Source organism: Providencia sp. LY12, from assembly GCF_057621555.1.
This window is the reverse complement of record NZ_CM172594.1, coordinates 2,929,719-3,391,091: the sequence shown is the minus strand read 5'-3', so window position 1 is coordinate 3,391,091 and position 461,373 is coordinate 2,929,719. Positions and strand designations below refer to the sequence as shown.

At 41.5% G+C, this 461,373-nt stretch carries 429 protein-coding genes, 2 tRNA genes, 1 other RNA gene, 4 pseudogenes and 1 riboswitch (1 of these 437 cut by a window edge); of the genes and pseudogenes, 273 read left to right on the top strand and 163 right to left on the bottom strand.

From position 1 onward, the window contains the following. Positions 1-297 precede the first annotated feature (297 nt). Positions 298-1,263 (top strand): 23S rRNA (adenine(1618)-N(6))-methyltransferase RlmF, encoded by a 966-nt coding sequence (gene rlmF / locus ACY3ZI_RS16170; RefSeq protein ID WP_487375507.1) that lies wholly within the window; start codon positions 298-300, stop codon positions 1,261-1,263. A 172-nt stretch (positions 1,264-1,435) separates the two neighbouring features. On the opposite strand, the gene ACY3ZI_RS16165 is transcribed toward rlmF, so the two are convergent. After that, positions 1,436-2,332, bottom strand: a complete 897-nt coding sequence (locus ACY3ZI_RS16165) for a LysR family transcriptional regulator (RefSeq protein ID WP_211887717.1) — start codon at positions 2,330-2,332, stop codon at positions 1,436-1,438. A 124-nt stretch (positions 2,333-2,456) separates the two neighbouring features. Between ACY3ZI_RS16165 and ACY3ZI_RS16160 the strand changes: the two genes are divergently transcribed. The 3 genes from ACY3ZI_RS16160 to ACY3ZI_RS16150 all read left to right on the top strand — a co-directional run bounded on the left by ACY3ZI_RS16160 (position 2,457) and on the right by ACY3ZI_RS16150 (position 5,380). Continuing rightward, entirely contained in the window at positions 2,457-4,118 is a 1,662-nt protein-coding gene (locus tag ACY3ZI_RS16160; protein WP_211887719.1) for an alpha-keto acid decarboxylase family protein, read from the top strand. Between the two features lie 244 nt (positions 4,119-4,362). Then, the gene (locus ACY3ZI_RS16155) at positions 4,363-4,632 is read left to right on the top strand and encodes a YdgH/BhsA/McbA family protein (protein ID WP_108478370.1); all 270 of its coding nucleotides are present in this window, start codon (positions 4,363-4,365) and stop codon (positions 4,630-4,632) included. Positions 4,633-4,834: 202 nt separating this feature from the next. Further along, on the top strand, positions 4,835-5,380 hold the full coding sequence (locus tag ACY3ZI_RS16150; protein ID WP_211887721.1) for a DedA family protein: 546 nt from the start codon (positions 4,835-4,837) through the stop codon (positions 5,378-5,380). A gap of 54 nt (positions 5,381-5,434) precedes the next feature. Here ACY3ZI_RS16150 and ACY3ZI_RS16145 read toward each other — a convergent pair whose 3' ends face one another. The 5 genes from ACY3ZI_RS16145 to gltS form a co-directional block, all read right to left on the bottom strand. Next, a complete protein-coding gene (locus ACY3ZI_RS16145) occupies positions 5,435-7,090 on the bottom strand; it encodes an alpha-keto acid decarboxylase family protein (RefSeq protein WP_487375506.1) in 1,656 nt (551 codons plus the stop codon). Positions 7,091-7,340: 250 nt separating this feature from the next. Further along, positions 7,341-7,694 (bottom strand): RidA family protein, encoded by a 354-nt coding sequence (locus ACY3ZI_RS16140; RefSeq protein ID WP_211887722.1) that lies wholly within the window; start codon positions 7,692-7,694, stop codon positions 7,341-7,343. Positions 7,695-7,697: 3 nt separating this feature from the next. After that, positions 7,698-8,939, bottom strand: coding sequence for a D-amino acid dehydrogenase (locus ACY3ZI_RS16135; RefSeq protein ID WP_211887724.1), 1,242 nt, complete (start codon positions 8,937-8,939; stop codon positions 7,698-7,700). Between the two features lie 56 nt (positions 8,940-8,995). Beyond that, entirely contained in the window at positions 8,996-9,904 is a 909-nt protein-coding gene (locus ACY3ZI_RS16130; protein ID WP_211887725.1) for a LysR family transcriptional regulator, read from the bottom strand. 155 nt (positions 9,905-10,059) lie between these two features. Next, entirely contained in the window at positions 10,060-11,265 is a 1,206-nt protein-coding gene (gltS, locus tag ACY3ZI_RS16125; RefSeq protein ID WP_132496777.1) for a sodium/glutamate symporter, read from the bottom strand. A gap of 707 nt (positions 11,266-11,972) precedes the next feature. Between gltS and mdlC the strand changes: the two genes are divergently transcribed. From mdlC to nadS, 3 genes are all read left to right on the top strand, one after another. Further along, positions 11,973-13,604, top strand: coding sequence for a benzoylformate decarboxylase (gene mdlC, locus ACY3ZI_RS16120; RefSeq protein WP_211887727.1), 1,632 nt, complete (start codon positions 11,973-11,975; stop codon positions 13,602-13,604). Positions 13,605-13,767: 163 nt separating this feature from the next. After that, complete coding sequence (locus ACY3ZI_RS16115) at positions 13,768-14,100, top strand: type II toxin-antitoxin system RelE/ParE family toxin (RefSeq protein WP_487375505.1); 333 nt, start codon at positions 13,768-13,770, stop codon at positions 14,098-14,100. Between the two features lies 1 nt (position 14,101). Further along, entirely contained in the window at positions 14,102-14,386 is a 285-nt protein-coding gene (gene nadS / locus ACY3ZI_RS16110; RefSeq protein WP_132496774.1) for a NadS family protein, read from the top strand. A gap of 58 nt (positions 14,387-14,444) precedes the next feature. Here the strand turns inward: nadS and ACY3ZI_RS16105 are convergent, their stop codons facing one another. After that, on the bottom strand, positions 14,445-15,788 hold the full coding sequence (locus ACY3ZI_RS16105) for an NCS2 family permease (protein WP_036955694.1): 1,344 nt from the start codon (positions 15,786-15,788) through the stop codon (positions 14,445-14,447). Further along, positions 15,788-17,614: an adenine deaminase gene (locus ACY3ZI_RS16100; RefSeq protein ID WP_487375504.1), complete on the bottom strand. Its 1,827-nt coding sequence runs from the start codon at positions 17,612-17,614 to the stop codon at positions 15,788-15,790. Before ACY3ZI_RS16100 ends, ACY3ZI_RS16105 begins: the two co-directional genes overlap by 1 nt. Positions 17,615-17,758: 144 nt before the next feature. On the opposite strand from ACY3ZI_RS16100, the gene ACY3ZI_RS16095 reads away from it, so the two are divergent. The 3 genes from ACY3ZI_RS16095 to ACY3ZI_RS16085 all read left to right on the top strand — a co-directional run bounded on the left by ACY3ZI_RS16095 (position 17,759) and on the right by ACY3ZI_RS16085 (position 20,637). Further along, a complete protein-coding gene (locus ACY3ZI_RS16095; protein WP_211887731.1) occupies positions 17,759-18,694 on the top strand; it encodes a LysR family transcriptional regulator in 936 nt (311 codons plus the stop codon). A gap of 179 nt (positions 18,695-18,873) precedes the next feature. Beyond that, positions 18,874-19,758, top strand: a complete 885-nt coding sequence (locus ACY3ZI_RS16090) for a hypothetical protein (RefSeq protein ID WP_487375503.1) — start codon at positions 18,874-18,876, stop codon at positions 19,756-19,758. A 144-nt stretch (positions 19,759-19,902) separates the two neighbouring features. Then, complete coding sequence (locus ACY3ZI_RS16085) at positions 19,903-20,637, top strand: vWA domain-containing protein (RefSeq protein WP_036955681.1); 735 nt, start codon at positions 19,903-19,905, stop codon at positions 20,635-20,637. Between the two features lie 74 nt (positions 20,638-20,711). Here ACY3ZI_RS16085 and efeB read toward each other — a convergent pair whose 3' ends face one another. The 5 genes from efeB to ACY3ZI_RS16060 form a co-directional block, all read right to left on the bottom strand. Next, positions 20,712-22,001 (bottom strand): iron uptake transporter deferrochelatase/peroxidase subunit, encoded by a 1,290-nt coding sequence (efeB, locus tag ACY3ZI_RS16080; protein ID WP_211887734.1) that lies wholly within the window; start codon positions 21,999-22,001, stop codon positions 20,712-20,714. Between the two features lie 11 nt (positions 22,002-22,012). Next, on the bottom strand, positions 22,013-22,900 hold the full coding sequence (locus ACY3ZI_RS16075; RefSeq protein ID WP_487375502.1) for an EfeM/EfeO family lipoprotein: 888 nt from the start codon (positions 22,898-22,900) through the stop codon (positions 22,013-22,015). Beyond that, positions 22,893-23,750, bottom strand: a complete 858-nt coding sequence (locus ACY3ZI_RS16070) for an FTR1 family iron permease (protein WP_211887735.1) — start codon at positions 23,748-23,750, stop codon at positions 22,893-22,895. The genes ACY3ZI_RS16075 and ACY3ZI_RS16070 overlap by 8 nt, the downstream gene beginning before the upstream one ends. Positions 23,751-23,758: 8 nt before the next feature. Next, a complete protein-coding gene (locus tag ACY3ZI_RS16065) occupies positions 23,759-24,097 on the bottom strand; it encodes a cupredoxin domain-containing protein (protein WP_036955670.1) in 339 nt (112 codons plus the stop codon). A 101-nt stretch (positions 24,098-24,198) separates the two neighbouring features. Further along, positions 24,199-24,756 carry an iron transporter gene (locus ACY3ZI_RS16060; protein ID WP_036955660.1) on the bottom strand — a complete coding sequence of 186 codons (558 nt, stop codon included), beginning with the start codon at positions 24,754-24,756 and terminating at the stop codon, positions 24,199-24,201. Between the two features lie 266 nt (positions 24,757-25,022). Here ACY3ZI_RS16060 and ACY3ZI_RS16055 point away from each other — a divergent pair, with 266 nt between their 5' ends. From ACY3ZI_RS16055 to ACY3ZI_RS16045, 3 genes are all read left to right on the top strand, one after another. Then, positions 25,023-25,952, top strand: a complete 930-nt coding sequence (locus ACY3ZI_RS16055) for a DUF7916 family protein (RefSeq protein ID WP_487375501.1) — start codon at positions 25,023-25,025, stop codon at positions 25,950-25,952. Between the two features lie 165 nt (positions 25,953-26,117). Continuing rightward, positions 26,118-27,452, top strand: a complete 1,335-nt coding sequence (rimO, locus tag ACY3ZI_RS16050; protein ID WP_036955655.1) for a 30S ribosomal protein S12 methylthiotransferase RimO — start codon at positions 26,118-26,120, stop codon at positions 27,450-27,452. A gap of 217 nt (positions 27,453-27,669) precedes the next feature. Then, complete coding sequence (locus ACY3ZI_RS16045; protein WP_036955652.1) at positions 27,670-28,302, top strand: helix-turn-helix domain-containing protein; 633 nt, start codon at positions 27,670-27,672, stop codon at positions 28,300-28,302. 741 nt (positions 28,303-29,043) lie between these two features. Here the strand turns inward: ACY3ZI_RS16045 and ACY3ZI_RS16040 are convergent. After that, the gene (locus ACY3ZI_RS16040) at positions 29,044-29,673 is read right to left on the bottom strand and encodes a response regulator transcription factor (RefSeq protein WP_036955649.1); all 630 of its coding nucleotides are present in this window, start codon (positions 29,671-29,673) and stop codon (positions 29,044-29,046) included. A 641-nt stretch (positions 29,674-30,314) separates the two neighbouring features. Between ACY3ZI_RS16040 and rarD the strand changes: the two genes are divergently transcribed. Next, the gene (rarD, locus tag ACY3ZI_RS16035; protein WP_036955645.1) at positions 30,315-31,241 is read left to right on the top strand and encodes an EamA family transporter RarD; all 927 of its coding nucleotides are present in this window, start codon (positions 30,315-30,317) and stop codon (positions 31,239-31,241) included. Between the two features lie 161 nt (positions 31,242-31,402). Next, entirely contained in the window at positions 31,403-32,581 is a 1,179-nt protein-coding gene (gene purT, locus ACY3ZI_RS16030; RefSeq protein WP_487375500.1) for a formate-dependent phosphoribosylglycinamide formyltransferase, read from the top strand. A 48-nt stretch (positions 32,582-32,629) separates the two neighbouring features. Here the strand turns inward: purT and ACY3ZI_RS16025 are convergent, their stop codons facing one another. Next, on the bottom strand, positions 32,630-34,237 hold the full coding sequence (locus tag ACY3ZI_RS16025; protein ID WP_487375499.1) for a GMC family oxidoreductase: 1,608 nt from the start codon (positions 34,235-34,237) through the stop codon (positions 32,630-32,632). A 359-nt stretch (positions 34,238-34,596) separates the two neighbouring features. On the opposite strand from ACY3ZI_RS16025, the gene ACY3ZI_RS16020 reads away from it, so the two are divergent. The 4 genes from ACY3ZI_RS16020 (at position 34,597) to yjiA (ending at position 38,958) form a co-directional block, all read left to right on the top strand. After that, positions 34,597-35,100 carry a WG repeat-containing protein gene (locus ACY3ZI_RS16020; protein WP_249216025.1) on the top strand — a complete coding sequence of 168 codons (504 nt, stop codon included), beginning with the start codon at positions 34,597-34,599 and terminating at the stop codon, positions 35,098-35,100. Between the two features lie 394 nt (positions 35,101-35,494). Beyond that, the gene (locus ACY3ZI_RS16015; protein ID WP_036955633.1) at positions 35,495-37,648 is read left to right on the top strand and encodes a carbon starvation CstA family protein; all 2,154 of its coding nucleotides are present in this window, start codon (positions 35,495-35,497) and stop codon (positions 37,646-37,648) included. A gap of 101 nt (positions 37,649-37,749) precedes the next feature. Then, positions 37,750-37,953 (top strand): YbdD/YjiX family protein, encoded by a 204-nt coding sequence (locus tag ACY3ZI_RS16010; protein ID WP_036955629.1) that lies wholly within the window; start codon positions 37,750-37,752, stop codon positions 37,951-37,953. Between the two features lie 39 nt (positions 37,954-37,992). Further along, entirely contained in the window at positions 37,993-38,958 is a 966-nt protein-coding gene (yjiA, locus tag ACY3ZI_RS16005; RefSeq protein ID WP_487375498.1) for a GTPase, read from the top strand. Between the two features lie 192 nt (positions 38,959-39,150). On the opposite strand, the gene ACY3ZI_RS16000 is transcribed toward yjiA, so the two are convergent. Then, positions 39,151-40,476, bottom strand: a complete 1,326-nt coding sequence (locus ACY3ZI_RS16000) for an L-cysteine desulfidase family protein (protein ID WP_487375497.1) — start codon at positions 40,474-40,476, stop codon at positions 39,151-39,153. 196 nt (positions 40,477-40,672) lie between these two features. After that, positions 40,673-42,019 (bottom strand): MATE family efflux transporter, encoded by a 1,347-nt coding sequence (locus tag ACY3ZI_RS15995; protein WP_211887752.1) that lies wholly within the window; start codon positions 42,017-42,019, stop codon positions 40,673-40,675. Between the two features lie 192 nt (positions 42,020-42,211). On the opposite strand from ACY3ZI_RS15995, the gene ACY3ZI_RS15990 reads away from it, so the two are divergent. Both ACY3ZI_RS15990 and ACY3ZI_RS15985 read left to right on the top strand, forming a co-directional pair. Continuing rightward, positions 42,212-43,108 carry a diaminopimelate dehydrogenase gene (locus tag ACY3ZI_RS15990; protein ID WP_487375496.1) on the top strand — a complete coding sequence of 299 codons (897 nt, stop codon included), beginning with the start codon at positions 42,212-42,214 and terminating at the stop codon, positions 43,106-43,108. Between the two features lie 167 nt (positions 43,109-43,275). After that, the gene (locus ACY3ZI_RS15985; protein ID WP_487375495.1) at positions 43,276-44,037 is read left to right on the top strand and encodes a hypothetical protein; all 762 of its coding nucleotides are present in this window, start codon (positions 43,276-43,278) and stop codon (positions 44,035-44,037) included. Positions 44,038-44,144: 107 nt separating this feature from the next. On the opposite strand, the gene ACY3ZI_RS15980 is transcribed toward ACY3ZI_RS15985, so the two are convergent. Together ACY3ZI_RS15980 and ACY3ZI_RS15975 are read right to left on the bottom strand one after the other, a co-directional pair. Beyond that, the gene (locus ACY3ZI_RS15980) at positions 44,145-44,972 is read right to left on the bottom strand and encodes a phosphoenolpyruvate hydrolase family protein (RefSeq protein ID WP_036955608.1); all 828 of its coding nucleotides are present in this window, start codon (positions 44,970-44,972) and stop codon (positions 44,145-44,147) included. A gap of 10 nt (positions 44,973-44,982) precedes the next feature. Further along, entirely contained in the window at positions 44,983-46,203 is a 1,221-nt protein-coding gene (locus tag ACY3ZI_RS15975; protein WP_187129588.1) for a Tm-1-like ATP-binding domain-containing protein, read from the bottom strand. Between the two features lie 403 nt (positions 46,204-46,606). Between ACY3ZI_RS15975 and ACY3ZI_RS15970 the strand changes: the two genes are divergently transcribed. Next, on the top strand, positions 46,607-47,245 hold the full coding sequence (locus ACY3ZI_RS15970; RefSeq protein WP_487375494.1) for a TetR/AcrR family transcriptional regulator: 639 nt from the start codon (positions 46,607-46,609) through the stop codon (positions 47,243-47,245). A gap of 173 nt (positions 47,246-47,418) precedes the next feature. Further along, complete coding sequence (locus tag ACY3ZI_RS15965) at positions 47,419-48,459, top strand: AbrB family transcriptional regulator (protein ID WP_211887761.1); 1,041 nt, start codon at positions 47,419-47,421, stop codon at positions 48,457-48,459. A 64-nt stretch (positions 48,460-48,523) separates the two neighbouring features. Here ACY3ZI_RS15965 and ACY3ZI_RS15960 read toward each other — a convergent pair whose 3' ends face one another. Next, complete coding sequence (locus tag ACY3ZI_RS15960; protein WP_036955602.1) at positions 48,524-48,871, bottom strand: YacC family pilotin-like protein; 348 nt, start codon at positions 48,869-48,871, stop codon at positions 48,524-48,526. Positions 48,872-49,201: 330 nt separating this feature from the next. Here ACY3ZI_RS15960 and cueO point away from each other — a divergent pair, with 330 nt between their 5' ends. Then, complete coding sequence (cueO, locus tag ACY3ZI_RS15955; protein ID WP_487375493.1) at positions 49,202-50,866, top strand: multicopper oxidase CueO; 1,665 nt, start codon at positions 49,202-49,204, stop codon at positions 50,864-50,866. A 115-nt stretch (positions 50,867-50,981) separates the two neighbouring features. Continuing rightward, positions 50,982-51,518 carry a hypoxanthine phosphoribosyltransferase gene (gene hpt / locus ACY3ZI_RS15950; RefSeq protein ID WP_108478397.1) on the top strand — a complete coding sequence of 179 codons (537 nt, stop codon included), beginning with the start codon at positions 50,982-50,984 and terminating at the stop codon, positions 51,516-51,518. Positions 51,519-51,591: 73 nt separating this feature from the next. Here the strand turns inward: hpt and can are convergent, their stop codons facing one another. Further along, positions 51,592-52,245, bottom strand: coding sequence for a carbonate dehydratase (gene can, locus ACY3ZI_RS15945; RefSeq protein ID WP_036955599.1), 654 nt, complete (start codon positions 52,243-52,245; stop codon positions 51,592-51,594). Positions 52,246-52,499: 254 nt separating this feature from the next. On the opposite strand from can, the gene ACY3ZI_RS15940 reads away from it, so the two are divergent. After that, entirely contained in the window at positions 52,500-53,441 is a 942-nt protein-coding gene (locus ACY3ZI_RS15940; RefSeq protein WP_036955596.1) for an ABC transporter ATP-binding protein, read from the top strand. Then, a complete protein-coding gene (locus ACY3ZI_RS15935; RefSeq protein ID WP_108478347.1) occupies positions 53,438-54,208 on the top strand; it encodes an ABC transporter permease in 771 nt (256 codons plus the stop codon). Before ACY3ZI_RS15940 ends, ACY3ZI_RS15935 begins: the two co-directional genes overlap by 4 nt. A gap of 64 nt (positions 54,209-54,272) precedes the next feature. Here ACY3ZI_RS15935 and panD read toward each other — a convergent pair whose 3' ends face one another. The 7 genes from panD to sfsA form a co-directional block, all read right to left on the bottom strand. Then, on the bottom strand, positions 54,273-54,653 hold the full coding sequence (gene panD, locus ACY3ZI_RS15930) for an aspartate 1-decarboxylase (RefSeq protein ID WP_006659325.1): 381 nt from the start codon (positions 54,651-54,653) through the stop codon (positions 54,273-54,275). Between the two features lie 218 nt (positions 54,654-54,871). After that, positions 54,872-55,735 carry a pantoate--beta-alanine ligase gene (gene panC, locus ACY3ZI_RS15925; RefSeq protein ID WP_487375492.1) on the bottom strand — a complete coding sequence of 288 codons (864 nt, stop codon included), beginning with the start codon at positions 55,733-55,735 and terminating at the stop codon, positions 54,872-54,874. A 34-nt stretch (positions 55,736-55,769) separates the two neighbouring features. Beyond that, positions 55,770-56,561, bottom strand: a complete 792-nt coding sequence (panB, locus tag ACY3ZI_RS15920) for a 3-methyl-2-oxobutanoate hydroxymethyltransferase (protein ID WP_036952616.1) — start codon at positions 56,559-56,561, stop codon at positions 55,770-55,772. A 66-nt stretch (positions 56,562-56,627) separates the two neighbouring features. Further along, positions 56,628-57,110, bottom strand: coding sequence for a 2-amino-4-hydroxy-6-hydroxymethyldihydropteridine diphosphokinase (gene folK, locus ACY3ZI_RS15915; protein ID WP_108478344.1), 483 nt, complete (start codon positions 57,108-57,110; stop codon positions 56,628-56,630). Positions 57,111-57,181: 71 nt separating this feature from the next. Continuing rightward, on the bottom strand, positions 57,182-58,708 hold the full coding sequence (gene pcnB, locus ACY3ZI_RS15910; RefSeq protein ID WP_211887768.1) for a polynucleotide adenylyltransferase PcnB: 1,527 nt from the start codon (positions 58,706-58,708) through the stop codon (positions 57,182-57,184). Positions 58,709-59,086: 378 nt separating this feature from the next. After that, positions 59,087-59,542 carry an RNA polymerase-binding protein DksA gene (gene dksA, locus ACY3ZI_RS15905; RefSeq protein WP_006659320.1) on the bottom strand — a complete coding sequence of 152 codons (456 nt, stop codon included), beginning with the start codon at positions 59,540-59,542 and terminating at the stop codon, positions 59,087-59,089. 190 nt (positions 59,543-59,732) lie between these two features. After that, positions 59,733-60,449 carry a DNA/RNA nuclease SfsA gene (gene sfsA, locus ACY3ZI_RS15900; protein WP_211887770.1) on the bottom strand — a complete coding sequence of 239 codons (717 nt, stop codon included), beginning with the start codon at positions 60,447-60,449 and terminating at the stop codon, positions 59,733-59,735. Positions 60,450-60,610: 161 nt separating this feature from the next. Here sfsA and hrpB point away from each other — a divergent pair, with 161 nt between their 5' ends. Beyond that, positions 60,611-63,070, top strand: coding sequence for an ATP-dependent helicase HrpB (gene hrpB, locus ACY3ZI_RS15895; protein WP_487375491.1), 2,460 nt, complete (start codon positions 60,611-60,613; stop codon positions 63,068-63,070). Between the two features lie 210 nt (positions 63,071-63,280). Then, complete coding sequence (gene mrcB, locus ACY3ZI_RS15890; RefSeq protein WP_487375490.1) at positions 63,281-65,827, top strand: bifunctional glycosyl transferase/transpeptidase; 2,547 nt, start codon at positions 63,281-63,283, stop codon at positions 65,825-65,827. A 244-nt stretch (positions 65,828-66,071) separates the two neighbouring features. Here the strand turns inward: mrcB and hemL are convergent, their stop codons facing one another. After that, positions 66,072-67,361, bottom strand: a complete 1,290-nt coding sequence (gene hemL / locus ACY3ZI_RS15885; protein WP_154602416.1) for a glutamate-1-semialdehyde 2,1-aminomutase — start codon at positions 67,359-67,361, stop codon at positions 66,072-66,074. 237 nt (positions 67,362-67,598) lie between these two features. Between hemL and erpA the strand changes: the two genes are divergently transcribed. After that, a complete protein-coding gene (erpA, locus tag ACY3ZI_RS15880) occupies positions 67,599-67,943 on the top strand; it encodes an iron-sulfur cluster insertion protein ErpA (protein ID WP_132496746.1) in 345 nt (114 codons plus the stop codon). A 234-nt stretch (positions 67,944-68,177) separates the two neighbouring features. On the opposite strand, the gene btuF is transcribed toward erpA, so the two are convergent. Continuing rightward, a complete protein-coding gene (btuF, locus tag ACY3ZI_RS15875) occupies positions 68,178-68,987 on the bottom strand; it encodes a vitamin B12 ABC transporter substrate-binding protein BtuF (protein ID WP_487377550.1) in 810 nt (269 codons plus the stop codon). A gap of 95 nt (positions 68,988-69,082) precedes the next feature. Next, positions 69,083-69,775 (bottom strand): 5'-methylthioadenosine/S-adenosylhomocysteine nucleosidase, encoded by a 693-nt coding sequence (gene mtnN, locus ACY3ZI_RS15870; RefSeq protein WP_211887772.1) that lies wholly within the window; start codon positions 69,773-69,775, stop codon positions 69,083-69,085. A 131-nt stretch (positions 69,776-69,906) separates the two neighbouring features. On the opposite strand from mtnN, the gene dgt reads away from it, so the two are divergent. The 9 genes from dgt (at position 69,907) to ACY3ZI_RS15825 (ending at position 88,437) form a co-directional block, all read left to right on the top strand. Continuing rightward, positions 69,907-71,439, top strand: coding sequence for a dGTPase (dgt, locus tag ACY3ZI_RS15865; protein ID WP_211887773.1), 1,533 nt, complete (start codon positions 69,907-69,909; stop codon positions 71,437-71,439). 205 nt (positions 71,440-71,644) lie between these two features. After that, entirely contained in the window at positions 71,645-72,976 is a 1,332-nt protein-coding gene (gene rlmD / locus ACY3ZI_RS15860) for a 23S rRNA (uracil(1939)-C(5))-methyltransferase RlmD (protein ID WP_487375489.1), read from the top strand. Between the two features lie 16 nt (positions 72,977-72,992). Then, positions 72,993-75,224, top strand: a complete 2,232-nt coding sequence (gene relA / locus ACY3ZI_RS15855) for a GTP diphosphokinase (RefSeq protein ID WP_154602421.1) — start codon at positions 72,993-72,995, stop codon at positions 75,222-75,224. Positions 75,225-75,500: 276 nt separating this feature from the next. After that, complete coding sequence (gene mazG / locus ACY3ZI_RS15850; protein ID WP_487375488.1) at positions 75,501-76,295, top strand: nucleoside triphosphate pyrophosphohydrolase; 795 nt, start codon at positions 75,501-75,503, stop codon at positions 76,293-76,295. A gap of 364 nt (positions 76,296-76,659) precedes the next feature. Then, positions 76,660-78,297 carry a glutamine hydrolyzing CTP synthase gene (pyrG, locus tag ACY3ZI_RS15845; RefSeq protein WP_154602423.1) on the top strand — a complete coding sequence of 546 codons (1,638 nt, stop codon included), beginning with the start codon at positions 76,660-76,662 and terminating at the stop codon, positions 78,295-78,297. A 64-nt stretch (positions 78,298-78,361) separates the two neighbouring features. Continuing rightward, the gene (gene eno, locus ACY3ZI_RS15840) at positions 78,362-79,663 is read left to right on the top strand and encodes a phosphopyruvate hydratase (protein ID WP_006659306.1); all 1,302 of its coding nucleotides are present in this window, start codon (positions 78,362-78,364) and stop codon (positions 79,661-79,663) included. Positions 79,664-79,871: 208 nt separating this feature from the next. Further along, positions 79,872-85,199: a TcdA/TcdB pore-forming domain-containing protein gene (locus ACY3ZI_RS15835; protein WP_487375487.1), complete on the top strand. Its 5,328-nt coding sequence runs from the start codon at positions 79,872-79,874 to the stop codon at positions 85,197-85,199. Further along, complete coding sequence (locus ACY3ZI_RS15830; RefSeq protein WP_487375486.1) at positions 85,184-86,677, top strand: hypothetical protein; 1,494 nt, start codon at positions 85,184-85,186, stop codon at positions 86,675-86,677. Before ACY3ZI_RS15835 ends, ACY3ZI_RS15830 begins: the two co-directional genes overlap by 16 nt. A gap of 374 nt (positions 86,678-87,051) precedes the next feature. Beyond that, positions 87,052-88,437, top strand: a complete 1,386-nt coding sequence (locus tag ACY3ZI_RS15825; RefSeq protein ID WP_487375485.1) for an SLC13 family permease — start codon at positions 87,052-87,054, stop codon at positions 88,435-88,437. A 130-nt stretch (positions 88,438-88,567) separates the two neighbouring features. On the opposite strand, the gene ACY3ZI_RS15820 is transcribed toward ACY3ZI_RS15825, so the two are convergent. Beyond that, complete coding sequence (locus tag ACY3ZI_RS15820) at positions 88,568-89,194, bottom strand: hypothetical protein (protein WP_487375484.1); 627 nt, start codon at positions 89,192-89,194, stop codon at positions 88,568-88,570. Positions 89,195-89,476: 282 nt separating this feature from the next. Between ACY3ZI_RS15820 and ACY3ZI_RS15815 the strand changes: the two genes are divergently transcribed. Continuing rightward, on the top strand, positions 89,477-95,779 hold the full coding sequence (locus ACY3ZI_RS15815; RefSeq protein ID WP_487375483.1) for a TcdA/TcdB pore-forming domain-containing protein: 6,303 nt from the start codon (positions 89,477-89,479) through the stop codon (positions 95,777-95,779). Positions 95,780-95,847: 68 nt separating this feature from the next. Here the strand turns inward: ACY3ZI_RS15815 and ACY3ZI_RS15810 are convergent, their stop codons facing one another. Together ACY3ZI_RS15810 and ACY3ZI_RS15805 are read right to left on the bottom strand one after the other, a co-directional pair. Beyond that, positions 95,848-99,006: an efflux RND transporter permease subunit gene (locus ACY3ZI_RS15810; RefSeq protein WP_036952571.1), complete on the bottom strand. Its 3,159-nt coding sequence runs from the start codon at positions 99,004-99,006 to the stop codon at positions 95,848-95,850. A gap of 15 nt (positions 99,007-99,021) precedes the next feature. Continuing rightward, the gene (locus tag ACY3ZI_RS15805) at positions 99,022-100,212 is read right to left on the bottom strand and encodes an efflux RND transporter periplasmic adaptor subunit (RefSeq protein ID WP_036952569.1); all 1,191 of its coding nucleotides are present in this window, start codon (positions 100,210-100,212) and stop codon (positions 99,022-99,024) included. Between the two features lie 134 nt (positions 100,213-100,346). Between ACY3ZI_RS15805 and acrR the strand changes: the two genes are divergently transcribed. The 3 genes from acrR to mscK all read left to right on the top strand — a co-directional run bounded on the left by acrR (position 100,347) and on the right by mscK (position 104,910). Beyond that, entirely contained in the window at positions 100,347-100,997 is a 651-nt protein-coding gene (gene acrR, locus ACY3ZI_RS15800) for a multidrug efflux transporter transcriptional repressor AcrR (RefSeq protein WP_036952567.1), read from the top strand. 12 nt (positions 100,998-101,009) lie between these two features. Next, complete coding sequence (locus ACY3ZI_RS15795) at positions 101,010-101,363, top strand: DsrE/DsrF/TusD sulfur relay family protein (protein WP_036952565.1); 354 nt, start codon at positions 101,010-101,012, stop codon at positions 101,361-101,363. Positions 101,364-101,520: 157 nt separating this feature from the next. Next, positions 101,521-104,910 (top strand): mechanosensitive channel MscK, encoded by a 3,390-nt coding sequence (mscK, locus tag ACY3ZI_RS15790; protein WP_487375482.1) that lies wholly within the window; start codon positions 101,521-101,523, stop codon positions 104,908-104,910. 12 nt (positions 104,911-104,922) lie between these two features. Here mscK and ACY3ZI_RS15785 read toward each other — a convergent pair whose 3' ends face one another. Together ACY3ZI_RS15785 and priC are read right to left on the bottom strand one after the other, a co-directional pair. After that, on the bottom strand, positions 104,923-105,093 hold the full coding sequence (locus ACY3ZI_RS15785; RefSeq protein ID WP_036952561.1) for a DUF2496 domain-containing protein: 171 nt from the start codon (positions 105,091-105,093) through the stop codon (positions 104,923-104,925). Between the two features lie 10 nt (positions 105,094-105,103). After that, on the bottom strand, positions 105,104-105,652 hold the full coding sequence (priC, locus tag ACY3ZI_RS15780) for a primosomal replication protein PriC (protein ID WP_211887784.1): 549 nt from the start codon (positions 105,650-105,652) through the stop codon (positions 105,104-105,106). A 143-nt stretch (positions 105,653-105,795) separates the two neighbouring features. On the opposite strand from priC, the gene apt reads away from it, so the two are divergent. The 9 genes from apt (at position 105,796) to ACY3ZI_RS15735 (ending at position 116,278) form a co-directional block, all read left to right on the top strand. Beyond that, a complete protein-coding gene (gene apt, locus ACY3ZI_RS15775) occupies positions 105,796-106,347 on the top strand; it encodes an adenine phosphoribosyltransferase (protein ID WP_036952557.1) in 552 nt (183 codons plus the stop codon). Positions 106,348-106,465: 118 nt separating this feature from the next. After that, positions 106,466-108,412 (top strand): DNA polymerase III subunit gamma/tau, encoded by a 1,947-nt coding sequence (gene dnaX, locus ACY3ZI_RS15770; RefSeq protein ID WP_487375481.1) that lies wholly within the window; start codon positions 106,466-106,468, stop codon positions 108,410-108,412. Between the two features lie 43 nt (positions 108,413-108,455). After that, positions 108,456-108,785, top strand: coding sequence for a YbaB/EbfC family nucleoid-associated protein (locus ACY3ZI_RS15765; protein WP_006659291.1), 330 nt, complete (start codon positions 108,456-108,458; stop codon positions 108,783-108,785). Next, entirely contained in the window at positions 108,785-109,384 is a 600-nt protein-coding gene (gene recR / locus ACY3ZI_RS15760; protein WP_211887788.1) for a recombination mediator RecR, read from the top strand. The genes ACY3ZI_RS15765 and recR overlap by 1 nt, the downstream gene beginning before the upstream one ends. 422 nt (positions 109,385-109,806) lie before the next feature. Then, complete coding sequence (htpG, locus tag ACY3ZI_RS15755) at positions 109,807-111,681, top strand: molecular chaperone HtpG (protein WP_487375480.1); 1,875 nt, start codon at positions 109,807-109,809, stop codon at positions 111,679-111,681. A gap of 192 nt (positions 111,682-111,873) precedes the next feature. After that, on the top strand, positions 111,874-112,518 hold the full coding sequence (gene adk / locus ACY3ZI_RS15750; protein WP_036952549.1) for an adenylate kinase: 645 nt from the start codon (positions 111,874-111,876) through the stop codon (positions 112,516-112,518). A gap of 124 nt (positions 112,519-112,642) precedes the next feature. After that, positions 112,643-113,620 carry a ferrochelatase gene (gene hemH, locus ACY3ZI_RS15745; RefSeq protein WP_211887791.1) on the top strand — a complete coding sequence of 326 codons (978 nt, stop codon included), beginning with the start codon at positions 112,643-112,645 and terminating at the stop codon, positions 113,618-113,620. A gap of 108 nt (positions 113,621-113,728) precedes the next feature. After that, positions 113,729-114,856 carry an LPS O-antigen length regulator Wzz(fepE) gene (gene wzz(fepE) / locus ACY3ZI_RS15740; protein ID WP_211887792.1) on the top strand — a complete coding sequence of 376 codons (1,128 nt, stop codon included), beginning with the start codon at positions 113,729-113,731 and terminating at the stop codon, positions 114,854-114,856. Positions 114,857-114,964: 108 nt separating this feature from the next. After that, positions 114,965-116,278: an inosine/guanosine kinase gene (locus ACY3ZI_RS15735; protein WP_036952541.1), complete on the top strand. Its 1,314-nt coding sequence runs from the start codon at positions 114,965-114,967 to the stop codon at positions 116,276-116,278. A 73-nt stretch (positions 116,279-116,351) separates the two neighbouring features. Here ACY3ZI_RS15735 and eutH read toward each other — a convergent pair whose 3' ends face one another. Together eutH and ACY3ZI_RS15725 are read right to left on the bottom strand one after the other, a co-directional pair. Continuing rightward, positions 116,352-117,602 carry an ethanolamine utilization protein EutH gene (eutH, locus tag ACY3ZI_RS15730; protein ID WP_036952538.1) on the bottom strand — a complete coding sequence of 417 codons (1,251 nt, stop codon included), beginning with the start codon at positions 117,600-117,602 and terminating at the stop codon, positions 116,352-116,354. 35 nt (positions 117,603-117,637) lie between these two features. Then, positions 117,638-119,077, bottom strand: a complete 1,440-nt coding sequence (locus ACY3ZI_RS15725) for an FGGY family carbohydrate kinase (RefSeq protein WP_036952535.1) — start codon at positions 119,075-119,077, stop codon at positions 117,638-117,640. A gap of 242 nt (positions 119,078-119,319) precedes the next feature. Between ACY3ZI_RS15725 and ACY3ZI_RS15720 the strand changes: the two genes are divergently transcribed. The 4 genes from ACY3ZI_RS15720 (at position 119,320) to ACY3ZI_RS15705 (ending at position 123,226) form a co-directional block, all read left to right on the top strand. Further along, positions 119,320-120,720: an NAD(P)/FAD-dependent oxidoreductase gene (locus ACY3ZI_RS15720; protein WP_211887793.1), complete on the top strand. Its 1,401-nt coding sequence runs from the start codon at positions 119,320-119,322 to the stop codon at positions 120,718-120,720. Further along, positions 120,717-121,946, top strand: coding sequence for an NAD(P)/FAD-dependent oxidoreductase (locus ACY3ZI_RS15715; RefSeq protein ID WP_211887794.1), 1,230 nt, complete (start codon positions 120,717-120,719; stop codon positions 121,944-121,946). The genes ACY3ZI_RS15720 and ACY3ZI_RS15715 overlap by 4 nt, the downstream gene beginning before the upstream one ends. A 35-nt stretch (positions 121,947-121,981) precedes the next feature. Further along, the gene (locus ACY3ZI_RS15710; protein ID WP_051422679.1) at positions 121,982-122,758 is read left to right on the top strand and encodes a DeoR/GlpR family DNA-binding transcription regulator; all 777 of its coding nucleotides are present in this window, start codon (positions 121,982-121,984) and stop codon (positions 122,756-122,758) included. A 114-nt stretch (positions 122,759-122,872) separates the two neighbouring features. Continuing rightward, complete coding sequence (locus ACY3ZI_RS15705) at positions 122,873-123,226, top strand: DUF1937 family protein (RefSeq protein WP_036952526.1); 354 nt, start codon at positions 122,873-122,875, stop codon at positions 123,224-123,226. A 74-nt stretch (positions 123,227-123,300) separates the two neighbouring features. On the opposite strand, the gene ybaL is transcribed toward ACY3ZI_RS15705, so the two are convergent. After that, positions 123,301-125,049 (bottom strand): YbaL family putative K(+) efflux transporter, encoded by a 1,749-nt coding sequence (gene ybaL / locus ACY3ZI_RS15700; RefSeq protein ID WP_036952523.1) that lies wholly within the window; start codon positions 125,047-125,049, stop codon positions 123,301-123,303. A gap of 296 nt (positions 125,050-125,345) precedes the next feature. Beyond that, positions 125,346-126,560, bottom strand: a complete 1,215-nt coding sequence (locus ACY3ZI_RS15695) for an MFS transporter (protein WP_249215531.1) — start codon at positions 126,558-126,560, stop codon at positions 125,346-125,348. A 283-nt stretch (positions 126,561-126,843) separates the two neighbouring features. On the opposite strand from ACY3ZI_RS15695, the gene ushA reads away from it, so the two are divergent. Continuing rightward, the gene (ushA, locus tag ACY3ZI_RS15690; protein ID WP_036952517.1) at positions 126,844-128,514 is read left to right on the top strand and encodes a bifunctional UDP-sugar hydrolase/5'-nucleotidase UshA; all 1,671 of its coding nucleotides are present in this window, start codon (positions 126,844-126,846) and stop codon (positions 128,512-128,514) included. A gap of 46 nt (positions 128,515-128,560) precedes the next feature. Here ushA and ybaK read toward each other — a convergent pair whose 3' ends face one another. From ybaK to copA, 4 genes are all read right to left on the bottom strand, one after another. After that, entirely contained in the window at positions 128,561-129,040 is a 480-nt protein-coding gene (gene ybaK / locus ACY3ZI_RS15685; RefSeq protein ID WP_036952167.1) for a Cys-tRNA(Pro)/Cys-tRNA(Cys) deacylase YbaK, read from the bottom strand. Between the two features lie 35 nt (positions 129,041-129,075). Then, positions 129,076-129,882, bottom strand: coding sequence for a TraB/GumN family protein (locus ACY3ZI_RS15680; protein WP_487375479.1), 807 nt, complete (start codon positions 129,880-129,882; stop codon positions 129,076-129,078). Between the two features lie 188 nt (positions 129,883-130,070). Continuing rightward, complete coding sequence (locus ACY3ZI_RS15675) at positions 130,071-130,643, bottom strand: HdeD family acid-resistance protein (RefSeq protein WP_036952163.1); 573 nt, start codon at positions 130,641-130,643, stop codon at positions 130,071-130,073. A gap of 144 nt (positions 130,644-130,787) precedes the next feature. Then, positions 130,788-133,526, bottom strand: a complete 2,739-nt coding sequence (gene copA / locus ACY3ZI_RS15670; protein WP_487375478.1) for a copper-exporting P-type ATPase CopA — start codon at positions 133,524-133,526, stop codon at positions 130,788-130,790. A 117-nt stretch (positions 133,527-133,643) separates the two neighbouring features. On the opposite strand from copA, the gene cueR reads away from it, so the two are divergent. Next, on the top strand, positions 133,644-134,054 hold the full coding sequence (gene cueR, locus ACY3ZI_RS15665) for a Cu(I)-responsive transcriptional regulator (RefSeq protein ID WP_036952159.1): 411 nt from the start codon (positions 133,644-133,646) through the stop codon (positions 134,052-134,054). Here the strand turns inward: cueR and ACY3ZI_RS15660 are convergent. The 5 genes from ACY3ZI_RS15660 to tesA all read right to left on the bottom strand — a co-directional run bounded on the left by ACY3ZI_RS15660 (position 134,008) and on the right by tesA (position 137,911). Then, positions 134,008-134,487 carry an NfeD family protein gene (locus tag ACY3ZI_RS15660; RefSeq protein WP_132496721.1) on the bottom strand — a complete coding sequence of 160 codons (480 nt, stop codon included), beginning with the start codon at positions 134,485-134,487 and terminating at the stop codon, positions 134,008-134,010. The two genes, cueR and ACY3ZI_RS15660, sit on opposite strands and share 47 nt — an antisense overlap. Next, a complete protein-coding gene (locus ACY3ZI_RS15655; RefSeq protein ID WP_036952154.1) occupies positions 134,484-135,434 on the bottom strand; it encodes an SPFH domain-containing protein in 951 nt (316 codons plus the stop codon). Before ACY3ZI_RS15655 ends, ACY3ZI_RS15660 begins: the two co-directional genes overlap by 4 nt. A 13-nt stretch (positions 135,435-135,447) precedes the next feature. Further along, positions 135,448-136,305, bottom strand: a complete 858-nt coding sequence (locus ACY3ZI_RS15650; RefSeq protein ID WP_036952152.1) for a co-chaperone YbbN — start codon at positions 136,303-136,305, stop codon at positions 135,448-135,450. Positions 136,306-136,368: 63 nt separating this feature from the next. After that, positions 136,369-137,154, bottom strand: coding sequence for an SDR family oxidoreductase (locus ACY3ZI_RS15645; protein ID WP_487375477.1), 786 nt, complete (start codon positions 137,152-137,154; stop codon positions 136,369-136,371). A gap of 121 nt (positions 137,155-137,275) precedes the next feature. Continuing rightward, complete coding sequence (gene tesA, locus ACY3ZI_RS15640; protein WP_487375476.1) at positions 137,276-137,911, bottom strand: multifunctional acyl-CoA thioesterase I/protease I/lysophospholipase L1; 636 nt, start codon at positions 137,909-137,911, stop codon at positions 137,276-137,278. On the opposite strand from tesA, the gene ybbA reads away from it, so the two are divergent. The 3 genes from ybbA to ACY3ZI_RS15625 all read left to right on the top strand — a co-directional run bounded on the left by ybbA (position 137,879) and on the right by ACY3ZI_RS15625 (position 142,621). After that, positions 137,879-138,565, top strand: a complete 687-nt coding sequence (gene ybbA, locus ACY3ZI_RS15635) for a putative ABC transporter ATP-binding protein YbbA (RefSeq protein WP_036952147.1) — start codon at positions 137,879-137,881, stop codon at positions 138,563-138,565. The two genes, tesA and ybbA, sit on opposite strands and share 33 nt — an antisense overlap. After that, entirely contained in the window at positions 138,562-141,009 is a 2,448-nt protein-coding gene (ybbP, locus tag ACY3ZI_RS15630; RefSeq protein WP_487375475.1) for a putative ABC transporter permease subunit YbbP, read from the top strand. The genes ybbA and ybbP overlap by 4 nt, the downstream gene beginning before the upstream one ends. A 232-nt stretch (positions 141,010-141,241) precedes the next feature. Then, the gene (locus tag ACY3ZI_RS15625; protein ID WP_487375474.1) at positions 141,242-142,621 is read left to right on the top strand and encodes an esterase-like activity of phytase family protein; all 1,380 of its coding nucleotides are present in this window, start codon (positions 141,242-141,244) and stop codon (positions 142,619-142,621) included. A gap of 107 nt (positions 142,622-142,728) precedes the next feature. Here the strand turns inward: ACY3ZI_RS15625 and ACY3ZI_RS15620 are convergent, their stop codons facing one another. The 5 genes from ACY3ZI_RS15620 to ppiB all read right to left on the bottom strand — a co-directional run bounded on the left by ACY3ZI_RS15620 (position 142,729) and on the right by ppiB (position 147,101). Further along, entirely contained in the window at positions 142,729-143,982 is a 1,254-nt protein-coding gene (locus ACY3ZI_RS15620; RefSeq protein ID WP_487375473.1) for an MFS transporter, read from the bottom strand. Positions 143,983-144,102: 120 nt separating this feature from the next. Continuing rightward, on the bottom strand, positions 144,103-145,188 hold the full coding sequence (gene purK, locus ACY3ZI_RS15615) for a 5-(carboxyamino)imidazole ribonucleotide synthase (RefSeq protein ID WP_211887801.1): 1,086 nt from the start codon (positions 145,186-145,188) through the stop codon (positions 144,103-144,105). Next, positions 145,188-145,703, bottom strand: coding sequence for a 5-(carboxyamino)imidazole ribonucleotide mutase (gene purE, locus ACY3ZI_RS15610; RefSeq protein ID WP_211887802.1), 516 nt, complete (start codon positions 145,701-145,703; stop codon positions 145,188-145,190). The genes purK and purE overlap by 1 nt, the downstream gene beginning before the upstream one ends. 169 nt (positions 145,704-145,872) lie before the next feature. After that, on the bottom strand, positions 145,873-146,595 hold the full coding sequence (gene lpxH, locus ACY3ZI_RS15605; protein ID WP_487375472.1) for a UDP-2,3-diacylglucosamine diphosphatase: 723 nt from the start codon (positions 146,593-146,595) through the stop codon (positions 145,873-145,875). Positions 146,596-146,606: 11 nt separating this feature from the next. After that, complete coding sequence (gene ppiB / locus ACY3ZI_RS15600) at positions 146,607-147,101, bottom strand: peptidylprolyl isomerase B (protein ID WP_006659258.1); 495 nt, start codon at positions 147,099-147,101, stop codon at positions 146,607-146,609. A 300-nt stretch (positions 147,102-147,401) separates the two neighbouring features. Here ppiB and cysS point away from each other — a divergent pair, with 300 nt between their 5' ends. Both cysS and ACY3ZI_RS15590 read left to right on the top strand, forming a co-directional pair. After that, positions 147,402-148,790, top strand: a complete 1,389-nt coding sequence (gene cysS / locus ACY3ZI_RS15595) for a cysteine--tRNA ligase (protein WP_487375471.1) — start codon at positions 147,402-147,404, stop codon at positions 148,788-148,790. 390 nt (positions 148,791-149,180) lie between these two features. Then, entirely contained in the window at positions 149,181-150,266 is a 1,086-nt protein-coding gene (locus tag ACY3ZI_RS15590; RefSeq protein ID WP_211887804.1) for a protein-tyrosine phosphatase family protein, read from the top strand. A 62-nt stretch (positions 150,267-150,328) separates the two neighbouring features. Here the strand turns inward: ACY3ZI_RS15590 and ybcJ are convergent, their stop codons facing one another. Further along, positions 150,329-150,541 carry a ribosome-associated protein YbcJ gene (gene ybcJ / locus ACY3ZI_RS15585; RefSeq protein ID WP_211887805.1) on the bottom strand — a complete coding sequence of 71 codons (213 nt, stop codon included), beginning with the start codon at positions 150,539-150,541 and terminating at the stop codon, positions 150,329-150,331. A gap of 17 nt (positions 150,542-150,558) precedes the next feature. After that, positions 150,559-151,416 carry a bifunctional methylenetetrahydrofolate dehydrogenase/methenyltetrahydrofolate cyclohydrolase FolD gene (gene folD, locus ACY3ZI_RS15580; protein WP_036952132.1) on the bottom strand — a complete coding sequence of 286 codons (858 nt, stop codon included), beginning with the start codon at positions 151,414-151,416 and terminating at the stop codon, positions 150,559-150,561. A 188-nt stretch (positions 151,417-151,604) separates the two neighbouring features. Between folD and ACY3ZI_RS15575 the strand changes: the two genes are divergently transcribed. From ACY3ZI_RS15575 to ACY3ZI_RS15530, 10 genes are all read left to right on the top strand, one after another. Then, positions 151,605-151,681 (top strand) — tRNA-Arg (locus ACY3ZI_RS15575). A 587-nt stretch (positions 151,682-152,268) separates the two neighbouring features. Continuing rightward, on the top strand, positions 152,269-154,557 hold the full coding sequence (locus ACY3ZI_RS15570) for an FdhF/YdeP family oxidoreductase (protein ID WP_036952130.1): 2,289 nt from the start codon (positions 152,269-152,271) through the stop codon (positions 154,555-154,557). A 1,075-nt stretch (positions 154,558-155,632) separates the two neighbouring features. After that, positions 155,633-155,908 (top strand): helix-turn-helix domain-containing protein, encoded by a 276-nt coding sequence (locus ACY3ZI_RS15565; RefSeq protein WP_036952128.1) that lies wholly within the window; start codon positions 155,633-155,635, stop codon positions 155,906-155,908. A gap of 149 nt (positions 155,909-156,057) precedes the next feature. Then, positions 156,058-156,606 (top strand): type 1 fimbrial major subunit FimA, encoded by a 549-nt coding sequence (gene fimA / locus ACY3ZI_RS15560; protein WP_036952127.1) that lies wholly within the window; start codon positions 156,058-156,060, stop codon positions 156,604-156,606. Positions 156,607-156,683: 77 nt separating this feature from the next. After that, positions 156,684-157,220, top strand: a complete 537-nt coding sequence (locus ACY3ZI_RS15555) for a fimbrial protein (protein WP_154609646.1) — start codon at positions 156,684-156,686, stop codon at positions 157,218-157,220. A 64-nt stretch (positions 157,221-157,284) separates the two neighbouring features. Further along, positions 157,285-157,983: a fimbria/pilus periplasmic chaperone gene (locus ACY3ZI_RS15550; RefSeq protein ID WP_036952256.1), complete on the top strand. Its 699-nt coding sequence runs from the start codon at positions 157,285-157,287 to the stop codon at positions 157,981-157,983. Between the two features lie 86 nt (positions 157,984-158,069). Then, complete coding sequence (locus tag ACY3ZI_RS15545; RefSeq protein WP_154639686.1) at positions 158,070-160,706, top strand: fimbrial biogenesis usher protein; 2,637 nt, start codon at positions 158,070-158,072, stop codon at positions 160,704-160,706. A gap of 43 nt (positions 160,707-160,749) precedes the next feature. Then, positions 160,750-161,253 carry a type 1 fimbrial adaptor subunit FimF gene (gene fimF, locus ACY3ZI_RS15540; RefSeq protein ID WP_230086558.1) on the top strand — a complete coding sequence of 168 codons (504 nt, stop codon included), beginning with the start codon at positions 160,750-160,752 and terminating at the stop codon, positions 161,251-161,253. A 34-nt stretch (positions 161,254-161,287) separates the two neighbouring features. Further along, positions 161,288-161,779: a type 1 fimbrial minor subunit FimG gene (gene fimG, locus ACY3ZI_RS15535; protein ID WP_036952250.1), complete on the top strand. Its 492-nt coding sequence runs from the start codon at positions 161,288-161,290 to the stop codon at positions 161,777-161,779. 8 nt (positions 161,780-161,787) lie between these two features. Continuing rightward, complete coding sequence (locus tag ACY3ZI_RS15530; RefSeq protein ID WP_211887809.1) at positions 161,788-162,729, top strand: fimbrial protein; 942 nt, start codon at positions 161,788-161,790, stop codon at positions 162,727-162,729. Positions 162,730-162,791: 62 nt separating this feature from the next. Here ACY3ZI_RS15530 and rdrB read toward each other — a convergent pair whose 3' ends face one another. Together rdrB and rdrA are read right to left on the bottom strand one after the other, a co-directional pair. Continuing rightward, entirely contained in the window at positions 162,792-165,359 is a 2,568-nt protein-coding gene (rdrB, locus tag ACY3ZI_RS15525) for an antiviral RADAR system adenosine deaminase RdrB (RefSeq protein WP_487375470.1), read from the bottom strand. Between the two features lie 11 nt (positions 165,360-165,370). Beyond that, positions 165,371-168,061: an antiviral RADAR system adenosine triphosphatase RdrA gene (gene rdrA / locus ACY3ZI_RS15520; RefSeq protein WP_487375469.1), complete on the bottom strand. Its 2,691-nt coding sequence runs from the start codon at positions 168,059-168,061 to the stop codon at positions 165,371-165,373. Between the two features lie 519 nt (positions 168,062-168,580). Between rdrA and ACY3ZI_RS15515 the strand changes: the two genes are divergently transcribed. From ACY3ZI_RS15515 to ACY3ZI_RS15505, 3 genes are read left to right on the top strand one after another with little or no spacing between them, the layout of a single operon-like run. Beyond that, positions 168,581-169,627: a Fe(3+) ABC transporter substrate-binding protein gene (locus ACY3ZI_RS15515; RefSeq protein ID WP_249215521.1), complete on the top strand. Its 1,047-nt coding sequence runs from the start codon at positions 168,581-168,583 to the stop codon at positions 169,625-169,627. Then, complete coding sequence (locus tag ACY3ZI_RS15510; protein ID WP_487375468.1) at positions 169,611-171,317, top strand: ABC transporter permease; 1,707 nt, start codon at positions 169,611-169,613, stop codon at positions 171,315-171,317. The genes ACY3ZI_RS15515 and ACY3ZI_RS15510 overlap by 17 nt, the downstream gene beginning before the upstream one ends. A gap of 27 nt (positions 171,318-171,344) precedes the next feature. Further along, complete coding sequence (locus ACY3ZI_RS15505; RefSeq protein ID WP_036952118.1) at positions 171,345-172,016, top strand: ABC transporter ATP-binding protein; 672 nt, start codon at positions 171,345-171,347, stop codon at positions 172,014-172,016. A gap of 49 nt (positions 172,017-172,065) precedes the next feature. On the opposite strand, the gene yegD is transcribed toward ACY3ZI_RS15505, so the two are convergent. Continuing rightward, positions 172,066-173,418 (bottom strand): molecular chaperone, encoded by a 1,353-nt coding sequence (yegD, locus tag ACY3ZI_RS15500; protein ID WP_036952117.1) that lies wholly within the window; start codon positions 173,416-173,418, stop codon positions 172,066-172,068. Between the two features lie 184 nt (positions 173,419-173,602). Here yegD and ACY3ZI_RS15495 point away from each other — a divergent pair, with 184 nt between their 5' ends. Continuing rightward, positions 173,603-173,839: a GDCCVxC domain-containing (seleno)protein gene (locus ACY3ZI_RS15495; RefSeq protein WP_211887811.1), complete on the top strand. Its 237-nt coding sequence runs from the start codon at positions 173,603-173,605 to the stop codon at positions 173,837-173,839. A 57-nt stretch (positions 173,840-173,896) separates the two neighbouring features. On the opposite strand, the gene ACY3ZI_RS15490 is transcribed toward ACY3ZI_RS15495, so the two are convergent. From ACY3ZI_RS15490 to nrfA, 7 genes are all read right to left on the bottom strand, one after another. Continuing rightward, entirely contained in the window at positions 173,897-174,298 is a 402-nt protein-coding gene (locus ACY3ZI_RS15490) for a hypothetical protein (protein ID WP_036952113.1), read from the bottom strand. A gap of 106 nt (positions 174,299-174,404) precedes the next feature. Then, positions 174,405-175,499, bottom strand: coding sequence for a heme lyase NrfEFG subunit NrfF (gene nrfF, locus ACY3ZI_RS15485; protein ID WP_487375467.1), 1,095 nt, complete (start codon positions 175,497-175,499; stop codon positions 174,405-174,407). Further along, a complete protein-coding gene (locus ACY3ZI_RS15480; protein ID WP_487375466.1) occupies positions 175,492-177,276 on the bottom strand; it encodes a heme lyase CcmF/NrfE family subunit in 1,785 nt (594 codons plus the stop codon). Before ACY3ZI_RS15480 ends, nrfF begins: the two co-directional genes overlap by 8 nt. A gap of 23 nt (positions 177,277-177,299) precedes the next feature. Beyond that, positions 177,300-178,256: a cytochrome c nitrite reductase subunit NrfD gene (gene nrfD / locus ACY3ZI_RS15475; RefSeq protein ID WP_487375465.1), complete on the bottom strand. Its 957-nt coding sequence runs from the start codon at positions 178,254-178,256 to the stop codon at positions 177,300-177,302. Next, complete coding sequence (gene nrfC, locus ACY3ZI_RS15470) at positions 178,253-178,924, bottom strand: cytochrome c nitrite reductase Fe-S protein (protein ID WP_211887815.1); 672 nt, start codon at positions 178,922-178,924, stop codon at positions 178,253-178,255. Before nrfC ends, nrfD begins: the two co-directional genes overlap by 4 nt. Then, entirely contained in the window at positions 178,921-179,493 is a 573-nt protein-coding gene (gene nrfB / locus ACY3ZI_RS15465; RefSeq protein WP_036952108.1) for a cytochrome c nitrite reductase pentaheme subunit, read from the bottom strand. The genes nrfC and nrfB overlap by 4 nt, the downstream gene beginning before the upstream one ends. Before the next feature lie 45 nt (positions 179,494-179,538). After that, positions 179,539-180,972, bottom strand: coding sequence for an ammonia-forming nitrite reductase cytochrome c552 subunit (gene nrfA, locus ACY3ZI_RS15460; RefSeq protein WP_036952243.1), 1,434 nt, complete (start codon positions 180,970-180,972; stop codon positions 179,539-179,541). A gap of 758 nt (positions 180,973-181,730) precedes the next feature. Here nrfA and napF point away from each other — a divergent pair. The 19 genes from napF (at position 181,731) to ACY3ZI_RS15365 (ending at position 198,714) form a co-directional block, all read left to right on the top strand. Continuing rightward, positions 181,731-182,222 (top strand): ferredoxin-type protein NapF, encoded by a 492-nt coding sequence (gene napF, locus ACY3ZI_RS15455; protein ID WP_154638098.1) that lies wholly within the window; start codon positions 181,731-181,733, stop codon positions 182,220-182,222. Continuing rightward, a complete protein-coding gene (gene napD / locus ACY3ZI_RS15450) occupies positions 182,206-182,475 on the top strand; it encodes a chaperone NapD (RefSeq protein WP_006660695.1) in 270 nt (89 codons plus the stop codon). Before napF ends, napD begins: the two co-directional genes overlap by 17 nt. After that, the gene (gene napA / locus ACY3ZI_RS15445) at positions 182,472-184,958 is read left to right on the top strand and encodes a nitrate reductase catalytic subunit NapA (RefSeq protein ID WP_211887816.1); all 2,487 of its coding nucleotides are present in this window, start codon (positions 182,472-182,474) and stop codon (positions 184,956-184,958) included. The genes napD and napA overlap by 4 nt, the downstream gene beginning before the upstream one ends. A gap of 6 nt (positions 184,959-184,964) precedes the next feature. Continuing rightward, complete coding sequence (gene napG, locus ACY3ZI_RS15440) at positions 184,965-185,660, top strand: ferredoxin-type protein NapG (RefSeq protein ID WP_036952102.1); 696 nt, start codon at positions 184,965-184,967, stop codon at positions 185,658-185,660. Beyond that, positions 185,647-186,510, top strand: a complete 864-nt coding sequence (gene napH, locus ACY3ZI_RS15435; RefSeq protein ID WP_211887817.1) for a quinol dehydrogenase ferredoxin subunit NapH — start codon at positions 185,647-185,649, stop codon at positions 186,508-186,510. The genes napG and napH overlap by 14 nt, the downstream gene beginning before the upstream one ends. Next, positions 186,507-186,956 (top strand): nitrate reductase cytochrome c-type subunit, encoded by a 450-nt coding sequence (napB, locus tag ACY3ZI_RS15430; RefSeq protein ID WP_036952098.1) that lies wholly within the window; start codon positions 186,507-186,509, stop codon positions 186,954-186,956. Before napH ends, napB begins: the two co-directional genes overlap by 4 nt. A 9-nt stretch (positions 186,957-186,965) precedes the next feature. After that, positions 186,966-187,568 (top strand): cytochrome c-type protein NapC, encoded by a 603-nt coding sequence (gene napC / locus ACY3ZI_RS15425; RefSeq protein WP_036952097.1) that lies wholly within the window; start codon positions 186,966-186,968, stop codon positions 187,566-187,568. A 136-nt stretch (positions 187,569-187,704) separates the two neighbouring features. Next, positions 187,705-188,457, top strand: a complete 753-nt coding sequence (locus ACY3ZI_RS15420; protein WP_132496675.1) for a heme ABC transporter permease — start codon at positions 187,705-187,707, stop codon at positions 188,455-188,457. Next, positions 188,457-188,669 carry a heme exporter protein CcmD gene (ccmD, locus tag ACY3ZI_RS15415; RefSeq protein ID WP_211887818.1) on the top strand — a complete coding sequence of 71 codons (213 nt, stop codon included), beginning with the start codon at positions 188,457-188,459 and terminating at the stop codon, positions 188,667-188,669. Before ACY3ZI_RS15420 ends, ccmD begins: the two co-directional genes overlap by 1 nt. After that, the gene (gene ccmE / locus ACY3ZI_RS15410; RefSeq protein ID WP_036952093.1) at positions 188,666-189,145 is read left to right on the top strand and encodes a cytochrome c maturation protein CcmE; all 480 of its coding nucleotides are present in this window, start codon (positions 188,666-188,668) and stop codon (positions 189,143-189,145) included. The genes ccmD and ccmE overlap by 4 nt, the downstream gene beginning before the upstream one ends. After that, the gene (locus tag ACY3ZI_RS15405) at positions 189,142-191,073 is read left to right on the top strand and encodes a heme lyase CcmF/NrfE family subunit (protein WP_108478304.1); all 1,932 of its coding nucleotides are present in this window, start codon (positions 189,142-189,144) and stop codon (positions 191,071-191,073) included. The genes ccmE and ACY3ZI_RS15405 overlap by 4 nt, the downstream gene beginning before the upstream one ends. Then, a complete protein-coding gene (dsbE, locus tag ACY3ZI_RS15400; protein WP_036952089.1) occupies positions 191,070-191,627 on the top strand; it encodes a thiol:disulfide interchange protein DsbE in 558 nt (185 codons plus the stop codon). The genes ACY3ZI_RS15405 and dsbE overlap by 4 nt, the downstream gene beginning before the upstream one ends. Further along, positions 191,624-192,697, top strand: a complete 1,074-nt coding sequence (locus ACY3ZI_RS15395; RefSeq protein ID WP_487375464.1) for a cytochrome c-type biogenesis protein CcmH — start codon at positions 191,624-191,626, stop codon at positions 192,695-192,697. The genes dsbE and ACY3ZI_RS15395 overlap by 4 nt, the downstream gene beginning before the upstream one ends. A gap of 378 nt (positions 192,698-193,075) precedes the next feature. Then, complete coding sequence (locus tag ACY3ZI_RS15390) at positions 193,076-193,165, top strand: pantocin A family RiPP (RefSeq protein WP_249215520.1); 90 nt, start codon at positions 193,076-193,078, stop codon at positions 193,163-193,165. A 52-nt stretch (positions 193,166-193,217) separates the two neighbouring features. After that, entirely contained in the window at positions 193,218-194,333 is a 1,116-nt protein-coding gene (locus tag ACY3ZI_RS15385) for a HesA/MoeB/ThiF family protein (protein ID WP_487375463.1), read from the top strand. Next, positions 194,330-195,013 (top strand): 2OG-Fe(II) oxygenase, encoded by a 684-nt coding sequence (locus tag ACY3ZI_RS15380; RefSeq protein ID WP_211887821.1) that lies wholly within the window; start codon positions 194,330-194,332, stop codon positions 195,011-195,013. Before ACY3ZI_RS15385 ends, ACY3ZI_RS15380 begins: the two co-directional genes overlap by 4 nt. Further along, positions 195,003-195,881: a DMT family transporter gene (locus tag ACY3ZI_RS15375; RefSeq protein ID WP_211887829.1), complete on the top strand. Its 879-nt coding sequence runs from the start codon at positions 195,003-195,005 to the stop codon at positions 195,879-195,881. The genes ACY3ZI_RS15380 and ACY3ZI_RS15375 overlap by 11 nt, the downstream gene beginning before the upstream one ends. A gap of 180 nt (positions 195,882-196,061) precedes the next feature. Continuing rightward, complete coding sequence (locus tag ACY3ZI_RS15370) at positions 196,062-196,490, top strand: DUF2946 domain-containing protein (protein ID WP_211887822.1); 429 nt, start codon at positions 196,062-196,064, stop codon at positions 196,488-196,490. A gap of 181 nt (positions 196,491-196,671) precedes the next feature. Further along, positions 196,672-198,714, top strand: coding sequence for a TonB-dependent copper receptor (locus ACY3ZI_RS15365; RefSeq protein WP_108478300.1), 2,043 nt, complete (start codon positions 196,672-196,674; stop codon positions 198,712-198,714). A 54-nt stretch (positions 198,715-198,768) separates the two neighbouring features. On the opposite strand, the gene ACY3ZI_RS15360 is transcribed toward ACY3ZI_RS15365, so the two are convergent. Further along, on the bottom strand, positions 198,769-199,653 hold the full coding sequence (locus tag ACY3ZI_RS15360) for a helix-turn-helix domain-containing protein (protein ID WP_211887823.1): 885 nt from the start codon (positions 199,651-199,653) through the stop codon (positions 198,769-198,771). Positions 199,654-200,619: 966 nt separating this feature from the next. Here ACY3ZI_RS15360 and ACY3ZI_RS15355 point away from each other — a divergent pair. Beyond that, positions 200,620-200,874, top strand: a complete 255-nt coding sequence (locus ACY3ZI_RS15355) for a helix-turn-helix domain-containing protein (RefSeq protein WP_036952076.1) — start codon at positions 200,620-200,622, stop codon at positions 200,872-200,874. Between the two features lie 496 nt (positions 200,875-201,370). Here ACY3ZI_RS15355 and ACY3ZI_RS15350 read toward each other — a convergent pair whose 3' ends face one another. Together ACY3ZI_RS15350 and ACY3ZI_RS15345 are read right to left on the bottom strand one after the other, a co-directional pair. Further along, entirely contained in the window at positions 201,371-202,012 is a 642-nt protein-coding gene (locus tag ACY3ZI_RS15350) for an NAD(P)-dependent oxidoreductase (RefSeq protein ID WP_487375462.1), read from the bottom strand. Between the two features lie 87 nt (positions 202,013-202,099). After that, entirely contained in the window at positions 202,100-202,735 is a 636-nt protein-coding gene (locus ACY3ZI_RS15345; protein ID WP_211886337.1) for a TetR/AcrR family transcriptional regulator, read from the bottom strand. 104 nt (positions 202,736-202,839) lie between these two features. Between ACY3ZI_RS15345 and ACY3ZI_RS15340 the strand changes: the two genes are divergently transcribed. After that, positions 202,840-203,532: a DAPG hydrolase family protein gene (locus ACY3ZI_RS15340; protein ID WP_487375461.1), complete on the top strand. Its 693-nt coding sequence runs from the start codon at positions 202,840-202,842 to the stop codon at positions 203,530-203,532. Positions 203,533-203,615: 83 nt separating this feature from the next. On the opposite strand, the gene ACY3ZI_RS15335 is transcribed toward ACY3ZI_RS15340, so the two are convergent. Further along, complete coding sequence (locus tag ACY3ZI_RS15335) at positions 203,616-204,593, bottom strand: FUSC family protein (RefSeq protein ID WP_036952064.1); 978 nt, start codon at positions 204,591-204,593, stop codon at positions 203,616-203,618. A gap of 223 nt (positions 204,594-204,816) precedes the next feature. Between ACY3ZI_RS15335 and ACY3ZI_RS15330 the strand changes: the two genes are divergently transcribed. Next, a complete protein-coding gene (locus ACY3ZI_RS15330) occupies positions 204,817-205,437 on the top strand; it encodes a malonate decarboxylase holo-ACP synthase (RefSeq protein WP_036952061.1) in 621 nt (206 codons plus the stop codon). A gap of 87 nt (positions 205,438-205,524) precedes the next feature. On the opposite strand, the gene ACY3ZI_RS15325 is transcribed toward ACY3ZI_RS15330, so the two are convergent. Then, positions 205,525-206,154 (bottom strand): glutathione S-transferase family protein, encoded by a 630-nt coding sequence (locus ACY3ZI_RS15325; RefSeq protein WP_211886335.1) that lies wholly within the window; start codon positions 206,152-206,154, stop codon positions 205,525-205,527. A 431-nt stretch (positions 206,155-206,585) separates the two neighbouring features. Here ACY3ZI_RS15325 and ACY3ZI_RS15320 point away from each other — a divergent pair, with 431 nt between their 5' ends. From ACY3ZI_RS15320 to tehB, 5 genes are all read left to right on the top strand, one after another. Then, complete coding sequence (locus ACY3ZI_RS15320; RefSeq protein ID WP_036952053.1) at positions 206,586-207,143, top strand: cytochrome b; 558 nt, start codon at positions 206,586-206,588, stop codon at positions 207,141-207,143. A 13-nt stretch (positions 207,144-207,156) separates the two neighbouring features. Beyond that, positions 207,157-207,735: a YceI family protein gene (locus ACY3ZI_RS15315; RefSeq protein ID WP_036952050.1), complete on the top strand. Its 579-nt coding sequence runs from the start codon at positions 207,157-207,159 to the stop codon at positions 207,733-207,735. A gap of 261 nt (positions 207,736-207,996) precedes the next feature. Beyond that, positions 207,997-208,770: a topoisomerase IV gene (locus ACY3ZI_RS15310; RefSeq protein ID WP_249215519.1), complete on the top strand. Its 774-nt coding sequence runs from the start codon at positions 207,997-207,999 to the stop codon at positions 208,768-208,770. A gap of 210 nt (positions 208,771-208,980) precedes the next feature. Beyond that, the gene (locus ACY3ZI_RS15305) at positions 208,981-210,060 is read left to right on the top strand and encodes a linear amide C-N hydrolase (protein WP_154602500.1); all 1,080 of its coding nucleotides are present in this window, start codon (positions 208,981-208,983) and stop codon (positions 210,058-210,060) included. Between the two features lie 140 nt (positions 210,061-210,200). Next, the gene (gene tehB / locus ACY3ZI_RS15300; protein ID WP_487375460.1) at positions 210,201-211,088 is read left to right on the top strand and encodes an SAM-dependent methyltransferase TehB; all 888 of its coding nucleotides are present in this window, start codon (positions 210,201-210,203) and stop codon (positions 211,086-211,088) included. A gap of 72 nt (positions 211,089-211,160) precedes the next feature. Here tehB and clcA read toward each other — a convergent pair whose 3' ends face one another. Then, positions 211,161-212,549 carry a H(+)/Cl(-) exchange transporter ClcA gene (gene clcA / locus ACY3ZI_RS15295; protein WP_487375459.1) on the bottom strand — a complete coding sequence of 463 codons (1,389 nt, stop codon included), beginning with the start codon at positions 212,547-212,549 and terminating at the stop codon, positions 211,161-211,163. A gap of 272 nt (positions 212,550-212,821) precedes the next feature. Between clcA and hcp the strand changes: the two genes are divergently transcribed. The 3 genes from hcp (at position 212,822) to ACY3ZI_RS15280 (ending at position 217,173) form a co-directional block, all read left to right on the top strand. Next, on the top strand, positions 212,822-214,474 hold the full coding sequence (gene hcp / locus ACY3ZI_RS15290) for a hydroxylamine reductase (protein ID WP_487377548.1): 1,653 nt from the start codon (positions 212,822-212,824) through the stop codon (positions 214,472-214,474). A gap of 51 nt (positions 214,475-214,525) precedes the next feature. Beyond that, positions 214,526-215,530: an NADH oxidoreductase gene (hcr, locus tag ACY3ZI_RS15285; RefSeq protein WP_487375458.1), complete on the top strand. Its 1,005-nt coding sequence runs from the start codon at positions 214,526-214,528 to the stop codon at positions 215,528-215,530. Between the two features lie 326 nt (positions 215,531-215,856). Beyond that, positions 215,857-216,029, top strand: a riboswitch (M-box (ykoK) riboswitch). 73 nt (positions 216,030-216,102) lie between these two features. Then, positions 216,103-217,173 carry a magnesium transporter gene (locus ACY3ZI_RS15280; RefSeq protein ID WP_036951226.1) on the top strand — a complete coding sequence of 357 codons (1,071 nt, stop codon included), beginning with the start codon at positions 216,103-216,105 and terminating at the stop codon, positions 217,171-217,173. A 31-nt stretch (positions 217,174-217,204) separates the two neighbouring features. On the opposite strand, the gene ACY3ZI_RS15275 is transcribed toward ACY3ZI_RS15280, so the two are convergent. Beyond that, positions 217,205-217,732 carry a SprT family zinc-dependent metalloprotease gene (locus tag ACY3ZI_RS15275; protein ID WP_148444781.1) on the bottom strand — a complete coding sequence of 176 codons (528 nt, stop codon included), beginning with the start codon at positions 217,730-217,732 and terminating at the stop codon, positions 217,205-217,207. Positions 217,733-217,848: 116 nt separating this feature from the next. On the opposite strand from ACY3ZI_RS15275, the gene ACY3ZI_RS15270 reads away from it, so the two are divergent. From ACY3ZI_RS15270 to ACY3ZI_RS15260, 3 genes are read left to right on the top strand one after another with little or no spacing between them, the layout of a single operon-like run. Continuing rightward, entirely contained in the window at positions 217,849-218,184 is a 336-nt protein-coding gene (locus tag ACY3ZI_RS15270; RefSeq protein ID WP_132496803.1) for an ArsR/SmtB family transcription factor, read from the top strand. Between the two features lies 1 nt (position 218,185). Beyond that, on the top strand, positions 218,186-218,623 hold the full coding sequence (locus ACY3ZI_RS15265) for a YeeE/YedE family protein (RefSeq protein ID WP_036951224.1): 438 nt from the start codon (positions 218,186-218,188) through the stop codon (positions 218,621-218,623). Between the two features lie 4 nt (positions 218,624-218,627). Next, positions 218,628-219,044, top strand: coding sequence for a DUF6691 family protein (locus tag ACY3ZI_RS15260; protein ID WP_211886330.1), 417 nt, complete (start codon positions 218,628-218,630; stop codon positions 219,042-219,044). 192 nt (positions 219,045-219,236) lie between these two features. Here ACY3ZI_RS15260 and metK read toward each other — a convergent pair whose 3' ends face one another. Next, positions 219,237-220,388 (bottom strand): methionine adenosyltransferase, encoded by a 1,152-nt coding sequence (gene metK / locus ACY3ZI_RS15255; RefSeq protein ID WP_006661136.1) that lies wholly within the window; start codon positions 220,386-220,388, stop codon positions 219,237-219,239. A gap of 687 nt (positions 220,389-221,075) precedes the next feature. Here metK and speA point away from each other — a divergent pair. Beyond that, positions 221,076-222,980 (top strand): biosynthetic arginine decarboxylase, encoded by a 1,905-nt coding sequence (speA, locus tag ACY3ZI_RS15250; protein ID WP_211886329.1) that lies wholly within the window; start codon positions 221,076-221,078, stop codon positions 222,978-222,980. A gap of 13 nt (positions 222,981-222,993) precedes the next feature. Beyond that, positions 222,994-223,914, top strand: a complete 921-nt coding sequence (gene speB, locus ACY3ZI_RS15245; protein WP_006815030.1) for an agmatinase — start codon at positions 222,994-222,996, stop codon at positions 223,912-223,914. 75 nt (positions 223,915-223,989) lie between these two features. Here the strand turns inward: speB and ACY3ZI_RS15240 are convergent, their stop codons facing one another. Continuing rightward, the gene (locus tag ACY3ZI_RS15240; protein ID WP_487375457.1) at positions 223,990-224,865 is read right to left on the bottom strand and encodes an alpha/beta fold hydrolase; all 876 of its coding nucleotides are present in this window, start codon (positions 224,863-224,865) and stop codon (positions 223,990-223,992) included. Between the two features lie 215 nt (positions 224,866-225,080). On the opposite strand from ACY3ZI_RS15240, the gene ACY3ZI_RS15235 reads away from it, so the two are divergent. Then, entirely contained in the window at positions 225,081-225,320 is a 240-nt protein-coding gene (locus ACY3ZI_RS15235; RefSeq protein WP_154602513.1) for a helix-hairpin-helix domain-containing protein, read from the top strand. A 26-nt stretch (positions 225,321-225,346) separates the two neighbouring features. On the opposite strand, the gene ACY3ZI_RS15230 is transcribed toward ACY3ZI_RS15235, so the two are convergent. The 7 genes and pseudogenes from ACY3ZI_RS15230 to leuA form a co-directional block, all read right to left on the bottom strand. Further along, on the bottom strand, positions 225,347-226,075 hold the full coding sequence (locus ACY3ZI_RS15230; protein ID WP_036951219.1) for a TerC family protein: 729 nt from the start codon (positions 226,073-226,075) through the stop codon (positions 225,347-225,349). A gap of 61 nt (positions 226,076-226,136) precedes the next feature. Then, a complete protein-coding gene (mutH, locus tag ACY3ZI_RS15225) occupies positions 226,137-226,820 on the bottom strand; it encodes a DNA mismatch repair endonuclease MutH (protein WP_211886326.1) in 684 nt (227 codons plus the stop codon). A gap of 569 nt (positions 226,821-227,389) precedes the next feature. Then, positions 227,390-229,066 carry an HTH-type transcriptional regulator SgrR gene (sgrR, locus tag ACY3ZI_RS15220; protein WP_487375456.1) on the bottom strand — a complete coding sequence of 559 codons (1,677 nt, stop codon included), beginning with the start codon at positions 229,064-229,066 and terminating at the stop codon, positions 227,390-227,392. A gap of 506 nt (positions 229,067-229,572) precedes the next feature. After that, a complete protein-coding gene (gene leuD / locus ACY3ZI_RS15215) occupies positions 229,573-230,175 on the bottom strand; it encodes a 3-isopropylmalate dehydratase small subunit (protein ID WP_181477421.1) in 603 nt (200 codons plus the stop codon). 11 nt (positions 230,176-230,186) lie between these two features. Next, positions 230,187-231,590, bottom strand: a complete 1,404-nt coding sequence (leuC, locus tag ACY3ZI_RS15210; RefSeq protein ID WP_211886323.1) for a 3-isopropylmalate dehydratase large subunit — start codon at positions 231,588-231,590, stop codon at positions 230,187-230,189. A 1-nt stretch (position 231,591) separates the two neighbouring features. Continuing rightward, positions 231,592-232,683, bottom strand: a complete 1,092-nt coding sequence (leuB, locus tag ACY3ZI_RS15205) for a 3-isopropylmalate dehydrogenase (protein ID WP_211886321.1) — start codon at positions 232,681-232,683, stop codon at positions 231,592-231,594. A 2-nt stretch (positions 232,684-232,685) separates the two neighbouring features. Then, positions 232,686-234,270 (bottom strand): annotated as a pseudogene (gene leuA / locus ACY3ZI_RS15200) (2-isopropylmalate synthase). 906 nt (positions 234,271-235,176) lie between these two features. Here leuA and leuO point away from each other — a divergent pair. The 21 genes from leuO (at position 235,177) to lpxC (ending at position 260,368) form a co-directional block, all read left to right on the top strand. Next, positions 235,177-236,124, top strand: a complete 948-nt coding sequence (leuO, locus tag ACY3ZI_RS15195) for a transcriptional regulator LeuO (RefSeq protein WP_211886317.1) — start codon at positions 235,177-235,179, stop codon at positions 236,122-236,124. 321 nt (positions 236,125-236,445) lie between these two features. Beyond that, the gene (locus tag ACY3ZI_RS15190) at positions 236,446-238,203 is read left to right on the top strand and encodes an AMP-dependent synthetase/ligase (protein ID WP_211886315.1); all 1,758 of its coding nucleotides are present in this window, start codon (positions 236,446-236,448) and stop codon (positions 238,201-238,203) included. 329 nt (positions 238,204-238,532) lie between these two features. Beyond that, the gene (gene ilvI / locus ACY3ZI_RS15185; protein WP_487375455.1) at positions 238,533-240,260 is read left to right on the top strand and encodes an acetolactate synthase 3 large subunit; all 1,728 of its coding nucleotides are present in this window, start codon (positions 238,533-238,535) and stop codon (positions 240,258-240,260) included. Between the two features lie 2 nt (positions 240,261-240,262). Beyond that, entirely contained in the window at positions 240,263-240,754 is a 492-nt protein-coding gene (gene ilvN / locus ACY3ZI_RS15180; RefSeq protein WP_036951209.1) for an acetolactate synthase small subunit, read from the top strand. 84 nt (positions 240,755-240,838) lie between these two features. Beyond that, positions 240,839-241,849, top strand: coding sequence for a catabolite repressor/activator (gene cra / locus ACY3ZI_RS15175; protein WP_211886311.1), 1,011 nt, complete (start codon positions 240,839-240,841; stop codon positions 241,847-241,849). Positions 241,850-242,570: 721 nt separating this feature from the next. Then, positions 242,571-243,029, top strand: a complete 459-nt coding sequence (gene mraZ, locus ACY3ZI_RS15170) for a division/cell wall cluster transcriptional repressor MraZ (RefSeq protein WP_036951207.1) — start codon at positions 242,571-242,573, stop codon at positions 243,027-243,029. 2 nt (positions 243,030-243,031) lie between these two features. Beyond that, positions 243,032-243,985 (top strand): 16S rRNA (cytosine(1402)-N(4))-methyltransferase RsmH, encoded by a 954-nt coding sequence (rsmH, locus tag ACY3ZI_RS15165; RefSeq protein WP_108478287.1) that lies wholly within the window; start codon positions 243,032-243,034, stop codon positions 243,983-243,985. Then, on the top strand, positions 243,985-244,305 hold the full coding sequence (ftsL, locus tag ACY3ZI_RS15160; RefSeq protein ID WP_036951205.1) for a cell division protein FtsL: 321 nt from the start codon (positions 243,985-243,987) through the stop codon (positions 244,303-244,305). The genes rsmH and ftsL overlap by 1 nt, the downstream gene beginning before the upstream one ends. A gap of 12 nt (positions 244,306-244,317) precedes the next feature. Next, entirely contained in the window at positions 244,318-246,084 is a 1,767-nt protein-coding gene (gene ftsI, locus ACY3ZI_RS15155) for a peptidoglycan glycosyltransferase FtsI (protein ID WP_487375454.1), read from the top strand. Continuing rightward, positions 246,071-247,558 (top strand): UDP-N-acetylmuramoyl-L-alanyl-D-glutamate--2,6-diaminopimelate ligase, encoded by a 1,488-nt coding sequence (gene murE / locus ACY3ZI_RS15150; protein WP_211886309.1) that lies wholly within the window; start codon positions 246,071-246,073, stop codon positions 247,556-247,558. The genes ftsI and murE overlap by 14 nt, the downstream gene beginning before the upstream one ends. Further along, the gene (gene murF / locus ACY3ZI_RS15145) at positions 247,555-248,913 is read left to right on the top strand and encodes a UDP-N-acetylmuramoyl-tripeptide--D-alanyl-D-alanine ligase (protein WP_487375453.1); all 1,359 of its coding nucleotides are present in this window, start codon (positions 247,555-247,557) and stop codon (positions 248,911-248,913) included. The genes murE and murF overlap by 4 nt, the downstream gene beginning before the upstream one ends. Further along, the gene (mraY, locus tag ACY3ZI_RS15140; protein WP_036951201.1) at positions 248,907-249,989 is read left to right on the top strand and encodes a phospho-N-acetylmuramoyl-pentapeptide-transferase; all 1,083 of its coding nucleotides are present in this window, start codon (positions 248,907-248,909) and stop codon (positions 249,987-249,989) included. Before murF ends, mraY begins: the two co-directional genes overlap by 7 nt. 1 nt (position 249,990) lies before the next feature. Further along, positions 249,991-251,316 (top strand): UDP-N-acetylmuramoyl-L-alanine--D-glutamate ligase, encoded by a 1,326-nt coding sequence (murD, locus tag ACY3ZI_RS15135; protein ID WP_211886300.1) that lies wholly within the window; start codon positions 249,991-249,993, stop codon positions 251,314-251,316. Further along, the gene (gene ftsW / locus ACY3ZI_RS15130) at positions 251,316-252,509 is read left to right on the top strand and encodes a cell division protein FtsW (protein ID WP_036951199.1); all 1,194 of its coding nucleotides are present in this window, start codon (positions 251,316-251,318) and stop codon (positions 252,507-252,509) included. Before murD ends, ftsW begins: the two co-directional genes overlap by 1 nt. After that, complete coding sequence (gene murG / locus ACY3ZI_RS15125) at positions 252,506-253,579, top strand: undecaprenyldiphospho-muramoylpentapeptide beta-N-acetylglucosaminyltransferase (protein ID WP_487375452.1); 1,074 nt, start codon at positions 252,506-252,508, stop codon at positions 253,577-253,579. The genes ftsW and murG overlap by 4 nt, the downstream gene beginning before the upstream one ends. A gap of 97 nt (positions 253,580-253,676) precedes the next feature. Next, positions 253,677-255,095 (top strand): UDP-N-acetylmuramate--L-alanine ligase, encoded by a 1,419-nt coding sequence (gene murC / locus ACY3ZI_RS15120; RefSeq protein WP_154600130.1) that lies wholly within the window; start codon positions 253,677-253,679, stop codon positions 255,093-255,095. A gap of 2 nt (positions 255,096-255,097) precedes the next feature. After that, positions 255,098-256,018, top strand: a complete 921-nt coding sequence (locus ACY3ZI_RS15115) for a D-alanine--D-alanine ligase (RefSeq protein ID WP_211886297.1) — start codon at positions 255,098-255,100, stop codon at positions 256,016-256,018. A 1-nt stretch (position 256,019) separates the two neighbouring features. Further along, a complete protein-coding gene (gene ftsQ / locus ACY3ZI_RS15110; protein WP_211886295.1) occupies positions 256,020-256,835 on the top strand; it encodes a cell division protein FtsQ in 816 nt (271 codons plus the stop codon). Between the two features lie 44 nt (positions 256,836-256,879). Next, positions 256,880-258,136, top strand: a complete 1,257-nt coding sequence (ftsA, locus tag ACY3ZI_RS15105; protein ID WP_036951194.1) for a cell division protein FtsA — start codon at positions 256,880-256,882, stop codon at positions 258,134-258,136. 57 nt (positions 258,137-258,193) lie between these two features. Continuing rightward, positions 258,194-259,351: a cell division protein FtsZ gene (gene ftsZ / locus ACY3ZI_RS15100; protein WP_036951193.1), complete on the top strand. Its 1,158-nt coding sequence runs from the start codon at positions 258,194-258,196 to the stop codon at positions 259,349-259,351. A gap of 99 nt (positions 259,352-259,450) precedes the next feature. After that, complete coding sequence (lpxC, locus tag ACY3ZI_RS15095) at positions 259,451-260,368, top strand: UDP-3-O-acyl-N-acetylglucosamine deacetylase (protein ID WP_006660764.1); 918 nt, start codon at positions 259,451-259,453, stop codon at positions 260,366-260,368. A 36-nt stretch (positions 260,369-260,404) separates the two neighbouring features. On the opposite strand, the gene ACY3ZI_RS15090 is transcribed toward lpxC, so the two are convergent. Continuing rightward, the gene (locus tag ACY3ZI_RS15090; RefSeq protein WP_211886293.1) at positions 260,405-260,926 is read right to left on the bottom strand and encodes a DUF721 domain-containing protein; all 522 of its coding nucleotides are present in this window, start codon (positions 260,924-260,926) and stop codon (positions 260,405-260,407) included. Between the two features lie 86 nt (positions 260,927-261,012). On the opposite strand from ACY3ZI_RS15090, the gene secM reads away from it, so the two are divergent. From secM to mutT, 3 genes are all read left to right on the top strand, one after another. Continuing rightward, positions 261,013-261,540 (top strand): secA translation cis-regulator SecM, encoded by a 528-nt coding sequence (gene secM / locus ACY3ZI_RS15085; protein ID WP_154600046.1) that lies wholly within the window; start codon positions 261,013-261,015, stop codon positions 261,538-261,540. Between the two features lie 95 nt (positions 261,541-261,635). Beyond that, positions 261,636-264,347 (top strand): preprotein translocase subunit SecA, encoded by a 2,712-nt coding sequence (gene secA / locus ACY3ZI_RS15080; RefSeq protein ID WP_036951189.1) that lies wholly within the window; start codon positions 261,636-261,638, stop codon positions 264,345-264,347. Positions 264,348-264,407: 60 nt separating this feature from the next. Next, positions 264,408-264,806 (top strand): 8-oxo-dGTP diphosphatase MutT, encoded by a 399-nt coding sequence (mutT, locus tag ACY3ZI_RS15075; RefSeq protein WP_211886292.1) that lies wholly within the window; start codon positions 264,408-264,410, stop codon positions 264,804-264,806. Positions 264,807-264,888: 82 nt separating this feature from the next. Here the strand turns inward: mutT and yacG are convergent, their stop codons facing one another. The 7 genes from yacG to ampD all read right to left on the bottom strand — a co-directional run bounded on the left by yacG (position 264,889) and on the right by ampD (position 270,482). Then, positions 264,889-265,086, bottom strand: coding sequence for a DNA gyrase inhibitor YacG (gene yacG, locus ACY3ZI_RS15070; RefSeq protein ID WP_132495795.1), 198 nt, complete (start codon positions 265,084-265,086; stop codon positions 264,889-264,891). A 15-nt stretch (positions 265,087-265,101) separates the two neighbouring features. After that, positions 265,102-265,860, bottom strand: a complete 759-nt coding sequence (zapD, locus tag ACY3ZI_RS15065; protein WP_211886291.1) for a cell division protein ZapD — start codon at positions 265,858-265,860, stop codon at positions 265,102-265,104. An 8-nt stretch (positions 265,861-265,868) separates the two neighbouring features. Then, entirely contained in the window at positions 265,869-266,474 is a 606-nt protein-coding gene (gene coaE / locus ACY3ZI_RS15060; protein ID WP_211886289.1) for a dephospho-CoA kinase, read from the bottom strand. 154 nt (positions 266,475-266,628) lie between these two features. Continuing rightward, entirely contained in the window at positions 266,629-267,813 is a 1,185-nt protein-coding gene (locus ACY3ZI_RS15055) for a type II secretion system F family protein (protein WP_211886287.1), read from the bottom strand. Between the two features lie 4 nt (positions 267,814-267,817). Next, positions 267,818-269,212, bottom strand: a complete 1,395-nt coding sequence (locus ACY3ZI_RS15050) for an ATPase, T2SS/T4P/T4SS family (protein WP_487375451.1) — start codon at positions 269,210-269,212, stop codon at positions 267,818-267,820. Between the two features lie 13 nt (positions 269,213-269,225). Beyond that, positions 269,226-269,651, bottom strand: a complete 426-nt coding sequence (ppdD, locus tag ACY3ZI_RS15045; RefSeq protein ID WP_487375450.1) for a prepilin peptidase-dependent pilin — start codon at positions 269,649-269,651, stop codon at positions 269,226-269,228. Between the two features lie 294 nt (positions 269,652-269,945). Continuing rightward, complete coding sequence (gene ampD, locus ACY3ZI_RS15040) at positions 269,946-270,482, bottom strand: 1,6-anhydro-N-acetylmuramyl-L-alanine amidase AmpD (RefSeq protein ID WP_249215517.1); 537 nt, start codon at positions 270,480-270,482, stop codon at positions 269,946-269,948. Positions 270,483-270,583: 101 nt separating this feature from the next. Here ampD and nadC point away from each other — a divergent pair, with 101 nt between their 5' ends. The 8 genes from nadC (at position 270,584) to acnB (ending at position 284,086) form a co-directional block, all read left to right on the top strand. Continuing rightward, on the top strand, positions 270,584-271,501 hold the full coding sequence (nadC, locus tag ACY3ZI_RS15035; RefSeq protein ID WP_211886280.1) for a carboxylating nicotinate-nucleotide diphosphorylase: 918 nt from the start codon (positions 270,584-270,586) through the stop codon (positions 271,499-271,501). A gap of 590 nt (positions 271,502-272,091) precedes the next feature. Then, on the top strand, positions 272,092-272,868 hold the full coding sequence (pdhR, locus tag ACY3ZI_RS15030) for a pyruvate dehydrogenase complex transcriptional repressor PdhR (protein ID WP_154602546.1): 777 nt from the start codon (positions 272,092-272,094) through the stop codon (positions 272,866-272,868). Positions 272,869-273,046: 178 nt separating this feature from the next. Continuing rightward, positions 273,047-275,713, top strand: a complete 2,667-nt coding sequence (aceE, locus tag ACY3ZI_RS15025; protein WP_211886278.1) for a pyruvate dehydrogenase (acetyl-transferring), homodimeric type — start codon at positions 273,047-273,049, stop codon at positions 275,711-275,713. A gap of 13 nt (positions 275,714-275,726) precedes the next feature. After that, the gene (aceF, locus tag ACY3ZI_RS15020; protein ID WP_108478274.1) at positions 275,727-277,592 is read left to right on the top strand and encodes a pyruvate dehydrogenase complex dihydrolipoyllysine-residue acetyltransferase; all 1,866 of its coding nucleotides are present in this window, start codon (positions 275,727-275,729) and stop codon (positions 277,590-277,592) included. Positions 277,593-277,797: 205 nt separating this feature from the next. After that, positions 277,798-279,225, top strand: a complete 1,428-nt coding sequence (gene lpdA, locus ACY3ZI_RS15015; RefSeq protein WP_036951171.1) for a dihydrolipoyl dehydrogenase — start codon at positions 277,798-277,800, stop codon at positions 279,223-279,225. Between the two features lie 210 nt (positions 279,226-279,435). Continuing rightward, complete coding sequence (locus ACY3ZI_RS15010; protein WP_487375449.1) at positions 279,436-280,662, top strand: adhesin; 1,227 nt, start codon at positions 279,436-279,438, stop codon at positions 280,660-280,662. A gap of 3 nt (positions 280,663-280,665) precedes the next feature. Then, entirely contained in the window at positions 280,666-280,950 is a 285-nt protein-coding gene (locus ACY3ZI_RS15005) for a hypothetical protein (protein ID WP_487375448.1), read from the top strand. A gap of 538 nt (positions 280,951-281,488) precedes the next feature. Then, entirely contained in the window at positions 281,489-284,086 is a 2,598-nt protein-coding gene (gene acnB / locus ACY3ZI_RS15000; protein WP_211886274.1) for a bifunctional aconitate hydratase 2/2-methylisocitrate dehydratase, read from the top strand. Positions 284,087-284,196: 110 nt separating this feature from the next. Here acnB and ACY3ZI_RS14995 read toward each other — a convergent pair whose 3' ends face one another. Next, entirely contained in the window at positions 284,197-284,574 is a 378-nt protein-coding gene (locus ACY3ZI_RS14995) for a VOC family protein (RefSeq protein ID WP_211886272.1), read from the bottom strand. A 176-nt stretch (positions 284,575-284,750) separates the two neighbouring features. On the opposite strand from ACY3ZI_RS14995, the gene ACY3ZI_RS14990 reads away from it, so the two are divergent. The 4 genes from ACY3ZI_RS14990 to ACY3ZI_RS14975 all read left to right on the top strand — a co-directional run bounded on the left by ACY3ZI_RS14990 (position 284,751) and on the right by ACY3ZI_RS14975 (position 287,819). Next, the gene (locus tag ACY3ZI_RS14990; protein ID WP_036951163.1) at positions 284,751-285,116 is read left to right on the top strand and encodes a YacL family protein; all 366 of its coding nucleotides are present in this window, start codon (positions 284,751-284,753) and stop codon (positions 285,114-285,116) included. Between the two features lie 152 nt (positions 285,117-285,268). Next, positions 285,269-286,141 carry a small-conductance mechanosensitive channel MscS gene (gene mscS / locus ACY3ZI_RS14985; RefSeq protein WP_036951161.1) on the top strand — a complete coding sequence of 291 codons (873 nt, stop codon included), beginning with the start codon at positions 285,269-285,271 and terminating at the stop codon, positions 286,139-286,141. Between the two features lie 216 nt (positions 286,142-286,357). Next, positions 286,358-286,975 carry an arginine exporter ArgO gene (gene argO / locus ACY3ZI_RS14980; protein ID WP_487375447.1) on the top strand — a complete coding sequence of 206 codons (618 nt, stop codon included), beginning with the start codon at positions 286,358-286,360 and terminating at the stop codon, positions 286,973-286,975. A gap of 115 nt (positions 286,976-287,090) precedes the next feature. Further along, entirely contained in the window at positions 287,091-287,819 is a 729-nt protein-coding gene (locus tag ACY3ZI_RS14975; RefSeq protein WP_211886266.1) for an oxidative stress defense protein, read from the top strand. Here ACY3ZI_RS14975 and ACY3ZI_RS14970 read toward each other — a convergent pair. Continuing rightward, positions 287,809-288,729, bottom strand: a complete 921-nt coding sequence (locus tag ACY3ZI_RS14970) for a LysR family transcriptional regulator ArgP (protein WP_487375446.1) — start codon at positions 288,727-288,729, stop codon at positions 287,809-287,811. The two genes, ACY3ZI_RS14975 and ACY3ZI_RS14970, sit on opposite strands and share 11 nt — an antisense overlap. 197 nt (positions 288,730-288,926) lie before the next feature. On the opposite strand from ACY3ZI_RS14970, the gene rpiA reads away from it, so the two are divergent. Beyond that, on the top strand, positions 288,927-289,586 hold the full coding sequence (gene rpiA, locus ACY3ZI_RS14965; RefSeq protein WP_108478272.1) for a ribose-5-phosphate isomerase RpiA: 660 nt from the start codon (positions 288,927-288,929) through the stop codon (positions 289,584-289,586). Between the two features lie 93 nt (positions 289,587-289,679). Here the strand turns inward: rpiA and ACY3ZI_RS14960 are convergent, their stop codons facing one another. Beyond that, on the bottom strand, positions 289,680-289,838 hold the full coding sequence (locus tag ACY3ZI_RS14960) for a hypothetical protein (RefSeq protein WP_487375445.1): 159 nt from the start codon (positions 289,836-289,838) through the stop codon (positions 289,680-289,682). Positions 289,839-290,031: 193 nt separating this feature from the next. On the opposite strand from ACY3ZI_RS14960, the gene serA reads away from it, so the two are divergent. Further along, positions 290,032-291,282, top strand: a complete 1,251-nt coding sequence (gene serA / locus ACY3ZI_RS14955; RefSeq protein ID WP_036951154.1) for a phosphoglycerate dehydrogenase — start codon at positions 290,032-290,034, stop codon at positions 291,280-291,282. 50 nt (positions 291,283-291,332) lie between these two features. On the opposite strand, the gene ACY3ZI_RS14950 is transcribed toward serA, so the two are convergent. The 3 genes from ACY3ZI_RS14950 to zapA form a co-directional block, all read right to left on the bottom strand. Further along, complete coding sequence (locus ACY3ZI_RS14950) at positions 291,333-291,935, bottom strand: 5-formyltetrahydrofolate cyclo-ligase (protein ID WP_249215515.1); 603 nt, start codon at positions 291,933-291,935, stop codon at positions 291,333-291,335. Between the two features lie 137 nt (positions 291,936-292,072). Further along, positions 292,073-292,255: non-coding RNA, 6S RNA (gene ssrS, locus ACY3ZI_RS14945), on the bottom strand. Positions 292,256-292,365: 110 nt separating this feature from the next. After that, on the bottom strand, positions 292,366-292,695 hold the full coding sequence (gene zapA / locus ACY3ZI_RS14940) for a cell division protein ZapA (protein WP_036951152.1): 330 nt from the start codon (positions 292,693-292,695) through the stop codon (positions 292,366-292,368). 221 nt (positions 292,696-292,916) lie between these two features. On the opposite strand from zapA, the gene ACY3ZI_RS14935 reads away from it, so the two are divergent. The 7 genes from ACY3ZI_RS14935 (at position 292,917) to gcvP (ending at position 302,573) form a co-directional block, all read left to right on the top strand. Next, positions 292,917-293,495: a YecA/YgfB family protein gene (locus ACY3ZI_RS14935; protein WP_487375444.1), complete on the top strand. Its 579-nt coding sequence runs from the start codon at positions 292,917-292,919 to the stop codon at positions 293,493-293,495. A 164-nt stretch (positions 293,496-293,659) separates the two neighbouring features. Next, the gene (pepP, locus tag ACY3ZI_RS14930) at positions 293,660-294,982 is read left to right on the top strand and encodes a Xaa-Pro aminopeptidase (RefSeq protein ID WP_211886259.1); all 1,323 of its coding nucleotides are present in this window, start codon (positions 293,660-293,662) and stop codon (positions 294,980-294,982) included. A 37-nt stretch (positions 294,983-295,019) separates the two neighbouring features. Further along, complete coding sequence (gene ubiH, locus ACY3ZI_RS14925; RefSeq protein WP_211886257.1) at positions 295,020-296,198, top strand: 2-octaprenyl-6-methoxyphenyl hydroxylase; 1,179 nt, start codon at positions 295,020-295,022, stop codon at positions 296,196-296,198. Between the two features lie 25 nt (positions 296,199-296,223). Beyond that, positions 296,224-297,450: an FAD-dependent 2-octaprenylphenol hydroxylase gene (gene ubiI / locus ACY3ZI_RS14920; RefSeq protein ID WP_132495778.1), complete on the top strand. Its 1,227-nt coding sequence runs from the start codon at positions 296,224-296,226 to the stop codon at positions 297,448-297,450. A 475-nt stretch (positions 297,451-297,925) separates the two neighbouring features. Then, a complete protein-coding gene (gcvT, locus tag ACY3ZI_RS14915; RefSeq protein WP_132495776.1) occupies positions 297,926-299,020 on the top strand; it encodes a glycine cleavage system aminomethyltransferase GcvT in 1,095 nt (364 codons plus the stop codon). A 92-nt stretch (positions 299,021-299,112) separates the two neighbouring features. Further along, positions 299,113-299,505, top strand: coding sequence for a glycine cleavage system protein GcvH (gene gcvH, locus ACY3ZI_RS14910; RefSeq protein WP_036951141.1), 393 nt, complete (start codon positions 299,113-299,115; stop codon positions 299,503-299,505). Positions 299,506-299,696: 191 nt separating this feature from the next. After that, on the top strand, positions 299,697-302,573 hold the full coding sequence (gcvP, locus tag ACY3ZI_RS14905; protein WP_211886255.1) for an aminomethyl-transferring glycine dehydrogenase: 2,877 nt from the start codon (positions 299,697-299,699) through the stop codon (positions 302,571-302,573). Positions 302,574-302,642: 69 nt separating this feature from the next. Here gcvP and ACY3ZI_RS14900 read toward each other — a convergent pair whose 3' ends face one another. Continuing rightward, positions 302,643-303,263 carry an HD domain-containing protein gene (locus tag ACY3ZI_RS14900; RefSeq protein WP_487375443.1) on the bottom strand — a complete coding sequence of 207 codons (621 nt, stop codon included), beginning with the start codon at positions 303,261-303,263 and terminating at the stop codon, positions 302,643-302,645. 11 nt (positions 303,264-303,274) lie between these two features. Further along, positions 303,275-304,261: a tRNA-modifying protein YgfZ gene (gene ygfZ / locus ACY3ZI_RS14895; RefSeq protein ID WP_211886251.1), complete on the bottom strand. Its 987-nt coding sequence runs from the start codon at positions 304,259-304,261 to the stop codon at positions 303,275-303,277. 291 nt (positions 304,262-304,552) lie between these two features. Here ygfZ and sdhE point away from each other — a divergent pair, with 291 nt between their 5' ends. After that, a complete protein-coding gene (gene sdhE / locus ACY3ZI_RS14890) occupies positions 304,553-304,819 on the top strand; it encodes an FAD assembly factor SdhE (RefSeq protein ID WP_036951240.1) in 267 nt (88 codons plus the stop codon). After that, entirely contained in the window at positions 304,800-305,210 is a 411-nt protein-coding gene (locus ACY3ZI_RS14885) for a protein YgfX (protein ID WP_132495768.1), read from the top strand. The genes sdhE and ACY3ZI_RS14885 overlap by 20 nt, the downstream gene beginning before the upstream one ends. A gap of 25 nt (positions 305,211-305,235) precedes the next feature. Here the strand turns inward: ACY3ZI_RS14885 and fldB are convergent, their stop codons facing one another. Beyond that, positions 305,236-305,754: a flavodoxin FldB gene (gene fldB / locus ACY3ZI_RS14880; RefSeq protein WP_187129490.1), complete on the bottom strand. Its 519-nt coding sequence runs from the start codon at positions 305,752-305,754 to the stop codon at positions 305,236-305,238. Positions 305,755-305,871: 117 nt separating this feature from the next. Between fldB and xerD the strand changes: the two genes are divergently transcribed. From xerD to ACY3ZI_RS14845, 7 genes are all read left to right on the top strand, one after another. After that, positions 305,872-306,774: a site-specific tyrosine recombinase XerD gene (gene xerD, locus ACY3ZI_RS14875; protein WP_036951132.1), complete on the top strand. Its 903-nt coding sequence runs from the start codon at positions 305,872-305,874 to the stop codon at positions 306,772-306,774. Positions 306,775-306,791: 17 nt separating this feature from the next. After that, positions 306,792-307,493, top strand: a complete 702-nt coding sequence (gene dsbC, locus ACY3ZI_RS14870) for a bifunctional protein-disulfide isomerase/oxidoreductase DsbC (protein WP_036951131.1) — start codon at positions 306,792-306,794, stop codon at positions 307,491-307,493. An 8-nt stretch (positions 307,494-307,501) separates the two neighbouring features. Further along, on the top strand, positions 307,502-309,235 hold the full coding sequence (gene recJ / locus ACY3ZI_RS14865) for a single-stranded-DNA-specific exonuclease RecJ (RefSeq protein WP_211886247.1): 1,734 nt from the start codon (positions 307,502-307,504) through the stop codon (positions 309,233-309,235). 127 nt (positions 309,236-309,362) lie between these two features. Next, a protein-coding gene (prfB, locus tag ACY3ZI_RS14860; protein ID WP_132495760.1) for a peptide chain release factor 2 occupies positions 309,363-310,464 on the top strand; the annotation gives its coding sequence in 2 pieces (ribosomal slippage) (positions 309,363-309,440 and positions 309,442-310,464; 1,101 coding nt in all). A gap of 7 nt (positions 310,465-310,471) precedes the next feature. After that, positions 310,472-311,989, top strand: coding sequence for a lysine--tRNA ligase (gene lysS, locus ACY3ZI_RS14855; RefSeq protein WP_036951129.1), 1,518 nt, complete (start codon positions 310,472-310,474; stop codon positions 311,987-311,989). A gap of 687 nt (positions 311,990-312,676) precedes the next feature. Further along, on the top strand, positions 312,677-313,177 hold the full coding sequence (locus ACY3ZI_RS14850; RefSeq protein WP_487375442.1) for a hypothetical protein: 501 nt from the start codon (positions 312,677-312,679) through the stop codon (positions 313,175-313,177). After that, entirely contained in the window at positions 313,174-316,659 is a 3,486-nt protein-coding gene (locus ACY3ZI_RS14845) for an FKBP-type peptidyl-prolyl cis-trans isomerase (protein WP_487375441.1), read from the top strand. The genes ACY3ZI_RS14850 and ACY3ZI_RS14845 overlap by 4 nt, the downstream gene beginning before the upstream one ends. Before the next feature lie 153 nt (positions 316,660-316,812). Here ACY3ZI_RS14845 and ACY3ZI_RS14840 read toward each other — a convergent pair whose 3' ends face one another. The 3 genes from ACY3ZI_RS14840 to ACY3ZI_RS14830 form a co-directional block, all read right to left on the bottom strand. Further along, positions 316,813-317,628, bottom strand: a complete 816-nt coding sequence (locus ACY3ZI_RS14840) for a helix-turn-helix transcriptional regulator (protein ID WP_249215513.1) — start codon at positions 317,626-317,628, stop codon at positions 316,813-316,815. Between the two features lie 892 nt (positions 317,629-318,520). Next, positions 318,521-318,877 carry a nitrous oxide-stimulated promoter family protein gene (locus ACY3ZI_RS14835; RefSeq protein ID WP_487377545.1) on the bottom strand — a complete coding sequence of 119 codons (357 nt, stop codon included), beginning with the start codon at positions 318,875-318,877 and terminating at the stop codon, positions 318,521-318,523. Between the two features lie 247 nt (positions 318,878-319,124). Further along, positions 319,125-319,337, bottom strand: a complete 213-nt coding sequence (locus ACY3ZI_RS14830; protein ID WP_036951125.1) for a DUF465 domain-containing protein — start codon at positions 319,335-319,337, stop codon at positions 319,125-319,127. Positions 319,338-319,602: 265 nt separating this feature from the next. Here ACY3ZI_RS14830 and eco point away from each other — a divergent pair, with 265 nt between their 5' ends. Next, complete coding sequence (gene eco, locus ACY3ZI_RS14825) at positions 319,603-320,079, top strand: serine protease inhibitor ecotin (RefSeq protein WP_036951124.1); 477 nt, start codon at positions 319,603-319,605, stop codon at positions 320,077-320,079. Between the two features lie 60 nt (positions 320,080-320,139). Here the strand turns inward: eco and ACY3ZI_RS14820 are convergent, their stop codons facing one another. Continuing rightward, on the bottom strand, positions 320,140-320,577 hold the full coding sequence (locus tag ACY3ZI_RS14820) for a universal stress protein (protein ID WP_132495754.1): 438 nt from the start codon (positions 320,575-320,577) through the stop codon (positions 320,140-320,142). A 377-nt stretch (positions 320,578-320,954) separates the two neighbouring features. Between ACY3ZI_RS14820 and ACY3ZI_RS14815 the strand changes: the two genes are divergently transcribed. The 5 genes from ACY3ZI_RS14815 (at position 320,955) to ACY3ZI_RS14795 (ending at position 325,334) form a co-directional block, all read left to right on the top strand. Continuing rightward, on the top strand, positions 320,955-321,884 hold the full coding sequence (locus tag ACY3ZI_RS14815) for a cation diffusion facilitator family transporter (protein WP_036951121.1): 930 nt from the start codon (positions 320,955-320,957) through the stop codon (positions 321,882-321,884). 147 nt (positions 321,885-322,031) lie between these two features. Next, positions 322,032-323,072: a galactose-1-epimerase gene (locus tag ACY3ZI_RS14810; protein ID WP_036951119.1), complete on the top strand. Its 1,041-nt coding sequence runs from the start codon at positions 322,032-322,034 to the stop codon at positions 323,070-323,072. Between the two features lie 63 nt (positions 323,073-323,135). Continuing rightward, positions 323,136-324,509: an ATP-dependent RNA helicase DbpA gene (gene dbpA / locus ACY3ZI_RS14805; RefSeq protein ID WP_036951234.1), complete on the top strand. Its 1,374-nt coding sequence runs from the start codon at positions 323,136-323,138 to the stop codon at positions 324,507-324,509. 316 nt (positions 324,510-324,825) lie between these two features. After that, a complete protein-coding gene (locus ACY3ZI_RS14800) occupies positions 324,826-325,194 on the top strand; it encodes a type II toxin-antitoxin system RelE/ParE family toxin (protein ID WP_410431437.1) in 369 nt (122 codons plus the stop codon). After that, entirely contained in the window at positions 325,182-325,334 is a 153-nt protein-coding gene (locus ACY3ZI_RS14795; protein ID WP_211886243.1) for a hypothetical protein, read from the top strand. The genes ACY3ZI_RS14800 and ACY3ZI_RS14795 overlap by 13 nt, the downstream gene beginning before the upstream one ends. 86 nt (positions 325,335-325,420) lie before the next feature. On the opposite strand, the gene ACY3ZI_RS14790 is transcribed toward ACY3ZI_RS14795, so the two are convergent. From ACY3ZI_RS14790 to prpB, 3 genes are all read right to left on the bottom strand, one after another. Next, positions 325,421-326,875 (bottom strand): bifunctional 2-methylcitrate dehydratase/aconitate hydratase, encoded by a 1,455-nt coding sequence (locus ACY3ZI_RS14790; RefSeq protein WP_487375440.1) that lies wholly within the window; start codon positions 326,873-326,875, stop codon positions 325,421-325,423. 14 nt (positions 326,876-326,889) lie between these two features. Further along, complete coding sequence (prpC, locus tag ACY3ZI_RS14785) at positions 326,890-328,044, bottom strand: bifunctional 2-methylcitrate synthase/citrate synthase (protein WP_211886239.1); 1,155 nt, start codon at positions 328,042-328,044, stop codon at positions 326,890-326,892. A gap of 74 nt (positions 328,045-328,118) precedes the next feature. Then, on the bottom strand, positions 328,119-329,009 hold the full coding sequence (gene prpB / locus ACY3ZI_RS14780; RefSeq protein WP_487375439.1) for a methylisocitrate lyase: 891 nt from the start codon (positions 329,007-329,009) through the stop codon (positions 328,119-328,121). A 274-nt stretch (positions 329,010-329,283) separates the two neighbouring features. Between prpB and prpR the strand changes: the two genes are divergently transcribed. After that, positions 329,284-330,861: a propionate catabolism operon regulatory protein PrpR gene (prpR, locus tag ACY3ZI_RS14775; protein ID WP_487375438.1), complete on the top strand. Its 1,578-nt coding sequence runs from the start codon at positions 329,284-329,286 to the stop codon at positions 330,859-330,861. A 688-nt stretch (positions 330,862-331,549) separates the two neighbouring features. After that, complete coding sequence (locus ACY3ZI_RS14770; RefSeq protein ID WP_211886454.1) at positions 331,550-332,692, top strand: MFS transporter; 1,143 nt, start codon at positions 331,550-331,552, stop codon at positions 332,690-332,692. Positions 332,693-332,773: 81 nt separating this feature from the next. Here ACY3ZI_RS14770 and ACY3ZI_RS14765 read toward each other — a convergent pair whose 3' ends face one another. After that, entirely contained in the window at positions 332,774-333,715 is a 942-nt protein-coding gene (locus ACY3ZI_RS14765; RefSeq protein WP_211886236.1) for an ATP-grasp fold amidoligase family protein, read from the bottom strand. 504 nt (positions 333,716-334,219) lie between these two features. On the opposite strand from ACY3ZI_RS14765, the gene ACY3ZI_RS14760 reads away from it, so the two are divergent. Next, positions 334,220-335,137, top strand: a complete 918-nt coding sequence (locus ACY3ZI_RS14760) for a bestrophin family protein (RefSeq protein ID WP_211886234.1) — start codon at positions 334,220-334,222, stop codon at positions 335,135-335,137. Positions 335,138-335,193: 56 nt separating this feature from the next. Here ACY3ZI_RS14760 and ACY3ZI_RS14755 read toward each other — a convergent pair whose 3' ends face one another. The 7 genes from ACY3ZI_RS14755 to ACY3ZI_RS14725 all read right to left on the bottom strand — a co-directional run bounded on the left by ACY3ZI_RS14755 (position 335,194) and on the right by ACY3ZI_RS14725 (position 342,599). Next, positions 335,194-335,973, bottom strand: a complete 780-nt coding sequence (locus tag ACY3ZI_RS14755; RefSeq protein ID WP_211886232.1) for a heme ABC transporter ATP-binding protein — start codon at positions 335,971-335,973, stop codon at positions 335,194-335,196. 3 nt (positions 335,974-335,976) lie between these two features. Continuing rightward, positions 335,977-336,978, bottom strand: a complete 1,002-nt coding sequence (locus tag ACY3ZI_RS14750) for a FecCD family ABC transporter permease (protein ID WP_211886230.1) — start codon at positions 336,976-336,978, stop codon at positions 335,977-335,979. Continuing rightward, positions 336,975-337,796: a heme/hemin ABC transporter substrate-binding protein gene (locus ACY3ZI_RS14745; RefSeq protein WP_323084944.1), complete on the bottom strand. Its 822-nt coding sequence runs from the start codon at positions 337,794-337,796 to the stop codon at positions 336,975-336,977. The genes ACY3ZI_RS14750 and ACY3ZI_RS14745 overlap by 4 nt, the downstream gene beginning before the upstream one ends. Positions 337,797-337,811: 15 nt before the next feature. After that, the gene (locus ACY3ZI_RS14740; protein ID WP_211886226.1) at positions 337,812-338,861 is read right to left on the bottom strand and encodes a hemin-degrading factor; all 1,050 of its coding nucleotides are present in this window, start codon (positions 338,859-338,861) and stop codon (positions 337,812-337,814) included. A 43-nt stretch (positions 338,862-338,904) separates the two neighbouring features. After that, a complete protein-coding gene (locus ACY3ZI_RS14735; protein ID WP_487375437.1) occupies positions 338,905-340,926 on the bottom strand; it encodes a TonB-dependent hemoglobin/transferrin/lactoferrin family receptor in 2,022 nt (673 codons plus the stop codon). 376 nt (positions 340,927-341,302) lie between these two features. Beyond that, positions 341,303-341,494, bottom strand: a complete 192-nt coding sequence (gene hemP, locus ACY3ZI_RS14730; protein WP_154602583.1) for a hemin uptake protein HemP — start codon at positions 341,492-341,494, stop codon at positions 341,303-341,305. A 220-nt stretch (positions 341,495-341,714) separates the two neighbouring features. After that, positions 341,715-342,599, bottom strand: a complete 885-nt coding sequence (locus ACY3ZI_RS14725) for a LysR family transcriptional regulator (RefSeq protein ID WP_487375436.1) — start codon at positions 342,597-342,599, stop codon at positions 341,715-341,717. A gap of 97 nt (positions 342,600-342,696) precedes the next feature. Between ACY3ZI_RS14725 and ACY3ZI_RS14720 the strand changes: the two genes are divergently transcribed. Continuing rightward, positions 342,697-343,137, top strand: coding sequence for a PACE efflux transporter (locus tag ACY3ZI_RS14720; RefSeq protein ID WP_487375435.1), 441 nt, complete (start codon positions 342,697-342,699; stop codon positions 343,135-343,137). Positions 343,138-343,180: 43 nt separating this feature from the next. Here the strand turns inward: ACY3ZI_RS14720 and ACY3ZI_RS14715 are convergent, their stop codons facing one another. Both ACY3ZI_RS14715 and ACY3ZI_RS14710 read right to left on the bottom strand, forming a co-directional pair. Beyond that, positions 343,181-344,365, bottom strand: a complete 1,185-nt coding sequence (locus ACY3ZI_RS14715) for a cyanate transporter (protein WP_187129478.1) — start codon at positions 344,363-344,365, stop codon at positions 343,181-343,183. Between the two features lie 2 nt (positions 344,366-344,367). Then, the gene (locus ACY3ZI_RS14710) at positions 344,368-344,835 is read right to left on the bottom strand and encodes a nucleoside deaminase (protein ID WP_211886214.1); all 468 of its coding nucleotides are present in this window, start codon (positions 344,833-344,835) and stop codon (positions 344,368-344,370) included. Between the two features lie 157 nt (positions 344,836-344,992). Between ACY3ZI_RS14710 and ACY3ZI_RS14705 the strand changes: the two genes are divergently transcribed. Continuing rightward, positions 344,993-345,847, top strand: coding sequence for a LysR substrate-binding domain-containing protein (locus ACY3ZI_RS14705; protein WP_211886213.1), 855 nt, complete (start codon positions 344,993-344,995; stop codon positions 345,845-345,847). Here the strand turns inward: ACY3ZI_RS14705 and ACY3ZI_RS14700 are convergent. Beyond that, positions 345,844-346,779, bottom strand: a complete 936-nt coding sequence (locus ACY3ZI_RS14700; protein WP_154600026.1) for a LysR substrate-binding domain-containing protein — start codon at positions 346,777-346,779, stop codon at positions 345,844-345,846. The genes ACY3ZI_RS14705 and ACY3ZI_RS14700 overlap by 4 nt on opposite strands. Positions 346,780-347,379: 600 nt before the next feature. Between ACY3ZI_RS14700 and ACY3ZI_RS14695 the strand changes: the two genes are divergently transcribed. From ACY3ZI_RS14695 to ACY3ZI_RS14665, 7 genes are all read left to right on the top strand, one after another. Then, entirely contained in the window at positions 347,380-347,985 is a 606-nt protein-coding gene (locus ACY3ZI_RS14695; RefSeq protein ID WP_132495718.1) for an ankyrin repeat domain-containing protein, read from the top strand. A gap of 18 nt (positions 347,986-348,003) precedes the next feature. Continuing rightward, positions 348,004-348,927, top strand: a complete 924-nt coding sequence (locus ACY3ZI_RS14690) for an oxamate carbamoyltransferase subunit AllH family protein (RefSeq protein ID WP_211886212.1) — start codon at positions 348,004-348,006, stop codon at positions 348,925-348,927. Further along, on the top strand, positions 348,917-350,467 hold the full coding sequence (fdrA, locus tag ACY3ZI_RS14685) for an acyl-CoA synthetase FdrA (RefSeq protein WP_487375434.1): 1,551 nt from the start codon (positions 348,917-348,919) through the stop codon (positions 350,465-350,467). Before ACY3ZI_RS14690 ends, fdrA begins: the two co-directional genes overlap by 11 nt. Continuing rightward, positions 350,467-351,882: a YlbE family protein gene (locus ACY3ZI_RS14680; protein ID WP_036951080.1), complete on the top strand. Its 1,416-nt coding sequence runs from the start codon at positions 350,467-350,469 to the stop codon at positions 351,880-351,882. Before fdrA ends, ACY3ZI_RS14680 begins: the two co-directional genes overlap by 1 nt. A gap of 155 nt (positions 351,883-352,037) precedes the next feature. Next, positions 352,038-353,600 (top strand): xanthine permease, encoded by a 1,563-nt coding sequence (locus ACY3ZI_RS14675; RefSeq protein ID WP_132495712.1) that lies wholly within the window; start codon positions 352,038-352,040, stop codon positions 353,598-353,600. A 74-nt stretch (positions 353,601-353,674) separates the two neighbouring features. Continuing rightward, complete coding sequence (locus ACY3ZI_RS14670; RefSeq protein ID WP_036951077.1) at positions 353,675-354,625, top strand: carbamate kinase family protein; 951 nt, start codon at positions 353,675-353,677, stop codon at positions 354,623-354,625. Between the two features lie 57 nt (positions 354,626-354,682). Further along, entirely contained in the window at positions 354,683-356,065 is a 1,383-nt protein-coding gene (locus tag ACY3ZI_RS14665) for an amidohydrolase family protein (protein WP_487375433.1), read from the top strand. Between the two features lie 118 nt (positions 356,066-356,183). On the opposite strand, the gene ACY3ZI_RS14660 is transcribed toward ACY3ZI_RS14665, so the two are convergent. The 3 genes from ACY3ZI_RS14660 to ACY3ZI_RS14650 all read right to left on the bottom strand — a co-directional run bounded on the left by ACY3ZI_RS14660 (position 356,184) and on the right by ACY3ZI_RS14650 (position 359,507). Next, on the bottom strand, positions 356,184-357,212 hold the full coding sequence (locus tag ACY3ZI_RS14660; RefSeq protein ID WP_487375432.1) for an isoaspartyl peptidase/L-asparaginase family protein: 1,029 nt from the start codon (positions 357,210-357,212) through the stop codon (positions 356,184-356,186). A 222-nt stretch (positions 357,213-357,434) separates the two neighbouring features. Next, positions 357,435-358,466: a methionine synthase gene (locus tag ACY3ZI_RS14655; RefSeq protein WP_487375431.1), complete on the bottom strand. Its 1,032-nt coding sequence runs from the start codon at positions 358,464-358,466 to the stop codon at positions 357,435-357,437. 63 nt (positions 358,467-358,529) lie between these two features. Next, positions 358,530-359,507, bottom strand: a complete 978-nt coding sequence (locus tag ACY3ZI_RS14650; RefSeq protein WP_487375430.1) for a DUF1852 domain-containing protein — start codon at positions 359,505-359,507, stop codon at positions 358,530-358,532. Positions 359,508-360,552: 1,045 nt separating this feature from the next. On the opposite strand from ACY3ZI_RS14650, the gene ACY3ZI_RS14645 reads away from it, so the two are divergent. Together ACY3ZI_RS14645 and ACY3ZI_RS14640 are read left to right on the top strand one after the other, a co-directional pair. Beyond that, positions 360,553-360,888 carry a helix-turn-helix domain-containing protein gene (locus tag ACY3ZI_RS14645; protein ID WP_036951070.1) on the top strand — a complete coding sequence of 112 codons (336 nt, stop codon included), beginning with the start codon at positions 360,553-360,555 and terminating at the stop codon, positions 360,886-360,888. Between the two features lie 91 nt (positions 360,889-360,979). Continuing rightward, a complete protein-coding gene (locus ACY3ZI_RS14640) occupies positions 360,980-364,192 on the top strand; it encodes an ATP-binding protein (RefSeq protein WP_036951068.1) in 3,213 nt (1,070 codons plus the stop codon). On the opposite strand, the gene ACY3ZI_RS14635 is transcribed toward ACY3ZI_RS14640, so the two are convergent. The 6 genes from ACY3ZI_RS14635 to ACY3ZI_RS14610 all read right to left on the bottom strand — a co-directional run bounded on the left by ACY3ZI_RS14635 (position 364,170) and on the right by ACY3ZI_RS14610 (position 370,344). Continuing rightward, complete coding sequence (locus ACY3ZI_RS14635) at positions 364,170-364,823, bottom strand: response regulator (protein WP_036951066.1); 654 nt, start codon at positions 364,821-364,823, stop codon at positions 364,170-364,172. The two genes, ACY3ZI_RS14640 and ACY3ZI_RS14635, sit on opposite strands and share 23 nt — an antisense overlap. Positions 364,824-364,963: 140 nt before the next feature. After that, positions 364,964-365,950, bottom strand: a complete 987-nt coding sequence (locus ACY3ZI_RS14630) for a fimbrial protein (RefSeq protein ID WP_036951064.1) — start codon at positions 365,948-365,950, stop codon at positions 364,964-364,966. A gap of 9 nt (positions 365,951-365,959) precedes the next feature. After that, the gene (locus ACY3ZI_RS14625) at positions 365,960-366,679 is read right to left on the bottom strand and encodes a fimbrial biogenesis chaperone (protein WP_036951062.1); all 720 of its coding nucleotides are present in this window, start codon (positions 366,677-366,679) and stop codon (positions 365,960-365,962) included. A gap of 6 nt (positions 366,680-366,685) precedes the next feature. Continuing rightward, entirely contained in the window at positions 366,686-369,160 is a 2,475-nt protein-coding gene (locus ACY3ZI_RS14620; protein ID WP_487375429.1) for a fimbria/pilus outer membrane usher protein, read from the bottom strand. A gap of 149 nt (positions 369,161-369,309) precedes the next feature. Further along, positions 369,310-369,843: a fimbrial protein gene (locus ACY3ZI_RS14615; protein ID WP_036951059.1), complete on the bottom strand. Its 534-nt coding sequence runs from the start codon at positions 369,841-369,843 to the stop codon at positions 369,310-369,312. Positions 369,844-370,077: 234 nt separating this feature from the next. After that, positions 370,078-370,344, bottom strand: coding sequence for a helix-turn-helix domain-containing protein (locus ACY3ZI_RS14610; RefSeq protein WP_036951058.1), 267 nt, complete (start codon positions 370,342-370,344; stop codon positions 370,078-370,080). 711 nt (positions 370,345-371,055) lie between these two features. Here ACY3ZI_RS14610 and ACY3ZI_RS14605 point away from each other — a divergent pair. The 3 genes from ACY3ZI_RS14605 to ACY3ZI_RS14595 all read left to right on the top strand — a co-directional run bounded on the left by ACY3ZI_RS14605 (position 371,056) and on the right by ACY3ZI_RS14595 (position 373,570). Then, positions 371,056-371,319, top strand: coding sequence for a type B 50S ribosomal protein L31 (locus tag ACY3ZI_RS14605; protein ID WP_036951056.1), 264 nt, complete (start codon positions 371,056-371,058; stop codon positions 371,317-371,319). After that, positions 371,319-371,960: a metal-binding protein ZinT gene (gene zinT / locus ACY3ZI_RS14600; protein WP_410431442.1), complete on the top strand. Its 642-nt coding sequence runs from the start codon at positions 371,319-371,321 to the stop codon at positions 371,958-371,960. Before ACY3ZI_RS14605 ends, zinT begins: the two co-directional genes overlap by 1 nt. Before the next feature lie 254 nt (positions 371,961-372,214). Continuing rightward, on the top strand, positions 372,215-373,570 hold the full coding sequence (locus ACY3ZI_RS14595; protein WP_487375428.1) for a hypothetical protein: 1,356 nt from the start codon (positions 372,215-372,217) through the stop codon (positions 373,568-373,570). Positions 373,571-373,661: 91 nt separating this feature from the next. Here ACY3ZI_RS14595 and ACY3ZI_RS14590 read toward each other — a convergent pair whose 3' ends face one another. The 5 genes from ACY3ZI_RS14590 to ACY3ZI_RS14570 form a co-directional block, all read right to left on the bottom strand. Continuing rightward, positions 373,662-374,576, bottom strand: coding sequence for a hypothetical protein (locus ACY3ZI_RS14590; protein ID WP_487375427.1), 915 nt, complete (start codon positions 374,574-374,576; stop codon positions 373,662-373,664). A gap of 228 nt (positions 374,577-374,804) precedes the next feature. Then, entirely contained in the window at positions 374,805-375,014 is a 210-nt protein-coding gene (locus tag ACY3ZI_RS14585; RefSeq protein WP_487375426.1) for a hypothetical protein, read from the bottom strand. 190 nt (positions 375,015-375,204) lie between these two features. Continuing rightward, positions 375,205-375,615 carry a hypothetical protein gene (locus ACY3ZI_RS14580; RefSeq protein ID WP_487375425.1) on the bottom strand — a complete coding sequence of 137 codons (411 nt, stop codon included), beginning with the start codon at positions 375,613-375,615 and terminating at the stop codon, positions 375,205-375,207. A gap of 85 nt (positions 375,616-375,700) precedes the next feature. Further along, the gene (locus ACY3ZI_RS14575; protein ID WP_487375424.1) at positions 375,701-376,498 is read right to left on the bottom strand and encodes a DNA translocase FtsK; all 798 of its coding nucleotides are present in this window, start codon (positions 376,496-376,498) and stop codon (positions 375,701-375,703) included. A gap of 60 nt (positions 376,499-376,558) precedes the next feature. Further along, positions 376,559-376,975, bottom strand: a complete 417-nt coding sequence (locus ACY3ZI_RS14570) for a hypothetical protein (protein WP_487375423.1) — start codon at positions 376,973-376,975, stop codon at positions 376,559-376,561. 137 nt (positions 376,976-377,112) lie between these two features. On the opposite strand from ACY3ZI_RS14570, the gene ACY3ZI_RS14565 reads away from it, so the two are divergent. The 11 genes and pseudogenes from ACY3ZI_RS14565 to ACY3ZI_RS14515 all read left to right on the top strand — a co-directional run bounded on the left by ACY3ZI_RS14565 (position 377,113) and on the right by ACY3ZI_RS14515 (position 385,146). Further along, positions 377,113-377,397 (top strand): helix-turn-helix domain-containing protein, encoded by a 285-nt coding sequence (locus ACY3ZI_RS14565; RefSeq protein ID WP_087802311.1) that lies wholly within the window; start codon positions 377,113-377,115, stop codon positions 377,395-377,397. Between the two features lie 98 nt (positions 377,398-377,495). Then, entirely contained in the window at positions 377,496-377,837 is a 342-nt protein-coding gene (locus ACY3ZI_RS14560) for a hypothetical protein (RefSeq protein WP_196738815.1), read from the top strand. Positions 377,838-377,846: 9 nt separating this feature from the next. After that, positions 377,847-378,164 (top strand): hypothetical protein, encoded by a 318-nt coding sequence (locus tag ACY3ZI_RS14555; RefSeq protein WP_487375422.1) that lies wholly within the window; start codon positions 377,847-377,849, stop codon positions 378,162-378,164. A 280-nt stretch (positions 378,165-378,444) separates the two neighbouring features. Beyond that, positions 378,445-378,878 (top strand): annotated as a pseudogene (locus ACY3ZI_RS14550) (DUF2787 family protein). 70 nt (positions 378,879-378,948) lie between these two features. Next, a complete protein-coding gene (locus tag ACY3ZI_RS14545; protein WP_487375421.1) occupies positions 378,949-379,464 on the top strand; it encodes a hypothetical protein in 516 nt (171 codons plus the stop codon). 227 nt (positions 379,465-379,691) lie between these two features. Then, positions 379,692-380,321, top strand: a complete 630-nt coding sequence (locus ACY3ZI_RS14540) for a hypothetical protein (RefSeq protein WP_487375420.1) — start codon at positions 379,692-379,694, stop codon at positions 380,319-380,321. A gap of 99 nt (positions 380,322-380,420) precedes the next feature. Continuing rightward, positions 380,421-380,609, top strand: a complete 189-nt coding sequence (locus ACY3ZI_RS14535; protein ID WP_140172276.1) for a helix-turn-helix transcriptional regulator — start codon at positions 380,421-380,423, stop codon at positions 380,607-380,609. Positions 380,610-380,683: 74 nt separating this feature from the next. Continuing rightward, positions 380,684-381,445 carry a hypothetical protein gene (locus tag ACY3ZI_RS14530; protein ID WP_487375419.1) on the top strand — a complete coding sequence of 254 codons (762 nt, stop codon included), beginning with the start codon at positions 380,684-380,686 and terminating at the stop codon, positions 381,443-381,445. 176 nt (positions 381,446-381,621) lie between these two features. Beyond that, the gene (locus tag ACY3ZI_RS14525) at positions 381,622-382,173 is read left to right on the top strand and encodes a hypothetical protein (RefSeq protein WP_487375418.1); all 552 of its coding nucleotides are present in this window, start codon (positions 381,622-381,624) and stop codon (positions 382,171-382,173) included. Beyond that, on the top strand, positions 382,088-383,242 hold the full coding sequence (locus tag ACY3ZI_RS14520; RefSeq protein ID WP_487375417.1) for a DUF927 domain-containing protein: 1,155 nt from the start codon (positions 382,088-382,090) through the stop codon (positions 383,240-383,242). Before ACY3ZI_RS14525 ends, ACY3ZI_RS14520 begins: the two co-directional genes overlap by 86 nt. 221 nt (positions 383,243-383,463) lie before the next feature. Next, positions 383,464-385,146 carry an SH3 domain-containing protein gene (locus ACY3ZI_RS14515; protein WP_487375416.1) on the top strand — a complete coding sequence of 561 codons (1,683 nt, stop codon included), beginning with the start codon at positions 383,464-383,466 and terminating at the stop codon, positions 385,144-385,146. A gap of 171 nt (positions 385,147-385,317) precedes the next feature. Here ACY3ZI_RS14515 and ACY3ZI_RS14510 read toward each other — a convergent pair whose 3' ends face one another. Further along, positions 385,318-386,520: an integrase domain-containing protein gene (locus ACY3ZI_RS14510; protein WP_487375415.1), complete on the bottom strand. Its 1,203-nt coding sequence runs from the start codon at positions 386,518-386,520 to the stop codon at positions 385,318-385,320. A gap of 543 nt (positions 386,521-387,063) precedes the next feature. On the opposite strand from ACY3ZI_RS14510, the gene ACY3ZI_RS14505 reads away from it, so the two are divergent. The 3 genes from ACY3ZI_RS14505 to ACY3ZI_RS14495 are packed head-to-tail and all read left to right on the top strand — an operon-like array spanning position 387,064 to position 389,539. Then, the gene (locus ACY3ZI_RS14505) at positions 387,064-388,170 is read left to right on the top strand and encodes a hypothetical protein (protein WP_487375414.1); all 1,107 of its coding nucleotides are present in this window, start codon (positions 387,064-387,066) and stop codon (positions 388,168-388,170) included. Positions 388,171-388,195: 25 nt separating this feature from the next. After that, the gene (locus ACY3ZI_RS14500; RefSeq protein ID WP_487375413.1) at positions 388,196-388,639 is read left to right on the top strand and encodes a hypothetical protein; all 444 of its coding nucleotides are present in this window, start codon (positions 388,196-388,198) and stop codon (positions 388,637-388,639) included. After that, positions 388,640-389,539 carry an HNH endonuclease gene (locus tag ACY3ZI_RS14495; protein WP_487375412.1) on the top strand — a complete coding sequence of 300 codons (900 nt, stop codon included), beginning with the start codon at positions 388,640-388,642 and terminating at the stop codon, positions 389,537-389,539. It abuts the gene before it with no gap. Positions 389,540-389,740: 201 nt separating this feature from the next. On the opposite strand, the gene ACY3ZI_RS14490 is transcribed toward ACY3ZI_RS14495, so the two are convergent. The 12 genes from ACY3ZI_RS14490 to ACY3ZI_RS14435 all read right to left on the bottom strand — a co-directional run bounded on the left by ACY3ZI_RS14490 (position 389,741) and on the right by ACY3ZI_RS14435 (position 395,359). Continuing rightward, the gene (locus ACY3ZI_RS14490) at positions 389,741-390,922 is read right to left on the bottom strand and encodes an Arm DNA-binding domain-containing protein (RefSeq protein ID WP_487375411.1); all 1,182 of its coding nucleotides are present in this window, start codon (positions 390,920-390,922) and stop codon (positions 389,741-389,743) included. Then, complete coding sequence (gene xisR, locus ACY3ZI_RS14485) at positions 390,877-391,098, bottom strand: excisionase family protein (protein ID WP_349487929.1); 222 nt, start codon at positions 391,096-391,098, stop codon at positions 390,877-390,879. Before xisR ends, ACY3ZI_RS14490 begins: the two co-directional genes overlap by 46 nt. 143 nt (positions 391,099-391,241) lie before the next feature. Next, positions 391,242-391,502 carry a hypothetical protein gene (locus tag ACY3ZI_RS14480; protein WP_487375410.1) on the bottom strand — a complete coding sequence of 87 codons (261 nt, stop codon included), beginning with the start codon at positions 391,500-391,502 and terminating at the stop codon, positions 391,242-391,244. Further along, entirely contained in the window at positions 391,492-391,761 is a 270-nt protein-coding gene (locus ACY3ZI_RS14475; protein ID WP_196712418.1) for a phiTE_015 family protein, read from the bottom strand. Before ACY3ZI_RS14475 ends, ACY3ZI_RS14480 begins: the two co-directional genes overlap by 11 nt. Next, positions 391,754-391,957, bottom strand: coding sequence for a DUF7279 family protein (locus ACY3ZI_RS14470; protein ID WP_487375409.1), 204 nt, complete (start codon positions 391,955-391,957; stop codon positions 391,754-391,756). Before ACY3ZI_RS14470 ends, ACY3ZI_RS14475 begins: the two co-directional genes overlap by 8 nt. A 662-nt stretch (positions 391,958-392,619) precedes the next feature. Further along, positions 392,620-393,084, bottom strand: a complete 465-nt coding sequence (gene ssb / locus ACY3ZI_RS14465; RefSeq protein WP_272533259.1) for a single-stranded DNA-binding protein — start codon at positions 393,082-393,084, stop codon at positions 392,620-392,622. After that, positions 393,084-393,584, bottom strand: coding sequence for an HNH endonuclease signature motif containing protein (locus ACY3ZI_RS14460; protein WP_207910762.1), 501 nt, complete (start codon positions 393,582-393,584; stop codon positions 393,084-393,086). Before ACY3ZI_RS14460 ends, ssb begins: the two co-directional genes overlap by 1 nt. Positions 393,585-393,630: 46 nt before the next feature. Continuing rightward, positions 393,631-394,248 carry an ERF family protein gene (locus ACY3ZI_RS14455; RefSeq protein ID WP_487375408.1) on the bottom strand — a complete coding sequence of 206 codons (618 nt, stop codon included), beginning with the start codon at positions 394,246-394,248 and terminating at the stop codon, positions 393,631-393,633. Positions 394,249-394,263: 15 nt separating this feature from the next. Further along, positions 394,264-394,572 (bottom strand): hypothetical protein, encoded by a 309-nt coding sequence (locus ACY3ZI_RS14450; protein ID WP_487375407.1) that lies wholly within the window; start codon positions 394,570-394,572, stop codon positions 394,264-394,266. Then, entirely contained in the window at positions 394,565-394,717 is a 153-nt protein-coding gene (locus ACY3ZI_RS14445; RefSeq protein ID WP_487375406.1) for a hypothetical protein, read from the bottom strand. Before ACY3ZI_RS14445 ends, ACY3ZI_RS14450 begins: the two co-directional genes overlap by 8 nt. Before the next feature lie 127 nt (positions 394,718-394,844). Then, positions 394,845-395,027: a host cell division inhibitory peptide Kil gene (kil, locus tag ACY3ZI_RS14440; protein ID WP_487375405.1), complete on the bottom strand. Its 183-nt coding sequence runs from the start codon at positions 395,025-395,027 to the stop codon at positions 394,845-394,847. Positions 395,028-395,134: 107 nt separating this feature from the next. Continuing rightward, complete coding sequence (locus ACY3ZI_RS14435; protein WP_487375404.1) at positions 395,135-395,359, bottom strand: hypothetical protein; 225 nt, start codon at positions 395,357-395,359, stop codon at positions 395,135-395,137. A 144-nt stretch (positions 395,360-395,503) separates the two neighbouring features. On the opposite strand from ACY3ZI_RS14435, the gene ACY3ZI_RS14430 reads away from it, so the two are divergent. Next, the gene (locus ACY3ZI_RS14430) at positions 395,504-395,716 is read left to right on the top strand and encodes a hypothetical protein (protein ID WP_487375403.1); all 213 of its coding nucleotides are present in this window, start codon (positions 395,504-395,506) and stop codon (positions 395,714-395,716) included. On the opposite strand, the gene ACY3ZI_RS14425 is transcribed toward ACY3ZI_RS14430, so the two are convergent. Beyond that, positions 395,713-395,931, bottom strand: coding sequence for a hypothetical protein (locus ACY3ZI_RS14425; protein ID WP_265498899.1), 219 nt, complete (start codon positions 395,929-395,931; stop codon positions 395,713-395,715). The genes ACY3ZI_RS14430 and ACY3ZI_RS14425 overlap by 4 nt on opposite strands. A 423-nt stretch (positions 395,932-396,354) precedes the next feature. On the opposite strand from ACY3ZI_RS14425, the gene ACY3ZI_RS14420 reads away from it, so the two are divergent. Further along, on the top strand, positions 396,355-396,567 hold the full coding sequence (locus ACY3ZI_RS14420) for a YccJ family protein (RefSeq protein WP_036951028.1): 213 nt from the start codon (positions 396,355-396,357) through the stop codon (positions 396,565-396,567). 71 nt (positions 396,568-396,638) lie between these two features. On the opposite strand, the gene ACY3ZI_RS14415 is transcribed toward ACY3ZI_RS14420, so the two are convergent. From ACY3ZI_RS14415 to ACY3ZI_RS14390, 6 genes are all read right to left on the bottom strand, one after another. Next, entirely contained in the window at positions 396,639-397,031 is a 393-nt protein-coding gene (locus ACY3ZI_RS14415; RefSeq protein WP_487375402.1) for a transcriptional antitermination N peptide, read from the bottom strand. Between the two features lie 329 nt (positions 397,032-397,360). Continuing rightward, complete coding sequence (locus tag ACY3ZI_RS14410; RefSeq protein ID WP_154600011.1) at positions 397,361-397,594, bottom strand: putative hemolysin; 234 nt, start codon at positions 397,592-397,594, stop codon at positions 397,361-397,363. A 67-nt stretch (positions 397,595-397,661) separates the two neighbouring features. Beyond that, the gene (locus tag ACY3ZI_RS14405) at positions 397,662-398,168 is read right to left on the bottom strand and encodes a hypothetical protein (RefSeq protein WP_154632085.1); all 507 of its coding nucleotides are present in this window, start codon (positions 398,166-398,168) and stop codon (positions 397,662-397,664) included. A gap of 16 nt (positions 398,169-398,184) precedes the next feature. Further along, a complete protein-coding gene (locus ACY3ZI_RS14400) occupies positions 398,185-399,246 on the bottom strand; it encodes a hypothetical protein (RefSeq protein WP_154632086.1) in 1,062 nt (353 codons plus the stop codon). Between the two features lie 69 nt (positions 399,247-399,315). Then, positions 399,316-399,657 (bottom strand): DUF3024 domain-containing protein, encoded by a 342-nt coding sequence (locus ACY3ZI_RS14395; protein ID WP_006658129.1) that lies wholly within the window; start codon positions 399,655-399,657, stop codon positions 399,316-399,318. A 9-nt stretch (positions 399,658-399,666) separates the two neighbouring features. Continuing rightward, positions 399,667-400,311: a LexA family protein gene (locus ACY3ZI_RS14390; protein ID WP_487375401.1), complete on the bottom strand. Its 645-nt coding sequence runs from the start codon at positions 400,309-400,311 to the stop codon at positions 399,667-399,669. 107 nt (positions 400,312-400,418) lie between these two features. Here ACY3ZI_RS14390 and ACY3ZI_RS14385 point away from each other — a divergent pair, with 107 nt between their 5' ends. From ACY3ZI_RS14385 to ACY3ZI_RS14365, 5 genes are all read left to right on the top strand, one after another. Then, positions 400,419-400,628, top strand: coding sequence for a helix-turn-helix transcriptional regulator (locus tag ACY3ZI_RS14385; RefSeq protein ID WP_006658131.1), 210 nt, complete (start codon positions 400,419-400,421; stop codon positions 400,626-400,628). Positions 400,629-400,760: 132 nt separating this feature from the next. Continuing rightward, positions 400,761-401,081, top strand: coding sequence for a hypothetical protein (locus ACY3ZI_RS14380; RefSeq protein WP_154600010.1), 321 nt, complete (start codon positions 400,761-400,763; stop codon positions 401,079-401,081). Continuing rightward, a complete protein-coding gene (locus ACY3ZI_RS14375; protein WP_487375400.1) occupies positions 401,071-401,331 on the top strand; it encodes a hypothetical protein in 261 nt (86 codons plus the stop codon). Before ACY3ZI_RS14380 ends, ACY3ZI_RS14375 begins: the two co-directional genes overlap by 11 nt. A gap of 110 nt (positions 401,332-401,441) precedes the next feature. Beyond that, entirely contained in the window at positions 401,442-402,341 is a 900-nt protein-coding gene (locus ACY3ZI_RS14370; protein ID WP_487375399.1) for a replication protein, read from the top strand. Further along, positions 402,338-403,012, top strand: a complete 675-nt coding sequence (locus ACY3ZI_RS14365) for a replication protein P (RefSeq protein WP_487375398.1) — start codon at positions 402,338-402,340, stop codon at positions 403,010-403,012. The genes ACY3ZI_RS14370 and ACY3ZI_RS14365 overlap by 4 nt, the downstream gene beginning before the upstream one ends. 18 nt (positions 403,013-403,030) lie before the next feature. Here the strand turns inward: ACY3ZI_RS14365 and ACY3ZI_RS14360 are convergent. Then, positions 403,031-403,105: transfer RNA gene (locus tag ACY3ZI_RS14360), tRNA-Gly, on the bottom strand. An 85-nt stretch (positions 403,106-403,190) separates the two neighbouring features. Here ACY3ZI_RS14360 and ACY3ZI_RS14355 point away from each other — a divergent pair. The 11 genes and pseudogenes from ACY3ZI_RS14355 to ACY3ZI_RS14305 all read left to right on the top strand — a co-directional run bounded on the left by ACY3ZI_RS14355 (position 403,191) and on the right by ACY3ZI_RS14305 (position 409,522). Continuing rightward, entirely contained in the window at positions 403,191-403,640 is a 450-nt protein-coding gene (locus ACY3ZI_RS14355) for a NinB/YbcN family protein (RefSeq protein ID WP_487375397.1), read from the top strand. Further along, positions 403,637-403,852, top strand: a complete 216-nt coding sequence (locus tag ACY3ZI_RS14350) for a DUF7740 domain-containing protein (protein WP_154638887.1) — start codon at positions 403,637-403,639, stop codon at positions 403,850-403,852. The genes ACY3ZI_RS14355 and ACY3ZI_RS14350 overlap by 4 nt, the downstream gene beginning before the upstream one ends. After that, positions 403,853-404,311: a hypothetical protein gene (locus ACY3ZI_RS14345; RefSeq protein WP_487375396.1), complete on the top strand. Its 459-nt coding sequence runs from the start codon at positions 403,853-403,855 to the stop codon at positions 404,309-404,311. Then, on the top strand, positions 404,308-404,592 hold the full coding sequence (locus tag ACY3ZI_RS14340; protein WP_036950159.1) for a bacteriophage protein: 285 nt from the start codon (positions 404,308-404,310) through the stop codon (positions 404,590-404,592). The genes ACY3ZI_RS14345 and ACY3ZI_RS14340 overlap by 4 nt, the downstream gene beginning before the upstream one ends. A 3-nt stretch (positions 404,593-404,595) precedes the next feature. After that, a complete protein-coding gene (locus ACY3ZI_RS14335; RefSeq protein ID WP_036950157.1) occupies positions 404,596-404,976 on the top strand; it encodes an antiterminator Q family protein in 381 nt (126 codons plus the stop codon). A 222-nt stretch (positions 404,977-405,198) separates the two neighbouring features. Beyond that, positions 405,199-406,194, top strand: a complete 996-nt coding sequence (locus ACY3ZI_RS14330) for a YbgA family protein (protein WP_132495154.1) — start codon at positions 405,199-405,201, stop codon at positions 406,192-406,194. Positions 406,195-406,711: 517 nt separating this feature from the next. Next, the gene (gene cspE / locus ACY3ZI_RS14325) at positions 406,712-406,924 is read left to right on the top strand and encodes a transcription antiterminator/RNA stability regulator CspE (RefSeq protein WP_036952486.1); all 213 of its coding nucleotides are present in this window, start codon (positions 406,712-406,714) and stop codon (positions 406,922-406,924) included. 12 nt (positions 406,925-406,936) lie between these two features. Beyond that, positions 406,937-407,041, top strand: a pseudogene (gene ymcF, locus ACY3ZI_RS14320) (cold shock small protein YmcF); the annotation flags it as partial. Positions 407,042-408,236: 1,195 nt separating this feature from the next. Further along, the gene (locus tag ACY3ZI_RS14315) at positions 408,237-408,437 is read left to right on the top strand and encodes a phage holin family protein (RefSeq protein WP_036952477.1); all 201 of its coding nucleotides are present in this window, start codon (positions 408,237-408,239) and stop codon (positions 408,435-408,437) included. Then, positions 408,418-408,990, top strand: a complete 573-nt coding sequence (locus ACY3ZI_RS14310; protein WP_196712413.1) for a lysozyme — start codon at positions 408,418-408,420, stop codon at positions 408,988-408,990. Before ACY3ZI_RS14315 ends, ACY3ZI_RS14310 begins: the two co-directional genes overlap by 20 nt. Positions 408,991-409,126: 136 nt before the next feature. Then, positions 409,127-409,522: a lysis protein gene (locus ACY3ZI_RS14305; RefSeq protein ID WP_487375395.1), complete on the top strand. Its 396-nt coding sequence runs from the start codon at positions 409,127-409,129 to the stop codon at positions 409,520-409,522. Between the two features lie 899 nt (positions 409,523-410,421). Here ACY3ZI_RS14305 and ACY3ZI_RS14300 read toward each other — a convergent pair. Further along, positions 410,422-410,655, bottom strand: coding sequence for a DUF1161 domain-containing protein (locus ACY3ZI_RS14300; protein ID WP_132494933.1), 234 nt, complete (start codon positions 410,653-410,655; stop codon positions 410,422-410,424). A gap of 185 nt (positions 410,656-410,840) precedes the next feature. Continuing rightward, a complete protein-coding gene (locus ACY3ZI_RS14295) occupies positions 410,841-410,972 on the bottom strand; it encodes an entericidin A/B family lipoprotein (RefSeq protein ID WP_036952467.1) in 132 nt (43 codons plus the stop codon). 478 nt (positions 410,973-411,450) lie between these two features. On the opposite strand from ACY3ZI_RS14295, the gene ACY3ZI_RS14290 reads away from it, so the two are divergent. After that, on the top strand, positions 411,451-411,966 hold the full coding sequence (locus ACY3ZI_RS14290; protein ID WP_036952464.1) for a lipocalin family protein: 516 nt from the start codon (positions 411,451-411,453) through the stop codon (positions 411,964-411,966). A gap of 113 nt (positions 411,967-412,079) precedes the next feature. On the opposite strand, the gene ACY3ZI_RS14285 is transcribed toward ACY3ZI_RS14290, so the two are convergent. After that, positions 412,080-412,448: a VOC family protein gene (locus ACY3ZI_RS14285; RefSeq protein ID WP_272533302.1), complete on the bottom strand. Its 369-nt coding sequence runs from the start codon at positions 412,446-412,448 to the stop codon at positions 412,080-412,082. A 406-nt stretch (positions 412,449-412,854) separates the two neighbouring features. Between ACY3ZI_RS14285 and ACY3ZI_RS14280 the strand changes: the two genes are divergently transcribed. From ACY3ZI_RS14280 to ACY3ZI_RS14190, 19 genes and pseudogenes are all read left to right on the top strand, one after another. Further along, positions 412,855-413,457: a hypothetical protein gene (locus ACY3ZI_RS14280; protein WP_323085297.1), complete on the top strand. Its 603-nt coding sequence runs from the start codon at positions 412,855-412,857 to the stop codon at positions 413,455-413,457. 2 nt (positions 413,458-413,459) lie between these two features. Next, positions 413,460-414,947, top strand: coding sequence for a terminase large subunit (locus ACY3ZI_RS14275; protein WP_272533307.1), 1,488 nt, complete (start codon positions 413,460-413,462; stop codon positions 414,945-414,947). After that, on the top strand, positions 414,947-416,317 hold the full coding sequence (locus tag ACY3ZI_RS14270) for a DUF4055 domain-containing protein (RefSeq protein WP_323085299.1): 1,371 nt from the start codon (positions 414,947-414,949) through the stop codon (positions 416,315-416,317). Before ACY3ZI_RS14275 ends, ACY3ZI_RS14270 begins: the two co-directional genes overlap by 1 nt. After that, complete coding sequence (locus ACY3ZI_RS14265) at positions 416,314-417,435, top strand: structural protein (RefSeq protein ID WP_487375394.1); 1,122 nt, start codon at positions 416,314-416,316, stop codon at positions 417,433-417,435. Before ACY3ZI_RS14270 ends, ACY3ZI_RS14265 begins: the two co-directional genes overlap by 4 nt. Before the next feature lie 112 nt (positions 417,436-417,547). Further along, a complete protein-coding gene (locus ACY3ZI_RS14260) occupies positions 417,548-418,324 on the top strand; it encodes a hypothetical protein (protein WP_154638257.1) in 777 nt (258 codons plus the stop codon). 13 nt (positions 418,325-418,337) lie between these two features. After that, positions 418,338-419,303, top strand: a complete 966-nt coding sequence (locus tag ACY3ZI_RS14255; RefSeq protein ID WP_272533312.1) for a major capsid protein — start codon at positions 418,338-418,340, stop codon at positions 419,301-419,303. A gap of 83 nt (positions 419,304-419,386) precedes the next feature. Then, positions 419,387-419,869 carry a DnaT-like ssDNA-binding protein gene (locus tag ACY3ZI_RS14250; RefSeq protein ID WP_036952447.1) on the top strand — a complete coding sequence of 161 codons (483 nt, stop codon included), beginning with the start codon at positions 419,387-419,389 and terminating at the stop codon, positions 419,867-419,869. 2 nt (positions 419,870-419,871) lie between these two features. Beyond that, positions 419,872-420,222 (top strand): hypothetical protein, encoded by a 351-nt coding sequence (locus ACY3ZI_RS14245; protein WP_272533314.1) that lies wholly within the window; start codon positions 419,872-419,874, stop codon positions 420,220-420,222. A gap of 1 nt (position 420,223) precedes the next feature. Continuing rightward, positions 420,224-420,802 (top strand): hypothetical protein, encoded by a 579-nt coding sequence (locus tag ACY3ZI_RS14240; RefSeq protein ID WP_036952441.1) that lies wholly within the window; start codon positions 420,224-420,226, stop codon positions 420,800-420,802. After that, positions 420,803-421,204: a phage tail terminator-like protein gene (locus tag ACY3ZI_RS14235; protein WP_036952438.1), complete on the top strand. Its 402-nt coding sequence runs from the start codon at positions 420,803-420,805 to the stop codon at positions 421,202-421,204. A 48-nt stretch (positions 421,205-421,252) separates the two neighbouring features. Next, complete coding sequence (locus ACY3ZI_RS14230; protein WP_036952436.1) at positions 421,253-421,906, top strand: phage tail tube protein; 654 nt, start codon at positions 421,253-421,255, stop codon at positions 421,904-421,906. Between the two features lie 34 nt (positions 421,907-421,940). Further along, on the top strand, positions 421,941-422,243 hold the full coding sequence (locus ACY3ZI_RS14225; protein ID WP_036952433.1) for a phage tail assembly chaperone: 303 nt from the start codon (positions 421,941-421,943) through the stop codon (positions 422,241-422,243). Between the two features lie 17 nt (positions 422,244-422,260). Then, positions 422,261-422,542: a DUF1799 domain-containing protein gene (locus ACY3ZI_RS14220; RefSeq protein ID WP_117162450.1), complete on the top strand. Its 282-nt coding sequence runs from the start codon at positions 422,261-422,263 to the stop codon at positions 422,540-422,542. Between the two features lie 447 nt (positions 422,543-422,989). Continuing rightward, entirely contained in the window at positions 422,990-423,403 is a 414-nt protein-coding gene (gene umuD, locus ACY3ZI_RS14215) for a translesion error-prone DNA polymerase V autoproteolytic subunit (RefSeq protein WP_349487918.1), read from the top strand. After that, positions 423,403-424,665: a translesion error-prone DNA polymerase V subunit UmuC gene (umuC, locus tag ACY3ZI_RS14210; RefSeq protein WP_323086574.1), complete on the top strand. Its 1,263-nt coding sequence runs from the start codon at positions 423,403-423,405 to the stop codon at positions 424,663-424,665. Before umuD ends, umuC begins: the two co-directional genes overlap by 1 nt. Positions 424,666-424,982: 317 nt before the next feature. After that, the gene (locus tag ACY3ZI_RS14205) at positions 424,983-425,507 is read left to right on the top strand and encodes a Dps family protein (RefSeq protein ID WP_006659243.1); all 525 of its coding nucleotides are present in this window, start codon (positions 424,983-424,985) and stop codon (positions 425,505-425,507) included. Positions 425,508-425,586: 79 nt separating this feature from the next. Further along, a pseudogene (locus ACY3ZI_RS14200) lies at positions 425,587-425,769 on the top strand (hypothetical protein); the annotation flags it as partial. Between the two features lie 124 nt (positions 425,770-425,893). Then, on the top strand, positions 425,894-426,358 hold the full coding sequence (locus ACY3ZI_RS14195; RefSeq protein ID WP_487375393.1) for a hypothetical protein: 465 nt from the start codon (positions 425,894-425,896) through the stop codon (positions 426,356-426,358). 269 nt (positions 426,359-426,627) lie between these two features. Further along, complete coding sequence (locus ACY3ZI_RS14190; RefSeq protein WP_487375392.1) at positions 426,628-427,023, top strand: hypothetical protein; 396 nt, start codon at positions 426,628-426,630, stop codon at positions 427,021-427,023. Between the two features lie 96 nt (positions 427,024-427,119). On the opposite strand, the gene ivy is transcribed toward ACY3ZI_RS14190, so the two are convergent. Then, positions 427,120-427,566 (bottom strand): Ivy family C-type lysozyme inhibitor, encoded by a 447-nt coding sequence (ivy, locus tag ACY3ZI_RS14185; RefSeq protein ID WP_036952423.1) that lies wholly within the window; start codon positions 427,564-427,566, stop codon positions 427,120-427,122. Positions 427,567-427,720: 154 nt separating this feature from the next. Here ivy and ACY3ZI_RS14180 point away from each other — a divergent pair, with 154 nt between their 5' ends. The 8 genes from ACY3ZI_RS14180 (at position 427,721) to ACY3ZI_RS14145 (ending at position 440,053) form a co-directional block, all read left to right on the top strand. Further along, positions 427,721-430,657 carry a phage tail tape measure protein gene (locus tag ACY3ZI_RS14180; RefSeq protein WP_487375391.1) on the top strand — a complete coding sequence of 979 codons (2,937 nt, stop codon included), beginning with the start codon at positions 427,721-427,723 and terminating at the stop codon, positions 430,655-430,657. Between the two features lie 32 nt (positions 430,658-430,689). Then, positions 430,690-430,902: a hypothetical protein gene (locus ACY3ZI_RS14175; RefSeq protein WP_036952419.1), complete on the top strand. Its 213-nt coding sequence runs from the start codon at positions 430,690-430,692 to the stop codon at positions 430,900-430,902. Positions 430,903-430,964: 62 nt separating this feature from the next. Next, the gene (locus ACY3ZI_RS14170) at positions 430,965-431,309 is read left to right on the top strand and encodes a phage tail protein (RefSeq protein ID WP_036952417.1); all 345 of its coding nucleotides are present in this window, start codon (positions 430,965-430,967) and stop codon (positions 431,307-431,309) included. Further along, positions 431,306-432,049: a phage minor tail protein L gene (locus ACY3ZI_RS14165; protein WP_154609905.1), complete on the top strand. Its 744-nt coding sequence runs from the start codon at positions 431,306-431,308 to the stop codon at positions 432,047-432,049. The genes ACY3ZI_RS14170 and ACY3ZI_RS14165 overlap by 4 nt, the downstream gene beginning before the upstream one ends. Beyond that, on the top strand, positions 432,046-432,762 hold the full coding sequence (locus tag ACY3ZI_RS14160) for a C40 family peptidase (RefSeq protein WP_487375390.1): 717 nt from the start codon (positions 432,046-432,048) through the stop codon (positions 432,760-432,762). The genes ACY3ZI_RS14165 and ACY3ZI_RS14160 overlap by 4 nt, the downstream gene beginning before the upstream one ends. Next, positions 432,753-433,358 carry a tail assembly protein gene (locus ACY3ZI_RS14155; RefSeq protein ID WP_487375389.1) on the top strand — a complete coding sequence of 202 codons (606 nt, stop codon included), beginning with the start codon at positions 432,753-432,755 and terminating at the stop codon, positions 433,356-433,358. Before ACY3ZI_RS14160 ends, ACY3ZI_RS14155 begins: the two co-directional genes overlap by 10 nt. A gap of 55 nt (positions 433,359-433,413) precedes the next feature. Further along, positions 433,414-437,136: a TipJ family phage tail tip protein gene (locus ACY3ZI_RS14150; protein ID WP_487375388.1), complete on the top strand. Its 3,723-nt coding sequence runs from the start codon at positions 433,414-433,416 to the stop codon at positions 437,134-437,136. Between the two features lie 676 nt (positions 437,137-437,812). Beyond that, positions 437,813-440,053, top strand: a complete 2,241-nt coding sequence (locus tag ACY3ZI_RS14145; protein ID WP_487375387.1) for a KAP family P-loop NTPase fold protein — start codon at positions 437,813-437,815, stop codon at positions 440,051-440,053. Positions 440,054-441,055: 1,002 nt separating this feature from the next. Here ACY3ZI_RS14145 and ACY3ZI_RS14140 read toward each other — a convergent pair. Beyond that, positions 441,056-441,355, bottom strand: a complete 300-nt coding sequence (locus ACY3ZI_RS14140) for an HdeA/HdeB family chaperone (protein ID WP_006658701.1) — start codon at positions 441,353-441,355, stop codon at positions 441,056-441,058. Positions 441,356-441,588: 233 nt separating this feature from the next. Here ACY3ZI_RS14140 and ACY3ZI_RS14135 point away from each other — a divergent pair, with 233 nt between their 5' ends. Continuing rightward, the gene (locus tag ACY3ZI_RS14135; RefSeq protein ID WP_036952407.1) at positions 441,589-441,828 is read left to right on the top strand and encodes a helix-turn-helix domain-containing protein; all 240 of its coding nucleotides are present in this window, start codon (positions 441,589-441,591) and stop codon (positions 441,826-441,828) included. 66 nt (positions 441,829-441,894) lie between these two features. Here ACY3ZI_RS14135 and ACY3ZI_RS14130 read toward each other — a convergent pair whose 3' ends face one another. The 3 genes from ACY3ZI_RS14130 to ACY3ZI_RS14120 form a co-directional block, all read right to left on the bottom strand. Then, positions 441,895-442,164, bottom strand: a complete 270-nt coding sequence (locus ACY3ZI_RS14130; RefSeq protein ID WP_006661272.1) for a hypothetical protein — start codon at positions 442,162-442,164, stop codon at positions 441,895-441,897. Positions 442,165-442,937: 773 nt separating this feature from the next. Continuing rightward, positions 442,938-443,954, bottom strand: coding sequence for a site-specific integrase (locus tag ACY3ZI_RS14125; protein WP_487375386.1), 1,017 nt, complete (start codon positions 443,952-443,954; stop codon positions 442,938-442,940). A gap of 5 nt (positions 443,955-443,959) precedes the next feature. Continuing rightward, complete coding sequence (locus tag ACY3ZI_RS14120) at positions 443,960-444,550, bottom strand: phage repressor protein CI (RefSeq protein WP_154602601.1); 591 nt, start codon at positions 444,548-444,550, stop codon at positions 443,960-443,962. 134 nt (positions 444,551-444,684) lie between these two features. On the opposite strand from ACY3ZI_RS14120, the gene ACY3ZI_RS14115 reads away from it, so the two are divergent. The 8 genes from ACY3ZI_RS14115 (at position 444,685) to ACY3ZI_RS14080 (ending at position 449,869) form a co-directional block, all read left to right on the top strand. Next, complete coding sequence (locus ACY3ZI_RS14115; RefSeq protein WP_048608900.1) at positions 444,685-444,876, top strand: hypothetical protein; 192 nt, start codon at positions 444,685-444,687, stop codon at positions 444,874-444,876. A gap of 60 nt (positions 444,877-444,936) precedes the next feature. Beyond that, a complete protein-coding gene (locus ACY3ZI_RS14110) occupies positions 444,937-445,446 on the top strand; it encodes a phage regulatory CII family protein (RefSeq protein ID WP_487375385.1) in 510 nt (169 codons plus the stop codon). Positions 445,447-445,592: 146 nt separating this feature from the next. Beyond that, entirely contained in the window at positions 445,593-445,943 is a 351-nt protein-coding gene (locus ACY3ZI_RS14105) for a DUF5347 family protein (RefSeq protein ID WP_487375384.1), read from the top strand. A gap of 71 nt (positions 445,944-446,014) precedes the next feature. Continuing rightward, positions 446,015-446,257: a DUF2732 family protein gene (locus tag ACY3ZI_RS14100; RefSeq protein WP_487375383.1), complete on the top strand. Its 243-nt coding sequence runs from the start codon at positions 446,015-446,017 to the stop codon at positions 446,255-446,257. 2 nt (positions 446,258-446,259) lie between these two features. Beyond that, complete coding sequence (locus ACY3ZI_RS14095) at positions 446,260-447,015, top strand: hypothetical protein (RefSeq protein ID WP_487375382.1); 756 nt, start codon at positions 446,260-446,262, stop codon at positions 447,013-447,015. A gap of 9 nt (positions 447,016-447,024) precedes the next feature. Beyond that, complete coding sequence (locus ACY3ZI_RS14090; protein WP_487375381.1) at positions 447,025-449,184, top strand: replication endonuclease; 2,160 nt, start codon at positions 447,025-447,027, stop codon at positions 449,182-449,184. Continuing rightward, entirely contained in the window at positions 449,159-449,530 is a 372-nt protein-coding gene (locus tag ACY3ZI_RS14085) for a hypothetical protein (protein ID WP_487375380.1), read from the top strand. Before ACY3ZI_RS14090 ends, ACY3ZI_RS14085 begins: the two co-directional genes overlap by 26 nt. Positions 449,531-449,650: 120 nt before the next feature. Then, the gene (locus tag ACY3ZI_RS14080) at positions 449,651-449,869 is read left to right on the top strand and encodes a hypothetical protein (protein WP_487375379.1); all 219 of its coding nucleotides are present in this window, start codon (positions 449,651-449,653) and stop codon (positions 449,867-449,869) included. Here ACY3ZI_RS14080 and ACY3ZI_RS14075 read toward each other — a convergent pair. From ACY3ZI_RS14075 to ACY3ZI_RS14065, 3 genes are read right to left on the bottom strand one after another with little or no spacing between them, the layout of a single operon-like run. Further along, positions 449,859-450,176 carry an Ogr/Delta-like zinc finger protein gene (locus ACY3ZI_RS14075; protein ID WP_433587067.1) on the bottom strand — a complete coding sequence of 106 codons (318 nt, stop codon included), beginning with the start codon at positions 450,174-450,176 and terminating at the stop codon, positions 449,859-449,861. The two genes, ACY3ZI_RS14080 and ACY3ZI_RS14075, sit on opposite strands and share 11 nt — an antisense overlap. After that, complete coding sequence (locus ACY3ZI_RS14070) at positions 450,176-451,207, bottom strand: phage portal protein (protein ID WP_487375378.1); 1,032 nt, start codon at positions 451,205-451,207, stop codon at positions 450,176-450,178. Before ACY3ZI_RS14070 ends, ACY3ZI_RS14075 begins: the two co-directional genes overlap by 1 nt. Next, positions 451,207-452,994, bottom strand: a complete 1,788-nt coding sequence (locus ACY3ZI_RS14065) for a terminase large subunit domain-containing protein (protein WP_487375377.1) — start codon at positions 452,992-452,994, stop codon at positions 451,207-451,209. The genes ACY3ZI_RS14070 and ACY3ZI_RS14065 overlap by 1 nt, the downstream gene beginning before the upstream one ends. A gap of 163 nt (positions 452,995-453,157) precedes the next feature. Here ACY3ZI_RS14065 and ACY3ZI_RS14060 point away from each other — a divergent pair, with 163 nt between their 5' ends. The 14 genes from ACY3ZI_RS14060 to ACY3ZI_RS13995 form a co-directional block, all read left to right on the top strand. Beyond that, a complete protein-coding gene (locus tag ACY3ZI_RS14060; protein ID WP_487375376.1) occupies positions 453,158-453,940 on the top strand; it encodes a GPO family capsid scaffolding protein in 783 nt (260 codons plus the stop codon). Positions 453,941-453,961: 21 nt separating this feature from the next. After that, on the top strand, positions 453,962-454,990 hold the full coding sequence (locus ACY3ZI_RS14055) for a phage major capsid protein, P2 family (RefSeq protein WP_487375375.1): 1,029 nt from the start codon (positions 453,962-453,964) through the stop codon (positions 454,988-454,990). Positions 454,991-454,993: 3 nt separating this feature from the next. After that, positions 454,994-455,701: a phage terminase small subunit gene (gpM, locus tag ACY3ZI_RS14050; protein ID WP_487375374.1), complete on the top strand. Its 708-nt coding sequence runs from the start codon at positions 454,994-454,996 to the stop codon at positions 455,699-455,701. Positions 455,702-456,018: 317 nt separating this feature from the next. Beyond that, the gene (locus ACY3ZI_RS14045) at positions 456,019-456,471 is read left to right on the top strand and encodes a head completion/stabilization protein (RefSeq protein ID WP_164560911.1); all 453 of its coding nucleotides are present in this window, start codon (positions 456,019-456,021) and stop codon (positions 456,469-456,471) included. Beyond that, positions 456,468-456,947 (top strand): phage tail protein, encoded by a 480-nt coding sequence (locus tag ACY3ZI_RS14040; RefSeq protein ID WP_487375373.1) that lies wholly within the window; start codon positions 456,468-456,470, stop codon positions 456,945-456,947. The genes ACY3ZI_RS14045 and ACY3ZI_RS14040 overlap by 4 nt, the downstream gene beginning before the upstream one ends. Next, positions 456,937-457,641 carry a hypothetical protein gene (locus tag ACY3ZI_RS14035; RefSeq protein WP_487375372.1) on the top strand — a complete coding sequence of 235 codons (705 nt, stop codon included), beginning with the start codon at positions 456,937-456,939 and terminating at the stop codon, positions 457,639-457,641. The genes ACY3ZI_RS14040 and ACY3ZI_RS14035 overlap by 11 nt, the downstream gene beginning before the upstream one ends. A gap of 12 nt (positions 457,642-457,653) precedes the next feature. Beyond that, positions 457,654-458,775 (top strand): DUF2586 domain-containing protein, encoded by a 1,122-nt coding sequence (locus tag ACY3ZI_RS14030; protein WP_487375371.1) that lies wholly within the window; start codon positions 457,654-457,656, stop codon positions 458,773-458,775. After that, positions 458,772-459,227, top strand: a complete 456-nt coding sequence (locus ACY3ZI_RS14025; RefSeq protein WP_487375370.1) for a DUF2597 family protein — start codon at positions 458,772-458,774, stop codon at positions 459,225-459,227. The genes ACY3ZI_RS14030 and ACY3ZI_RS14025 overlap by 4 nt, the downstream gene beginning before the upstream one ends. 13 nt (positions 459,228-459,240) lie before the next feature. Beyond that, the gene (locus ACY3ZI_RS14020) at positions 459,241-459,534 is read left to right on the top strand and encodes a phage holin family protein (RefSeq protein WP_487375369.1); all 294 of its coding nucleotides are present in this window, start codon (positions 459,241-459,243) and stop codon (positions 459,532-459,534) included. Then, a complete protein-coding gene (locus ACY3ZI_RS14015; RefSeq protein ID WP_487375368.1) occupies positions 459,531-459,863 on the top strand; it encodes a M15 family metallopeptidase in 333 nt (110 codons plus the stop codon). The genes ACY3ZI_RS14020 and ACY3ZI_RS14015 overlap by 4 nt, the downstream gene beginning before the upstream one ends. Continuing rightward, positions 459,863-460,240: a hypothetical protein gene (locus ACY3ZI_RS14010; protein ID WP_487375367.1), complete on the top strand. Its 378-nt coding sequence runs from the start codon at positions 459,863-459,865 to the stop codon at positions 460,238-460,240. Before ACY3ZI_RS14015 ends, ACY3ZI_RS14010 begins: the two co-directional genes overlap by 1 nt. Before the next feature lie 101 nt (positions 460,241-460,341). After that, on the top strand, positions 460,342-460,605 hold the full coding sequence (locus ACY3ZI_RS14005; protein WP_154602623.1) for a putative phage tail assembly chaperone: 264 nt from the start codon (positions 460,342-460,344) through the stop codon (positions 460,603-460,605). Between the two features lie 44 nt (positions 460,606-460,649). Continuing rightward, complete coding sequence (locus tag ACY3ZI_RS14000) at positions 460,650-460,796, top strand: DUF6890 family protein (protein WP_423810771.1); 147 nt, start codon at positions 460,650-460,652, stop codon at positions 460,794-460,796. Further along, positions 460,793-461,373, top strand: the 5' end (the start) of a protein-coding gene (locus ACY3ZI_RS13995; RefSeq protein WP_487375366.1) for a phage tail tape measure protein. It continues 1,519 nt past the right edge of the window; 581 of the gene's 2,100 nt are visible here — the first part of the coding sequence; the start codon lies at positions 460,793-460,795; its stop codon lies beyond the right edge, outside the window. The genes ACY3ZI_RS14000 and ACY3ZI_RS13995 overlap by 4 nt, the downstream gene beginning before the upstream one ends.

Sequence of the window (461,373 nt, the reverse complement as noted above, 5' to 3'; positions counted from 1 at the left end):
CGACCCTCATAGTAGCCCAGTTAAGGGAAAACTTGTACTGCTAATAACGGGGAATTTACCTCAAAATGTTATTGCGTGGTAAGTTGAGTTACATGAGTTACATGAGTTACATGAGTTGAAACAGTTACGCCAATTAGGTCGATGCCTGGTCACTGAGCTATACGCTCAGCTCGCCGAGTCACATAGTTTATCTATATGCTTCCCGCCTATCTTCGCTTGTCGCCTACCTGCAACTTGAAAGCTCTAGGGTATATGGTATCGTACGCGTCAGAAATACCTTTAAGAGAGCCCGTCACGGTGGAAAAAAAGAAAACCTTCCCGCAGCAGAAAAGCGGCTTGCACCCGCGTAATCGTCATCGCTCGCGCTATGATTTCCCGGCGCTGATCGCCAGTTGCCCTGCTCTGAAGCCATTCGTCAAACCGAACGCCTGGGGCGACATCTCGGTAGATTTTGCCGATCCTACGGCAGTTAAAATGCTTAACCGTGCGTTGCTGCAACATTTTTATTGCATCGAACACTGGGACATTCCCGCCGGTTATTTGTGCCCGCCGATCCCTGGGCGTGCCGACTATTTACACCATCTGGCTGACCTGCTGGCGACCAGTAACGGCGGCGAGATCACTCGTGGTAAAGGCGTGGCTATCCTTGATGTGGGCGTTGGCGCCAATTGTATTTATCCTATCATTGGCCTGCGTGAGTACGGCTGGCGTTTTACTGGTTCGGAGGTTGAACCTGTATCGCTCAATGCGGCTAAAATGATCGTGGAGATGAATCCGACGCTGAGAAACAGCGTGCGTCTGCGTTTGCAAAAACAACCTGAATCTATTTTGAACGGCATCATCGGTGTGGCGGAGAAATTTGATGCCACAATGTGTAATCCTCCGTTCCATAGCACTGAACAGGAAGCGCAAGCCAGTACCCGCCGCAAACTGCAAAAGCTGGGTAAAGGCGAGGTGGCCGACACGCCAGTACAGAACTTTGGTGGAAAAAATAAAGAGCTATGGTGTGAAGGCGGTGAAGAAGCCTTTGTACGTAAAATGGTAGAGGAGAGCGTTAGCCTGGCGCAAAACTGCCTGTGGTTCACCTCATTGATTTCTAAAAGCGCGACCTTGCCTTCGATTTATCACGCGTTGAAGCAAGTGGGTGCGGCCGAAGTTCGCACCATTGAAATGGCTCAAGGGCAAAAAATCAGTCGCTTCGTGGCCTGGACATTCCACGATGCGCAACAGCAGGCAGAATGGGCGGCAGAACGCTGGTGTTAATTTCTCTGGTGTCGGTTATTTAACCGGCACCGATAAAATCTCGCATTTTTCTTTCAATTTCTACATGTCGCGTTATTCTCAATATGTCTTCCTAAAACAAGCTTGTCTAACTTAAAGGTGTCTATAAAGTCGGCAAATCGGTGGCTATTCAGTGGTAACCCATTATAAGGGTTCATAATGATGAGCGTGTATTCAACATTTCCAACGCTAATTCGATCCATGCCGTAGCTCGGCGACTTGGATGGGATCCTTTCAAAGTTGCCAGAGCCAGCTCATAGGCCAGAACAGGCTCCGTGACAGGGATAATAGAAAGTCCCTCGATATGGTTCTTTTTCCACATACTTTCAGGAAGTATGGTTACACCAACTCCTGCGCGAGCCATCGCCATCACAAGATCTATATGCCCACTGCGTCCTGCGATAATCGGTTCTTTACCATGAATCCCGCAAGCATTAACAATTAATTCATTAACTCGGAAACTATCTTGAAAGAATATAAATGGCTCATTCAGAAGTTCTGCAAACTTAACACTATTATGGGTGGCTAATGGATGTTTATCATTCACTAATAGCATCAATCGGTCGGTAGTAAATCGGTATAAATCAAATCGCTGTTCATCAAATGGGGACATTACCGCTGCCGTTTCTACATCCCCTTTGAGCATGGCATTCATCATATGATTTGAACTTAATTCAATGATCTGCAGCTCGACCTGTGGATATTTCTGGCTAAATGCCATGATGATATCGGCAAAATAGGTCGAAGCGATGACAGGGGGTAAACCGACCTTCAAGACCCCTGTGAGTGGGCCTGATCTGTCTTTTAATGCGTTATTAAGACTGTCGAATTGTACCAAAATTTGCTGAGCATGGCGGAATAAAATCTCACCATCATCGGTCAGTTTCACGCCGTCGGTTTCTCGGATCAGTAAGGTCGCTTCAAGCTCTTGTTCTAATTTTTGAATGCTACGGCTGATTGCTGGCTGGGTGACGTATAATTTATCCGCCGCTCGGCTAAAGTTATTTTGTTGTACCACTTCGACAAAGTAGCGTAATCCTCGAATATCCATCGTGACCTCTATTACACTTTGTTATAGCTATTATGATTATAAATGATTTCCGTTAATGTGACACTAGAGTTAATAATAATAACGGGCTGAATAATCAGTCGAAATTATTATTTGGAGCTACATTATGAAAACGGTTATCGAATATGTTCTTGAACGTCTGCAAACGCTGGGTATCAACGAAGTTTTTGGGGTTGCAGGTGACTATGCTTTTCCTATTGAAGATGCAGTCTGTGAAAGTAAAACACTGCGTTGGATTGGTAATTGTAATGAATTAAATGCTGCTTATGCTGCGGATGGTTATGCAAGAATCAATGGTGTTGCCGCACTTTCGACAACATTTGGTGTGGGTGAACTCAGCGCGTTAAATGGTCTTGCGGGGTCTTATGCTGAGCATTTACCTATCTTCCATTTAGTGGGCATGCCAGCGAGTGGTGTTCAGAAAAACCATCGTCTTGTTCACCATACTTTAGGTAACGGTGATTTTAATGTGTTTTATCAAATGAGCCAGCATTTGAGCTGTGCTCATGCGATATTAACCCCAGAAAATTGCATTGATGAAACTGAGCGATTAATTGCTGCAGCCCTAAAAGAGCGTCGTCCTGTCTATATGGGGTTCCCATCTGATTACGCAGAGATGCCCATCATTGCTAATGGGAAACATAAAAAAGTTGCACAACAGAAAAGCGATCCGAAGTCACTCAATGCAGCCGTGAATGCTATTTTAGATAAACTTAATACCAGCCAAAAAGCCTGCATTATTCCGGGGATCCTGACAGCACGGTTAGGCTATTCGGATGATGTGCAGAAAATTATTGATAAGACAGGCCTGCCGTATGCCACGATGTTTATGGATAAAAGCATAGTGAGTGAATCCAATCCGACGTATATGGGAATTTATAATGGCAAATTAATGAATGCCCAAGTAGAAAAGTTTGTTGAAAGTTGCGACTGTATTTTAGGTATTGGCGCGGTATTAACCGATTTTAACTCAGGCAGTTTTACGGCATCTATCTCTCCTGAGCAAGGCATTAATATTTTAGCAGATCAGGTGAAAGTAGGTTCAGCGGTTTACCCAAATGTGATGATGAAAGAGGTATTGGATAAACTGCAAGTATTAGCTCCTTCGTTAAAACATCAAGGCATTGTAGCTCAAAGTATTGCAGCTCAAGGATTGGGTGAGCCTCGAAAAGGGGATAATGGCCAAATTACCGCACAATATCTGTATCCGCGTTTAGAGAAAATGTTCAAGGAACAGGATATTGTGATGGCGGAAACAGGAACTGCATCAATGGGGTTAGTTTTTGCTTTACTACCTAAAGAGGTTTCTTTTCAAACTCAATCTCTATGGGGTTCGATTGGTTGGGCGACACCAGCGGCATTTGGCGCAGCAATAGCTGCACCCAATAAGCGCGTGATTTTAGTGACCGGTGAAGGTTCCCATCAACTAACAGCACAAGAAATCAGTCAATTTTCACGTTTTGGGCTAAAGCCGATTATTTTTGTGCTCAATAACGATGGTTATTTAATTGAGCGATTATTATGTAAAGATCCTGAAGCTTATTATAATGATTTACCGCAGTGGAATTATGCACAATTACCCGCAGCATTAGGTTGTACGGATTGGTATTGTCAAAAAGTCACCACTTGCGATGAGTTAGATACAGCCATTAAACAAGCGGAAGCAGCGGATTCGGCAGCCTATATTGAGATAGTCATGGATAAGTATGCAGCTTCAGATTTGGCCCAAAAAGTAGGTAAATCAGTGGCATCGTTATATTCGTTTTAGCATCAGACTGGGACATATTTTTAGTACTGATTTAAAACGTCAGAAATCGCATAAATAAAAGCAATTTATGCTAAGTTTCACACGATATTAAATTTGATATTCATCGCTACATTCTTTATTTTAATAGGTAAATATAGTCTTATATTATCAGGAAATTAATATTCTTTTAACGATACTCATAATTTCATTCTCTAAAAAAGAATGTAATTAAATGAAGGCGTTATTTTAATAAAAGGTGATGTTGATGAATAAATTAAAAATTGCATTGGTTTCTTTGATGTTTTTAAGTCCATTTGCGATGAGTGCAACTGAGATTAATTATGTTCAGTCCATGGAAATGAAATTAGTTGGCAATATTAATATCGTAATGAATGCAGCGACAACAACGGATTATGTGAATGCAGTCTCACAAAAAGCGGATGAAGCGGGCGCAAAGTATTTTATTATCACCTCAGTGAACTCTGAAGGTGAAGGTAACGATATTTCAATCAATGCTAGCTTATACAATAAATAGTCTATATTTATATTTTATGCGTCGTGATCCCCTGCACTTAAGTTGTCGTTAAGTGCAGTTTTTTTATGTGCCATTCGTTTTAGCTGTAAGGCTCCCACCTTATTGAATGACCAAGAATACAAACAAAAATTTAATTTTATCTGTGTTAAGATTTTAGCTAAAGATATCCATTATCAGTTGTTCAGGAAGGGATCTCGGTCTTATGTCTGAAGTATTAACTCAGTGGTTAATGGAATATGGCTATTGGGCTGTATTTCTTGGTGCGATGCTTGAAGGGGAGACAGCCGCTTTTCTATCGGGAGTGGCCGCACATAATCAATTACTCTCTTATCCTTTGACGATGTTATTTGCCGCGCTTGGTGGAGTCGTCAGTGATAATGTGCTTTTTTTTGTCGGACGTTATGCTGGTGCTCGGGTATTACCTAAATTTCAAAAACATCAGAGTAAGATTGTACGGGTTCAGCAGTTAATACAACGCCATGAAAATTGGATTATTATTGGGATCCGCTTTGCGTATGGAATGAGAACGGTTGGACCGATTATTATTGGTGCCAGCAAGGTAAATCCAATCAGATTTTTTGCATTAAATATCCTTGGCGGCGCCATTTGGGGATGTTTGATTGTCTCGGCGGGCTACTTTGTCAGCTCCCTTGTCTTTGCGCTCCCATTTCACCCGCATTTCTCTTGGCTAGCTATTATTGTATTGGTGATTGTTGGAGTTTGGTGGATCCGCAGGAGGCGACGCTGAGGCGCTTGCCATTTATGGTTGTGAGCCACCGTAGTCTAGAGTGGCTAAGTGCCATTATTTAAGATGTTTTAGCGTTTCTGACCTAATTATTTTTCCCATTGCTTGCAGTAAATCTGAGGCTTCATATCTATCCGTGATTATTTCAATATAGGCAGCAGTGTCTATTCTTTCGAGTGTATTGAGAACTCGGTTAAGTTCGTCGCAAGTGGTGACTTTCTGACAATACCAATTTTTGCATCCAAGAGTTGCGGGAAGCTGAGCATAGTTCCATGGATGGACATCGTTGTAATAGGCCTCGGGCTCATGGCAGAAAAGACGCTCAATTAAATAGCCATCATTATTGAGAACAAAAATAAGTGGCTTCAGCCCCCAGCGGGCAAATAAACTAATTTCTTGCGCTGTTAATTGATGGGAGCCTTCGCCGGTAGCTAGGATCACTCGGCGATGAGGTGCGGCAAGCGCGGCTCCCAATGCAGCAGGGGTTGCCCAGCCAATTGAGCCCCATAGGGATTGAGTTTGAAAAGAAACTTCTTTAGGAAGAAGTGCAAAGCCTAGCCCCATGGAAAATGTCCCGGTGTCCGCTATCACGATATCATTTTGCTTAATGAATTTTTCAAATCGCGGGTATAAGTAATGACTGGTTATTTTTCCATTATCATTGTTGATTGGTTCGCCTAAGCCGTGAACTTTTATTGAGCTACTCGGAATAAATGTCAGGATATCTTTTAACTCAGAAAGTAGATCGTAGATATAGACATCAGAGTAGACCGTTGAATCGATAACCACATAATTGTCCATTATATGGATTATATTATTAGCGTGAAGAGCTGCGGTGAAACACCCTGTATTCACATCACTCATCACCGCACCAATATTTAAAATACAATCGCAGCTTCCAATAAATTCAGCAATGTCAGGGTTCATTAAATGCCCGCTGTACATGCCTATATATTGTGAGTGGGTTTCATTTAAAACACCTTTATCCATAAACATAGTGGCATAAGGCAAGTGAGTGACTTTAATCAGTGCTTCCACTTCTTTGACTAAATCAAACCGTGATATGAGTGAACCCAGTAAGGCACACGGATATTCACTTTGGCTGAGTTTATTAGCTATCAAACTGATGACTTTTTTTAAGTTATCAGGACGACTACTAGGAAGTGTAAGCGGTTTGATGTTCTGTACAACGATGCGTTTTACGGCGAGATCAGCAGGAATACCAATATAAACGGGGCGTCTTTGCGCAAAAGCTTGAGTCATTAAACGAGTCATTTCACTGACACAGTTTTCTGGTGTCAAAATCGCGTGAGCACACGAAAAGGATTGAGCGACTTTGTAAAATACCTCGAAATCACCATCACCTAAAGTGTGGTGCATAATAGCCTGATTTTCTTGGATATGACTGGCAGGCATGCCGACTAAATGAAAAATAGGCAATCTTTCTGCATACGCCCCAGCAATGCCATTTAATGCACTGAGTTCTCCAACTGCGAAGGTACTGGTAAGCGCTGCGGCGCCTTTCAAACGGGCATAACCATCTGCGGCATAGGCGGCATTTAATTCATTACAGTTACCTATCCAACGTAAATTTGGATTAGCGCAGACAGCATCATTAATAGGAAAGGCATAATCACCTGCAACACCAAAAATATCATTAATACCGAGAGACTGTAATCTGGATAAAACATGCTCAATAACGGTTTGGATCATGTAATTTCTCCATGTTGGTATAAAACTAACCGATAAACATTGGTTTTATTTTTAGTTTTCAATCAATTATTTCAAAGTGCATATAGATAATAGTAGATGGAATAACCAAGAGGAGAGTATTTTTTTTATTAGAAGTGATAATAAAAAGAGTTATTAAGAGGGGAATTGGACAAAAATGATGATAAAAGGACTAAAAAAGGCATTCAAGAGAATAAATTTAACCTTTTGAATGCCATAGAATAAATTAAAACTAGCGTTGTGCTGCGGTCACCATGACTTCAACGAGTACCTGATCCCGAGCCATATTCGCTTCAACAGCGGCGCGAGCAGGGCTAAATTCAGCTGGCATCCAATTTTCCCAAACGGTATTAAAGTCAGCAAAATCACGCTTCATGTCTTTTATCCACACTTGTGCAGATAAAATACGGGTTTTATCGCTATTGCTAGCGGCTAATAATGCGTCAATTTTGTTTAATACATCTTGGGTTTGAGCAGTAATGTCTCCGGTTAAATCTGTAGGCACTTGTCCAGATAAGTAAACTAATCCAGCATATTCAACGCTGTCTGCTAAGCGTGGTTTTGGGTTATTACGTTTAATGGACATTAATTACCTCGTTAATCCTTCTAATGAAATAGGGGAGCGTTGCTGGGTAATGAGCTGAGTTAATATCTCTGCGCTACCCGCTGCTAATGTAAAACCTAAACTACCGTGACCCACATTGAGCCATAAGTTGCTGTGCGTAGTTTTGCCTAACATTGGTGGTCCCTTTGGTGTTGACGGACGTAAACCGCACCATGTTTCAGCTTTATCAATTTTAGGTAAATCTGGGAATGTTTTTTTAATAATATTTTTTAATGCAGAAATTCTGTTTTCTCGTAATCCAAATTTGTCATAACCAATATCGACCATAGCAGCGATGCGTAATTGATCATTTAGTTTGGCGTAGACAATTTTATTGCCGTAGTCGGTCACGCTAAGTTTAGGAACGATATGTGCCATTTGTGGATATTCCACACTGAGACTGTAACCTTTTAAACCGAGAATCGGTACATCAATGCCAAGGGGTTTTAATAACTCACGGCTACCATTACCTGCGCAAATCACCACATCGTCTGCTTGAATTGTGCCTTGATTTGTTTCTACACCCGTAATGGTATTGCCAAGTTTAATAAAGGATTTGACCGAGTGCTCAAGGCATAATGTAAATTGAGGCTGTGTTGATAAATAAGCCAGAATATTTTTGCAGAATAAATAACAATCAGCGGTTTCATCATCGGGGGCGTATATCGCACCCACTAATTGTGATTGAATATTCTTTAATGCGGGCTCTAATTCAACGATTTCATCGGCATTCAGAACTTTTTGAAATTCCTTATCCACAGTTTCACTGGCTTTTTTAAAGCTAGATTGTTCGCGATGGATAATTAATTTTCCTGATTTTTCCCAAGCGAAATCGGCAATATCACCATTGGTACGCCACGTATTCATGACATTTTGACTGAGTAGCGATAATCGTAATAAATGAGCGCCATTAATTTTATTGGTTGTGCGGTTACAGGCTAAGGTGAATTGGGTCATCCAAGAAAGCTGCTGTAATGTAAAATCGATTCTTAAATTTAATGGGGAATCGTTTTTACCCATCCAGCGTAAGCCTTGTAATGGAACACCCGCATCCGCAAGTGGCGAAACATAGCGATAACTTAATTGTCCGCCATTGGCAAAGCTGGTTTCCATGCCAACGTCAGAATCAGATTCAATTAATGTGACTGTTTGACCCGCTTTAATTAAAGCATATGCGGTACTTAATCCAATCACTCCAGCACCGATCACTACCACATGTTTAGTCATAATATTCCGCAACCAATAATAACTTAGGAGTTATTATTTAACGGCGAATAGTCAGACTAAACAATTGAGTTTTCATCACCGGAGTATAACTTTTGGTTAACTACTGCGTTGCGTTTTTTTAGTATTAGCGACAAGGTGTTTACATAATTTTGTGCGGCTTTCGTGAGTGGCCTATCTGCTCGATGGAAAACGGATACGGCTAAATGCAAATTTTCTTTAAGCGGGTAGATCATCGATTCTGGCAGGGTATGTTCCGCAGAAAAAATGTCGGTAATACTGCAACCTAGACCAGCCCGAACGAACTCCGCTGCCATATGGTAAGTGTGCACACTGATGTTGGATTCTTGGAACTCATGCCTTTGCTGTAGCAGTTGAGATAGGGAGTCGGAGCCTGGGTGGATCCAGCGGTCTTGGTCGATATCCACCAGTGAAACGGGAGATTTTACGGGAGCCTGACTATCCACATAGACGAGAGGAATATCAGCAACAGGCAATACGGTGATCCCACCTTCAATGGCTAAATTAAATGCGATACCAATATCGAGATCTTGTTGAGTTAATAATTGCAAAATATCTGTGGTGTGATGGGTACCAATAGTGAGTTTGATATTTGGATGCTTTTTAATAAACAGTGCGGTGACTTCAGGCACTAAGTTAAGCCCTAGGCTAGGTAAACACCCAATAGCCAACTTACCTTGTGGGTTTCTAGATAAATTCTGTGCCAAAATTCTGAGTCTATCTAAATTCTGATAAACCTCTTTTGCTTCTTCAAATAATAAATTGGCTTCATCTGTTGGCAGTAATTTTCCTCGAATCCGTTGGAATAAAACGAGTCCCAATTGTTGTTCAGCATGTTTGAGTGCTTTACTCGCCGCTGGCTGGGAAATATGCAGAACTTCTGCTGCTCGAGTGAGTGAACCGCAGGTCATCACAGCATAAAAGATATCAAGGTGTCTTAACTTCATTATTGGTCGTCCATGGTTAGAACTAGGTAATACTTTGCATTTTTTCTTATTCTACAGAAAAAGATGTCATGGATCCGATATCGGGGTCACTTACCAGAAATGAAAAATGCCGGCTCATATACTTTTGGTTATGAGCCGGCATATGCTATTGAGGATTATGCGATGGCTGCGCCTAATTCAATATATAGCTTGATGATGATACTGTTGGTGATATCCACCAAGAAAGCACCGACCATTGGTACTACTAAGAAGGCTTTGTGTGATGGGCTGAATGCACGAGTAATGGTTTGCATGTTGGCGATTGCCGTTGGCGTTGCCCCCATTCCGAATCCACAGTGACCCGCACTGATAACGACAGCATCATAGTCACTGCCCATCATTTTGAATGTGACAAAGCAGGCGAATAACACCATCACAACGGTTTGTACTGCAATAATGATTAATACTGGACCCGCCATGCTAGCTAATTGACCAAACTTCAATGACATTAGCGCAATAGCAAGGAATAACGAGAGCGCCACGCTACCTAAAACATCAACAGTTGGTTCGAAAACTTCATGTTTAAACACGTGAGTTAAGACGTTACGGATGATGATACCGACAAACAGACACCAAACGAAAGTTGGTAAGTGCATTGGCGTATCTTTTACTAACTCACTGATATAGCTACCCGCAACGATACAGATAATCAGCATTGAAATGGTTTCAATGATGTTATTAGCGTTGATTTTTCTTTTTACCGCTGGTTGCTCAAATGCTTCAAGGATGGTCTCTTTTTCTTGCTCAGTTGCTTTTGGGATGGTCACTTTTTTCAGTAAGTGGCGCGCGACTGGTCCACCGACAAGTCCACCAAGAACCAGACCCATCGTTGCACATGCCATCGCCAGCTCAACAGCACCTGTTACGCCATATTTATCGGCAAGGATAGGACCCCAAGCACCGGCGTTACCGTGACCGCCTGTTAATGTGATTGAACCTGCAATCAGACCGATAAATGGACTTTCGTTTAGCATGACAGCCATACCCATGCCCACAGCGTTTTGGATCACAATTAAAATGGTAACCGCGAGTGTTAAAATAACGAGAGGCTTCCCGCCTTTTATTAATCGCGAAAAATCTGAACTTAAACCAATTGATGAGAAGAAAGCGATCATCAATGTGCTTTGTAATGAGGTATCAAACGAGAAAGTATAGCCTGCTGCTTTATCAACAATTAATAAAACGATAGCAACAATAAATCCACCGACAACAGCATCAGGAATATGGTTTTTCTGTAGAAAAGGGCTGATTTTCACCACAATCATCCCAATAAGCAGCGCTAAGCATGCAAACAATAGCGTATAGCTGGCATCTAGTGTCATTATTTTTACCTCACATTTGTTTACCAGAGCATTCACTTTTGTGATTTAACATTAGTGTTAAATGAAGTTACTTTGCTTAACTTTTGTTTAACAATGAGTTTTGTTGAGGCTGATATAACTTTTAGTTAAGTAAATCGTATGAAAAAAGTACTTATATTGATTGGTTTAAGTCATTACTAGAGGGAGATTTAATCAAAGAAATAAATAATAACTTCCTAGTTGATTGATTTTATGAATCATTTTGTTTTCTCTCATCTGACGGGAAAATGACGTGATTTTATCGTCTCTTTTGGAGTGTTAGCGCTAGCACTAAGTCGTGGTAATTGTTGGAAATGTGATGGGTGACATAAAAGTCGCTATATTGTTAATGAATGTTAAAAAATTGCAACGTAACTCACGTTTTAGTCAGTTTTGTTGGCGATTCATCTGCTTTTTCCGCGTCAAATTGAAGCTGAAATTAGTATAAAGACCAATATTCTTAAGCGTCTTTCATGCTTTATATGGATTAAATCTTAGAATGCAGTATTTATTCCCATTGGATTGTTATCATCGAAACAAGATGTTTATTTAACTGATTGTATTTAAATAAAATAAAAAACAATCTTCAGGTTTTAAATAAGATCTATTCTTTGAGGGGAAAATGTTTTTCATTGGGGGGATTGGTTATGATGGGGATTAATTCAGGTATCTTAATTAGGGTATTTTAAATGAAGAAAACCATTCGCCAAGTGACTTTTGATTTACTACGCCAATTGAATATTACGACCATTTTCGGTAACCCTGGTTCAACTGAAGAGACATTCTTAAAAGATTTTCCGAGTGATTTTCGTTATATCCAAACATTACATGAAGCTTCTGCTGTAGCAGCAGCTGACGGTTACGCTCAGGGAATGCGCAAAGTGGCTATGGTCAATTTGCATACTTCCGCGGGGCTAAGTAATGGGATGAGTAATATTCTGACCGCCTATATGAACCGTACGCCACTGATTATCACGGCGGGTAACCAAACCCGTGAAATGTTGCTGATGGAGCCTTGGCTAACCAATATTGAGCCAGAAACTCTGCCAAAGCCGTGGGTTAAGTGGAGCTATCAGCCTGAGCGTGCGGAAGATGTGCCAGCGGCATTTATGCGAGCGTATGCGATGGCACTTCAGCCACCAGCGGGACCCGTTTTCTTATCAATCCCCCTTGATGATTGGGACAAACCTGCCGTTGCCCAAGAGGCGGTTGTGCGTGAAGTTTCCCTGCGCATAGGTTATGACCCTGTGCGTTTACAGGCATTTGCGAGTGCCCTGAATTCTGCCAAAAATCCAGTGCTGATTTATGGTTCAGCCATTGCGCGAGGTGAAGGGTGGGATGCTGGCATTACGCTAGCGGAAAAATTGAATATTCCGGTTTGGGCTGCGCCTGCCTCTGAACGCCCACCGTTCCCTGAAACGCATCCATTATATGCGGGTGGATTGCCTTTCGCGATGGGCCCGTTGTCAGACAAGCTAAAAGGACATGATTTGGCGTTGATTATTGGGGCGCCTGTTTTCCGTTATTATCCTTATGTAGCAGGGAGTTATTTGCCAGATGGAATGCGTTTACTGCACATTACCGATGACCCTATTGAGGTAGGAAGGGCGCCGGTTGGTGATAGCTTACTCAGTGATGCGGTACTCGCGATTGAAGGGCTAACTCCGTTAGTGAAAGCCAGAGCAGCAGCGAAAAATAAGGTTGAGAAACAGTCCCATGGTATGGCTCCACACCCTGCTGCGCCAGAGGTGAAGGGAAGCTCAACAGTATTAAGTGCAGCGAAGCTGTTTAAAGCATTGAGAGAAGTCTCCCCGAAAGAGACTATCTTGGTGGAAGAATCGCCGTCAAACCTCGGCGAATTACATCGTGAATGGCCAATTGATGCACCGGATTCGTTCTATACCTTTGCCAGTGGATCATTGGGTTGGAACTTGCCAGCAAGCGTGGGAATTGCTTTAGCGGAAAAAGACAGTGGTCGACACCGCCCTGTGATGTCGATTATTGGTGATGGCTCGATGCAATATTCGATTCAAGGGCTATGGAGTGCGGCACAACATAATTTACCGATTGTGTTTGTGATCCCACGAAATAGCGAGTACGCCATTTTGAAATCCTTCGCGGTGTTAGAAGAAACGCCAGGAGTTCCGGGGCTGGATATTCCAAACTTGGATATTGTGGCGCTGGGTAAAGGTTATGGTTGCACGGCGTTAAAAGCCACGACGGTAGATGAGGTCAAAGCGGCTTGCCGTGAGGCATTTAAGCGCCAAGGCCCAACGGTGATTGAAGTGCCAATTCAGCCTCAAATTCCCCCACTGATTTAGAATTAAATGTAAATAGAAAAATAGTATTAATGTTCTGAACTGCCCCAGTAGCTGGATAATCAATTACTAGGGGCATTTTTTGTACAAGACACTATCTGATGTTGATTTCCTTTTGTGTACTATGTACACTTGATGTGTATGGATTAAGCACAGAGGGAATATTGTGAGCCATGGAATAAAGTTTGTTGAAACATCTATGTTTACTAAGCAAATTAAGTTAATTGCGACAGATGAAGAATTAAGAATTCTACAAAATGAACTCATAGGTAGACCAGAAAAAGGTGATCTTATTCAAGGTACAGGAGGACTAAGGAAGGTCAGAATAGCAACAGGCCATCAAAGTAAAAGTGGTAGTTCTCGGGTTATCTATTTTTTAGCTACAAAGGAAATTATTTATTTTGTAATGGTTTATTCTAAGAATGAAAAAGATAACCTAACGGATGAAGAAAAAAATACATTGAAGAAATTAACAAAATTATTAAAGAATGAGGTGTGATATGAGTTTCTTTAATGAACTAAAAGAATCTTTAGAAGAAGCAATTGAAATTAAGAATGGTACTAAGAAAGCATCAAAAGTGACTCAATATGAAGTTGCTGATGTTAAAGCTATCAGAGAGCAACTAAAAGTTTCACAAAGTGAATTGGCCAATGCGCTAGGCACAAGTGTTGATACTATCAAAAGTTGGGAGATGAAAAGAAGAAACCCAACAGGACTTGCCGCGAAAGTGTTAGTTGCAATAAAAAATAATCCATCATTATTTAAAGTATTAGCTGCTAGTTAATACTTGAGTATAAAAAGAAGCCCTCTAATATAATTGTATTAGGGGGCTATTATTTGTTTTAGTGCTTCACTAACGTTGAGAAGTAATACACTAATGGCACCGCGAGGATCCACAGACTGATTGGAATTTCACGCCACTTGCCTGCCACTGCTTTAATTAAGATATAAAACAGTAACCCGCCTGCAATCCCTGTACCGAAGCTGTTCGCGATTAACGTGATCATCACCATCATTAATACAGGCAGACCATCGGTAAAGTTCGCTAAATCCACCTTACGTAATCCGCTAAACATATTTAAGCCAATTAAAATCAACGCAGGTGCGGTGGCTTGTGCTGGGATCATTAACGCGATTGGGGTAAACAGTAACATCAGCAGGAACATAAACGCCGCCGCTAATGCTGTCATACCGGTTTTTCCACCCGCTTCAGCCGCTGCTGACGATTCAATTAATGCGGTCGCCGCTGGAATACCCACCATTGGACCTAACGCCGCGGCGATGGAGTCCACAATAAACGGGCGGTTGATATTCGGCATGTTACCTTCTTTATCCAGCAATCCGGCTTCGCCGCCGACGGCTAATGTGGTTCCCATGGTGGAGAAAAACTCCGCGGCAAAGAACACAAATAGGAAAGGTAAGAAGGCGATGTTTAAGGCGCCGATTAAATCCACCTGACCTAAGACTGGCGCAATAGAATGCGGCATACCGATAAAGCTTTCGGGCAACTTTGTGACGCCAAACGGAATGCCTAACACGGTGGCGAACAAAATTGCCCATAAGATCCCACCGGGAATGCGGCGAGCTTGCAATGCGATAGCCACAAAGAAACCTGCGAGAGCGACTAAAGCACCCGGAGAGAGAAAATCCCCCAGCATTAATGCGTTGGTTTTTGGGTTTGCTAAGACTAAGCCCGCATTACGAAAGCCCAACACTGCCACAAACAGACCGATAGATGCTGTTAAGCCTAACTTGATGGATTGTGGTACGGAACGAGTCACAACCTCACGTAAACCGAATTTGGTGAGCAGGAAAAATAAAATTCCAGACCAGCAGGCGATGCCTAAACCAATTTGCCAATCAATCCCTTCACTGCCAGCAAGGGTGATCCCCACTAATACCGAGCCACCAATACCGGGACCCACAATAAAAGGCAAGTTAGCGTAGAACGCCATTAATAGGCTAGCAAGTACAAACACGATGATAGTGCCGGTGGTCGCCGCGCCTTTATCCATCCCGCCTGCGGCTAACAGCCCGGGAATAACTACCAGCAAATAGGCTGCTGCAAGGAACCCAGTAGCTCCGGCAAGGCATTCTGTTCTGATTGAACTGCCACGTTCACGCAGCGCAAAACGCCTTTCTAACCAACTCCCTGATGTTGGCTGATGAAGAGAATCGTTAGCCATTAATTGGCGCTCCTATCATTATTTTTTATTGGATGAGTATTTTTAATATCGCCATTACTTTCAGTACGTTCTAAGACGGCATCAACGATCTGGCGAGTGGTTCCGCAAGTCAGTCCTAAATCGGTTAAATGAGGGCCAGCATTGCAGGCAAGACACGTGCCTTCGATGGCTTTGAATACACGATATGGTGGTTCCCAGTCAGCAATTTGGCTGCTCAATTCTCTGAGTTGGCGAAATTGTTCTGCCAGCTCAGGTGCAGGTAATTCCGAGAGCATACCTGCAATGGGCATCGCCACATGAGCAAGGATTTTACCATCTTGAACTAACGCCATACCGCCACCGCTTTCAATCAGCAGGTTGGCTGCCATTGCCATATCGTTGGCATCACGTCCGAGCACTACAAGGTTATGGGAATCATGGGAGTAGCTGGTGGCAATGGCGCCGCGTAATTCTCCCCATCCTTTTAGTAAGGCAATTTGTGGTTTGGCGTTATGGCGTCCATGGCGATGTTGTACGCGAATCAAACTAAATTCATCAGGCAGTTGCACGATGCCATTTTCGACTTGAACATCGACCTCTCCCCACTGAGTAAAGCGAGCACCGCTAATATGACGTAAACGCGCAGTACCATTTTGCAAGTCAGCTAATTGAAGCTGGCAATCTTGAGCCGAGATTGGCGCTAGGTGCATGGTATCGCGTGGCGGTAAAATCGTATTTTCAGTGGCAATCGGCGAAATAAGTTGCCCATTCTCTGCTACTTTTTTGCCATCGACATAAACTTGCTGAGCTTTTAAGGTATCGAGAGAATTAAGAACCACTAAGTTGGCGCGGCGACCTGCGGCTATCAAACCTAAGTCATTGCGCTGTAGGCGAATTGCGCCATTGAGTGTCGCAAAGCGCAACACATCAGTGGCTTTCATGCCGTGCTCAATTAATAAATTCAGCAGTGCGATTACACCGCCTTTTTCAATCAATATATCCGGTGGAACATCATCTGTGCATACCGTGATTTGTGAGGATAAATGCGGCAGTGTTTGCAATGCTGCCACAATTTCAGGGAGCAGGTAAGGATGAGAACCACGAATTTCCAGTGTTAGCCCCGCACGTAATTTTTCGAGAGCATCTTCTGCGGAAGTGAGTTCATGATCTGAAGTGACTCCAGCAGCAAGATAGGCTTGTAAATCCGCACCTTTTAATCCGCGGGCATGACCTTCAATGATTTTTCCTGAGCTTAACCCAGCGTCGAGGATCTCTTCCATGCGTTCGCTGCCATTTAGCACGCCGAACATGTCCATTACTTCTGCCACGCCACGTACTTCCGGCCAGCTCAACATCGTGGACATTTCTTGTCCTGCGAAGTCTGCACCTGACATTTCCAATCCTGGTGTTGAAGGCACAGAAGAAGGGGCTGCAACCATCACATCAAGGGGCAAATTACGGCTAGCATCAATGGCATAGCGAACACCATCTAATCCCAATACGTTGGCAAGTTCGTGAGGATCCCAAAATACGGCGGTGGTGCCTTGTGTGAGGACAATTTCAGCATAACGAACAGGGGGAAGGTGGGAGCTTTCTAAATGAACGTGGGTGTCAATAAACCCCGGGGAAATAAATTTTCCTGATAAATTATGGATTTCATGGCTATCAGTACGACTTCCTGTTGGATGTACGCTGGCAATTAGCCCTTCAATGATACCGATATCCGCAGGTCGAGTTTCCCCCGTCACCATATCGATAATATTGGCGTTGGTGAGTAAAAGATCAAAAGGTACTTCACCTTTTGCGGCTTGTACGGCACGGCGTCGAGTTTGATTTGTTAGCTTCATAAAACACCATCTCAAAGATTTATGTCGCTACTTTATGAGCAAGGCAAACGTTTGCCAAGATGATAAAATTTATCGAATCATAAAGAGAGGTTATAATGCGGCGCATTATGATAAGAATGACGATCCAATTTGCGAGGAAATACAATGACTGAGCCATGGCAGCGCCTTCCGGCATTAACTCTAAAGCAGTTGCAATATTTTGTGACTCTTGCGCATCTGCGTCATTTTACTGAAACCGCAAATCGTTTAGCGGTGAGTCAGCCAGCATTAAGCAGCGCGATACGGCAGATTGAAACCGTGATTGGCGGTAAGTTGATTAACCGCACGGCAGCGTCAGTGACATTGACGGAGCTAGGCGCCGCAATTTTACCGCATGCGGAGCGTATTTTAAGTGTCTCCCACCGAGGCTTCAGCGATATTCAAAAAATTATCGAAGAGGGTGGCGATGGTACATTGCGTATTGGATTGGTTCCTTCTGTCAGTTCGTTATTATTCCCGATTATTCCTGAGCAATTACAGCAACATTTTCCTAAGCTGAATGTGGAATTTTATGACCAAACCAATGACGCATTAGTAAATAAATTGGTGAATAACGAAATTGATTTTGGAATAGGCGTATTGGATAGCTCGGTTCCTGAAGAGTTAACTTTATATCCTTTGCAAGATGACCCATTTGTTGCGGTGATCCACCGTGATGAATTTATTTCAGATAATGCATTCCATCTACCGTGGAAATTCTTAAATAACCGTGACATTGCCATGTTTTCGAAAGGAAATATTAATCGATTAGTGAGCGCTACAATTGAAAGTAATCGTTTTAATATTAATCCGCGTTATCAAGTCGATTATATTGAAACCTTATATGGATTAGTGAGATCGAAATTAGCGATTGGTATTTTACCTCAGTTATATACGGTGCATTTGCGGGATCCTGAGCTAAAAGTTTTACAGTTACAACAACCCGCATTAACGCGTTCGATATCCTTAATGCGTAATAACCAAACGCTAACGCCGACAATGGAATCTGTTTTCCAGCTATTATTTAAAGCATTACGTCGTACGCCCACTCATCAATCTTAGTTTCACAGCGCTTTTCTATACCTGATTTTTTATAGTTCATCATTATTGTTTGATTTTCAACAAGTAAGAAGTGTTAAGCACTAATCGTAAAACTATTTTTATTAAGATGAATAACATTACTATCCTTGGCTGTTTATTTTTTGGTCTGTTTTTTGATGTGTAATATGTTGAGGATATACATGAAAGCTATATTGAAAGTCAGCCTGCTCACAACAGTAATGTTATTGATTACTGCCTGTGGTGATCTCGATATTATGGGAAATAAAGGAAAGTTCTATTATAGCAATCCAACAGAAAACACGATTTCCTTTAAAGTGGATGGTAAAGATTATCTGGTCGAGCCTGGTCAGTATGGATCAATATCATTAGCCAGTGGTGAACATACACTTGAAGATAATACAGGTCATGTCACCAAATTTATGGTGTTTGAACATAACTCAGGCGGGATCCTAAACCCTAATCATGGGGTGTATTACACATTTTCTGAAGTGTATACCGAGCAAGATAAAAAGGGGTATCAACCCGCGCCGCGAAATGTCACTATTTATGGGCATGAATTAAGCTTACCTATCAAAAGCAGTGATGCCGTGGTGATTGATGGCAATTTATTCCGTTGTACTTACCCAATTGGCAAAGCGTTGCCGGGGGCAGAGAATAAGCAGTACAAGCAAGAAGATATTAAATCAAAATGTTTTGATCAATCTGAGTTAATTGAATATTTTGCGAACGAACACGATCAAAATTTAGTACCTAATTCACCGCAAAATGAAGAAAATAATTCAATTAGCCAGCACTTAAGTTATCAAGTTCCTCAAGCGGCCTTCCGTGATCCACAGGTTCAATCGGTGGCGAATGAGATTATAGCGTTAACAGAAACGCTGAAAAATGCGAACAAAGTCGATATTCATCAAGACTTAAATAAACAATATCATCAATTAACTGTTCAGTTAGTGGAAACGTATACTGAAAGTCCTTCCAGCAATGTGGCTGAGGAATATATAAAACTTAATGGGTTTATTAAAGAAATTAACAAACTCAGAAATTATGGTGTGTGGGTAAGATAAGTATATTCCATTAAGTTTATCTGAGCGTCTTTATAATTAAGAATTTGCTTATAAATTAAGCAGAGTAATCTTATGTGATATCCCGCTGAAACACGGAAACTAAAGGGTAGTTTCGTCAGGATAATATTATAAAGAGGCTCAGTAATGAATTTATTTAAGACTTCATTTTTTACTGCAATATCTGCTGTATTCCTACTCTTTTTTTCTAGCGTTTCTGGCGCTAAATCCATTGTTGAACCCGCTAAAGATTCTGAAGTATTAGATTTGGTGTTTATCTTGGATAAAAGCGGTTCAATGTCAGGATTTGAATCTGACACTGTTGGTGGATATAACAGCGTGCTGACAGAAAATAGAAATAAAGCGGGTAAAACCTTTATTACCACGGTGTTGTTTAATAATAAAACCAGTTTATTACACAACAGAGAACCTATTGATAAAGTGAAAAACCTCACGCTAGATGACTATTCTGTCGGTGGAAACACCGCATTATTAGATGCCATTGGCGATACCATGGTGAAAATGCGTGAGAATAGAAAAATCACCAAGAACAATAATGTTTTGTTTGTGATTATTACTGACGGTGAAGAGAACAGTAGCACCAAATATAGTCAGGCTAAGATTAAATCTATGATTAAATCAGCTGAAGTTGAAGATAAGTGGGACTTTATTTTCTTAGGTGCCAATATTGATGCGATTACGGCTGCGGATAATATCGGTATTAAGAGTTCGAATGCTACAGGTTATGTTCAAGATGGCACGGGCTACGATAAGGCATATAAAGCAGTCAATAAAGCCGTAGAAGCCAAACAGAATGCTGCACCAATATCAGAGGAATGGAAACAGGAAGTTGAGCAAGACGCGAAGGATCGCAAAAAATAAGAAGATAATAAATCAGTCTGTAAATGAACGAGCTAGAAGCCCCGAAATAATATTCGGGGTCTTTTTTTATGGCATTATTTAGTGGCTTTCAGTGCGGCAAATAACCCTTTAGCGAGCTGGTCTTGCTCTGATTGAATACCAGGTAAAACGAAATAGTAACCCCCGCCAAACGGTTTAATATAGCGCTCAAGAGGTTCGCCATTTAACCTTTTTTGGGTATCGATAAAACCGGTTTTTAAGTTCTTTTGATATGAAACGAAAATCAGTCCCATATCCAATGCGCCGCTATCGGTTAATCCGAGAGAATAGCTGTAGCTACGGCGACGCAATTTTGCTGTATGGCGGCTTGGGTTTCTCGGTTCTGCGCGGCGCATATGGGAGTCAAATAATACGCGGTCACCGTGAGGATCTTTGTCGAATGCAGGATCATCCATTTCGTGCTTCATGCCCATTGGTGCACCTGTTGCTTTATGGCGCCCAAAGTCATTTTCTTGGTCTTCCAGCGGTGTTCTATCCCAAAATTCGAGATTAAAACGAATTAGGCGAACCGCTTGGTAGGTACCGCCGACACACCAGGCTGGCTCTTTGCTATCTTCAGTCACCCAAATCAGCTCATCCATTAATTTGCTATCGTCGGCTGGCGCATTACCGGTACCATCTTTAAAGCCAAATAAATTAATTGGAGTAGAGCGTTTATCAATATCCCTTGAGGGTAAGAACCCATCGATTTTCCAAAGTGGGAACCAATAAGGTGAAGTATGGCGCAGAATATCGCGCAGCGCATAAATCACGCTTTCTTGGCTATTGGCACAAATTTGCAGCACCACATCGCCGCCACACCATTTATCTTCTAAACGGTCGTTCGGGAAGCTGGTCATTTCCACTAATTGACTCGGTTTAAGCTTTTCTAATCCAAAGCGTGAATCAAATAAGCTATCTCCCAAGGAAACCGTGACGCTCAGGGCGTCAGGCTGAATGAGCGTGCCTAAAATCCCAGACTCTGCGGGAGGCATTTTATCATTCTGATTTGGCGTCGATTTTTGTACTTGAGTCAGAAAAGCGATGCGTTGAGTTAATACCGTGAACAGCGCTTGAAGCTCATCAAGAGTCGTTGATGTGATTCGAAAAGCGATAAACGAGGCGTTTTTCTGTTCTGGGGTTAGCACGCCCGCTTGGTGTGAACCTAAATAATTGATACTTTTGTCATACGTCAGCTCGCAATCCGCAATGGATGCTTTTGCGCTGAGGGCGGGGGCAGCGAGGATTGCGCCTCCCATGACTAAGGTTTTTAGCGCATGGCGGCGAGATACTTTAGATTGAGAAAACCCCAAAGGTTGTGACTCGCTTTTTAGTTTAGCTTGCATAAATTTATGCCTTAATATTTATAGTAAACATCAACATCCATCTGAGCGCGCAATGTCGCGAGCAGTTCGGCTTGTTGCGTTAACAGGGAATAGAGCGCCATTTTGTCTTGTTGTTTTAGTTGGCTGTAAGGCTTGTATTGACCTTTAGCTAATTGATATGACTGCACTATTTTATTAATTTTCTGATCATTTTCTTTTATCTGATCAAGGGTCTTGGATTCAATAAATGGACTGATCACCTCGATGATGGCTTGAGAACCTTTGGCATTTGCCGCTATATCCGACAGGTCTGAGAGACTATAAATATTCTCTTGTCCCGACAGTTTTGTTTCGAGGATCATCTCCATAAAATCAGCGGAAGCTTGCACCAATTTCGGAATTTCAATGGTTTCGGTCAAGACACGTTTTTGTAAATCTTTTCCTTTTAATAACAGCTCATCAGACGCTGGCAGCGCCGCTTTGAGATCTTGCTTGGAAAATAAAAGGTATTCAACCAAGTGAAATCCCACGAAGCGGTAGTCTTTTTCTTTATCCAGAAAATAATCCGCACGAGGGTTGATGGTTCGGTCGGTATTACCAAACAAAACAATGATCGGACGCACGGTTTCATAGTGCTGGTGGGCTTGAATATAGGCCGCTTTCGCCTGCGCTAATTGACCTTTTTGCACACTTTGATTGAGTTTTTCTAATTGCTCCACCATTTCACTTAACTCCTTGTTGACGAAGGATAAGTATTCTTGAATGGCAGGCTGATATTTTTCAGGGGTGGGAATATCCCCCTTAGCAATAATGATGTTGTCCCCTGTTTGCACAGGGGAGCGTAGGGCTTTTCCATAGGCGGTAGATGCCACGAGTGAAGCAACGATTACGCTAATGGCTAAGTGGGTGATTTTACGCATTTTGTAAGTTCCGTTTAGCGGCATGTTTTTTGCTCCAAACAAACAGTGCGAGGATCACAATCCAATAGACAACAAAGGTGATAACACTGAGCCAAATTGGCTGTGAACGATATGCAAAGAATGATGAAATAAAGTTGCCAGCTACACCAGAATCATCCAGTAATGCGCTGGTATCCCATGCTGGGTAGATTAAAAATTCAGGAATTGGATAGTCAAACTCAATCATTAAGTTTGAAATTTCTTCAACGCCACGAAGCAGCAAGGAGAGGGCAAGGAACAGTAAAATCACGCCAGTGACTTTAAAGAAAATTTTCCATGAAATAATTCGGTTAGTTAATAAGAAGGCATATAGAGTCATACCCGCAATAGCGACACCCGCTGCAACTTCAAAGATAAATTCGTTGGCATTTTCAGCGGTCAACGACATGATAAAACTGGAAAGGAAAACGACAATTTCGCTACCTTCACGGGCAATCGCGATAGCGATAATCAAGGTTGCGCCCCACCAACTATGGTGTTCTGCATTACGATTGATACCTGATTCCAGCTCTTTTTTCATCGAGCCGCCGCTTTTGTTCATCCAATAGACCATTTGAACAATCAAGATACAGGCGAGGATCTCCATGACTATCATGAAAATAGATTGCCCAGTGTCATCAAGGACATTGAATACGCCGTAAATCAGCAGTGCGAGTAAGATGGACATGGCGATACCCAGCCCAACACCGCCCCACAGGTATTTCATCCCATTGCGAGCGTCAGGGTGGCGTTTGATCCACGCATAAATGATGCCGATAACTAATAGCGCTTCAAAACTTTCGCGCCAAACTACAAAGAGAACTTGTCCCATGTTGAATCCTACTCTTTAGCGATGATCTCGCCTTTTGGATGTGACAGATGGAAATCGTCGAAAAATGTGTAACTACCTGGTTTTAAAGGTGCAATAACCACCACGGAACTGGCGCCGGGGGCTAATACTTTTTCTTTGCGCAGTTGCAGACTTTCAAACTCTGCGGGTTCAGTGCCAGTATTGGTAATTTTGATACGAATAATGGTTTTCGCTGGCACTTCCAGAACACGTGGGATTAAATCCCCATTTTTCATTTCTAATTCAACGGTATATTTTTCGGCGCTTAAGGCAGATTGCGGAAGTAATGCGCAAATAAAAACCAGTAAAAAGCTGAGTAGTGTTTTCATTGTTGGCTCAAACTTATTGAAAATTGAGAGTTCCTTACTAGCGAAAAAGGGCTCGCGCGGAATATTACCCCCGCGAAAGCCCTCAGCGCATCATTGAAAAATTAGTAACTGCCTTTGCGACCTATGCCGGCATAGTCAAAGTCCCAAGAGACTTCAAACGGTTCAAACCAAGGGGCAACACCTGTTTCTTTATCAATGTGGCGACCGAAAGCGGCTTGTTGGTTGTGTGAAGGCGGGTAAATTTTATAGGTAACGCGATATTTACCATTGCCGTCCAGTTTAATATTTTCACCATAGTGAGGACCATCGCTTGCCACCATCGGCATAAAGGTGCCTGATTGAGTCTGTGGCTTATCGCCCAGTTTGGTGACGGTATATTCGACGGTTAAGTAAGGCATCCAATCGCCTTCTGCAAAGCCGTTCGGGTTATCTTCTACTGCGTGGATGTCGGCTTCTAAGTGAACGTCGGCTTTATCCGCTGGCAGGTGAGCCATTTTGTGGTGACCTTCTTCGGTGTCCATGGTGATAGGCTGTAAATAAACACCTTGGATTTCCATGCCGTTTTTAATGACTGGGTGACCGAGAGGATACTCTTGAGCAAAGGCGGATAGAGAGAATAAGGCTAAGCCCGAAACGGCTGCCTGATAAGCGAATTTCATTGTGACATCCTTACCTGAATGAAGTTAGAAGCATAATGATAATCATTACTATTAATCAAAAACAAGCAGAATGTTTTAGGCTTATATCCAATCCTTACTATGAATATATTTAAATTTAATATTAATCAAAGTGTTAATGCTTTCTTTTTTAATGATAAAAAATAAGTATTAGAAAGGTGATTTGCTTCAGACACTGTAGTCGGTTTCACATGCTATAGTCGAAACGTTGATCGGTATTTATTAGGTATAAAGTCGAGGTGCTGGAGATGCAAAAACGTTATTTGGATTGTTCCGCTTCTGAAATTGCAAAAATGAACAAGAAAAACTTACTGGAAGCGATTAAAGCCAGCGAAGGGCGATTACTGGTGAGTGAAACTATAGGGACTATTCAGCCCGTCTTGATGAACGTCACTAATGCGGAACTCGCAGCAAGCCAAGGCGCAGATATTTTGCTATTGAATGTTTTTGATGTAAATAACCCAGTGATGCAAGGTTTGCCAGAAGGCATTGCACCCGATGAGATTATTCGTACCTTAAAGCACTTAACAGGACGTGCAATTGGCGTGAATTTGGAACCTGTTCCCGCAGGGTTTAATAATCCCCATCAAGATAAACAGTGGAAAATGTCTGAAGGGCGCTTGGCTACTGTCAAAAATGCCCTGAAATTAAAGCAGATGGGCGCGGATATTATTGTCCTGACTGGGAATCCGGGTAATGGCGTCACTAACCAAGAAATCAACCAAAGCCTCAAAGAACTCAAAGCGGTGGTGGGGGAAGATATCGTTCTGATTACGGGAAAAATGCATGCAGCGGGAGTTCTCAATGCGTCTGCTGAGCAGTTAATTACCGAAGAGGATATTCATTCCTTTATTAAGAGCGGTGCGGATATTATTTTACTGCCTGCACCGGGAACGGTTCCGGGAATATCTTCGGAATTTGTGCAGAAAATGGTGAGTTATTGCCATTCTCAGCGAGTTATGACCATGACCGCGATTGGCACATCTCAAGAAGGGGCTGACCTACAAACCATTCGCCAGATTGCGTTAATGTGCAAAATGGCAGGAACAGATTTACATCATATAGGTGACTCGGGTTATAACGGCATCGCCTTACCGGAGAATATATTGAATTACAGTATTGTGATCCGCGGTGTTAGACACACCTATTCCCGTATCGCCCGCTCAATTAACCGATAATCTTTGCTGTTTTTCTGAGTGAAATCCCTGTGCTAGAAATGGCGCGGGAATTTCGCTCGAAATATCATTTTCATCGCTAAAAAAATATACAATTCCCGCTATACTTCAGGTAAAATCCAGCCCATTTTTTAAAACAATATCTATAACATAATAAAGAAGTGAGCTATGTCGCAAAATACGAATTCAGTGCCAAAGATTGGCTTTGTTTCACTTGGCTGCCCAAAAAACCTCGTTGACTCAGAGCGTATTTTAACGGAGCTGCGTACTGATGGTTACCAAGTCGTTCCTAGCTATGACGATGCCGATTTGGTTATCGTGAATACTTGTGGCTTTATTGATAGTGCCGTTCAAGAGTCGTTAGAAGCTATCGGCGAAGCGTTGAACGAAAATGGTAAAGTGATTGTGACAGGATGCCTGGGCGCAAAAGAGAACCAAATCCGTGAAGTTCACCCGAAGGTATTAGAAATTACGGGCCCACATAGTTATGAACAAGTGTTAAATCACGTTCACCACTATGTGCCAAAACCAGAGCATGATCCGTTCTTTAGTTTAGTCCCAGAGCAAGGCGTAAAATTAACGCCAAAACATTACGCTTACTTAAAAATATCGGAAGGTTGTAACCACCGTTGCACTTTTTGCATCATCCCTTCTATGCGTGGTGACTTAGATAGCCGCGCTATTGGCGATGTGTTGAATGAAGCGAAGCGTTTAGTTGAATCAGGCGTTAAAGAGTTACTGGTGATTTCTCAAGATACTTCTGCTTATGGTGTGGATGTTAAACACCGTACGGGGTTCTGGGATGGTCAGCCGGTGAAAACTAGCATGGTTGGATTATGTGAGCAGCTAGCTTCTATGGGGGTTTGGGTTCGTCTGCATTACGTTTACCCATACCCACATGTTGATGATGTGATCCCATTAATGGCAGAAGGTAAAGTGTTACCTTACTTGGATATTCCATTACAGCACGCCAGTCCGAAAATTTTAAAACTGATGAAACGCCCAGGAGCGGTAGAAAGAACATTAGAGCGTATTAAGCGCTGGCGTGAAATTTGCCCTGAGCTGACATTACGTTCAACGTTTATTGTTGGTTTCCCTGGTGAAACAGAAGAAGATTTCCAAATGCTGTTGGATTTCTTACAAGAAGCGCGATTAGATAGAGTTGGTTGCTTTAAATACAGCCCAGTTGAAGGCGCAAAAGCGAATGAACTGGCTGACCAAGTACCTGAAGAGATAAAAGAAGAGCGTTATCATCGTTTTATGCAGCTTCAGCAAGAGATCTCCACTCAGCGCTTACAAGAGAAAGTGGGTCGCGAGCTTTTAGTTATTATCGATGAAGTCGATGACGAAGGTGCAGTGGGTCGTAGTATGGCCGATGCGCCAGAAATTGATGGTATGGTGTACCTCAATGGCGAGTTTGATGTGAAAGCAGGGGATATCGTTAAAGTGCTGATTGAGCATGCTGATGAATATGACCTGTGGGGCTCCGTTGTTAGCGAATAAAAAATAGGCTATCATCTAGCTCGAAATTTAGCCTGCGAATCATGTTTGCAGGCTTTTTTCGATATAACCCATTATTTTGGGTTTTTTCTATATTTCAAATACTTGATCTATATCATCCCGCCAAAATCTATCAAATCATAACTTGATCTAGGATATAAAACTTAACTGATAACTTGACATAATCAGGGAGAATACTTATCGAAGAATAAGGCTGATTATGACTATTGATTTTACAATTCCCAAACTCGCACAGCTTACAGAAAAATCATCATGCTCCATTGATCCGGAGTTATTGATACAACTGGCAAGTGAAGCCATCACAAATGGTTTATCACCTATCCATGATTTCGACATTGAAGGAATGTTGTTGGATAAATACGGTCAAACTTTATGGTCTAACCGTAAATCAGACAGCAGCGCCATGTTGCCATCTTGGATATTCTCTCAAATACAGGTCACTTCTCTAGATGACCAGCCAATTAACTCACAAGGACATACTTACTATTTCGCCCCTATTTATGATGAAACGCGCTTGTTAGCCACGTTGGTGTTACGTGGGGAGTCAACCAGCAGTAATATACTGTTAGCTCTCACTCTTACCCTAGGGCGAGAAATTAGTGAAAAGCTAAAGTGTCACTTTTACTGGCAAAAACTTTCAGAGAAAACACACGGACATAATCTATTCCACGACTTGAACATTCATGAAGTGGAAAAAGCGCTAATCATCGAAGCCGCGTTGGCATACGGTGGAAAAATTCAGGAGATGCATCAAGCATTAAATATGGGGCGTACTACACTGTGGCGCAAGCTGAAGCAATATCAGATTGATATTCGCGAATACAAGCTATAGTCCAGTTAATAAAAATAGTCCGTCAATAAAAACAGCCCTGCCAATAAAAAAAGCTTCTACTGATTTTCTGCAGCAATGCTGAAAACGTTCGAAGCATTCAAATCACACAGCCTTACGGTAATCACTAAGCCCAACATATCAATGCATATTGATTGCGGGCTCAGTCACGCCTTTCAGCGAAACGAAAGAGAAGAAATGAAAAAGAGCTAAGATTATCAACCTATCTTGTTGTTAAGTATGTTGATCTCAGTACGCTTTTTTTTAGGAATTGGTTTTAATTTGATGTTATAGATTTTTATTTCAGTGAACTCACATACTCACAGTTGGAGTAAATGGTTGCGGGGATATATATAGGTTTATATTTTATTTTAAACTAAATATATTAATTTTATATTTAGCTATAAATGCGATTTTTATCATTAATAACTAGAGTAACAGTTTTCCTGTATAAAAATGATAGTGCAATTTATTTGATTTTCCACTATTGCTTAAAAAATAGTTATTTTAGGATGATAGATTAATAAAGAGGAATAGAAAGCATAATCATTATGCTAAGTTTGATAGTGAAAAATAGTTAACCGAATAGTTAAGTGAATAGTTAAGTTAAATGATTAAATTAAATAGTTATCTAAATAAAAATCTAAATTTAATTATATTTTTCTGGGTAATTTTGCGAACGGAAAATGCCTAATGGTTTTTTGATAAACCATTAGGCAGAGGGGGGCTGGTGAATAAAGAGAATTAAGCGTTTGCAGAATAAGTATTAATATATTCATACTCTTGGATTAATTGAGGTAGTGATTTTATTCCTAGTTTTGTATAAATATTTGAACGGTGCACTTCTACGGTTCTTGGTGATAATGACAGTTTTTCGGCCGTTTCTCGGCTGGTGTTTCCGTCTAAAATCATGTCCATAATTTCACGCTCTCTAGCTGAGAGACGGTCGAATTTATTGGTTAAATAGATATATTTTTTATGATTTTCATTTTGTTTATCGAAGTGTTCATTAGCTCCCTGAATAGCGCTTAGAAACACTCTGTCATCAAATGGAAATGCGTAGAAATCAAAGGCTCCAGCCTTGAAGTAGTCTCTGCATAGTGCAGCAGAAGGTTCTTCTGCGATGACGATAACAGGAACAACGGCTAAAGATTGAGTAAGGTTTTTTAATTTATTAATATGACTGGAGTTATTGCCTACGAATAATAAAACACAATCCTTTGCATTATCTTCTTTAGGGTAAGTATAAGTACTAATAAATACCTCTTCGTCATTATAGAATTTAAATATAAAATCAAAAGATTCCATCTTTGATTTCAGTTTATTCTTAAAGACATTATCGTTTTCAACGATTACATGAATGGCGCTATTCATCACCAAACTCCTGTTAAACGGATTTGACATTCAAATTAACGTAGTTTAATAGAATGAGAATAATTCACCGATGGAAATGGTAATATATTTTCAACTATTCTTTTTTATAGATTATTGCTGAACGTAAATGATATTAAAAAAAGTACTTGCCTAATTTTAATATAAAAAAGAAACAAAGGTTAAAGTATGTGTCAAAACGTAACATCTGTTTAATGTTTTGTAACAAGATAGAGTTTTAAGCTTGTCTTACGATTATTATGTTTTCTAGATAACATGAAAATAATGTTATTTAGCTAAGTAATAATATCGCAAAATGGTAGTCATAAAAAGCACTATTAGCAATTTTATGAAATTTAATTAATCATCCTCCTTGATAATTTTTTTCTGTTTTTAAGTTTTGTGGTTAAGTCATTAAAATTATCTCAGTAAAATTGCAAAGTACTCTAAAAAAGTGAGTGAATACACGTAATGATTTCCTTAAAAGATATTGCACTATAGGTTTTCGTATGATTAATAAAAGTGTTTAGTGTGAATAAATTGATCGATAACCTTAGTGATAGTTTGCACTTCAACCTATTATCTTTCCGTTATTGGCGTATTATAGAGAAGAAAAATCAACCACACTTTCATACGGATAAATTATGTTGCTGCGTTCCGGGGTAGCATTAGCTATCTTTTCTTATATTCTTTGGGGGATAACCCCGCTGTTTTATCGGTTACTTCCTGATGCACAAGCCATGGAATTACTGGCGCAACGATTGATTTGGTCTCTTCCGTTCTTATTTTTCATTCGGTTGCTTATCAAGAATAAATCCCTGTGGAAGCAAGTGTGGGCGGATAAACGTTCAATTGTGTTATGTTTTTTTAGTTCCTCGATTATGGCGGTATCGTGGACAACCTTCACCTATGCGTTAACTCATGGGCAAGTACTGGCTGCGAGCTTGGGTTATTTTATTAACCCGCTGTTTTCAATCTTGCTAGGTGTGATTTTCTTGCGAGAGCGTTTAGTCTTTGCTGAAAAACTGGCGGTTGTGTTTATTTTTTCAGGTGTTGCCTACCAAATCATACAATATGGGGAATTGCCCGTTTTAGCGTTAGTGATGGGGAGCGCTTTTGCAGTTTATGGTTTGATCCGTAAGTTTATTCGTTTTGATGTTATCACCTCGCTGTTTTTAGAGGCGCTTTGGTTATTACCCTTGGCGATAGGTATTACATGGTGGTTATCCGCACATGGAATGAGCGCGGTAGAAAATGGTGATTGGCAAACCAAAATGCTGTACATGTTGGCGGCGCCTGTGACTATCATTCCATTACTCTTTTTCACGGCAGCCATTAAACGTACCACATTAACGGTGATTGGTTTAGCGCAATATATCGAGCCAACAATTCAATTCTTGTTAGCAGTTTTCCTGTTTAATGAAATTTTCGATTGGGTCAAAGGTGTCAGTTTTACCTTGATTTGGATTGGCTTACTGTTTTGTGTATTAGCGCTACTCCATAAACGCTATGGCAAAGGTGCCCGCCATCAACCGTATGTGACTGGGCGGGATGAATCTCCCAAAATTTAACTTTTAATTTTAATGGGTTAGCCCGTTTTACAGATAATACTGTTAACGGGTTATGCTTCTATCATAGTCAAAGCAAACGATTGCGTATATAATCCTGCCATCTTTTTAGACATTATCTTTTATGTAGCTGCATTTATCTCTGGGGATATAAGGTCATTATCATGAGCCAATTAGGTACTGCACTTTGTTCTAGCGCGACAAAAGTTATGCTTCTCGGTTCGGGGGAGTTAGGTAAAGAAGTGGCGATTGAGTGCCAGCGTTTGGGTATTGAAGTGATTGCGGTGGATCGCTATGACAATGCACCTGCGATGCATGTTGCTCATCGCAGCTACACCATCAATATGTTGGATGGTGAGGCACTACGCCAACTTGTTGAAAGTGAGAAACCAGATTTTATCGTTCCTGAGATTGAAGCGATTGCCACCAAAACGTTGGTGGAACTCGAAAAGCAAGGTCAAAAAGTCGTGCCATCTGCCAATGCGGTTTACCTAACCATGAATCGTGAAGGGATCCGTCGTTTAGCTGCCGAAGAGCTACAACTGCCGACGTCGGAATACCGCTTCGTGGAAACGAAAGCGGATTTTGAAGTCGCAGCCCATGAAATTGGCTTTCCCTGCATTGTAAAACCAGTCATGAGCTCATCGGGGAAAGGGCAGAGCATCATTCGCTCAGCGGAGCAGCTTGATAGTGCGTGGAATTATTCCCAAGAAGGCGGGCGTACAGGTCAAGGGCGCGTGATTGTTGAAAAAATGGTGAATTTCGATTTTGAAATTACATTACTAACCATTAGCGCGGTAGACGGTGTGCATTTCTGTGCGCCAGTGGGTCATCGCCAAGAAAAAGGTGATTATCGCGAATCTTGGCAGCCGCAAGCGATGAGTGATGCTGCTTTGCAAAAAGCACAGGACGTAGCGAAGAAAATTGTCACCGCTTTAGGGGGATACGGCTTATTCGGTGTGGAGCTGTTTGTCTGTGGTGATGAGATCATTTTCAACGAAGTTTCTCCTCGCCCTCATGATACCGGCATGGTGACGTTGATTTCTCAAAACCTGTCTGAATTCGCATTACATGTTCGTGCTTTCTTAGGCTTACCGATTGGCACTATTCGCCAGTATGGTGCCAGCGCATCGGCCGTGATTTTACCTGAGCTGCATAGTCGGAATGTGGTTTTTTCGGGCATTCACGAGGCTCTCGGTTCTGATATTCAATTGCGTTTATTTGGTAAACCGGAAATTGCGGGAACTCGTCGTTTAGGTGTGACGCTCGCAGTCGGAGATTCGATTGAGCAAGCCCTAGAGATGGCAAAAACAGCGGCGGCTCAAGTAAAAGTAACAGGATAGTGATTATCCCCCGCCTGTTAGGTTCTGGCGGGGGGCTTTTTAGGGGGATTATTGTCTATCTTCAATAATCATCGCGGCTGCACGCTCCGCAATCATGATGGTCGGCGCATTGGTATTGCCACTTGGAATTTCTGGCATCACGGAGCAATCCACCACACGTAGCTTATTGATCCCATGGACGCGAAGACGTAAATCAGTGACGGAATTTGCGGTATCTGTACCCATACGGCAGGTGCCAACGGGGTGATAAACCGTTTTACAGAAATTACGCACAAACTCTTCTAATTGCCCCTCATCATGCTGAACTTGGGCTGGCGGCATCAATGTATTTTTACTGACAGCTTGCAATGATGGCTGGCTTAATACCTCTAAACCGAATTTCACCGCACGTTTACAACCTTCCATATCTTCTGGTTCAGCCAAGTAATTGGCGTGAATTTTTAACGGGTCTTGCGGGTTTTGGCTACGCAGTAAAATTTCCCCGCGAGACTTAGGCTGTAAGTAACCGACTTTCAGTGAAAAACCGTGAGTGGCAGGTAGCGGCTCCCCCGGTACATCATCCCAGCTATCTAAAATAGGTAAAAAGTGAATTTGCACATCAGGGCGACCTTGGTTGCAACTGTCTTTAAAGGCGGCGCCTTCTAAAACGTTAGAAGCGAGTAGCCCACTGCGAAATGCCATCCACTCAAAACCATGTTTGATAGCGGCAAAGCCTTGGTCGGCACCAAATAAGCTAATTGGCTCTTTGGTGGTGACGTTGATGGACATATGCAAATGATCGTGAAAATTTTTGCCCACCGGTAAATTCGCCACGGTTTTGATCCCTAAAGAGGAAAGGTGTTCTTCAGGTCCGATACCAGAGAGCATCAATAACTTCGCTGATCCCATTGCGCCGGAGCAAACCAACACTTCTTCACGCGCCAAGGCCTCGACTTCGTGACCATTTTTACCTTGGTAAGCCACGCCAACCGCTTGTCCATCGCGAATAATAATGCGGTTAACTTGGGTATTAAGTTTGAGCGTTAAACGGTCGCTATTTGCTACTGATTTCAAATAGGTTTTGGATGTACTGGCTCTTTCCCCATTATGTGTGGTGGTTTGATAGAAACTGGTTCCTTGCTGGCTCTCTCCATTAAGGTCATTAACGTATGGTAAACCATGTTCTTGAGCCGCTTGAATGAATGCCATAGAAAGTGGGTGGCGATAACGGTTTTCACTGACGGGAAGAGGTCCGTCAGTGCCGTGGTATTCTCCGGTCAAGCTTTCATTGCGTTCGGCTTTTTTAAACCACGGTAGGACATCTTGATAACCCCAGCCTTCGCATCCGTACTTTTGTTCCCAGTTATCATAATCCTGTTTTTGCCCGCGAATGTAGATCATGCCATTGACTGAACTACTGCCCCCCAGCACGCGACCTTGAGCAATTTGCATTTTGCGGTTGTTGGCATGAGGTTCAGGTTCGGTTTCATATGGCCAACTTTTTTGGGCAATAATTTTAGCGACGCCAGCAGGCATACGGATAAACATATGGTTATCGCTACCGCCCGCTTCAATAAGCAGCACGCGAGCTTGGGTTTCTTGGATCAGACGTGCGGCGAGAACACAACCTGCGGAGCCTGCACCGACAATAATATAGTCATATTTTTGTGTGCTCATTTTATTTCCCTGTTGAAATTAACATTCAATCATCATTTATTTAACAATAACGCCTTTAGGTTATTAATGTATAAATAATGTTCTGTTAGTGTGATTCACTTCAAAAATAATTTCCTATGTAACTATTTTTTAATTTTCTCTAATTATTGTTATTTAAAAGGAAAATATTAATCTCATAACTTTTTAGTCTTATTTTTAATTTCATTAATAAGTTAATGCTTTATTAATTGGTTTATTCTTAGTGAAAAATAGTGCGAACGAAAAAGATGCATAGAAAAAAATTGCGTGATTATCTGATACTCATTGGGAATGCTTTAAGGGATGCTGAACGCCTAATAAAATAAGAGGTGCCTTTACGAATGAAAGCAATATTAATGAAAACCATACCAATAAAAAGCCTGCTGATGGGATTGTCTATTTCTGTGTTTATGACGGCGATGGCGTCAGCCATGCCGCTTGAAGAACAGTTTCAGTTAATGGCGGAAGATGAAAGCGAAAAAATCCGCTGCTTTGAACCTTCTTCACCTTTCTTGTATTGCCTTAAAGGAAGCGTATACAAAAAAGGTGGTATCAGGCTCTTAGATAAGCAGGGTAATGAAGTGTATCAATTTTACTATTTTGATAATGGTCTCGACCCTGCGAGTGACGGGCTATACCGAATTCGTCAGGGGGAAAAAATAGGTTATGCCAACGCCCAAACCGGAGAAATTGTGATTGAGCCGATTTATGATTGTGCATATCCATTTGAAAACAGTAAAGCCAAGGTAGGCAAGAAGTGTGAGCGACAAACCGACGGAGAACATAGCTGGTGGGTTGGGGGCGAATGGCAAGAAATTGTTAATCCACTGAGTAGGGAAAATTAGCGTTTTATTCATGTATTAACCTCAGGAATTTAACAAAAATCACAATCTAAATATGATTTTAAAAGTTACTTAACTTGTTGAAATGAAAAATATTTGTTACTCAGATCACATTTTTTGAGGGTTTAGCGACTCTTGAAAACCATTCACCGCAAAAAACTAACCGCTTAATTCTGTATGCCACCACTCAAGGTAACTTTTCGCTTTTCCTGATAGTAATTTTTTACCATACCCACTATGGCAGAACTCAATTTTTTACATTCAAAATCATTCAACCACTGCCTATTAAAAAATCATTTGTTATTCATCGAAAACGATTAAAAACAACGTTTTCGCAGTTTAATAAACGGTAATTACGTATTAATGGCATGTTCGTTCTACCTCAGAAGGGTGTTCTATGAACAAAAATGGTATTTTAAAACACATTCCATGGATGATCCTCGGGATCATCGGTGCAATCTGTTTAGGGGTTGTCGCGCTAAGACGCGGCGAGCACATTAGTGCATTGTGGATCGTCGTCGCATCTGTGGCGGTGTACTTGATTGCTTATCGTTACTACAGCTTATATATCGCTAAAAAAGTGATGAAGTTGGACGAAACGCGTGCTACACCGGCGGTCATTAATAATGACGGCTTAAACTATGTTCCAACCAATAAAAACGTTCTGTTTGGTCACCACTTTGCGGCTATCGCAGGGGCGGGTCCATTAGTTGGGCCAGTATTAGCGGCTCAGGTGGGTTACTTACCGGGAACATTGTGGCTATTGGCTGGGGTTGTTCTTGCGGGGGCGGTACAGGACTTTATGGTGCTGTTTATCTCCTCACGTCGTAACGGTGCATCTCTTGGTGAGATAGTTAAAGAAGAATTGGGTCCAATCCCAGGTACGCTAGCACTGTTTGGCTGCTTCTTAATTATGATCATCATCCTCGCAGTATTGGCGCTGATCGTGGTTAAGGCACTGGCAGAAAGCCCATGGGGTGTGTTCACAGTTTGCTCCACTGTGCCGATTGCGCTCTTTATGGGGATATATATGCGCTATATCCGACCAGGGCGTGTGGGTGAAATTGCCGTTATCGGTATTGCACTGTTAGTCGCTTCTATTTGGTTTGGTGGTGTGATTGCTCATGACCCTTACTGGGGTCCAGCACTGACCTTTAAAGATACGACGATTACTTATGCATTAGTCGGTTATGCGTTTGTTTCCGCGTTACTGCCAGTATGGTTGATTTTGGCGCCTCGCGACTACTTAGCGACATTCCTGAAAATTGGGGTTATCGTTGGTTTGGCTGTAGGTATTGTTATCCTGAACCCTGAGCTGAAAATGCCAGCGGTGACACAGTTTGTTGATGGTTCTGGTCCAGTTTGGAAAGGTACACTGTTCCCATTCTTGTTCATCACCATTGCGTGTGGTGCGGTATCCGGTTTCCATGCCTTGATCTCTTCCGGTACGACGCCAAAACTGTTAGCGAACGAAAAAGACGCTCGTTACATCGGCTACGGTGCGATGTTAATGGAATCTTTCGTCGCTATCATGGCGTTAGTCGCAGCTTCTATCATCGAGCCAGGTCTGTATTTTGCAATGAACACCCCACCATCAGCATTAGGTATCACTATGCCTAACCTGCATGAGCTGGGTGGTCCAGATGGCGCTGCAATTATGGCGCAACTGAAAGATGTGTCTGTTCATGCGGCAGCAACGGTCAGTTCATGGGGCTTTGTCATTTCCCCAGAACAAATCATGCAAACAGCAAAAGACATTGGTGAGCCTTCGATTCTAAACCGTGCAGGTGGGGCGCCAACCTTAGCTGTCGGTATTGCGTTTGTATTCCACGAAATTATGCCAGCTGCCAACATGGGCTTCTGGTATCACTTCGGTATTCTGTTTGAAGCACTGTTTATCTTAACGGCTCTGGATGCGGGTACCCGTTCTGGTCGCTTTATGCTGCAAGATTTACTGGGTAACTTCGTGCCATTCCTGAAGAAAACCGATTCTCTGTTTGCAGGGATCATTGGTACAGCAGGATGTGTAGGTTTGTGGGGTTACTTACTGTATCAAGGCGTTGTTGACCCACTGGGCGGCGTTAAGAGCTTGTGGCCACTGTTCGGTATCTCCAACCAGATGCTGGCAGCGGTAGCGTTAGTCCTGAGTACGGTTGTATTAATTAAGATGAAACGCAGTAAATACATCTTAGTGACTGTGTTGCCAGCGGTATGGTTATTAATCTGTACTACATGGGCACTGGGACTGAAATTATTCAGTGATAATCCTCAATTGGAAGGTTTCTTATACTTAGCGAAATCTTACAAAGAGAAAATCGCCGCGGGTGGTGCTGAGTTAACGGCACAAGAAATTACTAATATGAATCACATTATTATTAATAACTACACTAACGCGGGTCTGAGTATTCTGTTCTTAGTGGTGGTTTACGGTATTATCTTCTACGGTATCCGTGTGGGAATGAAAGCCCATAAAAACCCAAATCGTACAGATAAAGAAACCCCTTATGTTCCTGTTCCTAAAGAGGGTGTGAAAGTGTCATCTTCACACTAAGAGCAGAATAATGCGTCGAGTTAAGTTTCACTCGAAACAGTAAGGGAAGCCCGACATTGTACGAAAAAACAATGTCGGGCATTTTGCCTTTGGAGATGGTTATGTTTGGAAACTTGGGTAAAACCGGTAAATATTTAGGGCAGGCGGCGCGTATGCTGGTGGGGATCCCTGATTACGATACCTATGTGCAGCATATGAAAGATAATCACCCCGATAAACCTGTGATGACCTATAAAGAGTTTTTTCGTGAACGACAAGATGCTCGCTACGGCGGTAGTGGTAAAGGTGGATTTCGCTGCTGTTAACGAATTTTCTTATAAATGAACGGCATAATGAGGGCAATAATGAAACCAATCAATGTAACGATTTTAACGGGCTTTTTGGGTGCAGGAAAAACCACGCTATTGAGCCACATTCTCAACGCGGATCATGGTCATAAAATTGCCGTGATCGAAAATGAGTTCGGCGAAGTTCCTATCGATAATGCGTTGATTGGTGACCGTGCCACGCAAATCACCACCTTAAGTAATGGCTGTATTTGTTGCAGTCGCTCTAATGAGTTAGAAAATGCGTTGTTGGATTTATTGGACGGTTTAGACAGCGGCAAACTCGATTTTGAGCGTTTAGTGATTGAGTGCACGGGAATGGCAGATCCAGGTCCGATTACGCAAACATTTTTCTCCCATGAAGTGCTGTGCGAGCGTTATTTATTGGATGGCATTATTACTTTGGTGGATGCGGTTCACGCCGATAAGCAACTTAATGATTTCGCTATTGCGCAAGCGCAGATTGGCTATGCTGATAGAATTCTTCTCACCAAAACCGATATTGAGCCAAACACTGATGCGCTGATTGAGCGTTTGCAGCGTATTAATGCCCGAGCACCGATTTATCCAGTGGTTCATGGGGATATTAATTTAGATTTATTGTTAGATATTGAAGGTTTTTTGCTGGATTCAAAACTCAATGTTAAGCAACCGACGTTCCGTTTTGCTCCTAAGCAGCAAAATGAGGTGGGGTCGATTGTGCTGGAGTTTGATTACCCTGTAGAGCTGATGGCCGTCTCCCAAGTGATGGAAGATTTATTACTTGGTTTTGCAGATAATTTATTACGCTATAAGGGAATTTTGTCCATCGTCGACGAACCAAAGCGCCTATTATTCCAAGGTGTCCAGCGCCTGTATAGCGCAGATTGGGACAGAGATTGGGGCGAAAATGAAACACGCAGCAGCGTCCTCGTTTTCATCGGCATCGATCTTCCAGAAACCGAAATTCGCGAAAAATTCGCCGCACTAGAAACCAGAAATTAAAAATCAGCACTCAGAATAAAATCAGAAAGTAAAATTAAATTCAAAGTCATCAGAAGCCAGAATAAAATTCAGAAATCAAAATTAAACTCAAAGTTATTAGCGCTGAAGGAAGGCGACAAACGCCAGCTATCCCTAGGAGCATACAATAGTATGTGACTAGGGTAGCTAAGAGAAGTCAACGCACCAGCAGCGTTAAGAACGAAGAGTTTTGGAGGACATTATTTCTATGATTTGGATGTCTGTATGCCGCATCGACCCTGCTGCCAACGAACACAAATTCGCAATCGACTGATCCACATCATCCGACACAATTCCGTCCGAGCCTCTTACGCAGCTATTATCTAGCGCCATCAATACAGCTTTGTATGCTGCACTTGCACTGGTGGAGACTTTCATTGCACAGCTGTTTGATGCGCCATCACAGATCATGCCACTGACGTCGCCGATCATGCTTGAGATTGCCATTGCGACCACGTCATAGCGAGCTTCTAATAACCATGCAATCCCAGCGGCAGCACCCATTGCAGCGGTGGTTGCCGCACATAATGCAGAAAGTGCAGGCAGTTGGTTATGAATATAAATGGCCATTAAATGGGAGAGCATCAGTGCTCGAGCTAACTGTTCTTCGGTAGATTGCAGGTAATCTGCGGTGACAACAACTGGCATGGTGGCTGCAATACCTTGGTTACCGGAACCGGAATTACTCATGGCGGGCAATACCGCACCGCCCATACGTGCATCGGAGGCTGCCGTTGTGCGGATCATAATTTCGGATAATAAATCTTTGGACAATAAACCGCGGTCACGTTGAGCCTGCAACGTTTTACCAATATGCAGACCATAGCTATTACGCAAACCTTCTTGAGATAACGCATCATTTAAGTGTGCGGCTTCAAGAATGAAACGAATATCGTCTAATGGTGCTTGAGTTGCGAACTTATACACCGCCTTAGCGGTGACTTTCGGTAAGCTGACATCGGTACCACAATCAACGGGATCCCGAGTTTCTGTTTTATTCTCAGTAATATCGAATAGAACCTGATCACCGTGGATAATTTTGACAATATGAGTGTGAGAGCCAGCGATGATCACCGTGGCAGAATCATTTTCGCTGTAGGCTGTTGCTTCTGAATAGATAACATCATCACAAGGGGATTTAATATCAACGGTGATGGAACCGTCTGCGAGCATCGCTTTACTGCGAGCAATCGCTTCAGGCGACGCGGATTTTAATACTTCTAACCCAGCATCAGCATCACCACCCACAGCACCTAGCGCCGCAGCAATCGGTAATCCCACCATTCCTGTTCCCGGAACGGTAACACCCATACCATTTTTCATGAGATTTGGGGAAACAAATGCGGCAACGCGGATCACTGGCGATGACAGATAAGACGCTGCTTTCGCCGCTGCGTAAGCAAGAGAAATGGGTTCAGTACAGCCCAGTGCAGGTTTCACGTCTTGTTTAACGGCATTGATAAAATATTGCCAGAGAAGTTCTTCAGTTTGCGTTGCCATGGTGATATCCCTAAAAGTCATGTGGTGATGGAATTATTTTAATGAAGAGGACGGAGAAAAACTTCACAATGTTTATGGATAAATGGGGGTAAGAGAGAAAATTTATCTCTAATATGATTTGTTTGGGGTAAATATTTTTAAATATGATGCCGATCACAAAAATCCTACCTATTTTCATAGGTAGGATACCGTGAGCTTAGCTTTCTAAATCGAGGCGTTTGCTTTGCCATTTACGTGAGCGCCAGCGCCACGCATTGGTGAGTCCACGAACCCACTCATCGACAAAGAATCCAATCCAGATACCGATTAACCCCATTTCCATTTTGATGCCAAGGAAGTAGCCTAGTGGGATAGCGATCCCCCACATAAAGAGCACGGCGGTCAATAATGGGAACTTCGCATCACCAGAGGCACGAAGGGCGTTTACCATGACGATGTTGATAGTACGCCCCGGCTCTAAGAACACGGATAATAAGAAAATTGGCAGTAATAGCTGAATGATGCCTTGATCGTCCGTTAAGCTATCGAGGATGGGCGCGCGGAATAACCAGAACACAAACACCACGCCGATAGTGACGTAAAAGCCCCATTTCAAACTCTTAAACGCACGACGATAGGCATCTTCAAAGCGCTTAGCGCCCACCAAATGCCCAACCATAATCTCATTACCAATACTGATGGAAATTCCAAACAGCATAATAAATAGGGAAAGCTGGAAGTAGAGAGTTTGCGCCGCAAGGGCAGTTTCACCCATTAAGCCGATAAAGGCGGATGCGGTCATAAAGTGCAGGATCCACACCAAGTTTTCACCAGCGGCTGGTAAACCAATATGCAGGATTTTACTGAGCATTTTGCTGGACCAGCGGATCAGCATCATCGGGGTAAACCTGATCCTTAAACCATAGAACAGCAGGCAGAACAGTAAAATGACCGCCACAACACGCCCAACCACTGTTGACCATGCAACGCCTTCCAGACCATATTGCGGTAAGCCAAAGAAGCCATACAGTACAATCATGTTACCAATTACGGTAATAATGTTGGCAATCAGCGTGACCCACATCGCTGGCTGAGCTTTACCATAAACGCGTAAACAAGCCGCGAGAATGATGGAGATCGCTTCAGGAATTAAACAGATACCCAAAATGTGTAAATACGCGTACCCATCATCCATTAAATGGGATGGAGTATTCATAATGGTCAGAATTTTGTAGCCAAAAAAGAGCGCAATTAAGGCGCTGGAGAAACCTAATATAAAGTTAAAGGCGATGGAAATATGAATCGCTTGGCTGGCTTTATCACGGCGACCTGCACCCAAATATTGAGCGATAACGACGCTACATCCCACGCTAATAAAGTTAAAGATAGTAATAAATAGGTCAAAGACCTGATTCCCGACCCCCATTGCGGCGAGGTAGGCAGTCGATACATGGCTCACCATGTAGGTATTAATTAATAAGGTGGCCAAATGAAGGAAAATATCAATAAAGATTGGCCAACTGAGGGAATAGAGTGACCTCTCAGTGACATCGGGCTGATGCATTAAGAACCTTTGTATTCGTTTAAATGGAGGAAAGAGCGAAATTTGCTCGGATTCTACCTCTAATTGATAAAGTAACCTAGTAATAAAAGTCGGAACTTTTTAGATAATTAAGCTTTGTTTAATCTATATAAATTTGTTATTGATATGTATCTTGTATTTGAAATATGACATCAGAATGACCGAGGAGTCACAATGACAAAAATTAAAACAGCAATAGTGGGTTACGGCAATATTGGTCGTTATGCACTAGAAGCTGTTCAAGCCGCTGATGATTTCGAATTAGTCGGAATTGTACGCCGTAATACCCAAGATATTCCAGCGGAATTAGCCGGATATAAAGTGGTTGATGACATCGAAAAATTAGATGGTGTGGATGTTGCGTTACTTTGTTCCCCTACACGCGCTATCGGAACTTTAGCAGAGAAAATCTTAAGCCTAGGGATTAATACCGTAGATAGCTTCGATGTACATTCGGATATCGTGGCATTAAAACACCAGCTTGATAGCGTCGCGAAGAAACATAACAGTGTGTCAATCGTATCGGCAGGCTGGGATCCAGGTTCTGACTCCATCATGCGTACCTTGATGCTGGCAATGGCACCAAAAGGGGTGACTTACACGAACTTTGGGCCCGGTATGAGCATGGGACACAGTGTGGCAGCGAAAGCGGTTGATGGCGTGAAAGATGCGCTTTCAGTCACCATCCCTCTAGGCACTGGCGTTCATCGCCGTATGGTGTATGTTGAGCTGGAAGTGGGTGCTAACTTCGATGATGTGGTACGCGGCATCAAGCAAGATAGTTATTTCTCTTCCGATGAAACCCATATTCGCCAAGTGGATAGCATTGATGCATTAAAAGATGTAGGGCACGGAGTCCAAATGACCCATAAAGGGGTTTCTGGTGCGACGCACAATCAGTTATTCGAATATTCAATGCGCATCAATAACCCGGCATTAACATCGCAGTTTATGGTATCTGCCGCACGTGCAACCATGAAACAGCCAGCGGGAGCTTATACCGTCATTGAAATCCCACCAGTGAATTTCCTGCAAGGTGATTTAGATAGCTTAATCGCTAAGCTGGTTTAATTTTTAAATCGCTTTAATCACTGATTAATGGTGCGCAGCATAATAAATAGCATTGCTACCGCGTACCATTTTCTCTCCTCGCTTTTTATTTTATTCCCCTTCAGAATAACGCCATTATTTAGGATTGGTACGACATAAGCATATAAGAGTCTCAGCGGAGAAATGGAATGGAAACACCAAAGGAAAAGAAACCGGTTACGAATAAAAATAAAGGGCGCCAATCCTCAGCGGCAAGCTTTTTCCCTAAAAATAAAGGGGTAAAAAGCGTCAAAGAGACCCAAAATTCATTTAGTGTCATTCGTGCTTTTTCAAAAATGATAAATTATGGATTTTCAATATTCTATGTGGGTTTTATTATTTCGGTTTGGTTTTTCCCTGAAAATTACAGTATCGAGATTATTTATAACCTCACGTTGATCCTTATATTCGAGTTTATTCTGGTGCACTCCGGCGTTTTTATGTCGGTATTTAAGAATTTTTTTGTGATATTAGGATTTGCCTTGGTTTATGGTCTTTTTGCTTTGGCCATTAATATGTCAGTGCTGGGAGATTCTCCCATCATTTTATATCTCTACAGTGCAACGGTGGTCAACCGGATGCTGTTTGGGTTAACCAGCCGAACTGACCAAGAACGCCAAGAGAATATGGGGTATTCCGCTTTAATGGCAATGAACTTTATGTTCAGTATCTTTACTGCGTTGTTGTTATCGTGGATGGTGCCGTATGGCGGGTTAACGCCAGCGTATCTGGAGTCCATTCATTATTTAGATTCTATTGGTACGGGCGGCGAGTTCCCTGAAAAGCCGCATGTGGCGTTTGCGTTTGGTGTACTCTATTTTTCGTTGCCTGTTGTCTTGCCTGCATTATTTGGGTTATTGAGTTTACGCAAAAAGAGAAAAACTCAAATGGCCGATGTGGATGGTCAATAGGCTGGATAGCGAATAAGTTGAATAGTAGATAGAAAGAAAAACGCCTACCGAAGTAGGCGTCCTGGTGTTGGCAAAAATAAAGTAAAACAAAAAATACAGAATGAAAATTAGCGAGTTATTGATTTAAATTGCTGTGTGGTCTCTTTCAATGCCACTTCTGTCGGTAAGCGTTCCATAGAACTTGCACCGTAGAAGCCATGGCAATCAGGGCAGTGCGCTAAAATATATTCTGCATCTTCCGGCGTGGCGATAGGGCCGCCGTGGCACAGAATAATCACATCATCACGCACAGATTTGGCTGCTTTCGCCCAATCATTGATAAGTTCAACGCAGTCCGCCAGTGTAACGGCAGTTTCTGCGCCGATGTTACCCCCGGTGGTCAGTCCCATGTGTGGCACAATAATGTCCGCACCTGCCTGCGCCATTGCAATGGCATCTTCACGGCTAAACACGTATGGCGTGGTTAATAACCCTTTTTCATGCGCCATGCGGATCATATCGACTTCTAAACCGTAACCCATGCCTGTTTCTTCTAAATTGGCACGGAAGTTACCGTCAATCAGCCCGACGGTTGGGAAGTTTTGTACCCCAGCAAAGCCAGTCGCCTTGATATCATCAAGGAATTTATCGAACTGACAGAATGGGTCGGTACCGTTAACCCCAGCAAGCACAGGGGTGTGCTTCACGACTGGGAGAACTTCTTTCGCCATATCCATCACGATTTCGTTGGCATTACCATAAGCCAGCAGGCCGGCGAGAGAGCCGCGTCCTGCCATACGGTAACGACCTGAATTATAAATAACGATTAAGTCGATGCCACCGGCTTCTTCACATTTAGCGGACAGACCAGTACCTGCGCCACCGCCAATGATGGGTTCTCCACGAGCAATCATCTCTCTGAAATTTTTCAGTAAGTCTTCGCGGTTATGTTTCATTGATGAACCTCTACTTGTTTACTATTTTCTGGTGTAATTCAATTACCTGCTCACAGAATTCAGGTGAATTAATGTGATGCGGGCTTAATATTAATTGTCGTTTTTCTGTCGTGACTAAGTGCTGTGTTAATGCGTCGATAAAGGCTTGATCTGCCTGCGGATCCCAAAATGGCGCTCCGTCGATATCTAATGCGGAAAAACCGGCTGTTGGAATAATAAAGCGAATTTCGCCTTCACAAGCATTCAGCTTTTCTGCAATCCAATGTCCCATCTGACGGTTCTCTTCTACGGTGGTTCTCATCAGTGTGACTTGGGCATTATGGTGATAAAACTGTCTATCTTTATACTGTTCTGGCACGGTGGAAGGGCGACCAAAGTTCACCATATCCAACGCACCGCAAGATAATACGCAAGGTGTTTGGGTTCGCGCGATGGCGCCAAAGCGGTCTTCATCGCAAGCCAATACGCCACCAAACAGGTAGTCGCACACTTCCGTGGTGGTGATATCCAAAACGGAATCTAATAAGCGGCTATCAATCAATTTTTCCATGGCTTTGCCGCCACTTCCCGTTGCATGGAATACTAGGCAGTCATGGTCATGTTCTAATTTTGCCGTTAATTGCTGGACGCAAGGGGTGGTGACACCAAACATGGTTAAGGCAATTGCGGGTTTATTTTCAGCGGTATCGGCTTCACCGTTATCAAACCAGACTGCGCCGGCAATTTGGTTAGCCGCATTTTTTAGGACTTTACGTGAAATAACATTGAGTCCAGAAACATCCGTGACGGAGTACATCATGGAGATATCACTTGCGCCGATATACCCGGAAATATCTCCTGAGGCCATGGTGGAGACCATGAGTTTTGGCACACCGACAGGTAAAATTTGCATTGCTGGTGTAATCAGTGCCGTCCCCCCTGAGCCGCCTAGCCCAAGTATTGCGGCGACATCAGTTTGTGCAGCAAGATAGAGGCTGAAGGCTTGTGCCATCGCTTCTATCGCTTTTCCGCGATCCCCGCAGAAAATGGCACCAGCGCCTTGAGGGTGGAAACTGGCAACCATTTCGGCGGTGACATCCGCATTTTTTTCTAATAATGATGGCTGAGTACTCAAGTCAACGGTACGTACAGCAAGCCCTGCATTTTTAATTAAGTCACTGACATAAAAAAGTTCAGCGCTTTTGGTGTCTAGGGTACTTGCAACATAAATAAAACCCTGATGCTTTGGCATAGAAAAATCCTTTGTTTTTTTATGTAACGTTGTTTGGTTACTTAATATGTGTAGGGTGTGTTGAATTTTTCATCTCAATGAGACTATAGTATCATTTACGATAAGTCAATAATGAGACTGCAGTCTCATTATTGGCGTTATCTGCTTGGTTCTTTAGACGATGACTTGTATCTTGTTGATAAAACATTATAAATAGAGTGGTTATCATAAAATAGTTAAATCAGAGTAATGGTTTTTGTCCCTGAATATTTAAATATAATGATTTACCGTGCTGTATTTATAGCGTAATTTCGAAAGCGAGCACACGACATACTCGTCAGATGATTAAGAATGCTTATCGGCGAATATGTACTGTGAAAGATATTGTCTACACTCATAGAAAGGCGATTTTAAGGATAAAGACATGCCACTGAGCCATCTCATGCCAGACTATAAAGGAACGCGCAAACGTACCTATAACTTACTCGTGTCAACGGCAGTTGAGCTATTTGAAAAAGGGGCAATGCCGTCAGTATCTGAGTTAGCAATGGAGGCGGGCGTTTCGCGTGCGACTGCGTATCGTTATTTTCCAACGCAAAGTGACCTGATTGCCGCGACGGTGAATGTTAGCCTCGGTCCTATTTTGACGTGGAAGCCGCAAAGCGAAAAAACAGAAGAGCGAATTGATGAACTGTTACGCTACGCATTCCCGCGTATGTTTGCTCACGAAGGGGTTTTGCGTGCGGCGTTACAAACATCACTTCAACAGTGGGCGCTTGGGCGTTCATCACCTTCACCAGAACCTGAAGAGAAACGATTAGAGCGTGGTAATCGTAAAGATATTTTGGCGATGGTGACATCACCGATGAAATCTGAGTTCCCGAATGAAGTGATTGATAAAGTCATCAAAGCATTTTCCGTGATCTACGGTTCGGAAATTTTCTTGGTATTAAAAGATATCTGGAAACTGGATAATGATCAGGTGACGGAAATCGCACAATGGATGGCAAAAGCCATTATTAATCAAGCTATTGCAGACAAGCAGAATATTGAAAAACTGTAGCTGCCCAATTCCCCCTTATTTCGCCTAATATCCTCCTGCCTATAGGGGGATTTTAAGCGCGAAATGGCAAAAAGAGTCTCGCGAAGATAATTTCAGCATTCCAAGCCTTATGACCCTGAATGATTATGATATAACTTAGTACCATAACTAATTATTCCATGGGTTACTGTCCGATGATAAAGCTGATAAAAATGAGTGTTGGGATCATTCTTTGTGCCATTGTTGGCGGCTCACTCACTTATATCGGCATTCCCTTAGCGTTGATGTTCGGTCCGATTATCGCCATTATTATTTTCCATCGTTTTGGTTTCTCATTCCCCACTCCTAAACACACTATTACTTTTGTTCAAGTGACGCTCGGAACCTCTGTAGGTCTGATGTTTAATCAAGTGTCGCTGAAGGATGCAGATAACTTATTGCTACTGTTATTGATGTTGGTGGTCTGTTTAGCCGTGCAGTTTTCATTTAGTTTTTTTTGGTTTCACCGCAAGGTCGGGTGGACAAAACAAGAAGCGATGTTGGGCTCAGTGCCTGGAGCGATGGCGGCCATCCTTGCCTTAACGGATCACACCCATACGCCGCCGCAAAAAATTGTTATCTCCCATACTATCCGTTTAATCATCCTTATTTTATTGGCAGGTTTAGTGGTAGGAAGTGAGGGCGATCCTCAGCCACTAATTGAATGGCCAACGTTAACGCTTGAATCCACGTTCTGGTTATTGGTGATTGTGGCGGTGGGTGTGGTCGTCGGGATGTTTTTGCAACGCCTGCGAGTACCGGCGCCTTTTATGTTAACGTCCCTCGGTGCGGCAACGTTAATTCAAGGTTGGATTGATGTTCAGCTCCATTTCCCATTGATGCTGACTGAACTGAGTATGGTTTTAATTGGGATGAATATTGGTAATCATTTCATTGTATTCCCGCTATCCGCGCTGATAAAAAATATCTACTCTTCAGCCCAAGTGGTGATCATCAATATTATTTTGACCTTTTTGATCACGGTGTTTGCTGCGTGGATCACGGGATATGATATTGCGGTGTTATTGTTGGCTTGGGCTCCGGGAAGTATGGAAGCCATGACTTTCGCGGCAATAACGATGAATTTGGATGCTGGCTTTGTCATGTCCAACCATATTATTCGGATGGTGATTATCCAAACGATTCCATCGGTAGTACTGTTTTGGCAGGAGCGAAAAGGGAAGAAAGAGGGATAAGGAGGAAACATGTATCGATGTGGATTATAAAGGGGATCGACATGTTTCCGCTGGGATTTTAGGCTTATTTTACGTAAGCAAATAGCCCTAAAGAGTCTCTTGCCAAAGATTGGCATTTAAACTCTTGAGTCAATGGAATACCTTTTAAATCATCGTAGCTTTCTTTATTCAGCTTACTCATTTTATCGGAGTTGTAATTTCCCAAATCCCATTTATTACTTTTCGCAAAGTAAACAATGGCGCGTTCAATTTCTCTGTCAGGAATTTGGGAATAGCCGCAATCATATTTTAAATAAATAAATACAGCGGTCAGATCAGCGAGGTCTTCAGCTTCATTGGTAGAGAGTGCTTTGGCGGTATTGGTTAGCCCCAAAAGCATCATTAAGCATGACATCAATATAAATTTTTGCATTCGATATTCATCTGGTTTTTATGTCAAGTAACATTAGCATAAGAACATACTCGCATTACATCAAGTTGCCTGATTTCTTTATGACTACGATGTACTCTATAGATACTAAGCACTTTAGATTATTTTGTGTATAGATTCGTTAGTCAATTCTAACTTTCTTAAATCTATGTAATAAGCCCATATTAGATGCATGGGTTTATTGACCTTCCTGTAAGGGGAAGCTTTATCATCCCAATCATTAAACCACGTTTTGCTTGGCAAGGGCAATTTCAGACTTGTCATACCGTGCTCACTGATTGTTGATTTTGATAAATAAAAGGAAGGTTATCTATGTTACGTCGTGATTTTCTGAAGCTGAGTGCTATCGCTTATGCTGCGAGCGCACTGCCAGTTTGGAGCCGCATGGCTGTTGCTGCTGGGAATTATCCCACATTGGCTATTCCACCACTTGTAGAACCGGATGCACAAGGGAATATTCAAATCGCTATCAAGCAAGGTATTTCACAGTTTGTACCGGGCAAGAAAACTACAACGTGGGGATATAACGGCGATTTATTGGGTCCAGCACTTAGCCTGAAAAATGGGCAGTCAGTAAACATTAATATCACCAACCAATTACCTGAAGAGACAACCGTACACTGGCATGGATTGGAAATTTCCGGCGAGCAAGATGGTGGACCTCAAGCGATTATCGCTCCCGGTGCTAGCCGTAAAGTCAATTTCACTCTCAACCAACCTGAAGCCACTTGCTGGTTCCATCCTCATACTCACGGAAAAACTGGTTACCAAGTGGCGATGGGACTAGCGGGATTAGTGCTTGTTAAAGATGAAGACAGCCAAAAACATAGCTTACCGAGCGAGTGGGGCGTCGATGATATTCCCGTTATTCTGCAAGATAAGCGCTTAAAAGATGACGGACAAATTGATTATCAATTAGACGTCATGAGTGCTGCCGTGGGCTGGTTTGGGGATATGATGCTAACCAACGGAGCGGTTTATCCTAAACATGTTGCGCCGAAAGGTTGGATCCGCCTGCGTTTACTCAACGGTTGTAACGCACGTAGCTTGAATGTATCGACCAGTGATGGGCGTAAAATGTATGTGGTGGGCAGTGATGGAGGATTACTGGCTGAACCTATCGCATTAACTGAATTACCGATTTTAATGGGCGAACGCTTTGAAGTATTGATTGATGCCTCTGACGGTCGTTCCTTCGACCTTGTCACTTTACCTGTTGGGCAAATGGGAATGACCATCGCGCCATTTGATCAGCCACTGCCTGTTTTACGCATTGAAACTACCTTGAGTGCGGGAGCTGGAAAATTACCTGAACAATTAGCAACGATTGCTGCCATTCCTTCACTGACGGGGCTAAATCGCCGTAAATTCCATTTGATGATGGATATGCGCTTGGATATGCAAGGCATGATGATGCTGCGCGAAAAATATGGTCCGCAGGCGATGGGGAACATGGGGGGTCATGGCGGTATGATGGGGAATATGGATCATTCCAATATGAATGGTGGCAATATGGGAAGTGGAAACATGAACCATGGCAATATGAATAACAGCAATATGGGTCATGGCAATATGGCAGGCGGTACGCAAAGTAATGGCGGTCATTGCGGTATGGGCACAGGTGATCTGGATATTCATAATGCGAATACCATCAATGGACAAGTTTTCTCAATGACACACCCTGCGTTTAATGCGCCGCTAAATCAGCAAGAGGTTTGGGTGATTTCAGGGCGTGGCGATATGATGCTGCACCCATTCCATGTTCACGGAACGCGTTTTAGGATCCTTAAAGAAAATGGTCGCCCGGTTGAACCGCATCGCCAAGGCTGGAAAGACATTGTGAAAGTGGAAGGGCAAGTGAGCGAAGTCTTAGTGGAATTTAAACATACTGCGACGCCACAGCACCCTTATATGGCACATTGTCACTTACTGGAGCATGAAGATACTGGCATGATGATGGGCTTTACCGTAGGTTAAGGTCATCGAAACTGGCAGTGGCGATGTGGTCACTGCCATTTGTTTTGTCGTCGCGTCTTTGTGTGGCTTATGTTAAAATTACGCGCTTTCCTTTCCCATACATGCGTAATAGATGATGAAACATACTCTGGATGTAATGATCTCTGAAGAAGAGATTGCTCAAAGAATCAGTGAATTAGCAGACAGCATTAGTGCTCATTACCAAGACAAACAAGGTGATTTAGTGCTGGTTGGTCTGTTAAAAGGCTCCTTCATTTTTATGGCAGATCTATGCCGTAAAATCACCGTACCTCATGAAGTTGATTTCATGACCGTATCAAGCTACGGCAATGCAATGACATCAAGCCGTGATGTGAAAATCGTGAAAGACTTAGATGAAGATATTCGCGGTAAGCATGTGCTGATCGTTGAAGATATCATTGACTCAGGCAACACGTTAAATAAAGTCCGTGAAATTTTTGGCCTGCGTGAGCCTGCATCTGTGGCAATCTGTACTCTGTTGGATAAGCCTTCTCGCCGTGAAGTGGATGTACCGGTTGAGTGGATTGGTTATTCAATCGAAGATAAATTCGTTGTCGGTTATGGTATCGACTACGCGCAGCAGTATCGCCACCTGCCGTACATTGGGCATGTCACTCTGCTGGAAGAGTAAGTTTTTTAAACTGTATTCTTAGCAATAAAAAGAGCAGCCTAGGCTGCTCTTTTGCTATTTTATTTTCGAAAGATTATTTTTTCTGTGTGAGCTTAGAGATAGCCTCACGATAACCTAACTCTAACTTCTCGCGGCTATCTGAGGTAATGTGTAAGTCGTGTAAGCGACCATTATTGATACCGTAAACCCAGCCGTGGATCATGATTTTCTGACCACGTTTCCATGCGGATTGCATGATAGTGGAGTGACCTAAGTTATACACTTGCTCAACCACGTTTAATTCGCAAAGACGATCTAAGCGCTCGCACGGTTTCAGTTCACCTAACATAGAGCTATGGCGATACCAGATATCTCGAATGTGTAATAACCAGTTATTGATCAGGCCCAATTCGGTGTTATCCACCGCTGCTTCAATACCACCACATCCATAGTGACCACAGATAATAATGTGTTCGACTTCCAGAACATCAACCGCATACTGAATAACTGATAAACAGTTTAAGTCCGTATGGATAACTAAGTTCGCCACATTACGGTGAACGAAGAGATCCCCAGGGGCCGCGTTGATCAGTTTTTCGGCAGGCACTCGACTGTCTGAACAGCCGATCCATAGAAATCTTGGTTTTTGAGCTTTTGATAATTCTTTAAAGAATTCAGGATCTTTTTCTTTTACAGACGCTGACCATGCTTCGTTATTAGCAAACAGCTCTTCAATTTTTCTCATCATGACTTATAGCCTAGTTGTGTGACTTTGCGATAAAATCTTATACAGCATTTATTGATTAAATAATAATTAGTTATACTAATTTCACATCTATGATGAACCACTCATTTATACATGACAACCCTCATTAAGGGGGATGTTGAATAATATATTGTTAAATTATTATCACTTTTCTGCATAACATCCGACAGGAAAAAGTGGCATCATTAATCTATATTGCCTCCAAACAGCCCCAAGAATAAAGGTATTTTTAATATATGACTTACGCACTCGAACTATCGCAGCTGACCAAAACCTATGCAGGTGGCGTGAAAGCGTTGCGTGGCATTGATTTAAGCGTGGAAGATGGTGATTTCTATGCCTTACTTGGACCGAATGGTGCAGGAAAATCAACAACAATTGGCATTATTAGTTCACTGGTCAACAAAACCAGTGGCTCAGTGAAAGTGTTTGGCTATGACTTAGATAAGCAAGTTGTCCTAGCTAAACAGCAACTTGGGTTAGTGCCTCAAGAGTTCAACTTTAACCCGTTTGAAACGGTCTTACAGATTGTTTTAAACCAAGCGGGTTATTATGGTGTTCCTCGTAATGTGGCAAACCAGCGCGCAGAGCAATATCTTACTCAGTTAGATTTGTGGGAAAAACGTAATGAACGTGCGCGTAATTTATCTGGGGGGATGAAACGTCGCCTGATGATAGCTCGTGCCTTGATGCATCAACCAAAACTGTTGATCCTCGATGAGCCGACTGCCGGTGTTGATATTGAACTGCGTCGTTCTATGTGGACGTTCCTGAAAAAGCTGAATGCACAGGGTACCACCATTATTTTGACCACTCACTATCTGGAAGAAGCGGAAATGCTGTGCCGTAATATCGGGATTATTCAGCATGGTGAGCTGGTGGAAAATACTAGCATGAAGCAGCTTTTAAGCCAGCTAGAGTCAGAAACGTTTATTTTCGATTTGATGCCAAAAAGCCCAATTCCAAGTTTAACGGGGTACGAATCCCGCTTGGTGGATACGTCAACTCTCGAAGTGGATGTGAAACGTGAGCAAGGGCTCAATGGTGTCTTCAGCCAGTTAAGTGACCAAGGAATTCAAATTTTGAGTATGCGCAATAAGGCTAACCGCCTTGAAGAGCTGTTTGTCAGTTTAGTGAAGAAAGATAACCAAGTTTCAGAGCAGGAAGGTGCGCAATGATCTCGCTATATTGGGTTGCCTTAAAAACGATTTGGATCAAAGAGGTCACTCGCTTTGGTCGTATCTGGGTGCAAACGTTGCTGCCACCTGTAATCACCATGTCGCTCTATTTTGTGATTTTCGGAAATTTAATTGGTTCACGAATTGGCGATATGGGCGGTGTAGACTACATGCAGTTTATTGTCCCTGGTCTTATTATGATGGCGGTGATCACTAACTCATACTCCAACGTCTGTTCGTCATTTTTTGGTTCTAAATTCCAGAAAAATATTGAAGAGTTGCTCGTTGCTCCCGTACCGACTCACGTGATTATCGCCGGTTTTGTTGGCGGTGGGGTTGCGCGTGGGATTTTAGTCGGATTCTTGGTGACTATCGTATCTTTGTTCTTTATCCCATTGCAGGTTCATTCATGGTCAATGGTGGTGATCACGCTGTTATTAACAGCGATTGTGTTCTCCCTTGCGGGTCTGTTAAATGCAATTTTTGCTAAAACCTTCGATGATATCAGCATTGTTCCAACATTCGTTTTAACGCCACTGACCTATCTGGGTGGGGTTTTCTATTCGTTATCTTTACTGCCGCCATTCTGGCAGGCTGTCTCTAAACTCAACCCGATTGTGTATATGATAAGCGGCTTTAGATATGGCTTTTTAGGCATTGCGGATGTTTCTATCGTCGTGACTTTGAGCGTATTAATGGTGTTTTTAATTATCTTCTATGCTTTGACATGGTATTTAATTGAACAAGGTCGCGGATTAAGAAGTTAACCTAGCAAATAGGCTGAGCTGAGGTTGGAATAAATGCCCCTAATAGGGGCATTTCTATATTAAATTAAGCCACTTGTACTGGTACGGCTTTAGCAATACGGCTCATGGTGTTGTTCGCATCAAAGTAAGCCACTTTAGGTTGATGCTGGCGGGCTTCTTCATCAGGTAACATACCGTAAGTGCAAATAATCAGCTTATCGCCAACCGCCGCACGGCGTGCAGCAGCACCATTGACAGAGATAATTTTAGAACCGCGTTCCCCTGCAATCGCATAGGTTGAAAAACGTTCGCCATTATCCACATTATAAATATCGATAGCTTCGTATTCTAAAATACCGACGGCATCTAAGAAATCCTGATCGATAGCGCAAGAGCCTTCATAGTGGAGGTCAGCTTGAGTGACTGTAGCGCGGTGGAGCTTACCTAGTAGCATTTTTCTTTGCATTTATTCTTCCTCATTCAAGCCACAGCGTTGTTAGCTGTGTGCTCTTACCTAGTCACATTTCTTCTTCCTCATTGTATGCCACAGCGTTGTTGGCTGCGCTCTCTTGCCCTAGTCACATACTTATGTATGCTCCTAGGGTCGCGTTTACTTGCCGCCTAGCTGTGACAGCAATGAGTTTGAATAAATACTAGGTTATTTGAATCTAAAGTATTTCATTTCTAAGCGATATCGAGCGGTAACTCGACTTGCAGATTGTCGATTAAACGGGTTTGACCTAACCATGCAGCCATTAAAATCACGGCGCGGCGGCTGGAAACCGTCAGTTCACCGAGGTTATCGGCATCGCGAATAAAGAGTTCGTCAGGGGTAAATCCTGCTTGGCGCAAAGATTCTTCCATTTCACCAATTAAACCGGGTGCTGCCGCGGGAGAGTCCGCGAGCTTCTCACCTGCTTTTTGCATAATTGCAAACAGCTGAGGGGCGATTTTTAGCTCATCGGCAGACAGATTATTATTGCGTGAACTCAGGGCTAAGCCATTCTTAGCACGAACGATAGGGACACCGACAACTTGAATATCGAAAGAAAGGTCAGTCACCAATTTACGCACTAACTGAAGTTGCTGATAATCTTTTTCACCAAATAATGCGATATCAGGTTGAACCAAGTTAAACAGCTTGGTCAGCACTGTTGCAACGCCACGGAAATGCCCTGGACGGCTAGCGCCTTCTAACATGGTAGAAATTTCAGGTACTTCAACGTAACTTTGGTTGTCCATACCTTCAGGGTAAAACTCGGTGGCAGACGGTGCGAAAACTAAATCGACATTTTTACGTTTCAGTTTTTCGCAATCTTCCTGCAAGGTACGAGGATAATTGGCTAAATCAGATTGACGGTCAAACTGCATTGGATTGACAAAAATGCTGGCAATGACAATGTCAGCTTGCTGTTTAGCTTGGTCAATCAGTGTCAGGTGTCCATCATGTAAATTGCCCATCGTTGGGACAAACGCAATACGTTTGCCTTCTTGTTTCCAGCGACGAATTTCACGGCGCAAGATTGGCGATGTTTCAACGATCCGCATACTTCCCATCCTTATCGTTATATTTCATACAGAATTACGAAAATGAGTGAGCGTCACTCGGGTAAATTTCTTGCTCAACTTCTTGAATATATAGGCGAATAGCATCGTGAATATTGCCCGCTTCAGCCAAGAAGTTTTTCGCAAATTTTGGCGGTTTGGCGGTGATCCCTAATGCATCATGCATCACTAGAATTTGACCGTCAGTACCATTACCAGCACCAATTCCAATGACAGGCAACAGTAATTCTTCAGTGACTTGATTCGCAAGGGATGTCGGTACACATTCAAGAACCAGCAGTTGAATGCCTGCATTCTCGAGAGCAATCGCATCTTTGATAAGCTGATTGGCAGTGACTTCATCACGACCTTGGACTTTATAGCCCCCAAGTACGTTTACCGCTTGCGGGGTTAAGCCTAAGTGACCGCAGACTGGTACGGAACGTTCACACAGCATTTTGACGGTTTCACATAGCCAGCTGCCACCTTCGATTTTCACCATATTCGCACCAGCTTGCATCAAAATAGCGGCATTGGCACAGGCTTGCTCAGGCGTGGCATAACTCATAAAAGGCATGTCGGCGATGATAAATGCGTTAGGGGCGCCTTTACGTACGCAACGAGTGTGGTAAGCAATCTGCTCGACAGTGACAGGAAGGGTACTGGTTTCGCCTTGGATAGTCATACCTAAGGAATCACCAACCAGCATCACTTGGATACCTTGCTCAGCAAACAGTTGAGCAAAACTGGCATCGTAGGCTGTAATGGTAGCGAATTTGTGTTTCTCTTTTTTATATTGACACAAATCAGCGAGAGAAATGGGTTTCATTAAAATAACCTCCGGAAATGATTTCTCTTATGACCATACCTGAACGAGGTTAAATACATTAGGAATTTATTCCCAAAGCATTAGGCCATTTTGAGGGACGTGTGTAAGTCTTTCTGACAGTTTTTCACCATCAGGAAAAATCAGGGAAGGGGTAATGTCACTGAGCGGGTACAGCATAAATTCACGCTCTTTTAGCCCATAATGTGGAACAGTTAAGCGCTCGGTGTGGATCACTCGATTGCCAAACAGCATGATATCGAGATCTAATGTTCTCGGTCCCCAGCGCTCATCTTTGCGAACGCGCCCTAAATCCAGTTCAATTTTTTGGGTATGATTGAGTAAGTCTTCAGGTTCAAGTTCGGTTTCCAGCAAAACAGCCAGATTGAGAAAATCAGGTTGATCCTGTGGGCCGAGGGGTTTAGTTCGATAAATAGAGGAAGTGCTCACAACGCGAGTGCTTGGAATCGCATCTAATGCGGCAATCGCTTGTTGTGCTTGCTTCAGTGGCTCGCCTAAGTTGCTGCCAATGGCAATGTACACTTGCTCCATCTCTTTATCTCTCTATCTTAATCTCTCTATGGTGATCGCAACGACCACTTAAGCCGCTGCGATTGATACCATTATGATTTATTCGGTTTTCTATTACCGGATTGTGATGAACGATGCGGACGCTGGCGGCGACGAGTTGGCGCACTACCGAGCTCCGAGATCATTTCACGCTGTTTCTGGGCATTGGCTTGTTGGAAGTCATTCCACCATAAAGCGAGTTCTTGTAACTCATTACGGTGTTCCACATTGGCTCTAAGCTCTAGTAAATCAAAGGCAGCACGGAATTTCGGGTGCTCCATTAATTTATTCGCACGACGCCCTTGGCGACGAGGTAAGCGTAATTGCAACATCCAGATATCACGCATGGTGGTGGTGATACGTTTTGGTATTGCGATAGAGCGGCACTGTTCGTCCAGGACATCGTTCATTGCCAGCGCAAAGGCATCATAGTAAGCAAGACCGCCTTCCTGTGATAGTTTCTCTGCGTGCTCAGTGACGGGATACCATAACATGGCTGCAAATAAAAATGCAGGGTTGACGCGCTTATCATTTTTTAGTCTGAAATCGGTGTTTTTTAACACTTGTTCAATGACTTTTTCCATCGGTGAATCGCCATTCTCAGTGAAGCGGCTCGCAATCACAGGGAACAGTTGTTCAAACAGATGGTACTGATTCAGCATTTTATAGGTGGCGTAGCCATAGCCGGCTTGAAGTAATTTTAATGACTCTTCAAACAGTCGCGCAGAAGGGATTTCACGCAGCAATGGGGCTAAGCGATGAATCGGCTCTGCGGTATTTGGCTCGATACGCATATTCAACTTACAGGCGAAACGCACGGCGCGGATCATCCGAACGGGATCTTCACGGTAGCGTGTTTCTGGGTCGCCAATCAGACGAATGACGCCTTCTTTTAAGTCTTGTAATCCATTGACGTAATCGCGTACGGAGAAATCATCAATGTTGTAATACAGGCTGTTGACGGTGAAGTCACGGCGGATAGCATCTTCTTCAATGGAACCGAAAATATTGTCGCGAAGCAGCATGCCATTTTGCGCTTGAGATGACAGATTTTTATCATCGACTTCTTGGTCGTGGTGACCGCGGAAGGTAGCGACTTCAATAATTTCTGGACCAAACATAATGTGCGCAAGGCGGAATCGACGACCAACCAGTCGGCAATTACGAAATAGCTTGCGAATTTGTTCTGGGGTTGCATTGGTGGTGATATCGAAATCTTTTGGCTTTTGGCCTAATAATAAATCACGTACACCACCGCCAACTAAATAGGCTTCATAGCCATTCTTATTGAGGCGGTACAATACTTTCAGTGCATTTTCACTAATGTCATCACGCGAAATTATGTGTTGAGCGCGTGGAATAACGGTAATCGATTCTTGTTTCGTCACGGATGTTCGCTTTTGTGTTTGAGCATCGGAACGTTTAGAGGGACGAACCGCTTTCTTTGTTTGTCTCGTATTCTGGTCATGTCTAGTATTCTGCTCATGCCGAGTTTTCCTCTCAGATTTTTTCTCTGATGCAGAAGGAGTGACTGGCCTTTCACCGGCTGCCTGTGTGTCTCGCGCACCACGCTTTGGCATCGAGTCCTGTTCTGTGGACGATGCTGGTTCATTGCGAGATAAAATATTGCGGCAGAAATTTGCTACTCGGTTAAAAATAGTACACCTCGATGTCATTACATAGATTCATTAAACAAAATAAGCGGCTAATCATAGCTCACTGAAGTTTCTTTGAGAATGGTTAAACGAATAAAAGTCATGGCTAATTATTTTTTATATCAATTAAACCAGTGAATATTATACAAATTGTAGCTTTTTGCGCGAGACGCAAACGATAACAAATGTAGAGAAAATGAGAGAAATAAAGACGAGGAAAAGGGGAGTTTAAATTTTTTTGAGGGTGCGAATCCTTATAACGGCGCAGGGTTAATGCGCCGTTGAGGACTCCCAAAACAACAATTAGCCAGCCATCTGCTTTTCGCGGATTTCTGCTAATGTTTTACAGTCGATGCACAAATCTGCTGTTGGACGCGCTTCCAAACGACGGATGCCAATTTCCACACCACAAGATTCGCAGTAGCCAAAATCTTCATCTTCAACTTTCTTCAGCGTCTTTTCGATCTTCTTGATCAATTTACGTTCGCGGTCGCGGTTACGTAATTCGAGGCTGAATTCCTCTTCCTGAGCGGCTCTATCAACGGGGTCTGGAAAGTTAGCTGCCTCATCTTGCATATGAGTAACAGTCCGGTCCACTTCATCTCTGAGTTGATTGCGCCATGCTTCGAGAATGAGCTTAAAATGCGCCAATTGGGCTTCGTTCATGTACTCTTCGCCAGCCTTCTCATGATAGGGCTCAACCCCGGCAATGGCGAGAATGCTTAAGGACGATGTCTTACGTTTTTGCCCTTCTTGCATAATGCTTCTCCTACACACGCAAATTTTACAAAAACCCCAAGGGGGAAAATTTAAGGTCGCTATAAATATCAGAAGACAGCCGTCTTGGCAATCGTTCATGTGATGAGTTTTGTAATGCTGTGAAGACAAGCGTGTTTCTTCCCTTCTCAAGCACTCATAACTCGATGACCTTGTTTAAATATCGACTAAACTAAAATGACTTAGTCGGGGTGAAGCGAATTGATGTCCCTATTTGCATTTTTTGTTTAGATATATCCACTTGATAACACAGAACTTCGACGCCATTGGCTATAGCCTGTTCTAACAACGCTGCATATTGAGAGTCAATATGTGCAGCCGCGGATACTACGTGGATACCGCTATGTAAAATGACAAACATAAGTATGGCGCGTTTTCCTTCTTTAGCAATCAAAGTCAGCTCTCTAAGGTGCTTTTGTCCTCGGGTTGTCTGAGTATCAGGGAAATAGCCATGGTTATTTTCCAACAAAGTCACTGATTTTACTTCAATAAAACAATCAGCTAAGCCCTCTTGAGTGAGTAAAAAATCAATCCGGCTGTTTTCACTTCCATACTTCACTTCAGGGGTCACTATACTGTAGTCAGATAATTCTGGAATATGCTTTTTTGCCAACGCTTCTGCCACTAATTGATTCGCCCGCAGCGTGTTAATACAAATCAGATGGTTATTTTTGGTTTGTGTTAGCTCCCAACTGTACGGATATTTTCGTTTTGGGTTATCCGAAGTGGAGTACCACACGGTATCCCCTGGAGTGGCACAGCCTGTCATCGCCCCCGTGTTTGCGCAGTGTATCGTCATTTCCTCTCCCTCGGGTGTGACGACATCCGCTAAAAAACGTTTATAGCGTTTAATTAATGTGGCTGATTTTAAAGGGGGGATAAATTCCATGTTTTCTCCGTTTACCGCGTTGTTCGTGACATAACATTACACCATCCTATATATGGTGTTAGCTCATAGACAGTATTAATGCGTCATATTCGTTAATGCGACAATTTGTTAATGCTACAATGCTTCACATAGAAAGTTAAACCTCATGGAGTTACCCCTTAGTGTTCCCTATCTTAGAAGTAAGTGATGACTTACTCGCTGCTCTAGCGAAATCCTCTCAAGTTCTGTTGCATGCGCCGACGGGAGCAGGGAAATCAACGGTATTGCCGTTAGAAATCCTCAAAAGTAGACAGATAGACGGGCGGATTATTATGTTAGAGCCGCGGCGTATTGCAGCACGCTCAGTCGCCGCTCGCTTAGCGCAGCAGTTAGGGGAATCGGTAGGGGAAACCATTGGTTTGCGTATGCGCTCAGAAAGCAGAGTGAGCGCAAAAACGCGTTTGGAAGTAGTGACGGAAGGGGTTCTCACTCGCCAATTACAAAATGACCCGATGCTTGAAGGTGTTGGATTGGTTATTTTGGATGAATTTCATGAGCGTAATTTGCAGGCTGATTTAGGGTTAGCGCTGTTGTTGGATTCTCAGCAAGCACTGCGGGACGATTTAAAAATTCTGCTAATGTCGGCTACGCTGGATGATCAAGGGCTTAGCCAGCTATTTCCTGATGCGCCGGTGATCAGTTCACAAGGACGGACATTCCCTGTTCAACGGGAATATAAGCCCATCAATCCGAATAAACCGTTTCATCAAGAAGTCGCGAGCGCGGTTTGGCAACTGATGCAGCAACAAGTTGGCTCTTTGTTACTCTTTTTACCGGGAGTGGGCGAAATTGAGCGGACGAAAAGCGAGTTAGAAGGGTTAGTGACTAACGATGTGATGTTATGCCCAATGTATGGCGCGCTATCAATTCAAGCTCAGCAACAAGCGATTCTACCTGCCCCTGAAGGAAAACGTAAGGTCGTGCTGGCGACCAACATTGCGGAAACCAGTCTCACCATAGAAGGGATCCGCTTAGTGGTGGACAGCGGTTTTGAGCGCGTAGGGCAATTTAACCCGCGAAGTGGGCTGACAAAGCTAATTAAAAAACGCATTAGCCAAGCTTCAATGACCCAACGTGCGGGGCGAGCAGGGCGTTTAGAAGCGGGTGTATGCTGGCATTTAATGAGTGCCGAACAAGCCGAACGTGCAGCACAATTTAGTGAGGCAGAAATCAATAATAGTGATTTAAGCGGGTTATGGTTAGCGCTCCTTCAATGGGGCTGTCACGATAGTTCTCAACTCCAATGGTTAGATGTTCCCCCTGAGGCGGCATTATCAGCAGCAAAAAACCTGTTATTCAAATTGGGTGTCACCGATGCCCAAGGGAAACTCACGTCGATGGGGAGTAAAATGGCGGGAACGGGAACGTCAGTTCGTACTGCCGCCATGCTGTATCACGCGCAGCAAACTCAAAATAAATCTGTTATTCAATTGGCTGCATTATTAACGGCAATTATTGAAGAGCCTTCCCGTGGCGGTGTGATTGACATACATACCCATTTAGAACGCCCGACGGAGAATTGGTGCAAACGCGCCTCTATCTTAAGTGGTGACAAGGTTACCCATTCTTTAGGAAAAGCCACTGGATTGATTAGTGAGTGGTTACCAACATTACTTGCCGCAGGGTTTCCTGACTACATAGCGAAATCCCGTGACCATCAAACTCGTTATCAATTAGCCAGCGGGTTAGGGGCAATACTGAACGACAATGATCCGTTAATGGGGAGTGAATGGCTGATGGTGGCGGCATTATGGCAGTCAGAAATCTCGGCGGATGCGCGTATCTCACTGGCGTATCCTATTGAAATTGAAAAGCTTCAACAGGATTGCCCGCATCTTTTTAGCACTCAAGAGACAGTTGAATGGGATGAGCGGCGGGGGAGCTTACTGGCATGGCGGCGCTTACAATGCGGGCAGTTAGTCGTCAAATCTCAACGGCTGACTAATCCAGAGCCGGAAGAGATTAAAAATGCACTGGTGTACTGGCTTCAGCAAAATGGTTTGCAACAGTTAAATTGGCAAGAAAATACCCTACAGTTGCGCATTCGTTGTGAGTTAGCGGCGCGTTATTTTCCTGATACGCCATTACCTGCAATGGATGATGAGACTTTACTCGAGACGCTTGATGAATGGTTAGCCCCTTATCTTAATGGTGTGACAAGTAAGAAAAAGCTGCAAGAAATTGATTTAATGAATTTATTATTGAATCGGTTGGACTGGCAGCAGCGTCAATGGCTCGACAGCACTTTCCCTATGACCTATATCGCCCCTTCTGGGAGTGAGGTAAGTATTCACTACGCGCTAGACAAGCCGCCAGTGGTTGAAATTCGCTTGCAAGAAGTGTTTGGTGAAAAAGCCAACCCAACCGTGGCAAATGGTAAAGTGACGCTAACATTATCGCTACTTTCGCCGGCAAGGCGCCCTATCCAGATAACTCAAGATCTCGGTGCATTTTGGCAAGGGAGCTATAAAGAGGTACAAAAAGAGATGAAAGGGCGTTATCCAAAACATCCTTGGCCAGATGACCCTGCGAATGCCGAACCAACGCGACAAACAAAAAAAGCGATGATGAGTGCGAAATAACCTAATTTTGTGCTCTAATAACGGGCTGTAAATTAGGCTGTTGGTCTCGATAGGCAGCGTAAGGAAGTGTAATTAGGAGCTTTCTTCCGTGAAATTCCTTGAATCATGAGCCAAAATTAGCCTTATGTTACATCTACGTATCTGTAGTTGTACTTGTGCATATTAGTTAGATTTTAATGCCTATTTAGGTATAGGAGATATGGAGCGACCATGTCCGGTAAAGATTTTGAACCCATTGGTAGACGTAAAAGACGCGCTGCCGAGAAACAATCCTCTTCTTCACGCCGCCGTAGACGCCGCGATGATTATGATGAAGATCTGTATGATGACGAAGATATTGATGACGAATATCTTGATGATGAAGACGATGAAGAAGAGCAAATGACCAAAAAAGGCTCAAAAAAGAACAAACCTCGCAAGAGTAAATGGCGCTGGTTCTGGCTGCTAGTTAAATTAATGCTGGTACTTGCAGTCATACTGGCGGCTTACGGTTTTTATCTAAACCAACAAATTAAAGAACGCCTTGATGGTAAGGTGTGGGACTTGCCTGCGGCGGTATATGGACGCATGGTAAACCTTGAGCCGGGTATGGATTACAGCCAAGCTGAAATGACCAACCTGCTCGAAGGGATGCAGTACCGTAAAGTCAGCAAAATCACCACATCCGGTGAGTTTGTGGTGAAAGGCAATACCATTGAAATTTTGCGTCGTCCATTTAATTTCCCTGACCAAAAAGAGGGGCAAGTCCTCGCGCGTCTGGTGTTTGAAAATGGGATGTTGAGCAAGATTGAAAATATTGAAAATGGGCGCTCGTTCGGTTTCTTCCGTTTAGATCCGAAACTGATCACCATGATGCAATCTGCGAATAATGAACAGCGTTTAGTGCTGCCAATGGCGGACTTCCCTGAATCCCTGGTAAAAATCCTCCTCGAAACGGAAGATAGAAATTTTTATGAGCATGATGGTGTTAGCTTATATTCTATCGGTCGTGCGGTGGTAGCGAACGTCACTGCAGGTCGTTCCGTGCAAGGGGGAAGTACCTTAACGCAGCAGTTGGTGAAAAACCTATTTTTAACCAACGAAAGAACCCTGAAACGTAAAGCGAACGAAGCTTTTATGGCATTGATTTTAGACTACAACTACAGCAAAGAACGCATTCTTGAGCTGTATTTGAATGAGGTCTATTTAGGGCAAAATGGTAATGATGAAATTCGCGGCTTCCCGTTGGCGAGTCTGTATTACTTTGGTCGACCAATCAATGAGTTAAGCTTTGACCAACAAGCATTGTTGGTGGGAATGGTGCAAGGTGCATCAACCTTTAACCCGTGGACTAAGCCACAAAATGCGATTAAACGCCGTAACATTGTGCTTAAAATCCTCGAAACCCGTGGTGTTATCGACAATGAGATGTACCAAGTTCTGAGTGCTCGACCGCTTGGCGTGAAAAACAAAGAGGGGTTAGTCGCATCTCAACCGGCATTTATGCAGATGGTGAGACAAGAACTGAGCGAGAAGCTTGGGGATAAAGTTAAAGATCTCTCTGGAGCGAAAATCTTTACCACCTTAGATCCGGTGGCGCAAACGGCGGCGGAAAATGCAGTCGAGTTCGGCGTGGCTGATTTACGTAAAGCACGTAAATTGGATGATATCGAAGGTGCCATGGTGGTTGTCGACCGTATTAACGGCGAAGTGCGTGCAATGGTCGGCGGCTCTGATCCACAATTCTCAGGCTTCAACCGAGCGTTGAATGCCCGTCGTAGCATTGGTTCTTTAGCAAAACCACCGGTGTATTTAACGGCATTAAGTGAGCCAGACCGTTTCCGCTTAAATACGTGGCTATCCGATGAACCGCTGACTATCAAGGTCGGTAATCAAAGTTGGAGTCCACGAAACTATAGCCGTAACTTCAATGGCCGTATGATGCTGGTGGATGCATTAGCGAAATCACAAAATATTCCAACCGTAAACTTAGGGATGGAAATTGGTCTCGACCAAGTGATGAATACGTTCATTCGTTTGGGGGCGCCAGAAAGTGCGATGGAAAAAGTGCCAGCGATGTTGTTAGGTGCAGTGAACTTAACGCCAGCTGAAGTGGCGCAAGTGTACCAAACCATTGGTGGCGAAGGTAATCGAGCGAAATTATCTGCATTACGCTCCGTGATTGATGGTGATGGTAAAGAGCTGTATCAAAGTTACCCATCCGCAGAGCGTGCCGTGCCATCTCAAGCCGCTTATTTGACCCTGTTCGGTATGCAGCAAGTGGTACAGCAAGGTACTGGACGTGTATTACTGAATAAATATGGTAAATACAATCTGGCGGGTAAAACGGGTACCACCAACGACCTACGTGATAGCTGGTACGCGGGTATTGACGGTAAGGAAGTGGCTATTGTCTGGGTCGGTCGCGATAACAACGGACCAACACAGTTAACAGGCTCAACAGGGGCACTGCGAGTTTATCAACGCTATTTAGATAACCAAGCGCCACTGACACTGATCAACCGAGCGCCAGAAGGGATAACCGACATGCGCGTCATGATGGATGGTCAATTTAGCTGCTCTGATTTAGGTGGCGGCAGAATGTTGCCAGTCTGGACAGAAGACCCGCAAAGCCTATGCCAAGGATCCGCATCGCAAGATCCAGCGTGGAATTTGAATGGGAATGGTGAAGCTCCTCAAGAGGATACTGCCCCGGACTGGGTCAAAGATATGTTCGGCGATTCTCCGTCCAATTCTCCGTCATCCCGCACGCCGTAGCGTTGTTGGCTGCACTCGCTAACCCTAGTCACATACTTGTGTATGCTCCTAGGGCTTAGCTCACTTGCCGCCTAGCTACAACGCACGGGATTTTGGAGAATGTTGAGTTTGATTGGAAAAGAAAACAGATCAAAAAAATAGCTCCAAAAAACAGTTCAAAAATAGATCCGGAAACATAGATAAAAAATAGGCGCCGTCTTTTGCAGATGGCGCCTATTTTTATGGGTGCGGTTTATTGCGGGGATTATTCGGCTTTGATTTTTGCCAGTGCAATTTCCGCGGCATCGATGGTGCGCTGGATATCTTCATCGCTGTGGGCGACAGACATAAAGCCTGCTTCGAATGCGGATGGTGCTAAGTAAACGCCTTCTTCTAACATGTAGTGGAAGAATTTCTTAAAGCGAGTCACATCGCACTTCATTACGTCTTGGTAGCACGTTACTGATTCGGCGTCAGTGAAGAACAGACCAAACATCCCGCCTACATGGTTGATAACCATAGGCACGCCTTGCTCTTTAGAAACACGGGCTAAGCCACGAGCCAGCTTATCGGTCAGTTCTGTTAAACGTGCATGAACACCCGGCTGAGAGACTTCATTTAAGCAGGCTAAACCCGCCGCCATGGCAACTGGGTTACCCGAAAGTGTACCCGCTTGGTAAACAGGACCGATAGGCGCTAATTTTTCCATCACTTCATAGCGACCGCCAAATGCACCCACAGGCATACCGCCACCGATGATTTTACCTAAACAGGTTAAATCCGGTTGTACGTTGTAGTGATCTTGAGCACCACCGAGTGCAACACGGAAGCCTGTCATCACTTCATCGATGATCAGCAGTGCGTTGAATTCATCACATAATGCACGCAGACCCGGCAGGAATTCTGCGGTTGGTGGTACGCAGTTCATGTTGCCCGCGACAGGTTCAACAATCACACACGCCACTTCTTCAGGGTAGTTTTCGAAAGCTTGGCGAACAGAGGCTAAATCGTTGTATGTGCAAGTTAATGTGTGCTTAACGAAATCTTCAGGTACGCCCGGAGAGTTAGGCTCACCCATGGTCAGTGCACCGGAACCGGCTTTCACTAATAGGCAGTCAGCGTGACCGTGGTAGCAACCTTCGAATTTAATGATTTTATCGCGGCCTGTATAACCACGAGCAAGGCGAATTGCGCTCATGGTGGCTTCAGTACCGGAGTTGACCATACGGATCATATCGATAGATGGGACTAACTCGCACACCAATTTTGCCATTTCTACTTCAGCAGCGGTTGGTGCACCAAAGCTTAAGCCTTTATTGACGGCTTTAATTACCGCATCACGGATAGCGGGGTGGTTGTGACCCAATACCATTGGACCCCAAGAGCCCACATAATCAATGTAAGCTTTGCCATCGACATCATAAATGTAAGCGCCATCAGCGCGCTCGATAAATAACGGGGTACCACCCACACCATTAAAGGCGCGAACAGGGGAGTTAACACCGCCAGGGATCAGCTGTTGGGCTTCATTATATAATTCTTCGGAATGGTGCATTGCAGGGCTCCTGAAAAGAGACTAAATAAAAAGTTGCCGCTATTCTAAAGCACAAGGGAGATTAAACCAATGCTATCAATCACAATGATGGATCAATCATAAAGATGAATAGTAACTCTGTGCTCAATTGTGTAACAACACTTGAACCAATGAGTCAGGTGACGGATAATTGAGAAATTGATCTAAGTAGGCTTTGCCTTACCTATGAATTTACCGGTCACCGGTCTGGAGTAATAAATGAGTGATGATGTAGCTCTGCCTCTGCAATTTACCGATGCAGCTGCAACCAAAGTAAAAGACTTAGTTGCCGATGAAAATAACCCAAACCTGCGTCTACGCGTCTACATTACGGGCGGTGGTTGCAGTGGTTTCCAATATGGCTTTACCTTCGATGATCAAATCAACGAAGGGGATATGACCATCGAAAAACAAGGTGTCGCACTGGTTGTAGACCCAATGAGCCTGCAATATTTAGTGGGTGGAAGTGTGGATTACACTGAAGGGTTAGAAGGATCGCGCTTTATTGTGACGAATCCGAATGCGAAATCCACGTGTGGTTGTGGTTCTTCCTTCAGCATCTGATCTTTCGTTATATTTTGCGCTGTGGCGGTGTTGGCTTCGTTCAGCTACTCGGGTCACATACTTATGTATGCTCCCCGAGATATCCTCACTTGCCGCCTAGCCACAGCACAAACTATTTAGAAAGATTATTTCGTGAGATTTTAAACGAAAAAAATTAGTTTTATTATCTTTGTCCTGCTGCATTAATTCTGTTCAAAAAATCCTGCTGTGATCTTAGATTCTTAACTTCTTTTCTTAGTTTGGTAGCGCGTTTAGCTGGCTGCATAGCTGCTCGGTGGCCTTGATGATACGAGGGCCAGCGCGGTGGAACCAATCCTCATTTAAGCGAATGATGGGGACATTGAGTTGGGTGCTCCAGAAAGCTTTGACGGCATTTTCTTGCTCGGAGGAGCCGGTCATAATGATGGCATCGGGTTTGCGAGCGAGGACTTGCTCACGGCTGACTTGAGGCCATTGGACAGCGCTGTTTTCGAAAATATTCTGAGCGCCGCAAGTCTTAACGACATCATTTTGAAGAGTATTATCGCCAGCGCTAAATAATGGCTGAGTGCCTAATTGAATAAATAATTGCTTAGGTTTTTTATTATTATCTAATTTATCTTTTTGCATCTTTAACGTGCTACGCATTTGGGCGATATTTTTCTCGGCCACTTCTGGGTGAGGGCTATATTGTGCAAGCTCTTCCAGTGAAGCGATAACTCCATCAATGCTTTGCGAATCAAAATAGACAATTGGAATCCCTAACGATGCAAGCTGATCCAGAGGTCGCTGCGGGTTACCGCCTCGCCACGCCAAGATCAAATCCGGCTTTAAGGCAATAATCCGCTCCACATTTAACCCTTGCCAATCCGCTACTTGCTCAAGCTTTTTGGCAGATTCTGGATAATCGGAATAGGCGCTTACGGCAATTAAGCTATCTTCCAATCCTACGGCATAAGCCAGCTCCGTATTGGCAGGTGATAAACTAATGACTCGGGATTTGGGAGTGGCGAATGCACTATTGATTAGGGTTAAGAAAAATAGAAAACCAATCAGTGAGCGCATGAGTTTGGTCGTTAGATTCATAGCATTACTTCACAAAGAGGTATTAGAAAAGGCATAAATGAAGGTCAGTTATGCCTTAGAAAGTGAGAAATAAATTACGCTAATGCTGTGACAATCGCAGCAACCATCAAGGATGATTGGCGTGCAGCGATAGGTAAAAACTCGTCAAAGCTAGTGTGGGACTCTTTATCTGCCACATCTGAAATTGCACGAACCACCACAAAAGGTACCTTAAACTGGTAGCAGACATGACCGATAGCCGCGGCTTCCATTTCAACGGCAGCAACGGTTGGGAATGTCGCTTTGATACGCGCTAAAGGCTCAGCTCCGTTGATGAAAGCATCACCACTGCAAATCAAACCGCGAACGGCGTTCATATCTAACGCTTTCACGCACTGTTCGGTAGTTTCAATGAGTTTTGCATCGGCAATAAATGCCGGTGGGCACTGTGCCATTTGACCCGGCTCATAACCAAATGCGGTGACATCCGCATCGTGGTAGCGCACTTCGGTAGATACGACGATATCACCTACATTTAAACGTGGATCTAAACCGCCCGCAGAACCTGTATTGATGATAACATCAGGCTTGCAGTGTTCTAACAATAATGTGGTACCGATTGCCGCTGCGACTTTACCGATGCCCGATTTTAATAAAGCGACGTCAACGCCGTTTATTTTCCCTGTATAAATTTCACAGCCAGCAAGGCTCAATGTTTGGCAACCTTCAATTTTTTCGCGCAGGGTCGCAACTTCTTGCTCCATCGCACCTATGATACCGATTTTCATTATGTCATACTCACTGTTGATTAATTAGACACTTATGTCGTAGATGGCTAAAGTGTAACATCGAAAGGTGGGTTTTCCTCTGCCTTTTCTTTGGAGATTCAGGAATAAAACGGTAAGGCATAGAGGCTAGCATGGCGGGAAAAGAGATTAATTTTGTTAAAAAACTGAGTTTCCAGCGTAACTATATGAGCAGTGGGAAAAATCAAAAAGTCTCACCCGATGATGAAGATGCCGTAAACCGTCTCTTTGAAAGCGACCGTGGGCGGATTATTAACTCGGCAGCCATTCGACGTTTACAGCAGAAAACCCAAGTTTTTCCCCTTGAACAAAACTCCGCCGTACGCAGCCGTTTAACCCATTCTCTTGAAGTCCAACAAGTTGGGCGCTACATCAGCAAAACGGTGTTGGGTGAGCTGAAAAAGAAAAAATTGCTTGATGAATATGGTTTAACTGACCGTTGTGATGCCTTTGAAAGCCTGGTGGAAATGGCGTGTTTGATGCACGATATTGGCAACCCACCGTTTGGGCATTTCGGTGAAGCCGCTATTCAACGCTGGTTCAGTAAATTGTTATCGCCAGATTATCTCTTCACGCCAGAAACGACAGACCCTTGCAAAATTAAAGCGTTACAACTGACTGGTAATGAAAAACAGGATCTATTTCGTCGTCAGCTTAAGCGTGATTTATGCTCGTTTGAAGGGAACGCTCAAGGGCTGCGCATGGCGCATCGCCTGCTCAAGCTGAATTTAACCTACGCCCAAATTGGCTCTATTTTGAAATACACTCGCGGCGCTTATGACCTTGAGCCTATCCCGCCAGAATTTGATTATTTAATGAAAAAACCGGGCTATTATTGGTCTGAAGCGGATTTTGTCAGCGAGTTAAGTAAAAAATTGGAAATGGGAAAATATTGCCGTTTTCCGCTCTCTTATATCATGGAAGCTGCCGATGATATTTCTTACTGTATTGCGGATTTAGACGATGCAGCAGAAAAGGGCATTTATACCGTTGAGCAGCTAATTGAATACCTAAAAGCGGAGTGGGGCGAGGTAAAATCTGGGGATCTCTTCGACCAAACTATTTTGCGGGCATTCAATAATATCAGCGATAACCACACAAGGCGCATTCAGCAAGATCAGTTTTTTATGTATTTGCGTGTCAATATTACAGGAAAACTCGCCCATTACAGTGCTCAGCGCTTTATTCAAAACCTGCCTGAAATTTATCACGGCAGCTTTAACAGCGCGTTACTTGAGGATAAAAGCCAAGAGCATCGCCTCTTAAAAGCTTTAAAAACAGTGGCGTTTAAGCATGTGTTTAATCACCATGAAGTGGAAGAGTTAGAGCTACAAGGCTACCGAATTATTAGCGGGTTGTTAGATGTTTACAGCCCACTATTGATGATGGATAGAGAGGATTTTGCGGCATTAGTGGCACAAAATTACCATAAACACTTTTTTATCGAAACTCGCCTATTTCATAAGCTATCCAATAAACATCGACTCTCCTATAACGAAGCCTTGGAAAAAATTTCAGTCACCAGCGATGCGGATAAATCGATGCTAGAGTTTTATTATCGAGCCAGACTGCTCCAAGACTACATTAGCGGAATGACTGACCATTATGCTTATGAAGAGTATCGAAAATTTATGGTGACGAATTAACGCTGATAAAAAAAGTCAGTATATAGCGTGACAAAAAAACTAAGTGGTCACTAATTTTGGTAAAAAAAATGCTATGATAGCCCGCTAATTTGTCTACCCAATTATCAGGCAGTCGCAGTGATAAAGTAAGCCGTTATAAAGTAAATATGGGCTTACCACCTGTGGCTTGAAATAGAATTTATTTAACTCCGTTTAGTGACTACTTATGGCCCAATTTTACTCGCCAAATCGCCGCACCACCCAACGCCGTCAAATCACGGTTCATGTCGATAGTTTAGATGCCGCTGGGCAAGGCGTAGCTCGTCATGATGGCAAAGCCATATTTATCACTGGTTTATTACCAGGGGAAGAGGCGCAAGTCGAACTGACGGAAGATAAACGTCATTTTGCCAAAGCCAAAGTCATTAAACGCCTTAGCACTAGCCCGCAACGAGTGAAACCCCGCTGCCGTTATTTTAATCAATGTGGTGGCTGCCAACAGCAGCATGTAGAGATTGGGCTTCAACGCGAAAGCAAGGCGCAGGCTTTACAACATTTAATGGGGCGGGAGACTGGCTCTGTACTGCCACCTATTTCGGTGATTGGCGGTGAAGAATATGGTTATCGCCGCCGCGCGCGTTTGGGGCTGCAATATCAAAATAAATCTAATCACTTAATGATGGGATTTCGCCAAACGCAAACCAACACGCTGGTGGACATTAAAAGTTGCTCAGTATTGCACGCAGAACTTGATGCACTGTTAGCGCCATTGTCCACCTGTTTAAATCAGCTATCGATTGCCAGCAAATTAGGGCATGTAGAGCTGATTCACGGGGATAACGGCAATCTTATCCTGCTACGTCATTTAGCCCCTGTTGACGCATCTGATAGAAAACACTTGCTAGACTTTGCCAAGTCTCATGGGCTTAGTATTTGGTTAGCAGGGAATGAAGGTCAGTTAGTCCCGCTTGAGGCTGGCTCCATTTTACCTGAATATCAGGTGGCGGGTGAAACCTTACAATTTAGTCCTGCCAATTTTATTCAAGTGAATGGCGAAATTAACCAGCACATGGTGGCGCAAGCCTTAGCATGGTTAGATCTAAGCCTAGAAGATAGGGTATTGGATCTTTTCTGTGGGATGGGTAACTTTACGCTGCCAATTTCCCGCTTAGTGAAAATGGCGGTAGGCGTTGAAGGTGTTGAAAATTTAGTCACTCAAGCCAGAAATAACGCCCAGCGCAACTCAATTGAGAATGCGGCGTTCTATAATGAGAACTTGGAAGAACAGATTCACACTCAGCCGTGGGCGCAAGAAGGTTTCAATAAAGTCTTGTTAGATCCTGCTCGAGCAGGTGCCGCTGGTGTAATGGAACATTTAATTAAACTGATGCCAGAAAAAATTGTCTATGTTTCTTGTAATCCAACAACGTTAGCAAGAGACAGTAAAGTTTTGCTTGAAGGCGGGTATCAGTTATCTCAATTGCGGATGTTGGATATGTTTCCGCAAACTAGTCATCTGGAATCCATGGCGCTATTTGTTCGTAGCCCAGAGGTGTAACAGGTAGGGAGAATATATGGTTGCAGTAAGAAGTGCGCATTTAACCCCAGCAGGTGAATTTGCCCCCGAAAAATGGGTTAATGATTTGGGTTTGAATAATAAACAATCAGAAGAAAAACTCATCCATACCTGGCAGTATTGTCACGATAAATTATCGGGGCAGGATATTGCGCCTCTGCTACTGTGGCGCGGCATTGAAATGACCGAAATTCTATCCACGCTCAGCATGGATATTGGTAGCTTACAAGCTGCGTTGCTGTTCCCTTTAGTTGAAGAGGGAAAACTCGACGAACAATCCGTTATTGATGATTTCGGTCAATCCATTCATGCGCTGGTAAAAGGCGTGATTGAGATGGATGCCATCCGCGAACTTAAAGCCACTCAATCTAACGAAACCAGTTCCGTACAGGTGGATAACATCCGCCGTATGCTGTTGTCGATGGTAGAAGACTTCCGCTGCGTGGTCATTAAACTCGCCGAGCGTATCGCTCATTTACGTGAAGTCAAAGATGCCAGCGAAGATGAACGTGTCTTAGCGGCGAAAGAGTGTTCCAACATTTATGCACCGTTGGCAAACCGCTTAGGGATCGGGCAATTAAAATGGGAATTAGAAGATTTCTGTTTCCGTTATCTACACCCTGACGAATACAAAAAAATTGCGAAATTGCTGCACGAGCGCCGTATTGACCGTGAAGAATACATCGACAATTTTGTTAGCACACTGCGCAAATATATGCTCAAAGAGCAAATTCAAGCTGAAGTGTATGGCCGACCAAAACACATTTACAGTATTTGGCGCAAAATGCAGAAGAAATCCTTAGCATTTGGCGAGTTATATGATGTGCGTGCGGTACGTATCGTGGTTGAACGCCTACAAGATTGCTATGCGGCACTGGGGATTGTGCATACTCATTTCCGTCATTTACCCGATGAGTTCGACGACTATGTAGCGAACCCAAAGCCAAATGGCTATCAGTCGATCCATACAGTGGTTTTAGGTCCAAATGGTAAAACACTAGAGATCCAAATCCGTACCCGCCAAATGCATGAAGATGCAGAGCTGGGCGTTGCTGCGCACTGGAAATATAAAGAAGGTGCAAGTGGCGTAGGTAAGGGCAGCAGCTACGAAAACCGCATTGCATGGCTGCGTAAACTCATCTCGTGGCAAGAAGAGATGGCAGATTCTGGTGAAATGCTGGATGAAGTACGTAGCCAAGTGTTTGATGACCGAGTGTATGTGTTTACGCCAAAAGGCGATGTGGTGGATTTACCAACAGGTTCAACGCCGCTCGATTTTGCTTACCATATTCACAGTGATGTCGGACACCGCTGTATTGGAGCGAAAATTGGTGGGCGCATCGTGCCATTTAGCTACCAATTGCAAATGGGCGATCAGATTGAAATTATCACCCAGAAGCACCCAAACCCGAGTCGCGACTGGCTCAATCCTAACCTCGGTTATGTGACAACCAGCCGTGGACGGGCGAAAATTCAAAACTGGTTCCGTAAACAAGACCGCGATAAAAATATTCTGGCGGGACGTCAAATTCTTGACAGCGAATTATCTCATCTAGATATCAGTTTACGAGATGCAGAAAAACAGTTGATTGCCCGTTATAACGTACACTCATTGGATGAAGTGTTAGCGGGAATTGGCGGCGGTGATATTCGAATCAATCAATTGGTTAACTTCCTACAAGCTAAGTTTAATAAAGCGACGGCAGAGGAAGAAGATCGCGCTGCGATGAAGTCACTGGAAAATAAATCTGGCGTACCAAGAGCACCATCCCACGGCAGTGGGCGCGTAGTGGTCGAAGGGGTCGGCAACCTGATGCACCATATTGCGCGTTGCTGCCAGCCAATTCCGGGTGATGAAATCGTCGGCTTTATTACCAAAGGTCGCGGAATTTCGATTCACAGTGCAGATTGTGAACAGCTTGCCGAGCTGCAAAGCCACGCGCCAGAGCGTGTGATTGATGCAGTTTGGGGTGAAAACTACTCTAGCGGTTACTCGTTGGTGGTAAGAGTGATAGCCAATGACCGCAGTGGATTATTGCGCGATATTACGACAATCCTCGCGAACGAAAAAGTCAACGTGCTAGGGGTAAGCAGCCGCAGCGATGTGAAGCAGCAGCTCGCCACCATCGATATGACTATCGAGCTGTATAATATCGAGGTGCTGGGGCGAGTTCTCACGAAGTTAAATCAGTTACCGGATGTTATCGAGGCGAAACGCCACTCTTCCTAATTTTCTTCATATTTTGGCGCGCAGCGTTGTTGGCTGCGCGCGCTCGCCCTAGTCACATACTTATGTATGCTCCTAGGGTCTTGCTTACTTGCCGCCTAGCTGCACATCCAAACTATTTTGAAAATCTACTTTCGGTATATTTGGGTATGATCTTGAAAAGAGTTTTTTCGTTGTTTAGTTAATAAAAATCTGAAAATTTAGCGTATTCAATTCAATTTGGTTAAGGTATAACCCTCATTAAAACACCATGTAATTATTTTTTGATAAGGGTTAAATATGCAGCAGGGCAATAAACAAATTGAACGGTTACTCACTATTATGGCGCGTTTGCGTGACCCGCAAAATGGCTGTCCGTGGGATACGCAACAGACGTTTAAGACTATTGCCCCTTATACCCTTGAAGAAACCTATGAAGTTCTAGACGCCATTGAACGAGAAGATTTTATCGACTTAAAAGGCGAGTTGGGGGATCTTCTCTTTCAAGTGGTGTTCTACGCGCAAATGGCTCAAGAGCAAAATCTATTTGATTTTGATGATATTTGCCAAGCTGTCAGCGACAAACTTGAACGTCGCCATCCTCATATTTTCGACGAAAATAACCAACTCAGCAGCCAAGAAGCCATTGCAGGTTGGGAACAGCGTAAAGCCAAAGAGCGTGCGCAGAAAGACCAATACTCAGTGTTGGATGATATCCCAAATGCACTTCCTGCCTTAATGAAAGCCTATAAAATTCAAAAACGTTGTGCCTCAGTCGGCTTTGATTGGGATACGCTGGGCCCTGTGGCTGGCAAAGTCACCGAAGAGCTAGCAGAAGTGATGGAAGAAGCCACTCAAGCAGTCGTGGATGAACAGCATCTTGAAGAGGAAATTGGCGATTTATTATTTGCGACTGTTAATTTATCCCGCCATTTAGGACATAAACCTGAGCTTGCCTTACAAAAAGCGTGCAATAAATTTGAGCGCCGTTTTCGTGAAATCGAAAGACGATTAGCAAAAACTGGCAAATCAACAGAAACTGCTACACTTGATGAGATGGAAGCATTGTGGGTATCTATCAAATTAGATGAATGACCCAATCCAGACAGCTAAATTTTACAAAGAATGCTTGTCGATAATGATAGTCACGGATTGAAATAGTTATTCAAAATCAAACAATCGGCAAAATGATGTTTTTTCAGTGATAGATTAAGCTGAAAGGATTTAGCATTTACACAAAAATGTGTTAATCTTGCAAAACAGTTGAATAGCACCCTAAAAAGTGACTATTTATCAAACGATAAATATTTTTATTTTTAACTTGCTGATTTATTTAAGGTATTAATGAAAACTAGCCTTATTGCGCTTAGAACATTTGTAGGAGATTTAAGGTTCGGGTATACTGTTTTCCCGTCCTGTTATATCCATCATCTTTTAAACCTAAACGTTCAGGTTCAGCATGAAAACTAATTATATTTTTGTGACCGGCGGGGTCGTATCCTCTCTGGGTAAAGGCATTGCCGCAGCCTCCTTGGCGGCTATACTCGAAGCCCGTGGACTCAATGTGACCATTATGAAACTGGATCCCTACATTAACGTAGATCCAGGCACAATGAGCCCAACCCAACACGGGGAAGTTTTCGTTACAGAAGACGGCGCTGAAACTGACTTGGATTTAGGTCATTATGAGCGTTTTATTCGTACCAAAATGACACGTCGCAACAACTTTACGACTGGACGTGTTTATTCTGAAGTCCTGCGCAAAGAGCGTCGTGGCGACTACTTAGGCGCGACCATCCAAGTTATTCCTCATATCACTAATGAAATCAAAGATCGCATCATCCGTGGTGGTGAAGGTCATGACGTTGTATTAGTCGAAATCGGCGGTACAGTCGGTGATATCGAGTCTCTGCCATTCCTAGAAGCTATTCGTCAAATGGCTGCGGAAGTGGGCCGTGAGCGCACACTGTATATGCACTTAACCTTAGTGCCATACTTAGCGGCTGCGGGCGAAGTGAAAACAAAACCAACACAGCACTCTGTGAAAGAGTTACTGTCAATTGGTATTCAGCCAGATGTGCTGATCTGTCGTTCAGATCGCGTCATTCCTGCGAATGAGCGCGCGAAGATTGCCCTATTCTGTAATGTTCCAGAAAAAGCGGTTATCTCTCTGAAAGACGCTGATTCAATCTATAAAATCCCTGGCATGCTGAAAGCGCAAGGTTTGGATGAATACATCTGTAACCGTTTCCGCCTTGAATGCAAAGAAGCTGATTTATCTGAGTGGGAACAAGTTATTTACGAAGAAGCCAATCCAGCAGGTGAAGTTACTATTGGTATGGTGGGTAAATATGTTGAATTACCAGATGCATACAAATCAGTTATCGAAGCACTGAAACATGCGGGTCTGAAAAATCGCTTAACCGTGAATATTAAGCTGATTGATTCTCAAGATATCGAAACCCGTGGTGTTGAGTTACTCAAAGGTCTGGATGCGATTTTAGTCCCAGGCGGTTTCGGTTCTCGTGGTATTGAAGGCAAAATTCTGACGGCACAATATGCCCGTGAGAATAAAATTCCTTATTTAGGTATTTGTCTGGGAATGCAAGTCGCTCTCATTGAATTTGCACGTAATGTTGCGAATATGAAAGACGCGAACTCCACTGAGTTTGATGCAGATTGCAAATTCCCAGTTGTTGCGCTGATTACTGAATGGCGTGACGAAGATGGCAACGTTGAAGTGCGTTCTGAAGAGAGCGACCTTGGCGGTACAATGCGTGTTGGTGGTCAACAATGTCATTTAACCGATGGCAGTTTAGTGCGCGGTATGTACGGCGCAGAAACGATTGTTGAACGTCACCGTCACCGTTACGAAGTGAATAATCTGCTGTTGAAACGTATCGAAGATGCGGGTCTGAACATTGCAGGTCGTTCTGTGGATAATAAACTGGTTGAAATCATTGAAAATCCAAACCACCCATGGTTTGTGGCTTGCCAGTTCCACCCAGAATTCACTTCGACCCCAAGAGATGGTCATCCGTTGTTTGCAGGTTTTGTTAAAGCCGCTGGTAAGTACCAGAAAGGTGAGTTGAAATAAGATACGGGGAAGTCGGCAATTTTCGCCAACTTCCCGAAATTTAACTTGTACTGAGGAAAACCTAATGTCCAAAATTGTTAAAGTGATCGGTCGTGAAATCATTGATTCTCGTGGTAACCCAACTGTTGAAGCTGAAGTACATTTAGAAGGTGGTTTTGTTGGTTTAGCTGCGGCTCCATCAGGCGCATCTACAGGTTCTCGTGAAGCACTGGAACTGCGTGATGGTGATAAATCACGTTTTCTGGGTAAAGGTGTTCTGAAAGCTGTTGCCGCTGTTAACGGTCCAATCGCTCAAGCAGTTATCGGTAAAGATGCTAAAGATCAAGCAAATATCGATAAAATCATGATTGACTTAGATGGTACTGAAAACAAATCTAAATTCGGTGCAAACGCAATTCTGGCAGTTTCTTTAGCAAACGCAAAAGCAGCTGCTGCGGCAAAAGGTATGCCTCTGTATGAGCATATTTCTGATCTGAATGGTACTCACGGTCAATACTCTATGCCTCTGCCAATGATGAACATCATCAATGGTGGTGAGCACGCAGATAACAACGTTGATATCCAAGAATTCATGATCCAACCTGTTGGCGCACCGACTCTGAAAGAAGCGGTACGTATGGGTTCTGAAATTTTCCATCACTTAGCAAAAGTACTGAAATCTAAAGGTATGAATACGGCTGTTGGTGATGAAGGTGGTTATGCACCTAACTTAGAATCTAACGCTGCTGCACTGGCTGCTATTAAAGAAGCGGTTGAGCAAGCAGGTTATGTTCTGGGTAAAGATGTGACTCTGGCGATGGACTGCGCAGCTTCTGAGTTCTACAACAAAGAAACTGGCAACTATGAACTGAAAGGCGAAGGTAAAACCTTCACTTCACAAGAGTTCACTCATTACTTAGAAGAACTGACTAAACAATACCCAATCGTTTCTATCGAAGATGGTTTAAACGAATCTGACTGGGATGGTTTCGCATACCAAACTAAAGTTCTTGGTGACAAAATTCAATTAGTTGGTGACGATTTATTCGTAACTAACACGAAGATCTTAAAAGAAGGTATCGAGAAAGGCATCGCTAACTCAATCCTGATCAAATTCAATCAAATTGGTTCTCTGACTGAAACATTAGCTGCGATTAAAATGGCGAAAGATGCTGGCTATACTGCCGTTATCTCTCACCGTTCAGGTGAAACTGAAGATGCAACTATCGCTGATTTAGCGGTTGGTACTGCGGCGGGCCAAATCAAAACTGGTTCTATGAGCCGTTCTGACCGTGTTGCTAAATACAACCAACTGATCCGTATTGAAGAAGCTCTGGGTAACAGCGCACCATTCAACGGTCTGAAAGAAGTTAAAGGTCAAGCGTAATTTATATTCGCTTAGATTAAATTGAGAAAAGGGACGAGAAATCGTCCCTTTTTTTTATTTAAAATAAATGTTTTTGAAATTATTTAAAATCTATAAATAATGCAGATTAACTCTATTTAGTCATTTTTAAAGTTTGTGTTAGTAATAGGATAACAATCTAATTGGATTGTTTTATTAACTAATGTGAATGCTAAATAGGGATATAATCATGCCTACAAATAGTCGTAATTCATTATTAACTGAAACAAAATATCTTTATCAATATGCCAATAGTAATGCTGCTATTAAGAAAATAGTAATGGAGATAAAGACAGAATATAAAAACAATGGATCTTGGAGTTCATCTTCAGTTAAAAAACTAAAAATAATAGAATCAAATCTTTCAAATTTTATATATGCAAAATACAGTTCAAATAAGCCTATAGATGCAAGCGGCTTAACTATTGAAGAGCAAAAAGAATATTTGGATAAGTTTAAATTATTAGCTGAAAATAATTCAAATATTGAAATTAGAATTCAAGGAAAAAATGAAGACTATTTTAGTCACTTATCGGATAGTGATCTCTTAGATGGTGATGCTTATCGTCTTTTACCCAAGGACTTCAATGGGCGATATAAAAATAATTCGATGTTAATGTCGCGATTAACAATTAATGTGAAAAAAGAGCATTACTTTTCATTAGCTGAAGCACTAGTTTATTTGTATGAACGAGATCCTCATAATAAAATTATGCAGTCAAAGATTATGGGGCCTAAAAAATTAGGTAACTTAACAGATCAAGCTGTTATTTATTTTCCCAATGCAAATTTACAAGATGCAATTGAGATTGCGAATGAATTAAAGGAACTATTACCTGAAGATGCATTTGTTGAACATGTACCTATAGGGATGCACCGTATTGATAAGGGAATCTCTTATTCTGAAACCTTGAAAAATCAATCGAGCAGCCATGGAGAAGTAAGAGCAGAGATAATGACTAAAGCTGTTTCCGAGTCATTATTAACAGGGACGCCTGTAGAGGAGTGTCTTGACCATCAGCTAAGTATCTATGGTTATTCAGTTGAAAATCCAGCATTGATCTCTCAATCCGTTCGCGAGGCTAGTCATGATATTAGTTTAGCTGGCAGCAATCATGGGGTAGAAGTGTTACCGAGTAAAGACATTGATATTTTTAAACAGGACCCTATAAATTTTTCTCAGCAATATATATTGAATGCGAAAGAATTGAATAAAGTTTTACAGTTACCATCGGAAGGTAAAGTTATTTTTAATAAAAAGATTGGTCACGGTTATTTTATTGAGTATGTAGATGATAGTTATAGAAATGATGACTTTAATTCTATTGATTGCTATTTTTTAGAATCAAAAATGAGAAGTAAAGATAGTAAACAAGTTGAATATATAGATATCCCTAAAAAAAAATCGGAAATACAATTTTTATTTACAGGGCAATTGCGTGGTGGTTCTATTATTGTTACAGAATTGAATAGTGAAACATATCGAGTATATAGGGATAATCGAAGTGATGCATCTTTATTATATGATAATGTCGTGATGGCTATTGATGAGCGAGATTACAATATTAAAGAACATAATATTACTAAAGCTAGCGTATTTATGCATTATAATGATGAAGAGTGGAGTCTTATTTTTCAGCCGCAAAGAAATGATAGTTCATTAAATCCAGAAAGTAATATGGTTATAAGGCAAAAGCCTGGAGATTACTCAAGAAAGCAAAGAATGCATGATTTTTATATTTATAGAAATAAAATACATCAAGAACTGAAAGATTTGGCTAGTAATCTAAATATTACATTTAGTGATATACCTGAAAGTGAAGATATGTTGCAAGAGCCATTAGAGCAAAGTGCATCAGTAAACACTTGGTTGGATATAGGTGAGTGTATAAAATTAAAATTAGATATCCAAAATAATAAGCTAAATGAAAAATGTAAATTCTTAGAATTTGAACTTTCCAATACAACCGATAGCAATAAAAGACAGTATCTAGAAAGCATTATTAAAACGAATAAAACGATTGTTTCATTGAATAAAAGAAAATACGGGAATTTACTTTATGCTTTACGAGAGGTGGAACGGAGTTGGATATGGATCAGTACTAAAGAAAAACATGGGACAGATGCTGTTATTCAAACAATTGATTATGATGAAAATATAGAAGTAAATGCCAGCTCCGAATACCACCTTACTATTAATGAACGCTATGAGAATTTAATTTATTTACATAAGTTAACTCGAAACCTACGATTTAAAAATGAATTTAATCTAGGTATTGAAAATTATAAAGAGATTAATATTCCTGGTTTTGATGTATCAATGAATTCAAATAAATTAAAGAAATTGTATGTTACTGGAGAATATACAGCAAAAGAAAGAGGTGCACTATATCGCCAAATTCAAGATGTAAGTTATTCTGAATATATTTCAAAGGTTTTAAATCAAACAGGGAAGATTAGTGAGTTATTTTCTTCTTTAGGCAGCAAAACAAATCGGTTAATACCACAAGATTTTTATTTGTCATTAATAAGAAGTGATTCAGGTGGTCGCTGTTACCCTTTAGTGAGAACGATGTCTGTAGCATTAGCTCTTAATGGACATACAGGTGCTGATAGATTTATTGATAAGCTATATATGGCAGCGGCAGCGCCTGAAAGTAAGGATGCGCTATTATTACAATCGTCACTCAAAAATCTTCATTCCAATGTTAGTGCGGTTGAATCCTCCTTTTCTCATGGCGTGATGGAATTGAAGAAAATACAGACATTACTAGATATCAATGAAGAAACAAAAATGTTTGCAATGAACAGTAAAAGCCATTCGATGCTAGTTGGGAAGGTTGTAGATAATGGGAAAAGTATATATTATTTTTACGATCCTAATTTTGGTTTATTTTCCTTCAAAAATAGTAAACGATTATTTTCAGCTTTAAAGGTTTTTTTCGTTGATAAGAAAATGGCAAGTTATTATAGCGCTTTTGAGCGAAATAATAATCCTGCATTTGAGTTAGTCTTTATTGATGTCGGTCGTATGAAAGATGTTCCTATCGGTAATCATTTGACTGTAAATGACTTAGTTTCATCTGAAGAATTATCAATAAAGTCATTAAGAGAAAAGGAAATCGAGGATTTATTCCATCAACAAAATGAAATTATCCATGACACTCAATTGAAAACATCCTTAGTGATTTTAGATGCGGAGCAATGGGCTGAAAATATCGATCAATCGCTAACAATATTAACAACAGAAAATAAATTGGATGAAAACTGGATACCATTATTTTCGTCAGTAGAGTCATTGGGTAATGAAAATTACAAAATTCAGTTCGTTAACATTAAGGACTCAAAGTTAACTTGTTGGGTTGAAACTAAAGATAGTATTTTTATGCGATTTCAGCGCCATTCCTTAGAGCAAATGGGAATCTTCAGACAATATTACACATTTGAAGAAAACCATCTACGTGAAAAGTTTGGTGAAGCAAGTTCTTCATCATTTGATGGATTAAATGCAGGTATTGCTATCCAATCAATAATTCAATGGGCAGAAGAAAAGAATCATAATAATGTATCAAAAGGAAAAGTATCATCAAATTTATATTTAGCACTAAAGATTCATAGCTATGTTAATTACTCAATGATGGCACATGGTGCGATGAACGATATAGTAAAAATCAATGACATTGTTAAATTAGAGCTAGCCCAAGAAAATGAAATAGCAGGGAAAGGAATGAATTTTTTCTTTTCATCAATGACAAAAACAGCGAATGAAGGAATGACAGTTATTTTTAGTGGGGCCTTAGTTGGTTTCGATGCTTATGAATTATCAAATGCGGAAAATGATCCTGAACGTATTATATTTGGCACTCAACTTGCTTTTGACTCTGCTAGTTTTGCAACAGGCTCAGGAGGAATAGGATTAGGTATTGCTGGATGTGCAGGGGCTGCAAGTGTTTTAGGGAGCGCTAGTGTTCTTGTGGCAGGGTTAGGTATCGGGTTTGTTGGATTAGCACGTAATTTTGCCATCATTGGTGAGGATGCAAAGGCAGTTGGACGCTATTTTTACACACTAGATGAAGCTTATAAAGGTAATGGTTTTGATTATATTTCAGATAAAAATATGCTCATTCCAAAATTTGGTGCGGTATTTAGTACTATCTCTCTTAGAGATAATAAAATTGAATTTGATAGTCAGTATATATATCGTACAAAACCGAATTCAGCAGGAGGTGGACGGAAAAATTATATCTTTTGGGCTGGTAATTTTCCCACGATGCTATTGGATAAATCTAAAGCCATAAATATTCGTCAAGGAATTGGTTATGAAAATAAAGAGCGTGATATTGATTTTCAACATGTGGACACAATAATCCTTCCTGTTATACCTAAGTCTTATATAAAATACAGTTATAACTTATGGCCCGGTTGTACATCGCGTAATGATAGTGGCTTTAATGTTATTAGGCGTTTAGAGAAAAAAGATAACTTTGATTATGATTTTTACATATTCCCAAGTGAAAATACGATTACCCAAATTTTTCATGAATATGTAGATACATCTATAAATATTGTTCTTGATAAAAAGGACCGTAATTTAGTTATTCCTCAACTAGCATCTGAGTGGCATGGAAAGATTGAGTATCATATACAAGGCTATGGCGGTACATATAAATTAACGTTGAATAAAGGTGTCAAAATTAAGCTAACTGATGATTCGTCTAATAATCAACATTCTAAGTGGATTATTGATATTAGTCAGTTAGATAGCAATCAGGTTGAGTTAAAAAATGGTCAATTGATAGTAGATGGAATCATTATTGATTTGGATTCCAGCAGTATTCAAGGAACGATATTGTTTGTTGACAAAAATGATGAAATACAAAAAGTTTCTTTTTCATCACAACAAATGAGTATCATTAACGAAGATGAAAATAAATGGAGAGCGGGTAATCAAGATTTAAATCAACATTTGCAACATTACGCTGAACAGAATAAAAATCATGGGCAATATGTTGTGATAGAAAATCATCAATATAATAATGAAAATGTTGGTCGGGCATTTTATGAAGTTAGTTCTCAACGCTATATTTTTATTAGTAGTATAAATGAAAATAAACGAAATGCAGTTTTTAGTACAACTGTTGGTCAAAAAGCTTATTTTTACTTACCGGAACAGAAAAAAATATGGGAAGTTGATATTGCTACAGGTGTGATTAATGCTGAATACCAATTAGAAAATAAAAATAATCGGAATTTTGAAATACTACAATTATGGAAAGGTGATGGACATATTTATTTTTCGTGCCGTTATTCTGATACTTATGAAGTTGCCAATTTTCAGCTTAAGGAAAATCAAGTCGAATTATTGGGTTTAAATGCAGATTCAAGATTAATAATGCGTCTTGCAGAAACGCCGACTCAATCTTCATCGCAATCCCTCACTCATTTCTACAGAGTTATATGCTTAGCAGTACCTATAAATTACATGGTCAACAAGTACAACATATGGATGCGATTTTAGGTCAAACAGTTACTATCTCAGGCATCGATGGTAATCAAGCATTGCACCGCTATTGGTTGAGAAAAACGGATGGTTTACTTATCAAACCTAATTTATCCCCTTCTTTAGGCTATGGAGAAACACCGACAAATATTCGATTACACCAAAGTCATTGGCCTATTCCATCCGATCTCACATTAGTTGGTAGTTTGTTCGATAAACAAGGTACTGAGATTTTCTATTTTTATAGCAAGAAGAATAAGGAAGTTTATCGCCAAGAAGGGCCAGGACAAGATGTACTTAATGTGATTAAACCGACCGCATGGTTCTTAAATACCCCTTTTAATTTACAAAATGTGGTGTTTTTACAAGGGAAAATTTTTATGTCTGATGGGGATGGGATTGTCAGCCAAATTGATGCAGAAGGGAAATTTCATGTGGTTGCAATCAATGAAATTTGGCTTAATCAACGAGCGGAATGGTGGAAAGCATTAGGTGATTACTATTGCTGCCAGCCCATTATGTTAATTGGATTACATGATTCGACAGGTCAAGCTTCCTTTCCTGGTTGGTTTGTTAATGGTGAAATTGTGATAGCACACGAATTATCACTGAAAAATGAGATTAAATTTTGGGGGTTTGATGAACAGAAATCGAGTGCCTTACTTTTCGATTTTACGACAAAAAAATTGTATAGGCAGCCTGTGGTGAGTGAAAGCCAATTATGGTTGGCGTTTGCGCAAGGCTCAACACTTTTAAAGCATGAGGATCTACCTTCTGCTGAGGATATTTATCCCAATTTGCAATTTTCAAATATCAAACAGGTTGGTCACGGGCTATTACTTTCAGCGGTGAGCGGTGAGATTATCTATATCGATATACTAGGAAACAATGGAATGCGTATGGGCTCTTCGCTAGTCATTCGAAGCGGAAAAGAGAATGATGTATTGTCTCCATCAGCCATTAAAAATGTTAAAAATATCGTATTAAGCGCAGGTGAGGGTGAGGACACTTACTGGATTTCACAAGAAGTTTGGCAGTACTATCATGGAATTATCATTGATAATAATTCACATGACTTAAAGTTGGATACATTGATATTACCCATTGAAAATATAGATGAGCTACTCGTGACCCAACATGGGGATGATTTATTGATTACGGATGTTAGCCAAAATACCGTACTGGTTTTACGTCAGGTTTTTGGAGAACAGAAAGCGTCTCATCAGCATTTGCAATTACGTTTTATTAACCAGCCAAATAGTATTCCCCTTGAGGAATTTATGAGTCAGCATCTGCTCATAATGACTGACGACTTGGTGGAAACAAACATTAGCATACCAAACTACAATGATATAGAGAGTGATGTGGATATATCACTATTGTCAGGGTATACATCCAATCTTGAGCAAAAAGAATTTTTAGGGATATCAGGAATGCAGACTGAGCTGCTGCCTCAAAAGAGACTATATTATAGCCTGCTAAATTCCCCTTCCTAAGATAACAAAGAAAAATGTAAGCCAGTCTAAGTTACATGATTAGCTGGCTTACAGTTCACAAAATGAATATAGGCCGATTTATCTGAACTATCAAATTGTTATATATTTTAAAAGGAAATAATTTATAGAAGGGAAAGTAGTGAGTTATGCTCGCCTATACCTTGTTTTAGGTAATTAAATTGCCATTTTTGTGAATCGCTAGTGAGATTTTTAAGATTTTAGCTATAAAGCAAGTAAATTGCGCGGCTCAGATCGCAGTTTTAGGTTATCTACATTTCCATCCCATTAAATTAACTCTATATTTTACCTCCTGTAAAAAATGATTAACAAAAATTACTTGAAAACTTAAATTGCTTCCGAGCTATGGAGTAAACATGGATGCTTCTGAATCTTTGACACCAGCAGTTCCTCCAACCCCTTCTAATAAGCGTGGTTGGATAATTTTAGCTATTGATGTTGTATTACTGATTTTACTGTTGAAATATTTGCCTTTTGATGACAAAGCAAACGCTGGGCTGGCCTTAATGGTTTTTGTCGGTGTGCTTTGGCTGACAGAGGCTATTCACGTGACCATTACCGCACTTTGTATCCCATTGTTGGCGGTAGGTCTTGGATTAATGGGAACAGGAGATGCTTTAAAAGCATTCGCAAACCCAATTATCTTCTTATTCTTTGGTGGATTTGCATTAGCAACTGCATTGCATATTCAAGGTCTTGACCGCCTGATTGCTAATCGCCTGCTGATGGCAGCTCGTGGACGCTTATCTGTTGCAGTGATTTTGCTGTTCGGGGTGACCGCAGGGTTATCGATGTGGATCAGTAACACGGCAACTGCCGCAATGATGTTACCGCTGGTTTTAGGTATTCTTTCTAACCTTGATGTTCGCCATGAGCGCAATACGTTTGTATTTGTATTATTGGGTGTGGCTTATAGTGCCAGTATTGGTGGCTTAGGAACCATCGTAGGTAGCCCACCGAACGCAATTGCAGCTTCTGCTCTTGGCTTAGATTTCCTGTCATGGATGAAATACGGTATTCCAATCATGGTAGTTTTACTGCCAATGATGTTTGTTTTGATGTATATGATGCTGCGCCCAAACTTAAAACATCGTTTTGAAATTGAATTAGAAAAAGTTGAATGGAATGGCAAACGTATTACCGCAATGAGTATCTTCTTATTAGCGGTTGTTTGCTGGATCACGAGTACATTTATTAGTGATGCTCTTGGTGGTGTGAAAGATTTAGATACCATCATTGCATTGAGCGCGGCAGTATTAATCGGTATTACGGGTGTGGCGAGTTGGTCACAAATCCAGAAAAATACCGAGTGGGGCGTATTGATGCTGTTTGGTGGTGGCTTGACACTGAGCGCGATTTTAAGCTCATCTGGTGCAAGTAAAATTATGGCAGATTGGATGCAAATGACATTTGGTGAAAGTCATTGGTTTGTAATCATTCTTGCGGTGACGACTTTTATTATCATCCTGACGGAATTTACCAGTAATACAGCCAGTGCGGCACTGTTGGTTCCAATCTTTGCAACGGTTGCGGAAGCATTAGGTATGCCTGTTATGGCGTTAACCATGATTATCGGTATCGGTGCATCTTGTGCCTTTATGTTACCTGTCGCGACACCACCGAATGCGATTGTATTTGGTTCGGGTTATATTCGACAAATTGAAATGGTACGTGTAGGTGCTGTATTGAACGTGGCATGTATCATTGTCATCTCTTTATTTGCTTGGTTCTTCTGGCTGTAATAGCCCTCGGAAAATTCAACAAAATAGACGTTGTTAATAAAGCGCAATACAGTAAATAGCAACGTAATAATAGTACGGCCTCAGAAAATGAGGCCGTTTTTATTTCTGATGCTGTTGATATGGCAAGCATCTATTGGTTCTTCCCTAGCTGAAATGCTCCTGTTCTGAATATTGAAATCTCACTATTTCCACGTAGTGAGGAATTTCTAGTTTGAGTGAATCCTTTAATATCAATTATATTTTGCGGGCAAAGAAGACATGCTTTGCATAATGTTTGATGGCTTTCAAGAGGGCAGATATTACCGAAAATCGTGACATCCTTGTCTGTCACAAGATGGTGTGCTTGTTGATGAAAAGTCTCGATTTTCATATAACGAGCTGCACTCAAAATACCGTCATGAAGGGGAGTGAATAGAGTGTTTGATGGATTGAAGTTGTGTTGTTTCGAAGAAGTGATAAAAGGGGTGTTTTGATGATTGGAGCGATTAGCAAACAAGACAGGTTTTGCTAATTGAAAAGATGAGGATAATGAGGATTGGCTAGATGAATTTGAATTAACTAGCTTTATGACTCGTTGTTTTGGAAAGCGGTTCTCCATTTTGGGTATTTTCGCCCACATCATCTTGGCGATTTGAATGGCCAAACTCCGCTGACCATGATTCTCATTACTCAAGAAAAAATTATGCTCAATGACTATTGTTGAAAGAATATTCCAACTGAGCAGAAAGGGTTTCGTTAGCATTATTGTGTGAATCATCTGTTATAAGTTCCTTGCTATTAAATGTCCTTAACGCAGATGACTATAATGCTAATTTTCTATTCTGACGTTATCAAAAAATAAGAGGGAGCTATTAAAAACACCAAAGCTATTTAACACCTCTATTTTTAATGAAAATTAACTAGTGTGGTTTTATATTTAATCTTAAATTTAATTTTACAGATGGATTTTGTTATTTATTTAAAATTATTGTGTAATAATTAAAATTAGAATAATGTTTTAATTATTGAATTTTTTTATTAAATAAATGGAGTTATAGAAATGAAAATTGATTTTCATTGTTCATCTGCTTTTTATTCTAAAAAAAATAACATTAACCCTAGAATCATATCTCAGGCATTACGTGATTTGGCGTTAAGATCACCTTTTTGGTGGAATAGACCAGCTCAAGAAACTTCTGCAAGTCAAGATATTAAGCTATTCAAGGAAAATGCGATATCGTTCTCTAATGTTAATACGATTAGTGCTGATGACATGATAAAAAAGGGGTTACTACCCTCACAAGGTTTCGTAAAATTTACTCAGAAATCACCAAATACTTACACCATTGAGCCTATCTCCAGTGCTTCAAACCTTAACCCAGAGCTAACAGCTAATGCTTACTTTTTAGGGTATAACGGTGCTAATCAATCAAGTACAAAACCAGCTTATGTTGACATTCCTATACAGGCAGCGGAAGAGAGCTTTCTCTTTACTGGCTCTTTAACGGGATGCTCAGTTATCGTTACAAAATATAATGATACTACGTATCGTGTGTACCATGATGGAAGAGTTAATAGCTCGATATTATATGACAATGTGGTCATGGCATTTGATTTTATTGATTACCAAGTTGCCGGGACAGATGAAGGTTTGGCAATGGTTTATATGAGGTTTCATGAAGGTCAATGGGAGTTAATTTTACAGCGTCAGCAATATGAGGTTATTAATGGCATTCCCACACCACAACGACGAACACAAGGTCAAACAATAAGTCAGTTATATCCAGATGAAGAATTATCTCAATCAAATCTAGAGAAATTTAATCGATACCGTAGTGATACTCACCAAGAATTAGTGAATCTTGCTCGGGATTTTAATATTGATACGGGGCATATTGAAGATGGTGTTTATGAGGGCGGTGACTTTTCATCACAACATCCCGCAATTCTTCCTTGGGTAAATCTTCAAAATGAAATAAAAAAAAATCTCAATATTGAGAGAGAAAAAATAGATATAAAAATAGAGGCTGCAAAAAAGGAACTTCGTAGCTTACAAAATAAAAGAACCGAGTTAAGTCAAACAGAAATCACTCATGAAGATAAAGTTAGAATAGATGAATTAAATAAAATTATTGAATTGAATCAGGGGTTGAAAGAATATTATAAGCAAAAGTATAACTCTATTCTATCTAAAAGTTTATCTGTAGAACGTAGTTGGCTATGGTTACAAATAAAAAACAACCATGGTGAAGACGCTGTGATTAACGTAAACCAAGCGAGTATAAAATCAGGTATTCAATCTGAATTTACCAAAAATAGAGAAAGATATAAGACTATATTAGAAACGGATATATGGAATAGTCACGTTGATTTTAAGCAAGGTATTAAAAATTATAGTGAAGTCACAATCCGTGGTTTTGATGATCAAATGTCTTCATCAGAAATGCGAGAGCTTTATATTAAGGGAGGATTAAGTGCTAATGAGTGTGGTGCTTTATCTCAATATATTAAAATAAAGGAAGAGTCTGAATACATAGAAAATATTTTAAATTTCACATTAAAAACAAACACCCTATTTCAGAATGGGGGAAGCATTTATCAGCGCCTTGCGCCTCAAAATTTCTATTTACCATTAATGGGCGATGATGAAGGAGGGCGCTGCTATCCTCTCGTTAGATCTATGTCTGTTGCATTAGCGCTACATGATGGTACTTATGGTTCTGATGAGCTTTTTAATAAGCTATTTATTGCAGCGGCATCACCGGAAGAGAGAAACTCAGTTTTATTGAGATCATCACTGCAAAACTTACATTTTAATACGCAAGCTGTAGGAGCTTCTTCTTCAATTGGTCTACTTAATTTAAGGGAGATAAAAAAACTACTCATTGAATCTAATGGGACTCAGATGTATGCCTTAAATACCCAAAGCCATTCAATGCTAATAGGGAGAAAAAATTATAATGGTAAAGCTCATTACTATTTTTATGATCCAAATTTTTGGATTTATGTCCTTGATAATCCTAAGAAATTATTTAATTCATTAAATAATTTTTTGATCGAAGAAAAAATGGCATATCAATACGATGTGTTAATGGAAGAGTCTGTACCTGTTTTTGATCTCGTTTCGATTGACGTAGAGCAAATGGCAAACGTAGATGTTGGCTCAGGGTTAAAAGTCGAAGATTTAGTGTCTTCCTCTGAGTTGTCTGAGGTTATTCCGAGGCGTCAAGAAACAATAAACTTTATCGAAAATCAAAGTTTATTGGCAAAAGATAGGCAAATAAAATCGTCTTTGAGTATTTTAAAAGCGGAACAATGGGGAGGTCGCTTAGAATCATCACTCGATAAAATCACGCAAGAGAATCAATTAGATGAGCACTGGCTACCTGTTTTTGCGAGCACAGATAAACTAGAGGATGGGCGGTATCAAATTCAGTTTGTTCATAAAAACAACGAAGAATCTTCCCGTTGGATTGAAACCTACGACAAAACGTTTTTTGAATTTAAACAATATTCTTATGAGTCAATGCGTTCTTTTAGTGAGCATTACACATTTAACGATTTAGAGTTACAACATGAAGGGTGTCTTTCTGATACTGAGCATGTGGATGGACTTAATTCAGCCATTGGTATTAAGACATTGATTGAATGGTCAGCAAATCGTAATCGCCAGTCAGTGGCTTCAGGTAATCCTTCTAACTTAGAGAGTGCATTGAAAATCCATGCATATGTGAGTTATACAATGATGGCTCATGGGGCGTTGAATGATGTATCACGGATTGGTCGTTTAGCGGGAACGCTTTGGAAGGAGGGGGCTGAGGTTGTAAAAACAGAAATAAATAGTTTTTCATCATCAATTTTACGAACAGCAAATGAAGGAGTTGGTGCGATTTTTCAAGGGGCAATGGTCGGGTTTGATATTTATGAACTTGCAAATGCAGAAAATGAACCGCAGAAAACTATCATTGGGACTCAGTTGGCGTTTGATTCAGCTGCTCTAACGACAAGCGTCGTGGGATATGGGGCTTCGCTATTGGGAGCTGAAACTGTTGCTGGTGTTGCTATGCCATTAGCTGTGCCTTTAACGGGTCTTGGAATTGGTATCACTGAATTAGTCAAAATTAATGAGCGTCATGCACAAGAAACGTTAGAAGTTGGGGTTATTTTTGCTCAGTATAAAGAGAATTATCAGAATGCAGCTATCAGTTATGATGAGGAAAAAAAATTATTAATTCCAACAGAAGGCGTTGTTATTAAGGAAATTAACTTTCTTGATGGGAGCTTTACGCTGGGTAGTCACTATATTTATCGTGGTGAAAAAAGAACATGGATTTTTGGACATAGTGTTTTACACGATTTTCAATCACGTCCACGAGCTGATATCAATAAAGATGAAGCGATTAATATTAGAGAATCAGTTGGTATTTCGCAAAATGAAGTGAAATTTGATCCCTTCCAATCGAATGTGATGGTTCTGCCTGTAATACCTGAATGTTATTTAAGTTACAAATATTCTTCTTTTTTTGGTGTTACAAGTCGTAACGACTATGGTTTTTCGGTTCTTAGAAAAATAGAGGAGGATTATCAGTTTTATTTTGACTATTTTTATTGTGCTCTAGAATATGCTATATCAGAATTAAAGCCTGAGTATGTTTTCACGCCTATTTCAGTTGTTTTAGATTCTAAAAATAAACATTTAATTGTTCCTATGCTTCCAGAATCTTGGCATGGCTATATAGAGCATACAATTACAGGAAGTGGAGGGGAATATCAGATTACAATAAATCAAGGCGCTTCTTTAATACTGAAGCAATCTCCTCTTACGACTAGCCAATCTACATGGATTATTGATGCCAGTTATATCGATGATAATAAAGAGCAGAGAATTAAAGTTAATGATGACAATATAAAAATTGGTAATGTAGCTATTTATATTGATGGTACGGCTAAGTCCAATAAATTTCAGATTATAAATAGTCAGCATGAGATCAGAGAAATTGATTTTAATAACAAAACCATAGATATTGTTCGTCTGAATGGTAAACTGTGGGATTCGGAAAAAAGCACCATTAAATCTCATCTTTATGATTTAGCTAATAAAAATCAGTTACATAAACAATATGTTATTATCGATAATTATCAAGTTAATGGAATGAATGTTGGCAGGGCATTTTATGATGTCACTAACCAGCGCATGCTATATACCAATTCATTAAATAAAGAAAATCAATCTTCAACTTTAATTGCTACTATTGAAAATATCGCATATTTTTATTCTGAAAATGAAGGTGTTATATGGTTAACTAATATAAGTAATAGTGAGTTATATGATAGGTTTGATTTCTTTGATATTTTAGGTGATAACTCAAATATTGAAAATATATCAATAAAAAACAATGTGATTATTGTTGAGTTAAAAAATAGAAGTAGACGAAGTGAAGTGAATGTGGTTTATCATTTAGTGGGTAATCAATTGGAATTAGTGAGTATTTCTAATGACTTTATTTTAATGGAAAAACTAACAAAAATAAATCCAGTTCTGTCACCACAGCAGAAAAAATATTTTGTAAATCATGATTACTTAGTCAATGATAACTATATTAGAGCGAGTAAGGATGATAAAAATGCATCAAAAATAACATCGTTAATAACAGCTCCTGCACCAAACCTCGCTCCAACGGTGATGATAAAAGATACAAACTATTTAGGTTTCCAGTCTGTTTATTGGCTACGTACTTGTGACGGTGTATTAATAAAACCTAATTTAGCCAGGCCAAATGATTATGACCAAAAGGAAATCGCCAACATATATCAAGTAATGCAATGGTTTTCTACTAACCCTGACGAATTAGCTTATATGAATAGTAGGCTCGCAAATGGTGAACCTTTCAAGGATGTATTAGGTCCTGCTTATGCTGGTTTTACAAACAAATGGAGGCTGGCAGAAATTGAGAGTCAATTTAGGACGGCAAATACAGAGCCTACATTATTAAAAATAGCAGGCGCATATTTTTATAAGTTTGATCCAGTTACGGATACTTGGAACTGGAAACCACCAACCGATCTTACATTGGTAGGTAGTCTATTTGATGATAATGGAGACGAGGTCTTTTTCTTTTATAGCAAAGAGTCAGATACAATTTTTCGTCAAGAAGGGCTAGGGCAAAAGGATATTGATCTTAAGAATCCAACCGCTAAGCGATTAAGCTTTGATGAAATAGAAACAGTTTTTGATTGGCATGGTAATTTATTAGTCATCCAAAAAAGCGGAGTGGTGAAACAACTTAATGTTAATGGTAGTGCAGATACAGTTGCAATAAATAAAAACTGGTTTGAAAATGAATCCTTTAATTGGGCTAATTTAAGCGGTTTTATTAATGAACCTCATCCAATCACACTGTTTGGTTTAAAAGGAAAAGATGGAAAACAATCTTTATCAGCGTGGTATTTCAAAGGAAAAGTGATTGTTAGTGAGTCTTTACCATCTGAAAATACATTACAGTTTTTGGGTTTTGACTTTCATAATGACAGTGGAATTATTTTTGATACACAAGCCAAAACATTATATCAACAAAAGGCAATCTCTAGTGTGCTGCTAGCGACTATGTTTGATGATGATAAATCTTTAAAACCTTCGGAACATTTACCAGAATATATTGAATTATATCCAGATGTCTCTCTTGAAAATGTTCAGAAAATAAATGGAGGGTTAATGTTATCTTCTCGAGAAGGCCAAATTATTTTTCATCCATTATCAAAAAGTGAACCATTAGGCTCATCCTTTATTATTAAAGGAACAAATCATGATGATATTCTTGCGCCAAGACAGTTAAATACAGTTAAGACATTAATATTGAGTGGTGGGGAAGGTAAAGATACTTATCACTTGAAAATAGAAGATTGGCAAAGCCATCAAACGATTGTTATTGATAATCAATCACAAGATAAGCAAATGGATTATCTTGTCGTACCAATAAACGCGAAGAGTAATGCAATTTTTGTTAATCGACTGAATAATGATTTAATTTTTACGGACTCTATTAATCAGACTTCATTAATTTTGCATAATATTTATGGTGATAATTCATCAAATAGCCGACATTTAATGGTTCATTTTGATGATGGCATTTTAAATGTCAGTGAACTTGCAGAAGTGGTTACCGATCATCGTGGCGCTATGTATTTATCAAGCTATTTTGAAGAGAAACCACGATGTAATGAAGAGCTGGCTTTTTTAGCTGAAAGTTGTAGTCAAATAACATTAAACAAAGATTTTAGTTATTTACAATATGATAATGTACAGATGAATACGTTAGGCTCAGAGATCTCTCCTATAGATATGATTCAATATAAAACACACTAAATGCTATTGATGGCAGTCATATAAATGAAAAGCCCCCAATTAAGGGGGCTTTTTTAACGCACTAGCGATTAATGAGCTGCTGGTGGCTGATTGTTATCAACGTGTTCTGGTGCCTTTGCAAAGCGGCGACGGATCACCACAAAGAATACCGGAACGAAGAAGATAGCCAATGATGTTGCTGCGAACATACCACCGAGTACACCTGTACCAACGGAGTTTTGTGCCGCAGAACCTGCACCATTACTGAATACTAGAGGGATAACACCCAGCATAAATGCCAGTGATGTCATCAGGATTGGTCTTAGACGCATTTTAACTGCATCTAATGTTGCTTCAATCAATCCTTTACCTTCTTTCTCCATCAAGTCTTTGGCGAATTCAACAATCAAGATTGCGTTCTTCGCCGATAACCCAATGGTGGTTAACAGACCTACTTTGAAGTAAACGTCGTTATCTAAGCCTCGGACTGAGGTGAAGAGTAACGCACCGATAACCCCAAGTGGAACCACTAACATAACCGAGAACGGTACAGACCAGCTTTCATACAGTGCAGCCAGACACAGGAATACAACAATCAGGGAAATCGCATACAGGGCAGGTGCCTGGTTACCAGACAAACGCTCTTGATACGACATACCTGTCCACTCATAACCGATACCCGCAGGTAGGTTTTCGGTGGTCAGTTTTTCCATCATCAACATTGCAGCACCGGTACTTTGACCTTCTGTTGCTTGACCTTGAATGTTCATCGCTGGAACACCGTTATAACGTTCTAAACGTGGTGAACCGTATTTCCAAGGATCTTTAGATGTATCTAAGAATGCCGAGAATGGCACCATTTTTCCTTGGTTATTACGAACATACAGGTTGCTGATATCTGACGGCAACATACGACTTTCCGCGTCACCTTGTACGTAAACTTTCTTCACACGACCACGGTCGATAAAGTCATTGACGTACGATCCACCAAACACGGAGCTGAGAGTTGCGTTGATATCGCTGATCGCAACGCCTTGCGCCTGTGCTTTTTGCTGGTCAATGTAGATTCGATACTGTGAGGTATCATCTTGACCATTCGGGCGTACACCTTGCAAAATTTCAGGGTGCTGAGCGGCTAGTCCAAGTAACTGATTACGTGCTTCCATCAGTTTTTCATGACCTAAACCTGCTTTATCTACCAACTCAAAGTCAAAACCGTTTGATGTTCCTAATTCGACGATTGCTGGTAAGTTAAAGGCATAAATGAAGGCGCCTTGTTTTTTGGATAGTGCTGCGTTTGCACGTGCAACAATCGCATCCACATGGTTTTCGTCACCTTTACGCTCATCCCAGTTTTTCAGAACGACGAACGCAAGACCCATGTTTTGCCCTGCACCTGCAAAGCTAAAGCCACCAACAGTAAATACAGACTCAACGTTTTTACCTTCATCTACTCTGAAGTAATTACTCACTTCATCCAAGATGACCTCGGTTTGCTCTTGAGTTGATCCTGGTGGTAACTGCACCATGGATAAGAACACCCCTTGGTCTTCTGCTGGTAAGAATGATGATGGCAGACGAACGAACATAAATGCCATACCCACTACCAGTAAAACGTAGATCACAAGGTAACGACCTGTACCATTCAACATACGGCTTACGCTGTCTGTGTAATGGTGAGCTTGCTTTTCAAATACGCGGTTAAACCATCCAAAGAACCCTTTTGTGGAACCATGGCTGCCTTTTTCAATTGGCTTCAACATAGTTGCACACAGTGCAGGGGTCAGGATCATCGCAACTAATACTGATAGCAGCATCGATGAAACGATGGTGATAGAGAACTGACGGTAAATTGCCCCTGTAGACCCGCCGAAGAAGGCCATTGGGATAAATACCGCAGACAGCACCATTGCAATACCGACCAGAGCACCTTGAATTTGCCCCATGGATTTTTTGGTCGCCTCTTTTGGTGGCAGACCTTCTTCTTGCATTACACGCTCAACGTTTTCAACCACAACGATAGCGTCATCCACGAGAAGACCGATGGCAAGTACCATCGCGAACATGGTTAAGGTGTTTATCGAGTAGCCAAAGGCTGACAAGATAGCAAAGGTACCTAACAGCACCACTGGTACCGCGATTGTTGGGATCAATGTTGCACGGATGTTCTGCAAGAACAGATACATAACCACAACAACCAACATAATTGCTTCGACCAGCGTTTTAACTACTTCGTTAATTGAAATCTTAACGAATGGCGTTGTATCGTACGGGTAAACAACTTCTAGTCCTTCAGGGAAGAACGGTTCCATATCAGCTAATGCTGCACGGACGTTATTTGCCGTATCCAGTGCGTTTGCGCCCGTTGCGAGTTTAATACCAATACCCGCAGCTGGCATGCCGTTAAAACGAGCAATTGTACTGTAGTTTTCCGCACCTAATTGAACAGTAGCGACATCTTTCAAACGAACTTGAGAACCATCTTGGTTCACGCGTAATAAGATGTTAGAAAACTCTTCAACGTTGCTTAAGCGAGTTTGAGCAATAATTGATACGTTCAAACGCTGGCCGCCAACAGGAGGAGTTCCCCCTAATTGACCGGCTGCAACTTGGTTGTTCTGTACACGAATCGCATTAATGACATCCGAAGTTGCCATGTTGTACTTGACAAGTTGCTCTGGTTTTAACCAAATACGCATTGCATATTGGGTACCAAACAGCTGGGTTTCACCAACACCATTAACACGACTAAGAGGGTCTTTAATATTCGAACCTACGTAGTCGGCAATGTCGTATTGACCCATTGAACCGTCTTTAGAAATAAAGCCTGCAACCATTAAGAATGAGCTGGTTGACTTATCCACACTAATACCTTGTTGCTGTACTTCTTGAGGTAAAAGTGGCATAGCCAATTGCAGCTTATTCTGTACCTGTACTTGGGCGATATCGCCATCAGTACCCGCTTCAAAAGTCAGCGTAATACTTGCTGAACCTGATGAATCACTGGTTGATGACATATACACCAAGTTATCGATACCGTTCATATTCTGTTCGATAACTTGGGTCACCGTATTTTGTACCGTTGACGCATCCGCCCCTGGGTAGTTAGCTGAAATGGAAACAGCCGGCGGTGCAATCGTCGGATACTGAGCGACAGGTAACTTGATAATTGCCAGCAGACCCGCAAGCATGGTGATAATCGCAATTACCCACGCAAAAATTGGTCTATCTATAAAAAACTTAGGCATTAATCAATCGCTCCCTTATTTAGACGCGGTTTCAGGTTTTGCCTGAGTGTCTACAATGGATTGGGTTTCTAAGTTTGCTTGCTTCGGCACAACAACCATACCTGGTTTGATTTTCTGTAAGCCAATCACAATGACACGGTCGCCATCTTTCATGCCTTCAGTTACTAACCAGTTGTTGCCAATCGCTTGTGCGACTTGTACTTTGCGTACTTCAACTTTGTTTTCAGCGCCAACAACCATCACTTGCGCATCACCTTGCGGAGTACGTGCAACACCTTGTTGTGGGACTAAAATCGCGTTTTCTTTCACACCATCTTCTAAAATAGCGCGAACAAACATACCCGGCATCAGCTCTTTGTTCGGGTTAGGGAATACTGCACGCATCGTGATGGAACCTGTGGTTTCATCGACAGTAACGTCAGAAAACTCTAATTGCCCTTTCTGCGCGTATTCTTGCCCGCCATTAATGACTAAGCTAACAGGCGCTTTACCCGGTTCTTTTTGCAGAGCACCATTTTCGATTTCAGCTTTTAAACGTAAGAAATCTTCGCTCGACTGAGTGACATCCACGTAGATAGGATCTAACTGTTGAACGCGCATCAGTTCAGTTGCTTGACCAGCTGAAACTAAAGCACCTTCAGTCACGTTGGATTTACCAGTACGTCCACTGATAGGGGCAGTGACTTTGGTGTAATTCAAATTAATACGTGCTGTTTCAACTGCCGCTTCAGCCGCTTTTACTGCAGCCAGTGATTGAGCATACGTTGAGTTCGCTTGATCGTATTCTTGTCGGCTAATGTAATTCGTGCCAAGCAGTGGCTTATAACGTTTAACAGTTAATGCGGCGAGATTAGCATTTGCTTGCGCTTTGGCTAATTCTGCTTTAGCACTATTGTAGGTTGCTTGGAAAGGTGCCGGGTCGATTTGATATAACGATACGCCAGCCTCAACATCGCTACCTTCTTTGTAGTTACGTTTTAGGATGATGCCACTTACTTGTGGGCGAACCTCTGCAATACGAAATGCAGATGTACGGCCTGGGAGTTCGGTCTTAATGGTCAGAGGTTCAGCTTTCAGCGTAACAATTCCTACATCAGGCGCCGGGCGTTCACCGCCACCTTTCTGTTCTTCGTTACAACCAGATAACGCTAAGCCGCCTGAAAGGACCAACAGAGCCAGAGGTAACACCCCTCTGTTTTTTCGCATAAGTTAACCTCAATTAATCGATATGAGTTCAAAACAAAATTAAGAAAAAAAGCAAATTATATGATTTATCACTATGCTATAGTACAAACATACACTAATGTATGTAAATCAGCTTTCGATAAAAACGAGCGTCAATGGCACGAAAAACTAAACAACAGGCTGAAGAAACCCGTCAGGAAATATTAGATGCAGCCATCAAAACATTTTCTGAACGAGGAGTAACAGCCACATCATTAGCCGATATAGCCAAAGCTGCGGGCGTTACCCGTGGAGCTATATATTGGCATTTTAAAAATAAGGTGGATCTGTTCCATCAAGCCTGCGAATTTAGCGATAATCAAATTACTCAAGCTGAGGATTATTATCGTTCGAAATATACCAATGATCCACTTTTAATACTAAGAGAATTGCTAATATATATTCTTACGGATTTTATTAGTACTCCTAAAAACCGCGCGTTAATGGAAATCTTTTTCTTAAAATGTGAGCTCGTCGGAGAAATGGCTTCTGTCGTTGATTTTAAACGTGAAAATTATCTGGCAAGCGAACAGCGGATTATTAAGAATTTACGTGACTGTGTGGATGCAGGGCAACTTCCTGCCGATTTAGATTTAGCGTGTAGTGCGGTTATGATCCGCGCACTGATGTCGGGCTTACTTGAAAACTGGTTATTACAGCCAGAGCGTTTTATTATAGACGCACATACAACGACGTTAGTTGATACTCTATTAGAAACGCTCAAAAATAGCGTTTCGCTGCGAGTCAAACCGACGCCAAACGAATAATCGGAGAAAACCATGTCATCCATTTTGATCATTGCGAATGGCGCGCCTTACGGAAGTGAAATGTTGTTTAACTCTCTGCGCTTAGCCATCACGATAAAAGAGCAACACCCTCAAACCGACCTGAAAATTTTCCTAATGTCCGATGCTGTCACTGCCGGGATCACCGCACAAAAACCGAAAGAAGGGTATAACCTTCAGCAAATGTTAGAGATTTTAACCGCGCAAAATGTCCCTGTTAAATTATGCAAAACTTGCACTGATGCCCGTGGTATCAGTGAGCTGCCATTAATTGATGGTGTCGAAATCGGTACATTAGTTGATTTGGCTGCGTGGACATTAGACGCTGAAAAAGTTCTCACCTTTTAATTTTATCGCCATTGATTAAAAAGATTTTTGAGAATTGAGCTGCGGCTTGTCAAAATTGCAGCTCAAAGCGCAAGTTAGAACCGAGTTTATTAGAAGCAAGCATATTAGCGTTAAACAATTTAAGTGCTAAATAATAGTAGGATCACAACGAGATATCATGGGCTCACTGATGCAACATAGAAAAGTGTGGTTATATTCAATCAGAATATTTTTGGCATTTGCCATCACTTTTTTCTCTTTTCAAATTTCCGCTGCAACAATTAATAACCTTCCCAGCAAAAACGAGATAAAAACAGAGCTCAATTCGCTAAATAAAAAAAATAATGCGGGGCAAGAAGATAAACTCGCTATTGCCGATTTGGAAAAGTCATTAAATTATTATGATGAACTGGAAAAACTTGATCAGCGCTCAGACGAACTGCAAAAAAAATTAAGTCACTCCGGTGAAGAGTCAAAAAAAGCGGTTCAGGGTTTATTACAAATAAAAAATCAGAATGAAAATCCTGATATTAACTTTCAGCACCAAATTGAAAATAGCAGCCTGCAACAATTAGAGTCCATGTTGGCAACCCATTTGGATAACCTGCAAGCGGAGCAAAATGATCTCGCCACATACAACAGTCAACTGATCGGTTTACAAACTCAACCTGAGCGCGCCCAAGCTATCATGTTGGACAATGCCAGACGATTGCAAGAGATCCGCAATGAACTTAACAGCACATTGACTGACTCCAACAAGCTGCGCACCACGCAATTGAATATGCTGCAACTCGAGCAATACCTTCTACAGCAGCAAAACGAATTTCAAAAGCGCGTTCTTCAAGCCAATACGCAACTCCAAGATGTTTTACAGAAACAGCGTGATTACACGGCGGCGTACATTGAGCAACTCGATGCTCGAATTCAGGTGATCCAAGAAGCGATTAGCAAAGAGCGTCTTAGTGATTCCCAATCGACAGTCCGTGAAGCACAAAACACCTCTACGGATGATGCCGTACAGCAAAATCCGATTATTCAAAAAGAGGTGGAGATCAATAACAAGCTGAGCAACCGCTTGATTGAAGTGACTCAAGACGGCAACAAAATGGTGCAAAATGGTATCCGAGTAAAAACTTGGTTAGAACGCGCCACACAGTCTGAACGAAACTTAAAAGAGCAAATCAACGTATTACGCGGAAGTTTGCTGCTATCGCGAATTCTTTTTCAGCAACAAATTGATTTACCCGCGGATATCCTAACCAAAAACTTACCTGTCACCATCGCTGACCTGCGTTTGGAGCAATTTGATATTAACCAGCAGCGTGATGCGTTATATCAACCTACGGATTACATTAATAATCTTGAGCATGAGCAAGCAGTTAAGGTCGGAGAGCAAGAAAATGCTCACTTGTTTACCCCTGAAGATAAAGCGGCACTGGTAAAAATCCTGGATGTTCGCCGTGAATTATTGGATGAATTGAATTTACAGCTAGGCGGGCAAATTTCCCAAGCCATTAATTTGCAACTGGATCAAAACCAATTATTGAGTGTAGTCAGTTCGCTTGAACATACCTTGGCTCAGCAGATTTTCTGGGTAAACAGTAATAAGCCGATGGATATTGAGTGGTTAAAAGCGTTCCCAGAAGCGGCCACAAATCAATTAACTCACCTCGATTTTGATTTTTCATTCTCTAGCCTGAAAAAAGGGCTGATTAGCTCGCTGTGGGTAACGATCCCTTTATTATTGGCAGCACTGATTTTTATCTGGTTGAATCGAAAAATTACTCAGCGTCTGCATGACATTGACCAGCGTTTATACAGCCTGCGTAACGACAGCGTATTGAATACACCGCTGGCTCTGTTTCTCACGTTGCTGCAAACCATCCCAATCTCATTAGTGGTTATCGCCATTGGTTACTGGTTCTTAAAAACTGGTAACCTGCAAGGGGAGTTTATTTGGTCTTATTTCTTGCAACTCGCTATTTTCTGGGCGCTATTTGAACTAACGTTCAGGGTGTTAAAACCGCAAGGTATAGCCGAAAAACACTTTAACATTGAGCATGAAAATGCCCAGCGTATGCGTCGTCGAATGGTGCGTTTATCGGTACCGCTGATCCCGCTTATCTTCTTTTCCACCTACGGTATGATTAACCCACTGAAGGTATCTGAGGATGTGATTGGGCAGCTCGTGGTTTCTATCTGTTTATTATTATTGTGTATTTTTACCATTCCGTTCTGTAAACAGGTTTGGACGGAAACGGGTAGCCACTTAACGCGCTCGATTTTGATCACGCTACTGACATTCTCACCGCTAATTTTAATCGGTTTGATGATTGCGGGTTACTATTACACCACCCTCCGTTTAGCCAACCGTTGGTTAGATAGCTTGTACCTGCTGGTGCTTTGGTACATCACGTATAATGTCTGCTTGCGAGGCTTAAGTTTAGGGGCGAGAAAACTGGCGTATAAGCGTGCGCTTGAGCGTCGAGCGCAGTCAAAACAGCAAGAAGAGACTGAAAACGAGCCTATCAAAGAGCCGCCAATGACCATTGAGTTGATTAGCCAGCAGTCGCTGCGCTTAACCACAATGGTGCTGTTTATTATCTTTGCATTTGCGTTTTACGCCATTTGGTCTGATTTTATTACGATTTTCTCCTTCCTCGATAGCGTCCAACTCTGGAGCTATACCGCAACATCAGCGGAAGGGGCGAATATCATGCAGCATGTGACTTTGGCCAACCTGATTTTAGCCGTAGTCATCGTGGTGGTAGCGTGGATCATGACGCGCAACTTACCTGGGTTATTGGAAGTATTGGTGTTATCGCGCCTCAAACTGCGCCAAGGTTCCACCTATGCCATCACCACCATGTTGACCTATGTGATTGTCAGCATCGGGGCAATAGCATCCCTTGGGATGATAGGGGTCACGTGGAATCAGTTGCAATGGTTAGCTGCAGCCTTAACCGTTGGTCTCGGTTTTGGTTTACAGGAAATTTTTGCGAACTTTGTTTCGGGGATTATTTTGCTGTTCGAAAGACCGATTCGTATTGGAGATACCGTCACCATCGGGACTTACTCAGGAACGATCAGTAAGATCCGTATTCGTGCCACCACGATTGTGGATTTCGATCGCAAAGAGGTGATCATCCCGAACAAAGCATTCGTTACGGAGCGCTTAATCAACTGGTCGCTCTCAGACACGGTCACGCGAATTACGGTCTCTTTAGGTGTTGCATATGGTTCCGATCTGGAAAAAGTGAAGCGCGTATTGCTGCAAGCGGCAGCTTCTAACAGTAAAGTGATGACGGATCCTGCGCCAGCGGCATACTTCTTAAGTTTTGGTGCCAGTACATTGGATCACGAATTACGTTTTTATGTGCGCCAAATCGGTGAGCGTACTATCACCAGTGATGAAGTGAACCGTGAAATTGATAGGTTATGTCGTGAAAACGATATCAATATCGCCTTCAATCAATTGGAAGTGCATTTGCATAACAATCAAGGGGATGAAGTACAGGAGGTGACCAAGATTATCAAAGATAAAGATAATGATAAAAATGGCGATTAAAAATAACCTGCGTTAATTATCATTCTGACAGGCTGCTTCGGCGGCCTGTTTGTTGAGATAATCCTGCTTAACCATCTCTAATGCTTTTAGGACTGTGTTGGTATCAACTTCAGCCGATTCTAACAAGTAAATTAAATCTACTGCGAGCTGGGTTTCGAGTGGTGCAGTGTCCAGTGTTTCCATTCACGATCCTCTAATCAAAAAATTGGTTTTCTTGGTGCTCGATGGCTTTTTCAATTCGCATTAATGCTTGTCTACAACGGTATAAACGACCGGCTAATGCGGCGAGTTCTTTTTGGCATTGGTGCTGTAAATGTGAGTCAGTTAAGCCACTTAAATAGAGTTCTTTTTCGCTCACCATCGCCTGTAAACGGCGTTCATAATCTTGATGTTGTGATAAACGTTCATATAAATCAACCTGTTCCTTTTTCGTCCGAAAAGAATCTTCTTTTTCCCGTAGCCCTTGTGTAGACAGTTCTCGGGAGATAGCTTGCATTTGATGCACGATTTTTTCGGTTAAAAAATTCACTTGCTGGGCATGGTTCAGGGCAACGCTATTACACAATTGCTGATACAAGGTATTGAGCTCTTTTTGGCAATCACCCAGCTTGGTGGATTTATGGCTAAATAGCTGCATATCAAATCGGGAGTGTGAAAACTCATGGTCTTTGATGGGAGCGACACGCACCGCTAATTCATCAATCTGCTTTCTCAATGCCTCTAACAGAGCCTGTGTTTTCATTTTTTATTCTCAATAAATGTGAAAAGTGGCGGAATATTGATATCCAACAATAAAACTTACAGCAAATAGACGGCTCCTTATTGCATTTTGATGGTAGTTTGCATAGATTCTACCCTTTCGTATTTACTATATTGGTTTTTATTATGACCGCTAAAGAGCAACAACTGCAATTGATTAAAGAAAGTATCGCGACTATCCCTAACTATCCAAAAGAGGGTGTGCTGTTTCGCGATATTACCACACTGTTAAATGACCCGGCGGCTTATCAAGCGACAATCGATATGCTGGTTGAGCATTATCAAAACAAAGGTGTGACCAAAATTGTTGGTACTGAAGCCCGTGGTTTCCTGTTCGGCGCTCCTGTTGCATTACGCTTAGGCGTAGGTTTTGTGCCTGTGCGTAAAAAAGGCAAATTACCGCGTGAAGTTTTAAGTATGACGTATGATCTGGAGTACGGCACCGACACACTGGAAATCCACAAAGACAGCATTACCGCACAAGACAACGTGCTGGTGGTGGATGACCTGCTAGCAACCGGCGGTACTGTCGAAGCGACCGTGAAAATGATCAAACAGCTAGGCGCAAAAGTGGTGGATGCTGCTTTCGTTATCGGACTGCCAGATTTAGGTGGTGTAGAGCGTTTAGCCAAAGAAGGCGTTACTTCCTATAGTCTTGTTGAGTTCCCTGGCCACTAATCTGCTCCGCACTCTTCTTACTATTTTTACTGCAGTCTCGCCCAATGGGTTGAGGCTGTGGTAGCATGGTACTATTATTATATTTATCAATGTCCCATGTTGAATAACAGTGGAATCCATGAGCTATCAGGTACTTGCCCGTAAGTGGCGCCCCCAAAAATTTTCAGACGTTGTTGGTCAGCAGCATGTGTTGACTGCACTTGCTAATGGGCTTGAGCACCAACGGCTTCATCACGCTTATCTTTTCTCGGGTACCCGCGGTGTCGGGAAAACCACGATCGCCCGTTTGTTTGCCAAAGGGTTAAACTGCGAAACGGGGATCACGGCGACACCTTGCGGAAAATGCGCCAACTGTTTGGAAATTGAACAGGGGCGATTTGTTGACCTGATTGAGATTGATGCGGCATCACGCACTAAAGTCGAAGATACGCGAGAGTTACTGGATAACGTCCAGTACGCGCCAGCGCGTGGTCGCTTTAAAGTTTACCTCATTGACGAAGTTCACATGTTGTCGCGCCACAGTTTTAATGCACTGCTTAAAACACTGGAAGAGCCGCCGGAACACGTCAAATTTTTACTTGCCACGACTGATCCGCAAAAACTGCCTGTCACGATTTTATCCCGCTGCTTACAGTTTCACCTGAAAGCGCTGGATGTCCCACAAATCAGTGAACAGCTTGAGTTGATCCTAAATGCAGAAAATATTGAGCACGATACTCGTGCTCGTCAGTTGATTGCCCGCGCGGCAGACGGTAGTTTGCGTGATGCGTTGAGCTTGACTGACCAAGCGATTGCTATGGGGCAAGGTAAGGTCACTGCGGATATCGTGAGCCAAATGTTGGGTACGCTTGACGATGAACAGCCTCTTGCCATTATTGAAGCCCTCGTTCGTGCAGATGGTCTTGGCGTGATGGCTCAAGTGGAGCAAGCTGCTTCCCGTGGCGCTGATTGGGAAAACTTACTGATTGAAATTCTCTCTCAGCTTCATCGTATCGCGATGATCCAATTGCTGCCAGCGGAGCAAGAAACGGACCCTTCCTCTACGGAAGGGCGCCTAAGACAAGTAGCACGATTAATTTCCCCAGCGGATCTTCAACTTTTCTACCAAACCTTGCTGGTGGGGCGTAAAGAACTGACATTCGCACCAGAAAGACGCATGGGCGTGGAAATGGCGCTATTAAGAGCGTTAGCCTTCCACCCAAAGAGTATTATTGAAGAAGTGGAGTTGCCGCCGAAATTAGTTTCAAGAGCGCCAGCACCTGCTTTTCAGCCGGAGCCAGCACCATCAACGGTAAGGCACCCAGCCCCGCAACCGGCGAGCGCAGAGAACTTGCCGGAAAATAGCCCAACATTGCAGCTATTGAAAGCCAGACAGGCACTACAAACGCCACAAAGTGAGGATCCGAGTCCAAAAAAGACTCATCCGGTGACGTCCGAAAGGGCTAAGCCGGCGGTTTCAGCACTTGAACGGCTGGCCGCGGTAACCAGCAAACATCAGCAAAATGTGATGGAAAAAGCGTCACAGAAAACAAAGCCTGCGAAGCCGAAACCTTACCAGTGGAAGCCTCAAAATGGTGAGGTTCTCGACGCAAAAGACACAGTGACAACGCCAACTGAGATCAAAGAGGCGTTGGAATATGAAAAAACCCCTGAATTAGCAATCAAAATCACCGAAGAAGGGCGCGAGCGTGATAGTTGGTCGAGGGAAATCGCGCAATTAAATATTCCGAAGCTAGTTGAACAATTGGCTTTGAATTCATATAAAGAAGAATTGAACGAGTCGCAAATTGTATTGCACTTGCGCTCCGCTCAACGCCATCTTGATAAACCTAACGCCCTAAAAGCGTTGCAAGATGCGTTGAGTGAACATTATGGTCGCCCTGTTGAACTGAAAATCGTTCACGATGATAATACGGCGGTGAAAACGCCGCTGGAATGGCGTCAGGCGATTTATGAAGAGAAACTGGCGCAAGCCCGTCAGTCTATTATTGCGGATAAAACAATTCAAAAATTGCGCGCCATGTTTGATGCGCAGTTGGATGAAGAGAGTATTCGCCCCGTTTAACGCTACAGTTGCGAATCTGTAGCCTCAGTTGTGAGAGAAAACTATGTTTGGTAAAGGTGGATTGGGTAACCTGATGAAACAGGCCCAGCAAATGCAAGATAAAATGCAGAAAGTTCAGGAAGAAATCGCTCAACTCGAAGCTACTGGCGAATCTGGTGCTGGCTTAGTCAAAGTGACCATTAACGGTTCACATAACTGCCGTCGTGTTGAAATCGATCCTAGCCTGTTAGAAGACGATAAAGATATGCTGGAAGACTTGATTGCTGCGGCATTCAACGATGCTGCGCGTCGTATCGAAGAAACACAAAAAGAAAAAATGGCTAGCGTATCCAGCGGTATGCAACTGCCACCAGGCTTTAAGATGCCATTCTAATGCAAACGAGTCCGCTTCTTGAATCATTGATGGAAGCGCTGCGCTGTCTCCCCGGTGTGGGACCCAAGTCAGCGCAGCGAATGGCTTTCCAACTTCTGCAACGTGACCGTAGTGGCGGAATGCGTTTGGCTCAGTCGCTGACTCGTGCAATGTCCGAAATCGGGCATTGCCGCGACTGCCGCACATTTACTGAGCAAGACACCTGCAATATCTGCGATAACCCGCGCCGTCAGCAGAATGGGCTGATTTGCGTTGTGGAAAGTCCCGCAGATATCTACGCTATCGAGCAAACTGGTCAATTCTCGGGTCGTTATTTCGTACTCATGGGGCATTTGTCGCCATTAGACGGTATTGGACCTATGGATATCGGGCTGGATAGGCTCGAAGAGCGACTGGCATCGGAAAACATCTCTGAAGTGATTTTGGCGACCAACCCGACAGTAGAGGGGGAGGCGACGGCAAACTATATTGGGCAGATGTGTGCGCAGTATGGGGTGGCGGCGAGCCGGATTGCGCATGGGGTGCCTGTTGGCGGAGAGTTGGAAATGGTTGACGGAACCACTCTTTCTCACTCGTTGGCGGGGCGCCAACGGCTCTAAAGTCCTCGTCATACTTTGCGCCGTAGCGTTGTTGTCTTCATGCATCAACCCTAGTCACATACTTGTGTATGCTCCTAGGGATTGTTCTTATCCTCGTCATATTTCAAATTGTAGGGGTGTTGGCTGCACAACCTTACCCTAGTCACATACTTCAGTATGCTCCTAGGGATAAGCTTGCTTGCCGCCTACCTACAACTTTGAACTATTTAGAGGATGGTATGGGGTGAGGCTTTAAAAGCAAATTCAAAAGCAAAGCAAAACCCTCCAAGCAAAAGCATCGTAGTTTTTGGTTATTTCCTTTCGTTTAGATTAATTTGGCTGCTAATTTGTGGTTAGTGGTTGAATTCTATTTTTTTGTCCCCAAATTAGTTTCCATCGATAAGTCAAAACTAACTATTAGATTGATGATATAGAGGCGATTAATGAGTATGAAAGGACAAGAAACTCGTGGGTTTCAATCAGAAGTCAAACAACTGCTCCAGTTGATGATCCACTCTCTTTACTCAAACAAAGAAATTTTTCTGCGTGAGCTAATTTCCAACGCATCCGATGCGGCGGATAAACTGCGTTTTCGTGCATTATCTAAGCCTGAACTGTATGAAAATGACGGTGAACTGCGTGTGCGTATTAGCGCAGACAAAGACAAAGGTACTCTCACTATCAGTGATAACGGCATCGGTATGAGCCGTGAAGAAGTGATTGAAAACTTAGGGACCATCGCTAAATCAGGCACTAAATCATTTTTAGAATCATTAGGCAGCGACCAAGTCAAAGATAGCCAAATGATCGGCCAATTCGGTGTGGGTTTCTACTCCGCATTCATCGTTGCCGATAAAGTCACCGTACGCAGCCGTGCAGCGGGTGCTGATGCGAGCGAAGGGGTATTCTGGGAATCGGCTGGCGAAGGTGAATACACTATCGCAGATATCGAAAAAGCTGATCGTGGAACCGAAATTACCTTACATCTACGTGATGACGAAAAAGAGTTTTTAGATAACTGGCGCTTACGTTCTGTTATCAGCAAGTATTCTGACCATATTGCACTGCCCGTTGAAATTGAAGAGAAAAACGAAGAAGACGGCACGGTTACTTGGGAAAAAATCAACCAAGCGAAAGCACTGTGGACGCGCAGCAAATCTGAAATTTCGGATGAAGAATATGTGGAATTCTACAAGCATATCTCCCACGACTACGCAGACCCACTAACTTGGGCGCATAACCGTGTGGAAGGGAAGCAAGAATATACCAGCCTGCTGTATATTCCATCTCAAGCGCCATTTGATATGTGGAACCGCGACCAGCGCCACGGTTTAAAACTGTATGTTCAACGCGTCTTTATTATGGATGATGCTGAGCAATTTATGCCTAATTACCTGCGTTTCGTTCGTGGGGTATTGGATTCCAACGATTTACCGTTGAACGTTTCCCGTGAAATTCTGCAAGACAGCGCTCTGACGCGTAACTTGCGCAGTGCACTGACAAAACGTGTTCTGCAAACACTGGAAAAACTGGCGAAAAACGATGCAGAGAAATACCAAACTTTCTGGCAGCAATTCGGTCTGGTCATGAAAGAAGGTCCTGCGGAAGATATGGGGAACGGTGAAGCGATTGCAAAACTGCTGCGCTTTGCGACCACCCATAACGATAGTAGCGTACAAAATGTTTCGCTGGAAGACTACGTAAGCCGCATGGTGGAAGGTCAGGATAAGATTTACTTTATCACTGCCGATAGTTACGCCGCTGCGAAAAGCAGCCCGCATTTAGAGCTGTTCCGTAAGAAAGGCATCGAGGTTCTGCTGTTATCTGATCGCATTGACGAATGGATGATGAACTATCTCTCTGAGTTTGATGGTAAACAGTTCCAATCTGTGAGCAAAGCCGACGAGTCATTAGATAAGTTAGCGGATGAAAACAAAGTGGAACAAGAAGAAGCAGAGAAGCAGTTAGAGCCATTTGTTGAGCGCGTGAAAACCTTCTTGGGCGACCGTGTGAAAGAGGTTAAATTGACTCACCGTTTAACCGATACACCAGCCATTGTGACCACCGATGCGGATGAAATGAGCACTCAAATGGCGAAATTATTCGCTGCTGCGGGTCAAGCGGCGCCAGAAGTGAAATATAACTTCGAGCTAAACCCGAACCATGCATTGGTGAAAAAAGCCTCTGAAGTGGAAGATGAAAGCGTGTTTGCAGATTGGGTGGATGTACTACTCGATCAAGCTTTACTGGCAGAGCGCGGTACGCTGGAAGATCCAAACTTATTTATCAAAAAAATCAACGAATTACTTTTAAAGTAGTCCATTAAGGTATTTTCGTTTTCGAACATAAACCACGTAAAAAAGCGATTTTTTGCGTGGTTTTTTTCTTTTGCGAAAAAAGATAAATGGGAAAACGTTTACGTGTCTTCTTGAGTCAGATGCCATGCTAATGGTATGGTAGAGCGTTTTCTTTTCAAATTATAAAAAACTAAATAGCAAGGGGTTTACGCAATGCGTATCATTCTGCTTGGCGCTCCAGGCGCTGGTAAGGGCACTCAAGCTCAATTTATTATGGAGAAGTTTGGGATCCCTCAGATTTCAACCGGCGACATGCTACGTGCCGCGGTAAAATCAGGGAGCGAATTAGGTTTACAAGCTAAAGAGCTGATGGATAACGGCAAATTAGTGACTGATGAACTGGTTATCGCATTAGTGAAAGAGCGCATCAAACAAGATGACTGTCGCAATGGCTTCTTGTTGGATGGGTTCCCGCGTACCATTCCTCAAGCGGATGCAATGAAAGAAGCAGGCATCAACGTTGATTACGTTTTAGAATTTGATGTTCCTGACGAAATCATTGTTGAACGTATCATTGGTCGCCGTGTTCACGCACCTTCAGGTCGTGTTTATCACGTCACTTTCAACCCACCTAAAGTTGAAAACAAAGATGACGTAACTGGCGATGAATTAACTATCCGTAAAGACGACCAAGAAGACACGGTTCGTAAACGTTTAGTTGAATATCATGCACTGACTGCGCCATTAATCGCTTACTATCAAAATGAAGCGAAAGCGAGCAGCACTCAGTACTTCAAGTTAGACGGTACTCGTAAAGTGACTGAAGTGAGCGCAGAGTTAGCAAAAATTTTAGGCTAATTTTTAACGCATCATATAAAAAGGCAGCGTTAATCGCTGCCTTTCTTTTTGTGCCACAAGTTGGCAAAATTAGTTATTAAAATCTGTTATTGTTGGGAATAATTATCAATTAGGAGCTGTTCTAATGTTAGAAAAAAAATATGGAATTCTATTGGTAAATTTGGGAACGCCCGATGCCCCAACAACAACAGCCGTTAAACGCTATTTAGCTGAATTCTTAACTGACCCGCGTGTTATTGATGTTTCCCCATTGATTTGGAAGCCTATTTTATATGGTGCTATTTTGCCAATCCGCGCTTCCAAAGTGGCAAAACTTTATGGCTCAATTTGGATGGATGAAGGCTCGCCATTATTAGTTTATTCACAGCGTCAAAAAGAAAAATTATCTGCATTTTTTCCTAATACACCGATTGAGCTGGGAATGACTTACGGCTCGCCGTCAATAAAGAGTGCTATCGACAGCTTGATTGAGCAAGATGTGACGGAATTAGTGGTTTTACCGCTGTATCCACAATATTCCTGCACCACGACGGCTGCCGTCTATGAGGCTATCACTCGCGCTTTTAAACCTATGCGGACTATCCCGTCGGTGCAATTTATCCGTAGTTACGCCACTCATCCCGCGTATATTCAAGCCTTAGCGGAATCCATCGAAGCCAGTTTTGCTAAACACGGTGAACCAGATAGGTTGATCCTCTCTTTCCACGGTATCCCGCAGCGTTACTGCGACTCAGGGGATATTTATGATAAAGAGTGTGAGCAAACCACCGAATTATTAAAGCAAGCCCTGAAATTCCCAAGTGACCGAGTGTTAATGACTTACCAATCTCGATTTGGGCGTGAACCGTGGTTAAGCCCATACACTGACCAGACGATGAAAAAGTTACCGTCAGAGGGTGTTAAGTCAGTGCAAGTGGTTTGCCCAGGGTTTTCGGTGGATTGTTTAGAAACATTAGAAGAAATTAGCGAGCAAAATAAAGAATTTTTCTTACATAATGGTGGTGAGCAATATCGTTATATTCCTGCACTGAATGACAGCGATATCAGCATTAATATGATTCAGTTAATTCTGAAAAATCACTTAGAAAGAGTGATTTCATAGGTAATTTCATAAAGAAGGTTAATGGTTATATCCAAAACTTAAATTTTGACTATAATTATGACCTCAATATTCAATGGTACAATTTAGAGTGCGTTGTTTGGAATTAACATGACTGAAAAAACCAATTTATCTCCAGAATTAAAAAAACAGCTAGAGCAAGATCCGCAATATAAATTGCAGCACAATGATGAAATAGATCTCATGGCGTTGATAGCGGTTCTGTTTAAGAATAAATTATTGATTATTATTGCAACAGTCATTGTTACCGCACTGAGTATTGGGGTTGTCAAAATGTTACCTCAGAAGTGGACGAGTGAAGCGGTTATTATCCCGCCAACGTCTGAAGAGGTAAAAGAAGCTAATGAATTTTCAGCACGCTTAAATGCATTAGGCATGGAAGTTGACTTAGGTTCTCAGCGTATTTACAACGAATTTATTGTTCAATACCGCTCTAAAGTTAACCAAGAAGCTTTCGTTAAAAGCACCGACTATTTTAAAACACTACTTGATAAACTTGAGAATAAAAATGATCCGCTCGAGGTTCAACGTTTAGTGAATCGTATCATTGCGGATTCGATTAAACTGAAATACAACGGTAAAGAAAAAGACAGTGATGATAGCGACATCGTACTGTCATTTACCGCGCCAACAGCGGTTGAAGCGCAAGATTTAATGGATGGGTATATTCGTTATACGGCGAGTATTGTCCGTAAAAGAATGAAAACTGAAGTGGATAATGCGATTGCACGCCAACTGATTTATAGCGTTGAAGCATTAAAACAAGATACCACCAAAATCCAGATTTCTTATGACGTTAAAATTGAGCGTTTAAAACGTGCTATTACCATCGCGAAAGCCGCTGGAATTACACGTCCAATCGCAAGAGATTCAGTGGCAATTAATGATGACCCTGATTATCCAATTGCATTAGGTTCAGAAGCGTTAGAAGAAAAATTGGGGATTGAGTTAAAGAACCGCGACTTAGCGCTGATCAGTGAAAAACTGCAAAATGCAAAAGTCTATATTGAAAACTTAAACTCACTCACAACTAAAGAATTAGAGTTTGAGCCAGTGAGATTTATTCTGACTCCGGATTTACCGATTACTAAAGACTCACCTAAATCGATGCTTATCGTGGCATTAGGCGCTATTCTTGGCTTTATTATGAGCTGTGCGTTTGTGCTAGGTCGTGACCTATACCGTAACTATAATCAGCAAAATACTCGCCGTAAGTAATCACTCTAAAGCGTTATAAATACCTAACCGGCACCTTTTTATCGAAGGGTGCCGGTTTTGTTTTATCGTGTTAGAATACGGAAATGTTCCTTTTTTAATGTTCCCAATATGAAATTCCCCGGTCAACGCAAATCTAAACATTACTTTCCCGTCTCTCTCAGAGATCCTCTTTTACAACCGATGAAAGAGATGCTCTCTGACGATGAAAACTGCAAATCGTATATTGTGGGTATCGACCAAACGCTCGTCGATATTGAAGCCAAAATTGATGATGAATTTATTGAACGTTATCAATTAAGTAAAGGTCACTCTTTAGTTATCGAAGACGATGCGGCTGAAGCGCTCTACAAAGAGCTCACCGATAAGAAACTGATCACCCATGAGTTTGCAGGCGGCACAATAGGGAATACACTTCACAATTACTCTGTCTTAGCCGATGACCGCTCCGTCTTATTGGGCACGATGTGCAACAATATTCAGATTGGTAGTTATGCTTATCGCTACCTATGCCATACTTCAAGCCGTATGGATCTAAACTACCTACAAGGGGTAGATGGCCCTATCGGGCGTTGTTTTACGCTCGTGACTGATAACGGTGAACGTACGTTTGCTATTAGCCCGGGGCATATGAACCGCTTACACCCCGATAGCATTCCTGAAGAGATTATTGCAGGCGCATCAGCGCTGGTATTAACGGCTTATTTAGTGCGTTGTAAGCCGGGGGAAACCATGCCGGATGCGACGATGCAAGCTATCCATTATGCGAAAAAACATAATGTTCCCGTGGTACTGACATTGGGAACCAAGTTTGTTATCGCTCAAGACCCGCAATTCTGGCGTGATTTCCTTAAAGATCATGTCTCAGTAGTCGCCATGAACGAAGATGAAGCCTTGGAATTAACCGGTTTTAGTGATCCCCTATTGGCATCTAATATGGCGCTGGATTGGGTTGACCTTGTTCTGTGTACAGCAGGACCTTCAGGGCTGTATATGGCAGGCTTTACGGAAGAAGAATATAAACGTAAAACTCAGCACCCATTACTGCCGGGAGCAATTGCTGAATTTAACCTGTATGAATTTAGCCGCGCGATGCGCATGCAAGATTGCAAACAACCGCGTCGCATTTTCTCTCATATTGAACCTTATATGGGCGGTCCCGAAAAAATCATGAACACCAATGGTGCGGGTGATGGAGCTTTATCTGCGTTACTGCATGATATTACGGCGAACTCTTATCACCGTTCAAATGTGCCTAATTCCAGTAAGCACGAGCGTCAATATCTCACTTATTCCTCACTGGCACAGGTGTGTAAGTATGCGAACCGTGTAAGTTATCAAGTGCTTTCTCAGCATTCACCGCGCTTAACTCGCGGGCTACCAGAAAAAGAAGATAGCTTAGAAGAGTCCTATTGGGATCGCTAACTTGGAATAAGTAATGCTGAAATAAAAAAACACCTCGAATGAGGTGTTTTTGTTTTTATCATGATGCTAACTATTACGCTTCTTTGGCGATCCCCGCAGGGTGCTCAGCTTTAACCGCCTCAACCGCTTTCTCATCTTCTTGTTCATAGCGCATCGCTTGTGGAACAGAGATTTTAATCGCAATAAATACCGCTAAGAAACCGCCCACTAATTTACCTAACAGAATTGGTAGCACCAATGTGGGTTGGAAGTTTGCGGTAAAGGCTAAGTGGTCGCCAATCGTCGCTTGAGCACAGACCCCAAAGGCTACGCACAACACTTTATCCCTTGCACGCATTTCTTTGAATAAGTGGTAAGTTGCAATGATATTTGCCATCACCATGATGAAACCCAGAGAACCTGTATCGCTCAGTTTTAATCGGCGGCTGAGTGCGCTGACTAGTGGCTTGCAGTAACGTTGGAACAGGTAACAGATAGGGAATGTACCTGCGAGCATGATCCCGATATAACCTGCAATCTCGATCGCACGGAATAACTCATTTTGATCGGCAAATAGTGGATCGAATCCCCAAGCCCCAAAGACTTTACTAAATACGCCGGTAAAATGTTCCACAATGGAGAAGGCTAATACTAATTTCACGAATGCATCCATGATCTTACCGAAGATCAGAAAGCCCGTAACCATTAGCATTGGACGATATTTTAATCCCGCAGCCAGCAAGAAACAGAAAACGAATAGCGGCATTAAATATTGCAGCATCGTCAAGAAATCAAGGGTGAGTTGATGAGTGGCTGGGGAGTTAGTCGAAATAATATCGCGAACAGGGATATTATTCAGTGTGATCAACAGCAATGAAGCCAATACCCCGAATGGGATTGAGATCAATCCTGCCATTGCCCCTAAGGCTAAATATTTGTGATCTTTACGATTTAACATCGTTAAACCAACGGGGATCAGATAAACAATGGTTGCCCCAGAGGTATAACCGATCAACATCGCAGTGATCCACATATCGCGATTCGTCGTTAAGGCGTCTGCTAACTGATATCCGCCCATATCTACCGCGATAATGGATAGTGCTGCGATAGAAACATCAGAGCCAACAGAGCTAAATACTGGTCCTAAGATGTAAGATATCAATTGTGAAAGTAGCGGAACGGCAGCCATGATCCCTGCTTGAGCGAGAAACACGGGACCAATAGAAAAAATACCGTTTACAAACTCTTTTCCGAGGTCGCTGGCAGGTCTGACAATCGATGCAACAGCGCCAATCACGGCGCCGCACATGATTAAGTAGATAATATAGTTTCCGAATTCGGCCATAGTAGGGTTTCCTTTCTTTTTTATTGTTGGAAGAATTAATTTCTTAGCTGGCGAGAACGGGCAATAATGTCGCGATACTGTTCCATTACGCCTTGCATGTTGGTGCCGTCTGGGCGCGTGACACTGGTGTTGCGTCGTATCGCCATTTCATGGCTTATTCCCAAACCTTTACGAGCAAGCAAGGCAGCCCCGAGTGCTGTGACTTCACGATTTGCTGGTGCTTCAATATTTTTTTGTAATAAATTGGCTAAAAACTGCTTAAAGTACTGATTTGACGATAACCCTCCATCGACTGAAATGGACTGACCTAATGGAGAGATTTTCTCCATTGCGAAAATAACTTCGGCGGAGCGGGCGGCTATTCCTTCTAAGACCGACTGCATCATATCTTTCTTATCGGTATCTAATGAGAGTCCCGCCCATAAGCCGGCAGCGCTGCGATCCCAATAAGGACAGCCTAAGCCTGAAAGTGCAGGTACAAACGCTAAACCACGTTTAATCGCGGGTTCATCACGAAAATCTGAAAGTTCATCAAAATCCTCAAATAGGCCGATTTTACGTGCCCAGTTGATTGCTGAGGCGGCGTTATACACACCACCATCTAAACCGAAAACAGGGGCTTCACCTGGGAATTTCCAGCAAAGTGTGGGTAACAATCCGCTTTGATGAGTTTGTGGGATATCGCTCCCCGTCAAGGCTTGCAAGAAGGCGCCAGTACCAAAGGTAATCTTGGCATCTCCTTTTTGGCGGCAACCATGACCAAATGTTCCAGCAAATTGGTCGACAATAATGGCGGTCACTGGCGTGAGATGCCCGTCGAGATTGACAGCACCAAAGTCACCGATATTGTCACGCAGCGGTGGCAAACAGTGGATTGGCACCCCAAAAATTTCACACAGCTGTGGATCCCACTCGAGGGTATGAATGTTGAGTAAAGAGGTACGTGATGCGGAGTTATAATCCGTCACAAAAACATCGCATAAACGGTCAAGGAAAAATGCATCCATAGTGCCTATGCGTAGGCGGTTTTTATCCGCAAGGGATTTAGCCCCTACCACATTCTCCAGAATCCATCCCATTTTACTGGCTGAAAAATAAGGGTCTAAGGGTAGTCCCGATTTTGATTGGACAAGCGGCTCAAGCCCCGCATCTTTAAGCTGCTGGATGGTTTTTTCAGTACGCAGATCTTGCCAAACAATCGCGTTATAAAGGGGGCGCTTGGTCTGAGCATCCCACGCAACAATACTTTCGCCTTGATGACAAATACCAATAGCATCAACAACTTCACAACTATTTAGACACTTGATGATGTTCGTTAGGATCTCTTCAGGATCGTGCTCAACCCAACCACTGTTTAAGGTGATTTGCTTGTGTGGAATACTCATCGGGGAATGGTAATGGCCGCCTTCTTCAAAGACGACGACCCGGGTTCCCGTTGTTCCCTGATCGATAGCGGCATAACGTTGATTGAGCATCGCTGAATTTCCCAGTGTTATAAATGTTGTAAATAGGTTTGTTTTTTTGCTTACTATCGTTTAATCGGAAATAAAATCCACAAAAAACTCACAATAACTTCTGTGAATGTGAGAACTGTCACAATAAGATAACAATGTGAGAAGTTTTTGGAGTGTTATTGTGATTTGTGTTGTTTTATGTATTGAGGTTGTGGGAATTATGTGGTTTTATGTGTCCAAGTTTTATATTAAGGATTTCAGCCATGAATGCTAATAATAAAAAAATGTGGGATGTCATTGTCATCGGCGGGGGTGTCATTGGCTGTGCAGTGACCCGAAAATTCACATTGATGGGCGCTAAAACTCTGCTGTTAGAGCGTGGTGGCGATATTTTATCAGGAGCAAGTAAAGCAAATAGCGCGTTGTTACATACCGGTTTTGATGCCACACCAGGGACATTAGAATTGGAATGCATGCAAGATGGGTATCAGGAATTCATTGATATTAGAGAAAAAATGAATTTACCGTTACTCAAAACAGGCGCGTTAGTCGTGGCTTGGAACGAAGAGCAGCTCAATAAGCTGCCGGGTATTGTAGAGCAAGCACACACTAACAACGTCATGGATGTGGGAATAATAGATAAAGAAGAGCTTTATCGTCGAGAACCTCATTTAGCGGAGGGTGCGCTGGCAGCGGTTGAAGTTCCGGGTGAATCGGTAATTGATCCATGGAGCACGCCACTGGCGTATTTAACTCAAGCCGTAAAACACGGTGCAGAGTACCAATTTCATTGTGAAGTGACTGCGGGTGAGCTAAATGCGGGAATTTGGACATTATCCACATCAAAAGGTGAGTTTTCTGCCCGATTAGTGATTAACTGTGCCGGTATTAATGGGGATATCGTGGAATCTATCTGCCACCCATCACCATTTGAGATTAAACCGCGTAAAGGTCAATTTTTGGTATACGACAAAGCAGCAGCGGCAGATATCAATGCGATCATTTTGCCAGTACCCACCGCGATTACTAAAGGTGTTCTGTTATCGAAGACCATTTTCGGTAACTTATTGTTAGGCCCAACAGCGGAAGAACAGCAAGACCGCTGGAAAGCGGAAGTGAAGCAAGAGGTCTTGCAAGCTTTAATCGACCAAGGCTCACGCATGTTGCCATCACTGCATAATTACAGCGTGACGGCCACCTATGCCGGATTACGCCCCGCCACGGAAGAAAAATATTATCGAATTAATGATTATCCCGAAAAGCAGTGGATATGTGCTGGGGGAATTCGCTCAACGGGCTTAACGGCAGCGTTGGGGGTCGCCAATCACTTAGGGAAACTTTACCAAGAGAATTTTGACGCATTATTTGAGCTATCACCGCCAACTGAATTAATTTGGCCTAAGATGCCGATGCTCTCTGAATATGATGAACGTGATTACCAATGTAAAAATAATGGCGGCATTGTGTGCCATTGTGAATTAGTGACTCAACGAGAAATTGAAGCCGCGTTTGATTCTGACATTCCACCAGAATGTTTAGGCGCACTTCGTCGTCGAACTCGCGTCATGATGGGGCGTTGTAACGGTTTTTATTGTAGCAGTCAGGTCGCTGAAATTATTAACGGTCGCTTTGACAATACCTTAGCGGTGGAGGCAGTGAAATGAGCTTAAATTACGATGTGATCATTATTGGCTCAGGGCCGGCGGGTATCGCGGCAGCACAAACATTACGTCGCCGTGGTATTCATAATATTGCGATTTTAGAGCGTGAAGCCCATGCAGGTGGTGTTCCTCGTCATTGCCAACATCCCACTTTCGGTTTGTTAGTGTTTAAACGCCCAATGAAAGGCAACCTGTTTGCGGAAAAAATTGTTAATAATTTAGGGGATACACCAATACTAACGCGTTGTACTGTGACGCAATTACAACCTAATGGCACTTTAACAGTCACAACTCCTGATGGCGTGGTTGAGATGCGCGGTAAACGCATTTTGATTGCAACAGGCGTTCGCGAAACACCACGTCACCCACGCTTAGTTTCTGGCTTGCGCCCTCAAGGTATTTTAACTGCGGGTGCGCTACAACAATTTGTCTATTTAAAAGGGCAAAAACCGTGTTTGAACCCAGTGATCGTTGGCAGTGAGTTAGTCAGTTTCTCTGCATTATGGACATTAAAAAATGCGGGCGTAAAAGCGAAAGCCATGATTGAAAGTGGCGAACGAATTCTGGCATTCAAGCCGGCTTCATTGTTTGCTAAAGCCATGGGAACCCCAGTATATGTGAATAGCAAAATCACCGAAATTGGCGGTTTAGAAAGAGTCGAATATGTGATGGTGGAAACTGCAGGGCAAATACGCAAAATTGAGTGCGACTCTGTGATTTTTACCGGGGGCTTTGTGGGCGAAAATACGTTAATTCGTAAAAGCCACCTGAATTTTGAGGCTAGTACAGGCAAACCTGTTACTGACCAGCATAGCCGCTGTTCTGATGGTAGTTATTACGCGGCGGGTAACATGCTGCACCCTGCGGATATGGGGGATCAGTGCTACCAAGAAGGTGAGATCACCGGCGGGTATATTGCAGATGATTTATTAGCCAATCACCATCAAACGGATGTACAGCAAGGAAATAGATTGCCGATTCGATTTGCTGAGCCAATTCGTTTTACGGTACCTGCATGCATCAACATGTCCGAAAATACGGCGAAAAATGTGGATTTCAATATTCAAGTCAACATGGCGATAACGGGAACAATCCGTGTGATGGCAGGTAATACCGTGCTGTATGAAAAGCATCGTCGCTGCTTACCGACTCGTCGTATTTTGCTGAAAAATATCGATTTAACAAAAATCCAAGCGAGTGCTACTGAAATTACTGTCACTGTTGTATAGTGCTGGAAATGTTAAATGGTCAGAAGGATTAAACTATGTGTGAGGGACGCTCCTCAAAAGTACGACACCAAACCATCATTGAGATGTTATCGACTCAAGGTCAGGTGTATGTACAGGAGCTTGCAACGCATTTTAATGTGGCGCAAGAAACTATCCGCCGTGATCTGAGTAAGCTTGAAACTCAAAAATTATTAAAGAAAGTTCACGGTGGGGCTGTCAATATTCAGTCTAAATTTGAGCGTAATTTTACAGAACGAGCGCAAGCTGCGGTTGATGAAAAGAAAGCGATAGCAGCAAAAGCGGCGGAATTAATTAAGCCCGGAGACACACTGTTTATTGATTTTGGTACGACGACCTTTGAGTTTAGCCAACGCATTAAGTCGATTGATAATATAACGGTGATAACAAACTCACCGTTGTTAGCGAGTACATTGCAGGAAAACCCTACCATCGAAACGATTTTGATTGGTGGGCAATTTAATGCGGCACAAAATGCCTGCTTAGGCGCAATCGCATTAAAGAATATTACGGAATTTTTCGCAGATTATGCGGTTATCGGCGCTGGCGCTTTTCATCCTCAGCATGGTGTGATGGATCAACACGTTGATGAGGCTGCCATTGCACAAAAAATGCAGGAAAACAGTGATAAGCTGATGGTGTTAGCTGATGGAACAAAAGCCCATAAGCATGCGATTAACTTTGTGGCTGGGTGGGATAATATTGATTATCTCATTACTACCACTAAAGACTTTAAATTAGCTGAAAATAAAAAACGCCCGAAAACCAAAATTATTATTGCAGATATTCTGTAAGCCATAAAAATCAAAGCATTACCCATTTAATTTATACCCTATGGAAAATAATTCATTTATTTTTCATAGGATTACTTTGCTCAAAATTCGTTAAATACGACACTAGGAATTAAAATGAAACTTTATTTTATTGCGTGCCCATATTCTGATCCTGATAGCAATGTTGTGGAAATGCGTTTTCAAGCTTGTACCCAATATGCAGCGGAATTAGCGCTTAAAGGAATTGCAACCTATAGCCAAATTACCATGACTCACCCGATCAATCAGTACTTAGCTTCGCAAGGGCAAAAAGTGGCATGGTCAGCGATTGATATGGAATTTTTAAAGCGTTGCGATGGTTTGATTGTTCTGACGCTGGCGGGATGGGAAAAAAGTGGTGGTGTTGCCGCAGAAATTCAATTCTTCAAAGATAAAGGTTTACCTGTGTGGACTGACAGTGAATTTGCTGAACAAATGCTGAATTCATAATAAAAAAAGCCGTAACGTTAATCAGTTACGGCTTTTTTGTTTTCAATTAAAAATGAACTTAATTGACACTGAACTTAGTGGCTCGGTTTTAGATACTCATCCAAATTTTTGCCATCTGGGTTGTGATTATCTTTATCCTTATCATCTGGGATAGCACAACCAAATTCAGCCACATCATTGCACATTAACGTGGTGATAGATTTTGCAATCTCATGTTCACCAATAATAATGTGGTCTGCACCGCGTTCTCTAATAAAGCTGACTTCATCATCATAGTGGGCGCGTACGACCACGGTGATATTCGGATTCAGCTCTTTGGCGGTAGCCACAATTTCACCTGCTTCATAACCGTTTGGAATGGTTAGTAACAGGGATTTTGCACATTCAATACGGGCAAGGCTTAGGATATCTTTACTAGCACCATTACCTAAGATGGCACTGAAACCATTTTCAGCCAGCTCTTCAAAGCGTGCACGGGTATCTTCAACCACAACCAGTGGGATTTCACGACGACGCAGTTTATCAGCCAGCATGCCACCAACGCGACCGTAACCAACTATCACTGCATGACCACAAATATCCACTGGGATCTGAGTCTCTTCTTCCAGTGTTTCTTCCAGAAGCTGCTCTTCGATGGTCTCGGTTTTTTCCAGATATTTATCCAACAGGCTGAATAACACTGGGTTTAGCATGATAGAGACAATCGCACCGGCTAATACCAAGTTTTGAGCGTCTTTATCCATTACCCCGAGTGCCAGACCCATTCCCGCCAAAATAAAGGCAAACTCACCAATTTGAGCCAAGCTGACAGAAATGGTTAATGCGGTACGGCGTGAGTGCCCAAACATGCGTACGAGCACCAGCGCGGCGGCAGATTTACCAATAATAATGATACCGAGAACAGCGATGATCCCTAACGGTTGCTCAATGAGAACCACTGGGTCGAATAACATCCCGACAGACACGAAGAACAGTACTGCAAACGCATCGCGTAGCGGTAAAGTGTCCTGAGCCGCACGATGGCTCAGCTCTGATTCATTCAGCACCATGCCTGCGAAGAATGCGCCTAATGCGAAGGAAGCGTCAAAAATCGCGACAGCAGCATAGGCGATACCTAATGCAAGCGCTAAAACCGCAAGCGTAAACAGTTCACGAGAACCTGTTGATGCTGTGCGAGATAAAATCCATGGGATAACTTTTCGCCCGATGACAATCATAATGACGATAAAGGCAACGACTTTACCTATTGTCCATCCAAGGCTCATGGCTAATTCGCCAAAACTGGCTTCATTACTATCCATGATCCCTGCGGCAGCAGGTAACAGTACTAAGGCGAGAACCATGGCTAAATCTTCAACGATTAACCAGCCAATAGCGATTTGCCCGCGTTGACTTTCAATGAGTTGCCGCTCTTCAAGTGCACGTAGTAATACAACGGTACTTGCTGTTGACAGACAGAGACCAAAGACAATTCCCGTAAATACGCCCCAACCGAATAACATCGATAAGCCAAGACCTAATAAAGTCGCGACGGCTATTTGAGCGATGGCGCCGGGGATGGCAATTGCTTTTACGGCTAATAAATCTTTCAATGAGAAATGTAGACCAACACCAAACATCAAAAGAATAACCCCGATTTCAGCGAGTTCAGGGGCTAGGGTGGTGTCTGCAACAAAACCGGGGGTAAAAGGACCCGCTAACACACCCGCGGCAAGATAACCGACAAGTGGTGAAATTTTTAAGCGCTGCGCGAGCATGCCTAATATATATGCAAGGGCGAGACCACCAACAATGGTTGTAATTAAGGGCGTTGAATGCTCCATTAAGTCTCCTCTGGTTTGTTTATGAATAAAAAGGTGGGTACATGCCTTTGGCTTTCAAAATGTTGATGACGTTAATCACCATTTTGAAATACAAATTGCGTGTTTATCTATTTTAGCGGTTTTGAAAACAAATTTCTTTAAAAAATTGCCTAGTTTCTAAAAAAAAATCGAGCTGATAGGGCTAAATCGTTACAAGCTTTTTATTTTAGTCGTTTTTATGGAAGTCTTTTGTGAAATAAAGGAAGGGTTATCCATACTTATAAAAACATAAGTATGGATAAAATAAGGTAATAAGCCTATTTATTGTTTATATTTGGTAACAATACAGTAAAAATACCCAATAATGGTAGAAAGGCACAATATTGATAAACTTGCTCAATGCTGGTTTGGTCAGCAATATGACCCAAGACAGCGGCACCAACGCCCCCCATACCAAAGGCTAAACCAAAGAATAGCCCTGAAACCATCCCTGTTTTACCTGGGATCAATTCTTGTGCGTATACCAAAATAGCCGAGAATGCTGAGGCTAAAATCATCCCGATAATCACCGTCAGGACGCCCGTCCAGAAGAGTGACGCGTGAGGTAAAATCAACGTAAATGGGGCAACGCCAAGGATAGAAAACCAGATAACATACTTACGCCCAATTTTATCGCCAACAGGACCACCAATCATGGTACCCGCCGCAACGGCGAATAAAAATACAAACAAGTGAATTTGAGCGTTTTGTACTGAAACACCAAACTTATCGATTAAATAGAAAGTGTAGTAGCTGCTAATGCTCGCTAAATAGAAATACTTTGAGAAAATTAAAACTAATAAAACGCTGAGCGAGCCAACCACGACTTTGCGAGGCAGTACTTTAACTTCTCCGTGAATAACAGGCTTTTTCTTTGCAGCGCGATGCTGCTGTTTATACCAACTGCTAACTTGCAAAAGAATAATAATGGCGAGTAGTGCCGCGAACGAGAACCAACCGATGTTGCCTTTACCATAAGGTTCAATGATCAGTGCGGCAAGTAGAGGACCTAATGATGCTCCGAGGTTGCCGCCCACTTGGAAAAAGGATTGGGCTAAACCATGGCGTCCACCAGATGCCATCCGTGCGACTCTTGATGATTCAGGATGGAAGACAGAAGAGCCAGTACCCACTAACGCAGCGGCTATCAAGATGGTTGGGAAGGTTTCTGCCATCGCTAATAGCAGTAAGCCCGACAAGGTAAAGCTCATGCCTATCGGTAAGGAATAGGGTTGAGGGTGTTTATCCGTGTAATAACCAATAATCGGCTGTAAAAGTGATGCCGTGACTTGGTAAGTGAGGGTGATCATCCCAATTTGAGCGAAGCTAAGGGAAAAATCAGATTGTAATAAGGGATAAATCGCTAATATTAGCGACTGGATCATGTCATTTAGTAAATGAGAGACACTGATTGCCGTCAGGATACTGAAAACGGTTTTTCCCGTTTTATTGGCGGGTTTGGCGCCGCCATTCGCTGCTGTTTGCTCACTCATGATCATCACTTTAGTTTGTTGCGTAATTGTAACCAATATAACTAATATAGAAATTATTTAAATGGCAATATGAGTGGCATGGGTAAATTGATGGAAAATATTAGTCGATCCAGATCTCATTTCTTTGTAACAGCGTTCTGTTTGTGCATAGCCGCTCAGATCTTGCCGTCATTTTTATGCTATAAGACTGAGTCTATTAACACATGGCTTATTAACTCATAAGCTTATTACGCATAAAAAACTACGTAATCGGTAGAGATTTCTATACCAGCAGGGAGAATGTATGAAACTGACATTTAAGGCATCCGCATGCGCATTAACTGTCTCGTTAGCGCTGTTACCCGCAGCGATGGCAAATGCGTGGGAAAAAGATAAAACCTACAACATCACTATTTTGCATACTAACGATCATCATGGTCATTTTTGGCACAATGAAAAAGGTGAGTATGGATTAGCGGCACAAAAAACCGTGGTTGATGAAATTCGTGACGAAGTGGCGAAGCAAGGCGGCAGTGTTTTATTACTCTCTGGTGGGGATATTAATACCGGTGTACCAGAGTCTGATTTGCAAGATGCTGAGCCTGATTTTAAAGGGATGAATTTGGTAGGCTACGATGCGATGGCACTTGGTAACCACGAATTTGATAACCCGCTAGAAGTCCTCAAGCAGCAAGAAAAATGGGCAACGTTCCCATTCTTATCTGCCAACATTTATCAAACCAGCACAGGTAAACGTCTGTTTAAACCTTATCAAGTCTTTGATAAGCAAGGTGTAAAAATTGCTGTTTTAGGCTTAACAACTGACGATACCGCGAAAATCGGTAACCCTGCGAACTTCCCTGATGTTGAATTCCGAGTCCCTGCCGCTGAAGCCAAAAAAGTGGTGGAAGAGCTACGCGCGACTGAGAAACCAGACATTATTATCGCGGCAACCCATATGGGGCACTACGATGATGGTAACCACGGTTCTAACGCACCGGGGGATGTGGAAATGGCGCGCAGCTTACCCGCGGGCTATTTAGATATGATAGTGGGTGGTCACTCACAAGACCCTGTTTGTATGTCTCAAGAGAACAAAAACTACAAGCAAGAAGACTATGTGCCAGGAACGCCATGTGCGCCAGACAACCAAAATGGCACCTGGATTGTTCAAGCCCATGAGTGGGGTAAATATGTAGGTCGTGCCGACTTTGAATTCAAAAACGGTAAATTCACCTTAAAACACTATCAGCTGATCCCAATTAACCTGAAGAAAAAAGTGAAGAAAGACGACGGTTCATCGGATTACGTCTACTACACACAGGAAATTGCGCATAACCCTGAAATGACAAAATTGCTAACCCCTTATCAAGATAAAGGCGACCAGCAATTAGGCGTGAAAGTCGGTTCAGTGGAAGGCAAGCTGGTGGGTGACCGTAATAAAGTGCGCTTTGAGCAAACCAATATGGGGCATTTACTACTGGCGGCTCAAAAAGAGCGTGCAGGGGCTGATTTTGCCATCATGAGCGGCGGCGGCGTGCGTGATTCCATCGAAAGCGGCGATATTACCTATAAAGATGTCCTGAAAGTTCAGCCATTTGCTAACGAATTAGTGTATGTGGACTTTAAAGGCGAAGAGGTTCTGCCGTATCTGCAAGCGGTCGCTAACATGAAACCTGACTCAGGTGCTTACGGTCAGTTCTATAATGTGAGCCTGACTCTGAATGCCGATGGCACAATCAGCGACGTGAAGATTGATGGCAAACCCGTCGATAAGAACAAAACTTACCGTATGGCGACATTAAACTTCAACGCGATTGGCGGTGACGGTTATCCAGCTATCGATAATCATCCAAACTACGTCAACACCGGTTTTGTGGATGCGGAAGTGCTCAAAGGCTATATTGAGAAACATTCTCCATTAAAAGCTGCTGATTACGAGCCAAAAGGCGAGATTGTTTATAAAAATAAATAATCGGTGATAAGTATGAAAAAGCCCCTTTATTGGGGCTTTTTGTTTTTTACGATTCTTTCTTAATATCCGCAAAGCTGGCATTTAACACACTTGCCAGATCGCTTGGGGCGAGTTCTAAATCCAAACCGCGCTTGCCACCGGAAATAAACATAGTCGTAAATTCTTGAGCTTGGCTATCAATCACGGTCGGAAGGCGTTTTTTCTGACCTAATGGGCTGATCCCACCCAGCAAATATCCCGTGGTTTTTTGGGCAATTTGCGGATCGGCCATTTCCACTTTTTTGACTTTAAATACCTTAGCAACAGATTTAAGATCGAGCTGCCCAGAAACTGGAGTGACAGCCACCGCTAAGGTTTTTTGATCGCCATTAAGCGCGACTAATAAGGTTTTGAAGACTTGCTTGGCATCTAAGCCTAATTTTTGGACGGCTTCATCACCAAAATTACTCTCATTAGGATCGTGATCATAAGGGTGTAGCGTGAATTTAATTTTTTGTTTTTCCAGTAATTTTACTGCCGGAGTCATAATTATTCCTTTTCTTTTTCAATGACTGGATTTGATCAATTATCGTTTCGTAAATAATCAATTAAGCTCTGTTCACCAAACAAGTGCAGTGCGCCTACGGCGACCACATAATTACCCGCAGGCAAGGTTTTCAGCTTTCTCGCCCATTCCTGATTGCGTTGAGTCATCAGCACATTATAAACCCCTTTGCTGAAGGTATTCGGTAATGTAACGCAATTTTCCGGTTGAAAATCCAACCACCAGCTAATCATGGTTTGCAAGGAGCGGGCATTGGCGCGCCAATGAATTAGGGTATCTTGCAATAATGGCAAACCATCATCGGGTAAATCGAGCAGTAATTGCACTTGGGAGTCTACACCTTCTAGCTCAATGATGGGCTTATTTTGGGCTAGTGTGTTATGGATCAGTTGGTAGTCAATTCCATAGTGACCTCGTAAACCCAATAACTGCGCTTGTGTGGCTTGCATCGTCAGGGCGACTTGCCAAGAGGGAAGATGGTCAAACTGAGTTGGGGATTGACGTATCTCTTGGCAGTATTGCGAAAACAGGGCAAATTCGGTGTCCGTTAATCGCTGGGAAATCGGCGCTATCAAGGCTGTAGACGTTGGGAAAGGTGAGTTTGCTTGCGTGATATCCGCCTCAACAATCAGCCCATCTGCGTGGTTGATTTTATCGAGCAAAGTGGCGGATAAGGGAAACATATTTTCGGTTCCCATATGAATACTGCCGACAATGTGCAGCTTTATATTATTAGGTAAGCGAACATCAACAGCAGGATAAGGATAATTCGGAGCCACTCCCCGGTGCAGCCAACTTTTTAAGTTTTCGAGTAGTTTTCCCATCTGATATTTATCCTGATTTAACGACTGAGATAAACAGAGTAAACAATCTTGTAGGAATTTGCGAATCACACCGCACGATACGGTCTATTACTAAAATATTGCCTATTACTAAACAGAAGAATTGCAGATAAAAAATAGCGCCTCATCATCAGGCGCTATTCATTATATTGCGTGAGTCATTATGCAAATTAGTCTTTGCGCTTTAATAGGCTTAATAGAGAGAATAAACCAAATGCACTGAAAATTAATTCGATACCGATTAATGCGGTTAACAGCGCAATCGAGGTAATAGGACCATTGCCAATTAATAAGTAAGCAATAAAGAAGTCCAGAACCCCGATAATAATCTGCATCCAACCACCCGCAGATTTAATTTGTTGGATACCGGCATATAGGCGCATTACCCCGCCAATAATAAACAGCGCCGCAATCACCATTGCCATGGCGATTAAGCCCTGTAAAGGCTCTTTGATAAATGCATAACCGACGATGCAGTAAATAATCCCGATGACAAACCCAAAGAGGCGAGACCAGCCCGTATAGATAGTGGTGCTCAGGATGCTCACAATGGCACCGACACCACTTAAGATTAATAGCACGCCCACAATAGCACTGACGGCAATACCAGAGGCAACTGGATTAGCTAAACAGGCGATACCACCTAGCAGTAATAACACGGCGAGAACCGCCAAAATATTACGTTGCTTTTTCACGTCACCATTGGCTAAGTTGGTGAGCTTTTCGCGATTAATATTTAACATGGAACCCTCAAACAGTGAAAATAATTAGAATCACTTAATTATAGAACAGGAATGATGAAGGCACTGAGGTATTCGGGCGATTTATTGCGTTGAGTCAAAATGTTGGAAAAGCCACCTTTAAGGTGTAAAGGTGGCTTGATAAGGCTATTTTTCAGGTTTGAAACGTAATAAACGGTTGGCGTTGCTGACCACGGTAATGGAAGAGAGCGCCATGGCGGCTCCTGCCACAACAGGGTTCAATAACGTGCCAGTAATTGGGTATAAAATACCGGCAGCAATCGGAATACCTAACGAGTTATACACGAAGGCACCAAACAAGTTCTGTTTCATATTACGCAGCGTTCCTTTGGAGATAGACACTGCGTCGGCAACGCCGTGTAGGCTTTGGCGCATTAAGGTAATTGACGCAGTTTCAATCGCAATATCACTGCCGCCACCCATGGCAATCCCGACATCCGCACGAGCAAGAGCGGGAGCATCGTTGATACCATCACCCACCATTGCCACTTTATGACCTTTGGCTTGCAAAGCTTCAATCGCCGCAGATTTTCCGTCTGGCATCACACCCGCAATCACTTCGTCAATTCCCGCCTCTTTGGCGATTGCTTTGGCTGTGACTGGGTTATCCCCGGTTAGCATCACTAAGCGGAAGCCTTGTTTATGCAGACGGGCGAGGGCGCTGACACTATCTTCACGTAATGGGTCGCGAATAGACAGTAGTGCTGCAATCTGACCATCAACCGCCAATAGCACCGGCGTGACCCCAAGAGACGCTTGCTGATGGAGCGTTTCATCGATTTCACGGGTATCAATCTGGTTTTCAGCCAGCAGTTTTTGATTGCCCAGTAAAACGGTTTTACCGTCAACAACCGCGGTGACACCTAATCCTGCCAAAGTTCTAAATTGCTGATTGGCAACAATATCCAGCCCTTTTGCACGGCTAACAATTGCACGAGCCAGCGGGTGGTTAGAACCACTTTCTAGGGACGCCGCAAATTGCAGAGCTTGTGACTCATTAAAACCGTTGAACAGGTGGATATCAGTAACTTGTGGCATGCCCTCAGTTAAGGTACCCGTTTTGTCAAAGACGATGGTATCGAGCTCGCTCGCTTGCTGTAAGGCATCGGCATCACGCACCAATACCCCAAACTCTGCGGCGCGACCGACACCGGATATAATCGACATCGGCGTTGCAAGACCTAAAGCACACGGACAGGCAATAATCAGTACCGTGGTCGTGATAACCAGCGCGTAGGTAATTTGTGGTGCGGGACCCACGAAATACCAAATTGCCCCTGAAATCACTGCAATAGCCACTACCACCGGGACAAACACCGCCGAAATTCGGTCAGCCAATTGTCCGATTTGCGGTTTACTGCTTTGCGCTTGGCGTACTAAGTAAATAATACGCGCTAACGTGGTTTGGCTACCCACTGCGGCGGCGCGGAATAACACGGTACCGTCTTGCACAACGGTTCCTGCGTGTACTGCATCGCCACGGCTTTTTTGCTGCGGGATAGGCTCACCCGTTAGCATCGCTTCATCCAGCCACACTTCGCCTTCAATGATTTCACCATCGACAGGGACACGATCCCCTGTGGTTAAGCGTAAAACCATGCCTTGTTTCACTTGAGCAAGGGGCATATCAACTTCCCCTTGCTCGGTGACAACGCGGGCCGTTGGCGGCGTTAAATCCAATAATCGCTCTAAGGCTTTGGAGGAACGCTGGCGTGCGCGCTGCTCAAGGGCATGACCTAAGTTGATGAGACCGATGATCATGGCGCTGGCTTCGTAATAAAGATGGCGAGCTTGTTCTGGGAACATCTCAGGCCAAATATTGACGACAATCGAATAGAGCCAAGCTGCCCCAGTACCTAAGGCAACCAAGGTATCCATGGTGGCACTGCCATTTTTTAAGCTTTGCCATGCACTGCGATAAAAATGCCCACCGGCAAAAATCATCACCAGCAGCGTTAATACCCCGATAGTGAGCCAAATGTTGTGGTTATCAGCGCTTAACATCATGTTGTCGCCGATCATCCCCCAAATCATCACGGGCACACCTAAAGCAAGGGCTAGCGCAGATTGCCAACGGAAGCGGCGCATATTCGCTTGAGCCACTTCTTGCTGGCGTTCACGACGCTTAGCTTCATCTTGGATGATTTCAGCGCCATAACCTGCTTTTACGACCGCTTCAACGAGGTCATCGGGCTTAGCGGTTCCAGTGACTAACGCACTGCGTTCCGCTAAGTTCACTCGTGCGTTTTCCACGCCAGGTACGCTATTAAGTGCCTTTTGCACTTTACTGACGCAGCTGGCGCAGGTCATGCCATCGAGTAATAATTGAATGCTGTCATCGGTCACGGCAATGTCAGGCTGTTCGCCAAGGTCAGACTCTTGTGCCGGAATATCACAAACTGCCGCTGAACCCGTTTCCGGCTGTTCAATTGATGTTTTCAGCGGCTCAGTTTTTGGGGAGCTAGCACCTTCTTGGGCAAGTTCTGCGTGGAATCCTGCGCCTTCTACCGCGGCGATTAAATCAGCTGCAGAGGCAGTGCCATAAACTTTCGCCAGTTGAGTATCTACAACCGCGGCAGCAACGCCTTCAACAGCTTCTAATGCTTGCTGGGTTTTTCCTGCACATTTCATGCAGTTTAAGCCAGAGAGTTGCAATTCAACATTTGGCGCAGTTGCTTCAGTGGCTTCATAGCCTGCATCGACAATGGTTTGAATGAGGGATTCGACGCTAGCGCTGCTTTCAATCACCGCGTAATCAATCGTGACGTTGACTGATTCAACATCAGGGCGTGCTTGCAGTGCTTTTGTCACGGAGCCGACGCAATGCATGCAGCTCAAACCTTGTAAGGATAGAATTATTTTCATTTTTGATTCTCCGAACCTTCTCATAACGAGGGGCTATAATTTGTACACAAAATCAGTCTATAATCCGCTATGTAGTTAAGGTTAAACCTTCCCACAAGGGGAAGGTCAAGGGGAATTATGAATATTAGTGAAATTGCCAAAAAAACCGGTCTGACTGCCAAAGCAATTCGCTTTTATGAAGATAAAGGGCTGATCACACCACCGGAACGCGGGGATAATAGTTATCGCTATTATCAAGCCAGACATCTCGATGAGCTGATGCTTTTAAAACAAGCTAAAGATGTGGGGTTTACGCTGGACGAGTGCGGGGAGTTGCTGGGATTGTTTCGTAATCCAAGCCGCCACAGTGCGGATGTGAAAAGTGCGACGATAGCGAAAATTGATGAAATTCAGCAGACGATTTTAAAGCTGTCGGCTATTCGGGATACGTTACAAGAATTAGTGGATGTCTGCCCCGGTGATGAAGGGGCAGACTGCCCGATTATTGACCATCTGGCGCGTGGCTGTTGTCACCATGGTAAGGCTTAACTTTTAGGGTGTTTCCGTCTACGGCGGTTACTTCCACTTCAGCTTCCGCTTTTAATGGGACGTCGCTGTATATGCGCCAACTGCCATCGGCGAGGCGCACGCGGCTAAACCCCTCTTCGGTATCAGTTAGCAAGCGTGCCCTAACACCAACCAGCTGGTGGCTGATTTGGTTGACATCATCGGCACGGCTGGCTTTGCGGTGGCTGAGCCATTTTCGCCATAAAATCGCAGAAACGACGGTAAATACCGCAAATAAGATACCTTGCCATTCCCAACTGAGGAATGGCAATGCAAAGGTGAGCACCCCAACGGTGACGGCGGCAATGCCGGACCAAAGTAGGTAGCCACCTGTACCAAGAAGTTCAGCAATCAGCAGTAATCCCCCAAGACATAGCCAAAACCAGACGGGTTGAGTGCTGATAAATTCTATCATTCTTTAGCCTGCTTTTTGCTTGCACCCATTTTTTTGCTTTCGCCAATGAGTTCAGTGATCCCACCAATCGCGCCCATTAAGTTGCTGGCTTCTAATGGCATCATGATCACTTTGCTATTTTCTGCCGAGCCAATGCTAGTAAGGGCGTCAGTGTATTTTTGTGCCACAAAGTAGTTGATAGCCTGCATATCACCGGCGGCGATCGCCTCAGAAACCATTTGAGTCGCTTTGGCTTCTGCTTCAGCCGCTCGCTCACGCGCTTCTGCTTGTAAGAAGGCAGATTGACGTTCACCTTCCGCTTTCAAAATTTGCGACTGCTTTTCACCTTCCGCTTTTAAGATAGCCGCTTGACGAATACCTTCCGCTTCCAGAATATCGGCACGTTTGGTTCGTTCTGCTTTCATCTGGGCGTTCATCGCACTGACCAGTTCTTTTGGCGGTTTGACATCACGAATTTCAATACGGGTGATTTTTACGCCCCACGGGTTGGTGGCTTCATCCACTACGTGCAGTAAGCGACCATTGATAGAATCACGCTGGGAGAGCATTTCATCCAGCTCCATCGCCCCAAGAACCGTACGGATGTTAGTCATGATCAGGTTCAGAACGGATAATTCTAAATTACTGACTTCATACGCCGCACGCACTGGGTCAATTACTTGAATAAAGCAGACTGCATCAATGGTCACGTTGGCATTATCACGAGAGATAACTTCTTGGGATGGAATATCAAGGACTTGCTCCATCATATTGATACGGCGACCAATTTTATCCATAAATGGCACTAAAAGGTGTAAACCCGGCTGTAAAGTGCGGGTATAACGCCCAAAGCGCTCAACTGTCCACTGGAAGCCTTGTGGTACCGTTTTTACGCAGGTGGTAACGATAACAACAGCAATAATGACAAGAATAACAACTGGTAGCGCACCAGACGCGAACAAATCCATAGGTAATCCTTAACTAGTAAAGTAATGAATAAACTTGGCGACGGAACTTGCTCGCAAGTGCATCACCTGTTCCCATTGCTGACATGATATCCATCATGGTTTTTTTGATTGCGCCATCCCCTGCGTTTAAGTCTTTGCGTAAGAAGGTGAGCAGCATGTCTAACGCTTCTTCATTGCGATTGACTTCGTGAAGCTTTAACGCCAGTTGAACGGCTAACGTAGTATTTTCTTGATCTTGATTGAATTCTTTTATCAGCTGCTGAATTTCTGGGGTATCCGCAGCTTGCTTGGTTAATTCGATTTGAGCCACTAATCCTTGATAACGGCTGTCTTTATCTTGCATTGGCACGGTAGCTAACAAGGCTTCTGCATCATCAATTAAATGTAGACCAATTTGCACTTCAGCTAATAAGAACGTGATATCGCTGTTTTTAGGCGCAAGTTGGTTGGCTTCTTTCAGTAATGGCAGAGCCTCTTGAAGTTTGCCTTCCGCCACTAATTCAGCGGCTTGCGCAGCTTTTAACTCTTCTGGGCTTGGTAATACGCGAGAGAGTATTTGCAGCACAGCTTCTTCAGGCTGTGGACCTTCGAAGCCATCAACTGGGCGACCATTTTGCAGCACATAAACCGTTGGAACGCCTTTTAAGCCAAACTGGCTGGCGATCATTTGTTCTTCATCGCAGTTAACTTTTGCGAGGATAAATAGCCCTGCGTAGTCTTGAGCAATACGCTCTAACATGCTGGTGAATTCTAAGCTTTGTGGGCTGCGTGGTGACCAAAAGTAGAACATGACAGGCATGTTCATGGATTGTTCGATGGTCTGGTGTAGGTTGGTCTCGTTAATATCAATAATTTGTGCGTTAGCTAACATAAACAGTCTCTTTAAAATTCGTTATTAATCATGTCAATGAAATGGGGGCTTAGTTCTGTTTTTTCAATCTTTCTTGCCCTGACCCGCGAGGACTTTGTCCATCAGCTTATCGGGTAATACACGTTTTAGTATACGCACAAAAACCGTTAATAATGTGACAGAGTAGCGTACACGTGGACGCGGATTCTCTAATGCCAAAATCAATTTTTTGACCACATCTTCAGGATATAAGGTAAATTTTGCGGCAATCCCCGGATTCTTAACTGGCTTATCTTGCTGAGTTTGCGCCACATTTTGGGTAAAGGCACTGTGGATGGGACCGGGTTCAATTAAGCTGACGTGAATACCAGAACCTTGTAGCTCCAAACGCAACGCATCTGACCAAGCTTCCAACGCGTATTTACTGGCGGCATAGGCTCCACGACCTGGCGTTGAGATAATGCCCATCACGGAGCTAGTTTGCACAATACGACCTTCATGGTGTGGCAGCATGGCGGGAAGCAGCAGGAAGGTCAATTGGTGAACTCCGAAAAAATTACTGGAGAATTGGGATTCCAATTGCTGGCGGCTCACGGTGTTCAATGGGCCATATACCCCGAATCCGGCGTTATTGAATAATCCGAAAAGTTTCCCATTACAGAGCGTCAGAACCTGCTGAGCAGCGGCCTCAACACTTACCGGGTCATCTAAATCTAACGCCACAGTTTCGAAGCCAAGTGATTGTAATCGTTCAATATCAGCCTGTTTTCGACATGTGGCTATCACATGATAACCACGTTGTTTTAAAGTCTGCGCAGCGCACAATCCTATGCCACTTGACGCCCCTGTCACTAATACCGTTTTTTGCATAACTTTACCTACTCTGGGCTAAATGTTCGCTATCATATTGGTTCATTATAATTTATTTATCTAACAAATTTATTTAGCTAATAACTTTATTATTGTTAATAAGGTTATTTGGCTAATAACATTATTTTGTTAACAAATAGGGCGATAGCTGTTTTTCCATAAAATCTGCAATCGTGGGCTGGGCTTGCTCAGTGGGATGAATACCATCAGGTTGGATCCATTCCGGTTTGGTGATCACGCTTTCCATAAAAAATGGGATCAGCGGAAGGTTATTTTTTTCAGCCAGCGTTGGGTACACTTTTTCAAAGCTGGATGTGTAGCGTTTACCATAGTTTGGCGGGATACGAATTTGCATTAAGAGCGGTTTAGCACCATTTTGCTCTATTTGGTCGATAATCTGTTGTAATGTTATACCTAACTGTTCAACAGATAGCCCTTGCAAACCATCATTAGCTCCCAGCTCAATCAGCACCCAGTCAGGTTTGTGCTGGGCTAGAAGAGTGGGGAGACGTTCTAACCCTTGAGAGGCGGTATTTCCACTAATACTGCCATTAATAACTAAAATCGGTGGCAACATTACTTGCCAACGTTCGGCAAGTAATGTTGCCCAAGCTTGCTCGGCGGGTATTCGATAGCCTGCACTAAGACTATCGCCGAGGATCAATAGTTTCGTTGCCGCGAGCGTTTGTCCGCTGGCGGTAACTAACAGGAGAAAAACCAATATATGTCGGCGCAAAATATTCTTGAAGTTCATCATCTCATTAAACGTGTTGGTCAAGGTGAACATGAACTGACTATATTGCAAGGAGTCGAGCTAATTGTCGAGTCTGGTCAGACAATTGCTTTAATTGGTGAGTCAGGTTCAGGAAAGTCCACCTTATTAGGCATTATTGCTGGGTTGGATGATGGCTCTAGCGGCACCGTGAAGTTACTTGACCAAGACTTAACGACCATGGACGAAGAAGCTCGGGCGCGATTACGGGCGCAAAGTGTCGGCTTTGTTTTCCAATCTTTTATGTTAATTCCAACGCTGAACGCCCTTGAAAATGTCCAATTGCCTTCTTTACTGCGCGGTGAATCCGAAACCAAAAGTCATCAGCAGGCGGTGAGCTTACTGACGGATTTAGGGTTAGGAAATCGCTTAAAACATATGCCAGCTCAGCTTTCAGGCGGTGAGCAGCAGCGTGTGGCATTGGCTCGGGCGTTTAATGGTCAGCCTCAAATCTTATTTGCTGATGAACCTACAGGAAATCTTGACCGCCATACGGGAGATAAAATCGCCGATTTGTTATTTGCGATGAATAAAGAGCACGGAACCACGCTGATTTTGGTCACTCATGACAATGAGTTAGCCGCCCGTTGCCAACGTCGATTACGGTTAGTTGATGGGCAATTGAGGGAAGAGTCATGATTTGGCGCTGGTTTTGGCGTGAATGGAAAACGCCGTCTCTGTTGATTGTGTGGCTAGCATTAACCTTGGCAGTCGCCTGTGTGCTGGCGTTAGGGCGGATCAGCGATCGCATTGAAAATAGCATGAGCTATCAGAGCCAAGAGCTACTCGCGGGGGATTTGGTGCTGCGTTCTTCCCATCCGAGTGAGCCAACATGGCTTGCCGCAGCGCAGCAAGCAGGCCTGACATTGAGCCAGCAAATTTCATTTTCAACTATGGCGTATTCTACCGCTGATGAAGAGGGGCGTCCGCAGTTAGTGTTAGTAAAAGCGGCAGATGCGAGTTATCCACTATACGGTGACTTAGTGACCGAGCCTGCGGGGTTAAAACCCACTAAAGGGCATATTCTCGTCGCCCCGAGATTATTGGAATTACTGAACTTAAAGGTTGGCGAACAGATTGATATCGGCGATGGGACGTTTACGATTTCAGGGACGTTAATTCAGGAACCTGATAGTGGTTTTAACCCCTTTCAAATTGCGCCAAGGGTGTTGATCTCGATTGAGGATGCACCATTAACTGGGGCAATTCAAGTGGGAAGCCGTTTAACGTATCGCGATATGTTTGCGGGTTCTCGCCAAGCGATTGATGCATTCAAAGAGAAATATGATGCTCAATTACGTAGCGATCAGCGCTGGTATACCCTGGATGATGACAGCGGCGCGGTCGGGAAAACCTTTAAGCGTGCTCAGCAGTTTTTGCTGCTATCGGTGTTGCTAACGCTGTTATTGGCGATCGCGGCGGTAGTGGTGTCGATGACCCATTATTGTCGAAGCCGTCACCAGCTTATTGCGGTTTTGAAGACCTTAGGGGCAGGCCGAGGTGCATTACGTAAGTGGATCATTGGTCAGTGGTTAGTGATTTTAGTGGCAGCGGCATTATTAGGGTCTTTGCTGGGGCTGGCTTTTGAAGGCATTTTAATGCAGATATTGTCGGCTATGTTACCTAAAGCCTTGCCGAGCGCCAGTTTTTGGCCGTGGATATGGGCAGTGGCAACGCTGTTTATTATCGCGATTATTGTGGGGATCCGTCCTTACTATCAATTGATGGGAACCCAGCCTTCTCGTGTATTACGGGAAGATGCCAAATCACCAATTTGGCCACTGTATTATTATCTGCCTGTGGTTACGTTGATAGTGGTCGGCGGGTTATTCCTATTTGCAGGGGTAAACCCACTATTATGGTCAATCTTGCTGGGAATTGTTGTGGTTGCGGTGCTCCTAGCGTTGATTGGTTGGCTAGGGCTGTGGTTGCTGAGGAAAATACAGTTTCGTCAGCTAAGCTTGCGTTTATCAGTGAGTCGCTTATTGCGTCAGCCATTGCAAACTATTACCCAGATGAGCGCATTTTCATTGTCATTTATGTTATTGGCATTGTTGATTTTGGTTCGAGGGGATCTTTTAGATCGCTGGCAGCAGCAGCTACCAGCAGATAGCCCGAATTATTTTCTGATCAATATGACTCAGTCTCAGCTTGATCCTGTTACCCAGCTTTTAAAGCAGTACGAGGTTACACCAACAGAGTTTAATCCGGTTGTGTTAGCGCGTTTATCGGAAATTAATGACCAGTCTGCGATTGAGTGGGCGGATGCTCGCGATCCCAATAATAATACGGTTAGGCGAGAGCTAAGCTTAACGTGGCAATCAACATTGCCGGCTGCAAACGAGTTAGAGCAAGGCAGTTGGCCGCCGAAAGCGGGAGAAGTTTCCATTGAGCAAACTGTCGTTAAAGAGTTAGGACTAAAAATCGGCGATAAATTGACGTTCAATGCGGGATCGCAGATCTTCACAGCAAAAGTTAGCAGTATTCGTAAAGTGGACTGGGAAAGTTTGCGCCCAAATTTCTACTTTATTTTTGCGGAAGAAACGTTATCGCCAATGCCAGAAACATGGTTGAGTAGCTTCCATTATGATGGCGATGGGCAGTTGTTAACCCAGCTGAGTCATCAGTACCCAACTATTAATGTGTTGGATACTGGCGCTATCATCACGCAAATTCAGCAGATTTTACAGCAGGTCAGCCAAGCTTTAGAAGTGATGGTGGTTTTGGTGATTTTCTGTGGCTTATTATTGTTGCTCGCACAGATTCAAGTGGGTATGAGCCAACGAGAGCGTGAGCTGGTGGTGTATCGTACTCTTGGTGCGAGCAAAAAATTGATGCGCCGTACTTTATGGAGTGAATTTGCTTTACTCGGCGCAATGGCGGGGCTTGCCGCGGCATTTGGAGCTGAAGTGGCACTATGGTTACTGCAAACTAAGGTCTTTGATTTCCCGTGGCAGCCAGAATGGCGCCTGTGGGTGTTATTGCCGCTCTGTGCTGGGTTCTTGTTATCGGTGTGTGGCAGTTGGCTGGGGCTGAGGTTACTCGGCACTGGCAATCAGCATCGTCGATTATCGAACGGTTAAATGTATAAAAAGTAGAATAGTCACGAAGGTGGCTATTCTACTTAAAAATGAAAATCGGATGCTTGAGCTTCGCTGTATAGATTTTTTAAGTTGATGTATCCGACATCAAATAAATATTATTTTGTTAGTGTGATTGGTTAAACGAACTGTCTCTAATCCTTCACAAAACCTTCATTCGCCACGGTTATGATTCCGCCATCAATTATTGATGGTATGAAATAGGAAAATAACAATGGTTCTCCTTACACCAATAACTTTCAAACTAACATCCCTTTCTTTATTAATTGGTTTACTCTCATTTAGCACCGCAGGGGTTGCTCAACAAATTTCACAGAAACAAGTGCCAGCCACACTTGCTGGGCATGCCATTTTATCGGTGGATGCGACAGTACCAACGCCGGAAAATGCACCTTCGGATATGCAACATAGTGGCAAATACACTACAGGAACCCGCGTTGATACACTGAATAAAGTGGAGGGAAAATCCGATGGGCGCCCAACAGGTAAGTTTGTTCCAATCAAGGGGCAACCGTTACAAGGTCATTCAGGTATCAAGCGTATGGCTGATGGTACCTACTGGGTTCTCACAGATAACGGTTTTGGGAATAAAATGAATTCCCCTGACTCTATGCTGTATTTAACTCAGTATGATATTGATTTTAAAACGGGGAAAGCCAACCCGTTGAAAACAATTTTCTTCCACGATCCCAACAAAATTATTCCTTTTCATATTATTAACGAAAGCAGTGAAAAGCGTTATTTGACGGGAAGTGACTTTGATCCAGAAAGTTTTCAATTTGCCGATGGTTCCTTATGGGTGGGTGATGAATTTGGGCCTTATCTCATCAAAATGGATTTAAATGGCAAGGTGTTGGCGCTATTTGAAACGCAAGTTGAAGGCAAGAAAGTCATTTCCCCTGACCACTACACACTGACAACACCGGGCAAACCTGCGGATAAAGTGACTTTCCAAGTCAATCGCTCAAAAGGTTTTGAAGGAATGGCATCATCACCGGATGGAACCAAACTTTATCCGATGTTGGAAGGGGCTTTGTGGCAAGAAGATAAACAAGACTATGAGAATGTGAACGGCAAAAAAGCGGCGCGTATTCTTGAATTTGATGTGAAAAAGCAAGATTGGACTGGGCGCAGTTGGTTATATGTTTTTGAAGATAATCAAAATGCCATCGGTGATTTTAACCTGATTGATGACACTCACGGTTTGATTATCGAACGTGATAATGGGGAAGGCACTGCGGATAAAGCGTGCGCTGAAGGCGAAAAAAACAAAGAAAACTGCTTTAGCAACTTAGCAAAATTCAAACGTGTTTATCGCATTGAATTTTCAGATAAAAATGTAGGTGATACAGTGGATAAACAAGCCTATGTTGACTTAATGAACATCCAAGACCCTAACAAGCTAGCCAGGAAACCACTAAATGATGGGGTATTTACCTTCCCATTCTTCACGATTGAAAATGTGGATGTGGTGGATAATGAACATATTATCGTCGGTAACGATAATAACTACCCGTTCTCTTCCAGTCGTGAACCCAATCAAGCGGATGATAATGAATTTATCTTGCTGAAAGTACCAGAGTTATTGAAGTAATTTGTAATCGGTTATGCCGGTAAGAAGTAGAACGTGTAAATGGATCCTTGTTTTCCCTTGGTTTGATAATTTGCTCGGGTTGCCCCGAGCTTTTTTCTTTTTGCGGGCTAATCTTTTTTTACTTCTAAAGCAGGGGGCTTCATCATTAAAGTAAAGAATAGGATCACGATAACAGGAGCTGCGATGGTTAAAAATGCAGGGGTAAAACTGCCTGTAATATCCTTAATTGCGCCTGCGATAAATGGCGCTAAACAGGCAATAGTTGAGATTAAATTGACGACCGAGAACAACTCTAAATAAGGTCCGCGACCAAAATAATTGGACAGTAAAACACTGGACGCTAAGAAGGTCATACCGTAGCCAACACCCACGCAAATCACGAACAAAATCAGCCAGAACCATGATGTGGAGATACTCAATGCCACTACGCCAAGCACCATAATAATTAGGCTACCAATCAGTAAACGTTTCGGCTCCAACCATTCACCCGCCGCACCGCCTAAGAAGCGCGAAAATGCATTCACAAACGCCATGGTACTTAACAGAGAAACCGCGATAGTCATACCAAATCCACGCTCTTCAATGTGCGCCACTGCAAAACTGTTTACTGTAATACCGCACCATAAAAAAGAGGTGTAAGTCGCGGCGATTAAATAGAACTGCCAAGTGCGTAATGCGCGGCGAACTGTCCAAATCTCTGCGGTGCGATAAATAGGCTTATTCGCATGACTAACTTGTTTTTGCATTACTTTTTTGGCGTGATCTTGTTCTTTTTTCCCTTCACGTAATGCCAAGATAGTGATGATTGTGACAATGCTAAGATAAACTGCACATAATACCCAGTGCATTCGCCAAGAGCCTAATTGATTCGATGCGTAGAAGTAAATCCAAGGACCTGCAACGCCACCCAATCCACCAATCGTGAAATACAATCCAAATGCCAGAGATTGTTTTTCAAATAGGCGAGAAAGTACATAGGTACCGGGAACGGTCGCTAATAGTGTAAACCCAATACCAATCAAGGCAGTGCCTAAGAAATAGGTGCTGATCGCTTCGGTGGAATAGAGGCTATAAAAGCCAGAACAGAAAACGAGCATGCCTAAAAGCAGTGTAAGACGAACACCGACTTTACGTATCAGCAATGAGGGTAAAAAGCTCGCTAAACCGCAGGTTAAACCAAGTAAAGTAAAACCAAAGCCTGCCTCAGTCCAACTCCATTTTAATTCGCCGATCATGCTCGGTAATACTACGCCTAATGAGGTAAATGTGGTGGCGGTAGCAAGGAAATAAACCAGTCCGAGGAGAATAAGAATTGACCATTGGTATAACGGACTAAACGGTGAGGCTTGTGTTTCTGGCATATGTACTCCAGTGGTGCCCTAGTGAGTTAGTCATCACTCACAAGTAATCACTATAAAAGTAGGGCAAAAATAGCACAATGCCCGAAATATTACTCTCGGGCACGAATAGCGCTATTTTCCCTATTTTTGGCGAGAGTACCAGCCTAATTTTGTTTTTGCCCACTCAATGCCACTTTTATACTCATTTGGCAGCATTGGGATCAAACTATCGAGGGTATTTTCGAGTTGATGAATATCGCTATGAGTCAGATTTAAGTGACCCACTTTACGTACTGGGCGCACTTCTTTCTCATACCAATGTAAATGGACTAAAGACAGATTCAACCATTCTTGGTTAACATCAGTGCCAATTAAATTGACCATTACCGCAGGGCTGAAAACTTCTGGTGTCGGCATCGGTAAATTTAAAATCGCGCGTAAATGAAGCTCAAATTGGCTAATGGAAGCGCCGTTTTGAGTCCAATGCCCACTATTATGAACGCGAGGGGCGATTTCGTTGATCAGCAGTTTATCGCCAACCACAAAACACTCCATTGCCATCACACCGATATACCCTAACTCATCCATCACGGCACTGAGCATCGTCTGTGCTTGTTGCTGCTGGACAGGGTTTGCATCAGGAAAAGCCACACTGGTGCGTAAAATCCCTTCTTGGTGAAGATTATGGGTGATTGGGTAGAACACTGATTCACCGGATTGGCTACGGGCACCAATTACGGAGACTTCAGCATCAAATGGGATCCCTTGTTCGACGATGCATTCACCGTAAATTTCCGCAGGGAGCGTTTGCTCATCACCGGGGCGAACACGCCATTGGCCACGACCGTCGTAGCCACCGGTTCTGCGTTTCACTATCAAAAAATCACCCAGAGTGGCAAACAATTCTGGCCATTGGTCTGGCGATTCTAATAGTGCCCAAGGCGCTGTCGATAAATTTAACGAGTCGAACAGGCTTTTTTGTGGGAAGCGGTCAGCTAGACGTGGAAATATATCACGGTTAATAAACGCATTATGACGCGCTAACTCTTTGGTTAATGGGGTTTCTGGCCAACGTTCAATTTCAGCGGTGATCACACTTTGTTGATAAGGTACCGCTTCAGGCTCGGCATCTAACCCAACAGGAAAGACAGAAATACCTAGCGGTTCGCCTGCTTGGCGCAGCATGCGACCTAATTGACCGTTACCAAGGACACAAACCGGTTTCATTACGCATCCCTCGGATCTGGGTTATTTAATACGTCGTTGGTTTGTGCTTCACGCCATGCGGATAAGCGATTGAATAGCTCGCTGTCATGATTGGCTAAAATTTGTGCTGCTAGCAGTGCGGCGTTAGCTGAGCCCGCTTTCCCAATGGCAAGTGTGCCAACGGGAATGCCTTTTGGCATCTGAACGATAGAATACAGGCTATCGACACCACTTAATGCAGCGCTCTGTACAGGGACACCAAGGACGGGAACCAGCGTTTTTGCGGCTAACATTCCCGGCAAATGGGCGGCACCACCGGCACCCGCGATAATCACATCAAAACCATTTTGTTTGGCATTTTCAGCAAAGGAAAATAGTTTGTCTGGCGTGCGATGTGCGGAAACAATCTCAACATGGAAAGGCAGTTGCAGTTCGGTCAGCACGTCAGCGGCATGCTGCATGGTTGTCCAATCACTTTTAGAACCCATAACAATGGCGATTTTTGCCGCAGATTGAGCAGGAACTTGGGCAGTCATTTGGTGTGATCCCTGTATTGAAAAATATCACCCTAAGGGTGGGAATGTGAATTGCCCCGATCATATCACGGTAATTAGGTAAGGAAAACGTTTGCGTGATTATAAAATAAGCAAACAGTCATACTGACAACCAACAATTTATCTGCGTGTCTTTATCAAGATAGGAATGTTAAAAAGGAAAGAAAATAAGCTCAACGCCGTTTTCGTTGATCACAAAGGCGGAGCCTTCGCTGTGCCATGCGCCTAAAACGCCACGAAAATGAAGTTGACCACCGAGATTAATCTCGTGGATAGCAGGGCGATGCGTATGTCCGTGGATCATCCATTGTGCTTGATGTCGGTTTAAGGCATCAATCACCGCGTCGGGATTGACGTCCATAATGGCTTCGGATTTCATACTGCTGGCATATTGGCTATTGCGACGCATTTTTTGTGCGATGCGGCGGCGAATAAAGAGCGGTAGCAGTAAAAATACCCGTTGGATCCAAGGAGTATGGACCTTTTTACGGTAGTTCTGATAAGCAGCATCGTCGGTGCATAAGGTATCACCGTGCATAATTAAAATACGCTTATCATATAGTTCAAGTAGGGTTTCTTGGGGCAAAATGGTCATGCCGCACTGTTTTGCATAACGTTGACCCAATAAAAAATCGCGATTGCCATGAATGAAATAGCAAGGGATACCGCGTTCACTCAGCTGTTTTAGGGCTTGAGCCACTTGCTGATGCAAGAGGGTATTATCATCGTCGCCAATCCAATAATTGAAAAAGTCACCGAGAATATACAGGCTGTCGGCGTGTATGGCTTGCTGTTCAATAAATGTAAGAAAACCGGCGGTGATCGCCGGTTCATCTTCACTTAAATGCAAATCTGCAATGATATAAGTGGACATAAATTCAGGAATTACTCGCTGACAGTCACTTTTTCAATCACTACGTCTTCGCGAGGTACGTCTTGGTGGAAACCACTACGACCAGTAGAAACGCCTTTGATTTTGTCAACAACGTCCATACCTTCAACCACTTCAGCAAATACGCAGTAACCCCAACCATCTGGGCGCTCTGAACGGAAGTTTAAGAAGTCATTGTCAGCGACGTTGATGAAGAATTGTGCTGTTGCTGAGTGTGGGTCGTTAGTACGAGCCATTGCTAATGTACCGCGGCTGTTTTTCAGTCCGTTATTAGCTTCGTTCTTGATAGGCGCTTTAGTGTCTTTTTGGTTCATGCCCGGCTCAAAACCACCGCCTTGGATCATGAAGCCGTTAATAACACGGTGGAAAATGGTATTATTGTAGAAACCTTCGCGGCAGTAAGTTAAAAAGTTTTCGACAGTGACAGGTGCTTTGTCTGCGAAAGTTTTGATAACGATGTCACCGTGATTGGTATGAAATGTAACCATAATAGCTATCCTGAATAATTGTTTTTTATGCGCTAACTTGCGAAAGCGTTGAGATCAGCAAGTTTATATCACAGATAAAACCTGACTTGAAGCGACAGTGTGTTTGCAAAATAGGTTATCCCATAACAATGACCTAATAAATAAGGCGATAAAGTCAGGCGCTAACCTTGCTTTCTTCGGATGATCGCGATTCAATACCGTGCTATTTTCGTAAGGTTGAATTTGGATATTTTATCCTCAACATTGCGATAATCTGATGTATGATAGATATACACGTACTAATAAAATGGAAATAAAAAGATGCTGCAGATTTTCAATACACTGAGTCGTCAAAAAGAAGAATTTAAACCCATCCATGCTGGAAAGATTGGGATGTACGTGTGTGGCATCACCATTTACGATTTGTGTCATATTGGTCACGGTCGTACCTTTGTGGCTTTCGATGCAATTAGCCGCTATTTACGCTATTTAGGCTATGACCTGAATTATGTGCGTAATGTAACGGATATTGATGACAAAATCATTAAACGTGCAGCTGAAAATAATGAAAGCGTGGAAGAGTTAACCACTCGCATGTTAGCGGAAATGCACAAAGATTTTGATGCATTAAATATTCTACGTCCAGACAGTGAACCACGCGCCACTCGCCATATTCATGAAATCATTGAGCTAACTGAAAGCTTGATTGAGCGTGGTCATGCTTATGTTGCAGATAATGGCGATGTGATGTTTGAAGTTAAAACTGATCCAAACTACGGCTTATTATCTCGCCAAGACTTAGACCAACTACAAGCGGGTGCCCGTGTTGAAGTGGCTGATGTAAAACGTAATCCAATGGACTTCGTGTTATGGAAAATGTCCAAAGAGGGTGAACCAAGCTGGGAATCACCGTGGGGATTAGGTCGCCCAGGCTGGCATATCGAATGTTCGGCAATGAACAGTAAAACATTAGGTAACCATTTTGATATTCATGGCGGCGGCTCTGACTTAATGTTCCCGCATCATGAAAATGAAATTGCGCAATCTACCTGCGCCCATGATGGTCCTTATGTTAATTACTGGATGCATTCTGGTATGGTGATGGTTGATAGAGAAAAAATGTCTAAATCTCTCAACAACTTCTTTACCATCCGTGATGTATTAGAGTACTACGATGCGGAAACTGTACGCTACTTCCTACTTTCGGGTCACTATCGTAGCCAACTGAACTATACCGAAGAGAACTTAAAACAAGCGCGTACCGCATTAGAACGCCTGTATACAGCGCTGCGCGGCACGGATAAATCGGCTGTACCAGCAGGCGGTGAAGAGTATAAGAGTCGTTTCTGTGAAGCGATGAATGACGACTTCAATACACCAGAAGCTTATTCAGCGTTGTTTGATATGGCGCGTGAATTAAACCGCCTGAAAACTGAAAATATGGATGCAGCAAACGGCATGGCGGCTCAATTACGTGAGCTAGCAAAAGTGCTGGGACTGTTAGAGCAAGATCCTGAAACCTTCCTGCAAGGTGGCGCACAAGGCGAAGATGATGCGGAAGTCGCAAAAATCGAAGCGCTGATTAAACAGCGTAACGATGCGCGTCAAAGTAAGGATTGGGCGCTGGCGGATCAGGCGCGTGATGCTTTAACGGCGATGGGGGTTGTGTTGGAGGATTCGTCTGCGGGCACTTCATGGCGTCGCAAATAGTTCGTCATATTTCGCGCTGTGGCGTTGTTGGCGTCACTCGGCTACTCGGGTCACATACTCATGTATGCTCCCCGAGATATCCTTGCTAGCCGCCTAGCCACAACACGAACTATTTAGAATATTGTCCTTTATCGTTTTTTACGTAACACCTGTTTGTCTACAATTCGAATAATTTAGAGAATTTAGCTTAACTAGCTTAACAAATAAGAATAAAACCCACTAAAAAGGATCTATTTTTGGTGGGTTTTTTTATGGCTGTTGCGGCTAAATTTGCAAGCGTGGTGTGGGGCGGTTATCGATAATGTTAAGTGAAATATAGACAGTGGAGTTTAACATTGGGGCACCGAAACGGTGAATTCACTCACAATGAAAACATAGATAAGGATAAATATGTTTCCAATAAATAATAATCGACCAACCGCATCACAATCGACAGAATTTCCAACATCATCAAATACAAGCCATCTCCCTGAACGTATTAAATCTATCCAAAATATCTCCGAACTTAGCCCGAATTTGGCTGAAACAAAACTCGTTAAAAGAAATAGACCAAAGTTAAAATTAGATATTGGAGCCACTATTCAGCGCTCTGTATTTGATAAATTGTTAGAGAAAACAAATGCACTTATCGAAGAGAAAAACATTCAATACGATCAGGAGGATAGAGGTCAGCGTTATCAGGATATTGGTAGTGCGAAACATACGCAAATATCAATACGGGGCGCTGATAAACCCATTGTGACTCTCGCTGCAAACCGACTCCAAGTGGGGGGCGAAAATTTAGCCATCCGCTGCCAATATCCCAAAGATAATGACCAAGCCATTGAAAATCATTTATCTATGCTTATGGCAAACAAAACTCCGATATTAGTCGTCTTAGCATCAAAACAAGAGATTGATAATTCTATCTTTCAAGGAGAGAAGCTCCCGCCTTACTTTATGAGTAATCAAAAATATGGCGCCGTTGAAGTCACTTTTGAACAAGAAAAAAAGAACTATAAAGTAGAACCTAAAAAAGCAAACACAGGGGCGAACCCGTTGGAATTTAGCCAATATAAAATGGAGATTTCTAATGGTCATAAAAAGCATTCAATCCCAGTGCTCCACGTGACTAATTGGAATGATGGGGGAACGGTGACAACGGAGGAGTTAGTTAAATTAAACCAGCTTATTAGAGTCATCAATGAAGGTAGCTTATTTGAACTCTATAAAAATCAAGGAGTAGATATAGGAGGAAGAAATAAACCGCTTCCCGTTATTCATTGCAAAGCTGGTATTGGTCGAACAGGGGTATTAGCGGCATGCATGCAGTGGAGAAAGGCAGGAAATAAACTATCGATGGAAGATATCGTATTAGCATTGCGGGAGACAGGAAGTCCGAATATGGTTCAAAATGAAGCGCAATATCGGCAATTACAAGAATTCACAAATGTGCCATTATCCCCAACAAGAACAATCGGTAAGTGGGCTTTTTGATTGAATAACAAAAGGTAAGCTGAATAGGGCTCAGCTTACCTCTATCAAGGATGTAGTGGGAACTACTCTTGAACTGTGATTTGTTCGCTTCCCATAGAAACGACTTTGCCAGCGACAATTTTACAGCGTTTACGTGTTTCAACAACGCCATCAACTTGCACTAAGCCATCAGCAATCATTGATTTTGCCATCGCACCACTTTCTGCCCAACCTTCAATTTTTAGCAGGTCGCATAACTCGATATGGGGATGACCATCAAGATGAAAAATATCCATTGTGACTCCAAATTACATTAAATATCGTGGTACTCTTCGCACGCCTGTAACGTGTTTTGAATCAGTGTAGCCACGGTCATTGGCCCAACACCGCCCGGTACTGGCGTGATCCATGCAGCGCGTTTTGACGCTTCATCGAAATCAACATCTCCAGTTACTTTGCCATTTTCTAAGCGGTTAATACCCACATCGATAACGATAGCGCCCGGTTTGATCCATTCGCCTGGAATAAAGTTAGGTTTACCCACAGCCACGACCAGTAAATCCGCATTACGGACATGCTGTTCGAGATCTTTGGTAAAGCGATGAGTAACGGTGGTGGTGCAGCCCGCTAATAATAATTCAAGGCTCATCGGACGACCAACAATATTTGATGCACCAATGATAACGGCGTTTAAACCGTAGGTATTAATGTCATAACGCTCAAGTAAGGTAACAATCCCTCTTGGGGTACAAGGACGCAGGCGAGGCGCACGTTGGCATAAACGACCGACGTTATAAGGGTGGAAACCATCGACGTCTTTATCGGGATGAATGCGTTCAATCACTTTGACGTTATCAATGCCAGCAGGTAATGGTAACTGAACTAAGATGCCATCAATTTCATTATCTTGGTTAAGGTCATCAATCAGTTTGAGCAGTTCAGCTTCAGTTGTCGTGTCTGGTAAATCATAGGAGCGAGAAATAAAGCCAACTTCTTCGCAAGCACGTCGCTTACTGCCAACATAAATTTGAGAAGCGGGATTAGCGCCTACGAGAATAACGGCAAGCCCGGGAGCTCGTTTACCATTGGCAATACGAGTTTGTACTTTTTGAGCAACTTCCTGTCTAATTGCTTGCGCAATCGTTTTCCCATCAATAATTTTTGCTAACATCTGTAACTTAATCCATATATGAGACACGGGGGATGCCTCTATTTTGTCAGAACTTGCTAGTAATGTCAGGTCTATCTGATAGATAAAGTAAGCATATCGTTATTTAAGTAGTGAAAAGCCATTGACTCGGCGCTCAGCAACCGTATAATTCAACGCCATCAGCCAGATAGGCTGTCTGCGCACACAATGCGCCCTTAGCTCAGTTGGATAGAGCAACGGCCTTCTAAGCCGTAGGTCACAGGTTCGAATCCTGTAGGGCGTACCATTCTCAAGCAAGCGCATATCAATAGACATTACAGGATGTCTTTTTTTATGCCTGAAATTCATGGAATCAGCTGATTTTAGCCTTTCTTCGTTCAATTAACGTCTACCTATTCAACTATAAGGTAATTCATCATTAATACCTAAAATAGTTGTGGGTTTTGGATGTTGATATCCTTGTTAGGTGATGAATATGGTGCTTTCTGCTCAAACTAAACCATATAATATTTAACTGTTAATTTTGTTATTTAACACTTCATTAATTGAATTATATTATATTGAAAAACGTCCTGTTTGTTTAAAATAGAGCAAGATTACGTATATAAAATCCCATATTCATTTGATAATGTTATATTTTTTTAATTCATTAGAGTTTTAATCTATAGCCAATAAAATAAAAGTTATTAATGGAAGATAATTCCTTATTATTAATAATCCTATTTGATATGTTATCTATGAAATAACATTTTATTTTTGAATTATATTCAAAAAAAGATAAGTCGGTATTCGTCACTCCACATTAATCATAATTACACTGTAATAAAATAACGTTTATTTCTTGTTACATTTAAATTTAAAAGAGTAATGAAAATGAAAGAAAAAATCGAAAATTACACTGGACCTGCGGCAGGCTGGGGAGCAGTTAAAGCTGTCGCTGAAGCTATACGCGAGCAGATGGATATTGTACCCGATATTATTACTATGTTTGAAATGAATAAGCCTCAAGGTTTTGACTGCCCCGGTTGTGCATGGCCTGACCCTAAACATAGTGCATCGTTTGATGTCTGTGAAAATGGTGCAAAAGCGATGGCATGGGAAGCCACTGCAAAGAGAGCAACACTTGAGTTCTTTGCGAAACATACCGTTAGTGAATTGTTAACGTGGGATGACTATGACTTGGAAAATGAAGGTCGTCTAACTCACCCAATGAAATATAATGAGCAAACAGATCGCTATGAAAAAATTGAATGGAACGATGCTTTTGCTCAAATAGGTCAGCGGTTATCAAATTACTCAGATCCTAATTCGGTTGAATTTTATACTTCAGGTCGAACTTCAAATGAAGCTGCGTTTTTATATCAGCTTTTTGCCAGAGAGTATGGAACTAACAATTTTCCGGATTGTTCAAATATGTGCCATGAGCCGACAAGTGTCGGTCTTGCAGCCTCAATAGGTGTGGGTAAAGGTACGGTATTACTTGATGATTTTGACAAGGCTGATTTAGTAATTTGTATTGGACATAATCCAGGAACTAATCATCCTCGAATGCTCAGCTCACTTCGTGAAGTATCAAAACGAGGTGCCAAAATTATCGCAATTAACCCTTTAAAAGAAAGAGGATTAGAACGATTTGCTTATCCGCAAGATCCAATTGAAATGTTGACGCTAGAGTCCACGCCTCTCGCAGGATATTACTATAAAGTTAGAATCGGTGGAGATACTGCATTAATTAAAGGTGTCATTCGCATTATTATTGAGTACCACGATGCGGCTATAGCAAGAGGTCAAGCGCCTATATTAGATAGTGAATTTATAAGCACTCATACCGTTGGTTTTGATAACCTTAAGCAAGATGTGCTCACTACTTCTTGGGATGATATTTTATCGGTGAGTGGCATGACTCGTGATGAAATAGAACAAATTGCTCAACTTTATATCGAGGCAAAAAATACCATTATCTGTTATGGCATGGGAATTACGCAGCACCAGCATGGTACTCAAAATATTCAGCAACTAATCAATCTTTTATTATTGAAAGGTAATATTGGTCGAGATGGTGCGGGAATTTGCCCATTGAGAGGGCATTCTAATGTGCAAGGCGATCGTACTGTTGGAATAACCGAAAAACCAAGCCAATCTTTTATCGACAAAATTGAGCAACGCTTTGGTTTTAAGCCTCCTATCGCTTTTGGTCATGCAGCCGTGGCTAGCATGCAAGCAATCTCTGAAGGCAAAGTAAACGCATTGATTTGTATGGGGGGAAACCTTGCAGTTGCTATGCCAGATAAGGATGCATGCTATAGCGGAATGAAAAAACTTGATATGGCTGTTCATATTGGGACCAAACTTAATCGATCACATTTGTTGACGGCAAAGAATACATTTTTATTTCCTGTATTAGGTCGTACAGAAGTAGATATTCAAAAATCAGGTCCGCAAAGCATTACTGTTGAGGATTCTATGTCAATGGTACATGCTTCACATGGCAAGCTAAAACCTGCTAGCCCATATTTAAAATCGGAATGTGCAATTGTTGCTGGTCTTGCCAAAGCGACGATTCCTAACTCAAAAGTTGAATGGGATGATTTCATTGATGATTACGATAAAATTCGTGATGCAATGGAAGCTGTATTACCAGGTTTTGAAGATTACAATAAAAGAATCCGAATTCCTGGAGGTTTTCATTTAACAAATGCAGCGGCTCAGCGTAAGTGGTTAACTCAATCAGGTAAAGCAAACTTTATAACAACTGAAGGTGTCATTGAAGATCCAGAGTCTGCGACACATAGCGAATTAGTTTTGGCAACTATACGTAGTCATGACCAGTACAATACAACTATTTATGGAATGAATGACCGCTATCGTGGTGTTTTTGGACAGAGAGACGTCATTTTTATCAGTGAAGCTCAGGCAAAAAAACAAAAATTATCTGCTGGTGATAGAGTCAATGTTATTGCCTTAGATAATCGGCAAAATAGGACTAAACGTCGTTTAGATAACCTAAAAGTGGTTATCTATGATATGGCTGATCGCTGTGTTGCCACTTATTTTCCTGAAGCAAATAATTTGATAGCACTTGATAACTTTGACCCTCAATGTGGTATTCCTGCGTATAAAAATATTCCAGTAATTTTAGAGAAGGTAAGTGCAGTATCCTAATTGTTTTAAATTCTAACCACCCCTATGTGGGTGGTTTATTTGATCCTCTAAAGGCATATCAACGACATTTCTAAATAACACCGATTTCCCTTCTGTTATTCCGAGTATCTTTACTGCTTTTCTTATCCAATCATTTTCTAATCCTATCGGCTCAACTCACACAACATTGGCGAGCCAGCGTTCCTAGGAGCTCTATAAATAATTCATTCAATATTACCTAGTATTTATACTGATCAATTGTATTACTATTTCTAAACTATCTTTAATGTGTATCTTGTTCGTTTAGTTCAATGACTCGAGTGAAATAAATCATTAAATAAAGAGTTTTTAATTAATGAATAGGTTTTTTTGATGTTTTTTATGTGTTCTTGGTTATTTAACACACAAGGTTATAAAGTTATTAAATTTAATTTAAATAATATAATTAAAAACACGAAATAAAGGTGAGATAGTGGGTGTAATAATTACTTACATATTTATTTAACTCTTACTAGGATTATTCTTATATGCAGCTATAATGAATTCAGTTTTTTGTTTTTCTTGAAAATTGTTTTCAACTCGTAATTGGGGTTTGGGGGTTATTGGTATTTTATTTTGTTTTATTATAAATCAGTTGATATTCTAATATTGATTATCTTTTTTCGATTTGTTTTTATTTTTATCTTTGCGAATTAATTGTAATTCTGAGGTTATTGATTTTCATTAATTAACGGTTTTATTTTTATATAATGGTCCTTATTGTAAATTATTGTGTCTATTTAACATGTATATCGTGTTATGCGTGCCTTATTTCATTTAAAGAAATATCTTCAATTATTTATTTTGGTATTTTCAGATGCTCATAAGGTGTTGATTTTTATGTTTTATTATTTTACTCATATTTGATTATTTATTGATTTAAATGAATTAATATTTATGATTGATAGCCTGCGTATATCAAATAGCTCTTTTTCGATCGAAAAAAACAATTTTTAACTACAGTTTTAATTCTATAACTTAATAACAGCTGAAGCGTATTTTCCTATATCGATAATATAAAAAAATAATCAGCGAAATATGATCTGAGAGGTTTGAAATGCGAGACTATGAACCATTATCAAATAATATTGGCAGGATGTTAAAAGACTACCGTAGGCGCACAGGATTAACAGGAAGTGAATTGGCAAAGCGTATTAATGTAAGCCAACAGCAAATATCTCGATATGAAAACGGTGTGAATAATATATCATTTGACAAGCTTATCATACTATTTAATGCACTTGAGATGAGTAGCCGAGATATTGATGTTTTCTTCGAAAAAATGAAGTATCTGTTTGATTCTAGTGTATACAAACACTCGAAAATAGAGTGATAGACCCTTATTTTTTAAAATCATTCAAATTTAATTAAATTGTTTTAGGCAATTTAATTAAATTCGGTCGTTTTAATTATGGTGTCATGAAGTCTGTATTTGTTTTTTTCTATCAAGTTGTACTTAATAAATATACATAAGGAAATATTATGAAAGTTAAATCACTAGCACTTGTTGTTATTTCAGCTTTATCTTTAGGTTCAGTCGCTGCAATGGCTGCAACAACAACCGTAAACGGCGGCCAGGTACACTTTAAAGGTGAGCTAGTGAATGCAGCGTGTGCTGTTGATGCTGGTTCTGTAGAGCAAACTGTTCGTTTAGGTCAAGTTCGTACAGCTAAATTAGCTAAATTGGGCGATACCAGTGGTTCTGTTGGTTTCAACATCCAATTAAACGATTGTGATACAACAGTTGCTACTTCTGCAAAAGTTGCCTTTACCGGTGTTGCAGCAGATGCAACTAACCCAACTGTTTTATCTGTAGCTTCTTCAGCTTCAGGTGCAGCGACTAACGTTGGTATCCAAATTTTAGATGGTAAGAGCGCGCCTCTGGGTCTGGATGGTGCAACATTCAGTAACCCTATCACTCTGAATGACGGTGCAAACGTTCTGCCATTCCAAGCTCGTTACTTCGCACTGGGTGCAACAACTGCTGGTGTTGCTAACGCAGATGCAACCTTCGCTGTTCAATACGAGTAATCACTAAAAAGGATTAGGGATATCCCATTTGATAAGCCAAGGATGGCTTTTATTCACGAACCAAAAGGTGGAAGTTTATGAGAGAGCTGCTGGCAGTTTCACTCCTTCTGTTTTCTCCATTTTTGCAAGCTGGGAATAAATGGAAAGTTCAACTTCCTGGTGGTGGGATGCGCTTTCAAGGGGAATTAATTGCAGAAGGCTGCACTGTTGAAACTTCAGACCGTAATTTGGTAGTGAATATGGGGCAAGTGCGCACCAATGCATTCAAGGCTCCAGGTCAAGATTCAGCACCGACTGCGTTTGATCTTCATCTCCGAGAGTGTAGCAATGCAGTTAGCGAGTATGTATCCATTACCTTCAACGGTGTGGCTAATGAAAGGAACCCAGATATTTTTTCCATCGGTGATGGACCTAACACCGCGAAAGGTGTGGGAGTTGCCATTTTTGATTCAAAAAATACCTTAATTCCGGTGAATAGTGCTCCACTTAAAGTGGCGAACCTGCGTGATGGGGATATGACATTGCACTTTGTTGCTAAGTATCGTTCGACGAGCGAGAACATCATGGGCGGAAAAGCGAATGCTCAAGCATTATTCTCACTGACTTATGAATAAAAATATCGAAAAAGACAGTGACATATTTATTTCATTTTTTAGTAAAAAAAGGACAGATGTAAACATGAAAACCAGAAAAACATATAAGTTCATTACCGCCTTATTACTTTTACTCTGTTCGACCGTATCCACTCAGGTTTATGCAGGTGTTGCATTAGGTGCAACGCGAGTGATTTATCCTGCGGATCAAAAGCAGGTTCAACTTGCCGTGACCAATAATGATGAAAAGGGCGTTTTTCTGATCCAATCGTGGGTTGAAAATGCCAATGGTCAAAAAGATAGCCAATTTGCGATCACTCCGCCTCTTTTTACGATGAAAGGCGTTAAAGAAAATACATTGCGCATTATTGATGCGACCAATAACCAATTACCGAAAGATAGAGAAACGCTGTTTTGGCTGAATGTGAAAGCGATTCCAGCAATGGACAAAGCGAACATGAGCGAGAATACGTTGCAGTTAGCGATTATTAGCCGCATTAAATTGTATTACCGTCCTACAGGTCTCTCTATTGCGCCGGATAAAGTGGCTGAAGAATTACGCTTTAAGCGCCAAGGTAGCTCACTGATTGTGGTTAACCCAACGCCTTATTTTGCCACAGTTACAGATTTAAAAATCGGTGCAGCAAAATTGGATAACGTGCTTGTTCCTCCATTTGGTGATGCGTCAGTGAATGTTCCTTCCAATGGAAATGGTGCTATTAGCTACCAAACCATTAATGATTACGGCGCACTAACGCCGAAAATGACAGGAAAAATGCAGTAAAAACTTACGTTTTTATTTCTCGAAAATAATTAAACATCATTCCAAATTGGAAAATTTGCTGAGCAACATTGTTGAGCGGAGGGGACATGTCACATCTGACATCTGAAAAAGGGCTATTAATTTCAAAAAAAGGATCATTTTTGGGATGCAGATTCGAACGCCATTTTCCTTTGGTTCCGCTGGCATTCTTGATAGGCGCATGCCTTTATCCAACATGGGCGACGGCAGAGTTATATTTTAACCCTCGTTTCTTAGCGGATGATCCTTCAGCAGTCGCAGATTTATCTGCGTTTGAACAAGGGCAAGAAGTTCCTGAAGGGACTTATCGTGTTGATGTTTATCTTAATGATGGCTATTTACTCACCCGGGATGTGAATTTTGTTCTGGATAAAAATGATAAACAGCTGTCCCCTTGTTTGACGCCTAATGAATTGGCCAAGATGGGGATCAATACATTAGCGCTGCCAGAATTACAGACGAAACCCAAAGATACCTGTGAACCATTGTCATCCACCGTAAAAGATTCAACGGCGAGATTTGATGTGGGCTTGCAACGGTTATATATCACTGTTCCACAACTGTTTATGAAAGACAAAGCGCGAGGTTTTATTCCTCCAGAGCTTTGGGATTCAGGGATCACGGCAGGGATTTTAAATTATAGCCTGACGGGAAGCAGCGCACGTAATCAAGACGGAAAGCACAGTAGCTATAACTATTTGAATCTACAAAGTGGTTTAAACTTTGGTGCGTGGCGCTTACGGGATAACTCCACATGGAGCCACAGCACAGGCACAGCAAATAGTGAAACTCGCTGGGAACATATCAATACCTATTTAGAGCGTGGCATCAATGTGATCCGCTCTCGTTTAACGCTGGGTGATAGCTACACTCCGGGAGAAATTTTCGACAGTGTTAACTTCCGAGGCATTCAATTAGCCTCGGACGACAATATGCTGCCTGAAAGCCAAAAAGGATTTGCGCCCGTGATCCGAGGGATCGCTCGCGGTACAGCGGATGTCTCTGTTAAGCAAAATGGCTATGAGATTTATCGCAACACATTCCCACCGGGACCGTTTGTGATTAACGATCTCTATTCAGCGGGGAATAGTGGTGATTTGCATGTGACGATCACGGAAGCGGATGGATCCGTACAGAGCTTCACCGTGCCGTATTCATCTGTTCCGTTGCTCCAACGTGAAGGGCATACACAATATGCCGTTACTGTAGGGGATTATCGTTCGGGAAGCGGCAATCAGGAAAAACCGACATTCTTACAAACTACGTTACTGCACGGTTTGTCATATGGCTGGACGCTCTATGGCGGAACTCAGTTAGCCAATCGTTACCAAGCTTTTAACGCAGGGATAGGTAAAAATATCGGTGTCTTTGGGGCGCTATCTATCGATATTACCCATGCCAATGCCAAATTACCGGATGACAGCAACCATCAAGGTCAGTCAATTCGTTTCTTATATAACAAATCTCTGAATGAAACGGGAACGATTATTCAGCTGGCGGGTTATCGGTATTCAACAAAGGGTTATTACTCATTTGCGGATACGACGTACAAACGGATGTCAGGGTATAACCTTGCGACGCAAGACGGCATTATCCAAGTGACACCTAAGTTTTCTGACTATTACAACTTAGCTTATAACAAGCGCGAAAAAATTCAGTTAACTCTAACCCAGCAGTTGGGTGAGCAATCCACTATGTATGTGACGGGAAGTCATGAAACATATTGGAATACCAGTAAAGCGGATAAGCAATTACAGGTAGGGATTAACACACTGATTAAAGGGATTAGTTGGGGATTAAGTTACAGTCTGTCCAAAAACTCATGGCAGGATGGCAACGACCAAATGCTGGCATTGAACGTCAACATTCCCTTTAGCCATTGGTTACGTTCAGACAGTCAGTCTATCTGGCGTAATGCCAGCGCAAGTTACAACGTTTCTCACGATCTCAAAGGTCGCGTAAACAACACCGCCGGTTTATACGGAACGTTATTGGAAGACAATAACTTAAGTTATAGCGTTCAAGCTGGGTATGCAGGCGGTGGACAAGGTAACTCTTCGGGGACAGGCTATACGTCACTGAACTATCGCGGGGCTTATGGAAATGCCAACGTCGGTTATAGCTATGCCGATAATATTCGCCAAGTTTACTACGGTGTGAGTGGGGGCGTCTTAGCTCATGAAAATGGATTAACGCTGAGCCAACCAATGAACGATACCGTGGTATTAGTGAAAGCGCCGGGTGCGGGACATGTGAAAGTCGAAAACCAAACCGGGGTTGAGACTGACTGGCGGGGCTATGCGGTATTACCTTATGCCACTGAATATCGTGAAAACCGTATTGCTTTGAATACCAATACGTTAGCGAATAACGTGGATCTGGATGATCCCGTTCTGAATGTGGTGCCAACTCGTGGCGCTGTCGTTCGCGCTGATTTCCAACCGAAAGTTGGGGTCAAAGTGCTGATGACATTAACTCGCCATGGAAAACCAGTGCCATTCGGCTCGGTTGTTTCTTCTGGTGAAAATAGTGGTGGCAATATTGTGGCGGAAGATGGGCAAGTTTACTTAACTGGTTTGCCGTTAACCGGACAATTAATCGCACGTTGGGGAGATGGGGCGGATGCTCAGTGTAAGGTCAATTACACACTGCCAGCAGAAAGCCAATATGAAATCCTCAGTAAGTATAGTGCCGAGTGCCTCTAAGGAGCCCATAGTGTTTGATAAATCGAATATTTTCTTAGCCTCAATGTTGACCTCTTTGTGCTTGTGTTCCAATGCATTGGCGGCGGATAGCACCATTAACATTACAGGCAATGTACGAGATAACACTTGTGCCGTGGCTCCTGGCTCACAAAATCAAGTGGTGGATTTGCTACTGAATGCGGTGAAACAGCTGCACTCAGTGGGGGAAGTGACGCCAACGGTACCGTTTCGTATTGAGCTAACACCTTGCGGTTCTGCGGTAACAGCAGTCAAAGTCGGGTTTGTCGGTATAGCAGACTCGAGTAATAAAACCTTGCTGGCATTAGAACCCGGTAGCGCAAATGCGACAGGGGCAGGAATTCAGATTTTAGACAGTGCTAAAGACCCATTAGTCCTCAATGCGGACTCAAATAATATTGCATGGACGCCTTTAGTGGCAGGAAAAGCCAATACGCTCAATTTCAATGCACGTCTAATGGCGTCAAAATTGCCCGTTACGGCAGGGCATATTCGAGCAACCGCCACATTTACGCTCGAATTCCAGTAAATAGAGGATGCGATGAATGACGTATAAATCAACAATGATGACAGCTTTATTTTTGGGGCTGTTATCTTCATCAATAACCTCCACACACGCGGCTGACGTAACAGTGACGGTCAATGGGAGCGTTGTTGCGAAACCTTGTACGGTATCAACCAAGACAGCCAATGTGGATCTGGGTGATCTTTACACGTTCAATTTGACCTCACCGGGGTCGGCATCGGATTGGCATACTGTGTCGCTGGATTTGACCAATTGCCCTGTTGGTACATCGGTAGTTATGGCGACCTTTAAAGGTGTCGCTGATTCGGTGGGATACTACAAAAACCAAGGTACGGCAGGCAATATCCAGCTGCAACTTCAAGATTCATCGGGCAATAACTTAAATAACGGCGCACAAAAACGCATGCCAGTCAGCGATGCAACGCTTTCAACGAGTTTTCCTTTACAAGTAAGAGCAATATCGGTGAGAGGCGGGGCGACACAAGGCACCATCCAAGCGGCAATTGATGTCACCTACACGTATCTGTGAGCAATATTATGAATATAAAACAGCTAGTTAAATTAATTTGTGTTAACTCATTTATCTATTTTGCTGGGGTTTCTTCGGTGTCTGCTTTTACCTGTTACGACTCAACAGGAAACGTTCTAAGTTACACACAAAGCCCAGTGACCGCCAATGCGTATGTTAACTTGCAGCCAAGTGTTCAAGCTGGTCAAAACTTAGTGGTGGATTTGTCGAATTCAATATTTTGTAAGAATGATGACCCATCAGCACGACGTGACCAAGTGAATATGATCCGTGGTTCCGCTTATGGTGGGGTATTGAATAACTTTCGAGGCTCATTGCGATATTATGGCTCAAGCTATACGTTCCCTTTGACTAACCCAACTCACCAGCAAGATTTTCCATCAGGCAATTACACCGCATGGAATACCCAATTGTATTTAACGCCTATTTCTGCTGCGGGTGGTGTAGTGGTTAATCGAGGAACCCACTTTGCAACATTGGTAATGTACCAAGTTGGTTCTAACATCGTGGGGGGCGGTAACGTCAATACATCGACCTTTACATGGAACTTGTATGCCAACAATGATGTTGTGGTGCCTATTGGTGGTTGTGATGTTTCTTCGCGTAATGTGGTGGTCAACTTACCGGAATATCCGGGAAGTGCTCAGCCGGTACCGTTATCTATCTATTGTGCTTCGAGCCAAAATATCTCCTACTATTTAACGGGAACAACCGATACGAGCAGCAATATTTTTGCTAATACACTGTCTGGTGCTAATGCCGCAAAAGGAGTAGGGATCCAAATGGTTCGCAATGGTAATGCAATTCCAGCAAACCAAAACGTTCAGTTAGGTCGAGTAGGAAGTTCAGCGGTGAACTTAGGACTAAGCGCGCGATATTCTAGAACTCAAGGTCAGGTGACTGCTGGGAAAGTGCAGTCGGTGATTGGCGTGACATTTATGTATGATTAGTGAAGCAACTTAATCGTATTAATATGAGAAAAAATCAGGCTGAATAAATCAGCCTGATTTTTTTAATTTTGAGATAAATGGTTTGTTTTAAAAATATCCACACCAGTTTGGCGAATTGAATTTATCCAGACATCCGCCATTAGAGTTCCTATTCCGTAACATTGAATGGCCGTTTCCCGAATAATGCGATGCTCGTTCGCTATCGTTGTTGGCATTAATGCGCTGTCATCTGTATTAACACACACTGTTAATGGGCCTGAACGTAATCCATAACGGTTAAATTTTTCCCCTGGTTTTAGCCAATCAGGATGCGGTGGATTCCAGCGAAAAATAGGGTGTTCATGGTATTTTTCAAATCGACCAATATAGATATTGGATGTTGGGCAAGCTTCAATGACTAGGCCGCGACGGCTGTATTTATCCATCATAAAGTCTTGAATGGCTTCATAAAGACGAATTTCACCTAAAGAGATAACGTCTTCATCTTCATTGGGTGAAGCAAAAAAGCTTTCACCAATATCAGGTTGGCAGTTAATCGAAATAATACGGTTAAATGCTTCATTTTCTTCAATTTCGCTGTCTAGGTATCTTTCCCAAAGCCGTTTAGCACTTTTACCTTCAGGTAAATCCTCTGACAATAGTGATTTATTATCTGGAACCCATTCCGAATAATTTGCTACTTCTGGTTGCATCTCATTATAGTCAGGCCAATTACGGCGTAATAACCATGCTTTATAGAGTTGGTTTGGGGTACAAATTTCTTTATAGAGTAATTGCGACCAATGGTGAATTTTATCCCGAAGCTCATGCATAATAGGGATATGTTCAACGGTATATTGAGATAATTGAACAGCTTGGTAGTATGCCCAAACTAAATTATCTAAATGTTGTCCTGCCGTCAGATAGGCTCTTTTTTGCCGTTTAGCCCAAAAGTTCACATCGATTCCAAGGGCTAAACCATGACCCAATCGATCGCCCTCGCGAAGTTGACAAAACTCAACGGCTTCATCCATTGCCCTTAATCCACTTAATAAGTGGCTATAGTCTTCCCCAGAATGAACGGTAATAAATGGTCTTTGCAAGCGAGTGGTCATTGCTCCTCCACCTGAATACTTTGCGGCTCTTAATACGCGTAATACTGGTGCAAAGACTTCAATGGGTAGCTCATTTTCGTTGCCCGCAACATCATAACCACGGATTAATCTACGTAGGTCAATATACTGAATATCGTTATGATGGTCGTGATTGTAAGGAGTCTCTTGCACGGTTGCAGAAGTATTTAATTCCTCTAACCCTCTAACTTGTTTAAGTAATTCGTATCGTGTTGTGCTTAGCCTTTTATCATGAGGTCGCTTTTTATCGGGAAATCCTCGAGAAAAGTGAACAACTAAGTGAGCTTGCTCTGGTAGAGACTGTCTGGCATGGTTTGAGTAAAAATCGCGTAGTTGATAGTGATAAATGTTTGGGCGTTTTTTTCTGCCTAAAATCACATTAGGGGAAACACGGTATTCCCGAGAGGTATTAGCATTAAAGTCATATTGAGTGACCTCATGAGTAAACAGTTTTTTATCTCCCGTTCGAAGCGGGAATTTGAAGAACTCAACAAATTGCCCTAAACCTACCGCAGAGACCACCATATAATTTCGCAGAATATTACTAGTGCGAATCAAATTAGATAAGCAGTTATGGTAGGTTGAGTCTTCATTTCCAATGAGTAGCCCACAGCACAGTAGCATCCAACGTTGGTGAGCACGTACCTCTTGCTGCATTGCAACATACAGTAAGTTTTGTTGTATGTTGCCCGGCTCGTAAAGACGAGCAAAGTCACTGAGTTTTAACGCGTGCTCATTGATATTGCTATGTAGATCATTTAGCGCTTCATAATCTAAGCTCATCGAGTGGTCGGTTGTATTCTCTGTGTTGGATGATTTTGGATAAATCATGGGTAATAGACAATTAATATAACTAGAAAACCAATTAGTTAACTGGTCTTTTTTGACTAAACCGCTTTCACACAGGGTATATTCTTCTCGATAAGGCCACTTTATATTTTCTTTTAGTTTCGCATTGCTATCGAGAAAGCTCAGCATGGAAAGTGAGGAATAGCCATGGCCATTGAAGTGAATATGGTTATCTGCAAATTCGTTGTTATTGCGCTCATTTGGAAAAGCAAAGGGGCATTGCCGCCCAATAAACATGGCAATTATTTCATTTTCAGATAACACATTTTGCTTAAATAGCAGAGCATAGGCGTAAGCGATGATCCAAGCAGGATCAATCACAGAGCACAACATGATCCACGCTTCCATCCGTTCTCGACGAACTTCGAAGCAATCACCTTGCCAGACTAAAAAATCATCAGCAAGCTGCTGTAAAATTCCTAAGCTACCAATTTTCTTCGAATGTTCTGACCAATATTCAGTATTATTCTCAATATCTTCTTTACGTAAACGCCCCCCAAAGTAGAATTGATAATCTTTGGCTGCTAAAGCAATGATTTTTTTCTCTTCCTCTTTGGGGGCAATTAAAATGTTGCTCTCTTTTCTATGTTGCTGTAGCTGATGATAAAACAACCTATCCGAGGCGAGATAAACCGCTGGAATTAACCAGCGGGGATCTTGGTTGAACATGTGTATTATCCTTACACTTGTTTATTTAATGCTTGAAGTAAGCCTTCTAACATCCAATTTACTTGGCCGTAGTTATGTTCATCTCCTGTAGCGAGTAGAGATTTAATTCGTTCATAAAATTCTTGTGCAGTACTTACATTATTCATGGCCCAATCACGAACTTGTGCTGTTCTAATAGTCTTATGATTAGTCAGATTGAAATATTCCTTCTTTATGTCTTTAAATAACATATGCTTAATTGGTAATTGTATTTTCTGTTCATTTTCCGTGGCAGATCTCCCTATAGGGTTTAATTCTGACTTTATATCCAGATTAAAAATTGGATGTTTCCAAATTATTTTAATTAGCTTAGCATAATTCTCTGCGGGTTCTTTTTCACTTAATAAATTTAGTCCAGATATATTTCTTGATAAAGTTCTATCAAATTTAATAAATTTTTCTTTATCTCTAACAGTACTTGATCTCGCACCGGTTGCGACGTTAGTATTAACCACATTACCATCTCGCATAAATGAGGTTATTGCATTAATAAAAATATATTCAAAGCGTTTAGCTAGATCTGAAAGATGTTCACCATTAAATTTCCTCACATTTTTTCTTAATACATTTAACTGTGAAAAAGTTTTATTAAAGGTTAGTGTTAATAATGGTATTAAATTTATACTAGTAAATTGGCTGGGTAAGTTAAGTTCTTTAATTTCAGGGTTGTGCTTGTGTTTTTTTATCCAAATATAAACTTGGTCACAAAATTCTGAAATAACATTATTATGCTCAGTAGTATTATTTAGAGATTCATCAGATTCATCAGATTCATCAGATTCATCAGATTCATCAGATTCATCAGATTCATCAAATAGAAAATCAAAATCATATTCATCTGTCTCATCAATTTCATCTGTCTCATCAATTTCATCTGTCTCATCAATTACTCTGGTGGTATTCAGTCCAAACATAGAGTAAAACGGGGCTCGAGAAAAGATATTAATTAGTTTTGTTTTGAAGTTATATTCATCTAGTAAATGTCTAGGAAGATTATTTGTAACGGCTAGTATTGACCAAAATAAAACTTCAAAAGTTCGACTAAAGAAGATATGGTAACGTCTATTTTGACTTTCACTATAGTAATCATAGTAAGTGTATAAAGCTAAAAGTATATTTTTATGGTTATTTATTATTTCTACTTGATTACTACTGATATACATTGGGTCCATTATAAGTTCTAATGGTGGAAAACTGCGAAGAATATTATTTTCTTTTACAGGTTCTTTAGACGTAGTTTGAGTAAATACAGTATTTAAAATATCATTGTTTGTAGTATGAGCTTTAAAATCACTAATACAGCTAATTTGTTGGCCATAAAAATCTTTTTTAGCCCAGCGGTATTTGTTTTTTTGCATCAATGGACTAAATGCAATAATGTTTTTCAAATCAAATTCATCGGAAGCTTGCATTGCATTAATAGCAAGGTAAGATTCTGCATTGGTTAATGCAATACCATCTTGCTTACTATCAGCCCAGAGTGAAAAATCACGCCATAACATTTCATTACTGGTATTCGCTTTCTCTGCTCTAGTTAACCTTACTTTTAATCTGTTAGGTGTGATCAGTCTAATAAATTGTGTTATTTCTCGCGCATTTTCTGGTTGAGGCCAGTTAGTGCTACGTTCTTGTCCATTACAAAATGGGTAAAAGACTTGTTTTATTGCGGAGTCATATTGGCTATATGATATTTCATCATCATGATAAGTTCTATTTTCAAAATATTTATACTTAATTTTTAATTTTGAAAGCAATTGTTGTATAGGAACTAATGGAATTCGGTGATGGTTAGGGAATACTTTAGTTAAATAGGCATTCGATAAATGCTCAGCCATATTTTTTCCATCATTAAAATTACTGGCCTTATCACGTTTGGATAATGACTCTTCAAATTTCATGGTGGTGATATGGTTGTACATATCATCATCACCACTGACGAGTGGCAATATTAATGGGCAAGACAATAAGCAGCGAATATCATCAATCACTCCAAAGGCATTCTCTATTTTCATATCCACATCATCGATGGGCAGAACTAATGCATCGCAACCTAATAAATCTACGCTAGTAATCAGAAATTGATGAAAATAACGCTCAATATGAATACCAGAACGGTATTTCTGGATACGGTCAATACCGCGAAATTCATCGAATTCTGTCGGGTGACCGAGTGCGCTAGATAAGGTTTTGAGTGCGCTGTAGAAACTGTCTTTTTTCTCTTGTTTTATATCTGGTCTCTTAAGCTTTTTATCGACTGCTGCATAAACAGAAGCGATGATTACTTCTGAAAAACGATCATTAATATTTAATAATGTTGGGTCGATTACATCAATAAAATACAAATTAGGAATTTCTTTATTGCTTTTTGAATGAAATTCCCACGTGGCTTTGGCATTACGTAAAAATACGGTCTTTCCTGTCCCTCTGTCGCCACTAATAAAAATAGCATGTTGGTAGCTGTTTAAGCTGATATCTTGAACATTTAGAGAGGAGCATTTCTGTTTATACTGCTGAGCGTTTTTACCCATTTTCTCTAGAAATGAGATTAGTATTTTATTGGCATCTTGTTGCCAAAGCTCATTTTTATCCGCGTTATTTTCTGAAGAGTAAAATTCATCTTGATACTCAGGCAAATCAAGATTAAGAATAATTTCGTTAGACATGGCTTCCTCAAATACCTAACTCATTTTGGAGTCTCGGTAATTTAAAATTAGATTGGTAGAAAATAGATATCGGCATTTTAAATTATTTCTTTCCATTAATACCTATTCCCAGTCGTTTATTGAGAGGGATCTAACAAATATTATTTTGATTGATGAAAATAAAACCAAAAAACAGAAAATATAAGCAGAAGAAAATTAATTTCAATGAGAAATATTCACGCAGATAAATCAGGTATATTTGAATTCACTCGGTTGACGCTTAAATTCTTATTTAAAGGATAGCCAGGGATAGTTAATTGAATATAAATTTTTGAACTAAAAGCATCTGAAGGTGCTTTTTATGTGCATAGGAAAAAAGCCAATAAAAGCATAAATAAATCTCAATGGTTACTAATGATTATTATTTATGAATGAAAATAATTTGCAAACGAGATTGGTTATCAATATACTTTTTTCGACCAGTTAAAAATACTCAATATACTAGTTTAAGCATCACTTCACCTTGGAGAAGATAGCAACATGTTGAAAAAAATGTATTTTTTACGTAATAAAACGCGTTTAATTACGTTGGCCTCATCGCTTATTATTACCTGTGCACTGCCTGCCATGGCAAAAGATTCCTTAACGTTATACACCACTCGTGAGCCAGGACTGATCCAGCCACTGCTGGATGCCTTTACCAAAGAAACTGCTATTGACGTCAACACTGTTTATGTCAAAGACGGTATGTTAGAGCGTGTCAAAGCGGAAGGTAAAAACTCCCCTGCGGACTTATTAATGACGGTGGATGCTGGGAACCTTATCGATTTAGTTGAAGCAGGCGTTACCCAGCCTGTTGATTCAAAAGTATTAACTGACGCTATTCCGGCTTCATTACGCGACAAAGATAACCAATGGTTTGGTTTATCTATGCGTGCTCGAGTGCTGTATGCGGAAAAAGATTTACCGCTAACTAGCATCACGTATGAAGATTTAGCCGATCCAAAATGGAAAGACAAAATTTGTATCCGCGCAGGTCAGCACCCGTATAACACAGCGTTAGTGGCAGCAATGATTGCTCACGACGGTGAAGCGAAAACGGAAGCATGGTTACGCGGCGTGAAAGCCAACTTAGCCCGTAAAGCGACGGGCGGTGATCGCGATGTCGCGCGTGATATTCTTGGCGGTATCTGCGATGTTGGTTTAGCGAACTCTTATTATGTGGGTCATATGAAAAATGCCAAAGAAGGCACTGACGCACGTAAATGGGGGGATGCTATCAAAGTGGTTCAGCCAACCTTTACTAACGGTGGAACACACGTCAACATCACTGGCGCAGCTGTTGCACGCCATGCTCCTCATAAAGCAGAAGCGGTTAAGTTGATGGAATATCTGGTTTCTGTTCCTGCTCAGCAACTGTACGCGCAAGCAAACTATGAATACCCAATTCGCAAAGGTGTTCCACTGGATGCCACTATCAATAACGCGATTGGGGAAATCAATGTGGATACCCTCCCACTTACCGAAATTGTGAAATACCGTAAACAAGCGAGTCAGTTGGTAGATAAAGTTGGATTCGATCAATAAAACTGGCTTAGCCTCTACGCGCGGGGCTTTCGGGCTGCCGCGTGTTGGTTTCTCGCCATTAACTCTCTCCGTGGTGGTCATTACGCTTGGCGTTCTGACCCCTTTGTTGTTTTTATTAGGTCTGGCTGCAAGCTCAGGATTCAGTCATTGGGAACATTTGATGCGCTATGTGCTTCCCGATGCCACCTTAAATACCTTAATTTTACTGCTGGGTGTTGGTGCCATGGTGATGACCATTGGCGCGGGGTGTGCCTGGCTGGTGACCGCGTTTGATTTTCCTGGTCGAAAGCTGTTTAGCTGGGCGCTGCTACTGCCCCTTGCTATGCCAACCTACATTGTAGCGTTTGCATGGTTAGATTTACTGCATCCTATTGGACCGATTCAAGAATTTATTCGTAGCGTGTTAGGGTACGACTCGCCGCGCCAATTCCGCCTTCCTGATCTTCGTTCGATGACGGGCGCCATTTTGCTGCTGGGTCTGGTGCTTTATCCCTATGTTTACTTGACCATGCGAGCCATGTTTATGAGCCAGCCAGCCCATTTGCTGGAAGCGGCTCGAACCCTTGGGCTCAGTTCCACGGGAACATTTTTCCGAGTGGCGTTACCTATGGCGCGCCCTGCTTTAGTAGTGGGTACTAGCCTCGCTCTGCTGGAAACCCTCAATGATATCGGCGCATCGGAATTTTTAGGTGTGAATACATTGACCGTGACGGTGTACACCACATGGGTGACTCGCTCTGATCTGCCCGCTGCGGCGCAAATTGCCTGCTCGATGTTAACCGTGATTATCTTGTTGCTAGCATTAGAATATTACGGTCGAAAAAATCAGCGTTACAGTACTGGGCGGCAAATGCGCGGAATCTTGCCATCGCGTTTGACGGGATGGCGAGCCGTATTAGCCACGTGTGTCACCGCGCTACCGGTGGTGTTAGGCTTTTTAGCACCGGCACTTTTTTTAGGGTGGGAAAGCCTTAAACGCATCAGTGACAGCATGACAATCTCAAGCAGCCTGTTGCAATCACTACAAAACTCATTATTGCTAGCGGCGGGTGTCACCGTCGTTGTGACGTTGGTGAGCATTGTGGTGGCGTGGTATGCCAGAGCGAGTGCAATTTCTGGTTCATCTCAAGAGTGGCGACGAGCCTTAATGAAAATTGCGTCGCTGGGTTATGCAGTACCAGGAACGGTATTGGCGATTGGTTTGTTAACACCGGGTATGGCGCTGGATAATTTTCTGGCGGAGCTATTGGATTTTCGAGGATTACCGCTGTTATCTACGGGAATTTTATTGGTTATCTGCTGCTCGATTCGATTTATGGCTATCTCCATTGGGGCGATTGATGCTGGGTTAACCCGTATTCCGCCGAGTATGGAACAAGCCTCAAGGCTGTTAGGGGAAAGCGAGCTGCGAACGTTCTTTCGTGTGCATCTTCCGCTATTACATCCGGCACTCGTCACCAGTGCTTTATTGGTTTTTGCGGATGCGATGAAAGAGTTGCCGACCACATTACTTTTACGTCCGGTGAATTTTGAGACGTTGGCAACCTCGCTATATGCGGAGGCAGCGCGAGGAACCTATGAAGAGGGCGCGATTGCGGCACTATTAATTGTGCTGGCAGGGACATTGCCTGTGATCCTCCTAGCGCGCAGTCAGCTGACATCATCTCAATCAAAACGGTCGTCTCAATAAAAATGATTATGTTAAGGAATGTCTTCGGTGTCTGATTCAACCTTAGTTCTTGACAATGTCCATGTTTCTTATGGCAGCAAACATCAACGTAACCATGTACTTAATGGTTTCTCTTTGCATATTGATGCTGGGGAAATTGGCTGTTTACTTGGGGCTTCAGGATGCGGAAAAACCACTGCCTTGAGAGCGATTGCTGGGTTTGAGCAGGTAGAGCAAGGAACCATCTACGTGGGTGGGCGCTGTGTAGCGGGTCCAAATCTTCATCTTCCGCCTGAACAGCGTAATGTTGGTATGGTTTTCCAAGATTATGCCTTGTTTCCTCATTTAACGGCGGCGCAGAACGTGGCATTTGGGCTAAGAAAACAGCCTAAAGAGCAGCAACACGCACGCGTTCAACAGCTATTAACCTTGGTTGAGTTGAGCGGCTTAGCGGAACGCTATCCTCACGAAATGTCGGGTGGTCAGCAGCAGCGTATTGCATTAGCACGAGCGTTAGCGCCACAGCCAGCGGTGCTGTTGCTGGATGAACCGCTTTCTAGCCTTGATCCAGATAGCCGAAAACGCTTAGGGCAAGAAGTGCGGGATATTTTACGTGCAGCGGGACAGACGGCGCTGTTAGTGACTCATAGTGAAGATGAAGCTCAGTTAATGGCAAATAAAATCAGTTACTTAAAAGAAGGGCGCTTGCTCGAGGAGTAGTTGAGGATCGTGAAAACCCAATGCCGCAAAAACGGCATTGGGAAGTCGATTATTTAAAGCAGGTTTGCGCCCAGCGGGCTAACCCAGCGGTAACCGAGCCAAAGTCATCACCACGAACAATGGGAATGTTCGGCAGTTGTTCTTGAATCGCTTGATGTAAGATAGGCGAGCGGGCGCTACCACCGGTGACAAAAATAGCATCCGGTTGAACACCACCTTGTACAACGGCTTCTTTCACCAACTCAATCATTTTGCTTTTTGGTGATTCAATCGCATCAATTAGCTGATCACGTCCAATATTCACTTCAAGCAGCTCTTTAGATAATGCAATTTTCGCCAAGTAATTTTGCTCATCAGAGAGTGCGATTTTCGCCTCTTCCGCTTTGCGTACTATGCTGTAACCCAGCGTTTGGTGATAAACCTCGAGCAAACGTGCCAGCAAGGCTGGCTCTTGAGCATCTTGTTGTAAGCGGGTTAATGCATTGAGGTTCGCGCGAGAATAAAACTCTTTTTGCGCTTCCACATTATTAATGGCAATCGGGTTCCAAAACTGCAATAGAGGCATTTTGATTCCCGATTGATACTGGCTTTCCATACCAAAAAGCTGCATTAACTGTTTTAAGGCAATGAAAATATCCAGATCGTTTCCGCCAACACGTTGACCTGTATGTGCTAGCAAAGAACTTGTACGATCGTGGCTATCTTTGTAACTAGGCCCCATTTGGATCAGTGAGCAGTCGGTGGTTCCCCCACCAATATCCACCACTAAAATGGTCTGATCTTTGGTGAGGGTGGATTCATACTCTAACCCTGCGGCAACGGGCTCAAACTGGAACGCAATATTCTGAAATCCAGCACGTTTAGCGGCCTTTAATAAGATAGCTTCCGCTTGCTGGTTCGCCAGTTCGCCACCACGTCCATGGAAGTTAATTGGGCGACCAATCACGGTGTCAGTGATGGTTTGCTGGGTACTTGCTTCGGCAGTATGCTTGATATTTGCCATCATGGCGCACACTAAATCTTCGAAGAAGCTGACTTGGGTTTCGTGTAAGCCTGATGCACCTAAAAAAGACTTAGGTGATTTTACATAGTAGACATCACGAGGATCGCTTAAATATAAGTCCAGCGCAGCTTGCCCGAAAACAATATCTTCCGGCTCCAGTTCAATGCCTTCATCCTGATTAAACGCAATAGAGCGTCGGAGGATTTGCTGACCAACTGAGTCTGTCGGAGAAATATTCAGATGGCGAAATAAGTGCTCTGAAACCGATTCTCTTGTCGGCGCACACAAGGTTGATGGAATATAAAAATTGCTGCCTTCAAGGGGTAACAATTGAGGTTTACCATCTTTCATGATTGCGACGGAGCAGTTAGATGTTCCGTAGTCAAAACCAATAAACATTTCGCCTCCAAAATCTAGGGTGCTTTGAAAAAAGTGGAAAACTGTATATCAACCTTGCGGGAAATGCTATTGGAACTGCATTTTTATTTTGTGCGGGAAACCTAATTTGGCGCAAGGATAAGAGCAACATGATTTTGTAAGATAAATAGTATTATTTATTGGGAAAGACCCTATCGAGGATCAAATGAGTCAAGCTAAAATTGAATTGATATCTGAAATTACATGCCCAGAATGTGGATTTTCGAAAATAGAAGAGATGCCAACCAATGCTTGTCAGTGGTTTTATGAATGCACAGGTTGCGGTGTATTATTAAAGCCATTAGAAGGGGATTGCTGCGTTTTTTGTTCTTATGGCACAGTGAAATGCCCGCCAATCCAAGAAGCAGAATTAACAGGCAAGCCTTCATGTTGCTGTAAATAAAGTACCGCGAAAAATCATTAATTTCGTAGGGGATAGATAATATTCAATTAAGTATAATTATCTATTCTGACAATTTTTACGCCACAAATAATTAAATTCCTCGATCGGAAACTCCATTTCGTCTCTATCCAATAGTGGAATAGAAACGACATTTCTACCATCTTCATTTAGATACGTTTTCACCATAAAACGTTTGTAGCTATAGCTATTTTTTGCATCAAATACCAGAACTTGACCACAAACATAGCCTAGCATACCGCGATCAGAGGTCTCTCTGATGACATGGTATTTCACATCTTTAAATTCGACGGTTTTAGGGAAACTCAGCAGGTCTTCCACAGCCCGCTCTGATTTCTTGATAACATCTAAATCAGGTGTGTAGTTAGCCATTACTCCTGCAAGAAATGATCCTCCTGCGATAAGAATAATCACTAAGATAGAAAGCATCTTATTCGTCATGATATTTTTCTAGATTATTATATTTAATAAATAAACTTATTATTATTTTTTATCAATTATGGATACCGCGAGGTAATAAAGGTTCAGGAACCTTTATTATTTGTATTCACTGTTTCCCACTATTTTCCATTAATTTAGCCATATGAATGGCTTCAATAATTTGAGCGCGATTGACTCTAGGATTATTACTATCAAGTAGGTTTTGCCAGATATTAATCGCCGTTGTGTAATTGGCATTGATAAAGGCATCTGAGGCTAATAACATCAATGCGGTGACTTCATTCTTATCTAGACTTAATGCTTTGTCTATCATTTTTTGTGTGTCATTTGTAACCACTTGTCCGGCTTGGTAATACATCACAGTGGCAATTGCGGCATAGAGTTGGGCATTCTCTCCGCGATATTTGAGTGCGTAGCCATAGGCAATTAAGGCATTTTCATAGCTATTTTGATAAAGGTAGTATTCACCTAAAACAGCCCAAAGCTCGCTGTCTTCAGGGGATTGGCGGATATCTGCTTGTAAACGCTGTAGATCCTGTGTTTCACGCTCTAATGGTGTAAACAACAAAATAGGGTCATTTTGTCGTTGATATAAATCAAGTGTTGAATGGAATCGCGGTAATAAAAAATATCCAGCTATCATAATGCAGATTATGATGAGAATAAGGATGTTACTTATCTTATTCCAATGAGAATACTGAAGTATTTTTTCATTATTGATAGCTGGTAATAACTGTATGTCAGAGTGAGTCTGGTTGTATTTTTCTATTAATGGAATAGAGGGATCTAATAAAATAACGCGCTGATTAATTCTATTTTTTACTTTTAATGTTTTCCATAAAATAAAGATAATACAAAGAACCGCAAATACGGGAAGTAACCATAATAGTAGGGTACTAAGCGTTAATGGGGGATTATATAAAACAAAGTCACCATAACGCTCGGTCATATAGTGTTTAATTTGAGATTCACTCTTTCCTTCAGAAACCATTTTAAAGACTTGATGGCGCATGCTGACTGCGGTAGGTGCATTAGATTCTAATAAGTTTTGGTTTTGGCATTGTGGGCAACGTAGCTGTGAAGCAATCTGCAAGGATAATTCCTGCTCCTCATTGGAATTAAATGCCCATGTATCCACTATTTGGGCGTGAACATTCAAGGAGCACAAGAGCAGAAACAGCATAACGATTTTTTTAATCATGCTTCCGCCCCCTAAACCAACTCATCAGCGCACCTAAGCACATCACAAATCCACCACCCCAAATCCATTGAATGCCTTCTTGTATATAAAAACGCATCGCATAGCGCTCAGTGCCCGTTTTTTCTCCCAGCACCACATACCAAGATCGCAACCATCCCCAGTGGATCCCCGGTTCTATCATCAGTTGCTGGCGAGCCATATACAGGCGGCGTTCAGTGATAAGATCAAAGCCATTTTGACCTGCATTTTGACTGACGTGGATCAGCGCTTTCTCGGTGGTGTAGTTAGATTCAGCTGCCAGTTGTAATTGTTGAAATTGGAATTGATATCCGCCAACTGAGATTGATTGCCCGACGGCGATATTTTGGCTGATTTCTGATTTCTGTGTTGAGGAAAGGGCGATCCCCAGGGCGAATAAAACAACCCCTGAGTGAGCGACAATGGCTGGGAGTTTTTGCTGCACAATAATCAACAGCCGGTGATGCAGTTTGTGGTTTCCGTTCTTGGCAATATCGCTATATTTGAGCGTTGAAATCACAATGATTACCAGCATAAATAGACCAAATGGCAATAACGTTTGATTGAAATAGGGGGCGCCTACCGAGATTTTACCTAACCCTAATAAACCATAGAGCATCGGGTATAAGGTGCCAGTCAGTACGATACATAGAACCGCGGTAAACAAAATCAAAGTCAGTAATAAATAGATTTCTCGTGATGTTTTGCGCCGAGGCTCTTGAGGGGGAAATTTAGCCTTCCAACCATAAATAAACAGTGCGCCAAGGCTTAAAACACTAAACAGCAAAAATAGCGGAACGGCACGCACGTTATCTAAGGCAAATGCATGAACGGAGATTAAGATCCCCGAGCGGACAATCAATGTACCAAGCAGCGCTAAAATTAACGTGATAATCGCCAGCAACAGGCTCCAGTGGCGATATAGCCCTGTTCGGCGTGTGATAGATAAACTGTGCAGTAATGCCGTGGCAGAAAGCCAAGGAAGTAAAGACGCGTTTTCAACGGGATCCCAAAACCACCATCCTCCCCAGCCCAATTCACTGTATGCCCACCAAGAACCGAGGATGATACCGCTAGTGAGTATGAACCAACTTGGCACCGCAAATCGCCAACACAATTGAGCAATAGGTTGGCTGGAATTCTCGGGAAGTAAGGTGGGCGTCGCTATTAATGATGCGAGCATTAACGCTGCCACTAGCATCAACCCGCTGTAACCAAGGTAAAGTAGCGGCGGGTGTAAAATGAGCCCCCAATGTTGCAGCATCGGGTTGAGATCGCGACCTTCAATTGCAGGCGGAAACAGGCGTTCAAACGGGTTGGAATAGAACACAACAAACAGCAATAACGCCGTGCATATAGCAGCCAGTACACACAACGTTAAAGGGAAAAATGGGCTATTTTGGCGGCGATAACGCCATGCAAATAAGGTACTCCAGCCAGACAAAAACAGAACCCACAGCAGCAGCGAACCTTCGTGCCCTCCCCAAACGGCAGCAATTTTAATCACTAGGGGGGATAAACTGTGGCTATGCTGAGCCACATAAATAACGGAAAAATCACTGAATACAAAGCTGGCGGTTAAACAGAGAAACGCAGTTAATAAAAAAGTGAATTGCAAAGACGTCCAGAGCACGCCCTGAGACATTTGCCTCGGGACGTGCCTGAAAACGCCGATAAACCCCAATAGGGTATGATAGCCGGTGATACACAGCGCCAGTAGCAAGCTGATAAACCCTATTTCGGGAAGGAAAATTTCCAAGTATCACCTTTATTTTAAGTCGGTTATGCGACTGTCAGTTGCCCTGCATACAGGACGAAAAAACGCAGGAAAAACACGCCAATTAAGCTTGCGCCACTGACCACAATAACCCGAAAAGCTTGGCTACCTTGTTGTTGCCATTTTTTCAACAGGAGGGGAATAACAAAACCAATCCCCACGACGCCAAGCCAGAACCACCACGTCCAGAAACCTCCGCCTAATGCCGCAATTAATGAACGCAGTTTGCCATCATCACCGAGCGCTAGCCCCACAAAGAAGGCCGCTAGCAAAAATATCTCTAACCAGACGACGAAGCTTTCTACGCGGTGTAAAAAGGCTGTTTCAGGATTATGAACATTCTTGCGATAGCGCAGGGCGATTGCCAGTAAACTCACCGCCAGTCCCGACGAAATTCCCGAAAAGAGGAACAGAGCCGGTAATATTGGGTTGTTTAAGAACGGATAGGATTTGAGGGCAGATAACAAGAACCCTGTATACGCCCCGAGTAGTACTGCTAAGACTAGCATGGCAATATCTAACCCGCGCATGATACGACTTAGCCAACTTAAAACGCGAGGCACTATCGTTAGCTTAGGTAGCCATTTTTGCTGTAACCCAACGAGTTCCTGTTCATAAATTTTAGCCAACCAAACCACTAACACCGCCATGTAAACTTGGAACAGCATCACTCCCATGGACATCACAGAAGTTGGGCTGTAGTGAAACATCAATTTCCAGAACGTCCATGGACGGGTTAAGTGGAAAATGAGGATCAGTAGACCAAGAATAATGGTGGTCGGCGCTAAAATTAGCGTTGTACGCATGATAGTACTATTGCTGGTGGCAGCATTGGGTACATATTGGCGCATCAATACTGCCAGAACCACTAACCCCGCAGAGATACCAATCAAAAACAGGTAAACGGCGATAGGCCAGTCCCAGACTAACGACTCAAAATGAAAAGCTGAAGTGGTTGTCATTGGCTAACCTCCCCATATTTAAAGGGAACTCGGTACATTTTGGGTTTCGTTCCCAGTGCAATTTTGAATCGATAGGTCGGTTTTTCATGGAGCATTAGTGATACCGCACTGTTTGGATCATCTAAATTACCAAACACCAACGCTTTGGTTGGGCAGGCTTCGACACAAGCTGGTTGCTTCCCTTTTTTGAGATTGGTTTTACGGCAAAAATCGCATTTATCGGCGGTTTTGCTGATGGGATGAATAAATCTGACGCGGTAAGGGCAGGCGGCAATACAGTATTGACAACCAACACATAGGTCAGGGTTTACGTCCACAATCCCCGTGGTTTTATCGATGAATGAAGCCCCTGTAGGACAGACATCGACACAAGGGGCATGTTCGCAATGTTGGCAAGAGTGGCGGAAGAACCGATATTTGACGTCAGGAAATTGGCCGATGGGTTCACTACGAATAATCGTTAGGCGTGATACGCCTTCTGGAACTTGGTTGACTTCCCGACATGCATCCATACAGGCGGTACAGCCGATACACAGTGTTTCATCGTGGATCATGCCATATCGCACCCCGTCAACTTTCATGGTATTGGCGAGAGAATGTCCCGCCATACCGCCTACCGCCGCCAGTGCGCCTGAATAGATTATGAATTGACGACGAGAACAACTCATGGCTGCTCCTTAAGAACATTGACCGCAGCGGGGTTAAAGTTCGGGTTATCTCGCTGATCTGAGTGGCAATCCACGCAGATTTTGACCTTACCTTTATCGTTCAGCACTTTCATGGTGTCTTGCTTAGGATGGAGGTCATGACAACTCGCGCAAGCCACTTTGGTCACGTGAACATCGTGGGGCCAAAACGCTTTTTGCAGTTGTTCAGGTAAGTGGCAAGATAAACAGACGCTATTTTGTTGTTCCACGCTGTACATTGGATCATTAAACCGCATGACGTCTTTGACGCCTTCACGGTGATTGGGACCCGGTTTGCCGTGACAATTGGTGCACGTCACCGGCAAATTATTATTCGGGTTAATGACCTCAGCATGAGTGCCATGCATCCCTTCTTTATCGGGTTTATGGCAATCAAGGCAAGCATTGTCTGGATTACGCTGCTGCGTAACTTGCCAACGACCGTCTTTGTTAGCTTCTTCAGCCATTTGTGGTGTTGCCGACGCGGATATCGCCCATAACAAGCCTGACGCCAGCACCCCAGCAGTTAATAACGAACGTAGTACGCTCATATTCACTCCATTGGTTATCGCACCCCAGCGAACTGGGGTGAGTGTTTATTTGGCTAACAGGTCGTTTTTACGAGCTTGTGCATCCCATTCAGGTACCACAGTCTTTAAAAACTCTTGTTTTTCGGCATTAATTTTCTGCATATCCAAGCCGATGGCTTGTTGCGCTTTATCTTTGGTGGAGATATCTGGGATCGCGATTTCATGAGTAATGCCTTTTGAACCCAGTAAACGCGCCAGTTTGGCTCGGGCATCTGCGGCTTTATCCATTGCCCCACCAAGCATACGTAACCCTTCATCTGGTGCATGCATGTGGATACCGTGTGACGCTATAGCTAAATCCCAACGCCACTGCGCATGACGGATATCAGCAAGGATATCTTTCATTTCAGCATCGGTTGCGCCTGCATCCCAAGCTGCTTTAGCTTCAAAGTGAGCGCGTACTAACTGATCTTCCACTTTGATTTTCATCTCTTGGATAGCTTTTTTACGCTCAGCAACGATACTCTGAAGTTGCTCTTTGCTTTGGGTATGACAGCTACTACAGGTTTGTTCAAAGTTATCGAATGGATTACCGATTTTATGGCTGGTATACAGTTCCCCTTTTTCGTTTTGCAGTTTTGGCATGTGGCAGTCAATACAGGTCACATTGTTTTTGCCGTGGATACCTGCGCTCCAAGTTTCATACTCAGGGTGTTGGGCTTTGAGCATTGGGGCTTTAGACAGGGAGTTTGTCCAATCAGAGAAGGCAATGTTGTCGTAGTACACTTCCATGTCTTCGACTTTGGTGCCGTTATCCCAAGGGAATTTCACGGCTTTAGTTTCGCCAGAGAAATAATATTCAACGTGGCATTGACCGCATACCATAGATTGTTGGTCGAAGCGGCTCGCTTTATCGAATGGTTTACCGATAGCTTCCATGGCACGTTCTGCGTATGGGCGAGAAAGCGTGAGTTCAGGCTTACCTTTGGCAAACTCAGGTGAGTCTGTTTTGTGGCAATCTGCACAGCCCAATACGTTGACGACTTCAGGGCCTCCTTTTGCCCATTTGCCTTTGAAGTAGCCATCTTCCCCATGTTCCTGAATTAATCGAGCAACGTCAGGGCTTTTACAGCTCCAACATGCCATAGGAAGAGGACCATCTTCAGCATTTTTTGGCGCGCCAGTCCGCAGTGTTTCACGAACATCGATAATCGCATAGGCGTGACCACGAGGTTTATTGTAGTCACGAGAGAAAGGATAACCTGCCCATAAGATGACGAGGCGAGGATCTTCAGCCAGTGCATCTTCTCGTTGTGATTGTTCTGAAGTTGCTCGCCATGAATGGTATTGATCAGGGTGTGCCGCTTCAAACGTTTCGTTTCGAGCGTTGATGGTTGATGTGGAATCTTTTGTTGGAGTTTGTGCCTGTACAGAGGTAAATAGAAATATCCCTGCAAGCACACTCAGTAGGTACAGTGCATTATTTCTTATCTTTGCCATAAGGGCCTCGAGTGTTTTTAAGCCAGCCATCCCATTAGCTGTATTTATTTTTATATTTGATAACAATCGCACTATTGCTATCAGACAATTGCCAACTTATATAATTAGCAAAAAACCACACAAAAAATATTGTCTTTGATCAATAATTAAAATGAGTTTACTTTTTAATCGATGAAAAATAATAAAAATAGATAAAATTGAATAAATAAAAAAATATTAAATTTTATTTTTTAACGCAGAGTATGGATTAAATCATTAAATAATAATGATTGTTATTTACACTTTGAGTTTTTCATTATCGCACTGATATTTATAATGAATTATATTTTTACTAATACAATGGATTAATAAGTTGGTTAATTTTTGAATTAAAACGTGCGTAAAATCAAAAAAAGTAAATATAGTTTTTTGTAAAAGTGCTCATGATATACTACTTTAGTGGTATATATTTTCATTAATTATAAATTTGACTATTAAAAATAAGGTTTAAATTCGCAAATCATATTTATTAAATGTTAATGAATAATTATAAAACGACCTCAAATCTGCCTTTCTCGATATTTGTACAGTGTCTTCGATGTGAAACGTCAAAGAATGACTATTTTCTTCATAATAACGCCAAAAGTTAGTTTACCTACTAGGTAGTATGTATTTTTGATAGTTAGCTAATTAATATTCACAATAAATAATCATATAAAAAGTACGGTTTATCAGTCTCTTTTAGCAGTTTTTGGTTGGGCAATGTAAAGGAAATAAACATGGTTGATATCACCCGTAGGGGAGTTTTAACGGGGGCTTGGCGTAATGCTGCACCCGTAATTCGACCACCATGGAGTGGTAGCGAAGCACGTTTTATTGAACAGTGCACTCGTTGTAACCAGTGTATCTCGAGTTGTGAAACGGCGATTTTGCAACCAGGTCCTGGTGGCTATCCCATGGTCGATTTTCAGCGTGGCGAATGCACATTCTGTTATGCATGTGCAGAGGCCTGTCCTGAGCCTATATTCCTTCCTCAAAATACCCAGCCTTGGAATATCAAGATTGCCATTGGGCAACACTGTCTGGCGTACAAATCGATTGAATGTCGTCGTTGTGAAGACAGCTGTGAGCCTCAAGTGATCGCCTTTCGTCCATCACTGGCCGGTATTTACCAGCCAAACATTGATATGCAGGGTTGTACAGGTTGTGGCGCATGTGTCGCAGGATGTCCTGTATCAGCCATTACCATGGAGCATGAAGATGCACAATAACTGGCAAGTTTGCAGTTTGATTGTTCAAGTCAAAAGTGAACGCATTCCAGCTGTGACAGATGAATTACATCAAGAACCCAACTGCGAAGTGGCTATTTCCTCCCCTGAAAATGGCAAGTTAATTGTGGTTGTGGAAGGGGAAGACAGCAAAACGCTTTTAGATACTATCGATTTTATCCGTGATATCGATGGTGTATTGGATGTTTCACTGGTTTATCACCAGCAGGATGAGCAATGTGAGGAAAAAGTATGAAACTCAGTCGTCGTAGCTTTATGAAAGCCAATGCGATAGCGGCCGCTGCTGCGGCGGCAGGCGTTGGCGTACCAAGTATTGCGAAAGCAGTGGTTGGTCAGCAAGAAAGCATTAAATGGGATAAAGCACCTTGCCGTTTCTGCGGTACAGGCTGTGGGGTTTTAGTTGGAACGCAAAACGGACGTATCGTTGCGAGCCAAGGTGACCCTGAAGCTCCTGTAAACCGTGGTCTGAACTGCATCAAAGGCTATTTCCTACCAAAAATCATGTACGGAAAAGACCGTTTAACTCAACCGCTTCTGCGTATGAAAGACGGTGAGTACGATAAAAACGGTGAATTTACCCCAATTACATGGGAAAAAGCCTTTGATGTGATGGAAGAGAAAGTCAAAACCACCCTCAAAGAGAAAGGTCCTGAAGGTATCGGAATGTTTGGTTCCGGTCAGTGGACGGTTTGGGAAGGTTATGCTGCATCCAAACTATTTAAAGGTGGCTTCCGTTCAAATAACTTAGACCCAAATGCACGTCACTGTATGGCATCAGCGGTTGTAGGCTTTATGCGTACCTTTGGTATGGATGAACCGATGGGCTGTTACGATGATATCGAACATGCAGATGCTTTCGTGCTGTGGGGTTCGAACATGGCGGAAATGCACCCAATTTTATGGTCACGTATCACCAACCGTCGTCTATCTAACCCTGATGTTCGTGTCGCTGTACTGTCTACATTTAAACACCGTAGCTTTGAATTAGCGGATAACGGCATTGTCTTTACGCCGCAATCAGACTTAGTGATCCTCAACTACATCGCTAACTATATTATTCAAAACAATGCGGTGAATCAGGACTTCCTTGATAAACACGTTAATTTACGTCGTGGGGTTACTGATATTGGTTATGGTTTACGTCCAACGCATCCTTTAGAGCAAAAGGCGAAAAACCCAGGTTCAGATGCCTCTGATCCAATGACATTCGAAGAGTACAAAGCGTTTGTTGCGGAATATACCCTCGACAAAACGGCTGAAATGACGGGTGTTCCGAAAGATCAGTTAGAAGCGTTAGCTAAGCTGTATGCAGATCCTAATGTGAAAGTCGTTTCCTACTGGACAATGGGCTTCAACCAGCACACGCGTGGCGTCTGGGCGAATAACTTGGCATACAACCTGCACTTATTGACCGGTAAAATTTCTCAACCAGGTTGTGGACCGTTCTCCTTAACAGGTCAACCGTCAGCCTGTGGTACTGCGCGTGAAGTGGGGACGTTCTCTCACCGTTTACCAGCCGACATGGTGGTCACCAACGAAAAACACCGTGAAAAAGTGGAAAACGTTTGGAAATTACCTGCGGGAACTATCCCAGAAAAAGTGGGATTACACGCTGTTGCTCAAGACCGCGCATTGAAAGATGGCAAGCTCAATTTCTATTGGGTGATGTGCAATAACAATATGCAGGCGGGTCCAAATATTAATGAAGAGCGTATGCCGGGCTGGCGTGACCCACGTAACTTTATCGTGGTGTCAGACCCATACCCAACCGTCAGCGCACTTTCTGCTGACCTGATTTTACCGACAGCGATGTGGGTAGAAAAAGAAGGGGCATACGGTAACGCAGAGCGTCGTACACAATTCTGGCGTCAACAAGTGCCAGCACCGGGTGAAGCAAAATCTGACTTAATGCAGATGGTGCTGTTCTCTCGTCGCTTCAAAGCGGAAGACGTTTGGCCGGAAGAGTTATTAGCGAAGAAACCAGAATATCGCGGAAAAACGTTATACGACATTCTGTTTGCTAACGAATCAGTGACCAAATTCCCAATTACAGAACTGGCTGCTGACCAGCTGAATGATGAATCTCGTGAACTCGGCTTCTACCTGCAAAAAGGGCTGTTTGAAGAGTACGCAAGTTTCGGTCGTGGTCATGGTCATGACTTAGCGGATTTCGATGCATACCACAAAGCTCGCGGTATCCGCTGGCCAGTTGTGGATGGTAAAGAGACCCAATGGCGCTACAGCGAAGGTAATGACCCTTACGTAAAAGCTGGACAAGGTTTCCAATTCTACGGCAAGCCAGATGGTAAAGCGGTGATTTTCGCACTGCCATTTGAACCAGCCGCAGAAGCGCCAGATGCAGAATACGATTTATGGTTATCCACCGGACGTGTTCTTGAGCATTGGCATACCGGCAGTATGACTCGCCGTGTGCCTGAGTTGCATCGTGCATTCCCTGAGTCCGTGGTGTTTATGAACCCGCTGGATGCAAAAGCGAAAGACTTGCGCCGTGGGGATAAAGTGAAAGTGCTTTCTCGCCGTGGTGAAGTGCTCTCTACCGTGGAAACTCGTGGCCGTAACCGTCCACCAAAAGGTTTGATTTATATGGCATTCTTCGATGCATCTCAGTTAGTGAATAACCTCACTCTGGATGCAACGGATCCGCTATCGAAAGAGACGGATTACAAGAAATGTGCAGTTAAATTGGAAAAGGTGTAATTGCGTATGTCCCAGAAACCGAGTTCCCAGAATAGTCGCCGCCGTTTTTTGCGTGATGTTGCTCGCGCAGCGGGTGGACTGGCGGCTGTTGGTGTGGTACTGGGGCTTCAGCAACAAACCTCCCGAGCGAGCGGAGTGCATCTTCGCCCGCCGGGTGCCTTAGACGAAAGTGCCTTTGCAAGTGCCTGTGTGCGCTGTGGTCAATGTGTGCAAGCGTGTCCTTACGACATGTTGAAGCTTGCTACGTTGGCGTCTGGCATGGCAGCGGGTACACCGTATTTTATTGCTCGCGAAAACCCGTGCGAAATGTGTGAAGACATTCCTTGCGCCAAAGTGTGCCCAAGTGGTGCGTTGGATAAGGATATTGCTTCTATCAATGATGCTCGTATGGGGCTAGCAGTGTTACTCGACCAAGAGAACTGCTTGAACTTTCAAGGGTTACGATGCGATGTGTGCTACCGAGTTTGCCCTGTGATTGACGAAGCTATCACACTGGAACTTGAACAAAACCATCGAACCGGTAAACACGCGCGTTTCTTGCCGACAGTGAACAGTAATTACTGTACGGGGTGCGGTAAATGTGAACAAGCGTGTGTGCTTGAGGAGTCGGCAATTAAAGTATTGCCACGTTCGCTGGCGAAAGGGGAATTAGGTCACCATTACCGTTTTGGTTGGCTGGAGGGAAACAATGGCAAATCGTAAGCACGATGCCGGACGTGAGGCTCTGGCGAAAAAAGGGTGGTGGGGAAGCCATAAATGGTTGGTATTAAGACGTACCAGTCAGTTGTTAGTGTTAGCCATGTTTTTGAGTGGTCCGTGGTTAGGCGTGTGGATCTTACATGGCAATTACAGTAGCAGCTTATTGCTGGATACGATCCCATTGACGGATCCACTAATTACTCTTGAAAGCTTAGCAAGTGGTTACTTACCGGGGATCTCCGCGTTAATCGGTGCCGGGATTGTTTTGGGGGTGTATGCCCTGTTAGGAAAACGGGTTTTCTGTAGTTGGGTGTGCCCTGTTAATCCGGTCACGGATGCGGCGGCATGGCTACGTCGAAAATTCGAATTCAATCAATCCGCCACGATCCCACGTTACATCCGCTATGTTTTGCTGGGTGTCATTTTGTTGGGAGCGGCATTAACAGGTACGTTGCTTTGGGAATGGATTAACCCCGTTTCTCTGATGGGACGTAGCTTGATTTTTGGTTTTGGTAGCGGCGCTTTAGTTTTAGTTGCACTTTTTTTATTCGATTTATTGGTCGTGGAACATGGTTGGTGTGGTCACTTATGCCCACTCGGCGCACTGTATGGTGTCGCGGGGTGTAAAGGGGCTTTAGTCGTGACCGCCCATAAAAAAGAGCAGTGTAACCGCTGCATGGATTGTTTCCACGTTTGTCCTGAGCCGCAAGTTTTGCGCGTTCCGGTTCTTGATAAACAAGCCCCAGCACAGATCACGGCGAAAGATTGCACGACGTGTGGTCGCTGTATTGATGTCTGTTCTGAGGACGTTTTTAAAATAACACTAAAATGGAGTTCGGGAGCTAAATCATGAAAAACCCTGTCCTGAAAAGAACTTTAAGCCGTTGGATAGCGGGTATGGCCGTTGTCGTGAGCAGTTTTGCATGGTCGGCGAATGGCGTCGATCTGGCTCAATCACCAGAAGTGTCAGGCACACCAGAAAGTGGCATTCATATTCCTAAAGAGCAGGAAAAAATGGCACTGAACTACGTTAACCAGCCACCGATGATCCCTCACAGTGTTGAAGGGTATCAAATTACCACGAACACAAACCGTTGTTTGCAGTGCCATGGTGTGGAAAATTATCGTACCACTGGCGCACCACGTATTAGCCCAACACACTTTATGGATGCGACTGGTAAAGTATTAGGTGAAGTGGCACCAAATCGTTATTTCTGCTTACAGTGTCATGTTCCTCAATCTGATACTGCGCCGATTATCGATAATACCTTTACCCCATCTAAAGGCTTCGGGAAATAAGGGGCGGATATGACTAATAAAAGTGATAAACCGGGGATCATTCGCCGAGTTTGGCAGTGGTGGTGGCGCCCAAGCCGTTTAGCGTTGGGAACGTTGTTGATTATCGGTTTCGTTGGCGGTGTTATTTTCTGGGGCGGTTTCAATACCGGAATGGAAAAAGCGAACACGGAAGAGTTCTGTATTAGCTGCCATGAAATGCGTGAAAACGTCTACGAAGAGTATATGGATACCATTCACTATACTAACCGTAGTGGGGTGAGAGCGACATGCCCTGATTGCCACGTACCTCATGAGTTTGTGCCAAAAATGGTGAGAAAAATCAAAGCCAGTAAAGAGTTATACGGTAAGATTTTTGGCGTGATTGATACACCACAAAAATTTGAAGCTCATCGCCTAGAAATGGCGCAGAACGAGTGGCGGCGGATGAAGGATAATAACTCCCAAGAGTGTCGTAACTGCCACAACTTCGACTATATGGATTTTACCGCTCAAAAAAGTGTCGCTGCAAAAATGCATGACCAAGCGTTAAAAGACGGAAAAACCTGTATTGATTGCCATAAAGGTATTGCGCATAAGTTACCAGATATGCGAGAAGTGGAACCAGGCTTCTAAGAAATAGGCTAGCTGGCTAATTGAGTCAGCTAGCCTAAGTTGTATTTGTGATAAATCAATAAAATTACGTGGTTTTTGTGTATTGTAGCTATTATTAATGCACAGCATTTTGTGAGATAAATCGGGGCTATTAACTATGTGGAAAAAGCTTCACCAATTAGCAATTCCAATGAACTTATATAGAATATGTGGGCGACTGGCTCCATGGTTCATTGTGTTAAGTGTGATCTTTCTGGCGGTGGGCTGGGTTTGGGGCTTTGGTTTTGCACCAACCGATAAAACACAGAGTGATAGCTACCGGATCATCTATATTCACGTCCCCGCGGCCATGTGGTCGATGGGGATTTATGCCACTATGGCTATCACGGCGTTCATCGGTCTTGTGTGGCAGATGAAAATTTCTGAGTTAGCTATTGCTGCAATGGCGCCCGTCGGCGCTGTATTCACCTTTATTGCGCTTGTCACCGGCGCCACATGGGGTAAACCGATGTGGGGAGCTTGGTGGGTATGGGATGCGCGTCTGACATCTGAATTGATCCTGTTATTCTTATATGTTGGGGTCATTGCCCTGTGGCATGCATTTGATGACCGCCGTACAGCAGGAAAAGCGGCTGCCATTTTAGTGTTAATTGGGGTGATCAATTTGCCGATTATTCACTACTCAGTTGAGTGGTGGCAAACCCTGCATCAACCATCAACACGTATGCAAGAAAGCATTAACCCAGCGATGCGTACACCATTACGTTTAGCTATTCTGGGGTATTTATTCCTGTTTATTTCGTTGACGCTAATTCGTCTGCGTAACCAACTGTTAATGTTAGAGCGTAACCGACCTTGGGTACTGGAACTGATGACTAAGCGAGGAAATAGCCATGGGAGGAAATCATAATGAATAGTGCATTTGCCTCTTGGAGTGACTTCTTCGCCATGGGTGGATATGGATTTTATGTTTGGTTAGCGGTTGCGCTAACCCTTTTGCCATTAGCGGCACTGTGTATCCATACCTATATTCAACGAAAAATGATTTTTAGCGCGATTGTTCAGCAACAAGCGCGAGAAGCAAGACAAAAAGCCGCTAGAGCGCGCAGGGAGGGGATGTGAATATTCGTCGCCGTAACCGACTGTGGTTGGTTTCATCCATTATTTTAGGTGTTGGGCTGACTTTTTCATTGGTGCTATACGCCTTAAGTTCCAGTATCGACCTGTTTTATACCCCCGGTGAAGTGATTTACGGGAAGCGAGAAACGCAAAAAGTGCCTGAAGTCGGGCAGCGTTTACGCGTGGGTGGCATGGTGATGCCTGGCTCCGTTGTGCGCGACCCAGACTCGCTGAAAGTGACTTTTACCGTTTATGATGCGGAAGCCGAAATTGACGTGAGCTATGACGGTATCTTGCCTGATTTATTCAAAGAGGGGCAGGGTGTGGTGGTGCAAGGGGAATTAGAACCAAATAACCATGTGATGGCGAAAGAAGTGTTAGCCAAACATGATGAAAACTACACGCCACCAGAAATTGAGCAAGCGATGCAAGAAAACCATAAACGTCCTGCTGCAATGTATAAGGACAATGCATCATGATCCCTGAGATTGGTAATATCCTTCTGTGTTTAGCATTAGGGGTCTCTGTATTACTCTCTTTTTATCCTCTGTGGGGTGTGGCACGTAATGATGCCCGCCTGATGGCGGCATCTAGACCACTAGCTTGGCTGCTTTTCCTGTTTATCGCAGGGGCATTTTTAGTCTTAATTAATGCCTTTGTGGTAAATGATTTCTCTGTCACTTACGTGGCAAATAACTCCAACACGCAATTACCGATTTGGTACCGTGTGGCGGCAACATGGGGCGCTCATGAAGGGTCTCTATTGCTGTGGGTACTGCTCATGAGCGGCTGGACATTTGCGGTGGCGTTATTCAGCTACCGTATGCCTCTGGACATTGTGGCTCGAGTGCTCGCGGTAATGGGTATGGTGAGCGTTGGCTTTTTGCTGTTTATCATTTTTACCTCAAACCCATTCTCTCGCACCTTGCCCTCCTTCCCGATTGAAGGTCGTGACTTAAACCCACTGCTGCAAGACCCGGGACTGATTTTCCATCCGCCATTACTGTACATGGGCTATGTGGGCTTCTCGGTGGCATTTGCCTTCGCGATCGCCGCATTGCTCAGTGGGCGCTTAGATAGCTCCTTTACCCGTTTTGCACGCCCTTGGACGCTAGCAGCATGGTTCTTCTTAACACTGGGAATTATGTTAGGGTCGGCGTGGGCATACTACGAATTAGGCTGGGGGGGCTGGTGGTTCTGGGATCCGGTAGAAAACGCCTCATTTATGCCGTGGTTAGTGGGAACTGCCTTAATCCACTCATTATCAGTCACTGAGCAGCGCGCCACCTTCAAAGCATGGTCGCTATTATTGTCGATATTTGCCTTCTCATTGTGCTTATTGGGCACCTTCTTAGTCCGTTCAGGCGTATTGGTTTCGGTGCACGCCTTTGCTTCGGACCCCGCTCGAGGGTTGTTTATTCTTGCCTTTATGGTGTTGGTGATCGGCGGCTCGCTATTAGTCTTTGCAATACGCGGTCATAAAGTACGTTCTAAGGTGAACAACGCATTATGGTCACGGGAATCCCTGCTATTAGGGAATAATGTGATTTTAACCGCCGCCATGTTGGTGGTGTTGTTAGGCACATTGCTGCCGCTTATCCATAAACAAATTGGTTTGGGAACGATTTCGATTGGTGAGCCGTTCTTCAACACTATGTTTATCGCCTTGATGGTACCTTTTGCGCTGTTACTAGGTATTGGACCGCTAGTGCGCTGGGGACGTGATCGTCCTGCGGCTATCCGCAAATTGCTGCTGATGGCGTTAGTGCTGACACTCATTCTCTCTTTCTTGCTGCCTTGGCTAATGCAAGACCGAGTTGAAGCGCTGACAGTGCTGGGCTTAATGATGGCGTGCTGGATTGTTATTTTGGCCTTCGCTGAAATGAAGGTGCGCATCAGTAAAAAAATCAAACTGACCTCAAGCTATTGGGGAATGGTACTGGCTCACCTTGGTTTGGCGGTGACTATCGTGGGGATCGCCTTTAGCCAGAATTACAGTATTGAACGTGATGTGAAAATGAAGCCGGATGATAGCATTGCTATTCGTGGATATACCTTTGTATTTAATGGGGTACATGAAGCGGATGGTCCAAACTATCAAGGGGTGATTGGTACTATCACGGTGAAAGAGAATGACAAGGTGCTCACCACGTTGCATCCAGAAAAACGTTTTTATAGCACCAGCCGTGCAGTGATGACAGAAGCCGCTATTGATGGCGGGATCACCCGTGATTTATACGCGGCTCTGGGTGAGGAGATCTCCCCAAATGTGTGGACACTGCGTTTGTACTATAAACCGTTTGTCCGCTGGATATGGGCGGGTGGCGTATTTATGGCAGTAGGCGCGCTATGCTGCTTGTTTGATTCGCGTTATCGTCGTCGCAAGCTACAAGGGGAAGCTGTATGAATCGCAAAGTCTTTTTAATTCCTTTTGTTATCTTTGCGGCGATTGCTGCCGTGCTGTTATGGCAATTGGTACGTAATGCGGAAGGGGATGATCCCCGCTTGCTAGAGTCTGCCTTGATTGGTAAGCCAGTGCCTGTTTTCCGTTTGGAATCTTTGGAAAATCCGGGACAGGAATATGACACCAAGGTACTGATCCAAGGGCAGCCAATTTTATTGAATGTCTGGGCGACATGGTGCCCGACTTGCCGTGCTGAGCACCAATATTTGAATCAGTTAGCATCGCAAGGGATCCGCGTTGTGGGAATGAACTATAAAGATGATCGCCAAAAAGCGATCGGCTGGTTGCGCGAATTGGGTAATCCATACGCATTAAGTTTATTCGATGGACAAGGCATGCTGGGACTTGATCTCGGTGTGTATGGCGCGCCTGAAACCTTCTTAATTGATGGGCAAGGGATTATTCGTTATCGCCACGCCGGTGCGGTTGATGAGCGAGTTTGGCAAAACGAGCTGAAGCCGCTGTGGGATCGTTATAGCAAGGAGGCAAATCAATGAAATATGTGATTGCCTTGATGATGTGGGCGCTCAGCGCAGGTGTAAGTTTGGCTTCCACGGAAGTTTTCACATTTGAGAATGAGCAGCAAGAGCAGCAATTTCGTAAATTGACGGAAGAGTTACGTTGCCCGAAATGTCAAAACAACAGTATTGCTGATTCTAACTCGATGATCGCCCTCGACTTGCGCCAGAAAGTGTATGAACTGATGCAAGAGGGGAAAAGCCGCGATGAAATCGTCGATTATATGGTGGCGAGATATGGTTATTTCGTGACGTATAACCCGCCATTAACGCCGCTGACCGTGATGTTATGGGGGATGCCATTTGTGGCTATCGCGGTTGGGGGATGGTTGATTTACGCCCGTTCTAAAAAACGTGTCAGAGCCAGCCAAGTCGCCCAAAACGATGATGACGAGCCACTGCCAGAAGCGAGCCGTGCAAGTGCTTGGGTGTATGTCCCCGGTATTGTGATAGCGCTGGGTGTTGCAGGTGCTGCGTATTATGAAGTGGGTAGCTACAGCAAAGTGAAAGATTGGAATGTGGCTTATCAGCAAGCGCCAGCATTGTTAGATAGAGCGCTGAATGCCAATGAGCTTCCATTGAATAATGAAGAAATGGAAAACTTGGCTTTAGGTTTGCGTACTCGCCTTCAGGATGATCCGCAAAATATTGATGGCTGGGTGATGCTTGGTCGCATTGGGATGGTATTAGGTAACGCGACTATGGCAACCGATGCTTATGGACGTGCTTACCGCTTATCCCCTGACGATGATGCGGTCGCATTAGGCTATGCGGAAGTATTAACCCGTTCGTCAGACCCAAGTGATAACCAAGAAGGTAATGAGCTACTCAAAAAGCTGATTGCTAAGAACCGAACTAATGTTAAAGCGCTCAGTATATTTGCCTTCAATGCGTTCGAACAAGGGCGTTATCCCGAAGCCATTTCGGCTTGGCAGATGATGTTAAAGCTATTGCCTGAGAATGATCAGCGCCGAGAGATTATTGAACGCAGTATCGAGCAATCGCTGATGATGCTGCATGAGAAGAAAGAGACACCGGAAGGTAAATAACGGTTTTCGGGGCATCTAGCATTGATGTGATTGAATAAAGGGAGCTTCGGCTCCCTTTTTTATGAAATCAATATGTAAAAAGAGGAGTAAACTTAAAAATATAATTGGGTTTTAAAATAATATTTTTTAGATGTTCTAATATAAAAAAGCGTCTGTATTTTATTGAACTATTATGATTGTTATTTAAATCTATTTGTTATCAAAGCATTAAGTAATTTACTCGAGTGACTGATATAAATGATTCTATATATAAATAGATGTTTGTATATCTATATTTTTCATTTCTTAAATAAATGTTGACAGCATGCTGTTTTGTTAATTAATTTTAATGCGTAGTTTGTTGAAATTTTATCTTAAATAATACATGAGGTGATCTTTATGGAATTTATCATTCTTAATGAACGTGTTTCTGCTATTAATGAAGAAAATGCGATGTACAATGAAGATGAATCTATCGAGTTAGAATAACGAGTTATATTGAATGGCCGCTAAATGCGGCTTTTATTAATGGAGGCTAAATATGGATTTTTCGCTATTAAAACCATTAATTAAATGCTCGCATCATATTTTAATATCTGATGATGGCGATATTTGCATAGGAGAAATACCCCAAAAGGGTTGCATTATTAAAAATCCGGAAGGGTGGGTACTATCGTTATTACCCAAACTTGATGGAGAGCATACTATTCCAAGAATAGTAAAGGAATTGAAATCTTTAAGATTTAACGTTGATAAAGAATGTATTATTGAGTTTATTAATAAGCTTAATCAGTTAGGTGTTATGGAAGTTTCAGATACTTATTCGGATATTCTTAGTCCACAAGAAATAAATTTATATGATAGGCAGTTATTACAATTTTCGTTAATCGATAGTCAAAAAGTAGGCGGTTTAAAGTACCAAGAAAAACTCAAAAATAGCCGAGTTTTGATTCTAGGTATGGGAGGCTGGGGAACGTGGTGTGCAATGCAGCTAGCTATGTTAGGTATAGGCACATTGAGGTTGGTAGACGGTGATGTGGTTGAGCTTTCTAACTTAAATAGACAAGTTCTTTATACTTTTGACGATATTGGAAGCGCAAAAGTTGAAGCTGCTGAAATAGGTATTAAACGGCATAATAGATACACCAAGGTTGAGAAGTACAACGAGTTTGCAACGACGGATAGAGATCGGTTGATGGAAATTTTAGATGGCGTAGATGTCATTTTAATTGCATGGGCCAGTTTAGGTTATTTTAGAAAAAATACAGTTGAAGGTGTTATTCATGATATCGCCCATGAAAAAGAAATACCGGTAATTGAATTGGGGGGAGATCCTTTAGACATTTCAGTTGGACCTATTTATTTAAATGATGGGTACAATTCAGGCTATCATGCGGTAAAAAATAATATTAGAAATAAATTCTATAGCCAGAATCATGAAATTGAAAAATTTCAATTAGCAAGAATGAAACACCAGTTTTTAAATGGAAAGAGAAAAGTGAATGCTTGGCAAAATACACCATCCCTTGCAGTCATGTCTGGGTTAGTAACAGACCAAATTGTTAAGTTAATTACTGGCTATGATGACGTAGTATTGAAAAATAGAAAAATACTCTTTTCATTAAGAGATTTTAAAATGACGGAGGAGTTTTTGTGAGAAAAATTCACGAGTTAAATAATGATTTTAATAATAAAGGTTATATTCAATTTCCTATCGAACAATACTTTTCAGAATTAGACAGATTTTATGACTATTTTCTTGATATTAATGATGCTGAATGGTCATTTATAATAAAAAATAAATGTGCCCCAGTGGATTACTATAAAAATAAGCACTCTAAGTTTGAGATAGAACAAGAAAGAGAAAAAGCACTACAAGAATATCATCAAGGGAATTTTTGCTATTCATTTAGGCGAGTAACTGATAATCAACAGGGAAAAGAGGTTTCATCTTTTTTAGAGATTAAAGCATTTTTAGATAGCAAAAAATTCAAATTCTTTCTGTCTGAAATAACGAAAAAAAGTATCAATACATTATCGCTATGTTATTTAAGCTGGTTTGATTTAGGGGATTTCCTAGCCACACACTGCGACTCTGGTTCCTGCATTAATATTGTCATTAACTTTACGAAAGGTTGGGAGAGTAACCATGGTGGCTTGACTTTTATTTTGGACAAACAGAAAGAAAACATCATAGAAGCATTAGTACCAACGTATTTGAGTACATTAATTATTGATACGGGAGAAAAAAGTATTCCCCATTTTGTCTCAATGGTGAATTCGGTAGGTGTTAGAGGCGCTAAAAGAATGGCGGTGGTTGCTCGATATGACGCATAAAAATACGGTCATTATATTTTCAGCGATAATATCTATACTGTGGGGAATGGGGTTTCCGATCTCGAAAATCGGCATTGGAATTGTTGGGGCATGGGTATTCCGATTCTACTCTGCATTGATAGCTTTGCTGGTGCTGTTATTTGTATTTTTCTTTATATATAAAAAGCAATTTATAGCGAACCATTTTATTCGTTGCATTCCTCTTGGCATTTTAAATATGTTCCTCGTGCCAATATTAAACAACATTGCGCTCCAATTTACGGACTCCGTTAAGGCGTCAGTATTGGTCTATACCATGCCAGCGATAACGTCTTGCTTTGTGATGATAAGTCAGCGGAAGATAATCTTGAACTCGTTGATTGTCTCGGTACTTTGTGGACTTGGAATTCTGTTTTTTACCTCATTTGATGTGATGAGCTATGGTGAGGTGATTATCTTGCTAAGTGCATTTGCATGGGCGCTAGGAACCTTTCTATCAGGACACATTGCCGTCAGCGTTGATGTTTTTTCAAAGGTGCTTTATCAAAATATCACTTCATTCTTGATTATATTGATTTTTACGATGTTTCTATCTGTCAATTTAGATCTGACAAGCTATGGATTGAGTTACCATAGATTGATGACGGAATTACTGATTCCCGTGATTTTTATCGGTGTAGCAAATGGTGTTCTAGTTTACATTTTATGGTTTTACATGATTGATCATGGCGGGGCTGAATTATCGTCTTATTCAATTCTTATTTCACCGATGATGAGTGTGGTTATTTCTTATTACTACTTAGGCGAAGCAATAAACTTGAATATGTTGATTGGAATGGTTTTGATTTTTACCAGTGTTGCTTTGGTCTTTTTGAAGAAGGAAAACTAACGGATACATTTTTGCCTATATTGATTAACGCTGTATTGTCTAACCCAAGTTAGTTAGTTTATTCGTCTGACTAGCGAACTGCATTTTGCTTTAACAATAATGTCAAAAAACAATAACAATAAGCCTCTTATTAAGATACAATCTGCGCCCATCTATAGGCTATGAAACACCGGAAAACCGTTGCATTTACGTCACGCGATTCGACAATTTGCCGCTTACCTTGCCTTACTCGCTGTTGCGATGTTGTTCGTTGCGCCATTGATTTCAAAATCAATGTCACACATGAACGATTGCTCAATGGGGCATGGGGAAATGGCGGAGCATTCGGTGCAGCAGCATCAAGAAATGCCATTGTCTGAACATTGCGAAGATGGCGGTGCGATGAACCATATGCTGATGACGGGAATCGGGCAATCACCGATGGAAGACATCGCGTGTGGTTACTGCCAGCTACTTGTTCACTTCCCATTTTTGATTTTATTTGTTGCTGCGGTGATCCGCCAATTAGCAACCCTCGCTATCTTTGTTCCTTTCGAACGTTGTATTCAATTACGAATTTTCCGTCCTTGGTCATTACAGCTAGCTCGCGCACCACCGACATCCTATTGATTCTTATTTCTTTATTTAACGTAATTTAAAACTGCATTTTGTCTTCAATGGACAAAACCACTTCGCTTATCCTGAAATTTAGCTTCATTTTCAGGAGGCTAGGCTGTTTTTCAAAAGAAGCTGAGTGGTCATTAACTCCTTGAGTTAATAGCAGTAAGAAACAGATAAAAATAGGCTAAAAATGAACTCAATTAATTTTAAATTTGCACCTATGACTGCGCTGGTGATTTCGGCTATCGCGTCAACATCCACTTTCGCCAAAGAAGAAAATCAAAGCTCAATCACCGATAGCTCAGTGATGATTGTCACCGCGCCAGTGGACTCGCCGTTAACTATTTCAACATCGCCTAAAACCCCAAGACAGCCAGTACCTGCGAGTGATGGCTCTGATTACTTGAAAACGATCCCCGGTTTTTCCCAAATCCGTAACGGTGGAACAAATGGCGACCCTGTTTTTCGTGGCATGTTTGGTTCTCGTCTTAAGATCATGACGAATGACAGTGAAATGTTGGGAGCGTGTCCTTCCCGTATGGATGCGCCGACATCCTATATTTCACCGGAAAACTTTGACTTGCTCACCATGGTGAAAGGTCCTCAAACCGTATTATGGGGACCTGGAAACTCGGCGGGAACGGTGCGTTTTGAGCGTGAAAAACCTGTCTTTACGGAGGGGGGCATTCAAGGTAATGCGAGTGCATTGACGGCATCGAACCAGCGTTGGGATGCTAATGCTGATGTGAGCTTGGGCAATGAGAAAGGCTATGTACGCCTGACTGGCAATAAATCTCACTCTAATGACTATAAAGATGGTAACGGGAACAAAGTACCGTCTAAATGGGATAAATGGAATGCGGATGTTGCAGTGGGCTGGACGCCGGATGAATACACATTACTCGAGCTTTCCGCAGGGAAAGGTGATGGTGAAGCGCGATATGCAGGGCGAGGAATGGATGGCTCTCAATTCAAGCGTGAAAGCTTAGGATTACGTTTCGAGAAAAGCAATATCGGTGAGGTATTCGATAAAATCGAAGGGAATGTTTACTACAACTACGCCGACCATATTATGGATAACTATTCACTGCGTAGCCCAACGAGCACAATGGGATCTGGCGGTGGGCATATGGGCGGTGGCCATGGCGGGCACGGTATGATGATGAATATGCCAATGAAAATGCGTGTTGACCGCGAGACGATGGGCGGTCGAGTCATGGGGACGTGGTTATGGAGTGATTATGAGCTGCGTACTGGTGCAGATATGCAGACCAATAAGCACCGTAAAAACAGCAATAATAGCTGGAAAAAAGATGCAGAATTTCAAGATTATGGCGTATTCAGTGAGGTCACTTGGACTGCGAGCGAGCAAGGTAAGGTGATTGGTGGTGGACGTTTAGACCGCGTATTGGTGGATAATTACACCGATGTAGGGTCTTCCGGTCGTAACACCGTCATGCCAGCAGGATTCGTTCGCTATGAACATGCATTACCTGAAACGCCAGTGATGCTATACGCAGGGGTAGGGTATACAGAAAGATTCCCAGATTATTGGGAGTTATTCTCGCCAAAAATGGGTCCGAATGGCAGCAAAAATGTTTTCGACAATGTGAAAACCGAGAAAACGACACAGTTAGATATTGGTGCGAAATACAATGATGATAAAGCCAATGCATGGATTTCTGCTTATGTAGGGCGCGTTGATGATTTTATTTTATTCCGCTATAGCCCAACTAACGCCAGAATGAGCCAAGTTGAAAACGTCAATGCGATGATCATGGGCGGTGAAATGGGCGTCGCTTATCAACTCAGCGATGAGTGGAAAGCCGATGCAAGCCTTGCGTATTCTTGGGGGAAAAATAGAACTGATGGACGTGCACTGCCTCAAATGCCGCCATTGGAAAGCCGTTTAGGTTTAACGTGGGAAAAAGGCGATTGGACAACGACGGGGTTGGTGCGCATGGTGAGTCGTCAAGATCGCGTAGCAATCAACGAAGGTAACGTGGTTGGAAAAGACTTCAGCGAAAGTGCAGGTTTTACGGTATTTTCGATGAATACTGCATACCGTATTAATGAAAGTGTAAAACTGAGTGCGGGTGTTGATAACTTGTTTGATAAAACCTACAGTGAGCACTTGAACTTAGCAGGTAATAGCGGATTTGGTTATTCGTCCAATAGCCCTGTAAATGAGCCAGGTCGAACATTCTGGGGTAAACTGAACGTCACGTTCTAATTTATTCAGTACTGAATGAAGCTAACAACCCGTGTAAAAGCGGGTTGTTAGTTTTTATGTAATCACAGGAATATAGTAATTCAGCTCTTGGATGTAAGTATGAGGGTGACTAGTAAAATCCTCATAAGTTGGCGTTGATTTTAAAACATAATGTTCGATATCAGCGCCTAAGCCGCGAGCAATATCCATCTCGGCGAGCACTTTTCCATAAACGGTATAAATAATGTCGTTATAGTCAGTGCCTTGTAAATTACCGATAAATTTAATTTGCAAATAATTGCCAGCAGGAACCATCAGTTTTTTAGTAAATGGTGGCATGACATCAAGATCGTTTTCATCAAATGCAGTGGAATAGAGGAAGCGACCTTCTTCATCGGAGCTTTTATCGACCCCGTGGATAGCATACAAGTTTTTGGCAACAATCTTGTTTCTATCTAAAAAGTTTTTCCAATACTGGCGTCGTAACTCTTCAGTTTTTAAGTTCCACTCATTAATGCCTTGTGTGTAGCGATGAGTCATTCCCACTAAGTGGATCTCTTTTAATTCAACTAATTCCACATGAGCTTCGAGTTCTTTACTTTCACGTAGAGGAAGGCAGAATCCTTCAATATGCCAGCCTGAGCGTTTACGATATTCAGAAGGCGTTACACCAAATTGTTTCTTGAATGCACGGCAAAAAGTTTGTTGTGAATCAAATCGATAGCGTAGTGAAATATCCATGATGCTATCACTCGTTAAGCGTAAAGCAACCGCAGAGCAGGATAAACGACGAGCGCGAATATAAGCACCTAACGCAAGACCTGTTTGGGCTTTAAATAATCGTTGAAAGTGCCATTTAGTGTATCCAGATTTATCAGCCACGGTATCAAGGGAGAGCCGTGACTCTAAATTTTGTTCGATCCAGAGAATAATTTCCCTGATAACACTTTCTTGTAGCATGGTTACCTTTCCAGTCACTTTTGCAACAGACGTTATTTTAAGAGCCAAATCTGAGCATTAAAGTTAGATAAAACTCATCGTAATTGAACATAGGATAACATGTCTACTGGCAATTTTTTTATATGCAATGTGAAGTTAGGTAAGTTTTAATTGGGTTTTTACACTCGAAATGATGGTTGGTTAGGCTATTAAACAGAGGTACCGTATTAGGAATACGCTGAATTTTTTGATAGCCTACAACGCATTTTTTGTTAACTCAGTCTTTATGCAAAGAAAATGCTATTCATATAAATAGAATTAAAGCGTTTAACAAATGAATAGAATTAAAGCAAATATTCAATAGGTTACTCGATTCAGTTGGTGTGAATATAATTCAATCATCATTCATTAATATTCATATTTTGTATGACAAAATAAGTTATTTGAGAAAAGTTAAATAAATGATAAAAAATTATTCTGATAGTGATAGATGATTTAGTCAGTTATTATTATGATATTGCATGTTGTTTAAGTGAATATGTCATTAGTAGATGATTTAAAATATAAGAATAAATTTAAGTATATAAACGTAAGCTATCATTATTTGAAAAAAGTTAAGATAATCCTTGATCATTGTTTTTGTGATTTTGTAATATAGCTATATGCTGCAGATCATCATTAAATGAGTAATTAAATTTTTGCATCATTATTTGATGGGCATAATAAGTAAATATACACAGGTATTAATCTGAATTTTATGTGATTGCTATCACGCTTTTATTTTTATATTACATGGATTATTGGTTTTATTTGTAATTTAAATCAACCAATTGCAGTTTTAAGTGAAAAATATCTATTTATGAGTGTCATTAAATGATGTGATGTATGTCGTGTTTTATTAACATAAGTCAATTAATTAAACTTGGTGTGATGATAATTTAGCTGCCCTCATAATTGGTATTCAATCTAATAGTAAAAGGAGCATTTATGAATGAAAATGAAATTGCGAAAAAGCTAGGGATTAAGATCCGTATGCAAAGAGAAAGTCATAAAATGAGTATTCAGCAAGCGGCCGATTTAATTGGTGTTTCTGAAGATGAAATGAATCGTTTCGAGAGTGGAGAAAGCTGCATTGATGTTGATTCACTTTTTCAATTTGCCTATTTATTTAACTTGGAACCCGCATCATTTTTATATGGTGTTGTAAACATAAATAGTGGCGCTCGTAGTACACTTCATTAAAAATATCAGTACGTTATGTTTTTTTGCCTTTGTTTCTAGCAGTTAGCTATCACTAGGAAAGTAAAAGATTTTCTATTTTTGACCCTGTTTTGATAAAAGAGATTCCATGAATTTAATCGTCTGACCGGAAGAGATTATCTGTTTTACTATTATAGGTTGTTTCTTCCGGCTTAATACTCTGCTTTTAGATTATATCTGAATACAATAACTGCCTATTATAAATATCTCATAAAGCTCATCAAAATCATCGCATCTAAAAATAAAACTCTAGTCTCAATATGAATTAGTAACGCACAAGTTTAAATTATATTGATAGCTAAACTTAACTTTATTTAAATGATAATAATCTTAATTTAATTATTTATAAGTGAGTAATCATATTTTTATACGGGAATATACGAATATTCATTAAACGTTAATGATTGTATTACTTTTTATGTTAAACAAATAAACAGATACATTTAGTCATGATTTACTCGTGATCCATTTATTAGTCTTAATATGCAGCTGTAAACTGCTGACGAATAAATTGTGGTCGCTCTACCTCATCTAATATCGCCACCGCCAAATCCTGAACGGATATTTTTGCGGGGGTATTGCCATTCATTAATAGCTGTTTTCCACCAAGGCGAAATGTTTCTGTTCGAGCGCCATCTTCAAGCATCGCTGCAGGAGAAACAAACGTCCAATCTAAGCTATCAATAGATTCCAACGTCGTTTTAAATTCTTTGACAGCTTGGGCTCCAGGCCAAATATTGGCTGGAAAATCGGGGGAGTCGAGCAATAGAACACCAGGGGCGATTTCTAAACTGCCGGCACCACCAACTACAATAAATCGTTTTATACCTGCTCTTTTTACGGCATCTAAGATTGCTTGGTTACCTGTAACCGTATCGCGGTACAGATTAGGGTTACTCCATCCTCCATTAAATGCGCTAAGCACCACATCTTGACCTTTAAGCCGAGATGTTAGCCATGCCACATCCGTAATATCTCCTGATTCAGCAATTAAATGAGCATGTTGGGCGAGCTGATTGCTGTGACGAGAAATTGCAGTAACTTGATGATGACGCATTAAGGCTTCAGAAACCAACGCTTTACCGACAAAACCAGTAGCTCCTAGGATCGATATTTTCATGTTTAGCTCCAGCTGCCTTTCATTTGTCAGGCTTGATGAATGTTAATGAAAGTATAGAGCATGAAAATGTATTTGGTTGTTTTTTCTCTAAACTCTAGAGCGACAAAAATCAATCACATGGGTGATCCTTTGCTGAAACTCGGGTGTCAGCCCAGCCGGGGAGAGCCCTAATGAAATTTGCCGTAATGGTTCAGCTATCGTCATAGAGAGGATCAAATCGCTGATAATGGCAAAATCATGCTGTTGGATAATTTCGTCTTGCGCATGGCGGGTTAACCATTGATTGAGTAACTGGCGACTGCGCTCAATACCGTTTTGTTGGTATTTTTCTAATAGCAATTCTTTGTGCATAAAATCTGTCTGTAATAAGCGATACAGCCCAACAGCTTCTTGGGAAAGAACAGTTTTTGCGACAATTTCTAAATTATTCTGCAATAGGCTAAATAGCTCATCGCGGGTCGTGGCTTTTTGTTCAAACAAGGGTACAAAGCTATCCGTCCAATTGAGGACGACTCTTTCAACAAGCTCTTCACGATTTTCTATAAACCGATAAATGGTTTTTTTAGCTACGCCTGCACGTTTTGCCACATTATCAATACTGGTGAGTTGGTATCCATCTTCAAGTAGTGAATTCAGAGCTGCATCCATGATTTTTTCTTTGAGAAGCGCCTCAGGGGTACTTGGGCGACCTCGAGTTGGTTTATTCTCGCTGATGTTTGACATAAATGGCTTACCTCATTTTGCTCTCTTGACTTTTTTTCATTTTAGCTCAAAACTAATTAGGAAACAAAATAAGTTTCCTAATTAATCGAGATAGGTAGGTCAGCATGAAAACAAATCAAACATGGGCAGTTGACGACATAAATCAGTTGCTACTGCCACATCCGTTACGCATGGAAATGGGTATTGAGCGTGATGAAAATGGGTTATTAACAGTCGCAGTTCGTACCGATTTGCATGGTTGTAAAGGCCGAATGTTAGCGTGGTGGTTTACCTTTTTTGAAACCACGCAACATATCCGCTGGTGGCATCCCCATGACCATGTTGCCCATCACGGCTGGGATGATAAATGGCAAAAAGGGCAAAGTTTTATTGGCGCTTCCATCCATGCGGTTGAATCTCTCGGTGCGATCCCGCCAGTGGCAGCGAAGTTAAAATTTAGAGAACCAACGGATTTTTTTGAGGCTTCAGCTTATGAAAAAGCCATCAAAGAGGGGCATATCTCCGGTGCAGTTTGCTCTTCGATTGGCTTTGGTGAGCATATTGAAATGGATGCTAAAGGGTATCCTATTGATGGGAAAATGATGCATCTAGCCCGTGATACTGAGTTTGGTTGTGTATTACGTAGCCGTTTCTTGCTAGGCGCATCTATTGAGGATCCGCGCACACAGCTGTCCGATGAAATTGGATTAGAGTTAATGCGCCACTGTTATAACGAATTTACCTATTTGTCTCGTTTCTTGCCGTCGTTGTATTACGGCGAGCACGCGAATGGGGAAAATGCACCATTGCCATGGTGAAGTAGTACGAAGTACTGAGGATGTATAAATATAGTCAGGTATAAACAAAGTCTGGATGGTTAGCGCTATACCTCCGAATAGTGTTAGCTCTCCGGGCTTTTTTCGCGAAATAGCTTCAAGATAATACTGGTAATGATAGCGATAGCCCCACCTAAGGCAGTTTCAAGAACTCGGTCAAATAGTAAGGTGTAGACAGGATGACGCCAATAAACCACTTGTTCAAGAACCGAAAGAATTAGGCTGGTGACGACAAAAGTCATAAAGGTATAGCCATGATGAAAACTCATTGGCAGCAAAAAGGCGAAAACTAAAATCGCCACTAACCCAATATAAGGCATCAATGGGGTATTAAATAATAGGAATAGGAATAACACGGAAATTAAGCTACCCGCCACCCGTTGCAGTGTAATGCGCACAATACTTTCAGATTTTGGGTGCAATACAAAAACGAAAGTCAGCAATGTCCAATAGAAATGCCCTAAGTCTACCATCCGAGGAATCGCCAACGTTAATAGCAACCCAATGGTATAGGTCATTGATCGTGGAATAATATTTTTACGTAGGGTAAATAGATTTTTTTCCACAGTAAGTGGCGTAATAATGGAATGGCGAGTCATTTTGTGGCTGAGAAAATAATAGGTGAGCAAGGTAACGCCACTGCCAATTAAAAAACCTAAGGTCAGGCTTTTTGATACTTCAGGCAAGATTGTGCCAATGGTGGACATGATAATCATGAATTTCATAGTTAAGTCCATGATCGGATCTGTGCCATAGAGCTGATAATAGATAAATGAGAATATCGCCAGATAAATATAAAACCCAGTGCCTAAGCGTAGCGTATCGCCAATATAGATAGCGACTAAAATCATTGATAGCCAAAAAGCAGTATAGAGGTAATTTTTATATTCTTTAGCGGCGTTAAATAGGTTAAATGAGTAGAGCGTTGAAAATGCTGCCCACATGGCGGCCTGAACGTCGATCAGTGCAAATGCAGTGAGAGCGCTTAAAACTAAGCAGCTGCTGAACAGAATTCCGTCATGGATAGCAGGGATTTTCTTCATATTATGATGCTCAAAATTCGTTATATAACTCTTTAATTATTAAGAGTATTCTATGATAACATATTGCTATTTGAAGACAAATTTCCCCTTCAATGACCTATGAACCTTTGTTCTTAATGGTACAAATAAAGATGTTGATTATGAGTGAATGTATTCATCTATCTGAAAAAATGCATAATAGCGCAGAGCGAGAGCAATTTGTCGTCATGATAAGGAAGAATAAATGCAAATAATTAATCCCCATGATTTTGTTTGGGTTGGTAGTAATAGCGATGTCCCTCTTGATACTCTGCCGGAATGGGTTCAAACGCAGTGGAACAGTAAACTACCCCTTATTGTGCACCGAGAAAAAGCAGATGAAAATCAACTCACCGTGGCTATTCGTGGTATTAAGCCCCATCAGCGTGTGACGACCCAAATTTCAAAATCGGCTATTACGCACATTATGAATGTGGAATCTTTAGTGTCGAATTCCATTGAACTGCAACGTTCGATGTTTATTGCGTTACCGCCTATCCAAGTTTTGTTGCTAATTTCTCAGCATAATTGGCCTTGGAAATGGGGCGTGACGGGAAGCTGTGCTTATACACTGGCGACGGATATTCAAAGTATGCTGACAGATTGCGACCTTGATGTGGTGATTCGATGCCCAACTCGCCAGCAAAAAGAAGATTTTGCGCAGTTTGCAATCAAAGCGAATACGCCATATTGCCCAATTGATATTCATGTGGAAACACCGAAAGGTGGGTTTTCTTTAGCGGAATGGTTTAAAAATGATCAAGTAACGCTGCATACCCCAACGGGGGATGTGATGACTGCCGATCCTTGGGATGAAAGCCTCTAGGTGATTTGTGATTAAAATGAGCAGTTTGGGTCTGCTTATTACTCAAACTGCTCAAAAATTAATTTTGATGCTCGTACAGGTGTTTTTTTAGTGCTCGATAGACGGCTCGATTTCTGCGGCACGCTTCCACTCTTGCATCGCTGGTAATGCAATAATGCGCTCAATCCATTGTTGAGCGTGCTCATTGACTTTTAATTGGTAGCTTTGAATACGAAATGCTACGGGTGCAAAAAATGCATCGACGGCAGTAAACTGCTTTCCTGCTAACCAAGGTCCTTCAAACTTATCAAAACCTTCCTGCCATAATTGCTGAATGCGATTTAGGTTTCCTTGTAATTCATGGGAAATTTCAGTGAGAGCCTCATTTCTTGTCACATTCATCGGGCATTGTTGGCGTAGTGCGGTAAAACCAGCATGCATTTCAGCGCTCGCGCTGCGAGCCCAGGCTCTCGCTGATTTGTCAGTCGGCCAAACTTGAGGGAAATCTTCAGCAACATATTCACAAATTGCCAAAGAGTCCCAAATGGTTTTATCACCATCAATCAGGCATGGCACTAAGCCTGAAGGTGAAAAACGGCTAAATTTTTCGTGGCTACTTTTGCCATTTTCGAAGAAGCAAATATTCTCTTCAAAAGGGACTTGCAATACTTTTAACAGGATCCAAGGTCTTAGAGACCATGAAGAGTAATTTTTGTTGGCAATCCATAATGTATACATACGCTAGCCTCTAAAAAAAAAGAAAAACAACCCATAGGTAGGGCATCAATTTAGCAGGAATAGAGGAAATTGGGTTAATTTATCCTTAAAATAAAAATCTCGCCTACCTATTTTAGAGAAGCTGAACTATATTTATAACAAATTCATCTATCATATTGTGATGGGTAATAAGAAAATCAGCAGATTAAATAATCATAGACGTTATTAGGTATAATCTATTTACATAAATAGAAGATTCTTTATTAAAGGTTTACGCTTGTAATAAGAAAAATAGAATTCACCTATTTTTCATCATGATGATGATACTATTTGAATATCTTCGACAAAATATTTGTTTAACTTTGGGATAGGAATAAAGCCAGATTAACCTTATGATTATTCCCACTTGGTAAAACAAGTAATTACCTTTAAAACTATATGGTTTTTAAATTATGCAATGGAAAAATAACGCCACTCGTTATGGGCATCTTTCGCTGCTCATTCATTGGTTGGTCGCAATTGTCGTATATGGAATGTTTGCATTAGGCTTATGGATGGTGTCATTAGGCTATTATGACACCTGGTACCATCAAGCCCCTGAAATACATAAAAGCATAGGAATGTTGCTATTCTTTATCATGCTTTTTCGTGTGGTTTGGCGATTTATTTCTCCACCACCTAAGCCGTTATCGAGCTATAGCAAATTAACGAAATTTGCTTCAATTACGGTTCAGCTTTTAATTTATATTATTTTATTCTCTATTTTGATCAGCGGTTATTTAATTTCAACTGCGGATGGACAAGCAATAAGTGTATTTGGTTGGTTTGAAGTGCCTGCATTATTTACAGGTGCAGCAGAACAAGCGGATACAGCAGGTGAAATTCACCTTTATTTAGCTTGGGCTGTTGTTTTGTTATCTGTTCTGCATGCATTTGCAGCTTTAAAACACCATTTCTTTGATGGTGATATTACTTTAAAAAGAATGTTGGGTTTTAATCCCGATAAATAACGTGGAGAGAGTTATGTTGAAGAAATCTATTTTAGGTCTTGCTGCGGGTACTTTATTATTATCAGCGGGATCTGCACTGGCAGAAAATTATCAATTTGATAAACAAGGTCAACACGGTTTTATTGAGTTTCGTATCCAGCATTTAGGCTACAGCTGGTTATACGGTAGCTTTAAAGATTTTGATGGTAACTTTACTTACGACGCGAAAGATCCTGCGAAAGATAAAGTTGAAGTGACGATTAAAACTGGCAGTATCGACACTAACCACGCAGAGCGTGATAAGCATTTACGTAGCCCGGATTTCTTAAATGCAGCAAAATTCCCAGAAGCGAAATTTGTCTCCACAGAAGTGAAAAAAGAGGGTGACAAATACCTCGTAACAGGGGACTTCACCTTAAACGGCGTGACGAAACCAATCACTTTAGATGCGAAATTAACGGGTGAAGGTAAAGATCCTTGGGGTGGCTACCGCGCAGGCTTCGAAGCGAAAGGGAACATTAAGCTGAAAGAGTTTAATATCAAATCTGATTTAGGCCCTAAATCTCAAGAAGTTGAATTAATGCTGTCTGTTGAAGGTGTTCAAGTTAAGTAATTTGCATTTTTGAAATGCGTTTCCTTCGATTTTTCAAAACCGCAGAGACTGAAATAAGTGTCTGCGGTTTTTTCATTCTTAATTCCGATTAGAACCGTTAATTTTCTGCTTTTTTCTTCGCATTTACTCTTATTCCTATAGCGATATGGCCGTATTCACGACTAAAATAATGATAAGAGTTTATTATTGAGTATTGGTTTTTTGGTTTTTGTTGTTAACAACAAATAGCTAAAAGACAGATTGTTAAAAGGCAGATTCACATTGAATACAAACAGTTCACGCAAAATCGCAGTAGTCGTTAGCATCATTTTTATTATCTTTGCGCTGGGTTTTTACTGGTTAAGTAAAGACAACAACGTACTATCGACGGAAAGTAATAGCGAAATTCATTCAGAGGCCATTGCTCAAGTTGAAAAAGAACTGCCGATTTTAGTCACGATCAAAAAATTAAGCCCGGTCATTTACCAGAGCTTTGAGCCTTTAATGTCTCAATATGATCCTGCTAACGAAGACTTACGTCGTCAATTATTGGATCAGGTTGTTAGCCAATCAATGAATCTGGTCGTTGAGCGCATGCCTTATGCCTCCGATGAAACAGTGATTAATTTTGTTGCTAAAGTGAACGACAATATCAAATCATTGTTAGAGCAAGACCCATCCGGGAAAATGTGTTACGACGCGCTATTCCCACAGTTAAGGGATCCTGCGGATGTCATTCCGCCACAAAAAAGCCAAGATGTCTTATTAAAACAAGTGAGCGCGATCAATGCCTTGTTGATTTCCAGCGAAACTAGCGAGAAGCGTACCACGTTATCTGAAGAAGAGTATCAGGCATTGATGGACTCTCTGAGAATCGGATTAACGGAAAAATACGGAAATGACGTCACCATGCTGATTGATGTGAAGGCTGGGAAAAAATCACCTGCAACAGTGTGCCAAATTTCAATTAGCTTGTATGACTCCGCGCTGAATATTCCTGATAATCAGAAAAAAGCGGCATTATTACGCTCATGGTTTTCTGCAAAGAAAAAATAATAGCGCCGGCTAATCCATTCCATCTTTTAATAGGATTAACTCACGGGAAAACGTCAACAATTTGATGAAGTGAGTTAATCCTTGTTGCATTTTGTTTCAATATCTATCCTCTAAAAACACGCTGAAAACGATATACTGTCTAATATAAATAGTAGTTATTTATTTGCGTGGCTTATCTGCGCTACTCATTCAATACCATTTGGAGGCAAGATGCGATTTGTGAAGAAAAGCATTGTTACGCTCTTAACCATCGCTGCAATTTATGTTCCTGCCATGGTTTCTCAGGCTTGTACCCGCGTTGTTTATCTCGGGGAAGACCAACAAATCATGACCGGTAGAACCATGGATTGGAAATATGATGTGGGTACCAACTTATGGATTTTTCCACGAGGTATGGAGCGAAATGGCGCAGCAGGGCCGCAATCACTCAAATGGAAATCCAAATACGGTAGCGTGATAGCGTCAGGTTACGATATTTCTACGACGGATGGTGTTAATGAAAAAGGGTTAGTAGCAAACTTACTTTGGCTCGCCGAATCTAAATACCCTGAGTTAGATAATAAAAAGCCCGCGTTGTCTATTTCGCTATGGGCACAATATATGCTGGACAACTATGCCACGGTTGAAGAAGCTGTTGCCGCATTAGAAAAAACGCCACTAATAGTTGCGACTGATAAGGTTCCGGGACAAAATCGCTTAGCGACTTTGCATTTATCGCTTTCCGATGCGAGTGGTGATAGCGCGATTATCGAATATATCGATGGCAAACAAGTCATTCACCATAGCCGTAAATACCAAGTCATGACTAATTCACCGGCTTATGAAAAACAGTTAGCGATGCAAGAGTATTGGCAAGGTATTGGTGGTACGGTAATGCTGCCGGGAACCAACCGTTCAGCGGATCGTTTCGCTCGAGCGCAGTTCTACATTAATGCTATTCCACAAAAAACGACGCCAAATAAAGCTGTTGCCAGTGTGTTTGGGGTTATTCGTAATGTGTCTGTTCCATACGGTTTAACGTCGGAAACATCCCCAGAGATTTCATCTACCCGTTGGCGCACACTGGTTGATAGCAAGCGTCAACTCTATTTCTTTGAGTCTGCTTTAACGCCAAATATTTTTTGGACGGATCTAAAGAAAATTGATTTTTCCAATGAGACTGGAAAAGTGAAAAAATTAGATCTTGGCGAAGAGCAAAGCCATATCTATTCGGGCGATGCGACCGCGCAATATGTTGATACCAAACCGTTTGAGTTTTTAGGGCTGAGTGCAGAGCAGCTGGGTTACTAAGATTTTCAGTCCAAATCTCTGAGTTCAAGATTCTGAATTTGACCTCCTGTGCTGCAGGAGGTTGATGCACATCAACTCATCCATTCTCTATCTATGAAAACGTTGCACTATTAAGATGAACGGCATAAGATGTATTTAATATGCAACTTAAAGGTGACCCCATGACTGAATTAGTGTGCTACAAAACCATGCCTGTTTGGGATAAGGCTTCGGTTCCGTTAATGTTCCAAGACCGCCATAACACCAAAGAAGATACATTCGCTCAATTGAAGGTATTACAAGGCTCCCTCGATTTTATTATTTTTGATGAAGACGGTAGCGAGCAAAAATTTACGTTTGATACGCAAAATCAACCGCCAGTGATCCAACCGCAAGTCTGGCATCGTATTGCCGATTGCAGCGATGATATGCGTTGCCAACTCTCTTTTTTATGCCGTCCTGAAATTGAGTTTTATAAACAGTATGATCTCAGTGTGCCTCACTCTGAAGTGCGCTATCTTTGCGAGAATAACTTAGCGAAACCTTGCAAAGTGTTAGATTTAGGTTCAGGTCGTGGGCGCAATAGTTTCTACCTTGCTCAGCAAGGGTACGATGTGACGGCGGTGGATATTAACCAAAATCATATTCAAGCCATTGAAACTGTTAAGCAGCAATCGGGCATAGAAAATATCCATACCGCGCTATATGACATTAATACTCACCAAATCCAAGGTGATTATGATTTGATTATTTCCACGGTGGTATTGATGTTCCTGCAACGGGATAAAATTGCCGACATTATCGCGGATATGCAATCACATACCCGAGCGGGTGGAGTTAATATTGTGGTATGCGCGGTAGAAACGCCAGATGCGCCACTGGATATGGTGCCATTTAAGTGTTTCTTAAAACCAGATGAATTGCAGCAATATTATCAAGATTGGGAAATCCTCAAATACAATGAAAACCCAGGACATTTGCACAGAACGGATGCGCAAGGTAACCGTATTAAACTGAACTTTGCAACGTTGATTGCCAAGAAAAAATAACGTGTGATAGCGAAGATAATGGGTTGCCTAGGCAACCCATTATGCGTTCTATGGTTAGGGAAAAAATGAATTTTAGGGTTTGGACGCTGCGGCTTGTTTTTCGCTGCGCTCTAAGGTTTTTTCGAGCAGCACAGAATAAAGTGGTCGACCCCCTAAGAATTGCGCCACCATTGTTGCGCCAATACAGGTAATAATCATCGGTAAAATCAATTGATAGTTATTGGTCATTTCCAACACTAAGACAATGCCCGTTAATGGCGCACGCACTGTCGCGGCAAACAACGCTCCCATGCCGGCTATTGCAAAGGTACCGACTTCAATCGAATAATTTGGGAACAGCTCCAGTGCCGCATAACCATAAATGCCTCCAAATAGCGTACCAAGGGCTAATAACGGCGAGAAAATCCCACCTGGCGCACCAGAACTAAAGCTGATGGTTGAGGTTAAAAAGCGCAGGGCAAAAAAGACCATCAGCATGGTGATAGTAAAGCTATTGGCGACCATTTGGTGGATCACGCTATAGCCGCCACCCACAACTTCTGGCGCAAATACACCGATAGCGCCACAGCTACCCCCAATCAAACCACCCATCAAAACAAACCGTGATACTTTATTTTGGTAGAAAGCTAAAAATAGGCTTTGCAGATAGAGCAAGAAGCGGTTAAAGCCAATTCCCACGATCCCAAATAACATCCCTAAAATTAGATATAGCCACAGGGTTTCCATCGGCGCAGAGGAAAATTGCCCAATGTTCAATACCGCGGCTTCGCCATTAATGAGTCGAAAAACAATGGTGGAACTGACGGCGCCAATAAACACGGCTTTGATGGAAATCAGGCTGTATTTAAATTGTGGACGCATCTCTTCGATGATAAACAGTATCCCCGCTAATGGGGCATTAAAGGCGGTAGAAAGGCCTGCAGCGGCACCCGCAGCCAATAATGTATGGCGAGATTCATTATCTTTGAGGCGAAATAGGTCATAAAACATTTGGCTAATGTTCGCCCCCAGTTGCACGGTGGGACCTTCACGACCGAGCACCATGCCGGAGCCTAACGTACCTAACCCACCGATAAATTTCACTGGGATCACTCGCCACCAACGGACAGGGCGCAAATCTTGTAGTGCCCCTTCGATTTCTGGGATCCCAGAGCCTCCCGCTTCAGGTGAAAAGCGTTTAACCAAATAGTAGCCAAGCATGGCTAATAGGGCGGAAGCCACAAACATGGCAGGAATCACCAACCATTTGTTGGTGACATATTGGTTAACAGATGCGATACGAATATTGCTGACCCACTCAGTCCCTAGCATAAACAGGGAGCCTATCAGCCCAACGACGGCACCAATAATAGCCGCTAAAACAAGCACTTTGAGTGGTGTTTTATCGGATTCTTTCACGTGACGTAAAAAACTAAAATGGGTTTTGTTGTCTGATTTTGGAGTCGAATTAGCCTGCATCATCGCTTTTTGATTCTCTTAAAATGATTTAACAACAATAACTTATGAAGTATGAATGATAAACATAGTATAGCAATACTGCTTTGAAACCCCAGCGAAAAATCAACTGAGGTTAGTGAAACTGCCTATTTTACAACATTGAATAATTCTTATTTATAGTGAAAGTTAATGTAGATCAACAAACCTGCAAATAGAATTTTAAGGTGCTTTTCTATTTATTTAAAAGGGGTAATCTTAATGTTGTATATGAAATGCAACTTAAAGAGGTTTCCTCCATGTATTGTGTGCAATGTGAACAAACAATTAGAACTCCAGCAACCAATGGCTGCGCTTATTCGCAAGGTATGTGCGGTAAAACCGCTGAAACTTCAGACCTGCAAGATTTATTAGTTGCTGTCCTGCAAAGCTTATCTGCAAGTGCGGTGGTGGCACGTGAACTGGGCATTATTGATCATGATGTGGACAGTTTCGCACCGCGCGCTTTCTTCTCTACATTGACGAACGTTAACTTCGATTCTGAACGTATTATTGGTTATGCCCGTGAAGCTATTTATCTGCGTGATAAATTAATCAAACGCTGCCTGTCAGTGAATAGTGCAGTAGCTTTTAACCATCCGCTAATCAACCTGCAATTAGCAGGGCAGGATATTGCAACTCTGCAACAGCAAGCGGCACAATTTGCGTTAGATGTCGATAAAGCGCAAATTGGCGATGATATTCATGGCTTGCGCATGCTGTGCCTGTATGGCTTGAAGGGTGCGGCGGCGTATATGGAGCATGCTCACGTTTTAGGTCAGTTTGATAACCAGATTTATGCTCAATACCATGAAATTATGGCGTGGTTAGGCACATTGCCAGCGGATATGAATGAGCTGCTCGACAATGCAATGGCTATCGGCATGATGAACTTCAAAATCATGGAAATTCTGGATGCTGGCGAAACGGGGGAATTTGGTCATCCAGTTCCAACGGAAGTTAACGTGCGCCCAGTTGCCGGTAAATGTATTTTGATTTCAGGTCACGACCTGAAAGATTTAAAAATGTTGTTAGAACAGACCGAAGGCACAGGTATTAATATTTACACCCATGGTGAAATGCTGCCTGCTCATGGTTATCCTGAACTGAAAAAATACGCTCATTTAGTGGGTAACTACGGTAGTGGTTGGCAGAATCAGCAAGTGGAATTTGCTAAGTTCCCGGGTCCTGTTTTAATGACCTCTAACTGCATTATCGACCCAGATGTGGGTGAATATAAAGCGCGTATTTGGACTCGCAGCATTGTGGGTTGGCCGGGCGTGAAACACATTACGGGGGACAGTTTTGCTGAAATGATAGCGCAAGCGCAGGAAATGGCAGGCTTCCCATACACTGAAATCGAACACAAAATTACCGTCGGTTTTGGTCGTCAAACCCTGCTGGGCGCTGCGGATGCGGTGATTGATCTTGTTGCTCAGAAAAAATTACGCCACGTATTTTTAGTCGGTGGTTGTGATGGTAGCCGTGGTGAACGCAGTTACTACACGGATTTCGCTCGCAGCGTACCGAAAGACTGCCTGATTTTAACGCTGGCTTGCGGTAAATACCGTTTCAACAAACTGGACTTCGGTACCTTAGAAGGCTTACCGCGTTTACTGGATGTGGGTCAATGTAACGATGCCTATTCTGCCATTATGTTAGCGGTGAACTTAGCAGAGAAATTAGGTTGTGGTGTGAATGACTTACCGCTGAGCCTGATTCTCTCTTGGTTCGAGCAAAAAGCCATTGTGATCTTGTTAACCCTGCTTGCTCTGGGTGTGAAAAACATTTACACCGGTCCAACGGCTCCGGGCTTCTTAACCGAAAATCTGCTGAATATTCTGAATGAAAAATTCGGTATGCGCAGCATTACCACGGTTGAACAAGATCTGGCGGAAATCCTGCCTGCGTAATTTGATGGAAACCAAGGGGGAAGCGGCTTTCCCCCTTGCAAGGAGTAACCCATGACCATGCCAACAAGCCTATGTCCGAACAGAATGCAAATTCACTCGATTGTGCAGGAAACCCCTGATGTTTGGACTATTAATCTGATTAATCATGATTTTTACCAATATGAACCAGGACAGTATGCGCTGGTGAGTATCAAAAACAGTGATGACGTGATGCGTGCTTACACCTTGTCTTCATCGCCGGGGCAAAGCCGTTTTATCTCCATTACAGTGAGACGATTAGACGAGGGGACAGGCTCTTGTTGGCTGACTGGAGCAGTAAAACCAGGGGATTATCTTTGGTTGTCTGAGGCGCAAGGGGAGTTTACTTGTGCCAATGTTCAAAGCCACCAATATTTAATGTTAGCAGCGGGTTGTGGTGTCACGCCGATTATGTCGATGACCCGTTGGTTGATGGCGAATCGCCCTGAAACGGATGTTAAAGTGCTGTTTAATGTGCGAGATGAAAAGCAGGTCATTTTTGCCAATGAGTGGCAAAGATTGGTGCAGCAATATCCGCAACGTTTGCAACTGTGCATCATGCCGGAAACCCCCGATAACGGCGGTGTGGCGCAAGGTCGCTTGAGCCAAGAAAAATTGCTGGAGTTAGTACCGGATATTCATGGGCGAGTGGTAATGACTTGCGGGCCTGTTCCATATATGAAAAATGTGCAGGAATTTTCTAAGGCACTAGGCGTGCCAGCGGATCACTTCTTTATGGAGCGCTTTACTACTGGTGGTGATGAAGCCGTGAGTGAAGAGGTACTGAACTTAAAAATTCGTCACCGTTTAGCGAATTTCACTGTACCGGTGGGAACATCGCTTTTGTCTGCGTTAGAACAGAATAAACAACCAGTGATTGCCGCGTGTCGCGCAGGGGGATGTGGTAGCTGTAAAACCAAAGTGCTTTCGGGGAATTATACAACCAGTAGCACCATGACATTAACCGCAGACGAAATTGCTAATGGCTATGTTTTAGCGTGCAGTTGCCAATTACAAGGCGACACAGAAATCGCTTAATCGATTTTCGATAATATAAAATTAAATGCCTCATTAATTGCCATCTTATTATGAATATAAATAAGGTGGCTTTTTTGTTTATTAATCCATGTATTTTAGCGGCAAAAGATAATCAAAAAATAATAAATTAATTTATAGCGTGATTATGACTTTATGTATTATGAATAATATAAGTTTCTATTAAAGTTACAAATGGTTACACGGTGAATTCTTGATATACATTAACTTAAACAAAACTTAAACGAGGGTGGGCTATTAAAAAAAGAGAGAGGTAAAAGGGTGGTAATTGAACACTCAGTGGGTATAATTCGCGCCGCATCCAAAGTGCAGTAACTCGTTAGGCGAGGCTCCTATACAAACATAGGTTACTGATCTGACGACGTCGAGAGACGCCCAAGATTAGGACAGGATATATCGACCGAAGGTATATCCCCATGTAACTTCCTGATTGATTCAGGATACGTTGTATAGTGCTAAAACCGAGACGAAGAGATAGCAATCGCATTCTCTCATCTGGTTTCGCCCCTATGTGAGTACTGTTTGAGTAAACAACAGTAATAGGGACTAAAAAAATGTCATTTTCTACCCAGAACAAAGCGGGTGCAGTAGCTATTGCACAGTCCGCGATGAAAGACGCTCGTCAAAAGTCTAATCAATCACAGCCAACTAAAATTGATGATTCAACTGTTCACGCTTATATGAGCCAATCATATTTGCCAGTATCGGTTGCCGACTCTGTGGCATGTGTGAAGAAAAGTCTTATTGAACATCTCGAAGGCGAGCAAATTCCAACGTATTTATTTGTCGTAGATAGTGAAAACTATTTAAATGGAATTCTGTCCGTTAAATCATTACTTGCCTCAGCAGAAGATTTATTAGTGTCGGATATTATGCGCCACAATTATTTCTCTGTTTCCCCTGAACAATCACGCCATGATGTTTATGATTTAATTAATCATAGTGGTTTGGATATGATCCCTGTTGTTCAGTTCGGCAAGTTAATGGGTGTATTACGTCCTCAAGATATTGCAGAACTTATTGAAGACGAAAATACCCTCGATGCACAATTGCAGGGGGCTACTACGCCACTCGAAGAGCCGTATTTAACCACCAGTCCAGTCACTTTATGGCGTAAGCGTGTTGTGTGGTTATTAATGTTGTTTGTGGCGGAAGCCTATACTGGAACCGTGCTAAAAGCGTTCGAAGAGCAACTTGAAGCCGCCATTTCACTGGCGTTCTTTATTCCATTATTGATTGGTACCGGCGGAAACAGCGGAACTCAGATCACATCGACCCTCGTGAGAGCGATGGCGTTGGGGGAAGTGAGTTTACGTAACCTCGGTGCGGTATTGAAAAAAGAAGTTTCAACCTCGTTCTTAGTAGCTGTCACCATTGGTGGTGCGGCGTTAATTCGTGCTTGGATCTTAGGTGTGGGTCATGAAGTGACTATAGTGGTGAGCTTAACGATTGTGGCTATTACCGTGTGGAGCGCGATTGTTTCTTCTATTATTCCAATGGTTCTGAAGAAGCTGAAGGTTGACCCAGCGGTGGTTTCTGCGCCATTTATCGCGACATTTATTGATGGTACTGGCTTGATTATTTACTTTGAAATCGCGAAATTAGTGATGACGGAGTTCGCTTAAGTTCGGTTCTACCTCTTGATGCGGCAGGGAATTAACACTCTGCCGCTGGCTCAATTTCTCGCTTGAGAATTTCCCCGCATTTTCGACATAAATACTGATTTTCCCCGCGCTCAACTTTGTTATGTCTTCTAATGGTAAGTTCATGAATTGTGTCGCAACCACAAAGATAACGAAAAGTTTGGCTTTTGACGCTGGTCACCGCAAAGTTGTGAGTCCGTTTCGCCGTTACCCCTAAAACAGTCTGCATCATCCATTTCCACTCATTGCCATGAGGGGCGACCCCTTTACGTCCAAATACACGGTAAACCAGCAAGTGGGCGAGCTCATGGGGGATCACTTCGTCCACAAAATTGTCTGGATTTTCAATTAACAACGTAGGATTAACGCGAATTTCCCAATCTTTTAAATAGGCGCTGCCCGCGGTGGTTCCACGCTGTTTATAGTTGATAGCGGGCTCTGGAAATTTCTGTTCCAGTTTTTCTTCAGCTAACGCGAGCTTTTCACGTAGGGTTTTCATCACTCGCTGTTGAAGCAGAATGGGTACTCGGATTGTTTTCATGTCCTCAAGAATACGTGAAGTCATATAGTAACAACAAGTGATAATTGACATTCAATATATCAAAACATATATTATTAAATAGCATAATATTATACATAGTAACAAGAGATCCAATGATGTCAAAGAGTGAACAACCAAACTCAGAACAGCTGCTTTTAGCAATGACTCAAGCAGCAACGCAAACTGCGTCATTATTAAAAACACTCGGGAATCCAGACCGATTATTATTGCTGTGCCAGTTAACACAAGGCGAGGCTTGTGTGAGTGATTTAGAAGCCTCGTTAGGGATTGTGCAGCCGACGTTATCCCAGCAGTTAACCGTATTAAGAAATGAAGGATTAGTCGCGACGCGTCGAGAAGGTAAGCGAATCTATTACTCTATTGCGGATGAGAAATTATTCACCTTACTCAATACGTTGTATCAACTCTATTGTCCTGTGAAGGGGAATTAAAATGACGATTGATTGGGCGCATTTTACGCCAGGCTCTGCGGCGATTGGCGGTGTGTTGATTGGTTTAGCGGTGGCAATATTATTGATTTTTAATGGGCGAATTGCAGGGATCAGCGGGATTTTAGCGGGAGTCCTTAAACCCACTAAAGGGGACACAGCATGGAAACTGGCGTTTATTGTCGGGATCTTAGTTGCGCCATTGCTGTTTATTACCTTTGTGTATACGCCAGAAGTCACTATCGCAACGAGCACGCCATTACTGATAGCTGCGGGGTTGTTAGTGGGCTTTGGGACACGATTAGGTAGCGGTTGTACCAGTGGGCATGGCATTTGTGGCATGGCGAGATTTTCCCGTCGTTCCATGGTGGCGGTCGTTGTTTTTATGCTGGTGGCATTTATCACGGTCGCTGTGATTAACCACTTTGGGTTAAGGGGATAAAGTAATGCCAATTATTATCGCGTTAGTTTCCGGTATTTTATTTGGACTGGGCTTACTACTAGCTGGTATGGGTAATCCCGCAAAAATTTTGGCATTTCTGGATATCACGGGGAATTGGGATCCCTCTTTGTTGGTTACCATGGCAGTGGCAATGGTGATAAGCGGTATCGCATTCCAGTTAGTGAAAAAGCGCAAAACGAGTGTACTGAATTGCCCATTGCAGATCCCAACCAGTAAAGTTATTGATAAAAAATTAGTCATAGGGAGCGTGCTGTTCGGTTTAGGCTGGGGGCTTGGGGGAATTTGCCCGGGACCTGCCATTTTATTAACCGGCATGGGGCTGACTCAAGGTATTTTGTTTACGTTGGCAATGATTGCAGGAATGGCAATTTTCCAGCTGTTTCAACGAACTGAAAAGTAAGTTTCAATGCACCGAAAAGCAATCAAGATGAATGAGTCAATTAATGGGATTATTCGACCCAAAATATGAGGCGAATAGAAAAGTTATTTAACTCATCACATCAGTGAGCAATTTTAGATACAAAAAAACCCATCATTAAGATGGGTTTTTTAAGCTGATTTTTGCGCTTAGCGTCAGTGACGTTAGCGAAAATTACAGACCAGCAGCTTCGCGCAGTTGTGCCGCTTTGTCGGTTTTTTCCCACGGGAATTGTGGGCGACCAAAGTGACCGTAAGAAGCGGTTTGTTGGTACATTGGGTGTAATAAATCCAGCATTTGAATCAGACCGTAAGGACGTAAGTCAAAGAATTCACGGACTAATTTCACGAGCAATGCTTCGTCAACTTTACCTGTGCCGAAAGTTTCTACCATGATAGAGGTAGGCTCTGCAACACCGATAGCGTAAGAAACTTGGATTTCACAACGGTCAGCTAAGCCTGCCGCAACGATGTTTTTTGCAACATAACGCGCAGCATAGGCAGCAGAACGGTCAACTTTTGATGGATCCTTACCAGAGAATGCACCACCACCGTGACGAGCCATACCGCCGTATGTATCAACGATAATTTTACGACCCGTTAAACCGCAGTCACCCATTGGTCCGCCGATAACGAAACGACCTGTTGGGTTGATGAAGTATTTAGTGGCTGGAGATAACCATTCAGCAGGCAGAACTGGTTTGATGATCTCTTCCATTACCGCTTCGTGTAAAGCTTTTTGGTCAATATCTTCTGAGTGCTGTGTGGACAGGACTACCGCGTCAATACCAACAATTTTGTTGTCATCGTATTGGAAGGTAACTTGGCTTTTCGCATCAGGGCGTAACCATGGCAGTGTGCCATTTTTGCGGACTTCAGCTTGGCGCTGCACTAAACGGTGTGCATAAGTCACCGGTGCTGGCATTAATACGTCAGTTTCGTTAGTTGCATAACCAAACATGAGACCTTGGTCGCCAGCACCTTGTTCTAAAGGATCTGCACGGTCAACACCTTGGTTGATGTCTGGTGATTGTTTACCAATTGCGCTTAATACTGCGCAAGAGTTGGCATCAAAGCCCATGTCTGAACTGGTATAACCGATTTCACGAACGGTTTTACGCGTAATTTCTTCAATATCGACCCATGCACTGGTAGTGATTTCACCACCAACCATGACCATGCCGGTTTTGACATAGGTTTCGCAAGCTACGCGCGCTTTTGGGTCTTGTTCAAGAATAGCATCAAGGACCGCATCAGAAATTTGGTCTGCAATTTTATCAGGATGCCCTTCTGATACGGACTCAGAAGTAAAGAGGTGTGTAGACATGAGATTAATACCTTAAGAATTCAAAGAACATTATAGTTGGATGTTTTAACATCTAGACGGCTATTCTAGACTTTTCAATGAATAATTTCTACCTGTTTTTAAGCCTAAAATGATAAGCGCATAAATGGTTAATTCAGTTAGTTTTATCGTAAATGTGAAATTTTAGATAATTTGCTTTTGCATTTTGGGGCTATTCGAGGTATAAACTGCGACCGTAGCGGATGGTTGTAATTTCCCGCTATATACCAGCAGGTCAGCCATGAGTCTGCTTTCTATCAGGAATGTTTATAACCGGTTGAATTTTAATATTAATTAAAATTTTTAAGGGGAAAACAGTTATATTGGGGGTTAATGGGCAATGATCCATAATCTGCTGAATAACAGTATCCAACCGTCTTACGCGGATCGCCGTGTGACATTGGCTTTTACTTTCCTGTCTATGTTGACTTCATCGCGAAGTTACCGTCATACCTATCATAGATCCTTAATGCTTAGTCAGTAATCTCAAAGAGTAATCTGCTAAGTCTGTGGATATATATTGTCACCGTTTAGAAGTTCTAAGCACTTTTAATTACAATCTGAGTATCGCTGTTTCCCTGACATTACTGCCCAGTTGCATCATGCGCTTGGTCGCTGCTTGTCTGGAAGGAGAACGCATCACTCACCCCTCCATACTAGGAGTTTATTATGAATGATAATATCGCTCGCAAGATGCGCCAAACTTACAATATTGCGTATTGGGGCGGTGGTTACTATCAGGTGAATGAGCGCGGAAATGTCTGTGTTTGCCCGAATCCTGAAAACCCTGACACCTTTGTTGATTTAGCTGATTTAGTCTACCAAGTTAAAGAAGAGCAGGAACATTTACGTTTACCTGCGCTGTTCTGTTTCCCTCAAATTTTGCAACACCGTTTGCGTTCAATTAACGCAGCGTTTCAACGTGCACGCGAATCTTATGGTTATAAAGGGGACTATTTTTTAGTTTACCCAATTAAAGTTAACCAACAACGCCGTGTGATTGAATCTCTAGTGAATTCTGGCGAACCTTTAGGGTTAGAAGCGGGTTCAAAAGCGGAGTTAATGGCAGTATTAGCCAACGCAGGTCGCACTCGCACTGTGATTGTGTGTAACGGTTATAAAGATCGCGAATATATTCGTCTGGCATTAATTGGCGAAAAACTGGGTCACAAAGTGTATCTGGTTATCGAAAAAATGTCTGAAATCGAGATGGTGCTTGAAGAGGCGCAGAAGCTGGAAGTGACGCCTCGTTTAGGTGTTCGTGCTCGTTTAGCATCCCAAGGTTCAGGTAAATGGCAGGCGAGTGGCGGTGAAAAATCTAAATTTGGATTGGCTGCAACCCAAGTTCTGCAATTAGTCGAAATTTTACGTAATGCGAACCGTTTGGATAGCCTGCAATTATTGCACTTCCATTTAGGCTCTCAAATGGCGAATATTCGTGATATCGCGACAGGTGTCCGTGAGTCAGCCCGTTTCTACGTCGAGTTGCATCAATTAGGTGTCAACATTCAGTGCTTTGACGTGGGCGGTGGTTTAGGCGTTGACTATGAAGGTACGCGTTCTCAGTCAGATTGTTCGGTTAACTATGGCTTGAACGAATACGCGAACAACGTGATTTGGGCGATTGGCGATGCGTGTGAAGAATTTAACTTGCCACACCCAACGGTGATCACCGAGTCTGGGCGTGCATTGACCGCTCACCATACCGTGCTAGTCTCTAACGTGATTGGGGTTGAGCGTAACGAATTCACCAAAACCACACCGCCGAGCGAAGACGCACCACGTTCACTGGTTTCATTATGGGAAACGTGGGAATCCATGCAGCATCAAGGCAATAGCCGTTCTCTGCGTGAATGGTTGCACGATAGCCAGTTTGACTTGCAAGAAGCACATACCCAGTATGCGCATGGCGTGTTGGACTTAACACAACGCGCATGGGCAGAAGAGCTATACTTAAATATCTGTCGCCGTATTCAGCAAGATTTAGACCCTAGCAACCGCGCCCATCGTCCAATTATTGATGAGCTGCAAGAGCGTATGGCGGATAAATTCTATGTGAATTTCTCGTTGTTCCAATCGCTCCCTGATGCTTGGGGTATTGACCAAGTGTTCCCAGTCTTGCCAATTGAAGGTTTAGATAAGCCGTTAGACAGACGCGCGGTATTATTAGATATCACTTGTGACTCAGATGGTATTATTGATCATTATGTTGACGGTGATGGAGTGGAAACCACCATGCCAATGCCAGCGTATGATCCAGAAAATCCACCGATGATTGGCTTCTTTATGATCGGGGCATACCAAGAAATTTTAGGCAACATGCACAACTTATTCGGCGATACTGCCGCCATTGATGTGTGGGTTGATAGCCAAGGCAGCATTCGTTACTTGCAAAGTGAAGAGGGCGATTCAGTTGCCGATATGCTGCAATACGTGAAGCTGGTTCCTGAAGTGCTGTTAGAAAGCTTTATTGAGCAAGTGAAAAGCACAGGGCTGAGTGACGAGCTGCAAAAAGATTTTGTGAACGAGTTTGAAAGTGGGTTGTATGGTTACACTTACTTAGAAGATGAATGATTAAGGAACAGTGATGATTAATAGCACATTAGGAAATCAGGTTGATAATTCACTGGTTTCAAACGCATTTGGTTTTTTACGTTTTCCGTTAAATTTCCAACCATACAGCTCCGATGCTGATTGGGTGATCACGGGTGTTCCATTTGATATGGCAACCTCAGGACGTGCGGGTAGCCGTCATGGACCTGCTGCTATTCGTCAGGTTTCCACGAACCTTGCGTGGGAAAGCCACCGTTGGCCGTGGGATTTTAAATTAAAAAACAAACTCAACGTAGTTGACTGCGGTGATGTGGTGTTTGCATTTGGTGACGCGCAAGATATGTGCGATAAACTGCAAGCTCACACTGAAAAGCTGTTGGAATCCGGTAAACGTTGCTTAACGTTTGGTGGCGATCACTTTGTGACATTGCCATTACTGCGCGCCCACGCGAAGCATTTCGGTAAAATGGCGTTAGTGCATTTTGATGCGCACACTGACACATACGGAAATGGCAGTCTGTATGACCACGGCACCATGTTCTATCATGCGCCAAAAGAAGGTCTGATCGATCCAAATCATTCTGTGCAGATTGGTATTCGTACTGAACATGATACTGACAACGGTTTCACGGTATTGGATGCCGCTCAAGCGAATGACCGTGGTGTTGATGACATGGTTGCTCAAATCAAACAGATCGTGGGTGATATGCCCGTTTATCTGACGTTTGATATAGACTGTCTGGATCCTGCCTTTGCACCAGGAACCGGTACGCCAGTGATTGGTGGGTTAACATCTGATAAAGCGTTAAAACTGCTGCGTGGCATTAAGTCACTGAATATTGTTGGGATGGATGTGGTGGAAGTCGCACCAGCCTATGACCAATCAGAAATTACGGCATTAGCCGCAGCAACGATTGCATTGGAACTGTTGTATATCCAAGCGTCTAAGAAATAAGTTTTAATCCGTTATTTAAGGTGCCTAATGTTTTATTGGGCACCTTTTTTTATACCTAAAAGCGATGTTTCATACTTAAAAACGGTGTTCTTTCAATTGGGCAAGAATGGAATAGGCTTGTGTCCACAGAACTGAGCCGCCTTCATGAGAGAACAAAAAGTGTTCGCTATCAGGAAAGCGTTGAGCCAGTGTTTTGCCAAAATCAGGGGAGTGCACAGAGCTCACATCTTGCTCGCCATACCACAGGGCGACAGGGCAACGGATATCTTCAGGATTGAACTGCCAAGACTGCAGGGCGATTAAGAGATCTTGAACATAGCCTTGGTTACCTTGCATAAATGCACGTTCCATACAGTCACTGTAGGCGGCTAAAAAGCTCTCTTCGCTATAAACCTGCTGGTCTACCTCTGCGCTACAGTTAAGAATAAACGCCAGTAACCATTGTGAAGTCACATTTCGCATCAACCATTCGGATAAAGCCTCGGGGGTATGAATGGCTTGTTCCTGCATATTAATGACATCTTGCTTTAATTGCGCTCGGATTGCTGGAAACTCAAATTGGTCTTGTCCTGACACAAGTGATAATGAAACAGGGGAAGCGTAGCAGGCGAGAGCCATAGCGAAAACGGCACCTTGAGAGAAGCCGATAACGGAAAATGACGGCAGTTTTTGAGCATTTAGAAGTTCTTGAATATCTTGAGCAAAGCGTTGTAGGGATTTATGCTCATCAAAGGTGGATTGACCCAGTCCGGCACGTTCAGGAGTGATTAAGCGAATATTTAGCTCATCAAGACGGTCAATACCAAAGCCCAGTGTACCGCTCATCCCTGCGCCGGTACAAAAAATCACGGGGAACCCTTGTTCAGGGCCAGATTCATACCAACACAAAAGGCGCCCATCAGATAATGTCATCGACATATGGCGAGTATTGGATATTTTGTTGCTATACATAATAAATACCTACAAGATAGAATTTTTAGTGCGACATGTTAGTTTCTATCGCGAGTCGTCAATGACTTTACCGTTGTTATTCCTATTTGCTAAAACAGATATATAGGGCAGGTAACTCAACCTGTTATAGACCGCTCAGAATTTTAAATTAAGAAATAGGCTAATGACAAAATATACGCTCAATTACGGCTGTTTTACAGCCAAAAGGATGATTTATGCCATTTTCAGACTCAGAAAAGCAAATTCTATTAGCAGTGAAGGGTGTTGGACCAACGGTAATTAGCCGATTAGAACAAATGGGGTTTTCATCTTTAGCGCAGTTAAGTGAAGCTTCTTACGATGAAATTTTAATTTCGGGCGCTGCACTAACGGGGTCAAGTTGTTGGAAAAACAGCCCTCAAGCTAAAAAAGCGGTGGAAGGCGCTATTGCCGCAGCAAAGGACGCCTTACGCTAACTTGGCTATGACTATTTATTTTTCATTTATTGCTTGTTTTTCATTTTCCACTTTTTGCTGCGCAGAATATTAAGCATTTGCACTGACATGGAGAAGAACATAGCAAAATAGATATAGCCTTTTGATACATGTACCTGAACACTTTCAAGTAACAAAGTGAAGCCCACAAGGATCAAGAAAGAGAGTGCGAGGATTTTGACGGAAGGATAGCGCTCCACAAAATCACCAATAGGTTTCGCGGCGAACATCATGATCATGACCGCCATAATTACTGCTGCCATCATAATAAACAGATGGTCAGATAGCCCCACGGCAGTGATCACCGAATCTAAACTGAAGATAATATCTAAAATTGCGATTTGCATAATGGCTCCCCAGAATGAAGTGACTTTTTTCTGGGCTATCCCCTCATCGTCTTCCCCTTCAATGGTATCGAAAATCTCCTGACTCGATTTCCAAATAAGGAATAAGCCGCCTGCACACAAAATTAAATCGCGGGCGGAAACGGTATGTTCAGCTAATGTGAAGAGTGGCGTGGTGAGGCGAGCGAGCCAAGCAATAGACGCTAGCAGTGCCAAACGCATTCCCATTGCAGCGATTAAGCCAATACGTCTGGCGCTATTTTGTTGATGGGCGGGCAATTTGCTGACGACGATACTTAAGAAAATAATATTGTCGATACCCAGTACGACTTCCAAAATTGTTAATGTTGCCAATGCCATCCAAGCATGGGGATCTAAGAACCACTCAAACATCTTATTGCCTTAAAAATGGAATAAAAAATCGTCTGTTTGGCACAGGCGATGCCTTGACCGATTAACTGAGGTTAAAGTGCCGTGCTAATAATGGACCCGTAAAATCTTTTTTTAAATAGAAACCTCTCGGTAATGTCATTATTGGTTGCCCAAATTCCCCTATACCTTCGGTTAGTGCTCTATTATTCGCCGCCTTGGGGCGAATCTGTAAAACTTGTCCGTGACGAGCCGTGATGGTTTCGACTTTTCCCAGCACAATTAAATCCATTAACTCTTCCCAATCTTGGCGTAAAAGTTGTTCTTCAAGCGCAGAAGGGCTCCAAATCAGAGGGTTCGCAATACGTCGCTGGGCAAGTGGTATTTGACGTTCGCCTTCAATCGGGAACCACAAAATGCGAGATAATTTGCGGCGCACATGGCTATTTTCCCATGTTAGACCGCTATTGCCCGTGAGGGGCGCGACAGAGACAAATGTCGTTTCTAATGGTGCGCCATGGCGATCGATTGGGATTGTTTTAAGCTCGACGCCAATATCTGCAAAATCCTGTTCGGCTTTACTGCCTGCGGTCGCACCTAAAAAATACTCTAACAATGTCCCGACCCAGCCTTTATCTCGTTTAAGGTCAGGGGGGATTGGGATGCCTGCAATAGTTGCTAACTCACCAAGCGTATAGCCAGCAAGGGCTTGGGCTCGCGCCAATAAGACGGTTTCATTTTCTGGTGGTGAAGGCGGTATAAAAGACATAGTCGACTGAATTTGATTGTGTTTAAAAAATAACCAATAAAATGGTTGTAAGGTTAAGTGAGTATAACACTTTTTAGTCACCGTATTTAACCTTATGATATATATATGGATATTAGATAATAATCACTGACGGGATTATGAATATTTAGGGTTATTCAACTTCATCCCAAGATAATCACAGGATCATGCACTAGGTTATCCACAGGATTTCTGGATAACTGTGAAAAACTGCGATTACTGTGTGCATTTACAGCCTTGACTAATGTCATTTATTGAAGCTCGTCACAAAAAGCGAGTAAGTTAAGTACATTCCTTGTGGATAAAACATGCATTGATTGATCTTTGCTCAGTTGAACTCCTAACAAAAAAACACGGAAAAACTCACAGTGGATATCTGGTGTGAAATTCATTTATTACTATGATTTATAATGTTTTATTTTTTAGTGTGATTTTTTGTTAGAAATGAACAGTTGGGATATACCCTGATTACTATCTGGTTGTTCACATGGATATCCACAGAAAAAGTGAATAAAATCCATTTTGCTCACTCTAACTGTTTATAACTATCATCAATTCTGTGTATTATCCTCAGTTGGCTTAAACCAAGCTGATTTAAAGTCAAACCAGCCAAAGGTATTCATGCGAACACCGCGCATCGTTCTTTGCCCTTGTAGCTCTAACCAGTGATGAAAAATTGGGTGGAAGATTTGGGAATCAATCAAGCTCTCACACCAAGATTCCACATCCAATTTTTGCTGGCGCCAAAGTTGTAACTCTTCATCGAGGTTTTTCCCCAAACATTGACGCAATAGCGGCATCTCGTACAACGTAGCGAAGATAGAAAACTCAAGAGGCTTATAAAAGTTGGCGGTGGAGAGCCAGATATCGCTTTTAGCATCTCCATTAAACCAATCATCATAATCAACGATGTTAATTTTAAGTGTCACTCCTTGAGTTTCTAACACTCGCTTCATGATTTGGCTGATAGCATAGAATTCATGATGATGGCGATAAAAAGTGACAGTTAGCTCAGTTAAGTCTTCAGGTTTGGTTCGCTGGGAAAGCATTTTACTGTGGTGCCAATGAAGCAGTAATCCATAAGCCGGCGCCCAGTGGCGTTGATAGAAGGATTCACAGTGCGCCAGTAGGTTGACGGGCGTTAAAAAGCTGCACAGCCATTTACGCACATCTTCCCGTTGAGAAATGTCGGAGCGTTGGTCGAATAACAGAAAATAGCAACCTTCCTCCATGCGGCTTTCGAGGGAGTCATTGTGGCGCTTATCTCCATCCATTTTTAATGTGGTACACACCATCTGCTCAGAAAGTTCGGGAACCACCCAAATGGTCACTTCATCTAACAAGGCGCGATAGCCAAAATAGCGGTCAAAAGCGCTGATGGTGAGTTTCTGCGGGATATTGGTTTCGACTTCATAAGGACCTGTACCAATAGGGCGCTGACTAAAGCCGCTGATGGTTTCCCACTCTTTTGGGAGAATGGCGGCATGTGGGCTACCGAGTAACCAAGGAAATTGCGTATCAGGATGGCTCAGATGGACGTCAATGACATAAGGCTGCGAAGAAGTGACCGAGTGAATATGCGAGAATAGCGGCCAGCACTGCTTTAATCGTAATAATGAGTGGATAATATCCTCCACTTGCATTTCACGTCCATGATGGAAATAGATAGCTGGGCGTAAATAAAAGCGCCAATGTTGTTCGTTAATGGCTTGCCAGTGGTGAGCAATACCATCTTCCACTTCCCCTTTTTCCTCATTTAAGTGAGTTAATCCATTAAATATCTGGCTCATTAAATGGATTTCAGAGCGGCGCATTGGGGTGCCAGGAAGTAAGTTAGGAAAATCACGGTAATAAATGATGCGCAGTAAGTTTTTACCTTGTCGATAACTTCGCTCAAGCTCAGATAAGACCATTTGGCGGATAGTCTCTTTATCGCCAACGAGCGCCACGAGTTTTTCAATACTTTCTTCTTTTAAAAGCTGCTCAGCCTGTGCTTGTTGTAGCTCTAATCCATTGATATGAAAAATTAATGCGGAGCGTTTTCCTCGTCCTGATTCTGCTTGCCAACTGAGCCAGCCATGGGACTGCATATTATTGAGCAGGGTGCGAACATGACGGCGAGAGCAAAACAAAATATCGGCAATATCTTGCAATGTGGTTTCACTGTTTTTTCCCTGAAAATGCTGCCACAAGCGTACAAATTGCGTTTGTAATCGAGAATTAGACATAAAAGAGGAACTCCAGAATAAATTGCATCAATTTTAATATCCTATATTCCGTAGATAATAGGGGGCAGTAAGTAGCTCTATTGACCTGTCTGTTGCAGGTTTACTCCCCCTTTTATTGAGTAATGGTATTTTTACCAGCCGGTATGTGAATGCATACTGGCTTTTTTTCTTCATATTTCATGCTGTGGCTGTGTTGGCCTCACTAGGCTAATCAAGTCACATACTAATGTATACTCCTATTTTTCTTCATATTTCACGCTGTGACTGCGTTGGCTTCAATCGGCTACTCAGGTCACATACTAAAGTATGCTCCCAGAGATATCCTCATTTTGCCGCCTTGCCACAACGCGAACTATTTTGAAAAATATAAAGAGGCAATTAATTGAATAATTGCATATTAGGAATTAATGGGGAAGGATTTATTGGTAGGCGTGGTTTGTTGGAGTTGAGTTCTACTTTTATGAATACAAATAGGCAAGAAAAAGCCCACCGAAGTGGGCTGGGGATTAATTCATAAAAGCGGGAAGCTTTTGCTCGTAATCCTTGATTTGGTCAACGTGCTGTAACGTCAAACCAATGCTGTCTAAGCCATTCATCATGCAATGACGGCGGAAGCTGTCAATTTCGAAAGCATAAACTTTATCACCAGCGGTGACGGTTTGCGCTTCTAAATCGACAGTGAACTGGCAACCTTCATGCTGGTTCACATAATTGAACATCTCATCCACTTGCTGCTCGCTTAATTTAATTGGCAACAGTTGGTTGTTAAACGAGTTACCGTAAAAAATATCGGCGAAACTTGGCGCAATAACCACTTGGATACCGAAATCGGTTAATGCCCACGGCGCGTGTTCGCGAGATGAACCACAACCAAAGTTTTCACGGGCTAACAGAATGCTAGCGCCTTTAAATACCGGTTTGTTCAAAACAAAATCAGGGTTAGGTTGCTGACCTTTATCATCTAAAAAACGCCAGTCATTAAATAAGTGCTGACCAAAGCCTGTGCGCGTCACTTTCTGCAAAAACTGTTTTGGAATAATGGCATCGGTGTCGACGTTTGCGGCATCTAAAGGGGCGACAATCCCAACATGCTTAATAAACTTATCCATGGTTTTCTCCTTTAGATTTGAATGTCACGAACATCAGCAAAATGACCGTTAATCGCTGCGGCAGCAGCCATTGCAGGGCTAACTAAGTGGGTACGACCCGCACGACCTTGGCGACCTTCAAAATTACGGTTGCTGGTGGATGCGCAGCGTTCACCCGGATTCAAACGGTCGTTGTTCATCGCTAAGCACATTGAGCAGCCTGGTAAGCGCCATTCGAAGCCCGCATCGATAAAGATTTTATCCAAACCTTCCTGTTCAGCTTGGGCTTTGACGGGACCGGAACCTGGTACCACAATGGCTTGTACGCCAGACGCGACTTTTTTTCCTTTGGCAATGGCAGCCGCAGCGCGTAAATCTTCAATACGTGAGTTAGTGCAAGAGCCAATAAAAACTTTATCAATCTTCACGTCGGATAACTTAATACCTGATTCCAATCCCATGTATGCCAAGGCTTTTTCCGCAGAAGCACGTTCGACGGGGTCGGCAAACGATTCTGGGGCTGGGATCGGTTGGTTAATGGCGATCACTTGCCCTGGGTTGGTACCCCAAGTGACTTGCGGGGCAATAGTCTCGGCTTGGATGGTGATCACTTTGTCAAATTTTGCATTATCATCGGTTCTTAACGTTTTCCAATATGCAACGGCATCATCCCAATCTTGACCTTTCGGTGCAAATTGGCGACCTTTCATATAATTAAAGGTGGTTTCATCGGGGGCGATAATGCCGGCTTTAGCGCCTAACTCAATCGCCATATTACAGACGGTCATGCGACCTTCCATACTCAAATCTTCAATCGCGTCACCGCAGAATTCGACAATGTAGCCCGTTCCACCTGCGCTACCCGTGGTGCCGATAATAGCTAAAACGATATCTTTTGCGGTGATCCCCGCAGGCGCTTTACCCACCACTTCAATTTTCATGGTTTTGGCTCGCGCTTGTTTCAAAGTTTGGGTTGCCATGACGTGTTCAACTTCGGACGTCCCAATTCCAAAAGCTAATGCGCCGAATGCACCGTGAGTGGCGGTATGAGAGTCACCACAAACGATGGTTGTACCCGGTAAAGTGATACCTTGCTCTGGCCCCATAACATGGACAATACCCTGATATGGGTGATTTAAATCGTATAAAGTCACGCCGAATTCTTCGCAGTTTTTCATCAACTCTTGCATTTGAATTCGCGCCATATCGCCGCAGGCATTGATATCTTTAGTCTGCGTTGACACGTTATGATCCATGGTTGCAAATGTTTTGCTTGGTTGATGCAGCGGGCGATTTTTGGTTCTTAAACCATCAAACGCTTGCGGTGAAGTCACTTCATGTACCAAGTGGCGATCGATATAAATTAAAGGAATTTCGTTTTCAACTTCACGGACAACGTGAGCGTCATATAATTTTTGGTATAAAGTCTTCGACATGTTAAACCCCTTCTTCAATATAACGGGCGATAATGTCACCCATTTCACTGGTACTGATTGATTGACCATTGCCCGCTAAATCCGCAGTACGATAGCCATTTTCTAATGCTTTATTCACCGCTCTTTCGATAGCATCTGCCGCTTCCGTTTGATTCAAACTGAAGCGCAATAACATGGATGCCGATAAAATTTGTGCGATTGGGTTGGCGATGTTTTTGCCTGCGATATCTGGCGCTGAACCGCCTGCTGGCTCGTACAAGCCAAAGCCATCGGCGTTTAAGCTAGCAGAAGGCAACATACCCATCGAGCCAGTGATCATCGCACACTCATCGGAAATAATGTCGCCGAATAAGTTAGAGCACAGCACCACATCAAACTGAGAAGGGGCTTTGATCATCTGCATCGCTGCGTTGTCGATATACATATGGTTTACTTCAACGTCTGGGTACTCTTTGGCAATTTGGTTAACCACTTCGCGCCATAATACGGAGCTTTGCAAAACATTAGCTTTATCAATTGAAGTCACTTTATGGCTACGTTTACGCGCAGATTCAAAGGCAATACGGGCAATGCGTTCAATTTCATAGCGGTGATAAACTTCGGTATCGAAAGCATATTCTTCAGCGCCTTCGCCTTTACGTCCTTTTGGCTGACCAAAATAGATCCCGCCAGTTAATTCACGGACGCATAAAATATCAAACCCTTGAGCGGCAATATCGGCGCGTAATGGGCAAAATGCTTCTAATGCTTGGTATAAACGAGCAGGGCGTAAATTACTGAATAATTTAAAATGCTTACGCAATGGTAATAATGCGCCGCGTTCAGGCTGGCTGTCTGGTGGCAAATGTTCCCATTTTGGACCACCGACTGAGCCAAATAATACGGCATCAGCTTCTTCACAACCTTTGACTGTTGCTTGCGGTAATGGCTCGCCGTGATTATCAATGGCGGCGCCACCCACATCATAGGCTTTGGTTGAAATTGTGATAGCAAAGCGCTTACTAATCGCGTTCAAGACTTTATGAGCTTGAGCCATCACTTCGGGGCCGATTCCATCGCCCGCTAATACCGCAATATTAAAATTCGTAGACATGTTTACACCGCTTCCTTTGTATTAATTTGTGACTCTTGGTCAGAGATTTTTTGTTTTTCTTTTTCGACTTGTTCTGCACGCCAAATACTATTTAATACGTGCACCATGGCTTTTGCAGATGATTCAACGATATCCGTTGCTAATCCCATACCGTGGAAACGACGACCAAAACATTCAGCGACGATATCCACTTGTCCTAAGGCATTTTCACCCTGACCTTTTGCGGACAATTGATAAGAAACCAATTTCATTGGGTAGTTGGTGATTTTACTAATCGCTTGATAGATAGCATCAACAGGGCCATTTCCGGTCGCAGCTTCTGATTTTTCTGTTTCACCGCACTGCATTTTGACTGTTGCAGTGGCAACAATGCTTGAACCTGACTGTGTACTAAAGTAATCCATGACAAAGTGGTCAGTTTCGTCTTGCTGTTTCGCGAAAAAGGCTAAAGCTTCTAAGTCATAATCAAATACTTGCCCTTTTTTATCCGCTAAATTCAAGAATGCGGTATACAGCTCATCTAAATTAAAATCTTTACCTTCGCTATAGCCCATCTCTTCCATACGGTGTTTAACGGCGGCACGACCTGAACGGGACGTTAAGTTTAATTGCTGCTCTTTTAAGCCGATGGATTCAGGGGTCATAATTTCGTAAGTTTCGCGATTCTTTAACACGCCATCTTGGTGGATCCCTGATGAGTGCGCGAATGCGTTGCTGCCCACAACCGCTTTATTAGCAGGGATTGGGGTATTGCATAATTGGCTAACTAACTAACTGGCTGGTACGGTAAATTTCTTTGTGATTGATATTGGTGTGCACACCTAACATCTGTTCACGTAATTTAATCGCCATGATCACTTCTTCTAATGCGGTATTTCCTGCGCGTTCGCCTAATCCATTAATGGTACCTTCCACTTGGCGAGCACCCGCTTGAACGGCGCTGATGGAGTTAGCGACGGACATGCCTAAGTCATCATGGCAATGAACGGAGATGATGGCTTTATCAATGTTAGGGACGCGCTCATATAAAGAAGAGATAATGCCACCGAATTGATATGGGGTAGTGTAGCCGACGGTGTCTGGGATATTAATGGTGGTTGCGCCTGCGCCGATGGCAGCTTCTACAATACGACATAAGTTATCAATGTCTGTACGGCCTGCATCTTCACATGAAAATTCTACATCATCGGTATAGCGGCGCGCACGTTTAATGGAGTTAATCGCCATGTCCATCACGCCATCAAACGTTTTGTTTAACTTTTTCTGCATATGCAAATTGGATGTCGCTAAGAAAACATGAATACGGAATGCTTCAGCCACTTTCAACGATTCTGCTGCAACATCAATATCATTTTCAACACAGCGAGCTAATGCGCAGATACGGCTATTTTTAATTTCACGGGCGATAGTTTGAACAGATTCAAAATCACCTGGGGATGAGACAGGGAACCCTGCTTCAATAACATCGACACCTAAGCGCTCTAATGCAAAAGCAATTTGTAATTTTTCTTTAACTGATAAGCTGGCCTGCAAGGCTTGTTCGCCATCACGTAAGGTTGTGTCGAAGATGATAACTTGGTTGCTCATAATGCGTTCCTCATAGACTAAATTTTGTTGTTTTTAATTCTGTTTGTTGGATTCCCATCTAGCCGCAGGCATAAAAAAACCCGCTAGTTGCGCGGGCTTCTTTATGTTTGTGGACAGTATTTGTTTTACTTTCCATCCATAAGCATACCGCGCAAATTGGCTGCGAGTAGTAGTAGGCTTAGTAGGCGGATAGAAGATGTCATGGTTAACTGTCTCTCTTTGAATTTCAAATAATCTGTATTTATTGATACGTGATTCCAATAATAATGTCAAACTTAATTTTTTGAGCGTTAAATGCTTGGAAGTGCGTTGTTACTGATTATTGGAATTTACGTCTGATATTTATAATTTTCATGATGTTTTTGCCTATATAAGGGAGTAAAAAGCAGGCTAAAATTTCACCTAAAAATTAGTAGCATAACTATATTTCTATAACGTAATGATTTTTATTATGTTTATGTAATGAAAGTATGCAGAGGTTAGATATCAGACTTCATTGGTATTGATCGTGGCTATGCTTCAAATAAGGTTAATTATCTAATAAATAAATAATTAAAAATTAATCTGATAATGAGATTCAAACGCGTTTATAGAAGAGATTTATTATGATTTATTCTTGAAATTGTTTTATTATTTTTATCGGAATGATGCTGACTTTAATAAGTTACATGTACCCATTACACTGATGAATATTTGCATTTTATGATGATATCTATACCTCGATTCTAATTTATGGGCAAAAAGAATAGAAGCGTCGTTTTAATAAATGCAGGGAAAGCGAAATAACTTATCATGTATAAGTTGTTTTAAAAATAATATTTAATGATTTTATATTTTTCGTCAATATTGCTTTGATGGATCATGTTCATTAATTAAAAATGATAAATATATTTAGTGGAGTTAAAAATGACTGATTTTGATACGATCTCAACAGCAAAAAAAGAAAGTAGCGATATTCATCTGCGCAATGTTGATTTGAACTTATTAACTGTTTTTGATGTTGTGATGCAAATGCAAAATGTCACTCGTGCAGCGCAAGTTCTCGGTATGTCTCAGCCTGCAGTAAGTAACGCCGTATCCCGCTTGAAGTCCATGTTCAATGACGAATTATTTGTTCGTTATGGGCGTGGAATTCAACCGACTTCGCGCGCAAAACAATTATTTGGACCAGTAAGGCAAGCTCTTCAATTGGTGCATAATGAATTACCGGGGGCAGGGTTTGATCCTAAGCAAAGCGAAAGAGCATTTAGCTTATCTATTTGCTCTCCATTAGATATTCGCTTAGCGGCAACCATTGTTGATAAATTTAAAATTGCGTCGCCAAATGTTCAGGTTTTTATTCATTCTTTTTTAGGAAATAACATAGCGCATCAATTAAAATACCAAGAGATAGATTTTTTCTTGGGATATAATCAATTCGAAAAACCCGAGTATCAACATCAGGTTTTATTTAATGATGAATTGGTTTTAGTTGTCGCTAATCACCATCCAAGAATTGAAGATACTATTAATCAAGAAATGTTAGTGAGTGAAAGACACGCTATTATGGCAATGGATAATATCGGCTCATTTAGCAAACTGTATTACCATAATACGGAACTTTCCCACACTGTCAGTTATCAAGGAACTGACTTAAACAGTGTATTGAATATTGTGGCACAAACAGATTTAGTGGCTATTGCCCCCAAATGGTTAGTGGAACATCATGCAAGTCAGCTGCAACTGCGTACCTTATCATTGCCTTGGGAAGAGAGTTCTCGCCCATGTTATTTAACGTGGCATGAATCGACGGCGCGAGATAAAGGCCATCAATGGATGAAAGCGCAGTTTTGCCAAATGATAGAACAGCTGTAAGCTAAATTGGCTCAATTCATTCTAAGGCAACCTTAGCATATTCCCCTTAATACTAACTCGCCATGATGAAAAAAATGGCGAGTTTTGTTGTGTCTGTAGCATTTGCAAAAAATTTACACTTTATTCCTTTCCTCGTTTATCTTTCCGCTATACACTCAAAATATTCAGCTAACAGATGTAAGCTGAAATAATAAAAAGTATTAAGATTAGGTTGTTTGTGAGTTTGCCGAATGACTTAAAATTCTAATGACCTATAGGGAATACACTTTGATTACTGAAAATCTATATCCATATCATATTGTTAACCGCATACGTTCCAGAATGGACGCGAGCGAGTCAGCGGATCGGATAGCTTTCAGTCAATGGGACAACGGACATCAATCAGAACTGACATGGGCGGAAGTCGATACCAAAACCACCGCGATTGCCCGTCAGCTTTTGGCGATGAATGTTGCCCCGCAAGAGAATATTGGGCTTTTTGCTCATAATAGTATGAATTGGTCTTTGGTCGATATCGCGGCACTACAAATCAAAGCCGTGACGGTACCTCTCTATGCCACAAGCAGCATTGATCAAGCCGCCTATATCATTAATGACGCCAACATTAAGATCCTCTTTGTTGGTGCTCAAGAACAATACCAAGTTGCTTGCCAATTACTCACACATTGCCCACAGCTCTCCGCTATCATTGCATTAGACGATAATGTTGAATTAGATGGGCAAGTGGCTAACAGCATGCACTTATCGACATTTATGTCCCTCGCTCAGCCTCAATATCAAGCTGAATTAGATGCGCGAATTGCAGCTCAAAATTTAAGTGATTTATTCACCATTATTTATACCTCGGGCACCACGGGAGAACCGAAAGGGGTGATGCTGGATTACTACAATATGGCAGCCCAGCTTTATCTTCATGACAACCGTTTAGAACTGTCCGAAGACGATGTTTCATTATGTTTCCTACCACTTTCCCACGTTTTTGAACGCGCATGGAGTTTTTATGTCATGCACAGCGGCGCGCGCAATGTCTATTTAACCAATACTAATTTGGTGAAAGAGGCACTTACTGATGTTAAACCAACGGTGATGTGTGCCGTACCGCGTTTCTATGAGAAAGTTTACAGTGCAGTACAAAGTAAAGTATCGCAAGCGCCTTTCATGCGTCGTGCAATTTTCAAATGGGCGATTGCGATAGGGAAACAAAAAGTGAAGGCAATGGCAAAAGGTAAATCGCTTTCATTTATCAACAACCGCTTATATGCATTGGCAGATAAACTGGTTCTAAGCAAGATTCGCCAAGGGCTTGGTGGTCGTATTCGTTTTATGCCAGCAGCGGGCGCGCGCCTCGATGATGATGTCATCGCGTTTTTCTTATCTGCGGGTGTGGATATTAAATATGGCTATGGGATGAGTGAAACCTGCGCGACAGTCTCGTGTTGGGAAGCGAATAAATACCCATTAGGCTCTATTGGTACACCGCTTTCTGCCATTTCTGTGCGTATTGGAGCAAATGACGAGATCCAAGTTAAAGGCCCTGTCGTTATGAAAGGCTACTATAATCGCCCACAAGAAACGATAGATACATTCACAGCTGATGGCTGGTTACGTACAGGGGATGCCGGAAAAATCGATGAGCAGGGCAACTTATATATTACGGATAGACTAAAAGATTTAATGAAAACGTCTAACGGGAAATATATTGCGCCACAGGTTATCGAAGGTGTTTTAGGTCAAGATCGTTTTATTGAGCACATTGCCGTCATTGCCGATGCACGTAAATTTGTCTCTGCGCTGATTGTGCCTTGCTATGACAGCCTTGAAGAGTATGCAAATTCAATTAACTTAAAATACCGTGATCGCTTGGAACTGTTAAAAGATTCTAAAATTGTTGCGCTGTTTGAAGGTCGTCTTAAAGATCTACAAAAAAATCTGGAAAACTTCCATCAAGTGAAGCGTTTTACACTGTTACCAAGCAACTTCTCAATGGAGAAAGGTGAATTAACGCCTACGCTGAAATTACGCCGTAAAATTATTTCAGAGCGCTACCGATTAGAAATTGAATCCATGTATCAAGAATAATTCGATATTTAATCATACTTTCCAAGCCCTTCAGTGGTTATCCCTGAAGGGCTTTGTTTTACCTGCTATTTATGTAAAATCGCGTTGCCACTATTTTTGCTTACCTTTTAGTTATTTTCGCTCTATTTTGATTGAAAACTAGTCAATGAATCTGCCGAATTTTCATGTTCAAGACAAAATGAAATCTTCCTTAATTTCTCTGTGAAATCAAATTTGCGTCCCACAAATGGTAGGGATATGTTAATAGCTGAATTTATGACTAACTTAATAAAAATTAAAGAGGGTCGTACGGCTCTCTGTTAACTTGCAAATAGTCTGAGGGCAAACTCATGGAGATGTTGTCGGGAGCAGAAATGGTCGTCAAGTCATTGATTGACCAAGGAGTTAAGCACGTATTTGGCTATCCGGGAGGCGCAGTTCTCGATATTTATGATGCACTGCATACCGTGGGTGGCGTAGAGCATATTTTAGTGCGTCACGAACAAGCTGCGGTGCATATGGCAGATGGCTATGCGCGCTCAACAGGGGATGTCGGCGTGGTGTTGGTAACGTCAGGACCTGGCGCAACCAACGCGATAACGGGTATTGCTACCGCGTATATGGACTCCGTACCCATGGTAGTTTTATCGGGGCAGGTTGCCAGCTCATTGATTGGGAACGATGCATTCCAAGAGTGCGATATGGTGGGTATTTCGCGCCCAATCGTGAAGCATAGTTTTCTCATTAAACACGCGAAAGAGATCCCTGAAACCATCAAAAAAGCGTTTTATATTGCGGCGAGTGGGCGCCCAGGACCTGTGGTGATCGACTTTCCAAAAGATACGGTGAATCCTGCCGCTAAATTCCCTTATCGCTATCCTGAATCCGTCTCACTGCGCTCATACAATCCGACCTTACAGGGGCACAAAGGTCAAATTAAGAAAGCGCTGACCAAATTAGTCGCAGCGAAGAAGCCCGTGATGTATATCGGTGGCGGTACGATCAATGCCAATTGCTCTGCGGAGCTAATGACATTAGCTGAAAAACTTCAGTTACCCGTGGTATCAACATTGATGGGGCTAGGCGCATTCCCCGAAACTCACCCACAATCGGTGGGTATGCTAGGTATGCATGGTACCTACGAAGCCAATAAAGTGATGCATCATTCTGATGTGATTTTTGCTGTTGGTGTGCGCTTTGACGACCGTACAACCAATAACTTAGAAAAATATTGTCCGAATGCAACCGTGATCCAAATTGATGTGGATCCAACCTCAATTTCGAAAACAGTCAAGGCGGATATTCCCATTGTTGGCGATGCAAAACTTACGTTAGAACAGATGATTGCTCAACTGGACCATGTGGCTGCCGAGCAAGATACCGCGGCACTGCAAACGTGGTGGAAGGAAATCGGTGTTTGGCGCGAAAAACAGTGCCTAAAATACGCATTAAATCCAAACAAAGTGAAGCCACAACAAGCCATTGAGGCTATTTACCGCTTAACCAACGGTGAAGCCTATGTGACGTCAGATGTGGGGCAACACCAAATGTTCGCTGCGCTTTATTATCCGTTTGATAAACCGCGTCATTGGATTAACTCAGGGGGCTTAGGCACCATGGGCTTTGGTTTGCCCGCAGCCTTGGGCGTGAAACTGGCGCACCCTAAATCCACCGTGGTATGCGTGACCGGCGACGGCAGTATTCAGATGAACATCCAAGAGCTTTCAACTGCGCTGCAATATGGATTACCGGTGCTGGTTCTGAACCTGAATAACGGTTTCCTTGGCATGGTAAAACAGTGGCAGGACATGATTTATCAAGGTCGTCACTCGCAATCCTATATGCAGTCATTGCCGAATTTCACAAAATTAGCTGAGGCTTACGGGCATGTGGGTATTTCAGTCGCATCCCCAGATGAACTTGAAGATAAGCTGAAACAAGCGCTAGTCGAAGTGAATGAAAACCAGCGTCTGGTGTTTGTAGATATTAATATTGATGAAACTGAGCATGTTTACCCAATGCAAATCCGTGGTGGAGCAATGGATGAAATGTGGTTAAGTAAAACGGAGAGGACTTGATCATGCGTCGTATCTTATCAGTGTTATTAGAGAATGAATCAGGGGCACTATCTCGCGTGATTGGGCTTTTTTCACAGCGCGGTTATAACATCGAAAGCTTGACCGTAGCACCGACCGACGATCCGACATTGTCACGGATGACCATCCAGACAAAAGGGGATGCCAAGGTGCTAGAGCAGATTGAAAAACAGCTACATAAACTGGTGGATGTGCTGCGAGTGAGCGAGCTGACTGCGTCAGCCCATATCGAGCGTGAAATCATGCTAGTGAAGCTGCAAGCCTCCGGTTATGGGCGAGATGAAATTAAGCGAAGTGCCGATATTTTCCGTGGGCAAATCGTGGATGTGACGCCAACGCTGTACACCGTTCAGCTCGCGGGAACAAGCGATAAACTAGATGCATTCCTTGAAGCTGTGCGTGGTGTTGCTGAAATTGTTGAAGTTGCACGCTCAGGGATCGTTGGTGTTTCTCGTGGCGATAAAATTATGCGATGAAAAATTTATCCGCCGCAGGTAGAATAGAGCGGATTAAAGCCCCGAATGACTCGGGGCTGTTTCCCAAATTGCAAAGAGGTTAACGTGAAACTGGATGAGATAGCCCGTCTAGCGGGTGTTTCCCGCACAACGGCTAGTTATGTGATCAACGGCAAGGCCAAGCAGTATCGAGTCAGCGATAAAACTGTAGAAAAAGTGATGGCAGTCGTCAGAGAGCACAATTACCATCCAAACGCAGTCGCTGCAGGGTTACGCGCAGGTCGCACTCGCTCTATCGGGTTGGTGATCCCTGATCTTGAAAATACGAGCTATACCCGTATAGCTAATTATCTGGAGAGACAGGCTCGTCAGCGCGGATATCAGCTTTTAATTGCGTGTTCAGAAGACCAACCTGACAACGAAATTCGTTGCGTGGAACATTTGCTTCAGCGCCAAGTTGACGCGATTATTGTGTCTACTGCATTACCTCCTGAGCATCCGTTTTATCAGCGCTGGGCAAACCGTTCACTGCCTATCATCGCACTGGATAGAGCATTAGAAAAAGAGCATTTCATTAGCGTGGTCGGTGATGACCAAGAAGATGCGCTGATGATCTCTAAAGAATTACGCAAATTCTCAGCTGAATCGGTCTTGTATCTCGGGGCATTACCTGAACTTTCTGTTAGCTATTTACGTGAGCAAGGTTTCCGTAAAGCATGGGAAGGGGACTCTCGCGAAGTCAATTATTTATACGCCAATAGTTATGAGCGTGATGCCGCAGCCGACGTTTTCTCCCAATGGCTAGATAACGGTAACGCGATGCCGGATGCATTATTCACAACGTCATTTTCTTTGCTGCAAGGCGTGTTGGATGTGGCATTGAAACGCAATGGCCGCTTACCTGAAAACATGGTTATCAGCACCTTTGGTGATAACGAATTACTGGATTTCCTCGGTTGTCCTGTGCTGTCTCTTGCTCAGCGCCACCGTGATATTGCAGAACGTATTTTAGAATTGGTATTAGCCAGCCTAGACGAGAAACAGAAGCCAGAAACTGGAATTCGTCGAATTCGCAGGGACTTATGTCGCCGTGGTAGTTTAGGTCGCAAACAGTAGTGGATAAACCTTATCCAATGGTGAAAAAACCAGTTTAATAGTTAGTGATGTTAACCAAGATTCTTAGTAATATATCCGCCCCTATCTATTAGGGGCTTTTTTTTGGTGAAATTTATGGGTGATTGCGATTTTTTTTATTGCGTTATCCTGTAAATATTTCACTTTAGGAGTTTTCCTAATACTTTTTTTGATTATTTTGCATCGATTGTTTTTTTGACAAATTAATTTTTTTTTACCCATAAAAAAACCGATAAGTACAATGAGCAAATTATTGTCAGCAAAATAACACTGTGAATTAAAACAGTTATTTAATGTGTTGAAATATAATGATTTTATATTGAAATACGTATTATTTGGTAGTTTTGTTTAAATAATCATCAATAAATGATGATCAAAAGGTAAAAAATAGACACGAAATAAACTGATTAAAAATGAGACGTATATATCATTTACTCAAATTTGTATGATTTTGCAGCAATGAAATAGATTTAAATATGTTTTACCTGCGTTTTATAAATAAGTGAATTATATCAACTCGTTATTTCTCTTTTTCTTTCCAAGTAAGATTTTTTCCCACTTTTTCTTTTCTAAAACGTTCTGTAAATAAAGCTAAAGCTACGTGCGGCTGGCTTGACAACGTTTTCATACCATTCGTAAACTTTATAAGTGGAGAATTGTGGGGTAAAGTGGGGCAGTTGGAAATAAAGGGGAAAAATCAGGTATGTTTCGTGGGGCTACACTGGTTAATCTCGACAGCAAAGGGCGGCTAACCGTGCCTACTCGTTATCGAGGAATGCTGAGCGAGGAATCGAAAGGGCAAATGGTATGTACCATTGACCTTCACCAGCCATGCCTGCTGCTTTATACCTTACCCGAATGGGAAATCATTGAGGAAAAACTATCTAAGTTATCCACCATGAATCCCGCAGAACGTCGAGTACAGCGCCTTTTACTTGGTCATGCCAGTGAATGTCAGATAGACAATGCAGGACGTCTTTTGCTAGCTAGCACGCTGCGTCAACACGCAGGGCTAACAAAAGAGGTCATGTTGGTGGGCCAAATAAATAAATTTGAAATTTGGGATGAACAGATGTGGTACCAGCAAGTGGAAAATGACATCGCTGCTGAGCGTCTAGCCGACGAACCGCTGTCCGCCCGTCTACAGGATTTGTCACTATAACAATGACACAGCAGCAATTTAAACATGTAACAGTACTGCTCGATGAAGCAGTGAACGGCTTAAATCTTAAACCAAATGGTATCTATATTGATGGCACATTTGGTCGCGGTGGACACTCTCGCTTGATTTTAAGCCAACTGGGAGAGCAAGGTCGCTTGATTGCCATTGACCGTGACCCAGAGGCGATTAAAGCTGCTCAAGGAATTGATGACCCACGTTTTATGATTAAGCATGGCCCATTTTCAGCAATTGCAGATTATGTGGAAGAAGAAGGCTTAGTGGGCAAGATTGATGGAGTGTTGCTGGATCTCGGCGTCTCTTCGCCGCAGTTAGATGACCCAGAGCGTGGATTCTCATTTATGCGTGATGGACCACTGGATATGCGAATGGACCCAACGCGTGGTCAATCAGCGCAGCAATGGCTGATGACGGCAGAAGCTGACGATATCGCATGGGTATTAAAAACATTTGGTGAAGAGCGTTTTGCAAAGCGCATCGCAAGAGCCATCGTTGAGCGTAACCATAATCCAGAAGAAGAGCCGCTAACGCGTACGCGCCATTTGGCCGAGCTGATTGCCAAAGTCAGTCCGATTAAAGACCGACACAAGCACCCAGCAACCCGTAGCTTCCAAGCGATTCGTATTTATATCAATAGCGAGCTGGAAGAGATTGAGAAAGCATTAAATGGTGCGATGTCTGTTTTAGCACCTGAAGGGCGTTTATCCGTAATCAGTTTCCATTCATTGGAAGACAGATTAGTAAAACGCTTTATTCGTCAAAACAGTACCGGACCTTCTGTTCCTGCGGGGATCCCGCTGACAGAAGCGCAAATCAAAGAGCTAGGTGCCGCTAAATTACGCGCATTAGGCAAAATGAAGCCTTCCGAGATTGAAGTTGACGAAAACCCACGAGCACGTAGCTCGGTGTTACGTTTTGCAGAGAGAGCGGTAGAGTAATGACACCAGAAAGACACAGTTTAGCCAGAGTCATCGGTCGCGATTTATTTCGTTACGGAATTATTCCGATGATTTTGCTAGCCGCGATAGTGATTAGCGCTGTGTTTGTGGTAACCACCGCTCATGAAACACGATTGCTGACCGCCGCCAAAGATAAGCTGTATGAAGAGAAAGATTTTCTCGATATCGAATGGCGAAATTTGATCCTTGAAGAGAATGCGTTAGCCAGTCACAGCCGTGTTGAGCGTTTATCTGTTGAGAAATTACAAATGGTTCATGTGGAGCCATCCCAAGAAAACATTATTGTTTCCAAGCAATAACGAAGGTTAAGAATGAAAGCAACCAAACCCGCTAAGAACAAGAAAACAGAAGAAGTCACCAGCTTTGTTTGCTGGCGTTTTGTTTTGTTGTGTGGATGTATTGGGTTGGCACTAGCAGGGTTGTTGACTCGCGTTGCGTACCTACAAATTATTGCCCCGGAAAAACTGGTTAAAGAGGGAGACATGCGCTCCCTTCGCGTTCAAGAAGTATCAACGGCTCGAGGAATGATCAGTGACCGTGAAGGTCGCCAATTAGCAGTCAGTGTTCCGGTTAACGCTATCTGGGCTGATCCTAAAGAAGTCTTTGAAAAAGGCGGCGTCAGTAACGATGAACACTGGAAAGCTCTCGCCGATGCATTAGATATTCCTCTTGAACAAATCACCACCAAAATTTCTGCTAACCCGAAAGGGCGCTTTGTTTATCTCGCTCGTCAAGTTAACCCCTCCATCGGTGAATATGTCCGCAAACTAAAAGTTCCGGGGATCTATTTACGTAAAGAATCTCGCCGATATTACCCATCAGGCCCGGTTACTGCCCACTTATTAGGCGTAACAAATATCGATGGTGAAGGCATTGAAGGGGTGGAAAAAAGCTTTAACCGTTGGTTAAAAGGCTCTCCGGGTGAACGTACGGTACGTAAAGACCGTAATGGACGTGTTATTGAGACCGTCTCTTCCGTCGATAGCCAAGCAGCACATAACTTGATGCTCAGTATCGATGAGCGTATTCAATCTATTGTGTATCGCGAGCTGACGAAAGGCGTTCAAGAGAACAAAGCTGAGTCCGGCGTGGCAATCCTGGTGGATGTGAATACAGGGGAAATTTTAGCGATGGCAAATAGTCCATCCTATAACCCAAATAATCTCGCGGGTACGCCGATGGATTTCATGCGTAACCGTGCTATCACGGATATTTTTGAACCGGGTTCAACCGTGAAGCCACTTGTCGTCATGAGTGCGCTACAAAACAAAATTATAAAAGAAAATACCGTATTAAATACCTATCCGTACCGCGTTAATGGTCATGAAATCAAAGACGTTGCGCGTTACGCAGAGTTATCCATTACGGGTATTTTACAGAAGTCGAGTAACGTTGGTGTTTCAAAATTAGCGTTAGCGATGCCTGCTACAGAGCTGGTGGACGTGTATAGCCGCTTTGGGTTTGGCAAGCCGACTAATCTGGGGTTAGTCGGGGAAAGTAGTGGCATCTTTCCAAGTAAAAAAACACGGTGGTCTGATTTAGAAAGGGCCACCTTTTCTTTCGGGTACGGGCAGATGGTGACTCCATTACAACTTGCGCGTGCCTATGCAACGATCGGTAGTTTTGGGATATATCGCCCGTTATCGATTACTAAAGTCGACCCGCCTGTTCCGGGGACGCGAGTGTTTCCTGAGCCAATAATGCGCACCGTTGTGCATATGATGGAAAGTGTTGCTCTGCCAGGTGGCGGGGGAACGCGTGCAGCAATTAAAGGCTATCGTATTGCAATTAAAACAGGTACCGCGAAAAAAGTCGGACCTGAAGGGCGCTATATCAACGAATATATCGCTTATACCGCAGGGGTTGCTCCCGCAAGCAACCCGCGCTATGCCCTCGTTGTGTTAATCAACGATCCAAAAGCCGGTAAGTACTACGGAGGTGCAGTATCTGCACCTATCTTTGGTTCTATCATGGGCGGGGTTTTACGTCTCATGAACGTTGAGCCAGATGCATTGCAAACAGACGATAAAAGTGAAATCGTGAACAGTCAAAAAGAGGTTAAAAGTGGCAGATCGTAATCTTTGTGAACTCCTCGCCCCATTTGGTGTGAGTACAACAAATGTCTCTTTACGAGAGATGACGCTAGACAGTCGAAAGGCTGCCGCGGGCGATCTGTTCATTGCGGTAAAAGGCCATCAGTCAGATGGTAGACACTATATTCCTCAAGCTATCGCGCAAGGCGTTTCTGCCGTTATCGCAGAAGCACAAGGCGAAGCAGAAGAAGGCGAAATTCGCTTTATTCATGGTGTGCCTGTCATTTATCTTAACGACCTAAACAACCGTTTATCCGCATTAGCGGGTGAGTTCTACCATCAACCTTCATCCCAAATGAAATTAGTGGGTGTGACGGGAACCAACGGTAAGACCACCACCACGCAATTAATTGCGCAATGGGCAAAAGGATTAGGCGAAACATCAGCAGTGATGGGAACGGTAGGTAATGGGCTACTGGGGCAAGTTTCTCCAAGTGAGAACACCACGGGCTCCGCCGTTGATATCCAATTAGAACTGACTCAATTACTGAATAAAAAAGCGACGTTGACGGCGATGGAAGTTTCTTCTCATGGCTTGGTGCAAGGTCGTGTTGCTGCGCTGCAATTTGATGCGGCAGTGTTCACTAACTTAAGCCGTGACCATCTTGATTATCATGGTGATATGGCTAATTACGAAGCCGCTAAATGGTTACTGTTTTCTACTCATCAAACTAAAACTCAAATTATTAATGCGGATGATGAAGTCGGGCTGAAGTGGTTGCAGCGTTTGCCGGAAGCTTGTGCCGTGACGATGGAAAATCGTATTCCAGCTAACTGGCAAGGTTCATGGTTAAAAGCCACGGACGTGGACTATCACGATAAAGGCGCAACCATTCATTTCACGTCAAGCTGGGGTGATGGTTCATTTGAAAGCCCATTAATGGGAGCGTTTAACGTAAGCAACTTATTGCTGGCGATGGCAACGCTATTAATGATGGATTACCCATTAGAGCAGCTTTTAGCGACAACAGGCGCATTAATGCCAGTCTGTGGTCGTATGGAAGTGTTCAGCGTCGCAGGCAAGCCAACTGTGGTTGTGGATTATGCACATACCCCTGACGCATTAGAAAAAGCGTTAGCGGCAGCGCGTTTACATTGTAAAGGCAAGCTGTGGTGTGTCTTTGGTTGTGGTGGTGATAGAGACAAAGGTAAACGCCCTCTGATGGGAGCCTCCGCAGAACAATACGCTGATAAAGTGGTGATCACTGACGATAACCCTCGCAGCGAAGATCCGCTGGATATTATCAACGACATCATGGCGGGTATTTTGGATTCTAGCCGAGTATTCGCGATCCCAGGACGCCCAGAAGCCGTTACCAACACTATCTTACAAGCACAACCTGATGATGTGATTTTAGTGGCAGGTAAAGGCCATGAAGATTATCAAATCATTGGTTCTCGCCGTTTAGATTATTCAGACCGCTTGACCGTCGCAAGATTGTTGGGGGTGATGGCATGATCCCGATGACCTTAACCCAACTGGCACAAATCACTCACGGTCGCATTGAAAAAGCGAGCAATAACGAATTAGCGTTATTAAACGTGAGTACCGATAGCCGTAAAATCGACACTAGCTGCCTGTTTATTGCCTTAAAAGGCGAGCGTTTTGATGCCCATGACTTTGCCGCTCAAGTGGTGGATGCGGGTGCGGCCGCACTGTTAGTTGACCATCAACTGGATGTGAACTGCCCGCAGGTGATTGTTGAAGATACGCGTATCGCGATGGGGCAAATCGCCGCTTGGGTTCGCCAACAATCTAAAGCGAGAGTGGTCGGGTTGACGGGCTCTTCCGGCAAAACATCCGTGAAAGAGATGACCGCCTCGATTCTGGCGCAACGCGGTAAAACGTTATATACCGCAGGTAACTTGAATAATGATATTGGTGTTCCACTGACGCTGTTCCGTTTAACGGATGAATACCAATTTGCCGTGATCGAAATGGGGGCTAATCACCCACATGAAATTGAATACACAACCAATATCGTTAAGCCAGAAACGGCATTAGTGAATAACTTATTTGGTGCGCACCTTGCTGGTTTTGGTTCCCCTGAGGGTGTTGCTAAAGCCAAAGGTGAAATCTACCAAGGTCTGCCAGAAGAAGGCACGGCGATTGTGAACTTAGATAGCTACTCGAATAAGTGGCAATTTAACCCTCGTCAAACCGTTTGGTATTACTCGCTGACTGAAAAAGCGGATTTCTATCCTTCAGATATTCAAATCAAACAGCTGACAACCGATTTTACGCTACATACGCCGGTAGGGCAGGTTGAGATCACATTGCCATTACCGGGTGTGCATAACATTGCCAATGTTTTAGCGGCAAGTGCATTAGCCATTTCTGTGGGAGCAACCTTAGAAGATATCAAACAAGGTATAGCTACCACGAAAGCGGTACCTGGGCGTTTATTCCCAGTGAGTTTAAGTGAGACGAAAGTCGTACTGGACGATACCTATAATGCCAATGATGGTTCGATGATTGCGGCGATTAATGTGCTGGCGAAAATGCCGGGCTATCGCATTTTGGTTGTCGGTGACATGGGGGAGCTTGGTGATTATGCCCACGAGTGCCACGAACGTGTTGGTTTAGCCGCGAAGCAAGCGGGTTTGGATAAAGTTCTTAGTGTTGGACAGTTAAGCGAAATCATTAGCCAATCTAGCGAACGTGGCGAGCATTTTACCGCGAAACAAGATTTATTAACCCGACTAATTCCGCTAGCACAGCAGAATGATGTTGTTTCTATTTTAGTTAAAGGTTCACGCAGCTCCGCGATGGAAGATGTCGTGAATGCATTGAAGGAGTGCTTCGAATGTTAGTCTGGTTAGCCGAATTATTGGTTCATAAATTTTCTGCTTTTAACGTCTTCTCCTATTTGACGTTCAGAGCCATTGTCGGTTTGCTGACAGCATTAGTTATTGCTCTGTGGATGGGGCCGCACCTGATAGCTTATTTGCAAAAAATGCAAATTGGGCAAGTGGTACGTAACGAGGGCCCTGAATCTCACTTTAGTAAACGTGGCACGCCAACGATGGGTGGGATTTTAATCCTATTTTCTATCTGCATGTCAGTGCTGTTATGGGCGCGTTTGGATAACCCATACGTCTGGTGTGTGCTGCTGGTTTTAGTGGGCTACGGTATTGTTGGTTTTGTTGATGATTACCGCAAAGTCGTTCGAAAAGACACCCGTGGTTTGATTGCACGTTGGAAATACTTCTGGCAATCAGTATTGGCGCTCGTTGTTGCATTCTCTATGTATGCGATTGGTAAAGATACACCAGCAACTCAGTTAGTGGTTCCATTCTTTAAAGATGTGATGCCGCAATTAGGGGTGTTGTACATCTTACTGGCTTACTTCGTTATCGTTGGAACCAGTAACGCCGTTAACTTAACCGATGGGTTAGACGGTTTAGCGATTATGCCAACCGTGTTTGTTGCCGCAGGTTTTGCGTTAGTCGCATGGGCAACGGGTAACGTTAACTTTGCTAACTATTTACACATTCCATTCTTACCGCACGCGGGAGAATTAGTGATTGTGTGTACGGCGATTGTTGGGGCAGGTTTAGGCTTCTTATGGTTCAACACCTACCCAGCACAAGTATTTATGGGTGATGTAGGCTCTTTGGCATTAGGTGGAGCATTAGGAACTATCGCTGTTTTACTGCGCCAAGAATTCTTATTAGTGATCATGGGCGGTGTGTTTGTGGTTGAAACACTGTCGGTGATTTTACAAGTTGGCTCCTTCAAATTACGTGGTCAACGAATTTTCCGTATGGCACCAATTCACCATCACTATGAATTGAAAGGTTGGCCGGAACCACGCGTTATCGTGCGTTTCTGGATTATCTCTCTCATGTTAGTTCTGATTGGACTAGCAACATTGAAGGTGCGTTAAGATGATTGGTTCACAGGCTCAGCAGTATCAGGGTAAAAACGTAGTGATTATCGGCTTAGGTTTAACCGGGCTTTCCTGCGTTGACTTTTTCCTTGCTCGTGGGGTTGTTCCTCGCGTGATGGATACCCGCGCTGTGCCACCTGGTGTTGATAAACTGCCTGAGAATGTGGCTTGCCATAGTGGTAGCTTAAATAATGAATGGCTGCAACAAGCTGATCTGATTGTTGCCAGCCCAGGCATTGCGTTAGCAACGCCACAGTTACAGGAAGCCGCAAGCAACGGTATTGAGATTGTGGGAGATATTGAGCTGTTCTGTCGTGAGGCGGATGCACCAATTGTCGCAATCACAGGTTCTAATGGTAAAAGCACGGTAACTTCCCTTGTGGGAGAAATGGCGAAAGCAGCTGGAATTTCCGTTGGTGTGGGCGGGAATATTGGTATTCCTGCAGTTTCTTTGCTCAATCAAGGGCATAGCCTGTTTGTGTTGGAACTGTCTAGCTTCCAATTGGAAACTACGTCTAGCCTACGCGCAGCGGCTGCTACCGTGTTGAATGTGACTGAAGATCATATGGATCGCTATCCATTGGGGCTTGAGCAATATCGCGCAGCAAAATTACGTATTTATGATAATGCGCAACACTGCATTGTGAACGCGCAAGACCCGCTAACGCTCCCACATGACCAGAGTGTTAGCCAATACACCAGTTTTGGTTTAAATAGCGGTGATTACTACTTTGATACGCAAAAACGTGTCTTAGTTGCTCAAGGTGAAGAGGTGTTGGATGTGGCGCAAATGCATCTGACTGGGCAGCATAACTATATGAATGCACTGGCTGCATTAGCCTTAGCTGATACCGTGGCAATCCCGCGTGATGCGAGCCTTAAAGTCTTAAAAGAGTATGCCGGTTTAGTTCATCGCTTCCAGTTGGTCTTTTTCAATCGCGGTGTGCGTTGGATTAATGACTCGAAGGCGACCAATGTGGGCAGTACAGAAGCCGCGCTCAATGGTTTACATGTGGATGGCAACATTTACTTATTGCTGGGCGGTGATGGCAAGTCAGCTGATTTTTCTCCGCTCAAAGAATACATTTCGGCGGATAACTACCGTTTGTATTGTTTTGGTCGTGACGGTCAGCAATTAGCGGAACTCGCACCAGAAAAATCTGTGCTGACAGATACGATGGAACAAAGTATGCGCCAAATTGCGCCGTTGTTAAAATCGGGCGACATGGTGCTGTTATCCCCTGCATGTGCCAGCTTAGATCAGTTCAAAAGTTTTGAGCAGCGAGGTGATGTTTTTGCTCAACTCGCTAAGGAGTTAGGTTAATGACCATACCGGGTGCTTTGCGTTTAAAAAACTGGATCATCGGTGAAAAGAATGGCGTGATTTCAGGCACGACGCTCTACGACCGTACATTGGTTTGGTTAGCATTCGGTCTGGCGGCAATCGGCTTCATTATGGTGACCTCCGCATCGATGCCTGTAGGACAACGATTAACGGATGACCCATTCTATTTTGCTAAGCGTGACGTGGTGTATTTGGTCGTCGCATTTCTTCTGGTTTTAGGGGTAATGCGGGTCTCGATGGCAACATGGGAAAAATACAGTTTTATTTTGCTGATGGGCGCATTGGGCATGCTGGCAGTGGTGCTGGTGGCTGGTAGTTCCGTCAACGGGGCATCACGTTGGATTGACATCGGTATTGTGAAAATTCAGCCCGCAGAAATTTCGAAATTCGCGTTGTTTTGTTACGTTTCCAGCTATTTAGTTCGTAAGTCAGATGAAGTGCGCACCAAGTTTTTCGGCTTCGTAAAACCGATGTGTATTTTGATCATGATGGCGTTATTGCTGCTGTTGCAGCCAGACTTAGGAACTGTAGTTGTACTGGTTGTGACTACGTTAGGGTTGCTGTTTTTAGCCGGTGCGCGTTTAGCGCCGTTTATTATCGGTATCGCGGCTTGTGGTGTAGGCGTACTGGCTTTGATTGTCTTTGAACCGTATCGTTTGCGCCGCGTGACATCTTTCTTAAACCCGTGGGATGACCCGTTTGGTAGTGGCTATCAGTTAACGCAATCTTTGATGGCGTTTGGTCGAGGCGAGCTACTTGGTCAAGGTCTGGGCAACTCAGTACAGAAGTTAGAATATTTACCGGAAGCACACACTGACTTTATTTTCTCCGTATTAGCTGAAGAGCTGGGTTATGTAGGTGTGGTTCTGGTGTTACTGATGGTATTCATGCTGGCGTTTAGAGCGATGATGGTAGGACGTAGAGCGCTACTGACAAAGCAATTATTTGGTGGATATCTCGCGTGTGCCATCGGTATTTGGTTTACCTTCCAAGCATTGGTTAACGTGGGTGCTGCGGCAGGCATGTTGCCAACGAAAGGTTTAACACTCCCGTTAATCAGTTACGGGGGTTCGAGTTTATTAGTGATGTCAGCGGCGATCGCTGTGTTACTTAGAATTGATTATGAAACACGACTTGAGAAAGCTCAGGCGTTTGTAAGGAGTTCCAAATGAGTCAGGCAAAAAAATTACTCGTTATGGCAGGCGGAACTGGGGGACACGTTTTTCCCGGCTTAGCTGTGGCGCATTATTTGCAGGCTCAAGGTTGGGAAATTCGCTGGTTAGGTACTGCAGATCGCATGGAAGCCACTTTAGTACCGAAACACGGTATTGATATTGAGTTTATTCAGATCTCAGGTTTAAGAGGCAAAGGCATTGGTGCATTAATTGGTGCACCTTGGCGTATCTATAAAGCCATTCGCCAAGCAAAAACGATTATTCAGCGCTATCAACCTGATGCCGTTCTTGGTATGGGCGGTTATGTGTCTGGCCCTGGTGGTATCGCGGCTTGGCAATGTGGCGTCCCTGTTGTTCTCCATGAACAAAATGGGATCGCGGGATTAACCAATAAATGGTTATCAAAAATTGCTAAACGTGTTTTACAAGCTTTCCCTGGCGCATTCCCTGATGCACCCGTTGTAGGTAACCCTGTGCGTGAAGATGTATTGGCATTGCCAGCACCGCAAGAGCGCCTAGCAGGGCGCGATGGCGCAATACGCGTATTGGTTGTAGGCGGTAGCCAAGGGGCTAGAATTTTAAATCAAGTCATGCCTGTAGTTGCTGGAAATGTGAGCAAACAGTTAAATATATGGCATCAGGCTGGAAAAGGCAGTAAGGAATCGACAGAAGCACTGTATAATGATTGTTTGCAAAATTCAGGCAATTCTGAGTTTAAAGTGACTGAATTTATTGATGATATGGCGCAAGCTTACGCATGGGCTGATATTGTGGTTTGTCGTTCAGGTGCATTAACTGTCAGTGAGATAGCTGCGGCAGGTTTACCTGCAATTTTTGTCCCTTTCCAGCATAAAGACCGCCAACAGTACTGGAATGCACTGCCTTTAGAACAAGCCGGGGCTGCGAAGATTATTGAGCAACCGCAGTTTACATCTGAAGCTGTTGTTGAGTTACTCAATAAGTGGGATAGAGCCGAATTATTGTCGATGGCAGATAAAGCCTATAGCTGTGCCATCACGGATGCAACCGAACGTGTTGCGGCGGTTATTTGCGATGTAGCGAAATAACCTGACCATACAAAATAGAATGTAGACAGAATTTATAGAGAAGCGAAATACAGTGAATACACAACAGTTAGCGAAATTAAGAACATCGGTGCCAGAAATGCGTAGAGTACGGCACATTCATTTTGTCGGCATCGGTGGTGCTGGCATGGGTGGTATCGCTGAAGTGTTGGCTAACGAAGGTTATGAAATTAGTGGTTCAGATTTAGCACCTAATGCAGTGACTCAGCAACTGACTGAGTTAGGCGCCACTATCTATTTTAACCATCGTCCTGAAAACGTTGAAAACGCAAGTGTGGTCGTCGTTTCTACGGCTATTTCTGCAGAGAACCCTGAAATTCAAGCTGCAAAAGAGCTGCGTATCCCAGTGATTCGCCGTGCTGAAATGCTGGCTGAATTAATGCGTTACCGTCATGGTATCGCAGTGGCGGGAACTCACGGTAAAACAACGACAACGGCAATGATTTCTGGGATCTACGCTCAAGCGGGCTTAGACCCAACATTTGTGAATGGCGGATTAGTGAAATCAGCGGGAACCCATGCTCGCTTAGGTAGCAGCCGTTATTTAATCGCTGAAGCGGACGAAAGTGATGCATCATTTTTGCATTTACAGCCACTTGTTGCAGTTGTGACAAATATTGAAGCTGATCACATGGATACCTATCAGGGCAATTTTGAAAACCTGACAGATACTTTCATCAACTTCCTGCATAACTTGCCATTCTATGGCCGTGCAGTGATGTGTATCGATGACCCAGTGATCCGCTCATTATTACCAAAAATCGGTCGTTACATTACCACTTACGGCTTTAGTGACGATGCGGATGTTCGTATCACCAAGTACGAGCAAAAAGGGAATCAAGGCTTTTTCACGATTGCTCGTGAAGGCATGCCAGAATTAACTGTTGTGCTAAATGCACCTGGTCGCCACAATGCGCTCAATGCAACGGCAGCTGTTGCGGTAGCAACCGAAGAAGGCATCGACGATTTACACATTCTGTCCGCACTCGTGGAATTCCAAGGAACAGGTCGTCGTTTCGATTTCCTAGGTAACTACGCGCTGCGTAATGTGAATGGTAAAGAAGGCGAAGTGATGCTGGTGGATGACTATGGTCACCATCCAACAGAAGTGGATGCCACGATTAAAGCCGCTCGCGCAGGCTGGCCAGATAAACGTATCGTTATGGTTTTCCAGCCTCATCGTTATACGCGTACTCGTGACTTATACGATGATTTCGCAAACGTGCTAGGGCAGGTAGATGTCTTGCTAATGCTGGAAGTTTATTCTGCGGGTGAGAAGCCAGTTCCAGGAGCTGATAGCCGCTCATTATGTCGTACAATCCGCGGTCGTGGGCAGGTTGACCCTATTTTTGTGGCAGAACCTGAACAAGTTTCACATATGCTGGCACAAGTTCTTGATGATAACGACTTAATTTTAGTTCAAGGCGCAGGAAATATTGGTAAAATAGCCAAAAACCTAGCAGAAACGAAATTACAGCCACCGATGGTTGAGGAATAAGCATGACAGAAAAAATCGCGGTTCTCTTTGGCGGCACATCTGCTGAACGTGAAGTGTCACTTCAGTCTGGCAATGCTGTATTGGCGGGATTACGCCAAGCGGGCGTTGATGCGCATCCAATTGATACCCAAGATTTTCCTGTTGTGACATTAAAAGAAGCTGGGTTTGATAAAGCGTTTATCGCCTTACATGGTCGTGGCGGGGAAGACGGTACGATCCAAGGAATGCTTGAGTTTCTGGGGCTTCCATACACCGGCAGTGGCGTAATGGCATCTGCACTGAGTATGGATAAACTACGCACCAAACAACTTTGGCAAGGTGCTGGACTAAGTGTTTCTCCATATATTTCACTTAACAAGCAGAAATATACTAATATTAAAAAAGATCAGTTAGCTCAGCAAGTTAAGCACTTAGGACTGCCACTTATCGTTAAACCGAGTTTGGAAGGTTCCAGTGTTGGAATGAGCAAAGTTGATGCTCTGGATGCACTGCCAGAAGCCATTGAGCTTGCTTTCCAATTTGACGATACATTGTTGATTGAAAAGTGGTTAAGTGGTCCTGAGTATACGGTAGCGGTACTGGGGGACGAAGTTTTGCCTTCGATTCGTATTCAGCCACCGGGTATTTTCTATGATTATGAAGCAAAATATTTGTCCGATGAGACTCAATATTTCTGCCCAAGTGGATTAACAAGCGACCTTGAAGCGAAACTGGCAGATATCGCAATGCAAGCTTATCAAGCGGTAGGCTGTCGTGGCTGGGGACGGGTTGATGTGATGCAAGATAGTGACGGGGAATTCTATTTGCTCGAAGTAAATACTTCGCCAGGAATGACCAGTCACAGTTTAGTTCCAATGGCTGCGCGTCAAGCAGGTTTGGATTTTTCGCAGTTAGTGGTACGTATTTTGGAATTGGCTAGTTGATATGTCACAGGCAGCGTTAAACGTAAGGCATCATAATCACAATAGCGGTCAGCAAGATGAAGATCCGCGCTCAAGACCAAGTAATGGGGCTTTTCTGGGCGGATTGATTTTCTTCCTGATGGTTGTCGGCACCATTGTATGGAGCGGCTGGACGGTGATGAACTGGATGAAGGATGCCGATAGGCTGCCAATGTCCAAACTAATATTAACGGGAGAACGCAACTACACTACCAATGACGATGTGCGAAAGGCAATTTTGTCATTAGGTCAGCCGGGAACCTTTATGACGGTGGATGTGAATGCGATTCAAAACCAAATCAGTATGATGCCGTGGATACGCCAAGTGACAGTGCGTAAACAGTGGCCGGATGAATTAAAAATCCATATTGCGGAGTACAAACCCTACGCAAGATGGAATGACCAAAGCATGGTCGACCAAGAAGGGCGCGTATTTACCCTTCCACCGAGTCAAAATGGTAAAGGCGATTATGTGTTGCTGTATGGTCCGCAAGGAAGCCAAACAGAGGTTTTGAAAGAATTTGCTGTGCTAAGTGGTATTTTGGCGAAAAATAACTTGAAACTAAAATCCGTTTCTATGACAGCGCGCCATGCATGGCAGATTATTTTAGATAATGATGTAAGAGTCGAACTTGGGAAAAAAGATGTGTTAGAGCGGTTAAACCGTTTTCTCGAGCTTTATCCGCTTTTACAGCAAACGACTGATAAACGCGTCGACTATGTTGATTTGCGTTATACCAGTGGAGCAGCGGTGGGGTGGGCTCCTTTATTAGTTGACGCACCGCAAGGCTTCCAATAAGACAAATTGCTAATAACTCAAATTAGGCAGATAGGCAGAAGCAAATGATTAAAGCAACGGACAGAAAATTAGTGGTAGGCCTTGAAATTGGAACTTCCAAGGTGTCAGCCCTTGTAGGAGAAATTCTGCCCGATGGTATGGTTAATATTATTGGGGTGGGAAGCTGTCCATCTCGCGGAATGGACAAAGGTGGCGTTAACGATCTTGAGTCGGTTGTTAAATGTGTCCAAAGAGCGATTGACCAAGCTGAATTAATGGCAGATTGCCAAATTTCTTCCGTTTACCTTGCATTATCAGGTAAACATGTGAGCTGCCAAAATGAGATTGGTATGGTTCCAATCTCAGAAGAAGAAGTGACACAAGAAGACGTGGACAGCGTCGTTCACACGGCGAAATCTGTCCGAGTTAAAGACGAACACCGAATTTTGCATGTTATCCCGCAAGAATTCGCGATTGACTACCAAGAAGGCATTAAAAATCCAGTCGGTCTTTCTGGTGTTCGTATGCAAGCTAAAGTTCATCTGATCACTTGCCATAACGATATGGCGAAGAACATTGTGAAAGCTGTTGAGCGTTGCGGGTTAAAAGTTGACCAGCTTATTTTTGCCGGTCTTGCTGCAAGCTATAGTGTATTGACTGAAGATGAGCGTGAATTAGGTGTCTGTGTTGTTGATGTCGGTGGCGGCACAATGGACATGGCGGTTTATACGGGTGGTGCTTTGCGTCATACCAAAGTGATCCCATACGCAGGTAATGTGGTGACAAGTGATATCGCTTACGCATTTGGTACGCCGCCAACAGATGCCGAAGCGATTAAAGTGCGTCACGGTTGTGCAGTCGGTTCGATTGTGAGTAAAGATGAAACGGTGGAAGTACCGAGTGTTGGCGGTCGTCCACCGAGAAGTTTACAGCGTCAAACCTTAGCGGAAGTGATTGAGCCACGGTATACTGAGCTGTTAAATTTAGTGAATGAAGAAATTTTAAATTTACAGGAACAGTTACGTCAGCAAGGTGTCAAACACCACTTAGCGGCAGGGATAGTTTTGACGGGTGGGGCAGCACAGATTGACGGGCTAGTTGAATGCGCTCAAAAAGTGTTCCATACACAGGTCAGAATCGGTACCCCACTTAATATAACAGGATTAACGGATTATGCTCAGGAGCCGTACTACTCCACAGCGGTAGGGCTTCTGCATTACGGTAAAGAAAGCCACCTTGGCGATGATACCGAGACGGAAAAACGTGCTTCAGTTAGCGGGTGGTTTAGTAAGCTCACCAGCTGGCTGAGAAAAGAATTTTAATTTTTATTTAGAAGCATATTATTAGCTTCAATAGTAAGCACAAAACGGAGAGACATTATGTTTGAACCAATGGAGCTAACCAACGATGCGGTGATTAAAGTCATCGGCGTTGGCGGCGGCGGCGGAAATGCCGTTGAACACATGGTACGCGAGCGCATCGAGGGTGTTGAATTCTTCGCAGTCAACACCGACGCACAAGCCCTGCGTAAAACCGCAGTCGGACAAACCATTCAGATCGGTACCGGTATTACTAAAGGTCTGGGTGCGGGTGCAAACCCAGAAGTCGGCCGTAATGCGGCAGAAGAAGACCGTGAAGCACTGCGCAATGCTCTTGATGGCGCAGATATGGTGTTCATCGCTGCAGGCATGGGCGGTGGTACTGGTACGGGGGCAGCGCCAGTCGTTGCTGAAGTGGCTAAAGAATTAGGTATCCTCACCGTTGCGGTCGTGACTAAGCCATTCAATTTCGAAGGCAAAAAGCGTATGGCATTCGCGGAAGCGGGTATCACTGAGCTGTCTAAGCACGTTGACTCGCTGATCACTATCCCTAACGACAAGTTACTGAAAGTACTTGGTCGTGGTATCTCTTTACTGGATGCTTTTGGTGCGGCTAACGACGTATTAAAAGGTGCAGTTCAAGGTATCGCTGAGCTGATCACTCGCCCAGGCTTAATGAACGTGGACTTTGCTGACGTACGTACTGTGATGTCAGAAATGGGCTACGCGATGATGGGTTCAGGTGTCGCTCGTGGTGAAGATAGAGCGGAAGAAGCTGCTGAAATGGCAATTTCTAGCCCACTTCTGGAAGATATCGACCTGTCTGGTGCGCGCGGTGTTCTGGTCAACATCACTGCTGGTTTTGACCTGCGCTTGGATGAGTTTGAAACAGTGGGTAATACCATTCGTGCATTCGCATCAGATAATGCGACTGTCGTAATCGGTACCTCTTTAGACCCAGAAATGCATGAAGAATTGCGCGTGACTGTTGTTGCTACTGGTATTGGTATGGACAAACGTCCAGAAATTACTTTAGTGAGCAATAAAATGTCTCAGCAAGCTTCTATGGAGCAACGCTATCAGCAAATGCAAAATAGCATGTCTTCATTAAATGATGAAAAACCAGCTGCAAAAGCCGTTAACGACCAAAATACACAAGTAAATAAAGAGCCGGATTACTTAGATATCCCAGCTTTCTTGCGTAAACAGGCCGATTAATTTTTAATTAGATTGGTTTTTCCGCTTTTTGTGCTAAAATTTTCTACTGGTTATCAATTAAGATAGCCAGTAGGACTTATAACATTGCGAGAAAATACGATGATCAAACAACGGACACTTAAACGTATTATTAAAGCGACTGGTGTTGGTTTACATACCGGCAAGAAAGTTACGCTTACTTTACGTCCGGCACCGGCCAATACCGGGGTCATCTACCGTCGTACTGACCTTAATCCACCGGTAGATTTTCCGGCAGATGCGAAATCAGTTCGCGATACGATGTTATGTACTTGCTTAGTCAACGAAGATAACGTACGTATTTCGACGGTTGAACATTTGAATGCTGCTTTAGCAGGATTAGGCATCGATAACATTGTTATTGAAGTCAATGCGCCTGAAATCCCGATTATGGATGGCAGTGCTGCACCGTTTGTTTTCTTACTGCTAGATGGCGGTATTGAAGAATTAAATTGTGCGAAGAAATTCTTACGCATTAAAGAAACTGTACGTGTTGAAGATGGTGATAAGTGGGCAGAAATGTCCCCATACAATGGCTTTAGCCTTGATTTCACTATTGATTTTCAACATCCTGCAATTGATAGCAGCACGCAACGCTATGCAATGGATTTCTCTGCGGAATCTTTTGTAAACCAAATTAGCCGCGCGCGTACCTTCGGTTTCATGCGTGACATTGAATATCTGCAATCGAAAGGCCTATGCTTAGGCGGTAGTTTTGACTGTGCTATCGTCGTTGATGACTATAAAGTACTCAACGAAGATGGTTTACGCTTTGAAGATGAATTCGTTCGTCACAAAATGCTCGATGCAATTGGTGACTTATTCATGTGTGGACATAACATTATTGGTGCATTCACTGCATTCAAATCGGGTCACGCACTGAATAACAAATTGCTGCAAGCGGTTCTGGCTAAAGAATCTGCTTGGGATCTGGTCACCTTTGAAGACGAAGCTGAATTACCTCTGGCATTCAAAGCGCCTTCGACTGTATTCGCATAATAGTTTCTATTATGCGGCTATCTCTGCCAGTCAGAGTTAGCCTTTTCTGTTGGTTGCATTAGTACTCTCTCCGGCTAATGCAGCCAGCCGCTCAAACTTCTCTTTTAATCCCTTCGGACTCTTTTTCGCTAATCGTAATAACTGCTCTGCGGTTTGCGTACTAATCTTTCTTTGATTGCGATTTTCTTTTTGATTCACTGATTGCTTATTCAATGAGCTATTTTGCTTAGATTTTCGTATAAGATCGGGGTTGATTCTGATGTCGATGGAAGATAAAGATGGTAGAATAGACGACCTTAGCGCTGAAAGAAGGTTTATTTTTTCATAGTTAAGGCGGGTCATCCAACTGGCATTAGCCACTTCGATAACCATAATGTTATTACGGTAGTTTGCCACCCGACACATGGGTTTAATTTCCGCTGGCAGCAAACTTTTTACAACACGATTCAATTTTAGAATAGCTTTTGCATTTCGCTGAATAGTTTGTAAAGTGTTTGATGTTTTTGCCAGAGACTCTTCGAGAACATCGAAAAGTGCCTGTGGATGACTATCTCTCATTGTGAACTCTCATTTTACGCGATTGCTAAAGATGTCAGAACATAATTGGGAATCATACTTTAATCTATAAATTATATAAGAGTTTGATGGGCATTTTAAATTTTTGGCGACATTTAGGTAGACGATACTTCTGGTCCCACCTGTTATTAGGTGTTGTGGCTACGGGTGTTGGCTTGCCTACAATTTTAAATGCCTTATCAGAATCTCAGCAGGCTCAAGTTAATTCTGCGCCAGCCAATCGACAAAGCCAAGCTGTAAATGCTTTCGATAACTTATTTGCTCAGCAGAATTCTCAACGCTCTTCATCCTCATCTTCTTACTCCGTCAATTACTGGCAGCAGCATGCGGTACGTAATGTTATCCGCCAACTGACTTTTGCCTTTTCAGCTACAGAAGATGAAGATACCGATAAAAGTAAGCTACAAAAAGAGACGCTATTTGCCCCTCAATTAATGTTAGATACGCTGTACGCAATGTTAGCGCAGCGATCTTTACAATGGGATGTGGCAACGACTCAAGCTAGCGAACATATCTACCCTCTCTTTACTGTTTATCAGCCCGCGATTTGGGTTGCTCAGGTACACGGCATTCGGGCTGGACCCTTTTTTGCTTAAATCCATTTAACGATGTTAAGCCTACCATTGGGGCGTTTCTCATCGTGTCAAAAATCATCGATTCAAATAATTAATTGATTTACCTGAGAAAAAATATGTTAACTAAATTATTAACCAAAGTATTTGGTAGCCGTAATGACCGTACTCTGCGCCGTCTGCGTAAAGAAGTGGAAAAAATTAACAAGCTAGAGCCTGAGTTTGAGAAATTATCGGATGACGAGCTGAAAGCCAAAACCGTAGAATTTCGTGAGCGTTTAAAACAAGGCGAAAGTATTGAAAATATGATCCCTGAAGCGTTTGCGACAGTGCGTGAAGCAAGTAAACGTGTCTTCGGTATGCGTCACTTCGACGTTCAGTTAATCGGTGGTATGGTACTGAACGAGCGCTGCATCGCAGAAATGCGTACAGGTGAAGGTAAAACATTAACTGCAACGCTGCCAGCATACATTAACGCATTATCAGGCAAAGGGGTTCACGTTGTTACGGTGAACGACTACCTAGCAAAACGAGATGCGGAAAATAACCGTCCATTATTCGAGTTTTTAGGCTTAACCGTTGGTATTAACTTATCGGGTATGGCTCCACCTGCTAAGCGCCAAGCTTATGCGGAAGATATTACTTACGGTACCAACAATGAGTTTGGTTTCGACTATCTACGTGACAACATGGCATTTAGCCCTGAAGATCGCGTTCAACGTAAATTGCATTACGCATTAGTGGATGAGGTGGACTCCATTCTTATCGATGAAGCGCGTACGCCACTGATCATTTCTGGTCCTGCGGAAGATAGCTCAGACCTGTATATTAAAGTGGATAAACTGATCCCGAAATTAGTTCGCCAAGAAAAAGAAGACTCGGACACTTTCCAAGGCGAAGGTCACTTCTCTGTTGATGAAAAATCTCGTCAGGTAACAATCACAGAACGCGGTCTAGTTCTTGTTGAAGAATTACTAGCAAAAGCAGGTTTAATGGATGAAGGTGAATCGCTTTATTCACCATCAAACATCATGCTGATGCACCACGTCATGGCGGGTTTACGTGCCCACGCGCTGTTTACTCGTGATGTTGATTATATTGTTAAAGATAACCAAGTTATCATTGTCGACGAGCATACTGGCCGTACAATGGAAGGGCGCCGTTGGTCTGATGGTCTGCACCAAGCTGTTGAAGCAAAAGAAGGTGTTGAGATCCATAATGAAAACCAAACATTGGCATCGATTACTTTCCAGAACTATTTCCGTTTATACGAAAAACTAGCGGGTATGACCGGTACTGCGGATACCGAAGCATTCGAATTTAGCTCAATCTATAAGCTGGATACGATTGTTATCCCAACTAACCGTCCAATGGTTCGTAAAGACATGCCTGACTTAGTCTATATGACTGAAGCAGACAAATTTGAAGCAATTATTGAAGATATCCGTGATAAAACCGCCAAAGGTCAGCCAGTTCTGGTTGGTACTATTTCGATTGAAAAATCTGAATTAATTTCTCATGCGCTGACTAAAGCAAAAATTGCTCATAACGTCTTGAATGCGAAATTCCACGCAATGGAAGCTGACATTATTGCTAACGCGGGGCAAAAAAGCGCTGTAACCATCGCAACTAACATGGCGGGTCGTGGTACCGATATCATGTTAGGGGGAAGCTGGCAGTCAGAAGTGGCTGCGTTAGAGAACCCAACGCAAGAACAAATTGATGAAATCAAAGCGAACTGGAAAATTCGTCACGATGAAGTGTTAGCTGCTGGTGGTTTACATATCATCGGTACAGAGCGCCATGAATCTCGCCGTATCGATAACCAGTTACGTGGTCGTGCGGGACGTCAAGGTGATGCTGGTTCATCACGTTTCTATCTATCAATGGAAGATGCTTTAATGCGTATCTTCGCATCAGACCGTGTAACGGGCATGATGAAAAAACTGGGTATGAAACCGGGCGAAGCTATTGAACACCCTTGGGTCACAAAAGCAATTGCTAACGCACAGCGTAAAGTTGAAAGCCGTAACTTTGATATTCGTAAACAATTACTTGAGTATGATGATGTGGCAAGTGACCAACGTCGTGCTATCTATACTCAGCGTAATGAATTGCTGGATGGCGGCGATATTAAAGAAACCGTAGACAGCATTCGTGAAGATGTATTTACCACTATTATTGATGCATATATTCCGCCTCAATCACTTGAAGAAATGTGGGACATTGATGGTTTGCAAAAACGTTTAGTGAACGATTTTGACCTCGACTTACCAATTCAAGAGTGGTTAGACAAAGAGCCTGAACTTCACGAAGAAACCTTGCGTGAGCGTATCATGGAAAAAGCGATTGAAATTTACCAACGTAAAGAAGAAATCGTTAGCTCTGAAGCCATGCGTAATTTCGAAAAAGGCGTTATGTTGCAAACGCTGGATACATTATGGAAAGAGCATTTGGCTTCCATGGACTATTTACGTCAAGGTATCCATTTACGTGGTTATGCACAAAAAGATCCAAAACAAGAATACAAGCGTGAATCCTTCAGTATGTTTGCCAATATGTTGGAAGCATTGAAATATGAAGTGATCAGTACCTTGTCAAAAGTACAAGTACGTTTACCGGAAGAGGTTGAAGCGTTAGAGCAACAACGTCGTGAAGAAGCTGAACGTCTGGCGAAGAAACAGCATTTAAGCCATGAGGCAGAAGCTGAATCTCTAATGACAGAAGCAGAAGCGAAGATTGCAACCCAAGGTAATAAAATTGGTCGTAATGATCCATGTCCTTGTGGTTCTGGTAAAAAATACAAGCAGTGCCACGGCCGCTTAAACTAATTTAGAATTCAGTAAATAATCAATAAAGGCGGGGAAACCCGCCTTTTTAGTGAAGAAATTATGGAAAAAAAACATCTGCATATTGCCGCTGGGATCATTCGTAATTCTCAGCAACATATTTTTATTACTCAGCGACCTGAAGGTACTCACATGGCTGGGTTTTGGGAATTTCCTGGTGGGAAGCTAGAAAAAGGGGAAGACCCGAAGGACGCACTGATCCGCGAATTGGAAGAAGAAGTGGGTATTGCGGTGATTGACTGTGATTTATTCCATCAAGTTGATCATGAATTTGACGATAGATTTATTACGCTCTACTTCTTTATGGTTTCAGACTGGGAAAATGATCCCTATGGAAAAGAAGGGCAAAAATCACGTTGGGTTGAGCAGCAAAGCTTAGTCGCTGAAGAGTTTCCACCGGCTAATCGCGTGATTGTTGATATGCTAACGAAGAACGCATAACAGCAAGTCGTTAGTAATGAAGATGAAAATAGCCTAATGCAGATATTTGGCTATTTTCATTATCAACACAGATAAAGTGGAATTAATGCTCAGGTGCTTCACTCCAATTATCGCTATCGGAAATATCACCTTGGCTTTCAATGCGTTTTTCTTCTGCGGCCCACTCGCCTAGATCAATCAATTGACATCTCTTACTGCAAAATGGACGGAAAGGGCTGGATTCATTCCAAGTCACGACTTTTTGGCAAGTCGGACAATTGACTTCAATAATTTCATTCATACATGGACTCTCAAACTAACAACAGGCTAACTGAAAACGAATTACGTCTGGGAGTATACCATTCTCGCTATCGATATGAAGAAAACGTAAGGCAAAACGCGTTTTATGCCCTGAAATTTGAGGGTATATCAAATGCTCTGGCGATAACTTAATACGTAAAAGCTCTTTTCCTTCGACATTACCTTGAAAGAAACCATTGTGAGATTCGGCAGATTCAAAACTTCCATTTTGACGGATTAGTGATAACACGGCTTGTAAGGCATCTTGCAGAGGATCTAAGCTATTTAGCCAGCTTTTGATTTCATTATCTCTATCTGATTGAGGAATATTTAGCCACAGTTGAAGGGTGGGCAAATCAAAGCTACAGCATCCACCGGGAATACTGAGGCGTTGGCGAACCATACTAATAATTTTATCGTTACGTAGCTGATGACCAAATCGAGGTGCGGACATTAAACAGCTTATTTTTGGTGTTAGGTCATTTAAAAGAGAGGTGATTAATGTTTTATCAACATTTGGGGCATCGGCCCAACTGAGTAGCCTACTTTTTTGTTTTTCGAGTTCTTTGATCAGATCAGTACGAACTTCACCTCTATCCAAAATTTCAATCAGTTCAGAAACAGAGCGGAAAAAAGCGATTCCAGAAGAGTAGGAAGTGATATGGCTCTGTTCATAGATTTGCATTAATAATGTTTCAAGCCGCAGCCAAGAACGAATTTTTTCATTCATTGGATATTCATAAGTAACCAAAGTCGTTTCGATTTTTTCGCTCATGCTCATTCCTATTCTTTTTGTGCTGCAAGTGCTAGGTATTGTTTGTGTAGTTCTGCAACTCTATTTGGCAGCTCAGTATTATTTGTATGATTAGTGATGGTGTCGTCAGCATACGACAACCTTTCTTCTCGAGATGCTTGAGCATTTAATATATTAATAACATGCTCTAGGTTAGTATCATCGCGTTTGATGGTTCTCTCTATTTGCTCTTCTCTTGTTACATCTACGACAAGAACACGATCTGCTAAATGCGAAATTTTATTTTCAATAAGCAGGGGGACTACCCATAAAACATAAGGATAGTTAACCTGCTGAAGTTGTTTCTGTGTTTCTTGTTGTATCAAAGGATGAAGCAGTGCATTTAGCCACGCTTTTTCTTTTGGTTCGGAAAAAACAACTGACCGTAAAAAACCTCTATTTAAGGTGCCATCATGGTTTAACACGTTTTGACCAAAGTGCTGCTGAATGCTGATCAATGCAGGGGTATTAGGTTCAACCACTTGGCGTGCGATGATATCAGCATCAACAAGGGGTACCCCAAGTTTAGCAAATTCGTTGGCAACGGTTGTTTTACCGCTTCCTATCCCCCCTGTGAGGGCAACTATATAAGACATAAATGATTCATTAGTTCACGGGAAATAAGTCAGGTTACACTGAAAGTTTTAATTTGTCTGTATACAATTGAGTCAAGTTATCATGTTATGGATATATGTGTGATTCCAATCTATTTTTACTATCCAAATTAAACTATTTTCTTTAGGAAATAAGTTACATTCCAGAGATGACTGAGCCTAATTTAAATATTGGTAAATACATTGCAAACATTATTAGGCAGATAATGATAGCTATAAATAAGAGTAATATAGGTTCAAGGTTCTTAAGGTGATGCTCTGTAATAGTCTTATATTGCTGTGAGTAATACTTAAATAAATATAATGTAAAATATTCTAGCTTGCCAGATTCTTCTGCCAAAGAAATTAGCTGAATTGCTAGTTTTGGAAAAAGTTGTGTATTTTTCATTGCATCAGATAGTGAGGCTCCTCTAAGGATGGCGTGATAAATTTCATGGCATTCTTTCTTATATTTATGATGCCCTATCGTTTTAGTTGAGCAATCAAGGCATTCCAAGAGAGGTAATCCTGATTTTAATGTGGAAGATAATGTTAAAAAGTAGATGTTCAAATTTTTGGCTTTGATGATGTTATTGATATAAGGGAAATATTGCATTAATAGAATCAGTTTTTTGAATGTAAAGGATTTATATTTAATAAATAAAAAGATAGTTGAGATCAGTATTAACAGTATCCACTGAATATTATCAATCAGAGTATTTGATATTATAATGACCACTCTTGTTATAGCGGGTAATTCCTGTTGAAAGCTTTCGTAAATTTCAACGAACTGAGGAATGACGAAAACTAGCATGATGATAAGTAATAGGCTTGAAAATCCTACGAGGGTAACTGGATAACGTAGGGCTTTTTTTATTAAGATTGATGTTTTCTGGTTATGTTCAAGCATGTTTTTGATAATCAAAAAGCTTTCATCATATTTTCCTGTCTTTTCGGCGATTACGATCAAGCTAATTATTGTACTGTTAAAAATATACGGATGCTTTTCTAGGTTTTTAATAAAGTTAATACCTTTTTCTAGATCATTGATCGCTTGGTTAATGAGGTTCTTCCAAAAAGGTAAATGACAATTAAGTTGAAGTAATTGAAAGCATTTTAATAAACTAATTCCTGAGGAAGATAGTATATTTAGCTGATGAAAAAAATGAATTCTGTAGTTTAAATTTTCCATGTCCAATATAAATATAGATTTCAATTTTATTGATATTGGCGTTTGACCTCGTTTAATTATCTCTAAGAAAGCTTGTTGCTTGTTTTTTGCTACTAAGCTATCAGTTACATACGAATTATTTTCAAGTGAAGTGTAATGATATACAAACATTAATTTACTCTCCTTGTCCTATAACAGAATAAACTTCTTGTAATGTTGTTTCTCCAGCTTCAACTCGCTCAAGGCTTGCCTGAAATAGACTTTTGAAATTATCAGTTAATTTACCATTGTCTTTTAATAGAAAGTCGAGTTGTGTTTGATCTAGGTGTTCATAAATTGCGGTACGCCCCATAAATCCTGAAAAACAGTGTTCGCATCCTGTAGAGTGATATTCGCTAATATTCTGTATTGAGTTTATCGGTGTAATGCGTGCCGTTTCTTGTTTGCAGTATGTGCAAAGTTTTCTAACTAATCGCTGAGCGATAACCATTTTTAAACAGGATTGAAGCTGGTTTCTGTCAACGCCTAGTTGTTCCATACGTGTAATGGCGCTAACGGTACAATTAGTATGGAGTGTTGAGAGAACAAGATGACCTGTTTGTGCAGCTCGAGCCGCTATTTGAGCTGTTTCTTCGTCTCTAATTTCACCAATCATAATCACGTCAGGATCTTGTCGAAGGAGCGCACGAAGAATAAAAGCAAAAGTAAGTGAATATTTTTCGTGTACCTGTGTTTGATTGATCCCCCCTAGGGGGATCTCAATAGGGTCTTCAATGGTAGATATATTTCTTGATGTTTGATTAAGGTATTCCAGTGCACTATAAAGTGTGACAGTTTTACCGCTACCCGTGGGGCCTGTCACGAGAATCAATCCTTGCGGTTTTTGTAATGTGCTTTTTAGTAGGGGTAATAAAGTCGGGCACATTCCAATTTGTTCGAGAGAGTATTTCAACTGTGTATTTAATAATCTCAGAACTAATTTTTCACCATGAAGTGTGGGCATGCTGGAAAGACGGATGCTAAAGTTTTTACGCTCAAGGCTCCAGTTCATTTGCCCATCCTGAGGGATTCTTTTTTCCGCAATATTCATTTTTGACAATATTTTTATTCGAGCAATAACCTCATTGCTTATTTCATGTGGTGGTGAAGGAATAACGTAGAGTTTCCCATCCACTCTAAGGCGAATTTTTAGGCTATGCTTGGTTGGTTCAAGGTGAATATCAGATGCTCGCTTTCTTACCGCCATCTTTAATAAATCATCGACAAAATCAACGGCAGGAGATGGCACGTTGATAGGTTCAATAGTGTTAGTCGGATAAGCATTTTCATCTTCATTGATTTCTAAAGCATGGTGATTGAAATAATGATCAATTTTTTCTTTAGCCCATATTTCATAACAAACAGGTACGCTGGCAATAAAACGTAATGTGGATAATAAATTATCATTGGGTTTTTCTATCGTGGCTATAGATAATCTTTTTTCGTTGTAATCGATAATCACAATATAGTTTTTGTCACAAAGCACTTTGAGTTCTTTGAAAATATAATGGCTTTCCCTAGATGTGCGCATGTTAATCCCTTAATTAGAAGCTCAGTGTTTTTTCACAAAGTTTTTTTAGATCTGCATTAGTATCAGCTTGGCAACTGATACTCCATGAAAATGGCGATGTGGCTGTTGAGCTGGTAGGTGTCAATATACCCGTAAGACCAGTTAAGGTTTTGTCACCAACAAAGGTAATGACGCCAGCTTTTGCATCAATCTGTTTTAGGTACTTTCCTTTTATATTGCTCGGTATATCTTCTTTTCCTGAATTACATTTGGCTAAAAGGCCTTGGTTAAAGCTGCACAGCTCTATGCTGTTTTTATAAGGCAAGATAGTTTGTAGTACATCGGTCATGGCTGCTTTTTGCATATAGCTTTGATAGCCTGGTATAGCAACGGCACTGAGTATTGAAATTATTGCGATAACAACCATTATTTCGATTAAGGAAAATCCTTTCTGATCCATAAGTAAAACCTCTCTGATAGTGTGAGGTTCCATCATAAAAGATATTTTTAGTGAAAATACTAATTGAAAATTCAGGTTACGAGTGGCTTTGTAAAGTGATCTTGCAAATGGTGAGTTGTCTCATTTTATTTCGAGCGCTCTCGCAAAAATATATCAAGAATGTTTTTTCTAATAAAAATGAGTTTGTCAGACAGGTATAAATAGAGGCATATCAGAAAGAGGGCTAATGGGGTGGTTACCCTCATTAGCTAAGATAATAGGCGGATGATTCGTAAAATTATCAATTGGCAAAGCTTAGAGTGCATTTTTATAGTGCTGCCAATCAAAATAAGGACCTGGGTCAGTTTTTCGATGGGGTGCAATATCGCTATGGCCTGCAATATTCTGTTCGATCTGAGGGAATTCAGCTATCAGTAACTTAGTGAGCTTGGCTAACGTTATATATTGAGCTTCGGTGAAGGCTTCATAATCCGTACCTTCAAGTTCAATGCCAATAGAAAAATCGTTACATTTTTCTCGTCCTTGATAATTGGATTGCCCCGCATGCCATGCACGCTTGTTGAAAGGAACATATTGAATGATTTCGCCATTACGACGGATGAGGCAATGGGCTGAAACACGTAGATGCTTAATTTCATCGAAAAAAGGGTGTTCTGCTGGATTTAAAGTACCAGTAAAAAGCTGGTTAATATAAGGGCCACCAAACTGTCCTGGTGGAAGACTGATATTGTGAATGACGAGAAGTGAAGGTTCTTCACTCTCAGGGCGGTCATCATGATGCGGGGAAGGGATATGAGTCACATTATTTAGCCAACCATCATGTATTTTCATATCAGTATCCATAGTATGCTCTTTTCTTTTTTGTAAGTACCCGTAATTAAGAAAGATTAGCATAGTTGAGATCCATACGGGTGCATATTTTGGAGTAAATAATGACTACACGACGCTATGATGAACAAGAAAGACGCAAACTGTTAATGGCAAGGTTGATTACCGATATTCCTTTTATGGTCAATGTTGCTCTAAAAGAGGATCTCGGTCAGATAGTTGATTATAAAAGGGATGTTACAGGGCAGCTATTAAATGAAGCTTCCCAAGCTACAGCTCGAATCATTACTCGTGAAGAGGGTGTTTTTTGTGGGCAAAAATGGCTAGAAGAAGTTTTTTACCAACTCGGTGATAAAGTTAAGGTGAATTGGAAGGTCCAAGACGGCGATAAGGTTTCACCAGATCAAGTATTATGCGAGATGCGAGGGCCTTCTCAAATTCTACTCACTGGAGAAAGAACTGCATTGAATTTTGTGCAAACGCTATCTTCGGTTTCTACAGTGACAGCAAAGTATGTCGCTTTTCTTGAAGGGACTCGAACTAAATTATTAGATACCCGTAAAACTATCCCAGGTTTGCGGAGCGCATTAAAGTACGCAGTACTCATGGGGGGCGGATATAACCACCGATTAGGGTTGTCTGATGCTTATCTAATTAAAGAAAATCATATTATTTCAGCGGGATCAGTTTCCCGAGCTGTCTCGCTTGCTCGCCAAGCACACCCAGATGTCCCTATCGAAGTAGAGGTCGAAAATCTAGAAGAGCTGTTACAAGCTCTCAAAGCTCAGGCGGATATTATTATGCTTGATAACTTTACGACTGACATGATGAAAGATGCCGTTGTTCTCACGGATGGCAAGGCTGCTTTAGAAGTATCAGGAAATGTGACAGATAAAACGATTAGAGAGTTTGCATTGACAGGTATTGATTTCATCTCAGTAGGCGCATTGACGAAACACATTCAGGCATTAGATCTCTCAATGCGATTCATTGAATCTGAAAGCCAGTCTGAGCTAATTTAAGCTGCTAGACCGAGAGGCTACAAAGATAAGGGGGAGGTCGACAGATTTTAAGTCTTCCCCCCTAAAAATAAATGACTACATAAATAGCATCGTCTTTTGAACATACATTCATGATTATTGAATTGTACTGAATATTTACGGGATATTTTTTTACCATTGGTATGCAGTTTTCATATGATTAATTACGTAAGTATATTTTTGCTAACTATGAATTTAACAAATCATTAACTATGGTCATGGCGTTTTTTTATAAAAATGTGCATAATGTTTACCCTTTGAGTCTGTATTCACATTCTGTGATTATATATGCGAAAATTGGTAAGCTGTAACGGTTCAGTTTTAATTTTAATGGCATAAAAAGTCATATTTTTTGTTAAATTTGTGTGTTGTTTAATCAAGGCTTGGTTATTAATTAATGCTTTTTTTAAAATAAATCGTTAAAACTTGCAGGATTTTATGATTTAGCTCAAGGTCTTTATGGACAGATAGTGAATACTTTGTTACTTTATTAAGCCATAAAATAATTGGTATGACCAATTAACACTGGGTACTAGATAATCAATAATTACTCACTATGAAAATGGCAGATTATGACTTACGGTAAAATTCGCCAACCAAAGTTATCAGATGTAATCGAGCAACGGCTTGAGCATCTCATATTCGAGGGGACTTTACGCCCCGGCGAAAAGCTGCCTCCTGAACGTGAACTTGCTAAGCAATTTGATGTCTCAAGGCCATCAGTGCGTGAAGCTATTCAAACCTTAGAAGCTAAAGGTCTTCTATCTCGTCGTCAAGGTGGTGGCACATTTGTACAAAAACAGATGTGGCAAAGTTTTAGTGACCCATTGACCGAATTACTTGCTGGTAACCCAGAATCTCAATTAGATCTTCTTGAAACGCGTCATGCATTAGAAGGCATCGCTGCTTACTATGCGGCATTACGTGGTACGGAAGAAGATTTAGAGCGTATTCGCCAAAGTTATGAGTTGATTAAATCAGCTCAGAAAAGTGGTGATCTTAACGCGGAATCAGATGCGGTATTACAGTATCAACTGATTGTAACGGAAGCTGCTCATAATGTAGTGCTGTTACATTTGCTACGTTGCATGATCCCTATGTTAGAGCAAAATATCCGCCAGAATTTTGAGTTCCTATATACCCGTAAAGAGATGTACAACGCAGTAAGCGAGCATAGAGAACAGATTTTTTCTGCTATTGTCGCAAGGGAACCGGAAAAAGCGAGAGAAGCGTCTCATCGACATCTTGCTTTTATTGAAGATTTGCTGCTGGACATTGGGCGTGAGCAGACTCGCCGAGAGCGTTCACTACGTCGCTTACAGCAACATCCAGATCTAGACCAGATTTAAAATTGGTAGTGTAGATCCTGACTGCTGCGTCTACATTACTGTGAGTACTCTTAGTTAGAGATAAAGCGGCAACTACATCAGGGCCTATCTTCCCGCTGTTTTCATTAACATGAAGAAAATGGCAGGAAGATAGGCTCCACATAACCATATAAAATAGATAACAGATAAGGAATACACCATGTCAGATATGTTAAAAAATGACGTGGATCCGATTGAAACTCGCGACTGGCTACAGGCGATTGAATCGGTCATCCGTGAAGAAGGTGTTGATCGTGCACAGTTTATTATCGAACAGGTATTAAGCGAAGCACGTAAAGGCGGTGTTAACATTGCCGCTGGTGCATCTGGTAGTTCTGATTATATCAACACAATTGCTGTTGAAGATGAACCTGCATACCCTGGTAACATGGATTTAGAACGCCGTATCCGTTCTGCAATTCGCTGGAACGCTGTAATGACCGTTCTGCGTGCATCTAAAAAGGATTTAGAACTGGGTGGTCATATGGCATCATTCCAGTCTTCCGCAACTTTATATGAAGTTTGCTTCAACCACTTCTTCCGTGCTCATAACAATAATGACGGTGGTGACTTAGTCTTCTTCCAAGGCCATATCTCCCCTGGTATCTATGCACGTGCATTCTTAGAAGGCCGCTTAACTGAAGAGCAGATGAATAATTTCCGTCAAGAAATTGGTGGCAATGGTCTGTCTTCTTATCCGCATCCTAAATTAATGCCTGATTTCTGGCAGTTCCCAACCGTATCGATGGGTCTGGGTCCAATCAATGCTATCTACCAAGCTAAGTTCTTAAAATATTTGGATAACCGCGGTCTGAAAGATACTTCAGCACAGCGTGTTTATGCGTTCTTAGGTGATGGTGAGATGGATGAGCCAGAATCTAAAGGTGCAATTACTATCGCAACTCGCGATAAGTTAGATAACTTAGTCTTCGTTATTAACTGTAACCTGCAACGTCTTGATGGCCCAGTAACAGGTAACGGTAAAATCGTTAATGAATTAGAAGGCATCTTCAGTGGTGCTGGCTGGCAAGTTATCAAAGTTATGTGGGGCGACCGTTGGGACGAACTGCTGCGTAAAGATACGACCGGCAAATTGGTTCAATTGATGAACGAAACCCTTGACGGTGACTATCAAACATTTAAATCACGCGATGGTGCATACGTGCGTGAACACTTCTTCAACCGTTATCCAGAAACGGCTGCATTAGTGAAAGATATGACTGATGACGAAATTTGGGCGCTGAACCGTGGTGGTCACGATCCGAAGAAAGTATATGCAGCATTCAAAAAAGCACAAGAAACCAAAGGCAAACCAACTGTTATTTTAGCTCAAACCATCAAAGGTTATGGTATGGGTGAAACAGCAGAAGGTAAAAACATTGCTCACCAAGTTAAGAAAATGAACATGGACGGCGTTCGCCACTTCCGTGATCAGTTCAATGTGCCAGTTGCTGATGATCAAATCGAAAAACTGCCATTAATCACTTTCGATAAAGATTCTGAAGAATACAAATATCTGCACGAACGTCGCCAAGCTCTGGGTGGTTATTTACCAGCTCGTCGCGCTAAATTTGATGAAAAACTGGAAATTCCAGCTCTGTCAGATTTCAGTCAATTACTGGAAGAACAATCTAAAGAGATTTCAACAACAATCGCATTCGTCCGTGCACTGAATGTCATGTTGAAAAACAACTCAATCAAAGAGCGTTTAGTACCAATCATCGCTGACGAAGCACGTACTTTCGGTATGGAAGGTCTATTCCGTCAAATTGGTATCTATAGCCCGAAAGGTCAGCAATATACACCGCAAGATCGTGAGCAAGTTGCTTACTATAAAGAAGACTCTAAAGGTCAGATCCTGCAAGAAGGTATCAACGAACTGGGTGCAGGCTCTTCATGGTTAGCGGCTGCAACATCATACAGCACTAACAACCTGCCTATGATCCCATTCTATATTTACTACTCTATGTTTGGTTTCCAACGTATTGGTGACTTAATGTGGGCAGCAGGTGACCAACAAGCTCGTGGCTTCCTGATTGGCGGTACTTCTGGTCGTACAACACTGAACGGTGAAGGCTTACAGCACGAAGATGGTCATAGCCATATTCAATCACTGACTATCCCTAACTGTATTTCTTATGACCCAGCTTACGCTTATGAAGTTGCGGTTATCATGCAAGACGGTTTAGAGCGTATGTATGGTGAAAAACAAGAGAACGTGTACTACTACATCACGACTCTGAACGAGAACTATCACATGCACGCAATGCCAGAAGGCGTTGAAGAAGGTATCCGTAAAGGTATCTATAAACTGGCTTCAGTAGAAGGCAAGAAAGGTAAAGTGCAGTTATTAGGTTCTGGTTCTATGATGCGCCACGTTCGTGAAGCTGCCGATATCTTGGCTGCGGAATACGGAATTGGTTCTGACGTATACAGCGTAACCTCATTCACTGAATTGGCGCGTGATGGTCAAGACTGTGAGCGTTGGAACATGCTGCACCCATCAGCAACGCCACGCGTACCTTATGTAGCGCAAGTCATGAATGATGCACCTGCTGTTGCATCGACTGACTACATGAAACTGTTCGCTGAACAAATCCGTACTTATGTTCCAGCCAGTGAGTACCGTGTATTAGGTACTGACGGTTTCGGTCGTTCTGACAGCCGTGAGAACCTGCGTCACCACTTCGAAGTGGATACAACGTATGTCATCGTTGCAGCGTTAGGTGAATTGGCTAAACGTGGTGAGATTGATGTTAAAGTCGTTGAAGAAGCGATTAAAAAATACAACATCAACCCAGATAAAGTTAACCCACGTTTGGCATAAGAGGTAATAATCAATGTCTATTGAAATCCAAGTGCCAGATATCGGTGCTGATGAAGTTGAAGTCACCGAAGTCATGGTAAAAGTTGGTGATAAAGTAGAAGCAGAGCAATCGCTCATCACTGTTGAAGGTGATAAAGCGTCTATGGAAGTCCCATCTCCACAAGCGGGTGTGGTTAAAGAGATTAAAATTGCAGTGGGTGACAAAGTTACTACTGGCAAATTAATCATGATTTTTGATTCAGCAGAAGGTGCATCTGCACCAGCAGCAGCGCCTGCGGCTCCAGTGGCGGCACCAGCTGCTCCTGCTACTGCAGCACTGAAAGAAGTTGCTGTACCAGATATCGGTGGTGATGAAGTTGAAGTCACTGAGATCATGGTTAAAGTAGGTGATGCAATCACGGCTGAACAATCTCTGATTACCGTTGAAGGCGATAAAGCGTCAATGGAAGTACCGGCACCATTCGCAGGTACAGTTAAAGAGATTAAGATTGCGACTGGCGATAAGGTGAAAACTGGCTCGCTGATCATGGTATTCGAAGTTGCAGGCGCAGCGCCTGCGGCAGCGGTTTCTGCTCCAGCAGCATCCGCTGTGGCACCAGCAGCAGCGGCAATCAAAGACGTTAACGTACCAGATATCGGTGGTGATGAAGTTGAAGTTACCGAAGTCATGGTAAAAGTTGGCGACACCGTAACTGCTGAACAATCTTTAATCACCGTTGAAGGCGACAAAGCATCAATGGAAGTACCGGCACCATTCGCAGGTACAGTTAAAGAGATTAAGATTGCGACTGGTGATAAAGTCAAAACTGGCTCCCTGATTATGACTTTTGAAGTTGCGGGTGCAGCACCTGCACCTACAGCAGCTCCTGCTTCTGCACCAGTTGCAGCTCCAGCAGCCGCACCAGTAGCCTCTGCGCCAGCTAAAGCAGCTGACAGCAAAAATGAATTTGTTGAGAACGATGCGTATATTCACGCAACACCAGTAATTCGTCGTTTAGCTCGCGAATTTGGCGTGAACTTAGCGAAAGTGAAAGGTACAGGCCGTAAAGGTCGTATCTTACGTGAAGACGTTCAAGCTTACGTTAAAGATGCAATTAAACGTGCAGAAGCACCAGCAGCAGCTGGCGGTGGTTTACCGGGTATGCTTCCATGGCCGAAAATTGATTACAGCAAATTTGGTGAAGTTGAAGAAGTTGAGCTGGGTCGTATCCAGAAAATTTCTGGCGCTAACCTGAGCCGTAACTGGGTCATGATCCCGCACGTAACTCTGATGGAAGAAGTGGATACCACTGAAGTTGAAGAGTTCCGTAAGCAGCAGAACAAAGAAGCTGAGAAGAAAAAACTGGATGTGAAAATCACTCCATTGGTCTTCGTAATGAAAGCGGTTGCTCGTGCTCTGGAAGAAATGCCACGCTTCAACAGCTCTATTTCAGAAGATGCTCAGCGTCTGTTCCTGAAAAAATATATCAACATCGGTATCGCTGTAGATACGCCAAATGGCTTAGTTGTTCCTGTTTTCAAAGACGTGAACAAAAAAGGCATTATGGAGTTATCTCGTGAGCTGGGCGAAGTGTCTAAGAAAGCACGTGCAGGTAAACTGACCGCTGCTGACATGCAAGGCGGTTGCTTCACTATCTCTAGCTTAGGTGGTATCGGAACTACCGGTTTTGCACCGATTGTGAATGCACCGGAAGTGGCAATTATGGGTCTGTCTCGCTCTTCTATCAAACCAGTTTGGAATGGTAGCGAGTTTGTTCCACGCCTAATGCTTCCTATGTCTCTGTCATTTGACCACCGTGTGATTGATGGTGCTGATGGTGCGCGCTTCATCACTTTAGTTGGACAACTGATGAGCGATATTCGCCGTCTGGTAATGTAACTAATAAGACCGGTCAATTGACCGGTCTGTTTTATTTAGGCTGGGGCAGAGTTTTTCGCTGTTGCAACGAAAGGTTGGGAGTTACGTCACGTATTCAGCCTTTTCAGGATGTTAACAATTCTGTAAACTGCTTGCGGTGTGTACTTTACCAGTGGAAAATTCGTTTATTCGGCGGCCCCGCTGGACAAAACAAAAAGAGGTCATGATGAGTACTGAAATTAAAGCCCAAGTCGTTGTGCTTGGTGCAGGCCCAGCAGGTTATTCTGCGGCATTCCGTTGCGCTGACTTAGGTTTAGAAACTGTTTTGGTAGAACGTTACTCAACTCTTGGTGGAGTTTGTTTGAACGTTGGTTGTATCCCTTCTAAAGCATTACTGCACGTTGCTAAAGTTATCGAAGAAGCTAAAGCATTAGCTGAACACGGTATCGTATTTGGCGAGCCAAAAACTGACATTTCCAAAGTTCGTCTGTGGAAAGAAAAAGTGATTACTCAACTGACCGGCGGCTTAGCGGGTATGGCGAAAGGCCGTAAAGTTAACGTAGTTAACGGTCTGGGTAAATTTACTGGCGCGAATACACTGGTTGTTGAAGGCGAAAACGGCAGCACCACTATCAACTTTGATAATGCGATCATTGCTGCGGGTTCACGTCCAATTCAGTTGCCATTTATTCCTCATGAAGATCCACGTATTTGGGATTCAACAGATGCATTAGAACTGCAAGAAGTTCCAGAGCGTCTGCTGGTAATGGGTGGTGGTATCATCGGTCTTGAGATGGGTACTGTATACCATGCACTGGGTTCACAAATTGATGTGGTTGAAATGTTTGACCAAGTTATCCCAGCTGCGGATAAAGACGTGGTTAAAGTATTCACTAAGCAAATCAGCAAGAAATTCAACTTACTGTTAGAAACTAAAGTGACTGCTGTTGAAGCGAAAGAAGATGGTATCTACGTTTCAATGGAAGGTAAAAAAGCACCAGCTGAACCACAACGTTATGACGCCGTGTTAGTGGCTATCGGTCGCGTACCTAACGGTAAGAACTTAGACGCAGGTAAAGCTGGCGTTGAAGTTGATGATCGTGGTTTCATCCATGTTGATAAACAAATGCGTACAAACGTGCCGCACATCTTTGCTATCGGTGACATCGTTGGTCAACCAATGCTGGCTCATAAAGGTGTTCACGAAGGTCACGTTGCAGCAGAAGTTATCTCTGGTCTGAAACACTACTTCGATCCTAAAGTGATTCCATCAATCGCTTATACTGAGCCAGAAGTTGCATGGGTTGGTTTAACTGAGAAAGAAGCGAAAGAGAAAAACATCAGCTACGAAACAGCAACATTCCCATGGGCTGCATCAGGTCGTGCAATCGCATCTGACTGCTCTGAAGGTATGACTAAGCTGATTTTTGACAAGCAATCTAACCGTATTATCGGTGGTGCGGTTGTTGGTGTTAACGGTGGTGAATTACTGGGCGAAATCGGTTTGGCAATCGAAATGGGCTGTGATGCTGAAGATTTAGCATTAACCATCCATGCTCACCCGACACTGTATGAATCAATTGGTATGGCGGCAGAGATCTACGAAGGTAGCATCACTGACTTACCAAACGCGAAAGCGAAAAAGAAAAAATAATTTTCTTTTTTAGCAAAAAATAAGCGAATTAAAGACCAAAGCAGAAATGTTTTGGTCTTTTTTATTTTAATTAATAAATAGTATTAGCTTATTTTATTAATTATATAAACATTATAATGGCTATAATTTTGATATTTACACTCAGTTGACTATAAAAAATTTTAAATTTAACTTCTTTGCTGTTTTTAAATAACAACAAGGATGTTAATTATGCTCTATATAGATACAATGACTGTTTATGCCAATCCAGTCCCTTTTAATTTTACTGATGTAACGAATGATGATCTTTTTAATGGCGATTATGCTTTTAATAATAGTATAAATGAGCAATATGACCATTTGAAAACTATTACAAGAATTATAGAGAATGATAATTATAAACCGGAGATATCTAGAGATAGAGATGTAAATCGAGAAAAGGTAGCATCAGAGGAGGCAGTAAACACGCCATTACCATCACCACAGGAACTGTCTCCTCAAGAAAAACTAGAATTAAATCATCAGGAGATCTCAAATAGAATAAAGGTGCTAAAAGAAGAAAAAAGTAATTTAGAAAAAAGTTATGAATGGAAGTTTTTGACTGATCCGAAGAAATACCCATGTAATTATCAATGGGTTTTTAAATCACCAAATCTTAATATCACTGCAAATATTAAATTTAGTTCAATACAAGATAGAGATCGCTTACTTTCGGATGATTTTGGTGATAGCCCTGTAGATATACCAAAATTAAATTTTTTTGATCCTCAACCTTTTTATAATGCTATTGAGAGAAAAGCAGAATTATCAGCAAGAAATCATCTGCTAGAAACTCAGGAAAGACATACTCAATTAACAAAAGAAATTCAGTCTAATGAAAATGAATTAAGAAACATTAAAATTAGCATTGAAAAAAGCAGTATTTTAACAATGCCAACACCGATAATCCCTGTGCACAATGGAAACTCAGTATCTGATGAAAAAACAAGGATGGATACAAATTTTGCTCAAGCAATTGAAAACAAACTTAATGCGGCTGGCGATAAACTAGCAGAAACATTTGAATGTACCTTTGGACTTGCTTGTGCATCGGATTTGGATAAGGCAGCTAAAGATCCCAATCTTGGAAAAGAACTTTCAAATTCAGATAAAGTAGAATTAGGTGGTACTGGTTCAGGTACACCTCCCGAATGGGATCCAGATGGTGCTAACATTAGCGGCAAGAAATTGAGTATTTCTGATAATCGATCTATTCATTCGCTTAGGGAGCAAGTTAGATTACATGAAGAGAAATTGGCTGCCTACAGGCGTAATCCTGACGCATTTGATAATCTAGGTTACTTAAAAAATGCTCCAAATATCATAGCTAGACAAAAAATTATTAATGGTCGGATTAGGCATTTAGAGCACGAAATTAAAATATTTAAAGAAAATATAGATAAAATTAAAAAAGGATAATTTATGAATATCGACCTCAATGTGCTTAAGGATGCAATCAATATAATCTTCGATGAAATGAAAAAGCATGGAATCGAGAGTATTAAGCTAGATTCTGATTTTTATTGGAACGTACCATCTGAATCTCTTTATAACATTTATAATGACCCACAGCAGCTAGATATAGGGCAACTAGAAGATGACTATAAGATGCTATGCGAGGCTAAAGAAAAAGACATTTTAGTCCGCTACAATTTAAAAAATATCTCAGCGATTCTTCGCTACTTAGCTGAAAAAGAACCTAACTAATTCACATTATCTATTTCTGACCCAGAGCCTAGATTTTCATAGGCTCTTTTTTATTGCTTCCCCTCAGTAATCTGGTTGAACTAAAAAGACCAATAAACCCCATAAAATCCGTTAAAAAATTTTAAACCAATCGCAATGATTTGCCTTATCAATTAGTCAGATAAGTAAAAATGAGTTATTAAATATAATTTGTGATAAGGGATGAAAAAAGACACTAATTAGAGTGCTTTCAGCCATGAAATGGATTATAAAAAGTAGGGTCTTAATGGATGTTTATAATGGATTATGATGTTTCAAGCTTAAAAATTGCCCTATAAAGTTTGTTAATGGGTTAAGTTAGCAGAAGAATGTTACTTTCTTGTGAATGAATTAACATTACGTTTAAATTCTGCTATGCTGATTGCCCGAAGCTGGACATAATTTTATCGCCATTGAGATTATGTGAGCAAATTCCTCTGACCTGGCACCGGATGATAATTTTTTTCAGGATGGTGCAGACAGCCGGGTATATAAATAACAAAGAAGCGAGGAGAACGTCGTGCTAGAAGAATACCGTAAGCACGTAGCCGAGCGTGCCGCTCAAGGGATTGTCCCTAAGCCATTAGATGCGTCACAAGTAGCTGCACTAGTCGAGTTACTGAAAAACCCACCCAAAGGTGAAGAAGATTTCTTGTTAGACCTGCTGACCAACCGTGTTCCACCGGGTGTCGATGAAGCAGCGTACGTTAAAGCTGGATTTTTAGCCGCGATCGCAAAAGGCGAAACATCCTCCCCTCTGATCTCCCCTGAAAAAGCTACTGAACTGCTTGGTACCATGCAGGGCGGATACAATATTCACGCACTAATCGAAGCTCTTGATGATGCCAAATTGGCAGCCATCGCAGCGAAAGCACTTTCCCATACTCTACTCATGTTCGATAACTTCTACGATGTCGAAGAAAAAGCGAAAGCGGGAAATGCACATGCTAAGCAAGTGATTGAATCATGGGCGAATGCCGATTGGTTCAACGAACGTCCTGAATTAGCTGAAAAAATGACAGTGACTGTATTTAAAGTGACTGGCGAAACAAACACCGATGATTTATCTCCTGCACCAGATGCATGGTCACGTCCAGATATCCCTCTGCATGCTTTAGCAATGCTGAAAAACGCGCGTGATGGTATCGTTCCTGATGAAGCAGGTAGTGTAGGTCCAATTAAACAGATCGAAGAACTGAATAAAAAAGGTTTCCCACTGGCTTATGTGGGTGACGTTGTCGGTACGGGTTCTTCTCGTAAATCAGCAACGAACTCCGTTTTATGGTTTATGGGCGATGATATTCCATTCGTGCCTAACAAACGTGGCGGCGGTGTGGTGCTGGGCGGTAAAATTGCCCCTATCTTCTTTAACACAATGGAAGATGCGGGTGCACTGCCAATTGAAGTGGATGTATCAAAGCTGAATATGGGCGATGTGATTGATATCTATCCATATAAAGGTGAAGTTCGTAATCACGAAACTAACGAATTGTTAGAAACATTCGAATTAAAAACGGATGTGTTAATCGACGAAGTTCGTGCTGGTGGTCGTATTCCTCTGATTATCGGTCGTGGCTTAACCACAAAAGCACGCGAAGCATTAGGTTTAGGTGCAACGGATATGTTCCGTCTTGCAAAACCTGTTGCACAAAGCAATCGTGGTTACTCATTAGCACAAAAAATGGTCGGTCGTGCATGCGGTCGCCAAGGTATTCGCCCAGGCGAATACTGTGAACCTAAAATGACGTCTGTCGGTTCTCAAGATACTACGGGTCCAATGACGCGTGATGAGCTGAAAGACTTAGCGTGTTTAGGATTCTCTGCAGATTTAGTCATGCAGTCATTCTGTCACACGGCAGCTTATCCAAAACCTGTCGATGTTACCACGCACCATACGCTGCCTGATTTTATTATGAATCGTGGTGGGGTTTCTCTACGTCCGGGCGACGGTATCATTCACTCTTGGTTAAACCGTATGCTATTGCCAGATACTGTTGGTACTGGTGGTGACTCACATACCCGTTTCCCAATTGGTATCTCATTCCCAGCAGGTTCTGGTTTAGTGGCTTTTGCCGCAGCAACCGGTGTTATGCCTCTAGATATGCCAGAATCTGTATTAGTTCGCTTCAAAGGGCAAATGCAGCCGGGTATCACATTACGTGACCTTGTTCATGCTATTCCACTGTATGCGATTAAAGATGGCTTACTGACTGTTGAGAAAAAAGGTAAGAAAAACATTTTCTCTGGTCGTATTCTGGAAATTGAAGGCCTTCCTGAGCTGAAAGTTGAGCAAGCATTTGAATTAGCGGATGCATCAGCCGAGCGTTCTGCAGCGGGCTGTACTATCAAACTGGACAAAGCGCCAATCATCGAATACCTGCAATCTAACATCGTTCTATTGAAATGGATGATCGCAGAAGGTTACGGCGACCGTCGTACCATTGAGCGTCGTATCAAAGGTATGGAAAACTGGTTAGCGAACCCTGAGTTACTTGAAGGCGATGCCGATGCAGAATATGCCGCAGTGATTGAAATTGATCTTAATGAGATCAAGGAACCAATTCTGTGTGCACCAAATGACCCAGATGATGCGCGCTTACTGTCTGATGTTCAGAATGAAAAAATCGATGAAGTATTCATTGGTTCTTGCATGACTAACATTGGTCATTTCCGTGCGGCAGGTAAGCTGCTGGATTCCCATAAAGGTCAATTACCAACTCGCCTGTGGGTTGCGCCACCAACCAAGATGGATGCAGCGCAATTAACTGAGGAAGGTTATTACAGCGTATTTGGTAAGAGCGGAGCGCGTATCGAAGTCCCAGGTTGTTCACTGTGTATGGGTAACCAAGCACGCGTGGCTGATGGTGCGACAGTCGTTTCTACATCGACTCGTAACTTCCCTAACCGTTTAGGTACAGGGGCGAATGTATATCTGGCATCCGCAGAGTTAGCCGCAGTTGCTTCTCTGTTAGGTCGCTTACCAACGCCAGCTGAGTACCAACAGTTTATGAATAAAGTCGACGAGACTGCGGAAGATACATACCGCTATCTGAACTTTGACCGACTGGATCAGTACACTGAAAAAGCCGATGGTGTGATTTTCCAAACTGCTGTTTAATCAGCAGTAGATAGAATCATACTGACTTAACCCCAAGAATTGAGAATTCAATTTTTGGGGTTTTTTCTATCTTGCTTTTAGCAAAGAATACGAATATAGCTAGGTGAGCGTTAAAGATATTGTGAAATTTCAATCAAATTCAAATCAGGATCTCTGATATACAAAGAGATAATCTTACCGATAGCACCCGTTCTTTGTACTGGCCCCTCTATAATTTCCACACCTTGCTGTTCAATATGCTTTTGAACTTCAATTAGTGGAATATCACTGATAAAGCAGAGATCTAACGATCCTGGAACAGGCAAATGTGCCTTAGGTTCAAACTCTTTCCCATATTGGTGAATGTTTATCTTTTGCTGACCAAATTGCAGGGCAAAACGTTGTTCACCGAAGGTGATCACAGACATCTTTAAAATACGTTGGTAAAAATCAAGACAGGCATCAAGATCTGTGGTGGTTAAGACTAAATGGTCTAATCGATTAATCATTAACGTTCCTATTACCGAGTTGGGTAGTGTGTATCAATCTTAATCGAATAAATATATTTATGCAGCGTAATAGTCACGACCATTAATTTTCTTCTGACAGCCCGTAATAGCGCTAAGCAAACCCGCTTGACTCGCGTTATACTTAATTCAAAGACGCAAAGTGTGAGGTATTGCATATGGATTACCAATTCTTAAAGGATATTACAGGAAGTATTACCGCTAAATTTTCAATGGATCATGAAGCTATCGGTTATTGGTTAAATGAGGAAATCAAAAATGACCTCAGTTTACTGGACACCATCGCAGAAAATTATGAACTTATTAAAGGCAGCGAAAAGCAATGGGAGTTTATTGGTCACGAATACACACTTATTCTTGATGATGAGGAGGTGATGATCCGTGCGAACCAGTTAGCCTTTGAGACGGACGGGTTAGAAGAGGGCATGAGTTACTATGATAATGAAAGTATTGCTTTTTGTGGTGTAAATGACTTTTTTGATATGTTGGATGACTACCGTGAATTTGTTATCGAAAATCGATAAATAACATTTTATTTATCGATTAATTTTATATTTTGATAATTTATAGCTATTATTTTAAGCGTGTTATTCAATTATTTACTAATAGTTTCTAAGGTTACTAATTGAATTGAGCGAGTTTTCCTAGTCTAAATTTGATCGAAAAGGATATACATATGAATACTGATGATGTTACAGGCGCATTGAATGATGCAACAAATTGGTTTGTGGCAAATCAGGATCTGCTAGTCCAGTATGTCGTCAATATCGTTTCCGCACTTGTTATTTTAATTGTGGGGTTGATGATTGCTAAATGGGTTAGCCGTGGTTTGAATCGCGTGATGACAATGAGAGGAATTGACTCCACTGTTAGCGAATTCTTATCTGCTATTGCTCGCTATACCATTGTGGCATTTACCTTAATTGCTGTGCTGGGAAAAATTGGCGTACAAACTGCCTCTGTCATCGCGGTAATGGGTGCCGCCGGTTTAGCGGTTGGTTTAGCATTACAAAACTCATTAGGTAACTTTGCTGCGGGCGTTCTGCTGGTGGTATTCAGACCATTAAAAGCGGGTGAGTTTGTTAAAATTGGTGCGATTGACGGTACAGTACAAAGCGTGCAAATTTTCTCAACTACATTGAGAACGGCAGATGACCGTATTGTGGTGATCCCAAACGGTAAAATTATTGGTGACAGCATCATTAACGTGACTCGTGAGCCGCTTCGTCGCCAAGATATTATGGTCGGTGTTGCTTACAATTCTGATATTGATGTGGTTAAAAAAGTATTGGGTGATATCGTTGCTGCTGATTCGCGTATTCTGCATGATAAAGGCGTGACTATCCGTTTAAATGAAATGGCACCATCTTCATTAAACTATTTAGTGCGTTTCTGGACAACGAATGGCGATACTTGGCCGGTTTATTGGGATTTAATGGAAAACTTTAAGCGTGCTCTTGATAAGCACAATATTGGTATTCCATTCCCGCAAATGGATGTTCATCTTCACCAAGTTAATACCAGCGCAAAAAATATTTCTGCTGAATAAGTATTAACGTATTTATCCTTAAAAATGGCGCGACCTAAACATTGCGCTATTTTTATTTGCATTTTGTCCTTAGCCTCATCCTACTTTCTATCTTTTCTTTATTGCCAATCCTGATTAGCCTTACTTATGGTCCATTAGAGTTAATCGTTTTCACTAATAATTTTTTCTGGATATTATTCTTTGCAGATGAACTGAATAATTATTGGGAAGAATTGCATGTTTACGATTTATTTTCAGGGGGCTCTGCTTGGGGCTGCAATGATATTACCGTTGGGGCCACAAAATGCATTTGTATTGCAGCAAGGTAGTCGCAAACAATTTCATTTAATGAGTGCATTGTTATGCGCGCTAAGTGACACGATTTTAATTATTGCCGGTGTATTTGGCGGTAGTGCCTTATTAAGCCAGTCTGAGTTATTGATGGCGTTAATTACATGGGCTGGAGTCGCATTTTTAGCGTGGTATGGTTATGGCGCGTTTCGTACAGCGATGGCTCCAGATGATGAGGTCTTACAGCTAGAAAGCAAAACGATGACACGCTGGAAAGTGATTGTGACTTTATTTGCCGTCACTTGGCTGAATCCGCATGTGTACTTGGATACATTTGTGGTGCTAGGGAGTGTCGGTGGGCAATTAGAAAGCCAATTACGTCCATGGTTTACAGCAGGGGCTTTGACGGCTTCATTTGTGTGGTTTTTCTTATTAGCCCTGTTAGCCGCTTGGTTTTCTCCTATACTGAATAAACCTCGCTCTCAGCGTTTTATTAACCTGTTTGTCGGTTGTGTCATGTGGTTTATTGCATTTAAACTCGCGATGCATGGTTTGGGTTATTAATTAGCATTATTCTGAATCGCAGTTTGCGCTGAATATGATAATGTGAACCTTAATCAAAGGAAGTTTATGATGAACTTCCTTTTTCTTGTAGAGAAAAATACCATTGGGAGGTTCTGTGAAATTGAAATCTATCGTTGTTGCTGCCCTGCTGGCAGGTCTTGCGGTACCAACCATGTCATTGGCAAGCGCCGTACCAGAAGGTCCTCATATTTCGACGTCAGCAAGTGGTGCTGTGAAAGTGGCACCAGATATGGCGACGCTGAGCATTAATGTGCAAGTGACCAATAAAGATGCCGCGGCTGCGAAAACCGCAGTTGATAAGCGTGTTGCTGAATACTATGAATTCCTAAAGAAAAATGGCATTGAAAAGCAAGATATTGAAGCTGCCAATGTGCGTACCCAACCAAACTATGATTATAGTTCGACTGCTAAGGCGTCTTTAAAAGGCTATACCGCGACAAGAACCGTTGAAGTGAAAGTGAAAAAACTGGATCAATTGAATGTGCTGCTCGATGGGGCATTAGCGGCAGGATTGAATGAAATTAATTCAGTCCAATTTGGCGTGAATGATCCGCAGAAATATCGTAATGCTGCGCGTGACCAAGCGATGAAGAATGCTCAACAGCAGGCTGAAGCGTTGGCGAAAGGGTTTAATGCCCAGTTAGGGCCGATTTACAGCATTAATTACAATGCGCCATCAGATGTGCCATACCCGATGGCGATGCGTAGCCGTGGTGGTTCGCTGAAAGCTGCTGCTCAAGATCTCAATGTTGATGAGACCTATGAGCAACAAAGTATTGATTTTAATGACCAAGTCGATGTGGTTTTTGAAATTAAGCGTTAATTTCAGCCGCAATTTCATCATCTTGTTTTAGCATCTGGCGTCCTGTTTTTAGCAGGGCGTCAGTCACTTTCTTTATTGTGCGGCTTTCTGGCGCAAAACGATGCCAATAAAGCATACGGCGCTGGCATAACCCCGGTGTTAAATCGATTAGTTCACCATTTTCTAATTCGCTGGCAATCTGCAAGTGTGGGATCATACAGCATGTTGAGCCCTGTTTTGCTAGCTGCACAAACGCTTCCGATGAGTTAACGATATGGCAAGGGACGCTACCTGGCGATAGACCAAAGTTTTGTTGTACAAAGGCTTGGTGCATATCATCTAAGTGGTCAAAAGCCACGGCAGGCGCTTTTAGTAGCGATGCGCGAGTTACACCTTCAGGGAAATATTTAGCCGCAAAGCCAGGAGAGGCCACGAAAATATAGTCCAGAGCACCCAGTTTATCGACTAAACAGCCCGGTAGCGCTTGTGGCTGAATACTGATAGCACCGACTACTTCACCGCGTCTTAAACGTTCCTGGGTACGAGTTTCATCTTCCACTTGAATATTCAAGCGAATAGGGGTGTTGCCCAGAACGGGATTCAATGCAGGTAAGAACCAGGTTGCCAAGCTATCGGCGTTGACCGCTAAGGAGAGCAATAATGGGGTAGAGCCGCTGTTTTCATCTCCAAGCCACTGTTCTTCGAGTAATTCTACTTGATGAAGCAGCGCTAGCAGTTTTTGACCTTGTTCAGTCGGATGTGGCGGAACGGTGCGCACGAGTAAAGGCTGACCAAAAAGGTTTTCTAACTGTTTGATTCGTTGAGAAACCGCAGATTGGGTGATACACAATTTTTGTGCTGCTCGTTCAAATCCGCGTTCACGAATGACGGCATCCAGTGCTTGCAAGGCGCGATAATCAGGGCGCTTCATCAAAAACTCTCCTTCTTGTTATTCTGCCAATCACTATGCCATATTTTTAGGGATAACACTTGCAAATATTCCTAAAGGGTATTTTTCATAAGAAGTAGTGCACAATCCCTAATAACAATACTGCAACTTGCTGGGTGTCCGGTATATACTATTGAGCATCTACTTAATGACTCATTATTTCAGTATAAGGCTCTCGCATGACTCAGGATGAATTAAAAAAAGCAGTAGGTTGGGCAGCATTAGAATATGTTAGACCAGGCACCATTGTTGGTGTTGGTACGGGGTCTACTGCCTCTCATTTTATTGATGCATTAGCAACAATGAAGGGGCAAATCGAAGGCGCAGTCTCTAGCTCTGAAGCATCAACGCAAAAATTAAAATCCTTGGGTATTCCCGTTTTTGACTGTAATAGCGTGGATTCATTAGATGTTTATGTTGATGGTGCTGACGAAGTTGACGGTAACATGAACATGATCAAAGGCGGTGGTGCAGCGTTAACCCGTGAAAAAATCGTGTCTGCCATTGCTAAAACATTCGTGTGTATCGTAGACCAATCTAAGCTGGTGGGCGTACTGGGCAAATTCCCTCTACCAGTGGAAGTGATCCCAATGGCGCGTAGCTATGTGGCTCGTGAGCTAGTCAAACTGGGTGGCCAGCCGGTTTACCGTGAAAACGTGGTGACGGATAACGGCAACGTTATTTTAGATGTTCACAATTTAGAAATCCTCGACCCAGTCGCATTAGAAAATAAAATCAATGGCATTGCTGGTGTTGTAACTGTCGGATTATTTGCTAACCGTGGCGCGGATGTCGTGCTGATGGGAACGGCTGACGGCGTAAAAACCATTAAGTTGTAATTAATCAGAATGTAATGATAAGCCAGTGGCTTTTTGAGTTCACTGGCTTATTTTGTTTTTGATTAGCGTGTTTTTAACTAAATAGTTTGATGGTTAATGACTTTTGTAAATATCATCAACATGAAAATTATTTAAATTTTTTTTACCTTCCGTTATTTTGGTGATATATCTCACACAAATGCCCATTGGGTGGGCAAAATGCTTATTTTGTGTTACCGCTCTAGATTTTCCACCACATAACTTCTTTTTCATCACACTTTTTAGCAGAGTCTAAGCAATCGTTTGTATTGCTACTGCGCTGAATTTTGCTATGTTGGTATTCTCGTTTTATTTCAAGGTGCATGTGAGGGGGCTGGAGTGCCTTAATTTCATGGCGTGCATCTTGAATTATTTTGAGTTCATACGAAATTCATCGGTCAAAATTAAGTACGATAGGGTAGGGTAAATGGTCAAGGTATCTTTGCAGAAAGACAAAATTAAATTTTTACTGCTTGAAGGTGTTCACCAAAGTGCAGTGGATAACCTCAAAGCAGCGGGTTACACCAATATCGAATATCACAAAAGTGCGCTGTCGGACGAAGAATTAAAAGAAGCGATTAAAGATGCACGTTTTGTGGGGATCCGCTCCCGTACTCATTTGACGGAAGAGATCTTTGCCGCAGCAGAAAAACTGGTGGCTGTGGGATGTTTCTGTATTGGAACCAACCAAGTTGATCTCGATGCTGCAGCGAAGCGCGGTATTCCTGTCTTTAATGCACCATTCTCCAACACCCGTTCCGTGGCGGAAATGGTATTAGGTCAGTTATTACTTCTGTTACGTCGTATTCCTGAAGCGAATATGCAAGCACACCGCGGGATCTGGGAAAAACAAGCGAAAGGCTGCTTTGAAGCTCGTGGCAAACGCTTAGGTATTGTCGGTTATGGTCATATCGGTACACAGTTAGGGATCTTAGCTGAAGGTATCGGTATGGATGTTTACTTCTATGATATCGAAAACAAATTGCCATTAGGTAACGCAACTCAAGTTCGTTCATTACCAGAATTATTAAAAATGAGCGATGTGGTGAGCTTACATGTGCCTGAAACGGCCAGCACGAAAAACATGTTTGGCGAAGTGCAGTTTGAGCAAATGAAGCAAGGTGCGATTTTCATCAACGCATCACGCGGTACTGTTGTTGATATTCCTGCATTAAGTTCAGCGTTAGAAAGCAAGAAATTATCAGGTGCAGCGGTTGACGTTTTCCCAACGGAACCAGCAGCAAACAACGATCCTAATGACCCATTCATTTCTGAGTTGATTAAATTCGATAACGTTATCCTGACTCCACATATCGGTGGTTCAACGGAAGAAGCGCAAGAAAATATCGGCTTAGAAGTGGCAAGTAAACTGGCAAAATACTCAGATAACGGTTCAACATTATCTGCGGTTAACTTCCCTGAAGTTTCGCTGCCAGTGCATATGGATGATACTAACCGTTTACTGCACATTCATGAAAACCGCCCTGGTATCATGAACAGTATCAACCAAGTGTTTACTGAAAATAACATTAACGTGGTTGGGCAATACTTGCGAACCTCAGGGAATGTGGGCTATGTGGTTATTGATGTGTTGACGCAGTCACCAAGCCAAGCGGATGAAGTATTACTGAAATTAAAATCTCTACCAGGCACCATCCGCGCTCGTCTGCTGTTCTAATCAGTCGATGCATTAAAAACATTTCATTAAAAGCACAGTGGTGTTGGTATCTACCAGCGCCATATTTTTTTCGGAGTAATAATTTCTGGTAATGGAATATCCCAGTGCGCGACAGGTAAAACTTCAACTAACTGACAATCATGGGCGAGTCCAATAGGATAAAAGCCAGTTTGTTGCCAATTTGCCAATGTTCTATCATAAAACCCTCCTCCCATTCCTAACCGTTGCCCTTGGCTATCAAAAGCTACCAGCGGGATCATCATTATATCCAGTCGCTCGATAGGTAATACATCCAACACATTCAATTGTGGCTCTTCAATATTAAATTTATTTTTTACTAAGATAGTCTTCGGTGTGTAGTGCAAAAATAATAAGTGATGAGGATTAAAAGGGTGAATAACGGGTAGATAAACTTGTTTTCCGTGATCCCAAAGGGCTTGGATTAATGGACGTGTATTAATTTCACCATCGAACGAAAGAAATAGGGCGATAGTTTTAGCTTGTGCGACTTTTGGGTGATTAAGTGTGTGGGCGATAATGCGTTGTGCCGCATCATCTTGAACTTCAGGCGTCAGTTCCCGTCTGGTAGCTCGAATAGATTTACGGATTTGCTGACGTAGTGAAGAGAGCGTATCTGACATAACCATTTCCATAAATCATATTCCTAATATCAAGTTGATAACTCGTGGAAAAACCTACGAAACAGTATATCGCAAGGAATCGGAATACGTAATTTTTAGTGTGGGTTTGAGATTTTGTGCAAAGAATATAGAAAAGACTAAATAGAAGGGAGGTCTCCAAGATGCCGTTGTAGGCTGTAACCCTTGAACCCTTGGTTCAAGGTGAACGCAGTTTAGCAACCTTTAGGCTTCCTGAGCGAATCAGGCATGCTCACCAGCGCAATAACCACATTCTGTTTGGTATGAAATATCGGCTCAGGGGACTTACCCACTGACGCGCATCTCAGAGAAATTTGTTTTGAGAACTTTCGTTACTCAGTGATTTCATTGTACGAAATTAGAGTGTAAATGCAACCTAATTTTTCGTTTTATTTTTTTACTAGTGATTGATTAATAAGCATATTTACTCTAGGGGCAATACCTGCCTCTCAGTGATTTTTACCTGATCGTGCAACGCTTGTTCAATCGTCTGCTGCAATACTTTTATTTTCTCTTCCATATTATAAGCATAATCGCGCGTTTTTGTCTTTTCTTGTGCTAATTCGTGACAGACGTTCAATGCGACAATGAAAATAAGTTGTTCAGTGTTAGTGACACCGCTTCGGTCTTTTAACGTTTTTAAGCGTTCTTCTAATTCTTTTGCTGACTCTAAGAGCGCTTCTTTTTGTTCTATTGGGCAATTAACGCGCATAGAGCGCCCAAAAATCTGAATATCAACGGGTTGTGCGGACATGATACCTCCATACTAAAATCTTTTTCGCCAATAAAAGTAGGACATTTGGCGTAAATGTTGTTAATTTTTGCATAGCTTATGCTTAGATAGGCATTGGCGATATATTACTAGTTTAGAATAAAAATAAGCTAATAATAACTCAGACAAAAAAAGCAGACTGGTCTAGCGGCTATCCTTGGTGGTAGCATATCACGAATCCCAAGCTAACATGACGAATTCAGATGTCTATACAAAAATCTTTACCTAACTATGAATCGTTGGACAACTTACTCCAACAGCACTCAATCGCACTCACTGCCGCCGAGATCCATGGTTTAATAACCGGACTGATTTGTGGAGGAAGCCGTGACCTAGGTTGGCAAACCCTTGTTCATGATCTAGCAAATGATGGACTTGCGTTTCCGCAAACCGTTTCACAACCGCTGCGTGAACTGTATGACCTCACATTTGAAGCATTAGATGACACCGAATTTGCATTCAATATGCTATTTCCGGATGAAGACGCTTCTGTGTTTGACCATGCGGACGCACTAGCTGGCTGGGTTAACCACTTCTTACTTGGCATTGGTGTTGCTCAACCTAAACTGACTGATAAAAAAGAGATTAGTGAAGTAATTACCGATCTACGTAACATCGGTATGCTTGGTTATGATGAAGAAGAAGACCAAGAAGAGTTAGAGCAAGCATTAGAAGAAGTTGTTGAATATGTGAGAGTTGCCGTTCAACTGTGTTATATCGCACTGGCTGAGCCGAAAAAAGGTCCAACCGTTGTTGAAAATATCAAGCCCGTTCTTCACTAATCTATAATATTAGGTAGCGACCCACTAACTGTAGGCTTTCTGCATTGTCAGTCACCTACGGTTAAGGAACGGATTTACCTAATTTAAACTGATTGCCGTTTGATTTTTAGCTAATTATCAAACAAGCAACCAACCTAAAACCCAAATAATAAGGCAATAACGGTATGAATAAGCAGGAATTTATTTCTCGTCGTAATGCATTATTGGCTCAAATGGCGCCAGCAAGTGCTGCTATTATTTTCTCAGCACCTGAAGCACAACGTAATGCGGATTGCGAATATCCGTATCGCCAGCACAGTGATTTTCTGTATCTGACTGGATTTAGTGAGCCAGAAGCGGTTTTAGTTTTAATAAAAAGTGACGAGAAACATAGCCACACCGTGCTATTCAACCGTGTTCGCGATCTCACTGCCGAAATTTGGTTTGGGCGTCGCTTAGGGCAAGATGCGGCACCAGAAAAATTAGGTATTGATAAAGCGCTGCCATTCGATGAAATCGTTGACCAGCTTTATCAATTACTCAATGGTCTCGATGTGGTTTATCACGCTCAAGGTGAATTTGATTACGCGGATAAACTGGTTTTCGGTGCGTTGGATGTGCTGCGCCGAGGAAGTCGTCGCAATTTAAAAGCCCCTCGCACGCTCATTGACTGGCGTCCAATGGTGCACGAAATGCGCCTGTTTAAATCGGATGCGGAAATGGCGGTTATGCGCAAAGCGGGTGAAATTTCAGCATTAGCCCATATTCGTGCAATGGAAACTTGCCGCCCGAATATGTATGAATACCAACTCTGTGGTGAGATTGAGTATGAATTTACTCGCCATGGTGCGCGTTTCCCATCTTATAACACCATCGTCGGTAGTGGCGAAAACGCCTGCATTTTGCACTACACAGAAAATGAATGTGCGATGAAAAATGGGGACTTAGTCCTAATTGATGCCGGTGCAGAGTTAGAAGGTTACGCAGGGGATATCACCCGAACTTTCCCTGTGAACGGAAAATTCACCAAAGAACAGCGTGAAATTTACGATATCGTGCTTCAATCTATTAACACCGCATTAGAACTTTACCGCCCAGGCACCAGTATCCACGAAGTGACTCGTCAAATTGTTCGCATTAAAACAGAAGGCTTAGTGAAATTAGGCATTTTGCAGGGTGACGTCGAACAATTGATCGAAAACAAAGCGTATCATCCATTTTTTATGCATGGTTTAAGCCATTGGCTGGGCTTAGATGTTCATGATGTCGGTTTTTACGGTGTAGAAAGAGACCGCATTTTAGAGCCGGGCATGGTGCTAACCATTGAACCAGGATTATATATTGCGCCAGATGCTGACGTACCGCCTCAATACCGTGGTATCGGTGTACGTATCGAAGACGACATTCTTATCACTGAAGATGGGAATGAAAACTTAACGGCGATGGTCGTTAAAGATCCTGATGAAATTGAAGCGTTAATGGCGGCGGCTAAAAAACGCTTAGGTTAAGCAGTAAAAAGTAATAACAGAAGGTAATTAACAACCTATGAATGTGATTATTGTTGGGGGAGGAATGGCTGGCGCGACATTGGCACTGGCAATTTCATCACTCAGTCGAGGACGTGTTTCGGTATCACTAATCGAAGCATCTCAACCGGATAACCAGCATCCGGGTTTTGATGCACGAGCGATTGCGTTAGCGCACGGTACTTGCCAGTACCTATCGTCGATTGGTGTTTGGTCTGCATTTGCTGATTGCGTTACCCCCATTAATCACGTTCATGTGTCCGATAGAGGGCATGCAGGGTTTGTTAATATTCATGCTGAAGATCACCAAATCACTGAATTGGGTAATGTGATCGAATTGCATGAAGCAGGTGCTCGTTTATTTTCACTGTTACGTAAAGCGCCTGGCGTTACACTTTATTGTCCTGCTAAAGTGGAGCATGTTGAGCGTACAGTGGACAACGTGACTGTCACGTTAGACAGCGGTGAGCAAATCACGGGCAGTTTATTAGTGGCGGCGGATGGTAGCCGTTCTGCGATTGGTCAAGCTTGCAATATGCAATGGCAGCAAGATGATTATGGACAAGTGGCAATTATTGCCAATGTGAAAACATCGATTGACCCCGCAGGGCGTGCCTTCGAACGCTTTACTGAATTTGGTCCTTTGGCATTATTACCTATGTCTGAAGGGCGTAGCTCGTTAGTTTGGTGTCATCGCCAAGAACATGCTGACGATATTAATGCGTGGGATGATGAAACCTTTATTCGCAAATTACAGCAAGCATTTGGCTGGCGTTTAGGGGAAATAACCCAAGCTGGTAAACGTAATTGTTACCCATTAGTGTTAAGAAAAGCGGTGAATCCTGTCAGTCACCGTGTTGCGTTGGTGGGAAATGCAGCGCAAACATTACACCCAATTGCAGGGCAAGGTTTCAACCTTGGGATCCGTGATGTCATGCAATTAGCTGAGTTAGTCGTCAATGCTCATGATAATCAGCAAGATATTGGCAGTTATTCATTGCTAAGTCAGTACCAACATACCCGATTAGCCGATCGAGAAAAAACAGTCACCATGACCGATGGTCTGGTGCGCTTATTTGCTAATCGTTGCTTCCCATTAATTGTGGGGCGTAATTTAGGTCTGATGGCGATGGAGATGTTGCCGCCTGTTCGTGATGTTTTAGCCCGCCAAACCCTTGGCTGGGTCGCACATAAATAACCACAAAACTAAGAGGAATAAAAATATGCAATCGTTTGATGTGGTTATCGCCGGTGGTGGTATGGTTGGACTCGCACTGGCATGTGGACTCGAAGGCAGTGGTTTACGTGTGGCGGTCGTTGAAAACCATCCACCTAAAACGCCATTCTCTGCTAACGATCCCCATGCGCTACGCGTGTCGGCAATCAATGCCGCCAGTGAAAAATTATTGACTCATTTAGATGTATGGTCAGCAATCAAAGGGATGCGTGCTGCCGCCTATAGCGGGATGGAAGTGTGGGATAACCACAGTTTCGGTCGTATTGCTTTTTCTGCTAAAGACCAAAATCTCTCGCATTTAGGTCATATCGTTGAAAACAATGTGGTGCGCGATGCCTTATGGCAAAAAGCCAGTCAATTGCGTGATGTAACTTTACTGGCCCCTGCAACCATCAAGAAGGTGGTATGGGGAGAAAATGACGTTTTCATCACGTTAGATGATGAAAATATGCTGACGGCTCGCTTGATAGTCGGGGCTGACGGCGCAAATTCATGGCTGCGTAGTCATGCAGATATTCCGCTCACTTTCTGGGATTATGAACATACCGCACTGGTAGCAACCATTCGAACCGAACGTCCCCATGAAGGTATTGCTCGCCAAGCTTTTAATGGGGAAGGCATCCTCGCGTTCTTACCGCTAAGCGACCCGCACTTATGTTCGATTGTTTGGTCTCAGCCAAACTTAGCCGCTGCGCGTCGTCAAGATTTAGATAAGTTAGAATTTGAGAAAGAATTGACCGTCGCATTTGATGTTAATTTAGGTTTTTGCCAATTAGAAAGCGACCGTTTAACTATCCCATTAACCGGACGTTATGCGCGTCAGTTTGCGGCGCAGCGTTTAGCGCTACTCGGGGATGCGGCTCACACCATTCATCCTTTGGCGGGCCAAGGAGTGAATCTTGGTTTTATGGACGTCGCTATGCTGATTGGTGAAATCAGAAGGCTACATCGTGAAGGCAAAGATTTTGGTCAATATTTCTATTTGCGTGATTATGAACGTAGCCGCAAGCACAGCGCAGCGGTGATGTTAGCGGGAATGCAAGGTTTCCGTGAACTGTTTGATGGCAACAACCCTGCGAAGAAATTGCTGCGAGATATTGGTCTTGTTTTAGCTGACAGTTTACCGGGTGTTAAGCCTCAACTACTAAACCACGCGATGGGCTTATCGGATATGCCAAAATGGCTAAAGCAACTACCGACTAATAACGCTTAATTCTGTCTGAATTTTCTCTTCCAAATAACCTGAGTGTTTAATTTTAAATACTCAGGTTTTTTATTTCTCATTCCATTTTGTTCGCAACCAGTCTTGCCTAGCAATAGCTGAGAAAAACTAATTTATCCATAATTTCGGATTAGTTTTTCTAATTTATTTGTTTTTCCTAATTTATCTACATTATTGGGTTAAGTCTCAATTCTGATGATATTTTGCGCACTAATAAGCCAAATATGAAGGGATTGAGTGATCATTCTCAATTATTTAACAAAAACCACTGGTAATGTGAGGGCGCAATCAGTAATACAGAGAGTACATCACCCTATTTTTATTTATAGCATCCAATTTCGAATGTTAGCAGTTTTGAATCAAATCCGATGATTTGCGTTTTGATGAAACGGGATTCACAGAAAAAAATTTATGCCGTTCATTACGCAATCACCCCATCAGACACAGTAATGTAAAGAGGGTATTCATGGTAAAGCAAACGACTCTATATGATGAGCATATAGCCTGCGGCGCAAAAATGGTGGATTTTCATGGCTGGATGATGCCACTGCACTATGGTTCGCAAATCAACGAACATAATATTGTTCGAACCGATGCAGGAATGTTTGATGTTTCTCACATGACGATTGTTGACCTACATGGCGAAGGTTGCCGTGATTTTCTTCGTTATCTTCTCGCCAATGATATCGCTAAGCTCACCATCAAAGGTCGTGCACTGTATACCGGTATGCTGAACGCATCGGGTGGTGTGATTGATGACCTGATTGTTTATTACCTTGAAGATGATTTCTACCGCCTTGTGGTTAACTCTGCGACGCGAGACAAAGACATTGCATGGATTGAGCAGCATGCAAAAGATTATGCAGTAGCGATTACTGTACGTGATGATTTGGCGTTAGTTGCCGTTCAAGGTCCGAAATCTCAAGAAAAAGTTCACACTTTGCTGACCGAAGAACAACGTGCTGCCATCAAAGATATGAAGCCTTTTTATGGTGTTCAAACTGGCGATCTGTTTATTGCGACCACGGGCTACACCGGTGAAAAAGGGTATGAAATTGCGATGCCGAAACAGCATATCGTGGATTTCTGGCATAAATTACTGAAGGCAGGCGTTCATCCAGCAGGTTTAGGCGCTCGTGATACTCTGCGTCTTGAAGCGGGTATGAATCTCTATGGGCAAGATATGGATGAGTCTATTTCTCCATTAGCGGCCAATATGGGGTGGACAATTGCTTGGGAGCCGCAAGACAGAAACTTTATTGGCCGTGAAGCGTTGGAAAAACAGCGAGCGAAAGGTACCGATAAGCTGGTGGGTATTGTGATGCGCGAAAAAGGCATTTTACGTGCTGAACAGGTTGTGCGCTTTACGGATGAATCAGGTAAATTGCATGAGGGAGTGATCACTAGTGGTTCATTCTCTCCAACGTTAGGTTTCAGTATCGCGCTAGCGCGTGTACCGAGTGACATTAAAAATCACGCCATCGTTGAAATTCGTCAGCGGGAAATGCCGGTTGAAGTGGTAAAACCAGGATTTGTCCGTGAAGGTAAGGCATTAGTGTAATTAGATATTTTCTAATACAAATTGATTTTAAAACGTTTTCTCAAAAACTTTTTCTCAAGAACATATGGTCAGAATCAAAAGAGAGGCTAGAAATGAGCAATGCACCTAAAGAATTAAGATATACCCGCGAACACGAATGGCTGCGTGATGAAGGAAATGGTGAGTTCACTGTGGGTATTACTGAACATGCGCAAGAAACTTTAGGCGACATGGTGTTTGTTGATTTACCCGATGTGGGTGATGTAGTGAGCGCAGGGGACGACTGTGCTGTCGTTGAATCTGTGAAAGCAGCATCCGATATTTATGCACCGATTAGTGGTGAAATTATTGCAGTTAACAGTGCACTCAGCGACTCTCCAGAGCTGGTGAACGAATCGCCATATCAAGAAGGCTGGATTTTCCGTATTAAGATGAGCGATGACTCTCAGCTAGCGGATCTTATCGATGCTCAAGGTTACCTGAGCATGATCGCTGCGGAAGAGTAATCCACAGCATCATGTTTCGCACTGTAGCGTAATCGCTTGCTACAGTGCGAAATATCAAGAACATAATGAATGTTTTTTAACCAAGGTTAGTTTGAGCTAGTCTACTTATCTCGCAGTTTATCAATAGGTTTTATCATCGCTAGAGTCTTATAACCTACGCTACGCATAGCAAAAAGGATGGGAACACAGATATGTCGATGTCACTGAGTCAACTAGAAAACCGTTCAGAATTTATCTCGCGCCATATAGGGTCATCAGAACAACAAATAAAAACCATGTTAGGTACTGTTGGCGCGACTTCCCTCGATAATTTAATGGACAAAATTGTCCCGAAAGCCATTTTACTGCCTGAGCCACCAAGAGTCGGCGGTGGTGCAACCGAGCAAGAAGCGCTCGCAGAATTAAAAGGGATTGCTTCCCTAAATAAACGTTATAAAAGTTATATCGGCATGGGCTATGCCCCAGTGATCCTTCCTCCTGTTATCTTACGTAATTTGCTCGAAAACCCAGGCTGGTATACGGCTTATACCCCTTATCAGCCTGAAGTTTCCCAAGGTCGTCTTGAGTCACTGCTGAATTTCCAGCAATTAACGATTGATTTAACGGGCTTAGATTTAGCATCAGCTTCTTTGCTGGATGAAGCGACAGCGGCAGCAGAAGCCATGGCGATGGCAAAACGCATCAGTAAATTGAAAAATGCAGAACGCTTTTTCGTTGCGGATGACGTCCATCCTCAAACCCTTGATGTTGTGCGGACTCGTGCAGGCACATTTGGCTTTGAAGTGATTGTCGACAGCGCAGAGAAAGTGCTAGAACACGAAGGTGTATTTGGTGCATTACTGCAACAAGTGGGCACCACGGGGAATATACATGATTACAGCGAGCTATTTGCCAAACTAAAGGCGAAGAATATTGTCAGCTGTGTGGCTGCCGATATGATGGCATTAGTGTTATTGACAGCACCTGCAAAACAAGGGGCTGACATTGTTTTCGGCTCAGCGCAGCGTTTTGGTGTACCAATGGGTTATGGTGGCCCTCATGCTGCATTCTTTGCGTGTAAAGATGAATTCAAACGTGCGATGCCGGGACGCATTATCGGGGTCTCTCGTGATGCTGCAGGTCATACTGCGCTACGTATGGCGATGCAAACTCGTGAACAGCATATCCGCCGTGAAAAAGCAAACTCCAACATTTGTACTTCCCAAGTTTTACTGGCCAATATTGCCGCGATGTATGCGGTGTATCATGGGCCTGAAGGCTTGAAAATGATTGCTCAGCGCATTCATCGCTTTAGCTCGATTTTTGCGAAAGCGCTTACAGAGTCTGGCATCACTCTGCGCCATAAAACGTGGTTTGATACTCTGGCTATCGAAGTAGCAGACAAAGCGGCGGTCTTAGCGCGCGCTGAAAAAGCAAAAATAAACTTACGGACAGATATTCACGGTGCAGTGGGTGTTACGTTCAGTGAAATCACCACTCGCCAAGATCTCAACGAACTGTTCTTTGTGATCACGGGTACCGATCAAAAACTGGATTTCGAAAAATTAGATAAGCAAGTTTCAGAAAGTGAAAGTGCAATTCCAGCCGCAATGTTGCGTGATGACGTGATTTTATCGCATCCAAATTTCCATCGTTATCATAGCGAAACGGAAATGATGCGCTACATGCACAGCTTAGAGCGTAAGGATTTAGCGTTGAACCAAGCGATGATCCCATTAGGTTCTTGCACCATGAAACTTAACGCTGCTGCGGAAATGCTGCCAATTACGTGGCCTGAATTTGGTGAGTTACACCCGTTCTGTCCACCGGAGCAGGCGCAAGGTTATCATCAAATGATTGAGCAGCTTTCCCACTGGCTAGTGCAATTGACGGGATATGATGCTGTCTGTATGCAGCCTAACTCAGGGGCTCAAGGGGAATATGCGGGTCTGTTAGCAATCCGTCGTTACCATGAAAGCCGCAATGAAGGCGCACGTAATATTTGTTTGATCCCAGCCTCTGCTCACGGAACTAACCCAGCCTCTGCTCATATGGCGGGTATGGAAGTGGTGGTGGTACGCTGTGATGATGAAGGTAACATTGACCTTGCTGACCTGCGAGAAAAAGCGCAGGAGCACAGTGCAGCGCTCTCATGCGTGATGGTGACTTACCCGTCAACTCACGGTGTGTATGAAGAGAGCATTCGCGAAGTGTGTGAAATTATCCACCAATATGGCGGGCAAGTTTACTTAGATGGTGCGAATATGAACGCTCAAGTGGGGCTGACAACACCGGGCTTTATCGGCGCGGATGTGTCTCACTTGAACTTACATAAAACCTTCTGTATTCCTCATGGCGGTGGTGGCCCTGGTATGGGACCTATCGGTGTGAAGAAACATTTAGCGCCGTTTGTTCCTGGGCACTCTGTCGTCACTCAAGAAATGCTGACCGAACAAGGTGCGGTTTCTGCTGCACCATTTGGTAGCGCTTCTATTCTGCCAATTAGCTGGATGTATATCCGCATGATGGGCTCCCATGGGCTGAGAAAAGCCAGCCAAGTGGCAATCTTGAACGCTAACTATATTGCGAAGCGTTTAGCGAGTCGCTATGAGATCCTCTATACCGGACAAGAAGGTTATGTGGCTCATGAATGTATCGTGGATCTACGTCCAATCAAGAAAGATACAGGCATCAGTGAGCTGGATATTGCTAAGCGCTTGATTGACTATGGTTTCCATGCGCCAACCATGTCATTCCCAGTTGCAGGTACGTTGATGATCGAACCTACTGAGTCAGAAAGTATTGTGGAAATCGATCGCTTTATCGATGCAATGCTGGCTATCCGGGATGAGATTGATCAAGTGGTTCAAGGTAAATGGACGCTGGAAGATAACCCGTTAGTCAATGCGCCACACGTTCAAACTGAGTTGGCGGAAGAGTGGGCTCATGGTTATAGCCGTGAATTGGCGGTATTCCCATCTCACGCAACACGAGTGAACAAGTACTGGCCAGCGGTAAAACGCCTTGATGATGTTTATGGCGACCGTCATTTACATTGTTCTTGTGTGCCTATCGATGAATATATGTAATTAATTTTTTAGCTTTTTAATATGAAAACGCCAGATATTTATCTGGCGTTTTTTGTTTTATTTTTTTAATTACAGCAGCCAGCCTTTTTGGTGGGCTTGCTCTAATTGCTGTTTAAGCTGCAACCAAAATTCAGGGAGGATCTCCTGAATATAGTCACATTTACTAACGACCTGCTCATGACGAATATGGTTTTCAACCCAGCTTTGACCCTGATTATGCAAGTTCAATAACATCGGCATGGCTCTATCAATGGCATTGGCATATTTCGATTCCAATGTCTCGACGGCATCATACTCATTCCATAATGCTAAGAATTCAGCATTTTGCGGGCTTGGCAGTAGATTAAACAGGCGGTTAGCTGCTTTGACTTCGTCATCATGAATGGCTTCACGAGCGGCATTATCAAACACCAAAACGTCACCTGCATCAATTTCGACGATATCATGAACGAGCGCAAGTTTAATGGCGCGTTCGAGGTTAACACTTGGCACATAAGGAGCAAAAGCCATCGCAGCAACAGCAAACTGCCAGCTATGTTCGGCGGTGTTTTCGTGTCTTTCGCGGTTTAATAACTTATTCTTGCGATAAACGCTTTTCAGTTTATCGAGCTCCATCAAAAATTGGACGACTTCAGTAAAAGCCCCAAAATTCAAAACGTCGAGTGGCTTATTACTTATTGCAGATGACATAAAAACCTCAATTATTTATCTTCTTCTAATGAATAAGGCAGTGGTGCAATGGTCAGGCGACTTTGCTCGTCACCCATAACGCGAAACACGCTATCTGCTTCCATATCATTGTTCATAATGATTTGGATGCTAAGTTCTCCATTCCCTAAACGCACGGCGGCAAGCACTGTTCCGGTACGGCGCCAGTTTTCACCCAGTTGCCACTCAACACCATCTCCGATAGTTGGAAGTGACGAGCCTGTTCCCGTTAGCCAGTACATCGCGCGTTTATTGGCACCACGAAACTTGGCGCGAGCGACCATTTCTTGGCCGGTATAGCAGCCTTTTTTAAAGCTAATTCCGTGAGGGATGGCCTGTAAATTTGCAGCTTGTGGCAGATGTTGTGCGCTGTTTTCTTGGTCGATAACGGCAAAGCCTGCGGCAATTTCTAATGCTAACCATTGTTGGTCAGAAACCTGTGTTGCATTTAAAGTCTCTGCGAGATTTTGCGCAGTCGCTTCGTCTGTAATAATTAAAAATCGTTCTGCGGGAAGGTCAAAATGTAGAAGGGTACTGTTGCCTTCTGTGATGACTTGATTTTGGCTATCAGGTAGTGTTGCGAACACGGATGAAAGTGCTTCTCGTGCGCCTTGACCTGCCACACCCAGTAATTTCAGTTCTGGCTTCTTTTCAAAAGTGACTTTAGAGAAAACAGCGTATTTTTTTAACTCTGCGAGTTGGGCATCAGCAACACTGCGTCTTTCAATATAAGAATAACCCGCTAAGTGATGGAATAAACGTAGGTCACTCCACATTTTTCCTTTTGGATCGCAATGGGCGGTTAGTGTATGTGCGTGCTCAAGTGTGCTGATATCGGCGGTGACTTGTCCTTGCAGATATTTTTCTGCATCAGCGCCGTGTAGGTGGATAAGTTCCCAGTTTTCCAGTGAAATCAAAACAAGGGGTAAAGACTGAGAATCAAGGGGAAACTGTTGTGCGTTGTCTACATGGGAAGTCATGATTTCACCTGTTGTTCTTTATTTGATAATGGTGCTTAATGGTAAAATAGCTAGGTCACATTGCAAGCCTCAAACCGAACTAAAGTGCCATTAACCTATTATTCAGCATAAGAGGGTAAATAGTTTGTAGAAAAACGGTATTTTACAACCTAAAATGTGAACTATGTAGAGTGTGACATGTTTTATTGACAGATTATCTGATAGAGTATTTAAAATAATCAATCTTATCAGTCAACTGCAACAAAAGGTCGTAGTGAAATGGATAATGGAATGCCTATCGGGCAAAGTCAAATCGATATCAATAACAAGGCGCGAATTCATTGGGCGTGCAGAAGAGGCATGCGTGAGCTTGATATTTCTATCATGCCATTTTTTGAATATGAATATGACGAGCTAACAGACCACGATAAGCGTGTTTTTGTGCGGCTGCTCGAGTGTCCAGACCCTGATTTGTTCAATTGGCTGATGAATCACGGGCGTCCGGAGGACGAAGAACTGTTCTCTATGATTAAACTCATTCAAGAAAGAAATAAAAATCGTGGTCCTGTGGAAATCTAATCTTTCCATTTCATGGAAAACTCAGCTTTTTTCCACCTGTCTTCATGGGGTAACGGGCATTATTTTGCTTGTTGCGCCGTGGGCTCCAGGTAATTCAATGATTTGGCTACCATTATTAGTAGTGTTGGTAGCTAGTTGGGCAAAAAGCCAAAAAAATATCAGTAAAGTCAAAGGTGTGGCTGTATTGGTGAATGGCAATAAGCTTCAATGGAAAAAGAATGAGTGGGAAATTATCAAAGCGCCATGGTGTAGCCGCTTTGGCATTTTATTAACGCTTAATGCATTGCAAGGTAAGCCTCAGAAGCTTCGCTTATGGATTGCAAAGGATTCTGTTTCCGAAGAAAATTGGCGTAATCTCAATCAATTACTACTGCAATACCCTGATATTTGATATTGCAGTTAGTTGTCTTTGGCGCTTAAAGAGCAGCTTCAATTTCTTGTAGGATCTGCTCACACCATTGCGCGACTCGCTCATCGGTTTGTTCAAACTGGTTCACATCATCTAATGCAAGACCTACAAACATCTCACCATCTTCCGTGAGCGGTTTCGGGCTTTCAAATTCATAACCTTCAGTCGGCCAAAAGCCAATAAACTGTGCGCCAGTCGGTTTAAGCTGGTGATAGAGCATACCGAGTGCATCTAAAAACCATTCACTATAGTCAACTTGGTCACCCATGCCATACATTGCGACCATTTTATCCGCAAGGTTAAGTTTGGGAAGCGCTTCCCAAATTTCTAGCCAATCTTCCTGAATTTCACCAAAATCCCACGTAGGGATCCCCAAAATAAGAACGTCGTACTGTTCCATTAATTCTGGTGGTGTATCGTTGACGTTATGGAGGGTAATGAAATCATCACCAAGAATGTCACGTATTTTTTCTGCGACCATTTCGGTGTAGCAGGTACTTGAACCGTAAAAAAGACCTATTTTCATATATATTATTACTATATCCAGCGCTGGTTTTTATCACGAGGGACGTATTGTAACAGATGGTGCTACAATCAGGCATAATAGATTGCACTGTAATAATAAAGAGGCATAGGATCTGGCGTGGAAAGTAAACAACTAAATCCGTTAATTGAACAGTTTCTTGATACAATTTGGTTGGAGCAAGATCTTGCTGAAAACACCTTGGCATCTTATCGTAATGACCTCCAATCATTAGATAGATGGCTGGATGCGCAGCAATTGCATTTGGAAAGTGTTCAGTCGATTGATTTACAATCTTTTCTCGCAGAACGCATTGATGGCGGATACAAAGCCGCAAGCTCTGCGCGTTTATTAAGTTCGATTCGCCGGTTATTTCAATATTTTTACCGCGAAAAGATAAGAGCGGATGATCCTTCCGCGGTAATCGCAGCACCCAAAATTCCGCAGCGATTACCCAAAGATCTCAGTGAAAAACAAGTTGAAGATTTGCTGAATGCACCTGCGACTGAAGACTCGCTCGAGTTACGGGACAAAGCCATGTTGGAAGTATTGTATGCTTGTGGCTTGCGAGTTTCTGAGCTGACGGGGCTGACATTTTCGGATATCAGCTTGCGTCAAGGCGTCGTTCGGGTCGTTGGCAAAGGAGATAAAGAGCGTTTGATCCCTCTGGGAGAAGAGGCGATTTACTGGCTGGAAAAATATATAGCGCAGGGGCGCCCAGATTTACTGAATGGGAAAACTAGCGATGTTTTATTTCCAAGCAAACGTGGTACAAAGATGACCCGCCAGACATTTTGGCACCGAATAAAATATTATGCCGTACTTGCTAATATTGATGGGGATGCGTTATCTCCTCACGTATTAAGGCATGCATTTGCAACCCATTTATTGAATCACGGCGCGGACTTACGCGTTGTACAAATGTTGTTAGGTCATAGCGACCTATCCACAACCCAAATTTACACACATGTCGCTACTGAGCGGCTACGTGCTTTACATGAGCAGCATCATCCGAGAGGGTGATGGGTGAAAGGATAAATATGAAACGCAAACTACTTGTTTTAGCCGCCTGTATCGCGTCATTAACGGCATCGGTTTATGGCGCAACGGAAGAAAAACTGATTATCGAAAAACTGGCACATTATAATATGCAAGTGGAATCCATTAAGCCTTCCCCAATTGTGGGATTAAATACGGTGGAAACGGATAATGGCGTAATTTATGTGACGGACGATGGTAAATACCTGTTACAAGGCCCAATTTATGATCTCAGCGGAAAAGTTCCGGTGAACATCAGTAACCAGCCTTTGTTGAAGAAGATGGAAGCGTTGAAAAACGAGATGATCATCTTCAAAGCACCCAATGAAAAATATGCGATAACGGTCTTTACTGATATTAGCTGTGGTTACTGTAAGAAATTACACGAAACAGTGGGTGAGTTAAACAGCAAAGGGGTGACAGTGCGCTATTTAGCGTTCCCACGTCAAGGGATGAAGAGCGACACAGCAAAACAGATGGCATCAATCTGGTGTAATGCATTACCAAAAGATGCGTTGACTAAAGCGTTCAAAGGTGACGAAGTTGCCATGATTGATGACTGTAAAATCGATTTAGGCAATCATTTGAAATTAGGTCAATTATTTAAAGTTACAGGAACTCCTGCCATTATTTTACCAAGCGGACAAGTACTCCCTGGCTTTTTAAAACCTGACGAATTACTCCAAATACTTGAGCAGAAATAATCATCATTGTGAATGTCGAAACTTTTTTACGTCAACGAGAATTAACAGGTGATGCCGCGGCATTACCTGATGTCCCTGAACTTTTGCAGCGCATTTATGCCTCTAGAGGGATAACCTCTCTCGCTCAATTGGAACGTAAAGCGTCTAATTTGCTTGATTACCGTTCGCTATCAGGGGTTGAAAATGCACTAACGCTGCTCTATTTGGCGCTGGTGGAGCACCAAAAAATCACTATCGTTGGGGATTTTGATGCTGATGGTGCAACGAGCACAGCATTAGCTATCCGTGCGCTTAAAGCGATGGGGTATAGGAATTTAAACTATATCGTCCCGAACCGTTTTGAAAACGGCTATGGCTTAACGCCATTGGTGGTGGATGAAGCCTATAAGCAGGGAACGGACCTGATTATTACGGTAGATAACGGTATCTCTTCTCATGATGGTGTGGTGACTGCTCACGAGTATGGGATGAAGGTGGTTATTACTGACCACCATTTACCGGGAGAAACGCTACCGACGGCGGATGCTATCATCAACCCGAATCTTAATGATTGCCAATTTGCATCGAAATCACTGGCTGGTGTTGGGGTAACGTTTTATTTAATGTCAGCGTTAAGAGCCCATTTACGCCAACAGCAGTGGTTTGAAAAGCAAGGGATCAGCGAGCCTAATTTAGCGGAATACCTTGATTTAGTCGCGCTGGGTACCGTAGCAGATGTGGTGCCATTGGATACGAACAACCGCATTCTGGTGCATCAAGGGTTGAATCGAGTGAGAGCTGGGCGCTGCTGTGCTGGGATCAAAGCGTTGATTGAGGTATCCAAACGAGATGCCTCTCGTCTGGTCGCGAATGATTTTGGCTTTGCACTAGGGCCTAGACTTAATGCGGCGGGCCGACTGGATGATATGTCCGTCAGCATTGAATTACTGCTGACGGATGATATGGCACATGCACGCCAGCTAGCCAATGAGTTAGATGGCTTAAACCAGACTCGTCGTGAAATTGAAGCGGGTATGCAGCAAGAAGCATTGGTGCTATTTAACAAAATCGAATACAGCGAGAATCAGTTGCCGAACGGTTTAGCACTATATCATCCCGAATGGCATCAAGGGGTGGTTGGGATTTTAGCTTCACGAATTAAAGAGCAATTCCATCGCCCCGTTATCGCATTCGCGCCTGCCGGAGATGGGTTATTAAAAGGCTCTGGTCGTTCAGTGCAGGGCGTTCATATGCGTGATGCATTAGAGCGATTAAATACGCTGCAACCGGGGTTAATGCAAAAGTTTGGTGGACACGCCATGGCTGCGGGTCTGTCGCTTGAAGAGAGCAAATTTGACGCATTCAAATACCATTTCGAAATGCTGATGGGAGAACTTATTCAACCTGAGCAATTATCGGGCGTTATTTGGAGTGACGGAGAATTATTGCGTAATCAACTGTCATTAGAGACGGCGGAATTACTTCGCGAAAGCGGTCCGTGGGGGCAGTCTTTTCCTGAACCTGTATTTGATGGACATTTCCAGTTATTGCAACAAAAGTTGGTGGGCGAGAAACATTTAAAATTGATGTTAGAACCTGTGAATGGAGGACCGATGTTGGATGGCATTATGTTCAATATTGATGTCCGTAGATGGCCAGATAATAGCGTCAAAAAAGCGAAAATTGCGTTTAAGTTAGATGTGAACGAGTTTCGCGGTAATAAAAATGTGCAATTGATGATTGAACATATTTGGCCCGATTAAAATCACAATGAAGATTCGTTCAGAAATAGAGGATTGATTCCCTATAAACCTGACAGGAATTCCGTTATACTAAACGGTTCGTGAATGAAAATATTTATCTTTATTGATCAACTATAAGATAGTGAAAATGACGTTTGAAATAAACCCAGTAAAAAGCAAAATTCAGGACCTGTCTGAACGGACAACGGTTCTGAGGGGGTATCTTTGACTATGATGCCAAGAAAGAACGCTTAGAAGAAGTGAATGCAGAACTTGAGCAGCCAGATGTCTGGAATGAACCAGAACGCGCTCAAGCACTTGGCAAAGAACGCTCTTCCCTTGAGGCGATTGTTGAGACAATTGACCAACTGACCCAAGGTATTGAAGATGTAGAAGGTTTATTGGAATTGGCGGTAGAAGCTGATGATGAAGAAACGTTCAACGAAGCGGGCGCTGAGTTAGAAGTACTGCAAGGCAAGTTAGAGCAGCTTGAATTCCGCCGAATGTTCTCCGGCGAATATGACAGCGCTGACTGCTATATCGACTTACAAGCAGGTTCTGGCGGTACAGAAGCGCAAGATTGGGCAAGTATGCTCATGCGTATGTATCTGCGTTGGGCTGAGTCAAAAGGCTTCAAAACAGAAATTATCGAAGAGTCAGATGGTGATGTGGCGGGTTTAAAATCTGCAACAATTAAAATCATCGGTGATTATGCCTATGGCTGGTTAAGAACAGAAACGGGTGTTCACCGTTTAGTGCGCAAAAGCCCATTTGACTCCGGCGGTCGTCGTCATACTTCATTTAGTTCAGCGTTTATCTATCCTGAAGTTGATGATGATATTGATATCGAAATTAACCCTGCTGATTTACGTATCGACGTATACCGTGCCTCGGGTGCCGGTGGTCAGCACGTTAACAAAACTGAGTCTGCGGTGCGTATCACCCATATACCGACCAACATTGTGACCCAGTGCCAGAACGACCGTTCACAGCATAAAAACAAAGATCAAGCCATGCGCCAGTTAAAAGCGAAATTATACGAACTGGAAATGCAGAAGAAGAACGCAGATAAGCAAGCGATGGAAGAGAATAAATCGGACATTGGCTGGGGAAGCCAAATTCGTTCTTACGTCCTTGATGATGCACGTATTAAAGACTTACGTACTGGTGTGGAAACGCGTAACACGCAAGCCGTGCTGGATGGTGATTTGGATAAATTCATTGAAGCTAGTTTAAAAGCTGGCCTGTGAGGAAAAAATGTCTCAAGAGCAACAGGGTGCAGAACAAGCTCCCGATTTAAATAACGAACTCAAAGCCCGTAAAGAAAAATTGGTTGCGTTGCGCGAACAGGGTATTCCATTCCCAAATGATTTTCGTCGTGAAAATGTTTCCGATAAGCTTCATGCTGAATTTGGTGAAAAATCAGCAGAAGAGCTGGAAGACCTGAACATTGAAGTGACTATTGCGGGTCGTATGATGACTCGTCGTATCATGGGTAAAGCGTCATTTGCAACATTGCAAGATGTTGGTGGCCGTATTCAGATCTACGTTTCACGTGATGATCTGCCAGAAGGCATCTACAACGAGCAGTTTAAAAAATGGGACTTAGGTGACATTTTAGGTGCTAAAGGTCGTTTATTTAAAACTAAAACTGGCGAATTGACCGTTCACTGTCATGAAGTTCGTTTGCTGACCAAAGCTCTGCGTCCATTACCAGACAAATTCCACGGTTTATCAGATCAAGAAACTCGTTATCGTCAACGTTACCTTGACCTGATTGCTAACGATGAATCTCGTAACACTTTCATCATCCGTTCTAAGATCTTAGCGGAAGTTCGTAACTTCATGGTCGAACATGGATTTATGGAAGTAGAAACTCCGATGATGCAAGTCATTCCGGGTGGTGCTTCTGCGCGTCCATTTGTGACTCACCATAATGCGTTAGATATCGATATGTATCTGCGTATTGCGCCAGAACTGTATCTGAAGCGTTTAGTTGTAGGTGGTTTTGAACGCGTATTTGAAATCAACCGTAACTTCCGTAACGAAGGTTTGTCTCCACGTCATAACCCAGAATTCACAATGATGGAACTGTATATGGCGTATGCAGATTACCGTGACCTGATTGTGCTGACTGAAGATTTATTCCGTATTTTAACGCAGAAAGTATTAGGCAATACCGTTGTTAAATATGGTGAACAAGAGTTCGATTTTGGTAAGCCATTTACCAAAATGACCATGAAAGAAGCTATCTGCAAATACCGCCCAGAAACTAACGTTGCTGATCTGGATGATATGGATAAAGCGGTTGCGATTGCTCAGTCTATCGGTATCAAGATTGAGAAGAGCTGGGGCTTAGGTCGTGTTCAGTGCGAAATCTTTGAAGAAGTTGCTGAAAGCCACTTAATTCAGCCGACCTTTATTACAGAATATCCGGCTGAAGTTTCTCCTTTAGCGCGCCGTAATGATGACAACCCATTCATTACAGACCGCTTCGAATTCTTCATTGGTGGTCGTGAAATCGGTAACGGTTTCTCTGAGTTAAATGACGCAGAAGACCAAGCAGAACGTTTTGCTGAGCAAGTTCGTCAGAAAGACGAAGGTGACGACGAAGCGATGTTCTACGACGAAGATTACGTAACTGCATTAGAGCACGGTTTACCACCAACAGCAGGTTTAGGTATTGGTATTGACCGCATGGTCATGCTATTTACCAATAGTCATACTATTCGTGATGTAATCCTATTCCCTGCATTACGTCCTAGCAAAGCTTAATCTTTGCTTTTCATGCCCAGTTAATGACTGGGCATGAATATTATCAATTAATCATGATATTTTTATTTAATTCCCTCATTCAAACCTACAATTAATTTGTTGTGCCTTTCCAGTATAAAAATAAAAATCTGCGTTACATCACGTTATGCGTTAATTTAAGCTCAATATCTTTTTAAGATAACTGCTATTCATTGACTACTTTAATAAGTGTAGAATTTTATTTTACTCAATACCTATCTTTATCATCGGAGTAGCCTTTATCAATTTCATTGAGATATCTCAAAATGTGAGTATTTTCAATTTTTGACTGAGTAAATGTACCTGCTTGTAATATCATGATTTTAATTAATTAGACTAAGTTTATAAAAAACTGAGAGATAGGATGAGCGAGCAACACTTATTTTGATTTATTACTAATAAAATGTGTATTTGATGTTAATTAATGAGTAAGAATAATCAATATACACAAGCATGCGATCTCTTATTTAGAGAGATATGTGTATTAATGTACTAAAATAACAATTCCGTGGTTGTGAAACTAAATTGGCACAAAATAAAAATGCATAAGATTTATGAGAAGTCTCTATTTCTCTATTCGGCTATATAGAAAATAGCGAGTTTTTAGCTTACACTAGGTTTCTAGGACATCATAATAATAGCGAAGAAAAGTACTGGTAAGGTAAATATATGTTTTTAAAAAATAAATTTTATGTCGCGTCTTTGCTTGCGGTAAGCACGGCTTTACTTTCTGGCTGTGTCACTGGTCCAAATGCGCAAAAGACGGCATTAGCTGATTCTCAAACCACCACAGCAGCAACGAATAGTTCACAGCAAAATAGTAAGGCTGATGATTCTTACCCTGAATCTCAGAACGTTTTAAATAATGCTTTAGATCGTTCACCAAATGCTGTTGAACAGCAGGGTGTTGCGCCACTAAATACTTGTATTAAAGAACTCAGTTCACTAAAAACGCTATCACCAGAAAGTTACAACCGTCTGGTAGGATCATTTAAAGAAGTGAGTGAAATTAATCAGCTATACAAACAAATCGAAGCAACTGCTAGCCCAGATACCATTGAGCTATTGCAAATGGCTATTGAATCTAAAACAAAAGTTCTTTGTGCTAAGGTGCGTTACAACGCAGTGCTATCAACGGAATCAACTTTGCAGAAAATTAATGGATTATGAGACTTAACCTAAGGCTTTGTGTCTCTCTGGCACTTTTTTCGACTTGTTTTTCAACAGCTTCCTACGCGGAGCGTTTTAACAATGTCATCGATGACTTTGATACTTACCTTCAATCTGAAAATGAAGGTCAAAAGCCAAAGCCTCGACCTGTCGAAGTACCACTGAGTGTTAAATCACAAGCCCAAGGTTATGATGTCTTATCCTCTCTTTCGCCAGTTCCTGTGCCGAGAGAAAACCGTCAAGTTACGACGGGTAAAGCAAAGAACACTAAAGAGAAAAAGGTGGCTCAGCGATCATCGAATACGGTGACGTCATCTCAATCTCAAAGTGCAAAAGCATCGGCATCAACGCCTGTTGAGCCTAAAACACCAGTTCAAGTAACAGAACCTGCTCAAGTAGCAGACACAGAAATAAAGCCTGTTCTCGACGTCTGTTCGTTGCCATCTGAGTCTCAATCTTACCAGCCTGCATCTTCCTATTTGCTACAAGGTAATCAATGGAATCCTAAGTATTTGGCGAAGGATTTTGCCAAATACCAAGTCATTATTGATCCTCTTGGCTTATATTCTTCGAATTTCACGAAGAAAGCAGGGACTGAAAACTCAGTCAATTTGGCTCAGTTGGCAAAGCTCATTGAGCAACAGCAATTAAAAAATCTGTATCGCTTTGGCGTTGCTCAAGGTGTTGGTGAGCTGATTTCGTACAATAAGCTGCTAACTGATGGTCAGTTAGTCACTAAGCTGACTAACTACAATAAAGACATTGCTGAATTAAATCGCATCATTACTGAAAAGCAAACGACGATAGCTAAACTCAGTGATGACATTGCAGCAAGTAAGTTGCAAATTGAGCAATTACAAAATGTTGTAAAATCTGTTGATAATAAAGTTGTTATTGATGGGCTGAACAATGAATTAACCAAATCGCAGAAAGTGATTGCTGAAAAACAAGCTAATCTGGATAACCTTACCAAACAAAATAGCCAGTCATTAGACACTATCAAACAGTTGGAAAAACAGCTGAGTGATGGTGTGATTGAAGCGACAAATGCGAAAAAACAACTTGCCGACAAAGACAAGCAAGTCACGGATGCTCATCAGCGCATTGAGCAATTAACCGCCGAGATTGCAAAACTACAATCTGACGCGAAGCAGCAATTGCAGTCATCCGGCAATACGGATGAGCAGTTGAAATCGGTGAGTGCCAACTTAGTACAGCAAAAAGCCTTACTGAAACAGCGTGAAGATGAGCTAAAGCAGGCTCAAGCGCAAAAAAATGATGTCCAATTAGCACTGAAACAACAGCAAGATGCGGTTAAGCAGCTTGAACAACAGAATCAGCAACTGACCGCGCAAATGAAGCAGCAGTTGGCTGACAAAGACAAGCAAGTCACGGATGCTCATCAGCGCATTGAGCAATTAACCGCCGAGATTGCAAAACTACAATCTGACGCGAAGCAGCAATTGCAGTCATCCGGCAATACGGATGAGCAGTTGAAATCGGTGAGTGCCAACTTAGTACAGCAAGAAGCCTTACTGAAACAGCGTGAAGATGAGCTAAAGCAGGCTCAAGCGCAAAAAAATGATGTCCAATTAGCACTGAAACAACAGCAAGATGCGGTTAAGCAGCTTGAACAACAGAATCAGCAACTGACCGCGCAAATGAAGCAGCAGTTGGCTGACAAAGACAAGCAAGTCACGGATGCTCATCAGCGCATCGAGCAATTAACCTCCGAGATTGCCAAATTGCAATCTGACGCGAAGCAGCAATTACAGTCATCCGGCAATACGGATGAGCAGTTGAAATCGGTGAGTGCCAACTTAGCACAGCAAGAAGCCTTACTGAAACAGCGTGAAGATGAGCTAAAGCAAGCTCAAGCGCAAAAAAACGATGTCCAATCCGCACTGAAACAACAGCAAGACGCGGTTAAGCAGCTTGAACAACAAAATCAGCAACTGGCAGATAAAGTAAAACAAAAATCTGCGGTAGAAACTGAATTAGCCACCTCTAAGCAGCAGTTAGCTAAGGTTAGTACAGACTTGCAAAACGTGAAGCAAGAGCTGGAAAATAAAGCTGCGTTGATGGCTCAGGCTAGCGACAAACAAGTTAAAGCTTTATCTGAGCAAAACCAGAAGCTCTTGACTCAACTTGCTGAAAAATCACAGCAGAACGATAAAGCTCAAGCGACATTAGTTGAGCAAACCGCTAAGTTAGTGCAAAAAAATGCACTGGATGTTGAGTTAGCAGAAGCGAAGAAACAACAGGTTACTCAGCAAAATGCCCATGAAAAAATAGCTAAGCAACTGGCAGATAGTCAAAATCAGTACGCACAGTTACAAGCGCAGCTAACATCGAATGAGCAAAGTTATGCGGATGCGAAAAAACAGTTAGCACAAGCAAATACTGAAGTGCAAAAACTGCGTGCTGAATTAGAAAAACAGACTGAACTTGCAGGCAAAGATACTGACCTACAAGTCAAAGAATTAACTGCGGAATTGAATAAGCAAATTAGCTTACTCAAAGGCCGAGAAGAAGCTTTAACCAAGTTAGATCAAGAGAATAAAGGCATTCAAGATTCGTTAAAAGCGCAACTGTCTGATAAACAGCAGCTAGAATCTCAAAATACGCTGTTGATGTCACAAGCCAAAGAAAAAGAAGCATTGATTGCTAAGCTTGAAGGTGACATTGCTAATCGCAACAAACAGCAAGCAGACATCGAGCAAAAGCTGCTAGATGCGAACAAACAATTGAATGCGTTGAAGTTAGATGCTGAAAAATTTAATGCCGAGAATCTCTCGAAAAAAGATCAGGAATTGCTTCAACTTAAGAAACAGCTCGATGAAAAAACAGCGGCGGATAACAAATCTAAGCTGGAGCTTGCTAGCGTTCAAGATAGTTTGAAGAAAGCAAAAGATGAGTTGGCATCCTTGAAATCTTTTTCAACAGATGAGGGACTGAAAGCGCAAATTAGGGATCTTAATCAGCGCGTGACTCAGTTACGTGAAGAGAATGATGCATTAAGAGCGAGCAAAAAGTCACCTACAGGTAAAACGCCGACCATTATCCAAATTCCATCTGCGGATAATACGACTATTGCCAACGAGAATGAAAAGCGGAACCAAAAGATCCTGCAAGATATAAAACAACAAAAATACAGTAAGTTAGATAATTACACTTACTATAAGGTTTTACAAAAAGGTACGCCAATTACAAATGTGAAAGACAAAAAAATCACATTGATCATGCGTGAACAACTCACCGATGGTAAGGTGACCGTGATGCATACAGAAAAAAATCCAATGGTGTTACCTTATGATCAGCTTCCACCACCAATGAACTCGTTCGTAGAAAAAGTGGGTGTAGGCGGAATGGTCAAAATTTATATTGAGCCTGAAGGTGGCTATGGTCCAGAAGGTATTCCTGGAGAAGTACCGCCAAATTCAATGTCAATTATTGATTTGAAAGTGATTCAAGCGAACTGATTAATAAGGTTCTAAATCGAAATAAGAGGGCTTACTTAAATAGTAGGCTCTTTTTTTATTTCCAACCATATGATTTATTGCGGGGTTGCCTTTCTGTCAGTGTAGCTAAGACATTAATCCTATACTGACAGGGCATATAACGTGAGGAAGGGACTAGGCGGCTTTACGCGACCTACTGGGGGTATAACCAAAGCGCCTATGATAGCTTTGAGTAAAGTAAGACTGACTTGAAAAGCCGGCTTCCATAGAAACTTCTACAATACTCATCGACGTATTTATCAATAATTGGTGTGCATACATGATGCGCTTCTCACTGATCCAAGAACGAGGTGATGTTGCATAAACAGTATGAAATAGCTCTTTGAATGTTGTTAAGCCCATGCCAAACGTTCTGGCAAACTCATTTAACTTCCACTCTTTTAAATAATTATTTTCCATGAATGTCTGCAAACGCTCAGCTTGACGATTACTGAGTTGTCGTAAATTGGACAACAGGGTTGCACCTTGTTCACTATAAGATAATAACAAGAGTAGCTCATTAATCCTTAATTTAAGGATCATTTCAGGATATTGAGTTTGAATAAATGATTCTAAGCTATTTTTTAACTCATTAATTAATGGGCTTGTTGTAAACTTAATGATGTCATTAGCGACATTGTCAGCTCGCTCAATCTCACTTAATTGTGATCCGTAATGAGACAAATACTCACGTAAAAACTTATCATCCAATGAGATCCATAAGAATTCACCATCTAGTGTATTGTTCTCTGTTTTAAACGAGTATGACCCCTGTTTATGGTAGAGAATATCACCTTCATGTAGGCTCTCATTTGCGGCTGGAGTTTCCAGCAATATTGACCCTTTTTCTATGATGATAAGACCTTTGGAGGTTAAATCGAGTATCGCATGTGGGTTACTTTTATCTATGCGTACTTTTTTTATCACCTGATGACTTAATTGACTGTTCATGGTAGCACCTTTATTAAAATTAGCTCTTTAAGTAATAGTCGAAATCAAATATCAATTTTTTAGTTTCTATTGATATAAAAAATCACTATAACCTTGATGATTGAAATTATATGAGCTGTTTTTTTATATGTCATATCGTAAATTAAAGTATTAATAAATGTTTCGAAATATGCTTTTTTCGATGTATATATGCTTATTAATCGGTTTTTACGAGTAACTTATTTGGTGTTCTATTCATTTATTCTGTAAGTTACCGGTAACTGTAGTTATAAATTCTGTTTTGTTTATATTTAATGGATTTTAATATTTTGTGTTTTTTTACGCTTTTTTATTGTTTTTTTGTCTTTTAAAGGTAAGTAGTCATTATTTGTGTCTTATCATAAATAATAGTGATGCAAATTATTTAGGGTATATTCGTTAAAAGTATTAATAATAAATTTATCTAATGTATAAAATCGTTAATGACATTATTGATAAAATTATTTAATTGAATTGATTTTGTATTTTTATTAAAGTTGTCGATTTAAGCTAAATATTGAGATGTAAATCTCATTTTTAGTATTAATTGAGCACGGTTATCATTTTTGTATTTTTAATAAGTATGGGTTTTAGTTATTAATTATGTTCGGTTACTAATTTTTATATGAACGTCTATTTCTGGAAATAGAAACATGATAGAGAGCTAAAGTCATTTTATCGAGATTCGATGAAAATTGAGGAGATAACGTGAGTGAGTTTAAAAACTGATAAAAAACCAATAAGATAGTGAAAAAAAACACACGAGGCTAACGAACAAGTTGGCGTTAAATATATTTAACATTTACACCGGTAAATTTGTTTTTCTCAGTGATGTAATTCCGAATTGGTGTGGTGAAATATTCTGTTGATAAGATCATTTTTTCAGGTTGGGAGTAGTTCGACCCCGACTAGGTAGCTCCGGGACAGGTTTTTTATCATCAATGAGATGACGAATTGCTAAAATAGGATGGCGATATAGCATTTTAGGGCCGGCCCAACGCATAATGATTTTCATTTGCTCACGTTGCTTTGGTTGGTAGCAATGTATAGGGCATTGTTTACAGGCTGGTTTTTCTTCACCATAACGGCATTTATTTAGGCGTTTTACGGCATAGGAAAAAAGTATTTGGTAATGTTCTGGGTTGTCTTCAGGAGCAGGATGTGCCTTTTCATAGATTTTTATCATTTTTTCTATCGTTACGATTTCCCTCGATATTTTTTTACCCACCATCATCGCTTCTCCTTAAATAAAGATATATTTAATATATATCTTTATGGCAACTATTTATAGGCGCTTAAATCAATATAAAAGCATTTTTCCCCCATTAATAGCAAAAATGGCATAAGAGAAATTTCTTATGCCATTAACACTGTATTATCACCAATTGTGTTGTAGCTAACTTATTGGAGCCTAATGCATTGAAGCTAAGACCCCAATGTATTTGATAAAGTAAGATTAGCTGCAGTTTAAAGGCACCTTATCGACTGGTTTGCATTATTCTCTGCATTTCATCTTTTAGATGCAGTTTTTCTTTTTTAAGTTTGGCAACCTGTTCGTTATAGCCGGCACCTGAAGGACCTTCGAGCTTGCTAATTTCTTTATCTAACTGGTGATGCTTCTCATATAGAGATTGAAAGCGGGGATGTGTGGAGATTAATTGTGAAACTAAATCTTGATCAGCAGATAACATACTACCTCCTCATAATGAATTAAGCCTCACTTTCAGTATAACCATTGATTGTTTTATGTACATATGGATGGGGCGGATTTACATAATTTTTATTAATTTTATGATCCTTATACTAATATTAAGTATTATCACTAAAGGATTAATGAGTTATCTATATTTTTGTAATTAAGAATCATCTATAGTGATTAAAGTGGTTGAATTGACCTACTATGTATCAAACCCTAGTTTTTAATGTTGTTATTTTTTTACCAATAGGAATTTTATGATGAAAAAAGCGATTTTGTCTGTAATGGCTGCGGTAGCAGTGTCTTCTTGTGCAATGGCGACTGAAGATTTAGGAAAGATCGCGCCTTACCCGAAAGCAGAATCTGGTATGACTCGTCATGTGATCCAGCTTGATACTCAGCAAAATGAATATGACTACATGGTTGAGCTGGTTATCGGAAAAACCATTAAAGCAGATTGTAATCGCCAATGGTTTATGGGTGACTTAGAAGAAAAAACCTTAGAGGGTTGGGGATATAACTACTACAAATTAGACGAAGTCAAAGGACCTGCCTCAACAATGATGGCTTGTAGCGAACCTGCAAAAGACCGCTTTATTACCACTCAATTAGGTGATGAAGCATTTGTTCGTTATAACAGCAAACTCCCAATTGTTGTTTATGCGCCAAAAGATATGGAAGTGAAATACCGCATTTGGTCGACAGACGATAAATTAATGAACTCTGTTAAGAAATAATGCATTAAAATGCCGCGTCAGTTTTCTATGATGCGGCATTTTTATTTTGTAAGCTTTAGATTAACGAACGACAAATACTGAGGTTTGCGCATGACGCACAATGGCGGATGCAGTCGAACCTAATAAATAAGTGGATGTGCTTGGATGATGAGAACCGACGACAATTAGGTCGGCATTAATGGTTTTTGCGTAATCTAAAATTTCGTCTTTTGCTGAACCAATACTCACTTGACATGTAATTTGAGAACTTGGAATTTTAGTATCTTTGATCACTTCTTCTAATGCCCGCATTGCGAGTGTTGCACGCTCAGCCGAGTTTTTATGGCTTTCAGGTAAGATAGCGACTTCAATACCAAAAAATAGTTCTACACTTGGGATCACTGAGAAGAAGTGAATCTCAGGCTTACCTAATGTTGCCAAATCTTCCACATGTTTGATGATATTTGAATTTAAATCATCTTCTAACAGATCAATAGGAACCAATATTTTCTTATACATAGCCACCTCTTCATTTGTTATTTTCATTTTATTATATACCTATCATTTTATAAGTCATATTACACTTATGATTTTGTGATATTGAATTCACAGGAGCATGGTTATCTAATAAAGATAAATCTACACTCTAGCTATAATAGGGGATAGGCTAGTTATGAATATCTTTTCTTTATAGCTTTTATCTGATTATGGCTTTTTATCTTATCAAGGATAGAAAAATAAAGAATAACCATTCTCAATCAATATAATCAATTATTTACAATTTATTATGAGACATTTAACAAACAATATGAGAATATCATTGAGCCTGATTAAGTCATTGAAAATAAACTACATTTAAATGATAATTGTTTTGTTTTTCATTAAGAAAATAAACTATGCATAAACATGAAATCCCAGCTTCCGGGAAAAATGAATTCGAATTACAACAAGAGAAATTTAAAGCCGCAAAAAAAAGCACTTTGATCAGTGTGGCGGTGAATACCCTGTTGTCTATTTGGCAAATTATTGTTGGGATATTTTCCCACTCATCAGGCTTAATTGCTGATGGTATTCATACACTTTCGGATTTAGTTGCAGACTTTGTTGTCCTTATTGCGAATAAAAAAAGCCATAAGAAGCCAGATGCCGATCACCCATATGGTCATTTCCGTTATGAAAATGGTGCATCCCTTATTTTAGGGATTATTTTGTTGATCGTGGGTGTGGGAATGGGGTGGTCTGCGGTCGAAAAAATGATTAACCCAGATTTAATCCCAGAAGTTCATACGATTGCATTAGTCGCTGCATTAACGGCTTTGGTTGCGAAAGAAGGCTTATTCCGCTACATGCTGCATGTAGCAAATAAAGTTAATTCTAGCATGTTAGTGGCGAATGCTTGGCATGCGCGTTCTGATGCAGCCTCTTCATTAGTCGTCGCTATCGGGATTATTGGTAGTTTATGCGGTATCCGCATTCTTGACCCTATTGCTGCTTTAATTGTGGGGACATTTGTCTTCCGAATGGGATTCAAATTCACTTATCAATCTATGCAAGACTTAATGGATAAAGGGGCTGATGAAGAAACGCTTGAACAATTGAGCGATGTTCTTCGAGGTATTCCGGGAGTTAAAGGATTCCACGATTTGAAGACACGCAAATCTGGCGACTTTTTCCTTGTGGATGTTCATTTAGAGTTAGATGGTCAAATGACAATTCTAGAAGGGCATGATATAGCGGTAAACGTAAGGAAACAATTAATGAAAAACCCACAAGTACTGGATGTTATGACCCACTTAGACCCTTATGATAAAGATTGTTTGCATTAATTCTTATTTAATCATTAAGTATTTTTGAAAAAGCTGACGTATTATGCGCTCAGCTTTTTTCTTTTTACGTCATCGAGAATTCGTTTTATTATTGTTAAATTATGTTGGTTACACGATAAGTGGAAATATAAGGAATATTAGGGAAAAATGCAGTTTACCAAGCAACAACGTCACACTCTGCGCACACCGAAGGTCGTAGCACTCACAAATAAACAGGGAATGAAAATTATTTTGAGTAGTTTAGGCGCCAGCTGGGTGAGTTGTATATTACCGTTGGCGAGTGGTAAACGCGATATCATTTTAGGATCACCGAATATGGCCGCTCAAATGGAGCAGCGAGTCTATTTTGGCGCAACGGTAGGACGAGTCGCAAATCGCATTGCAAATTCCACTTTTGATCTTGAAGGTCGTAAGTATCAACTTGCACATAATCAAGGTGCACATTGTTTGCATGGTGGGCGTGATAACTTCAGTTATCGAGTGTGGTCAATCGCTCAGCCTGACCAACAGCAAGCGATTTTTACCCTTGTATCTTCTGATGGTGACCAAGGTTTTCCGGGGGAATTAAAAGTTGAAGTGCATTATGAGCTCACTGATGATAACCAAGTGGTCATTAACTACCGATATCAATGTAACCAAGATTGTCCGGTTAACCTGACTAATTACACCTATTTTAATCTTGCGGGTGAACAGTCTGATCGCACTGCATTTGAGCATGATCTCCAAATGCAGGCTGCGTATTTCTTGCCACAAGATAATGAAGGGCTTCCAACGGGAGAGTGGCGTGAAGTTACTGACACTTATTTCGACTTTAGGCAAAAGAAACGCATTGGTTGTGACTTTTTACAAGACGAAGAGCAACAAGCGGTAGGTGGATACGATCATACTTTTGTGTTTGATGAGCCAGTAGTCGACGGGCAACACATTGTGGCGACACTGGGTTCTCCCAATGGTGATGTACAAATGAATATGATGAGTACATCACCTGCAATCCATCTGTATACGGGGAACCATTTAGTCTCCGTTTTAGGTAAAAGTAAAACCTATACGCCATTTTCTGGAATAGTGTTGGCTCCGCAATACCCATTTGATGGTTTAGGGCATGCTGAATCAGATGGCGCAAACCCTATCATTGCCAAAGCTAATCACATTTATACCAGTCAAACTCGCTATCAATTTATTTTCTAGTATCATGTGCGGGGGGCTATGACCCTCGTGATGATCTCTTTTATTTTATTCGGAATGTTAACTGTGACTTCATTTGCTGAACTAAATGCGCTTCCTGCGGAGCAGCTCTCCAATCTCAATGAATTGGGTTTTCTAACCATGACCCCAATTCAAGAAGCGGCATTACCCGCTATCCTTGCTGGCAAAGATGTGCGAGCCCAAGCAAAGACAGGGAGTGGAAAAACAGCTGCTTTTGGTCTAGGGCTATTACAACGTATTGATGCAAAAAACTTTAATACCCAATCCCTCGTTTTATGCCCAACAAGAGAATTAGCGGATCAAGTCGCGAATGAATTACGCCGTTTAGCGCGTTATATTCCTAATCTCAAAATTTTAACTTTATGTGGCGGTGTCCCTTTTAGTGTTCAGCGCGATTCTTTAGTACATGCAGCGCATATTTTGGTGGCAACACCAGGGCGTTTGCTTGACCACTTACATAAAGAAACGGTGCGCTTAGATCATTTACAGACACTGGTACTTGATGAAGCTGACCGCATGTTAGATATGGGGTTTGCAGATGATATTGACGCAGTAATCTCTTTCGCGCCAGAAGATAGGCAAACACTTTTATTCTCAGCAACATGGCCGGATAGCATTGCAGCAATTAGCCGACGCATCCAAAATAATCCACAAACCATTGAAATTAATTCTGTTAACGAATTACCTGACGTGGAGCAGCAGTTTTATGAAGTGTCTCGACATGACAAAATTGACTTACTGCAAAAGCTGCTAAGCCGTGAACAACCGGCTTCTTGTGTTGTGTTCTGTAACACGAAAAAGGATTGCCAGGCTGTCTATGATGCTTTAATGGATAGCCGTCAAAGTGTTCTTGTCTTACATGGTGATATGGAACAGCGCGATCGCGACCAAACCTTAGTCCAATTTGCAAATGGTAGTAGCCGAGTCTTGGTCGCGACGGATGTGGCGTCTCGAGGTTTAGACATTAAAGCACTGGAAATGGTGATTAACTTTGAGCTGTCTTGGGATCCTGAAGTGCATGTGCACCGCATTGGTCGTACCGCTCGTGCAGGACAAAGCGGCTTAGCAATAAGCCTATGCTCACCAGAAGAAGCCCAACGCGCAAACGTGCTCGAAGAGATGCTTAACATGAAGCTGAATTGGCTGCCAGAGCCGACAGGATTGCGCATTACACCATTAGAAGCCCAATGGGCAACCTTATGCCTAGATGGCGGTAAAAAAGCCAAAATACGTCCTGGGGATATTTTGGGCGCATTAACTGGAGAGGTTGGTCTAGAAGGGGATGATATTGGTAAAATTGCGATTCACCCCATGCATGCCTATGTCGCTATTAAAAAATCAGTGGCGAACAAAGCGTGGAAGCAATTACAGCAAGGTAAAATCAAAGGCAAATCAGTGAGAGCGAGATTACTAAAGTAAATTCCTAGACTGACATATTTGAAGCCCTAGTTGAGTAAACTGGGGCTTTTTTGTTTTTATCATAATCAAAATAAGAAAATAAAATTTAATAATTTACTTTGGTATTATTTCGCCTGTTTTATTCTTGTCGCGATTTTTGCGAAGCGCATTCCATTCATTTTATCGAGTTTCTTTTTTTATTTAATCTACTTAATTTTTTCGTTATAACAGCAATACCCCGTATTTAATCGGTTATTTGATTTCTGTTTTTTTAGAAAATGAGTTTTTCTTAATAACCAGAGAGTTGAGTTTTTTTCTCAAAGTAAGGAGGTTTAATTTGTTGACATGGACGATAAGAACGAGGATTTTGTTTGACGATTGGTTAGAGATTCAAAACTATCAAGTAAAAAAGAAAGTACTTTCGATGCTTTTGATTCTTTCTGAATATGGACCTCATTTAGGGCGCCCTTATGCGGATAGATTAAAACTTTCTAAATTTATTCATATGAAAGAACTCAGGATCCAAGTTTCGGGGGTACCCATTCGAGTTTGTTTTGCGTTTGATCCAAGAAGTTGTGGAATTGTGTTATGTGCAGGTAATAAAAAGGGTTGTGACGAGAGTCAATTTTATATCAAGTTGATTAAATCAGCAGATGCGGAATATGCATCTCACTTAGTGAAACCGGAGGGATTATGGGTACGTTAAGCGAGTTACTAGAAAAATGTTCACCAGAAATGCGTCAAGAAATTGATGAAGAGGTAGAAAAGTTAAGGGAAGAAGTGATGGCGTCATTAGTACCAGCGGAACAAGATGATATTTCTACACTTGTGCCACAAATGCCATAAACCGGGGTATTTGTGATGAGCAGACAGTCAACGGTATTCGATGGAGCGGAGCCTTTGACTGTCTGTAAATCAAAAAAATAACAAAACTAAATCACCCATAAATCGAGAAATTCATTAACAGGCATATTCTCAAACAATGGCTTGTCCAATGATGCAGATAAAATTCTCAGTTGTTGAGCTTCTGGGAATTGACGCGCTAAGTTGGTTCTGAACTTTTTAAGTAATAGAGGCATACCTTCTGGACGGCGGCGTTTGTGACCAACAGGGTATTCGATAACGACTTCACTCAAGGCTTGCCCATCTTTTAATGTGATAGTCAGACCGTTGGTGATAGAGCGCTTGTCAGGATCATGATAATCCTGTGTAAACTCAGGGTCTTCATGACAATGCATTTTGGCACGTAGTGCATCAATTCGGCTATCTTGAGCGATACTATCCTCATAGTCAGATGCGGTAAGGCGACCAAAAATAAGCGGAATTGCTACCATATATTGAATGCAATGATCGCGGTCTGCCGGGTTCTGTAATGGTCCTTGTTTATCAATAATGCGCACACAAGCTTCATGGGTACGAATTGATATAGACTCGATATCGTCAGCGGTTTTTCCCATTGAACTAAGTTGCTCATGCAATTGTAAAGCGGCTTCAACTGCGGTTTGAGCGTGAAACTCTGCCGGAAAAGAAATTTTGAACAATACATTTTCCATTACATAAGAGCCATAAGGTCGCTGGAATTTAAACGGCTGACCACGGAACAGAGAGTCGTAAAAGCCCCATGTTTTGGCAGTTAATGCAGTTGGATAGCCCATTTCTCCTTTTTGCGCCATGAGTGCCAAGCGAACTGCGCGCGAGGTGGCATCACCTGCTGCCCATGACTTGCGGGAGCCTGTGTTCGGAGTGTGTCGATAGGTACGTAAGCTATGACCATCAACCCATGCAAGGGAAACAGCATTGAGAATTTGCTCACGAGAGAGTCCTAGCATTTGAGCCACGACGGCGGTTGATGCCACTTTGACCAGAATGACATGGTCAAGACCGACTTTATTAAACGCGTTTTCGAGAGCGATACAGCCTTGAATTTCATGAGCTTTGATCATGGCTGTGAGGACATCTCGGATCACTAACGGCTTTTTGCCTCTAGCGAGATTTTCACGAGAAAGCCAATCCGCGGTGGCTAAAATACCACCTAGGTTATCGGAAGGGTGTCCCCATTCCGCGGCTAGCCAAGTGTCGTTGAAGTCTAACCAGCGGCATAAGGTTCCAATATTAAATGCAGCTTGAACAGGGTCTAATTGAAATTGTGTTCCGGGAACTTTTGTGCCATTTGGGACGTGTGTACCAGGGACGATAGGGCCTAATAACTTTTTGCAAGCCGGATATTCAAGTGATTCCATTCCACAGCCTAGTGTGTCCAGTAAACAGTAATAGGCGGTATCGTATGCTAACGTTGAAGTGATAGGAAAATCAATAACATAATCGACAATATCCGTCATCACTTTATCAAATTGAACATGTGGAGCCGTTTGAGTTTGCGTGGTCATTATTTTTACCTTAATTAGCGCTGTTCAATGGGAACAAAGAGTTTGTTTTCTGGACCCGTGTAGTTTGCTGAAGGACGAATGATTTTATTATCTTGGCGTTGTTCAATCACATGAGCCGACCATCCGGCAATCCGTGCGATGGCAAATAATGGGGTGTACATCGCCGTAGGAACGCCCATTAAGTGATAAACCACCGCAGAGAACCAATCGAGATTAGGAAACATGTTTTTTTCACGTTTCATAACGGATTCAATATGATCTGCAATGGTATACAAATGCCGATTCATACTTTGTTCTGAAAGCTGTAAGGCGACGGATTTGATGATTGGATGGCGGGGATCAGCTAAGGTGTAAACAGGGTGACCAAAGCCGATAATAACTTCTGAGTTTTTAACTCGAGCCACGATGTCTTGTTCAGCCTCCTCAATAGAGGCATAGCGTTGCTGAATTTCTAATGAAACTTCATTGGCGCCACCATGCTTCGGTCCCCTTAACGCCGCAATGGCACCTGTAATTGCTGAGTAAAAATCAGTACCCGTTCCAGCAATCACACGAGCTGCAAATGTTGAGGCGTTAAACTCATGTTCTGCATATAAAATAGAGGCAATATGCATGAATTTTTCCCACTGAGCAGACGGTTTTTTACCGTGTAACAGATGCAAAAAATGGGCGCCAATGGAGTCATCATCAGTCATGGTTTCAATACGGCGGCCATGGTGGCTAAAGTGGTACCAATACAGCAAAATGGAACCCAGAGATGCAAGTAATCGGTCGGCAATATCTTTAGCGCCAGCGACGGTATGCACATCTTTTTCTGGTAATACACAGCCCATCATCGAAACGCCAGTGCGAATGACATCCATCGGATGCGTATTGGCAGGGATGGACTCTAATGTTTGCTTTACATTTGTCGGCAAACCCCTTAGAGGTTTAAGTTTTTCTTTGTACGCTGACAATTCAGTGCGGTTAGGGAGTTTATCGTGGATAAGTAAATAGGCGACTTCTTCATATTCACACTGAGTGGCTAAATCGTGGATATCATAGCCCCGATAGTGGAGGTCATTACCATTTCGACCCACGGTACAAAGTGCAGTATTGCCGGCAGTTACACCTGATAAGGCGACTGATTTTTTGGGTTTGAACCCAGTACTTTTAAGTTGCTCATTCATCATTGATTCCTTGTAGGGGGCAGAAGAGATTACAACTTGCTCGATTCACGGTTTATGTGTTGCAAGAAAAGGAATCAGCGTTTTTTATTCTGTGAAAATAACGCATCCAGCTTTTCTTCATACTGATAGTAATTAATGGATTTATAGAGCTCTTCACGGGTCTGCATAAGTGACACGACATTTTTCTGGGTGCCTTGCTGGCGTAAAGTGGTATATACCTGCTCAGCAGCTTTATTCATGGCGCGAAAAGCGGAAAGTGGGTACAAGGCGATGGCAATGCCGACACTTCGTAACTCATCTAAAGTAAACAGCGGAGTTTGACCAAATTCAGTTAAGTTAGCTAATACAGGTACTTGCGTATGGCGAGTAAACTGCTGATACATCCCTAACTCAGTAATCGCTTCGGGAAACAGCATATCGGCACCCGCCTTGATGTAAGCACTTGCTCGCTCTAAAGCGGCCTCAAGCCCTTCAACGGCCAGCGCATCAGTGCGTGCCATGATGACAAAGTTCTCATCGGTTCTGGCATCGACAGCGGCTTTAATTCGGTCAACCATTTCTTGAGTAGACACAATTTCTTTATTAGGACGGTGACCACAACGTTTCGCGCCAACTTGGTCTTCCAAGTGCAGCCCAGCAGCACCCGCTTTCGCTATCGATTTGACGGTACGGGCTACGTTAAATGCGGAAGGACCAAAGCCAATATCCGCATCCACCATTAACGGCAAATCACAGACATCAGTAATGCGGCGAATATCAATCAGCACATCATCCAGTGTAGAAATACCTAAATCTGGGATCCCTAATGAACCAGCGGCAACGCCGCCACCAGACAAGTAAATAGCTTTATAGCCAGCTTGTTGAGCAAGAAGAGCATGGTTTGCATTGATAGTACCGACCAATTGAAGAGGGGATTCGCTGTTAACGGCATCTCGAAATTTTTGACCTGCGGAACGGCTAGACATAAACACCTCGGGGTTGGTTAATCACTTGTAAATGACTTTTACTAAATATAGTTGATAGCAATTGACGTGCCAGTTCAGAAGGAAAGAGTGAAGTTATTATTAAGTTTTAAATATCAATAAGATAAAAGCTTTTATTTTTATGTGACAAGAAAGCCATTTTTTAACCAATTGGTTAGCGCGTTTCATTGAATAGATATATTGTTTCATGAAACAAAGGTGAAACATCCCAGCGCAAAGCAAAGCTAGCGTAGAGTAAACCCAGTGGAGGAGAACAATGGATAAGCCCATTATTTGGACGGTGTCAGTATCTCGTCTTTACACGCTATTTCGTGATATTAGCCCTGAATTTAGTGCACAAGCTGACATCACTCCACTGAATATCGGTTTTGAGCAAGCCGCGGAAGACGTTCGGCGCCGTTTAAAGGAGGGGCATTGTGACGCGATTATCAGCGCAGGCTCCAATGGGGCATATTTAAAAAGTCATGTTTCGGTTCCCGTTATTATTGTGAATATTAACGGCTTTGATGTGATGCAAGCATTAGCGAAGGCTCGGGAAATTAGCGATAAAGTTGGCATTATTAGTTATCAAAAAATTATCCCTGCATTAGAGCAGTTTCAACATAATTTTGGATTACAGATTGAACAGCGCAGTTATGTCACTGCCGAAGATGCTCGAGCCCAACTAAAAGCACTAAAAGCCATGGGGGTAAACGTCATTGTGGGAGCGGGATTAATTACAGATCTTGCTGAAGAAATGGGTATGACAGGGATTTTTATCTATTCGACACAGACCATTCGACAAGCCTTTTCTGATGCTATCGAACTTAGCAGAATGTCCCATCGCCATGTGACTGAGCAATCACGTTACCCTCAGCAGAATACAGCAAAAGTTAGACACACGATTAATGACCTGATTGGCTTGTCGCCCGCGATGGAGCGAGTTAGGCAAACCATTATGTTGTATGCCCGTTCAGATGCTACGGTGTTAATACAAGGTGAAAGTGGCACGGGGAAAGAGATGGTGGCCCAAGCTATTCATCACGAATATAGTTTGTTTAATCAGCAAAAACGCAGTAAACAGCAAATGCCATTTGTGGCCGTCAACTGTGGTGCCATTCCTGAAACATTACTGGAAGCGGAATTGTTTGGTTACGAAGAAGGCGCATTTACTGGCTCGCGCAGAGGCGGTCGAGCAGGGTTGTTTGAACTAGCGAATGGGGGAACCCTTTTTCTTGATGAAATCGGCGAGATGCCAATAGCGTTACAAACTCGGTTATTGCGTGTGTTAGAAGAGCGTTCCGTGGTACGAGTAGGAGGATATCGACCGCTACAGGTTAACGTTCGTGTTATCTGTGCGACCCACTGCGACCTTGATGAATGGGTTGCGCAAGGCAAATTCCGTGGCGATCTTTTTTATCGCCTAGGTGTTCTTCGTATGAAAGTTCCCGCACTATCAGAGCGTAATGAGGATATTTTCACGCTTGCAGAACGATTATTGAAACTTGCTTTTGCCGGATTACAACTGCCTCTTCCAGCCTTTAGAGTTAAGCAACTTCTCAGTTGTCGAGACTTTTTTCTCTCCTATTCATGGCCAGGCAATGTACGAGAATTACGTAACTTAATGGAGCGTGTCGCGCTCTATTGCAGTGCCTATGCGGATAAAAGCATCAATCCAGACATGCTCAAGATGCTATCGCCAGAAAGGCGAACAGAGGTAAATCCGGCAAAGACGCAGGAAGGAACCGAGACGCTAGAGGAAGTGATGGCAAGGTTTAATGGGGATCGTAAGGCGGTGGCGGAGTATTTTGGTATCAGTCGGACAACTTTATGGCGCCGCCTGTCTTCGTCCTAGTTCACGCTCTAGCTACGTTGGCTTCACTCGCTAACCCTAGTCACATACTAGTGTATGCTCCTAGGGATTAGCTCATTTGCCGCCTTGCTACAGCGCGAACTAGTTAGAAGACAACTCGGATTTAGAAGGCAGCTAGAAGACAACTCGAAGTTAGAGGGCAAATATTAAAACAAGATAATAATAATTTATAAAAATGGGTGTTTGAGTAATAAATACCACTAATTAAGTATATTGATAAACTTGAGGCTAATTAATTAGCAAAATTAGTTTTGAATAGATTTCTTTTTAAGAAAAGTGATAAATATATTTTGAAAGAAGGAATAGAAGCAGGGAATTGTGTTTCAAAAAGTAACGATAGGGATTTTTTTGTTTTATTTCTATAATATTGATATTAAATTGATTTTTTGTTTTTATGGCGATTTTCTAGGGGGTTTTACTGCATAAAAAAACGTGATTTTTCTCACATAAATAAATTTACTAGTCATCATTAGTTTTTCTCATTGTCATTCCGGTCTTGAAAGATCTATATTGCGCTCAAATTAGCCTCATCTATTTAATTTCATCACTGCACCAGTCGCTAAAATATATTCATTTTTATGAATGATTTTGTCGTGATTATCGACGTCTGCAGCGCACAATATTTACCTTATTTTTTGGAGAGTAGGACGTGAAAATGTCCACCATGTTAATGCGTAAAGGCGACAATACCTTTGTACCTGTTGCAGGCTTAACACTATTTGCTATTGCTTCAGGTTACCTGATGAGCTTGATCCCGTTATCAATGGGTAGCTTTGGCATTGATACACAATATGCAGGCTGGTTAGCGAGTGCCTACTATATTGGTTTATTAATTGGCTCAATGATGATTGAGCCTGTGATCGCAAAAATTGGTCACCGTCTCTCCTTTATTAGTTTCTTATTAATGTTGGCAGCAACGGTTGTTTTACTGCCCTGGACACCGACAATTGAAGCTTGGTTACCAAACCGTTTAATTGCGGGGATTGCGGTAGCAGGGATTTTCGTGGTGGTGGAATCTTGGTTGCTGATTGGCGATAACCCAAAAGAGCGAGCAAAACGACTGAGTTTCTATATGACCTCATTATATGGGGGAACAACACTCGGGCAGCTTGCTATTGGTGTGATTGGTACTCAGGGAGTTGTTCCCTTTATTGTGGTACTCGGTTTACTGTTAGTGGCTGTTTTACCACCTTTATTGGTACGCCAAGGGCAACCAGCAAGTGGCTTGCATCAAAAATTATCATTTAAGCAGATCACTCGTTTAAGTAAGCCAGCCATTATGGGCTGTATGGTATCCGGTATCGTGATGGGAACCATTTATGGGCTAATGCCGCTATCCCTGAAAAAAGATAATTTTACGACGGATCAAGTTGGTGTTTTGATGGCATCCATTATTTTGGGTGGCATGTTAATTCAGCCAGTGATCAGTAAATTGTCAGTAATGATGAGCAAAACCTTATTATTAGCTATGGTTTCATTATTAGGTGTTTTTGCGATGGGCATGATTTACATCTCATCAGATTATGTGGTGATGATTGTGGCGCTAGCCCTGCTGGGAATGTCATCATTTGCCTTGTATCCGATAGCGATCACTTTAGCGTGTGATAACTTGGATTCGTCATTTATTGTGGCAGCGACCCAAGTGATGTTATTTAGTTATAGTGTGGGCTCTGCGATGGGACCTATCGCAGCGGGTACACTGTTAGAACAACATAGCGGGCTAACGAATTTCTTCTTTATTGTGCTGTTAGTGACAGCAATTTATATGTTGATTGCCAGTTTACGTCGTAAGGCTAGTGTATTGGCAAACTGACCGTGCTTGATAAATTGCTCGCCACTAGTAATGAAAACAAAAAAACGCGCTATCTTGAATGAGTAGCGCGTTTTTTTATGGCTATTTTTTCTTATTGAGGTTGGCGAGTATGAGCTCAGGTTTGCGTGAATGAAGCATGTTTGGCGTTGTGATTTTCTGCTCCCATAACTCTCCAAGTTTAAAGTCCCAAGAGAGTGGGCTGATCACGGTACGTCCCGCATTGGGTGCGAAGGTAAGTTCACTAAAATAGAGTTTGTTTTCTGCCATTAAAAAGTCAGCTCGGCAATAATCGAATGGCGTCACTAAAATTTCAGCTAATCTTAGCATCTCTCTAAATTGTGTTGGTTCACTGACCGGTTCTAGCATTTGAGGATAACCAAAACTGACCGGCTGCAATTGCCATTCCGTATCATAAAGGTTGATAAACTCGGTGCCATCTTCGTCGGTATAATCGATTTCTGCGTAAACGGGTTTACCCGAGAAACAATGAATGCGGCAGGTTTCGGGTACTAGCTTTCTCTTTTTCTGCTCAAACAAATCGATATATTCCTCGCAAATAATCTGCGCAGGAATATTTTTATAATGGCGTTCACGAGTAATGTAATAGAGATTTTTGAGTAAATGGAATGACAGCTTGTCTTTGGCTTTTTGTAAATCAAACTGTGATTTATCGGTGCAAATAATACTGCTGCCGCTGTCGTGGGTGCATTTCAATACAAAGCGCTGGGGCAGTTTCGTAATATCAATTTCATCCACATGTTGATAAGTGGCGAGAATAGGAACGATATGTTCTTGCCCGATAGTCTGCGTAACATAGTCACGCACCGCGAGTTTATCGGCGAATTGACTATGCAGTGGATTTCGGTCATGGATCATACGGAAATTCACTTTTTCATTAAAGCTTTTCGGCGCATTAAAGTTAGGGTAATACCCTAATTTTTTAATAAATTTATTCGTGAGATAACTTTTGTCACTCATGATTAGCGCACGGAATTTTTTTAGAAAATATTCTGTTTTTTTCATAAACAAACAACCATTCTTAATAAATTAAAATTTTATTAATTTTTTTATAATTGGAATTATATTAATCATTTTTTAAATGATGATTAAATGATAACGGTAATATTATCGCTAATATTAAGAGTTCCTTAAGAATTTAACTTAGTATAATGCTAGATAACTAATATTTAATCAAAATATAGCCACAAATTAATCAATTGATTATATTTGCATGCTGTATATCAATTGTTTAATTTACTGATTGGTTAATTTTAAATTAAATAAGTATTTCAAATTCTAGTATTGGCTAGGTAAAGTTAATTATAAATAAATTTGAGTCAATACCTGAAATCTTAAAAAAACGGAAAATAATAAATAGATGATAGAATAGATAAAAAATAAAGTAGTTTATTACTAAACTATTTAGCTTAAGATGAGTAAATCGATGAGCTCATCAAGATATGGATTGCCGAAATAATTTATGTGATAATCATCACACATAACTATCCTTTCAATTATTATTAATTTATGGTCATTCGCCCGCATCAACACTGGTTCTTTAGGTTGTTCGACTGGCACGGTTCCGTGCTGTCTAAAATCACCTTTAGATTATCGCTTAATATTATGATGTCCATTGTCGCTATTTTAATCTATCAATGGTACGAGCAATTAGGAATACATCTAACAATAGCCCCATTTAGCTTATTAGGGATAGCAATAGCTATCTTTTTGGGGTTCCGTAATAACGCCTGCTACAGCCGTTTAGTTGAAGCCAGAACGCTTTGGGGCGCAATCTTAACCAATCAACGTAATATTTTAAGAAATATAAAAGGATTATTACCGAATGATCCTGAAGCGCATCGCACATTTGCTAATTTGTTGATTGCGTTTAGTTGGAGCTTAAATCACGAACTTAGACGTACTAACCCAAATATAGATTTGTACCGCTTATTGCCGCGGGATGTTTTTTTAGATGTGATTAAAAGTCCTTTTCCTACCAGCCGAATTCTTATGCATATTGGTTTGAGTGTCGGGGCATTGCGAGATAACAATCTGATCAGCGATGTTCTGTTTCAGTCTATCAATAAAGATGTGAACGGGTTATCTGAAGTTTTAGGTGGCTGTGAACGTATTTCGAATACGCCGATCCCCTTTGCTTATACATTGATATTGCAACGTACGGTCTATTTATTTTGTACATTATTGCCGTTTGCGTTGGTGGGGGATTTACACTACATGACGCCTTTGGTTTCAGTATTTGTTTCCTATACGTTTTTGGCGTGGGATGCATTAGCGGAACAATTGGAAGACCCATTCGATGTGCTGGACAACAGCTTGCCACTGAATGCGTTATGTAACGGGCTTGAACGCAATGCTCTTGATATGATTGATGCTAAGCAGTTACCGCCACCACCGAAGCCAAATAAATACTTCAATTTATTATGATGTTAAGTCGCGGTCTTCATTATGTGATAGAGCATGATGAAAGCCGCGGCTGTTTATTAATGGCGCAGATACACATGAGGGGTTGCCGTTTCTGGATGCGGCTGTACCCCTAAATCCGCTTGATACCACTGGGTTAAATTCTCGGTAGTTAACACTTCTTGTGGTGTTCCAGCCACAACTAATTTCCCTTGATGAATAAGATACACTTTATCGGCATAGAGTGCGGTGAGGTTCAAATCATGCAACACACAACAAACGCCTAGCGGCCTTTCACGGGTAAGCTGATGCAATAGCCGCAAACTGTGCTGTTGATGGTATAAATCAAGGGCAGAAGTGGGCTCATCAAGGAATAAACAGGCTGGCGTTGGTTCCGGTTGCCATAACTGAGCTAACACTCGCGCAAGCTGAACACGCTGCTGTTCACCACCGGATAATTGGCGATAATCGTTATGTCGTAGCGGGGTGCAATGGGTTTGCTCCATAGCGATATCAATGGCTCGCTGCTTATGTTCTGAACCATAAGGTGTTCTTCCCATCGCCACAACATCCTCAACACTGAACGCAAATTGTAAATGGCTATGCTGTTTCATCACTGCGCGTTTTTTAGCAAGGCTTTGAGGTTCCCATTCAGGTAATGGGCGGCCTTCGAGCTGGCACTCACCTTTAGTGGGGGAGGTGTAGCCTGTAAGCAATTTCAATAAACTGGATTTTCCCGCACCATTTGGGCCAATAATCACCACCATTTGATTTTGCTGTATAGACAAACTGATATCATCGATTAATGTTCGATTATTAATACGATAACTGAGGTTTTTAGCATCGAGTAAATTGGGCATCGGTTAGATCCTTCCTGCAGGTTGGCGCAGTATTAGCCATAAAAAGTAAGGTCCGCCAATCAAACCCGTTAATAAGCCCACGGGGATTTCTGCGGGAACGGCTAAAGTGCGAGCAAGGGTATCGGCAACTAAGAGTAAGCAAGCACCCACAATGGCAGAACCAGGAATAAGCCAACGATGATCGGGTCCCAATGTCATACGTATTAAGTGAGGAACAACGAGCCCGATAAAGCCAATCACACCACTCATAGCAACGGCGCAGCCAATTAATAGGGCGCTTAGGAATAATAAAACAAACTTACTGCGTTCAACATTTATCCCTAAATAGTGTGCATCTTCATCCCCTAATTGCAGAATATTCAATGTATTGCCTTGCCAAAAGCAGAGTAAGCAAGTGGGGATAATCACACTGGCGGCAATCGCTAGCGATGTCCAATTCACATTGCCTAATGACCCCATCATCCACAAGCTAAATGTGCGTAACTGTTGGTCATTACTCATATAGCTCAGTACCCCAATTAGTGACATACATAGGGCATTGATGGCAATTCCTGCTAATAGCAGCCGTGCCAAATTGCCATTAGACATACGATTGAGGCTAAAAATGATCAGTGAAACCGCTAAGCTGCCAACGAATGCTGCGCCAAGATGACCGTAATTGAGCATTAATGTGGGTAAGGAGAACGGTAAAATGATGAATGCTGCCACACACAATGCGGCACCACTGCTTACCCCTAATAAACTGGGGTCAGCGAGAGGGTTGCGAAATAACCCTTGCATCATCCCACCGGAAACCGCTAAAGCCAGTCCCACTAAAATGGCGAGTAAAACTCTTGGTAGACGAATGGTGAGCCAAATTTGCCAGTCAGGATCGGTGGATGGTGCAAACCAAAGCGCTTTTAACGGTAAGTTAATTGCGCCAGCGGTAGAGGCAGTCACAGTGACTGCCCCTAGTAGCACCAATAACATCAAAATTTTAAATAAAGGGTGCTTAAAACGGCTCATTCGCTTTTTTCTAACGCCTCTCTTAACTGCTGCATAACTTTGGGGGTGCTTAAGCTGAAGCTCAGCATGCCAGTATCATCCACGACTAAAAGAGCACGATTTTTTCCTGCCGGAGTGAGTGCTAACCCCGGTAATTCCCAAACTTTGTCAACGCCACCTAAGGATTTCACACCTTGCTCAGAGATCACGACGAGGTCTGGCTGGCTGTAAATAAGACCTTCTTGAGATAGCGGACGATAGCTAGAGAAGTTATGCATTGCATTTTGTGCACCAACGGCCTTGATCATGCTATCGGCTGCGGTTTTTTGCCCAGCGGCCATCGGTTGTATTCCACCATGGCTCATTAAGAAAACCACTTTTTTATTTAGAGGGCTGGTGGGGATGGCGAGTAGCTCAGCATTAAATTGTTCGACTAATATTTTCCCTTTTTCGGGTAATCCCACTGCCTGTGCGATAGTGGTGATTTTCTCAGGAATGGCTTCTAATTTCGGTTTTCCTGTCACTTTAATCACTTTAACGCCGCTTTTTTCAATTTGGGTTAATGAAATTGAAGGTTGGGAAAGCTCACTGGCGAGCACCAACGTTGGACGCAAAGAGAGCACGCCTTCTGGGTTCAGTGTTCGCATATAGCCGACATCGGGCAACTTAGTTGCTTGCTCGGGATGTAAACTGCTACTGTCACGCCCAACCAGACTATCTTGTGCACCGAGCGCATAGACAATTTCAGTTACATCACCGCCGAGTGTCACTAAACGGTCAGCGCCATGGGCAACCAATGAGGTTGCCAGTGTGATTACCATTAGAAGCCATTGTTTCATCGTCAAATACCTGTGTTAGATTCTTGGCAGGGACATGACTTGCTGGCGCCAGTGTTCTTGCTCTGGCGTCCCTTCCGTGCGTTGTCCGTACATTTGTGCGATTTGGTTGCCTTGGTCATCAAATACTTCCAGGCTTGTCACAAAACCATCTTCTGTTGGTTTACGAGTGACCCAACACTCTGCAACACCATTTTCAATCATATGCAGCGTGAAATCAGGGTTGAAAATATTCAGCCACTTGATGTCAGAACCTTCTGCTTGGTGTGGCATCAAGCGTTTGATTTTGCCTGTGAAAATCTGTACACAACCACGGTTACCCACGAAAATCATAATCTCGTTTTGATCAGCGAAAGCAGTGTTAACCAGCTGATTGAATGAATCATTTGGCACCTGCCAAGCTAAATCATCACTGACCGCGCGGAACACTTGTTGACGGCTTAAGTTATTTTTCTTCAATAAAATGAAAAATTGGTGAACATCCGTCATGTTGCGCCACTCTTGGTCAAGCTGTTGTTTTAGCTCATCGCTGATTGGCTGTGCGTGGTGCGGTTGTACTTTTTCAACGGTTAACAGTGGGTTTTCGGTGGTGGTGTATTTCTCGATAAGCGCATTCCATGCATCCATATCGGTTTCATCGGTGGTATACACTTTGTGCAGCGCATCGCCATGTTTATCAAAGAATTGGATACTATGACGTTCACCTCGTTTAGCCTCTTCAGTGAGTACGAAAATGCTGTCCCAATGAGAGAAAAACATACGCAAATCCAGTGCGCGTGGATTGAGAATTAAACCGCCATGAGGGCTAAATTTGGCATTTTCATAGCGACCGACTTGCTCATGCACCACATACTCATTACGGGTAATGGCTTTGACTGGACCGACAGCTTCCAAAGCAGTTAATAACGTTGGTGCATCAACGCTTAGGCGTTTAGCCTTATCGCGCCCAACGCGGCTATGCAGTAATTCCCCTTCAGAAACATTCAGGTAAGCGGCGAGATCTCTCGCATACTTAGCTTTATTATCTGCTTTGGCTTGTTGATAACGTTCGAAAAGTGCTGAATTCACAGGTTTCTCCTTTATGTAGTGTGAATTACCAATATAGTGTGAATTACCATTGGAAGCTGACGAGCAGCTTAGCATTACGACCATCTTGGGGAATCCCCTGAGAGGAGTAATACTCTTTGTCAAAAGCATTTCCTAAAACAACACTGGTATCTAACCCTTTAAGACTTCCATCTCCTTGATAATTTAGATAGAAATCATGAACGGCGTAGCCCGGTTGTTGCTTCAATTTGGATGTTTTATCGAAATCGGTATGAGTAGTGAACTCACCTAACCAGCCCACAGAGAAACCGCTGTCTGCAACTGGAATAGAGAGGTTACTGGTGAGTGAATCCGGTTTAATGGATTCAATGGCTTTGCCTGTATATTCATTGACGCCGACGGTGTGGTTATAGGCGAGACCCCACGCAAAGTAGTCGGTGGTGTAATCCAATGACACATCCGTTCCCCAAATTTTGGCACGCTTGGTATTGATGGATGTGGTGTAGTTATTTTTCAGGTTAAAGCGGTCAAAATTGACATGAGTATCAATATAATCTTTGGCTTTTGTATCGAAATAGCTGGCTTTGAAGCGCAGGCTATCGCGAGCCATAAGTAAGTCATCAAAACGTAAACCAAAACCATATTCTGCAGTACGCGTGGACTCAGGTTTTAAGTCTGGATTAGGGCGCCAGTAGTTAGTCATTGGGCCTTGTTGGAAATGCAGGGAATCGTTGTACATCTCCATCATCGTTGGTGCACGGAAGGCTTCAGAGTATGACGCAAACAGCATTGACCAATCGGTTGGGGTGATGCTCACTGCCGCTTTTGATGACCATTGATCTTCTTTGACATCTTTATTGCCCTTGGCGGTGGACTTGTAGTTGTCATAGCGAGTTCCCAAAATGAAGGAAACAGGTAAATCTTTTAAGGTAATTTCATCCTGAATAAAGCCAGCGGCAAAGGTGATCTCTGCATCAGGGAACTGAGTGGTTCCAGCGTAAGGGGTCTGTTTTTGACGATACGCTTCAGTCCCGTAGGTGAAGTTGTGTGCAGCGAGTGGTAACTCATAGATATCGGAGCGGTTATCCAGTTTGATACCATACGTTTTTTGGCTGCGTCCTTCGTAGTTAGATTCTTTCCCTTTGGAGGTGATATTCACATCAGAGTAATATGGAGTCGCTTTTAAATTGAGCCATGAATTATCGTCTGGATTTAACTGATAGGTTGCTTGCAAGTCACGCTGACGCGTTGTGCGGTTAACCTTTTTATTATCGTTACTGGTGGCGAGCTGTTGCGGGTCTTTTGGCTCATAAGCATCATTATTGTAATAACGAATTTGCCCAGACAGGGTTTGTGCATCATCCAGTTGCCATGTGCCTTTACCGAGCATATTGGCAATGGTTTCTTTGTTATCCATTTTCTCGCCGCCGCCAAGACGAACATCACCGCTTTCTTTCGTCACAAAGCTGAATAGACCGTCAAAATCATCGGTCTTACCAAAGGCGGAGCCGCCAAAGCCAAAACTGTGATCCCCGGTAGCGCCTTGAGTGAAAACGCGGAAACCTTGGTTTTGACCTTCACGCAGTAAATCTTTTGCATTCACGGTTTCCCAAGCAATCACGCCACCCATCGCGCCGCTGCCATATAAAAGCGCTGACGGACCGCGAATGATTTCCACTTGTTTGATAAGCGCAGGGTCAAGAAATGTTCCGTTAATGTGCCCAGTATCCGTACCTTGGCGAACGCCATCGACGAGCGTCAAAATTCCACGACGGTCAAACCCACGCATGCTGATATCTTGACCGTTAGTACGGCTAGTTCCTGTCAGTGCAATACCCGGTACTTTCCGCAAAATATCGTTAGCATTATTGGCTGTTTTGGTTTCTGGTGAATCATTTTTAATGACGGTAACCATCATCGGCGTATTAAAGCTATCTCGCTCATTACCCGTGGCATAAACCGTCATCACATCGTGGTGACTGTTAGTTAAATGGTTATTGTTAGTTGGAGATTTTTCAGTCTGTGCGGTTGCCATTAGAGGCAGCAAGGCACTCGCCAGCACAGATAAGCGTAATACTTGAGACATACAGGTGATACTCCCTAAAAATTGTTAACTCTTTGATGAGTGCGATGCACCGTTAAAAACTGACTTATCATCAGAGCGTTATGGCGTGTTTATAGGGTGTTGAGACAAAGACGCTTTCAACGGAATAGGGGAAAAGGGGTATTTGAACCCAACAAGTGATGATAGGGTTCGAAAGTTCGCCTTGAGGTTATCCAGATTTACAGCAGCAAAGCCCGTAATAAACACCATAAGAAACTGTGTCCTGATGTATAGAGTTAAGCTGGCTGCCTAGTATGACGACTTAGGTGGCTTGCGAGATATATTGTGTTTTTAAAGCTAATTGTATTTTTGAAACAAACAGTACTTTTAAAGCAAACTGCGTTGTGGAGACTAAAAACTATTTGGTCAGAATTAATTTACCTGTGCGAGTTTGACGCAATTGATAAATTTCACCGCGGTGCTCAATGGAAATTTTGCCTGATGCACCTAATAATTTTTGGCTTTCAATAAGCCCATTTTTAGCAGCAAAATCAGTCAGTGAGGTTGATTTTGTGGTTTCTTCAATAATGTCAGAAAGTGGCTTGGTCATGTTTTTCACCACAGAAATTTTATTGTCAATAAGAATGATATTGATAATTATTATCTTTAAAAGCATTGGCAATATCAAGCGATTTTCACAATTGATCAACAAACACTGTTTACCAACAAAAGAGCCGTATCGCGGATACGGGCTACCTTTATGATGTAAATGAGGATTTACCTAACTTTTTGGGGAGGGATTGAGCCGATCCTGAAATTACTGAAATTTGTTAGTACATATTTGTTTTTAAAAGCTCTATACACTCTTGGGCGCCGCGTTTGAGTACTTGACCTTTTAAACAGACCACATGGACAGGAAGTACTAAGCCATTCGGGGTGTTTTTAAATTCTAAACGCTTGAGTAAACCTGTTTCTAAATCAGTCTTGATTAATGAAGCGGGTAAATTTCCCCAACCCATCCCTTTTTTAACTAATTCTAATGCCATTGTGAAACTGTCCGTGCGCCAATAATGGCTAGAAACGATAGAACGAAAATCACTGATAGGGTGGTGAGGGCTAGCGACAATAATTTGGCGTGTTTGAACAAGATCTTCGATATACAGTGCATTATTCGGTTTATTAGAGGGATAATCGGCGCTGATGGTCGCAGTTAATGATTCATAGCCAATACATTCGAATTGTTCCTGAGCATTGACATATAACCCACCAAAAGCGATGGCCAATTGAACGCGCTCACTGTGCAATAGTGGCAAAATATCATCTTGAGGAGCGGTGATCAGCTCCACATGCACCAACGGGTAACGTTGACTCAGCGTGTACAATGCATCAACTAACACATTGGGATTAACCCCTTCAGCGACCCCGATCGTGAGTGTACTTTCTACACCTTGAGTGAGCTCTCGTGAGAAAACATTTAATTGGCGCAAATTATCCACAATATTTCGGGCATAAGGGGCGAGGGAAAGCGCTTGTTCTGTAGGTTTGGGTTCTCGCGTATGGCGCTCAAATAGTGCAAAACCAAGCTCAGCTTCAAGGTTGGCAATCGCCATGCTAACCGCGGAAGGGACTCGATGAAGCGCTCTTGCCGCTGCGGAAAAAGAGCCTTTATCGAGCACAGTTAAGAAAATCATCAGGTTTTCGCTATTAAATGGCATCTTAGACCTTTCAGTTTTGTTGATAGTAGCTGACTTTTATTATCATTAATATTGATTTAATTTACCAGCCTTCGGCAAACAGAATATGAGATAAAATATGCAAGGTATTAAACGCAAAGTGGTTTTTATTACGAGCTACGAAGTCATTGGCTGGATGATTTCATCGTTGGCACTGGCTTTTCTTTCGGGGAATTCCGCGGGAACCACAGGACCTTTAGCGCTGGTGATCACCACGATTGCGGTGACATGGAATTTTATTTTCAATGTGGTATTTGAATATTGGGAATCAAAGCAAAAATCAAAAATTAGAACGTTTAGACGTCGTTTTGCCCATGCGGTGTTGTTCCAGTTAACGCTGGTGGTATTTTTGATTCCACTGATTGCATGGTGGTTATCAATATCGCTCTGGCAGGCACTTATTTTAGATTTTGCCCTGATTATCTTTATCCCGATTTATACTTTTTTCTTTAACTGGGCATTTGACAAAATTTTTGGGTTACCAAAATCTGCATTGGCGCAAGAAAAAACCACTGCGTAGCGTGAAGGAGATGGCAATGAGGCCATCTCCTTGGTAACTAAGCTTATTTCACGCTAAAAATCTGGTGATATCTTTTAGGATTTAAACGCAAAAATAGCAGTAATGTCATCATAACCAGGACACAATGCAGCAACCAAACAGGGGTAAAACTGTGACTAAATTGCTGTAATGCTGCCGCAACCAAAGGTCCAAAAGCGGCGATGATAAAACCGCCTGCTTGCATTAAGGCAGTCAGGATCCCCGCGCTAGCAGGATGAGGGATATGATCTAAAGAGGTAATAATGGTTAAGGCGAAGCAGCCACCCAGTCCACAGCCCAGCAGACCTACCCACAGCAACGGTAGTGTATTAGGAAACAGGATTAACCCGGCAAATCCCAATGCTTGGCTCACCAGCGTGACAGTGAGCCAAAAGCGACGGTCAACATTATGGGATGCTAATACCGGGATCATCAGTGCCGCAGCTGCTTGAAAAATAGTTAAAATCGCCACCAAAGAACCGCTTTCTGTGGCGCTAAATCCTTGTTGTTGAAAGAAAGGCGCCAGCCATGTCACGGCAGTTGCATAGCCCGCATTCACCAAACCAAATCCCGCCATTAATAGCCACGCTCTGGGCTGCTTAAGGTAGGTCAATACACTCAGCTGAGCTGGCGTATTTTTCGTGTCCGAAGAGCGAATATTCATGATGACGGCAATCAGGGCGATCAGCGCTGGTAATGCCAGCCATGCAAGCCCACTTTGCCAATTCCCTGAACGGTGGGTAATTAGCGGTGTTAATTGTGCTCCCAGCGCGCCACCGATCATCAAGGTAGCTGAATATAATCCCGTCATGGCGGCCATTTTTTGTGGAAACGAAAATTTTATCAAGCCGGGGAAAACCGCTTGAATATAAGCCGCTCCCATTCCACACAAAAATGCGGTCATTAACAGTGCGTTCGCATCAGAAACAAATAATCGGCAGAAAGAGCCTATCAGCAGCAGTAGCATCGCGAGGCTGATACCCCACTTATCACCTAATTTTTGATTTAATGCGGGGACGACCAAAGCTCCAAAACCCATGAGTAACATGGGGATCAGCGTTAACAGTGAAACGCTCTGGTAGCTCATTCCGGTGGTTTGAATGATATTTTCGATGACTGGCCCAGGTCCTGTCATAAAGGGGCGTAAATTAATACCGACAAGGGCAATTGTCAGAATCAAGCCAAAAGAGGCAGAAAGTGGTTTTTTCATGTTTACGCGTGATGCTGTTGCCACCAAGTTTGATACAGCATGGATTGCGTTTCATCCTTCGGTTTTAATTGGGTAAATTGCAAACCATCTTGTCGGTCAGGAGAGACTCTTAATGCTTCAGCTATTGCCTCTGTCGATAATCCAAAAGGTTCAGCATCTTGGTTTGAATAGGCATAAACGACACGTTTAATGCCAGACATCCGGATCGCAGCAAGGCACATCGGGCAAGGCTGACCGCTAGCATAGACGGTGCACTCATCGAGTCTGACGCTATTTAGCACCTCTCCTGCTTGGCGTAATGCGAGTAATTCAGCGTGTGCAGTAGGGTCGTGTCGCTCCAACATTTGATTCACGCCAGTGGCAATAATTTTCCCATCTTTGACGACCACTGCACCAAACGGGCGTCCACCTGCGGCAACATTGTCCGCGGCGAGGGTGATTGCATGTTGTAAAAATTGTTTATCGAGCATGGCTTGTGCTCCTGATTTATCGAGTATTCTAATAAGATTACTGATGAGTTGACATGGTGTCATTTCAGTAATGTCCATCAAATGCGTTGTTCCCTTCAATCTAATCAAAAACTGTGATATTTAAAAATTAAATAATTAAATCTCAGGTATTAAAAAAATGAATTCGTTGCTTAATTTTGTATTATTGAAAACATTCGTTACCGTCGCAGAAACGGGAAATTTTACGGTGGCTTCACAACAATTAAATTCAACGCAATCGACGTTAAGTCAGCAAGTTCAGCGATTAGAAAGTCTTATTGGACAGCCGTTGTTTGTAAGGGGGCATCGGATGTTAACCCTGACAGAAACAGGGGAAGTGTTGCTTGGATACGCGAAAAATATTCTGGCACTTAACGATACGTTTTTTATGAAAATAACAGGCAATGCGATTATCCAAACTCTGCGATTAGGGTTTCCTGAAGATTTGACGTCGGGATTAGTGACACCAACATTGGCGGCATTTATGCAAGCGCATCCTAATGTCCGATTAGAGGTGACTAGCGGGTTGAGTCGCCAACTACAGCAACGCTATCAACATGGTGAGTTGGATTTGATCATTGTGAAACAACGAAAAGGGGAGTTTCATAGTGATTATCATTGGTCAGAGCCTCTTTGCTGGCTAGCGAGTCGCCAGCAACATGTTCTTCCCTCGGATTCTGTTCCTCTGATTGTTTTTCCAGAGAATGGGCTGTACCGGAATGATATGTTTAGGTTGTTAGATAATGAACAACGCCCTTGGCACATTACTTATACTTGCACTAGTCTGGCAGGTATCCAAAGTGCGATTACCGACGGATTAGGCGTTAGCCTGTTACCCGTACGCGCGAAATTACCCCAGCATCGGATCTTGACAGCAGAAGAGGGGTTTCCTCCAGCCCAAGAGATGGAACTGGCGATGCATTTCCACAAAGAGTCATCGGAGATGGTTTCAGTATTGGCGGAGCAGTTAGCTCATCAATTAGAACCGCGTTAATTGGCGATGGGCTTGAGCAAATCACTGTAAAGTTCCGTTAAGACCCCATTTGCCATAAACTCTTTTCTGATCCATTGGGTGACTAGCCCTGTCGCAGAGTGTTGAGTGGCTAATAGCATGTGAGAATCCTGCCTTGGGTTTTGTATTTGCTTCGTGACTAGGACTCCAGTTTTTACATGTTCTTTGACCATATAGTCGGGTAGGAATCCGATCCCTTCACCCAAGATTTGGCACTGGCATTTTGTGTTGAAATCGGGCACTTGAATCGCCTCTTGCCCGTGCAGTAGCCACCCAACGCGTTTATTGATGGTATGCGCCGTATCTTCCACCATAATATTTGGGTAGAGGCGAAGCTGGCTTTCGGCAATTGGCTCAGGCATTAAGGCTAAAGGGTGGCTAGACGCTATTGCAAATTGCCAGTGTATGGCACCAATTTCGGTGTAATCAATCCCGCCGCCATCCATGAGTGTACCCGGCGCCCCAATCGCAATATCCGCATGGTTATTAATAATGGCATCCCAAACACCGTTATACACTTCCGTGGTCACAGTGATCTGGCAAGTACCAAATTGCTTTTTCAAGATTTGTAGCAACTTCGCCGTATGGTAAGGGGTGTAGATCAACTGATTGATACAGATGCGAACACGGGCTTCAATCCCTTGTTCAATGGAGTCGATACTTTTTTTGATGAGATGAAAATTATTCAGAAGGTCGGTGGCTTTGCGATAAAAATAGTATCCCGCTTCGGTCAGTTCAATATTACGGGTATCGCGGATAAACAGTGCGACATCTAAATAGGTTTCGATACGTTTTATGGTGTAGCTCACCGCGGAGGTGGTAATTCCAAGTTCTTCGGCCGCTTTACTGAAACTGGCAAATTTAGCCGCGGTGGTATAGGTCAATAAATTTTCTTCGGTAAAAATAGAGTTCATGTGTCGTGTCCCAAAGTGCGTGAAAATTAGCCGAAATAACGTTTTCTGTGAATACTATTCAATAGCTTAAAAAACAGGCTTTTTATCGATTGTTTTTGATAGCCTTCTGCGGGGGTATTTATCTATTCTGTACAATCAATAGTATTTAATTTATGTCACCCCAAAAAGCAACTAATGAAACGCATGTTTACATTCAAACTAATTAATATTATTGAATTTAATAAAAAATAAGTCATTAGGGAATATCGGGTTAATAAACAAAAAAATCACAATGTTAACAATTTGAAAACCTTTGATTTGATGCCTGTCACAAAATTGAAGAAAGAATAAATTGGTAAACAGATTAACAAAATAACCTGGTCAAATTGCATAGAAAATAGACAAAAAAACATCAATAAAGGTCAGTGAAGGATGCTTTCACGCACAAAAATGCTCGATTGTTGAATTTAAATCAATAATAGGGTGGCAGATTGATGAATTAAATTTAAATGGATTCTATTTATTAATGGCAATTGTTATGCTCTAACCATGCTAAATAATCTTTAATTCATATTTAATTTGGCTATCAGAAAATTGAAATAGCTAAATGTGGAGAGCGTTATGACAGAAAACACACTCGTTCAAGATTTTCTTAAAGCAGCAGAACAAGGTCAATTAGCTATTTTAAAAAATTGCCTTGAAAAAGGTGTTGATATTAATAGTACCAATCGACAAGGTCGCACTGCTATTGTGAATGCCAGTTTAAATCAGCACTATGAGTGTGTTGATTTTCTTATTCATGCTGGTGCTGATATTAATAAACAAGACCAAACCTGTTTTAACCCATTTTTATTAAGTTGCCTAAATAATGATTTAACATTATTGCGTTTAGTATTACCTGCTAATCCTAATTTAGATTTACTAACCCGTTTTGGTGGTGTTGGGATCACGCCAGCGAGTGAAAAAGGGCATGTGGAAATTGTGCGTGAATTACTGGAAAACACGGACATTAATGTTAATCACACCAACTTTGTCGGCTGGACTCCGTTGCTAGAAGCGATTGTGCTGAATGATGGTGGCGTAAAACAGCAGCAAATCGTAAAAATGCTGTTAGATCATGGTGCCAACCCTCATATGACAGATAAATACGGTAAAAAGCCGTTAGAGCTGGCACAGGAAAAAGGCTATCACGAAATTGCTGAATTACTGATTGCAGCGGGTGCGTAACCACCCATAAGGGGGATTGTGAACAGACACCAATCTCAGCGGCAAAGCATTTATGGGTTAACGGCTGATGTACATTTCTTGCATCTTTTGCATCAGCCATCATTAACAGGGAATATAGAGCAAGTTTTTAATAAAGCCATTAATTTTTCAATTGATAACCAACTTTATACCTTGCTTGGCTCGCAAACGGATAATGCTCCTAATAGCTGCCGAATTATTAATAAGGATTTTTCACCGTTAAATATTACTGCGGGGGATTCTGTTTATATTTTAAATAATGAAATCCATATTGGTGAAAAATATACTGTTTCATTTTTATTATGTAAGAAATGGAACCCACCAACGGTTTATTTTATTAATGAAAAATTAACCGAAGAAAAATACCGTTATTTTCTTCAGTCTAAAATTAACGAAATTGATTCTATTTTAAATGATAAAACACACTCTCTGTTTAACTACCAAGGGGACAATGGTTTTTATCTTGAATCATCAAAAAAATTAAATGAATTACGCTCTAGTTTAATTAATTTATTAATCAATAAAAGGCACCAAGGATTGACGAATATTGTGAGCCAGTTTGTTGGATTAGGAATTGGGTTAACACCTTCGGGAGATGATTATTTAGTGGGACTAATGGCTTTTTTGTTGTTGAAACACCACCCTGCGAATTCCTGCTATCCGAGCTTTTATCAAGGGATTTCGCAAAGCAAAGCGAATACAACACCCATCAGTGCCATCACGTTAGAAAAAGCATTAAACCAAGAGTATCGCGAAAATATACATCAACTAATTCAATGTTTAGTTGATGGGCGAGAAACAAATATTTATCCACAAATTTTAGAGATTTTAAATATCGGGTCTAGTTCAGGTTGCGACATGCTATTTGGCATTCGCGATGCGCTGTTTCTGACTCATTATTTCGGAGAAACACATGTCGACTAAAGTAGTCATAAAAAAGAATACCTATTTTGATTCCGTGTCATTGATGTCTATTTCCACCAAAGCCAACCAACTTGAAAATGTTGAGCAAGCCTTTGTGGCAATGGCAACAGAAATGAATAAAGGCGTATTAAGAAACTTAGGTTTATTAACACCGGAATTAGAAGAAGCCAAAAACGGCGATTTAATGATAGTGATTAAAGGGCCTAGCGATGAAGCCAATGATGCGACATTGATTGCTATCGAAGAGCTGTTTAACAAGAAAAACCAAGGCGGCGGGCAGCATGAAGCCAAATACGCCACAATCAACTCTGCAAAAACACACATTCCTGATGCTAACTTAGCGGTTATTTCGGTTAATGGGCAATTTGCGGCTCGTGAAGCGCGTATTGCACTGGAAAATGATCTCAACGTGATGCTGTTCTCCGATAACGTCTCGATTGACGATGAGCTGGCACTGAAACAGTTGGCGAGCCAAAAAGGGTTGTTGATGATGGGGCCAGACTGCGGAACGGCGATCATCAATGGGACAGCCTTGTGTTTTGGTAACAATGTTCGTCGCGGTAGCATCGGAATTATTGGGGCATCCGGTACGGGGAGCCAAGAACTGAGTGTGCGCATCCATGAGTTTGGTGCTGGAGTTTCTCAGCTAATTGGTACGGGTGGTCGTGACCTGAGTGAAAAAATTGGCGGCATCATGATGATTGATGCACTGAAAATGCTGGATGCAGATGATGAAACCCAAGTCATTGCACTCATTTCTAAGCCACCAGCACCTATGGTTGCCAAAAAAGTGTTAGAACAAGCTGAAAAATGCCATAAGCCAGTGGTGGTTTGTTTCTTAGGAAGTCAACCGTTACCGGATGATAAACCCGGCTTAACCTTTGCCCAAGGCACCAAAGAAGCTGCTCTGAAAGCGGTTTTACTGACAGGCATTCGTAAAGAAGATTTAGACCTTCACCCTCTCAATCTGCCATTAATTGATGAAGTCAGAGAGTTACTCAAACCGGAACAAAAATACATTCGTGGTCTTTTCTGTGGCGGCACATTGTGTGATGAAGCAATGTTTGCAGCGCTGGAAAAATACGATGACGTCTACAGCAATATTCAACCTAACCCTGACTACCGTCTGAAAGATATCAATAAAAGTGTTGCCCATACCTTCCTCGACTTTGGCGATGATGATTTTACCAACGGTAAGCCACACCCAATGATCGATCCAACAAACCGCATCGAGCGTTTACTGCAAGAAGCTCGTGACCCAGAAGTTGGTGTGATCATGATGGATTTCGTGCTTGGCTTTGGCTCTCATGAGGATCCGGTCGGTGTGATGATTGACGCTATCAAAACAGCAAAAGAGATAGCGAAACAAGAAGGGCGTGAACTGGTGATCCTTGGCTATGTACTGGGTACTGACCAAGATACGCCATCGATGGATGCACAGGTCAAGATGCTCACCGACGCAGGTGTGATTTGGGCGAGTAGCAGTACCAATACAGGTTTATTAGGACGTGAGTTTGTCTGGAAAGGGGAGAAAGCGTAATGACTTCATTATTTAAACAACCATTGAACGTTATCAATATCGGCATTGAGATGTTCAGTGATGATCTGAAAAAACAGCACGTTCCGGTGACTCAGCTGAATTGGACGCCGCCGGGGCAAGGTAACGTTGCTGTGATCCGCGCGCTTGACCAAATTGAAGGCAACGCGGCGTTACAAGAAAAAATCGCGGTTGCGAATGCTCAAGCGCTTGAGCGTATTATTCAGTCCCAGCCTGTGCTCGTGGGTTATGACCAAGCCATTAATGTGGTACCGGGCATGACGAAAAACACCATTCTACATGCCGGTCCACCAGTGGCATGGAAAGATATGTGTGGCGCAATGAAAGGTGCGGTGACAGGCGCTTTAGTTTTTGAAGGATTGGCAAAAGACTTAGCGGATGCTGAACGTGTTGCAGCTTCGGGGGAAATTATCTTTTCCCCATGCCATGAACATGATTGCGTAGGTTCAATGGCGGGTGTGACATCGGCATCGATGTTTATGCACATTGTCGAAAACAAAACTTACGGCAACCGCGCATTCACTAACTTGAGTGAGCAGATGGCAAAAATCTTACGCATGGGTGCCAATGACCAAAGCGTTATTGATCGCTTGAATTGGATGCGTGATGTACTGGGTCCAATGCTGCGTGACGCCATGAAAATCGTCGGTGAAATCGACCTGCGTTTAATGTTGGCACAAGCGTTACATATGGGTGATGAATGCCATAACCGCAACAATGCGGGAACAACATTGCTGATCCAAGCGCTGACCACGGGAATTATTCAAACCAATTTTACGGTTGCCCAGCAAAAAGAAGTCTTTGATTTCGTGGCAAGTAGCGACTATTTCTCGGGTCCTACATGGATGGCAATGTGTAAAGCTTCAATGGATGCGGCGCACGGTATTGAATACAGTACTGTCGTGACTACCATGGCACGTAATGGTTATGAGTTTGGTTTACGCATTAGCGGGCTACCGGGGCAGTGGTTTACAGGTCCTTCTCAGCAAGTGATTGGTCCAATGTTCGCGGGTTATAAACCGGAAGATTCAGGTTTAGATATTGGTGACTCGGCTATCACAGAAACTTACGGGATTGGTGGATTTGCGATGGCAACAGCACCGGCTATCGTGGCGCTCGTTGGGGGAACTGTTGAAGAGGCGGTGGATTTCTCTCGCCAAATGCGTGAAATCACCCTTGGTGAGAACCCGAACGTCACTATTCCATTGCTAGGTTTCATGGGAATTCCGACAGCGATTGATATCACGAAAGTTGCCGCTAGTGGCATTCTTCCGGTGATTAACACGGCGATTGCGCATAAAGATGCAGGTATTGGAATGATTGGGGCAGGGATTGTACATCCTCCGTTTGATTGCTTCGAAAAAGCGATGCTTTCTTACGCGAAACACTATGCATAGTGGTATTGAGCTCAAAACTCACTAAGCAAAAAATAATGCCCGGCTTCGGTCGGGCGATAAAAATAAAGCAACGCATTCCCTAAATTGTTCAGTGGCATAAGAGATAGACCGTCAACAACGTGCTGCTAAGGTGTGAGGGGAATGGGAGTAAGAATATGAGTCTATTAAATATTAAATGGAAACGTGGTGATTTGGCGGCCTATTTTGGTTTGATGACCAATAACCTCACGAACCTACTCACCATGATGGGCTTACTGATTTTTGTTGTCGGCATCCCAGCGGAAATTGTTTATGGTCGTATCGCGCCAGCGTTTGGTTTTGCTGTATTGCTTGCCAGTGTAAGTTACGCTTACTTTGGTCAGCAGATGATCAAACAAACAGGACGAAATGACGTTACGGCACTACCATCAGGTCCAAGTGCGCCTTCTATCTTCACCGTGACCTTCTTAGTGATCATGCCGGTTTACCAAACCACCAAAGATCCTGAATTTGCTCTGCAAATTGCGTTGGTCTGGTGCTTTGTGGAATCAATGATTTTAGTGGGTGGATCTTTCCTCGGTGAAACCATCCGTAAGATGATCCCGCGTACCGTATTATTATCGTGTTTATCGGGTCTCGGATTATTGTTACTGGCAATGAACCCGATGCTGCAAGCATTTGAAGCCCCAACGGTTTCGTTTATTGTCCTACTGTTAATTTTCATCAACTGGTTTGGTAAAAAGCCTATCTTTGCACGTATTCCTACAGGGTTGCTGCTGCTTATTGCGGGTTCTGCCTTAGCATGGATTTCGGGTTTACAAAGTCCAGAAGCGATTACAGCATCCATGGCGTCATTTGGCTTTAACCCGCCAAGCATCCATGTGGATAGCTTCTTCCAAGGTTTACCTCATGCACTGCCGTACTTAGCCTCAGCGGTACCTTTAGGTTTAGCGAACTACATCTTTGACCTTGAAAATATTGAAAGTGCTCACGCAGCGGGTGATGAATACAACACACGTAAAGTGATGCTGGCAAACGGTTTATCTTCAACCGTGGGTGTTGTGCTGGGTAATCCATTCCCTGTGACTGTGTATGTGGGTCATGCGGGTTGGAAAGCGATGGGCGCGAGTGTGGGTTATACCTTAGCATCCGGTATCACCATGTTTATCGTCCCGTTATTTGGTATTGGCGCATTTATGCTCGCAGTGATCCCAATGACGGCCATTGTCCCTATCTTAGTGTTTATCGGTGTAGTGACCGCTAACCAAGTGGTGCGAGAAACACCGAAAGTCGAAGTACCTGTGATTTTCATCTGTCTATTCCCATGGATTGCGAACTGGGCATTGACGATGGTTAACAGTGTCATGGGAGCGGCAGGAACGTCTGCAAGCGCCATTGGTACGGAAGTTCTGTTACATAAAGGCGTTTACTATCAAGGTCTGGTTCACTTAGGCAACGGTGCACCACTGGCAAGTATGTTATGGGGCTGTATCGCTATCTTCGCTATCTTAAACAAGCCGTTACGTGGTGCGATTGCGGCAGCAGTGGGTGCGGTATTGGTCTTCTTTGGCATCATCCATTCTCCGGCTGTGGGTATTGCAACAGGTTCGGCATTGATGTTTGTCTACGCATACCTCATGATGGCAGCTTTGTTTGTTATCAAACACTTTTTAGATGGTCGCCAATCAGTGGAGCAGCAACAAGCTGAAAAAGCTGAAAAGCTTAGTAAATCAGTGTAATACGCCAATCTTTATAGTGGGTGTGCGCGGTACACCCACTATCTGCTAAATATTCGGTATCAGGATCCTTAATCATGAAAGAACTCGTGGTTGTTGCCATCGGGGGCAACAGTATTATTAAAGATAACAGCAGCCAATCCATTGAAGCTCAAGAAAAAGCGGTTCAGGAAGTGGCTCAGCACATCAGCGATATGCTCAAAGGTAATTACAACATTGTGCTGACTCACGGTAATGGACCGCAGGTAGGGTTAGATTTGCGTCGCGCTGAAATTGCTCACGTGACGGAAGGCTTACCACTGACGCCTCTGGCTAACTGTGTGGCAGATACCCAAGGGGGGATTGGCTATTTAGTCCAGCAAGCACTCACTAACGTATTAGCTAAGCAGCAACATCGCCAAGCGGTAACGGTAGTGACCCAAGTGGAAGTCGATAAAAATGATCCGAACTTTGCTGCACCGACTAAGCCGATTGGCGCATTTTTCAGTAAAGAACAAGCGGATGTCTTGCAGCAAGAAAACCCTGATTGGCACTTTGTTGAAGATTCAGGGCGTGGATATCGCCGTGTGGTGGCATCCCCTGAACCTAAACGTGTCATTGAGTCAGCGGCAATTCGTACATTGACCGAACATGATTATGTGGTTGTTGCGGCAGGCGGCGGTGGGATCCCTGTGGTGAATAATGGGCAGGGCGGTTATCAAAGTGTGGATGCGGTTATTGATAAAGATTTATCAACCACTCTACTGGCGAAAGAGCTCAATGCGGACATTTTAATTATCACCACGGGCGTTGAAAAAGTGTGTATTCACTTTGGCAAACCGGAACAAAAAGCCCTTGGTGAAACCTCAACCACGGATATGAAACGCTATATGGCAGAGGGGCATTTCCCAGCAGGAAGCATGTTACCGAAAATTGAAGCCAGTTTATCGTTTATCGCTAATGGTGGTAAGCGTGTGATTATCACGACTCCTGAAGCGCTGCCTGCGGCATTACGTGGCGAGACGGGAACCCATATTATTCAAGGCTAAGCCTCATTCGTTCGGTCTCATACGATGAGGTCGAACTCTCGATGATAAGGAGTTGTTATGGATGTAGAACAGTTATCTGGACGTAGAGAGTTTCTGACGACAAGTGCAAAAGTGGTGGCGGCTTGTACATTATTAGGTTCAGTATCTGCGGGTGCGGCGGCGCAAAGCGTACCGCAGTCCGGTGTTTCTCGTATCACAGATAAACATTATTATCTTGATGATACGTTACTCGAAACTGGTTTTAATTACCGTGATAGAACGGTGATGGGGACACAAACTGAGCTAAAAACCATCGAAATTAATGATGGTAAAATCGTGGCGGTGTTACCCAATAAACAGCATCCAAATACCGTTCTGAATGCGTACAGTGCGCAAGGCAAATTAATGCTTCCTGCATTTCGAGATATGCATATTCATCTGGATAAAACCTTTTACGGAGGACCATGGCAAGCGCCACAGTCCCGTGAAGGTAAAACCATTATGGATATGATAGCCCTTGAACAGAAAATGTTGCCTGAATTACAGCCTTTCACGCAAGAAAGGGCGCATGCACTGATTGATTTAATTCAATCTCATGGTTCGACCATCGCACGCAGCCATTGCAACATTGAACCTGTTTCTGGATTGAAAAATCTTGAAGCACTGCAAGCGGTGTTGGATAAACGTCAGCAAGATCTCACGTGCGAAATTGTGGCATTCCCTCAACATGGTTTACTGCTTTCAAAATCAGTCCCTTTGATGCGAGAAGCGATGCAAGCAGGAGCGCACTATGTGGGTGGGTTAGATCCGACCAATGTCGATGGTGCGATGGAAAAATCCCTTGATGCGATGTTCCAGATTGCACTGGATTATAACAAAGGGGTTGATATTCATCTGCATGAGACAAGCCCGGCAGGACTTGCCGCTATCAACTATATGATAAAAACCGTGGATGAAAATCGTAGCTTGCGTGGCAAGGTGACGATTAGCCATGCCTTTGCGTTAGCTATGTTAAATCCTGAAGATGCTGATGCGATGGCAAAACGCTTGGCTGAGCAGCAGATTACGATAGCGTCGACCGTACCTATCGGTACATTGCATATGCCATTAAAAACGTTGAATAAAAATGGCGTGTTTGTGATGACGGGGACTGACAGTGTGATTGATCACTGGTCACCATTTGGTCTCGGGGACATGTTAGAAAAAGCCAATTTATATGCGCAGTTGTACACGCGCCCTGATGAGTTGGCATTATCTCGCTCCCTTGCTATTGCCACGGGTAACGTATTGCCACTGGATGAAAAGGGCCAGCAAGTGTGGCCAGCAAAAGGCGATGATGCCAGTTTTGTGCTGGTGGATGCCTCTTGCTCAGCAGAGGCAGTTGCGCGTATCTCGCCAAGGCAAGCCGCGTTCCATAAAGGGTATTTGGCCAGTGGCGCAGTTGAAAAGTCATTAGGCTGAGAGCTGTTGTTTATAGATATATAGTTTATAGAGACGTGCTTATAGAGATATCGTTTATAAAGCCCACATTGGTGGGCTTTTGTATGTTTATGGTGTAGCAAATTTAAATACTAGGAACTTAATCGTTTTTATAAATCGCGACTTGAGGTTTACCATCGTTACCGATTGTTCCGCGGTACATCCCTTCTGAATTAAACTCCATCGCGTAGTTACCGGATTTATCCAACACAATCACACCACCACTTCCGTTCAGCTCTTTGACTTCATCCAGTGCATTACGGGCAGCTTGGTCGATAGGCGTTTTGTTGTATTTGACTTGAGCAGCGATATTGTGGGCGGTGGCAGTACGGATAAACATCTCGCCAGAGCCTGTGGCTGAAACAGCGACGGTATTGTTGTCAGCGTAGTTTCCTGCACCAATGATTGGGGAGTCACCGACGCGACCGAAGCGTTTGTTGGTCATGCCACCTGTGGATGTTCCTGCGGCGATATTACCGTTTTTATCGAGGGCGACCGCGCCAACGGTGCCATATTTGTAGTCATACATCATTGGGTCAATAAAGAGAGCTGCAGTTTTACCATCATGGTCGAGTACCACTTTCTCTTTTTCTTTGGCTTTTTGAAGTTGCTGCCAACGGAAGTCAGTTCGGAAATATGATGGGTCAACGATTTCAAGACCTTGCTCTGCGGCGAATTGCTCAGCACCTTTAGAAACCATCATGACATGAGGGCTTTTGGTCATGACGGCATAAGCAGCATTAATCGGGTTTTTAATGTTGGTGACACCTGCCACAGCCCCCGCTTTACGGTTGCTGCCATCCATAATCGACGCATCCATTTCATTTTTGCCTTCGTGGGTAAAAACGGCGCCTTTTCCTGCGTTAAATAGCGGGGAATCTTCCATCACATTAATAGAGGCTTGTACCGCATCAAGGCTACTACCGCCTTTATTGAGTACCGCATAGCCTGCTTCTAAGGCTTCGGTCAGTTTTTCTTGATACTCTTTTTCTTGTGCTGGAGTAATGGTGTCTTTGGTAATAGTACCGGCTCCCCCGTGGATCACTAATCGGATTGGTGGCTCGCTTACGGCATAAGCGTGCAGAGAAAATGAAGCTGCCAATAAACATCCTAGTAGAGATAATTTCATGATTATTTCCTTCCAGTTATTTTGTTATTAGTCACTTTTTAAGCAAAAAAAAGTATAGGAGGGAAAATACCTAGCCAGCAACATTGATAGAGGGTTTCTGTGATAATGGCTGAAAGAATTTCAGATATTTTCAGTAAATACGAATAAGGGGTGTGAGTGGCTATGAAGGGTTTAAAAATGATGAAATTTGGCGATGGATGAGATCGCCAAATCTGGGATAATTTATTTTGCGCCAAGTTCTTTTCGGATGATCTCTGCGCCTGTGCTTAACGCGTTGAGTTTCCCTCTGGCAACATCGCGAGATAATGGCGCCATGCCACAGTTAGTTGATGGGTAAAGTTTGTCTGCATCAACAAATTGTAGGGCTTTTCGCAATGTATTGGCGACTTCTTCCGGGGTTTCGACAGTGTTGGTTGCCACGTCAATTGCACCGACCATCACTTTTTTACCACGGATAAGTTCAATTAAGTCCATCGGAACGTTGGAATTATGGCATTCCAGTGAAACGATATCGATATTTGAGCTTTGCAGTTTCGGAAAAGCTTCTTCGTATTGTCGCCACTCAGAACCTAGTGTTTTCTTCCAATCGGTGTTGGCTTTGATGCCATAGCCATAACAGATATGTACTGCGGTTTCGCATTTCAGTCCTTCAATGGCTCTTTCGAGCGCCGCGATCCCCCAGTCATTAACTTCATCAAAAAATACGTTAAATGCGGGTTCATCAAATTGGATGATATCGACGCCTGCGGCTTCTAACTCTCTCGCTTCTTGGTTAAGAATTTTAGCGAACTCCCACGCCAATTTTTCGCGGCTTTTATAGTGGTTATCATAGAGCGTGTCGATCATGGTCATTGGACCCGGTAATGCCCATTTAATCGGTTTGTCAGTGAGTTGACGCAGATATTTGGCATCATCCACAAACACGGGTTTTTGACGAGCAACAGCGCCCACAACGGTTGGTACGCTGGCATCGTAACGGTCACGAATTTTTACCACTTGGCGTTTTTCAAAATCTACGCCACTCAAGTGTTCAATAAAGGTGGTCACAAAGTGCTGGCGAGTTTGTTCGCCATCGCTCACGATGTCGATGCCTGCACGGAATTGATCGTCCAGTGATAAACGCAAGGCATCTTGTTTACCAGCGATAAGTTCTTCGTTTTGCAATTTCCATGGCGACCAGAGTTTTTCTGGTTCTGCTAACCAAGATGGCTTCGGCAAGCTGCCGGCTGTGGAAGTGGGTAATAATATTTTCATTGCAGGTGACCTTTTATTTTATTTTTTATAAATACGCGATTTTATTAAATTGACCGATTTCTATTAAACGGAATAGCTTGCAGACCATTTTTCCAAAATTGTTTGGTAAGGCTTAATGAAGTGCTCTTCAGTAAATTTACCTTGTTCAATGGCAAGTTGGCTGCGCTCTTCACGGTCATAAACAATTTTGGTTAATGAATAATCCTGCTGATTTAAGCTCGGTTGATAACATTCACCCGCTACCGTGTTGGCATTATAAATTTCAGGACGATAAATTTTTTGGAACGTTTCCATGGTGCTAATAGTGCTGATTAACTCAAGGTTGCTGTAGTCGCTCAGCAAGTCTCCTGTAAAATAAAAGGCTAAAGGAGCAACGCTATTTTTCGGCATAAAGTAACGGACCTGTAAGCCCATTTTACCAAAGTATTGCTCTGTTAAAGAGGCATTACTTGGCTGATATTCAATGCCTAATATAGGGTGTTGATTCCCTGTGCGATGGTAGGTATCTCTATTTGAAACACTTAAACAGATCACCGGTGATTTATTAAAGTTCGCTTTGTACTCTTTGGAGTTAATAAACGATTTAAAAATATTGCCATGCAGGCAGCCAAATTTAGTTGGAATGCTAAACTCTGCTTGGTCTTTATTATGTTCCAAGAGTAAAACGCTAAAATCATAGTCCCGTACGTAGGAGGAAAAATTATTTCCTACAATCCCTTCAATACGCTGCTGCGTTTTTTTGTCAATGATGTTGGTTTTTAAGATTTCAATGACTGGGAAGCTGCTGCCTTTTTCTTCGATATTCATCTCGACAGAGATAATTTCCAACTCAACAGCATAGCGATCGCTTTTAGAGTTATCCCAATATGCCAATGAATTGAAGCGGTTGTTGATCATCGACAATGCGTTACGCAGATTTTCCTGGCGGCTTTTGCCTCTGGCTAAATTCGCAAAGTTAGTGGTAATTCGCGTGTTTTCCGATGGGTTGTAATTTTCATCAAAAATGCTGCGCGTAATATTAAAGGTAAATTCTGTATTCATGATTTTTGCATCCTAGCCCTAATAGGAAAACGGCGTTTATTTCTTGATTACAGAGATGTTGCACGTTTTCTCATTCATCAATTTTATGTAGCCAGTAAGTTAATATGTTTAATTTATGCCAGAGCGGGGCGGGGAGTTAAAGCGACTTAATTTCATTTCGAACATGAAGAAAGTTCATGATGAGGGGAGGTAAATAGATGGGTTTCACTTTGACTCTATGTGCTTGTTGACGATTTAATGCAATTCATTTTTTGAGCTGATCAGATGGCAAAAATATTAGTTTTATATTTAAATAATATTGAATTCTTAATGTTCTAGTCTGCTACTTTGAATATTTTACTAGTAAAATATGATTGTAATATGAAGTTTTTTATTTTGATAATTAATTAAGCTATTGTATTTACTATGGTACGAAAATAGTGAAGGAATTTTTCGCACTTTTTGTCAAAATGGTTTTTTTACCTAGCTATGTTTTTATGGTGTGATATGTAAATTTTATTTATTAAATTCATATAAAAGTCTTTTTTGGAACACCATCAGCTTTATCTCTTGATTTAGTTTATATTTTAATGCTTAAAGCTATACCGGTGTATTTTTAGTCTAAAGTTCAGCGTTGTAAGCGTAAGAATAATACTTATCATCACTCTTTATTGGTGTTTGATTGAGTGACTTATTTTATTTATGTATATAAAAGTGATTTTTTATATACAAGCAAGCAGGGTTTTTAATTAAAAAAAACAGAATATTATTTTTTATGATATGTTGTTGTACTTAACGAATATTTAAATAAAATATAGTGTTGTATGAAAGATTGAAACTTTTCATTAATATTCGCCTTACGTATTTACTATACTTTATAAGTAAAGGGTGAACTGTGCTTTTGTAATGATATTGTTTAATTGATTAATATAAAATTATTAGTTTTCAATTTATTATCTTTGTCGACCATCAAATAAGGAATACCTTATATTATAGGGATTCTAACCTAGTATAATTTGGCGCTAGGCAGTAGATTTAATTTATGACATTAAGGTTGTTATCTATCATGAAAAAAGAAAAACTATATTATATCAGTCAACTGGTAGGAAAGTGTATGCAAAAGTATCGCATTGAAAAAGGTATTAGTGGGGAATGTGTTGCAAAAAAGTTAGGTATTAGTCAACAACAATTATCAAGATATGAGCGTGGTGAAAATGCGCTTACAGTTGATGTTTTATTCAAATATCTATTAATTATTGAAGTTAATTTTCCTGAGTTTTATAATAGGTTATTCTATATAATTGGGCGTCATCCTAAATTATCTATGTATATTTCAGGTTTAAATGGTTTTGGTTGGGAACTAGATGACTTAAAAGATTATTATACATCTGCAATTGTATAAATATTAAAGTAAAAACTTTTCTGTTTACTTGGCTTATTTTATATTATGATAGATATATTGGATTGTCCCTGTCATAGCAGAGAATAGTACGATGCCAAATAAATCACCCACTGCTTTTTCTCGCATAACGCGCAGTTCTGGGCGTACTAATAGTATATTAACAGTTACTCTGCCTCTTTTATTTGTATTAATCACAACATTATTTTGGAGTGCTGATAGGATTGTTCAGCAAGAAACCAGGCGTTTAGAAGTTGAATTCAAATCTTTTATTGGTTATTTGATTGAACAAGAAACTTTTTTAAAAGCACTAAATAAACAGAATCAAGATTTATCTGAACTGCTTGAAAGTCGAACTTACTCCATCAATGACCAATTTTTACCGAAAGAATGGCCATTAAGACTATTAGAAGGTAAAGAGTCTATCGTTGCTATGCCATTCACTTTAGCTTGTGGAACCAATTTAGAGTGCTCCAGAGTTCCGAGTATTTTATTTTCATTAGGGGCTTATTTAGCAGATTTTTACTCCACATTTTGGGGGCGCTCATACTATCCAGCCGCTGCTGTATTTTTTGTTAACGAGCATGACTATATTAGCATTAGCGTTCCATCGGTTGGTACTTTAATGGGGGGAGAGGCTATTTCGCCTGAATTATTTCGCTCAGTAACCGATAGTGTTAGAAAAAATTTATCATTAATAAATAAGCAGTTTGCTGATATAAAACAAGACGAGCAAGAACCCCCAGTTATTTGGCTAAAAGCAGAAAATTTTAAAAATAATTTAATGGGCATTGTTCCAGCAGGCTTCAATGCTGATTTGTGGCAAAGTGCTCATCTTTCACCAAAAGATATTTATGCAGTTTCTCTGTTAAGTAAAGATCATCTTAGTATGCTAGAGAAAATGTTAAACCCAACATTGAGGCATGAATTCTGGCTTTTGCATGAAGATTTTGGCCTATTATTGGGAGAGTCAGCTGTTCCTGTTGAGCCATTAGAAGGTATTTTTTATACACAAAATGGCTTGGTGATGAAATTAAGTTTTGAAAATACAGATTGGGTGGGCTATTACCGAATTAGTTATGCCGCATTTTTTGAAGATAACTTATGGTTGCCAATTAGCCTTGTTATATCTCTTCTGTTTAGTATTTTCTGCGGCTGGGGTTATAAACATTGGTACCATAAAAAAATATTACAGCCTGCGGTACATTCACAACAAGTTATTTTAGAAAGTGAAGAATTCAATCAAACATTGATTGCAACCACACCGATAGGGCTTTGTGTTATTGATAAAGAAACACTAGGACTTCGTTTTGCTAATGAACTAGCTCAGCACTGGTTAAAAATTCCAGATACTTCTCATCCTTATGATTCTATTGAATATAATGAATTACTTCGCCGTGTTATTTCTGATCAGAAGCAGGTTACGACTGTTTTGAAATCAGGGAAGCACGCTATCTATATTGTTAGCACTGCAACCCATTATCAGCAACGCCCAGTTATTTTATGTGCATTTACTGATATCACTATACAAGCAGAAACAGAAGCACAGCTTAATCATGCTAAGCGTTTAGCTGAAGAAGCTAACCAAGCTAAATCAACCTTTTTAGCCACGATGAGCCATGAAATACGAACTCCGCTTTATGGTATTATTGGGACATTAGAATTATTAGAAAATACAGCATTAACTCCTAAGCAAAAACACTTTCTTGATAGAATGTCTACAACATCGCATTTATTAATGCATCTTATCGGGGATATTCTTGATATCAGTAAAATAGAAGCCAATCAAATTCATATTCAACACCAGTCATTTGACCTACTCGATTTAATACAACAAACCGTTCAGTTATATCAAGGCCTAGCTCAACAGAAGAAACTTCAGTTATTTGCCATTATTGATCCTAATATCTATGCCATTAGAATTGGTGACTCAGCACGATTACAACAAATATTTGGTAACCTAGTCAGTAACGCTATTAAGTTTACACATCATGGTAAAGTGACGATTGAATTAAAAAATGGTGACAATAACAATATCATATTGTTTGTAAACGATACTGGCGTTGGAATTAGCAAAGAAGAACAAGAAAAGTTATTTGAACCTTTCTATCAAGCACACTCTGGAGACCATACCTACGGAGGAACAGGCTTAGGTTTATTTATCTGCTCAAAATTAGTCAAGCTGATGGGGGGCGAAATCAGCGTAGCAAGCGAGCTGATGCATGGTAGCTCTTTTAAAGTGACATTGCCGTTAGAACTAGATCACAACAATATACATTGGAAGAGTTTAACGGGTTCACATATTTGGCTGCGGACAATAGATCCTCTACTAACCAACAATGTGTATGATTGGCTAACTCGTTGGGGAGCAAAAGTCTATTTCACAGAGGCTGAGTTGCCTGAAGACTCATCATTGGTCATTGCCGTAAGTATTTTAATCGAGAACTTTTCATTACCTAAAAATTGGCAAGGGAAAATATGGATAAGTGATGAAGCAAGCTTCCGTTTATCTGAATTAAATCAACAACTTTTTTTACTGCAAAATGATGAAAATTCAATATTGCCTTTAAGCTGTCCAATTCAACAGACACCATCTTATGCGAATGAATACTCATTGCGTGTTTTAGTTGCAGAAGATAACCCAATAAATCAGGTTATACTGCAAGAGCAGTTAGAATTACTTGGTTGCGAAGTCTTTATGGCTAGCGATGGCGAAGAGGCCTTAGTTATTTGGGATAATGAAGTCATTGATATTGTTTTAACTGACGTCAATATGCCTTACCGTAATGGGTATGAGTTAACTAAACAGCTGCGGAGTGAAGGTGAAACTTGCCCGATTGTTGGTGTTACGGCAAATGGTTTGAAGGATGAAGAAGAACGCTGTTTAGCCGCAGGGATGGATACCTGGTTAGTTAAGCCAATTGAACTAGATACTTTAGCGCAATTATTCAACCGTTTCTTCCCTACCTATTCTTCTACGCTTCTCTCTGATTCTGCCACTATGGTATTTATTAACCCACTTGATAGCAATGACCGAGATAATATTATTCAACATTTTACTGTTGATATTCATGATCTTTGCGAAGCGGTGAAAAATAATAACATAGAGGCAGTAAAACAGCTGTCACATCGTATTCGGGGCGCATTAGTGAGCGTGGAACAGCGTGAACTTGCTAGTAGACTTCACGTGCTTGAAGAGTTGTTGAATATGGAAAAACCAAACTTAAACATAGCCGATACCTATAAAGTGATTTGCGATGAATTAACGTTTTGGCTAAATAAGCTTAGTCAAACAAATGGTGTGTAATGCAATAACTGATTAGAGCTTGGTTATTTTCAACACCTAATTTACGCATGGCTGCATTTTTTTGCAGACTAATGGTTTTATCACTTCTATTGAGCAATTTGGCGATTTCAACAATCGGTTTTCCCTGAACAAATAAGCGCAATACTTCTAACTCTCGAGGCGAGAGTGTTTTCACTCTTTCATCAAGGGTCGAAGCTTTACGGCTTTTTATTGTTGTCGTTAAATCTGCAATAGGTTGACGGTATTGTTTTCCTTGACCCGCTAAGGTAATGGCTTTGATTAGCTCTGGCAGTGGCGCTTCCTTCGAGACAACCGCATTGACATTGTTATCGTATAACGTTTGAATAATCATTGGGTTAGATATCATCGTTAATACCACTAACGCTGTATTTGGGTATTTACGCTGTAGAAATTGGATATAATTTTGCCCATCACTTGATTGCGTGTTATTGGGCATCATATAGTCAGTAACAATGACATCAACAGTATGGTGATTTAAAAAAGAAAACAACTCAGCATCGCTGGTAAATGCACCTTCGATGGATAAGTTGTGTGATTGGGATAGTGTTTCTTTTAAGCCTGATAAGACAATCGGGTGGTCATCAACTAAGGCTAAGGTTAACTTTTTCATCTAAGTTACTCCTTATTATGTGTACTTGTACTTAGTACAGCAACACCCAAAAAATGTCAAATAACGATCGTCTATTTAGGGCTATTTTTAAAGAAAGGCATTAATGATAAAAACGCAGTTATCACAGATGCCTCGAATTACTAATAAGAAACTACGACACGTATTGTTTTAGAAAATGGACCAGACGTAATTGAGCGCCCGCTAATTTGACTTAAGGTTGCAGTGTATGGCACATTTACAGGTGCTTGCGGTTTAATTTCGCCAATAGCATAATTTTGGTTAAATTCGAGTTCGGTTGAATTACTTTTAATTACGGTCTGTAATCCATTTCCCATATCAAGGTATTTATTTCCCAATATAGAATTATTATTTGGTTCAAATCGAACAGATACATTTAACCCTGTTTCACAATTTTGTGGAACTGACATGCCTATATTAAATGTACGGCTGACAACTTCCCCAGCATTCATTTGTTTTGGCGAAATAGTACCAAAGCCAACAGTTCCTCCATTTGATGTAGTCACACTGACTTCAGGAGTAGGGCAGAGTAACGTTAAATTACCAATGATATGTGCATATACAGGAGCACCAATATATTTACCTTGATAATCTTCATGATAACCTAATAAAAAATTACCTGTATCAAATGGTTTTAATGCATTACTACCTTTTAGGACGGCAAAATTATACATGATACCAATATTTACAGCAGTGCCTACTGAAGGTTGGCTCCAATATCCTAAGTCAATATTAGGTACGCTGGCGTTGGTAATTGTTGCAATTGTACCCCCACCAATTGCGCTTTGCTGAGTAACGGTAACGCCGCTATTTATTAATAGTGTTTTAGTTTGTTGAGGAACAACATTTTTAAAATAAACGTGATTAGGTGTAGCTACGCTTCCTGTAAAATCACATTGTAAAGACATAAAAGAAGATAATGCAGTCGCTAATTGTGTTCCGGTTGTTATAGCGCTACTATTGCTTGTAATATCAAATTTAATATCTTGTTGTATCGATGTTCCACCAGCCGCGGGTTTGCAGTTTGCTACGGCTCCAAGTGCATTAAAGCTTAAAAACGAAAGCGAAATTATAATAATTGATACTACTTTATTAAAATAGGGTGTCATGATCTCTTCCTATTTTTCATTAACTAATGAACATGTTGCACTTTGGCAGGTGTAATTTAATAGTTTTGGTGTTCCATAATCATCAATATACGTTAATACCATGTTGGATGACTTTATTTTTTTATCATTCAAGGAGTAGCTGGCATTACTATTTGGTTTAATAACTATTTCTTGGAAATTTTCAACTTTACTCGCATTATCATTAATGTTAATAATCACAACATGGTAAGGAGTTGGATTTGTTAACTTTAATGAATTACCACTTTTTTCAATTTTTAATTCTTTTTGCCAGTTATTATCAGGGTATTTTTTCAATCCTGTTGGTCGATAAAAAAGTTTAAATCTAGATTGAATAACAATTTCAACCGCATTCTCTAGTTCACTTTTTGGCGGTATTCCTAGTACATTAAAATAGAATAATGATTCTTTATCACTTGGAGCTTTCAAATTATTTTTCGTAGTGCTGATCCTGACTTGCTTCTTTTGATTGGGCTCAATACGCTGCAATAATGGCAATGCTATTAATGGATCAGAAATTTTATGGCTATTTTCATCTTCAATCCAAGATTGAACTAAAAAAGGGTCTTTACTGTCAGTATTTTCTACAACAATGCTAACGCCTTTGCTGGCTTCATTATAAATGACTCGTGTACGGTCTGCTGAAATTGATGCATGTGTATATGCACTAACTAGTAATAAGCTACTGATAATTAATTTAAATTTTTTCATAATATTTTATTCTTTATTACAAATCACATTATTGATGTTTTGAATGATCTGGCTATCCGTCACTAACTGACATGATTGCCCACCATTCCATTTAACGATTAATTTTTGGTTCGGTTGAATTCCGGTTAAATAAACTTGACCATTCTCAGCAACCATACCTAATACGGTATCTTTTGCTGAGTCATAAACTAAAGCTCCAAACGGTGGTGTTTTTCCATCAGGAAACTTGATGGTAATTAATGCTTTTTCGCCAATAATCGTATTGAGTTTTGCATAACCGACGGCACCATCAGTTAAAGTTGATTCAATGACGCTATCATCCACACTGACATTTTCAGGTATATTATTAAGATCAACATATTGAGTTGATTTGTAATATGTCGGCACATTACTAATTGCCGCTAAGCCAAATCTATTTGTAATTGACTCATTTTGATTGATTGAAACATCTTTAGCATTATCGGTATCAATCACCATTCTTGCTTGATTGTCATAGACTCTTCTATGTAAAACAGGACCTTGGTTTGTAATCGTTAATGAGCCATCTAGCGTTCCGCTTAATGTACGATAATCATCACCAAATGAACCCGTTATCTGTGCTGTCCCATATTGGGTATCACGAGATGCAGATGCGTTTATCGTTGTATTTTCAAAAAAGTCTCTTGTCGAAAGTCCCAGGCTTAAATTATTGCTATCGATTTTTGTATGGTAATTAACATTATTACTGTATTTTTTATCTTGGTCATTGTATGAACTAAAATATTGTAATCGCGAATTCTTTTCGCCAACAAAAGGAATACTTAATGAAAGATAAGCCTGCTTAGATTTACTTCCTCTCACATAACTACTTTCACTGACTGATAATGATAAAAGCGCATTATCAAAAAAGTCATTTTTAATTGTTTTATTAAACGATACACTTAAAGTATCGTTGTTTTTAGGTTCATTCCAATAACTTTCTCTTGAATAACTTAAGCTTACATCAGCATTGAAATCAGGTATTTGCTGAGTAAATGATGTTGTAAAAACATTTTTCTGGCGAAAATGATGGTTCGATGGATTACCTTTCGTATAAATAAAATTATTAACGGACATGAATCCTTCATTTGAGAACTGATATCCAGTTAAATCGAGTCGACTGGAGTTAGAGAATCGTTTTGCATAATTGATTCTATAGCTTTCACCTGTACTTGAATTTGTAGTATGTAAGCGATTTTTAGACTGTGTAATATCAAATGATATTGCACCTAAGCGCTCCATGTTTATACCTAGACCCGCATTATAAGCAATATATTCACTATCTGATGTTGAAAATAAACCACCAAAAACGGATAAGTTATTAAATAATCCCCAAGAAAATTCGGTTGAAATAAAATCATTATCAACATTATTTTCACCCATTGGTGCTAATCGACCGGCATTTAATTTATATTGAAACATACCTGGTCGAGTTAAAAATGGAATGTTAGTTGATGATATTTGGTACTCTCTAACAGAACCATCTTCTTCCGTAATTTTGACGTCTAAGGTACCCGATAAAGCAGAACTCAAGTTATCAATAGAAAAAGGTCCTGGAGCAACCTTTACTTGGCTTAATATACGTCCATTCTGAGAAATAACGACAGTCGCGTTACTGGTTGCTGTACCGGTTATATTTGGTGCATAACCTCTTAGAATTGATGGCAACATATTGTCGTCAGTGAAAACACTTACGCCATTAAAGCGTACAGAATCAAAAATCTGGCTAGCTGTATAATATTTTCCTACAAAGAACTTAGCTGATAAGTCAGGTAAATCAGTAAAAAGATAGGTTTGAACCCATTTAAAACTATCGTTGTTACTATTATTAAAATCTTTTTGGAATTGATAGTTACTACGGAATCTCCAACGTCCTATATTTGTACCAATAGCACCAAATGAGCTTAAGTTATTTGTATCTTGAGCATTCTTATATTTTATGTAGTTTTCTACTATATTATAGTCAAATACTAGTGCATTAATGCCTACTTCACGTTGCATAGGCGGCACCCAGTTTTCATCTGAGTATAGGAAATAAGCTTGCGGTATTGATAATGAAAGTTCTTGCTTTTCATCATCAAAGAGTGATGAAATATTATCGTCCTGTGCTGATAAATCATAGCACTGGCCATCTGACCATGTTGGTATTTTATTGATGAACTCTTCTTTTAAGCCAATAACGTCTATTATTTTTTGTGAAATGCAGGGTTGTATAGATCCTTCTTTATTAAAGAAGTCAATTTTATCAAAAAAGTTTGTCCTTCTACCGTTAATTGATACGTTAGAAAAATAAGCGCCTTCCTGTGAGTGATTTTTTTCAAATGAACTCAAGTCAATATTTGTATCGCCAGAAATAGATAAAGCATCCTGATTAAATTGAACAGAGTCTGCATTTACATAGTTTGAATATAAAAATAAGCTAGATATTAAACTCGTCACTATGTTTTGTTTAAATTTGTTCATTTTAATTGACCGGAATATTATATAAAAAGTATTATTGTTATAGGTTTTTATTTAAATAATAACTGGATATGCTATGAATTTTAGGCGTAGCATATCCAGTAAATTAATTACTAATTAAAGTTTATTACAATGAATAGTAATATTAAAAATTATTGATAATCTAAAACGTATGCAACAGTTGATTTAACAGAACCTGAAGTTGCTTGACCTAATGCTTGCATGCGTGCAGATAAGTGAATTGTATTTGCACCTGCGTTCAGATTTTGAGTAATAGTGTCGCCAGTTTTGATGCTTTGACCAGCATCATTTTGGAATAAGACACCTACGTTTTGTGCCGTACCTGTACTCGCCCATAAGTTACCAGCGGTATCCATTTGGCCAGTAAAGCTTACTTTAACTTTAGAATAATCTGTCTCACTTTCAGTTGGATCTAATACGCAGTCAGATAATTCTAATGTGAAGTCAACGTTTGGACCTTGTGCTCCGGCTGTTTTCAATGATGCTACTGGTACAGAACCTAATTGAACTTCTTTATTTACTGAAGAAGGTGCAATAGTACAAGCACCGGTATTCACTGTGCCATTAAATTCAATTGTGCCGCTTCCTACATCAGCTGCAAATGCAGTCGACGCCGCACCTAAAGTTAATGCGATAATTGAAGTGGTTAATAATGTCTTTTTCATTTTTAAATCCTTTATGTAATACTAATTTTAATAGGCTAAGACTGTGCCTTAGCAGGTTAATAACGTGATATCAATATATTGATACCACAGTAATTTAATGGAAGCGTAATGTTCATTAACTCTAATGAATTATAGTGCCCTAAAATGTGAGCATAGATTATTCGTTAAATGATAGGATAAATATAAGGAGATCCTTAAAATTTAGAGCGTAACTTCGAATGCAGGTATTCATTATTAATATATTTCTGCTTGCACCGCTCTATTATTTACTTGTGCGATGGAGATGTCTTCAAAGAAGTAATGTATACTTATTTTGAAGAAGTCAGCTATTATAACGAGCGAATCTATATCAATTCTATTGATACCACGCTCATAACGAGAATACTGTTGTTGACTCACATTGAGATACGCTGCTACTTCTGTTCCTGTTAATCCGTATTCTTTTCTAAGTTTCTTTATTCTGCTCCCCACTATTTTGGCAATAGGATATTTTCCTGTCATTTTCATTTCCTTCATGACATATAAGTTTGAGTAGTGCTTAACATCAATAGGCAAAAATTCTAATTAAATAAGTATAAAACCTCAAATGCGTAGACGAGTAAGATATAAAAATAATCATTAGTTTTTTTTATTAAAATTGTTTAGTTCAGACTAAATTAGGTTATTTCTTTATTCTTATATTAAATTTAATGAAACAATCATAGAGCAGGGCGTCATTTTTCAGGTAAACGATACGATAAAATACGGATGTTTATCCTTACCAATTCAAAAATACAGTTGTTTTATCTAAATAGTAACTTAATAGTAGTTATGTCGGATTAAATACTGTCAAGTTGGAGCCCTTGATGAGAAATATATAGTTAACATGATGTTTTGAACGGTGAATTTTCTATGGGTAGGGCGATAGCGGAGTATTAATTGTTATCAAAATCGTGAGTTTAGAATTGCTTCTACCTTAATTCTCTTCTTATAAAAATGAATTGCTATTGATCATTAAACGCTTTCATTACTCATCATTGACTGCAATTTTTACCATCAACTTTGGATTTGTTTCATCGTCCTCGTTTGGCTTTCCGATCGTACTGTTTGGTATTTTTAATCATCAGCCAACAATAAACTGAATAAACCATACAAATATTAAGGCCAAAAAAGAGTAGTCAACGATGAAAAAAAATATTATTGTTATATTATAACATAACAATTGGAGAGACTATGAAGCCGAATATTCATCCGGATTATCGGACAGTGATTTTTCACGATACCGCTGCTGATGTGTATTTCAAAGTTGGGTCGACGATAAAAACAGAGAGAACTGTTGAGTTTGAAGGGCAAAGTTATCCATATGTTCTTCTCGATGTGTCCTCTCATTCACACCCGTTTTATACAGGGAAACAGAAAACCCATTCACAGGAAGGGAATGTTGCTCGCTTTAATAAGCGTTTTGGGAATTTTGTTCAAACGAGAGAAGAAAAATGATGGTAAAAAATATTCTTTCATTGCTTGTGCTTACTAGTTTATTCAGTTACACAGCGATGGCGCATGAACATCATCATGATAAGCCGCAAACGGAAGCACAACGCAATGCTGCAAAAGGTATTTTTGATAATAGTGATGTTAAAGACCGTCAATTGAGTGATTGGGACGGTGTTTGGCAATCTGTGGAGCCTTATCTTGCTAATGGAACGTTAGATCCCGTAATGCAGAATAAGGCTGCAAAGAATAAGGATAAAACAGCGCAAGAATATCGAGATTATTATGCCAAAGGGTATAAAACTGATGTGGATATGATTGGCATTGAGAATAATATTATTGAATTTCACCGAGGGGATAAAGTCTCTCAGTGCCAATATGATTACGCGGGTTACCGAGTTTTAAATTATTCTTCAGGTAAGAAGGGCGTCCGTTATTTATTTGAGTGTAAGGATAAAGATAGCCAAGCCCCTAAGTTTATTCAATTTAGTGATCATATTATTGCGCCAGAAAAAGCTGGGCATTTTCATCTCTATATGGGAAATGAATCTCAAGAGGCTTTATTGACTCAATTAGATAATTGGCCAACGTATTATCCATATTCTATGAGCGGTAAGGATATTGTGCATGAAATGATGCATCATTGATGGGTTGTTGGAGGCAGTCTAAAGTGGTTGTGGTAGTTAGGTTATATTAGGCTGCGCAGGACATAAAAAAGCCCGCTAATGATGAATTGGCGGGCTGGAATCAGTTGAATTTTAATTTAGCGGTAATTATTTTATAACTAAAACAATACTACAGTGAAGATAAGAACGTTAATTTAGGTTATGACTAAAAGCACCTTTATCCTTTATTCTACGTAAAGGAATTATTGTTTGTTATTGAAGGGAAGTGAAATCTGATGGGTAAGAAAAAATACAAATCTAAATATGATGCAGTTGAAACATTAAAACAACAAATATTCCCGGTAGAATATGAGGAGCTAATACAGGATTTGTATGATAAAGCTTGTAGGGGGTCTAGCCAGCTTTGGGATAAAATCACAAATGCCGATGATTTAATTCATGATTCGCAGTTTAAAAAAGATTTCTATGCTTCAGCTAATAAAGGCATGAACGAAGCACAAGATTGTATTATTTCCATCATTCAAGGTAGTGATAAGATTGATTACCCACAAGAGCTTTTGCTCCGAGGGATTGCTGATGCAATTGCATGGCAGCTATTAGGTCAACAATTATGTTATGGAAGAAGATTTTTTAAGGCTGTAAAACAGCCTGATTTATATAATTGCAATTTTGATTCTGTTGTTTTTGCTGCGAAAGAGCTGCGTAAAGATAAACCTGATTCAGTACCATTAATATCGGATCTAACATCATTCATTCAAGTTGGAGATTTATTAATGTTTGAGCCTGAGAAAGGTATCAGGTTATGTGAAGTTAAAGAAGGAGAAATGAATTCTAAAATAGGAGAATTCATGAACTTTTATATTAGCTCACGTTGCGACAGATCTTTATTTTACTTCACTAAAAAGGAAGGTACTAGCGCACTGAAGCAGCTTCAAAGAATGTTTAGGCAAGCAAGTAGAATGTCACATGTTTCTAAAGTTCTTTCAACAGGTATAGGTGTAGATCCAGATACTCAAGATAAAATATATATACCAGAACAATTCTTTGAGATAACCACATGGGATGATCGGCTTGAAAGCGCATTAGAAAAATCAGATGAAGAAAGTTATGTTATTGATGTAATAGATAATTGTTTATTTTTGGGAATCTACTCATCCGAGCATATGCGGAAGGGGGGGCATATAGCATTTAATCTTTGGTTTGACGGTTGTGGTGGCTCATCAGATTGTCCTAGGGTTAGTTTATTAGACAGTATGAAAATACCACTGGCCTTACCTATATTTAGTCGTTGCATACCAGATAAATATAAATTTGATATTTTATTTGGCCGAAAGCATGTCTGTATGGCGATATCTATTGATGGACTACTCAACGAGTGTATAAAAGAAGGATTACAAGTAAGATTTGCAACTAAAAAAGAGAGAGGACGTCTAGACAACACGAGTAACAAGCCTTTTAAATATAAAGGAGAAGTAATTTTCATTGGTAATGGTAAAACAGAGTTTGCAATAATGGATGGAATTTTTTTAAGGATATTGTTTCATGGGCAGAGAGCAATTTCATTAATTAAAGTGATGCTAGATTCAGCTGGCGACATAAATAAAGGAGATGTAGATTTGGATAGTTATTAGATGTTTTTTAAGTAAGCTCAATATTTAGAATAAAAAACAACACGAATTTTTTAATAAAATAACTATGATTAATATGTGGAATACCAATGGATTAGTTTTTCATTTTATTAAAAACATTATAATCTCTACTATTTATTAGCATATCTCTCATTTTCCCTATTTTGTTTAGCAGCGTAATATGGCCTTGTTTATTTTTCTCTATGACATCTAAAATATCTAGGCATAATTTTTTTGTCACATCCATTATAGACTCAATAGTTATCCCTGCGGAATCGCTCCCTTTGATATAGTCTATTCCATTGATGTTTAAAAGTTTTATACCACCGATGAATCCAAAAAAATAAAATTTATCATCATTATTAGACTCTGAAGAGGTTAGGTGATGTATTTCATCATATGGATGTTTAGATAGATTTTTTAAAATGGAATTATTTATTAAATTATTATTATGATTTTCAATTCTAATATAAGCAAATGAGAAAGGTTTGGAATTTAAATTTACTAATGGAGCATAACCTAATAACATTTTATTATGTTTTATATAATTATTTAATACATAAATTTCGTGATATTTAGAAGAGAAAAAAATTTTTGAATATTCATCAAAAAAACTAGAGCATTTCTTTTCAAAATCATGGTCTTTTGCTTTTTCCAATACTCCTATTTTTAAAGTATTAAATAGGTTTTTCCTTATTTTATCTTTTGTTTTTTTATCACTTGGATACTCATAAGTTATTTTTACTAGGTCTAGTTTTATTGTTCCAATAATAGAGTAAGCAACATAAGAATAAAAATACTCAATCAGAGTAGAAAAATTATTTATCAATGAATCCAAATTGTATTGATACTCAGGCTCACCAATATAATAAGTGTCTCTTCCTTTCACTACAATAGAATCTACTTTTGAACTAAAATACATGACTTTTTCTAGTTGGTACTCTAGTGATGATTCTGAATCTACCTTAATGGCATGATTATAATTTTCGACACAAGGAAGAAGACTCATAAGTATACATAATCCTTAAATGTGATCCCCCCTTCAATTGAAGGGGGAACAAAGGTTTAATCTAATAAAACCAGCACAAACTCTAAAATAATAATGGAAAATCTAATTAATTTTTTCATTACACAATAACTCCATTTTTTTGAAAAAACTCTGCTGAGCCTCTTGGTATTAAATGAAGTTACAATAGTTATTTAGAGGCCTGAATGATAAATTGATCCCTTTTTAATGTCAAGGTGCTGCGGACCACTCTGTGCTGATGACAAAGAAACGGTAAGGGCTGGCGTTGTTGTTGAAGGTATACTGATAAATGCCATCGCTGTTAGTATCGGTCAGGTATTCAAACGGTGAGACAGATTGCAATATATTAGCTGTACTGCCTTCGATCTTGATTTCTTCAACCGAAACTACAATACGCTGCCAGAGGATAGCCTGAATCAAGTAACGGTATTCTAGGGGTTGTGTATCCAGTGGTAATTCGGTGAATAACGGTGCTTGTGCTGTGCCGTCTCAATTAATGGAAAGTGAATTGAGAGTAAGAAACTAACATAAATGAACAGATAAAGTATAATCGGCTTAATTATGTTAGATATTATAAAATATATTAATAGCAATAGTGTAAAATTAGGGGTTATTTTTTATACACGCCATCCATTGCACCTTCAGCCCCTATATCACATTGACCCGAGCAGCCAAAGTTTGTTTTGATTACGATTTTTCCTGACTTATCTTTAGAAAATTCCATTTTGCAATATTGTTCATCAAAATCATTATCTGTACTGACTAAAGCAGTAGCATTCCAAGTATCTAAAGATGAGTCCCTTTCTGTGATATAGGCAGTACCTTCAGCTTCGCAGACATACATATCAATATTGGCATTAATTTGGAAATCGAACTTTGGTGCATCATTTTGGCTAGGTGTTATTTCTAGTATTCCATGTTTGCTTTTGTATTCTACAGGACCTTGGAAAGGTGAATTTGCTGCCTGTGCTGTTGATAAGAAGATGGTTACAGTGGCAATGACTAGTGATGAATATTTCATATTATTCCTCTAAATATTAATGTTGTTATACAAGGTGATTTATGCCTTGCAGATTATGATTATTAATACGTTAGGCTTAAAATTATTAACACTGGCTTTTCCAATAAATCAAATACCGTAAATAATCCCCACCATCCTCTTGCAGCCCATGCACCAACGGTTTCATACTTTTATGGGGTAAGTCAGGCCACTCACCAATCCCTCTTGTCTGATGAATATTTTCCTCACATAGGCTTTCCCATTCCGCTTCATTTGGCACCCATAAACCCTGCCATTCTTCCTGTGCTATACGGGGCAATTTCCAGCACGGCTGATAACTAATCCGTCCATGCTGTAGCAGTACATCTAACGGGGTTTCAGGGCGAAGTGTGGCAAGAAAACGGTAAGAACTGGCGTTGTTGCGGAGTGTGTCCTGATAAATGTCATCACTGTGGGTATCAATCAGGTATTCAAACGGTGAAACAGATTTCAAGATATTGGCTGTACCACCTTCAATCTCGATTTCTTCAACCCAAACTACGATACGTTGCCAGATGATAGCCTGAATCAAGCAACGGTATTCTAGGGATTGTGTATCCAATGGTAATTCAGCGAACAACGGTGGTTGTGCTGTATCAATAGGCGCAACAAAAGCTGATGCATCAAAAGAGCGGTAGTGGGTTGGGTATCCCAGCACTTCACGATAATCATACTGATTCAAAGGCGTGATCACACCCAAATACTCAAGTTGATAAATGATCCGTTCAGCACGGTGAAATCCTATCCGAAAATGACGCTGTAAACGTCTCGGTGACGCTCTGTTAATGAGAATGACATAATCAATGGCTTTAGCTGTCAATGGGTCATAGCTGCTGTCGAGCGTGTTGTGATGTGATAACTGCATAGAGCCTCTGAGTCAGTGACGAAATACAGTTATTAAAATAACAAAAGATATTAAAAGATACTAATTTAACTCTTCCTGTTTCATTGTGAGTGCATTTTTTAATAACGCTTTTCTTTTCTCAACTGACAGTGATTTATAGATTTCAAGCAAAAGGTTAAGATCTGCACTTTCTGCGGATAGAGTGTTTTGCTTGATGATCTCTTTTTCATCCGTGTTTAGGATCACCTTAAATGCATCAATGTGATAGAGGTCGCCACGTTTATTCGGGTTCTTCTTGCGAAAGTGGGGATGAAGAGCTGTGATTGACTCTAGACGGACTCTAACGCCTTTCGCGGTGGTAGGGATATCCATCTCTTTATATTCAGGGTAACGTGTTGGATCGTCAGCTTTTTCTTTTCCTATAGCCGCAAGCTCCCCACTGGTAAACCAGAGCTTGGGTGCATTATCCATTTCAGTTAGTTGTTTTTTATCAGTCATGATTTTTATAAATTCCATATATATCAAAAGGATAAAATAACCGCACTAGAAAGATGTTAAAATCATAAAGATATCTATTAATAATTCCCTTTAATTGGTTTTTAATAGACGAGGAATTAAACAGTGGAGTTATTACTATGTCTAACCCTGTAGCATCTCAAAAAAAGCCCCGAAAAGGAAGCGCTGCGGATTGGCACCGTGCGGATATTGTGGCGGCTTTGCATAAAAAAGGGGTCACATTAGCGCAATTGTCTCGTGAGCATGGGCTTTCTTCTCGAACGTTAAATAATGCGCTAGAAAGAGCTTACCCAAGAGCTGAACAGATCATTGCGGATGTGATTGGCACGGCTCCTGAAACAATATGGCCGAGTCGTTACATCAATAAGCCATCCTCTAATAATCATAGAAGGTCATTGAAATAGCCTAAATATTTACCCTTGCCTATCGATAAGGCATTGCACCCATTCTAACGTCAACACCATGGAAAAAAACCTTAATTCATTTAATTGAAGGAACAGTCATGTCTATCAAAAATAAATTGCAAAAAATCCGAGAAGAAAACGAAGCGAAAGGATTAAATGATCCAGCTTTATTTAAACAGCGTTTGCTCAACGGGGGCTTTGGATTAGTTAAAACCTTTTGGCTATTTTGGTTTTTACCGATTTTATTCTTAAATATCGTTGAATTTTTTATTACTAAAAAGGTGACATTGAATAAAGTAGAAGCATTGATTCTTATTTGGGATGTTTGCTGTTTTTACTTTATCGTGAAAATACAGAATCGTCGTGCTTGGTATTACGTGGCGTTGGTGGTGATTGCACTCGATATATTAGCAGGAATAACCGTGAATTTTCTGCTATAAGGTGACAATGTGAAAATGAAACTTAACCAGTGGATGAAATTAAGCGTATTAACGGCGATGGTTGGTTTAACAGGATGTAATGAGAGTACCGTTAATTGTAATAGTGATGGTACAAAAGCATTAGCGTTACAAGTGGTCAATCAACATGTCGGTTGGGCGATGTATGAGCAGCTTGAGAATGTGCGAACGCAACGCCAAAATGCAGAACAAGGCGTTTATCTCTGTGCTGCGGAAGCAACGGGAAAAATAGGCTCTGTCACGGTAATTTATTCCGTGCAGCTCACGGATGATAAAAAAAGTTTTGTTGTTACGTTACTCAAAGGTTAATTGCTATGCCAGCCTATTATTAGGTTGGCATTTTACCTTTTGACGTTTCTATTCTTTCATTCACTTTCCACATCAATATTCCCCGCCATAAATAAAAATCACGATAGGTATATCAAAATAGCAATGATGGCTAAATGTCATAACCATCTGATTTTAAATAATAAATTACTTTACTTTGCTAGTGGTTATGGTAAAATATTAACATGGCACTATACCCAAAATATGATTGGGTTGTGCTTAACAAGTTTATTCCCACTTTTTTATTTAAAGGCAACTTTATATGACTATTTATCAGTCAGGGCTAGGCTTGCCTATCGCACAAGCTTTTAGCCAATTATTATTAAATGAACTGGATAATTCAGTGATTAACTCAGCGATTGATTTAACCCTTGTTCGGGCGGTCACAATGAATTTTCGAGACCCATTGTATAGCGCTGAAACAGGTGGTTTCCATCCTGTCGAAATACGCTTGTTACGGTTGCATGAGCAATGGCAGTTTGATTATGTGACAGATTTTTCATACATGGGAAGCTATTATCCTGAGCTTGAAAAGGAACTCGATATTTGTTGGTCGCAGGGTTATATCTATCATTTTTTGATGGGGGATATTGATGAAGAAGAGGGGGAGCACTGTTTGAACTGTGGCAACGCAATTTTATTCAATACCACAAAATGAAATGTTATGAAGTTAGCATTCAGTGGGAAACCCACTAATTAAGTAAAAAATAATACCAGCGCTGGTGGTCCCATTAAGTACAGTACAATCAATAGAAGGTTTGAGTTGATGTTGATACCGTCGAAGCAAGGGGATTTAGATTGCCTCTGTGGGATTTACAGTCTGGTGAATATGAGTGCATGGTTCTATGGAGAGCGCATTAAACCCCGTCCGTTATTTAATTATCTTTTGCGTGAATACAGCGAATACTGGTCACTGTACAAATGCTTAACTCAAGGCATTGATATTCCTGAAATGGATTACTTGATTAAGCGTCTAGCCTCAAAATACCCATCACAGGCTCCTCTACGCGTCACCACGCCATTTCGTTACAAAGATGGACTTACCACACAAAAAATACTGTCTGCTTGTCAGGTGTTCTTAGACGCTCATACAACGTCACGTCGGCTTATTCTTCTGGGTGATCAGTGGCATTGGTCGCTGGTGGAACATATGGACAGTGAATATCTCTATTTCTTTGATAGCCACCAGCAAGAGAAGGTAAGCCGCGCCAGCTATGGATTACGAGGAAACAAGGTACGGCGGTTGTATAGTGAATCTATTTATTTTGTTGAAGTCACTTAGTTTTCATATTCGCCTTATTAATTTTATCTGATTGCTAATCATACATTAGCTCATTAATATTCATTATTAAGAGTTATAAATGAATGGAAAGGGCTAAATGATATGAATGATCATATTGTTGTACATACAATACCAAATATTATACAAAAAATGAAAAATGAAAAATGAAAAATGAAAAATGAAAAATGAAAAATGAAAAATGAAAAATGAAAAATGAAAAATGAAAAATGAAAAATGAAGGTATTGCGTATACTGAGGATAGCATTATCGGTATATGGAAAAATCTTCATATCGAGTTTGTATTAGATTGGCGAGGAAAAGGGTATAGCAATACTACAGGAACAAAGAATTACGATGAAATTGTCTACCCAAGTAGAAATCATATTTTGCATATACTCGAGTATGGGCTTGAAAGTAGAGACGGAATGATTACCGAAATATTAGTAAAACCTTATTCATCAAAACAAATTGAAATAGCTTCTTTAGAACTCACTCACCCACTATATGGCAGTTGCATTAATTCCAATCTATTAGATGAGCTTTCTGTTGAGGATAAATATTTAAAAATAATAAAAAAGTCACTCAAAAACTTAAAGATTGCACCCCATGGTAATAAAAAACGCTTTGAACAAGAGAAAGAAAAATTTTTAATCAAGGCCAAACACGTACTAACCTTTCACACTGAAAAATGTAGAGGCATTCGGGGAAAAATAACACAAGAAAAAGTTGCGGAAGCGACTTTAAGTAGCCATTGCTCAGAGTGTTCAATGGTGTTGTTGACCAGCAGTATTGATACCGCGAAAAAATATTTAAGAGGCGACACCTATATCATGAATGAAATAAAAAAACTAGGTTAGTAAAACAATGAAAAATGCTCCCCTTTTTTAGTCGTATGTTAATTTGTATGCTGTAACCCATTCAGTAACTAATAGACGTAGAGCAAAAAGAGGTTACACATGAGTAAGATGATAAAAATTTGTAGCATGGCAGAAGTGATGTTAATCCTTGATGTCCGTTCTCGGAACTCAGTATACAATCTTGAGCGTAAAGCTGGTTTTCCTCCTCGTATTCGCATCGGAATTCGACGTGTTGGCTATGATCTTAATGCTGTTCAAGAATGGCTTAATACTCGCACTGTAAAATAATTAATAACTAACATATTTTAAATATCAGATTATGGATAATTTTATCTTTATTATCTGGAGGAGAGTATTATGTTATGAAAATCTATTCCAATAGAAGAAGTATAAATAGAAGAAATAGTAAAGAAAACATGGAGAATAGCGAAAGAATTAAACAATTAGAACTAACATATAAATTAACAAAAGAAAAATATTATAAAAAGCTAGTTAAAAAGATACAATATTGTGAGGATAATGTTCCATGTAATAGTTTGGCTTGTGCTAAATGCATTAAGGTTAAGCAGCTAGATATAGTTAATCAATTCGGTAATTATATAAATAAAAAATATTTTTTTGTTACTCTTATTTTTTATAAAGATAAAATCACAATAAATGAATTGCCAGATTTCAATCCTAATTTATTAAAGGATAAATTAAGAAAGAAGCTTAAATCTATTGGTTTTAATAACTTTATTTTTGGCAGTCTAGAATTAGATCTCCACTTATATGAGAGCATTAATTCTAGTTATTATCAACCTCATTTTCATTTATTAATACCTAATGAAATTGAGAAAATTAAATCTCTTAGAAATTACATGAATTCATCTAAGAATTTAAACTCTCGGCAAGGCATTAAAAATAGACCTATGGTGGTTGATGAAATTAATGATATTGGCGGGGTTATCAAGTATATAACTAAAATCATGTGGTGCGAAATGACATTTTTTACTAATAAGGAGGGAAAGCTCAAGCACAGCAGTAAACGCCGTATATCAAATAGTCGTATGTTTGCTGATTCACTAGTTAAGCTAGATACACTGAAATTCAGTGACATATTTTTTAAGTGTAATTTCCAGTAACTAAATTCTAGATCTCTGTTTAGACAGCACCAGTATGCCTGTAGATATGGAAGATTGATTAGTCTGATAGTTTTTGGAATGAACACTGGTTAATGTATATATATTAGTATAATACTAATATATATTGGTGTTGTAAATGGTGATTTGGTGATTTAGTGATTATCAAAGAGGCCTTTATGACTAGAAAGAAAATAGATTCAAAATATATTAAGCTTGTTGCTTTATCATATCAAGATGAAGGGCAAGAATCTTATCGTTTAGTTGAGTTTTTCAATGTAAATAAAAATAAGGATGTTTTTTTATTAATTCCAGCGTCAATAATTGCAGTACCTAATAAACTTAAAAGCCTTCTATTAGAGAATGGATTTAAACCTAAAGTTATCCATGAAAACTTTAATGGAGTTTTTAATATTATTTTAGGTGATTGTGATGAAAGAATTGTACTGTGTAATAAACCAGGTTTTCTTTATGTTGATAATGAACTCTACTATATTAAAAATTCAGGAGAAGTATTATGTGGACATAATGGCTTGAAGATATTTCCAAATCCTAATGCTAGAACGTTTAATTACTCATGTCAGGCTAAAGGCACATTAGAACAATGGAAAAATAAGGTCGCAGAAACTGCTAAATATAGTCCTTATGCTTTGCTTATGTTCAGCTTTTGCTGGCATGTGTATTTATTTTACAGAGATAGAATCTGGTGGAAAACATATTTATGGTGGTAGTTCTTCGGGGAAAAGTACAGTGTTAAAATCAGCAGCTTCTGTATTTGGGGATTCCTCATACATTCTTGATTGGAACATCACTGAAGCTGCATTTGAGCAGCAAGCGGAGTCTCGTAATCATGGATTGCTATTGACTGACGAACTTATTTTAATAGATTCCAATCGTCAAACTGCCGCCCAAAAAATGCAAAAATTTGTGTATATGCTTGGTTCTGGTACTGGAAAGTCAAGAAGTAATATCTATCAAGAACGTTCGGCAAGTTGGCAATTAGTCGCTTTAAGCAACGGAGAAGAAGCTTTAAGCCAACATGCTAGTATTGGCCTAATGAGTCGTAAGAATGGTGAACTAGCTCGGTTCATAGATGTTCCTGTTGATTGTGATAATGATATGGGTATTTTTAGTTCATTACCTGAAGGTGTATCGTCATCTGCTGAATATGCAGAGAGTTTGAAAGAAAATTGCAATAATTATTATGGTACAGCTGGAGATGTGTTCTTACAGAAGATACTGACACAGGTTAGCAAAAAATCTCCAGAGTATATTACTAATAAGCTCGACGGCTATATTACTAAATTCTTGGAGAAGAATTTAGTAGGTTCTAATGGATTAGATAAACGTATAGCTACTCGTTTTGCCTTAGCATACGCAAGTGGGATACTCGGTATTAAAACTAAGGTTCTCCCCTTTACTGAGAAGGAGGTTTTTGATGGAGTTACACATTGTTATCTGAAAGCTATAGATCAAAACCCTATTAAAAAGGTTGTTTTCAATCAAAAGCTATTAGATACATTGAAAAATCCCTGCAAACCGAAAAATAGTCTCGTAGATAAGGACAAACTAAACAATTTAATTGTCATTGTTGTTCAAATCAAAGAGGTACAGTGTGTCGCAGTAAAATCATCATTTTTTAAAGAGAATATCATCGGAGACCCTAAGTTTATCATTAATCAATTGATCTCAGAAGGGAAGCTGCTTACTGATGCTAAAGGTAAAAGCACTCGGCAGTGTAAGGTTAATGGTGTGATATTGAGCCGTCGTTACTGCTTGAAAGTAGATATTATGAGTTAACTGTTCAATTAGTAAATATCATATGAAAGGCCTTCTAGTTAATTCTGGAAGGCCTTTTTATATCAATTAATTGATAAATATAAATAAACTATCAATTATGTTTAATGGTGATTTTTTGGGCATGCCATTTTACGATAAGAGTAATTAGAGATTTAAGTGTCATTAAAGTAGTATATTAATAATCATGAGTAAATTCAGGGTGTTTTTAAAGAGAATATTTGATGGAAAAATCGAAAAAGGGTGTAGAACTGGCACAGGAAACTGACCAAGAAAATTTGAATTTAAGCTGCACTCAATGTAGTGAACATACCTTTCAGGCTGAGCAAATTGAATTGCATAAGAGTGGAACAGAAAGTTCTATTTTGATGGAGGGGATATACAAAGATTTAATGCCTTCTAATACCGTGGTTAACGCCCTACGGGCATCTCAATTAACAATGCTTGAAAGCATGAAACCCTATACCTCAATTGCTCAAAAATTCAAAGAGTTAATGCCTTCTAACACCATGGTTAACGCCCTACGGGCATCTCAATTAACAATGCTTGAAAGCATGAAGCCCTATACCTCAATGGCTGAAAGGTACAAAGATTTAATGCCTTCTAACACCATGGTTAACGCCCTACGGGCATCTCAATTAACAATGCTTGAAAGCATGAAACCCTATACCTCAATTGCTCAAAAATTCAAAGAGTTAATGCCTTCTAGCTCTGCGATTAATGCCCTACGGGCATCTCAATTAACAATGCTTGAAAGCATGAAGCCCTATACCTCAATTGCTGAAAGGTATAAAGATTTAATGCCTTCTAACACCATGGTTAACGACCTACGGGCATCTCAATTAGCAACGTTGAAAAGCATGAAGCCCTATACCTCAATTGCTGAAAGGTACAAAGATTTAATGCCTTCTAACACCATGGTTAACGCCCTACGGGCATCTCAATCAACAATGCTTGAAAGCATGAAATCCTATACCTCAATGGCTGAAAAATTCAAAGAGTTAATGCCTTCTAGCTCTGCGGTTAATGCCCTACGGGCATCTCAATTAGCAACGCTTGAAAGCATGAAACCCTATACCTCAATGGCTGAAAAATTCAAAGAGTTAATGCCTTCTAGCTCTGCGATTAATGCCCTACGGGCATCTCAATTAGCAACGCTTGAAAGCATGAAACCCTATACCTCAATTGTTGAAAAGTACAAAGATTTAATGCCTTCTAGTATGGCAACTAGCGACTTAGTTCGTTCATGGGTATTAGGAAAAGATGAGCTTATTTCAATTAAAGAGCTATACAAATCAGCAGGTAGCTATTTGGATAGCATTGACTCTGATGATCTAATGTCAATAGTTGATATAGCAAATCGTTATACAAATACTGCTGAAGGTGCAGCATATATTGCTCAAAACAATGATAAAATTAGAGAGTTTGAGCCTGATGCCATTGCTAAATTTGAAGAGTTTAAAAATAAAAATTTATATGTTCAGAAATTTCGTGAGCTACCTCTACGATACCAATTAATTATAATTTACTTTGTATTCGAAATCTTTGCTCCTATCGTTAATGATTCAATAAAAACTAAGGCACTTGAGTTGTTTAATGAGACTGGGAATTTGATAGTTCGCAGTTTACCTGTAAATGCTTTTACAAAAGAACTGATTACTTCCAAAAACGAATCCATTGATTGGGATGTATTAAACGATTTTAGAATTATTACTGCTGATAATGTTAGATTACGGGATAATCCTTCCATGAAAGGAGAAGTTATAGAAACATTAGAAAAATATTCTGTTGTTGCTGTTTTAGATAGAAGCAATAGAAAATGGATTTATGTTAAAGTATCTATAGGAAATGAGCAGATTTGCGGTTGGGTAAATCGTTCTTACACAAAACCATTAAAAAGATACTGATTAGTGAGTGATTTTATTATGAATTCAATTACTAACTATAGATTAGCAAGCTTTTATATGAAGCTTGCTAATGATTAAAAAGCATCATTACCAGTGTTTTTTGTATAGTATGTTATGAATATAAACATTAAGTTTGGTTATACTGGCTATAGATATGTATTGATGCTAACGTTAGTACATTGCTTTATCAACAAACTCTCCCCACCAATCCATCATTTCACGCCTTTGTTCGAGATAAATAGCTCGGTTATATGCGCGTCGCACCTCATTGCTATCGATATGGGCTAAAACTGCTTCAATCACATCAGGTTGAAATCCATGCTCATTTAATGCTGTTGATGCAATTGAACGGAATCCGTGTGCTACAAGGCGACCTGCAAAGCCAACTCGCTTGATAGCCGCATTAACTGTTTGACTATTCATTGGTTTAGTGTGTGGTGATTTCATACTAGGAAAAATGTGTTCCCTATGACCGCTTATAGGTTTCATAGTTTCTAATATTGCCAATGCTTGAGGAGAGAGAGGAATGATATGTTCTCTTTTCATCTTCATTCTTGCTGGTGGGATAGTCCAAAGCTTATTATCAAGATCGATCTCACACCATGCTGCTTCGGCTGCTTCGGCTGGGCGAGTCATAGTTAATAATTGCCATTGCAGTAAACAATAAGTTTGTCGCTCAATGTTGACTCCTTGGATTGCAGCCATCAATTCAGGAAGCTGATCAGGTTTTAATGCAGGTAAGTTTTTTACAACTGGATTTTCAAAGGCAGCGGTAATTTTTGCAGCAGGGTTAGCATCAAGAAAGCCCACATTCACAGCATAAAACATCACTTCATTAATGCGTTGCGCTACTCGTTTAACTGATTCTAGTTTGCCTTGTGCTTTTAAGGGTTCTAATGCGCTAATAAAATGGCGAGCTTTTAAATCAGTTATTGCTATATCACCAACATGAGGAAGTACATGTAGCTCAAGAGAACGCCAAATATCTTTCAAAGTTGATTCTTGCAAGCTAGATTTACTTTTGATTTCGAACCACTGCTGAGCTATTTTTTCAAAAGTATTATTTTTTTCTTCAAATAGGCGTTGTTCTTCAGCTTTTTTGTGTTCTTGTGGATCTATATTTTTAGCTAGAAGCTCCCGTGCGTTTTCACGTTTAAGCCGAGCATCTAAAAGGCTAACTGTAGGATAGCTACCAAAGCTAATAAGCGCTCGTTTCTTGGTTATAGGGCGGTAGTAGTTAAAGCGCCATATTTTTGAGCCAGTTGTTTTGATTAGTAGATATAAGCCATTTCCATCTTGCAGCGTATAATCTTTATCCTTGGGTTTTGCTGATTTAAGCTTGGTATCACTGAGTGGAACTGTTGTACGCGCCATGTAGTTATACGCCTTTTAGTTATACATAGAGAATATAACTAATGATATAACTAAAATTTTTGCTTGTCACTGAACATAACTGACCATTAATACATATAAAAAAAGCCTTCAACTATGAAATTGAAGGCTTTTTTAATCATCACTGAACATCAATGATACTATATTTGGTGGAGCTGGCGGGAGTTGAATCCGCATCCGGAGTTTTTCAATTTATTGATTATGAAAGGGTATTTTCAAGATGGTTCAATCATGTGCACTAGGCGTGCACATGGAGGTCATGGTGTAGGCATCAGTATTGGTCTCATTGTTAATATATAAGTTCGGTAGCAGTATTTTAATTATCATGTTTGATAGGGGAAAGAGTACTTTGCAAAAGCTGAATGATTTTTTCTAAATTATCGATTTAAGCCATAGAATAAGATTATACATTTAGTCTGTATACAATAACATTATAGTTTTTGGTATTAATAAAGCTGTTTTTATTTGATAAATAGATATTAATCAACTAGTCTACAACATATTTATCTTTGAAAAGAAACTATAATGAATATAAATTTTTATGTTATTAAACAATCTCAAAGTATTGATGTTAATCAATTTCTATCTCCTTTTGTATTGCTTATGGAGGATAACTGGAATGATTACACTTATAAGACTCAATATTTTATATCTTATTATGACAATGAGGGACAAAAAAAATTCGAAAGTCAAGTTAAAATTATAGTTGATAATGAAATGAAAAATCTTATCAACAATGGAGCAGATGAATATAATTACCACTCTTTTATTCCTCTTCAATTTAACCGGCTAGAATCGGGTTTTTATTCTGTTGGGGCTGGAGAATCATATTATAAAAAACTCAGTAGTATAGACTCTGATATCAGGGAAGCTATTCTGACCGCACTGAATGATATTGCATTTAATGTGTCTCTTTTTGAAAAGATACAGTCTAGTAAACTACAGGTTTTTTCAGTCTCATTAATGCGGGAATATAATGAAACTGACTTTTTAAACCGGATAGCACGTATTGCAAGAGGGGGGGTAATATTAACGGATTTTAATTTTGAATTTAATTATCACCTTAATGAAAATAAAAAAACTAGCGTAATTGCACAAGTCAGGCCAAATTCTTTCCCTCCCACTAATATGCATGTATTAATTGGCAGTAATGGTGTGGGTAAGTCTTATTTTTTGAATAATATCATTAATGAATATTTTTTAGATAACAAAATCCAAAACAGCATCTCAAAGCTGTTAAAGTTAGTTGTTATTTCTTTTAGTCCCTTTGACCGACTATTTAAAGGGCTCAGCAATAATAATCTAACTTCAAGAGAATATGATTATATTGGGTTGAGAGACGATGTTATAGAATTTAGCTCGGGGAATTATAAAAATGCATTCACTATTGAGCATGAGTTTAATAAAAGTCTAGTTGCTTGTTATGGGGCAACTACACTTCGCAATCGTTGGCTGAAAATGATTTGTTTTCTGGAAATTGATGGCTATTTTAGAGAAAGTGATCTTAAGTCATTTATAGAGAGTATTGCTAAGGAAGACATAAAACAGGGCCTTTTGAACGAAAAACATAGCGCCATTATACGTTTCCGGGAACTTAGCTCAGGTCACAAAATGGTTTTATTAAGTCTATGAGGTTACCATTGAAAAAAGCTTAATCGTGTACGATGAGCCTGAAACGTACTTGCACCCACCGCTACTATCAGCCTATGCTAGAGCACTTTCTTGGTTACTAACTGATAGGAATGCAGTTGCAATTATAGCCACCCACTCTCCCATTTTACTTCAGGAGGTTCCTAAAAAATGCGTTTGGGTTATTCAGCGTTATGGTGACGAATTCAGTATATTAAGACCGAATATCGAAACATTTGGTGAAAGTGTAAGTACTCTTACCCGTGAGGTATTTGGATTAGAGATAAAAAAATCTGGTTATTTTACACTCATTGAAAATAAGGTATCTAAGGTTATCAAACAGCTAGATATCGAAAGCACTTCAACAGAGCAGATATTTAATTTGGTATTAGCTGAGTTTAATCATGAAATGGGTGATGAAGGAATGTCATTGATTCTATCTGAGATTTATAAACATCAGAGGAACAAATAAATGTTTTTCATACCTAAACCTGATTTCACCATTAATGATACATATCCAGTTTGCATTGCGCTAATTAGTGTTAATGAGATTAGAGTATACCTAGACGGAATAAGCCAAGATATTTATTCGTATGCTGAGGAATATGATAGTTTGGCTACGGAGCAGAGACTTAATGAATTACCAAAATATTCTATGTTCTTACCTGAAACTGATATCAGAAATGATTGGTTGGTTAAGCTATATACTTACTATTTATCTAAATCTACAAATAATCGGGCTCATAATGCTCATGCATTTTACAAAAAAATTTTTAGCTACAATACAGAGCAAGCTGTAAGGCGTTGTAGTTATTGTAATGCTAATAAGATAGAGGTAATTGACCATTTCTTACCAGAAAGTAAATATCATGCGTTATCTGTAAATCCGATGAATTTAGTACCAGTATGTAACCATTGCAACAATAATAAAAAAGCTTATGAACCAAACTCCATTGATCCCAAGAGTGTTTTGATTCATCCTTACTATGATGATATTCGGGATATTTCTTGGCTAAAAATAAGCCTAACTAGTGAATTGATTAATAACATTCAGAGAGTTAGAACATTATTTTATGTTAATCCGGATATTACTGAGAACGATGAAATATTGTTTAATAGAATTAAAGCTACACTAGATAAAATAAATTTTAATGACAATATTTGCCCTTTGGCTGATGATTTTATCAATACCGAGATTGCTCCTGATTTTCGAATTGGTGAGTATTCAGGTAAAAGTGATGACGACCTGAGAAGATTGTTCACTAATAAGGCGATTATGTTAAATCAGCAAGGTTACGGTCTTAATCATTGGAAAGTTGCGATATATGATTTTTTATCAACTTACCCGGAACCATTCTCTCATCTTTTTTAAAAATACGATTGAAATAATTTAAATAACAAAATGATTCTCTAAATATTAATAAGATAGATGCAAAAAAGTCAGGGAAAATAAGGTTTTTGGATATTTTTTTATTTTCCCTTTCTTTTTTGCTTAAATATAAAAATAAGCAATGAAGCTAAATAGGTTTGATTTTTTTAAGAATAGTATCTAAGTATCCTTAATTAAATAATATTAATACAATTGTATTTGTGGAGTATTATTAGCAGTCCCCCCATCATACTCTTTAAGATACCCCCCATAGTGCCTAAACAGCATTTCAGGTCCCTTATGCCCCATTTGTCCTGCTAGCCAAAACAGGTTAGTGCCTTGGCTGATATGTCTCGTAGCAAAGGTATGTCTCGTTTGATAAGGGTTACGATACCTGATATCCGCTTTTTTCAATGTTGGCACCCATGCTTTTTTTCTGATTGCGTCAGCACCTGCCCAAGCTTTATTTGTTTTTGGGTCTTCGAAAATTACACCATCTTTCATAAACGTGAATTGCTTTTGGTCATTTAGGGCGTTCATAGCTTCACTATTTAACTCAACCTTTCTGGTACCGGCTTTCGTTTTGGTTTTCTTAATAACACCGACGACGCTGGCGGATTGCACGTGTGCAGTATTTTCTATGAAATCGATATCACTCCATCTCAATGCACATAATTCAGAGCTCCTTAACCCAGTATTAATGGCAAATTGAAATAAGTTTTTCCATTGCTCGTATTTTGCTGCAGCGAGTAGGGTGGATACTTCTTGTGGTGATAATGGGTCAACAATATAGTTACTTTCAGAACCACTACTTTTTGATTGGTATCTTGATGCAGATACAAGGCTGACTGGGTTAATTGATATAATCCCATCAGTAATGGCTTCATCTAGCGAGCTACGCAAGAAAGAAAGTTGATTACGGATAGTTTTTAATACTGTCGTTTGCTTCTGTATCCAATTTTTAAGAATAGCAGGAGTAAGTGATGAAACATGGAATTGGTGTAAATCTGATAAGGCATTTTTACACTTTTCATAGCCTTTGATAGTCGATGGTGACAGATTTCTAGTTTCACAAATTACAAGATACTCCTCCAAATAATCAATAACTCTTTTTTCACGATTATTATCCCCGAAGAAATTTGATTTTTTAGAGTTAGGAAAATACTTGTGGTAATTAAATGTACCTTTTTCGATATGATTTTGAATTTCGGCGAGCAATCTTTCTGCATATTTAATATTTTTATTATCTACGGTTAGTCTGGATAGGGGCTCCCTACACAGAACCCCTTTATAAGTGAATGTAATAACCAACGTATTTTTGGTTTTATTTTGACGGATGGTTACGCCTCTTGGCAGTAAGTATCCTGTTTGTTTTTTCTGACCCATTTATTGACTTCCTTTATATCAATCCAACGCTCTTTTGAACCATCGACCTTTAATACATGCACTCCTTCTTGCCAGAAGCGCCTTTTAACTCGTTTATTGATTGCATCTGTACTCTCACCAAACAACTCGCAGTATTTAGATATTGGTAAGCACTCAACAGAAAGGTTTGTATTCATAGTTGTCTCCATATTTTGCTATAGATGGATTTAATTATAGATTCTCTCTTAGATGCCTCATTACGGCTCTCTCATTCTTGCTATTTTACAGTAGAACCTTGTATTACAAGCAGTAATATATATCCGATTATTGGCATGGTTATTTAATATTGGATGTATACAGGAATGTTTCGTTTATCGTCTGATTCTTCATACACAGTAGAACAGCCACAATCATGTATATTTTCAACTCCGGTTACTGACATGTAGCCAATTGGATTATTTCTACTTAGCCCCTTAAAGTGATAAATTAGAATTTGAGCTTCATGCTTCATTATCTCAATATTAATCTTAGATGAGTTACTATTTTTTAGTTCAAGTTCAATTTTTGCCACTATTTCTAATAATTCATCGCTAACTTTCATTTTTTATTTTCACTCCCTGTCTATTTAATAATTCAATTGATTCTGTGATAGCCCTGTTATATCCAAAGGCGTAGCTATTATCTTGTGATGGCTTGGATTCTTTAGTAGGTAATTCAACCTCCAAATTCTCGCGTGATGCTTGCCATGCTTTGTGGCATTGGCGCTTTACGGATTGAAGTAAAGTATTTTCTGGTTGAGACTCAATTAACGGATACTCTTTTTTAAACCATTCTTCAAATTGCAGGCTTGAATTATCCATCACTCCACCTTTTAATGTGATTTATTACGAATTTAGTTACCTTCCGTATTTGCCGCTTTGTCGGTTTTAAAACAAACTTCTTTTCAGCTAAAAGTTCGCAACAATCACCAGAAACTGTAACGATGCAAAGTAAGAAGTGATTCTTTTTAATGGTTGTTCTTTCCGCTGATATATAATAAATCGGCTTCTCAATCATATTCATTCCTCTTCATTGCATTTGTTTAATCGCTAGGATTAAAACGTTTCATCAGCCTTTTAAATTTATAGCCTATAGTTAATTAGAACTTTCTAATTATTTTTACAGTCCTTGCCGATGCTTCCATGCGTCGGTTTTTTTCTAGTCTTTATTGCATTCTTGAGAGTCATCAAATTCATTCCATACACACCAAGCGCATTTTCCATCTGCTTCAATAACAACAGTATGTCTGCAGTTTTCGCATGTAACTTTGTCACCATCGAATACCAATTATTACTACCTTCATCTATATGTACTGTTGCTGTTCTGCATCACATTTATCGCAACCTCCGAGAAATGCTACATTTTTAAAGGTTTTCATATTTATCTCCTGTTTACATCATTACTTTTAATCCGTTAGTTGATTAAATTTAATAATTCTCCATTTTCAATAAAAAATGATGTGGGTCATTTTTTATTGATTTGGCTTGAATAGAATAAGTGTTTTAGGAATCAATAACGGGGAATAAACATCAAATGTTTACATCTAATGATCCTGATGAAAGAATAATAAATAGACTGGCTATTATTGATATAGTTATCAAATATATAGGAGGTGGTATAACTGTTCTGTTTGTATTGTTTTTTGTTATTGTTAGCACTCTAGTCGGTTTTTTTCTTGTCTAGAACGGAATGTCATCGTCAAAATCCATCGGTGGCTCGATGTGTTGATGAGCTGATTGTCCTGATAGCATAGGGTCTTGAGCGCGTTGTCGAGGCACAGGAGCTCCTGTTTTGCTATTACTACCTAGCATTTGCATTGTTCCATTGATGCCTATAAAAACTTCAGTAATATTTTTTTCTTGTCCATCATTCCCTTGATATTTACGAGTTCGGAGTTTTCCTTCGATATAAACCTGACTGCCTTTTCTTAGATATTGTCCGGCTATTTCCGCTAACTTTCCTTGTATGGAAATATTATGCCAATCAGTGCGTTCTCTTTGTTCGCCAGTATTTCGGTCATTCCATATCTCACTTGTCGCAACTGAAAAACTAGCAAATGCAGTACCAGTTGGTGCATATCTAACTATAGGGTCATTGCCTAAGTGTCCAATGAGTATTACCTTACAAACTCCACGGCTTGCCATTATTTCAATCTCCCGTTGTGGTCTCTTTTTCTGTTTTTAATATTTTCCAGAGCGTGATGTCTTGCGTGTGATTCTCTGGTCATGAGCTGAAGGTTTTCTGGTGAGTTATTATTTCTATTGTGGTCTATGTGATGAACACACTCATTCGGCATTAGCTTTCTCCCTATTATTTTTTCCATAATTACAACGTGGGCTAACCTTCCTTTATTCTTGCCCATAGTTATTTCAATATACCCGCTAGGTTTTAGTGAGAAGCCTTTTCCTATGCCAGATCTACCTTTGGATATATTCTCTTTCCATTCTTTAGTGAATATTCTTTTCTTTCCTAGAAGACCCTTCCCAAGTTTTCCTTGCGAGGATGCCAACCTTATGGCATCGCCTCTACTTCGGAGTATATTTTTCTTTTTTAATCTGAATCGAATTGTTGATAGCGGCATTCCAGTTTTATTACTGATTTCTGTTATGCTCATTCCTGAAAGGTATAGTTCCGCTTCATCCATAATCACCACCAATGAGTATTATCTTGTTTACGCCTTTACTAGCCATTTATGCCGCCTTTTTAAGTTCGTTAATTCTTATTCCTGTTAATCGTTTACATTCTTCTTGCTGAGTACTGTTGCCGTTGAGTTCATTCCATACTCTTTTGTACTCGTTAGTAATCACAAGTTCGTTAGTTGCTTCATGCAAGAACCCAGTGTAATCACTCAATATCTGCTCGGCCGTCCTTGGCGCGACATCATGAACTTCTGCATCTGCATCGATTGCTGTTTCTTCCGTAGGAATGCAGAAGGCTTGAAATGCTGCGTATTTGTATGCAATTGACATCGCTTTGTTTGTGGCTTTATCCCCGCTATCCATAGCTTCGCCGTAAGTTACGACTGTGTGCTTGCTGCCATCCTTGGTGGATATAAAATCGAACTCAGCTTTGACGGTTACGTAAATTAAAACACCGCCTCTTTGAGTAACTCGTTCAGTTGCTGTTCTATTAATCATCCTTGGTAGAATTAGCAATCCATGCTTCACTAACGCAGGAGCTAATGCGTTATAGACTGCATCTATACTTCTAAACATAAATCCTTGTTGTTTATTCTCGCTTTCCTTTTTAATCCCTGTTTCTGCTAGCTCCTTGGCAACATTACTTATTGCTTTGTATACATCACTCATAATTAACTCCTAAATTTAGTCACCCATATTTCTACCTTCACCATAACCGTAGTTGTCTGGAGCGATTCCTTTCGCTATATAACGCGCATATCTCATCAGGTCTTCATTAATCCGTTGCTGTTCGATGTAACCAGGAAGGGGAGGAAAGAATTTCGACATTGTTAGATTTGATTGCCGCACATCTGTGGCTTCGCGTTGTTTTCCTGATGCGTTGATATTCTTCGGCTTTCCTTGCCTAGATAATTTTATTTGCGCTATCGCTGATTTTAGCGCTGCTTCTTTTGTAGGGTGAGATGGAAAGCATCTAACTAGATATTTACCCATATTCACCTCTCATCCAGCGAATAGGTGTTGATTGCTGCGGAACACCTAAGCTTTCCATGCGATAGTATTCAGCTTCTTCTTCGCGCTCTCTGCGTCTTTTCTCGGCATCCTGCCTTTGCTTTAGTTCACATTCTGAAGTTTTCATATCTCATCCTTACGTAAATGCGTAAGATCCACGAGAGTTAACTTGCCGTAGGATTCGATTTGTCTTTTCGCATTGCTGCTTAAATTTCCAATCAGCGACTAATTCGTCTATTTGCTTATCAGTTATGTCAGATTCGCGCAGTAAGGCGAATATTTGCTGTTTTATGTATTTCTGCTTTGCATTCATGCTTGACTCCATATGCTATTTTTAATGTTTCATTTGCTTCGCTCCATCCGTTCTCATCCTTGAGATAGCGTGCAATTCCAGCTTGTGATTGAGCTAAACAAAGTTTGTATTTATCAATATTCATGCTTATCTCCGGATGTGCGAAATCCTCACTTATCTTGCGATAGCGATAGAAAGTCCCCTGATGTTGGTGATATTTATTCGATTAAATATGAAAGAGGTAAGTTTTTTTTAATGAATAATGTCTCTGACTAGTGTTTTTAGTGCGGCTGTTTTGAGAGCTGTTTTCACCGCTTCGTTCCCGATTAGATTTTTCACAAACTCATCCAATAGCATTTGAATATTTGGCTCATTTTCAGGTACAGATATTTCAGCCATACCTTTTACTTTTGGTTGCATTTCATCAGACAGAATGAGTTTCAAGTTAATATCTACTGATGCTTTTGCGTGTGGCATTTTGCCTCCTTATGTGTGTTTTTTTTGAGTAAAATAAGTATCAAATTGCCTGCTTTTAACCACGTCAGGCAGCTGAGGTTTATTACTTCCCAGTAATAAATTGGATATACTTATTCCTCCCCTGAGATAGAGAGGATTGAATTAATGTCTAAAAATGTTATTACCGAACATAACCCTGTAGAAAGGGTTGCTTTTGATATGGCTCTAGCATTAGCCGCTAAGCAAAATTCAATCAAGACACCAGAAGAACTAATGGCTGAGATTGAAGCTCTATATCCTGAATGCTATGAGGTTGCCAAGAAGCAATGGAGTAAAGAAAACCCACCTCCATCGAAAGCGTTCTTAGATACCTTTTAAGGTAGCTGAAAATCAATAATTTCTTTTAATTGTTCTAGTAGCTCAGATAGCGGTACGGGATAAACTAAGTCACTACCGCTAGTTAGCATAATTGCTGATCTGATATCTTCTTTATCTTCATCATCTTCCCAGAACCCAGAAATTGAATTCTCATGAAAATAAAAATTTTTACCGTAAAGTTTTGCTCTATGTAACTGTACTTTTTTACCAGCCATTCTATACCTCCTATTATTCAACCCAGCACCCTCGTAAAGACGCTAGAGTAAGTATTGCTATTCGATGAATGATTAAATTTCTGGCATGATTGCCGCACAACTTTGTCGGTCTCTTCTTGGTTGATTACTTCGAAGTACTTATCTCTAAGGGTTTGGATTTATTAAAGCTTTCTTCGCAGATGTCATTGAACTTAAAAGAAGTTCCGAATTTAACTTGAAAGTTTTCTTCAAACCAACAGAAACGAACAGATAGTTTTGACTCATCAGGGTTATGCGCTTTTTTTACTAAAACCCGATTAATCTTTCAGTGGGGTATTGTTGAGTGAGAGCTTTCGTAATTGCAGTGCAAGTTAAGCTGCTTTTTTAAATTTCTGTATTCATGCTATTATTTCCCTTAGTACCAACTACTAAGGGATATAAAGCATGAAAGATCATCACATATCTGAGTGGGCGAAAGTCCGTGAAACTTCAATTGAGATTGCTCAAGCTATATTTGAGCTAGCTAAAAATGATGAAGTTTTAGCTGAGAAAATTTGGGAAGAAGGTTCTGATGAAGTGCTCCCTCTAGCTTTTTCTAAAACAACAGACGATAAGTTGTTTTGGGGTGAGCAGACAATCGAACGTAAAAACGTTTAGTCATTCAAAGCCCTTAATAGGGCTTTATCATATTTCTAATTCTTATCTATCACCCGCTCACCTAATGAGCTTTAAGCTCTCGCTGTCACTTCGCCTGATTCTAATAACGTTCCTGACGACCTATATTTAGTAGAATAAATACTAGTATTGGGTAAGCAGGTATTATCTACTGAGTCATAAACTTTAGTACTGCGAATTGATATTGCTTTTTCAACTCGGGTAATTGGTTTTACATTTTTTCTTGTTGGAAATATTGAATCCAATTTCATTTCAATATTTTTTTTCGAAATAGCTTCAGCTTTTCGTCTAGCGTGACGTCTATTTCTAGATAATCCGCGCAAAAATTCAGGTTTGCGTGATTTTTTCACATAAATAGTTGCCATATGCCCTCCAAATAGTTGGTTTTGGTGAGAATAAGGATTGAAACCCTTAATTATATCTGTTTTGACAGGGCGGTTTTCCATGTCGGGGCAGAACTCTCTGGAGTGAGTGAACACCTTATTCTCACAAAAACCTTCTGAGAAGGTTGCCGCTTTATCAGCGACTCCATTCTGATAGTTAATACACAGCTCACTATCATCGTTGTTAAAGAGCACCAACGAGCTGTGTTCCGTTGATGCTTATAATATTCACAAATTGTGATTTTACTGTCAACCACAATTTGTGTTTATTTCTCAGTTTATATACTAACGTGATGATTTTAAATGAAAGATATTTTATTTTTAGACACGATTTGTGATTTAATTCACATTCGTAGGGGGGGCATAAAAAAAGCCCATTAGGGCTTTTATGTTTATTTATGGTCTCTTCTGTACAAAGACCACTCTTCAATTTTTTCACCAGAGGGGAGGGTGCAATATCCTACTTGTCCATCGTTAGTGTTAACTATGTCAAGTTTTCCGCCTATTTTCGCGCAATAAACAGAAGCAGGGTTAGCCATTCCTACTTGTGCAGGGGAGTTGTCATTTTTTCCTGAAGAGCAGGCAGTTAACGAAATTAAAGCTGATAAAATAATGATTTTTTTCATGTGGTTATCCGTTTGGGAGGCTGTGGGTTCTATATACAAAAAAGCCCTCGCGGGGAGGGCTGGAATATTAGTTGTCTGATTTTAACTTATTGAGAAGCTCTTCTTTTTTCTTTTTCTTATCAGCCCGGTGTATCATTAAATTTTTAAATGACTGAATTTCATGCATTATTGAACGAATATATATTAGCGTTGATAATGAAGATAAAATCAAACCAAAGCAAATAGAAATAATTATACTCATACTTATAACTTGCTGTTGAAGTAGGAATAATACTACAAAAATTATGGCTGAGATCACATAAAAGCAAATAAGGGCATACAGTCTATTTTGTTTTGCATCTATTATTCCCTTTAATCTACGAATTTCTGAAGAGGTTAGTTCAGTATGCTCGCTTGACTCTGGTAACTTAAGCATAGCTTGCACAGCAAAAGTAGCAGGGAATAACAAAAGTGTTACAAGTATCCAAGGCGTTATAGTGGTATTTATGACCAAGTAATTAGACGCGATTTTAGTAACTAAAAAACCAATAATGAAGGCTACTATCATTTTAAAAAGCAATTTTCTAGTGCTCATATAGCCTCCTTTTGACTTAATCTTTAGCCCCGATCTCCCCTGCATCTACTTTGGATAAAAGCCATTTGTGCATTTGCAAATATAGGTGATTTTCGTCAATTAGTCCATTGTTGTATTGGACATTTAAGTTGCCTCTTAGCCTTAGTTCGCTACCTTTTATCATTCCTCCTCCATGTAAATCTATCTGTATATCTTCCTCATCAATGTGCCTCATTGAGCTAGCTAAGCTATCTAACACCGCTTGTCCTGACTTCGATGTTTTTCTGAAATAAGTTATTTCTAAGCTCACTTGAATATTGGCGTCATCCAATGCGTCTTCTAATTTGAGATCATTAAAAGCCTTATCTCCAAGCATGGCTTTGATTATGCTGCCACCACGCCCAGCAGGCATGTATTTTATTTTTTTGACTTTCTCTTGTTTACTTTCTGATTGGTTGTTAATTGATATATCGCCGTTTTCACTTTCTGCTTTAACTGGGACACTGCCAAGTTTTATTTTTCGAACTGGGGTGTTTTCCATAATTGATATTGTTTTTTCAGCTGGCTTATCTTGCAAAATGAGGAAATCGTCATCTCCTAAATGCTCTGAGAAACTATGTATTAGCCAGTTAAAGTGGGTTTCTATATCCTTTGAAGTTAAAGCTTTAGACTGAACGATCATTACATGATTTTGGAAAACACCGAAGTGTAGAATAGAATCAATAAACTCTCTTTTTATTCTCTTTGTGTCTTCTGTTGTCAGTTCTTCATCAGATAAAAGTTGTATTTGCTCAGATGTTATCGAGTTAATGTCATAAAACTCAGAATCTTCATTAATGGTCATTAAAGCTTGGCTTTTCCCTTGCTCAAAAAGAATTAATTGACCAAATAATATTGTCTTATAAAGCTCATTTTTGTTTATCATTCGGAATGGGCTATTAGTATCTAATGGCGATATTTTTTCTCTTCTGTCAGATACTTTAGATGCGGTCCCACCTTTGGATATAATAGAGCTTAATATTTCTTGTAAAGTTGTCTCACAATTAGAAATAACCGCTCTTTTGTAATGAACAACTTTACTTCTAGTATCCTTAGCCATCCTTATCATTCCTATAATTAAAATTATTTGATAGTTAACATTAACAGCCACTCATCCTAAAACGTGTCGTTAGCCAAAAAAATAACCTTGCAAATCATCTTCTACAAGCTTAATAGCATCTGAAAAACTACCTAACATTTTTTCATCGTAATGATGCCAGTTACTGTCTTTATCCATCCATAGTAGTGACCAAGAGCCTGTGATTTTGTTATGTATTATTTTTGCTACAGGTTCTTCTACTCTTGAGTCACTCCATGTTAGCTGTCTAACCTCGAATATAACGACCGAGTCATCTTCAATACGATACTGTAAATCGAGCTCATCTCTGAGATGTTCTGCTGGGCGGCGTTTTTCTAAGAAAAATTCCATGCACTTTTCAATATTTGCTAGTTCAATATCATTGAATGCCATGCTTTCTCCTCAAAAGGTGTCATCAGACCATTGACACTTTATAACTTTACCTATGATTTCGCAGTTTTCATTTATTGGGATTAAATCAAATTTCGGGTTAAGAGGTTCAAGGAATGTTTGCCCTGATTCTCTAATTAATTTTTTAAATGTAAATTCGTTACCGTTTAGCCTAGCGATACAAAAATCACCAACATTCACAGGCTCTTTTGGATCAATAAGTATCAACATTCCTTCTGGAAAGCTAGGTTTACCTCCTTGTGCTGCTGTCATTGAATGACCTTCAACCTCAAGCCAAAAAGCGCGATCACTTGCTTTCTTGGCTGTAGGTATCCATGCGATGGCATCTTTCTCTGTATAAGAGTTACTATTTTCGGTAAATGCGCCTGCTTGAATTTTGGTCAGTAATGGATATTCGTAATTACTAATTACTTGATCACTTTGAGCACCAAACATTAACTCTGCTGGCGATACACCAAGCGCTTCGCTGATGATCAATGCATCATCAGCACTTATTTTTCTTTCCCCAAGTTCATAATTTCCAATTCTAGAGGCTGCTGAATATCCGCACAGCTTTGCAAGTTGCGCTTGGCTTAAGCCTCTTGATTCACGAAGAGACTTCAGTCTTTCACCGATAATTTCATTTATTTTTTTCATGTATATCTTTTAACACAAAATGTGATTCAAGTATCCAAACAATATGTGATTGACATGTAATCACATATTGTGTGTAATGCAATGAATGGACATGGAGGATATTCATAATGAATAACATCGCAGAACAGCGAAAAAAACTAGGAATTTCTCAGGCTGTTTTAGCTTCATCAATCGGGTGGGGGCAATCGCGAATTGCAAACTACGAGTCAAACATCAGAACACCTAGTCTGAATGACTGTCGAGTAATTGTCGAAGTGCTACAAAAACTTGGAGCAAAATGCTCTCTAGATGATGTTTTCCCACCTAAAACATCATAGATTTTACGGCTCTTTAACAATCGCAGTTTTTTGCTGCTACGGAGTCGCTGATAAAGCGGCAGATTTACCAGATATAAAAATGCCCACAGGATCGTGGGTAACGGATTAACTGTATATGAAGGAATATAAATTATGGAAAACGCAAATTCACGCAAATCGTTTAACCGATTTGTATCCAATCACTTGGTAGCAACCGCTTATCAAGTTATCAGAACAACATCTCAAACAGTCATCGCTAAATCATTAGGCGTTCATGACTCAACTATCACTCGTAGAACCGAAAAGATACCTGAGCTATGCGAGACATTAGCAGCGGCAGGGGTAATTGATTTTGTTTTGCCGGGTGAAAAGAAAATTAGTGAAGAGGAATACAGATTTTTGTGGAAGCAAATGGCTGAGTTTTCACTATGGAAAACAGGTTCATTACAGGAGGTAAATATCAATGAATCCTGATGAATTTATCCGAAAAAATATTATTAAAAAATTGATTGAATTAGGTTATCAGGATGGAGTGGCTTTGGAATTAGCCGCGGATGAGGGGATATCTCATTTTAGACGGTGCTCACAAGCTAGTCGTCGTGGAGCAATATTTGATGATTGTTATCACGTAGCTAAGACATGGATAGATAAATATGGCAGTAAGCCAGCAATGGTAAGTAAACGAAGAGCCAAACAGACTATCAAGCAAGTTTCAATGTTCTAAAAAGCAAAAGCCTAGGAGGCGGCAACCAACTAGGCTTTCATCGTATTTTGTTATGCAGGAGTAATTTTACATGAATATTAATTTCAAAACAAATCGATATGGAGGTCGCCATGAATACAGCGGAGGTATTTAAATTTCCCGTTAAGCCGGAGAAACCAAGAATGGCAGAGTTGGACAGTGGCTATACAAAGCTTGCCAACGAGTTACTTGAATCGCTGATGTGCTGCGACCTAACCGCAAGGCAATTTAGAGTCATGCTTGCGTTAATTCGTAAAACTTATGGTTTTGGAAAGAAATGCGATCGAATATCTGACTCTCAATTAGCCGAGAAGACCAAACTATCAAGGCAGAACGTTAATAAGGCAAAGAATGAATTACTTTCAATGAATTATATCATTCTTGATGGTAACAAAATTGGTGTCAACAAAGAGGTTTCAGCATGGAAAAATCAATCTAGAGACAGTGTCTCTAACTTGAAGACAAAAAACGTCTCTAACTTAGAGACAAATGATGTCTCTAATCTGGAGACACACAAAAGAAATACTTTAAAGAAAAAAGAAATAAATAATATATCGTCAGAGAATTCTATCGAATCCCCTGACCAACCACCCGAAAAAATTTCAGTGGTTGATCCCGATGCTGTTGTTTGTTCCCCCAAAGGTAACAAGTGGGGAAATGCGGATGACCTCAAGGCAGCTCAATGGATTTACTCGCAAGTGTTGATAATCAGTCCTACATCAAAAGAGCCAAACTGGTCATCATGGGCTAATGATATTCGCTTGATGAGGCAATTAGACGGGTATTCACACAAAGATATTTGCCGATTATTCCAATGGGCTAACCGCGATTCCTTCTGGTGTAGCGTCGTGTTATCTCCTGCAAAACTTCGCAAAAAATGGGCGACTTTAGTCATTCAAAGTCAGCAACAAAACCGAAACAAACAAGCTGTAGAGCAAGAGCCAACACAAAGCTGGAATACTCGTGAAGCATGGGAGAATGAATTTATATGAAATCTCATTTGGCAACTGCAATTGCTAATCGTGATGTAGGCGCACTGGCTAAAATTGCTCAAGACAGTACGCCGCAAAAAGTAGTAAACCCACAAGCTGAGCAACTCGTTGATGTGTTATTCCGAAACCTGAAACAAATCTTTCCTGCTGCAGTAAACACCATATTCAAAAATGAAAGTGACGAGCTCGCGGCTAAGCGACAGTGGGTTGCCGCCTTTGCTGAAAATGGAATTACTACCCGCGAGCAACTTCAAAACGGAATGAGACACGCGAGGGCAAGTGATTCGCCTTTTTTCCCCGCAGTCGGTCAATTCATCAAGTGGTGCAAACAGGAAGACTTTACTCAGCTCGGATTGCCCACAGAAACTGAACTATACGACATGTTCAAGAAGTATTGCTCTGAGCGAGGTTGGCGTAGATTTAATTGGCAGTCGAACGCTTGTTACTGGATGGTCACTAAAATTTACTCAGAAATGCGAAGTCGAAACTTATCGGATTCAGAGGTTATAAAACTTTGCGCGTCTGAGCTTAAGGCTATGGCTAATCGTATTAAATCAGGTGAGAAAATACCTGATCCAGTTTTGCAACTTGAAAGCGCAGTGATCCCCACTAAGCGTGACAAAGCGTTATCAATCATTGCCGATTGGAAAAACAAATATGGATTTAAGTAAGGGGAGCGATAAGACGATTGGAGCGGCCAGTGGGAATCGAACCCACATCATCAGCTTGGAAGGCTGAGGTAATAGCCATTATACGATGGCCGCTAGGTAAAAACTGATTAATTAACGAGTTAACGTTATTAGGCTACGCCTCAAAACTAATTTTCGCAAGGGTAAAATAGGAGGCTAATTGACAGATGACATCTGTCTCCACAAATCTAATCTCAAAGGCATTTTCAAAACCCTCTCAGAAGTAACAGAAACCGGTAAGCGGTACCGAATCAGAATCACCGAATGGCATGACCTCAGAACAATACCAATGAACAGAACATGGCGCATGTGGATAGAAACTACAGGCGATTGGCTACGTGCGCGTGGTGTTGTCATTGATATTAAAAATGGAGCTGGTGAAGTCGTTCTATCAAAGCCAATCACTAATGAAGAAACGCATGAATATTTTGTCGGTTACTGGTTAGGTCGCGATGAAAATGGAGAGCGTGAGAAAACTAGCAAGATGGATAAAGCACGGATGCTCTACATGATGGAGAAACATGAGCAATGGTGTATTGAGAAAGGCATCCCAATCATCATCCCCAATAACTCGGAGTATATGAAACTTAAGGAGCAACAAGAGAGATGAGAAATGAGGCTGAAGTGTTTATGAGCGCACTTACTACCCTTAAATTATGCTGGGCTATACATAAATCCAATGATGCGGTCAGGAAGTGTGCTGGAGTATTAAAGCGCAAATTTATATTACCGCATGCAGTAGATGCTATGAGGACGATAGAGTTAAGCGAAAACCCGATGGTTGTGATTGTAGTCGCTGAGTGGGGTATTCAGGAGAAATAAATGGCATTAAAACGCGACAAGCACGATATTCTGTTTTCGCAGTTGGTCCGGGAAAGAGCAAATTATGAATGCGACTACTGCGGAAGACAATTTAGACACGAACCTTCAAAACTCCACTGTTCACATTTCAAATCACGACGACACAAATCAACTCGATACCATCCCTTTAATGCTTTCGCTCACTGCGTAGGTTGCCATCGAAAACTCGGCGAAGACCCACATGAATTCAATGCTCACGCTGTTATCACTTACAGCGAAATGACGATTGACCGCGTAGCTCGTTTAGCAGGTACTTCAGTGAAGTTGAAACCGTGGCAAATGGATGAGTTGTATCAGCACATGAAGATTGAGCTTAAAAGAATTCAGACGCTACGGGCTAGCGGTGTAATAGGTCGGATTGAGTTCACGTTACCTGATTGGTACCAGCAAGGGATCACTTATCAGATGGGGGATTCATGAAAGCTGAAATCACGACTATTCCAGAGTTGCTTATTAAGACATATGGAAATATGGCTGAGGTTTCTCGGTACCTAGGATGTTATCGCGCGACAGTAAAAAAATATTCTACCGATGTTAAGGCTGAAAATCATGCTGTGATAAATGGGCGATTAATGACTATGTACAAGACAAGAGAAAGAGGCACTTCAAATCTCGCCAAAGAATCAGATAGTGCCATTTCTATAGCTAAACGTATTAACGCTGAATCCGACGGCAAAAGCTCGCAAATTAATACGAGGTAACGGATGCGTAATATTCAACAAGTACTAGAAATGTGGGGGGCATGGGCTGCGGATAACATCGAGTCAGTTCAATGGTATTCGACAGCGGCAGGATTTAGCCGCTTAATACCTAGTAAGGTGAAATCTCGACCTCAATGTTGTGAAGATGACGCAATGATTATCTCTAGCTGTATGGCTCAATTAAGTATAAAGAATAGAGAGATGCATGACCTGCTACTGGATTATTATTTATTTGGGAAAACATTCATGCAGCTAGCTAGAGAACATAAATGCTCAGATACCCATATAGGGAAAAAACTTCAAAAAGCGGAGGGGGTCATTGACGGAATGTTGATGATGTTAGACATAAAATTAGAATTAGATAGGTATGTAGAGAAGATTTAATAAAATACTTTACGATCGTAAAATAGCTGATATTGTGATAAGAATAACTACAACGTCAGCAGCTTATGAGCCTCACTTCAGTGGGGCTTTTTTGTTTGTTTTATTAGAGTGTGGAGTAGTGATTTATAAAGCTAGTAAATAAAGTGCAATGTTACTAATATGAATTCAATTATTACTATAAATCAATTTCGTATATAAGTGATTTCATATAAGGTGGCAATGATGGTTAATCTTCTTACCTCTAGTGATATGAGCAATACATCAGATAAAAAAATCACTGTAGGTATTAGCTCATGCTTATTGGGTGATAGCGTTAGATTTGATGGTGGTCATAAGCGCTTTCACTTTGCTGTAGATGAGTTATCAGATTATTTCGAATACCAACAAGCATGCCCGGAAATGGCGATTGGTTTACCAACACCTAGACCTGCATTGAGGCTAGTTAAATCTGACGAAAATAGCGTTAGACTCAAATTCAGCGATGGTCGTGAAGGCGATTTAACTGAAGAGATGCTTCAGTTTTCGACCACTTATTTGAGTGGGCTTTTAAATTTAAGTGGTTATATTGTATGTAAAAACTCACCTAGCTGTGGCTTGGAAAGGGTTCGAGTATATGATTCAGTTGGCAATGGTAATAAAAAGTCTGGAATTGGGCTTTTTACTGAACAATTACTCAAAGTAATGCCTTGGTTGCCTGTTGAGGAAGATGGCAGGTTAAGCGATCCTCATATTCGAGAAAATTTTATTATACGGGTATTTGCTCTTCATGAGCTAAATGAACTAAAGAAAAACTCCTTCAATCGGCACTCATTAATCGACTTTCATACTCGATATAAGCTCCTTTTATTGGCGCATTCACAGCCTCTTTATCGAGAACTTGGTCGTTTTGTTGCTAGTAACAATGAATGGGATTCAATCGATTCTTATTTTGATGAGTATCGAAATAAGTTTATGAATTTATTACAACACCAAGCGACTAGGCGCAATCACACTAATGTGCTTATGCATATCCAAGGTTACTTTAAACGCTATCTGACATCAAACCAAAGGCAAGCATTGAGTAAGTTAATCCTCGAATACCGCCAAGGAACACAGCCTTTATTGGCTCCATTAACATTAATTACGCACTATTTATCTGAGTATCCTGATAACTATTTGAATAATCAAAAATATTTCCATCCTTATCCTCAGTCATTAAGACTGCGATATGGGTTATGATATTAAAAATAATTCTCAGAATTTCAAAGTTATTCATATGATTGGTTCTTCCAGTCATATGAATATTGAACATAAAAGCTATGTTAGCGTATAACTGTCGGGATGAACGAAATCATTCATATTTACATAAGTCACCTAGCGAGGATTTTTCATATGTAACCTCAGTTAATCAAATCAATACTATTGCAAAAATAATTGGATTGATAATAAGTTGGCTATCAATATGATTTGTTTGGAAAAGTTATTGATGATGAATATGTGGTGTCTTAAGCAAAATCAACGCTTTTATGGTGAGAGTGAAAATTAAATTTGCTATCCCAGTGTTTGTATGGCTTAATCAAGTCATCGGTTTGGAAGTACAGGCCTATTTATGCTAGTCAGTTTAAAGTTGTTCACCATTTAGCGTTATCTAAGATATCCCTTCATTGCGAATTCCTTATAATTAATTCCCATAAGTAAAAATAAAAATCAAACCTCATCTATGCCTTATGGCAATCAAAAAATTAAAGGAAATTCTATGTCTAATACAATGACAGGTTTAGTAAAGTGGTTTAACGAATCTAAAGGTTTTGGTTTCATCTCTCCTGAAGATGGGAGCAAAGATGTATTTGTTCACTTCTCCGCGATTCAAAGCGATGATTTCAAAACATTATATGATGGACAAAAAGTCAGCTTTTCGGTAGAAAATGGCGCAAAAGGTCCAGCGGCTGCTAATGTGGTGGCACTTTAAGACAACATTAATATGAGATGCCCTTGTTGTAAGGGATCTCAATATAGACGCTATCACTTTGATGTATCAAAAAGCAATCCATATGGCGCTAAATGTATTTTTTGTAAATCTAATATGAAGCCAGCTTAAATAACATATAGATTATAAAACCCCGCAAAAGTGGGGTTTTTTGTTTTATATATCATTACAATCCCCTCAGTGAGAGAGTTCTGTGTTACAATAGCCATGTAATCATACCTCATTGCTATAAAAGCAAATCTTGCAGTTGCGAGTTTTTATTTTAAAAATAGATGCGGTATCCAAAGGATTTATTTCCTAAGGGATCACCTATGAACTTACCTACCTTTTATCAACGAATTTTATCACTAACGCAAAATGCTCTAACTATTTTAGGATTGCTTTTAGCCTCGTTTGCATTGGTCTACTGGATGTAAAATCATTCCGCCATTAACTCAACTGGAAGAGTATTTAGTATTAGCAAAACTAAGAGTCGGGGTTCGATACCTCGATGGCGGTCCATAAGTTATAAATCTTTTGTACAATGTAAATACGGAGATGTATGAACTATTACATTCAGACGACGATGGGACCAAAAGGTAATTACAAAATACACAAAGTTGGCTGTAAACAAATGCCGATGACTTCAAATCGTTTCTACCTAGGTAACCTATTTAATGCTATACATGCAATAGCTGCGGCTAAAGCTTCAGGATATAGCTTTATTAAAATATGCGCATGTTGTACCAGTAAGAGTGCGAGGTAATACGTTGAAAATACCCTGTCTAGTGCGGTTTTTTGTTTGAGCTAGTCGTTCTAAGCCAAAGTTAATGAATCATAATTGCACTGTTTAGATTTAAGTCTGTTTTGGTGTACTAAATACGCGGCTACCTCGATATTTTAATGAACCTAAATCATTTGATGAATAGTTATTGTTCGCGGCGATCTCTATTCAAGATGTAAGCTAAATTAATCTTTATGTATAATAGCGTACTCGCATATACATGAATGAGGTATTTATGTTTTTTGGTATATTTATTGTCCTCGCGGGCATAATAACATTACTCGAAAATTATGGCGTCATCTCAGGAGATGTGAAGTGGGGATTACCTCTCGCCATTATTATTTATGGGTTAAGTGTTGTTTACGATGCTATAACAGGTAAGAAAAAAAATTAATTATCTAGAATTTACTAAGGTCACTTCGGTGACCTTTTTTATTGCCTAAATTTCAACTGACTTCATTAACACCTTCTAGTTTTTATAGCTGGTGGCTTTCTATTAACCAAATCTTGGACCACTCCGTTGGGGGTGATATGCGTATGAACGAAAAATACTCTAGCCCCTTTTCTTATGCTCTTGGAGTTATCACTACTACAGCTGGGGCGTTATCACTAGACCAGTGGGCTGTGCTCATCGGGATTATCTGTACTGTCGCTACCTTCTTGGTGAATTGGTACTACAAACGGAAAGAATTCAAATTAAGAGAGGCTAACAGTGGCAAAGATACCAAATAAAATAAAAATAGCCGCTGTGACAGGTGGGCTGATGGCATTAACTGTTGTAATGGTGACTAATTTTGAGGGATATGAGCCCAAACCCTACCGTGATGTAGGTGGTGTTCTTACGGTGTGTTATGGGCATACAGGTTCTGACATTATTCCGACGAAAATCTATACAAAAGTCGAGTGTGACGAGTTACTGGAAAAAGACTTAGCAATCGTCGCTAAAGCAGTAAACCCCTTAATTAAAATCAATATTCCTGATTACACCAGGGCGGCACTTTATTCATTTACTTATAACGTGGGAATAGGTGCTTTCTCGCGCTCAACATTACTTAAAAAACTTAATGCTGGTGACCAAGCTGGCGCATGTAATGAACTAAAACGCTGGATATATGCAGGGGGGAAGGCGTGGAAAGGGCTAATGACGAGACGAGAGGTAGAAAAAACCGTGTGTCTTGGCGAGTTTGCTTATGCTTATCCTACTTTATTATCTGTCTACCCATCTACTTGGCAATTGGCGTATACGCACTTCGAGACGACACTTGTGGTGGCACTGACAAGGTAAGTTTAGAGAAGCGTTGCCAAAAAGCTATCGAGCATTACAAAGGTCGGCAAGTTAATTTTTAAACGTCTTTATGGTAATCGCCATGAATAAAGTCAGCGTATTGTTATTTATTGTCGCATTGATAGCGATATGGGGAATGTGGAAACAACACGAGAGGATAGGTGAGTTAAATACCAAAAATGCCGGACTACTCGTTGAGTTGACAGAGCAGGTCAAAATTAATGAGGATTACCAAGAACGTGTCCAATCTCTCCATAAACTCGATACTAAACATATTCAGGAACTAGCCAATGCAAAAATTGAAATTGATGAGTTGCGTATTGCTGCTGAGCGTGATCCTGAGCGGGTGTACATCCGAGCCAGCTGCCAGAAAGTCGAAACCAATTCCACCTCCGGCGTGGATGATGGAACAACCGCCAGACCTACTGACTCCGCTATCGGAAATTATTGGCTACTCAGGCAGCGAATCGCAGAATCCAAGAATATGATACTTGGTTTGCAAGATTACATTAGAGCGGAGTGTTTACGTTAATACCAATCAGTAAATGCCCTTGCAAAAAAAATTAAATTTATGAAAGTCAGAGTGCTTAACAGGTAGATAGAGAATTTTAAAAAAAGTGTCGTTAAATTTGGTTGTTTCTTATCTTTAACAATAATCAATAGGATGCAGGCAAGAGTAGGGATAAATATTAGTAAGAGAGTAACGGGGTTATTATACATATATATATTGATACAGTTCTCTTATGTAATGAAAGTTTAATCCAATAGTATAAGTATATTTTCAATAGGAAAGCAATACGGAAAATTGAACAATAAAGAAATGCCCCAGATATCGAGGCTAAATGAGAATAACTACTTATGAATAAGCGTCACTATACGTTAATCGTGAATGGGGGCAACCTTAAAAAGGTAGTAATCTCAATAAGATATTACAAAACGGAGCCTCGAGAAATGGCGATTTTTTTGCAAAAAAGTAATCCGGAAAATTAAACAACAACAAACATAGAAATAAAGTAATTTTTAATTGAAAAGTGCCATGTTGATTCCGTAAATAAGTGAATAAGACTGTTCCTAAAAAATAAAAAACTCCCCTTCAGTTAAAGGGGAGTTTTTAAGATTAACTCATAATTATTGTAGGGCTAGTCATCCTTGACCAGCGAGAAAATAGTATCACTATTTATTTTCTAATCCAAATGGGATTATCACTCAACTTAGTAAGTTTGTATTAACATAGTAGAAAATTAAGCCATTATATGAATTTGTACACGAAGAAGAACAACAGCTTTATACAATTGAATTGACATTATTAGTGAAGGTGACGAAATTATATATGTAGGCTTGATCGCTCATTCAAGCTCTGAATAACATGGCGTTCTACAACTAGAATAAAAAGCGAGAGGGCTTCATTTAGAGCCCTCTGCATAGCATGAGTTATTTTTTTGTATAAATAATTTTCTGTGTTTCATTAGAGCAGTTACCTACAACAGTACCTTGTTGTGAGGCTGCTTCTTCATTTGAAACGACGGTAATGGTAAAGCTCTCTTCAGGCACGCCATTGTTAATAATTTTTTGCGTAATTTCTTCAACAACGCTTTCGCATGACGCACTCGCAATGGCTGGAATAAATAATGTCATTAATGTAGCAATAATTATTCTTCTTTTCATATGTAATATCTCTTATAAGTTAGAATCAGTTAATGAAAATTCACCCTAAAAATTATAATGATGAATCTGACGTCAAACATTCAATTTCATCAATTAATACGGGCTATGCTATTTTATTTCTTAAATATTATGGCTCAAGAGGATGTATTTATATCTAAGCTTTTAGGATTGGGCAAAGTTTAATTTTACTCAGCAGCTCTTTGTATGGCTTCTCCACTGGCTTCTATATCTTTACCTACACCTTTTGTCGTATTACAGGCAGTCAAGCTCGTAATAATAGCTAATGAGCATATGAGTAAACTGAATTTTTTAATCATACTTCCTTCCTTACATTGTGTGAGGTTACAGACTGCCAAAGTTCATTTTTCATTATAGCAGAATAATTTAATTGTTAATTGAATCGATATGGAACGTGAAAGCTGATTACTAGCAATAGCATTAGCTAAATACTTTAGTGAAACATGATATCTGACAAATTAAAAAGAGCTGCTATATTTTAGATGATACTATGCATTTTGATAATAAAATAACCTTAGCAGCAAGGAGTAAACTCTATGATATTCAAAGAGTTATTTATCCGTATGCTTCATGTATTTCAATACCTGTTAGTCGGTATTCTTTTAATATTATCATCAATCGGTTTACCACACTGGCTAGTGTAATCCAAGTTAGTGCGACAATGACTTTATCTAAATACGAGGGTTCTATAGTCACGAAATACTAAATCACTATAGTCGCTCTGTGCTCTTTTTTATGCGAAAGTATCTTCATAGATCAATTTTATGTGAGGTTGCAATGCAGATAAAGTCAGTTTTTATGTTTGTAAGTATGCTGTTACTTAATGGGTGTAGTGTGAAAGTGCCACATGACATAACACCAGTTAAACATTTTGAACTATCCCGTTATCTTGGCGAATGGTATGAAGTTGCTAGAATAGATAATCGATTTGAAAAGGGACTAAGTAAAGTTTCTGCAAACTATTCTCTACGCAATGATGGTGGTGTAAAGGTAGTCAACAGAGGATGGGATTCACAAGGGAAAAAATGGAAAGAGAGTATAGGAAAGGCTTATTTTGTTGAATCTTCGGATATAGGTGCCTTGAAAGTGTCGTTTTTCGGTCCTTTTTACGGCGGTTATAACATTATTAAGCTTGATGACGACTACCAGTATTCACTAGTTGTGGGCCCTAATAAAGATTACTTATGGGTGTTATCGCGTACACCAACTATGCCGCCAGAACTTTTAGATGAATACCTTAGCTTTGCTAGCGCTAATGGTTTTGATAGACAAAGAGTATTGATATTTCAATAGAATCAAAAGTGGATTATTTATAGCGACATTAATTTATTGAAAAGTAAAATGTAATTACTGCAAGAGACAACCCGCCTTGTGCGGGTTTTTTATTACCTAATTAACTATGATTTTTATATTTTGAAGTGCTCATATGTTGTTATTTCATACTTATTTTCGTATGGGTCGGTGAAATAGATGGATATAGACACATCATGGTCAACGATAGAAAATTGAATGTTGTTGATTCTCAGGTGTTCTATGAATTCCATCAGTGTAGTCTTATCTGTACCAAAAGCGATTGTGTTACCGATGCTTTGTGATGTCCTTTTAAATAAGGAAAGGTGGACATCATTATTGTTTATGACTAATGGACCACCCTGGTCAAACCAAAACTTGTATTTGGGTGTAACGGTAAAGAATAAAATATCTTTATACCATTTTACGGCTTCATTGAGGTCATCGACATATACATGCACATGGTCTATTGAAGTTAGTCTCATTTGACTCTCCTTTAAATATTTAAAATAACATACCTTCAATGTAAATATTTTCGCTAAAAATGGTTTTAATTTGTTATGAGAAACTCTTTAAGAAATGTTAATAGTTAAAGCATAAGTGTTTTCTTGCTGAAGGTTTTAGATTTTTGGTGAAACCAATCGACAGAAGAATTGCTGGCTAAGATGTAAAGATAAGAATTTGTAGATAAAAAACCCCTTATTGCAATGAACACAACAAGGGGGATTGCAGCAATACTAAATATTGTATTTAGCAATGAAATTAACAATGAAAAACTAAAATACAACAATTTAATTGTTATTGTTCTGATTTAAATCAAATTAAAGATTTTTGTGAAAGATGCAGATCTTGTTTTTGTATTGGCTTTTTGATTTATCATGAGGGTGAATAATGTTCAAAAGACCAGATTGGGAGGCTATTGAGTCTGCTTACCGAGCTGGCGTAATGTCTATAAGAGAAATAGCCTCTCAATATGAGATAACCCATCAAGCGATAAGTAAACGCGCAAAGAAAGAAGGATGGGAACGAGATTTAAAAGCAAAGGTTAAGGCTAGAGCTGAAAACTTGGTTGCCAAAAGAGAGGTTGCCACTCTGGTTGCCGCTGAGAAGGCTATTTCTGAGCGGCAACTTATCGAAGCTAATGCTGAAGTCATTGCCAATGTTCGTATGGAACATAGGGGTGATATTCGTAGGGCTAGGGAGTTAACCAACAGTTTATTTGATGAGCTATCTACTGAATGTACGGATGTACCTGCTTTAAGGAAGCTAGGTGAATTAATGTTTGAGCCTGATAGCAATGGGCGAGACAAACTCAATGAACTCTACAATTCAATCATCTCCCTCCCCGAACGTATTAAATCTGCTAAAGCATTAAGCGAGACACTTAAAAACCTAATTGGACTTGAGCGCCAGGCATACGGGCTGGATGACGCGCAGCAGAATAAAGTATCCGACTCTATATCGTCACTGATGGACGACCTATCGAAGGAATAAGTATGAAGCCAGAATATCTTGCATTATTAAGAGATAAGCTCTGGCGATTGAATCACTTGTACTGGATCACCAACAAAGAAGGTAAGCCAGTTCGATTTAAAATGACGCCTGAGCAGCTTGAATACTTTGAAGGGATGCATACGCGAAACATTATCTTAAAGGCCCGTCAGCTGGGTTTCACGACTGAGGTTTGCATTATCCAATTAGATGCAGCGTTATTTGAGGCGGCTAAATGTGCATTGATTGCTCATACACTTAACGATGCTAAAAGGCTATTTAGAGAAAAAATAAAATATGCCTATGAAAAGCTACCCGAAGAAATTAAAGCTGCAAATCCGGCGAGTAATGATGCGGCTGGTGAATTGGTTTTTAGCAAAGGCGGGTCACTTTATATCAGCACGTCATTTCGTGGTGGCACTCTTCGATACTTGCATGTATCTGAGTTCGGAAAGATATGTGCAAAGTACCCTGAAAAAGCTCGTGAGATAGTTACTGGTGCGTTTGAAGCTGTATCAAGTGACTGTTTTACGACAATTGAAAGCACTGCTGAGGGGCGAGCTGGTTATTTCTATGATTATTGTCAGTCGGCCGAAAAAGCGCAAATTCAGTGTAAAACGCTATCTAACTTAGATTGGAAATTCTTTTTCTTTTCATGGTGGAAGAATCCTGAGTATGCGATTGATCCTGTTGAGCAATTGCCACAGCGATTAATTGATTACTTTGATGAGATATCCCGCAAGCATGGCATTCACCTAGATGAGCATCAGAAAGCGTGGTACTACGCAAAAGAAAAAACACTTGGCGATGATATGAAGCGGGAATATCCGTCAATACCCTCAGAGGCATTCCAGCAATCGGTTGAAGGTGCTTACTATGCTAAGCAGTTCAGATTCCTCTACGAAAATAAGCGCATTGGTTCACTCCCTGATAATTCACATTTACCCGTTCATACGTATTGGGATATTGGCGTTGGTGACTCAACCTCAGTTTGGTTTATTCGTGAAGTAGGTGATGAATTCCATGTGATAGACCATTACTCAAACAGTGGTGAAGGTCTAAGACATTATATGAAAGTACTGAAAGATAAAGGCTACACATACGCGAGTCATAATGGACCACATGATATTGATAACCGCGAGTTTGGTTCAGATGCGAAATCACGTAGAGAACTAGCTCGTGAAGGGTATGAAATTGATGGGCAAGTTTACTCAATTCGATTTGACGTAGTGCCAAAGCTTTCGATTGATGAAGGTATTGAGGCTGTACGTGAAATTCTCCCTCGTTGTGTTTTTGATGAACATAAATGTGCTGAAGGCATTGCTCATCTTGAAGCGTATCGCAAAGAGTGGGATGACAAACGAGGGTGCTGGAAAGATAAACCTCTTCACGACTATACATCACATGATGCTGATGGATTTAGATATTTTGCTGTAAGTAGGCGAAATGTTAAACGCCCAGCATTTGAAATCAACTTAGGAACAACCTTCTGATGAGTATAAATAATGTAGATTTTACTCGACCGGAGTATAAAACGGCTGCTCCTCAGTGGGAGTTAGTTCGCGCTGTTTGTCGAGGTGGCGAGGAAGTAAAGAGTTATCTTCCTGAATTGGAAGAAAAGGAAAGTGAGCGTAAGAAAAAGCGCAATAAAGACTATCAAGACCGTGCGGTGTTTTACCCAATAACAGGTAACACTCGTAACGGTATGATAGGGATGGCATTCAAGAAAGATCCATTGATTGCTGTTGCTGAAAAGCTGTCTTGTTTAAAAGATGATGCAGATGGTGCAGGTTCAAGCATTTACCAATTAGCTCAATCCTCTCTTGAATCGGTATTGGAAGTGGGACGACATGGGCTATATGTTGATTACAACAGCGACTCTAAGCTCCCGTACATATTTCAATATCGTGCTGAAGATATTATTAACTGGCGGACTGATCGTATTAATGGCAGGACGATGCTAACGCTGGTGGTATTGCGAGAGACTGTTGAAGAGGCGGACGGTTTTGGATTTAAAGATGCCATTCAATACCGCGTGTTAGTGATAGAAGATGGCAAGTTTATCTGTAGAGTATATCGCAAGACAGCTGGCAGCAGTGTGTATCAAATCCACTCTGAATATATTCCAGAGCGTGCAGGTAGTGGTGCTTGGGATGAAATTCCATTTACGTTTATGGGTGCTCAAAACAATGACCATACGATAGATGAGGCGCCATTGTTAGGTTTGGCAAAAATTAATCTAGGGCATTATCGAAATTCTGCTGATTATGAAGATTCAGTGTTTTTCTGTGGGCAAGTTCAGCCATATCTAGGCGGGTTAGATATAGAGTGGCGAGATCACTTAGAAAAAACAGGCATCATGGTTGGGTCTCGTTCACCTTTAATGCTGCCAGTGAAAGGGTTCTTTGGTTACGAGCAAGCTCAGCCAAATATGTTGGCTAAAGAAGCTATGGACAGTAAGCGCGATTACATGGTGGCTTTAGGCGCTCAGTTAGTTTCTTCAGATAGTAAAGTCAAAACGATTATTCAATCTGTGGGGGAGCAAAGTGCTCAAACCTCTATTCTCAGTATTTGTTGTTCAAATGTCTCAGATGCGTTTAGCAAAGCGTTAATATGGTGCGCTGAATACTTGGGTTTAGATACTAAAGACACTTCTTTTGAAATTAACAAAGACCTCGTTAATCACATCGCTGATAGTGCCATGATCCGTGAAATTGTTGCTGCATGGCAATCTGGAGCAACACGTAAATCTGACTTGGTGAGAAGTTTACAGAAATATGATGTTATCGACCCCGCTGATGATATTGATATGGTGGTCGATGAGCTTAATAACCAAGAGCCGACAATGGTAGGTGGGGCATGAAATCAGTGAATGAGCGATTAAGGGATGAATTGATTGCTCACTCTTTGTTTTCTGGTCGTTATTCTACGGATGTTGCAAGGCGCATGATAAATGCACTCAATGAGTTTGACGCTGAATTAACAGCGTCGCTTATTGTTGCCTTAGATGGTGCCACTATTGACGTGAATAGCTTTACTGTCAGGCGATTAGAGTCATTGCTGTTGAGCGTGAAAGCCATTAATAAACGTGCGATTGACAGTGCGTTTATGTTGCTGACAGAAGAAATGAGGGAATATGCATTGCATGAAGCGGATTATTATTCCTCATTATTCGATGCTTTATTACCTGATGCTGTTCTACGCCAATATCCGCTTATGGGTATTACAGAGGAGATGTTGTTTTCCTCAGCAATGTCTCGTCCATTTCAAGGGAAATTACTGTCTGAGTGGGCTGCTGGATTAGAATCTGACCGCATGACACGCATAAACAATGCTGTTCGCAATGGTTATTTAAATGGCGATAGTGCGCTAGAGATTGGGCGTAAAATCAGAGGTCATGCAAATCAAGGCTATAAAGATGGTGCCTTACAACTTAGTAGAGCTAACGTAACAACGATAGCGAAGACGGCAATCAGTCACTTACAAGCGACAGCAAGAGAACAATTTGCTGAAGCTAATAAAGATATCCTTGACTGCAAACAGTGGCTATCCACTCTCGATAATAAAACCTCCCATGATTGCATTGTCCGGGATAGGCTGAAGTATACTCTGGAAGGTAAACCAATAGGACACAAAATCCCCTATCTACAAGGTCCCGGTAAAATCCATTTTAATTGCCGCTCAACGGAAACTTTCGTCACTAAGTCATGGCGTGAATTAGGTATTGATGCGAATGAGATGGACGCAGGAACGAGAGCATCAATGGATGGGCAAGCTCCAGCAGAGACCAATTTTCTTGATTGGGTGCAGCGACAACCAGACTGGCGACAACGGCAAGTATTCGGTGAAACACGATTTAGATTAATGAAAGAGGGCGGTATGCATCCTTCTGAATTTTATACAGATAAGGGAGAATTTATTTCGTTAGAACAACTCAAAAAGCTAGACGAAAAAGCATTTAAAGATGCAGGTTATAGCTAATCAATTAACGATTTAACCAAGGTCACTTCGGTGACCTTTTTTATTGTCTAAATTCAGCCAAGGGCTGGTTTACTTTAACGCGCTAGGCGCAATGAATCCCAAGGGGAACAACATGTTATTTATGAATATCGAACGCAAATATTACTCACAGGCTGATGATGGCGCTGGTGGTGGAAGTGGTGGAACTGCATCAGTAATCACACCGGAAATTCAAGCCATTATCGATAAAGCAGTCGGTGAGCAAGTAGCTGGGTTGAAGGCTAAACGTGATGAGTTATTGGGTAAGCTCAAAGAGCAAAACGATAATCTCAAGCGTTTTGATGGTATTGATCCCGATGCTGTACGTGGAATTCTCAAGCGTTTTGAAAATGATGAAGAAGCCAAGTTAATCGCTGACGGCAAAATTGATGAGGTCATTAATAAACGTACTGAGCGCTTACGCAATGACGTTGATAAACAACTGAAAGAAGCCAATAGCCGAGTGGAAAGGGCTGAGGCTTTTGCTAATAAATTTCGCCAACGTGTATTGGGAGATGAAGTACGCTCTGCTGCTGGTAAAGCCGGCGCATTAGCTAGCGCACAAGAAGACTTAATTTTACGTGCCAAAGGCATTTTTCAAATCAACGATGAAGGTCAGGCCGTAGCCGTTGATGATGATGGTAATCCAATTATGGGGAAAGATGGTCGAACACCGTTATCACCTGTTGAATGGGTCGAATCATTAAAAGAAAGCGCGCCTCATTTGTTCCCTGCTGCTTCAGGGACGGATGCAGGAAAACATAAACAAGGTGGTGCACACCTTAAACGCTCTCAAATGTCTGCGAGTGAGAAAGCTGATTATATTCGCCGATATGGACGTGACACATTTTTAAAACTACCTAAAGAGTAAAGGAAGATAAGTAATGGCTACGACGACTAATAGCGATTTAGTAATTTACAACGACTTGGCGCAAACAGCGTTTTTAGAGCGTCGCCAAGATAATTTAGCAGTATTTAATCAGGCATCGAATGGTGCCATTGTGCTTGATAACATTTTTATTGAAGGTGATTTCCGTAAACGTGCTTTCTATCAAATTGGTGGATCGATTGAGCATCGTGATGTTGATTCAACAGGAACAGTAGAGAGTAAAAAAATTGGTGCGGGCGAATCTGTTGATGTGAAAGCTCCATGGAAATATGGTCCATATGCAACAACGGAAGAGGCATTTAAACGTCGAGGACGAGATGTATCTGAATTTTCTGAGCTAGTTGGTATTGATGCTGCTGATGCATCTCTAGAAGGTTACATTAAATATTCCTTAGCCGCATTGGGGGCAGCTATCGGCAGTAATGCTGATATGGTCGTGACAGCAGACATTGCTACAGATGGGAAAAAAACACTCACCAAGGGGCTGCGTCGATATGGGGACAAGTTTAACCGTGTAAATCTCTTCGTCATGCACTCTACTACGTATTTCGATATTGTTGACCAAGCGATTGATAACAAAGTATACGAAGAGGCTGGTGTGGTTATCTATGGTGGGCAGCCGGGAACGTTAGGTAAACCCGTATTGGTAACAGACAGTGCGCCAGTTGATGCTATTTTTGGTCTTGTTCCTGGAGCTGTGACTATCATCGAGTCACAAGAACCAACCTTCCGCTCATTTGAGATCAATGATAAGGAAAACTTAGAAATTGGGTATCGTGGTGAAGGCGTTGTTAACGTCGGTGTGCTTGGGTATAGCTGGGATGAATCAAAAGGTAAAAACCCAGATCTAACCAAGTTAGGTACTGCGGGTAACTGGAAAAAACATTTTACGAGCAACAAACTGACAGCAGGTGTGATGATTAAATTAACTGCTCAGGGCAAAAATGCAGTAAAGCAATAGAGCCAGAAGTAGCTAAAAGGAAAAAAACTACTGATGGCAAGTGAAGATAGGGGCGTAATGCCCCTTTTTATTTTGAGGTGGTCATGATTGATGCCGATAAAAACTCACCTACGTTTAATAGTTATGCTGGCATTGAAGATTTAAAAGCATATGCGAAAGTCAGGAATTTAACCCTATCAGACAGTAAATCACTCGAATCATTACTCATCGTTGCTATGGACTTCTTAGAATCCCAAAAATGGCAGGGTAAGCGTTCAGACAGTACGCAACCTTTATCTTTTCCTCGCACTGGATTGTTTCGTGATGGGGTTGAAATTGCTAGTGATGCGATTCCTCATCAGGTTATACAGGCTCAGTGTCGCCTTGCACTTGAAGCACAAGAGAATGAATTGCAGCCAACATTAGGTGCAGAAATAATTTCTGAACGTATTGAGGGAGCAATTGATTTGAAGTATGCAGAAGGCACCAATACTGGTGCACCTAATTTCGCTTGGCTGAAAGGTTTGCTATGCGGCTTGATGGATAGCTCAGAAGGCTTGGCGATTAACACATTTGCAGTGAGGTAGTGATGAATATTTATCAACGAGGTTATCACACAGCATTGCGAATACTGAAAAAATATGGCGCTTCATATCAAGTGAAACGTGCTGGCAAGCACTGGGTTGATGATAATGGTGTTGAGCATCATGAGCCTGAGTCTCTATTTTCAATTATTGGTGTAAAGGTTTTGTACAAACCATATGAAATTGATGGAACTCTAATTCTCTCTACGGATATTAAAATGGTTCTTTCTCCAGAGATTGATATTCGAAAAGGGGATTCTGTTCTTGTTGATGGTATATGGCTACGTGTGCATGAGCCTAACCCGGTTAAACCTGCTGATGTTGTTATTTGCTACAAACCTCAATTGAGGGCTTGATATGACTGATTCATTCATGAAGTCCGTTAATCTATTTGTAGAAAAATCTCAATCAAATATGGAGGCGGTGGTAAAAAAAACAGGTGTTAGGATTTTGGCTCAACTTGTTCAAATGTCTCCGGTGGGTAATCCCGACTTATGGAAAGTTAACCAAACGGCTGTAGGTTATAACCAAGCGGTATTTGAGCACAATGAAGCATTGAGAAAAGACCCTAATAATTTGACACTGAAAAATCGTCAATTAAAAAAACGCGCTCGAGTTAATGACTCTATGGATATCAAAGCACCCCCAGGTTATACGGGGGGACGATTCCGTGGAAATTGGCAAGTCACTTTTGATGTACCTGCTGATGGTGAAACTGGGCGAGTTGATAAATCAGGCAATATGACTAAGGCGGTTGGTAACTATATGCTTGAGCAGTTCAAAGTGGGTATGAATGCTATCTATTTTACTAACAATGTTCCTTATGCCTACAGGTTGGAAATGGGACATTCAAAACAAGCTCCTAATGGCATGATTGCAATTACCGCTGAAAACGTGAGTAAGTTCTTTAGAGACGCTATCGCAGAGATGAAGTAAATGAAACAATCTGAAATCAATCAGTCTATTCGTGCGCTGGTGGCAAAAATTGCTAAGCAAGAAGGGGTAAAGGTGGCTTGGTCAAATATTGAGTTTGATGATATTAGCACTCCATATTTGCAATTACATATAATGCCAGCCATAACTGAAAATCTAGGTCTAGCGTTAGACATGCCAGTTCAAAAAGGTGTTATTCAACTTAATGTTGTTGAAAAGATTGGTAATGGTGATTCGGCGGTTATTAGCTTGGTTGATGCCGTCAAAGAGCAGCTCGAAAATGGTCTAACACTCACGGAGTCACTGTATCTAGACGGTGAACCAAATCAGCTACCGCCACTTACCAGTGATATCAACTACATCATTCCAATACGTACATCCTATCGATGTCATCCAATCCGATAAACGACCGCCTAAATGGCGGTTTTTTTATGCATAAAAATGAGGTTAATAATGGCTTATAACATTCCTAATGGCTCGCGCGTTTATGTGGCGAGTAAATACGGAAAAGATGTTGAGTTTACGGCGGCAAGTAATGCCTCTGAAGCTGTACTTACTGTCACAGCGTCAAGTGGCATTAAAGCCGGAGATGTTGTTCTCGTTACATCTGGGTGGAAACAAATGTCCGGTGTCTTTCGTGTGAAATCAGCAGAAAACACAAGTATCACGCTTGACGGTGTTGATACGACAGATACCGAACGTTTTCCGATTGGCGGCGGCAAAGGAACACTAAAGTCAGTTCAAGAATGGGAGGTTATGCCCCAAGTCATGACCTTATCAACAGAAGGTGGTGAGCAGCAAACGCAAGAAATTCAATTCTTAGAAGATGAGCAAGCAGAAACGGTTGATACCTATAAATCGGGTATCGTGCAGGTTTATACATTTGCTCATGATGCGAAATTACCTATTCGAGGGTTATTAATGTCCTTGGATGATACAAAGCAGTTAACAGCGATTCGTTTTTATAATAAACGGGCTGGTGAAGACCGTTACTACTCAGCCAGTGTGTCATTCCAGCGTGTTCCTAATACTGCAATTAACGAGGTTGAAAACGTATCTGCACGTTTCTCTCTTAAATCAGATATGCAAATTTACACTACCGCATAATAACAGCCCCTTTCGGGGCTTTTAAGGAAACCTAATGGCGAAATTCACTCTGAATCCCAATCCAATATTTAAGGCTGATGTAAAAATCCGTGTGGCTGGCAAAAGCGAGCCGGAGGTTGTGACATTTACGTTCAATCATTTACCAATGAGTAAATTGGAAGAGTTGAAAAATGAGTCAGTAAACAAATTCTTTACTCAAATTATTGCTGATTGGGCAATTGAAGAGCCTTATAACGAAGATAATTTGAAGTTGTTATTTGACAACTATCCATCAGCCGCAGGGGCTATTACAACAACGTATTACAATGAATTGTTAGGTAATCGTGAAAAAAACTAATATCGGTCGCTGAAGCAATGTATGGGGGAATGACAAAGCAAGAGGCTAAAAATTTTGAGCGAGCTTTTGGCTTTCCTCCTGATCTTGATGATGTTGAAGTTGTTCCTGATGTATGGGAGTCATATCTGGTATTTTCTGCGATGAGTACACAGTGGAGAGTTGGTATGAATGGTGCTACGGGACTTGACTATAGCGTGATTCCCAATGTTTTAGATCTACTTAACATCAAAAGCAAAGCGACCATATTTGATGACTTAAGGGTTATGGAGCTAAAGGCTCTTGAGTTGATAAACAAGTAGTCAGGGGCTGTAATGCCTCCAGTATTAACTTTAAATTAATAGAGCCGGTTAAAGTCATTGTCGTCTCTATCGAGAAAGCAATCAGTACGTTTAGATTGATTTTCTATACGATTGCATTTTCTAGATATTTTGGCACTTTTATCATGAGCAGCTCTGACTTCAGCTTTTTCTGCTGGAGTTAATTCTGAATAACTTCTCCCTTGACATCCAACCATTAGAATTGATGTTAGTAACAATAATGTATATTTCATATTTTCGGCAATGCAGTTAATAGTTATAAGCCATAAGTTTACTTTATAAAAAGTAAATGAAGGAAGAATAACGACACTGTAGGTCTGATTTTCTAGGAGGGGATTGCATATTTCTAGTCTTTTGATACTTGAAAATGATCTTTACAACTAAAATGCTTACAATATACTGTATATAAATACAGTAATTTGGTGCATTATGAAGCTAGAGCCTATCGATTCCGAATCAATTCTCAATATTCCATTATTCTTAGATAGAGTGGCTGCGGGGTTTCCATCTCCTGCGGCTGACTACATGGAGGAAAGAATAAACCTTAACAGCACATTGATTAAGCACCCAGATAGTACGTATATGTTGCGTGTAGAAGGTAATTCTATGATTGACGCTAACATTAACGATGGTGATGTTGTGATTGTCGATAGCGCATTGGTAGCAAAAAATGGGGATATTGTTATCGCCAGTGTTGATGGTGAGTTTACTGTTAAGAGATTAAAGTCTTATCCACCGATGTTGATGCCAATGAATCCTGATTTTCAACCAATACATATTGGTGATGCGCAGGATTTACAGATATTTGGCGTTGTCACATTCATTATTCATAAGGCTCAGTAATGTTTGCCTTAGTTGATGTAAATTCGTTTTATGCGAGCTGTGAGAAAGTTTTCAGGCCTGACTTAGCAGGAAAGCCAGTAATTGTTCTGAGTAATAATGATGGCTGTGTAATTGCTCGTTCCGCCGAAGCAAAAAAACTCGGTGTAAAAATGGGAGAGCTTTACTATGAGAGAAGAAACTATTACCTGCAAAATCATATTAACATTTTTAGCTCGAACTATGCGTTATACGCTGATATGAGCAACAGAGTGATGTCTCTACTATCAATGTATGCTCCGCGTTTGGAAGTGTATTCAATAGATGAGGCATTTCTTGATTTCACTGGCTTGGTTCATACCTTTAATTTAGAAGATTATGGGCGAGAAATTCAATCAACGATATTGCAGCGAACTCATTTGCCAGTAGGTGTTGGTATCGGTCCGACTAAAACGCTGGCTAAAATTGCTAATCATGCAGCTAAAATATGGAAGAAAACGGGAGGAGTGGTCGAGCTATCTGATAGAAGTCGGCAAAGAAAATTACTGTCGCTGATTTCGATTGAAGAAGTGTGGGGAATAGGGCGAAGGATTTCAGCCAAGTTAAGAGCGATGGGTGTTTATACCGCTTTAGACTTGGCAAATGCACCTGTGTCTACAATACGTAAAACGTTTGGTGTGACGCTAGAAAGAACTCTCCGAGAGCTTAATGGCGAATCGTGCATTGAGCTTGAAGAAGTCAGGAAGGTTAAGCAGCAAATACTATGCTCTCGCTCGTTCGGTAAGAAAGTTTTAGATATCGAAACCATGCGCAAGGCTATTTGTGACTATGCAGAACGGGCAGCAGAGAAGCTACGCGAAGAAAAGCAGCGATGTCGAATTATTGGCCTGTTTATTCAAACCAGCAGCCATGCATCAGGTGAAGATTATGCTAACAGTGCCAGCATTAAGCTTGAATACCCTAGCAGCGATACGCGAGACATCATTAATGCTGTTATGCGTGGTTTAGATTCTATATGGCGAGATGGTTACCGCTACTATAAAGCCGGGATAATGTTATCTGACTTCACAGATTCAGATGTTACTCAGTTTGATATGTTTTCTACTCAAAAACCATTTAAGAATGGCGATGAACTTATGAAAACATTAGACACAATAAATAATAGTGGCTTAGGTAAAGTCTGGTTTGCCGTGAAAGGGGGGGATAGTGGATATCAGATGAAGCGCGAAATGTTATCACCGGCGTACACGACAAATTTTAATGAACTGCCTGTAGCTAAAATCTAGCATATCAAGGATTGCAAGACTTTAAATTCAGTAAGCTAGCTTTAAAGTCTGAAGGTCGAATTTAATTAGGTAGGTACATAAAGATTAATATTTAATTTTGTTTTTTTAGTTAATTTATTTAATGTATTGAAATTTGATGTAGATCAACGAATGATGTCATTAAGTACATAATTAAAATAATCAGCACATATTGAAAAGCAATGTTGGCTAAATAGTTTCATAACCAGTTAAGAGATATATAGAAAGAACATTAGTGTAATAATTTGTTTCAACATCTTTAATATCAAAACAGATGTGACTATCTTTAGGAGTTAATTATGAGTAAAGCTAAAGAACTACAAATTCGCCCACTTAAAACGCCAACAGATTTATCTCCAAAAGCAACAAAAGATATCAGTGGAGCAATGAATGCAATCTTGGCTGATATTTTTGCTATTTATTTAAAAACTAAAAACTTCCATTGGCACATGAGTGGTCCACATTTCCGCGATTATCATTTATTGCTTGATGAACAAAGTGAGCAACTATACTCCATGACAGACCCTATAGCTGAAAGAGTTCGTAAAATAGGTGGTGTGACTATACGTTCTATAGGGCAAATATCAAAAATGCAAAGGATTAGCGATAACAATGCGGAATACGTAGAACCTTTAGATATGCTTGCTGAGCTTTGTGAAGATAATAAAATGTTGGCTTCAGAATTTCGAAAAGCACATGAAGTATGTGCAGAACATGGAGATTATTCCACTACAAGCCTAATAGAAAACTGGATTGATGAAACAGAACGCCGTGTCTGGTTTTTATTCGAGGCTTGTCGAGAAGCTAAAACGTCCGGTCATTAATGTAAAATTTATGTAGTTAAGCGAGTTTAATACTAGAGGGCTTCTAAATCAGAAGCCCTCTTTGTGATTAAGAATATGGTTAGAAATGTCAGCAAATAAAATTGGTCGTATTGCAAACAAGAACGGATTGAAAACTGACGAATTCGGTAGGTTCTTTTTGGACAAGTCAGTTTACTCATCAAAGCAGGTTGAAGCGTTCCGTTATAATGAGAACGGTATTAGCGCGTTACGCCATATTATTCACGGGAAGGAAGTTGCCTAACCTACACATAGCCCAAGGATGGGCTTGCATTCTAGATCACATAATTATTTTTAACTAAAGAGTTCGATTATGTGTAGTAAAGCTATTCAGGTATATTCAGGGGGCTAATTTATTAATGAGGTTAATGATGATTAAGTATATTTGCGCCCTATTTATTTTATTTTCTGGATATACCCTGTCTGCTAATAACGAGAATGACATGGGGTTATATCGAGATAATAACTATAATATTTTGGCTTTGGCGGGAAAGTATAACTGTGGAGTTTATTCCATACCTGATGACCTTAGTGATAGCAATAGATATAACGGAGTGCAAATCGGGACTGTTAAGTTGGAAGTAACTCCGCATGCAGATTATAACAATGCAATGATAAATATAACCTTTGATACAGGGGTAGTTATAACATCACCAAAGCTTGAGTTGCTTTCAACTGATGCTAAAGCTACTGTGTATTTTAGTGAAAATTCAGGGATTACATTTGCTTATATGATATACGACAGAATGGGTGTTAAAGTTATTTTGCACAATAGCAACAAAGGTCAAGAAATTAGTGTCGGTCTAGCTGATTGCAAGTACGAAAACAGTTGACTCCTCTATAGGTAATAGCTTTATTTAAAAAAACCATGAATAGATGAGAGTGACATCAAAAATTTGAAGGAATGGAACCCAATGAATACCAGAGATCTCTAGAGTCTCTAGAAGTCACACAAGAAGAGATTGCTAATATTCGTAATTTTTAATGTACATGTGCTCAATTATAAATAGTGTTAATAACCCACTCCGGTGGGTTTTTTATTGCCTGAACTCTGCATTGAGGGTACATTTCAATCATTTGATTTAACGAGTGGTAATTTGGCGTGCATGCTAAAATTTTGCGAGTTCTGTGTATTTTGCTGTTGATATTATTAGCTTTTGTTGTAGGGATCTCAGTTGGCATAAGTAAAAAACCGACAATTATTGACGGAGCTAAGCAAATTGTGATTGATTTTATGCACCAGCCACAAGCTGCTGATATGAGAAATGTTAATTTTTACCCTGCAGGTGTAAGTATGAGTCGCAAGGTTGTTGGTGACGTTTGCGGAGAAGTGTTTACATTTAAAGATGAATTACCTTATAAGTATAAGAGATTTATTGTTGTAGTCTCCTCTAGCAATGATGGTGAGCGCATGTTTTCAAGCCCATTATTTGATTTTGAAGGTGAATCTATATCTGAAGAAGATTTCCAGAAGATATGGTATGAGAAATGTAAATAATTGATGAAACCTGCTCCGGCAGGTTTTTTATTGGTTGAAGTTTGTGTAATTGAACTGGCATCCTTAACCGATACCAGTTCATTATGTTAGATTTAATTACTTATAATTGAAATCATTAGGGTGATTATCGAGGCTGCCCGTAAGTGCTGCAAATAAAACCGTTTTCCCATCGATTGATAAATCATCGGTGATATTAAACCAGAGTAAATCCTCAGTATTGTTCTTTTCATTATTTGAAGAGAATACACCAGCCATAACATTCTTTTCTTTAGAGTACATAATCGCAATTCGCTCTGCTGGGCAATTGTGAGGTTTGCACGCTGTTGCTACTTGGTATTCATTACCGTTTAAAGTCACAGTATTTGATGGGGATTCAGTACCACCAGTTAAGACCCATGATGGGAGGTCGTTATTTTTTACAACTTGAAGGAATGCTGTTTTAGTATTTGCATCACTAGCTAACTTACTAATAGTTAACTCGTTGCCAGCATGAGCATTGGCTGCGATGAAAAGGGTTGCGATGAGTGTCAATTTTCTAAGCATATTAATAATCCTTTGTGTGTTTAAAGGTTATCTGGTTAGTGACGAATGTTGGAAAACGAAATTCTAGAATAATATGGCATTAATTTAAATAAAAGTTACATAGAAGCTAATCTAACCACCGATGGGTGGTTTTTTTATATCTGGAGAAAGGTAAATGGCAGATATAGCAACCATCTCGCTTAAAGCTGATACGTCTGATTTAGAGCGTGGGACTCAAAAATTAAAGGAGTTTGGCAGCACAGCGGAAAAGGTAAATGGCTCAGCCCAAGACCTGAATGAGCAATTTAAACGCGGTGTAGATAATCAGAAAAAAGCAGCTCAAGCAGCTGAAAAACAGCGCAAAGAGCTTCATGAGTTACTTAATCAGCTGAACCCTACAAATAAAGCTTTTGAACGATTAGATGACTGGCAGACAAAGCTAGTAGCAGCAAGCAAAAAAGGGTTACTTCCCAAAGATCAATTCAAAGATTATACCAGCATATTAGACCAAACTAGAGACAAGCTGCAAAGAATGCATATGTCTCTGACTGCGGAAGGGCAAGCATTATTAGCTCAGGAAGCTGCAACGAATAAAGCAAAGCAAGCCGCAGATGAATTCTTACAATCTCTTAAAAATCAGACGGATTTTATAGGAAAAACCAAAACTGAAATTTTAGAATTGAAAGCAGCGCAAATGGGTATTTCTCAGCAGGCTGCGCCTATGATTTCCAAGCTGAAAGAGCAAGAGAAAGCATTTTTAAACGGTTCAATCACGATTGGTCAATATCGAAATGCTATGCGGCAATTACCCGCTCAAATGACGGATATTGTCACATCATTAGCATCAGGAATGCCTGTATGGATGGTGATGATACAGCAAGGTGGTCAGATAAAAGATTCCTTCGGTGGTCTAGGGAACTCATTGAAGGCGTTAGCATCACTAATTACCCCAGCAAGAGTTGCTATGTTTGGATTTGTTGGTGCCGCTTCTGCTGTCGCTCTTGCTGCATATCAAGGCTCTAAAGAGTTTAGTGAATATAACAAACAACTTATTCTTACTGGAGGGTATGCAGGAAAAACTGCGGCACAATTAGATGCTCTTGCTAGGAAAATCTCAGGAAATGGTATTACTCAGCATGGTATGGCTGGTGCTATATCAAAAGTCGTTGGCTCGGGAGAGTTTTCTGGTGATGTTGTTGAGATGGTTTCTCAAACAGCTGCGGCAATGGAAAAAGCTGTTGGTCAGTCAGTTGATAAAACAATTAAGCAATTTCAGCGTTTACAAGAGGAGCCGGTTAAAGCTGTTACTGAACTAGATAAATCCCTTCACTTTTTAACAGCTACTCAGTTAGAACAAATAATGACACTGCAAGAGCAGGGGAAGGAGCATGAGGCTGCAAAGATAGCGATGGAGTCTTATGCCAATGCAATGCAGGAGCGTAGTCAGCAAATTGAAAACAACTTAGGTTTTTTAGAGTCAGCTTGGAAAGGCGTTAAGGATATGGCAAGCGATGCATGGGATGCAATGCTTAATATAGGGCGAGAAAGAACGCTAGACCAAAAGATTAAAGAATATGAAGAGAAACTTCTTGAGTTTCAGTTAAATCCTGCAGCTAAAGGACTACATCATTATAAAACAGGCCAGACACCTGAAGATTTAAGGCGAGAACTGGATTTACTAAACGAAGAAAAATATCAGAGGGATATTGAGAATGCGAGAAATGAGGCGGCAAGAAAACAGGAAGAGGCTAAAAAGTCTCAGCTTTTAGCTGATGAAGCATTAAGGCGAGAATATGAGACAGCGGAGGAGAAACACCAACGAAAATTAAGTGAAATAAAAAATAAAGAGCATGCATCTCAGGCTATCAAGGATGAAGCAATTCGTCGTGAAAAAGAACGGTATGAGAAAGAAAAACTGAGAGGGCAAAAGAAACCTACAGCATATCGACCTGACTATGGAACTCGTGCGGATGAGTCAGCCAATGAAGCTCTCGTTTCTCTACAGGCTCAACTTAAAGTATTAAAAGAGCATAAAACTATTGCTGATGTGATTAGCTCAGAGCGTAAAAAGCTTTGGGATATGGAAGCCAAAATAGCTGTATTAGAAGAAGCAAAAGCGACACGTAAGCTTACCAATGATGAGCAATCGTTATTGGCTAAAAAAGAATATGTATTAGCTTCTCAACGCGCATTAGCAGTAGTTGGCGATGAAGTAGAGCGTCAAAAACAACATAATAGAGAGCTAGATAGGCAACTAAAACGAGTTGAAGAAATAAAAGCTAAGAGTCGAGCGCTGGATATGGGCATCGGTAAATCTGACCGTATGTACCAACGTGACATCGCACTTGAGCAAGCTAAATCACCAGCAGAGAAGCAGGCATTAGAGGATTATTACAGTAAAGAAGATTCGTTACGTACCAATTGGAAGGCGGGAGTTAAAAGGGGATTTGCAGAATTTCAAGACCAAGCCTCCAATGTTTATGGTAACGTATCTCAAATTAGCCAATCAGTATTTCAAGGTATGAGTAATAGCGTTGCCGATTTTGTTTTAAAAAGCAGAGCTAGCTTTAGTGACTTTACTCGCTCATTTTTAGAAATGACGACTAAAATGCTTATGCAAATGGCGATGCTGAATGCTATGAAAGCAGCTTTTGGTGGAACAGCCATAGGTGGCTTTCTTGGTTTTTCTGGCGGCGGATACACTGGGGATGGTGGCAAATATGAGCCTGCTGGGGTTGTTCACAAGGGTGAGTTTGTATTTGACAAAGAGAGTACGGCTAAATTAGGTAAAGCTAATCTATATCGGTTAATGGATGCAGGAAAGAGAGGTTATGCATCTGGTGGATATGTAGGTGGTTCTCAGCCAATGTCAGTGAGTCAGCCTCGAGTGCAAGTTTACGGCACTCATCCTGCTGGTGGGATTAACGTCAATCTTAATTTTGGTGGCATCAGCGTTGTAAGTGGTGCTCAACAGCAAGGTTCTATGCAGAATGTTGATATCCGAGCTGCGGAGCAATCCTTAAATAATAAGCTTAAGCGCTTCATGGCAATAGAGGGGCGTGAAGGTGGTGATTTGTACAAAATAATCAAAGCTGTTTCTGTTGGAAGATAAGAACAGTATTAAAAAATTAATGAGAGGTAGTAATGGAATTAAAACTTGGAACTGTAATCATTAACCCAGAAGATGAGCAAATCAGCATTCCTGTCGATGTTTATAAAGGTGATGAGTATAGTGTTGATTTCGTATTGGCAAATATAGTCTACCAAACAAACTTGAACTCTAGTAAACCGCTAGCCGAATACTTTGACGAAGCTAAAGATCACGCACGAAAAACTATCAAATTATTAAATCAGTAAAGATTATCTAGATTGATCCTCACATAGCCACCTTCGGGTGGCTTTTTTATTTAGGGGTAATAATGATTGAAGAGTTTAAGTGGCGAACTCAAATCCAAGACTCGCCAACTGGCGAATTTAAGCATCGAATAAAAGAAGTGGCATTTGGTGATGGCTATAAGCAAGTTTCAGGCGATGGTCTCAATACTGAATCTCAATCATGGGGATTTACCTATACGGGGCATAAGTCAGAGGTAATGCCTATTTTTTCCTTTATTCGCTCACATACAGCAAAATCATTTCTATGGGTGCCACCTTTGGGAGATAAAGGACTATATCGAGTGAAAGCTGATTCCATTACATTAAAGCCAATTGGCGGTAGCTCTATCACTATAACTGCAACCTTTGAACAGGCGTTTAGTGCATGAATATAATATCTGACATTCAAAAATTAGAGCCGGGAAGTAGGGTTCAATTAATTGAAGTGGACGGCAGTGAGTTTGATGGACCAACTCTTCGATTCCATGCCTACAACTTGCCGCATACACCCGAAGAAATTGACGTTGCAGAGGGGGGGATCAAGCCAAAATCCATTTGGTGGCAAGGAAATGAATATGGCGCATGGGCTTATGAAATCGAGGGCATAGCTAAAAATAGTGATGGTAGTCCAGCCAGACCCTTATTAAGAGTGGCGAATGTCGATGGTTTGATATCCTCGTTGTGCTTGCAATTCGATGATATGGCACTGGCGAAAGTGACTATTTATGAAACCTTCGCGCACTATCTAGATGCTAAGAATTTTCCAGAGGGAAATCCTACCGCTAACCCTGAAGAATTTTTCAAACAGGTTTATTTCATCGATAGAAAAATGAGCGAAGTCGCGGGAGAAGCAGTTGAATTTGAGTTGTCGAGTCCGTTCGACTTGCAAGGGGTTATGATCCCCGGTCGCCAAATCCACAACCTCTGTTTCTGGTGTATGAAAGGCGATTATCGAAGCGGGCGAGGTTGCAATTATACGGGCAATAAATATTTCGATGAGCGTGGTGAACCGGTTGATGATCCGGCATTAGATAAGTGCGGTGGACTCATTAGCGATTGTAAAAAACGATTTGGCGAAAATGAACCTTTGGATTTTGGAGGATTCCCTGCCGCGGGGTTAGTACGATGATCACGAAGAAATTAACAGAGGTAATATTTCAGCATGTCAAAGCGGAATACCCTAAAGAAGCGTGTGGCGTGATTTGCCAAAAAAGTCGAGTCAAAAAATATTTTCCCTGCCGAAATCTTTCCGATAATCCAACTGATCATTTCGAACTTTCCCCAGAAGACTATGCCGCAGCCGAAGATTGGGGCAATCCAATAGCGATTGTTCATAGCCATTGCGGGGATGGAGTGACGTCTCAACCGAGCGAAATAGACAAATTGCAATGTGATGCTTCGGGACTACCGTGGGTGATAGCTTCCTATCCGGAAGGTGATATCCGCATAATCCAGCCTAGAATTGAGCGTGAGTTAGAAGGTCGTCCGTTTGTGCTTGGTCACGCAGATTGTTGGTCGCTCATTATGGATTATTACCGACAGATGCACGGGATTGAGCTGCATAATTACAGCGTTGAGAGACACTGGTGGGAAGAGGGTGAAAACTTGTATATGGATAACTGGCAGCAAGAAGGGTTTGTTGAGTTTTCTGGTGACATAAAAGACGGTGATATGGTCATTATGCAAGTGCAAGCAAATGTCCCTAATCATGCCGGTGTGATAGTGAATGGCATGCTTCTACATCATCTTTACGGACAGCTAAGTCGCATTGTTCCTTACAGCGACTATTGGCGCGATAGAACGGTCAAGATAGTACGACGTAAGGAGCTGGCATGGGTTTAAAAACAATACGGCTCTATGGTGTTTTGGGTACCCAATTTGGTCGAGAACATCGGCTTGCTATCGATTCTCCGCGTGAAGCGATTAAAGCGTTATCGGTACTCTATGATGGATTCGAGCAATTCCTTTCCAATGCGCATCTGAGAGGGCTGGAATTTGCTGTTTTCAAAGGTCAGCGCAATATTACTGAAGATGAATTGCATCTTGATACCAGTGAAGAAATTCGCATTGCTCCGGTAATTAAAGGGAGTAAGCGGGGTGGTTTCTTCCAAACTATTTTAGGGGTTGCACTAATTGGTGCTGCCGCATTTTTATCGGGAGGTCTCTCTGTCGCATTTACCGCTGCAGGGACATGGGGAGGGGCATTGGCGTTGAGTGGTGCTGCTATGGCGCTGGGTGGTGTTATACAAATGCTTTCACCTCAGCCTAGTGGTTTATCGATGCGACAAGATACAGACAATAAACCTTCTTATGCCTTTGGCGGTGCGGTGAACACGACAGCACAAGGTAATCCGGTACCGCTTTTATATGGATTAGACCGTCGAGAGGTTGGCGGTGCGATTATCTCAGCGGGTATTTATACCGAAGACCAAAAATAATGAGATTAGAAAGATATACGAGCGACTTAATAGTCGCTTTTTTTATGGGTGAAATATGGAAACAATTTACGGTGCTAAAGGTGGCGGCGGCGGTGGTCATACTCCTGTAGAAGCGAAAGATAATTTGCTTTCTGAATCGACCGCCAAAATTCTGTTAGCCATTTCTGAAGGGGAAATTGCGGGGGGCTTGGATGATACGCGTATTTTTTTAGATGAGACGCCAATTGGTAATGCGGATGGAACGAAAAATTTCGAAGGGGTAACATGGGAGTTTCGCCCCGGTAGCGAGCAACAAGAGTATATCAAAGGGATACCGTCGGTTGATAATGACATCGCCGTGGGGGTAGAGCTGCGAGACGATCAGCCGTATATCCGAATGATTAATAATACGCAGTTATCCGCTATTCGCCTTCGCTTTTCAGTGCCTCAGTTAATGCGTCAACACGATAATGGTGATACAACGGGGTATCGCATTGTCTATGCTATTGATTTATCTACTGACGGTGCTGGGTATCAAGAACTCGTTAAGTCAGCATTTGATGGTAAAACTACCAGTGAATATCAGCGCACCCATCGTATCGATTTACCCTCAGCCACCACAGGTTGGCAATTGCGCGTTAGGCGACTCACCAAAAATCAGAATACCGCTCGTATTGCGGATAAAGTCTCGATTGCTGCGGTCACTGAGGTGATTGACGCCAAGTTACGTTACCCCAATACGGCTCTTCTCTTTGTGACATTTAATGCCCGACAATTTAACAACCGTATCCCTAAAATTAGTGTTAGACCGAAACGGGGATTGTTAGTTAAAGTGCCGACAAATTATGACACTGTGAATCGAACGTACTCGGGTGTTTGGGATGGAACGTTTAAACTGGCAGCAACCAATAATCCTGCTTGGGTGTTTTATGATTTAGTTTTGAACAATCGCTATGGCTGTGGTGACAGAATCAAAGCCAATCAGATTGAAAAGTGGGATTTATACAAAATCGCGCAGTATTGTGATGAATTGGTACCTGATGGTCGAGGCGGTGGGGGGAAAGAGCCTCGTTTTCTGTGTGATGTGTATATTCAATCGCAAGAGTCAGCTTATACCGTCTTGCGTGATATTGCGGCGATTTTCCGTGGTATGACGTTCTGGGCGGACAATAAAGTCAATGTGGTTGCCGATATGCCAACCAGTATTTTTCGCACATTTACTAATGCCAATATCGTTGGGGGAAAACCGTCTTACTCGGGGGGCAGTATCCAAAATCGCCACACCCAAGCCTTGGTTTCATTTACCGATACGGATAACCACAGTAAAGATGATATCGAGGCGGTTGCGGATTTAAAACTTCAACATCGTTATGGCGTGCGTAAAGTAGAACTCTCTGCAATTGGGTGTACCCGTCGAAGTGAAGCGAACCGACGTGGTCGCTGGGCATTACTAACTAATGCAAATGACCGTATGATCACATTTGCTACGGGGTTAGAAGGGGCTATTCCCTCACCGGGTCATATTATTGCTGTTGCTGACTCAAACTTGGCAGGACGTGAGTCTGGTGGGCGTGTTTCCGCTGTTAATGGACGAAATATCACGCTTGATAGAGAAACGTCGCTGAAAGTAGGAGATCGTTTAATCATCAACCTGCCTGATGGCAAATCAGAAGGGCGCACAGTGACATTGGTGAATAAAAAGGTGGTAACGGTATCAGTTGAATATTCCCAATTACCGCAAAAAGAGGCTGTGTGGGTCATTGATTCGGATGACTTAGCGGTTCAGTTATACCGAGTGATTAATATCACCGACAATGGTGATAATACGTACTCCATCAGTGGGGCAATACATCATCCAGATAATTATGCGCACATTGATTCAGGTGCTCGCATTGACGAACGCCCCGTAACTGTTATTCCGCCTCGCGTTCAGCCTGCACCGAAAAAGGTCGAAATTACGTCTTACTCAAGAGTTGACCAAGGTATGGCGTTGACTACGCTCAGTGTCAGTTGGGACGCGGCTGAAAGTGCGATTGCTTATGAGGCGCAATGGCGTCGTGATAACGGGAACTGGGTCAATACACCAAGAACATCATCACTGGGGTTTGATATTGAGGGCGTTTATTCTGGTCGATATCAAGTGCGAGTCCGAGCGGTTAATGCGTCTGAAATCTCCAGTATTTGGGCGAATGCCCCTGAAACTAGCCTGACAGGAAAAGTGGGTAATCCACCGAAGCCCGTGAATTTCAAAGCCTCCTCGCTTGTGTTCGGTATTAAGCTGAATTGGGGGTTTGATGAAAATACCAGTGACACTCTAAAAACTGAAATTCAGTACAGTAAAACCCCTAATGATGAAAATTTGATGTTGTTATCTGATGTCCCTTATCCATCCAAAAACTATGAGATGGTTGGTCTAGCCGCTGGCGTTGTATTTTACTTCAGGGCAAGACTCGTTGATAAATCGGGTAATGAATCTGAGTGGACTCAGTGGGTGCGGGGAGAGTCCGAGTTTGATGTGAATACAATCTTGCCAGATTTGAACGAGCATTTCATGTCGACAGAAGCTGGGAAACAGCTCTCTCAAGAACTTGATTGGTTAAATGAGTCAATATTAGTCAATAGTGCGGCAATTAAAGAAGTGAAGAAAGAGGTTACGGTAAACCATGAGCAGTCACAATCTCAACATAAAACGTTAGAGCGAGCGTTTGCTGACGAACGAAAATCATGGGCAGAAAAATACGCGCAAGTGACCGCATCAATTAATGGGGTAAACGCAGGCGTTGTTCGGCTTGATAAAGCGGTGACGAATTTAGACAGGTCTTTCAGTGAATCACAGAAGCAAGTTCAGGCGAAATTGGATAATCAAGGTGCGCTGATTAACTCCAAGATGCAGTCGGAATTTAAACAAAATACCGGGTACGCGATGCACAATACAAACATCACAATCATGGTGGATGGGAAAAAATATAGTGCCGCGAGTATGGTTATTAGTGCTGAAGTGAAGGCGGGGAAAATTGAATCGTTCATTGGGTTTAATGCAAATAATTTTGCTTTTTTTAATCCAACACGAGGAAAGATGGAACCCTTGATGTTCATGAAAAATGGGCAGATTTACATGCGCGAGTCATTCATCGCGGATGCATCGATTAGTAACGCTAAGATAGGAAATGTTATTCAGTCGAATAACTTCGTTTCGGGTAAATCAGGATGGCAAATTAATAAAAATGGTAATGCTGAATTTAATGCGGTGACATTCCGAGGACGAATTGATGGGGCTGATGGTCACTTCAGAGGAACTGTGGATGCGAAAAAAGTTTTGGGAGATGTGTATTTTGCAACAAATAAAAAGATATTAGGAACGCCATTGAACAAAACCTTTCCGAAAGGAGCACTTGAAACAGGTTGGGTTAAAGCAATTGAAATCAGTTCTGATAACTTTGAGCGTGTATTTGATGCCGGTTTGTCTTGTACTTTTGAAACATCTAGAGCATCTCCCGGGGTTAATTATTCAACATATGCATTTTTAGTGGGGGTTGATGATGGTAAAGGTGGAATAAAGACACTTTCAAGCAGTCAGGCTAAAGAAGATATCAATAAAGGATTGAAGATAACATTAACAGTGAATGATATCCCTATTCCAGCATTAGGGCGTGGGAAAAGTATCTTTGTATATATGCGTGCACATACGGTTACTGTATCAAGTAATACGAATAGATATGTAAAATTTACTTTCTCGAATACAAAAAGAGCTGAAATATATAAAGAAGGCTCAACACTAATTAAGCCTATAAATCAGTAGCAATAATGGTTAAATCTGTTTGTCTGAATAGCTATTGATTTAGTATGTTACTGATAATTTAAATGCCACCTTTGGGGGGGGTAATAGTAATAACTATGCTTATCATATGGATGGAGTCAATGCAGGTAAACTGAGGGAATTTAAAAACTAGACGAAACTTGGAGCTTTGTTGTATGGGGATTGTTTATGAAATTGATGTTAAAGCTGAAAATTAAAATACATTCTTACATTAGTGAGAGTAGGGAGGAGCAAACATAGGTAAGCTTGTGGTCACTGAATTGACGTTCGTGTGAATATGCCTAGTGATTTTATCTGAAATAGAGTAATAAGTGAAAGAGGAGAGAAACACTGAAACATAAATATATTTCTTAGGTTTTATGAGTCACGATTGATATAACAGGTGGCTTTGTACCTCAAATGGGTAGTTAATATTTAATAGCTCCTATTCAAGGAGGTTTTAGCGAAAAATTTAATACAACTTATCAATATGTTTGAGCAGAGCTAGCAATTAAATCAATTAACTTTTTAAAATCACACAACACCCGGTCACCGTACTTGTTAGTCAGAATTATACGGCATATTATCCTGACGATACTTCACATTTACAAACCATGCATAAAGGTTATCTATTACAAATCTGGTTCGCAATATTCTGTGTTAGAGGAGATAGTTAGCAGTGACCAACCAAACCATAAAACGTTCTGGACTGGAAAATATGATTCTTGATAAATCAGTGACAAATCCGAACCAGGATCGATACGGATTTGTTCATATAGCTAGGCAACTCGCAGATGCTATTCATGCAATTGGACGCGAAGGAAGTGCTGTCATTGGTATTGAAGGTGCGTGGGGGGCAGGAAAAACGAGCCTCTTGAATTTGTTGCGCTCAGAGCTCGATAAAGAGAAAAACGAACGTACTTATGTTCTTAATATTTCTCCTTGGCTTGATGGTGATTGGGTTAGCTCCGTGGAAACTTTATTATTCCCAGTGGCAAGAATTATTGTGGATGAGGAAGAAAAATCATTATCGGCCAAAGAACGTAAGAAACTTCATAAGAAGAATAAACTGACTGAATCTGGAAAATCAATTCTGCGTTACGCACAAACCACTGCACGACATCTTGTACCTGTGGCGGAATTTGCCAGTTTATTTCCTGGCGTACCCGATACAGGTAAGGCTTTAAAGTCCTTCTCAGAGGTAAACTCTAGGGAAATATCGAAGACTACCGCAGAATTACGCACTGAAATAGCAGAGAAAATTTCGGAGCTTGATCTCAGTTTTATTGTGTTACTTGATGATCTAGATCGTCTTGAGCCAGCACAAGCTGTTGAGATTATTCGACTAGTTAAATCAGTCGCCGATTTTCCTCGATTTCGATATATTTTATGTTACGACAAAGCTGTTCTCGCTCAGGCAATTAGTATCGGATTGAAAGTTGAAGATGGAAATACCTATCTACAGAAAATAATACAAATACGATTTAGTCTTCCTATTCCTGAGTCGTTTGATCTGAGAAGACAATTTTTCGAAGGTGTGGTTGATCTTTATGAGTCGGTAAACGGTTACCCTCCTGACAATGAATTATTGACAGATCTAAATACAATTACTGATACTTTTGGGGCAGCAATAAGGACCCCTCGTGAAGTACAGATGTCCTTGAATGCGATTGCTTTTCGCTATCCGGGCGTTAGAGATTATGTTTATTTACCTGATCTGTGCTTTCTTCAACTAATCCAAGTGACTAACAGTACTTTGTATGAATGGGTGGAAAAGTATTTGACTGAGTATGCAGTAATTGCATCAGGCGATGGCATTATCACTGAGGAAGAACAGCAACAATTAAAAGAGGGGTTGACCACTGCGATATCTATATTGAACTATTCATCAGAAACCGTAATACACAGACTTAAAGAACTTATTCCTGGGGTTGAAGGCTATGACTTTGGTTCTTTGCTCCTTTTTAGGCTGCACGGTGAAGAAGAAAAAGCTGAAATGATCGCACAAAGAAGGCTCAGTAGTAGCGCATACTGGCGTTACTATTTTGCCTTTTCTGCTCCACAAAATGTCCTGCCCCCAGAATTTGTTTCCAAGTTGTTCAGCTTAGCTAGAACACCCGGTAAAGAAACCGATCTTGCTAACGAGCTGCTTAGCAAGATCAATAGTAAAGGGATTATATCACGAACATGGTATGAGCATATCCTTAGCCAACTAAATGCTCATATAATTAAAGAAAGAGATTTTGAGGAATGTGCGGGCTTACTAAAATTTTTTTTCAATTACACTGATGGCGTTATTGCTTTCTATTATGAACGAAATCAGTGGTTCTCTTGGCAAAGACTAGGTACAGAAGAGGCTGTAAATAATCTGCTCCGTAGATTACTAGAACTGGATAGATCAAACGGAATTCGCCTACTAAAACAAATGGTCACACAAGGAAATGCATGGAAATGGATTGCTTTATATCTACGAATATTGTTGTGGCAGAATGGCATAGCTGGAAATAAGCCCTTAGCCATGCAGAAGAGAATATTGCAAAATACGGAGGTGATTTCACTGTGTAAGCTTATGTCACGTCGCTTAAGAACACGATGTATTCAAAATGAATTGTTTCAGTTCGATAGTTTGTTAAGCTATATGTATGCTTGGCGTGAAATAGATTCTCCTAAAATTGTTTGTCGGTGTTTACGGCGGATCTGCCAAGAAGATGATGGTTTTCTTAATCTACTACTACGTCTACGGACAGTGATAGTTAGCAGTACCAGAGGGTATTATCGAGAATTGAGAATAGATGACATATCACGTCTTATAGGGCTCAAAGAAAATGATATCAAGTCAAGGCTACACAGCCTTAAGCAGCAACATGATAGAGACTGGATAGTAGATGAACTGTACGATTCATTAGAAAATGAGCTCTGATCTATCCATTGGAATATTAAAAGTGCTTGGTTATGATGTTGTTATATTGGAAGTAAGAAGATTTAGGGGATTCCCTAAAGTTTATGGCTCTGCCAACCTTTTTCTTATATCAGCCTGTTAGGTTTTTTATATTTTAAATAGTTATACTAATTTTGGAAATAGATAATTTTTATTATAAATGCAAAACTATGAATAGGTATGATTAGAGAGAGGCGTTTTTCTAGTATAGGGAAATATGAAGGATTCTTTATTGTAGAATAAAAAAGCCCACAGTAGTGAGCTTTTTTATTTTTCTATTGCGCGTGCATTTCGAAGTCCATTCTGGGTAATGTTCCGGTCTGCTCGGTTTACTAATTTATTGTTTTTAATCTGTTATTACATCACGACAGTTAAAATTTGGTAGAGCTGGTGGGATCTGTGTCCTGAGTGTTCCTTTCTACTCGTGTTGACGTTATCTTCAATGACATTAAATACTCGCCTCAAACTACGATAATTGTGGTAGAAAGAACTCGAAGGCTAATTTTTCTCTGTATGTCACACTCAGAGTTGAAGTTAAAGATGTGAAGGTGACAATTAGATATATCACGTACCATAAAAATGGTTGCAAGACTACAATTCATCCCGCGATGATTATCGCTTGTAAACATAATTCTTCTTCATTTATTTCCATATAGCTTATTAATGAGCAGTGACATTCCTATTTGAACCACAGGATTTGGAGGAAGGCTATTTGTATCTTTGCGTGCATATGCAGTCGTTGTATCGAGTACTACAAATATAAAGCGAACTGAAATATTCAACGAAGAGGCGGGCGTGCATTAAAGCAATAAATAGATCAATCTCAGTTAATATTGAGTGATTCTATTTAACTCATTGAAGCCGTGAAGTTTATAAAACGGTCACTGTATTGGTATCAAGGATGGGGGGAGAGCAAATAGAATTGCTGTGAGTAATCTAAATAGCCGCAGAGATTAAACTGCGGCTATTACCAGTTAAAAAATTTTATTTTTTGCTAGCAAGGTAATCTTTTAAAGTTCCTTCAGGTTTTTTCTTGCAAAACTCAAGGATTAAAGGAGCTTCCGCAACGCTCTGTTCAGATAATGCCACCCAGTCTCCACTTTTAAACTGAGTATCTTGTGATGTTACCCATAAGGCAACTGGAGCCCAGCTTTTAGGGTTTAAGTCCACATACTCTTTACATGTCATATTTTCGGGAGTTGAGGTCATTTTGTCTGCGGCTAATGCATTAAAGGACAGAGCACTTGATGCAATCATACAAGCAGAAATTAGAAACTTATTCATAAATATTCCTCTTCATTTTTTAGTGGTAATGCCTATTGAAATAAGTCTATTACCTATAAATAATAAGAAACATTAGCAAAGTCAATATTATTAGAAGATTAATTTAAATTTATCAAGTCAAAATTATCTTTCGTTGATTATCTATAAATGAGATAAGAATGTGGATAGTTAGTAATCCATAAATTGGAGAGCCCGATAGATTGTGTCTAATTATAGGAATGGAGTATCGAAGCATGAATTCTGATGGCTTAGTAACAACATTGATTGGAAATAAGATTAAAGGTCTGAGACGTGACGCTGGATATACAGCTGTTGAATTTGCTCAACTGATAGGGTGTAAAAGCGCACAGCAGTTATATCGTTATGAACGAGGAATAAATAAAATAGATATAGATACTTTGGTTTCAGCTCTTAAGATTTTACGTGTTGATATTAAAGAATTTTTTAATGAGGTGATGTGGGAAGTTCAGTAGCGTTAACTATTAAGTGAATTAGTTAGGCATTCCTCATTATTAAGAGTAGTTTTGGAGTGCCTACTATTAGGTAGGCATACTTTTTATCACTGTCAGTTTGTTTGCTGATAGATGTAAATGTTTTTCAATAAGTTTGATAGCAAACGCTTTGTTTTGTTTTGATGAATCACAGTAAACGGATAGCTCAACGAATTTGTCCATAAATTCATCTATAGAAATCAATCCAGCAATGTTTGTTCTATAGAATACATAAATTATTGATTGCTCAGTATGTGATGGTTCCCGATGCTCATTGATACAATTTAAAGCTAATAGAAATAATTGAGTGATATTCATGAAGTCTCCAATATTTTGAAGTGAAATTTTAAGTGAAATGACTTTTATAGAATATCAAATTTAGTCAGTGATTTTTTAGGATTACATCGTGAAATTAACGACCACAACTAATATTACAATTTTTTATGTTAAGAATTTGAATATATAAGTACCAGTTTGCTTTATTCAGTACTTAAATGAATAGGCTTGAGAGTGTAAGCAAAATGTTCTTTTAGAAGGAGTAGCTAGAAATGGAACAGTTTTGTCATATATGAAATCAAGTGTATAAGATAATGTATAAGAATTGTGTTTAAATAATGACCTTATTTAAGGTAACTTGGTGTTTTTAAATCATTAAATTTATTTCATCGATATTGCATTGTTGAATGTAATTCAATACAAGCCTTTCTCATTAGATTTATCTCTTAGTACAATAGAGAATAAAAAAGCCCACCGAAGTGAGCTTTTCTATTTTTCTAGTGCGCGTGCATTTCACGTGCATTTCGAAGTCCATTCTGGGTAATGTTACTGTCTGCTCAACTTTACTAACTTACTGTTTTTAAAGTTGTTGTCACATCACTGACAGTTAAAATTTGGTGGGCTGGCGGGAGTTGAACCCGCGTCCGAAATTTCTACATTCTCTCTAGGGGGTATATAAAACAATAGGTTATATTAACAATCAAATAGTTAGATGTCAGTAGTTGACAATGATTAACAGCTATTAACAACCTATGTGGACACTTTGTGGATCATGTTAATGTTAGAACAACGAAAGTGAAAGGTTAAATTACTAATTATTCATCAAGGGCAATTAAAGGATTTTTCGTTATGGCATCCTCTAAATGACTAGGAGCAAAATGTGCATAAATCATTGTCATTTTGATATCAGAGTGACCAAGAATATCCCTCAAAACTAAAATATTCCCTCCGTTCATCATAAAGTGGCTTGCAAACGTATGTCTTAGAACATGAGTGCATTGACCATCAGGTAATTCAATTCCAATTTTATTGACCGTTCTTTCGAATGTTTTACGGCAAGGGGTAAATAGTTTTCCACGCTTTTTAGGAATTTCGTTATACAGTTCTTTTGAAATAGGAACAGTTCTTACTTTTTTACTTTTTGTGTTTTTATAAGTAATGCGATAGGGAGTAACTTGGTTACTTTCTAAATTCTCGGCTTCACTCCAACGGGCTCCTGTAGAAAGGCAAATCTTAGCTATCATTAAAACACTATCACTTTTAGATTCAGCTAAGGCATTGAGCAAGAGCTTGATTTCATCTTTATATAAAAAAGTAACCATACTTTCATCAACCTTGAAAGTAGGCAGGCCTGCAAGTGGATTAGGCAAAGACCAATGCCCAAGTTTTTTTAGTGTTCCAAATACAGCAGATAGATTACGTTGCTCATGATTTACAGTAACAGGCTTTATTTCCATGCAACGCCCGTTAACATCAGGTATTTCACCTTTCAAACGACCTTCACGGTATATGCTAAAATCAGATGCTGTTAGTTGTGATGCAATTGGATCACCAAGCCCAGCACAGATAGCCTTTAATTTTGACATCATACGGTCAACATCTGTTAAGGTTCTGCCGTATAAGTCATGCCATTGGTTAATTAAATCTGATAGTCGCCTGTTATCCTGTTTTTCGCCTAGCCATGGTTTATCCTCCTTTTCTCCAAGGATAAATTTTTCATAGGAAAGGGCTTCACCTTTAGTCACAAATTTTTTTCTGATGCGTTTTCCATTAACGCCATTAGGCCTAATGTCACAAAGCCATTCACCAGATTCTATTTTTCTTACTGTCATTTTATTTATTGGTTTTCAACAATAGTAACAACACGACCTAACACAGTGAGGTCTTCTAAATCACAATCAAAGGGAATGCCAACACCTGAGACACGGACTTTTTTGATAGGGATTCGTGTTAAATCTCTAATGCTTATTTTTCCTTCGATATCAACTAGCCATTTACCGTCAAATATGTCGCTAAATTTTTTATCGATAATGTAATAAGTGTTGTTTTCTAAAACACTTATAGGTTCGTTGGGTAGTGGTGATGTGCTTTTGAACATGACTTTATCAAACATTACATTGCTTGCTTGAGTGAGTTCACCATTCACTAGCTTGAAATTATTGAGTTTTAAGATATCAACTTTAGAATTATCAAAAGGTTTACCAGTTCCAAATGTTAGCCATTCTAAGTTTGCTCCAGTTTCATGTATACAGCGAACTACCATATCAGCTGGGAATACTGCTCGCTTGTATCGACCGGATATACCGCTGGGGCCCATATTGAAATGTTCCGCCATCATTAGCTTAGAACTAAATCCGTAAGCCTCCATGATTCTATCAAGAACTCCTGCACTATCAGGGCATGAAATAAAATCAAACTTTTCACTCATTGAACTCACCATTTCTCTTTTCAAGAAAAAATTCATCTTTCGCAGTTGACATTTCGCGAATCGTGAAATATATTTCTCATATCAGCAATTGACAGTAGTTAACAGTAATTAACAGTTATAGGAGATTTTGCCTCATGAATAAGATTCAGGCAATAAATTCACAAGCTGAGAACCGCTGGGTTCCGTTAAAGTCGTTTTGTGAACGCACAAACATGAAAATTCGCACTGCGAGATTTTATGTGAGTACTGGAAAACTAAAAATTAAGCCAAAAGATAAAAAGAATGACCGCGTTTTTATTGATTGGCATGCTTGGAATAGTAAGTAATGATTTCACAGATGGTGAAATTCAGTGTTTGTATTGTGAAATATAGAATGAGTAAAGGCTATGTTTGATTATCAAGCTTCCAAACAATCACACTTTGATAATGCGTGTCGTGCTTTTGCAAATATGCACAAAGGTGATCTTGTTCAGATAGCAGAAGCAATCGGCATGAATGCGCAAATGTTGCGTAACAAGTTAAACCCAGAGCAGCCGCACCAATTCACATGGGCGGACTTAATTAAAGTTACTGATGCGACAGAGGACGCGACTTTAATTGATGGTTTATTAGAGCAGCTTCAATGCCAACCGTCAGTACCGTTGAATAATGCGACTGAGGGGAATTTTCCTTCTTATGTATTAAATGCAACAGCTGAGGTTGGGAAGTTAGCAAGTCAAGCGGTTTTAGGTGGTCATATTAATAGTGCTCGTTCAGCTGAAATTAAACAGAGCGTAAATAATGCGATCCGTTGCTTAGCGCTTGTTGGTGTGACAATTTCAGCCCGTTTACATTCATCCCCTGCGTTTGTATCCGCAATTGATGCAGTCGCAAATTTAAGCCAATCAATGGTGTGATTATGACTCAAGCACATAAGCAGCAGTACAAATATAAATTAACTGGCGATTCATTCAGTAATAAACAGGACGGCTCTTTAAAATATATTGTTCCTGTTATTTTGTTCGCTATTGTCTATTTAATTTCTAAAATATAGGTGATTAAAATGCAACACAATCCATCATTTATAGAAAATCGCATTAATGAAATCCCATTAGATATGCGCATTAGTGGGTTAAATAAAACCGCTGAATTAAAGTCAAAGGTTTTTGGTTTAAGTAATGAAGCATTGAAATTCTTCATGTTAGAAATGCGTGACCGCTTTAGCCAACACCATGAAGAAAATAAAAAATTCTTAGGTGTTATTCTCTATATGGCAGGTATTGAAAAAGAACGCCACGACTGCAAGTTTGAAGATTTAACTACAACAGAGATATTTAATATCGTCAAAGCCATTAATCATATTAAGGCTGTCACTTCTTTATTACCAAAGAATTTAGCATTACCACTTAATTAACTAATACCCAATTACATAAATGACGTTAGCGCGTCAGGGATTCTTACACTCTAAATTTAGGAATTAAATAAATGAATATACCAGAACCAGTATTTACCCCTGTATTAGATGCCACTTCAAATGATGCGATTTTAATTGATGGTCACATCAATTGGAACCGTAACGATGAACGACAAGTTTGCAATGACCGCTACGCATCACGCCTGCGTAAGTTACAAATGTATGTGCTTCAAGAAAAACCAGATTATGCAGCTATTAGTCAGTTAATCGAAAGTGAAATCAATCACATTGAAAATCAGCATATAGGTAATTAGCCATGATCCATTATCACGGTGGCCCTATTACTCCTGATACTTGCGCTATAAGGGCTTGGAAAGGGCGTCATGCATTTATTAGTTTCGCGCACACGGGGCAGCTCAATTTAGCATCTGAAATTTGTCAGTCTTTCGCTGTAGATAATGGAGCGTTTACAGCATGGAAAGCAGCTGGAAAAAACAAAATTGATTGGTCTGATTACTATGATTTTGTGAACAAATGGAAAAACCATCCTCGCTTTGATTTTGCCATTATTCCAGATGTGATTGACGGTGGCGAAGATGAAAATGACGCATTGTTAACAGAGTGGCCGCATGGTGATTTTTACGGCGTGCCTGTATGGCACATGAATGAATCAGACGAGCGATTTATTCGTCTATGCAATGAATACCCGCGAGTTGCTATTGGAAGTTGCGGCGAGTATGACGTTAAACGCCCACGAATAGCTGTCGCACGAATAAAAGATTTAATTCGTCACATAGTCGATGCAAACGGATTACCAGTCACTAAGTTACATGGTCTCAGAATGCTGAATCCACAGATATTTACTCAGTTGCCATTGTCATCAGCGGATAGCACAAATGTCGCAAGGAACATAGGTATTGATAAAGCTTGGATAGGGGCTTATTTGCCAGCATCAAAAGAAACAAGGGCATCCCTTTTAGTAGAAAGGATTGAATCACATAACAGTGCTAGCTCTCTTAATTACTGTGAAGAAAAAGATAGATTCGATTATCAACTTCAATTAGCGGTTTGAGTAATATAAATGAATGTTGAATTAAATGAAGAACACAACAGCGACGTATATATTTCAATGCGTCGCAATCAGGATGCGAATCAGCCGGAGTTGCCTAAATCAGCGACTCTGGCTGAGCGCATTATGTGGGATGCTAATAAAGATGATGCTGAGTGGCGTCATGATATTATTTCTCACGTCCCAGACTTCCTCGCAATTTACTTTGCAACAAAGTATGCCCGCATTTTTAATAAAAATGGTCGTCGTCGTGCCAATGAGTTTTTGCGCAAAACCGCCAAGAATGTATTGCCACGATTCGCCCTTGTCATGAAACAGTATGAATTTAAACATTACGTTTCAGGCAACACACCTTTCCCATTTATCGAAAAATTAGAAAATATTGCTCAGTTGGATAGGACGATCATCAAATCATTGGCAAATGATATTGCTAATTTTATGAGTGGTAACTATCAATCGGTTACAGAGCAATATGCCAATGTTGACCCTAGTAATGAGAGAGAAGCCCGTGAGCGGCTTGATAATGTTTACGCGCTAATAGCAAAACTCACATTGCAGTCTGGTACCCAGCCGCCATATTGGCAACAGTTTATCAATGGGCGCAAGAAGCCTACTGATGATCAGTTATGCGCGGCACTATTACGCATGTTTGATGCTGCATGGTGGTACCGCAGATTAAAGCGTTTATGTGACGTAAAGCGTGAACACCTCGCTATTGCGATTGGCCAAGTCCAAAAATCAGCATCACCTTATGTATCGAAAACAACACTGCATCGCTGGGTGGAACAAAAACGTGCTAACTGGCAATTCTTAAAAGAATTTGAATTGCGTGACGAGGACGGGAATACCGCCGATTTATCAAAGATGGTGTTAGGTAGCGCAGCTAACCCTGCCGTTCGTCGCTGTGAGCTCATGGCTAGAATGCGCGGATTTGAAGATTTAGCTGATGAAATGGGCTGTGTTGGTGAATTCTACACAATAACTGCCCCATCCAAATATCATTCGGCATACCAAGCAGGTGGTTTTGTTTCTAACTGGATGGGGAACGACCCTAGAGCAACACAAAAATATCTTTGCGGTGTTTGGCAAAAAATTAGAGCTGCTTACGCGAGAGCGGGTATTCGTGTGTTCGGCTTTCGCGTTGTTGAGCCGCATCACGACGGTACACCGCATTGGCACATGCTGCTATTTGTCAGACCAGAACACGTTGACGCACTGCGTGATATTTTTTGCTATTACGCACGTTTGGAGGATTCGGAAGAACTTCAATCACAGAAAGCCCTTAAAGCCCGTTTTCATGTTGAGCCAATCGATAAAGAGAAAGGCAGTGCAACAGGTTATATCGCTAAATACATCTCAAAGAATATCGATGGCTACGCGATGGACGATGAGATTGACGAAGAAACCGGACAGAAAGCCAAAGAAATGGCACGTTCGGTATCGGCTTGGGCTTCACATCATAAAATTAGACAGTTCCAGCAAATCGGTGGCGCTCCTGTTTCTGTATGGCGTGAGTTACGCCGTATGGGGGATGACACTGAGACTTCAACCGGATTAGACCTCAATTTCGCAGAAGTACATAAAGCCGCAGATAAAACTGAGTGGGATGAATACACAAAACTCCAAGGCGGTGCTTTTGTGCGTCGCGCCGATCTCATTGCCCGTCTTTGGTATGAGCGAGACTTAAAAACTAACGCATATGGTGAACCCGTCGATTGTATCAAGGGGGTTTATTGCACTTTAGTCGGAAGCGACTGCCCTATCATCACGCGTATTAAGAACTGGCAGATAGTGCCGAAGTTGGCCGAAGCGGCAGCGGAGGCTGGTTTTGATGGCGCGATTAGCGCCCCTTGGAGTTCTGTCAATAACTGTACGCAGGCACGTAGGACGATTAAAGACAAAGAAACGGTTATTCCAGATATTGTGAGAAAAGCCAAAGAAATTGGCATCACGTTAGACCCCGAAAAAGACAGATTTATGGTCCATTCGCTAGCGAGAGGGGCAACATATACAGAGAACGGTCAGAGCGTGAGGTTTCATGCGAATGGCCACATTCAAAAAATAGTCACCAAAGTAGATAAAACTCAAAAATCACTGGCTAAGTGTGATCAGGTCATGTCCAGAATTCAGCAGAGGATAGAACAAAATGGCAAAAACAGCAGCAGAACGTAAAGCGGTACAGCGTAAAAGACAAAAAGAGAATGGTGAGATTAAATTTGAGTTGATAGTCGATAGTCAAGAACATGAAATGTTGAAAAATAATTGTGCTATACGTCGACCAGGATTACCACCTTATGAAATGAATGAATACATACAACTGTTAATTCGACAAGATAATCTTAGGCTTAGTGACAAACTGCAAGAGCTATCAAAATCAACGTGCAAAAAATGTGGGGAGCAGCTGCCAGTGACAGAGTGTTGTTTATCGGGGGATTCAGCTTGCTGGGTAACACGAGGTTGGCATGATTTGAAGCTAGATAATATTACCGTGACATGTCACAAAACAGACGGTTTATAGATAAATCACATAACCCTGTAATTCAAAAGAAATTTTAATTATTTCTGATTCACAGGGTTTCCCAAAAACTTTATTTATGTATACTGTATAAATATCCAGTATACAAATGGGAATTTGAATATGAGTGATCTATTGCAGGAATCGGTAGCATTTGAGCGCATTAGCGTTATTGCTAAATTAGGTAGTTTAGAGGGATGTAATCATTATGAGCGTCAAGTTGTGCTCACGCTTATCACAGAATTAGCAGATGATGCCAAAGAAGAGATTTTGAAGAAAAATAATAGAAAAATCAGGCTGCTTAATAGCAGCCATGCCGATTCAACTGCAATCACGCAGTAATGGAAGTTAACAAACCCAGCGCCAGTTGGCGCTGTTCTGGATTAAGATTGCCAATCATCGATTGGATCAGCTCATTACTTTTTGCACTTGGGCTGATTGTGTGGCTAAAGGTAAGATTTAAAACAAATGTATGACCGCATTCAACGTCACTACAGGCGCAATAAAGGTCTGAAAGCTCACGGTGTTTACGATTCGATTTGCGGATTATCGCCTTTTGGTTACATTCGGGGCAGAATATTTTTAATACTCGCACGTTCCAGACCTCCGGTTGTTGATAATGCCTTAATTTTAACTTATTTTTAGACATTATTCATTTTCCTTGAGCGTGTTTTGACGAAAATTCAATTTTAATGACTCATTCCTGCCGATTTCAGAATTGATGGCATTCATGAATAAATTTTGCACCGGAATAACTTCATCTTGTCGATACGCTTCCCTTGCTTTTAATGGGTCACCCAAACCGCCAGAGCCTAAGCCGGGAATGATGCCAGCAAGACCAGCAGGGAAACGATGAGCATTAAGAACATCTTGCGCACTAATGCTTTTTACATTGCTAAATTCATCATTTGCAGAAATATCCCCCACCGGAATAAATTTGATGCCATCAGGCTCCCCGTTCGGCACGCTCACAAACATGGTTTCAAAGTTACCAATCCCTTTGCTTTGACTGAGTTTTTGAACAATTTGTTCTTCAACTTCATCCGTCATGTTAGGGTCATTACAGTAAATCATCCCGCCTGTATGAGCGCCATTATGGTAATAGCGACGACGGAAAATAGTGGCTTCACTATTTAATAACGCGGCATGAATGCCCCCGATATAATCGGGTAAACCATACACTTGTTGCTGCGGGTCATACATTTTGATGTAAATGATTTCGTCAGGAGAATAAGCCAGCGATTCACCCTCTTGTAAAATGACAAAATCCTCATTTTTACGACGGCGTAAATAAAGAGAGGGTAAAACCTCTAAAGCAACGACATCACCCCAGCCGTTACGGACTTTTAAAATGGCGACATCACCAAACAGGAAGTAATTAAAAACAGCCGCTTTTAATTGCTCATGCGTTAGACCACCGCCAATATAGTCACTTGTCACCATATTATGCCGAGCATAGAGCACACCGCCATGTTGACCATTTAAATTCACTAGCTGCGCCAGTGCTTCACGGTCAATTGGGGGCGTCCAATGGTCATAATCATTGTCATACCACACATTTTGATAATCAGTGTGTGTTGTTAAAATAGGTTCAGGTTTACCCAAAGTAATACTGAAACCTTTTGAGGGAGCTTTAACTTCTCGAGCCATTTGTTTGCGTGAATTCCGTTTCTTTTTCATTATGCAGCCTTTGCAAAGTGATATTTAGATTTGCGTTTTTTATCTGTGTTCAGTGGCTCTTTGATCACCGCATGAGATGTTGCCCAAAAAACGTCAGCATGCCCCGTTTCTTGTGTTCTATCTGCAACAAATGTCATGGCACCACCTTTGCCCGTCATTGTGTGTCGAATACACAAAAATGATGCGGGGATTTCTTTTTGGTCCATATCCCATTCAATACGCTCTTCATCCACGATATCTATCATTTTCATGACTAGCTGGGTTTTCATTTGTAGGCTGTAAAGAATAGGCTGAGTGATCCGTGGTGCAAAATCCTGCACCATTTCATAAACAGATTGACCAATCCCCGTTGTATCGATACCAATGTGCGTGAAACGATATTTCTTGGTTAAATCTTCAATCAGCTTGGCTTGGTGTCGCCAGCTGAATCCCTGCCAATAAAATGTCGCCAATACCCTGAATACTTCCGGTGCCATCATTGGCGGTGCAACAATCACAAACGTAGATGTATCGCCAGAACGCGCAGGGTCATAACCGCCCCAAACTTCACGCTCCCCAAATGGACGGGGTGAATCTGGTTTATGGTCCTCCCACAGATTCACATCAACCCCACATTTCATTAGGGTGTCATATTTAAAGACAGACTTACCGCTATCAATAAACACGCACATATACAACATGTTGAATGTATCAGGGTTATAGCGTTGTCGTAGCTTATCAATGGATGCTAAGTTAAAGCCGCCGTTTATCGCGTCTTCAAGGGTGATGATATAACGCCATTGCCCATCGGGGCATTCACGCCCGCCGTCGCGCATTTCTTTTTCACTTGGAAACTCGACGTTCTTACGTTTAGGGTCATTGCCGCGCCATTCATCCCCCATCCAAAACGGATAAGCCGGATGTGTTTTAGAGCTAGGTGTGGAAAAATAAGTGATGCGCCAGCGGTCATGCGTTGCCATTGCTGATGCAACATCATTTAAGCGCTTAAAGTCAGGCACCCAAAAATATTCATCACAATATAAGTGACCTGAATAAGATTGAGCCGTATTTTTATTGGTTGATAAAAAGCGTAATTCAGCCCCATTACTTAGACGAATAGGGTTGCCTGTTAATGTGACACCGAAAAACTTTTCAGCGATATTCACAATGTATGACCGAAATACTTCGGCTTGCGGCTTTGATGCAGATAGAAAGATTTGCGGGTCACTGGTTAAGCAAGCATTTTCAAACGCTTCAAATGCAAAATACCATGTCGCCCCGATTTGACGACTTTTTAGAATATTGCGTACAGCTTGGGTAATATTAATGCGTAAGTGTTTTTGATAACCAAAGAGCATTTCATCAGCGAAATTTTGAAAGTCTTCTTCAGTGATGCTGGAAATATCATTTTTACGGTATTTTTTCTTTTTCTTAGGTTCGCCGTCGTCATCTAGAACGTAATCGCCACGTCCTTGCATATCTGACTGTTGCGCTTTTAGCGACGCCATTTTTTCAGCATGCTTATTGGCTTGTGCCATCAACTTAACGTGACTAGCAATCAGGCGGTCTAATTCATCTAATTCAAGCTCCGTTTTTTTATTTCGATCGCTTAATAAAGCGATGCGACGGTTAATCGCTTCAATCACACTTTCATGACTGAGCATATCCGCCCAATTCCATTTATTTGCCCAATAGTAAACAATCCGACGATTAGGCAGGCTCAATTCCTCCGCGATTTCCGCTGGAGTATAGCGTCGCAAATATAACGATTTTGCGACCTGTATTTTTGCATCCGTGTATTTAGCCATAGTAGATGCATTGTGCCCCGACCTTTAAACGCTGGCATTAAGCGGCTTTCGGCAAAGGATTTATAACCGAATCGAACTTGTCGCCACTGGAAAAAATGTGGGCAATACTGGGCTACCAAAAGGAATGGATGCAAATTAACCCAAGGATGGGAGCAACATGTAGATGTCACAATTGAGAACAACGTGGCTGTGTATCGCGACTGAGGGTGACACTATTGATGGACGGATTATCGAACGTCAACACCTCATTGAAGCCGCTGATACTTATGATTATAAGCTATACGCGGCATTAATTTGGCCTGAGCATAATCATGATACCGACCCCGTTGGTGAAGTTCTTGAAGTTATGCTTGATGAAAATGAAAACGGGGAATTACAGCTTTTAGCCATTCTGCGACCTTTTGTCAGTCTATTAGTGGCTAATTCAAAAGATGAGTATCTATTTACCTCCATTGAATTAACTCCGGATGGAAATTTTCGCGGTACGGGCAAGCACTATTTAGAAGGTCTGGCTGTTACTAATAGCCCGGCAAGCGTAGGAACAACACGGCTACACTTTAGTCGCAACAAATCTAAGGATGGAATCATGTCAGACAAAAAAAACTGGCGCAAAAAATATAATATTGCAGACCCAGCGCCAACACCGGAACCAACACCGGAGCCAACACCTAATCCCGACCTTCAAGAGTTAGCCGAAGCGCTGGCAGCTGCAGAAGATAAAATTGCGGAGCTGGAATCGAAGCTAAATGAAACGTCGCAAGACGTGACTGAAGTTCAAGAAGATATCGAAACAGTCAAAGAAGTTGTCGATACGAATGAATTTAAACAGTTGCGTGATAACTTGCCGAATTTAGTTAAAAATTTCAGCAAGCTGGACAAGGTGACAACGCTAAAACCAAATCCAAACCCAGCCGGAAATAAAAACGCACGTTTTAATTTTCTGTAAGGGAAAAAAGGAAAGGAATCCATGCAATTAAATAATCGTGCACGAGAGTTTTTAAAATCGTATGCCGCAGGGCTGGCGCAAGCCTATGGAGTGGATGACACTTCAAAATATTTCGCGCTGAGTGACCCAAAAGAAACATCATTGCGTAATGCACTCATGGAGCAATCTGCATTTTTGAACATGATTACATGTGCCGATGTAGACCAGCTTCAAGGGCAAGTCGTTTCAGTGGGTAACCCCGGTATTTTTACAGGTCGTAAGCAAGGTGGGCGTTTTATTCGCCAAACTGCGAACGATGGTAATGAGTACAAACTGGTTGAAACTGACTCCGGTGCAGCACTTGATTGGGCGCTTTTATCTGTTTGGGCTAACTCAGGAAGCGAAAATGAGTTTTTCCAACGTATGCAAGCTTTTACTAATGAAACATTTGCGTTGGATATGATCCGAATTGGTTGGAATGGGACTCACGTCGCCAAGTCCACTGATTTTGAAAAATACCCAAATGGTGAAGACGTCAATATTGGCTGGCATCAGATTGCAAAAGATTGGGATGGCGGTAAACAGGTGATTACTGACCCTGTCAAGCTGGATGATAAAGGGGATTATCGCTCATTAGATGCAATGGCATCAGACCTGATTAATACCTGTATTCCAGTGCAATATCGCAGTGATCCACGCTTAGTTGTATTAGTTGGGCCTGATTTAGTTGCGGCTGAACAATACCGCCTCTATCAAGCCGCTGATAAGCCAACTGAGAAAATTGCTGCTCAAATGTTGGGAACCACAATTGCAGGTCGCCCTGCGATTATTCCTCCATTTATGCCGGGCAAACGCATGGTTGTGACATATCTGTCAAACCTGCATATCTACACCCAACGCAATTCGCGTCAGCGTAAAGCGGAATTTGTAGAAGACCGTAAGCAGTATGAAAACAAATACTTACGTAATGAAGGCTATGCTTTGGAATATCCGGAGTTATATGCCGCTTATGACGAAAGTGCGGTCACTATTGGTGAAATTACTGAACCTGCTGAAAAGGTTGGTGAATAAGCCATGCTATCACCTGCTCAACGTCATCGGGCGAGCGTTGAACTACGCCAAAAGCTAGAGCAACAGCAAGCCGTTACTATCGCCGATGGTGCCAGTATGCACTTACAAGCGAGGGCGATTGAGCGGGATGTCAAAAGATTGCGTGAGCAACCGACAACGGCAGACAGAATTGAGATGAAAAAGCGGGAGTTATTACCCGCTTATCTTCCCACTGCTGAACGCTACTTGTCAGAGGGGGATGTTTACCGAAACCCAATTTTTGCTTACTGCGTCATTTGGCTATTTGATATTGGGGAGTTCGATAAAGGATTGGACTGGGCAGATATCGCCATAGAGCAAGGACAGCTCACCCCAGACAATTTCCGCAGCAATTTTCCGGCATTTGTTGCCGACACGATTTTAGCGTGGGCAATGCTGGAAAATGAAGCGGGAAACAGTATCGAACCTTATTTTTCACGCACCTTTAAGAATGTTACTGAAAAGTGGAAGGTGCATGAAAAAATCAGGGCGAAATACTACAAATTTGCAGCATTGAATTTGCTGAGAAGTGATGTCAATGCAGATGCGAAAGCCAGCGCGATTGATTGCGTTGATACGCTAGAACAGGCTGCGTCATACATGGAACGGGCGCGCCAGTTAAACCATAAAGTAGGTGTTGATACACACTTGAAGCGCATAGCAATGCGAATCAGGGCACTAACAACAGAATAAAACGACTACCGCAAGCCGAAACGGGCGCGGTGGAGGTATGACAATCATGTCATTAACTGTGGAAACCGGACTGCCCGTTTTTTTAAGGATAAATTATGTCATCAATTTTAACGTTATTTGGTTTGAGCGTTGCATTGTTTTTTATAGTTCTACTATCCACATATTATGTTTTAAAAAGTTGGAATTCATTTTGTTCATCTGCAAAGTTTAATTTTCCAGTTTTAATTAATTTTAAATCCGTAATTAGTTTTACGATAATTTTATTATTAATTAAGAGTGTGCCTAATTTATCAGTGCTTTTTACTGGGTGATAAATCATGTTCAACGGCAACGATTTAAATTATCAATCAGTTGAAATTACCAATGATGGATTCTGGCCTGATTTAAATTTGGCTGATTTCCAAAAACAACGCCAAGTACCTACTGATTTAGATAATGAATTATTAACCGATGCGTTATTAGCCAGCATTGCTGAAATTAATTTATCGCTGGAATCGCTAAAAAGGCAATTAATCGCAAAGGGTTATCAATCTGCAAGTGAAGCGCCGGGAGCCAAAGCCAACGGACAAAACGCATTATGTGCGCAATATAAAAAAGCACTGTATGCAAGAGCAAAAGCAGATTTGATTGGTGAATACACCTCAATTGTGAGTCGTGCACCAAATCCTAAGCAGGAAAATCCAGAAACGCGAAGCAATTTACTTGCGGAAGCCGCATTCGTGATCCGCAATATGAAAGGCTTAAAACGTGTCACGGTAGCGATGATATGAGCAAATTACAAAGCCTAACGAATTTTTTGAAAGCTAACTTACCAGAACGCGTTTGTAAGGTTGAATTTACTAGCGAAATGGATGAGATACATTTCATTCCTGCTCATAAAGAAGTGGGGATAGACCAGTATCAAATGATGATACAGCAATTTGATGCGGTCATCGGTTGGGGGCGATTCCCTTATCGTGATTTAGACCCGCGTTATATTCCATTGCTGATTGATGCATGGCTAAGTGAGCAAGATAACGAATTGGGCGATAGCAATCTTGAGCAAGAACCGCCATCAATGACAGTTGATGTTGATGAAGAAACCGCCGTTGTTGTAGTCACTATTTCACTCGCTGAGCCTATAGTGATGAAAGAAGATCCTAACGGGATTGTGCCGTTTGACGGTAAAAAATGGTCAATAGTTGATGCCGAAATATGGTTTGCTGAACACGCTGAAATTTATAGTGATGTGAAACATGATCATTAATGGTCAGCTGAATAAAAATCAGTTCTCTGATATGCAAAAAGCCTTAAAGGGCTTGGAGTTACCGCCTAAAAAACGGCAGCGTTTTTTATGGCGCATGGCTAAATATGGTGTGATTGCTGCTGCAAAACGAAATGTTAAAAATCAGCAGGCACCGGATGGTCAAAACTGGCCAACGCGCAAAAGTCCGTGGCGTAAAAAAATGCTGCGTAACATGCCTAAGTTACTGCATATCAAAGAAATGCCACAAATTGAGTCAGTACGTATTTATTTGCAAGGCGGTAAGTACCGCAATGGCGCTAAAAATGTGCCAGTTGGCGTAGTCGGGTATGCTCAACAACATGGGATGAACGTCACTATCAGCCGTAAGCAAGTACAAAGCCAGCAGAATAGTGATCCGAACCGATTAGCAACTAAAAAACAGGCAAAGAAACTGCGCGATTTGGGGTACCAAGTCAAAACAGGAAAGCGGCTTAAAAAGCCAACAGTCAAACAGATAACGGAAACCATGTCTTTTAATCAAGCGGGTTTACTTATCAAAAAGTTAAGCGGAAAAACAGCAAAAGCCAGTTGGACAATTGACGTTCCTGCGCGTGTTTTCCTCGGCATGAGTGACAGTGATTTTAAAAAAGCACTATCAAGGCAGTTACAAGGGATTGGATTTGGCGCTGATGTTAAAGCGCAGGACATTAAATAAAAGGATTTAACTATGTGGCCTAACGTACAGGTTAATCAAGTCAATCAGTTACAAGGCGAAACTAAAGAAATTGAGCGTGTTTTGCTGTTTGTGGGTAAAGGGGGAAATCACATTGGTGAAACCTTGCCTATTAATACCCAAACTGATTTAGACAAATTACTCGGGGAAGAAAGTACCCCTTTAAAGTCAAATATCAAAGCAGCAATGGCGAATGCAGGGCAGAACTGGTTTGGTTATGTTCACGTACTGCCCGACAGTGCCACTGACACTGATTTTGTTGATGCCGTACTCAAAGCGCAATCAGTTGCAAGTGTCGAGGGTTACGTCTATATCGGTGACACTACAAAAGCAACGATTAAAGCTGCGCAAACACTCCGCGCGAACTTAATCGCTAAATCAGGGCGTTGGACATGGTCCATTTTATCTGTTGCAGGTCTGCAAGAAGGCGAGACATGGCAGGATGCTTTAACGCGATTAGGTGAATTACAAAAAGGCGAAGCTGCAGAATCTATCCAGCTAGTGCCAATGTTATGGGGAAATGAGCCGGGTGTTTTAGCGGGTCGATTATGTAACCGTGCCGTCACCATTGCTGATAGCCCTGCCCGCGTAAAAACAGGCGCATTAATTGACTTGGGGAGTGTTGATTATCCAAAAGACAGTGCCGACGCTGAAATTGATTTAGCTACTTTGCAAGCGCTGGAAAAACTGCGTTATAGCGTTCCGATGTGGTATCCAGACTATGATGGTATGTACTGGTCGGATGGCCGCACATTAGACGTCGAGGGCGGTGATTTTCAAGCAATTGAAAACCTGCGTATTGTCGATAAAGCGGCGCGTCGTGTTCGTTTGCAAGCCATCGCGAAAATGGCAGACCGTAGCTTAAACAGCACGCCAAATAGCGTTGAAAGCCATAAGTCCTATTTCTCACGTACGATGCGTGAAATGTCACGTAGCGCAGAAATCAACGGTGTCACATTCCCAGGTGAATGTATGCCGCCGCAAGATAGCGACGTGGTTATTGTCTGGAAAACGAAAAACACTGTTGAAATTTATATTACGGTGCGCACTTACGAATGTCCGAAAGGTATCACTGTCAGCATCTTGCTAGACGCAACATTGGGAGATAACGCATGAGCCAGCGTTTAAGCGGTCAAAGCTTTGACTTCAATATCGATGGGGAGTTAATCCACGTAGAGAAAGTCAATCTATCTATCACAGATAACACCGCAGCGGCACAAACGCGCGGTATGCCAGACGGTTTTGTTGCGGGTGATGTGAGTGCTGAAGGTGAAATCGAAATCAGCTCTAAATATTTTAAAATTATCACTGCAAAAGCACGCGCAGCAGGTTCATGGCGCAGCATCAAACCGCAGGATTTTCTTTGGTATGCCAAGGCTGGCAACGAAGAAATGAAAGTTGAAGCGTTCGGGTGTAAGTTGATTGTCAGCGATATTTTGGATGTTGATCCAAAAGGTGGCGCAATCATGACCCACAAAATTAAGTTTTTAGTCACTAGCCCTGATTTTGTGAGCATTAATGGTATTCCGTATTTAGAGTCGGAATTAACTCAAACCCTTATCGGATAAGGTTTTTAGGTTCATGGAAGAACACGAAAAAACACTGATTACTATCGCGTTAATGGGCGCGTTAATCGGCATCGGAAAGATGTTAACGGGCGCAGAGCCTATCACCATTAAGTTGTTTATTGGTCGTGTGATTTTAGGGTCGGCAACCTCAGTCGCCGCCGGAGCAATTTTAATTTGGATCCCCGATATTTCACCGATTGCACTCACAGGGGTTGCATCGGCGTTAGGTATCGCGGGGTATCAAGCTGTTGAAATGTGGCTTAAAAAGCGTGGAAGCGCACTCTTACAAGGAAAGTTAAGAAAATGACTCTTAGTGAAAAACAAGCACTGTTTACTGTCATGATTGCCCAGCTCATTAATTGGGCAGACGAGCGCGGATATCGCTTAACATTTGGTGAAGCCTATCGCACACCAGAGCAGGCGGCATTAAATGCCAAGTCGGGGAAAGGTATCAAAAATAGCCTGCATACGCAGCGATTAGCTGTAGATTTCAATCTATTTAAAAACGGCGTGTGGCTAACTAAATCAACTGACCATCAGCCGCTAGGTGAGTATTGGGAGTCTATCGGGGGAACGTGGGGCGGTCGATTTAACGACGGTAACCATTATTCGTTAGAGCACAACGGGGTTAAGTAATGACAAAGCAACTCGCAATCGCGCTCACATTGTTAATTTGTGCATTCGTTGCGGGTTGGAAAGTCAACGGTATTTATCATGACAGCATAGAGCTAACCGCGAAAAAGACCGCTGATAAAACCCGCGATGCGTTTGAAGAAATATCCAGCCAATCAGGTCAAAAGCTGGAAGAAACATTGGAGGGGATTGCCAATGCTGCCCCCAGAGAAATACGCACTGAAATTATTAAGCCTGTGTTTACTAACGTTTGTGTTAGTAATGAGTTTGTCAGCATGTACAACCAAACAGCCGACAACATCGAACGTGAATTATCAGGAAAACCTGTTAAAAAAATGCTCGACAGAACTGCCGAGACTCAAGGGAACAACAGGCCGTGACATCTCAGAGCCATTAGAAAAAATGGCTATTTTATATGGTCAATGTGCCGCACGGCACAACCAATTAACGGACGAAATCAGACAGAGAAAGGAATACTCTCATGACTAAAAAAACTATCACTCTCACTATCAACGAAAAAGACATTAGCTTTGAGCCAAATATCACAGCATACAACGGCATGATTAATGATATGTCGTTAGACAATAAAGTCGCACCGATCACCACGTACTTAAAGCGAATTGTTACCCCTGAAAGCAAGGAGTTCTTAGACGAGCTTTTAGCTATCCCAAGCGCTGCAATGCAAATTGTTGAGCAAGTTAACAAAGAGTATGCGCCAAAGCTGGATATTAGCGTAAAAAACTAGTTAACCGTGTTCGCGCTATTGAAGAAAATCCGCTGCAGCAGTTTTTGATACTGCGGCAGCGGTATTTACCGCATGAGCCAGACACGGAAGAAAATATTGCCGCCGCGATTTGGCTAGATAATCGCTACTGGGAAAACCACAGAATATCTATCGCAAATGGCATAACAACCGCATTTAAGGGTGACTCATGAGCGAATTAGATTTTACTCTTAGTCTTATCGACAATATCACTAAACCCATCAAACAGGTGCAATCGGCTGTCTCTAACTTTGCTAAGAGCAGCCAAGACGCCTTTCAAAAAATCGCCATTGGTGGCGCAGGACTTGCCGCATCATTTTGGTCAGTCAAAAGCATTTTAGACCCCGCGCTTGAAATGAAAGATGCAATGATAACTGCAAATTTGCAGGGTATAGACGATGGCGTGATGGATAAAATTTCCAAAGATGCGCTCAAATTTGCGGCGCAATATGGGAAATCATCCATTGATTTTGTGAACTCAACGACAGCAATCAGTAAAGGCATTAATAACCTGAATCAACAGGATTTACCACAACTGACCCGTATCACGAATACTACTGCCGCCGCATTAAAAGCCACGTCCGATGATGCAACTGCCTACATGGGGCAAATGTTCAATCAGTTCGAAAGCCAAGCCAATGCTGTTGGCCATGTTAAATTCGCAGAGGATTTAGCGGGTAAAGCCGTGTATATGTCCAAAGCCTTTGGTGTATCAATGGCTGAGATTACGGGGTTGATGGAGGGAGCAAA

Bases quoted from the DNA above. Each gene is read 5' to 3' on its own strand.
- ACY3ZI_RS14275 (WP_272533307.1), top strand. From the start codon at position 413,460: ATGAAGCCAGAATATCTTGCATTATTAAGAGATAAGCTCTGGCGATTG.
- napD (WP_006660695.1), top strand. From the start codon at position 182,206: ATGAAGATGCACAATAACTGGCAAGTTTGCAGTTTGATTGTTCAAGTC.
- hpt (WP_108478397.1), top strand. From the start codon at position 50,982: ATGAAACATACTCTGGATGTAATGATCTCTGAAGAAGAGATTGCTCAA.
- ACY3ZI_RS14460 (WP_207910762.1), bottom strand. From the start codon at position 393,584: ATGGATGAAGCGGAACTATACCTTTCAGGAATGAGCATAACAGAAATC.
- ACY3ZI_RS14850 (WP_487375442.1), top strand. From the start codon at position 312,677: ATGTTTTTAAAAAATAAATTTTATGTCGCGTCTTTGCTTGCGGTAAGC.
- acrR (WP_036952567.1), top strand. From the start codon at position 100,347: ATGGCACGAAAAACTAAACAACAGGCTGAAGAAACCCGTCAGGAAATA.
- ACY3ZI_RS14900 (WP_487375443.1), bottom strand. From the start codon at position 303,263: ATGTCATCTGCAATAAGTAATAAGCCACTCGACGTTTTGAATTTTGGG.
- ACY3ZI_RS14330 (WP_132495154.1), top strand. From the start codon at position 405,199: ATGGTTAATCTTCTTACCTCTAGTGATATGAGCAATACATCAGATAAA.
- ACY3ZI_RS16055 (WP_487375501.1), top strand. From the start codon at position 25,023: ATGCAAAAACGTTATTTGGATTGTTCCGCTTCTGAAATTGCAAAAATG.
- ACY3ZI_RS14350 (WP_154638887.1), top strand. From the start codon at position 403,637: ATGAGAAATGAGGCTGAAGTGTTTATGAGCGCACTTACTACCCTTAAA.
- ACY3ZI_RS15420 (WP_132496675.1), top strand. From the start codon at position 187,705: ATGTGGAAAAAGCTTCACCAATTAGCAATTCCAATGAACTTATATAGA.
- dnaX (WP_487375481.1), top strand. From the start codon at position 106,466: ATGAGCTATCAGGTACTTGCCCGTAAGTGGCGCCCCCAAAAATTTTCA.
- ACY3ZI_RS15590 (WP_211887804.1), top strand. From the start codon at position 149,181: ATGTTTCCAATAAATAATAATCGACCAACCGCATCACAATCGACAGAA.
- ccmD (WP_211887818.1), top strand. From the start codon at position 188,457: ATGAATAGTGCATTTGCCTCTTGGAGTGACTTCTTCGCCATGGGTGGA.
- btuF (WP_487377550.1), bottom strand. From the start codon at position 68,987: ATGCGCTCACTGATTGGTTTTCTATTTTTCTTAACCCTAATCAATAGT.
- ACY3ZI_RS14835 (WP_487377545.1), bottom strand. From the start codon at position 318,877: ATGGTGGGTAAAAAAATATCGAGGGAAATCGTAACGATAGAAAAAATG.
- ACY3ZI_RS14255 (WP_272533312.1), top strand. From the start codon at position 418,338: ATGGCTACGACGACTAATAGCGATTTAGTAATTTACAACGACTTGGCG.
- ACY3ZI_RS15765 (WP_006659291.1), top strand. From the start codon at position 108,456: ATGTTTGGTAAAGGTGGATTGGGTAACCTGATGAAACAGGCCCAGCAA.
- ACY3ZI_RS14645 (WP_036951070.1), top strand. From the start codon at position 360,553: ATGAAAAAAGAAAAACTATATTATATCAGTCAACTGGTAGGAAAGTGT.
- ACY3ZI_RS15985 (WP_487375495.1), top strand. From the start codon at position 43,276: ATGGAAACACCAAAGGAAAAGAAACCGGTTACGAATAAAAATAAAGGG.
- ACY3ZI_RS14110 (WP_487375385.1), top strand. From the start codon at position 444,937: ATGTTTGATTATCAAGCTTCCAAACAATCACACTTTGATAATGCGTGT.
- ACY3ZI_RS14750 (WP_211886230.1), bottom strand. From the start codon at position 336,978: ATGAGCCGTTTTAAGCACCCTTTATTTAAAATTTTGATGTTATTGGTG.
- adk (WP_036952549.1), top strand. From the start codon at position 111,874: ATGCGTATCATTCTGCTTGGCGCTCCAGGCGCTGGTAAGGGCACTCAA.
- ACY3ZI_RS14170 (WP_036952417.1), top strand. From the start codon at position 430,965: ATGATTGAAGAGTTTAAGTGGCGAACTCAAATCCAAGACTCGCCAACT.
- murC (WP_154600130.1), top strand. From the start codon at position 253,677: ATGCGTAGAGTACGGCACATTCATTTTGTCGGCATCGGTGGTGCTGGC.
- ACY3ZI_RS14270 (WP_323085299.1), top strand. From the start codon at position 414,947: ATGAGTATAAATAATGTAGATTTTACTCGACCGGAGTATAAAACGGCT.
- yjiA (WP_487375498.1), top strand. From the start codon at position 37,993: ATGAAACCAATCAATGTAACGATTTTAACGGGCTTTTTGGGTGCAGGA.
- ACY3ZI_RS14280 (WP_323085297.1), top strand. From the start codon at position 412,855: ATGTTCAAAAGACCAGATTGGGAGGCTATTGAGTCTGCTTACCGAGCT.
- ACY3ZI_RS15190 (WP_211886315.1), top strand. From the start codon at position 236,446: ATGGACGCGAGCGAGTCAGCGGATCGGATAGCTTTCAGTCAATGGGAC.
- ACY3ZI_RS14720 (WP_487375435.1), top strand. From the start codon at position 342,697: ATGCAAGGTATTAAACGCAAAGTGGTTTTTATTACGAGCTACGAAGTC.
- ACY3ZI_RS14390 (WP_487375401.1), bottom strand. From the start codon at position 400,311: ATGAAAAAAATAAATGAAATTATCGGTGAAAGACTGAAGTCTCTTCGT.
- ACY3ZI_RS16140 (WP_211887722.1), bottom strand. From the start codon at position 7,694: ATGTCCATTAAACGTAATAACCCAAAACCACGCTTAGCAGACAGCGTT.
- ACY3ZI_RS15275 (WP_148444781.1), bottom strand. From the start codon at position 217,732: ATGAAAACAATCCGAGTACCCATTCTGCTTCAACAGCGAGTGATGAAA.
- ACY3ZI_RS15360 (WP_211887823.1), bottom strand. From the start codon at position 199,653: ATGCTACAAGAAAGTGTTATCAGGGAAATTATTCTCTGGATCGAACAA.
- ACY3ZI_RS14055 (WP_487375375.1), top strand. From the start codon at position 453,962: ATGCAATTAAATAATCGTGCACGAGAGTTTTTAAAATCGTATGCCGCA.
- ACY3ZI_RS14065 (WP_487375377.1), bottom strand. From the start codon at position 452,994: ATGGCTAAATACACGGATGCAAAAATACAGGTCGCAAAATCGTTATAT.
- ACY3ZI_RS14150 (WP_487375388.1), top strand. From the start codon at position 433,414: ATGGAAACAATTTACGGTGCTAAAGGTGGCGGCGGCGGTGGTCATACT.
- relA (WP_154602421.1), top strand. From the start codon at position 72,993: ATGGTTGCAGTAAGAAGTGCGCATTTAACCCCAGCAGGTGAATTTGCC.
- ACY3ZI_RS15810 (WP_036952571.1), bottom strand. From the start codon at position 99,006: ATGCCTAAGTTTTTTATAGATAGACCAATTTTTGCGTGGGTAATTGCG.
- ACY3ZI_RS14725 (WP_487375436.1), bottom strand. From the start codon at position 342,599: ATGCCATTTAATAGCGAAAACCTGATGATTTTCTTAACTGTGCTCGAT.
- ybcJ (WP_211887805.1), bottom strand. From the start codon at position 150,541: ATGGATATTTTTCATCTTGATGGTCATCCCCATATCGAGTTATGCGAC.
- ygfZ (WP_211886251.1), bottom strand. From the start codon at position 304,261: ATGACTTCCCATGTAGACAACGCACAACAGTTTCCCCTTGATTCTCAG.
- ACY3ZI_RS15495 (WP_211887811.1), top strand. From the start codon at position 173,603: ATGAGTCAAGCTAAAATTGAATTGATATCTGAAATTACATGCCCAGAA.
- murF (WP_487375453.1), top strand. From the start codon at position 247,555: ATGATCCCGATGACCTTAACCCAACTGGCACAAATCACTCACGGTCGC.
- ACY3ZI_RS15565 (WP_036952128.1), top strand. From the start codon at position 155,633: ATGCGAGACTATGAACCATTATCAAATAATATTGGCAGGATGTTAAAA.
- ACY3ZI_RS15550 (WP_036952256.1), top strand. From the start codon at position 157,285: ATGAAAACCAGAAAAACATATAAGTTCATTACCGCCTTATTACTTTTA.
- ACY3ZI_RS14090 (WP_487375381.1), top strand. From the start codon at position 447,025: ATGAATGTTGAATTAAATGAAGAACACAACAGCGACGTATATATTTCA.
- ACY3ZI_RS14140 (WP_006658701.1), bottom strand. From the start codon at position 441,355: ATGAATAAGTTTCTAATTTCTGCTTGTATGATTGCATCAAGTGCTCTG.
- xisR (WP_349487929.1), bottom strand. From the start codon at position 391,098: ATGAATACAAACCTTTCTGTTGAGTGCTTACCAATATCTAAATACTGC.
- ACY3ZI_RS15365 (WP_108478300.1), top strand. From the start codon at position 196,672: ATGAACTCAATTAATTTTAAATTTGCACCTATGACTGCGCTGGTGATT.
- ACY3ZI_RS14605 (WP_036951056.1), top strand. From the start codon at position 371,056: ATGAAGCCGAATATTCATCCGGATTATCGGACAGTGATTTTTCACGAT.
- leuD (WP_181477421.1), bottom strand. From the start codon at position 230,175: ATGGATAAGTTTATTAAGCATGTTGGGATTGTCGCCCCTTTAGATGCC.
- ACY3ZI_RS14545 (WP_487375421.1), top strand. From the start codon at position 378,949: ATGTTGATACCGTCGAAGCAAGGGGATTTAGATTGCCTCTGTGGGATT.
- ACY3ZI_RS14335 (WP_036950157.1), top strand. From the start codon at position 404,596: ATGCGTAATATTCAACAAGTACTAGAAATGTGGGGGGCATGGGCTGCG.
- ACY3ZI_RS14570 (WP_487375423.1), bottom strand. From the start codon at position 376,975: ATGACTGATAAAAAACAACTAACTGAAATGGATAATGCACCCAAGCTC.
- ilvN (WP_036951209.1), top strand. From the start codon at position 240,263: ATGCGTCGTATCTTATCAGTGTTATTAGAGAATGAATCAGGGGCACTA.
- ACY3ZI_RS15990 (WP_487375496.1), top strand. From the start codon at position 42,212: ATGACAAAAATTAAAACAGCAATAGTGGGTTACGGCAATATTGGTCGT.
- ACY3ZI_RS14095 (WP_487375382.1), top strand. From the start codon at position 446,260: ATGATCCATTATCACGGTGGCCCTATTACTCCTGATACTTGCGCTATA.
- ftsQ (WP_211886295.1), top strand. From the start codon at position 256,020: ATGTCACAGGCAGCGTTAAACGTAAGGCATCATAATCACAATAGCGGT.
- ACY3ZI_RS14230 (WP_036952436.1), top strand. From the start codon at position 421,253: ATGGCTTATAACATTCCTAATGGCTCGCGCGTTTATGTGGCGAGTAAA.
- rimO (WP_036955655.1), top strand. From the start codon at position 26,118: ATGTCGCAAAATACGAATTCAGTGCCAAAGATTGGCTTTGTTTCACTT.
- ACY3ZI_RS14470 (WP_487375409.1), bottom strand. From the start codon at position 391,957: ATGATTGAGAAGCCGATTTATTATATATCAGCGGAAAGAACAACCATT.
- kil (WP_487375405.1), bottom strand. From the start codon at position 395,027: ATGAATATTGATAAATACAAACTTTGTTTAGCTCAATCACAAGCTGGA.
- gcvP (WP_211886255.1), top strand. From the start codon at position 299,697: ATGTCGATGTCACTGAGTCAACTAGAAAACCGTTCAGAATTTATCTCG.
- hcp (WP_487377548.1), top strand. From the start codon at position 212,822: ATGTATTGTGTGCAATGTGAACAAACAATTAGAACTCCAGCAACCAAT.
- ACY3ZI_RS14765 (WP_211886236.1), bottom strand. From the start codon at position 333,715: ATGAAAAAAACAGAATATTTTCTAAAAAAATTCCGTGCGCTAATCATG.
- ACY3ZI_RS14315 (WP_036952477.1), top strand. From the start codon at position 408,237: ATGCGTATGAACGAAAAATACTCTAGCCCCTTTTCTTATGCTCTTGGA.
- ACY3ZI_RS14005 (WP_154602623.1), top strand. From the start codon at position 460,342: ATGACTAAAAAAACTATCACTCTCACTATCAACGAAAAAGACATTAGC.
- ACY3ZI_RS14650 (WP_487375430.1), bottom strand. From the start codon at position 359,507: ATGAATACAGAATTTACCTTTAATATTACGCGCAGCATTTTTGATGAA.
- leuC (WP_211886323.1), bottom strand. From the start codon at position 231,590: ATGTCGAAGACTTTATACCAAAAATTATATGACGCTCACGTTGTCCGT.
- zapA (WP_036951152.1), bottom strand. From the start codon at position 292,695: ATGTCCGCACAACCCGTTGATATTCAGATTTTTGGGCGCTCTATGCGC.
- lysS (WP_036951129.1), top strand. From the start codon at position 310,472: ATGTCTCAAGAGCAACAGGGTGCAGAACAAGCTCCCGATTTAAATAAC.
- ACY3ZI_RS16095 (WP_211887731.1), top strand. From the start codon at position 17,759: ATGACTGAGCCATGGCAGCGCCTTCCGGCATTAACTCTAAAGCAGTTG.
- ACY3ZI_RS14510 (WP_487375415.1), bottom strand. From the start codon at position 386,520: ATGGCGCGTACAACAGTTCCACTCAGTGATACCAAGCTTAAATCAGCA.
- sfsA (WP_211887770.1), bottom strand. From the start codon at position 60,449: ATGGAATTTATCCCCCCTTTAAAATCAGCCACATTAATTAAACGCTAT.
- pepP (WP_211886259.1), top strand. From the start codon at position 293,660: ATGAATAAGCAGGAATTTATTTCTCGTCGTAATGCATTATTGGCTCAA.
- panD (WP_006659325.1), bottom strand. From the start codon at position 54,653: ATGCAAAGAAAAATGCTACTAGGTAAGCTCCACCGCGCTACAGTCACT.
- ampD (WP_249215517.1), bottom strand. From the start codon at position 270,482: ATGAAAATACATGATGGTTGGCTAAATAATGTGACTCATATCCCTTCC.
- ACY3ZI_RS16045 (WP_036955652.1), top strand. From the start codon at position 27,670: ATGACTATTGATTTTACAATTCCCAAACTCGCACAGCTTACAGAAAAA.
- rsmH (WP_108478287.1), top strand. From the start codon at position 243,032: ATGACACAGCAGCAATTTAAACATGTAACAGTACTGCTCGATGAAGCA.
- ACY3ZI_RS14365 (WP_487375398.1), top strand. From the start codon at position 402,338: ATGAAATCTCATTTGGCAACTGCAATTGCTAATCGTGATGTAGGCGCA.
- rdrB (WP_487375470.1), bottom strand. From the start codon at position 165,359: ATGTTCAACCAAGATCCCCGCTGGTTAATTCCAGCGGTTTATCTCGCC.
- fdrA (WP_487375434.1), top strand. From the start codon at position 348,917: ATGTCGACTAAAGTAGTCATAAAAAAGAATACCTATTTTGATTCCGTG.
- secA (WP_036951189.1), top strand. From the start codon at position 261,636: ATGTTAACTAAATTATTAACCAAAGTATTTGGTAGCCGTAATGACCGT.
- fimF (WP_230086558.1), top strand. From the start codon at position 160,750: ATGTTGACCTCTTTGTGCTTGTGTTCCAATGCATTGGCGGCGGATAGC.
- ybbP (WP_487375475.1), top strand. From the start codon at position 138,562: ATGATTTGGCGCTGGTTTTGGCGTGAATGGAAAACGCCGTCTCTGTTG.
- ACY3ZI_RS15830 (WP_487375486.1), top strand. From the start codon at position 85,184: ATGGATGCGATTTTAGGTCAAACAGTTACTATCTCAGGCATCGATGGT.
- ACY3ZI_RS14995 (WP_211886272.1), bottom strand. From the start codon at position 284,574: ATGATTAATCGATTAGACCATTTAGTCTTAACCACCACAGATCTTGAT.
- ACY3ZI_RS14025 (WP_487375370.1), top strand. From the start codon at position 458,772: ATGAGCCAGCGTTTAAGCGGTCAAAGCTTTGACTTCAATATCGATGGG.
- ACY3ZI_RS15260 (WP_211886330.1), top strand. From the start codon at position 218,628: ATGCCAATTATTATCGCGTTAGTTTCCGGTATTTTATTTGGACTGGGC.
- ACY3ZI_RS14970 (WP_487375446.1), bottom strand. From the start codon at position 288,729: ATGAAGCGCCCTGATTATCGCGCCTTGCAAGCACTGGATGCCGTCATT.
- ACY3ZI_RS15805 (WP_036952569.1), bottom strand. From the start codon at position 100,212: ATGCGAAAAAACAGAGGGGTGTTACCTCTGGCTCTGTTGGTCCTTTCA.
- ACY3ZI_RS15960 (WP_036955602.1), bottom strand. From the start codon at position 48,871: ATGCAAAAATTTATATTGATGTCATGCTTAATGATGCTTTTGGGGCTA.
- yacG (WP_132495795.1), bottom strand. From the start codon at position 265,086: ATGAATGAAATTATTGAAGTCAATTGTCCGACTTGCCAAAAAGTCGTG.
- ACY3ZI_RS15675 (WP_036952163.1), bottom strand. From the start codon at position 130,643: ATGTTAAATATTAATCGCGAAAAGCTCACCAACTTAGCCAATGGTGAC.
- ACY3ZI_RS14265 (WP_487375394.1), top strand. From the start codon at position 416,314: ATGAAATCAGTGAATGAGCGATTAAGGGATGAATTGATTGCTCACTCT.
- nrfF (WP_487375467.1), bottom strand. From the start codon at position 175,499: ATGATTAAAAAAATCGTTATGCTGTTTCTGCTCTTGTGCTCCTTGAAT.
- napH (WP_211887817.1), top strand. From the start codon at position 185,647: ATGGCAAATCGTAAGCACGATGCCGGACGTGAGGCTCTGGCGAAAAAA.
- hemP (WP_154602583.1), bottom strand. From the start codon at position 341,494: ATGACCAAGCCACTTTCTGACATTATTGAAGAAACCACAAAATCAACC.
- ACY3ZI_RS15820 (WP_487375484.1), bottom strand. From the start codon at position 89,194: ATGATTCACACAATAATGCTAACGAAACCCTTTCTGCTCAGTTGGAAT.
- ACY3ZI_RS16015 (WP_036955633.1), top strand. From the start codon at position 35,495: ATGAACAAAAATGGTATTTTAAAACACATTCCATGGATGATCCTCGGG.
- ACY3ZI_RS15320 (WP_036952053.1), top strand. From the start codon at position 206,586: ATGCAATGGAAAAATAACGCCACTCGTTATGGGCATCTTTCGCTGCTC.
- nrfA (WP_036952243.1), bottom strand. From the start codon at position 180,972: ATGGCAAAGATAAGAAATAATGCACTGTACCTACTGAGTGTGCTTGCA.
- ACY3ZI_RS14410 (WP_154600011.1), bottom strand. From the start codon at position 397,594: ATGAAAAAAATCATTATTTTATCAGCTTTAATTTCGTTAACTGCCTGC.
- ACY3ZI_RS14525 (WP_487375418.1), top strand. From the start codon at position 381,622: ATGACTAGAAAGAAAATAGATTCAAAATATATTAAGCTTGTTGCTTTA.
- ACY3ZI_RS15115 (WP_211886297.1), top strand. From the start codon at position 255,098: ATGACAGAAAAAATCGCGGTTCTCTTTGGCGGCACATCTGCTGAACGT.
- ACY3ZI_RS14630 (WP_036951064.1), bottom strand. From the start codon at position 365,950: ATGACACCCTATTTTAATAAAGTAGTATCAATTATTATAATTTCGCTT.
- ftsL (WP_036951205.1), top strand. From the start codon at position 243,985: ATGACACCAGAAAGACACAGTTTAGCCAGAGTCATCGGTCGCGATTTA.
- ACY3ZI_RS14535 (WP_140172276.1), top strand. From the start codon at position 380,421: ATGAGTAAGATGATAAAAATTTGTAGCATGGCAGAAGTGATGTTAATC.
- aceE (WP_211886278.1), top strand. From the start codon at position 273,047: ATGTCAGATATGTTAAAAAATGACGTGGATCCGATTGAAACTCGCGAC.
- ACY3ZI_RS16100 (WP_487375504.1), bottom strand. From the start codon at position 17,614: ATGAAGCTAACAAATCAAACTCGACGCCGTGCCGTACAAGCCGCAAAA.
- ACY3ZI_RS14420 (WP_036951028.1), top strand. From the start codon at position 396,355: ATGAAAGATCATCACATATCTGAGTGGGCGAAAGTCCGTGAAACTTCA.
- ACY3ZI_RS15375 (WP_211887829.1), top strand. From the start codon at position 195,003: ATGACGCATAAAAATACGGTCATTATATTTTCAGCGATAATATCTATA.
- nadS (WP_132496774.1), top strand. From the start codon at position 14,102: ATGAGTTTCTTTAATGAACTAAAAGAATCTTTAGAAGAAGCAATTGAA.
- ACY3ZI_RS15710 (WP_051422679.1), top strand. From the start codon at position 121,982: ATGTGTGAGGGACGCTCCTCAAAAGTACGACACCAAACCATCATTGAG.
- apt (WP_036952557.1), top strand. From the start codon at position 105,796: ATGACCGCTAAAGAGCAACAACTGCAATTGATTAAAGAAAGTATCGCG.
- ACY3ZI_RS14100 (WP_487375383.1), top strand. From the start codon at position 446,015: ATGAATATACCAGAACCAGTATTTACCCCTGTATTAGATGCCACTTCA.
- ACY3ZI_RS15490 (WP_036952113.1), bottom strand. From the start codon at position 174,298: ATGACGAATAAGATGCTTTCTATCTTAGTGATTATTCTTATCGCAGGA.
- ACY3ZI_RS14040 (WP_487375373.1), top strand. From the start codon at position 456,468: ATGAGCAAATTACAAAGCCTAACGAATTTTTTGAAAGCTAACTTACCA.
- ACY3ZI_RS15325 (WP_211886335.1), bottom strand. From the start codon at position 206,154: ATGTATACATTATGGATTGCCAACAAAAATTACTCTTCATGGTCTCTA.
- rdrA (WP_487375469.1), bottom strand. From the start codon at position 168,061: ATGTCTAACGAAATTATTCTTAATCTTGATTTGCCTGAGTATCAAGAT.
- eno (WP_006659306.1), top strand. From the start codon at position 78,362: ATGTCCAAAATTGTTAAAGTGATCGGTCGTGAAATCATTGATTCTCGT.
- ACY3ZI_RS15825 (WP_487375485.1), top strand. From the start codon at position 87,052: ATGGATGCTTCTGAATCTTTGACACCAGCAGTTCCTCCAACCCCTTCT.
- ACY3ZI_RS14130 (WP_006661272.1), bottom strand. From the start codon at position 442,164: ATGAATATCACTCAATTATTTCTATTAGCTTTAAATTGTATCAATGAG.
- ACY3ZI_RS15330 (WP_036952061.1), top strand. From the start codon at position 204,817: ATGCAAATAATTAATCCCCATGATTTTGTTTGGGTTGGTAGTAATAGC.
- ACY3ZI_RS15265 (WP_036951224.1), top strand. From the start codon at position 218,186: ATGACGATTGATTGGGCGCATTTTACGCCAGGCTCTGCGGCGATTGGC.
- ACY3ZI_RS15720 (WP_211887793.1), top strand. From the start codon at position 119,320: ATGAATGCTAATAATAAAAAAATGTGGGATGTCATTGTCATCGGCGGG.
- ACY3ZI_RS14455 (WP_487375408.1), bottom strand. From the start codon at position 394,248: ATGAGTGATGTATACAAAGCAATAAGTAATGTTGCCAAGGAGCTAGCA.
- mraZ (WP_036951207.1), top strand. From the start codon at position 242,571: ATGTTTCGTGGGGCTACACTGGTTAATCTCGACAGCAAAGGGCGGCTA.
- ACY3ZI_RS16105 (WP_036955694.1), bottom strand. From the start codon at position 15,788: ATGGCTAACGATTCTCTTCATCAGCCAACATCAGGGAGTTGGTTAGAA.
- napC (WP_036952097.1), top strand. From the start codon at position 186,966: ATGACTAATAAAAGTGATAAACCGGGGATCATTCGCCGAGTTTGGCAG.
- ACY3ZI_RS14575 (WP_487375424.1), bottom strand. From the start codon at position 376,498: ATGCAGTTATCACATCACAACACGCTCGACAGCAGCTATGACCCATTG.
- ACY3ZI_RS15530 (WP_211887809.1), top strand. From the start codon at position 161,788: ATGAATATAAAACAGCTAGTTAAATTAATTTGTGTTAACTCATTTATC.
- ACY3ZI_RS16020 (WP_249216025.1), top strand. From the start codon at position 34,597: ATGAAAGCAATATTAATGAAAACCATACCAATAAAAAGCCTGCTGATG.
- ACY3ZI_RS16065 (WP_036955670.1), bottom strand. From the start codon at position 24,097: ATGAAAACACTACTCAGCTTTTTACTGGTTTTTATTTGCGCATTACTT.
- ACY3ZI_RS15515 (WP_249215521.1), top strand. From the start codon at position 168,581: ATGTTGAAAAAAATGTATTTTTTACGTAATAAAACGCGTTTAATTACG.
- ACY3ZI_RS14520 (WP_487375417.1), top strand. From the start codon at position 382,088: ATGCTTTGCTTATGTTCAGCTTTTGCTGGCATGTGTATTTATTTTACA.
- ACY3ZI_RS14105 (WP_487375384.1), top strand. From the start codon at position 445,593: ATGCAACACAATCCATCATTTATAGAAAATCGCATTAATGAAATCCCA.
- ACY3ZI_RS15695 (WP_249215531.1), bottom strand. From the start codon at position 126,560: ATGAGTGAGCAAACAGCAGCGAATGGCGGCGCCAAACCCGCCAATAAA.
- ACY3ZI_RS14195 (WP_487375393.1), top strand. From the start codon at position 425,894: ATGATGATTAAGTATATTTGCGCCCTATTTATTTTATTTTCTGGATAT.
- ACY3ZI_RS15050 (WP_487375451.1), bottom strand. From the start codon at position 269,212: ATGCGCACATCTAGGGAAAGCCATTATATTTTCAAAGAACTCAAAGTG.
- ACY3ZI_RS14080 (WP_487375379.1), top strand. From the start codon at position 449,651: ATGAGTGATCTATTGCAGGAATCGGTAGCATTTGAGCGCATTAGCGTT.
- mutH (WP_211886326.1), bottom strand. From the start codon at position 226,820: ATGTCTTTTATACCGCCTTCACCACCAGAAAATGAAACCGTCTTATTG.
- dsbC (WP_036951131.1), top strand. From the start codon at position 306,792: ATGAAACGCAAACTACTTGTTTTAGCCGCCTGTATCGCGTCATTAACG.
- ACY3ZI_RS14135 (WP_036952407.1), top strand. From the start codon at position 441,589: ATGAATTCTGATGGCTTAGTAACAACATTGATTGGAAATAAGATTAAA.
- speB (WP_006815030.1), top strand. From the start codon at position 222,994: ATGATTAATAGCACATTAGGAAATCAGGTTGATAATTCACTGGTTTCA.
- prpB (WP_487375439.1), bottom strand. From the start codon at position 329,009: ATGTCTAGCCGTTCCGCAGGTCAAAAATTTCGAGATGCCGTTAACAGC.
- ACY3ZI_RS14285 (WP_272533302.1), bottom strand. From the start codon at position 412,448: ATGAGACTAACTTCAATAGACCATGTGCATGTATATGTCGATGACCTC.
- ACY3ZI_RS14505 (WP_487375414.1), top strand. From the start codon at position 387,064: ATGAATATAAATTTTTATGTTATTAAACAATCTCAAAGTATTGATGTT.
- ACY3ZI_RS14580 (WP_487375425.1), bottom strand. From the start codon at position 375,615: ATGAAATATTCATCACTAGTCATTGCCACTGTAACCATCTTCTTATCA.
- ACY3ZI_RS14595 (WP_487375428.1), top strand. From the start codon at position 372,215: ATGGGTAAGAAAAAATACAAATCTAAATATGATGCAGTTGAAACATTA.
- ACY3ZI_RS14745 (WP_323084944.1), bottom strand. From the start codon at position 337,796: ATGAAACAATGGCTTCTAATGGTAATCACACTGGCAACCTCATTGGTT.
- ACY3ZI_RS14260 (WP_154638257.1), top strand. From the start codon at position 417,548: ATGTTATTTATGAATATCGAACGCAAATATTACTCACAGGCTGATGAT.
- ACY3ZI_RS14165 (WP_154609905.1), top strand. From the start codon at position 431,306: ATGAATATAATATCTGACATTCAAAAATTAGAGCCGGGAAGTAGGGTT.
- ACY3ZI_RS15355 (WP_036952076.1), top strand. From the start codon at position 200,620: ATGAATGAAAATGAAATTGCGAAAAAGCTAGGGATTAAGATCCGTATG.
- ACY3ZI_RS15785 (WP_036952561.1), bottom strand. From the start codon at position 105,093: ATGGAAACACTGGACACTGCACCACTCGAAACCCAGCTCGCAGTAGAT.
- ACY3ZI_RS14385 (WP_006658131.1), top strand. From the start codon at position 400,419: ATGAATAACATCGCAGAACAGCGAAAAAAACTAGGAATTTCTCAGGCT.
- purE (WP_211887802.1), bottom strand. From the start codon at position 145,703: ATGACTGCCCAAGTTCCTGCTCAATCTGCGGCAAAAATCGCCATTGTT.
- ACY3ZI_RS16145 (WP_487375506.1), bottom strand. From the start codon at position 7,090: ATGATCCAAACCGTTATTGAGCATGTTTTATCCAGATTACAGTCTCTC.
- ACY3ZI_RS14660 (WP_487375432.1), bottom strand. From the start codon at position 357,212: ATGAAATTATCTCTACTAGGATGTTTATTGGCAGCTTCATTTTCTCTG.
- htpG (WP_487375480.1), top strand. From the start codon at position 109,807: ATGAGTATGAAAGGACAAGAAACTCGTGGGTTTCAATCAGAAGTCAAA.
- ACY3ZI_RS14425 (WP_265498899.1), bottom strand. From the start codon at position 395,931: ATGGCTGGTAAAAAAGTACAGTTACATAGAGCAAAACTTTACGGTAAA.
- fldB (WP_187129490.1), bottom strand. From the start codon at position 305,754: ATGAAAATAGGTCTTTTTTACGGTTCAAGTACCTGCTACACCGAAATG.
- ACY3ZI_RS14560 (WP_196738815.1), top strand. From the start codon at position 377,496: ATGTCTATCAAAAATAAATTGCAAAAAATCCGAGAAGAAAACGAAGCG.
- ACY3ZI_RS15230 (WP_036951219.1), bottom strand. From the start codon at position 226,075: ATGTTTGAGTGGTTCTTAGATCCCCATGCTTGGATGGCATTGGCAACA.
- ACY3ZI_RS14610 (WP_036951058.1), bottom strand. From the start codon at position 370,344: ATGACAGGAAAATATCCTATTGCCAAAATAGTGGGGAGCAGAATAAAG.
- ACY3ZI_RS14615 (WP_036951059.1), bottom strand. From the start codon at position 369,843: ATGAAAAAGACATTATTAACCACTTCAATTATCGCATTAACTTTAGGT.
- secM (WP_154600046.1), top strand. From the start codon at position 261,013: ATGGGCATTTTAAATTTTTGGCGACATTTAGGTAGACGATACTTCTGG.
- ACY3ZI_RS14070 (WP_487375378.1), bottom strand. From the start codon at position 451,207: ATGAAAAAGAAACGGAATTCACGCAAACAAATGGCTCGAGAAGTTAAA.
- ACY3ZI_RS14760 (WP_211886234.1), top strand. From the start codon at position 334,220: ATGGTCATTCGCCCGCATCAACACTGGTTCTTTAGGTTGTTCGACTGG.
- ACY3ZI_RS14675 (WP_132495712.1), top strand. From the start codon at position 352,038: ATGAGTCTATTAAATATTAAATGGAAACGTGGTGATTTGGCGGCCTAT.
- ACY3ZI_RS15980 (WP_036955608.1), bottom strand. From the start codon at position 44,972: ATGAAACATAACCGCGAAGACTTACTGAAAAATTTCAGAGAGATGATT.
- murG (WP_487375452.1), top strand. From the start codon at position 252,506: ATGAGTCAGGCAAAAAAATTACTCGTTATGGCAGGCGGAACTGGGGGA.
- ACY3ZI_RS14180 (WP_487375391.1), top strand. From the start codon at position 427,721: ATGGCAGATATAGCAACCATCTCGCTTAAAGCTGATACGTCTGATTTA.
- dksA (WP_006659320.1), bottom strand. From the start codon at position 59,542: ATGCAAGAAGGGCAAAAACGTAAGACATCGTCCTTAAGCATTCTCGCC.
- ACY3ZI_RS15405 (WP_108478304.1), top strand. From the start codon at position 189,142: ATGATCCCTGAGATTGGTAATATCCTTCTGTGTTTAGCATTAGGGGTC.
- ACY3ZI_RS14700 (WP_154600026.1), bottom strand. From the start codon at position 346,779: ATGAACTCTATTTTTACCGAAGAAAATTTATTGACCTATACCACCGCG.
- ACY3ZI_RS14250 (WP_036952447.1), top strand. From the start codon at position 419,387: ATGATTGATGCCGATAAAAACTCACCTACGTTTAATAGTTATGCTGGC.
- hemL (WP_154602416.1), bottom strand. From the start codon at position 67,361: ATGCACCATTCCGAAGAATTATATAATGAAGCCCAACAGCTGATCCCT.
- ACY3ZI_RS15725 (WP_036952535.1), bottom strand. From the start codon at position 119,077: ATGCTCAATCAACGTTATGCCGCTATCGATCAGGGAACAACGGGAACC.
- ACY3ZI_RS15620 (WP_487375473.1), bottom strand. From the start codon at position 143,982: ATGCCAGAAACACAAGCCTCACCGTTTAGTCCGTTATACCAATGGTCA.
- coaE (WP_211886289.1), bottom strand. From the start codon at position 266,474: ATGTCTTATATAGTTGCCCTCACAGGGGGGATAGGAAGCGGTAAAACA.
- ACY3ZI_RS14205 (WP_006659243.1), top strand. From the start codon at position 424,983: ATGAGTAAAGCTAAAGAACTACAAATTCGCCCACTTAAAACGCCAACA.
- mutT (WP_211886292.1), top strand. From the start codon at position 264,408: ATGGAAAAAAAACATCTGCATATTGCCGCTGGGATCATTCGTAATTCT.
- ACY3ZI_RS14075 (WP_433587067.1), bottom strand. From the start codon at position 450,176: ATGTCTAAAAATAAGTTAAAATTAAGGCATTATCAACAACCGGAGGTC.
- ACY3ZI_RS14405 (WP_154632085.1), bottom strand. From the start codon at position 398,168: ATGAGCACTAGAAAATTGCTTTTTAAAATGATAGTAGCCTTCATTATT.
- ACY3ZI_RS14395 (WP_006658129.1), bottom strand. From the start codon at position 399,657: ATGGCATTCAATGATATTGAACTAGCAAATATTGAAAAGTGCATGGAA.
- ACY3ZI_RS15940 (WP_036955596.1), top strand. From the start codon at position 52,500: ATGACTTACGCACTCGAACTATCGCAGCTGACCAAAACCTATGCAGGT.
- prpC (WP_211886239.1), bottom strand. From the start codon at position 328,044: ATGAATGAGCAACTTAAAAGTACTGGGTTCAAACCCAAAAAATCAGTC.
- ACY3ZI_RS14345 (WP_487375396.1), top strand. From the start codon at position 403,853: ATGGCATTAAAACGCGACAAGCACGATATTCTGTTTTCGCAGTTGGTC.
- ACY3ZI_RS14415 (WP_487375402.1), bottom strand. From the start codon at position 397,031: ATGGAAAACCGCCCTGTCAAAACAGATATAATTAAGGGTTTCAATCCT.
- ACY3ZI_RS15270 (WP_132496803.1), top strand. From the start codon at position 217,849: ATGTCAAAGAGTGAACAACCAAACTCAGAACAGCTGCTTTTAGCAATG.
- ssb (WP_272533259.1), bottom strand. From the start codon at position 393,084: ATGGCAAGCCGTGGAGTTTGTAAGGTAATACTCATTGGACACTTAGGC.
- ACY3ZI_RS14015 (WP_487375368.1), top strand. From the start codon at position 459,531: ATGACTCTTAGTGAAAAACAAGCACTGTTTACTGTCATGATTGCCCAG.
- ACY3ZI_RS14115 (WP_048608900.1), top strand. From the start codon at position 444,685: ATGAATAAGATTCAGGCAATAAATTCACAAGCTGAGAACCGCTGGGTT.
- rarD (WP_036955645.1), top strand. From the start codon at position 30,315: ATGTTGCTGCGTTCCGGGGTAGCATTAGCTATCTTTTCTTATATTCTT.
- zinT (WP_410431442.1), top strand. From the start codon at position 371,319: ATGGTAAAAAATATTCTTTCATTGCTTGTGCTTACTAGTTTATTCAGT.
- folD (WP_036952132.1), bottom strand. From the start codon at position 151,416: ATGTTAGCAAAAATTATTGATGGGAAAACGATTGCGCAAGCAATTAGA.
- ACY3ZI_RS14530 (WP_487375419.1), top strand. From the start codon at position 380,684: ATGAAAATCTATTCCAATAGAAGAAGTATAAATAGAAGAAATAGTAAA.
- ACY3ZI_RS14480 (WP_487375410.1), bottom strand. From the start codon at position 391,502: ATGAAAGTTAGCGATGAATTATTAGAAATAGTGGCAAAAATTGAACTT.
- ACY3ZI_RS15385 (WP_487375463.1), top strand. From the start codon at position 193,218: ATGGATTTTTCGCTATTAAAACCATTAATTAAATGCTCGCATCATATT.
- ACY3ZI_RS16160 (WP_211887719.1), top strand. From the start codon at position 2,457: ATGAAAACGGTTATCGAATATGTTCTTGAACGTCTGCAAACGCTGGGT.
- priC (WP_211887784.1), bottom strand. From the start codon at position 105,652: ATGAAAACACAGGCTCTGTTAGAGGCATTGAGAAAGCAGATTGATGAA.
- eutH (WP_036952538.1), bottom strand. From the start codon at position 117,602: ATGGCCGAATTCGGAAACTATATTATCTACTTAATCATGTGCGGCGCC.
- mscK (WP_487375482.1), top strand. From the start codon at position 101,521: ATGGGCTCACTGATGCAACATAGAAAAGTGTGGTTATATTCAATCAGA.
- ACY3ZI_RS16085 (WP_036955681.1), top strand. From the start codon at position 19,903: ATGAATTTATTTAAGACTTCATTTTTTACTGCAATATCTGCTGTATTC.
- pyrG (WP_154602423.1), top strand. From the start codon at position 76,660: ATGAAAACTAATTATATTTTTGTGACCGGCGGGGTCGTATCCTCTCTG.
- efeB (WP_211887734.1), bottom strand. From the start codon at position 22,001: ATGCAAGCTAAACTAAAAAGCGAGTCACAACCTTTGGGGTTTTCTCAA.
- ACY3ZI_RS14235 (WP_036952438.1), top strand. From the start codon at position 420,803: ATGAAACAATCTGAAATCAATCAGTCTATTCGTGCGCTGGTGGCAAAA.
- ACY3ZI_RS15935 (WP_108478347.1), top strand. From the start codon at position 53,438: ATGATCTCGCTATATTGGGTTGCCTTAAAAACGATTTGGATCAAAGAG.
- ACY3ZI_RS15280 (WP_036951226.1), top strand. From the start codon at position 216,103: ATGTCATTTTCTACCCAGAACAAAGCGGGTGCAGTAGCTATTGCACAG.
- ACY3ZI_RS16150 (WP_211887721.1), top strand. From the start codon at position 4,835: ATGTCTGAAGTATTAACTCAGTGGTTAATGGAATATGGCTATTGGGCT.
- recR (WP_211887788.1), top strand. From the start codon at position 108,785: ATGCAAACGAGTCCGCTTCTTGAATCATTGATGGAAGCGCTGCGCTGT.
- ybaK (WP_036952167.1), bottom strand. From the start codon at position 129,040: ATGACTCCGGCAGTAAAATTACTGGAAAAACAAAAAATTAAATTCACG.
- ACY3ZI_RS14795 (WP_211886243.1), top strand. From the start codon at position 325,182: ATGGGTACGTTAAGCGAGTTACTAGAAAAATGTTCACCAGAAATGCGT.
- folK (WP_108478344.1), bottom strand. From the start codon at position 57,110: ATGGAGCAAGTGTACATTGCCATTGGCAGCAACTTAGGCGAGCCACTG.
- leuO (WP_211886317.1), top strand. From the start codon at position 235,177: ATGACTGATTTTGATACGATCTCAACAGCAAAAAAAGAAAGTAGCGAT.
- zapD (WP_211886291.1), bottom strand. From the start codon at position 265,860: ATGAGCGAAAAAATCGAAACGACTTTGGTTACTTATGAATATCCAATG.
- murD (WP_211886300.1), top strand. From the start codon at position 249,991: ATGATTGGTTCACAGGCTCAGCAGTATCAGGGTAAAAACGTAGTGATT.
- hcr (WP_487375458.1), top strand. From the start codon at position 214,526: ATGACCATGCCAACAAGCCTATGTCCGAACAGAATGCAAATTCACTCG.
- ACY3ZI_RS14475 (WP_196712418.1), bottom strand. From the start codon at position 391,761: ATGGATAATTCAAGCCTGCAATTTGAAGAATGGTTTAAAAAAGAGTAT.
- ACY3ZI_RS14640 (WP_036951068.1), top strand. From the start codon at position 360,980: ATGCCAAATAAATCACCCACTGCTTTTTCTCGCATAACGCGCAGTTCT.
- ACY3ZI_RS15315 (WP_036952050.1), top strand. From the start codon at position 207,157: ATGTTGAAGAAATCTATTTTAGGTCTTGCTGCGGGTACTTTATTATTA.
- ACY3ZI_RS14450 (WP_487375407.1), bottom strand. From the start codon at position 394,572: ATGGGTAAATATCTAGTTAGATGCTTTCCATCTCACCCTACAAAAGAA.
- ushA (WP_036952517.1), top strand. From the start codon at position 126,844: ATGAAACTGACATTTAAGGCATCCGCATGCGCATTAACTGTCTCGTTA.
- ACY3ZI_RS14035 (WP_487375372.1), top strand. From the start codon at position 456,937: ATGATCATTAATGGTCAGCTGAATAAAAATCAGTTCTCTGATATGCAA.
- ACY3ZI_RS14295 (WP_036952467.1), bottom strand. From the start codon at position 410,972: ATGATTAAAAAATTCAGTTTACTCATATGCTCATTAGCTATTATTACG.
- ACY3ZI_RS16075 (WP_487375502.1), bottom strand. From the start codon at position 22,900: ATGCGTAAAATCACCCACTTAGCCATTAGCGTAATCGTTGCTTCACTC.
- ACY3ZI_RS15650 (WP_036952152.1), bottom strand. From the start codon at position 136,305: ATGTTAGCTAACGCACAAATTATTGATATTAACGAGACCAACCTACAC.
- prpR (WP_487375438.1), top strand. From the start codon at position 329,284: ATGGATAAGCCCATTATTTGGACGGTGTCAGTATCTCGTCTTTACACG.
- ACY3ZI_RS14020 (WP_487375369.1), top strand. From the start codon at position 459,241: ATGGAAGAACACGAAAAAACACTGATTACTATCGCGTTAATGGGCGCG.
- ubiH (WP_211886257.1), top strand. From the start codon at position 295,020: ATGAATGTGATTATTGTTGGGGGAGGAATGGCTGGCGCGACATTGGCA.
- ACY3ZI_RS15395 (WP_487375464.1), top strand. From the start codon at position 191,624: ATGAAATATGTGATTGCCTTGATGATGTGGGCGCTCAGCGCAGGTGTA.
- ACY3ZI_RS16040 (WP_036955649.1), bottom strand. From the start codon at position 29,673: ATGAATAGCGCCATTCATGTAATCGTTGAAAACGATAATGTCTTTAAG.
- ACY3ZI_RS15815 (WP_487375483.1), top strand. From the start codon at position 89,477: ATGAAAATTGATTTTCATTGTTCATCTGCTTTTTATTCTAAAAAAAAT.
- rlmD (WP_487375489.1), top strand. From the start codon at position 71,645: ATGGCCCAATTTTACTCGCCAAATCGCCGCACCACCCAACGCCGTCAA.
- mdlC (WP_211887727.1), top strand. From the start codon at position 11,973: ATGAAGAAAACCATTCGCCAAGTGACTTTTGATTTACTACGCCAATTG.
- cueR (WP_036952159.1), top strand. From the start codon at position 133,644: ATGAATATTAGTGAAATTGCCAAAAAAACCGGTCTGACTGCCAAAGCA.
- ilvI (WP_487375455.1), top strand. From the start codon at position 238,533: ATGGAGATGTTGTCGGGAGCAGAAATGGTCGTCAAGTCATTGATTGAC.
- cysS (WP_487375471.1), top strand. From the start codon at position 147,402: ATGCTGCAGATTTTCAATACACTGAGTCGTCAAAAAGAAGAATTTAAA.
- ftsA (WP_036951194.1), top strand. From the start codon at position 256,880: ATGATTAAAGCAACGGACAGAAAATTAGTGGTAGGCCTTGAAATTGGA.
- ACY3ZI_RS15555 (WP_154609646.1), top strand. From the start codon at position 156,684: ATGAGAGAGCTGCTGGCAGTTTCACTCCTTCTGTTTTCTCCATTTTTG.
- ACY3ZI_RS16010 (WP_036955629.1), top strand. From the start codon at position 37,750: ATGTTTGGAAACTTGGGTAAAACCGGTAAATATTTAGGGCAGGCGGCG.
- ACY3ZI_RS14950 (WP_249215515.1), bottom strand. From the start codon at position 291,935: ATGGAAATGGTTATGTCAGATACGCTCTCTTCACTACGTCAGCAAATC.
- gpM (WP_487375374.1), top strand. From the start codon at position 454,994: ATGCTATCACCTGCTCAACGTCATCGGGCGAGCGTTGAACTACGCCAA.
- napF (WP_154638098.1), top strand. From the start codon at position 181,731: ATGGTTGATATCACCCGTAGGGGAGTTTTAACGGGGGCTTGGCGTAAT.
- ACY3ZI_RS15735 (WP_036952541.1), top strand. From the start codon at position 114,965: ATGAAATTCCCCGGTCAACGCAAATCTAAACATTACTTTCCCGTCTCT.
- lpxH (WP_487375472.1), bottom strand. From the start codon at position 146,595: ATGTCCACTTATATCATTGCAGATTTGCATTTAAGTGAAGATGAACCG.
- ACY3ZI_RS14430 (WP_487375403.1), top strand. From the start codon at position 395,504: ATGTCTAAAAATGTTATTACCGAACATAACCCTGTAGAAAGGGTTGCT.
- ACY3ZI_RS15835 (WP_487375487.1), top strand. From the start codon at position 79,872: ATGCCTACAAATAGTCGTAATTCATTATTAACTGAAACAAAATATCTT.
- ACY3ZI_RS15970 (WP_487375494.1), top strand. From the start codon at position 46,607: ATGCCACTGAGCCATCTCATGCCAGACTATAAAGGAACGCGCAAACGT.
- ACY3ZI_RS14435 (WP_487375404.1), bottom strand. From the start codon at position 395,359: ATGCCACACGCAAAAGCATCAGTAGATATTAACTTGAAACTCATTCTG.
- ACY3ZI_RS16060 (WP_036955660.1), bottom strand. From the start codon at position 24,756: ATGAAATTCGCTTATCAGGCAGCCGTTTCGGGCTTAGCCTTATTCTCT.
- ACY3ZI_RS14960 (WP_487375445.1), bottom strand. From the start codon at position 289,838: ATGAAAAAGAAGTTATGTGGTGGAAAATCTAGAGCGGTAACACAAAAT.
- ybbA (WP_036952147.1), top strand. From the start codon at position 137,879: ATGTCGGCGCAAAATATTCTTGAAGTTCATCATCTCATTAAACGTGTT.
- tesA (WP_487375476.1), bottom strand. From the start codon at position 137,911: ATGATGAACTTCAAGAATATTTTGCGCCGACATATATTGGTTTTTCTC.
- ACY3ZI_RS14220 (WP_117162450.1), top strand. From the start codon at position 422,261: ATGTATGGGGGAATGACAAAGCAAGAGGCTAAAAATTTTGAGCGAGCT.
- ACY3ZI_RS14010 (WP_487375367.1), top strand. From the start codon at position 459,863: ATGACAAAGCAACTCGCAATCGCGCTCACATTGTTAATTTGTGCATTC.
- ACY3ZI_RS14845 (WP_487375441.1), top strand. From the start codon at position 313,174: ATGAGACTTAACCTAAGGCTTTGTGTCTCTCTGGCACTTTTTTCGACT.
- gltS (WP_132496777.1), bottom strand. From the start codon at position 11,265: ATGACACTAGATGCCAGCTATACGCTATTGTTTGCATGCTTAGCGCTG.
- clcA (WP_487375459.1), bottom strand. From the start codon at position 212,549: ATGATGCAGGCTAATTCGACTCCAAAATCAGACAACAAAACCCATTTT.
- ppdD (WP_487375450.1), bottom strand. From the start codon at position 269,651: ATGGATCAGAAAGGATTTTCCTTAATCGAAATAATGGTTGTTATCGCA.
- ACY3ZI_RS14635 (WP_036951066.1), bottom strand. From the start codon at position 364,823: ATGAAAAAGTTAACCTTAGCCTTAGTTGATGACCACCCGATTGTCTTA.
- dsbE (WP_036952089.1), top strand. From the start codon at position 191,070: ATGAATCGCAAAGTCTTTTTAATTCCTTTTGTTATCTTTGCGGCGATT.
- sgrR (WP_487375456.1), bottom strand. From the start codon at position 229,066: ATGTCTAATTCTCGATTACAAACGCAATTTGTACGCTTGTGGCAGCAT.
- ACY3ZI_RS15005 (WP_487375448.1), top strand. From the start codon at position 280,666: ATGAATATCGACCTCAATGTGCTTAAGGATGCAATCAATATAATCTTC.
- ACY3ZI_RS15655 (WP_036952154.1), bottom strand. From the start codon at position 135,434: ATGGATTTGTTCGCGTCTGGTGCGCTACCAGTTGTTATTCTTGTCATT.
- hemH (WP_211887791.1), top strand. From the start codon at position 112,643: ATGTTAGAAAAAAAATATGGAATTCTATTGGTAAATTTGGGAACGCCC.
- ACY3ZI_RS14305 (WP_487375395.1), top strand. From the start codon at position 409,127: ATGTGGAAACAACACGAGAGGATAGGTGAGTTAAATACCAAAAATGCC.
- ACY3ZI_RS14495 (WP_487375412.1), top strand. From the start codon at position 388,640: ATGTTTTTCATACCTAAACCTGATTTCACCATTAATGATACATATCCA.
- ACY3ZI_RS14155 (WP_487375389.1), top strand. From the start codon at position 432,753: ATGGGTTTAAAAACAATACGGCTCTATGGTGTTTTGGGTACCCAATTT.
- ACY3ZI_RS15235 (WP_154602513.1), top strand. From the start codon at position 225,081: ATGCCATTTTCAGACTCAGAAAAGCAAATTCTATTAGCAGTGAAGGGT.
- ACY3ZI_RS15705 (WP_036952526.1), top strand. From the start codon at position 122,873: ATGAAACTTTATTTTATTGCGTGCCCATATTCTGATCCTGATAGCAAT.
- ACY3ZI_RS14515 (WP_487375416.1), top strand. From the start codon at position 383,464: ATGGAAAAATCGAAAAAGGGTGTAGAACTGGCACAGGAAACTGACCAA.
- ACY3ZI_RS14735 (WP_487375437.1), bottom strand. From the start codon at position 340,926: ATGTCTCAAGTATTACGCTTATCTGTGCTGGCGAGTGCCTTGCTGCCT.
- ACY3ZI_RS14830 (WP_036951125.1), bottom strand. From the start codon at position 319,337: ATGTTATCTGCTGATCAAGATTTAGTTTCACAATTAATCTCCACACAT.
- erpA (WP_132496746.1), top strand. From the start codon at position 67,599: ATGAGTGATGATGTAGCTCTGCCTCTGCAATTTACCGATGCAGCTGCA.
- ACY3ZI_RS14445 (WP_487375406.1), bottom strand. From the start codon at position 394,717: ATGAAAACTTCAGAATGTGAACTAAAGCAAAGGCAGGATGCCGAGAAA.
- ACY3ZI_RS15965 (WP_211887761.1), top strand. From the start codon at position 47,419: ATGATAAAGCTGATAAAAATGAGTGTTGGGATCATTCTTTGTGCCATT.
- ACY3ZI_RS14655 (WP_487375431.1), bottom strand. From the start codon at position 358,466: ATGAAAATATTATTACCCACTTCCACAGCCGGCAGCTTGCCGAAGCCA.
- ACY3ZI_RS14935 (WP_487375444.1), top strand. From the start codon at position 292,917: ATGTCTATACAAAAATCTTTACCTAACTATGAATCGTTGGACAACTTA.
- ubiI (WP_132495778.1), top strand. From the start codon at position 296,224: ATGCAATCGTTTGATGTGGTTATCGCCGGTGGTGGTATGGTTGGACTC.
- ACY3ZI_RS14125 (WP_487375386.1), bottom strand. From the start codon at position 443,954: ATGACAGTAAGAAAAATAGAATCTGGTGAATGGCTTTGTGACATTAGG.
- ACY3ZI_RS15345 (WP_211886337.1), bottom strand. From the start codon at position 202,735: ATGTCAAACATCAGCGAGAATAAACCAACTCGAGGTCGCCCAAGTACC.
- tehB (WP_487375460.1), top strand. From the start codon at position 210,201: ATGCAACTTAAAGGTGACCCCATGACTGAATTAGTGTGCTACAAAACC.
- ACY3ZI_RS14665 (WP_487375433.1), top strand. From the start codon at position 354,683: ATGGATGTAGAACAGTTATCTGGACGTAGAGAGTTTCTGACGACAAGT.
- ACY3ZI_RS15240 (WP_487375457.1), bottom strand. From the start codon at position 224,865: ATGTATAGCAACAAAATATCCAATACTCGCCATATGTCGATGACATTA.
- ACY3ZI_RS14820 (WP_132495754.1), bottom strand. From the start codon at position 320,577: ATGTATAAGAAAATATTGGTTCCTATTGATCTGTTAGAAGATGATTTA.
- dgt (WP_211887773.1), top strand. From the start codon at position 69,907: ATGGCGGGAAAAGAGATTAATTTTGTTAAAAAACTGAGTTTCCAGCGT.
- copA (WP_487375478.1), bottom strand. From the start codon at position 133,526: ATGAAAATAATTCTATCCTTACAAGGTTTGAGCTGCATGCATTGCGTC.
- napA (WP_211887816.1), top strand. From the start codon at position 182,472: ATGAAACTCAGTCGTCGTAGCTTTATGAAAGCCAATGCGATAGCGGCC.
- mazG (WP_487375488.1), top strand. From the start codon at position 75,501: ATGCAGCAGGGCAATAAACAAATTGAACGGTTACTCACTATTATGGCG.
- ACY3ZI_RS14810 (WP_036951119.1), top strand. From the start codon at position 322,032: ATGCAGTTTACCAAGCAACAACGTCACACTCTGCGCACACCGAAGGTC.
- eco (WP_036951124.1), top strand. From the start codon at position 319,603: ATGAAAAAAGCGATTTTGTCTGTAATGGCTGCGGTAGCAGTGTCTTCT.
- serA (WP_036951154.1), top strand. From the start codon at position 290,032: ATGGTCAAGGTATCTTTGCAGAAAGACAAAATTAAATTTTTACTGCTT.
- ACY3ZI_RS15570 (WP_036952130.1), top strand. From the start codon at position 152,269: ATGAAAGAAAAAATCGAAAATTACACTGGACCTGCGGCAGGCTGGGGA.
- ftsI (WP_487375454.1), top strand. From the start codon at position 244,318: ATGAAAGCAACCAAACCCGCTAAGAACAAGAAAACAGAAGAAGTCACC.
- ACY3ZI_RS16135 (WP_211887724.1), bottom strand. From the start codon at position 8,939: ATGACTAAACATGTGGTAGTGATCGGTGCTGGAGTGATTGGATTAAGT.
- aceF (WP_108478274.1), top strand. From the start codon at position 275,727: ATGTCTATTGAAATCCAAGTGCCAGATATCGGTGCTGATGAAGTTGAA.
- cueO (WP_487375493.1), top strand. From the start codon at position 49,202: ATGTTACGTCGTGATTTTCTGAAGCTGAGTGCTATCGCTTATGCTGCG.
- umuD (WP_349487918.1), top strand. From the start codon at position 422,990: ATGAAGCTAGAGCCTATCGATTCCGAATCAATTCTCAATATTCCATTA.
- ACY3ZI_RS16090 (WP_487375503.1), top strand. From the start codon at position 18,874: ATGAAAGCTATATTGAAAGTCAGCCTGCTCACAACAGTAATGTTATTG.
- gcvT (WP_132495776.1), top strand. From the start codon at position 297,926: ATGGTAAAGCAAACGACTCTATATGATGAGCATATAGCCTGCGGCGCA.
- ftsW (WP_036951199.1), top strand. From the start codon at position 251,316: ATGACCATACCGGGTGCTTTGCGTTTAAAAAACTGGATCATCGGTGAA.
- ACY3ZI_RS14990 (WP_036951163.1), top strand. From the start codon at position 284,751: ATGGATTACCAATTCTTAAAGGATATTACAGGAAGTATTACCGCTAAA.
- ACY3ZI_RS15625 (WP_487375474.1), top strand. From the start codon at position 141,242: ATGGTTCTCCTTACACCAATAACTTTCAAACTAACATCCCTTTCTTTA.
- ACY3ZI_RS15350 (WP_487375462.1), bottom strand. From the start codon at position 202,012: ATGAAAATATCGATCCTAGGAGCTACTGGTTTTGTCGGTAAAGCGTTG.
- lpxC (WP_006660764.1), top strand. From the start codon at position 259,451: ATGATCAAACAACGGACACTTAAACGTATTATTAAAGCGACTGGTGTT.
- ACY3ZI_RS14705 (WP_211886213.1), top strand. From the start codon at position 344,993: ATGAATTCGTTGCTTAATTTTGTATTATTGAAAACATTCGTTACCGTC.
- yegD (WP_036952117.1), bottom strand. From the start codon at position 173,418: ATGTTTATTGGTTTTGACTACGGAACATCTAACTGCTCCGTCGCAATC.
- ACY3ZI_RS14175 (WP_036952419.1), top strand. From the start codon at position 430,690: ATGGAATTAAAACTTGGAACTGTAATCATTAACCCAGAAGATGAGCAA.
- fimA (WP_036952127.1), top strand. From the start codon at position 156,058: ATGAAAGTTAAATCACTAGCACTTGTTGTTATTTCAGCTTTATCTTTA.
- pdhR (WP_154602546.1), top strand. From the start codon at position 272,092: ATGACTTACGGTAAAATTCGCCAACCAAAGTTATCAGATGTAATCGAG.
- ACY3ZI_RS14670 (WP_036951077.1), top strand. From the start codon at position 353,675: ATGAAAGAACTCGTGGTTGTTGCCATCGGGGGCAACAGTATTATTAAA.
- ACY3ZI_RS14620 (WP_487375429.1), bottom strand. From the start codon at position 369,160: ATGAACAAATTTAAACAAAACATAGTGACGAGTTTAATATCTAGCTTA.
- ybaL (WP_036952523.1), bottom strand. From the start codon at position 125,049: ATGGAGCATTCAACGCCCTTAATTACAACCATTGTTGGTGGTCTCGCC.
- ACY3ZI_RS15055 (WP_211886287.1), bottom strand. From the start codon at position 267,813: ATGTTTGTATATCATTACACTTCACTTGAAAATAATTCGTATGTAACT.
- ACY3ZI_RS14380 (WP_154600010.1), top strand. From the start codon at position 400,761: ATGGAAAACGCAAATTCACGCAAATCGTTTAACCGATTTGTATCCAAT.
- ACY3ZI_RS14290 (WP_036952464.1), top strand. From the start codon at position 411,451: ATGCAGATAAAGTCAGTTTTTATGTTTGTAAGTATGCTGTTACTTAAT.
- ACY3ZI_RS14085 (WP_487375380.1), top strand. From the start codon at position 449,159: ATGGCAAAAACAGCAGCAGAACGTAAAGCGGTACAGCGTAAAAGACAA.
- leuB (WP_211886321.1), bottom strand. From the start codon at position 232,683: ATGTCTACGAATTTTAATATTGCGGTATTAGCGGGCGATGGAATCGGC.
- ACY3ZI_RS14680 (WP_036951080.1), top strand. From the start codon at position 350,467: ATGACTTCATTATTTAAACAACCATTGAACGTTATCAATATCGGCATT.
- cspE (WP_036952486.1), top strand. From the start codon at position 406,712: ATGTCTAATACAATGACAGGTTTAGTAAAGTGGTTTAACGAATCTAAA.
- nrfC (WP_211887815.1), bottom strand. From the start codon at position 178,924: ATGAGTTGTTCTCGTCGTCAATTCATAATCTATTCAGGCGCACTGGCG.
- ACY3ZI_RS14375 (WP_487375400.1), top strand. From the start codon at position 401,071: ATGAATCCTGATGAATTTATCCGAAAAAATATTATTAAAAAATTGATT.
- ACY3ZI_RS14160 (WP_487375390.1), top strand. From the start codon at position 432,046: ATGATCACGAAGAAATTAACAGAGGTAATATTTCAGCATGTCAAAGCG.
- purT (WP_487375500.1), top strand. From the start codon at position 31,403: ATGAGCCAATTAGGTACTGCACTTTGTTCTAGCGCGACAAAAGTTATG.
- ACY3ZI_RS15305 (WP_154602500.1), top strand. From the start codon at position 208,981: ATGCGATTTGTGAAGAAAAGCATTGTTACGCTCTTAACCATCGCTGCA.
- rpiA (WP_108478272.1), top strand. From the start codon at position 288,927: ATGACTCAGGATGAATTAAAAAAAGCAGTAGGTTGGGCAGCATTAGAA.
- ftsZ (WP_036951193.1), top strand. From the start codon at position 258,194: ATGTTTGAACCAATGGAGCTAACCAACGATGCGGTGATTAAAGTCATC.
- napB (WP_036952098.1), top strand. From the start codon at position 186,507: ATGAAAAACCCTGTCCTGAAAAGAACTTTAAGCCGTTGGATAGCGGGT.
- mscS (WP_036951161.1), top strand. From the start codon at position 285,269: ATGAATACTGATGATGTTACAGGCGCATTGAATGATGCAACAAATTGG.
- ACY3ZI_RS14790 (WP_487375440.1), bottom strand. From the start codon at position 326,875: ATGACCACGCAAACTCAAACGGCTCCACATGTTCAATTTGATAAAGTG.
- ACY3ZI_RS14045 (WP_164560911.1), top strand. From the start codon at position 456,019: ATGTTCAACGGCAACGATTTAAATTATCAATCAGTTGAAATTACCAAT.
- ACY3ZI_RS14300 (WP_132494933.1), bottom strand. From the start codon at position 410,655: ATGAAAAGAAGAATAATTATTGCTACATTAATGACATTATTTATTCCA.
- ACY3ZI_RS15680 (WP_487375479.1), bottom strand. From the start codon at position 129,882: ATGGGAAAACTACTCGAAAACTTAAAAAGTTGGCTGCACCGGGGAGTG.
- ACY3ZI_RS16130 (WP_211887725.1), bottom strand. From the start codon at position 9,904: ATGAAGTTAAGACACCTTGATATCTTTTATGCTGTGATGACCTGCGGT.
- umuC (WP_323086574.1), top strand. From the start codon at position 423,403: ATGTTTGCCTTAGTTGATGTAAATTCGTTTTATGCGAGCTGTGAGAAA.
- panC (WP_487375492.1), bottom strand. From the start codon at position 55,735: ATGCGGATCGTTGAAACATCGCCAATCTTGCGCCGTGAAATTCGTCGC.
- ACY3ZI_RS14245 (WP_272533314.1), top strand. From the start codon at position 419,872: ATGAATATTTATCAACGAGGTTATCACACAGCATTGCGAATACTGAAA.
- ivy (WP_036952423.1), bottom strand. From the start codon at position 427,566: ATGCTTAGAAAATTGACACTCATCGCAACCCTTTTCATCGCAGCCAAT.
- ACY3ZI_RS16000 (WP_487375497.1), bottom strand. From the start codon at position 40,476: ATGGCAACGCAAACTGAAGAACTTCTCTGGCAATATTTTATCAATGCC.
- ACY3ZI_RS14715 (WP_187129478.1), bottom strand. From the start codon at position 344,365: ATGAAAAAACCACTTTCTGCCTCTTTTGGCTTGATTCTGACAATTGCC.
- ACY3ZI_RS14770 (WP_211886454.1), top strand. From the start codon at position 331,550: ATGCGTAAAGGCGACAATACCTTTGTACCTGTTGCAGGCTTAACACTA.
- ACY3ZI_RS14240 (WP_036952441.1), top strand. From the start codon at position 420,224: ATGACTGATTCATTCATGAAGTCCGTTAATCTATTTGTAGAAAAATCT.
- nrfD (WP_487375465.1), bottom strand. From the start codon at position 178,256: ATGACAACCACTTCAGCTTTTCATTTTGAGTCGTTAGTCTGGGACTGG.
- ACY3ZI_RS14695 (WP_132495718.1), top strand. From the start codon at position 347,380: ATGACAGAAAACACACTCGTTCAAGATTTTCTTAAAGCAGCAGAACAA.
- fimG (WP_036952250.1), top strand. From the start codon at position 161,288: ATGATGACAGCTTTATTTTTGGGGCTGTTATCTTCATCAATAACCTCC.
- ACY3ZI_RS14565 (WP_087802311.1), top strand. From the start codon at position 377,113: ATGTCTAACCCTGTAGCATCTCAAAAAAAGCCCCGAAAAGGAAGCGCT.
- mtnN (WP_211887772.1), bottom strand. From the start codon at position 69,775: ATGAAAATCGGTATCATAGGTGCGATGGAGCAAGAAGTTGCGACCCTG.
- ACY3ZI_RS15335 (WP_036952064.1), bottom strand. From the start codon at position 204,593: ATGAAGAAAATCCCTGCTATCCATGACGGAATTCTGTTCAGCAGCTGC.
- ACY3ZI_RS14030 (WP_487375371.1), top strand. From the start codon at position 457,654: ATGTGGCCTAACGTACAGGTTAATCAAGTCAATCAGTTACAAGGCGAA.
- can (WP_036955599.1), bottom strand. From the start codon at position 52,245: ATGATGAGAAAAATTGAAGAGCTGTTTGCTAATAACGAAGCATGGTCA.
- nrfB (WP_036952108.1), bottom strand. From the start codon at position 179,493: ATGAGCGTACTACGTTCGTTATTAACTGCTGGGGTGCTGGCGTCAGGC.
- ACY3ZI_RS16070 (WP_211887735.1), bottom strand. From the start codon at position 23,750: ATGGGACAAGTTCTCTTTGTAGTTTGGCGCGAAAGTTTTGAAGCGCTA.
- ACY3ZI_RS14815 (WP_036951121.1), top strand. From the start codon at position 320,955: ATGCATAAACATGAAATCCCAGCTTCCGGGAAAAATGAATTCGAATTA.
- ACY3ZI_RS14490 (WP_487375411.1), bottom strand. From the start codon at position 390,922: ATGGGTCAGAAAAAACAAACAGGATACTTACTGCCAAGAGGCGTAACC.
- ACY3ZI_RS15390 (WP_249215520.1), top strand. From the start codon at position 193,076: ATGGAATTTATCATTCTTAATGAACGTGTTTCTGCTATTAATGAAGAA.
- ACY3ZI_RS14840 (WP_249215513.1), bottom strand. From the start codon at position 317,628: ATGAACAGTCAATTAAGTCATCAGGTGATAAAAAAAGTACGCATAGAT.
- ACY3ZI_RS15545 (WP_154639686.1), top strand. From the start codon at position 158,070: ATGTCACATCTGACATCTGAAAAAGGGCTATTAATTTCAAAAAAAGGA.
- nadC (WP_211886280.1), top strand. From the start codon at position 270,584: ATGACTACACGACGCTATGATGAACAAGAAAGACGCAAACTGTTAATG.
- ACY3ZI_RS14590 (WP_487375427.1), bottom strand. From the start codon at position 374,576: ATGAGTCTTCTTCCTTGTGTCGAAAATTATAATCATGCCATTAAGGTA.
- gcvH (WP_036951141.1), top strand. From the start codon at position 299,113: ATGAGCAATGCACCTAAAGAATTAAGATATACCCGCGAACACGAATGG.
- mrcB (WP_487375490.1), top strand. From the start codon at position 63,281: ATGTCCGGTAAAGATTTTGAACCCATTGGTAGACGTAAAAGACGCGCT.
- ACY3ZI_RS14755 (WP_211886232.1), bottom strand. From the start codon at position 335,973: ATGCCCAATTTACTCGATGCTAAAAACCTCAGTTATCGTATTAATAAT.
- ACY3ZI_RS14370 (WP_487375399.1), top strand. From the start codon at position 401,442: ATGAATACAGCGGAGGTATTTAAATTTCCCGTTAAGCCGGAGAAACCA.
- ACY3ZI_RS16155 (WP_108478370.1), top strand. From the start codon at position 4,363: ATGAATAAATTAAAAATTGCATTGGTTTCTTTGATGTTTTTAAGTCCA.
- argO (WP_487375447.1), top strand. From the start codon at position 286,358: ATGTTTACGATTTATTTTCAGGGGGCTCTGCTTGGGGCTGCAATGATA.
- ACY3ZI_RS15715 (WP_211887794.1), top strand. From the start codon at position 120,717: ATGAGCTTAAATTACGATGTGATCATTATTGGCTCAGGGCCGGCGGGT.
- ACY3ZI_RS14710 (WP_211886214.1), bottom strand. From the start codon at position 344,835: ATGCTCGATAAACAATTTTTACAACATGCAATCACCCTCGCCGCGGAC.
- ACY3ZI_RS14340 (WP_036950159.1), top strand. From the start codon at position 404,308: ATGAAAGCTGAAATCACGACTATTCCAGAGTTGCTTATTAAGACATAT.
- ACY3ZI_RS16025 (WP_487375499.1), bottom strand. From the start codon at position 34,237: ATGAGCACACAAAAATATGACTATATTATTGTCGGTGCAGGCTCCGCA.
- ACY3ZI_RS14625 (WP_036951062.1), bottom strand. From the start codon at position 366,679: ATGAAAAAATTTAAATTAATTATCAGTAGCTTATTACTAGTTAGTGCA.
- lpdA (WP_036951171.1), top strand. From the start codon at position 277,798: ATGAGTACTGAAATTAAAGCCCAAGTCGTTGTGCTTGGTGCAGGCCCA.
- speA (WP_211886329.1), top strand. From the start codon at position 221,076: ATGAATGATAATATCGCTCGCAAGATGCGCCAAACTTACAATATTGCG.
- mraY (WP_036951201.1), top strand. From the start codon at position 248,907: ATGTTAGTCTGGTTAGCCGAATTATTGGTTCATAAATTTTCTGCTTTT.
- ACY3ZI_RS15090 (WP_211886293.1), bottom strand. From the start codon at position 260,926: ATGAGAGATAGTCATCCACAGGCACTTTTCGATGTTCTCGAAGAGTCT.
- ACY3ZI_RS15795 (WP_036952565.1), top strand. From the start codon at position 101,010: ATGTCATCCATTTTGATCATTGCGAATGGCGCGCCTTACGGAAGTGAA.
- ACY3ZI_RS14400 (WP_154632086.1), bottom strand. From the start codon at position 399,246: ATGGCTAAGGATACTAGAAGTAAAGTTGTTCATTACAAAAGAGCGGTT.
- ACY3ZI_RS15010 (WP_487375449.1), top strand. From the start codon at position 279,436: ATGCTCTATATAGATACAATGACTGTTTATGCCAATCCAGTCCCTTTT.
- pcnB (WP_211887768.1), bottom strand. From the start codon at position 58,708: ATGCCAAAGCGTGGTGCGCGAGACACACAGGCAGCCGGTGAAAGGCCA.
- purK (WP_211887801.1), bottom strand. From the start codon at position 145,188: ATGAAACCGGTTTGTGTCCTTGGTAACGGTCAATTAGGTCGCATGCTG.
- ACY3ZI_RS14225 (WP_036952433.1), top strand. From the start codon at position 421,941: ATGGCGAAATTCACTCTGAATCCCAATCCAATATTTAAGGCTGATGTA.
- ppiB (WP_006659258.1), bottom strand. From the start codon at position 147,101: ATGGTTACATTTCATACCAATCACGGTGACATCGTTATCAAAACTTTC.
- ACY3ZI_RS14060 (WP_487375376.1), top strand. From the start codon at position 453,158: ATGTCACAATTGAGAACAACGTGGCTGTGTATCGCGACTGAGGGTGAC.
- ACY3ZI_RS15660 (WP_132496721.1), bottom strand. From the start codon at position 134,487: ATGATAGAATTTATCAGCACTCAACCCGTCTGGTTTTGGCTATGTCTT.
- panB (WP_036952616.1), bottom strand. From the start codon at position 56,561: ATGAAACCCATTTCTCTCGCTGATTTGTGTCAATATAAAAAAGAGAAA.
- napG (WP_036952102.1), top strand. From the start codon at position 184,965: ATGTCCCAGAAACCGAGTTCCCAGAATAGTCGCCGCCGTTTTTTGCGT.
- ACY3ZI_RS15975 (WP_187129588.1), bottom strand. From the start codon at position 46,203: ATGCCAAAGCATCAGGGTTTTATTTATGTTGCAAGTACCCTAGACACC.
- ACY3ZI_RS15995 (WP_211887752.1), bottom strand. From the start codon at position 42,019: ATGCATCAGCCCGATGTCACTGAGAGGTCACTCTATTCCCTCAGTTGG.
- metK (WP_006661136.1), bottom strand. From the start codon at position 220,388: ATGTCTACACACCTCTTTACTTCTGAGTCCGTATCAGAAGGGCATCCT.
- ACY3ZI_RS14540 (WP_487375420.1), top strand. From the start codon at position 379,692: ATGAAAAATGAAGGTATTGCGTATACTGAGGATAGCATTATCGGTATA.
- ACY3ZI_RS15645 (WP_487375477.1), bottom strand. From the start codon at position 137,154: ATGCAAAAAACGGTATTAGTGACAGGGGCGTCAAGTGGCATAGGATTG.
- ACY3ZI_RS14120 (WP_154602601.1), bottom strand. From the start codon at position 444,550: ATGAGTGAAAAGTTTGATTTTATTTCATGCCCTGATAGTGCAGGAGTT.
- ACY3ZI_RS15340 (WP_487375461.1), top strand. From the start codon at position 202,840: ATGAAAACAAATCAAACATGGGCAGTTGACGACATAAATCAGTTGCTA.
- ACY3ZI_RS16165 (WP_211887717.1), bottom strand. From the start codon at position 2,332: ATGGATATTCGAGGATTACGCTACTTTGTCGAAGTGGTACAACAAAAT.